Origin of the sequence: Holdemania sp. Marseille-P2844, from assembly GCF_900120005.1 — a bacterium.
Classification (GTDB): domain Bacteria; phylum Bacillota_I; class Bacilli_A; order Erysipelotrichales; family Erysipelotrichaceae; genus Holdemania.
In genome coordinates this window covers 57,290-518,662 of record NZ_LT635452.1, presented here as the reverse complement: position 1 = coordinate 518,662, position 461,373 = coordinate 57,290, and the positions used below count along the sequence as shown (strand labels likewise).

Here is a 461,373-nt window from a genome sequence, read left to right as displayed (position 1 = left end):
CACGCTCCAGGCCGGATCATCCGGGTGAATCGCCATGTTGATGTCATACCGGTCGCAGACAGGCATGATCGCTTCCAGGAAAATCCGCAGATTTTCAAACAGCTGCTGCTCATCGACGCTGCGGTACAGCGCAAACAATTCCTTGATCCGGTCCATTCGTTCCGGTTCCCATCCCGGCAGGATAAAACCGTTGGTATCCGCGCCGATCGAAGCGAACATCTTTTCCGGATTCAATTCGTCCACCGCTTTCTGCGTGTACGCCAATACCGTCGAGCCGTCCGGACGCTTGCGGGCCAGTTCGGTCCGCGTCCAGTCAAAAACCGGCATGAAATTATAACAGACCATGTGGATGTCCGCTTTGCCCAGATTTTCCAGCGTCTGAATATAATGATCGATCATTTCGTCGCGCTGCGCCGTTCCCGCCTTGATCGCATCGTGAACGTTGACGCTTTCAATTCCGCTGACGCGCAGTCCGGAAGCCTCGACCTCATCTTTCATCGCCGCGATCCGCTCAGGCGTCCAGATTTCACCTGGCAGCGTGTCATACAGCGTCGTGATGACGCCGCGGACGCCCGGAATCTGACGGATTTGTTCAAGCGTTACGGAATCGTAGCCGGTCCCATACCAGCGTAATGTCATTTCCATAGGTTTTATTTCCTCCTTTACCTAAAAGAAAAGGGACGGCTTGTCCCTTTGTTCAGACTGTTTAGCCTGCGTAGTTTTCAAGATCGTCGATCGCCTTGCGGATCAGCGCCTGGGTGACCGGATACGGAACATGGTTGAGTTCCTGATTCTTTTCCGCCATTTCCAGCACATCGCTTAACGGATCGTCCTTACTTAACTCTAAATCCGCCAGACAGACCGGCAGCCCGATTTGACGGTGGAAGGCGTAAGCTTTTTGAAGCATTTCCTTCTGACCGTCCATCATCAGCTGCACCAGCGTGCCGTAGGACACAACCTCGCCATGCAGATGGTTCTTCTCGATATGCTCGCGCACCGTCAACCCGTAGAACAGAGCGTGCGCCAGTGCGGAATTGTAATCGGGATGGACAAGCAGTGAAACGCTGCCGGTGGAAATCAGGATATTCTGGATGATCTGTTCGAGATCGTCGCTGACTTCCTGATTTTTCGCTGCGCGCAGCGCGCTGACGCCGTGGGCGATCACCGGCTCAAAGCACATCGCGCTGATCGTACGGCCCAGTTCGCTGGCATAATTCAGTGAATCGTTGCGGGCGGAGAACGTACACTCCACATGCTTCGCCATCGTATCGCCGATACCGGCCCATAAATACTGAATCGGCGCTTCGGCAATGACTGAAGTCGGGATCAGACAGTGTACCGGCGCGGCCTTCAGCTTTGGAATATCCTTGAACGAACCGTCGGCGTTATACATGATGCTGATCTTGGTTACTGCCGCGCAGGTGGAGGCGATCGTCGCAATCGTGACGACCGGCTTTCCCAGCTGATCGCCGGCCAGCTTCACCGTGTCCAGACATTTGCCGCCGCCGATGCCCACCAGCACGTCTGCCCGCCGCACATCCGGATCCTCTGTCAGCCTGGCGACGTTCTCATAGGTTGCCTCATGCCCATAACAGACTTCCCTGACAACGTCCAGCGAACCCAGCGCCGGGGTTAACAGCGCCTGACAGGCGGCATAGGCTTTCGCACCATGAATCAGCGCCACTTTGCGTCCATAAGCAGAAACGACGCGTTCCAGATCATTCAGTGCGTCCGGGCCGATCGTATAGCGCGGAAGGGTCACGTTTTTCATACTTTATTTGCCTAAGACTTCACGTACATACGCTTCCAGCTCGGCGTTCTGGCAGCCGGCGAAGAAGCAGTCCTGGAACCGCTGCGTCAGCGCTTCCCTGACCATGCTCTGATCAAGCGCCTTCAAGCCTTCCAGAACCGGCTTGCCCACCGCGGCCTTCACTTCGTTTAACAGCGCGGCGTTGCGGTTCTGCGATTCCTTGCGGCCCGGCTCATTCGGATAGCCCATGCCCTTCGGAGAACCAAATGCTTTTTCAAAAATCGTGTGGATGTTCAGCTCGCCGCCCCAGCCGAAGCCTTTGGCATAAGGGATCGACAGTGCGTTGCCGTTGTTGATCTGCAAGAACAGGTAGGCGTCCGACGGTTCGATGCAATAGCCGCAGACAACGCCCGGATATGCGTTCAGCGACATCAGCGCGCCCTGACCGGTGCCGCAGCCGGTAACGACGAAGTCCACCGCGCCGCTGTTGAGCAGCAGGCAGGCCTGAATGCCCAGATGCAGATAAGTCAGACGTGGATTTTCTTCCGTATACGCTTCCGGAACGTCCTTGTCCAGCAGCGGTTTTGCCATCGCGGTGTTATAAACGGTATGACCCATCGGTTCGACGACGTCTTTCAGCTGTTCCAGAATAATCGTGTTCTTCGGGGCCTGGCTGAATTCATTCATTAATGCAATTTTCATGTGTTTGTTTCTCCTTTTCTTCTTTTTAACAGGAACATCGTTTTCCTGTTCCTGTCTATAAAAGTATCATAAACGATTCGTTCCGGATTATCAATCCTCGTCATTTTAATGTGGTAAATTGTCGTTTATCCGCCCTGCCAAAATGGAAAAGCAAAATAATGTGATCCAATAAAACTTCATTCTGTAATTTTTCATCCTGTTTTCCAGCTAAGGTGATCCGATCAATACCCCTTGCCCAGGTCATTGTTTTCAGTTTGACTACAGTACTGATACAGGACAGTACCAGGACTGGCGGTTAAACGGAATCAGCTCGTCGCTTAAACATAGAATGATTCCCGGCTGAACGTCGAGATGAAACTGCTGCAGAACATTAAAATTCTTATCCGGTTTCGAAGGTTCCTTGCCTTTCTTAATCTCGATCGGCGTGATCTGATCCCCATTCACAACAAGCAGGTCGATCTCCTTCTTATCCGTATCCCGGTAATAGAACAAATCGACAGGTTTGCCGGCATTGTAATAACTCTTAACAATTTCCGTAACGACATAAGTTTCAAAGAAGGCACCATCCATCGCACCATTCGCCAAGGTCTCCGCATTCGGCCACCGGCATAAATAAGCCGCAAGTCCTGTATCCATAAAATAAACTTTAGGAGTTTTGACCAACCGTTTGGAAATGTTGGAAAAATAAGGACGCAGAATAAAAATCACACCGGACCGCTCCAGAATGGATATCCAGGATTTAGCGGTCGGCAAGGAAACGCCAATCGTCTTAGCGATTTCATCATATTTCAACTCCTGCCCCGTCCGGGCAGCTACAAAGACTAGAAAATCATAAAACTCATTCAGTTTTCCAACCTGCGCCAAGTCTTGAATGTCACGTTCAAGACAGGTATTGATATAGTCCATATAGTAACGATCGTTGTCAAGATCACTAACACGCAATTTAGGCATGCCTCCACGATAGATATCCTCATAAATCGTATGGATATCCTTCTTCACGCTGGTTTTCAGGCGTTCCCGCAAAGATTTTAGATCCGGCTGAAAAAGTCCGACGGGACGTCCCTCGATCTCAGCAGCCGACAATCCGGCCATATCAAAAACGGCAACCCGGCCTGCCAGAGATTCAGAAACACCCTGCATCATTTTAAATTTCTGCGATCCGGTAATCCAAAACATCCCGTTGTTATCTTCGCCCGCAAGCGCCTTCTCATCGACAATCTTTTTCATTTCCAAAAGAAGCGAAGGAACACGTTGGATTTCGTCGATCAACAGCGGTGATCCATAAGTTTCAAAAAAAAGGGCAGGATCCTGAATTGCCAGTCTGCGGGCATTGCCGTCATCCAGTGTGACATAGCGCCGATCCGGTTCCTTGATATGATTCAGCATTGTAAATTTTCCCATCTGACGCTGGCCGCAGACCATGACGACAGGATAAGAGCGAGAGGCTGTTAGAATTTGATTTTCTAAGTGTCTTTGAATATACATGAAAGCACCTTCTTTCGATATTTTTAAAGTATAACTTTACTTTATCCGTATTTTCCGAATAAATCAAATATAGAAAATTGTATTTTCATCTGCTTAATAACCTTCATTAGATATCGACCTAGGGTCATATAAAAAACCGCACAGACAACAAACGAGCACCTTGGGTAAGATGCTCGCTTATTTACTTATAAATGGGAGGATTTATTCGTTGCCGGTCGAAACCGATTCACCGTAGAAATACTGGTTGTTGGACCCGATCACCCGGATATATTCCTTCACGAACTGCTTCACAGCGGCTTCCGCCGTCATGCACAGTTCCAGATAATCCGCGTTCGGTTTGCACTCCAGCTTCTTTAGCATCGCGTTTTTCGCGGCATGGAAAGCGTCGGTGCAGACATTGATCTTGTTGATGCCTCCGGCAACGGCCTTGCGGATGTTCTCTTCGCCGCTGCCGCTGCCGCCGTGCAGAACCAACGGCATATCCAGCGCCTTTTTCAGCTCGGCCAGACGTTCAAAGTTCAGCACCGGCACATAGCCCTTCGGATAATCCCCATGCGCCGTGCCGATCGCCACAGCCAAAGCGTCGCAGCCGGTGTCTTCCACAAACTTCTTTGCTTCTTCGACGTTAGTGTACAGGTCGACCTTACTGTTGTCGCCGTCCGCCGCCTGCCCAACATGGCCCAGCTCCGCTTCGACGCAGATTCCGTGCGGGTGCGCCAGCGCGCAGACAACCGAGGTCCGCTTGACGTTTTCCTCATAAGGATAGGAAGAAGCGTCGATCATCAGGCTGGTGAAGCCGTTGTGGATGGCCGTGACCATATCTTCCAGCTTTCCGCCATGATCCAGGTTCAACGCGACCGGAATGCTGGCGCGTTCAGCCAGTTCCTTCACCAGCGGAACGATCTCCGTCAGATGCGCATGCTTGCCGATCTGACCCGGACCCATCTGGACGATAATCGGGGAATGTTCTTCCTCGGCGGCGCTGATCACCGCGCGGGCCATTTCCATATTGATGCTGTTGACTGCCATCACCGCGTAATTATGCTTGTGCGCGTGCTGCAGAATATCCTTCATCGAAACTAACATAGGACTCCTTCTTTCTTTCCTTAATATAATTGCGAATGTCTTAGAAATTGAGGGTGAAGCTTACAGGTTGATGTCCAGGTCGACGATTTCTTCTTCCTCTTCCTGACCTTCCTCGCTCGGCTTCTTGATCGCCGAATAGATGACGCCAGTCGCAACTGAGCCGACAATCAAGGCGATCACCGCCCACATCCAGTTGGTCATCATCGGGAAGACGAAGATTCCGCCATGGCCGGCAACGGATTCAACACCCATCGCTACGGCGATGCCGCCGGCTAACGCTGAACCGATCATGGAAGCGGGGATGAAGCGGGCCGGATCTGCCGCAGCAAATGGCAGGACGCCTTCAGTAATGAAGCACAGGCCCATCGGGAATGCGGTTTTCGCGGTTTCTTTTTCCGTCAGCGAGAATTTTTTCGGTGTTAACAGAGTGGAAACGAAGACGCCGCATGGTGGCGTCATGCCGCCGATGATCTTGGCTGACATTGGTCCGTAGATGCCATCAGCACCCAGCGCATTGGCCGCCATAGAAGCCGTCTTGTTGACCGGGCCGCCCATATCGAAGCCCATGCCCGCGCCGATAACCGCGCCGATGATGAACTTGGAACCACCGTTGAGGCTCATGATCCAACCCTGCAGAGCATTCATGGCAATCGCCATCGGCTTCGCCACGATCGCGAAGAAGGCAACGCCGCAGACAAAGGTCGCGATGACTGGAATAATCATAACCGGCATCAGGCCGACCATCCACTTCGGAAGCTTCCAGGTCTTCATCCACTGGATGAAATAACCGATCACAAACGCCATCAGCAGACCGCCTAAGAAGCCCGCTTTCGACTGGTTTGCCGCATAACCGATGACGAAGCCCGGCACGATGCCCGGACGTTCAGCGATCGAGTAACAGACGCCGGCCGTCATGACCGCAACGCCGAAGCTCATCGCGTAGTCAGATAATTTGGAAATCATCCACCAGAACTGTTTCCAGTCGAAGCAGTTCAGGTTGCTGAAGAGGGTCGCGCCCGCTTCCGGCGCATAATTGCCGACTTCCCATCCGCCGAAGCCTTTTGCTAAGGCGCCCAGGATACCGCCGGCCACGATCATCGGAATCATGTACGAGATGCCGGTCATCATGTGTTTTTTAAAGTTCAACTTTTTCATGGATTCATCTACCCCTTTTTATTTTTGGATTTTCTTTTCGATCGTGGCGATCAAGCTTTTTGGATTCTTCATCGCGACGCTGATCGGAATGTCAACGGTCGGCTTGCCGGCGAAACGTTCCATTCCGCCGACAGCGATATCATGCGCGATGATGACAACATCCGCCGCGGCGATATCTTCCGCTGTCAGTTTGTTCTGTGCGCCGATCGTCCCCTGCGTTTCGATCTTGCACTGATGGCCCGCGGCCTCCGCTGCGTTCTGAATCTTTTCCGCAACGATATAGGTATGCGCGATGCCTGCGGTACAAGCTGTAATTCCTACAATCTTCATTTGGGTTCACCTCCCATCCGTCTTTGTTCTTTTGGCATGATCATAATTTATCATGTTGCAAGCGCTTTAGTTTAACAACTGCGGGAACTTTATTACGGTAATTTTTTGATTAAGTAACGATTAAATTACGGTAATTTTGGTCATTAGTTGAGGAATAAATTAATCAACTCCTGCTTTGTTGTAACCTTCTGCAGCTTCTCCACGCGTTCGTCGTTGCCCAGCTTGCCGGCCAGCTCCGCCAGCAGCATCATGTGATTGGACGCGAAATCAGCGTCGTCGCTGACGCAGAACAGGAAGACCAGATTGATCGGCTCATCGTCGTAGCTTTCCCATTCGATCTCATTTTCGCATCGGCCGATCGCGATCCCGATCTTTTTGACGGCATGACTTTTGCCATGAGGAATCGCGATGTGGTTGCCCATGCCGGTAATCCCTTCCGCTTCCCGGACATAAATGTCCTTGACGAACTGTTCGATGTCTTCAATGTAGCCCGCTTCCAGCAGGTGCGCGCTCAAATCATGGAGCACTTCGTCTTTCGTCGTGCTCTTTAAATGCAGGTCGATGATGTTTTCATCCAGAATATCCGCTAATGCCATACGTTGTTTTCTCTCCTTATCGTAGCTTTGCTTACTGAAATTACTTGATTAAATATTTGTAAAAATCGACGTTGGTCTGGAAATTCCGCAGGACGTTGACCTGCTCGTCGGTTCCGACCAGCTTGATGTACTGCTTATAGAAAGCCTGGGTGCGGCGGATCTCAAAGTCATTGGTCATTTTCACGACTAACAGAAAGATCACGTCGACCATTTCGCTGTCCCACAAGATCGGTTTTTCCAGCGTGGCGATGACGACCCGGGCTTCGTTGATCTCGTTCTGATCGCCATGAGGAATCGCAACGCCGTTGCCGATCGACGTCGGCGTAAACGCTTCACGATCCAGGACCGTCTTGACATACTTGCGCGTGACATAGCCCTTGCGGACCAGATGATCGCATAAATACTTCAGCAGCGCCGGCTTGTCGTCAATTTTCAGATGCGTAAAGATCAGATCCGGCTCAAACAGCTGGTGGCAGTCCGCGTCGAACTGCGCCTCGCTGACCTTGTTGAGAATCGTGTTGCGGATCCAGTGGTTGATTTTCTGAATCGAAGCGTCGGACAGGAAATCGTCGATCTCCACGATCCGCGGGTCATTCAGCTGCAGCTCGCGCGTCGTCAAAATCAAATCGACGTCCGTGACTTTTTCAATCTTGAAATCATGGACGCTGACCACCTTCACCGAATGAATCAGGCTGGACGAGCGGCAGATCTTGTCGCACAGCATCTGGTTGATGCCCATGCCCGAAGCGCTGACCAGCATCGTCCGGACCGGATTCTCATTGCGCTCCAGAGCGGATTGGATATACAGCACGATATAGCCCAGCTCATCCTCGCTGACCTTCAGATCGAAATATTCCTCAAACAGAACGGAGATCAGCCAGGCAACCCGGAAGGTCTTTTTGTATTCCGTTTTAATATAACTGGTCAGCCCGTTGGTATGTCCACGTTCATAGCGCAGCCGAAACAGCGTCGGCCGCATGTGAATCAACAGGCCGTGATAGAGCGCGTCGTCATGCGTCAGATCGACGTTGAGAACGTTGCTGACAACGGAGATGATCTTGCGGACAAATTCCTGCAGCTTGTTGTCATATTCCCGCAGCACCTCGCCGCTGTCGGCGCTGTAGCCGCTGTCGATCAGCTTGGAGCACAGGATCTGGATTGACAAAAACGCTTTTTCCTCAGTCGGCAGCGTCATGTTGAAATGCGCCCCGAGCTTTTTAAAGATCGCTTCGGCAAAGCTGTATTCGTTGTACTTCTGAAGCATTTCCAGCTCTTCATCTGAAAATTTCAGCTTGCGGCCATTTTCCTGCTGGTTCTGATAGATCGCCAGCGATGCGTAAACAAGCACCTCGTTGAAGGATTCCTCGGCGAACTCAAAGCTCCATTCCTTTTCCGTTTCCATGATTCCCCGCCGGATCGCATCAAGATCCAGTCCCGGCATAAAAAACAGGATACTTTCCTCGACGTTGGTCTCGGTATCGAATTTCAGAATGAAATGCTTCAATGCCAGGCGGTAGGACACCTCGTTGTACGCCAGTTCCAGCCCCTTGTTGCGCACGACGTTCAGCTCGATGTTAAACAGCTTCAGCCAGCTGCGGCAGTCGTTGATCACCTTGAGCGTCGTCGGTACGCTGAGATAGAGCTGGGAGGCCAGCTGCTTGGTCGTCAGCGTGTTGTTCTTCGTGCTTTTCAAGATCAGCTTCAGCGCTGTTGCGGTGCGGACCTGATCGTTTTGCAGTACGTCCATATTCGTCGAGTTGTTGATCAGCGAATTGAGCTTCAGCCGCTGCTGCGCATCCGCATTCAGCCAGATCCCGATCCGGGGTTTCTTGCATATCTCGCCCAGCTGGTTGTCCAGCAGCATGTTGTTGATCACTTCCACTTTAGTGCGGATCGTTTTTTCTGACAGTCCAATTTCTTCCGCCAGCTGGCCCGTGGTCACCATCTCTTTATTCAGCAGCGCCTTCAAGATCAGCTGGGTGTAGTAATTAGACTTTTGATCATTCATTTTGTCACCGCCCTTCCCTCGTCAATAAAATAGCATACTTTCCTGTTCCGGCTGAAAGAAAAACGGGAACAGAAATCCGGTAATTTTTTGCTTGTTGTTTCGCGAAGCTGGGGAAAAAGCATGAATATCCCTTTTATAAAAGCTTTTTTAATACTTTTCTCGAAGAATCACAAGTTGATCAAGTTAACCAAGACCTTCTCAAAACCAAGTTGACAACCTGATCAACAGACACTATGATAAGCTTGTCCAGGCAATCAAAAAGCCCGGCTTGTCCGGACTTAATCAATCAACTGGATTTTGAGATTTTTGAAGTATTGCCGGTATTTTTCACTCGGTTCTTCATCGGTGATAATTCCGGTAATGCCTTCAAGATCGAAAAACTTGTTAAACGCCACCGTACCGAATTTCGAGTGATCGGCGACGATCCAGACCTCCGCAGAATTCTGGATCACATGCCGCTTGATCACCCCTTCATTGAAATCGGTATTCGTCAGCCCCTTGGAAATCGACAGGCCGACCGTGGAAATGAACGCTTTATTATAGTAGTACGGATAAAACGAGGTATCGGAGAAGAAGGTCTGGGTTTCCCTTCTCAGCTTCCCGCCCAGGCAGATGCCCGTCAGATTCTCTGTTTCCGTCAGCGCGTTCATGACATGCAGGCTATGAGAGATCACCGTGACCTCCTGTTGATGAAGATAGGGGATCATGGTATAGGCGGTGGAACCTGAATCCACAAAAATTACGTCGCCGTCCTGCACTTGCCGCGCCGCCAGCTGACCGATCCGATCCTTGGCCGCCGCGTTGGTGCGCAGCCGGGAAGATAAAGTCGGCAAGGTCGCCGCGCTGATCTTTTCCGGTTTGGCCAGAACGCCGCCGTACACCTTGGTGATCACATTGCGGTCCTCCAGTTCCTTCAAATCCCGGCGCAGCGTCTGCACGGAGATATTGAACAGCTGCTGAAGCTCCTCGTTGCTCACCGAGCGGTTTTTACGGATATAGGCTTCCATTTCCTGCAAACGATTGTATTTCATGGTTTTTCCCCGACCTTTCAACTTTCTCCATTATAGACAAGTTGAATCCCTGTGACAAGCAGAAAGGAGTTCACAATGCTAAGAAAAAATGAGGATCTGCATCCCGGTTTCAATCAGATCTGCGACAGTGAAAAAGACCGGATGTTCATGAACGTTCAACTGTTAATCGCCCATAAAGGCGAGTCCTGGCCGATCCAGTCAAAGGATCAGGAAACGGCGCTGCTGCTGCTGAGCGGAACTGTTGTCTATCAATATGAAGGCAAAGCGGTCAGCGCCGTGCGGAAGGATTGCTTCCACGACGACGCGACCTGCCTGCACGTCTGCCGGAACACGCCGGTGACGCTGGTCTTTGAGGAAGATGGCGAGGTGCTGGTCCAACAGAAGGAAAACCCGCGGATCTTCCCGGCCGTGCTGTATGATAAGTCCAACATCGACAAACAGTTCTTCGGCGAAGGCAAGCTGGCTGCCACGACCAAGCGCCAGGTCACGACGATCCTGGATTACCAGCGCACGCCATATTCCAACATGGTGCTGGGGGAAATCACCAACTTTCCAGGCTTCTGGAGCAGTTATCCGCCGCATCATCATCCCCAGCCGGAGGTCTACTTCTACAAGTTCGATCATCCGCAGGGCTTCGGCAGCTGCTTCATGGGCGAGGAGGTCTATAAAATCACGCACAACAGCGTCGCGATGATCCCCGGCGGTCTGACCCATCCGCAAAATGCCGCGCCGGGCTACGCGATGTTCTATGTCTGGATGATTCCGCATCTAAAAAACAATCCGTGGATCAAGACGCGCACCTTCGACCCCGATCATGAATGGGTCAACGATCCGGATGCCGAATTCTTCCAGCTTGATCAATAAGCCATAACCCCTTCATTCCTCAGGTCCGCTCAGCCATCGCGCAGAATCCGTCCGTCTTCGAAAAAAAGGACAGCGGCAAATGCCTTGCCGGGCAGCGGTCCTGCAAAACAACGCCAAGTCTTGTCAAGGCGGTCAGCCTGTTAAAGTAAAGGAGAAATAAAAATACATGAATAAATTATACGAAATGGTCACCCGCTTCCCGCAGACGGAAGTGTGGAACGACTCCTGCAGCTGCAAGGAGCTGCAATATGCAATCGACAACGGCGCCAGCGGCGCAACCACCAACCCGGTCATCGTCGGCAACGTCTTAAAGAAGGAACTGCCCGAATGGGAAGAGACCATCAGAGAAATCATCAGCACCCATCCGGCTTACACCGAGGATGAGGTCGCCTGGGATGTGATCAAGGCGTTAGGCGCCAAAGCCAGCCGGCTGCTTTTGCCGATGTTTGAGGAAAGCCATGGTCAGAAAGGCCGGATTTCGTTTCAGACCAACGCCAAGTTCTACCGCAGCAAGGACAAGATGGTCGAGCAGGCCTGCGAGCTGGCGGCCACCGTGCCCAATTCCCAGATCAAAGCCCCGACCTCCAAGGCCGGCATCGAAGCGTTTGAGGAATTGACCTACCGCGGCGTCAGTATCAATGCGACAGTCTCGTTCACCTGCGCCCAGGCGATTGCGGTCGCCGAAGCCGTGGAGCGCGGCTTGGCGCGGCGGGAAGCGGAAGGCTTGTCCACGGCGGAAATGCATCCGGTCTGCACGATCATGGCCGGCCGGACCGACGATTACTTAAAAGCCTGGGTCAAGCAGCACGACGTGATGATCAGCGCGGAAGCGTTGGACATGGCGGGCGTAGCGGTCGTCAAAAACGCCTACCGGTTATACAAGGAACGCGGCTATCGGACAAAGCTGCTGGTCGCGGCCTTCCGCAATCAGCATCATTGGGAAGAATTCATCGGCGGGGATATCGTTCTGACGATCACCAGCGACTGGCAGCGCAAATACAACGGCAGCGACGTCGTGATCCAAAACAACATCGACACGCCGGTCGCAGACGAGCTGATCAACGAGCTGATGAAGCTGGATGAATTCAAAAAAGCATACTTTGAGGATGGGTTAAAGCCGGAAGCGTTTGAGCACTACGGCGCGTTTTTGGCGACGATGAATCAGTTTCTGGGCGGCTATGACGATTTAGTCAAACTCATCCGCGGCTACATGATCAAATAAGGAGGAACGACAATGGCAAATCTATTTTTAACACCCGCTAAAATCATCAACGGTTCAAGCGCTCTGGAAATGGCCGGTCCCGCATTGGCCGCGTTAGGCAAAAAGGCGCTGATCGTCACCGATTCGATGATGATCAAGCTCGGCAATCTGGACAAGGTGCTGAGAGTGCTGAATCAACATCATGTCGGATATTCGATTTATGCTCAAATCAACAGTGAGCCATGCGATACGATGATCATCGACGGCTTGAAGCAATATCAGGCGGAACACTGCGACTTCTTGATCGCGCTGGGCGGCGGTTCGCCGATCGACTCGATGAAGGCGATCGCGATGATGAGCGCCGATCCAAACCGGCCGTTGAATTCCTACATGGGTCAGCCGGTGGAAACGCCGCTGCCGAAGAAGGTCGCGATCCCGACGACTGCCGGCACGGGTTCGGAAGCAACCCAGTTCACGATCATCACCGACACGGAAAACGACGTGAAGATGCTTTTAAAAGGCGGCAGTCTGATTCCGGATCTGGCGATCATCGACCCGCAGTTCACGATGACCGCGCCCAAGGGCGTGACCAGCGCGACCGGCATCGACGCCCTGTGCCACGCGGTTGAAGCCTACACCTCCCGTCTGGCCCAGCCACTTTCCGACACCTTCGCGCTCAGCGCCGTCAAGCGGATTTTCAACAATCTGACAAATGCCTATGAGCATGGCGACAATGAGGAAGCCCGGATCCAGATGTCGCTGGCGGCGCTGGAAGCCGGGATCGCCTTCAACAATTCCTCGGTAACGATCGTCCATGGCATGAGCCGTCCGATCGGCGCGCTGTTCCATATCGCGCATGGCTTAAGCAACGCCGTGCTGTTGGAAGTCTGCATGAAATATGTTAAGGATGGCGCAGTGGCCCGGTTTGCGGATCTGGCGCGTTATTGCGATATGACACAGTGTGAGGATGATGAACAGGCGGCCGATCTGTTTATTGAAAATCTGTCCGCGCTGTTAGCCCGGCTGAACGTGCCAACCTTGGCGCAGCTGAATGTCGATCGGGATCAGTTCATGAATTCGCTGGAAAAAATGGCCCATGACGCCAACGTTTCCGGCTCCCCGGCCAACACCCGCAAGCCGATAACGGAACAGGCGATGATCGAGCTGTATAAACAGCTGTGGTAAATCCTTCAGATCTTTCTTAGCCCCTAAGTTTCTCCCCTGCCCAGGACTTCCCGTTTTTTTCCGGCATCAATGATGAAAGGATGATCTAAATTATGCGCATGACTCATTTTAAAAACGCCAACGTCGACGTCAGTCAGCTGGCCGTCGGCACCTGGGGGCTGGACAGCCTGCGCTGGAACGGCGCGATGAGCGAAACCGAAGCGATCGAAGCAATCCGCGCGATGATCCAGGGCGGCGTCAACCTGATCGACACAGCACCCAACTATGGCAACCACAGCTCGGAACAGATCGTCGGCAAAGCGATCCAGGGTCTGAACCGGTCTGAGATTTTAATTTCCACGAAGTTCGGCACGCACAATGATTTATTCACCGGCGGCGTATTCCGCGACGCCCGTTTCGGTACAGTCATGGAGGAAATGGCCAGCTCGCTGCGCAACCTCCAGACCGATTACGTCGATTTTTATTTCCTGCATTGGCCGGATACGCACACGCCGATTGCGGAAACGATGTGTGCCCTGAACTTCTTAAAGCAGCAGGGAAAAATCCGCTATATCGGCTTGTCCAACTGCGATCAGCCGTTATTGGAGGAAGCGATGAAATACGGTCAGATCGACGTCGTTCAACCGCCCTTCTCGATGATCGATCAGCGTTATAAGCCATTGATGCAATGGTGTGCCGCACATGGCATCGACACGATGACCTATGGTTCCTTAAGCGGCGGGATTCTGACCGGCCGGTTCCGCGAGGTTCCCGACTGGCCGGCCAACGATGTCCGGCTGTCCTTCTATAAAGGCTTTAAGCCGGAGATCTTCCCCCGCGTCATGGAGCTGATGGCAACGCTGGATGAAATTGCCCGGACACATCAGGTTCCAGTCAGTCAGGTTGCGATCAACTGGTCGACGCAGAAAGCATTCGTCTCCACCGCGTTGGTCGGCGTACGCAGCGTGCGTCATGTCGCGGAAAATCTCAATACGTTCACATGGCAGCTCAGCGATGCTCAAATGCAGCAAATCGACGCGGAAATCGCACGGCTGGGATTGGATCAGCTCTGATTCCCTGCTCACCGCCTTGTATCACGGTTCTTCTTCCTTAGAGAAAAATGAGGGCTCCGTAAGGGAGAAGGATTTCAACGCTGAAGCTCAACGTTGAAGGAAATTACGCAAAACGAAATGTTTGTTGATAGAAACGCCGGGACCGGATTGCCCGGCGTTTTTATTTCATGTCAAAAAAAACTCAAAAGAGTTGTTTAATTACCATTCTTGAGTTATACTGAATATGGAAAGCCGGGACGCTCTTTGCTTTACAGGAAATTTGATTATCGTCTTTCCTGAAAGCTCCTATCGCTGAAGATTCTTCCAACTTTCTGCCAATAGATTCCGTCCCGCGTCTTTCCGCCTGTTGATCATAAGATCCAGCGCATAAAAACAGAAGAATCCCATTGAAATTAACAGCCATGAGAACACCTGTCCCTCATGGATTCGGTTAACTCCCTGAAAAAATTTTGTTTAAATTATCTGTTTTTGTGCACAAATGGACAATATTACAAAAAATGCAGAAGATAATCCATTCAAACCTTTCGGCCGGTTCTATAAAATAAGAATCAGGAGGAAGGAAAATTATGAAAAAAATCGTTAAACTGATGCTTTCCGTCATGATGATCGCTTCGATGGCTGCGTGCAGCTCGGCACCGAAGAATGATCAAGGCGGCGAAGGCAAATTCAAAGCAGGAACTTACACAGGCACCGCCCAGGGCAATAACGGCGACGTTACCGTCGAAGTCACCTTGAGCGCCGACAAAATTGAAAAGGTCGAAGTCACGGAACACAAGGAATCGGCTGGCATCTCCGATGCGGCGATCGCCAACATCCCGGCTTCGATCGTTGAATCCCAGTCGCTGAACGTCGACACGGTATCTGGCGCAACGCACACATCCGACGCGATTCTGAACGCTGTCAAAGCGGCGCTGACAGAAGCCGGCGCAGATATCGAAGCGCTGATGAGCGGCGAGGGCGCGGCGAAGACGACCGTTACTTTAGAAGATAAGACCTATGACGTCGTTGTCTTAGGCGCCGGCGGAGCGGGCTTGTCTGCAGCGATCGAAGCACAGGCAGCAGGAGCAAATGTCGTTGTCATTGAAAAAATGCCATATGTCGGCGGCAACACGATTCTGTCCTATGCCGAACTGGCCTGCCCGAACAACTGGCTGCAGGAAGAACAGGGCATTGAAGACAGCCCGGAACTGATGGCGAAGGAAATGTGGGAAGGCGGCGGAAAGGTCGCAAAGAAGGAAATGGTCGATATCGTCGCGAACGACGCGACGGCGGCAGCGGAATGGCTGCGCGATGAGATCGGCGTCAAATATCAGGATTACCTCGTTTGGGAAGGCGGCCACAGCGTAGCCCGTGCCGTTGAACCGATTGATTTAGGCCCGGGCATGATCAATCCGTTAAAGGAATACGCTGAAGGTCACGGCGTTGAAATCATGCTGAACACCAAGGCTGAAGAACTGATTCAGGATGAAACCGGCAAGGTTGTCGGCGTTAAGGTCTCCCAGGGCGATCAGACCGCGACAATTTCCGCGAACAATGGCGTCGTTCTGGCCACCGGCGGTTTCGGCGCGAACGTCGAAATGCGCGAACATTACAACACGCGTTGGGAAACGCTGGACGAATCGGTTAAAACGACGAACTCCCCGGCGATTGTCGGCGACGGCATCGTCATGGCTGAAAAGATCGGCGCTCATCTGATCAATATGGAACACATCCAGCTCTATCCGTTCAACAATCCGATCACCGGCGTCTTCTATGGGATCGAAGCACCAAGCTGGTCGGGCGAAGGTCTGATCTATGTCAACAAAGACGGCAAGCGTTTCGTCAACGAAGTTGCAATGCGCGACGTTCGTGCTGAAGGTATTCTGGCTCAGGGCGGCTTAGTCTACGCGATCTACAATCAGGAAGTCGCTGACCGGCTGAATCTGGAAGAAAAATTCGCCGATGAATATGCCCGCTGCCTGGAAGACGGTGTCTTCTTCAAAGCCGACACGCTGGAAGAAGTCGCAGAACACTATGGCATCAACGCTGAAAACCTCGTTGAAACGATGGATAAGTACAACGAAGGCATCGAAAACAACAACGATGAATTCGGCCGTACCACCAGCATGGTCACGATGAAGGAAGGCCCTTGGTTCATTCTGGAAGGCGTCGTTTCTGTCCATCACACAATGGGCGGCGTTGAAATCAACGAAAATGCAGAAGTTCTGGATACTGAAGGCAATGTCATGCCAGGTCTGTTCGCCGCAGGCGAAGTTACCGGCAGCATCCATGGCAACAACCGCGTCGGCACCTGCGCGATCGCCGATATCACCGTCTTCGGACGGATCGCCGGCCGCAACGCAGCCGCTGCGAAATAAATCAATTTCCCTCCAAGGAATCCCAGTCTGACGGCTGGGGTTCTTTTTTACTCATCCTTGAATGCCAGCGAAATCTAATGCCTGGTTTGATGAATCCTCAATTTCGTTCAGTCTTGACAAGCCAAAGTCATTCAATCGAAAAGGTTTACAAACGTAGACTCTGGTAGTAAACTGAAATCACAGAGGTGATCTTCCATGCGTTTTCCTTTCACAAGACACGGTTTTCGCTGCGCTCTGCTTTGTTTCGTCCTGCTCTTTACGGGCTGTCAGCCGACTTCCCTTCCCTACGATTCAGAATTAAATTCACAGTATGATTGGGAAAACGACCTGGTCATTATCGGCGATGCGATTCCCAGCCTGATCGCCGCGATTGAAGCGCATGATCAGGGGGTTGAGGATATCCTTGTCATCGTATCTTCGCTCAAGCCGGACTACACTTCATTTCACAGCGCCGATCTGCCCCATTCCGTCGAAATTCTGACGGAGGAAACCGATCGCTATGCGGCGTTAGGCGCCGCAGCTCAGCGGGCTGACCAAAGTCAGCGGCGCTGGACGCTAACCGAAATTGAACAATTTTATACAGATTATTTTTCGGAACTCACGCTGAGTGCCGATTCTTCTCTTTTCCGAACAACCGTTGAACATTCCGGAGCGGACGTCGACTGGCTGATCGAACGCTGCGGCGTACCGTTTGCCGAACCAGTACCGGGTTTACTGCCGGATTATAAATTAATGATGACCCCCAATGATGGACAGACTGAAGGACACCCTGTCGTTCTATCCGCCTTGACCCAGATCGCCGCCGATCTGGGGATCGCCTTCATGGAAAATTCACACCTGACTCAGATTCTACTGAATGAAGCACAGGATGGTGTAGAAGGCGTCAAAGTTGTGCAATCCTTCAGCAATAAAGAAACAGGCCAACCTCTGAATTATTCGCCTAAAATTAAAACAAATGCGTTAATCATCGCGGATCAGTTTCTTTCGCAAGACGTTTTCCTTCGCGGACATTTAAGCTCCGATTACACACCGCTTCAATTAGAGGATTGGGAATCGGTGGCTTCACTGCAGGAAGACTACGATTACTTTACCCTGCCCAATATCATTTTTTTAAATTCTGACGGCCGCCGGTTCTTTAATGAAAAGGATCCGAAGATGAACTATCAGGATCAGCTGATTTGGATTGCCAAACAGGAACCGGTCTATGGAATCAGCGATCTCGATCACGTTCAAGCGGCCGGAATTTCACCGCGAACCTTTTATTTCGAAGTGGATAATCTTGATTTCCTCGCTGACATGATCAATCCGGAATACCCCGGAATTGTAAAAAAAACGATCACGGATTACAATCAGTACGCCCGGACCGGCCTTGATTTAGAATTTCAGCGTGAGGGATCGACAATGAGCGAGCTGATACCTCCTTATGTTATCGTGGAATTTCATACTTCCCTATCCCGCCCGACTCTCAACAAATCACTTTTGCCGGTGTCCTTTAAAGGGGAAGTTCTGAGCTACGCCTCAGACAATAATAAATTCAACGGCCTGTACTCTGTTTATGGAGAAGATACGAAATGTCCGGGATGGGAATTGACATCCGGGCTGGTCTGGGCGCGAATCACCGCTCAAAGTGCTGCCGCTCAGCTGCTGAAAAAATAATTGGTACGCTTGCTTAAATTGAAGAAATCGTTTACTATGAAACTAAAAATAAGAAAAAGAGGTCATCTTATGTGTAATGAAATTCGTCTGGCCGATCTGGTCGTCGACTGTCCTGACGCTATAAAGTTGAGTCAGTTCTACCATGAACTGCTGGGCTGGAAAACTACGGAACTGTTCGGCAATCCCGCGGTTGTCAGCGAAAACGGCGTGATGCTGGTCTTCGTGCAGGAAGACGATTATGTACCGCCGGTCTGGCCGGAGGTTGAAGGCCGGCAACAGAAACAAGTCCACTTTGATTTTCTCGTTTCCGACCTGAATACAATGATCACAAAAGCGGAAGCCTTGGGCGCGCGGAAGGCCGACACGCAGTTTGGCGGTTCTCAGTTTGTAACGCTATTTGATCCGGCAGGGCATCCATTCTGCCTCGTTCAGGCTTAAACTTTCCTATGTTAAAAAGATATCTCAGAAATACGGGATATCTTTTTTCTTCATCGTAAACCCTAAACACTTCATAGAATTGTCCGTATGATTAACCATTCTATTCTGTCCTGAGTTATTTTCAAATTCGTTTTTTCCAGGCTTTAAATCATAAACTACATTTCAATATAAGTCGTAAAGTATTGTTCCTGAAACTTGACTTGCTCCATGATTTCTTCTTTGGATAAGGTTTGTTCCCTGGGAACCACAACCCATTTTTCTTCCACATCGTCTTTTCGGTGAATGATCGCGATGATTTTTCCCGTAAACACATTCACAGGTTCATCAACGCCTAAAATGTACGCGTCCTGGTCTTCCCCGTCGGGCGCGGGGATCCCCTGGATATAACCATAATTTACCGGATAGATCAGATCCGGATACTTTGGATGGCGCGTTCCCATTTTTCGATCGACTGTGACCGTGACAATTTGTCCAAGCATCTTTTTCTCCTGTTCTGATTTTCTCATTCTTACGTTAATGATTTTATTATAAAGGATAAAGAGGGACTTTTGATCATTTTTCTGATTATTCCGCAGCGGCTGCCCATTTGTTCATTCTCAAGACTTCATCAGAATGAAAACAAAAATCAGGCAAAAAACTTCGTTAAAATGAAAACATAAAAAATTACCGGAATAAACTGCCTGTTTGCCTGCCGTGGACGCTTGTTAAACATGATAAAATGGAAAAAAAGAATGGAGTAATCAATGATGGAATCTTTAAATCGTCAAAATCATCCCCAGCCGCAGCGGCCGGTGCGCATTCTTCAGTTCGGCGAAGGAAACTTCCTGCGGGCCTTTGTCGATGATTTCATTTCTCAGCTGAATGAGAAAACCGATTTCAACGGCGGCGTCTGCGTCGTTCAGCCGCGGCCGCATGGGCGGGTCAGAAACTTAATGGAACAGGATGGATTATATACGCTGCTTTTAGAAGGAAAAAAACAAGGCACGGCAACGCGTGAGATGCGGATCATCGACGTGATCGAACAGGGAATCGATCCCTACACGGATTACCCGGCGCTTTTGCAAGGTGCGGCAGATCCGCAATGCCGCGTGATCATCTCGAACACCACCGAAGCGGGAATCGCCTATACAGACGAAAACGTGACGCTGGACGCTTGTCCGCAAAGCTTCCCCGGCAAAGTTCTGGCCGTGCTGAAGCATCGCTTCCAGTCGTTAAAGGGCACGCCGGAAAGCGGCATGGATATCGTGTGCTGCGAGCTGATTGAACGCAACGGCGACACGCTGAAAGAAATCGTCTGCCGCAAAGCCCGCGAACAAGGCGAACCGCAGGCTTTTCTGGACTGGATTGAGAACGCCAACCGATTTTACAATACGCTGGTTGACCGCATCGTACCGGGCTATCCGAAAGATCAGGCGGGGGCGCTGGAAGAACTGCTCGGCTATCACGATGCCTGTCTGGTCAAGGGTGAAATCTATCACAGCTGGGTAATTCAGGGCGATCCCGCGCTGCGCTCCGTGCTGCCGCTGGATCAGTTAAATCAAAACATTATCTTTACCGACGATCTGGCCCCTTACCGCGACCGCAAAGTCGCGATCCTCAACGGCGCGCATACCGCGATGGTTCCCTTAGGATTACTGGGGGGACTGGAAACCGTAAAGGAAACCGTCGAGGATCCGCAGATTCGCCGTTTCCTTGAAGCCTTTTTAAAGGAAGAGGTATGGCCTTCGCTCAATTTCAGCGAAAGTGAATTAAAATCCTTTACTCACGACGTTTTTGAACGTTTTGAAAATCCGGATATCCGCCACGAGCTCATGAGCATTTCGCTCAATTCAATCGCCAAGTTCAATACCCGTGATCTGCCGGCGATGCGGCATTATTACGATACGCATAAAGCGCTGGCCCCCCATGCCTGTTTCTCGCTCGCCGCGCTGATCGTCCTTTTGAGCCGGCGGAAATCAGACGGCACGCCGTTGATCAGCGAAAGCCCGGAAGTCCTGGCCTGTTGGCAAAACTGGGATGAGCGCCAGCCGCAGGCAACGATCAGCGCGCTGCTCCAGCTGCCGCTTTGGCAGGGCAAATTGGCAGCGATGGACAACATCACGGAACGTTTGACTGAAATCATCCGTTCGCTCACGACGCTCGGCCTTCGCGAAGCGTTAAAAAAGGAGGGACTTGCATGAAGAAAACGCTGCACATCCAGTCCAACGACAATGTGATCGTCGCACTGGAACCCTTGTCCGCCGGAGAATCGGTCGATGGGATCCTGTTGCTGGACGACATCCCATCCGGACATAAATTTGCCTGTAAACCCATTTTGGCCAATCAGCCGGTCATCAAATACGGTCAGCCGATCGGTCAGGCCGCTGAACGAATTGAACCTGGACGCTGGGTTCACAGCCATAACCTGAAAACATTATTGTCCGGGACGCTTAACTATCAATACAACCCCATCGTTGATCCGATTGTCAAACGTCCTCAAGGCCGTTCCGTCATGGCCTACCGCCGCGCCAACGGCAAGGTCGGAATCCGCAACGAGCTGTGGGTGATCGTCACGGTCGGCTGCATCGGCGACACCGCCCGCAACATCGTCAACACCTTCCGCCAGCGTCATCCCTTCGATGATATCGACGGCATCTTCACGTTTGATCATCCATTCGGCTGTTCGCAGATGGGACAGGACCATCAAAACACCGTCAAAATTTTACAGGACATCGTCACCCATCCCAATGCCGGGGGCGTGCTCGTGCTCGGTTTGGGCTGCGAAAACAACCAGCTGAAACCATTCTACGATACACTGGAACAGATCGACCCGGAGCGTATCCGCTGCCTGAACTGTCAGGATGTCGAGAATGAGGTTCACAGCGCCGTGGAGCTGCTCGAACAGATTTATCAGGTCATGCGTCATGATCAGCGCGAAGCTTGCGATCTCAGCGATTTCTCCTTCGGTTTGAAGTGCGGCGGTTCCGACGGCTATTCCGGCATCACCGCCAATCCGCTGCTGGGACGGTTTTCCGATATTCTGTCCAGCTATGGTGCGAATATCGTGCTCAGCGAAGTCCCGGAAATGTTCGGTGCGGAACAGCTGTTAATGAACCGGGCCGCCGATCAGGAAACATTCGATAAGCTCGTCGCGATGATCAATCGCTTCAAGGATTATTTCCTGTCCAATCATCAGGTTGTCTATGAAAATCCATCCCCGGGCAACAAGGCCGGCGGCATCACGACGCTGGAGGAAAAAAGTCTGGGCTGCATCCAGAAAGCCGGAACCGCGCTGATCCGCGATGTGCTCGACTATGGCGAGCCGATCCAGAAAAAAGGCGTCAGTCTCGTGTATGGGCCGGGCAACGATCTCGTGTCAACCACGGCGCTGGGCGCCAGCGGCTGTCAGATCGTGCTGTTCACGACAGGCCGGGGTACGCCGTTTGGTGGGTTCATTCCAACTTACAAAGTTTCGACCAACTCCGAGCTGGCTGCGAAAAAGCCGCACTGGATCGACTTCAACGCCGGAATCCTGACGGAGGGCGTCACGCTGGACGAGGCGGCAAGCCAGCTGGTCGAAGATCTGATCGCCGTGCTGGAAGGAAAGAAAACACGCAATGAAATCAGCGATCTGCGCAGCATCGCAATCTTCAAACAGGGGGTAATCTGTTAAATGGATGTCATTCTGTATGGCCTGATCACCGTTCTGTTGGCGTTGGCTGTGTTCCAGGCGTTCCGGCTGCACAAGCATTATACCAAAACGCTGTATCCGGCGTTGTTCGCTAACTATCTTGAATACTTCTGGCGCTATCAATTCCGCCAGAACCTGTCCGTCAGCAGCTGGCTGAAACAGGAGCTGGGCTTCCACCGGCTGCTCTACAATTCCGTGCTGGATCAAAATGGGCATGTCGCCCAGACCTATGTTACCCTGTTATGCACCCGCGGCGCCTTCGTAATCCGCGACGTCCGCAGCGAAGGTCAGATCAGCGGCAAGCCGAACGACAAGCACTGGATCGTCAGCCGCCCGCAGACGGAAACGACAAAAAACTTCCGGATTCCCAATCCTGCCGACGGACTGCGTCAACATTGCCAATATCAGCGTCAGGCATTGGGCGGCGTGGACTGCACCGGCCTCTGTGCCTTTCCCGACGCCGCGGATCTGACGCATGCCCGAAGCGAGTTTGCACTGCTGCATTACAAAGACGTCGTCAGCTGGATCAAAGACCAGCCGGAACAAATGAGTGAGCCGCAAATTCTGACTGCATTTGAAAACGTATCGAAGAAATAAACAGGACTGCGCGGACAACGCGTTTCGTGTTCCGCTTGCTTCTGCCAACCACGCCGGCCGTAGATCAGCCTGATTGCCTCAGGTTTTCGTCTTGGCCGTATGGTTCATCGGAATAGTTTAAAAGGAGAAAATACACATGGCATTTATTTTACTGGGCCTCGGTCTGGCGTTGGTGATCGCTTCCAAGATCTTCTATAACAAGCGCTGCGTCGCCGGTCAGGGCATCCCCTATAATCAAAAGGAAAAGCTGACGCTTTACTGTGGTTACCTCCTGTTGGGAATCGCATTTCTTCTGGCGGTATTCAATTTAGCTTAACCTTCCGTGTCTCTTCAGGACGTTCCCGCACCGCTTGGGAAACGTCTTTTTTTGTCTGAATTAGACAAACCGGCTCCGCTGTATTTGCGGTTTAGCCGCAATTCTGATATACTGGCTATCAGTTTAGGAGGATGATTATGGCATCAGATCCCGGCGGTAACGCCATCGCCATGCAGCTGTTGCTGCTGGTACTTCTTACGTTAGTCAACGCGTTCTTCGCAGGCGCGGAAATGGCTATCGTTTCCGTGAATAAAAACAAAATTAAAATGCTGGCCGAGAAAGGAAACAAAAAAGCCCGGTTGATCGAAGGACTGTTTGACGACTCGACGAAGTTTCTGTCTACTATTCAGGTAGCGATCACCTTTGCAGGCTTCTTCTCCAGCGCCTCCGCCGCCACCGGCATTTCGCAGGTGCTGGGCGGATGGATGGCACAGTATGGCATCCCGTACAGTTCGACGATCGCGGTGGTGCTGGTCACGATTATTCTTTCCTACTGCACGCTGGTCTTCGGTGAACTGGTGCCCAAGCGCATCGCACTGCAGAAAGCGGAGCAGTTCAGTTTGATGTGCGTCCAGCCGATCTTGGTGATCTCGCGCGTACTCTCGCCGTTTATCAAGCTGCTTTCCCTGTCGACCAACGGTTTCCTGCGGCTGATCGGCATGAAAACGGAAAATCTGGAGGAAGAAGTCAGCGAGGAAGAAATCCGTTCGCTGGTCCACAGCGGCCGGGCCAGCGGCGTCTTTGACGACACGCAGACGGAAATGATCGATTCGGTTTTCACCTTTGACGATAAAACCGCACGCGACGTCATGGTTCCGCGTCAGGAAGTCGTGATGCTCGACATGGACGAGCCCGTTCGTCCGCAGTTGAAAGCCCTGCTGAGCACGCGTCTGAGCCGGTTTCCGGTGTACCGCGAAAACAGCGACAACATCATCGGCATTTTGAATATAAAAGATTTAATGATCGCGATCAGCGAAGGCGACACCGATCAGTTAAAACTGGAATCGCTGCTGCAAAAGCCTTATTTTGTCCCTGACAGCAAGCCGACAGCCGAACTGTTCCGGGAAATGCAGAAGACGCAGTACCGGATGGCGATCCTGATTGATGAATTCGGAGGATTCAGCGGAATTACGACGACGGAAGATCTCGTCGAGGAAATCGTCGGCGATCTGCATGACGAATATGAACAGGAAGAACCAGAGCTGATTCAGTTCAATGCCAACGAATATCAGATCGACGGATTGATGAATCTGGACGAACTGAACAAAGCACTGGGCTTCAAGCTGGAAACCGAATATTACGATACAATCTCCGGTTATCTGATCGAGCAGCTCGGGCAAATTCCGCAGCCCGATGAACATCCGCAAATCCAGATCGGCAATCTGCGCTTCACCGTACAGTCGATGGAAGGCAAGCGGATCGGCAAGATTCATCTGACACTGTTGTCCGATTCAAAGACGGAAGAAACCGCCGCTGAATCAGAAAAAGAAGTTCGCTGAACAACGGCGGACTTTTTTATTCCGCTCATTGCATAAAACCAATCCGCATTCAATTTCCAGAAAGTCAGACATTTCGAAAAAAAACAGGTCAAAACTCCCTGTTCTCTGTGCTATGATGAATACAATCGGAATTCAGATTGAAAACCGTAAAGAAAGAGGGTTAGCCAATGATTCTGTCCGACAAAACATTGCAGGCCATGCTGAGCGCCGAAACATTGAAAATTACACCGCTGGATCCCAACCAGATTCAACCCGCCAGCGTGGATATCCGTTTGGGAAATACTTTCAGCGTCGTTGAGGATTCCCCTTCCGGGATGATCAACATGGAAAACGAAATCCGTTATAAAACGATCACCTGCGACACCTACATCCTGCTTCCAAATCAATTTGTGCTGGCGACGACGCTGGAGTTTTTCGATCTGCCTGACGATCTCACCGCCTTTGTCGAAGGCCGCAGCTCGTTAGGCAGAATGGGCCTGTTCATTCAGAATGCCGGTTGGGTTGATCCGGGCTTCAAGGGTGAAATCACGTTAGAGCTGTATAACGCGAACCGCTGCGCGATTGAATTAAAGGCCGGCAGACGGATCGGTCAGCTCGTGTTCGCGAAAATGGATGCGCCTGCACTGAATCCGTATAACGGAAAATACCAGGGGCAGAAAGGCGCAACCGGATCGCGCGTGTTCCTGGATCATGAAAATCGTTTTTAAATAAAGCAGAGCTCGGGAAAAACGGGAATCTAGCCTGGAGGAGTTATCCGGCAATTCGATTCCCGTTTTTATTTGTCTTCTTGTTTTTTTGTTTATGGAAGGAAGAGGCAGCGGCTTCTGATCGAGAAATCTCCGCATTGCTTTTTTCCCGCAAATGCGAATGATCCGAAGAACGGGAACAGAAGGCTTATGCCTGCGCCGTATTCAGCTTTACCACGATCTTCGCCAGCGTATTGTCTTCCCCGACATTGCCGGGAAAGATCACAACGGGCAGCTCGGGAAACCGGCTGGCACGATCACAGCGAATCACGCCGATTCCCGGTTCAATCTGGCCTGATGCCCATTCCCGCCGGACCCGAAGCCCCCGCGTCAGACAATCACTGGACGTGATCCCGCCTTTGGTGATCATAAACCGCGGCCACACGTTCAGCTGCTCAACAACCCGGATGAACTGATCGTTGATCGCCTGCGTCAGCCGCAGCTGATCCTCCGCGCTCCCCTGCGGCAGATCCACGCGTTCCCGCCGCGTCTGCAAAACTACCGTGATTCCCTCCGCCAGTTTTTGGTTTACAAGTCTGGCGCAGCGCTCGCTTTCTTCCATCAGCGAGCCCTGCAGGATCTGATGTTGATCAAAGACGATCGTTTCCAGGCATAAATTCTGGCGCAGCACTTCCAGCTGACGCGACGTTTTCTGGACATGCGAGCCTGCGACGATCAATCCGCCGTTGTGATTCTGCGGCTGCACGCAAACCCGCGGATCCAGCAGCGGTTTGTCATCCTGCTGTGCAAAGAGTTTACAGAAAGACGCCGCGGTCCGAAACAGGAATACCTTCTCTTTCAGCACCGTCTTTAATGGTCGGATCAACGCGCGCAGATCGTCATCCGTTTCCGCGTTGACAATGATCTTCTGAAAGCCGTGCGCCTGCCGCAGAATTCGCATAATTGCCGCTTCATCATGATTTCGCAGTATTTCCAGGGAAATTGACAGGCAGGAAGAAGCCGGATAGCGTCCCTGGGTCTTTTCTTCCACATACACTTTGAGATCGCTGGCATGAAATCCAAACGTCTTATCCTGGGCAAATTCACTTTCCCCGACGGGCAGCCATTGTCCTCCCTGTTTCAGATAATGGATATCGTTCCGCGTGATTCGCATCCCCTGCAGATATGGACACAGAATTTCTCCCTCCACCTCAATTCCATGCTCGCTGAGTCCTGCGCGAACCGTTTCGGATTCCAGCGGATAATGCCCCCGCAGGGTTGAATCCGAGCGCAGTACCAGCCAAAAAGGAATGTTGCTTCGACGGGACGCCGTGATCAGATTCTGCGTCAATTCCCGCAGCAGGCAGCGCGCGGCTTCCGGCTTGAGCGCACGGGTGTTGGTCAGGATATAGACCATCGCCTCACTCTGCTGCAGGAGGTTTTCACAGGCTTCTTCCTCCCACGATGTATATACCGCGACGTCATGAACCATCTGAATCCCGGTCGGATCGTCGTCGAGCACGACGATCTTAGGTGCTTTGTCAACGAAAGAACTCATGCCTGCTGCGCCAGCATCTGCTTGACGCGTTCCACCGCTTTACGCGGGCTGGTCAGCACCGGCTTGGAAATTCCCTCCAGATAGGGAAGCATCACCGTCATGCTCCCCTGAGCCAAAACGATCACATCGCACTCCTGCTCGGCCTTTTTAATTTCTTTCAGCACGAGTTCATTATGTTTTTCCTGATTCTTCTCCTTCATCAAAATATCCAGTGCCCCGGCAACCAGATACTCCTTCATTTCCACGGCTTTGCCTGCTTGCCGTGCTTTTGTACGAATCAGATTGCAGCTTGGTTTCATCGTTGAACCCACCGTAGCGATCACGCCGATTTTCGTTCCCAGCTGCACCGCTTCCTCGGCCATCGGTTCGTCGATCTTAAGCAGCGGGCAGGTTACAGTCTGCTTCACAATATCCGCGCTTTCACCCACGGATGAGCATTGGTTCAGAATCAAGTCCACGCCCATCGACTGCGCCGCCTGACCATACAGGCACATCCTTGAGACGATGCCCGGCGTGATTCCATTATTGCGCTTGACCTCCTCCAGTAAACTGTCGTCAATGATGTTGATCATCTCCACCTCCGGCAACAACTCCGCAAACAAGGCTTTCAGCTCGTTAAGCGAGACCGGACTGGTATGAATAACCGCGACTTTCTGCATAATAATCTCCTCCTTTATGCTTTGTCTTCATTTTACAGGAAAGCTGAATTTTCAGAGTAAAACAAACGGTCAGAATAATCATTGCTTTTTTCACTTGTTTTGGTTTTTTATGTTTCTTGCATGGCGAGCAATGGATTACTGAAAACCAGGCGCAAAAAATCCGGCAGATGAAAGACAACCTGTTTTTCATTTTCTCCATTCCCGCGGCAATCCAGTTCAAGCATAAAATTATCTTCATTTTCCAGGGTTGAATTGTGTCTGTTTGAGCCGATTATGGAAAAACGAAAAGACGATTCTATCGGAACGGGCATCCGCAATGTGCCGCTTTCCATGTGTAAGTTGGCGCTGAAGATCAATATCCGCCTAAAGGAAATGATAAAAAGATTGTTCGCATAGCTAAAAGAACGCGAACAGTTCTCTTAAGGGTCTCTTGCGGAAATCAACTTTTCTTTGTCTGTGGTCTTTTTAACCCGTCTGGCGAAATCAGGTTTTGTTTCTGTTTTCAGTAAAGTTCAATCCAAAGAAAGGACAAATGGATTCAGTCACGGTTGTCTCAGCGAACAACGCTTTTCTTCTTGCAGCTTCGCCGAAAAGTCACTTTCTTACGAAATTCTTCATAAGTTTTTCCGATTGTTTTTAAATAAATCTGATATACTGTATTTACAAACGCAAATATGCTGCACAGGAGGTTTACCTTATGAATGATCATGAAGAATATGATCCGATACTTATGTTTTTTATCACCTTCTTTTTTGGAGTCTTTGGCGTTCACCACTTTATTCGCCGCCAATATGGCTTGGGAGTTTTATACTTCTTTACATTTGGGGTCATGGGAATCGGCTGGCTGATTGATACGATCCGCGCCTTCATTACAATGTTCAAAACAAACAGCGAACCGCAAAATGACGGAAGACATTGCCGTCAGTGCGGACGACGCCTGGAGCCGAACCGCGAGTCTACCTTTTGTTCGCATTGCGAGGAACAAATGGAACAGGATTATTTACAAATCTCCAAACACTTCACCCGCGTCATCGACGAAGTGGAAAAAGGCCAGCCGCATTTAGAGGATTACCTGCGCCGTTTTGATATTCTGAATAAAGACGTTGAACAGATGTGGGATCTGGCGCAGGATATCGACGTTGAACCTCCGTTTCATCAGAGCGATCTGCGGCAGGCGATGGACCGCAAATTCGCTGAAGCGGTCAGTACGCGGATCTCCATGGCCTTGGAAAAATCCCAGATCACAATGGATACTGTCAAATTGAAACAGGAGCTGATGACGCTGACCGAGGAATTGATCGACTGCAAATACCATTTTCCGAAATATGCCGGACTGATCAATCCCATGATTGAAAAGACGAAGGAAACGTTGAACAAAATCTGAAACGCAAGTAAGAAAGACGGCTGCTGAGTCGTCTTTTTCTTATGAATTTTGCTAAAACCTTTGACATCCCGATATGGATCCGCTATAATATAAAAGCACTTGGAGAATTGGCCGAGTGGTTTAAGGCACCATCTTGGAAAGGTGGCGAAGTGGCAACGCTTCCGTGAGTTCGAATCTCATGTTCTCCGCCATGTGTAAATAAAGGCTTAACCAAGCCTTTTTTCTTTATTTTCTTAAGTTTTTTTCAACAACTCTTAAGAATCAGTACCGCCCTTTTGTGTTATGCTAGGGATAGTTTCAAAAAGGAGGGATTCCCTTTGGATTTCATGATTATGGAATGGATCACACAGGTGTTCCAATCTCCGGCCATGACGGCGGTCATGCGCTTTATTACCGGTTGGGGAAATTTAGGCGCGTTGTGGATTTGCTTTGCATTTTATTTTTACTTTATTAAGAAGGATCGTCAGACTGCCGCCTTTCTGCTTCTGGCCATCGTGCTGACCTGGTCGTTAAACGATTTAGTAATTAAACAGCTGGTCGACCGGCCGCGGCCGTTTATGACGCATGCCGAACTGCCGGCTCTGATTGCGATGCCGACGTCCAGTTCGTTTCCATCAGGTCATACCGCGACTTCCTTTGCGGCGATGATGATTCTATTCGCTTATGGCGGCCCTTATAAATGGATGGGATTAGGCGGAGCTGTTTTAATCGCTTTCTCACGGATTTACCTGCACGTACATTACCCCTCGGACGTTCTGGCAGGCTGTCTTGTCGGTCTGTGTATTGGCGCCTGGCTTGTCCGATTGATGAAGCAACGCAGCGTTAAGCTCACACCGGCCGACGGGGAAAAGTGTTAATTTCTACTTGATTTCACTCTGGGGATCAGATATAATAAATAAGCACATGAATTCCCCAGGTGGCGAAATTGGTAGACGCAAACGACTCAAAATCGTTCGGTAGTGATACCATGCCGGTTCGAGTCCGGCCCCGGGGACCATGAAAAAGACAATCAGACGAAAGTCTGATTTTTTTGTATTTGAATCTTAGCGGTGATAACTGACGATTTTTGAGCTTATCCAGCACCTGCCTCGGCAGAAAAGGAAATATCAGATGCAGGAAATAGTCAACTTCATAAATAGAAAGTCCAACAGGATGATTTTAACGTCAGAATCACTATTTTTTCATGAATCACATTTCAGATCAGCGTCCTCTAATCTTATCAATTTAACGTTCTTAATATGACTAATGTTATCCCTGTTTTCTTAACTTTTTATGAACTTGGATCCCTTCCCGTCTTATTCTTGTTATACTTTAGTTAAATAATGTATTCTGCTTAATTTCAGGAGGTGTTTCAATGAAGAATTCCGGTACTGTTCTCCTCTGTGCTTTTCTGCTTGCTGCTTGCGCCGTCGACAGGAATAACGCCGCCCCTCAGGTTCAGCTTGACGAATCTTCCGCTTCTGCTGATCTGCAGGCTTGTTCCTATACCGACGCCTATGCCCAACTGGATCCGGATTCGATTCAAATTCAGAATCTGCTTTTGGAATTTGTCCCTGACGCGCTGGATCAGGATACGCTTATTCAGGCCAGCACCGATGTCGTTTTAGCGACAGTTTGTTCCATTGAGGGAGGAAGCACCGTTCATGAGATCAAACATAAGATTGTTCTGCCTTATACTTATGGCACTCTGACAATTCTCAAAAGCCTGAAAGGTGATCTTTCTGCCGGTCAAACGATCCATTTCACACGTTCTGGCGGTATCATCGCTTACGAAGAATATCTTCAAACCTTAGAGCCCAGTCAAAGGAACGCTGTGGCATCAGCCACTGAAAAACCTGCTTATATCAAGCAAAAAGTTTCCGAAGATATCGACATTGAAGTTGGAAAGTCCTATTTAGTTTATCTGTCTGACGATTCATATCAAGTAAAACCCGATGCTTATGCGATCCTTGGCTATCAAGGCGGTCTGCGGGAAGTCTGGGCCGTCAGGGATCTGCAGATTACGCCCGAAACTCCGTTTTCCGAAATTGAAGTTTATCAGTTTATTGACAACAGTTGGGAACCTTTAACACTTATTTTTACCGATTCCTCTCAATGATGAAAGGAAATAGAGGCGATGAACAAACTTAAAAAATCAGATTTTGAATTTGTGCTCTGCCTGGTTATTATCTTTCCTTCCGGCTGACCTTGATTCTTTGCGCTATGACATTGGAAAAAATCATCCCTGATGTCTTTTTGCTGAATGTATTCGTTTTTCTTCTTCTGATCATCCTGCCGCTGGTTCTTACAAGCCTTATACTGCGATGCTTGGGCCGCTGTTTTCCACGCTTATTTTAACCCTGACTTTCCCCCTTTTGGATGCCGTTGACGATTTTACTTACGAAAATCCCTTAAAAATGGTAGAATAAAGGTATAGATTCACCTTTTGGAAGGGGGAATGAGCTTCATGTTTAAAGAAAAGGATTATGTACGTTATGGTGCGCGAGGAATATTCCAGGTTGATCAGATTGTCAAAAAAGAACTGAAACCGCGCCGTCCTGAAACGTGTTACGTGCTCAATTCCGTTTATGGCATCCATACGCAGATCGTAACGCCAGCCTCCAATTCACAACTGCGCCCGGTCATGAATCGGGAAGAGATTGAACAGATGATCAACGAAATGCCGCAGCTGGAATCCGCCTGGATTGATGATAAGCGCAAACGCGAGGAAACCTACCAGGCAATTCTGGCAGAAGGCGACGGCCGCAAGCTCGCGCAGATGATCATCTCGATTTACACTCAGAAACAGGACAAGCTGAAGGATCGTAAATCGCTGTCCCGCGCGGATGCTGAAATGCTCGCCCGGGCAGAAGACCTGCTTCATGAGGAAATTTCATTATCGTTCAAAATAAAAAAAGAAGAGGTTGCCGATTACCTCCTCAGCCGATTTAAAGACAAATAAGTCTGATCGTTACGGAAGAACAGCATTTGATGCCGGCCTTTCCGTTTTTTTATGCTTTTTCAGCTCTGCCGGATTGATTATTTCTTCTTCCTCCTCAAATACATAATCGTTGAGTTCCGGAAAATCCAGAAATTCAGTCAGCGTCATATTAAAGCCCAGAGCGATGCGATGCAGCGTGCTGACACGCGGATCCTTGGTGTTGCCGCGGATAATATTATCCAGCGTCGATTGCCGCAGAGAAGACATTTTTGCCAGGCGGTGAACGGTTATGCCTCCTCGCTGACGACACAGATCTTTAATTCGGTGGATAAGCATTTCAGAATATTCCATAGCCGACTCCTTTCATGATTTGATCCCCGTCTTCCCCATTTCTGAAAGACTTGATTCTTATCATAACAAGCAAAAGGCAGGTTTATACCCGAATTCGGTTAACCATCCCTTTTCTGCATCAAAAACAATCGTCTGCTCTGAAAATATTTTCAACAAAGTCAATGTTCGCAGGGAACTGACGCCGCGCATTCGAAAAGGCAAATTCTGTCAGAAATCTGCTTCTTTTCTTCCCATCCTGTATGCTTCCTTCTCTTACTCAGCTTGCTGAGTTCAAGGTCTGGGCAAAACTTTCTTTATTCAAATGTGGCGGGTTATGTTCCCTTCGTTTATCTCATGGCTTGCCCCGCTGTCCCACACGAAGCAATATCATGGATTGTGCAGCCTCCCTGCCGGCCGTATTTTCCTGTCCCGCTCTCACTTGCAAAAGCACAATTCGCCGGATTATCCCCTCTTCTTTCACTGCATTCCAGATCTGACGCTTTGGCTGATCCTTCCTTCTCCCTTTAACCATCAAGCATTTTCTGTATTATCACTTTCTCTGCAATAAGTATAGAACACCTTAGTTTTAACTGACCAAAATGCCAACATGATTTTCCTGAAACGAAAAGGATTGACCTGTCTTCTTTCGAATCATGCCAATTCTATTCTTATTGGATGATCTTTCTTATAACTTTCTCTAAGTTCAGGTATTGGCTATTTTCAAGTTTTTTTTATCGGTGCTCTCTGCCTGTGCCGATCAATCTTCCCACCGATAAAAAAGTCAGCATATCCTCTTTGCAATATGCTAACTTCGATTTAACCTTGCGGCAGCTGAAGCAAATCCAGATACGAAGTCCCGTTTTCCGGGGCATCCACGCCAAAGAAATCACAGCACGTCGCACCGTTGTCGGACATCGTGCGCCGTGTTCCGATTTTCACGCCTTTCAGACCTTTCCGATAAATCAACAACGGAACACACTCGCGGGTATGCCGGCTGCTGCCGATATCCGGATCATTGCCATGATCCGCCTGAACGATTAATATATCGTCTTCCGTCAGTTCCGGCAGGATTTCCGCCAGACCCGCGTCAGCTTGTTCCAGAATCCGCCTGTATTCCGCGCTGTCCTGTGAATGCCCTGCCAGATCAGTTTCCTGAACATTGGTGCAGATAAACCCGGTATCCATGCGGCGCACGGCGTCCAACGTCAGCCTCATGCACTCCGGCGTCGGCACGCAGGAAAGACTGGTACCCAGATCGTTGGCGACAATATCCGCGACCTTGCCGATCAATACGCACGGAATTCTAGCTTTGGTCAGGATTGTTGGAACCTGGACATTCTTGTTGACGCCATACCCCAGATGACGGCATTGATAACCTTGTTCGTAGGATTTGGATTTTGCCGAAGCGATTCCGATAAACCTGCCCTGCCTGATTTCCTCAGCGTTATATAAATCCTGCATCGTATTGCCGGTGCCGCCGAATACGATCACCCGGCCGACCGTCACGACCTCGCGGACCCGCTCCGCGATTTCCACTTCTTTTTCAAAAGAAATCAAATCCAGCGGCGCGGTCACGTTGTAGCACATACCCAGATCTGCTTCCAGATTATCGGCGATCGTGACGAACTTGTCGCAGACCACATACCGCAGTCCCTGTCGTTCGATGATTTCAACTTGATGGCCGCAGTTTTTCAAGTGCGCTGCGACGACGTCGACTTTCTGCTGGAATGGATGGACTTCCGGCTGCTTTGGCAGAGTCCCCATAATTTCCTGATGCCCCATGAACGTATCCGCTCCGAAATGCATCAATTCGCTTTTGCCGAAATTGGCCTGAGGATTGAATTTCATCTGCGCACTTTCGCTGCCATACGCGTTCATCAACCCCAGCTTTTCCAGCGTCGGCAGCTTCAGATCCGGGTGATCGCGCAGGATGCTGCGCAGCGTGTTTGCCTTCTCATCGCCCGGACGCACCGTAGCGGCATCCTCCATCGCGCCGATCCCGAAACCGTCCAGCACGACGATGATAAATCGCTTACTCATCCGCTTCACCCCCGCATTCAGGCTTCATTCGCTTCCTGAATGCTTTCTGCCAGAATCCTTAATACCGTATCCGCACCGGAGCGGTTGGGATTGATGCGGATCATATATTCACCATAACGAGGGTCTGATTTTAAGAACGTTCCGGACACGCGGTAGAACATCGGCGCCAGTTCATATTTGGATTCCGCGCCGACCGGATTAGGCAGAGCGCCGCGTTTTTCAGCCGCCGTCAGCACCTTTTTCGCGATCGGCTCAGCAAATTCGACTAACAGCACCTTCGACTGAGCGTTGGCGATGCAGGCCTGCTTAATCCCTTTGACTTCCCCGGCCTGAATGCGTTTGAGCGCTTCTTTTGCTGCGGCATCCGTCAGCGCCAGCATCACCGGCGCGTAGGTCAGACCACGCAGAACCTCCAGCGCTTCCCAGCCCTGCGTCTGGCATCCGCCGGAATAGTGCATCTTCCGGATCCGGTCGATGATCACCTTGCGTCCTACGACACAGCCGATCCCTTCCGGTCCCTGCAGCTTGAACGTCGAGAAGCAGGAGACGTCCGCTCCGCATTCGCATCCGATCTTTTCCACCTTCATGACGCCGTAGTTATCGTCGATCAACACTGGAATATCCGCCGTCTGCTTGATCGTGGCGATCACTTCCGCCAGATGATAGCTGTCGTCAATTTTCTGCCGGCTGTGCTGTACCAGCGCCCCGCGGATATCCGGATTTTCCTGCAGCGTTCTGACGATTGCCGACAAGTCGTTAAAGTTGGATGGCACCGGGACCAGACCAAACATTTCAAAACTGGTCTGGGTTGTCGAATAGGCCGGGGCTTCGTGAATCAGAATCTTCTGACCGCACTCCATCATCGCGCTCAAGCCATAGCGAATCGCGCCGGTTCCGCTGCCGCGGACCAAGATGCATTCCTCAGCACCGAAGAACTCCGCAATCGCCTGTTCCGCTTTCCGCGTCGTCACCGGCTGATTGCCCGGCTGATGGACTCCCAGATCCCCGCGCGTTAAACTTTCAGTGCCGCGAAAGTGCCGCGTAATGCAGTCGACCAGCTTAAACTGCTTCTGCATCGCCTGTTCCAAAGTCATATTTTTTAATGGGTAAACGTTCATTGTTGTCCTCCTATATTTCGTAACCTTCGATAAAATAGTTGTTCAGATCCAAAAAATACCGTTCGATCAGTTCGTCATGAACTTCCTCAATCTGTTCGGCCAGATAAAGCAGCCGCGCGATTTTTTCACTTTGACTTTCGCACATCAGAAGCGTCGCCATGCCCAAGCCGGACTGCGGCAGCGACAGCGCCGTTGCACCGGCCAGATTGCACACGCGGACATAGCCCTTCCCCGCGGCCTGCTGAATCCTTTGCGTCCGCGCATCGAAATGACCGAACAGCGAATCGCCGAAACCGTCCAGATCAATCGGCCCTTCGGTGATCATAAAGACGTCGCAGCGTTTCAGAAGCACTTGTAAATACGCTGTCAGTACGGTGCGCGGTGCGGCCGGATCCTCAATCGCAATGACCTGCGCGTCGATTCCCGGATATTCCCGATCCGCCAGAACCCTTCCAGCGCCGGAGGCCGGACGGATGCCGATGGCAGCCTGAATTGCCTTCATCAGGATCTTTTTATCGCGGGCCATAAAGCCGATCGAATTGGCTGATGTGATGTTGTCGGTGTTGGGTTTGAGCTGCTGCGGACGGTCGGCTTCGATCAGCCTGGAAATGAAGCTTAAAATATTGACGCTGATCGCCGGCGCCAAAACGCTGCCCCCGCCGTCGTTGCCGATGCCCAGATCATTGATGCCCGCGAATACGTTGATCGCGGTGCCGGAGGAGGAACCTGACATGAAACGGCCGCTGATCGGATTGATCAGCTCCGTGTCGACAGCCCGGCCGGCCAGTTGGGATTTCTTGTCGATTGTGTGCAGCGTGAAGCCCGCAGGTTCCAGTCTGTGCATCAGCGTATTCGGAATGGAACGCACGTTTTTGATTCCAACCAGAAGCTTTTCCGGATCGCCGTCCAATACCTTGACAATGGATCCATAGGGATTTAGCAATGCGGTTTTATGCTGCAGCGAATAGTTGTCTTTCATCCTGATTTACTCCCAATTTACCTGAATTTTTCGGCCCTGACTGTCAAACAGCCCGCTGATCCGCGGACAGCCCCGGCTGAGTCCTTCGACGATCGCGACATGGCTGCGGGTTGTAAAAATCTGAGCCCGGAAGCACATCAGCGCGGTATCGGATACCGTGCAGTTGCGGTCGATTTCAAAATGATAGTCGATCGAATCGTCATCGGGCGCCTGAATGTTGAACATCCGCGCGTGTGCGAGATCACGGCCGACCAGGACATGCGCCATGTGTCCGCGCCGGTAGTGTCCGCCGCCGAAGCAGTACGCCTTGTCCTTATAATTGTGCGAGATTTCCGAAACATAAAGATAGCCGATATTCTCCGGTTCGCGGCTGGCTTTGTGCAGCGGCGTCGTGCCGGTCAGCCCGTGGCCGGGTTCGCCGTTGTTGCCGCCTAACTGCCGGATTGTGGGAATGGAGGCGCAGCAGGTCGCGCTGGGGATGTTGATCAACAATTCATCCGACACTTTATCTTTCAGATAATCCACCGCCCGAAGCAGGCCGCTGACATTGCTTGTGGCTTCTATCTTCTGTGTTTTTTCACTGTAAAGCAACGCTGGAAACACGGTCACGCCGCCGATCCGCACGTGCCTGAGCGACTTGACTTTCGCCAGGATTTCCGGCAGCTGAGCGCTGGAAAAGCCGGCGATCTGACCGGAATACAGGCTGGCGTCGTCATCCGTAATCCGGATCATAAGCGGCTGTACCCGATTGATTTCCGCAGCTGCCTGATCGATCTCCGCAATCTTTTCAAGACTGTACACCGTCATCACATCCGGACGCGCCGCAATGATTTTCCTCAGCGCAGCCTTGGGCGTCTGAACCAGGTGACCGACGTTGCCCAGATGAATTCCATTCTCAATCATCACCAGCGCTTCCTTGTAATCGACCGCGACGCAGCCGGCAAAGCCCAGCTCCATCAGCCGTTTTGCGACGATTGGATTCCGGCCCAGCTGTTTCAGCATGAAAAACAATTTCACATCATTTTGACGGGCGGTTTCCAGCATTCGCCTTCCATTTTCAGCGATCGTATCGAGATCCAACAGATAGGTGTCGGGGAGAATCAGACCCTGCTGATGCGCATGAAAAGCAAATTCGATCAGTTTTGAATTATTCTGCAGGCATTGATTCAAAAACATAGTCTACCTCCACTCGTTATCCAGGATCCGCGCCGGATTATCCGTCAGACAGCGTTGAATCTGCCGCTCTGAGGCGCCGGCCTGCTTCAGAAGCGGAACGACCCATTTCATCACGCTCAAATACCCGTCTCCGCCATGACTTGTGAAATATGTCCGCCGGGATATATCGTTGCTGAAAAGCAGATGATCGCCATAGCCGGCTTCCATGATCGCCAGCGCATTGCGGGCGCGGGTTTCATCCGGCATGTACGCTTTCTTGCCGCAGGTGTCAAACGCGAGATTCACGCCGTAATTCAACAGCTGGCAATGATACTTTGTGTCGTCGATCAAGTCCTGATGCCCGATGATGATCTTATCCGGATCGACCCCTTCCGCCAGCAGCGTTTCGATCGTTTCCACGGCGGTCGCGCGGCCGGTGTGCGTCGATACCGCCGCCCCGGTCAGCTGGGAAGCGATGCCGGCAGCCTTCAGAATCTTCTTTTCCTCCCCCTCGAAGCGTTCCGGGGACGAGGCAATCTCAGCGATGATCCCGGCCCGGATTCCGGTATCCTCGATGCCTTCGGTCAGCTCCCTGACATACACTTCCGCGATCTGCTGAGCCGAAGCTGTTTTCAGCCACTCCGGGTGATACTGCGTTAAATAAAAACCGGTGGACGCCACGATCGTCAATCCGGTGTCCAAACTGATCTGTTTCAATTTACGGACGTCGCGGCCTAAATCAATCGTGCTGACCTCCACTGCCGCCTGAACGCCCAGCGCCATCATCTTTTTGATTTCCGGCTCGACTTCCGCCGGCGTTTCAATCATGCTGATGCCGTCATGACGGACCCGATCCAGATCCACAATGAAGTGTTCGTGGCACATCGTAACGCCCAGCTTTTCTTTTTCAATATCGTTTAAAACCGTACGGATCATGAAATTTCCTCCTTAAAAAGAAAGAGGCATCCGAAGATGCCCCTAAATGAATACCCGCTATTCAGGTTTTCCTTCAGATTTATCAATCAGAGCCTGCACCAATGCCGGAACTACTTGTTCAGTATGAGTTTTAACATAGCCAAACGCCTTATGATTTCCTGAATAAATGAGATGACGAATTTGTTTTTCATTCGGACAATTGCCTTGTTTGGAAACGGTCAGACAGTTCCCATAGCCCAAAACCATGATCGCCGTCGCAAGCGAGCCGCCGCCTCCGGTCATACAGCTTCCCAAGTAAAAATCCACATCGCCGCTTTTCACTTTCCGCGCCGCGATCATATCCGGATCCAGCGAAGCTTCAACAAGCCCCGGGAATTTCTTCTCAATAATCTGTTTCGTTTGTAACGCGGTTAATCCGCAGCATTCAATTTTTAACATAAGCAATTCTCCTCTTTCATTCCATTACAATAGGACTAGTCCAAGAAAGATCATGATGTTGTACAGAATACCGACTGCAACGGCCGCTAACGGGCCGACTGCCGACTTCGGAATCCGCTGTCCGGTGACGTCGTTGAGGACGAAGAAACCACCGACGATCATAAGACCGACTGCACCCCAGGTTGCGTTTGCCGCCAGGAAAGAACCGGCAACCAACGCCAGACCGATGCAGGAAACCATCGCGTCGCGGATATAATCGCCGCATTTGGACAGTTCCGGGAACTTCGATAGCCCCTTGCCCAATAAGCCTAACAGCTGAATTTCAACAAATTCCGCAACAAAGCCGAAGACAGGAGCCAGCCACCAGGTCGGAGCCAGACAGCCGACCAGCATCACCGTCGTCAGACCGACAGCCTGATAAACGCCGGTTGCCAGCGCCGTGGAAACGATCAATGGGATAAACGCGATAATAACGCCGATCATCGCCAGTTCAAACGTGCCCATGTTGCCCGCTAAGACAGCTGAGGACAGGACATACGGCTGATAAGCCTGAGCCAGAACATGAATCCCCAACGCGTTCAGCGCGCCCTGGATGCACAGATAAACCCAGTTGCTCTTAATCCGATTGGCATTCTTCGTAAACAGGTTTTCGGTTTCCGAATCATTTTCCACGCTTTCCGCATTCTTGCTTCCATTAATGGAATAGACAAGCAGGCAGATCATGCCGGCCAGCATCGCAAAGGTGTACGGATACAGGCTGACGGAGATCGAACCGAAATTGACAGCGCCGACCACTGTGCAGAAAATGTAGACGATCGCTTCGATAAGACCGGTTGTGATTCCCTTTTTAGCCCCGAACTGGCTTGCGATCGCAACCGCTGGGAACATACAGAACACCGGCAGCGCCGGGGAGCTGATCTGTGTCAAATCATTTAAGAAGTTATACGGCAGCGCTGTGAATGCAGAATTGATAAAGCTGGTGCCGAAGGCGCACAGCGCGCCATACGCACCGCCGATGATTAACGCGACCCACTTGTTCGGCGACCAGGCGCCCAGGCAGTCGGTAGCGATTAACGTCAGATGACAGGCGATCAGGCCTGTGCCCAGCCACTGGCTGAAACCGGCCAGAACCCAGCCGAAACCCATGCCGGTAACGACGACCGCAAACTCCGCCCGCGTCATCCGGCCTTCCATTAATTCCGGAAAAACCGGCCGCGCGCCGTCGTTGAAGTTGGAAATACATTTGTGCGAAAGCAGGCTTGCCCAGGCACAGATCGCAATCAGAACGATCGCGCGAAACGGCAGTGAAAATTCAAAATTAGTAATGATTCCTTCCATGTTTACCTCCTCTTACTAACATGATTCCCCTTCATTTAATCGCCGCAGCCTTCTGCCAACCGGGCGATTAAATTATTTATGTGAAGCAGCGCGTAATCCTGTTCGGTTTGATTGAAATGATTGCGCGTCGCCGCCATAACATCCTGAAGCATCTGCAGCGATTGCGGATAGCTGTCCAACCCTTCCAGCTCCGCCTTCACCTCCGGCGGCAGCGGTTCGATTTTCTCCCCCGTCGCATTGCGGCCAAAGGCCGCGCACAGATGCGCGATAAACGTATCGGCGTTTTCCTCCTGAAGCTGAATGTGATATTTCTGGTCAAACATCGCGATGATCGCCTGAATGTCGTCAACGTCGGCCGGCTGAATCATGCCGCCCTCCAGATACAGATTCAATCTTTCCGTAAAATCCATTCTCCTCATTTTCCTTTCTTTTTGTTTTTTACCGGCGCATTTTTCGCGGTTTCCACCGGCATGTACCGAAGTCCGAACAGCTTGTCCGTCAGCGCCAGACAGAGCTGATCGGAAAACTGCGTGATCACGATCGCAATCGAACAGGTGACGATCAACGCGACATAGCTGGTCAATGTCCCCAGCCGGCTGCAGCCGTACATCAGCAGACTGACGACGACCGCGACGAACAACATGCGGATGTATTTCAGTTTGCGCTGTGTCGCAGGATCCAGCGCCATCACCGCGTGGCAATGCGTGCATTCCCATGACTTCCGCAGCTTCATCTCACTAACCTCATGGATCTTGCCACATCGGTAACATTTGATTTTTTTCATCTCATCCCACCCAATATACACTATTCCGTATTTACAAACTCAGTATAGCCCCAGCAAGTGAGAAAGTCAACAAGCAAAATACATTTTTATGTATTTTGAAGTTCGATTGATTTTTCTTACCTTTCCACTGTCGCCTTCAGCGTTTGACAACTCCTGTCGTTTTTCAATTCTTCTTGAATTTCTCACCTTTCCATTCTGATTCCCGAGATTTAAAGCAGTGCAAGACATAAAAAAAACCAGTTTCTTTCGTCCGCGTCAGAATCTGACAGACGATCGAAACCGGCTTAATAGCTCGGTGTTATTTTTTCTTCCAGAACCAGGCGCTGGATGTTCAGCACCGTTTCCACGTCGACCAGTTCTTTGATCAGCGTCGAAATTTCATTCTCTCGGGCAACGACCAGCACGGCCTCGGTGTTGTCTTTGTTGACCTGCTGGATTGATTTCGTATGGATTTTGACATGTTTATCGTTGGCTTCGTCGATATTCATGACCGTCGCGTCGATATCGCCGGAAATCACGCGCTCGATGATCCGCGAATATTCGATCTCAATAAATTCGACGTTTTTGCCCTGACAGACAAACTGCGTCAGCTCTTTCTGGTCAATCGAGGCAGAATCAATGCCGACCTTCATCCCGTCCTGAATTTCCCGAATATTCGGATTATGGAACATGATTACGTGATTGCTTAAATAAGAGCCTGCGCCGAAACCGACGACGATCTCAATTTTATCCGGATATTTTTCGATGAAATAATTGGCGGCGTATCGGGAAACGACCGCGAAGTCGTAACGTTTCTGCAAAACCATGCTGATGCGGTTGACGGAGCCGCGCATGTAGGCAAGATTGATCGGCAGGTCGTAATTATTTTCCATCGACGCGATCAAACCGGAGGCCAGTCCCTCATAACGGCGGCTGTAAGGCAGCGGCATCGTGCCTAACAACATCCGCACGCCTGCAAATTTCAGCAGCACCCGCATGTTCTTTTTCACCAGATAGGAACCCAGATGGCCCTTGGATTCAATCCGCACCGCTTCATGATCCACCAGCGTCTTGATCGCGTTTTGAACCGTGCCGCGGGCCAGACTTAATGAATCCACAAATTCGCTGACCGTCGGGATTCGTTCTCCCACTGAATATTTCAGCAGTTCCTTGGATACTTTAATCGTCGCAATCGCATTTTTCCCCATTAAATCTTCATAGTACATCATAGTTTATCTCCGTTTGCTGAACCTTGCGCGCCAAAACCGGCCGGCGCTCTCTTTCCTGTTATTTTACCATCGAACCGGATAAATTCAAAGACAGGTTCACGCGGCCGATCAAAATTCCCGACTTTCCGCAGATTCCCTGAAAGCTTCAAAATCAGCGTCTTTGCGGATCGAAAAAGAAACGGTCCGTTAAGATTAAGAAGAGAGCGGGAAAATATTCTGATTGACTTCTCAGGGATAATCCGGCGTGCAGAGGCTGAGCGGCGCTGAAATTCATGGGCCGAGGTATTCGTCAATCTGGATCGACAACAGAAAATTCTGGCAATCCTTGGGATTCTCACTGGCAAATCCGCTGATCTGGCGGGCTTTCTGAATCCGGTAAGCCAGAGAGTTGCGGTGCAGATGCAGTGCGGCGGCCGTGTTTGTCGGACTGCACTGGGATTGCAGATAGGTTTTAAACGTCGCCAGAAAATCTGTCTGATGCGTCTGATCAAAGTCTTTTAAGCGCTGAATTCCAGGATGGACAAAATCGTGCAGCGCTAACGCGCTGTGACAGGACAGAGTGTGCAGCAGCGTCTTAAAATAAAGATCGCGGAAAGCAACCAGACCGCTCAGGGCGTCCGTCACCGTCAATCCCCCCTGAAGCATCGCTACGACGACCGGACAGCTGGCGAGGGTTTCGATCGGATCGCTGACGATCATCAACGTCTCGGATTGCAGCGCCAGCGTATTCAGCGCTTCCTGCCGGTCTTCGTTCCAATCCTGCGGATCGAGCAGAAAATACAGATCGTTCTGATATTGAAAACTTTCAATGACCTGCACGCGGCGGTTGATTTCCTCATTGTAGTATTTCAGCGTGCAGGTTTTGCTTTTTGGAATCTGGCTTAACAACAGGCAGAAGCTGCGGTTCAGCAAGTGCGGAAACGCCTGCAGCCGCGAGCGCAGAATTTCGGGATGGAAAAACCGGCCGTGCAGTATATCCTGAATCAGCAGTTCAAATTGCGTATCCGCCTTTTCCGCCGCATTGTTCGCTTTAAACAGCTCGATCTGTAAAAGCAGCGCGAGCTGATCGACAAGACGCACGTCGGTCTGTGTAAACGGACGGTTCAGCTGCAATACCTCAATGCCGCCTAACAGATGCGGCAAAGCGCCGATCGAGCAGCTGATCAACTTGAGCCGCTCTTTGTTGTAATCGACCAGCTGAGCGCAGCGGATATGGTGCTGGCTGAACCGCATGATCGCTGTTTCGACATGGCGCAGATATTCCGGATGTGGTTCCTTGTGAATCAGGAAATAATCGTAAACCGGATTGCCGCAGGGTTCATCGGGCCAGGAACAGATCAGGGAAAACATTTTATCCAGAACATGGATCGGATTCTGAATGTATTGACAGGCGGTTTTCACCAGCGCAGTAATGCCCTCGCCCGAACTCGCCGCCCGTCCCAGCGCGGACAGCGCCTGCGCGTACACGTCGGTGTCGGTCAGCAGCGCAGAGAGCGTCTGGTATAAATCCAGCGCGCTGCCGGTATGATAAACCGCGGCGTTAAAGGCTGGCGCGCTGGCTTCCATCAACAGAAAGAAGCATTGCGGATAGGCCGAAGGATCCAACGCAAACGGCTCAGCCTGGATATACAAGGTCGCGGGCGTCAGCACAGCCGGCAGCTCAAAGATCAGCTGACAGCAGGTGATCGGCATTTCGCCCAAATCCCGCGGAATGGATATGGCATAACCGCCTGCGACAGCGGCGATCAACGCCTGACTCTGCATCATTAATTCTCCCCTTTCAGCGGATGTCCCGCCTGATTTCCCCTTATTTCCCGGTTTTTCGGCATTTTGCACGAAATACTCTGTGAATAATCTAGCAATCGGATGATGAATACGGTTCCATTGCCTTGTTAAAATTATAGCATAAGAGGAGGATCAATACCTATGGTTAAAATTTCAAGACGCGACTTCTTAAAAGGAAGCGGCGCCACCGCATTAACCCTCATGGCAGCCGGATTAGTCGGCTGTTCGGCAGAAAATGAAAAAACCCCCGATGCCCCTGCGTCTTCGCCGGCTCCGGAAAACGACAAAATCGCCGCAGCTTATCTCAATCCGCAGCGCGACGACTACCGCAGCAACACCAAAGAATTGAAAACGTTGTTCTCGCCGCTGACCATCGGCTCGCTTCAGCTCAGCCACCGGATGGTCAAATCGGCAGCCGGATCCGCAACCTATCTGGCCGGATTAACGGATGAACTGCTTCAATATTATATCAATTTCGCCAAGGGCGGCGTTGAGATGATTTATGTGGAAGGGATTTCCGCTTTGGAAATTCCTGCCGACGGCAGCGGCTACGACGCTGAAACCCTGGCCTTCGGTCAGAAGCTGGTCGCGGAATGTGCGAAGTATGGCGCCAGCCTGGGCTATCAGTGGGCGCAGTTCGGCGCCGGGGAAAATGAAATGAGCGTCGAACAGATTCAGGCGATCGAAGACCGCGGCGCGCAGATCGCCAAGGGCATGCAGCAGCTGGGCTTCAAAGCGTTTGAAATCAACGCCGCCGGCTTCAATATGGGCGAACATTTCCTGTCCCGTTTCTACAACGTACGCACGGACGAATATGGCTGCACCAGTCTGGAAAACCGCGCCCGTTTCGTCACGGAGTGCATCGCCAAGATCAAGGAAGCCTGCGGTGCGGACTTCAATGTTCAGATCTTAATCGACGCGATTGAGGAAAACGACAACGTCGCCAACAATCCGACGTTAATGACGTTGGACAACGCGGTCACAACGCCGCGCACAAAAATCACGACGGTAGAGGAAGGCATCGCTTTCGCGAAGCTGTTTGAGGCCGCCGGCGCGGATTCCATGCATTTGCGCTTAGGTCCGCTGGGTCATCACGTCGCGCAGTTCGGCAGCGATCTGTACTTTATCTTAAACGGCATCGAAGGCGCGTCCGGCTTCGGCACGCAGTATGATTTCAAAAAGCACTGGCAGGGCCAGCTGATCGGCGATACGCAGGGCGCCGGCATGCTTCTGAACGTCGCGGCCCGCTACAAGGCCGCCGTCAGCATTCCCTGCGGCGTCGTCACTTACATGGACCCGGCGCACGCTCCGGATTTCTTCGAACAGGCGCTGGAAGACGGCAAGGCAGATTTCTTCCTGATGACCCGGCCGTTAACCGTCGATACCGAATATGTCAATAAGCTGCGTGAGGGACGGATTGATGAGATCGCGCCGTGCACCCGCTGTCTGCATTGCCATATCGGAAGCAACGAAGCCAACGCAATGGCCGGCTATTGCCGCGTCAACGCTTTGACCCAGCGCGTCATGCGTGAAGGCGGACCTGCAGCGTATGAACTGCCGCCGATCGAAAAAGCGAAAAAAGTCATGGTGATCGGCGGCGGCCCGGCTGGAATGGAAGCGGCCCGGATTGCGGCAGCCCGCGGCCACGACGTGACCTTGTATGAAAAGAAAGGGACGCTGGGCGGCCTGCTGGATTTCGCACATACCGTCAAGGGTCCGCATGAAAACTTGCAGGATTTCAAGAACTATCTGATCCGTCAGCTGGAAATCACCGGCGTCAAAGTGGAAACCGGCGTGGAAGTCGACGCCGCCAAGATCAACGCGGAAGCACCGGATGCCGTTATTCTGGCTGCCGGGGGGCTGCGCGACACTTTGCAGGTGGAAGGCGACGGCAGTGCTCCGGTGATCGACATGGAATCGTTCATGTTTACGGAAATGGGGGAAAACGTCCTCATCTACGGCTCCAATGCCCAGGCCTTCGACGCCGCTCTGTGGCTGACCGTTCACAAAAAGCACGTCACGATGATCACGCCGAATACAGCCGCGGAAATGGATATGCAGCAATCGCAGCACGCGATGCGAATGATGACCACGGCGTTGTATTCGCTGGGCTTCAGCGCCTGGCCGCAGGCTTCATTGAAGTCGGTCAATCAGAACAAAGCAGTCATCCTGACCGAAACCGGCGTGGAGATGGAAATCGCCTGCGACGCGATCGTCAACGCCGCCGACATGCTGCCGAACACCAGCCTGCTGGAAGGATTGACCGTAGCGGAAACCTATGCCGTCGGCGACTGTGCCAATCCGTTCAATATCGCCAAGGCGATCCATGCGGGCAACGACGCCGGCCGCGCCGTCTAAGCGCCTAATTCTTTGATGAATCTGAGCCAGAATAGAGGTTGATTCCAGTTCATTCTGAAATCTGACCGGCTCAGGAAGATGAAATAAAAACAGGAACAAGCCAAATCTGCGCCGCTATGGCCCGGATGAAGCTTGTTCCTGTTTTTTTTATCGTTGTTGCTCAGACAACCTTGCTGCGATCTCCTGAATGGAAAATGGTCGGGAAAGACGTTTTGGTTATTCTGCCGCTGTGACCTCAAAATCGCGCGTTCCCTGCGGACAGCCGTTGATGATCAGGGTGACCGAATGGCGTCCCGGGTAATGTTTTCTGACGCTTGTGTCGGCAAAGTGTTGTTTTTTTACATATTTTCGTTTCTCGCCTGCCTTTAAGGTAAGCTCGGATATTTTATAGTTTTTCCGACTGTGTTTTCCTTTGGCCTTCATGTAGTCAACCGCATATTCCAGCCGTACCCGAACGTCGGTTTCCGCGCTGAGCACAAAGGAAAAAACCAGATCTTCACCAATTCGCACGACCGGCGTCGTCACAGTGAATTCCGCCGTCTTTACACTGGCATTCTCCGCCAGTCCAAACAGCGCCAGCGCTTCCGGATTTCCCTTTTTCAGCAATGTCCGGCAGCCATGTTTGAGGATTGCGTCTGTGATCGCGTTCTGCCCCTGCCAGCGGCGCGCCGTTTCCAGCACAAGCTCGGGATGCGTCTTGGAAATATCGTTCAGGTTGTTCGCCACGCTTTTCTGAACATACGGCGAGGGATCCGCTTTCAGCAGCTCGAGAATTCGCAGCACCGGCAACGGATTCTGCTTGAAGCTCGCTAACGCCTGGCCCCAGGGCAGCTGCGGACGGCAGCCCTCGCTGGCCAGCCGCCGCACATGCTCGCTTTTGTGCTCAGCCCAAACCGCCATCTGCGCCATCATCCGCTTTTCGTCGCGGAGGATGAACGCGCGGACGGCGAATTCCGCCGAAGCCAGCGACGTTATTTGTTCCAACGCCGCCATGGATTGTTCCCAATCCGCTTCCGCCTGGCCGAATACTTCGACATAATCAGGCAAGCACATCAACATTAACCCGTCGCTGTCCGCTGGATAATTCGCCGCGGTCTGCCGCAGAATCGTCACCGCCTGCGAATAGTCCGCAGGCAGATATTTGCCCAAGGCCAGCGCCGTCTTCCGGATCCGGGCTTTCAGTTCCAGCGTGTCCCAGTCCATATCCAGAATCTCGCTCACAAAGGCTTCGCTCTCAAATGCAGAATGGTTTTTTTTGATTCTGCGTGCCAGTTCGCCGAGCGAGTCAGCGTTGATTCTTGCTTTCATTAATTCCGCCATTCATTTCTCCTTTATCGAATTATCCACACAGATTTCAAGGTTTCAATCAATCACACAGCTTGCCGAAGCCTGTCCGGCCTGAGCGCAGCGAACGTTTAACCGCACAGTCGTTCCTGCAGGCGCACGAACAATCCATTCTATTTTCTTCCGCAGCGCGGCTGTCTGACCATAGACGCTGGAAAAGGACAACTCTGTTTGATCCTGACCATAGCCTTCCAGCGCTTCCATTTCACTGCGCGCCTGTCCCTGCACAATCTTTGCGCCCTCCAACGTAATCTGAATGGGTTCCGCCAGCTTCATCGCCTGGCGCTGCCGGCTGATCCATGTCGGCAGATAGCCGCGGTTGACGATCTCCGCCGTCACTTTCACGAAGTCATGCCCCAAAGGTTGGGCTTCAAAACGCAAAATCGCCAGTCTTGGCAGCAGGCAGACCTGACGCAGCGCAAACCGCGTGGCTTTTTCGCATTCTTCGCGCAGATACGCCGGCGGGCAGTTTTGGATCGTAAACTTATAATCCAGCCCGCCGATCTCCACCTCGCCCAGCTGCGGATGCTTCAGCGGCGTCCACGGCTTCCAGGCTTGCGGACAATGAGCGTCGATCCAGGCCAACGTTAATTTCTGCTGCTGCAACAGCTGCGCCTCGCTCAAATCCGGATCCAGCTGATCTTCCACGCTGATCCCGGCCCGGCTCTGCAAATCCCACAGCTCGGCCGTCACTGCGAAAATTCCGCGGTTCAGATAAGCCCAGTCATCGCCCGCGCCGGCCGCATAATCGGTTTCCGTACAGTGAAAGCCATCGTATAAATTCAATAACGGATAACCCATCTCTTCGGTTGCCAGCGCGCCGATCGCATGATAGATTTTCCGATCCAGCGGATCCTGTTCAGCTTCCGAAAACGGTCCCGGCGGATTGAGAATCATACCGCCGCTGGTATGATGAGTAACCATCACGCCGATATTGTGATGAGCGATCAGAAAATCCGCCACCGCACGGGTTTCCGGATTATCCAGCGGATAGTTTCCCGCTCCCGGCTGCTGCGGCTTCCACCAGCAGGGATAATTGCGGTTGAAGTCCAGCCCCCATTGGGCCGGGGCCGCTTTAAGAATTTCCCCCTTCTCCCCACGCAGCATGCCTTCCGGCATCACTGTATAGAACACGCCGTCCATTTCATCCGGCCGCCGCCGGCGCAATAACCGCGGTTCTTCCTCATCCGCCGCCCACGCTCCGGTTTCGTCGGGAATCCGCATCCAGCGAATCACGCCATCCTGATCCAGATCCTGCCGGACGACGCCGGACTGTTCTTTCCCTGAAACCCGGTTGACGGATCTCAGCAGCTGGGGCGTTTTCAGATAAACCTCCGCGCCATCCGGAGAAATCCGCGGGATAAACGTAAACGTATAGGCCCGAAGCAGTTTTGCGATCTGCGGTTCAGCGTGTCCGGTCAACAGCACATCCAGCTGATGCAGCGCGGCCATCGACCCCGTCACTTCCCCGGCATGCGTGTTTCCGTCGATATGCTGCGCCGGTTTCTCATCGAAATCCCCGCAGCTTAAGTCCGTCACCTCCATCGCCCACAAATCGCGCCCTTCCGGGGTTTTTCCCAAGCTCCTTAAGCGGGCAAAGTCCGGATAATGCTCGCTAAAATAGACCAACCGCGCCGTCAGCTCGGCATAATCCGCATAATGATCATAAGTAAAAGTCGTTTTCATCCCATCAACTCCGTTTCTGATGAAATCAGTGTAGCACCGTTTTCCTCCATCCGCAAAACAAATCCGCTCCCCTCCTTCGTGTTTCGCATTTCCCCGCTGAAAAAACAAAAAAACCGGACAGGCCGGTTTTCCCTTACAATTTTAGCGTCAGGATGTTCAGTACGCCGTAGACAATCAGCGTGATCACGATCGTCCAGGACAGGAAGAACTGCTGGATTAAAATCCACGGATTTGCTTCCCGGCGCACGATGATCCGCTTATGCCGCCGCCGGATCAGCGCGATTAGCGCCAGGGCGTAAATAATGACGCAGCTTAATCCGATCACCCATGAATACTGCACCGGCACCAGCTGTAAAGCGACCGTCTGCAAGTTGATTGCGATATGGATGATCACCGCCGGCAGAATTGAATTGAAGCGCATCGTCACAACCGCCAGAAAAGCGCCCAGAAAGAATGAGGGCAGAATGTTGATCAGATTACCGTGCATCAGAGAAAACAACAGCGAGCTGGCGAAGATCGCGAAATAATTACCCATCCGGCCGAAACTGCGCAGGCAGACGCCGCGGAAAATAAATTCCTCGCAAAAAGGGAACACGACTGCCGTCTGGATCACATTCAGGATGACCGCCGGTAATTTTCCCTGCAGAATCAGCTGTGATGATGTGAACTGAATATTGGACCAGCTGAGCACCAGCGAGAGAATTCCGACGATAAAAGTCAGAAGCAGATTCAGTGCCAGACCGATCAATGTCAATTCGAGAATATCGCGCCACTCGCCCTGACAACGCCCGAAAAACCGCCCTGTCTTCATTTTCTTTATCGCGGCATACGCTTGAAAGGGAAGAAGCATGACGATCAGCGTCACGGCGATCCGGATTCCAGCTTCCGCTGCCTGACGGTCAACCGTTTGATAATACGGCTCCAGCAGCGGAACGAGCCGCTGATAGCCAAAGGCCGCGCCGACGGCCAGCGCAAAGACAACCAGAAACGTCAGTCCGACGCCATTGAATTCCCGGCGCAGCTGACGCGGCGTTACCGTCTGAATAATCCGATCACTCATTGTTCCCCCTCCTTTTCAATCTTCTGAAATTCCACGGTATAGCCGTCCGGATCCTGAATAAAAAAGGAATACACGGCAAACTGCGGATGCCGCCGGGGAGCGGAAGCTCCCTTCATGTCTTTGAATTTTTCGTACAGTGCGTCGACTTCAGCCTCATCGGCGCAGTTAAAGGAAATGCACGAATAGGCCGGAAGCTCAAAATCCACGCTTTCCACAAAGCCCAGATAGCCATAACCGCTGTCGTAAATATGACAGCCCGGCTGCGTATGCCAAAGTTTCAGCCCTAATTGCTGAATATAAAAAGCATCGGTTGCCGCCAGACTGCGGCAACGATGAAAGACGACCATTGATTCCATAGTGCATCGCTCCTGTTCTCTGATTCAGAACTGTATTGTTTCCATCACCCGTTTATTAACCGGAGTACGGCGGTCTCTGCTAAAGCGGCAGGATTGGATCTCTTGTCCGTGAAGAAACCCGATTTCTCTGTGCGCTTCACAGTAAAACTTGTTTTTGACGATTTCTCCCCTCGGCCACAGTGGTCGGGGAAAAATCACTTGCTGCGCTGAATGCTTTTTTATTATCGCATATTTTTTTAAGAATGGAAATAGCGACCCTTGCCGCTTTGCGTGCAGATTTAGAAATTCTGCGGTGATTTTATTTCCATCCAAGGTTTACCTGAGGTGCGAACGAGGCTTTCCTACTTTGATTTTCAACGACATCTGGCTTATACTAAAGCTATTGCACAGAATTAAAAAAGGAGGAATCCGATGCACAAACAACAATGGGAAACGCAGCTGGCTCAGGCGCAGCGACGAAGCGCTCAGCTCCATCGCAAAAACTCACAGATCGCCGGGGTTCGCTTCGGTTTATTTTTAATCGCGGCATGGGCTTTTTTTCAAGTCGTCGACGGTCGGAGGGGCTATGGGCCGATCCTGATCCTGAGTCTGACCGGGTTTTGTCTGGCGATGCTGGCGCATCAGAAAAACAACCGGTTCTATCTTGAAGCGCAGGCGCAAATCGAAGTGCTCCATCGCTGTCTGGCGCGGTTTGACGGCCGTTGGCAGCAGGCGCCGGAAACCGGCGCGGAATTTTTAGACGACGATCAGCCCGCGCTGGCCGATCTCGACGTGTTCGGACCGCGTTCGTTATATCAGTTCTGCTGCATGGCGGTCCTGCCGCAGGGAAAGACGGCGCTGGCGTCCTGTTTTAAAGATTCAGCCGCGGCCGAAACGATCCGCGAGCGTCAGGAAACCGTGACCGTTCTGGCCCAGCATTCGGAATTCATGCTTGCGGACTGGACCTGCACGCACGGTCTGACGCCGCAGACAGCCGCCGCAATGGCTTCCGACAAGCTCAATGAGCTTGTCCAGCCGATCACACTGCCGATTCCCGGCTGGTTTATCCGCTGGATGCCGGCGGTGACGCTGACGTTATTGGGGCTGACGTCGCTGCGCTGGATCTCGCCGCTGTGCTTCATCCTGATCTTTTTTGTCCAGTCGGCGCTCGCCCTGTTTTCCCTCGGGACTGTGCACAGCCGTCTGCAGACCGTCGCAAAGGTCCGGCAGGGGCTGCAGAACTGCCTGACCCGTTGTCAGAAGCTGGATCAGTTGGAATTGTCCAGCCCCTTGATCGACGCGCTGAAAACCCGGATCCGCCAGCCGCAGGGACTGCTTCAGGGCGTAAAGCAGCTTGATGGGCTGTTAAACCGGCTGTCGCTGCAGGCCAATCCGTTTCTCTATCTGCCGGCGCAGTTATTGCTGCTTTGGGATCTGCAATGCGTGGGGGTCTGGAATCAATGGCAGGCTCAGGCCGGGCAGACGTGGATCGCCGTGATGGAACTGCTGGGACAGCTGGAAGCGCTGGAGTCGCTGGCGCTGATCGCGCTGACGCATCCGCAGACCTGCATGCCGAAGCTGCATGAGGAAACGACGCCGGTTCTGGCATTTTCACAGCTGACTCACCCGTTGCTGGATCCCGATCAGGCAATCGGCAACGATTTCACCCTCGATCATTCGCTGACACTGGTCACCGGCTCCAACATGTCCGGCAAGACGACGTTCATGCGCACGATCGGTCTGAATCAAATTCTGGCCGCCGCCGGCGGTCCCGTCTGCGCGCAAAGCATGGATACATCCGGCTTTACCGTTTTAACCTCGATGCGGATCCGCGACGACGTCAACGAGGGCATCTCCACCTTCTATGGCGAGCTGTTAAGAATCCGCAGGATCATCGACGCCGTGCCTCAGAAAAAACCGCTGCTGGTGCTGATCGACGAAATCTTCAAGGGCACCAACTCGCTGGATCGGATCGACGGCAGCGCTCAGGTGCTGCGCCACCTGAATCACCCATGGATCCGCGCGATGATCACGACGCACGACTTTGAGCTGTGTGCCCTGCAGGAACAAACGGAACTTTCCTTAGTCAACGTTCATTTTGAGGAACATTACCAGAATCAGAAGATTTTCTTTGATTACAAGCTCAAGCCGGGCCGCTGTACGCAGCGCAACGCTCGATATTTAATGAAAATGATTGGGATCACGGATTGATTTTCACTGGTTTTACGATACAATGAGTTCATAGAGATTGGGGGACATACAATGATAGCTATTACACACGGCAAGCTGCTGACCGTCGTCAACGGTACGATTGAAGACGGTACGCTGCTTCTCGACAACGGCAAGATCACAGCGATTGGCAAGGATCTCGCGATCCCGCAGGGAGCCGAGGTCATCGACGCTTCCGGAAAATGGGTGACTCCGGGCTTGATCGACGCGCACACGCACATTTCTACCTTTAACGAACCGCACTGGATGCCGCACATCGGCGACGGCAACGAGGTCACCTCACCCGTCACCGCTCAGATCCGCGGCATCGACGCGCTGAATCCCTTCGACATGGCGATCGGCGCGGCGCGGTCGGCCGGCTTTACGACCTGCTACACCGGGCCGGGCAGCGCCAACGTCATCGGCGGCACCGGCTTGAGCTTCAAGCTGAAAAACGCGGCGACCGTTCAGGAAATTGCGATTGAAGGCTCGGAAATGATGAAAATGGCGCTGGGCGAAAACCCGAAGCGCTGCTACGGCTCGGAAAAGAAAATGCCGATGACCCGGATGGGCACCGGCGCAGTGCTGCGCAAAGCGTTATTCGACGCGAAGCAATACAGCGACGCGCTGGCTGCGGGCAAAGACGTCAAGCGTGACTTTGATTTAGAAGCGCTGGTTCCGGTCGTCCGCGGTGAAATGCGCTGCCGGATCCACTGCCACCGCGCTGACGACATCGTCACGGCGATCCGGATCGCCGAGGAATTCAACCTTGATTACACGATCGAGCATTGCACCGAAGGGTATAAGATTCTGGATTTCTTAAAGGCGAAAAAGGCCAAGGTTATCATCGGTCCGCTGTTAATGGGGCCGCAGAAATTTGAGATCTGGGGCTGCCGTCAGGATACCCCGGCCGTCTTTGAAAAGGCCGGAATTGAGGATTTCTGTCTGATGGCGGACGATTCCTCCGCCACGAAATGGCTGCCGGTTCACGTCGGCATCGCCATGCGCAATGGCCTCAGCTTTGAACAGGCGTTAAAATGCGTGACGATCAATCCGGCGAAGCTTCTGAAGCTGGACGATCGGATCGGTTCGCTGGAGGTGGGCAAAGACGCGGACATCGCGATCTTTAACGGCATGCCGTTCTCCAATCTGACGTTATGCGAACAGGTCATCATTGACGGAAAACCGGAATTTGTCCGGCAGGAGGGTGATTTATGATCGCCATTATTCACGGAAAGCTGCTGACTGTCACACAGGGCGTTATCGAAGACGGCACGCTGCTGATTGATCAGGGCAAAATTACGGCGGTCGGTCAAAATATCGCCGTTCCGGAAGGCGCGGAAATTCTCGATGCTTCCGGCAAATGGGTGACGCCGGGTCTGATTGACGCTCACAGCCATCTGTCGGGGTTAAACGAACCGGCCTGGATGCCTTCGACGATGGATGCCAACGAAATTACCGATCCCGTCACTGCCCAGGTGCGGATGCTGGACGCGTTCAATCCGTTTGACGAAGCGATCCCGAAGGTCAGAAACGCCGGCTTTACGACCTGCTGCACACTGCCGGGCAGCGCCAACGTCATCGGCGGCGTCGGTTTTTCCTTCAAGCTGAAAAACGCGGCGACCGTTCAGGAAATGATGATTCCGGGCACGGAAGTCATGAAAATGGCGCTGGGCGAAAATCCAAAGCGCTGCTATGGCCCGGATAAGAAAATGCCGATGACCCGAATGGGGACCGGCGCCGTGCTGCGGGAAACGTTATTCAAAGCGAAAGTCTACTCGGATAAATTAAAAAAAGCGGAAACAGACTCCAGCTTTTACGTCGAACCGGATTTCCGGCTGGATCCGCTGGTCCCGGTTGTCCGCGGTGAACGCCGCTGCCGGATTCACTGCCACCAGGCGGATGATATCGTCACCGCAATCCGGATCGCTGAGGAATTTAAGCTGAGCTATGCCATCGAGCATTGCACGGAAGGCTATAAGATCAAGGAATTCTTAAAAGAAAAGAACATCACGGCCGTTGTCGGACCGTTAAAAATGGGACCGATGAAATTTGAAATCTGGGGCTGCCGCCAGGACACGCCAGCGGTCTTTGAAAAGACCGGCATCAACTTCTGCCTGACCGCGGACGGCGCTTCCGACACCGTCTGGCTGCCAAGCGATATCGGCATTGCGATGCGTTACGGGCTGAGCTTTGAGACCGCGCTGGAATCCGTGACGATCCGTCCAGCCCGGCTGCTGGGATTGGAAGACCACGTCGGTTCGTTAGAAGCCGGCAAAGACGCGGACGTCGCGATCTTCGACGGCATGCCGTTTGAAAATCTGACATCCTGTCTGACCACGATCATCGACGGGAAAATCGAGCACTGCACGCTGTAACAAAATTGCAGAAGGCGCTGAGAATTTCCCTCCGAAACAAATCCCTGCCGTATACCGATCAAAAATGGAACAGAACTCCATGGGAGCCTGTTCCATTTTTTTTGTGCGCGCAAATGGCGGCTGTACAGGCTGCATCATCCCGGTTGGCATGGTTAAAGGCTGCCGGGGATTGTTCTTTTTGATTTCCAAAAAGATTAATTTTCCTTTACCGATAAATTCCCGTTTCAGGGAGTATTCAACTTGCTTAAACATCATTTGTTTCCGTCAATCTGACGCAGGATTTTTCAGATAATCCAGCTCGTGCAGCCGGTCCTCCAGGGAAGCAACTTTCCGCTCCGCGGCATCAGTCTGACTTGACGCCACTTTATGACGTTGAAAGAAAAAGGCAGCCGAAAAACAAAATAGTCCAAAAATTCAAAATACTGCTTGACGCATTATACTACGCGATATATAGTATAACACGTAAGGAGGTAATCATGGATAGTCAACTAAAAAAGGGATTGTTGGAAATCTGCGTGCTGGCCGCGCTGGCAAAGCAGGATTCCTATGGTTATCAAATCATCAAAGACGTTTCCCAGGTCATTGAGATCTCTGAATCCACATTATATCCGATTCTTAAACGCCTGGAAGCCAGTCACGATCTGGAAACCTATTCCGTCGAGCATAACAGCCGGCTGCGTAAATATTACCGGCTGACGGACAGCGGCCGCCGGCACATCGCTGATTTTCTGGATGATTGGAAAGCGGTGATGACCGTGATCGATTTTATAAAAGGAGAAGTTCACCATGACTGAAAAAGAATATCTTGATGCTTTAAACAAAGCGCTGAAATGGCTGCCGAAGCCGGAAAAAGAAATTTGTTTCAACTACGCCCGGGAGATGATCGAGGATCGAATCGAAAACGGCTTCTCGGAAGCCGAGGCCGTCGCTCAGCTGGAAACGCCCGGGCAGATGGCGAAAGCTTTTCTCGAGGACCGCGGCAGTCTGAAATTTAAATTTTCATTGCCGTTGAACAGCGGACTGACCGTCATTCTGCTCGTGCTGGGTTTCCCCCTGTGGGGCGCCCTGTTATTGGCGGGATTGATGGTGTTGCTGGCAGGCTTTCTGATCGCCGGCTGCGTGCCGTTTCTCTGCGTCGTGCTGACGGTCAGCCTGTTATTCGTCGCGCTGGTCAGCGTCAGCGCCAGCCCGTTTGTAATGGGAACCGTCTCGTTCACGGCCGGCATCATTCAGTTCGGCGTCGGAATGATGGCGCTGGGCGGTTTAATTCTGGCGGCATTAGGCGCGTCGCTCAGTATTCCGTGGTTTAAATCCGCGGTGATGAAAACAGCGCAGAATCTGCGTTCTCTGTTTTTCCAGGAGGTAAAAAAATGGTAATCCGAAATTTTAGAAAAAAGGCGTTGATCGCCGGCCTGTTCTTCGTTCTGACCGGTTCGCTGATCGTGGGCGCGGGCTTGGCAGCCGGAGGTCGTGATGCGTTAGCCGCCGGTCCCTCGAAGCCATGGTACCAGACGATTTGGATTGAAGATGGAAAGATTGTCGTCAGTCTGGATTTCCTGAACGGTTCGTTGTTTCACATCCGCTTTTAAACAGAAAGGAGACTATCCTCATGACACAATTTACTGCATATCAGAAAAAACAGCTCGGCCTGTTCGCCATGCTGACCCTCGCCTTTCTCAGCCTGTTTACCGTTTTATACGCCCGCAATCGCGATAACACGCTGCTTTCGCTGCTGATGCTGACGCCGGCGCTCAGCGCGCTGATCATCAACAGGCTGACGCATGAGCGCCACTCCTTGTTTCTGCGGCCAAAATTCAAGCGCAATCTTTCCCGTTATGCGTTGAGCTGGTTTCTTCCGCCCCTGCTGGCCTTTGCCGGAGCCGGACTCTACTTCCTGATTTTCCCATCGCAGTTTCAGCCGCTGGCCTCGCGCTTTGCGGTCAATAACGGCCTTGCGGAGCCGGGCGCGTATGGAAGACAGCTGCTTCCAGTCGTGCTGCTTGCGGTTCTCGTCAATCCCTTCGGCGGACTGATTCCGGCGTTGGGCGAGGAACTGGCCTGGCGGGGCTGGCTGCTTCCCCGGCTGCGCGATGTCCTGGGCACGCGGAAATCCGTCGTCGTAACGGCTTTGATCTGGGGCTTATGGCATGCGCCGATCATCCTGCTGGGCTACAATTATGGAACCGATCATCCGCTGCTCGGCGTGCTGATGCAGCTGTGGCTCTGTTTGATTCAGGGGATCATCCTGGCCTGGCTGCAATTTCGAAGTGAATCTGTGTGGACCTGCGCTCTGTGGCATGCGTCCTTAAACGGGATTGACCGCTACGCCGCTTCAGCCCTGCTGAGCGCGGGCAGCGTTATGCCGTTAGTTGGTCCGGATCTGACGGGGTTGATCGGCGGGCTGGGGTTTGTTCTGGCGGCGGTCCTCTGTTGGCGCGGGATTTGCCAACTGCCGAAGCGTTCCAGTACTGCGGAGTCTGACGCTTTCTTCAATTCCGATTTATCCTTGATCCAATAACGTTTGACCGACTGCCTCCAAATAAAAAAATCCGGACAGGAAATGATCTTCCCCGCACCGGATAATCCTGATAGAACACAAGAGCAGCGTCTTCCGGCACCCGCCGGAAGCGTTTTTATTTTACCAAAATTGTCCGTTTTTTCCATCGAGAGCCCCTCTTTATCCAGCACCGTGCAGCACGGGCGGGTCATAATCGTCTCGCATGGTAAATCGCATTCCCCACAGGCTGTCAATTCCTGATGAAGCACACCGTCGCGGGTAAAACAATCCTCCGGCTTATGCGCCATCACACAGTCAGGACAGATTCCCTGAATACAGGTCGGACAGCTGCCGCAGTAATAAGCCGCATTTCCCCAACACCGCTCATCCATGGCCCGAATTCTTTTTCATCGTTTCGATTTGTTTCCTTCCTTGTGTTAATCGGAGTTGATCCATCCCCCGCTTATTCTCTAAAGGGCTCACTTTCCTCCATGTTCAGCTGCGCGCGATACTGGATCGGCGTTTTCCCGCAGCGTTTCTTGAAGATCTCCGTGAAATACCGCTCGCTGCTAAAGCCCACCTCGCGGCTGATCTGAGCGATGGTCAGCGTGGAATTCTTCAGATAAAAACGGGCTTTTTCAATCCGCAGGCCGGAGATAAAATCGGGCAGGGAGCTGCCGGTCTGGCGGTTGAATTCGCTGCTTAAATGACTGACGTTGGTATTGGTGTACTCCGCGACCAGCTTCAGCGAAATATCCTTACGATAATTCTCATGGATAAATCCCATCGCCAGCAGCACCTCGGGCGAATACCATGGCCCGCCGTTTCCGTCCTTATACAGCCTGCGGATCTGATTTTCCAGATGCGCCTGATATTCGCTGAGCGAGAAAAAATCCTGCGGTCCGAAATTCAGATCCAGCGTTATCCCGTACACCTTGACAAACAAGCTCAGCGTCGCGATCACAAAGGTGTGCGCCGCCCGGCAGCAGTTCATATCGAGCGAGCTGCGGACAAGATGATCAAACACATAATTCACCTGTTCCAGCACTGCCGGCAGATTCCCCGTACACAGCTCGTTGCGCAGCCGCCGGCCGTTTTCATAGATCGCCAACACCCCCGGATCAATCCGCTGCTGCAGCACCTGCTCGGTAATCACCGGACACGCGACCTCAAAGAAACGCAGATCGTTCAGCTGCCGGGCTTTTAAATAAGCCGGATGCATGCCTTCATAGCCGTGGTAAGGCCCGGCCATCGACGTCGCGATAAAACGATGATTTCCCGGAGCATAAGGCGGACGCGCGATAAAATGCCGGTGAAGCTGTTCACACACCTGTTCCGCACGGATCGTGCAGTCTGAATCCCGGCTGAACAGCACCGCCATTTGTTTGGAATTATCGACCTTGATCAGAAAGCTGTTTCCCCTGCAATGATTTTCCGTTAACAACGCCTCGATTTCATCATAGATGACGTACGTATTTTCCACCTGCCGCTGAAAAATTTCAGAATCGTCGATCAGATTATATTTCTTATCAATCCCTGTGATGCAGAAATAATAATCAGTCAGATCAAACCGCAGCGGAATCCGGTTGTTTTTTACAAAGCTTTCGATCAACAGCTCATTGTCATCCCACAGACAATAGTTGATCAGCATGTTGTCGCGGACAAAGTCCGTCGACGCTTTTTCCAGCAATCTTTTCTCTTCCATGGTGTAATCGTACCATGATTTCAGGAATTGCAGAAGAGACAAACGGAAATTTTTGCCAACGCAAAATTTTTCGCAGGTCATGTTCAATTTTTATCATGATAAAATATGAACATAAAGGGAGGAAAATGAAATGAAAAAGCTGTTAGCACTCGCAACGGCGGCCTTTTGCGTTCTTAGCTTAGGCGCCTGCGCAACCACCAACGGCGGCACGTCTGCCCCGGCAGCCGGCGATTATACCTTCGCGGATACCGTGAAATGGGATGCGGAATATGACGTCGTCGTCGCCGGCTTCGGAGCGTCCGGAGCCGTAACCGCCAAGACGGCCGCAGAGAACGGCGCATCCGTTCTGATCGTCGAGAAATGCACCGAGGGGGAAGCTGGGGGCAACTCCAAGGTCGCCGGCCAGCTGTTTGCCTATGGCAACGGCAATGTGGAAGAAACGAAGAAATATTATCAGGCGCTGGCCGGGGATACGGAAGTTCCGGAAGCCTCGCTGGACGTCATCGTTAACGGCGTCGCCAACATGGCGGAAATTCTCGTCAACGATTTCGGTTTAAACAAAGACGATTTTGTCGACTGGACGGGATTCCCGGTCATCGGCGTCATGTCCCCGGAATATCCGGAATTTGAAGGTTCCGAGACGGTCGGCTTATGGACGACGCATATGGGAACCAGCGATTCTCATCTGTATCAGATCTTAAAAGAACAGGTCGTTAAAAACGCGGACAAGATCGACGTCTGGTTTGAAACACCGGCAACTGAACTGATTCAGGATCCGATGTCCGGCGCGATCATCGGCGTGAAGGTAACCCGTGACGGCCAGGAAAGTCATATCCGCGCCCTCAATGGCGTCGTCTTATGCACCGGCGGCTTTGAAGACAACAAAGAAATGGTTCAGAACTATATTGGTCTGACCGACTATGCCCCGATCGGCGGTCTATACAACACCGGCGACGGCATCAAGATGGCGCAGGCCGTCGGCGCCGATCTGTGGCACATGCATGTTTATGAAGGCGGCTTCGGCTTAGGCGGCGTTTCCTTCAACGTCGAAGAAGGCCAGCGCGCTTCGCAGATTCAGGTCTTAAGCCAGGGGCCGCTGAACACCGGCGCGCTGGTTCTGCTGGGCATGGATGGCGACCGGTTCGTCAACGAATCCGTTCCCGTCCGGCATGGTCATGTCTACATGAACGGCACATGGCATAACCCGACGTATCCGGATAAAATGTGGACGGTTTACGATCAGACGCAGGCCGATCTGATTGCGGAAGCGGAAGCCATTCCGGAACAGTTCCGTGCTCAGGTCGTCGAGGCTTCCTCGCTGGAAGAACTGGCGGAAAAGACCGGCATGAAAGTGGATCAGCTGAAAGCGACGATCGCGAATTTCAACGATTACGCCAAGCAGGGTGTTGACGAACAGTATCACCGCGATGGGGAAACGATGCGGCCGTTCGACGGCACAAAGTATTACGCCTTCCCGGTCAAAGCCGAAATTTTGAACACTCAGGGCGGTCCGAAGCGCAATGAAAACGCCGAAATTCTGGACGTCAAGGGCAACCCGATTCCGCATCTGTATTCCGCGGGCGAAATGGGCGGCATCACCTCTGAACATTATCAGGGCGGCACCAACCTGGCGGAATGCATCATCTTCGGTCAGATCGCAGGCAAGAACGCTGCAGCGGCCAAGGATGCACTGCCGGAATACACGCTCGCGCCGAAGGTGGAATCCACGCCGACCAAGCTGGGCGAAGTCACCGATCTGAACAAAGAAACCAGCTACGAAACCAAGGATAACGAATATATCGGCGAAGGCACCGGCATGGGCGGCAAGCTCGTCGTCAAAGTCACGATGGACGGCGACAAGATCGCTAACGTTGAAATCGTTGAACATTCCGAATCCGAGAATATTTCTGATCCGGCTATCGAACAGCTGCCAAAGGCGATCGTTGAAGCTAACGGAACAGAAGTCGATACGATCTCCGGCGCGACGGTTACTTCCAAAGCAATCAACGAAGCGGTCAACAACGCTTTAGCTCAGGTAAAATAAGTTTCAGCTTCTGATCTTGTTCCAGGAAGCAAAGCAGCGGTCTGCATCAGGCCGCTGCTTTTTTTATCTTAAGATTCAAAACGTTCGCTCAGCCTGCGCATGCGGGGCCTTGTAAACATATACTATCCCATGTCTGAAATCGCTGAGGCCCTTAAAATACACGTCCTCGCAGTATTCGTTGTCCGCTCATTCATGGAGTGAACACAAAGATCTCCCAAAAAAAGACCGGATTTTGATCTGAATGATCGCTCCGGTCCGGAATTCAATTTGATCGAGACGGACTTTCCAGATAGTCCAGACATGCGTCAACGGTATCGAACAGTCTGCTTGCGGCGGCTTTGACTGCTTCCACACCCGAGCTCATCGCAAAGCCGTTCAATCCTTCAATCATCGGAAGATCGTTATAATCGTCGCCGATGACATACACTTCGTTTGCTTTCAGCCAGACTGCCGCCGCTTCAACGCCGGTTTGTTTCGATACACCCCGGGCGACGATATCCAACGTACCGCGGTTGAGATAGCTTTCCACCGCGTCGCCGAACTTCTCCTGAATTTCCGCCTGCATCTCCGCCATCCGGCCGCGGTCGCTGATCCAGGCCGCCATCGAGATCATCCGGCCTTTCGCCAGCACTCTGGCCTCGCTGATCGTTTTGGCGAAAAACTTTTCCCGCCGCTCTAACGAACGCGGACTCTGCACGATGTGCTCGTTGACATGATAACCGCTGTCCTCGCCATTACAGAAGGTAAACGATTCAAAATCCGATTGTTTCAGATATTCAATCAAAGCGCAGGCCCGGTCAAACGGAATCCAGTGCGCCGCTAAAATGTTCTTTTCACGATCCGCAATCAGCGCGCCGTTGGAACAGATGAAGACGTCCGGGTCGACCTGATTGTGATGCGCTTCGTCAAAAATCGTATTTAACGCGCGGCCGGTCACAATCCCGAAGCGATGTCCATGTTCCTGAAACCGGGCGACACGCGCGGCGGTCCCCGGATCCACCTGCGGCGCTAACCGCAGCGTTCCATCATAATCCGATGCTAAAAATTTCATAAAAGTTTCTCCCCCTGTCGTTAAATTTCAACAGCCTTCGCCTGCCCGATCGTTTTCTTTAAAATGGTTGAAATTCACATTTCATTTCCACCGAAGGCCGCAAAAAAACAACGTTCTACCGTCCTGTTTTTTGCTTACGCGTTTGTCTGAATCCAGTTGTCGATCAATTCGATCATGTTCGCGGTGTTGCTGACAACGGGCTTTGGCTGAAATGTCTCAGCCTGCTTCAGCACCTCGCCCAGCCGGTCGAAATCGTGCAGCGCCAGCAGATACCCCTGCCGCTCAAAGCTCGACACAATCTCCGTCTGATGGTCGTTGTGGTGTTCGTGATATTGTGCCAGCCGCGGCGCGGCGATGATCTTTTTTCCCAGCCGCAGTCCGGCCATAATTGTCCCCACTCCGCCATGCGTGATCAACAGATCGCATTGGGCCAGCAGCTGATCAAATTGTTCCATCGGAATCAAATCAAACAGCTTCATCTGTTTGGATTCAAAGACCGTGCATCCGGCCTGGACGATGACTTCATCGTTGATCGTCCCCTTCTCCAGCTGTGTTTCAATCGCTTCCAACAATCGCGGGAAGGCTTTGTCCTGCGTACCTAATGTCACTAATATCATTAAAAAATCCACCCTCCCATCACAGCGTTCGGATACAGCTGCAGCATTGATTCCCATTGGACGACAAACAGATCGGCGATCGGATAAACCAGCTTGCCGGCTTCCGTCTGCGTCGTGGAATTGGCGAATGTCTCAATCCAGATCACTTTCTTTTTGAAGAAATGTGCGATAAAACACATCGGCACCGCGGTATGCGTTCCAGTCGTAATCACGACGTCCGGACGGATGCGGATAAACAGCGCGAAGCTTTTGAGGATATTCCACGCAAAAATAAACAGATACGGCAGCAGATGCTGCTTTGTGCCGTAAGCCAGATAATGCATTCGTTTTCCATACTTTTGTTTTAAGGAAGCGTTCGATTTTGTCTTTTCCGTAACTAACGAAGCTTCGTAGCGTTGAAACAGCGGCTCCAGCTGCAAGAGCTCGGTTAAGTGGCCGCCTGTTGAAGAAATAAAGAGGACTCTTTTCATGGTCTATCACCTGCGCATAAAAATAAAGAGTGGAGTTCCACTCTTTATTTTACATTATTTTAAGCTGTTTTTCACTAATTCTGTAACTTCTTTGAGATTGCTGCACTGTAGGGCCTTTTCCGCCATGACTTCCATTTCCTTTTTGGACAGGGAACGGATCATCTTGCGGGTGCGCAGAATGCTGGAAGCGGACATGGAGAATTCATCCAGGCCCAGGCCTAACAATACCGGCGCGGCCAGCTCATCGCCGGCCATTTCGCCGCACATGCCGACCCACTTGCCTTCCTTGTGCGCGCCGTCGATCGTCATCTTGACCAGACGCAGGATAGACGGGTTCAGCGGCTGATACAGGTAAGAAACCTTTTCCGACATCCGGTCGGCCGCCATGGAATACTGAATCAGGTCGTTGGTGCCGATCGAGAAGAAATCGGCTTCCTTGGCGAACTGATCGGCCAGAACCGCAGCTGCCGGAATTTCAACCATCATCCCGACTTCGATATGATCGGAAACGGCAACGCCTTCGCTGACCAGCTTCGCCTTTTCTTCTTCAAACAGGGCTTTGGCCTGACGGAATTCATCCAGCGTCGCGATCATCGGGAACATGATGCACAGCTTGCCGTAAACCGAAGCCCGGATCAAAGCGCGCAGCTGAGTTCTGAAAATATCGGTTCTGTCCAAGCACAGACGAATGGCGCGGTAGCCCAGGAACGGGTTCATTTCTTCCGGGAACGTGAAGTACGGCAGTTTCTTATCGCCGCCGATATCCAGCGTCCGGACGACGACCTTCTTGCCGCCCATGCCTTCCAGAACCGCTTTGTACGCTTCAAACTGCTCTTCCTCGCTCGGGAAGTCCAGTTCGCTGTCCATGTATAAGAATTCCGTGCGGTACAGGCCGACGCCTTCGCCGCCGTTGTTCAAAACGCCTTCAACATCCTTCGGCGTCCCGATGTTGCCGGCCAGTTCAACTTCATGACCGTCCGTCGTCACGCTCTTGGCGTCTTTGAGAACCTTTAACGCTTCTTTTTCAGCCTTGAACGCTTCCGCCTTGGCTTCATATTCTTTGACCTGTTCCGGCGTCGGATTCAGAATAACCTGACCCGCAACCGCATCCAGAATCAGCAGATCGCCCTGGCTGGCCTGTTCCATGATGCCGGCGCAGCCGACAACGGCCGGAATTTCCAGGCTTCTCGCCATGATCGCGGAATGCGACGTGCGGCCGCCGGTCGCCGTGGCGAAGCCTAATGTATACTGCTTATTCAGCTGGGCGGTATCGGACGGCGTTAAATCTTCCGCCACGATGATGACTTCTTCATCAATCGTCGTCAGATCCGGGATGACCGCGCCGACGATGTTGCATTTCAGACGGAATGTAACGTCTTTGACATCGGCAGCTCTTTCCTTGAAATAATCATTGTCCATGGACTCAAACATGGAAATCATCATGTTCGCGACGGTTTCCGTAGCGAATTCCGCGTTGCAGCTTTCATTCTTGATCATTTCCTCAATCTGTCCGGACAGTTCCGGATCGTTCGCCATCATCAGATGAGCGTCGAAAATCGCCAGCTCTTCCTCCGAAAGTTTTCCTTCCGCTTTCGCCTTGACCGCTTCAATATCTGCCTGCGTCTTGACCAGGGCAGCCTGGAACTTCGCGACCTCCGCCGCGCTGTCACATTCCTTCTTCTCGATATTCAAGACCGGCTGTTGGAGCTTATACACTTTTGCGATAGCGATTCCTGACGATGCTGCGATACCTTTTAACATACTGCTTCCTCCTAATTTGATATCTCTTGCGACAAATCCAGCACATCCTGAACGGTACTCAGTTTCAGCATGGCTTCATCCTCAAAGGTCAGGTTCATTTTTTCCTCGAAATTTAAGAGAATTTCCACCAGATCCACGGAATCAATGCCCAGCTCTCTGAGGTTGGTCCGGGGTGTAATTTCGGCGTTGTCTTTCACCTTTTCAGCCAACAAGGACCTCAACAGTTCAAACGTTTCCATCTTTCCACCTCTACAGGAAATGATATCATTTTTTACACGTTCAGGCAATCCATAAATTCATGGATCGCCCGCTGGCGAAGCCGATAAAACGTGCTTTTCGGATAGTAATTATAGAACCAGCCGTCAGCGCTTTCATCCAGAAATTCCCGGACGATGATTTCACGATAGGTTTCCGGCATCGCTTCCAGCGCGCTTTCGTACAACGCAACGGTCAATTCATCGCATTGCTGCTGATCTTTATGCTCCTGCTTCTTCTCCGGCGCAAGAAAACGGCTCAGTCTCAGGCGCTGGCATGATTTGCGGTAACATTGGGTCAGATATCGGATTACCCCTTCCTGTTCGCGGCTTTTGAGCGGTTTGTTCATGGCGTATCCTCCTTCCGGGATTTTATGCCCGCTATTATACTTATTCGCGCAATTTCGCGAAATTCCTTGTTTTTTCTCGTTTATCGTAAATTTTTTTATTTCCCGCGGACTTTTTCACTGATTTTCCAGCTTAAACTTTACAAATTGCCGATTTTCCGGCTCCTGTACAGTTTACAATACGGTTTCATCGTGACAATTATTCCGGTTTAGATTACAATAATGACGGAGGTTTCACATGAATAAAACAACGATATCCATACCTAAAATACTCATTTCCTTAATCGTTTACTTCACCCTGCCGCTCAGTGCGGCCTGGCTGAACCAGTTCGTCGATTCCATGACGATCACGTATACGTTAATCTTCAGCGCTGCCGCGTTGGTTTTAGTCAGTCTGAACTGGGATGTTTTCAGTCTGCACCTGCGCCGGTTTACCGGAAATATCAAAGACGGCCTGTTGTTTACGGTCATCTGCTTCATCGCAATCGTTCTTCTGCAGTTTGCCTCTCATTTCGTCCTGCATCCGGGACCAGTAGAGCTGGAACGCGAAATTCTGCTTCACTACACCTTCTTTATCCCGGTGATGGTCCTGGCCTATTCCGTCTGTTACGCCCTCAGCTTTACGCTGGCATTTAAGATTTTTGTCGACCGGATTCACCTGCAGGTCAGCGAGTCGATGACAATTCTGATCTCCGGCTTCCTGTTCGGCTTTCTGTGCACGGCCAGTCTGCTTCCTGCAACCTTCGATCTGTTTGTGCGGCAGTTTGGTTATTTCTTTTTAACCTCCACGCTGGCTTCCTATGCGTACAACCAGACCCATTCGATCATCCCGATGACGCTGGCCTATTCGCTTGTTCTGCTTGGGAACATTCTATTGATTTTGCTCTAATTTACCCTCGTCTTGCAAAGCAGCGGAATTTCCGCTGTTTTTTTATTGTCCGATAAAAGAAATACGCTGAAATAAGCACAAATAAGGAAGCGTGAATTGTTAGGAATTCCCCTTTTTCAGGGAAATTTGCTATAATGAAACCAGTCGTATTGATGACCGGAGGGCTTGCTCATGACAACATCCTCTTTCAATGATGAACACCGTTTACCCGCCTCCATTCTCAGCGTGGATTGGAACGATTGGATCACGTTTCTGCACGCTCAGGATGCGCCCGCAAAACTTGCGGCGCTCCAGCGGATGCTCAAACCGCTGGTTCCTGATGAAATCACGCTGTTTTGCCGTTCAGATTCCGTCTGGACGTGCTGTTGGGCAGGGTCAGACAGAAAATCCTGGCCGGACGAAATCACGCCCGATAACGCCTGGAATACCTTATCCGATTTAACGCTGCTTCCCGGCGGTAAAACGATCTGGCTGAAATTGTCACAGACGCCGCCGACGCTGCTCAAGCTTTGCCGCGCGCAGCCCTGGTCAGCCGCTGACTGCGCCTGGATTGATCCGCTGCGCTTTCTCGCCTGCGCTCATGCCAACGCCTTCGGGCAGCTTCAAAGCCGGCATCATGAAATCCGCGTTTTTCATCAGATCCTGGATCAGATTCCCACGCACTTATGGATCGCGGATGCCAAGACGTATGAAATTCTATTTATGAATCGGGCGATGAAAGCAGCTTTTCAGCTGGATTCTCCCGAAGGTCAGCCGTGCTGGAAAATCCTTCAGCGTGAAATGAATGGCCCCTGCCGCTTTTGTCCTCTGCCGGATCTGCTTTCTCAGTCAAAGACAGCCCTGCCGCAGAAACAGGGGATCAGATAAACACGCTAAACCAGCGCATCTATTGCAATCATGATAGTCTGATCCCCTGGATCGACGGACGGCTTGTCCATTTTCAGCATGCGATCGACGTCACGGAATCCCACCGTCTGCGATTGGACGCCGATACCGACGCCTTGACACTGATTCCCAACCGGCGGGCTGGTCTGCGCAAGCTGGAAGAACTGCTTGAACAGGTCGGACAAGGCGAGCTCAGCATGACGGCGGCGATGCTGGATATCGACCAGCTTAAAATGGTGAACGATCAATTCGGCCATTTGGAAGGCGATCTTTTAATCTGCCAGATCAGCCGGACGATCGCGTCCCTGCTTCCCCAGGAGGATTTGTTTTTCCGGCTGAGCGGCGATGAGTTTATCCTCGCTTTCGTCAATCAGACGACGGATATCGGATCCGCCTTACTGAATCAGGCTCAGCAGCGGCTGCGTCAATGGGGAGAAACGGAAAAGAAAGCCTACCGCTGCAGCTTCTGCTTTGGATTGATTCCGGTCAATGCCGGCACCCAGCTATCCTGCAGCACGCTGCTCTCACAGGTTGACGACGCGATGTATACGCAGAAGCGGCTGCTTCACATCCAACTCAAGGAATCGGAAAAAGCGCAGATGCAGCTTGCCGATTATCATGGGGAAGTTTCATTCCGCTACGATTCCGCTTATTTATATGATGCGCTGGTGGAAAGCACCGACGATTATATCTTTATCAACAACATGCACGACGATGTGTTTCGTTATCCCCAGGCGATGGTTGAAGAATTCGGCCTGCCCGGTCAGATTGTACGCAACGCCGCGGCGGTGTGGGGTGAAAAGGTGCATCCCGACGACAAAGCGGCATTCTTGGAAGCCAACCAGATCATTCTGGACGGCCGCGCCACCTCGCATAATGTCGAATACCGCGCCCTGAACCAGCGCGGGGAATGGGTATGGGTCCGCTGCCGCGGCAAGGTCATCTTTGATGATAATGGAAATCCCGTGCTGTTTGCCGGGTTGATCTTCAACCTGAGCCGGAAAAACAAAACTGATCGGATTACCGGTCTGTTCAATAAAATGGTCTACCGGGAGGAAGCGCAGCGGCTGTTAAGCCGGCGTCCGGATACGCCCTTAGCGATCATGCAGCTGGGATTGGATGATTTCAGGCACGTCAACGATTTATACGACCGCAGCTTCGGCGACGAAGTCCTGCGCATCAGCGCTCAGCGGATCATGAGCCTGCTTCCGGAAAACGCCGAAGTTTACCGGCTGGACGGCGACGAGTTCGGCATTTTGATCAGTGGTTGTCAGACTGAAGAAATCCGCAAAATCTATAAAAAACTACAAACTGCCTTTGATCAGCAGATGATCTACGAAGGCCAGCGCTACTATTGCACCCTTTCAGCCGGCTGCGCGGTTTATCCGCAGGACGCCAAAGTTTTTTTAGAGCTGGTCAAAGCGGCCGGCTACGCGCTGGAGCAGGCCAAGCTCAATGGAAAAAATCGGCTGGAATTTTTCACCCGGCAGATCCTGGCGCGCAAAATCCGCTCCCTGGGCATTATTGAAAAGATGCGCGAATCCATAGCGCAGGAATATGCCGGATTCTTTCTCATGTATCAACCGCAGGTCAGCGTCACAACCGGCCAGTGGATTGGCTTTGAGGCGCTGGCCCGCTGGCAGAAGGCGCCGTATGGCTATGTTCCGCCTGACGAATTCATCCCGTTATTGGAAGAAAGCGGCATGATCGTTCCAGTCGGCCGATGGATTTTCCGGCAGGCTTGTGAAAAATGTGCACAATGGTCCAATCGGGAACCGGCGCTGACCATGAGCATCAATTTATCCTACCTGCAGTTGACGGAACCCGATTTCATTGATTATATGCAAGAGACACTCGCCGCAACGCAGGTCGATCCGCACCGGATCATTGTTGAAATGACGGAATCGGTGATCGCCTCGCGCGCTCATGCCTTAGAACATCTGTTCCAGCGAATTCATGATCTGGGAATTCGGATTGCGATGGATGATTTCGGTACCGGATATTCCAGTCTGGAAATGCTGAAGAAGATGCCGGCGGATATCGTGAAGATAGACCGGGCCTTCGTGCACGACGTCGACGCCAGCAATTTCGATGAATCGTTTATTCAGTTCATCGTGGCAATCTGCCACAAAGTCAACATTGAGGTTTGTGCCGAAGGGGTGGAAACGGAAGCTGAATTCCAGATCTTATATCCGATGAACGTCGATACGATCCAGGGGTATTATTTTGGCAAGCCAATGCTTGAGAATGAAGTCGAGCAAAAGCTCCGTTTGATGGAAAACGCCGAATCCGGCGGGATACGGTAAGAACGGCTGATCCGGGCTGGACGATGTGCGGACGGATTGGAAGCCAGGCGGAAGCAACGCTTCCATTCTGTTTCGCTTTCGTGCCCGGCAGGAGTATGCTTTTCTTAATTCAGCTGGCATAATCGAGATAATGAAAACAGGGTTAAGTCCCTGTTTTCATTTGCGGTCGTTCTTCTTTTCCGGATCAATTTCCCCTGGCGATCAAGCGGGGCATCGTAAACTGTCCGGCCGCCAGTGTCAGCGTCTATAATCGTCCCTGCCGAAAAGTTTCGATCATCTGATGGCCAAGACTTAACGGATCCGGATTTTCCGGAATTTCTTCCGGTTTCATCCAGCGGGCAGCGGCAATTTCCTCCGCCTGCAGCGTAAGCTGCGGACTGCCGTCCAATTCAGCGGTAAACGCCATCATCTGCGTCGAGGAAAACGCCCAGGGTTGTGAACCATAATAGCGCAGGTTCTTCACTCGCAATCCGACTTCCTCCGCGACTTCCCGCACTACCGCCTGTTCCAGCGTTTCGCCGATTTCAACGTAGCCGGCAACCAGGGCCATCCGCCGCCCTGTCGAATGGCCCTGCACGACAAGCAGCCGGTTCTGGCTGCGGTCGATCACCGCCGTGATCACACAGGGCGAGATCTGCGGATATTCGACATGGCCGCAATGCGGACAAACGCGGGCCCGTTCCCGCTGACTGTCGCATAACGCGTAGCCGCAGACACCGCAAAAGCGCCGGCTTTTCCGCCAGCGCTGCAGCTGAAGCGCGGTAATTCCGGCCATTGCCAGTGAATTCGGCTTCAGCTCACGGAATCGGGCTGCAGGGATCCACTCCAGAGAAGGCAGCTCTAACGCAGTTTCATTTAAAAAATAGGCCTCTTCATCAATTCTGAACAGATAAACCAACGACTGCGCCGCCGCTGCTGAAAACGGCAGTTCCGCAAACTGGGGAAAGTCCAGCCCGGCTGGCCGCCGGATCATCGCAGCCTGATCGTTCTGAAACGTCAAAATTCGGTCGGTTGCCCGGGGCGTCCGGGGTTCGTATTGATTGTAAAAGTGATGCGGATTGATTTCTTCGATCATGATTGCCTCCTGAGTATCATCAGGATTATATCATATTCATCCCAAAAAAGGCGTTACCACCAGAAAAAGACCCGCGGGCCGCGCAGCTGCAGCGTCGCGGCAGACGCCAGATGCAGCGACAAACGAAGCTGTTCCGCCCCCGCCGGGATAGGGCGGCTGTGATATTTCCATTGCCAATCCGGGCCGGCGATCAGGGAAATTTGTTCTTCCTTCACCAGCCTTCCGTTCTGTTTCTGATACCGCAGCCTGATCTGAACCGGCACCCTGCGGTTCGCCCGCATCCAGGCGCTCAAATGCAGCTCGCTGCGGTCTTTGACCCAGATCGGCAGCGCATAGTTCAGCTGTGTGTTTCCATTGCGTCGGGTATGCGACATCACGCACGCATGATAGCCCTGAGTTGCCGGGTCCTGCCAGCGGACATTTCCCTCATGCGTGAAATATAACAGGGAATCGTCAGGACCGGGACGAAACTGCGCGTTGTGCAGATGATTCATCATAATGAGATCCTCCTTTAGAAATCCATGATTTCCTATCCCATCGTATGATCGCCGGATCATTCCTTCTAAGCGATTCGCCGTCCGCCAACAGAAAAAGATCGCGAAGTTCCGCGATCCGTTCTTTCTTCCGTTTTTCCCAGCGACGATGGCGCTATGGCTTGATATAGGCAAAACCGGCCTGCTGCTTTTGAGCCAGCTCAATAACCCCAACGGGAACCACCAGCGTCTTTTCTATCAAATCCTTTGGGTCCAGCGCCTGAGCCCGCAGAGCATTATGACAGGCCGCAAAGACAACGCCTTCCGCTTTAGCCTGCGCCATGATGACATAGAGCGAATCAGACAGAATCCCTGGCAGATATCCCCGAACGGCCGGGCCGTTGGCCAGCACCTCAATTTCATAGTCCTTTTGATTGTGCTGCAGCCAGTCCAGCATGTTGCGGACATTGCCCAGCGCCATCGCCCAGGCCTCCATCGCATCGACATGATAAATCACTTTCATGCTTTCGCCTTCCTTCTGTGTTCTATTGTATCACAGTCGAAGTCAAAGCCGGCAAAGTTGCATTACGCAAGGAAAAATCAAGCCTTGCAGTTTTTGATATGGGCTTTCAGCTTCTTCATCGCCCAGTCGTAATGGCTGGACGTACAGCTGATGAAATAGGATCCCAGCGTGCTGCCGCCGACCCAGGCATAGATGCCCTTGGCAAACAGCTGCTCGTTGGTGAAGGTTTCGGCCAGCGCCATGACAGCCTTATGCGACTGATCCAACTGTTTCCTGGCCTGTTCCAGCGTCGTTGCCTGATGTTTTTTCCAGAAGCCGACATTCATCACGCCGTAGGTTTTCCAGTTATAGGGTTCAGGGATAAACGGCCTGGCCTCGCCTTTTTGATTTGCGTCAACCCAGTTTAAGAGCAGCTGATGCCATTCATAGAGGTGAATCAATACATCTTTCAAGTTCTGATCCCGTTTCCAGTGCGCTTCCTTTTTCTTTTCGTCATGCTCAAAATGGAACGGCGTATTCAATTCAGTTTCCGTCATGGTATCGATCAGGTTCAGCAGCTTTTCATAATTGGTATCCGCAGCGAGAATCAAGTCTTGTTTCGTTGTTGGCCGGCTCATCGTATTTCCTCATCCGTTCCTGCCCTAAAGCTCAGGGAACGCTTTCTATTAGTAAGTTTATCATACAATATGAAAGTTGACATCTGTCTGTCAGATTCAAATGAAAATCAGGAAAATTTATCCCCGATTCTTTATTCTTTCATTCGGCCGTTTATTTCGGATTTTTCTTAATCCGATTTCTTTCATCCCGCAGTTCTGTTTCTTTTCAAATTCATTGACTATCAGCTTGAAAAAGGAAAGACCCTGCGGTCTTCCCGCAAGGTTGTTTCTGCTGGGCAGCCTCACGCCGCCAATCTCGGTTTCCTTTCATCGGTGGTCAACAAAAGGCCTTCTTTTATCTGAAAATTATCACAGCTCCGATCCCCGGCTGGCAATCACCTTCTGATACCAGGCAAAGGAATCCTTCTTAAACCGGTTGCCCGTACCTTTTCCGTGATCATCCAGATCGACGTAAACGAAGCCATAGCGCTTGCTCATCTCTGCCGTTCCGGAGCTGACCAGATCGATTGGGCCCCATGGCAGATAGGCCAAGACCTTCACCCCATCCTGCAGCGCTTCGCTGACCGCCTGGATATGCTGACGCAGATAGTCGATGCGGTAATCGTCGTGCACCGTCCCACCGACAAAAACATCCTCATAGCCGAAGCCGTTCTCCGCGATCATGATCGGCTTCTGATACCGGTCCCAATACTGGCTGAGCGCGTTGTACATCCCCAGCGGATCAATCGTCCAGCCCCAGGCGTTCGCCTTTAAGTAGGGATTCTCGCTGATCGAAGCCGGGTCCATCGTGTTCTTCTGCGAATCGAGCGTGCGCGAATAATAATACGAGAACGCCAGGAAATCCAATGTATTTTCTTTTAACAGCGCCTTATCCGCTTCCGTAATGTCCACGTGAATGTCATTTTCCTTAAAGTAGCGCAGCATGAAGCCCGGATACTCCCCGCGCAGCGGCACATCGGCATAGAAATACTGCATCCGGATCCGCTTCATCGCAAACACAATGTCCTCCGGCCGGCAGGTCGCCGGATAGTAGGTGCAGTCCGCCAGCATGATGCCGATTTGAATATTGGGATTGATCTTCTTCGCATACGCCTTGATTTGGGCATTGCACAGGAACTGATGATGAATCGCGATATACTGATCCTCGATCAGATTCTCGGTTTTATCCCGCAGAATTCCCAGCGACTTAAACGAACAATACTGAACCAAGTTCGTCTGGTTAAACGGAATCCAGTATTTGACGAGATAGCCGTAGCGGTCTAACAGCACCTTGGCATAGCGCACCATGAATTCAATCAGCTGCGGATTCTTGAAACCGCCGTATTCTGTCAATAGCGGCAGCGGGATATCGTAATGAAACATCGTGACGATCGGCTCCATGCCGGCGTCGATCACCTCGCGGATCACCCGGTCGTAAAATTGCAGGCCCTTTTCATTCGGCTCCCGCTCATCCCCGCGGGGAAAAATCCGCGGCCACGCGATCGAAAACCGGAAGCTGTTCATGCCCATTTCCTTCATCAGCGCAATGTCTTCCTTATAGCGGTAATAGAAGCCGTTCCCATAACGTTTCGGATAGTACCCTTCCTGATCGGCAACAGCCGCCGCCAGGGTCGCGCTGGTATGTTCGTTTTCCACCAGCTTCTTCCGGTAGCGGATCCGGTCCAGCTGATCGTTGTATAGATGGATGTCCGACGTGGACAGACCGCGTCCCTCTACATCGTAAGCCCCTTCGATCTGACAGGCCGCCGTTGCGCCGCCCCACAGAAAGTCCTGCGGAAACTTATATTTTTCTTTTTCCATCGGGTTTCCTCCTGTTTTGAATTACTGCGGACCAACGATCAGTTCGTACAGCTCGATCAGCCGCTTGATCTGGCTGACCTCACACATCGTCGTCATCAAATGATCCTGGGCGTGAGTAAACAACAACGACGGCGCGTGCGCCAGGCCGCGGGCTTCCTCCTGAATCACCAGCGTCTGAGCCTGGTGCGCTTTCAGGATACCTTCGGTTTCCGCTTGTTCCATTTTTGCGTAGGCTTCTTTGAATTTCTTTTCTTTGGCCAGCTGAAACGCTTCGTCCGCCAGGGTTTTCGCGCTGCCCGAATGCAGGATAATCTGCATCGCCACCTGATTTAAATCAATTTCTGAAACCTCCGTCGGTTCCAGCGGTTCCTCGTTTGAATATGTCATCATGTCGATCCTTTCTTTATGAAAATAGTCGGAGCTTGAAGTTATATCAGCCTTCCGGATGAAGGGATTGCCGGTCAGTTCCGCAGATTTAGCCGTTGAGCGCTTCACTCTGTTCCTCGGCGATCCGCTGTTTCTCATAGACCTTGAAGAATGGATACCAGGTTGCCAGATAGATCAGGAATAATACGACGTAGACCAGAATCGCCCGCAGATCCTCGGTGATCATCACGCTTGAAAGCGGCGCGGGAATCTGACCGACCTGAATCATTTTGGACGGGATATTCAATAACCCGCTGCGCATCGTAAACCAGACGACCAGCGGCCCGGTGATCGCATTGATCCACATCGGCACCATCAACAGCGGGTTCATGACGATCGGCGCACTGTACATGATCGGCTCGTTAATATTGAAGATCGAAGGCAGAATCGTCAGCCGGCCGACCGTTTTCAGGCTTTTGGATTTCGAAAAGCACATCAGCAGATTCAGCGTCAGCGTTGCACCCATGCCGCCCATCGTGATCAGACCGGCCGTAAATACCGCTTCGTTGGTCGCGATGTTCATCGGCGCCAGCCCGGCTTCCACCGCGGCGATGTTGGCAGCGATGCCGGCCATGAAGATCGGCGTTTTCACGCCGTTCCACAGCCAGTGCGAAATGCCCAGCGTATAGAAGAACGTCATTAAGAAGATCAGCAGCACGAAGCCCGGCAGCGTCTGACCGAAGTTCTGGATCGGCGAGAAGGCCAGCAGCACCAATGCGAACAGATCAATATTCAGATAGAACGTTAAGAAGACGGTCAGGCCGATCGAGGTGATGATCGGAATAATATTCTGAACCCAGCCGATCACAAAATCCGGCAGGCTGGAATCGCCCAGCGGATTGAGTCTGCCGACCAGGTGGAACAGAATCGACACCATGTAGCCGGCCGCGATGCCGACGATGATGCCGGTTGGGCCGAAGCGGTTGAACTCGACGCTAAACATGCCGTTGGCGTCGATGACCGGCTTGATAAACATGATGAACACGGAAATCGCGGTTAATCCGGCATTGATCGTATATTGGGTATGGCCGAGCTTCTCCATCATCTGGTTGGCGACCATGAAGGCGGTCAGCAGCCCCAGCATGCCGAAGGAGAAGTTGATGATGCGGATGAAGTTCGGCAGCGCCGGAATGGTCGAGCGCAGAACATTATACAGATGGATGCAGGATCCGGTCAGAATAAACGGGATGATCTTCTGCATCGAACTGGATAAGGCGGCGACGACTGGTTTCTGTGAGAACTTGTTCATCGTTGGCGTAAAGGAATTCGTCAGCCAGTTCATAAATCGTTTCATATTTTTTCCTCCCCTGGTGAAATCAATGGTTTTCCTGTCGGTTCTGATGCAGCTTTACCGCCAGCTCGATCAGCTTTTCGCCATCCAGACTGCCGTAGACCTTCTGCGGAATGACGCCGACCGCAACGTTGTAGGGCTTAGCCAATTCCGTGAATTTAGCCTTGAAGTTTTCATAGTGCGGGGCCAGCAGCAGGACGTTGATCTTCGGCAGATACAAGACCGCCTCGGTTTCGCTCTTGGCTTCAATTTTTACGTTAAGGCCTTTTTTCTTAGCGACCTTACGCGCGCCCTGAGCCAGAAAGCCGCTGGACAAGCCAGCGCCGCAGCACAATAAGACTTGAATGGGTTCCATATTTTTTCTCCTTCCCTCACTCGCAAATTCATTATAATTTGTCTGTCCTTTCCCCTCAACCAGTCCTTTGCCCGCTGAGGTGCATGTCCGACAGCTCAGGCCAGGACCTCTGCACCCTGCGGTGAAGGGGAATGAATTGAACAAGAATATCTTTACCTTTATAATAAGATCATAGGAAAAAGGCCGGTGAGAGTGTGACGATCAACAAAAAGAAAAATCTGATTCTTTATTTATGGGAACAGAACGTCCCCTGCACGGCCGCCGAGCTGGCCGACGTCTTAAACGTCTCCGTCAGAACCGTTAAAATGTACGTCAAGGAGATCAACGCGCTTGCGCATCATAAGGTGGTGCTCTCCTCCAACAAGGGATACACTGCATTGAAAATCAGCGACCTGTCATTTCTGGATGAACCGCAGACTTTCGCGATGAGCTATGCAGAACGTTCCGTCTATATCATTAAGAAAATTCTGATCGAACACCGGCCGCTCAATACCTTTGATCTGTGCGACGAATTGTTTATCAGCTATTCGACGCTGAAAAGCGACCTGGCGAAAATGAACACGCTGTATCAGAGCTTTCACGTGCACTTTTCGACGCAGAACGATCTGATTCAGATTCAAGGTTCGGAGAAAGACAAGCGCACCCTGCTTTCAAGCATCATCCGGCAGGAAACGCACAGCCGGATTCTGGATCTGGACACGCTGAAACAGTCGTTCAGTCCCACGGAAATCGAAAAGATCTCGCAGATTCTCAACGATTTTTTCAAGCAGGGGACGTACAATCTAAATAACTTCTCCTATACCAATCTGCTTCTGCATTTTGCGATTCTGATCGAGCGGGTGAAAACCGGCAATTCTTTATCGGAAATCCGCGAGATCATGACGAAAAATCCGGACGAGCTGGCGTTGGTCAGACAACTTTCCGACCGGATTGAGCAGGATTTCAGTATCACGCTGAACGCCTGTGAAAAAAATGAGATTTATATCTTTTTTAAGACGAATATCAATTATCTGGTCGATTCCAATTATGACAAACTGCGGGAAGTAATCGGCGAAGATGTGCTGGACGTGATCGTGAAAATCATGGCGGAGGTTTCACAGCTGTATTCGATCGACCTGAAGCATGAGAGCTTTATCATCCCGTTCGGCCTGCATATCAAAGCGCTGATCACGCGGGCTTCCTTAGGAAAATATAACCGCAACCCGCTATCGGAGAAAATCAAGCAGGATTGTCCGATCATCTATGACATCGCTATTTTTATCGCGCTGCGGCTTTCGGAGATTTACCAGGTTGCGATTGCGGAGGATGAGGTCGCCTTTATCTTCCTGCATGTCGGCACGGAAATCGACCGCCAGAATTCCTCGAACGATAAGCTGAAATGTGTCCTGTTGTGTTCCGATTATCTGGGTCTGGAAAAGAAGATCTATGATCAGTTGATGCAGGACTACGCCGATGAGATCACGATTGATGCCGTTGTTTCCAGCTATGAAGAACTGGAAAGACAAACGTTTGATCTGTTGATCACGATGATTCAGGATGAGCGGAATTATAACTATCCTTCGCTGTTGATTCTGCCGTTTCAGCTTGATAAACAGAAAAATGAGATTCGGGAGAAGATTTATGAAATTCAGCAGACGAAAAAGAAAGAGCTGATTTTTAATCATTTCGATCATTACTTCCATCCGGAGCTGTTCTTTGTGACCGAAGATGGAAGCCGGGAAGACGTCATCCAACAGGTCTGCGATAAAATGGAGGCACTCGGCTATGTTTCCGCTTCGTTCAAATCGTTTGTCAAAAAGCGGGAAAACGCGTCATCCACAGCCTTCGGCAGCATCGCGATTCCCCATTCGGTGCACATGGACGCCTATCAGACCAAGATCGGGGTGGCGGTCAGCCGCGGCGGAATAACCTGGGGAAGCAATCTTGTCAACGTCATGCTTCTGATCGCGATCAATAAGTATGACAAGCAGATTCTTCTGACGATCAATGAATCGATTTTGTCCTTGTTTGAGAACCCGGAAATTCTCAGCCGGGTAAAAAATACGTCCAGCCTGGCGGAGTTCAAAGCAATCCTCCTGCCGAATCTCTAGAACCCGAAATTTCAGGCTGATGAAAACACAGAGAGAAGAATGAGGGTTATTATGATCATCTGAACAAATTTCATGAAAGTCTGGCAGCGAAGAAAAATCCCGGCGAAAAGATCTCTGGAACTTTTTCAAGAAAATAAAGTTTCTTTCGCCACCGAGATCGCGGCTCGAATCAGACTATTCAAAGAGATGCCATTTCGATGATTCACCCATGACTGTCTGGAGGACAACTGCGATTTCCGGGCTGATGTCATCTTTTTCCAACGCAAAAAAAGCGAGGTAAAAACCGGAAGCTGGCTCCCTGTTTACAAGCAGGAATTCCATGCCTCCGGCATTTTAAACGATATTATTTTGTTTGCGAGCCATGCCAGTTTTGAGCGGCGAGCACAATCAGATCTTTGGCCAGATCCAGACCGATCGAACTGTTGATCATCAGATCGTAGGACCCGCTGTCGCCCCAGTTTTTATCCGTGTAATACTCATAATAAGCCTTGCGCTCCTTATCCGTCCGCAGCACCAGCGCTCGGATATCGCGTTCCTTGCGGTTATAAAACGTCTTGACCCGTTCGATCCGGTCCGGCAATGGCGCGTTGATGAAAACGCTCAGAATCTCCTTGTCCCGTAAAACATAATCTGCGCACCGGCCGACGATCACGCACGGCTGCACCGCCAGCTGCTGGATGATTTCGGACTGCGTCATAAACACCTGAACGTCGATCATCTGCGTTAAACTGAACAATGGATTGCTCAGCACGGAACGCTTTCTTTCTTCATTTCTGACGACTTCCTCTGAGAATCCCGTCTGTGCCGCGGTCATCGAAATGACCTCTTTGTCATAATACGGAATTTTCAGCTCCTCCGCCACCTTGCGCGCAACGTCCCGTCCTGCCGATCCATATTGACGGCTGACGGTGATGATAGGTAATGTCATGCCTCTCTCCCTCGCTTCCCTCACTCTTGATGATTTCATTGTAACAGGGAGGCAATGATTGTCAACAAAAAGAAAAGACCCGCTTTGCAGCAGATCTCCTGTGATCAATCAGACATTTCTGAAGCTGAACAAATTTACGCCGGATCTTTCGGTTTTCCTTTTTTTCCCGCAGCTGGACGCCGTTTCGGCTTCTCGTTTTTTTCCAGTTCCTGGCGGAAGTAATTCAGAATCTTCTCCAGACTTTCAATCATGACTTCCTCTTTTTCCAGATCCAGATCGACGATGCAGCTGTCGACCATTTCCTCATGGAACCGATGATGAATCCGCAGCACCTCGTTCGCCTTGGCCGACAAAAGCAGCCGCACGACGCGCTTGTCCTGCAGATCCTTGCATTTCATGATATACCCTTTGCGCACCAGCGAATTCACCGCAACGCTCAGCGTGCCCGGCGTGACCATCTGCAGCCGCGCGACATCGCCCAGTGTCTTGGTTTCGCTCTTTTCCACATTCTCCAGAATATGAACTTCCGTCATGGAAAGCGTGACACCCTGATGCTTCATATACTGTTCTTCAATAAATAAAATATGGTTAAATACTTCAACCAGCAAACCATTAACTGTCTCGCGAACACGATTCATGATGCCACCCCCGTCGTGTTCATTGTAGCCTTTTCATTTAGTCTCTGTCAAGGTTTATCCGCGCTTTATTCCTGCTTGATCAACTGATTTCGAAGCTTTTGGATAATTCGTTTTTCTAACCTTGAGATATATGACTGCGAGATTCCCAACTGATCGGCAATGTCCTTCTGCGTCAGTTCCTCATGGTTGATGCCATAACGCATTTCCAGGATCATCCGCTCGTTTTCTTTTAACTTGCTCATGGCTTTTAACAGCTGTCGCTTGTCTTCCTCGGCATAGAAACTTTCCGCAACGATATCGCCTTCCGTTCCCAAAATATCGGAGAGCAGCAGTTCGTTGCCATCGTAATCGACGTTGAGCGGCTCGTCGAATGAGATCTCGGTTTTCCGCCGGCTTTTCTTGCGCAAAAACATCAAAATTTCATTTTCAATGCAGCGCGAGGCATAGGTAACCAGCTTGATATTTTTATCCCGCTTAAACGTGTTGACGGCTTTGATCAGACCGATCGTCCCGATACTGATCAGATCCTCCATGAAAATCGGATTGGTTTCATAACGCTTGGCGATGTAGACGACCAGACGCAGATTGTGCTCGATCAGCGTATCGCGGGCCTGTTGATCGCCATTTTCCAGTGCGATCAGCGCGGCTTCCTCCTCATCGCGGGCAAGCGGATGCGGCAGAACGTCGTTACCTTGAATAAAGTGAACCTGACGACTTCGTTTTCCGAACAGAAAAGCCTTTAATTTGAATAACCAACGTTTCATTCTATCTGTAACCTGTAAACAGCGTGACGTTCAGCAATGTATCGTAACCGCAGCCATCCAGCGCTTCGCTGGATGCCAGCCAGACCGGCTGGGCACATCCGCCCTGAATCTGCAGCGAAGCGCTGATCGCCGCCACATCCCGGACACCCGCAACGGTTTCCACCGGCAGCGGGCGAGCTGGATCCCAGTTGAGCTGCCCCTTGACTTCGCGGGTGCAGAAAATCAGCGGGCGGCCTTCGATGACGGCGCTGTTGCCCGAATCCAGATAACCGGAGAGCGCCAGTTCACACGCGCCCGCCTGCAGCGTCACCGGATACAAAAACGCGGTTTCCGCTAGCCCCCGGCCCAGTTTACGCTGAAGGATAAAATCCCACGCCAGCAGCATCCCGGCCGCAATCGTCCATTGCCAGCACGAAGCAGGCAAAAACAGCTGGAAATGCACAAGCGATCCTTGCCACAGCTTCATTAATCCGAATTCGATCAGAAACCGCATGCCCCAGGCAAAGGCCGACGCCTGCATTCCAAATGAGAAAACGATCAGAACGCTGATCAGCTCGCTCAGGGCGCAGAGCCAGACCGCGCCGTCAAACCAGCACAGACAGGCAGCCAGCGGCGCCAGTGGGCACAATATCAGAATTCTTCTCAGGCGGACCGGACGCCGGCACAGCCACGCCGAGGTCAGCCAGACTGAGCCGTTCAGGATCGTTCCCAGAATCACGGTTACTTCCACATAACTGTTCACGCTTTTCTCCTTTCTCTACGTTCTATGATAGAAAAAGCAGCAGGCAGTTTTTGTCGTTTTGCACGCCCCGTCTGTGAAAGTTCATTTCGCTTTTATGCCGATTGACGAATTGTTCAGCACTTGTTCTTCCTCCTGAAAGCAGCGGCGGCCAACAAATCCATCCGATTCATGCCGCCTCGCTGCATGTAATGCACAGCCCTGACTGGACGATCTGTGATTGATGCGGCCGCCATTCCAATTCCATCCTCCAGTCTCCTTCAGCAATTTTTCCCGGCCCGCGTGCGCTGTACCACGCAAAAGATCAGCCAGCCCAAAATTCCGCCCAGCGTATTCATGATCAGATCGTCGATATCGGCAGACCGGCCGATAAAATACTGCAGGATTTCAATCGTCAAAGAATACCCCATAAGCCAAATCAGACAGACACGCCACTTGCGGAACTTCGGAAAACAGACCGGCGCCAGAAATCCCAGCGGAACAAACATTGCGATGTTCAGCAATAATTGTTCGATCATCCGGGCAACCCCCATCTGATACGTTTCCTGAATCCAGACAAAGGGAACGACGTTGATCAAATGCACCGGCGGATGAAAGGCAGAGGGCCCGAATAAAATAAGATCCAGTCCTACCGTCGCAAAGAATACCAGAAGAGCATAGGATGCCCCTGCCCAGATCAATCCTTTGCGCACCTTTGTCAAATCCTTGCGCCGACGAATGCCGCGCGTCAGAAATCCGGCGATCAGGCAGGAAAGCGGCAGGCCAATTATGGTGATTCCAATGACCATTCCCATAGTTCTCAAATCCCTTCTATAAACATAATTCTGAAATTTTAGTATACCCTGAAAATCAAGATTTGAAATGACGGACAGCTTGAATAGAAAGTGACAGTTTATTCACTTAAGACCCATTGCAAAAGCTGAAAAAAGGAACGGTGCTCACCGTTCCCTGTAATCTATTCTTCGTCTTCCGTTTCCAGCAGACCATAACCTCCGCTGTTGCGCTTATAAACAACGGCGATGCTGTCGGTTTCTTCATCAGTATAGATAAAGAAAGAATGACCGAGCATTTCCATCCGCATGATCGCTTCTTCCAGATCCATACGCTGCGCCTTGACCGTCTTGGTTCTGACCGCAATATCGCCCTGATCCAGCTTTCCATTGTCCTGTTCGACAAAGCTCAGCGCCAGCTTTTCACGATGCCTGCGGGACAGGCGGGTCTTCTGACGACGAACCTGATCTTCCAGCTTATCAATCGCCAAATCGATCGCCGCATATAAATCTTCATGTTCGACTTCTGTTCTCAAGATCCCGACTTTGGTAGGGATCGTGACTTCAATTTTCTGTGTGAGAGGATAAGTGCGGACAACAACACGGGCTCTTGTTTCAGGATCGATCAACAGGTATTTGTCCAGAAAGGACAATTTCTTTTCGATCTTCTGCCTCATTGCTTCCGTGATGCTGACATTTTTTCCGACAATCTCAAATTTCATGGATAATTCCTCCTTTGATGTACCTTTAGTATAAGCGGATTCAAAGAAAAAAATCAGTCTTTAAACGCCGGCTCTTTCATGTTATACTGAAAGCAGTAAGGGCTGATTTCAGTAAATCAGCCCTTTTTTTAACATTCTATTGTTTCAACGTTTGCCGTAAGACCCGCAAGGCGTTGTCATAACCGATCGCCTGACATTCCGCTTCCGAAAAGCCCTGTACCCGCAGGCCTTGAATCAGATTCTGTGCCTGAAGGGCGCTGGTCAGATCGCGGCCCATCGACGTCGCGTGATCCTCAAAGAAATCCATGAAATCAAAGCCAACGGCCAGATGCTCTACGCCGACCAGATCGGCAATGTGACGGCCGTGCGCCGCCAGATGCAGCGCATCCTGATGTTCTGGATTGGAATCAATGAAGTTCCTCGCGGCATTCAGGCCGATCACGCCTCCCTTCGCGGCGATCGCCATGATCTGTTGATCAGTCAGGTTGCGGTGTACTTCGCACAATGCGCGGGTGTTGGAATGAGTGGCGATCAACGGACCGCGGACCACTTCCACCATATCCCAGAACGTTTTCTCATTGGTATGCGATACGTCGAGAATCATCCCCAGCTCGTCCATTTTTCGAACAGCCTTGCGGCCTTCCTCGGTTAATCCTCGGGTAACGGTACCTTTCACGCCGGTCGCCAGTGCGTTTTCATCATTCCAGCACAGCGAGGCAATGCGCACGCCCTGATCATAGAGCCACTGAATTTTTTCTTCAGCCTGATCCCGGATTCCGCACATGCCTTCAACCGTCATCACAACCAGCGGCTTGCCGGTTTCTTCCAGATCAGCTTTGGATTTTACCCAGGTGACGGCATCGAGGTTTTCTTCGATTTCCTGCCGGACTGCAAGCACCATTTTCTGCATCCGATCCCAGTCCTCCGAGCCTTCAAAATAACTGGCGATCCCAACGCCGAGCACTTCGCCCTTCAGCAGCTTCGGCAAATGTTCTTCTCTCAATACATGGGTTCTTCCTTGTTCGTGCTTGCGCAGAATGTCCCAGCCGATATCGGCGTGCAAATCAAAAATTTTCATCTTCAATCCCCTTTCCGGCGGCTGTCGCCGCTTCTTTTTGTTGATGACGGACTTCCCATTCCGCCAGCTTCTTTTTCAATCCGTTCATAACGATAATCATGGAATAGGTGTCCAATCCGCAGTATTGAAGCAGATGATCACGAATCGCCTGATGATCGGACTGATCGTTATTTTGATCAAGATTCCGCCATTGGACGACGGCGTCCATGCCTTGATGGATGTCGAGATCCTGATAAGTCAGGTTTTCATCAAACAGCGGCAGCAGTGTTTTCAAGGAATAATAGCCGCGCATCCGCGTGTCGTAGAACAGACCGGCCTGGAAGGGAAAGGCCAGATCGACCATGCGGGCATAAATCTTCATCAGCGGTTTCGCGCGTTTAGGAAACCGGGCGGCCAGCTCCTGAAGCCGGATCTTTTCCGCGCCTTCGGCATTGTAGGCGATCACGCTGCCCTTTGGCGGCAGATCTTGTAGCAGCTTCTCGACAAAATCTTCCCGGCAGTCGTGCACGCCGATAAACTCGCGATGGGTCAGCGTCCCGTCTGCTTCTAAAATATGCAGCGAATACTGAAAGGGCAACACCTGATAGCTGCGCATTCCTTCATATGGCGGCACAGCATAGGTTTCCCACTCAAAGTCGAGGAAGCAGTATGGGTATTGCAGAGCGCCGTCGAGCCAGGTTTTCAACCCAAAATAGTCAATGTAACAGCCGCCATTCTGAGCGGCTTTGATCTGAGCGAATTGTTGGCGGGTCCCTTCAATCCGATCAAGGTCTGCGTCCTGCAGCTTTAACCGGCCTTCCGCTGCCATCTGATTTTTATATTGAGATGAAACCAGCGTCAGGATTGAATCAGGATCGAGTTCTTTTTCTTCCGGGAAGCAGCGTTCGTAGTAAACGCATTTATTACGGCGCGTGCAGCGGTTGGTTTTCACAGATTCAGGTTCTTCCAGCTCAAGCATCCGCTCCATTTCGTCAAGCATAGGCTGGACTTCAATCTTCTGCTTTTCGATTGCTTCTGAAAGCCTTCGGGCCGGACGTCCGGCTTCGTTATAAAACCGATCGGAAATAATAAAGAGTTCCTGGGGATCTAATTCTTTCCCCCGGATATAATCGGGATTGAGATGGATCACAGAAAGGGAATTCACCGCAAGGCCAAGGTTTTCCAGCACCCAGACGCTTAGCATATAACTAAATGCTTCGTCTTCTTTAGGCAGATGGCCGCCATACAGAAAATAGACTTCCCAGCCGGCATCTGTTTTGTGAAGAAAGGGAATTTTGACACGCAGCTGATGGAATTCAAAGCGGGCGGATACCAGCCATTCTGATTCTTCCAGCGCTGTCATAGCCCGCTGCGGATCATCGCCGCGAACCCCCTGAAAGTATTCTTTAATTTCTAATTTCCGGCAGGCCAGCGCCGTTAAATCCTCATCCATCCTGACATAGGGAGAGAATGGCGGCGTCGGTTCTTTTTTAGAAAGCCAGAAATATTTCTGACATCGTTTAAATTTTTTACAATCGGAAGTATGAAACATGTATAATCACCTTTTTGATTATACCATTCCCCTCCGTGCAATCCAAGAAAAGTTGGATAAATCCCAGGTTTTCACAAATTTATTTCATTCCGGAATTTTCTCGGGAATTTAATCATTTAAGAGATGAGCTTAATAAATGTTTAAAATTAGCTTAAACGTCCTATCAACAGTAAAAAAGCACGGCTCCTCAGGCATGCCTTTTCCATACATCCATCTCAATGTTTCCAGTATATCACGGCTATTGTCCCCTCGAATATCCCAGATCTGTCTTTTCTTAATGAAAAAGGACGCTGCCAGGCAACGTCCTCCCTCTTATTCAACTTATCTTTATTCAATACAAAACTGGCCGTCGCGAAAGAAAACAACTTCCGAACCGTCCGCATGCACACCGGTGATCTGCATGTCGTCGCTGCCGAACATGAAATCGACATGGACCATTGAGAAATTACAACCCTTCGCTTTCATTTCATCTTCGCTCATCGACTGTGAGCCTTCCATATTCATCGGGTAAGCCCTTCCCAAAGCCAGATGACAGCTGGCGTTTTCATCAAACAAGGTGTTGTAGAACAAAATCCCGGATTGTGAGATTGGCGTATCGACGTCGATCAGCGCAACTTCTCCAAGATACGCGCTGCCTTCGTCAAACTGGATCAGACTGGCCAAGGCGGCTTCTTCTTCCTCGGCATGCCAGCGCACCGCTTTGCCCTCTTCAAATTCGATCCAGAAATTCTGAATCAACTTTCCCTGATAGCTGAGCGGCTTTGTCGCCTGAACTTTGCCGCGTACCCCGGTTCTTTTCGGCATTGTGAAATTTTCCTCGGTCGGCATATTGGGATTAAAGACCACGCCGCTTTGCGATTTTTCACAGCCGCCTTCCCAGAGATGGCCCTCGGCCAGCTCTACAATAAGATCCGTACCTTTCTGATTCTTAAAATGCAGCGCCGCAAACCGCTGGCGGTTCAGCCAGTCGTTGCGCTCAGACAACTGCCGGTTATGTTTTTCCCACAACGGGATCGGATCTTGTTGATCCTGAATCCGAACAGAAGCCAGGATCGCATCCCACAGCTTTTCCACTGCGGTGTCCGGCTGTTCCTGCGGAAAGACTTTCAGCGCCCATTCCGGATTTGGAATTGCGACGATCGACCACTGACCGAGATTGGCCATCGTGTAGTTCTGGAATTTTTCCAATGCTTTGCGACGCGCGGTGACGACCTGCTGGACCTTCTTTTGATCGACATCCTTCATGATGCCCGGGATGCTCGAGTCAATATGCAGAATGCAGTATCCGCGGTCGACAAATTCCTCTTCCCGCGCCATCAGCCAGTCTGGAACCCGCTGCAGCACCGGCGTTTCCGCGTACTGATAGTCCAGCTTGGTGATCTGATCATCGAGCCACTGCACGATGACCTCACCCGCTCCGGCACGATAGCCTTCCTCGACGCACATTCTGACAAACGGCGCTGAATCAACCTGCGCCTTAATTACCAGCAGCTGTCCTTTCTGGACATTGACGCCCAGCCGAATTGCCAGTTCGGCATATTGCCGCAGGCATTTTTCTGAAACCAAGGTTATTCCTTCTTTCTATGATGTTAGTTTCCGTGGGAGATCGGCAGCATCGCCGCGCCGATGATTCCTGGTTCTTCCAGCTTTGCCACTTCAAACAGGGTATCGCGCATCGGCACATGAACCAGGTTTTTGAAATTAGCGACAACTTTATCCAGGAATACATCCTTGGACTGCATCATGCCGCCGCCGATCACAAACATCCAAGGATCGGCAACATGGGCGATCACCGAGAACATTACAGCCAGATCGTAGGCCATATCGTCAACGACAGCCTGGGCCTGCGGATTGCCCTGCTTCGCCAAATCAAATACATCCCCGGCATGCCGGATCCGATCGCCGAACAGCGCTTTGCCCTTGCGGGTAATCGCAACACCGCTGGCTTCGTTCTCCACCGCACCGATGTTCAAATGATTGATTTTCTGACGATTGCGGTCAATGATGATATTCGCAATTTCCCCGGCATGACCATGCTTGCCGCTGACAACCTTGCCGTCGACGACTAATGCGCCGCCGATACCGGTAGAAATCGTGACGTAATAGACGATCGGCAGGCCTTTTCCAGCGCCAACCAGCGCTTCCGCCAGACCGGCGACATTAGCGTCGTTATCAACGTAGGCCGGCATGTTGAAATTTTGCGTCAGCTTCGCGGCAATCGGATAAAGCTCAAACCCCGGCAGATTCGTTGCCATCAACATTTTTCCGTTGATCGTATCGACTGGTCCCGGCACGCCCACGCCGATCCCCTCGCATTCAGTATACCCCGGAATCTCCCGGATCATTTCCATCATGTTGTCCATAACTCTGCGAGGTCCTTCCTGCGCCAGCGACGGCCGTTTTACTTCAGCTAAAACAATCCCGTCACGCGTCACTTTGGCAACGCGGACGTTCGTTCCCCCTAAATCAATTCCTAAATATGTTTTCATACTCTAGGTCCTCCTTACGTTTAATTATATCGAAAGCTGCAAGGGGTTACAACCAAAGACCGCCCGGAAACCACGGAATTTCGCGCCGGGTTTCAAAAGGGCTGCAATCTTGGAATTGTTGAACTCTCTTTCTCAGCGGCTGGCCGTCGTTGACGAAACAAAAAGCGGATTTCCCCAGATTCAGAAAGCCGCGGTCATCCCGGGCGGTCTGATCAGTGAATCTCCGCTTCATTTGCAATCTTTCTCATCAACTGAATCTTCAAGCTTTTTGCATCCGCTTACGATTCTTGACAGTTTGAAGCCTTATTTCTGTGCGTGGATAAAGGCTGCGATATCGTCTGTAACCCGCGGATCGACGACCGCTTTCTGCATGTAATAGGTGTTTGGATTGGCATTGTAGTCGCCCGGCATCATCAAATGCGACAGCCCGGAATAGCTGTGGAATGTCCAGTTAGCCTTTTCGCCATAAGCCGCTTTCCACGTTTCAAATTCCTGCAGCGGCACCTGATAATCTTCCTCGCCCTGCAGCACTAACATCGGTTTGGTGATCGTTTCCGCGGTTTTGATCGGATCATAGGACAACAGATCTTTCCAATAGGCCGGATAGGCGCCAGCCACCGCTTCATCCTCCGGCAAAGAGTCCAGCTGCTGCAGCTTGTCCAGCTCGGCAACCATCGCATCCATCGACGCTTTTTCCTGATCCGTATTCATGAACTGCGCCAAATGCTCATACTGCATCTTCATTAAAGAAGCCAGATCCGTTACCGGTGCGGCCATCATGATATAGCCCGCTGCCTCCGGAGTTTCCGCGGCGATCCGCGGCATGCATAAGCCGCCTAAGCTGTGGCCCAGAACATAAATCGCTGACGAATCAATCTCCGGCTGTTTGGCAATCAGGTCAACGATATCTGCGGCGTCCTGGATGGTTTCCTGTTCCACTGTAAACTGTGTGTCCCCGGCGCATTCAGCGCCATAAACAAAGGTCCGTTTGTCATAGCGGACAGTCGCGATGCCCTGCTCGGCCAGCCGGTAGGCGATATCCTGAAATACGGTGTTTCCATACAGTGTTTCGTTGCGGTCATTCGGTCCTGAGCCATGTACCAGAATAATAACAGGCGCTGGCTGATCGCCTTGGGGCAGTGTTAAGGTGGCAGGTAAATCCTTGCCATCGCGCATCGTCAGCGTCAGTTCCTGCTCTGCAGCCCCTTCCGGCAGCGTCAGCGCCGCGACGTTGCTCGGCTCAATGTATTCGGAGAAGTTCACGCCTGCGATCTGATCCTGATCGTCAAACACGACGTTCACACACAGGTTCTGATTTTCAAACAACACGGGAACCTGAACGATGATATAGCCTCCCTGCTTAATTTCATTGACAGTCTGGATTTCTTTTAATGCCCCCAGCTGCTTCAGCGAAGGTTCCAGCGAAGCCTGCAGCTGCGAGGATGCCTTCTGCATCTGTTCATCATAGGCAAATCCCTGCAGCAGCTTGTCAAAATCCCCGGCCCCCAGTGTTTCCACATACGCTTTGGCGATCTCCTCCCGGCTGCCCGTCACCTTATCCTGAATGTCTGTTCCCGGTTGATTGCTTTCGGCGGGAGCGGGCGTTTTCTGACAGCCGCTTAAGACAACGGACATCAGTAAAAGTCCGATAAATCCTTTTTTGATTGATTTGTTCATTTCTGTTTTCCTTTCTGATTTCCATATTTAGATGTTGATCTAAATGTATTATAGGAGTGTCTTCCATCTTTGTCAATTCTTATTTTTCTTCTTTTCAATCGCAGCGAAGGCTGTCACGATATCCTCTTTTCCTCCCCTATCCTCGCCTTGCTTTAACTGGCCTTGATGCCTTTACCTTTTAAGACTAAGATGAATTCCATTCAACGGATATTAAATGTCTGATTCTTCAAAAAGCTTAAGCCTCTCGCAACTGATTTTCTCATTTTTCACCATAAAAAAACTCCAGCTGAACGAAAACGTCAGGCGGAGTTTCTACATTCATCTAATCACGGCAGGAAGAATCGAATTCTCCTTGATAGCAATGAATTGAATTATCAGATCGAAAAATCCCAGCTAAGCCGCAATTTCTTCAGCGTCTAAAACGTCAACGCCAATCAAATCGTGATGTTTTGCTTTAGTAACCTTCACCCAGGCGAAAGTGCCCGGCTGATAGTGATGCGAGCTTTTAAATTTGATCAGCCCGTCGATGCCGTCCGGCGCGCTGTGGATGCCGCGGCCATGGTAATAACCGGTTAATCCATCCTGGTTTTCGACGAGCACTTCCAGCTTCTTGCCGATCAACGCTTCGCCGTTTTCCTGTGCAATTTGATTTTGCACCATCATTAAGCGTTCCAGCCGTTCATCCATAATTTCCTGGGAAATCTGTCCATCCATAGTATAGGCCGGCGTATCCTCCTCGTTGGAGAAGGTGAAGGCGCCAAGCCGGTCCCAGCGCACTTCCTTGATGAAGTCGATCAACATCTGGAAGTCTTCTTCTGTTTCCTGCGGGAAACCGACGATCATCGTCGTCCGCAGCACCGGCATATCGTAATTCTCTCGAATCAGTTTGACAGTCCGCAGAATGCTTTCCACGCTGCCGCGGCGGTTCATCAGCTTCAGCATTTTATCGCTGCCGTGCTGAACTGGAATATCGAAATACGGAATAACCTTTTTCAAATCCTTGATCCCTGTGACAAACTCATCGTCGATTTCATCCGGATACAGATAAAGAACACGAATCCAATGCAATCCGTCAATCGCATTCAGTTCTTTCAGCAGGTCCCAGATCCGCCGGCGGCCATACAAATCAGTTCCATAACGGGAAGTATCCTGCGCGATGACGACGAGTTCCTTCACCCCATCCGAAGCCAGCTGCTTCGCTTCGGCAACCAGATCCTCAATCGGAAAGGAAACATAACCGCCCCGGATTCCCGGAATTGCACAATAGGAACAGCGGTTGTCGCAGCCCTCGGCGATTTTCAGATAAGCTGTCCACGGCTTGGTCGAAACCAACCGGGTGTTTTTTCCATAGCCATCCAGCACCTTTTCGCCTAAGACCTGGGTCAGAATCTGTCCCATCTTTGGATAATCGCTGATTGTCAAAAAACAATCGACCTCAGGCATTTCCGCTTCCAGATCGGCTTTGTAGCGCTGGGCCAGACAGCCGGCAACGATCAGTTTCCGGCAATTCTCATTCTTATATTCTGCCATTTCCAGGATCGTGTTGATCGCTTCCTCCTTGGCCGGTTCAATAAATCCGCAGGTATTGACGATAATTGCTTCCGCTTCGTGAACGTCGCTGACAATTTCATGCCCGGACTGCCGCAGCAGGCCCATCATTCGCTCGCTGTCGACTAAGTTCTTGCAGCAGCCTAAAGATACTACTCCTATTTTCATATTCAATTCCTTTCTTTTCGTATATTTTTACTTGATAGAGATCGCTGACATTATAACACAAAAGCCTGGAATTGCCATTTCCAGATTGTACCCGAAACCGCGATCTCCAACGGGATATCCGTTAAAGCTCTGGCCTTCTTTTTCTGTTGAACCCTTCCTTTCCAATCAGAATGGAAATTGCCCATGCTTCATCATTCTGATATAATCAAGTTTAGAATGGAGCGTGATTCTATGCGTAAAATTTATAATAAGCTTGTCCGCGACCGCATTCCGGCGATCATTCAATCCGAATACCGCGATTGCCAGACGCGGCGTTTAACGTCAACGGAATATCAAACCGAACTCAAAGCCAAGCTGGTCGAGGAAGCCCGGGAAGTTCAGGAAGCCTCCGATCGGAAAGCGTTCATTGAAGAATTGGCCGATCTGAGCGAAGTCCTGGACGCGATGATGGATTTCTTTGAAATTGACGCGACCGAAATTCAAGCCGTTAAAGACGCGAAGGCGCAGACTCGCGGCCGTTTTAAAGACCGGATTTTCTTAGAGTTTACCGAGGATGAAGATGAACCTTCAGCATGAAAATGAACGTTTCTTTCGCAGGCTAAATCGTTCATCCTCAACATCTGATATAAACAAAAACGGCCTTTCAGCCGTTGTTTTTAAAATGGTCGGGATGACAGGATTTGAACCTGCGACCCCTTCGTCCCGAACGAAGTGCACTACCAAGCTGTGCTACATCCCGATACCTTTTATATTATATGCTAATTTCAAATTTTTGCAAGACTTTTTTCTAGGTTCTGGTAAAAAGTTCGTTTTCTGTCATTTTTTAGCCTGTGCTCAACAAAAAGCATCCGCTTATATCCAATGTTTTAAAACCAGCTGAGAAATAGGAATTTCCAGCTGTCCGATTTGTGTTTTTTCAAAGCTGCCATGACAATCCGCACCGGAAGTCATCATCAGATCCCGCTCGCGGCAATAATTTACGCAGATCTGCGTTGTATCAGGATCCTGCGCCGGGTACCAGCATTCGATCCCATCCAGTCCCTCCGCCATGACCGCGGCCAAGACTTCCGACAGTTTAATTGCCGGAATCACTTTGCCGGGATGGGCCAGAATCGCTTTTCCTTTCGCGGCATGAATCTGCCGGACAACCTCTCTGACCGGCGGAAAGCCGACGCAGCAATAATCATGATGATAGCGGGCATATATCGAAAAGCCCTGCTTAAAATCGGCGACGAGGTCTTTCGCCGCAAAGTAATGCAGCGCCTTCCAGCCGCCTGAGCGCCGATCATAGGAAAACTGACGATATTCGTCAAGACTGACCGGCTCCCCGGCATGTTCCATTTTTTCGATCAACAACTCGTTCACCCGTTCCAACCGCAGCCGATTCGCTTCCACAAACGCCTGAAACTGCCCATTCTCCAAATCGACGCCGTAGCCCAGAATGTGAAAATTGATTCCGAAGTCCTGGGCGTCCAGCTCAACCCCGGACAGACAACGAATTCCGGTTCCCCGCGTCTTTTGAAGACACTCCCGGCTTCCTGCCAACTGGTTATGATCCGTAACGGCAATCAGGCCGACCTGCCGGATTCGGGCTTGTTCGACGATTTCATCCACGGTCATCGTTCCGTCGGAATACCACGAATGAATATGCAAATCAGCGTACATCGTTACCCCTCTCTTTCCGCAGTTCATCTACTGAAAATCACGGTTCTGCCTGACGTCCTTTTCTGCCTGATGGCCGACGTTTTGATTCTTTCCTTATCAGCGAAGACGGACAGGCCGGCCAGTCTGAAACGCAAAAAACAGCCCGAGTCCTTCCCGGAGCTGTATTTCTATTTTATTTTTTCGCGAGGTGCTGAATCAGCGCGTCCATCGCCATCACATAGCCATAATCTCCAAAACCGCACAGCTGACCGAGGCAAGCCGGCGCTGTTTTTGATTCATGACGAAAGCTCTCGCGCGCATGAACGTTGGAAAAATGAACCTCTACGGCCGGAATCGGCGCAATGCTTTTGATTGCGTCATGCAGCGCGTAGCTGGTATGCGTATAAGCGCCTGGATTGATGATCAGCCCGTCCATGTGCTCGAAATAACACCGCTGGATCGCATTGATCATCTCGCCCTCGATATTGCTTTGAAAAACCTCAACCTCGATCCCGCGCTGCTTAGCTTCCGCGGCGATCATCGCCATGATTTCGGTATAATTGCGCGCGCCGTAAACGCCTTGTTCACGAATTCCGGTCATGTTGATATTCGGACCGTTGACCACTAAAAATTTCATTTTCTACCCCTCACTTGTCAAAGCATTTCCGCCGCTGCGTCGACTGGCGGAACAGCCGTTTCATTTCCTCGGTGTCTTCATTTTCCAGCACGCTGCGGAAATGAGCCAGCTCCGCAGCGAACTCGTCGATTTCACGGACAAGATTCGCCTTGTTCATTAAAAACAATTCCGTCCATAACGATTCGTTAATCTTCGCGATCCGCGTCAGATCGCGGAAGGAATCGCCGGTATAGTCCACCAGATGCGTGTTGTCGCTGGTATTCATCAGCGTCACTGCGATCACGTGCGTCAGCTGGCTGAGAAACCCGACCATTTTATCATGTTCAGCCGGACTGAGCATGGCAATGTGCCGGAAGTTCAGCGTTTCCGCCAGCGCTTTCACCCACGCGATCCCCTCCGGCGTATTGGCGGACGTCGGCGTAATGATAAAATTCGCCGGCTCAAAGATCGAACAGTCAGCATACTGCACACCGCTGACCTCCCGGCCCGCCATCGGATGACTGGCGATGAATTCCACATCCGGACGCAATTTTTCCTGCACCTGCGCTACGATCTGTTCCTTGACGCCGGTCACATCGGTGATCCGGGTTCCCGGGGCAAAGCTGTCCTGGTATTGATCAATCCACTCCAAGAGGGCCTGCGGATACAAGCCGAACACGATACTGTCCGCCTGGCGGACCAGCGTTTCGTCAAAACCGACAGCGCCTTCGTCAATCCAGCCTTGCTTTAAAGCATAAGTGATGCTTTCCGGATTGATGTCCAGCGCGCTGACATGGAAGCCTTTGCGCTTCAATCCCTGGGCATAGCTTCCGCCCAACAAGCCCAGACCGACGATTAGAAAATGCGATTCCTCCTGCATATTATTTCTCCTTTACTTCGATTCCCAGCGAGCGCAGATCACGGAAAAATCCCGGATACGACTTGGCGATCGCCTCTGCGCCTTCAATGGTCACCGGAACGTCGGCCATCGTCGCGCCGATCGCCAGCGCCATCACGATCCGATGATCCTTGTGCCCGTCCAAGGTGACGCCGCCCTTCCAGGCTGTCGGTCCCTGAATCCAGACTTCACCCTCGCTTGAATGAATCGGCACCCCGACCTTGCGCAGCTCGGTTTCCATCGCTTCTATTCTATCACTTTCTTTATACCGCAGGCGAGCGGCATTGATCATTTTTGTTTCACCGTGCGCGAAGCTGGCCAACACCATCAGAATCGGTCCGAGATCCGGGCAGTTCTGCATATCCAGTTCACAACCGGACAAGGAAGATGGATAAACGATCACTTCTTTATCCTTAACCTCTGTCTTACCGCCCATCTTACGGACAAAATCCAGGATCTGACGGTCGCCCTGACGGGAATCCGGCCGCAGACCCAGACAATGGACTTCATGATTAACGCAGCCCAGCGCGGCATAGAAACCAAGCTGGGAATAATCGGATTCGACGGTCGTTTCACAAGCTATATACCGCTGGCCGCCGGGAATTCGCAGCGTCAGTTCGTCTTCAAAATAAGCATGAACACCGAAATCCTGAAGCATCTGCAATGTCAGCTCCACATACGAACGCGACTCAAACGGCGGTTCAATATGCAGCGTGGAATCCCCCTTGCGGCAGACCAGCGCGAACAACAAACCGGAAATGAACTGTGAGCTGATGTCGCCGCGCAGCGTGATGTCGCCCGGCTGCAGTGCGCCTTCAATTTCAATCCATTCCGCGGTTTGCGAGTAATGGAATCCCTGCGCCTCAAACAGCTGTTGATAGACCGTCTGGGGCCGCTGCAGCAGACGGTTCTGCCCGGTAAAACGAACCCGCTTGCCGGTCAGCGAAAAAATCGGGATAAAAAAGCGCAGCGTGGAGCCGGATTCCTTGCAGAAAATTTCCTCGCTTTGCAGCTGATTAAAATCGGGAATGCCCTGCACCCGCACATCGCTGCCTTCCAGCTCAATGTGCGCGCCCAGCTTGCGCATTCCGTCGATCGTCGTCAGGATATCGTCGGAATAATCGACGTGATGAATCAGACTTTCACCTTGTGCCAAAGCGGCGCAGATGATCGCCCGATGGGCCATCGACTTGCTCGGCGGAATCGCCACCGTCGTCTGGGTGCAGCGTCCCGGGATGATCGTCGCCTGCATTACAGCGATCTCCCGACCACCTGAGCAATCGCGCGGCCCTTTTCGATCAGGGAAGCAAACTTCGCCGGCTTCAGCGACTGCGCCCCATCGCTCCAGGCACATTCCGGACAAGCATGGACTTCGATGATCAGACCGTCTGCTCCGGCCGCAATCGCCGCCAGGGACATCGCTTCCACCAGCTTCCAATCCCCGGTCGCATGCGACGGGTCGATGATGATCGGCAGATGCGTGCGTTCCTTGATGATCGGGACGACGCTCAAATCCAGCGTGTTGCGCGTATATTTCTCAAATGTCCGGATGCCGCGTTCGCACAGGATCACGTTCTTGTTGCCCCCGGCCATGATGTACTCCGCCGCCATGATCCATTCCTCAATCGTATTCGCCAGCCCGCGCTTCAACAGCACCGGCTTATCAATCTTGCCCAGCGCTTTCAACAGATCGAAGTTCTGCATGTTGCGCGCTCCGACCTGAATCAGATCGACATGCTCGACAAATTCGTCGATCTTATCCGCGCTCATCAATTCGCTGACGATCGGCAGACCGGTCTTTTCCCGCGCCTTGACCATCGCGAGAATGCCTTCGGTGCCCATTCCCTGGAAAGCGTAAGGTGAGGTTCTCGGTTTGTACGCGCCGCCTCGCAACATCACGCCGCCGGCGTCTTTGACCTGTTGGGCGATGTCGCAGATCATGGCCTCGCCCTCGACTGAGCAGGGGCCGCCGATCACGGCGATCTTCTCCTGACCGCCGACCTTGACGCCGCTGACGTCGATCACCGAGTCCTGCGGATGGAACATCCGGTTGGCCAGTTTGTATGGAGCGGCAATCCGTGTGACGTCTTCAATCCATTCGTTCGCCATAATCCGCCGCTCATCCAGCTTCGCCGTATCGCCGACCAATCCAAACACGTTGTAATTGGCGCCGGAGATCATGTTGACCTGAACGCCCTGTTTTTCAAAGTTCTGGATCAGCCGGTCGATTTCCGGCTGCGGCGTATTCTTTTTTAATGTGATAATCATGGTTTTATTCCCCCTGTTATTTCAATCTCCATTCGGTCCTTTGATCAAATATAATTCGATCTTTCCATGGTGTGATTCCTTCCATGTCCGTGACCGCTGTTAAGTTTCTCCACTCGTTTTTGCTGTCAGACTTGTTTCTTAGTCCTTCCTTATTCCAATTCAATGAGGGTGGATCCTCACTTTTATTTTAGTTAATTCTGATCAATCAATCCCGTCGTTTCCATCAGCCAGTCCTGCCATAACCGGCGGGCGGTTTCATCAGCGCTGCCGTTGTTTTCGATCTGTTGGTCGCAGGCTGCCCGGTATAAATCAATCCGCTGGTCATAGAGCTGCCGCAGGGCTTCGCGGCTGGAGCTCAGCGGCCGGCTCGGATCGGTTTCCAGCTGATCCAGACTGCGGTCCAAAAAATAAACCTTGCCGCTCTGCCGCAGCCGTCTGACGTTTTCCCAATCCTTGACAATGCCGCCGCCCGTGGCGATAATCTGCCCCGTCTGCAGCGTGACTTCCGCCAGAATTTCCGCTTCGATCTGACGGAACCGAACTTCGCCTTGTTGGGCAAAGAAATCCCGGATCGGCATGCCGATCCGCTCAACGATCCGCTGATCAATATCGACTGCCGGACGGCCGCTGATTTCCGCCATTTTTTTGGCGATCGTGCTTTTGCCGCAGCCCGGCATCCCGATTAAGACAAGATTCATTTTTTCCCGCGCCAGTTCCGCCGTCATGCGCAGAATGGATTTTGGAGCGACCGGCTTGCCGATAAACGCTTCAATCGCCTCGGCGGCCTGCGCCGTTAACATGCTTAATCCCGTCGCTGTCCGACAGCCGCGTTTCTGTGCTTCGACAATCAGGCGGGTTCGATGCGGATTGTAGATCACATCCGCAACGCTTTCCAGCTGAGGGAACCGATCCAGTTCCACGGGAATGCCTTCCTGAGCCGGAAACATGCCGACCGGGCTGGTATTGACGATGACCTGCGCGCCGCTGTGATCGCGGTACGCTTCTTCGTAGGTCAGTGTTTCCGGCGACGGATTGCGCTTGACCTTGACGATCGCCGCCGCGCCTAAATCCTCCAGCACCGCCTGTACGGCCTGCGCCGCCCCGCCGTTGCCTAGCAGGATCACTTTCCGGCCCTGAATTTCAATGCCCGCTTGTTCCAGCATGAACCGACAGCCGTAATAGTCAGTATTTTTGCCGATCAGGCGGCCATGGTCATTGACGATCGTGTTGACGGCCCCGATCCGCCGCGCCCGTTCATCCAGTTCTTCTAAATAAGGAATCACTGCTTTCTTATAGGGGATCGTGACGTTCAGCGCCGCGAAATCCTTGTTTTTCATCCAGGCGTCCAAGTCCTGGGGAGCCACCTCAATCAGCTCGTAAGGATAGCCGCCCAGCGTTTCATGAATCCGTTGGGAATAGCTGTGACCCAGATGTTCGCCGATCAGTCCTCGCCGCATGGCCGTTCTCCTTCCCACCACAGAATGCCGAAGCGCTCAGTCAACAGATCTGCCAGCCCGAAAGCGATCAGACTGTCGACGACGACCCGCGCCCGATGCAGAATCGCCGGATCATGCCGGCCTTCAATTTGCAGCGTCGTCGGTTCGCCGGTTTTCAGATTAACGCTGGGCTGCGGCTTGTAGATCGAAGGGGTCGGCTTAACGACCGTGCGGATGCGCAGCGGCATGCCGTTGGTAATCCCGCCGTTAATCCCGCCGTTATGATTGGTCAGAGTCCGGATATGCCCGTTGTCGATCGTGATGCCGTCGTTGGCTTCGCTGCCCCTTTTTGCGGCAAAGTCGAAACCATCGCCGAATTCCACGCCCTTCACGGCGCCGATGCTGAACAACAGGTGCGCCAGCCGGCTCTCCACCGAATCAAAGAAGGGTTCGCCCACTCCGGCCGGCATGCCGACAACCGCACTTTCCAGAATCCCGCCCATCGAATCGCCCTGGGCCTGAGCCTGTTCGATCCGCTGCTGGATCGCCGTCCGCGTTGAACCGCTCAGACATGCCAGATATTGATCCTCTAAGCCTAGTAGCTGCGCCCGCAGCTCTGCTTCCTCGTCCGCAAACGGAGCGTCCGTTAATTCCTGCATCTGCGCGACATGCGTTCCGACCTCGATGCCTTTCGCTTTCAGCATCTGGAGGAAAATTGCGCCCGCTGCCACTAACGGCGCGGTGATTCGGCCGGAGAAATGACCGCCCCCGCGGTAATCCTGATAGCCCAGATATTTAATCTCGGCCGTGTAATCGGCATGCGAAGGGCGTGGAATATACCGTGTTTTCGAATAATCCTTGCTTCGCATGTTTTCGTTGCGGATAAGAATGCACAGCGGTGTGCCCGTCGTCCGGCCTTCAAAAACGCCGCTGACGATTTCCGGAACGTCTGCTTCCTGCCGCTGAGTCGATATTTTGCCTTTAGGTTTGCGTTTCTCCATCTGCTTGCCCATCCAGGCTTCGTCGATGCGGATGCCCGAAGGCAGACCTTGAATCACGACGCCGATCGCTTCACCGTGGCTTTCGCCGAACAGCGATAGCTCGATACACTGTCCAATCGCACTTTTCATCGTTTGATCTCCTTGTTTTTTCTGGCTTTTTTGTTGTCTTTCCTTGTTCTGCCCTGAACGCAGAACGGCTTATTTTCCTTATATTCTTTTCATTAAAAGAAGTTTTCGATTACAAATATTCTTTGATCTTCTCCGTCGGGATATCTTTTAAATACGCTTCGCCGATCTTCCGCAGCAGCACGATCGTTAACGTTCCGCCGTCGATCTTCTTGTCTTTGGTGATAAAGTCGTAAACCTGTTGGCGGTCGTAGTCGATATCTTCTTTCAGATTCAGTCGCTGATAAATCGGATGCAGCCGTTCGCGGATCGTTTCATCTTTGATCATTTTCATCATGCCCAGCGCAACCGCTTCGCCATGGTACACATCGTGCAGATGGTAATAGCTCTCGATACCGTGGCCGATCGTATGTCCGAAATTCAGGATCCGGCGAACGCCGATTTCCCGTTCGTCAATCTCCACGACCTTCTTTTTCATCATCAGCGACTTGTATAAAATCTTCTCGATGTGCTCCATCGGATCGTCCGTTTCAAACAACTCAAACAACGATTCGTCGCGGATTAAACCGGCTTTCAGCGCCTCGGCCAGACCGTTGTTAATATGCCGCTGCGGCAAAGTGGCCAGTACGTCCGGATCGATCAGTACCATTTTCGGCTGCCAGAACGCGCCGACGCAGTTCTTGATGCCGTCCAGATTGATCGCGACTTTCCCGCCGATGCTGCTGTCAATCTGCGACAGCGTCGTCGTCGGGATGTTGATAAACTCAATCCCCCGCATATACGTCGCGGCGACAAACCCGGACAGATCGCCGATCACTCCGCCGCCTAAAGCGACGATCAGATCTTTGCGGGAAAACCGTTCTTTCAGCATCCGCCTCAGAATCTGTTGATAGACTTCCATACTTTTAGCGCCTTCGCCCTGAATCACACGTTCGACATAGCCCTGAGCGCATTGCGCCAACACGCGCTGGGCATATTCCTCCGGCACCCCCTCGTCCGTCACGATCATCACCTTCCGGTGACCTTCGAGATACTGTCCCACCAGATTCAGAAGTCCCCGCTGAATCAGAATCGGATAGCTCTTGTCTTTGAGATTGACTGTGATTTTTTTCATCATATTAACTTCTCCCCTCTCACACAACCTGCAAAAAAACCGTACAGGCTTATCCTGTACGGTTCAGCATTTCTTTTCGCATTCCCCTTCAGAATTAGCCTGATTTCAAATCAAAACGGGCTAATGTCCAAAGTGAACCAGCCCTCTATCTAAAGGTAAAATAAAAGTAAGAAGAACTCGGATGTTCAATTTTTTCGCAGATATTTTTCAGCATACTCAACACCTCGATGTTTTTACTATATCACAATTCGATTGAAATGCAATCTTTTTCTGAAACTTCAGCTCTTTGTTACAACCTGAGAAAACGATTATTTCACAGATCCCAAATCCAGATAATTAAATTTAACGCCGCTTACTTCCTTTGACGTAATCTTTCCGGTAAAAGTAGTTCCTGAAGAATTGCCGATGGGATTCTGATCTTTATCGTATTCATAGACCACCCCTTGAACTGAATCTCCTACTTTCATATCCGAAATTCCATCAAAAATATAAACGGAATACGTGCCATTGTTATTTTTCATAACGGTGAAATCAAAGTTATCGGCATTTAAACCATATTTCTCCGCGATTCTCTGCTTAAATCCTTTTCCAAAGTTCGGCCCTGTAGAGTCCAGCTGACCGGTTTTATTGCTTCCATAAAATTCACTAACCGCCATTTTCAACATATCTTTGGAATAATTCCCCAGAATCTGTTGTTCTGAACCGCCGTGCTTGGAACAGGTGATTGAAAATTTACTTGGATCCACAGGATCAACCAGAACGGTAATTGTTCCGCCATTAGGACACAGTTTGGTCAAAGGGCCTAACTTTTCTTCAATAGCTTTACTGGCAGATTCCTCATTAAACGGTTTTTCACCTAAAGTATATTCCATGACCATGATTTTATACGCGTTGGCCTGATTGGCGTGGCAAACTGTATCTGACGCCGTTTCGGTAAAACCTGTCAGTTTCGGTACCAGCATCAACATCAAAAGCACTAAAATCGCCACAACGACGATCAATTCAATTAATGTAAACCCCTTTTTCCGCCGTTTCATCGTTTATCCCTGCCTTATCTTGTTTCCGACGATCAACATTGCCGGAACTCCATATTCATTATATCATTACAGCTTCAATAACCGAATCTTTTTGTCTTGTAGAAATCCAGAGTTTTAAGCCGCAGAGGTCAACTTTTTTATCATCTCTGTATAAATTTGTTTCAGCTCTGCCTGTTCCGCTTCGCTCATCGGCGCGACATACGGATCGTGTGAATCAACGGTCGCGATGTGATTGGCCGCGACCCGGCCGTTAACAATCAACGCGACGTCCGGCACATAAAACCCTTCTTCGCCTTCCTCGTCCCTCAGCAGCCAGCCTTCAAAAAGCGTCATGATCTTTTCAATCATCGCTTCCGAGTAATTTTCAGGCTTGCTTGTGTCGACATAATAAACAACTGCGCCGTTTTCCTTGGCCGCTTCATTTAAAACCGGCACTGCTTCGATACACCATGGACAATTCGGCTTGCCGTAATAGATCATGAACGATTCGCCCTGTTCGATTTTTTCCAACGAAGCTTCCAGACTGATTTCAACGAAAGCATTCTGCTCGTCCGCGAAGCCTTCATAAGCGCTCAGGTCTGCGGGCTTGTCGTTCAGCGTCTGATCGGGAGTCGCCATTGGCGAAGACGACGATGTCGGCGTCTGTTCTATTTCCGGCGAAGGCGTAAGGGACGGCATGGGTTTCACTTCCGGCGCACCGGCGCATCCGCTGAGAATCAGCGCGCTCAACAGGATCACAATTTTTCTTCTCATAACAGCTCTCCATTAAACGCCCGTTTGTAGCTGCCCAGAACTTTGACCTCCAGACAATGCTCGCGAACCTCGGCAATCGCTTCCTGCGTCTTTGGCTGAAGCAGACTGCCGTCGAAATCAATATAGAAGCAATACTCAAACATCCGTCCGCGGATCGGCCGGGATTCCAGTTTCAGCATGTTGATGCCCCGCTGAGCGAACACGCGGATGACCTCGTACAACGCGCCCGGTTCATGATTGACCACGAAATACATGCTGATCTTATCTGCCTCCTGGACGGCCTGTACGCCTTTTGCCACGCAGAAAAAACGCGTAGTATTCAGCTGATTATCCTGAACCCGTTCTTTTAATATAGGCAGATGATAATATTCCGCCGCCAGCCAGCTCCCCAGCGCCGCTTTCGACGGATCCTGGCACTGCGCCACATATTCCACGCTTTTCGCCGTATCCTGATAGGTCACCGGTTTGATCCATGGGTGCGCCGCAAAGAAACCGGAACATTGATCAAGCGGTTCCGGATGGGAATAGACCTCGCACAAATCCTCGATTCTGGTTCCCGGCAGACCGATCAGCTGTTCGTCAATCCGCACTAAAATTTCACCGACTGCGAAGATATCGCTGTCCTTCAACAAATCATAAGTCCGATAAATAATTCCCGTCGTCGTATTCTCAACCGGCAGCAGCGCGTAATCAATCACGCCGCTTTCCACGTCGGCAATGATGGATTTGAAATTGGTATAATTGCATGCTTCGAATGCTCTGTCCTTAAAAAATTCCTGAACCGCGATCTCACTGAAGGTGCCGTGCGCTCCCTGATATCCCACTTTTATTTGTTTATTCATGTTCATCCTCCGAAGTGGTTTTATTGTATCATACTTTTTTCCGCTGCGAAGTCTGGATTTGAATTGCCTCGTGCTTTTCGCTATAATGAATGCATGAAAAAACAAGCTTCTTCTTTCGACAAAACTGAATTGCTGGGCGGCGTATTATTTCCATTGTTCACGTTATTTCTGATCCTGCGCGACGACCCGCTGAAAACCAATCTGTCCTGGATTGGAAACGGCCTGGGTTATCGCCTGCTGCTCTTGATCTGGGCTGTGGCTGGCGCGCTTGTTTTCCGCGCGATGATCCGTGCGTTGGCAGAAGCCCTCCATGTTTCATTAAAGCCCCGGGAGGATTTAACGTTTCTTCTGATGGTGCTTTCGATGGTCGTGCCTTATCTGCCCGAAACATTTCCTCTTCTGGCGCAGCTGCATATCCTGATCAGCAACCTTGCCTTCATTGCGTTGAATCTCTTAATCCTGCGTGTCTTCTATCAAGGACAAAAACGGCGCTGGTCGTTAGGCCGCCGGGGAATGGAAATGACCGCAGTGATTCTGGTCATCTGCGCTTTGATCTATATGCGCTTTCTCAGCGTCAATTCCCTGCTGGAAATGTTTTATACCACTGCAATGGCCTGGCTGCTGCTCAGGACACGCCGTCAATGCGCCGCTTAGCTTCAGAGAATGAACAAGAAGCTTTTGCGCTCATCGAATGCCAAAGCTCCAGCGTACCCACGCCCTGCATCAGACTCTTTTTGAGTCTTTTTTTATGATGCCAATAAGGGCTGCAGAGTCTGTTGAGGCGGACTGTCTTTGCCGCTGAGCCTTATTCTTGAATCCCATCGAACCTGAAGATTATAATAAAGACAAGCTCAATCTCAGCTATGAAATAAGGTGAATGTTGTGGAAAGCAAAGAATTTTATACCATTACAGAGTTTGCAGAGATGTTTAATCTGACTCGGCAAACATTAATTCATTACGATAAAATCGGTTTATTCAAGCCCGCCCGGATCAATCAAAGCGGCTATCGTATCTATACGCGGGAACAAAAGCCGAAAATGATCGAGATCATGCAGTTGAAAGATTCAGGCATGTCTTTGTCCGACATCATGCGGGTGATGGAAACAAAAAGCGCTGATTCCATTTTATCCATTTTCGATGCGCAAATCGCCAAGCTGGATGAACAAATCGTTCAATTCCAGATGAACAAACTCATTACCCACCACCGGAAAATGTATTATCAATCATTATTTGGAAAATATGAACTCAATAAAATATTTATAAGTGAAGAAAAAGAGAGAACCGCATTTTACGCACCTTTCGATTTATCCCTGGACGAGGATCCGATGATCGACGCGGCCTACCGCCGGTGCGTAGAATTAACACTTCAGTATGCGAACGTCCAGTTTCAGGGCTGCGGGATCGTATTCCGGAAAGGCGCATGTCACAGCGACGATCCTTACCGCGGTAGCGGTGTCTTCTTCATGATCGACAATCTTTCTGCCGATCATCCGAATCTGATTACGCTTCCCGGAGGGTTAAAGATTAAAAAATATTTCTATGGCAATCCCGGACAGTTTGATCTTATCTGCGACGTCATGCATTATATTGCGGACCATCATTACGAAGTAACCGGCAGTCTGGTTTTTCATAATATCGTTGAAAATCATTATATCGTCGGCAAAAATGATTTAAGCCTTCTGGAAGTCCCGGTTCGAAAACTTGATTTTGAAAAATAAGACGCACATACTTATAAGCGTTGCGCCTGCAAGCAGTACAGCCCTTTTACGGCTGTACTTTTTTATCGGCAGCAGTTCATTTTAGAAAAAAAACTTGTTCAAAGTGATGTCAGCCTGACAGAAAGGCCGCTTCGATATCCGAGACCTGGAAAAAAAGATTCAGTAAACTTGATTATTCAAAATTTAACAAATTGAAATAACTTGACTGTATTGCAGCAATACAGTTTATCGTAAAAAGCACAGGATGCTTATAAGCATAGGAGGTAACAGACAATGAAAAAATATTTATCCTTGTTCTTAGTCTTGGCGTTGCTTGCAGGATGCAGTGCACCTGCGGAAAAAGAGCCGGCAAAAACGGCAGAAACAACGCCAGCCGCAGAAACCAATGAAACGGAAAAGGAAATGACGACGCACGGAACGTATATCGTGAATAATACGACAGGCGAAACAATTACTGAACTGTATATTTACAAGACCGGTTCAGAAGACAAAGGCAAGAATTACGCTGAAGGCGGTCTTGCGGATGGACAGAGTGTGACGATTGAAGTCGAAGCGGAAAAAGAGGAAGCCGAAGGTTATGCACAGACTTTGGAATTTATCAACGAGAGCGGACATGTTGAAAATAACTTCCAGACACTTCATCTTGAAGACGTCACCATCAACCTGCTTGCGGAAGGAGCGGACGCTTACACGTCGGCAACGCCGTTCCAGTTTGTCACTGGCGCTAATTAAGTTTTTATCCGGTAATGAAAAAGAAGCGGAAATTTACAGGTTGGCTGTACTCTTCCGCTTCTTTTTTTATTGTCCTTTACAGCTTTTATGATCTCTTTTTTTAAAGCCTTGTCTGTCGATTTCTCATTTTCGCATTGATTTTCCGCTAAGACAACGCTTCCCGCAAGCTCTGACAGGCATAATCTGCGGCCTGGGCAGCGGTAATTTTCAACTGCGGGTTAGTGATCTGGAAGCAATATGCCTGCATGACGCCGATCAACACAAAGCGCTGGTATTCCCGCGGCCGCTGCGGCTGAATCCATCCGTCACCCTGCGCCTGATCCAGCAATAAATCAATCAAACGAATCATCTGGCGCATAATATTTTCCATCGTTTCTTCACTGACATATTGTTTTAGTTCCCGCTTGCCGACGCTGGACAGCAGCGTCTGAAACGGCGAAAACTGGCTCAGCGCTTTTTCCATCGCCGCCAGGATCTGACGGAAGCCGGCCTCGAAGCCCTGATCGAATTGAAGCAGGCCGCAGAAGCTGTCGAATTCCTTATGGAACGTATACAACAACGTTTCCCGGATAATTTCCTCTTTTGAAGAAAAGTATTCGTAACAGGTGCCCTTGCCGATCCCGCTGGCTTCGGCAATTTCCGAAACCTTCAGCTCATTGAGCGAGCGGCCCTGCTGAACCAGGCTGATCACGCCGAGATAGACCTGAATCTTTTTCTCCTCACTCATGCGCCGGTTCTGCCTTTGCTTTTTTGCGGTCCTTGCGGCGGCTTGTCACTTCGATCATGATTGGCACGACAAACAGCGTCAGCACCGTGGAATAAGTCAGACCGCCGATCGTGACGATCGCCATGCCCTGCATCATATCGCTGCCGGTGCCGATTCCCAGCGCCATCGTCGTCATTGCCAGAATCGTCGTCAGCGCTGTCATCAAAATCGGACGCAGGCGGGTCCGGCCGGTTTCAATGATCGCTTCGCGGGGGGCATAGCCCTGTTCCTTCAGCTGGTTGGCATAGTCGATAAAGACGATGCCGTTGTTGACGACGACGCCGCACAGCACCAGAAAGCCCAGCATCGCGACGATGCTCAATTCCTGACCGGTGATCAACAGGCCCAGGAAACCGCCGGTAAAGGCCAGCGGAATCGTAAACATGACGATAAACGGCGATAACAGGCTCTGGAACTGAGCGACCATGATCATGTAGATGAACGCGATCGCCAACAGAATCATCTGGATCATCGTGACCATCGTTTCCATAATCGTCTCATTTTCACCGCTGAATTCCAAGCTCACCGACTCCGGCAGTCCGCTGGTATCCAGCTGCTTCTGTACTTCCCGGCTGACGATTGTTACGTTGTAGCCCTCCTTGATCGTGCCGCTGACGTTGACGAAGCGGCGGGAGTTCTCGCGGTAAATGCTGTTCATGCCGGTGCCGTTTTCAATGTCGGCAATCCGCCACAGTTCAACTTCCTTTTCTTCCTGATTTTCAGTTCCCTTCAGCTTCATGTCCTGCAGGTTATCCAGCTGGGTTAAGGAAGCGGCGTCCTGGACGATGACGACGGGATAGTCCTTGTCCTGAATCGCCAGGGTCGTGCTGGTCGTTTCTTCTTTGATACTGGAAGCGACGCTCTGATAAACCTGCGCTACGGTCAGGCCGTATTTCATCGCTTCGTTTTTATCGACGATGACGCGGACTTCCTTGACCGGATCCTGCTGGCCGTCGTCCACAACGTCGATGCCGTCGATCTGCTTCAGCTGATTGCCGATCTGGATTGCGGCCTCCTGCAGTTCGTCCAGATCATCGCCATACAGCGTCATCGCGACGCCGCTGCCGCCCAGCACGCTTAAATCCATATTGCTTGTGGAAACTGCCGCATCAACAGGCAGATCCGCCAGAACCTGCGGGATTTCCGCTTCCATTGTTTTCGTATTCGCTTTTTCTTCCGTGATGATATAGAAAGTCGTGGAGGTATTGCCGCCCCCGCCCATCATCGTGGACAGGCCGCTGCCGCCGCTGGTAACACCGACGGTTTCGACGCCTTCCACCTGCATCAGCCGTTCCATGACCTGATCGTACATCGCGAAGCATTCCTGATCGGAAGCCTCCTCATTCTGCATCGTTACGCTGACCGACATCTGGCCGGAATCCATTGACGGAATCAGCGTCATCCCCATGTTCATAACGCCGATCGTACTGAAAATCAACAACGCGATGACGCCGCCCATGACGATCAGCTTGTGACCCAGCGACCATTTCAACAGCCCGGTATATCCGCTGACCAGCTTCTCAAAGAAGCCGTGCTTCTTTTCATTCTGCTTTTTCAGCATTTTGCTGGCAAGCATCGGCACCAAAGTTAAGGCGACGATCAGTGAGGCGAGCAGCGAGTAAGCGATCGTCAGCCCCATATCGACGAACAGCTGACGGGCCAGACCGGTCGCAAACACAATCGGCAAGAAGACGCAGACCGTCGTCAGCGTCGAAGCGATGATCGCTCCGGCAACCTGTTTGGCGCCTTCAATCGCCGCGTCGATCAAGCCGACGCCCTCGTTGCGCATCCGGTAGATGTTTTCAATAACAACAACGGAGTTGTCGACAAGCATCCCGACGCCTAACGCCAGGCCGGACAGCGAGATGATGTTCAACGTCACGCCGCTGAAATACATCAGCACCATCGCGAACATCAGCGAGATCGGAATGCTGAGGGCGATGATCACCGTCGGCTTGAGATCGCGCAGGAATAAGATCAGAACGATAATCGCCAGAATGGCGCCGTACAGGAAATTCTCCAGAACGGAATTGACGATCATGTCGATATAGACGCCCTGATCCATCAGGGTTGAAAAATGCAGACCTTCATACTGCATGCCCAGCTTGTCAAAGGTTTTATGCAGGGCTTTGCAGACGTCCGCGGTCGAGGCGGTCGAGCTTTTCTGGAAGGAAAGCATGATGCCCGGATTGCCGTTGACACGGGTATATAATTCTTCGCTGTTATCAACGATCTGGACGCTGGCCAGATCCTTCAGCCGGACTTCTTCCAGCCCGTCGATATCCATTGACATAAGAAGCAGATTTTCCACTTCTTCCAGAGAAGCGAACTGATCCCCGACCTTGATCAGCAGCGAATCGTCATTGGAGGCGATATAACCGGCCGGCATCGAGAAGTTCTCCGCCGTCAGCATCGTCGAGATCATGCTCGGCGAAAGGGCTTCGGAAATATTCGCTTTTTTCAACGCTTCATCACGTGCGTCGGCAATCTGTTTCAAGCCGTCCTCAATCTGCGTCTTAGCGGATTCCAGCGTTGTCTTGGTCGTGGAGATCGTCATTTCGCCCTTGGTGATCTCACCGGCCGCGGTCAATTTGCCGGATTCCAGCTTGGACTGCAGACTGTTGAGGTCGGAAACGTCGATCCCGGCTTTTGTCAGCATACTGCTGGCCGCCTGCTTCACGCCTTCAGCCGTCGCGATTTCGATTTCAACATTGCTTAACTTGACCTTCGCATCGTCGTACTTTCCTACCATCTCTTTCATGGCGTCTAAATTGGACGAAAGCGCATTTAAAGGGGTTAAAATTTGATCTATAGTTGCTACAGCGTTTGACAAAGCGGCTTTAACCTCTCCATAATTTGTTATTTTAGTCAAATCAACTTTAAATTGGCTTAAAATGAAAGTTATTTCCTCAGGTAATGGCTGATCAGCTAACGAAGTATCATCTGATATTTCATTAATAAGAATTTGATAGTTTGCAAGTGCATCTTTACTTTGTGTCAACATAGCAATTTTTGCAGGCAAACTTTCTAGATATTCTATTAATTCCTCATTTGTAGCATCTGGATTATCCGGAACCTGTGTTCTTAACTGATCCACGCCGCTGACGATCTGTTCAAAGGCTGCCTTCTCTGCTTTCAGCTGGATGATCTGCGAATCCATCGCGATCAGGTTCGTCGCCGCCTGCTGCAGCTGGACGGAAGACTGCGCCAGCTTGTCATAGGTTTCATTTTTTGTACTGGACAATTCGGATTCCCCGTCGGCGATTTTCTGCAGACCGTCGTTGACCTCCTGCAGCTTTTCCCGCAGCTCCCGCTCCGACTTGGCCAGCTCGGAATCAACGCTGTCCAGCACCTTGTTGTTGATCTGGTCGATCTTGTCATGATCGAGCACGATCTGCACGGTTTCTTCCAATAAACCGGTTGGATCGACCGATGCGACACCCTTGGTCTTCTCCAGCTCCGGCACGACCTTCTCATTGACAAAGTCGCTCAATCCCTGCAGGTCATGACTATCATAATCTGCCGTCGCCATCATGATCGGCATCATGTTCGGGTTGATCGCCATCAGCGTCGGACTGGAAATCGTTTCGTCCAGATAGCCCTTCACCAGATCGATCTTGGCGTTCAGATCGAGCATCGCCGTGTCCATGTTGGTATCGTCGGCAAACTCCAGAATAATTAACGATAAATTGTCCGAAGAAATCGAACTCATATTCGACAGGTTTTCTGTCGTGCTGACGGCGGATTCCAAAATCCGGGTCAGACTGGTTTCTACTTTTTCGGCGCTGGCCCCCGGATAGGTCGAATAGATGACGACATAGGGCAGCTCCATTTCGGGCAAGAGGTCAGTTGTTGAATTCATAAATGAAATCACGCCCAATAACAGGCACATAACCACGCCCACAATTACAGTATAGGGTTTTTTAACACTAAACTTAGAAAACATAGGCCTCTCCTTTTATCCGACCGACTGGTCGGTCACTTCGCTATTGTATTCCTTTCCGCTTAAAAATACAATCAACAAACAGGAGAAATTATCGTTTTCCAGAGCTTTCCAACCAGTCTTTCTTACACAATGACCTTTGCTTCTGATCGTAACGAACAGAAACAAATTTATCCAGAAGTCGGATCCGATGCAATTTTCCGTTTTCTCTTCCGTTCGGCTCAAACTGCGCAGTAAAAAAGGATTCAGGCACATCTTGCAAGCAGGAAAATCCTTTTCGAATGCGGCCTGATTTGCCAAGCTGGAGAATGATTTTCAATGATCTCCGCTTATTTCAAAGACAGCCATGATCAGATTTGCGTCTTTTCATTATTGAAGCCTCAGAAAGTACGCATGCCTGTACTGCACGTTTACATTCTTCATCAAGGTATTCGCAGGTAAAGAAATATCATTTTCCGATCTTTTAACGAGGCGGCGATACCTTCTGTAAAGCAGTCCATGAACCTGAAGTCCGTTGTCCTTTTTCCTTACATGCCAGAATATCCAATTTCTCATCACAAGAAAAAGAAGCGTCGATTTCTTCCGTTCTTACTCAGTTCAGGGCAGGCATGGAATTTCCATACAAAAAAACAGGCAGAATAATGTGTTATCTAACGCTTCATCCTGCCTGCCTTTTTGATCGTTGTCCAAATTCGAGTAAGAACCGCGCTTCCCTCTGCGCTTCTTTTCTGGTTTCTGACTTCAAGTTTCCTTGCCTATCAAAACTCTGGGAATTGATTTAAATGCTTAACTGACTCAGGCTTCGACCGGATTGTCGTCCTCGGTATTCGCCTCCAGCAGCTGTGCCGATTGGGTCGGATCCAGCTTATCGACTGCCTTCAGTTTACGCTGAATCATCCGCGTGCGCGTGCCGACAAGCTTGTCAAGTTCATTATTCGCCTGATTCAGCCGCTGCTGGGTCATCGCCAGCACATCGTGGAACTTGTCGAATTCGGTTTTTACCGCGCCCAGAATTGTCCAGACCTCGCTGCTGCGCTTCTGGATTGCCAGCGTCCTGAAGCCCATCTGTAAGCTGTTGAGCAGCGCCGCCATCGTGCTGGGTCCGGCGATGTTGATGCGGTAATCCCGCTGCAGCGTTTCGACCAGTCCGCGGTTAACGACTTCGGCATATAAGCCCTCAAAGGGCAGAAACAGGATCGCGAAATCGGTCGTGTAGGGAGGCTCGATATATTTATCGTGAATGTCCTTGGCGAACGAGCGGATCCGCTGCGACAGTACGTTGACCGCCTGCGTCACCGCTTCCTGATTGCCTGAATCATAGGCGTCCTGCAGATTGGCGTAAGCGTCCGCCGGGAATTTGGAGTCGATCGGCAGCCAGACCGGCTGATCATCATCGCCCGGCAGTCTGATCGCAAACTCGACGACGTTTTTGCTTCCCGGCACCGTTGCGACGTTGGTGGCATATTGTTCCGGCGACAGAATTTCTTCGAGGATTGCGCCCAGCTGGATTTCCCCGACGATGCCGCGGGCCTTGACGTTGGACAGCACTTTTTTCAGATCGCCGACGCCGACCGCCAGCGTCTGCATTTCTCCCAACCCCTTATAGACCTGTTCCAGACGGTCGTTCACCAACTGGAACGACTGCGTCATTTTGTCTTCCAGCGTCTTCTGCAGTTTTTCATCAACGGTCTGACGCATTTCATCCAGCCGGCGGTTGTTGTCCTGCTGGATCGCAGTAAGCTGCTTTTCTATCGTCTGGCGCATGTTTTCCAGTTTTTGTTCGTTGCCGGTTTCAAAGGTTTTCAAACGGTTTTCCAACACGCTGAACTGGTTGGCCATCGCGGTGTTGAGCGTATTCTGCTTCTCTGAGAGCGACTGGCTGATCTCGGAGAACTTCCGGCTTTGCAGCTCGGAAATCTGCTGCTGATTGGAGCTTAGCAGCGCGCTTAAAGATTGCAGCATTTCACGCTGGGCCGCCTGCTGCTGCAAAACGCTGTGATTCATCGCGTCCAGCTTCTGACTTTCCGCCTGAAAAGCAGTCTGCTGATTGGCGCTCAGCATTTCACCGACCAGCCGCACGGCATTCTGCGCGCCATCGACGATTTCCTGCCGGCTCTGCCGGTCCTGTTCCGCCAGCGTTGTCTGCAGCACAGTCAGTTTCTTATCGAAATCCTGCGCTTCAAGCTTTGCCAGTCGGCGGTTGAGGGCGGTCAGCTGAATCCCGCAGAATAACGCCAATCCGGCGGCGATGGCTGCCAGAATGAATATCCCTGTTTCCATGTTTGTTTCCCCCACTTTCTCATGCAAACTGCCGGGCTTCGCCGGCAGCTTTCTGATCTTAATTATACACAAAACGCAGTTTGAAAACCACTGTGGTGGCGGAACTTTAATCTTTCACCACAATTAAAATTCCGGTTTCAGCCCGCTGTTACGCAGGCTGAAGTTAAACTTTTTCCTTAAATTTCTTTATTTTTGGCAATGCTGATTCATCCAGTCGGTGATCTCGCGCAGCCGCTTGAAGCGGTGCATCGGCTTGCCGCTGCGGGAAAGTTCATGATTTTCGCCTTTAAACAGACAGGCGCGAGCCTCGACGTTCAGCACTTTTAACGCCGTGAACATTTCCATCGCCTGCGACACAGCGCAGGTATAGTCCTCGAAAGAATGAATAAACAACGTCGGGGTACGGCAGAAATCCGCGTATTTCAGCGGCGAATGATCCCACATCTTTTCCATGTGATCCCATGGCTTGCCGCCCTGGTGCAGATCGTCGTCATAGCTGATCCCGGAAGTACCAAAATCGCTGATCCAATCGGCGATGCTGCGCTGGCTGGCCGCCGCCGCAAAGCGATGGGTATGCGTGATGATCCAGTTGGTCATATAGCCGCCATAGCTGCCGCCGGTCACGCCTAAGCGCAGCGGGTCAATCTGCGGATTCTGCGCCAGAATATGATCGGTGAATTCCATGATGTCTTCATAGTCGATCGTACCGTATTTCAGCCGCAGATCGGCAAAGGCATCGCCATAGCCATCCGAGCCGCGGTGGTTGCAGAAGAACACATAATACCCCGCGCTCGCCCAGACCTGCATTTCATGGATCAGCAGTTCGCCATAGGTCGTACGCGGCCCGCCATGGATGTCCAGAATCGCCGGATAGGTCTGATCCGGCTGCCAGCCGACCGGCTTGATCAGCCACCCGTCGATCGTCTGCCCCGCGGCGTTGACAAAGCCCGCGTATTCAACCGGCTGAACGGCCTTATCCTTGAGACACTGTTCGCTGATCTGTGTGCGGCCGGTGACCGCGCCTGTCATGTCGGCCGTATAGACTTCCTGCAGCCGGCCGGGTTCCATCGCGCAGAACACAATACCGGATTTTGTGATGTCAAAGCCGCTGACAGCGCCGTTGAACTCGACCGCTTTTTCCACCCGGTCCTCGTGCAGCCGCATCAGTTCCGTACGATAGCCGATCGTCGATGTAAAATAGAGCACGCCGTTGTTCAACATGAATGTTTTGCCTGATCCGTAACGAACGTCGCTGTTGACGCAGCCGCCGATGGAATATTCGTAATCCAGCACTTTGCGGACTGCTCCGCTCGTTAAATCGCAGCGGTAGAAATCGCAGCTGGTTCCGTTGCCATAAGCCTGCATGTCCGTCGCCATGAACATCAGTTCATCGTTTTCCGCAGCGATCGCGCCAATCCGCAGCTGTCCCTGCGGCACAAGCGTGCGCGAAGTCTGCTTTTCCAGATCGTAACAGACCAGTTCGGATGTTTTCGGCTGGACGTCGCGCCAGTTTTTCCCGGTATAGATCACCTGATGACCGTTGACGATCACCCTTGCGCAATCATAGCCCTGCGGCGTAATCCGCAGGTGCCGGCCTGTGCATTTATTCCAGATCAGACAGCCGCAGCGGTCTGAGTCGATGAATCCGGCGCCGTTGGCGACAAACGGGACTTCGTGCAGAATCACATAGTCCTGCGCGTCGTCGAGTTCTTCCTTTGCCGTGGTTTTGGGATCCAGGGCATGCAGATTTTCCTGAATTTTTAAAACAACCCAATCGCTGTCCGCTACCGGCGTCATCTGCACCACGGCATAAGGGACTTCAAAGGCTTTCTGAGCCTCGCCCTGATTCAGCGTCAAGCGGTAATAAACAGTTTTCTGTTCATTGGATTCCGGTTTGTCCTGCGGCTTGCGCTCCGCCGCAAACAGGATCGTTTCTTCATCCTCAAAACAGAATGACGAAACCTGACCGTCGCTGATCAGCGGCTTCAGCTGCATTGTTTGCGGATTGACTTCCATCAAGTTGGTACGGTAGCTGTTTTCCGCCTTGTCCATCTGAGTTTGCAGGCACAGGACATGCGCTCCGGAAGCAGCCAGACTGTGCACGAAACGATAGTCTGTTAAGTCTTGAATTTGTATTTTTTCCATGTTGTTTCCCACCTCACTATGAATTGGTTACAGGATACCGCACTTTCCGTTCCCCGGCAAGTCCTTTCCGATTTTTTGCCGCCATGCCCCAAGCACTGTGCGGAATTCGTTTTCATCCAGACGCGCGGAAGGCCGGGCGACGACTCGGGCGGCCATTGCGTTAGCCAGATCCACCGCGGCTGCCAACGGCCATCCTTGTTTCAATCCCGCTAACACGGTTCCTGCATGACAATCGCCGGCGCCGATCGTGTCCACAACTTCACTCTTGACCCCCGGAAGCGCTTGATAATTGCCATCCGCTGAGCAGCATACCGCGCCCAGTTCACCCCGGGTGATGATCACGGCGCTGCCGAAGCGGCCGCGCAGCGTTCTCGCTGCCGCTTCAACTGACTGGTTCCCGCTTAACCAGCAGGCTTCCGCTTCGTTAAGATGCAGGATCGGCCGGCATGCTTCGATCGCCTGCCAGCGCGATGAGTCCAAATGCATAAGCCGGGCTCCTGGCGCAAAGAAAACCTGCGGTCCGGGATGCTCACGCAGCCATTTCAGCATTGCCAGCCCGGTCGGTTCCTCCAGTTCAATCCCGCAGACATACACGTAATCGAGCTGCGCCGGATCCAGATCTGCCAGCCATTCTTCGCAAAAGCCATATTCCGCGCCGTGCGTGGACAAAAATGTGCGCTCGCCGCTGTCTTCCACCAGACACAGGCAGCAGCCGTTATCCCATCCCTTCACCACGATCGCCGGCGACAGTCCCTCCTCGCTTAAAAGCTTCCCGGTTATCTGGCCGAAAATACCGTCGCCGGTGGGCGAACAGTGAAACAGCGGCAGCCGGAACAGCCGCAGCATCCGCGCTGCGTTGTACGCACAGCCGCCCAGCGCCATCGTCATGGAGCGCGTATTGATATCCTCCTGGGTTACCGGCAGATGCGGTACCCGGACGATCATGTCGATCACGGTTGATCCCAGTATCAGTGTTGTTTTCATTTTCTTGTCCCCTTATTTTTTCCGTTGGTTTTATCATACCATGCCGGTCCGCAAAACGAACGGCAACCTCACAGAATTAAAAGAAGAAGTGAAAAACAGGTCCGAGACAGCGAAATAAAACGATATATGGAAACGCATCAGTAAAAGACGCAGCTGTTTTTCCCCTGGCGCTTGGCCTGATACATCGCCGCGTCGGCTTTCAGGAATAATTGCCGGTACGTCGTTCCCTGCGTGGGAAAGAAGGCGCAGCCAATACTGCAGGAAATTTTCGGCAGCGCAGCCGGCGCCTGACGCAGATGCTGCAGCTGCTGGCGAATGTGATCCAGACGCGCGCCGACCTGATCGCATGTGCCTGCTTCCTGCATTAAAACGACGAATTCATCGCCGCCGATCCGTCCGACCAAATCCTCCGGCGCAAACAGAGCGCGGATCTCGGCCGCCGTCCGCCGCAGCGTTTCATCGCCGCAGTCATGCCCATATGCATCGTTGATCTGCTTGAAATTGTCGATATCCATCACCGCCAGCGTCATGCTTTTTCCCACCGGAGCCTGCCGCAGCGCTTCCTCAATCAGCTGCTGAATCTTAAACCGGTTATATAATCCGGTCAGACAGTCCTGATGGGCCAGATGGCGCAGCCATTGGAGCTCGCGCCGCTGCTGATCCATATCGCTTAACAAGCCCAGAACTCTGACCGGCTCACCTTGCGCATCCTTTTCCAACGTCAGCTCCAGCCGATACCAGCGAATGCCTTCCTTTCCACATTCCAGACTGAGATCCACAGTCGGAACCAGATTCCCCCGCTGCAGCTGGCTGCGGATTTCCGCAATCTGAGCGGCGGAGGGAGAACGACGATGGCTGTCAGGCAGATCCTGAACTTGTCCCACAAGCGAAGGCTGGAAATGAAAATGCGCAAACCAGTTTTCTGACACCTGCAGCGTATCCTGACGGATATCCCACTCCAGCCAGAATTTCCGCGTTTGCATCAGGAGTTGTTCCAGAGGGGCGGACCGGCTCTTTTCAAGACTGCGATTTTTATTCACTGCCGGTTCTTCAACCAGCGTCAGATGGACAAGCTGATCCAGAAGTACGTCGATCACAAGCAGATACCGCAGTGTTTTTTCTTCGCAGAGAACCTGTCCCTGCTGCAGCATCAGCTGCCCGGAAAGCATCTGGACCCTCGGATTGCCGCGGACGGTAACCGGCGGTTGTTCCCGCAGCCACCTCGCGGCCACTTCCCGGCCATAAATTTCAAGATCACCGCTCAGGATAGCTACTTCCGGCCGCAGCCGATGGTGAAGCTCCGTCAGCTTTCCCATTTTGATCAGCTGCATTAATTCTTCTAAAAAACAAGCGTTTCCCTTCATCAAAATTCCACCTCGTATCAGATTTATTGTAGTGGCTGATTGCGACGAAGATTGTCGAATTCTGCTGCGCGCGGACCGCTGAGCGCATTGCGGCCCTTTTTCAAATGGAGGACGAATAGCTTCAAAACGCCGGACTTCCTGCATTCATACGGTTATTCTTTAAATTCAACCCTTTTTTGAGCCCTTGTCAGGAATCTGTAATAAATTGTTAAGCTGCACTTCATTTCCCTGACCAAAGGATATGATATAGTAAGATCAAGAATAAAAGAGCGTCTGGCGCTTATGCTGAAAATAAAAGGAGGGATTCCCCAATGCCAAAAAAACTGACTGCACTCTACAAGTTAGCTGCTATTCTGATCGTGATCGCCTCTGTTTTCTATTTTTCATCCGGAGCGCTGAATCAAACGCCGAATTTAAACGCTCCGAACATGCCGCTGTCGCAGATTTTAATTCCTGACTGATCTCTGATTCTCTGAAAACGCCAAAGTGGAACGTCCTCCCTGCTTTCTGATCTGCGGCGTTTTTTTTGTGATTTCCGCTTTTTGCATGAATAAAGAGAATGATCCCGGTTTGTGTGAATTTATTCCGCCGTTTTCGGTTCGAGGATCAGCCGGCGGTTAGGATAATCCAGGCGCCAACCGCGGCCTGCCAGCACATCCGCGCCCAACAAGCCGGCGACAGCCTCTCCCTGTACGGGATATAATGGGCGGTTGATCACCGCTATGCCGTCAAGGATGATTTTTGCATTGCCGATCCGCAGAGAAAGCGCCGGCAGCCGGCGCGCGGGAACCTGCGTTGAACCGTCGACACCTGTCAGCGTTTCAAATTCCAGCGGCAGCGAATCGGGCAATCCTTGATCGAGCAGGGGACCGCCTATAGTATCGGTATTGCCGCTGTCAAATCCCCAGCGCATGAGCTGCCCTTCTGTTTCCGCCTGCACCATGGGCATATTATCCCAGCCGATCAACTCCTGCTCAGCACTTGGATCCGCAACCGAAGCCCTCACTGACAACCGCTGACGTTTCTCATCCCATTGCCAGCAACATAATTGAAGGACGTCCCACCCCAGCAGTCCGTCGATTTTTACGCTCTGTCCGGCCGCCAGCTCCAAGTCGAAAGCCTCATCCCTCAGCACCATCCAGGTCTGATCCATTACCAGAAGCGGCCCGATCTGTACGGTCTCCGCCCGCCATTTTTCTGCCTGAATCCGCCCCAATCCGCTGCCCCCGCCAACGACTTGTTCATGCAGCGACCGCAGATTGGCCGCCTCGGCGATGGATCTGCGCACAGCGCTGCAGGAGGCGCCGGTATCAAACAGAACCACTGCGGGATAACCCTGAATCAGAATCGGAATCGGAAGTACGTTGGGTAAGCCCCGATCAATCCGGGTCAGCACCGGACCTGCATCCTGCCATATCAGTTTCATCATTTCACCTGCTTTCTGCTTTCTGCTTTCTGCTTTCTGCTTTCTGCTTTCTGCTTTCTGCTTTCTGCTTTCTGCTTTCTGCTTTCTGCTTTCTGCTTTCTGCTTTCTGCTTTCTGCTTTCTGCTTTCAGTATACCAAAAAGAAAAAGCAGCGGCTGCTTTTCGGTCAGAATTATAAAGTTTTTGATTATGTTCGTTGATCTGACAAAAAAGAATTGACTTGGAGTGAACTTCAGGCGTTACAATAAAGCCACGGGGAAACGAACTACCCCGTCTGCAAAGTAAGGGAGGCACATCCAATGGAAAAATCTAAGGTCTATTTTACCAAAATCATCACTCCGGAGAAAATGATCGAAATGGAAGAAATTCTCGGCCGGCAGCTTAAAGGCAAGGTCGCGGTGAAGCTGCACAGCGGCGAAGTCGGCAACCAGAACTTTCTGCGTCCGGAATTCATGAAACCGGTGATCGACAAAGTAAACGGCACGGTCGTGGAATGCAACACCGCTTATGAAGGACAGCGCAATACGACGGAAGCCCACTGGCACACAATGGAAAAGCATGGCTGGTCCAAGCTGTTTTCCGTCGATATTCTCGACGAAGACGGCGATTTGGAATTGCCGGTGAACGGCGGAAAGGTAATCCAGAAAAACTTTGTCGGCGATCATCTGAAAAATTATGATTCCATGCTGGTGCTGACGCATTTTAAGGGCCATCCGATGGGCGGTTACGGCGGAGCGCTGAAAAATATTTCGATTGGCCTGGCGTCCAGTTATGGTAAAGCTTACATCCATGGGGCTGGCGTCGCGGAAAACATCTGGACCGCGGATCATGATCAGTTCCTGGAATCCATGGCCGACGCCGCAAAGTCAATTTTGGATTATGAAAAAGAAAACATTGCGTTTATCAACGTGATGTGCAACATGTCGGTCGACTGCGACTGCTGCGCAAAAGCGGAGGATCCGAAGGTCAGAGATATCGGTATTCTGTCCTCACTCGATCCGGTTGCACTGGATCAGGCATGCCTCGATCTTGTTTATCAGTGCGAGGATCCGGGAAAGAAGGATTTAATTGAAAGAATTGAATCCCGCCATGGAATTTATACTATCGAAGCGGCGGCCGCGTTGGGGATTGGCTCGCGTGAATACGAACTGATCGACGTCGATCATCTACAAAAGTAAACCCTTGAAAGCTTAAACCTGAAAAGAGGAACTCCGGGATTAGAAAGCGCATGTTTCGTCTGGCGCCCCACCTGGAAATTCCTCTTTTTTGATTAGGCGTGCTGTTCGTCCATCAGCTGATTCCATCGCAGAACGGAATTGACGGACGTTTCCAGCCAGTAAAGAAAACGGGTGCCCGGCAGACGCGGTTCGCGCTTTTGCATCGTCTGGACAAGCGGCGCGCCATCTGCCGCATTGTGCCACAGATCGACAAAGATTGTATCGGCCTCGCCGGGTTTCAGACGATCCACCACAGCGAAAGCGTCGTCATGGATGATTGTTAATTTTTCAGGATTCTCCCATTGCGGCAGGATCCAGCGGGTAAACCAGGCGATCACCGCCGCTTCCTTCTCAACCACAACAATTTGTTCAACGTCTGCTTTGCGTGAAAGGTGATAAGCGAAATAACCCAAGCCCAGTCCGCAAACCAACACTTTTCCGCTGGCTTGTTTCAGCAGCGGCCGCATCGTGTTGATCTCGCTGGGAATCACGCTCATCCATTCAACGCCATTCTCATAAACACAGGGATAACGGTATTCCGTATCGAAATAGCCCAACTGCGGACATTCCGCCCCGGTTTCATCCACGCGGTAATCGTCATAGATCAAAATTTCAAACGGCTGATAGCATTCCCAGCGCACCGTCCAGGCGCCTTGCGTGCTGTCCGGGAAATGAATGTTGCGCAAATAGGCGTCAGCTTCATAGTCAGCCGCGGACAAGTGCCGGAATCCCGGCTTGAAATATTGTTCGGCCAGCATGCGGTGCTGGGGATTTTCGTCAAGATCCAGCCCTGCGATAATACAAAAGAGAGTATAGACGGCGTCTGTCTGCGAGAGTCCGCAGCCAGAGCACAGGGACTCCACCATTCTCCGCTCAATGGCGCAGGGATTTTCCTGCAGATAATCGGCAACGAGTTGGGTCATCGCGGAATTGAGTTTCATCCGCTTAACTTGTTGATCTGTCATTGTGTTTCCTCCTGCATTATCATCCGCCTGTTTCAGTTCAGCCCAGTCCGTTGCTTCTGCCGTTTTTAATAAAAGGGAGAGAGCCAGCTGCATTTTGGTTCTGCTTTCTGCTTTCGAATCTCAACACTGTTATCAGTTTCTTGACCTGAGATGTAATTCACTTTAGCTAAGATTGCAGCAACGTACAGCGATCAGCCGGGGTCGCCGGGCTCATTCGGAATCCTTCCGCGCTTTGTCTGCCGTTCATTTCACTTTGTCCCCGATAACAAAAAAACCTGTCCAGCGACAGGATTTTTAGTAAGTGGTGGTTCCAGCCGGGATTGAACCGGCGACACATGGATTTTCAGTCCATTGCTCTACCAACTGAGCTACAGAACCATTGGTTGCGGGGGAAGGATTTGAACCAACGACCTCCGGGTTATGAGCCCGACGAGCTACCAGACTGCTCTACCCCGCGATAACTAAGTATGAAATTTTCAATGGCGGAGGAACTGGGATTCGAACCCAGGCGCCGGTTTCCCGACCTACCGGTTTTCAAGACCGGACCCTTCAACCACTTGGGTATTCCTCCAGAATGACTTGGTGGACCCTGTAGGACTCGAACCTACGACCAGCCGGTTATGAGCCGGCAGCTCTGACCAACTGAGCTAAGGGTCCGCAGATCCTAAACAATCAAATGGTAGCGAGGGTGGGACTCGAACCCACGACCTTCCGGGTATGAACCGAACGCTCTAGCCAACTAAGCTACCTCGCCATAAATTTAAATCATGGTCGGGATGACAGGATTCGAACCTGCGACCCCTTGATCCCAAATCAAGTGCACTACCAAGCTGTGCTACATCCCGAAATATAAGTTCCCAATGGGAACTGTTTTTTTTAATAAAATGGCGCGCCCAGTAGGAATCGAACCCGCAACCTTTTGATCCGTAGTCAAACGCTCTATCCAGTTGAGCTATGGGCGCGTATCTTGTTGTTCTTATCAACAACGCTTTGTTATTATAACAGAGTTCGTGTTGATTTGCAACAACTTTTTTTATTTTTTCACAGCTTGATTTTTAGGATTGGTGGGGATGACGGGACTCGAACCCGTACGATGTTTCCATCACCGGATTTTAAGTCCGATGCGTCTACCGATTCCGCCACATCCCCATTTGTTGGAGGTACCTGCCAGATTTGAACTGGCGATCACAGAGTTGCAGTCTATTGCCTTACCACTTGGCTAAGGTACCATTTCGCTGTGCTTTATTATTATATATGAACTCCTATCAAAATGCAAGGCTAAAATGAAACGATTTTCGGCGTTTTTCAAAACGGAAAAGGCGCCGATTGCGACGCCTTTTTTCATACGCTCAGTCCACAAAGACTCAGCTTTTTAACTGTTTTTAACTTTGATCCACAGATCTGCCAGTTTCTTTTTTAAAACCTCATTGTGCTTGAATACTTCATCCTTCGGATAACCAACGCGCGGCAGATACGCCGGATTTCCATCATATTCTCCACCCACGGCGCTCATTTCTTCCAGCACATTCTTGTTGCTGGAAGCATAGCCGACCGTGCTGGAGTTGTCATAGGAAGCGTCGTCAGACAAAATGTAATTGATGAATTCATTGGCCAGCTTCGGACATTTCGCATTCGCCGGGATGACCATTGCGTCGCTCCACAGGTTCGTGCCTTCCTCCGGCAGCCAGTAAGCCATGTCCTCATTTTCAGACAGAATATAAGCCGCGTCGCCGCTGTAAACGACGGCGATATCCTTTTCGCCGGTGACCATGCCGTCGATGACTTCATCTGTCACATAGGAAGGATCGACCTTCTTATCCATGTCCAGCAGCCATTCATAAGCTGCCTGAATCTCGTCTTCATTTTCTGTATTCATCGAATACCCCAGCGCCTTAAACGCCATCATGAACGAATCCCGCTCGGAGTCATAGACGAACACATGTCCCTTGTATTTCTCATTGCGCAGCACGTCGAAGCCCTGCGATTCCACATCTGCCGGATCGACGTTGTTCTTGTTGTAGACAATTCCGACCATGCCCCAGAAATATGGCGCAGAGTAGGTGTTATCCGGATCGTAGGACAAACCCTTGACGCCGTCGGCCAGGTTCGCCAGATTCGGAATCATCGACTTATCCAGCGGCTGAAGCATATTTTCGTCGATCATCCGCTCGATCATGTAATCGGAAGGCACCAGCACGTCATACTGACTGCCGCCCAGCAGCTTCGTATACATTTCCTCGTTGGAGGCAAACATGGAGTAATTGATTTTGACATTGTACTGTCTTTCAAAGTTGGACAGGACGTTTTCCCCGACATATTCGCCCCAGTTGTAGACGTTCAGCGTGCTGCAGCCGTAGACCTCCTGCGGATCAATGTCGCTCTTGCCGCCGCCCCCGCAGCCGCCAAGCGCAACGACCATCAGGCCGCACAAACCCAGTTTAACCCAGTTTTTCATTTTTCTTCAATTTCCTTTCTTTCATCAGCGGAACGACGTTGACCAGAATCAGAACGACGGTGATCATCACCACAATGATCGTGGACAGCGCGTTGATGCTCGGATTGATCCGCTTGTACATCGAATAAACGTAAATCGAGATGTTGTTGATGCCCGGACCGGTTGTAAAGAATGAGATGACGAAGTCGTCAAACGACATCGTGAAGGCGATCAAAGCACCGGAAACGATGCCCGGCATGATCTCCGGAACGATGACCTTCGTCAGGGCCTGCCATGGGGTCGCGCCCAGATCCAGCGCGGCTTCCGGCAGGTTGGGATCCATCTGGCGGAGCTTGGGCATGATGCTGAGCATGACGTAGGGAATACAGAATGCGATATGCGCCAATAACAGCGTCATGAAGCCGGTTTTAATATTTAACGAAGTAAACAGAAGCATCAAGCCGATCGCCGTGACGATTTCCGGGTTCATCATCGGCAGATTGTTGATCTGCAGCGTGAGTTCCTTGACGATCCGCCTGGATTTGGACAGACCGATCGCCGCGATCGTGCCGACGATCGTGGAAACCACCGTTGCGATGACCGCGATGACCACAGTGTAATAGATCGACTCCATAATCGTGCGGTTGGCGAACATCTTTTCATACCACTGCAGTGAGAAACCGGTGAATTTGCTTAACGACTTACTGTCGTTGAAGGAGAAGACGATGACATAGAGAATCGGCAGATAGAAGAATGCGAGAACCAGTAACAGATAAAACCGGGAAAACAAGGATTTCAGTTTTTTCATGCGCGGGTTTCCCCCTTATTCTCATAGTCGACCTTCTTGGTGATAAACATCGAGATCATGATGATCACCGCCATGATCAGCGAAATCGCCGAGCCGAAGTTCCAGTCGCCGGTAGAAATGAAGTAGTTCTCAATCAGGTTGCCGACCAAAACGTAATCGCCGCCGCCCAGAAGCTTCGGAATGAAGAAGCTCGATACCGCCGGCAGAAAGACGAGCGTAATGCCGGAAATGACGCCCGGCATTGACAGCGGCAGCGTGACGCGCAGGAAGGTCTGCACCTTGTTGGCGCCCAAATCCTCCGCCGCGGTTAACAGGCTCTGATCCATTTTAGTCAGCGACGTATAGATCTGTAAAATCATAAAGGGAATAAAGTTATAAACCATGCCGACAAACACCTTGAATTCGCTGCTGACCGGAAAGTTCAGCAGAATGCCGCGCCAGGCGTAGGTTCTGACAAGCATGTTGATCCACATCGGCAGCGTGATCAGCAGAACCATGATCGCTTTGCGGTTGCCGTCGAGCTTGGCGATGAAATACGCCGCCGGATAGCCTAACAACACGCAGATGACCGTCGTGATCAGCGCGATCTTTAACGACCGCCACAGCACGTTGGGAAAAATACTGTCGGAGAAAAAGCGGGCGAAGTTATCGAGCGTAAACTGCAGCGTCAGTACGGAGTTGCCCTGCTTGGTGAACGCGTACAGCACGATCAGAAGCATCGGCGCCAGAATCATGATTGCGATCCAGATCAGATAGGGATACAGCATGCGCGCAAATGATTTCATAGCGGCTTACACTCCCATCTTGGACATGACGTGAATGTCCTCCGGCGCGAATTTGAGATCGACTTTCTTGCCTTCCTCCTGGAAATCCGTAGTGTGGATCTTGAAGATACGGCCTTTGGTCGCAAAGGTGATGTCGAAGTCGCCTTCCGTGATCGTTTCCGGATCGAAGTCATATTTCACTTCGCTGATCTCGATCGGACTGTCGTCCTCCAGATCCCAGGCTTCGGCGCTGGCCCACATTTTCAAATCGGTGTTCAGCGCGACGCTCTCTTTGATTTCATCCGGTGTTTTATAGAAGTCAAAGGCGGTAATGCCGATGTTATGCTTGTTGTCCTCGACATACTTCGGCTCGACGACGCTGATTTTAATCGTGATCGAGGTGCCCTTGGAGGTGCCGAAGGTCGCCGGATAGGTGCCGGGCTGCGGCTTGATGTCATAATCGACGGTGGACAGAGAAATAAATTCATCTTCCTCATCCCAGGCCTGTGCGTTGGCGCGGGCGATGACGTCGGCGTCGGTCATCTCCGCGACGTCCTCCAGGTCCATCGTGAAGTCGTTGGCAGAAATTTTTTCATGCGCTTCCGGATTCACTTTATCATGGTTGGCCAGAACGTGCATCTTAACCGTCTTCGCGGTACCGGATACCGTCTGGACCATGATTTCGTAATGGACGCCCTTAAACAACAGCGACTTGACCTCGCCGGTAAGGATCCCCTGACCGCGCGGCACGATGTCGATGTCTTCCGGGCGGATCACGATATCGACGTTTTCATTCTTTTTAAAGCCGAAGTCCACGCACTCATAGATCTTATCGTCAAACATGACGCGGTAGTCTTCCTTCATGACCCCGTCGATGATATTCGATTCGCCGATAAAGCGGGCGACGTATTCGTTTTCCGGTTCGTTGTAGATTTCTTCCGGGGTGCCTATCTGCTGGATTTCGCCATCCTTCATGACGACGATCTTATCAGACATCGTCAGGGCTTCTTCCTGATCGTGGGTAACGAAGATAAACGTGATGCCGACTTCCTTCTGAATTTTTTTCAGCTCGTGCTGCATTTCCTTGCGCAGCTTGAGATCCAGCGCGCCTAACGGTTCGTCCAAAAGCAGAACCTCCGGCTCGTTGACCAACGCGCGGGCAATCGCGACACGCTGCTGCTGACCGCCGGAAAGCAGGGTGACGTTGCGTTTTTCAAAGCCTTCCAGACCGACTAAGGAAAGCATCCGCATGACCTTCTGTTCGATGACGTCCTTGGACTGCTTCTTGATTTTCAAGCCGAAGGCAATGTTTTCATACACGTTCATGTGCGGAAACAGCGCGTACTTCTGGAACACGGTGTTGATCTCCCGTTTGTAAGGCGGCACCTGGCTGATATCCTGACCGTCGAAAATAATCTTTCCTTCTGTCGGCTCCAGAAATCCGCCCAGAATTCTGAGCAGCGTCGTTTTGCCGCAGCCCGATGGGCCAAGCAGCGTGACAAACTCGTTTTCATAGATATCCAGATTGACGCCCTTCAAGACGATCTGGCCGTCGAATTCCTTCACGATATTCTTAAACTGAATTAGTTTTTTCATCCGTAAATCCCCTTTCTCTAATGGCTTAAAAGATCGGCGGCGTGCAGATCCACAGCACGCGGGCCGGCTGCGCCGAATCGTTTTTCAGACAATGGCTGAACGAACCCTTGATGTAAAACGTCTGCCCCTTTTTGACGATATAGACTTTCCCCGTATCCAGATTGATCAGCTTGATCCGTCCGGACAGCACGTAGCCGAATTCCTCCCCTTCGTGAACAGCGACCTCGTGTGACCGGCCCTGCGGCGGCAGTTCCAGCAGAATCGGCTCCATTTCGTTTTTCTGGGCATTGGGCACGATCCAGTGGATCGTGCAGTCTTCCCGTTCGTCGACGAAGTAGTCGTCGTCGGTAAACACCAGTTTTTCCTCTGTTTCTTCCTGGAAAAACTTCGCCAGCGTCGTGCCCAGCGCTTCAACGATATCCTGCAGCGTCGCGATCGAAGGCGAGGTCAGATTCCGTTCCAGCTGCGACAGGAAACCCTTGGTTAACTCACAGCGGCTGGCCAGTTCCTCCAGCGTCAGGTTGTTTTTCGTCCGCAGCTGTTTGATCCGATATCCGATATCCATCCAACCCCTCCTTTTTCGCCCAGATGTTTAGTAACACTAAACTTCCCGGAAGCATTTAATAAACACAGATATTATTATACATACGCGCCTGTAAAATTCAATAGTTTTAAACAAAAAGATTACTGCGGTTAAACTTTTTCCTGAATTCTACCGCAGCTGTCATGCCGCATTGGCAGGGGGGGGGGATGGAAAATCCAAGCGTAGGAAACCTTGAAAACGTGCTGAAACGCATTCCGATTTCAAGGTTTCAAAAATGGCCTCTTTCCATTCAGTTTCCCCTCAGAGCGAACATTTCCGCTTTTCATGTCTTCCTGCCCCGCTGCCGCTCCCTCCTTTTGATCCCCGGCCGCACTCAAGGCCTATGTGTGCCTGCTTCCTGCTTCGTCTTCTCCTTTTGCCTGTACTCAGTTTTCCCGAATCCGGCAGTCTCATCCCGCTTGGACGTCCAAACAGACAAACACAAAAAAACCGGATACACTGAGTACCCGGCATTGTGATGACAATCGAAAGTCCTTATCTGTTGAATCAGACCGCTTACAACAGACCTTCGATCATGTTTTCCAGCATGTTTTTCGGCTGGAAACCAACGCTCTGCTTCACGGCTTTTCCGCCTTTGAACGCGATTAACGTCGGAATCGACATGACGCCGTAACGCTGCGCCAGATCCTGCGACTGATCGACGTTCACCTTAACAATTTCCAGCTTGCCTTCATATTTCGCCGCGACTTCCTCCAGCACCGGCGCCAGCATCTTGCATGGTCCGCACCAATCGGCAAAAAAATCCACGAGTACCAGCCCGTCCTTCGCTGTTATTTCATCAAATTCCTGCGTATTTACAATTTTCATTGTCTTCATCCTCCTGTTCAGTAATCTAAGTATATCACAGTTTTTTCCTTTGCATACCGAAATGCTCACAGCGGACATCAACGGTATTTCCTTGCGGCCGACTTCATTTGCGCCAAAACAAAACAGCCCGGAGGCTGTTTTGAAGTTATTGATGTAAACTCGGAACGGCTTACAGCTTGCTTGCGGCGCCGCGGTCGACGATGACCGTCACATCCGGATGGTTCTGCAGGATGCTGGCCGGGCAATCTTCCGTAACCGGGCCCTTGATCATGGCGTAAATCGCGTCTGCCTTGTTCTTGCCATTGGCAACCAGCAGGATTTTCTTGGCTTTCATGATCGTCGCGATCCCCATGGTGATCGCTTCAGTCGGAACTTTTTCCCCTAATGGATCAAAGAAACGCGCGTTGTCCTGACGTGTTTTTTCCTTCAGAACGACGGTGTGGGTCAGCGTATCAAACGAGGTCCCCGGTTCGTTGAAACCGATGTGACCATTGGCGCCGATGCCTAACAGCTGGATATCGACTTCAAAGTTTTTCATCGCTTCTTCGTACTTTTCACACTCCGCCTGGATGTTGTCACTGTCGCCGACTGGAACGTGAACATTGGCTTCCGGAATGTCCAGGCCGTTGAACAGGTTTTCATGCATGAACGTCCAATACGTCTGGCTGTGGTCGCGCTTCAGGCCGATGTATTCATCCAGGTTGAAGGTAACGACATTCTTATAGGATGTCCCGTTTTCCTTATGATCCTTGATCATATTCTGGTACAGACCGATCGGGCTGGAGCCTGTCGCCAGACCCAGAACCGGATTGGACTTGGATGTGATGACTTCCTTCATGACTTCAAAAGCTTTTTCGCTTAATTCGTCATAGTTTTCCGTCACAATAATTTTGAACATTTGAAATTCCTCCCTTTTACATCTATAACAATAGCACGAAAACGGTGTAAACTCAACGCTTCGGGCTGTTGTTGCCAAATTAAAATCAGCCGATTTCGATCGTGTAGGACGTCGTGAAGCTGGCGTTTTCACGCAGCTGAATCGTGCCTTCGCGTTCTTCAAACGGAACGTGAACTTCCGCAAAATCGCCGTGTCCATGCCATGGCTCGATGCACAGATACGGAGCGTTCGGCTTGGTCCAGAAAGCCAGCCAGCGATAGCCCGCGACGCTGACTTTAACGCTGTTTTTACCGTTAGTCAGGGTAACGTAAGGCGAGCGCAGATGCTCGAACAGAAGCGTCGGGATGTTGTTGAAGGTTGCGTAGTCCAGCGCAATTTCCTTTTCTTCCTTTAAACACAGCGACGCGTTGGAGCTGGCGGTTGTCTGCGTTTCCGGGCACGCAAAAACGATCTTGTAGTCTTCAAAGCGTTCCCCCGGCGCCATCGGGCAGTTAAACGCCGGATGCAGACCGAAGGAGAACGGCATCATCCGCGGCGAATGATTGTCGATCCGGTAGGTGATCGTCAGCTTCCGGCCGGACAGCCGATAGGTCACCGTCAGTTTGAATTCAAACGGATACTGCGCGCGAGTTTCCTCATTGTCGCTTAAAGATAAAACGATCGTGTCTTCGCTCACGCTTTCGACGGTGAATTCGCTGTGACGGGCAAACCCATGGTTGCCCATCTTATAGGTTTTTCCGTCGATCTGATAGTCCTTGGTCCAGGTGCTGCCGACCATCGGGAACAGGATCGGATTGCGCCCGGCCCAGAACTGCGGGTCGCCCTGCCACATGTGTTCGATATTCTTTTCTTTGTCATAAAAGCTGGTGATTTCCGCCGCCAGCGTTTTTACTTCCACCGCGGCGACTTCATTTTCAATTCTCGGCATGATTTTCCTCCTCGATCAATCCAAAGTGCAGACAGGCTTTGTAGACGCCGTCACGATCAATGTCGTCAGCGATGTAGTCGGCCGCCTGCTTGGCTTCGTCGCAGCCGTTGCCCATTGCGATGCCCAGCCCGGCCCGGCGGATCATTTCCACATCGTTGTAGCCGTCGCCAAACGCCACTGTTTGAGGTTGATCAAAGCCCCAGTGCGCCGCCAGTTCCAGCATTCCGCTGGCCTTGTTCGCATCTGCTGCGGTGACTTCGTTGGCGAAATGCATGACCATCAGATGGGAATTGTGCAGCAGCGGCCGGATCGCGTCGACATGTTGGGCTTCCCGGGTGTAAAAGATGATATTGACTAACGGCTGGTGCTTCCACAGCGTCTGGCCGGGACGCATCTTATACAGAAAATAGAACAGATCGCTGATTTCCTGGGTGTAGTGCAGATCGTGGCTGTTTTCACCATGGACGCCGCTGTAACGCACGACTAAATCGTTGCGGCGGCAGTAATCGATCACCCGTTCGGCATCGCCTTCGTCAATGATTTTAGAGGCGATGATTTTCCCATGATCCATAATGATTCCACCCTGAGCGCAGACGACCCCGTCCAGCAGATCCGTCAGCTTCGGCGGCAGATTGACCAATTCCTCCACCGCCCGGCTTGTGCACAGCGCGATCTGACTGCCGTTTTGCTTCAGCCTTTCAATCGCGGTATACGCCGAGGCGGGAACATCGTGAAGGGTGTGGGAGAACAGCGTGTGATCGATGTCGAAAAAGACGGCGCGGGCTTTACTCATGCAGCATGGCCTCGCCCAGCACCCAGGTTTGGGCTACGCTGTAATCGTCATTGAGCACGCACAGATCGGCGTCATAGCCGGTTTCGATCAAGCCCTTGTTGGCAAAGCCCATCCGCGTGGCAGGATTGATTGTCGCGGCGTTGATCGCCGTCGCCAGCGGCAGCTTCATCATTTCGATCAGGTTGCCGACCAGCACGTTCATGCGGTTGGAGCTGCCTGCCAGCTTACCGTTAGGCAGCCGTCCGCAGCCATCCTCGCCGACCGTCACGTCGCGGCCCTTCATGTGATAGAAGCCCGGCTTCAGGCCCTTAATTGATACGGAATCGGTAACCAGAATCAGTTTATCCTTGCCCTTGACGCGGCCCAGCACACTGGCGACGGCCGGATGCACATGCACGCCGTCGGCGATCAGCTCGGCGTAAATGTTCTCAAAGAACATCGCGGCCCCGGCGGTTCCCGGTTCGCGGTGATGCAGGCCGAGCATGCCGTTGAAGGTATGCGTGAAGCTGTCGGCGCCATCTTCGATCGCTTTGGCGCATTCATCAAATTTCGCTCCGGTATGCCCCATCGCGACTTTGACGCCCTGGGAAACACAGTAGCGGATCAACGCGTGATCGTCATCTTTTTCCGGCGCGATGCAGATCATCTTGATCTTACCTTCAGCCGCCTTCTGGTAACGGTCAAATTGTTCAATGTTGGGTTTCTGAATTAAGTATGGATTGTGCGCGCCCTTGAATTCATGGGAAATCTGCGGGCCTTCGACGTGGATGCCCTGAATTTTTGCCCCGCGGTGATCTTCGTCAATGATCTTGCTGATAAGCGCGAAGGATTCCAGCAGATTGCTTTCCGGAGCGGTCGAGGTCGTCGCTAAAAAACTGGTGACGCCGTCCTGCGGCAGATATTCAATCCAGTTCAGCAGACCTTCGCGGGTCGCATAGTTGCAGTCCAGTCCGTTGTAGCCGTGGCAGTGAATGTCGATCAGACCTGGAAGGATCCGCTTATCGCCGTAATCCACGTCGGCTTTCTGCGCATCATAGGATTCGATGGCCGTGATCTTTCCGTTGTCAAAAACAAGCTGAGCTGGAACGAATTGTTCGTTCAGCCAGACGCGCGTGCTTTGAATTCTCATATTTGCTCCCTCTTTTCTTTGGAGTTTGTCTCTATTTTGTACTCTTATATGCTTTTATAATGGAGATAGATTGAAGCTGGACAGGCTGTTTGTTTAAGACTCGTGAAAATGGAAACGCATCTTGGAATTAAAATCAATCGCTTATTCCAATGCGGAACGTTATGGAAGCAGTTTTTTCTGCTTGGACAAAAACCTTCGCCATCGCAGAGCGCGGAAGGAGTCTGAAAGCGGGGGAAAAACAGAAATCCCCGGCAGCATTCGCTGCAATCTGTCCCGTTTTTCTGCTCCGGCAAAGTCCAACTACAAAGAAAAACCTGAAAGGTTCAGGTTTTTACAGCATTTCTTTTCCGAGGCAGTATGTCTGAACCACGTCGTAATCGCGGTTGAGAACAACCAGATCGGCGTCGTAGCCCGCCATGATTTTACCCTTGCGGTCGTCCATTTTCAACAGACGGGCCGGATTCAGGGAAACCATGTTGACCGCCCAGTCAAACGGCAGCAGCGCCTTTTCAACCAGGTTCTGCAGACCGCGGTTAAACTTCAAAGTGCCGCCGGCCAGCGTGTCGGTGCCGTGCAGATAAGCGGAGCCGTTTTCACGGATATCAATCTGATTGCCGCCCAGTTCATAGTAGCCTGGTTCGCAGCCTTTTGCGCACAGCGCGTCGTCGATCATGACGGCATAGTCGCGGCCCTTTGCGGTAACGTAAGCATTGACCGCCGCCCAGTTGACATGGTTGCCGTCGCAGATGATTTCGCCATAGGTGTCGCGGCAGCGCATCGCGGCGCCGACCAGATTCGGTGTGCGGTGATGCAGACCATTCATCCCGTTAAAGACATGCGTCATGGAATTTGCGCCGTTGGCAATGCCCATCAGCGCGTCTTCATAGGTTGCGCCGGAGTGACCGATGGATACGCAGACGCCATGGCTGGAGGCGTAGCGTGTTAAAGCCCAGTCCGGATCCTTTTCCGTTGCCAGTGTGATAACCTTGATCATGCCCTTGGCGGCTTCCTGATACTTCTTGAACTGCTCAACATCCGGCGTAACGATGAACTGTTCCGGCTGCGCGCCTTTGTTTTTCGCGTTGAGGTATGGGCCTTCAAAATGAATGCCGAGGATTTCCGCACCTTCGTAGCCTTCGTCAACGACTTCCGTGACGTTGATCAGCGCTTTGGTCAGCACTTCTTCACTCTGCGTGACTGTGGTCGGCAAAAAACCGGTGATGCCTTCCTTCGGCAGTCCGGCAGCCCAGGTCCGCAGACCTTCATGATTAGCGTCGTTCGTATCAAAACCCAGACCTCCGTGGCAATGAATATCAATCATGCCCGGCAGGATCCGATCCTCGCCGTAATCCTTATCGACCGGCTTGGTTCCATACGGGTAAATTCCTGTGATCTTCGCGTCTATGATCTCCAGCTGCGCTTCAATGAACGTACTGGAAACCCAAACCTGCTTACTTTGAATAATCATCTTTTAGTCCTCCCTTGATGTTCTTATTATATCCCCTTTGAAAATTGAATTCAACAATAGCACACTGTAAAAATGGCTTTTTTATTCATTGATCCATCAATAATTTGTGATAATAATTTCAGCAATGAAAGCGGTTTGGTTTTGCCTGGAAAAATACCGGGAAACAGGCGGCAAATCGCGAATGAGTCGCCGCTGAATTCCCGCTTTTCAAATTCAGTTTTTGATTTGCAGCTCAGAGTACAGGAGGGATCTGCGGCAGTCTGAATGTCCGGCATGCGATTGGATGAATCGTTTCAACCACGATCTTGCGATGCAGTGGTAAACAAAAAATCGACGGCAGCTGTTTCTGAGAAGACCCGAAGGCAAGCTTCAAGAAAACGCCGCGGGGTGATTGCGGCGTTTTTACTTGCTTTATTTAATTTCTGTTTGTCTGGATATGGATTATCCCCGGCGTTTGCCTTGAGATGAAATCGAGCTTTTGGACGTTTTCCCACGCTGATCAAAACGCTTGTCTGAGGCAGCCTGCTTTTTTCCATCAGCAGCGGCTTTCTCACGCCCCTTTGTGAGCTTTTGCGAGCGGCTTCCAGACCTGGAGTTCCCACTGTTTCTCCCCGACCGCTTGCTTTCTTCCTTTGCACTCCGTCCCGTTTTCTGCCGACTGCCTGCCTCCTGTTTTCCCCAGGGAACAGGCGGAATCAGACAGTCGCGGCCATAACCGATCAGATCGGTCCGGCCGGCGCGGGTCAGCGCTTCATGCACAAGCTTATAATTCCGCGGGGCGTTGAATTGCATTAATGCCCGCTGCAGCTGCTTCTCATGCGGATCCCGGGCGACATAGACCGGTTTCATCGTCATCGGATCCAGCCCCGTCCAGTACATCGTCGTGGAAATTGTCGCCGGGGTCGGATAGAAATCCTGCACCTGCTGCGGAATGTGATTGATCGACTTGAGATAACAGGCCAGCTCGATCGCGTCGTTCAGATCACAGCCGGGATGCGAGCTCATCAGATATGGAACGAGGAATTGATTCATTCCATATTCCTTGTTCAGCGCCAGATACTTCTCCCTGAATTTTTCATACAGGGCGTGATTGCATTTGCCCATCGTATCCAGCACCTTGTCGCTGACATGTTCCGGCGCTACCTTCAGCTGACCGGAGATGTGATACTGCACCAGCTCGCGGAAAAAGGTATCGTCTTGATCGTACATCAGATAATCGTACCGCACGCCCGAGCGCACAAACACCTTTTTCACGCCCGGCAATACCCGCAGATCGCGCAGGATGCTGAGATAATCGCGATGAGAAACCTCAAGATTTTTGCATGGCTTGGGATGCAGGCATTCCTTACCAGGACAGGTTCCGCGCTTCAGCTGATCCTGACAGGAAGGATGGTAGAAATTGGCGGTCGGTCCGCCGACGTCGTGGATGTAACCTTTGAAATCCGGATCCTGGATTATCTTTTTTGCTTCCTCCAGAATCGACTGCTTGCTTCGTGAAGAAATCACCCGGCCTTGATGATTGGTCAGCGCGCAGAAAGCGCAGCTGCCGAAACAGCCGCGGTTGGCGATGATCGAAAAGCGGACTTCATCAATCGCCGGGATGTGATGATACATCGGATGAAAGGTTCGTTTGTAGGGGAGTGAATAGGTAAAATCCATCTGTTGCTGCGTCAGAGGCAGCGCCGGAGTATTGGCGACGACATACCAGCCTTGATACGGCTCGACCAGCACCGTGGCATTGAGGGCGTCGATGTTGAGATGCTGGATACGGAAGCTCTCGGCATATTTGCGCTTATCCTGCGACACTTCTTCAAAGGAAGGCAGCAGCTTATGCTCAAACAGATGATCGATCGTCTTGCATTTGTAGACGGAGCCTTTAATCCAGATGATATCCTGAATTGGCAGGCCGCCGTCCAGTGCTTCCGCCAGCTCGATGATCGAATTCTCGCCCATGCCGTACAATACGAGATCGGCGCCGGAATCTAAAAGGATCGACCGCCGGACTTGATCATCCCAATAGTCATAATGGGCTAACCGCCGCAGTGATGCCTCAATCCCGCCCAGAATCACCGGCGTCTTGGGATAGAGTTGTTTGATTTTCTGGGAATACACGATCGTCGCGCGGTCCGGGCGTTTGCCCATCTCGCCGTTATCCGTGTAATTATCTTTATCACGGCGGCGTTTGGAGACCGAGTAATGATTGACCATCGAGTCGATGTTGCCGGAGGACACCAGAAAGCCCAGCCGCGGCTCGCCAAATTCCATAAAGGGTTCGTCGCGCGTCCAGTCGGGCTGCGGGATCATGCAGACCTTATAGCCGTAAGCTTCCAGCATACGTGTGATGATCGCCGGGCCGAAGGACGGATGATCAACATAGGCGTCACCGCTGACATAGACGAAATCGGGCTGGGTCCAGCCGCGTTGTTCCATTTCTTCACGGGTTACAGGTAAAAAATCAGTCATTGTCTTCCTCCTTGGCGGGTTGTTCCGCGTTACTTTGCCGCCTCACAGTCCAGTCTGAACTCCATTTGAATTTCTTTCAAACGACTTGTTCATTTTAATTGTACTTGAATTTTGTCGTTTTGTCTTCCTCGGCGACGAAGAAAAAGCGCCGGTCAGCGCTTTAACTCAATTAACTTTTCCCAGGCGCAGTCGCTGCGGCCAAAGTGACCGTAAGCGGAATAGCGGCTGTAAATCGGCTTTTTCAGATCTAACTGGCGAAGGATGCTGGAGACGCGGAAATCGAAATTCTTATGGATAATTTCCAGAATTTCCTCGTCGCTGACCTTGCCGGTACCAAAGGTTTCGACATAGATCGAAATCGGTTCGCTCTTACCGATAGCGTAAGAGACTTCAATTTCCAAACGATCCGCCAGACCGGCCGCCACCAGGTTCTTGGCGACGAAACGGCTGTAATAGGCCGCGCTGCGGTCAACCTTGCTCGGGTCCTTGGAGCTGAAGCAGCCGCCGCCGATCCGTCCCATGCCGCCGTAGGTATCGACGACGATCTTACGGCCGGTTGTGCCGCTGTCGCCGAATGGTCCGCCGACGACGAAGGATCCGCTTGGATTTACGAGGATCTTCGTGTCCTTGTCGATCAGGTTGGCGTCGATCACCGGCTTGATGACCTCATTGATGATCTTGGCCCGGATTTCTTCCTGGGTCGCTTCGGCAATATGCTGCGTGGAAACGACAATGGTGTCGAGCCGGACTGGTTTGTTATCATCATATTCCACGGTGACCTGAGTTTTGCCATCGGGTTTCAGGATGGAGTAAGCTTCCTGTTTGCGGACTTGTTCCAGCCGTTCCGCCAGCCGGTGAGCCAGCGCAATCGGCATCGGCATATAGTTTTCTGTTTCGTTGCAGGCGTAACCGAACATAATTCCCTGATCGCCCGCGCCCATATCAGCTTCATCATGCATGACCGCTTCATAGATTTCCGCCGACTGCTTCGACACCTTGGTCAAGACTTCAAATTCTTCTGTGTAGCCGATTTCGCGGATTTTGTCCTTCGCAATTTTCTCAAACGGCAGATCGGCGCTGGTGTTCGCTTCGCCATAGATAAAAATCAGATTGTCTTTGATCGTCGTTTCCACCGCCATCTTGCTGGCAGGATCCTGACGAAGTGCTTCGTCCAGAATCGCGTCGGAAATGGCGTCGCAGATTTTGTCCGGGTGTCCGCTGGTGACGGATTCGCTGGTAAAAAATTTTTTCATAGATTATCCTCCTTGTCTTTTTTATCAAGGCAGATATGACGCATAAGAAAAGCCTTCAGAAAGAAGGCTTCATGATTCATCGTCCTGCTTTCTTATCGTTGCCAGCATTACCACCTTGCTTTCAAGCAGGTTGGTATGAGTTCGTCGAGCTGACTCTCTCCCTCATTCTTGATAAAAAGACCAGGAATAGTAAACCATACCTGGTGGTAAAAAGCAAGGATTTCTCTACATAATCCGCAAATTCCAGACATTTCCGGCTTTCTGCCTGAGCTTGATTTGAATTTTGCGAAGCTTGCCACCCATTTGTATTTTCAGGCTTGTATTCCTTCGGCGGCTTTGGTATCATAGTTAGAAAATATTCGGAAAGAGGAAAGAGGAGGATTTTTGTTTATGAGTTCAATACGCCTGATCGCCACCGACCTGGATTTCACATTACTGAACGAACATTTTGTCTTAACCGAAACCACAAAGGAAATTCTCAGCCGAATTTTGGACAGCGGCGTGGAATTTGTGCCGTGCAGTTCCCGGCCCTTAGGGGAGATTCCGCAATGGCTGCGGGAGCAGAAAAAAATTCGCTGGATCGTCACGGCCAACGGAGGCTTGATCGTGGATAATCAAACGGGAGAGACGCTGGTTTCCAATACGCTGCCTGCGGCCAGAGCCAAAGCGTTATTGACAAAGGCGGAACCGATGAATCCACATTGGAGTTGTTTGATTGAAGGCCGGCTTCACAGTCATCTGGCGATTCTGGACGACCGGAAGGCGTTGAAGATCGACGGTTCTTATTTGAAAAATATTTTGAAAAACCGGATTTGGGAATCGGGGAAGGATTTCTTGGATGCCCTGCCGGACGCGCAGATCGCGAAGATTCATTTTATTACCAGCCGCGATTATCCGGAAAAAAAGCAGGCGCTGATCAATCTGTTATCGGATGAAGAGGGAATTGAACTGACGTCTTCGCATCCGTCAAACCTGGAGATTCTGCATCCGCAGGCGAATAAAGGCGAAGCGTTGAAATGGGTCATGCGGCAGCTGAACTGCACGCCGGAGGAAACGGCGGCATTTGGTGATAACGCCAACGACCTGCCGATGTTGAACGTCGCCGGACACAGCGTCGCTGTCGCCAACGCGACGGAGGAAGTGCTGGCGATGGCGCGGCATCATGCGTTATCGCATAAAGAAGACGGGGCCGCGCGGATGATGGAGCAGCTGGTGTTTCAGTAGGGAGTAAAGAAGAAGCTTTTTCAAAGTATGTCCATCACGGTTTATCCTTGTCTGTCAGAATACATGAATAGAAATTAAAATCATATATAAGAGGCCGGTAGGCAGAGACAATCTCACTCTGCTTTACCGGCCTTTTTCTTATCCTTTTATGATTAAAACATTTATCCGGCTGATTCTTATTCAATCATTCAAATTACAATGGCTATAACATCATTTCTCATTAAATTCAATCTTTTATGGGAACTCCTTGCTTTCCACTCATCTCACAATACTTATTTTTCTTCTTTTAACTCAAATATCGTAAACTTAAACATTATCTTGAATTGAGGTTTTATCCTCTTGATGCGTCTTTTTAAAGTCCACAATGACCGCTAAAAATCGTTGTCCATATTTTTGTAGTTTATTAACGCCGACGCCTGCGATATCTAACATGGCCTCTTCATCAAGCGGCAATCTAACACACATTTCAATCAATGTCTTATCATTGAAAATGATATATGGCGGTAATCCTTCCTCCCTCGCAATATCTGTCCGAAGTTTACGCAAAGCATCAAATAAAACATAGCCAGCGGAAGTAAGCTTGTCTGTATTTCTTTGCTTACTCTTTATTTTTCCAGCTTCCTGTGTTTTTTCTTCAGTGACTTTTAAAATCACATGGGTATTCTCATCTTGCAGCATCGTGATATCGCCAAGCTTCAAAACTCCATATTGGTCCTCTGTCTGCACCAAATATCTCTGATTAATAAGTTCATAGATGAGCTCTCGGATCTGTGACACAGAGTATTCCTTTAATGCTCCATAGGTTTTGTAACGATTAGTACCTACCTCTTTGAGTCTTGCACGATTTGCACCGATTAAGGTTCCCAATACTATCGTTAATCCGTACCGGCCTCTTGTTTCTGCAACGCAATTGATAACCTGTTTCGCTTCTTCAGTCATATCGATTTTTTTATAGTCTTTCATGCAATTACCGCAGTTATCGCAAGGTTTTATTACTTTTTCCCCAAAATAATCTAAAATGGTATTTCTCAGACATTCATTGGTTCTGCAATAATTTTCCATAATTTTAAGACGCCTGGCATCCCGTTGTTTTATAATCTCAATTTCCTCAGAAGAAAGATCAGAAAAATCTTTATTTTCCAGCAGGAACTTGTTGATCATGATATCCTGGGCTGAAAATAATAGGATGCATTGTGAAGTCTCGCCATCCCGACCTGCACGGCCTGCTTCTTGATAATAACTTTCCATGCTTTGAGGCATATTATAATGAATCACATACCGAACGTTCGATTTATCAATGCCCATCCCAAAAGCATTCGTTGCCACAATGACCGGAGTTCGGTCATAGATAAAATCATCCTGATTTCTTTTTCTTTCCTCTTTGTCTAATCCGGCGTGATAGCGGGTGACAGAAACACCTTGTTTGGAAAGCAACATAAAAAGGTTATCTACGTTTTTGCGAGTCGCGCAATAGATAATTCCGCTTTCCTTCGCATGTTTTTGAACATACTCTATAACAAAACGATCTTTATCTTTTCTTTTTTCTACACTATAAAATAAGTTTTTCCGATCAAATCCAGTCACGACCACCTCCGGTTCAATCAGATTTAAAACACAGAGTATATCTACTTTTACTTCTTGCGTTGCGGTTGCCGTAAATGCACTGACAATCGGGCGTTTTGGCAAACTTTTGACAAATCCGATGATTTTCAAATAACTTGGTCTAAAATCTTGACCCCATTGAGAAATGCAGTGAGCTTCGTCAACGGTAATCATGGAAATATCAGCTTGACGGGCAAAATGAATAAAATCGTGACTTTCTAATCGTTCCGGAGCAACATAGATAATCTTATAGACTCCTTTTTCAGCAAACAGTAAAGCTTTAGCAAATTGAGCTTCGCTCAGGGATGAATTAATAAAAGCGGCGCGAATTCCAGCCTCATTTAAAGCCTTGACCTGATCCATCATCAGTGATATCAGCGGTGAAATTACCAATGTAATCCCAGGCAACATCACAGCAGGAATTTGATAGCAGATTGATTTCCCTGCCCCTGTCGGCATGATTGCCAATGCATCGCGCCCCGCAAGAATTGCATTAATGATTTTCTCCTGACCTTCTCGGAAAGATTCATAGCCAAAATATTTTTTCAGGTACTGTCTTGCGTCCATCTTCCATCCCTCAAATCTAATTCATAAACCTATATCAATCATAACATAGAAATTTAGTAAACTGCTTGGATATTTGAAGCAAGTATCTTAAAGATAGAGTGTTGTGAATTGAAAAAGTAAACGCAGCCTTAAGACTAAAAGAAATTGCATTTACTTTTGCAAAGACGCGGACTGCATTTACTCGTGCAAATAAGTTATAGTTATCTTGTATCTCTCTGTACAGATAGGAGTCCTCATTATGAGTCACTTAACTTTGCAAGATCGGATTACAATTCAATCCGAATTGAATCAGGGTTCTTCTTTCAACACAATTGCTCGTTTGATTTCCAAGAGTTCTACCACTCTCTCCCGCGAGATTCGAAATCATCTGCTGATTCGCGATCGTTCTTCTTACCCTCAGTCTCGCATGATGAACGATTGCCTCCATCGCTTTGAATGCCGGCTAAAATTTGTCTGTCAGCCTCAGTGCCATTTTCAAAAGGGGAATTGTCGTTTTTGTGGTCATTGTTTCCGGGTTTGTTATGATTATGAAAAAGAGTGCTGCCCTTCTCTCTCTCTCGTCCTCCTTATGTTTGTAATGGCTGTCGGCAGCGTCAGCGCTGCTCCCTGGAACAACGTGATTATAAGGCAGCAGAAGCCCACCAGGAATATCGGCAGAGGCTCGTTGAAACCCGTTCTGGATTTAATTTAACCGAAGCTGAATTGGCTTTGATTCAGCGGGAGCTTACTCCGCTTATTAAAGAGAATAAACAATCCGTACATCATGCTTGTCTGGTTAAAGCTGATATTCTCCCTTGTCATGAGAAAACCATTTATAATCTCATTGACGCCAACCTGCTTCCCGGTATCAAAAATTTAGATTTGCCTCGAAAGTGCCGCTTAAAGCCTAGAAAATCAGGGCGGAAAGAACATAAGGTCGATAGTCAATGTCGGATTCACCGAACTTATGCAGACTTCCTGGACTTCGTTCAAGCTCATCCGGATGTCTCCGTTGTAGAGATGGATACTGTTGAAGGGATTAAAGGCGGTAAGGTGATTCTCACGTTTCTCTTCAAGTCCTGCAATCTTCAATTATTCTTCCTGGCCGACCACCATACCTCTCAAGCTACAATTCAACAGATGGATCAACTTTATGAACAACGATTCGGTCCTGAGTTATTCAAGAAAATATTTGAAGTCATCCTGACGGATAATGGCTCCGAATTTTCCAATCCGACGGCGATTGAAAACGATGCCTTCCATCAATCCAGGTCTCGTTTACTCTACTGTGATCCCGCTGCTTCCTATCAAAAAGGGACTTGCGAGAATAACCATGAAATGTTGCGCAGATTCTATCCTAAAGGATCATCTTTCGATCAGTTAACACAAGATGAATTGAACCTCATTTCAAGCCATATCAATTCTTATAAAAGAAAAAGACTGAATGATCACTCGCCTCTTGAGTTATTCAGTCTTCTCTTCGGGAACGAAACGCTCGATAAATTAGGGCTTGTTTCCATCGCTCCTGAAAACGTTTGCCTTTCCCTCCGGGGTTTGTTCAACAAATAAAGAATAGACACAGGGAGATCCATTGACAAGCCAGCCTAAGAACGAATTTAGCACCTGCATTTACTCAACGAAATAAATTGCATTTCGCTAAATATCTTTTCTTGTACCCTTTTTTATCTGGTTTCTACAGTTATTTTAACACTTTTACCTCATTATCTGGTTCTTTTTTTATTTTGCTTTCCTCTGTTTCCCCTTTTACTCTGCCCCGTAACTCATTTTCCTCTTCACCTACACTTACTCTTACTATTGACCAATAATTTCAAATACCATAATATAAATTTTTACTTTCTTGTCTAATCCGGATCATTCCTTTTTTTGCCAGAACTTTTGACCCCCAATTAGATACTTTTTGCCAATTGCATCCAACTGCATCTGATATTTGACGAGCATTTTCCGCATGTTCATAATCTAACTCTGATATGTAACCTAAGATTTTTATCTCAACTTCCACATAATTTCCTTTTGTAACAGGAATATCTTTATGGATTATTTCAGTTAAAACTGTGTCGTCATCAAAGCATCTCTTTACTCTAGCTTGACTCACTTCATTTTCTTCATAAATTCTTCCACAAGTTTCACATTTATAGCTTTTTAATTTGTCTTTTATAAAATAACCATCATACTCGCTTAAAACAGAATCATAGATAAATCTGACTGATGTATACTCATCCTTATCAGATGCAAACTTGATTGAATTTTCTTGACATATATCATAATCAATACAATATAACGAGTAATTACCACCATATTTAGATGAACGTCCTTCTTCTAAATAATGAGTCAAAAAATATTCACAAAAAATATTCATATAATCCTTACGAACTGGATCAATTAAAATATGACTTGCAGGTCTACTTGAATTTTTTTGTTTTTCAGCTAGTGCTTTTTGTAGTATATCACTCCACATATCCATGTAAAATCCTGAAAGTAATTGAGTTTTTATTGCGCCAGAAAATTGTTTGAAATAAGTTTTCCTGGTTGCTCGAATTCCATAATTTAATTCCTGCATCCCTATTTTCTTGATATTCTTTGATGCTGTCGTTTGAATCCAAGCATTCTGAAGTATTAACCCAATACTCCTTGGAACTCCCATAGCCTCTGTTGATATCCTCTCAGTAACTGAATCTTTTGACCCTTCAAATACATCATTAAATGATAAGCCTTGACAAAAAAGAGACAGCCTTTTTTCAATCAACTGTTCCATATATAATTGCATACGTTTTAGCGTTGGTGTCAATCCACCAAATCGTTCAACAAATTCATTCAGATCTAAAGGTATCGGATATATATCTCGTCCAATTCTTATTTTATCACCAAAAGAAAATCTGTCAGTAATAACACCAATTTTAAAAAACATATTGACCTTAGAACCTAAGAACTTTTTAATTAGTACAGATAATATTCTTTGTTCTGTATCATTCAAGTCCGAAAACTCATCTAAAAAAACATATATATCATCAATACCTGCTTTGTTACGTATTTCATTTATTTTATTCAAGAAACTTTGTATATCTAGACCTCTTATTTGTTTGTAAGTCATAGAACTTGAATTTTCGATTTCATTCGAACTATTTGCATTAATTTCAGCCCCAGATAGATTTAATTTACCTTGAAAATTTTCACCTACTTTATTCTTATATTCATCATTAATATCCAATTTCCTTGAATTTTGAATAGCTAATCCATTTAATAAGGCATCTTCAATGAACGTAAGATCATCAAACGCTTGGTTTTCTTTTCTAAATTTATTGAGAAATTTCTCATCAAACATTAACCTTAATTGCGCCTTTAAAGATTGAATTATTTGACGTACCATGTGAATTTCAATAGACACTAATTCTGAATTATCACTAAATATCTCATTGCAATTACTAAGATCAATATATATTGGTAATATTTTTTTATCAACGAAATACTCACTCTCCCCTTTCACCTTAGAGGATATTGTTTTTAAACATTCGTAGTATCCCCTCAATAATAACGCAGTTTTCCCCGTTCCTCTCCTTCCTACAGCATAATTATCTTGGCGTTGCAATAACAAACTAAGATTTCCAAACATATCAATATAATAACTATCCAAATCTTTCAATTGGGTGATTTCATTAATATTGATATAGTCTGCTCTCAGAATACTTTCAAATGCTGATCTTACATTTCCGATTTGATTATTTGTTAACATCATCTTTTTCTCCATAACTGTACATTTTCTTTAATTTACATTTGAATATAAAAATCCAACTTCCAAGTCTTTTGCTAAAACGTTCATTTCCTTTACCCCACCACGGTAACCGAAAACATATTTCATCTTAACCAACCACAAAAGCACATCCACATATCCGCCTCCAATCCCCGAAACCCTTTGTTTTACAGCCTTTCCTCTCCAACAAAGCCACAGTCTCCACATGCGTCGTCTGCGGAAACATATCCACCGGCTGCACAACCTCCACGCCATACCCCCGCTCATTCAACACCGCGCAATCCCGTGCCAAGGTCGCCGGATCGCACGAAACATACACAATCCGCTTCGGATTCATCCTGACCAACGAATCAATCGTCGCCCCGTCCAGTCCCTTGCGCGGCGGGTCTACGATCGCCACATCCGGCTGAATCCTCCGCTCCAACAACTGCGCCGTGCACACTCCCGCATCGCCGCAGATAAACTCCGCGTTGGCGATCCCGTTGCGGACCGCGTTCCTCTTCGCATCCTCCACCGCCGAAGGAACAATCTCGATGCCGATCACCCGCTTCGCCTTCCGGGCCGCACTCAATCCAATCGTGCCTGTGCCGCAATACACGTCGATCACCGTTTCCTCCCCGGTTAAACCAGCCAGCTCGATCGCCTTCGTATACAACACTTCCGTCTGGACCGGATTAATCTGATAAAACGACTTCGCCGAAATCTGGAATCGCAGCCCCAACAACTCTTCCTCAATCGAAGCCGATCCCCACAACACGATCTCCCGATCCCCCAGAATCACATTATCCTCACGCTCGTTCACATTCAGGATGATGCTGCGAATCTGCGGATACGCCACAGTCAAACGCTCTATCAGTTCGTCTTTCCCTTTCAGTCTTTCCGATTTCGCGATTAACACAACCATGACCTGCCCTGTCTTAAACGCATGCTTGATCAACAAATGCCGCAGCTGCGCCGGATCGCCCGCTTCCTCAATCCAGGACCGCAGCGATCTCAAAATCTGATTCTCCAGTTCGCTGTGCAGGCAGCATTCGTCAAAATCCACAATATCATGCGAATGACTACGATAATAGCCGCAGACCAGTTTTCCATCCCGGTTGACCCCCACCGGCACCTGCACCTTATTACGATAGTTCCAGGGAAATTCCATCGACAACACCGGCTGAACCTCCACGTCCAGATGTCCGATCCGCTGGAAACAATCCGCAACCCGATGGCGCTTAAACTCTGCCTGCAGCTCAGCCCCCATTATCTGCAGCTGACAGCCTCCGCACTGACGCGCAACGGGGCAACGCGGCTCAACGCGCTGCGGACTCTCGGATAAGCGCCGGATCACCCGGCCATAACCCACGTTTTTCTTCACGGCCGTCACCCCGATCTCCGCACTTTCCCCCTTCAATAAATCCTTCACGAAGAAACACAATCCTTCATGACGAACTACCCCCAGTCCATCAAACGTATAGTCGACAGCTACTCCTGTAAACACATCATTCTTCTTTAACGCCATTCTCCGTTCCCCTTTCTGAATCATAATTTCAGCGCATCGCAACGATGAAACAACCAAACCTCAAGCCCTGACACCGATCCAAAAACGAAAAAGGGCTTCCGCCCTTTATTCCTTCGTGTCGTCCTGCGCTTCCGTATCCTCGCCGCCAACGACCTCGTCATCGTCATCCTTCGCCGCCTGAGGATTCCGCTTTTCTGCCAGTTCCTCGCGCAGCTGCCGGGCCAGATCGGCATCCAGCGGTTTTGAGACGATCTGCGTCGCAGCCTGTTCCATACTGGAGTTTTTCGCGCGGATCACATACACATAATCCTCGGACCCCGATTTATCAACATTGTTGTAGACATGCACTTCCAGGTCATACATCTTCTTGCCATTCGACGCCGTAAAGTAAGTCCCTTCATTCAGCACCGCCGTCACATCATTGTACGCCGTTTCCGACAAAGCACTCGCTTCCTCATCGCTGATCGAATCCACGGTATCAACATACACCCGCAGCGTCGCCGTCGTCAGTTCCACAGTGACCTTCTCCACCTGGTTTTCAGCCTTGATCCGACTTTCGATTTCCGACAGCTGATCCTTGGTGATCGCCGGATCCAGATCGCCCTTGAACCGATCGCCGTTGATCGGCTTCCCCGTATCCATGGACGCGCTGATCAAAATCCATCCCAGAATCGCGCATGGAATCGCGATCAGTACCAAGCCCACAATCAAAATCATTGTGGATTTATCATTCTTCTTCGTTTTATGTTTCTTTGCCGGCGCCGCGGCCGGTTTCTTCTTCACTGTTTTCTTTTGTTCAGACAAAGTCCTTCACTCCTTATCTTTTACTATTTTACAGGAAAAGAAGGGATTTGACCAGTCATTTCCTGAACCCTGCGTTTTTTGTAAGAAAAAGGACACCGAAAGCGTCAGTAACGCCTGGATGTCCCCCTTCAATCAGATTCTTTTCTTCAATTCCTCGACGATCAGCTTGTTGGTCATCGCCGGATTGGCCTGGCCTTTGGACTTTTTCATGACCTGACCGACCAGGAAGCCGACGGCGCGGTCCTTCCCGTTTTTATAGTCTGTGATCGACTGCGGCTGTTCATCCAAAACCTGATTGATCAGCGCGATCAGCGCGGAAGAATCGGACAGCTGTTTCATGCCTTTTTCCTGAGCGACCTGCTTCGGATCCTTCCCCTGAAGTACTTCCTCAAAGACGATCTTCGCCTGCTTGCCGGAGATTTCTCCGCCGACGATCATGTTGACCAGCTCAGCCATCGCCTGCGGCGCAACCGGGTTTTCAGCCAGCTTCGTGTTCAGCTTCGTCAATCCGGCCGGCAGCTCGACGATTACCCAGTTGGCGGCGATCTTGGCGTGCTGCGTGTGCTTCATGACCTGATCGTAGTAATCGGCCAACTCCTTATTCGCGACTAACAGCGCGATATCGTTCTCCGGCAGCCCCAGCTCGGCATACCGGGCCTGGCGAACTTCCGGCATTTCCGGCATCGCGGCCTGCAGCTGACGAATCCACTCCGGATCGAGCTGGATCGGGAAAATATTCGGTTCCGGGAAATATTTGTAATCCACAGCGCCTTCCTTTTTCCGCATTGAGATCGTCGTGCGCGATGCCTCGTCGAAGCGGCGGGTTTCCTGAACGACCTGACCGCCTTCGTTCAAGATCTGTGTCTGACGTTCAATTTCATACTCGACCGCTTTCTGGACGTTGCTGATGGAATTGAGGTTTTTAATTTCCGTCTTAACGCCGAATTTCTCTGTTCCGACCGGACGCAGCGAGATGTTGACGTCGCAGCGCATCGATCCTTCTTCCATCTTGACGTCGGAAACGCCCAGGTAATACAGTGTCTGTCTGAGCTTTTCGACATATGCCATCGCTTCCCTGCCGCTGCGGATATCCGGTTCCGATACGATTTCCACCAGCGGCGTACCGGCGCGGTTGAAGTCGATCAGCGTACCGGCGTCATAGTGAAACTGCTTCGCTGTATCTTCTTCCATGTGCAGCCGTTCAATCCGGATGACCTTCGGCCCGTTTTCCGTTTCAATCTCGACATGTCCGCGGCGGCCGATCGGGTAGAACTGCTGGGTGATCTGGAAACCTTTCGGCAGGTCAGTATAGTAATAGTTTTTCCGGTCGAACCGCACCAGCGGATCGATCTCCATGTTCAGCGCCGTACAAGCCTGCACCGCCATCGCGACGGCCTGCTTGTTCAGACACGGCATCGTGCCGGGATGGCCTAAATCAATCTCGTTAACGCAGGTGTTGGCCGGAGCGCCGAACAACACCGGAGCGCCGGAGAACATCTTGGTTTTGGTCTTTAACTCACAATGTATTTCAATTCCGATAATGACTTCGTATTCCATTATTCAATTCCCTCCGCTGTGGCGTCCTTCAGGCCGGTGATATCTTCCATCGCCGCCGCAAAGTCGAACAGGCTCTGTTCATCCCAGGCCTTCGCCGTCATGTTTAAGCCGACCGGCAGCCCCTCGATCAAGCCCATCGGCACCGTACAGCTTGGATACCCGGTAAAGTTGCCGATGACCATGTGATTCTCCGCGATCAGATAACCGTCGGACAATTCGTCACGGGAGTGATCGTCCAGCTTCGGCGCGACATCGCTGCTGGCGGGCGCGATCAGAATATCGTAATCCTTCATAACCTCCGCGACATTCTCGACGATCAGGCGGCGCACCCGCTGCGCCTGGCGGAACAGCTTTTCCTGATTTTCGACAAACAGACCGTAGCTGCCAATGACAAACCGCTTGCGAATCAACGAGCCGAAGCCCTTGGTGCGCGACTGAATCATGATTTCTTCCATACTGCTGCCCGGCTGCTGAACGCCGAACCGGATGCCGTCCAGATTGGAGTGATTGGCCGTCGCTTCGCAGTTGGCGATTAAGTAGTAAGCCGGCAGAATCGCTTTCAACAGATCCTCGCGCAGACTGACTTCTTCCACTACTGCGCCCTTCGCTTTTAAAGCTTCGACGGTCTTTTCAAACAGGGCTTTCACTTCCGGATTGGCCAGCGCGTCGATCACGTTTTTAAATACTGCGACGCGTCGTCCCTTAATCTCGCTGTTCAGCGCTGCCGCGTAGTCCGGCACCGGTCTGTCAGCCGAGGTCATGTCGCGATCATCCCGGCCGGCCAGCACTTTTAAGGCCTCGGCCGCATCCAGCGCGCTGCGCGTGAAATAGCCGACGTGATCGAGCGAAGAGGAATAAGGAATGATGCCATAGCGGGAAATCCGGCCATAGGTCGGCTTCATGCCCAGAACACCGCAGAACGACGCAGGTTTGCGCACAGAATCCCCAGTATCGGAGCCGACCGCAAACGGAACGACACCCGCCGCGACTAACGCTGCGCTGCCGCCGGAGGAGCCGCCCGCCATGCGGGTACGGTCATATGGATTATACACCGGGCCGGTCGCCGCCGTTAAATTAGTGCCGCCCATCGCCAGCTCGTCCATCGACGCTTTGGCGATCACCACAGCGCCGGCTGCCTTCAGCTTGTCGACGATGTGTGCGTTATACACCGGAACATAGTTATCCAGAATCTTGCTGGAAGCGGTTGTGCGGACGCCGCGCGTACAGACGTTATCCTTTAAGACCACCGGCATGCCGTGAAACGGACCATCCGGGATCGTATCCAGCGCCGCCAGCTGATCTTCAACGTCGACGAACGTCACCACCGCATTGAGCCGCGGCTGGGAAGCCTGCGCTTTGGCTACAGCCGCTTCCACCCGTTCGCGGGCGGTCGTCGTCGCTTTTAATTCACTCATCGTTGCCATTTTACTTCACCACCTTCGGAACCACAATGTGGCATTCTCTGACTTTCGGCGCGTTGGCCAGCGCGTCTTCACGGCTGATCACATGATCGACGACATCCTCGCGCAGATAATTCGTCGGTGTTTCAAACGGGTAGACCATCGGTTCCACCCCCGTCGTGTCGATGCTTTCCAGCAGTCTCAGCTGTTTGTTCAACGTTTCGAATTCGGCCGCGATATCAGCGGCTTCCGCGTCGCTGAGATCGAACATCAACCGGTGCGCTAATTCTTTAAAATAAGCGGGATCTTTGATTTCTTCCATCCTTCTTCTCCTTCTTTGCTTCTTCCTTTACTGTTTCTTCTTTTACTGTTTCTTTTTTCAGTTGTTTCTTTTATTTCCGCCAGAGCGTTTCAGCCTTGCTTTTTTTAGCTGGCTTGTCAAGGGCCGCGCTTTTCAAACAGAGGTCAGCTGATATCCAGCACCGTGGTTTTCATCGTGCCTTTTTCGCGGTGCAGAATCATCACGGTTTCTTCCAGCTGCTTGATCACGATGATCAGCTCCATGTCGGTGCTGGAGAAATTGGCCGACAGCTCGTTAAGCAGCTGCATCAGAGAGTAGATCTCCGTGTAGCTCTTGGCCTGAACGGTCACGGTAATCTTGAGATAGTCCGCCGTGTCGTTAGTGTAGCGGGCCTTACCGATGATATTGACATTTTCCGGCATGAAATCCTTGACGCCGGCCTTGACCGTGCTGAATTGGGACGACAACACGCCGTCCAGCGCTGTCGCCTGATCGCTCGGGATCAGCACCCATTGTTCCTCAATCGGCGTGAACTGGCCGCTGCGGCTGGTAAACAGCCCCTGACCGATGAATGCTCCCGGGACGCTGGAACTGGTTGAATTTGAACTGTAAAACGTGATATAGATCGGCAGATCAGCGTCGACTTCGGCTTTGTTGCGGAAGTAGCGTTCCAGTTTGCGGCCGATCGTGCTGGCATAGGTATACAGCTTGTCCTGCGGGATTTCCACGGTGCTGTCGCCGCTGGTCACAGAGCTGTTCATCAGAATGCCGACCGAAATGCCGTTGAGCGTTTTCTGGTCTTCCTTCGCGATGAAATCGATCTCAACGATGCCGTAGACGATGTATGGCCGTTCCAGAATAATCGCATCGCTGATCTCAAAGTTGCCGCTGGGATTGAGTCCATAGGAGTGATCGCTGCTTTCATAGCGCTGCAGCTCCTGAATATCCTCATATTTCAAGATCTGTCCGGCCTGCAGATAATTGTCCTTGACCGGAAAGTGCTGCTTGCTTAATTCGATCAGCTCTTTCGGCATCTGCATCAAATCAAAGCGGCTGTTCGTGTTGCCCCGCCAATACCGGCCTTCGGACAGTTCGTGAGGCAGCAGCGTCTGGTAATCGTCTGAGGAATAGCTGCTGATCACCGTGCCGTCGCCGGTTTCCTCCGGCGCTTTCGGGGAGCAGCCGACCAGGCTCAGCGTCAGGCTGAGCGCCAGCAAAATCAAGCCCCAGCGGTTATTCCGCATGGCGGTTGACCTCTTCCATGAATTCGCTTTCCGTCATCGTCGCGACGCCCAGACTCTGGGCTTTCGTCAGCTTGGAGCCGGCGTTTTCGCCATAGATCACAAAATCAGTGCGTTTGGAAACACTGCCGGACACCGTAGCGCCCAGATGCTCGAGCAACGCCTGAGCTTCCGGCCGGGTCATCGTCGCCAGGGTGCCGGTCAGTACGATGGTCTTGCCAGTGAAGATCGTTTCCACCTGTTCCTCTTTCAGACAAATCATATTCAAACCGTGGCCGATCAGGGCTTCGATCAAATGCTGATTGGCTTCATCATGGAAGAAGTCCAGCACAGTCTGGGCGGTGATCGCGCCGATGTCCTTGATTTCTTCCAGTTCTTCATAGGTTGCCTGCATCAGGGCCTGCATCGTTTCAAACCGGTAGGCCAGAATCTTCGCGGCCTTCTCGCCGATCTGGCGGATGCCTAAACCGTACAACAGCTTCTCCAGTGAATTCTGCTTCGAATTCTCAATCGCTTCCAACAGGTTATCGGCGCTTTTCTTTCCCATTTTCGGGGTTTCGAGAATTTCGTCGTAGTGATCCTTCAGATTGTAAATATCCTCGACGGTGTTCAGCCATCCCTGAGAATGAAACAGCTCCACGCGTTTGACGCCCAGTCCGTCGATATTCATCGCGTCGCGGCTGCAGAAGTGAGCGATCGACTCGACAACCCGCGCCGGACAGTCGTTGTTGATGCAGAAGTGATGGGCTTCGTCGGGATAACGGACAAGCGGCATCCCGCAGACCGGACAAACCTTTGGAAAAACATACGGCACTTGCGAGCCATCGCGTTTTTCCGGCACGCTCGCGACAATTTCCGGGATGATATCGCCGGCCTTGTGGACGACAACGTAATCGCCGATCCGGATATCCTTATCCTTAATCATATCCTCATCGTGCAGCTGCGCGAAACCAACGCTTGTCCCTGCCAGACGCACCGGCGTCAACTGGGCGTTCGGCGTGATCTTGCCGGTTCGGCCAACCGTGACGAAGATGTTTTCCAGCCGCGTCACCGCTTCCTCTGCCGGGAATTTATACGCGATCGCCCACTTCGGGGTTTTCGCCGTAAAGCCTAACTGCTGCTGCTTTTCATAATCGTTGACCTTGATGACGATGCCGTCGATCTCATACGGCAGATCGCTGCGCATTAACGTCAGATCCTCGACAAACTGCCACACTTCCTCCATATTGCGGCACAGCCGGTTCAGCGGATTGATCCGGAAGCCCAGGCTGTGGATGAAATCGAGCGATTGTGAGTGCTGATGATGTCCCAACTGCGGCCCCTGCGGAACGTGGTACCACAAAGCGTCCAGACCGCGGGAAGCCGCAACTTTTGAGTCCAGCTGCCGGATCGAGCCGGCCGCCGCGTTGCGTGGATTGGCAAATTCTTCCTCTCCGTTTTCCCGGCGCTTCTGGTTTAAGCGTTCAAAGCTGGCCTTCGGCATGTAGACCTCGCCGCGGACTTCCAGCTCGCCTTCATAATCAATTTCCATTGGAATCGACTTGATCGTGCGGACGTTATGCGTCACGTCCTCGCCCACGACCCCATCGCCGCGGGTCACGGCATACTGAAACCGGCCGCCCTGGTAATTCAGCGACATCGCCAGACCGTCGATTTTGCATTCGCAGCAATATTCCACCGGACCGACTTCGGCTTCCGCTTTGCGGGCAAATTCAAAAAGTTCTTCCTTGTTGAAGACGTCGCCTAACGAAAGCATCGGACGTTTATGCGTAATCTTATTAAATTCTTCCAACACCTGACCGCCGACGCGCTGGGTTGGGGAGTTGGGATCGAACAGTTCGGGATGCTGCTGCTCCAGGGTGATCAGCTCCCGCATCAGTTGGTCGTACTCCGCATCGCTGACGGTCGGATGGTCCAGCACATGATATTCATAGTTATATTGATTCAGCTGCCTGCGCAGCGCAAGAATGCGATCTTCGCTCATCACTGTACCTCCTGAAATATCCAGTTTATTATAGCATAAGAACAAATGTTTTCTTCATCATCTTTACCAAGTTTACGCAATCTAATCGTTCCCCGGCCGCTTCTTTTCACTTTTCTTTTACATCCCGCTTCCTCACAGCGGACTCCCGCGATCAGATCCGTAACGGAAGCTCGGCAAATTTATCGGATCGAATCCGCAGCCGCGCCGTGCCCCTCACCCCTTGTTTCCCAGAGCCTATCACTCACTCATGCTAAGAGAGAAAAAAAGAGCGCCGTCAAAAACGACATAAAAACCCTCCGGTTTCCCTGATTCCAGGAGCGCGGAGGGTCTTCTGTTTTTCTGCATTCAATCCAAATTTTGCGTTCAATCCAGCTTCTGACGCAGCTTACACCGCCTTGGAATGCCCATGGAATTCTCGCTTTTCCCCAAGTCGCGACGCAGGCTCTCGCTTCGATTCTGCCGCAAGCCGGCAGCTGCCGATTCAGCCTGACGCGAGGAAAGGATTATTCAACTTCCTCAGCTTTCTGGATCGATGGATGGGTCGCCATGATTTTGCGCACGCCGAACGGAAAGGCAAACGCGATTTTCAGCATGCCTTCGCTGTATTCCAGCACGACGCCCTCGCCGAAAGCGGCATGGCGGACGTGATCGCCCTTCTTCCACTTCGTCCGCGGCTTGGAGGCGATTCTTTCCTCAAATGGCGCTTCGTCCTCAAACAGCGCGGAGTGCAGCTTGATTTCCTTCGGCTTGCCGGTATCGAAGGTCGCGCCGATGTGTTCGATATATTGCGGATCGATTTCCTTGATAAACCGCGACGGCACTTTAATCCGGCTTAAAATGTAGCTGAAGCCTGAGCTTTCCGTCAGATACAGCTTGTTCTGGGCACGCGTGAAGGCGACGTACGCCAGCCTGCGTTCTTCCTCCAGCCCTTTCAGCTGGCTTTCCTGCATCGCGCGGTCGTTCGGGAAAATCCCTTCGCTCATCCCGTAGACAAAGACCGTATCGAATTCCAGCCCCTTCGCCGCGTGAACCGTCATCAGCTGAACGTGATCGCCGCCGTCCTCCGCGCCTTTATCGCCATACAGCGAAACCAGCTGCAGGTATTCTTCCAGTGAACTGTCCGGGTAATTGACCGTATAGCTTTCAATATCGGTGATCAGTTCCTTCAGGTTTTCCAGCCGCTCATTTTCCTTATCCGCTTCCAGCATCGAACGGTAGCCGCTGTCCAGCAGGATCATTTCCAGCAGCCGGCTGATCGGTGTCGAAGGCGCCAGATTCTTCCACTTTTCCACCATTTTAACAAAGTTGTCGATCGTTGTCTGGGCCTTGCCGCTGACAACCTTTTCATCGCGGATAACCTCGTACATCGTCTTGCCCGTTTCCCGAGCCCGTTGCACGATCGTGTCCATCGTCTTGTTGCCCAGCCCCCGCCGCGGAACGTTGATGATCCGCATCAGCGCCAGATCGTCGCTGCCGCACACCATCCGCAGATAGCACAGGGCGTCCTTGATTTCCGCCCGTTCGTAGAACTTGATGCCGCCGTAGATCACATACGGAATCCGCTGCTCGATCATCGCTTTTTCAAGCGCGCGGGAGAGGTAGTTGGAACGGTAGAGAATCGCGCAGTCGCGGTAGCGCTGGCCTTGCTTGTGCAGCTCGTTGATCTTGCAGGCAATCCAGGTTGCTTCATATTCTTCCCCGGCGCTGGAATAGTGCGTGATCGCGCCGTTGTCCGGCCGGCTGGTAAATAGATCCTTTTCCACACGGTTGCGATTGTTGTGAATCAGCGCGTTGGCGCCGTTCAGGATGCTTGGGGTCGAACGGTAGTTTTCATTCAGAACGATGGTTTCGCATGGCTGGTAATCTTTTTCAAAATTCATGATGATGTTGACGTCCGCCCCGCGCCAGGTGTAAATCGTCTGATCCGGATCACCGACGACATAGACAGAGTTGTCGTTGCCGGCCAAGAGCTGGATCAAATCGTACTGGATCTTGTCGATATCCTGGAACTCGTCGACGTGGATATAATGGAAACGCTGCACCCACTTGGCCTGAATTTCCGCAAACTGGCGGAACATCCGCACGGTATACAGAAGCAGATCGTCGAAGTCCAGCGCGTAGATCGCCTGCTGACGGTTGACGTAATATTCGTAGACCTTCGCCTTGTCGTTTTCCCCGCGCAGATCGCCGGCGAACACATAGGCCCGCTCCGGGCTGATCTCAGCGGCTTTGTTATTGGCAATGTAGTCCAGCATCGAACCGAAGGTATAGGTCTGCTTATCCAGACCGAATTCCTTGTAGGCTTCCTTCAGAATGCTGCGCTGATCATCGGCGTCCATGACCGTGAAGTTGCGGGGCATGCCCATCGCCGGGATATCCTCGCGCAAAATCCGCACGCACAGCGAGTGAATGGTTGAAATGAACACGGCGTTACCTTGTTCCGGAAGCATCTGCCGGATGCGCTCCTTCATTTCGTTGGCGGCCTTGTTGGTGAAGGTGATCGCCAGAATTTTATTCGGCCAGACATGACACTGCTCGATCAAATGCGCGATCCGCATCGTCAGCACGCGCGTCTTGCCGCTGCCGGCCCCCGCGATAATCCGGACATACTGGCTGGACGTCAGCACGGCCTTTTTCTGATTTTCATTCAGCATCTCAATTAAAACCATTGTTCGCCACCTCTGCTTTTCTCTTCTTTAAGCTGATTTTCACGGACTTGGATCATGAAATCGTTCCTTATTTTAAGCCACGAGATTCAATTTTCCTCAAAGCCTCGATTCAACTCCCCGTAAAATCCCTGAATTTCAAATTGTTGATTCAGACTTTCTATATTATACATGAAACGCGAGTCATTTCTATCCCCGAGCTGCGGGTTTCAGAATTTTCATTTTCCCGGCGGAATGGGCTCCGGCTAAAAGGTGTCGCCTCTAAGGCTTTCCCAGATTGCCGCAACATTCTAAGCCTTCATCGCTTCGCCGGAAAGGAAAAGGAAGGTCAACGCGATCCTTCCTTCTGACGCAGCATCAATGTCCAGCGGCCGATCGGCACAAAGCCCAGCCGGCTGTAAATTCTTCCCGCTTCCTCGTTTTCGAAGAACAGGCATGGTTTTTTACCTTCACTTAGCAACTGTCCGCACAGCGCCGTCATCACCGCGCTGGCTAACCCCTGACGCCGACAGTCCGCGCGTGTCGCCACGCCGCCGATCATCGCCGCTTCTGCGGTTTCCGCTGTGCTGTTGGCCTGGCAGATCACCTGGCCGCCCCGCTCAATCAGGAAATGGCGGCCTTCCCGTGTTTCAATCCGGTGTGCAATCATCGCCGCTTCGTTGTCCGTCTGGAACACCTCTTCCAGCAGCCCTTTTATCCGCTGGGCATCCTGCGGCTGGGCCTGGCGGATCTGCGGATCCGATACCGGTTCCGCTGTCAGCGCGTCCAATTCGCAAAACAAGCATTCCTCACGGCTGAAGGCATCCAGCGCCAGCCCATCCAGCACCTCTTTACGCCCTTGAATCGCCTGAATTTCATATTCTTGAACCAGCCGTTCGACAAACTGCGAGTCGACGCGATTTTCTTCGCTGGCGATCACCAGGTTATGATAATACACCAGATAAATGCCATGTACAAATTCATCTTTATCAATAAAAACAGTTTGAAACCCCTGATTGAATCCATAGTTCTCAATGTCCCCGATCAAAAACAAATTCAGCGACGGGCTTTGCCTCAGATAATCCAGACATTCCTGCCGATGTTTTTCACTGCAGCGAATCATCATCGCAATCACCTCGATGCTTTTTATTTTATCAAACTCTGACACGGAGGTGAACTATTTTTTCAACTTTCTTAATTTTTCCAGCATTCTCCGCGATTCCCTTCAAGCCATGCTATAATGTACAAATAAGGAGAATCAAAAGGATGAAACGAATTGCAAATCAATGGAAAGATTACGAATGCTGCGACGCGGGCGACGGTGAAAAGCTCGAGCGCTGGCAGAATATCATACTGCGCCGGCCAGATCCCCAAGCGGTCTGGAAGCGCACGGAGCACGCCGGATGGAACCGCGTGCATGCGCATTATCACCGTTCAAACCGGGGCGGAGGAAGCTGGGAATTCAAGCAGGCCGTCCCGCAAACCTGGACGGTATCGTATAAAGAGCTGACCTTTAAGGTTTCCCCAACCGGCTTCAAGCATACCGGGCTGTTCCCGGAGCAGGCAGTCAACTGGGATTGGATGCAGAGTAAAATCCGCAAGGCCAAAGCCGACGGCCGGCCGGTCCGGATCCTGAACCTGTTCGCCTACACCGGCGGAGCGACGATGGCGTGCGCCAGCGCCGGGGCCGATGAAGTCGTGCATGTCGACGCCAGCAAGGGCATGGTTCAGTGGGCCAAGGAAAACATGGCGCTGTCCCATCTGGAAAACCGTACAATCCGCTTTATCGTCGACGACGTCCTGAAATTTGTCGCGCGCGAAAAGCGCCGCGGTCATACCTATCAGGGCATTCTGATGGATCCGCCGTCCTATGGCCGGGGGCCGAATGGCGAAGTGTGGAAGCTGGAGGATCAGATCAACGAATTAGTGAACGCCTGCCTGGAGATTCTGGACGACGACGCGCTGTTTCTGCTCGTCAATTCCTATACGACCGGTTTTTCCTCCATCGTTCTGGAAAATATTCTGCGCACAACCGTGCTGCACTGTCATCCGAATGGTTATGTGTTCGCCGGGGAAGTCGGGCTGCCGATCACTCAGGATCACATGATCCTGCCGTGCGGAATTTACGGCGCGTGGAGCGACGAAGACGATGAAGTTCAAAATTCTTTATGAGGATAATCACCTGCTGGTCGTCGTCAAGCCCGTCAACATGGCAGTGCAGGCCGACGACAGCCGGGATCCGGATCTCTTAACGCTATTAAAGCAGGACTTAAAAGAGCGGTATCAGAAACTGGGCAACGTCTACCTCGGTTTAGTTCATCGGCTGGATCGCCCGGTCGGCGGGGTCATGGTGTTTGCCAAAACCTCCAAAGCTGCTTCCCGGCTCAGCGATCAGGTCCGCACCCGCGGCTTGAAGAAAACCTACCAAGCCATTTTATGCGGGCGTCCTCACGCCGCTTCAGCGACGTTGAAAGACTGGCTGATTAAAAATGAAAAGACCAATACTGTGCGCACGGCCGCACCCAACACGCCGAAAGCCAAAGAAGCAATTCTAAGCTATCAAATCCAGGGTGAAAAAGATGGACTGACGCTGGCTGAGATCCAGTTGGAAACCGGCCGGCCGCATCAGATCCGCGTGCAGTTTGCCAGCCGCCGCACCCCCTTGTGGGGCGATCAGCGCTACAATCCGCAGGCTCGTCCCGGGCAGCAGATCGCGCTGTGGGCGGTATCGCTGACGCTGCGTCATCCGGTAACACAGGAAACGATGACGTTTACCTGTCCTCCGCCAAACAGCGTTCCATGGAATTTATTTTATCCGTCCTGAGATGAATGAAAGGAGTTTTTGATCATGGCAACAAAACCACCCGTGAAAAAGCGCAGGGTTAAGCGCAGACGGCGCAGACGGATCCGCAAATCCGTACTTTACGGCTTGATCGGCATCGCCGCGGCGATCGTGCTGGTCTTCTCTCTCACGACCATTCCGAAAATTACAACCGATAACAAGCTGAAAAGCCTGGGCTATTCCAAAGAAAGCATCGCGATGATCAAGCGGCAGAAGCTGACCAAAACGATTCTCAATGATAAGCTGTATTCCGACAATCTCAACGCCGCGCTGGCATCTGAGAACTTCAATAAAGATTATCTGCGGCTGTATCTGGTCACCGATTCGCTGAGCGAAGACGACACACGGCTTTACGATCGCCTGCGGGCCCGGAATTATCCCGAGGACTCCTGTCTGAAATTGTTTGAGAAATTGAATTTCTGGGAGATCACGCCGTTATTGGTGTTTGATTATGTCAGCGATGTCGACGCTTATATCCAGGACTGCACCGATCATCGCGACGTCAACAGTGAGAATCATTTTGAGCTGAGCGGCAGCTACGTCCATTGGTATGACAGCACGTCGGCTTCCGACGCGAAGGATGTCAGCATGATCGTGAACAAGCGCTATTACCTCGGTGAAAACTACGCTCCGGATGATCTGGTGCCGTTAAGCCTGACCTATGCCGCGAAAGATTGTTACCTGCGCCAGGAAGCGGCGGATGCGATGGCCGCGATGTGCGACGAGCTGAACGCCGGCGGCAAGCCGAAGATGTATGCCTCCTCCTCTTACCGCGATTATCAGTATCAGGTCGATCTGTACAACGGCTACGTCAATTCTAAAGGTCAGGAGTGGGCGGACTCAATTTCAGCCCGGCCGGGTTTCTCCGAGCATCAGACAGGACTGACCGTCGATATGGCTGCCACCGGCGCGCAGCTGTCCAAGTTCGCCGATACCGAAGCATTCCAATGGATGCAGCAAAATGCGCACCGCTTCGGCTGGATCCTGCGTTATCCGGAAGGGAAGGAAACGATCACCGGTTACAACTATGAAGCTTGGCATTATCGCTACCTGGGCGTCGAGCTGGCGACCAAGGTGCATGATTCCGGTCTGACCTATGACGAATATTACGAATTGTATCTGCGTTAAACGCTTTCTAATCAACGATCCGGCTTTCTCTGCCGGATCTTTTTTGTATTGACCTGTTCTGTTTGACCTGCCCTGTTCCGCAGGACTGGGATGCGCCTTCAGCCACTTAGCAGCTTCTTCCTAATTGAAAGAAGCTTATTTTCGGATTAATCCCGAAAAAAAGCCTGACATTCAATAATGTCAGGCCAATTCCTTTATTATAATTCAGTTTATACTTCTACAATCCCCAACGACGCCAGCACGATCGCCAGCACCAACACCGTGATAATCAGGCGGTTGGAATTCATCCATTTCTTTCCCAGCATCCAGTAGCACAATACTGCGAACAACGCCGGCATCAACCCCGGCATAATTGAATCCATGTATTTCTGAAGCGGGAATTCCTGCAGCAGCATTTCTCCGGTCTTCGGATCTGTGCCCAGACTGACCGTCAGCGTTTTCAGCGGAAATTTCACCATCGTGGCGATCATGCCGCCGACCACGGTCAACCCCAGCACCGACGCTGAAGCTGTGATCGTTTCTTTAATCCCGGAAAGCGTATTGACGATTTTAGCCCCCTGTTGATAACCGATGTCGTACAACTTGAACCGCAGCAGCAGGACGCCGATCAGCCAGATTTCCCAGATCATGATGCCGACGACGCTGCCTTCCTTGGCCATGGTCGCCGCGATCGAGCCGAACACCGCGCCCGGAATCATGCTGAAAATCGTATCCCCAACACCGGCGAACGGTCCCATCAGCGCAGTCTTCATCGAAGACGCGACGTCGATACCCGCGCCGTTTTCCTGCATTTCTTCCTCAATCGCAACGTTCATTCCGACGATGATATCCCCCATGGCCGGCGTGGTGTTGAAGAAGACAGAATGCGCCTGCAGCGCTTTTTTCTTCAGCGCCGGCTGGTCCCCATACAGCTTTTCAATCAGCGGAAGCATGGTTGTCAAATAGCCCAATCCTTGCATGCGTTCGTAGTTCCATCCAATCTGAGAATTCCAGATCCAGCGGAGATTGATGCGGCGAAGCTCTTGTTTGTTCAGGCGTTTCGTCTGTGTCATAGCTTTGAGTCCCCCTCTTCTTTATCCCTTATGTTGCTTTCATTATAGACCTATTCAACTTAATTTCCAATCAACGATTCATATTTTGTAGAATTTTCAGAATTTTTTATCCGATCTGATTCTCGTTTTCCGCTGCCTTTAAAGAATGAAAATTGAACCGCCGCTATAAAGAAAGATCCCCGCTGCAGGATCTTTCACTCCATTGAAATTTATTGTCCGTCATCAGGATGCGTCAGCTTGCCTAAAGCAGCTGGATCTGCGAGGTCTCCGGATTTTTCTTCACCTGCGCCGCATACGCCTTGGCCTGTTCGATCAAATTGTTAATGCCGGTGCTGCGGTAGACGCCTTTCTGAATCAGAATCACGTCGTAAATAACAAACGGATCGACCCAGTTCAGCTGCACCAGTCCCATCTGCCGCACTTTCGGCACGCAAACATAAGGAATCAGGCAGATCCGATTATCATCCTTGGCGGTGTTGATAACGGCATGGATACTGCCTAAAAATAACTCCGAGGCCGGGCGTGCGCCATTTTGGGTCAGACACCGGCGGAACTCGTCGGTGAAACAGCAGTCCTCATAGGTATAGGAGAAATTCTCCCGGTTCAAATCGCCAAGATGCACTTCCTCCTGCTGCGCCAGCCGGTGATTCGGCGACGTCATTAAACACAGCCGTTCCTGAAACAGCGGAACGATCTGCTGCCCTTCGCTTTCCTGAGTATTGAGCATCTGAACAAACCCGATGTCCACCTCGTTCTGATTCAGCCATTCCGGCACCCGTGCGCAGCAGATCGCGTTGACCTGCAGCGTCAGCTCCGGCTGCGTCTTTTCCACCGCCGCGAAGAAATCGCCGAATGCGAAACCGACCATCAGCTCGCCCCCTGCGACCCGGATCGTGCCGATCGCTGATTTCGTCTGATCAAATTCATACTGCAATTTGAAATACACACTGAGCATCTCATCAGCGTAGCGCATAAACCGCTTCCCATCATAGGTCAGCTCAATTTTTCCATTGCGGTATTCCACCAACTGAACCTGCAATTCATCCTCTAACGAACGAATGTGCTTGGCCAGGGTTGAGGGCGCATAGCTCAATTTCTCCGAGGTCTTCATGTAGTTTTTTTCCTGGGCTAAGGTCCGAAATGTGATCAGCTGTTTAATATCCATCGTTGCTCTCCTTCACTGCAAAAGCATCCATGGTCAAAATGGATGCTTTTTTTAATCATTGGTTATCTGGAGGACTACTTCGCGTCAGCGACGACCGTTTCGCCTGCCAGCTTACCGAAGACAACCGTATCAACAACCGCGTTGCCGCCTAAACGGTTAGCACCGTGGATGCCGCCGGTGATTTCGCCTGCTGCATACAGACCGGAAATCGGCTGGCCTGCTTCGTTCAGAACACGGGTTTCTGTGTCGATCGTCACGCCGCCCATCGTATGATGGACGCAAGCCTGACGAGCTGTCGCAACCCATGGTCCGTTCTCGAGCTTTGTGGAGTACAGCGTTCTGCCGAATTCGTCAGTTCCGCCATCCGCAGCCGCGTTGAAGCTGTCAACAGTCTCTTTTAACGTCGCGGCGTCAATGCCCATCTGAGAAGCCAGATCTTCCAATGTATCCGCAACTAAAATATACCCGTTTTCTTTCAAATAATCAAACGTAAATCCGTCGGCTGAACGCCAGTTCGGGTCGGTAATGTCAACATAGCCCGCACCGTCGCCGGATTCCAGCATGTAGAACATCGAATCGGTCTGCGCCATAACAGCCAGACAGATCTCGTCACGACGGCCGTCTTCACGAACGAAACGCTTGCCTTCTTTGTTGATGAAGATAATCTGATCGGTGCCGTTGACGTCACGCGGCGGATATTTCGTCAGCTGGCCATCTTTTACGTTGCCCAGGTACAGCAGCTGAATCTGTTCCATATCGGTTAAGGAAGCGCCGACTTCCAGAGCCATCGAGATGCCGTCGCCCTGCGAGCAGCTGAAACGGTTGGTCGTCATGACCTTGCTCAAATCGTTCCACTTGCCGGAGGTGTTGTATTCCTGAACCATCTTGCTGTTGGCTGCGAAACCGCCGGTTGCCAGAACGACGCCCATGTTCGCGCTGACGGTGAATTCATTGCCCGCTTTGTCCTTGCAGACAACGCCAGTCACTTTTCCTGCATCATCCTGAACCAGTTTTTCAGCGGTGCTGCTGGTCAGAACGGTAATCTTTTCATCTTTCAAAATGTTTTCAACATACGTGGAGATAAAGCCGGTGCCCATCTGCATCGTGCTCGTATGTGTTCTCTGCCACAAGCTGCCTGCGCCCTGGCCGATGATATCGCTGAATTCCATACCCAGTGATTCGATCCATTCCAGACCTTCATAGGAATCGTAGCACAGAACCTTGACTAAATCGAGATCGCCGACTTTATCGCCGTTGATCCATGTCTGCAGCGCATACCATTCTTTCGTATCGAACAGATCGGTACGGCCGCTGGCCTTGTATTCATCCCACTGCGCCTGAACTTCTTTCTGCAAAGCAGCATGCGCATCGTTGATCGGATCTTCCGCCAGAGCTTTTTCAACGGTCGTCTTCACAGCGTCCGTCATCGTTACCTTGTTCTGCAAAGGTTCATCCGGTGTGTTGTAAATCGCGCCGCAGACTAAGGTATCGCCGCCGACTTCACCGTTCTTTTCAACGATGATAACGTTAGCGCCCTTCTGAGAAGCCGCGATCGCCGCCGCCAGGCCTGCTCCGCCGCCGCCAACAACGACAACGTCTGCGCTCTGATCCTGCTGTGCTTCAGAAGCGACTTCCTTCATCCAGTTCGCCGGATCCGCGCCTGCCTGCGTCAGGCAGTCTTTCACAGCGTTGATGACCGCCGCGGAAGTGATCGTCGCGCCCGCTACGGTATCGACGTCCAAACTCTGATTGGCTACAATTTCTTCCGGAATCAAGACTGTCGGTGCTTTCCCGCCTTCATCCAATTCCGTTCCCGCCGCGTTTTTCAAAACGCCGCCGATCCCCGGTGTTTCTGAATCCTTTGTTACCTTAACGGAAACAATGGCGTCCTCGCTGACTTCAACGGTGACTTCAACGGCATCGTTCATTCCCTGCGATGTCGCGGTGTACGTCCCAGCCTTCATGCCTGTCGCGGCCGCCGGCTCATCCTTCTTCGGAGTTGAGCATCCGGCCATTGAACAGATCATGAGGAAACTGGTCAGGTAAAGCATTGCTTTTTTCATTCTTCATTTTCCTCCTTAAATCTTGTTAAAATTATATCATGTTATTTTTTTATCAACACACACTAAAAGGAAATGGGTTCTCGCTTTTTTCGTGACTGCTCCCCATCTCCTTTCACCGCAGCAGGCTGACCGGCAGCCTCAAACCAAAAACGCCGGTATTTCCGGCGTCTTTCTGTTTTATGATTTCCTTTATTTTTGCAGCGATCCTGATCAGAACCAGCCCGCGCTATTCCCGCGATTCCGACCGTTTCGGATTTGTCGGTCGCTGCGTCGATTTCGCTGAAGCTTTGCGAAATCCCCGGGTCAGCGCCAGCGCGTAATACAGAATGCGTTCCAGAACATAAAGCACAAGGACAACCTTTACGGCTGCAATCGAAAAAGCCATGCTGGAAGTCTGAACGGAAGTTGGGCGGTAGACGACGTCATAGGTAATCGGCCCTTCACTTTCCAACATGTCAAACGTGACCAGTCCGGTGTTCTTTGCAGCGTAAGGAATAATCGTGGCGATCACTTCGCCCTCCTTGATCGCATCAACCTCATAGCCGTAATAATACGTCCGCGGGACGGTGAGCCACTGGCCGCTTGGCCCCGATTTTACAACAAACTTGAAATGCCCATACTCGCTTTCATCAACGTTCTTATCATTGATCAGCCGCTTCATACTGCTGTCGATAAACGATTCGCTTGGCGACACCGCCCATTTCACCCATTCGCGGTAATCCTTGTAATCGACGTCCACGTCATACGGCAGATAATCCGCGCTGCTTAACTGCTGGACATTGTAGACCGCAGTTTCCTGGGTTTCTCCATAAACATTCAGCTGCGCTTCCTCCACCGTCATGGAATCCGGATAGCCGTAGATCTGATCATAATTCACCTTCAGCATAGAATAGGTTGGAATCAAGATCACGATTACGCTGACTGTTTTCAGCAGGATCCTGAATTCCACCCGCTTAAAATTCCGGATGAAAACAGACCAGTAATACCCGCCGGCCAGCGCCAGCATCGGAATGCAGACCGGCAGCAGCCGCTGCACAAACTGCATGAAGCTGAAAAACGGAAACAGCTGCCAGGGAAACAGCTTCGTCATCATCAACATCGACGCATAGCCGATAATCCAACAGTGAAATATAAACGGGTTGCGCTTGCGCTTCTCCTTTACCGCGAAGCCGATCAGCGGCATGAAGATCAGAAACGGCCCCGGAGAATTATTCAGATACACCGTAGTATCGACGGTGAAGTTGAAGATTTCCGACAGATCGACAGCGGAAGCCGCCAGTCCGCCGCCCAGATTAAACGTATGCGAGACGACCATATCCACCGCACCCATCTGTTCCAGCATCGGAGCGATGAAGAACCAGGCGCAGGCCAGCGCCGCCAGAATCGCCTGCAGGATATTCAGGATCCGGATTTTTTCCCGCCACAGCTTCTTCATGTTGATCAAAGCGAAGACCGCGAATACAATGCACATTAAGATAAAGCTGATGTTGTGCGAAAGCACCAAGCCGCAATACCCCACCGCCAGCCAGATCCAGCGCCGGCTGTCCTTGTACATCGTCTGATAGATTCCCGCCAGACAGATCGGAATGAAGACCAGCGCCAGCAGCTCGCCCAGTCCGCCCCGCCGCAGAATATCGGTAATGCTGTGAGTGTTCAGCATGAACAGCAGCATCGCCAGAATCGCCGCGTAACCGCTGCGCTTGCTTACCTTATAGCTGCACAGACCGATCATCATCGTCGCAATCCAGACTAACCCGAACACATACTTCTTATACACCAGCACCGGAAGCATGCCGTCCGTCAACAGCGCGGCCGGCCAGTACAGAAAGAGGTTGCAGTAAAAGATCGGCGTCGGATATCCGAAATTGTAATTCTGATTCCAGAACAGATAGGGGTATTCGACGTTGTTCTGCTGGGCCTCCATCAGGCTGATAATCCGGTTGATGTGGAAACCGGTATCGGCGCCCAGATGAACCTGACCGTTGTTAAAGGGAAAGCAGAAGAACGAAGCGATCAAGAATGAAACGAGCGCGATGATCAGAATTGTACCGGCCCACATCAGGATCGGTTTCTCTTTTTTTAGTTGAATCACGTGATTAATCATGGCTTTATATTTCATCATATTTCTTTTAAGTATCCTTTTTTAGTGACTATCTTCTTATTGTACTCAAATTTTCAGTAATTAAAATAGTAAAAAAGTAAAATTAAACATTTTATCATAATATCACTATCTTATTTCTGTTATCTACTCTGTTATCTACGCTTATTAATTCTGATCTTCACGCTTGAATGCTTGCCTGTTTCAGAAGCCAATGGAATAGGTCGGGAGAGTGCGCAGAGCGAAAAACAAAAAAATTCCTGATCAAACTGATCAGAAATCGTTTTTGTTTCTTTTTGCATTGAACTCATACTTTGCCCAGGAAATCCAGCAGCTCCGCTTTCCGCGTTTCACAATCGACCTTGCCCAGTTCAAATAACTGCTTCAAAGCTTCCGCATCGCCGGAGAACCGCTTCACGCCCAGATTCTTGGAAGGTCTTAACAACAACGCTCTGCCTTCCTTCTGTAAATCACCAACCAGATTCATTTCTTCATAATATACATCGCTGCGGATTTTCAGCGCGTCGATCAACGCCTGATTATGATACGCCAGCTTCGAGCTGTTCAGCAGCATCTTACTGCTCGGCTTGCGCACATAGCCCTCATCCTTGGTCACGATCACCAGATGCTTATCGCAGCCATACCCCAGTGAACGCTTGATCGGCACCATCGTCGTGACGCCGCCGTCGATATACAATCCATCGCGATAAGGCACCGGCGAGCCGGCCAGCGGTAAGGTGCAAGCCCCTTTTAACAGCCGCAGATCGTCGTCCAGTTCCTGTTTCCTGACCCACTCCACTTTGGAAGTATTTAAATTGAACAGGCCGATCTCAATCTCCATCGGCGACTTTCGCAGTGCGTCCAGTTTATAATGGATCGTGTCCTTCAGCAGCCGGTCAAACATGAAGTCATAGCCAACGTAATGCCGTTCCTTGAATAATGGATTCAGTCCTACATTCCGTTTGTCCGGCATGTAGATAACACCGACATCATACAGATACTGCTTATTCCGCATCGCAAAGCTGCACAGGTTCATCGCGCCGGCCGAAATGCCCACGCCGTAGTCAAATTCGATGCCCTGGTCGATCAGCCATGTCAAAACCCCAGCCGTATAGGCGCCGCGCATGCCGCCGCCTTCTAAAACCAGTCCGGTTTTTCCCATAAATTCACCTCAATCATCCAGTCATTTATTGTAACAAAAAAAACTGAATTTACCACTACAAAATCATGGTTTCGTCGCTTCTTGAACCATTTTTACGAATTCTTCCGTCCTTTTGGCTGATAAAATCCGATGCGGACAGTCCTTGCCGGAGAAATCATGATGCTGCCTGATATCTTCAATTCGCAGATCATACACCTTCATCAGTTCGGCGCACAGTGCGGCCGCGTTTTCCATTGTCTTTTCAAAATCATTGCCTTCGTTGACGCACAGCTCGATACCGATGCCCGTCATATTGCCGCCGTTTTCCGTCATTTTATCGCCCGCATGCCAGCCGACTTCCTCATCCGGCAGGGAATGATAGATGGAATGATCGTCAACCGTATAATGCCAGGAATTGATATCCGTTTCATTCGTCTTTAAATATTCGTTATGATGCCAGGCGTCCGCGCTGGCTGCTTCGTTGTCTGTCTCGTGAATGACGATCCAGTGGATCTCACGTTGGATCCCAGGCCGGTTCTGATGTCCCTCGGGAATGTAATCATGCACGACTTCAATCCCATTGACTGTCTGCAGCTGCACGCCTTCGGTATGATAGATCCGATTTTCCCGCACCGGCCACAGCCACAACAAAAGCAGCGCGACGACGATCAGCCCTGCCAGCACGCCCAAAATCGCCAGCTTGCGGCGGACCGACGCTTTCAGGCGGTAACGTTTATGTGCCCGTTTCTGTTTCCCTGACGAAGAACGCGAGGAAACCGCCCGTTGACGCGCGGCGGTTTTTCCTTGTTGAGTATTCATAAAACATCCCCAATCTGCGAAATAAACTTAATTTTATTTTAACATGTTCCTCCGCCGAACACTGAAGGAAATTCTTAATTCTTTCTAAAGCATGCTATAATCAAAAACAAAGGCAGGAAGTGAATATGAAGAAAGTTATTTTTATCAGCGCTACGATGGGCTGCGAAAAAACCACGATCCGCCGCTTCTGCAGCGAACCGCTTACCCGCAGCGTCTGGCTGGACGGGGATTGGTGCTGGATGATGCCGTTTCAGGTTAATGATCAAACCAAAGCGATGGTTCTGGACAATATTACCTATTTATTGAATCAGTTCCTCGCCCAGCCGGACTTCGATTATATTTTGTTCAGCTGGGTGATGGACGACCCCGAAACCGTGCGTTCGATTTTAAAACGGCTTCACGGCGAGTTTACTTTCAATCATTTTACCTTATCGCCTTCCCCTGCTCAGCTGCGCCGCCAGCTGCAGTCTGACATCGACCGGGGCCTGCGAACACCGGACTGTCTTGAGCGCAGCTTGGCCCGGCTTCCTCATTATGACGACATTGACTCAGAAAAAATAGAAACAACCGGACGCGAACCCCGGTCCATTGCCCGGGAAATTCTATTTCGGCTGCGTTGACTCCCTTCAATTTCATCTAAAAAAAACCTCTTACCCGCGTAAGAAGTTTTTATTTTTGCAATGACTTTCATGAGGATATTTCCGCAGATTTCAGAAAAACATGTGTTCCACAAAGATCCGCAGCCCGATCAGAATCAAAATCACACCGCCCAGCACCCGGGCTTTTTCTTTGACCATCGAACCGAAACGTTTCCCCATTGCCGCACCGATCAGGCTCAGTCCGAAAGTGATACCGCAGATCAACAGACAGGCAGTAAAAATATTGACGTGAATGACCGCGAAGCTGATTCCCACTGCCAGAGCGTCGATACTGGTGGCAACTGCCTGCATCAAGATCGTCGGCAGCGTCAGCGTTTTATTCCCGCAGTTTTCACATTCCGATTCCCGGCTTTCCTGCCACGCTTCTTTAATCATATTCAGCCCGATCACGCCCAGCAGAATCAGCGCGATCCAATGGTCGATCGAGCTGATCGCGTCGCTGAACATCCGGCCGCAGAAATAGCCGATCAGCGGCATGATTCCCTGGAACAAGCCGAACGCCCCGGAAGTGATCAGCGCTTCTTTGCGGTGAAAGTTTTCATAACATAAGCCGTCGGTGATCGACACCGCAAATGCGTCCATCGCCAAACCGACCGCTAACATGACTAACGTGACCGCATCCATAACATTTGCATCCATACATTTCCCTCTTTCTTCCTAAAAAAAGACCCAGGCATAAGCTCGTTAAAGCCTATGCTTGAGTCTTGTTCATTAAGCCAAACCAGGCGGCAAACCGCCATTGTGTTGATTTGACACGCAGGTTTCCCCACGCAAACTACTCCCTCAAGAAGTATGTTCAATATACCAAAAATAGGATGAAGATGCAAGCCTTTCCGCCTGTTTTTCCGACCGCTTTCGACAAAGCGGCGCAGGTGTTGGAATTTATTTAAAATTTCCGATCCACAGCGGACTGCCGATCGCTTTCAAATGATCCTGAAACTCGTTTGTTCCATAAAGAACGTCGCGCTGATTCACCAATTCAATTTTGTTTTCAATAATCCAGTTTTTATATTCCTCGCTCGTGCATGCCTGCAGCTCTTTGCATCGATGAAGATTACAGGTCGATTCTTCCATGATGTGATCGTCGCAATAGCCTGGATGCCAGCCATACATGAAAACTTCCTCGGCGTCTGTCCACCGCAGCGCCATCATTTTTTCCAGCGGCTGATAATCTTTGAAATCTTCCAGCTTATAGCTGGAGTTTGTTGCCAGGCCGTAAGAATAATAACGCAATGCCTTATATTTCGGATCACATTCCGTCGGATGGCGATGATCCGGCGCGGAGGAAAAAATATTATAGGCGATTCCGTATTTTTCCACGACCGCTTTAAATGCTTTTTCAAGCGGCAGCTCGCTGTTTTTCACGCTGGCGACATCGGGATATTTACCCAGAATGCGGTAACACAGCTCCATCTGCGCGTTAAATTCCTTATACGCGTCTTCATAGGTTGCTTCCCGCATTAACTCCGGATGCCGGTGTCCCCATTTAAACCGGCCTTTTTCATTGACTAAAGAAGGGACTTCCTCCGGCGGCAGGATCGGACTTTCCCACAGATGCCGATGCCAGCCGATCGACAGCCACGGCTTATCTTTCAGCCAGGTTAACGCGGCGACGGTATCCGGCGAATCGAACATCACGTCCGCGGAGGACGCAATCCCGCATTCAAATGCCTTAAACGCACCCATGTCATAGGCTGGCGTATAGCCGACGTCGTCGACTCTGAAAACCAATCTTTTTCTCATTGACACAATCCTCATCTTTCTGCGTTCATTATACAAAATCTTTAATTGTCTTCGATCGCAAAAAAAGTTCTTATATCAGTAGAAAAGATGACATTTAACGATTCTGCACAGCTGTTGTGCGATCCATATCGTCTGGGAAATGCGCCGTTTTCCCTGTTCATTTAAGAAACAGCCCGGATAACCGGGCTGCCTGTTTTTGCGGGAAATGGATATTGTGATCTTCGTCGCGGGGCTAACGGGTGAAGGACTTTGCCAAATCCTCAGCCCTGATCCGTTTTGCCTGCCGCCATAACCGCGGCTGAATCTGAGGATAGGTCAACTCATCGGGCAGCCCGCTGAACCAGCGGACTTCCGCCATTTCAAATGCGGGAAGCGGTCCCGGTTCGCCTGAGGTCGCATAATAAAGCATCCCGCTGGTGGACCGCTCATCCTGGCTGACGGTGTAAATGCAGCATGGCTGAAGCGCCGCTTTGGTGATGCCGGTTTCCTCCCACAGCTCGCGTTCAGCCGCCTGACGCGGAGTTTCATCCGGTTCAATATGGCCGCCTGGAATTTCCCAGGTAGCCCGCCGGGCATGCCGCGCCCACAGCACCTGATCACCGTCAAACAAAACGATGACGACATACTTCAGGGGAATCGCTTCGGTATGGGGATGAAAGCTGACCTGCACGCTGTTCATTCTCTGCGCCTTCTTTCTGCTCATTTCTGGATTTCAGTATTCTTTCCGGCATGCCATCCGTCAGCATCCGATGCCGATTCACCTACATCATCGGTGCGAACAGATTCAGGATGGCCCGGACCAGCCGCACTACCGCCGGCGTATCCCGGCAATCCTTCAGCGTGACTTCGCGGCAATCCTTCAGGGTGTCGATATAGTCCTGCTTCATATCTTTGATGATCGAACTCTTATAGGTCAGCACCCCGCACTCAAAATGCAGATAGTAGCTGCGGTAATCCATGTTGGTCGTGCCGCACAGCCCGATCTCATCGTCGCTGACAAAGGATTTTGAATGAATAAAGCCCGGCGTGTACTCGTAAATCTTCACGCCCGCTTTTAACAACGGCTCATAGTTGGCGCGCGTGACCATAAACACCAGCTTTTTATCCGGTACGTGCGGCACCGTGATGCGCACATCGACGCCGGCCTTGGCTGCGGTTTCCAGAGCCCGCTGCATCTCATAGCCAATGATTAAATACGGCGTATGAATGTAGACGTAATGCCGGGCCTGATTGATGATGTTGAAATGAATCGTCGCCCCGACTTCTTCCTCGTCCGTCGGACTGTCGGAAAACGGCTGGATGTAACCGTCGCTCTGCGGTTGTTCCTCCGGCTTGTAGACCGGCCAGTAATCGTCGTAGTTACTCGGGGCCATGTCTTTATAAACAAAGTTCCAGAACTGCAAGAACATGACGGTCAGACTCCACACGGCCTCGCCCTTCAGCATCACCGCCGTGTCTTTCCAATGGCCGTATTTCTCATACGCATTGATGTATTCGTCGGCCAGATTGATTCCGCCGACAAAGCCGATTTTTCCGTCGATCACACAGATCTTGCGGTGATCGCGGTTATTCATCTGGATTACCAGCCGGGCTTTTAACGGATTGAACACGGCGCAGCGGATTCCCAGCTTTTCCAAGATTTTACGGTAATTGGCCGGCAGCGTGTAAACGCAGCCGGCGTCATCGTACATCACCCGCACATCGACGCCCTGCTTCACCTTTTCGATCAAGATTTCCAAAATGGAATCCCACATGATTCCGTTGTCGATGATGAAATATTCCAGAAAGATATACCGCTCGGCTTTCTTCAATTCCTGAAGCATGTGCCAGAACTTCACCTCGCCGGTCGGACAATAGGTCGCTTCCGTATTCTTATAGACCGGATAGTAAGCGTTGTTGAGCACGTACCGGAACTGCTTGACGACCTGTTCATTCTGATCCTCAATTTCAGTCAGGATTTTTTCATTGCGCGGCAGCACCGGATGCGTCCTGGCCGCTTCCGCCATCGCTTCCCGACGCAGTGCCTTCGGCATTTTCCGTCCCCCGAACATCAGATAAAACAACCCGCCGAACAGCGGGAAGACGAGCACCAGAATGATCCAGGCCAGTTTATACGACGGATTTTCCTGTTTATTCACGATGTAAATAATTAAAAAGAAGTTGATGAACCGAAGCAGGTCGCTGACCAGCTTGAACCCGGACAAACTCACCATCACGCCGATGATTAAGCCCAGCTGAAGCAGAATTAAAACGGCCACGATGAAAAGCCGGTTCGCCATGATATTCAATATTTTTTTCATCGCTTTTCCTTCTTTCCCAAACGCAGCGCATCCCACTGTTCCCAAACGCGCACGCCTGTTATATCAATAAACGTTTTCACCTCGGCAATCCGCTGCGGCATCAGCGCAAACTGTTCCGGAGCATGAGCGTCCAGCCCGTAGACCGCCGTGCAGCCAAAGCTTCCGGCAATCTCCCAGAACCGCGCCCATGGATAGGGGTAGCGCCAGCCTTCGCGATAGGCCAGTTTGCCATGCTTCATACCCTTGAGATTGATTTCCAACGGTACCCCGGCCTTCACTGCCGCCGCGCAGAGAATTTGCGCCGCTTCGTCGCATGCCAATGACCAGTGATCGCGGCTCAGCATAAAGTATTCCGGATGCGCGACATAATCCGCCAGACCTTCCTCTAACGCCATCGCGATCCGCCGCGCATAAAGCAATACGCTTTCATCCGCTGCCGCCTCGCAGAAATCCATGCCGCCGGGGGTCAGGTAGTGGTTGCCAATGATCATATAGTCCGTTTCCTCCCGAAGCGTTTGCAGCTCCGGACGCAGCGATGGGAAATATTCAAACTCAAAACCGGTAAGAATTGTAATCTGATTCCGGTATTTCTCTTTCAGGTTTGCGATTGAGTTTAGATAGCCGGCTTTTTCTTCAATGTTCATGCGGTCGCGCTGATCCCTTAAACAAGCAAAGGGACAATGATCGCTGAAGCCTAAAACCTTCAATCCGGCTTTGATCGCCGCCTGAACATACGCTTCATCCGTGCCAACGGCGTGATGGCAGCGGGCGGTATGAGTATGGAGATTAAAATCCGGCATGCTTTCACCCCTCAATACGTCCTATTATAGCGAAATCCGCGCTACTTTGCACGAAAGACTTTCTTAAGATCCGCTTGAAAACAAGCGTTGAAAAAGCTTGGAAAACCTGCCTGGACTAAAGTGTGGCGGCCTGGCGTCCATTCTGCTTCAGCTTCACAAAGCGAACAAGCAGGATGATATGAAAAGAACCGGCAGCGCCGGTTACAGGTGATATTCAAAAATACATTTCTGAACGTCGCCATACTGATACAGATAATGCGCCTTCGGCACATCGACAATCGCTTTTAATTCCCCGCCCAGCTCTTCCAGCGTCCGCCGTGAGGGCAGATTGTCCGGATTGCAGGTGATGATCAGCGAATCCATGCCGTATTTCTGCTTCGCCAGCTGAAACAACAGCCGGCAGGCTTTGAGCGCGTAATGATGCCCGCGGTACATCGGATACACGGTATACCCGATCTGACCGGCATAATACAGTTCCTCATTCATCCCCATCCGCAGATCGCAGCGTCCCACAGCAGTGTGCTTCCCATGTTCGCGGATCTCAAAAACGATTGACGGCACATCGCCGCGTCCCGCCTCTTGTTTGATTTCCATAACCTTGACCAGATCAATTTCCTGATCCGTCAGCACCTCTCTGCGAAACAACCAGTCCATAACCTTCATCCGCCTATCCTGTCGCCGCTTCGTCCAGCAGCGCCTGAATCTGCGCCCGCGTCAATGCGCCTTCCAGTTTCTTCTGCGCGCCCAGATAAAAGGTCGGGACATAATAATAATCGTATTGCTCCGCCAGCTGCGGATTCTCGCCTTCGTCAATCTTTGTAATCCGGATATTCCGATAACGCGGATCTTCAAGCAAAGCGTCGAGATCCTTTTGCGCCTGACGGCAATACGGGCAATTTTTTAAAATAAACATTGTGATTTCCTGCATGGTTTCACCTTCTTATCATCAGTTTACCAGAATCAGGAAAAAGTGACAATGCCTTTGCCTGGAAGAAGTCCCGACAAGTTTCGATCCATTCCGCGATTTCTTTCAATTCTTTTACGAATTGGCGGCAATGAAAGTTCATCGTTCAGAATATGATAGAATAAAATTAATATCAATGGAGAAATACAAAACGCGAAAGGAGGCTTTCAAACATGCTGAAGAAAACAGGGGTGCTGACTTTATGTGTCCTGCTTCTGAGCGGCTGCGCCAAGCGGGTTGAAAATCCCGGCCCGCCGCAGATTACGATTTTAGAAGACGCCGTCATCGAGGTCAATCAGCCTGATTTTTCAGAAGATGTGCTGCGCGCTTATTTCAAGGCTGTCGACAGTCAGGGCAACGAACTGCCTCAGGAAAACGTCGTCTTTCTGAACAACGCCAACAATGCCCTGCTCGGGACTTCCTATATCAAGGTCAAAGCCGTGGATAAAAACGGTTATTACGACGTGAAAACCCTGAAGGTCACCACCGTCGATCACACCGCGCCAACCTGTGTGCTGCCTGTACAGCCGCCGGTCTTTTTAGCGGGAGAAACGCCCGAACTGACGGCGAAGACCGCCGGGATTCAGCTGCGTGATAATTTCAACCGTGAATCCACGCTCGCCAAAAACTTCCGCTGGCTGATCAGCGACGTTGATTATGCTGTGCCGGGAACGTATTCCCTGCCGGCCCGGTTTCAGGATTCCTCCGGCAATGCCGTTGAAATCACGCTTGAGGTGAAAGTCAGCGACGATCCGGTGGAAAAAGCACAGGCTTGCCTGGAATTGATTTTAGAGCTGTGCCAGGGATCCTCCAATTATTTCATCCTCGACACGGCCGACGCCGAGCAGCAGACTGCTATTGTAAATTATGCGCAGATCATGGATTTCTTCTTCACCGCCGCGGGCCGACAGGCCATGGAAGCTTCCGCTTTTGGGAAGCGGATCGTTACCGAAGGCGGCCAGACCCGCTGGGTTGCCAATACCGCTGCCGCTTCGTGGCAATATCGTAAAACGGAATTCACGCTGCAGGATGCGGATGACGAACAGCTGATCTTCGACGCAAAGACAAGCTGGCAGGTTCAGGATCAGATAGTTGAGGAAACGAGTGAGTTTATTCTCGTGAAGCAGCAGGGCGTCTGGAAAATCGACAGCTTTGTCAATCCACTGGACGGACCGCCGGCAAATTCGAAAGTCACGCCGTCCGCTTCTCCCCAGACTTCGCCTCAGCCCGCCAATACTCCGCAAGCTTCACCCTCGTCCCAACCCCCGGCAAGCGCCAGGCCGAAAAACGGATAAACACGAAACCAGGAACTTTGATCTGCGGCTTTAACATTGGCTGGCTGCGGTTCAGGCCGGACGATCCGTTTATTCTTTTTGGCAATTCTGTTCAAAATAAAACAACGTCTGGAAGAATTCCCGTGAATCCTTTTCCGCAGACGTTGTTTTTTTGATTCTTCACTCAGTCATCAGGCTGGACTTCCTCCCCCTGCCGCCAAGCTTGCTTAATCCGCCATCAGGTTGTTGCCGGACAACAACGGCGTCGCCAGCGCCAGACAGGCCAGTCCGATCACACCGTTGACAATCAGCCCCGCCAGCTGAATCATAAACGCCGGCACTCCCGGAATCATCACCAGCGTTACGACCGTGATGCCGTAAGGAATCGCCAGAATCAGACAGAAAACCATCTTGATCATCTGTTCCATAAGCGGCGTCGAGCGGCTTTTCATCAAGCGCAGACAAACCAGCGAGGCACTGAGAAACAGCCACCCAAAACCGGTCATCATCAACGCCGCCGGCACGAGTTCCGCCCAGCTGCTGCCCAGCACAAACGGACAGAGAACCAACGAAGCGAACACCACCGCCACAATGTGCAGCATCGAGGGTACCATCAGGGCCGCCAGCTTTTTCATCGGCCGGTCCGGGATCAGATATAAATAGAACACCCGCAAATCCTGGGCGATCCGGTCGGTCGTCGCACTGGTGAACAGGACGATCAGAACGAAGAACTGATAAAAACCGAATCCTTGTCCATTCATCCAGACAATCCCCAGATAAATCACGATCAGCAGCACTTCCTGCAGCGATAGCAACCGCCGCGTCTTGCGCAGGATCAGAAGATTCTTGGAAACCAGCGCCGCCGCTCCGCTGCCAAAGCGCGCCTGCTTCACTGAAACAACCTTTTCGTGGGTTTGGCTCTGGGCGCGCCGTGCGCGGGCATTCTGCCGCAGCTCGCTGATCCATTCCGCATCCATGATCGCCTGTTCGTAGAAATCACCCTTAACGTTCAGAATCAGCGCGGTAATCCCGGCGCAGACAAGCAGCGTCGCCGCAAACCCGATCAGACAGGCCGTCATATCCTGGCTCACCAGACCGATTAACGCCATTTTGCACCAGCCGAACACCGGTACCCAGTTAAACAACGGATCGGCTACAAACCGGGTGATCGTACTCTGAATTCCGCCGTCAACACCGACGTTGCGGATGGCGATCAGACCGATAAACCCCAGCAGCACCGCCAGAAATCCATATTTTATCCACTTCGCCTGCGGCTTCACCAATTCCAGAAAATAAAACCAGGTAAATAAGGCAAACGCAAAGTAAAACATCAACAGGCTGCTCAGGATTAACGAAAGCACTAGCGGAACGGTCAGAATCACAGTGGAGCTCATCATCATTAAGATATACGCCACGGCGATCAGCGCATAGATCAGACTGCCTTCGACCGTTTCAATCAATAAGTAAGCCAGCGTCTGTTTTCGCGTAAACGGGCCTGCGAAAATAAACTGAGCATCATCGCGCGTCACGATCGCAGAGCGTTTCTGCAAGATCATAACCGTCATTAAAAACAGCACATAACCGCAAAACAACATCATCCACCCCTGCACCGACTGGACGTTCATCATCGCCGACATCATTTCCCGGTTTGACACTGCCGAATAAATGGAAAAACCGAAGAAAGCCAGGACGAACAGCGTTACGATCGCTGAAACAGGCTTGGAAAACAGCCGGCGGAGCTGCGCTTTGAGCTTGACAAAAAACAGATAGCTGAGCGCGTTCATCCCTGTTCTCCCTGCGTGCAGGCAAAGAAGATTTCCTTCAGCGACTGATCGCCCAGATCCTCGCGCCGGACTTCCCGCACAATTTTTCCATGATGCAGAATATACGCGTCATCCCACAGCGACTCGAACATGTCGATGATATGCGTGGAAATCAGAATGCTTTTGCCTGCGCCGCGCAGCTCTTTCAGCAGCTGCAGCACCGTTTCGATCGCCGCCGGATCGAGTCCGATCATCGGTTCGTCGATCAGGATCGAATCCGGATCCGCCAATAACGCCAACACCATTGACAGCTTCTGCGACATCCCTTTGGATAATTCGCGGGCCGTTTTTTTCGCCTTGTCCGCCAGCTCCAGCCGTTCCAGCAGCGCCTGTGCCCGAGCTTCTCCCGCTTCGGCCTGATAAGCCCGGCTGATAAACTGGATATGTTCCCGAATCGTCAGCTGCTCGTACAGCACCGGCGTTTCCGGAATGTAGCCGAAGCGCCGTTTCGCATCAATCGACGAATTCGGAAAACCGTCGATCAGAATTTTACCGTCAAATTTAAGCAGACCTGCGATACTTTTAATCGTCGTGGATTTACCTGCCCCATTGGGGCCCAGAAGAATCGTAATCCGGCCGTTGTGCGCCGTCAGCGACAGATCGTCAACCGCTTTAAACGAACCGTACTTTTTTGTTACGTGATAGACTTCAATCATTGAAATCGCCCTCCCATTTTTATGTTTCTTATTTTATCATATTTTTCTTATTTTATTTATTACAAATCCCTGACATTTTCTATTGCCATCCTCCTTACCTCTAACTTACGCCCGGACGCCAGGGACGGGTCAAGGGGTTTCGCTTTCTTTTCCAGTCCATGATTGAATTATCGCTTTACTTTTAAAATCAAAGACGCTTTTCCAGATCAGCCGAGATTCTTTTTTTGTTTCCAGCAGATCAGTTTCAGCCCCAGTCCGGCGCCGGCCTGCAGCATCATCAGAATCCACAGTCCAGCTGGCATCGGCTTGCGCGCACAGGCGATCATCACCAGATACAGCGCCGATAAAAGCAGAAGCAAATGTGCGAAAGCCGTCCGGGTAATAATCTGTTTCCGCAGCCGGTCGTCAAGCTTCTCCTGCAGCGACGCCTGACGTTTCAGCAGCTGTATCCGAACCCGATAGCCTGAAGCGCACAACATCGTCATCATAAAACCGATCAGTCCGATTACAAAGATCAGCGCGATCCCATTCCCTCGAAGTCCGGAGAACAAAAGTCCGATCAGCAAGCCGCCCAGAATCAGACTGATCCTGCTCATCTGCCGGGCGATCGGCGCATAGGATTCCAATTTTGTCGCCGCATCCGTATGAATCGGCGCCCGCTTTTCGTCCGTCCAGAACAAGACAATCGAATCCTGGCGAAACGCCGGATGCCAGCCGGAAGCTTCCATCCATGCCAGATATTCCTGCCGTTCAGCCGGATCAGAAGGCAGGTAATCAAATTCATACTGTCTGAACTGCGGTTCACCCTGAACCAACACCCAGCATAAACCACCCCAGGCTGCCTTCTCAAACAGCCAGCCTTCCTGCGCCAGCTTCTGCAGCCGCAGCTTTTCCTGCTCTTCCTCAAATACAAGCCCCTGAGCTAATATGATTTTCTTCTTCATCAGTTACATTCCTTTCTCCTGCATTCTTTTCCGGGCCGCCGCAACAATCGTTTCCCGCCGGGTCAATTCATGACGCAATAAGGTCTTTCCTTTATCGGTCAGCACATAGGACTTCTTTCCTTCCTTTGCGGCTGTCTGCGCGATCAGCTCGTTGACGCACATCTTTTTAAGCAGCGTATACAACGTGCCGGGCCCGATCATTCCCGGAACCCCTGTCATCTGTTCAATATACTTCATAATCGCATAGCCATGCAGCGGTTCGATCAGCGCTAATAAGATGTAAAACGCCGCGTCGGTCAGCTGTTCTGTTTCAAAGGTATCTTGTTTTGGCATTCCTATTCCTCACAGTCTATTCACGATATATCCATTTAAGATATATCTATTATAGATATAATATCATTCCCTGTCAATATCATCGCGGAATGATTATTTCCTCAGACGCTGCTCTTCAGGAAACTAAAAATTTCAAACCTGACTTCATTTGCATTTCCTGTCTGCCTTAACTTATTGCCTCAAAAGCACAAAAAAAACCTGCCCGCGCAGGTTTTTCTGCCAGAATAAAATTCAGACCATTTTTCTATCTGAAGCAACGCCAGGATTCTGCCAAAAAGGCCGGATCGGAAAGGAAAGCCGGGATATCCGCGGCTTAGTCCTGACTGCCCGCAATCCAGCCCTCCAATGTCGCAGTCTTGATGTTTCCCGGACGTTTCACGTCGCCGATTTTCCAGGTATGACACGTAATTCCATAAAAGCGGTCAGCTTCCTCGCTTAACGGTTGAATGCCCGTGCAGACGATCAGCACCCCGGCTGGAATCGTCAGGCGCACGCCGGCTTTTTCCACAACAACATGATCCGGATTTACCTGCAAGCAGCGGGTTTCCCGATGGATCGTCAGATTGTCACAACGGCTTATATGCTCGTCCAGCGCTAAACCGACAAGCTGATTTTCCCCGCGGTGAAGCTGACTTCCCTGTTCGATCAGGGCAACCGGGCATCCAGCCTCCGCAAACTTCAGCGCCAGCTCGCAGCCGATCGCCCCGCCGCCTAAAATCACTACGGATTTTCCTTCAGGAAGCGGACTTGTATACGCCTGTGCAGGCGTCAGCCCCCGCTCAATCCCGGGAATCGGCGGAATTACCGGCTCCCCGCCCAGTGCCAGAATTAAATGATCGGGGTTCAGGGCTTGGACGCTTTCCGGGGTCGCCTTCGTATTCAGCCTGACGTTTACCTCTGACTTCCCGACTTGTTCTATCAGATAATCCCGGTAGCGCCGCAGATCCATTTTATATTTTGCCTGATCCAGAACAGTCAGCGCGCCGCCCAGACAGGACTTCTGTTCCAGCAGCGTGACCTGATGTCCCCGCTGCGCCGCCGTCAGCGCCGCCTTCATCCCGGCCGGACCGCCGCCGATCACGACGACATGCCTGCGTCTTTTAACCGACGGCTGTTCCATGGACATCCAGCTGCCGTTCATATAGGCGGGATTCACGGAACAGCCATGATCGCGCCGGTCGGTCGTCCAATGCATGCAGCTGCCGCAGCGCAGGCAGGGCACGATATCCGCTTCCCGCCCCACTTCCGCTTTGTGAATCCAGTCTTCGTCCGCCAGCAATGACCGTCCCAGAACCACAAGATCGGCGTCCTGTTCCTCAATCACCGCGGCAGCTTCCTGCGGCGTCATGATCGCCCCGACTACCGCAACCGGGATCGCAAGTGTCTGCTTAATTGCGCGGGCCAGCTGGCGGTTGACGCCATGCGGCTCCAGCGCAGACGTCGCCATGTGGATGTTGCCTTGTTTGTCCATATCCTGTCCGGCTGACACATTGACCATATCCAGATACGGCTCGGCCTGCTTCAGAAAGGTCAGCACCTCATCCAGTCCGATTCCCCCCTCGATCCATTCCTTCGCGCTGATCCGAAGATCCACCGGATAATCCGGGCCGACTGCTTCGCGCACTGCCTTGATTATCGCCAGCGGAAACGTCATCCGATTTTCAAGACATCCGCCATAGCTGTCCGTCCGATGATTCAGCGCCGGTGAAAGAAACTGTGCCGGCAGCCAGCCATGCGCAAAATGAAGCATGACCATATCGAAGCCCAATTCTTTAGCGTCGCGGCAGGTTTGCGCGAATGCGGCCGCCGTCTGATCCATCTCTGCCGGCGTCATGGCCTTCACCCGATTGCCATAGGCGTTAATTCCATCTGTCGATCCCCACAGCACATCTTCTGGATGCGCTCCGCGTCCAACGCCGCCCATATGCATGACCTCCAGCGACACCGCTGATCCCCCCTGCCGCATAAAGTTCAGCCATTGGCGCGTTTTCTGAATCTGGGCTTTGGAAAACAGATACTCCGAATCAAACCAGGCGTTGGGCAGATTTACTCCACCGCAGCCCGCAATCAGAATCGCTGCTCCGCAGCGGACGCGTTTGTCATTGAGCGCCTCGTTCATCGGCGCGGAAATGATCCGGTTGGCAATCATCAGGGAATTGATTTTTAACGGCTGAAACAAACTCGCAAACTTCATGAAACTCACTCCTTTTTATTGATACAAGCATGAAGCGTGCCATTCACGCCTGTTTCTAAAAATAAATTCATTTTTATTCAGAATTCCTGCGGTTCATCCAAGTCTCCATGCGTTTTTTCTGCTCTTTTTTCCCCGGAAAATCAAATATTGAAGCGGTCCGGCCGTTAATTCCTGTTCCCTGCTTTCGCGTAGTTTCCCACCGGTTCACAGTGTCGAACACTTTTCGACACTCCTCTGAAAAGCGTATAAAAAAACCTGATCTTTTGATCAGGCATGCGGTTCCGAGCGCATCAGTTTATCAAAGATCAGATAGGCCGCAAAATAGAACGCCGCCAACATAAAGGAAAACAGCACGGTAAATTTATCAATGTTCTGCAGCAATGTCGCTAACAAGACCTTCGGCTGCAGCACATCCCAGGTATTCAGCCGCAGAAACCGGCCGATGTAGACGCCATAACCACATAACAGACTGATCACGCTCATCCAGCAGAAGTTAAACACTTTATTTTTGCGCCATTTGACGCTCTGATGGATCAACGATGTGGAAAACAGACCGTCGACTAACGCCATCAAAATTCCGCCGACAATATAAATCAAGCGAACCCAGCCCGTTAAACTTTGCAGATAAACGCCGTTGCCGCCAATCAGCTGCGAGCCTTGAAGATGGATCAGATCCGTGACCATGTAACAGGCGTTGGGCAGAAACAACAGCCAGCCTAATGCCAGCGTCAGAGAAAACGGCCCCCAGTGTCTGCGCCAGCTGGTCAGCAGATAAGCCGGCACCGCCAGCGCTATCGGCATGAACGCCAGCCCCAGATTCCAGAACAACCATCGTAAATGAAGCTGAATCCCGGCTTTCCGCAAGCCCAGGCCCGCCAGAATATAAAGCAGATGAAGGGCCAGGATCAATCCCAAAAGCATCATATTGCGTTTTTGTCTGCGTTTCATTGTGATCACACTCCTGACATCGACCGTATTATACCCAATTTTTATGCGCTTTTCTTTAAGTTTTTCTTACGTCTTCCTGAATGTTGTTTTCACAAGCGCTTACTTTCGCTCAACCTCAGGCGTAAAGAAAAAACGAATAAAAAAGAAAAGGATCGCGAAGATCCTATTTCAGTTTTTCAAACATTTTTTTATAGATGCCCTTCAGCTCTTTTTTCTGGCTGTCGGTCATGTTGCCCTGGCTCGGGCTGAACGAATCGACGGTGCTCAGATGATCGCCCACAATCTTTCCGTTTTTCACGACAAAGACCTGCGGTACATACAATGCCGGCTCACCATCATCGTCCGTTTTCAGAAAATCCTTCACCAGATCAATAAATTCGTTGTAGCTTTCCTCCGTGTTGCCGTCGTCCGTGCCCATATCGACGTAATAAATCGTCAGGCCCAGTTCTTTGGCAACCTCGTTCATTACCGGGACCGCCTGCGTACACCAGGCGCAGCTTGTATACCCATAATACAGGATACCGCTTCCGCCTTCTTTATAAATACGGTTGGCTTCCTTGAGCGTTACCCGCTTGAACTGATGCTCGGCCACATTGAAGCCCTGATATCCGCTCATATCGACGTCCACCATCTTCAAATCGTCTAAATAATGCACCGGCGTATTATCCTTCTGACTGCAGGCACCAAGCGCCAACAGGCAGCAGCCTAACAGAACTAAACCTTTCAGGATCTGTTTTTTCATATTCTGCCTCCTTGCCATAACAGTATTAGTATAAATCAAAATCGCCCGTTTGGCTAGAATTCAATCGTTGAATCTTCTTCCAGCCCCTGCGGCGTCAATCGCAGAATCCGCTCCGTCACCTCGGCTAAAAAGCGGCGGTCATGACTGACGGCGAGGATGCAGCCGGGAAACGACGCCAGCTGTGCGCGGATCTGGCCGGCGGATAACGGCGAACAATTCCGCGTCGGCTCGTCCAGAAGCAGCACGTCGTTGTGATCGACAACCAGCTTCACCAACAGGATCTTGGCTTTCTGGCCGCTGGAGAAAGTCCCCATCGGCTGCCGCATCTCCTCCGGCGTAAATTTCAGGGAACCTAAATGATTCTGAATCCGCGTGCGGAATGCCTGATCCTGACCTTCGCTTAAAAAGTCAACCGGATTTCTATCCATCGGCAGCTGTTCCTCGTAATTCTGCGGCATGTAGCCGACACGCAAATCTCTCCGATCCTTCAGCTGTTTCCAGATCAGCCGCAGCAGCGTCGTTTTCCCACAGCCGTTGGGTCCGATAATTGCGACCTTCTGCGGCCCGACAATCTGAAGGTTGATATCCTTCGCGCAAAGATGCATCCCTGCCCAGAGCTGCGGCTGATGGAAATCCAGAATCTGTTTGCGGGAATTGGCAATCCTGACTTCCGGATCAAAAAACAATTCAATCTGTTCCTCACCTTCAAACTTATGCGTCAGCGGTTTGTCTTCCAGCCGTTCTCCTAACGCCTTAACCGACCGCATCTTGCGCTTGAGCATCTTGGCGGCATGCGGCTGTTGCCGGGAGACGGAATTCAGCGCATGATCGACGCTTTGGTATAGCCGCCGGTAACGCTCCATCTGCGCCGCATATTCCTGATGTTCCTTGACGGACAGCTGATTCTGCCGGTTTGCCAGGGCTTCGCGCTGCCGCACGTAATCAGCATAGCCCAGATGCACAAACGTATGCCGGGCCTGGGTCTTGCGGACGATCTGTTCCAGATGCAGAATGCCGTTGGCGCAATGTTCCAATAGCGTTTCATCATGGGAAACAAACAGAATGCCGGCCGGGCTGTCCAAAATAAAGCGTTCTAAAATTGCCAGCGTTTCCAGATCGAGATCGTTGGTCGGCTCGTCCATTAAAATCAGATCTGGTTCGTTTAACATCAGTTTGACCAGCTGCAGCTTGACCTTTTCCCCACCGCTCAGCTGACCCATTTTTCTTTCCAGCAAATCAGCGCTGGCCCCGACGTCTTCCAGCCGCACGTACAGCTCGCCGATCTTCTCATAATCGGGAATTTCCGAAGGGGCTTCGCTCATACAAAAATCCAGGCCTGACGTTTCATGCCACCGTGCGTCCAGCGCCTGAGGAAGATAGCCGATCACCGCCCCGCGGCGGTCAATCGTCCCTTCCATCACGGTATATTCTGAAATCAAGTCTGGATTGTAAATTGCTTTAAACAACGTGCTTTTGCCATTCCCCTCTTCACCGATCACCGCCAGTTTATCGCCTGCGACGCAAGTAAAGCTTAAATGATCGATCAGAATTCTATCTTTGAGGGTCTTAATTGTAAGTTGATTTACAGTTAACATCCGCACCACCTCCTTAGGAAGCGGTAAACGGTAAAAAAAGAGAACGACAAAAAACAAGATTTCAGAAATTCAATTTTCTTCGTCTTATTTTCTGTACATCCTCTCACCTCGCATCATCTTGGTCTATGATATCAAGCCTCTTCGTTTTCGTCAATCTTTGTGACGATAATTTCGTCATAGAGGCTTTCAATTTTTTCACGCGTCGCCATGCCTTTGGAAAAGGCGGTCGCGATGCCGCAGCAGTTCGCATATTTAAAGGTTGTAATAATATCGCGGGAACGCAGGTAATTCATCACGAAGCCGGCGATCATACTGTCGGCCGCGCCGACGGAATTGACAACCTCAGCGTCAATCGAATTGGCATGGTATACACCGTCCTGATTGATCAGCAGCGAGCCGTCCTTCCCCATCATCAAGATGACGTTCTCCGCGCCCAGCTTTGCGCACTGCCGTCCGGCATGGATCAGCTGTTTCTGATCGGCAATCACCTCGTCAAACATCGTTTCCAGATCCTCGATATTCGGCCGGACCAGAAACGGCTTGTATTTCAACAACCGCAGAAGCAGCTCATGATTGACGTCAAGGACAAACTTCACGTCGTTTTCAATGCACAGCTGAATCATTTTTTCCGTCAGATCAACCAGATTATCCGGACAGTTGCCCGACAGCACAAAAATATCGCTGCGGTTAAGCCGTTCCACCCGTCTTAACATCATCCGCATATCTTCTTCGGTAATGCTCGGACCTTTGGCGTTCAGCTCCGTTTCCAACAGATCGCCTTTGACTTTCACGTTAATCCGGGTATGGCCTTCAATGAAGGTGAACACCGGTTCGATATACTCATATTTCTGAAGCAGGCTGATGAAGAAATCCTTAGTAAAGCCGCCGACAAAGCCCAGCGCCCGGGACGGAATCATCAGATTATTTAAAACGATAGAAACATTGATGCCCTTGCCTCCGGCCTCGTAGTATTCCAGCGAACTGCGGTTGGTTTTCCCCAGCTCGACTTTATCGAATTCCATATAGTAGTCCAGCGACGGATTCAACGTACATGTATAAATCATAAAAAAGCCCCTTTCTCATGAATTTATTTTAGCACATTCTGAATCAGGAAACGGCAGAATTCTGACTGAATTTTCCCATAAATCTCGAATCTTCCCGTTTTCCGATATTCTGATAAGCAATTCGAAAGAAAAGAGCTCTGTCAGGGAATACAGAACTCTTTGTCCCGCAAGGTCCGCCGCAGGGATTCGGCAGACTGCGTGAGAACAGCCGCTCAGGGATTAGCGCCTGTCCTCAATTATTTTTTAAATTTAAGAAGAGGAAAAATGTTTAAAGCGTTTATAAACTTTTGCGATCCTCCTTTCTGTATTTCAGTATAGAAAACCGATGTGGTGATAAAATGGAGTTTGTGTGAAGAAATGATGAATTTGATCATTTTCAGCTTTACGCCCGTCTGGTTATTTGGTTCCTATTCTAAAGCCCGTTGTTATAATAGAAAAAATCCTGTTCAGGGGAGGGAACAGGATTCTTCGGAAGGCGGGAGGGGAAGCCCGCCTCCGCATATTATTTTTATGAATAAGAGGGGAAAATATTTATTTTGTAAAGGGAATTTTATCTTTATGCTTTTTTCTGATGAAGTTTAACTTGGATGCCTCCTTCCTTGTATGCTTGTATTATAGGGCAAGATTATGGGATAAGAATCAAAAGCAGGTGAAGGTTCCGTGAACTTCCTGAAGAATTTCTTAAGGCTTATCCTCTATTCAGCCACAGCTGGATTTTATCCAGGCAGCGATCCAGTATCACATCGTTCCAGATTCCGGCGCCGCCGTGATCGGCATTCTTCACTTTGATAAAGTCAGCCTCGTGTCCCTCCTTCAATAAGGCTTCCATCAATTCCACACTCTGCGCCATGGGTACATTGCGGTCTTTATCGCCGTGGACAATCAGAAACGGCGGCAGCGGAGCCTTGCCGATATAGGTTGTGACGGAGGCCTGACGGGCCTTCTGCGGATGGTCTTTAACCGCAATCCCGCCCAGCAGCTTTCCGGCAATGGAATCCGCGCCGGCATGTTCCCTGGCTGACAGTTGATCCGCCATGCTGAGCAGATTGACCGGACCGTAGAAGTCGATCACGCCTTTCATTGCGGGCAGAAACGCTTCGCCGTTTTCCAGGGGAAACGCCCCGGCAGCCTCGCTGACTGCCGTCAGGGCCGCTAAATGTCCGCCCGAGGAACCGCCCCATAAAATCAGCTGATCGGGATCGCCGTGAAGGCCTGGCGCCTGCGCGCGGACATATTGAATCGCTCGTTTGACATCCATCAGCTGCGCGGGGAAAGGCTCGCATTCGCTGCCGCGATATTCGATCATCGCCACGATAAAGCCGTGGACGGCAATCTTTCCCAGACTGCAAATGTTGGATTCCACATTCTGCCAACGCCAACCTGAACCCTGGATAAACAGAAGAATGGGAAAGCGCTGCCCTTCTATCATTTCCTCAGCGACAAATGACGGCTGTAAGAACCGGATGTGGAGTCCCCGATCTTTTGCCCTGGCATATTCCTGAAGCGGCAAAGCGTGGACGCTTCGTTGATGAAGATCAATTTCAATCTCTGTCATGTGCGGCGTGGTGAGTTCAGAGGCAGGAAATTCTTCATAAGTATAAAATTTTGCTTCCATAATTCTATATCCGGCGGATCCTGATGCCATTAACGAAGGAATCCGTCGCTCTCCTTTTCTTCATTATACCGCCGTCTTCCTTGCAGGAAAAGAAAACCCGCCAGGGGAAGGCGGGCTTTCTCCGGCAACCAAGGAGGGGAGCCTTGATCACCTGATTATTATTAAGGTTGAGAGGGGAAAAACATCTTGTCCTGAAGGGATTTTCTGTTGGTCTTATCCTTTGGACAATTTTATTATAAGAAAAAATTATGGGAAAAGTATGGCATTGACATGTGAACTTCATCAAATTTTCCATATTCGAATTTCCCGGATAGAATCTGAGTTCTCTGATAATTGTTCATCTACAATACTGGTTCTATAAATTTTGGTGTTGGTGGAAACCAACGCCTTTTTTTCTTGAGCATAAAAAAAGAGACATAGGTAAGAATTTCCGTTACAATAAAATCACCACAAATTACAGAAAGGAAATCTCACTATGTCCATTACTCATTCTATCGTATCTGTTCTCAATTTAAAAGACCCTCATCTTCATTTCTCTGAGGATTGTGTCTCTTCTCAGTCGATTCGTGGTGTTGACTCCCTTGTCTTTTCCGGCTCGCTTTCTTATGACCCTCCCTCTTCCTGTCCTCTCTGCGGGTCCTCCAACCCCGGCTCGGCTATCATCAAACATGGTACGAAATCCTCCCTCATCACCCTGCCTTCCGTTTCCCGCCGCCCCGCTTATCTCCGCCTCAAAAAACAACGCTTCCTTTGTAAACATTGCGGCCATACTTTTACGGCTTCGACTTCCATCGTTCTCCCTCATTGTTTCATTTCCAATAACACTCGTCTCTCCATTGCCCTCGACGCCAAGATGAAGACTTCTGAAAAAGATATCGCTTTCCGTCACTCTGTTTCTCATGCTACGGTGAATTCCCTTCTTCAACAGCTCTATCAGGATTTTAAAGTCCAGCGGAATTTTCTTCCCCCTCATCTCTGTTTTGACGAGTTTCGCTCTGTCAAAGGGGTTGATGCTTCAATGTCTTTTCTCTTTCTTAACGCGGNAATCCGGTCAGATTCTCAATATCCTTCCTGATCGCAGAATGCCCGTTCTCATCCGCTATTTCATGAGCTATTCCAGGAAAGCCCGCGAAGCCGTTAAAACCGTTTGTATGGATATGTATTCCCCTTACTTCTCTGTCGTTCACCACTGTTTCCCTCACGCCAAGATCATTCTTGACCGCTTCCACATCGTTCAGCTGCTCAGCCGCGCTCTCAATAAGACCCGCGTCAATTTCATGAATCAGAGTAAGCCTCATTACAATAAGCTCAAACGCTATTGGAAACTCCTTCTTAAATTTGAAGATGACCTGAATGATCAGGACTTCAAAAAATGGGTTTGCTTTCCATCTCTGATGCGCGAAATTGACATTGTCCACTTCTTAGTTGAACTGGATCCCGAGCTCAAGGCGACTTATGAGCTCTATCAGAGTCTCCTTACCGCGCTCAACCGGAAAGATCCTGACGCCTTCCTCCAAGCTTGTCTGAATCCCGATCCTTTGATCTCCAAGCCCATGAATACCGCCATTCAGTCCTTAGTGGAACGGAAAGAGGCAGTGATCAACGCCTTGACTTACTCATTTTCTAATGGCATGATTGAAGGTACGAATAATCTGATTAAGGTCATCAAGTGCCTGGCTTTCGGTTATCGCTCTTTCATTCAATTTAAGACCCGCATTTTACTTATTTCTAACACCTTAGTTCCCTGCCGTTTTCTCAATCAAAACCACCCGTAAAACGGGTGGTATCCTCTGGCCCTATAAGGGCCTTTTGTTGCACTGGGCCTTCGCCCATTGAGGCCTGACAGCTGCAACACTTTCTCCAGCTGCCTCTCAAAGAGGCTTCCCTATTGCTTTATTTCACCGGCTCACCCGTAAACGGGTCGATAAATTCCTTCATGCTCATTTGATCTGCCAGTTTGTCTTCCTGCAACTGGTTTTGAATATACTCTTTGATTACTTTTTCATTCTTTCCTACCGTATCCACATAGTACCCTCTTGCCCAGAATTTTCTGTTCCCGAATTTGTACTTCATGTTGGCATGTCGTTCAAAGATCATTAATGTTGATTTACTTTTCAAATATCCCATAAACTCTGAGATGCCATACTTCGGTGGTATTTCGATCAACATATGCACATGATCTGGACACGCTTCCGCTTCCAATAGCTTGCATCCCGGTTTTCTTTCGATCAACATTCTCAGAATCTTTCCGATGTCCAACCTCAATTTGTTATAGATCACCATTCTTCGATATTTTGGAACGATGATGATGTGATATTTGCATCGCCATGTCGTGTGTGATAAACTGTTTTTGTCATTCATTTGACAAATACCCTCCTTTATTTTGTTGTTGGCTGTCAGACCTTCTTCATTATATCGGAGGGTATTTGTTTTTTTAACACTTTAAGCTCTGGCACCACGCGCATAGCACGTGGTATCCACTTCGTATTAAAAATGAGTCCCATTTCTGGAACTCATCTGCGTCTTTCTTGTTTCGGTTTTTCTCTCACCAACACTATTTTTGAAAGAGCCACAATACTTACGGCGTTTCTCAATGAAAAAAACCGCAAGAGGGAAAGTTGCGGTTTCTCATGGGAGAAAGGAAACGGGGGATTTCCTTTCGTACTTATTATGAACAGAGAAGATCAAATTTAAATTAATTAAGAAAGGAAAATTTTAGAAATGAAGAAATGTTTTGTGGTCTTCTCTGTTTCCATTATTAGTATATCGGAATACTGTGTGTTGTTTATGGAAGCATCGTGAACTTTTTGTGAAAATCAGATCTGGATATTGAGCGGATTACGAACAGTTAATGTCGTCAATCAGAACACCAGTTAAGGCAGGCCGGTGATCGGAAAGGGTATTGTTATCGTTAGTCCCGGCCGAAAAAAACAACTTCTGAGGGAGGGACAGAAGTGTTTCAAAGACATGAATTAACAGAAGAGAAAAATTTGGAATGATCAGTTTATGCTTGTGGATAATTGAATATTCGCCAGCTTGGGCTTCTGACTGGATACTCCCTTTCTTAAGGACATTATTATAGAAAATCATTTTGAACGTACCGAGCATTTTTTGTCTAATGCGTGTAAACCCTCTTTAAGGATAACAAAAAAGTCCCGGTGTTTCCGCAAGTCATGATAGAAAGCAGAAAAAACTGCGCCGGGGAAAGCGCAGCCTTTTCTCCCGTGAAAACAGGGGAGGGTTTTCATCGGGATCATGATTATTGATTTAAGAGAAGAGGGAAAACTATTTTATTTCTATATTTTGAGAAGAGGAAAATATTTGAAATTCTATACTGATCTTCTTGGATGCCTCCTTTCCTGATGACTGTATTATAGGAAAAAATTATGGGATAACGATGGTTTTTCCGTGATCGTTCCGTGATGAATCATTACAAATTTTTAACGAATTCCGATGAAAATTCTAAAGGTGCCGCTTCCAGCGAAAATCGTTCTGCTTATCGTTTTAATTTCCAGCGCCCCACTGTAACAGAGCTACTTAATCTTTAATGACATCAACCCAAATAAGACTGTTTTCCACATTCAATTCTTCTACAATTCGCTTTCTTAAGTTTTCACATAACATCGAATGATCCTCCCCCTGCAAGTTCTGCAGACGATCATTGAGAATCTGATCAACCCTACTTATTAAATCAGGAATTTCCTGAAGATGCTGGATCCCGTTTTCATTCTCATAAAACTTAACATAAGCCTGCGCGGAAATCCGGGCTTCTGCATTTTTACAAATCGAACTGATCGGTTGATAGAAACCGATACCGATGCCATAGATTTTGATTCCATCGGCAGTAATCAACGTATAACTTGGCCCTTCTTCAATTTGTGCAAGCGACATAAGTTCATCATAACTCAAGTTCCGCAATTCTTCCAGGGTCTGGCTCAGCTGGACATTTACAGTTGGTAAATTCTCATCAATTTCAATCGAAGTAAAGGAAAGCTGCCGAATGCTGAACATTGTATTTTTTGTTTGCTCCTCAAATTTTTGCTCGATAAAATTCAATACGGATTCCCGTTCATCCTCATAAAGAAAGGCTTGCCTTTGGGATTCGGTGAGGTTATCAAAATAATCGTTCATCACATCCATCAGTGCAGCATACATCTGATTGCTTTGTTCATAGGTAATCTTGTCATTATCCCCGTCAAATATGAAGCTTAAATTAATCCTGCGGTTTTTATTGATCTTAGAATCATAGATTATGGAAGATATCGTTACAGACTGAGGTAAAACAATCTGCTGGATTCTGTTGGGATAAACGACTAAACTGTCCAACGCAAAGCCTTCTGCACGGAGATTTTCAACTTCAGTCTCCATCTTTTCCCGAAATTGATTCAGCGACAAGTCTTTATTCTCTAAAATGAATGTTTCTTCAAATTCAGCTTGTTTTCTATATCCTTGTAGTTTATCTGAATTCAAATAAATCACATTATTCTCAGGCTTTGCATTAGCCAGCGGCGTTGCCAGGAAATTCCGAATCTCCTTTTCCTTCATCACGCATCCTGCCATCATGACCAAAGCGGCCACAATCAGCACCTTTTCCCAATTCATTTTAAATTGTTTTTGATTCATGACCCGCATTATCCGCTCCTGAAGCTGTTTCGGCTTTAACATAAAGCCTGTGGACAGGATCGGCAGCGAGTGTGTGGAACGTGCCTGCCTCAGCAGCAGACTGCCATAGCGATGCCGCTGTTCCATCGTACAGTTTCGGATCACGGCTTCGTCGCAGGCTTGTTCACAATATTGATTCAGCTGAATTTCCAACAGGTAGACAATCGGATTAAACCAGTATACAACCCGGGCGATCACGCTTAACAATCTTATCCAGCTGTCATAGCGCCGGATATGAACCAACTCATGGGTAAGGACCAGCGTCAGCTCTTCCTTTTCCCAATCCTGTTCCGGTAAAATCAACTTTGGATGAATCAACCCCAGCGCGCATGGCGTTGCGATCCCGCCGCATGTCATCAGCTGGATGTGCCGTTTCAGCTTCATCTGCGACTGAAGCCGGCGTAATAATTCCAATTCAGCAGATCCTGCCGGCCTTGACCAGCGACGGATCCATTTCAGACTTTCCCGGTTGCGGATCAGATTTATTCCCAAAGCTACCGCGCAGCCGCCCAGCCATAAAAGGGTGACGATCTGAGTTCCGTTCATTCTCGGCTCCGACGGATTTGACGCTGCCAATGTCGGCATAATAGAAGAAACCGGCGTCTGGGATTCAATCCAGACTTCACTCAGCGGCAGCGACCTGACCGGTTCGATGATTTCCGAAGAAACAGGCAGCGGAATCTTAACAGGAATCAATAACCCCAGCAGCAGGATGATACAGATTCCATAAGCAGTTCGGGAGGATTGACGATGCATGCGGCGAAGGATAAAGAGTACGATCAGCGTTAACAGCGAATGCGGCAGACAATGCCGGAATAACAGCTCCGCCCCATTCATCCGTCTGTCTTCCGTTTCATATCCAGCCAGGCCTGCAGTTGATCCAGTTCTTCATCGCTTACCGCTTCGCCATCATAAAACGCGTTCATCAGACTGATCCAGCTGCGCTGAGCGTAGCGCTGACGGAAATCCTGACTTTCAAATTGAAGATATTCATCTTCTGTAATCAGAGGATAATATGTTCTTTCCTTCCCATTTTTCTCCGTCCGCAGATAACCGCGGTCAACCAGGCGGGACAACAGCGACGATAAAGTAGGAACTTTCCAATCCTTGGTTTGTTTGAGTTCTTCCATTAACAGCGTACTGGTCAGCGGCGGTTCTTTCCCCCAGACAACCTTCATGATCTCGAATTCGGCTTCCGGGAGTTTTCTTGAAAGCTTCATGTTTTCATCCCTTCCTTCTATCCATATTCTACATTTGTCTAAAATACTTGTCAATTTAATTTTAGACGTTTGTCTAATATTTTTTTCTTTCATCCCCCTTGCCAACAAAGATCCTTCTGTTTCTCATGCAGAAAAAAGCTGCGCCGGGGAAAGCGCAGCCTTTTCTCCCGTGAAAACAGGGGAGGGTTTTCATCGGGATCATGATTATTATTTATAAGAGAAGAGGGAAAACTATTTTATTTCTATATTTTGAGAAGAGGAAAATATTTGAAATTCTATACTGATCTTCTTGGATGCCTCCTTTCCTGATGACTGTATTATAGGAAAAAATTATGGGATAACGATGGTTTTTCCGTGATCGTTCCGTGATGAATCATTACAAATTTTTAACGAATTCCGATGGAAATTCTAAAGATGCCGAGGCAGATGATTTTCTTCCGATATTGTATGAAGTAATGTAAAATAGGGTAGAGGGAAAATAAATTTCGCCCCTCCCATTGCACCGTACGTACGGATCTCGTATACGGCGCTACATATGTATTGCTGTCACGAATAACTTAGATAGTACTCTAAAGGATTGACTAAGCCTTGTCTTTCCTTTTTCTTTATGGCTAGTATTCTGGGATTTAAGATGTAGTTTACCACATTCATTCCACATCTTCGATACCATCCTAGTCTTGAATTTGCTACTTTAAATATGTCTTCCTCTGTGAAGAAAAAATTTTGCAGTTTATTCAGTCTTTGCAGATTTATATAAATCCGTTTCGGTATCTTCCATTGCTTAATAATAACCACTCTTATTTTGTGTCTTAACCATTGTCCGAATTTATCCAAGAATTGTTTCATACTTCCGATACGGAAATAGTTTATCCATCCTCGTATAATTTGGTTTATTCTTTTAAATGTTTCTGCTAATGGTCTTGCTACTGCATGTTTCCGTTTTAGTATTTCTTTGATTTTCATGCATAACTTCGCTTTCCTGTTATCGCTTGGCCTACACTTCCATCCCATACTTCCTTTCCAGAACGTAAAACCTAGAAAATTACTTTTCGTCGGTCTTACGATTTTGGTCTTTGTCGCACTCACTTTTAAGAATAGTTTTCTTTCTAGCCACCATGTGATTGATTTCATTACTCTTTCTGCTGCCATTTCGCTCTTTACGAAGATGTTACCATCATCAGCGTACCTCACAAAGCGCAGCCCTCTCTCTTCAAGTTCTTTATCAAGCTTATCTAAATATATATTTGATAGTACTGGACTGAGTGGTCCTCCTTGTGGTACTCCTGCTTCATTTGGACTTACTAGTCCATCTTCCATAACTCCTGCTTTTAAGAACGAACGTATCAGATGCAGTATTTCTCTTTCATTCACATGTTCTCTAAGTATTGAGATTAACTTGTCATGATGTACTGTATCGAAATATTTTTCTATATCCATGTCAATAACCCATTCGTATCCTTCGTTTAGATATTCTAATACTTGTTCCATCGCATTATGTGCACTTCTATTGGAGCGAAATCCATAACTGTTTTCACTGAAATGTGGTTCATATATTTCGCTCAGTATCTGCGCTAATGCTTGTTGTATTACTCTATCTGTTACTGTCGGTATACCTAGCGGTCTTTGCTTTCCATCTGCTTTTGGTATATAGACTCTCCTTACTGGCTTTGGTTTATATTTCATATTCATGATTGCGGTTATAATTTCCTCTCCATGTATTTCAAAATATTTGTCAATTTCTTCCACCATCATGTTATCAACACCCGGTGCGCCTTTGTTACTCTTGACTTTCTTTATCGCCAGTTCCATATTTCTTTTACTTAGCATCTTTTCTACCAATCTCATTCGCTGTTCCTCCTCTACTTGTAGATTTATCCAAGACCATCCCCACTACTTTCCTCATCAATGATTACGATTCATTGTTTCAGAGTATCCTCATTTTCGGATTGCTTGAACATTTTCTCATAGTGATTCACACTATACATACATTAAGTCCTTCGTTATCTAGGCTGGATAACTAATATGACCTCAGCTGACTTCTTGTGATAAACCTTTTTCGACCGATGCTACCATCCCTGATTTTAAAGTTTATTGGACTTCATCGTTCACAAGACCTCCCGGGGTAAGACATACATCTCTTTCCTATCTTCACAAGTTCCTGATTTACTGTCTTGGTTTTACGTTTACCTTTTGGACTTTGGTTTGTTTCGCATCCTTATCCACCATTTAGCCTCATCAGGTTTCTGTTCGTAACCTCGAAGATTTTGCTACACCACTTCCTTCACCCTTAACATCACTGCTAACGACTTGTGGTTCACTACACTTGGCGGTAAATACCCGTGGTTGGATTTTCACCAACTAGATGTATGCCATGCCCGGCACACGACAAAAAACGCTCCCCTTTTCAGGAAAGCGTTCTGATGATCGATCGAGAAACCTTACTGCGGCTGTTTGCCAATGTAAGCCAGAATACCGCCGTCAACGTACAAAATGTGACCGTTGACGAAGTCGGAAGCATCGGAAGCCAGGAATACCGCCGGTCCCATCAGATCTTCTGGTTTGCCCCAGCGAGCAGCCGGTGTTTTGGAAATGATGAAGCTGTTGAACGGATGACCTTCAACACGCAGCGGAGCGGTCTGCGGCGTCTCGATATAACCCGGGCCGATACCGTTGCACTGGATATTGTATTCGCCGTATTCGGAAGCGATGTTCTTCGTCAGCATTTTTAAGCCGCCCTTAGCTGCCGCATAAGCGGAAACTGTTTCGCGTCCCAGTTCGCTCATCATCGAACAGATGTTGATGATCTTGCCATGACCCTTCTTGATCATGCCCGGAATGACAGCCTTGGAAACGATGAACGGACCGTTCAGGTCAATGTCGATGACTTTGCGGAAATCCGCAGCCGCCATTTCCAGCATCGGGATCCGCTTGATGATTCCCGCGTTGTTGACCAGGATATCAATCACGCCGACTTCGGCTTCAATTTTCTTTACCAGCTCGTTGACGGCCGCTTCATCGGTAACGTCGCAGACATATCCGTGTGCCGGAATGCCTTCTTCTTTATAAGCCGCCAGCCCCTTATCGACCAGTTCCTGGTTGATATCGTTGAAGACGATCGTTGCGCCTGCCGCTGCGAAGCCGCGGGCAATATTGAAGCCGATGCCGTAGGAAGCGCCGGTGATCAGGGCGACTTTGCCCTGCAGAGAGAAGCTGTTCATGAAATTTTCCATTTTTATTTCTCCTTTTTTATTCATTTTCGTATGAGTTGAACGCGTTTAACGCAATTCTGTCGTCGGGATATTGTCCATATCGTCAAACGCTTTGTTTTCGCCGCCCATCGCCCAGATGAACGTATAGTTGCTTGTGCCGCAGCCGCTGTGAATGCTCCAGGACGGAGAGATCACGGCCTCTTCATTCTGCATGACGATATGGCGTGTTTCTTTACCTTCGCCCATCATATGGAAAACGACGTTGTCTTCCGGGATGTCAAAGTAGAAATAAACTTCCATGCGGCGCTCGTGCGTATGCGCCGGCATTGTGTTCCAGACGCTGCCTTCTTCCAACCGCGTTAAGCCCATTGACAGCTGGCAGGTTTCCAGCACGTCCGGATGAATGAACTGATTGATCGTTCTTGCGTTGGATGTTTTTAAATCGCCCATCGGACGCTTGTTCGCATCCTGAATTGAGATAAAGGTCGTTTTGCACGGCTTATGCGCCGGCGCGCTGACCATATAGAATTTTGCCGGATGGGCGGCATCATCGCTCGCAAAGGTGACTTCCTTTGTCCCCATCGTGATATACAGGCAATCTTCATGCCCCATTTTGTATTCGACGCCGTCTGCAGTGATCACGCCCGGTTCGCCAATGTTGAAGATCCCGATTTCCCGGCGCTCCAGGAAAAAATGCATGCCGAAATTTTTCCAGCAGTCGATGCCCTTGTCAATTGAAACCGTTTCGTTGACCGGCATGCAGCCTAAAGTGACCATGCGGTCGACGTGCGAATAAACCGCGGTAACTTCATCCGCCTTGAACAGATCAGTAATCAGGAATTCATCCCGAATCTCATCTGTGGTGTAGCGCTTGAAATCCCGCTGGTTAACAGAATAACGAATATCCATAATCGCGTCCTCCTTTTTCTTTCTGTCCCTATCATACCGCATTTTTCTTAACTTGTATACAAGTTTTAGAAACTTTTTTATTTTTTCTCATAACGGCTCAGCGCGGCGCTGAAAATTGTCTTCATTTCTTCCCTGACGGAGGCCGGTTCCAGGATTTCCATCCACTTCGCATACTGCATCGCCAGGTAAATCACGCCCTCGCGGCTGCCCTTCACCCGCGTGATAAAATGCTCCGGATCCTGCACGACAATTTGAATTTCCCTGCCGAAATGATCGACGATGTCATCCAGAATCCGCCGGTGGCATAACAGAATAAAATCAAGCACTTCCCCACCGTACATGTAAACTTTTGTCTTGGCGTATTCGTAAGGATCGCACAGCGGCCCCAGCGGTTCCTTCAGCGCCTCGCGTTTTTGGATATTGCGGATCTTATCCACACGGTAATGACTGAAATCCCGGTACTTTTCATGGCGGGCGATCAGATATGTTTTTTCATTCTCATAGACCAGATAAACTGGCTGAACGACATAGGGTGCGGTGCGGCGGGGAACCAGCTGCAGTTTTTCATTATATTGAACATAATCGAATTCCACCGCGCATTTTTCTTCCACTGCTTCCAACAAAATTTGAAGACTGAAGAAGAAATCCTGATTGTCTTTCTTGCGCAGATTATCAATATAAACCATATTGCGATATTTTTGAGCGGTGTAGTGGCTCTGGGTCGCCAGGAGTTTCTTGATCAGATCGTTGGAATGCTTGCGGGGAATAAAATTGGACGCATGCACGGCGTTGCACAGAAGCATGATTTCCGATTCTTCAAAATCCCGGTTATCCAGATAATACCCGTGTCCATTTTCCTGATAGGTGCTGATTTCATAACCAAATTCCTTCAACATCTGAATGTTGGCGTACAGAGTCCGCCGTTCGATCGGGCACTGATACAGCTGCTCCATTTTCTGTTGGATCTGCGCCGCTGTCAGCGGATGATCGCGGTCGCTTTCCCGCTGCAGAATCTCCAGAACCGCCAGCACGCTCGTTTTCTTTTCCATCGCTCTACTCACCTCTGTCTTTATTATAAAGCTGGCAGGTTTTTTGTACAGTTAAAGCACTATAATGACGCTGTAAATACAAAAAGGAGTGAAATTCATGAATTACATCACGATCGTCGCAACACACCAATTCTTCGGAACTGATATCTTCAAGGTTGGTCAAATCCTGACCGGCGTCAAGGAACCAGAAAACAGTTTTGACAGTGAAGCGATCAAAGTCGTTACAGAAAGCGACGTGCCCTGCGGTTACATTGCCAACAGCGTGCATACGGTCGCAAAAGGCTGCCATTCCGCCGGACGGATTTATGATTCCTTCGAGAACCGGGTCAAAATGAAAGTGTTGTTTATCGTTAAAAACGTCGTCATCGCAGAAATTCTTTAATATGAAAAAGTTAAAGATCATTTTCCAGGCGCTGTTCCGCAGGCTTCGGACGCACTGGAAAAAACCGGCTGCGCCTGTTGTTTCACCTGCGGCCGCCCCGTTGCCGCCTCCGCCGGTCTTTCCGTTTCCGGTTCATAGCGGAGATCTGGTTTGGTGCTTAATGCCGCTGCCTCAAAAAGAGCTGGATCAGATTCCGGAAGGTCACCAGATTCGGCCTTATTGGATCGCAGCGGTGAAAACAGATCATGTAACAGGGTTTTACTGTTCATCCAAGCCGATTAAAAAGTGTCCCGCCGCTTCTCAGTTCGTTATTTCCAATGCCGTGACGCAAATCCGTGATACCCATGTCGATCTGCGGCGGATCTTCCGCATTCCGGCTGCGAATCTGATCGAGCCGATCTGTTCAGTTCCCGCCGTCGTGCAAACTCAGGCGAATAAACGGTTGATTCTGCAGCATCGTCAAAATCAAAACCGGCCGGCCTTCCGGTTTCCTGTTCCGCTCGTTCCGGCGCCCGGGGATCTTCTGCATTCGCACGGATTGATCCTGGACTGCAGCGAACAGAGCTGCACGATTGTTCCCCGCTGCAACCCCAACGCAGAGGGCGCTGTCGGCGGCAGGATTAACAACAGAGTCTTCTATTTCAATGCCCTCCAGACGCAGACGCTCCCGTTATCCGAGCTCGCTGCCAACGATATAGCCGGACTGGCGGATTGGGAGCTTCTTTCCCGGATCCGTTTGGAAAACAGAAAAGCACGGTCGCGGACTTCGCCGCCCAAACACAAACAGAACGCCTATGTCCGCAAACCTGCGCCATATGCCTGCGGTCAGATTTTAGAGGAATGGGGCGGCCAGCAATATGTGTTCCTCTGCGCGACCCGCACCCATCAGTATGGGTATGTTTATGACGATTTTATGCCCGACAAGCTTGTGTGTCTGAAATCTGATCTGATCGTCACGCCTGAACGGCTTCCAGAGGATCAGCTGAACGACGATCTTGAAGCCTTGATCGAAGCCCAGGAGAATCCGCAGATGCTTCAACTCCTTCGGCAGGTTCAAAAACAGAAAGATCTGCCTTTCCCTTTCCTTCGCAGCACTCCGCCCAGATTCAGAATTTCCGCGATCTGAAGTCGCTGGAAGATCAGCCGGGTTATCCTGTTCGGAATTCCTGATTCTTGAATTCCAGTTTTAACCTGAAAAAAACGGAATCCATGCGGACTCCGTTTTTTATTCTCGCTATTCTTCTTCCTTCAGCGTTTCAATGATATTTTCTTTTCTTACTTTCCGCGTCGCATAGCTCATCATCGTCATGACCATCAGCATCAGCACGGCGACCCCGCCCAGAATCATCGGCCAGGGCATTGCGAATGAAAACCAGAAACTTCCCTGCATCAAATTGTAGTGAAGCAAGGTGATCAGATACAAGCTGACAGGAATGCCGATGGCTGCCGCGCCCAGTCCGTAAAACAGACTTTCAAGCCGGATCATGCGGTTGAACTTCTTTTCATCCATGCCTACTGACCGCAGCATCGCAAACTCCTTGCGCCGCAGCGCGATGTTGGTCGAGATCGTATTGATAACGTTGACCAGGCAGATCATGCAGATCAAGGTGATAAATCCGTAGATAAAGATGGAAACAATCGTCAGCAGCGTTTTATCTTCCCGCTGATTCTGAACCGGACTGTACCAGCTGAAGCTGTGCGTCAGATTCTGCTTGCCAATTTCATCAATCTGCTGGAGCATTGTCTCCTGCTGCCCTGGGACTGCCCGCAGATACAGCTTATCACTGTAAGACCGCGAACCTTTCGCTTCTGTTAAAAGCGTATTCAAATCCGAAACCGGAATCAGCACCGCGAGATTGCCGCCGTAAACGATTTCACTGGAATACAGATCCATATCCGCGGCGAGCGCCATTGGTTTTATCGTCAGCATTTCTCCCGCGTCGCCGATCGAGATCTTCAGGGTGTCCGGTATACTTTTCAAGAACGGAACGTCCGCATACCGTTTTTTCCCGTTCTCTGCGATCTGCGCTCGATAACGGTTAAAGAGGATCCCCGGGATCGCGCCGTCAGCAGGATTCGCCATTGCCGCTTCCGAAATCGAATTTTCAGTCAGAATTCGTGCGTATGTTTCGTCATCCACCGCAAACAACAGCGCCGGATATTCTTCCCCAATCCCTGACCAGTAGTCGTCGAAGTCAAGATTCTGCGTATGCACGGCGGCATACACCTGGGTAATCCGCTGGGTGCCGGCGACTGAAGTCAGCTGGCGAAGCTGGGTGAAGCTGGGCTTTTCTTCGAGGAAGGAATGCGAAGAATAATCCGTAACCCAGGCGTCAGCGAGTTCATCCTGACTGGTCATGCCGACGGCCTGAATCATCATTGTCATCACCGAGGTCACCGTCGTAAACAGAATTAAGCTGACCGCCAGCGATAAAATGGTCAGTCCGGCTTTGCGGCCGCTGCGCTGGATATTTTTGACAGCCAGTTCGCCCTCGATGCCCCACAATTTTCCCGCAGCGAAGGATAAAAAGCGATGGCGGCGTTTCAGCTTCACTTTCTGCGGCTGACGAATCGCCTGGATCGGCGTCATCCGCGCGGCTTTTAAGGCCGGCAGCCAACAGGCAAGAACGATCATCACTACGGAACAAATTACCGTCAAAGCAACCGCAGGAAAGGAAACCACCGTATGAAACGGAACATCGGCGGAAAGGAATTCCAACGATTGAAGCATCGGATTAATCACGCGCAGCGTTACCGCCATTCCGCAGATCCCCGCCAGCACGCCTATCGGTATGGCCGCCAGCGCGATCATCAGCCCTTCCTGAACCACACACCAGAATTTCTGACGGGAAGTCGTGCCGACGCTGGCCAGAATCCCGAACTGCCGGCTGCGTTCAGTCTGTGAAATCGCGAATGCGTTATAAATCAGAAATACCGATCCGGTGATGATAATCAACAATGTCAGCGTCGCCGCTGAGGCAACCATGGCGAAATAACTGTTTTCCCAGAATGGACCGCGAAACCGCAGGACGTTGTTATTCACCCCTGTGGCCGGATACAGCTTGATCTGAAGCTGTGGAAAATCTTCCTGCGGCCGCTGACCGGAATGTTTTAATTTAACATACACAACCGGATCCACACCGGGATCGGTTTCGGAACGGGCCGTGATCGCGGTATAGCCCGGCGACCAGCGCGGTTCCAGATCCGAACGTTCCATGATTCCAACGACAGTGTAATTTCGCGGCTGCAGATCAACGATCGTTTCCGGCTGTTCCGGATCGTAAGGATTGTTTTGATTTAACGGCTGATCCGGACTTTCCTGCAGTACCCGTTGGCCTGTCTGCAGCGTAATCGTCTGACCCAATTCAATTTCAACACCGCCATTGTAGGCAACATGCTCGGAAACCAACAGCTCGTTTTCATTTTCCGGCAGCCGACCGGAGACTAAATGCAGGCCAAGCCGCTGGAAACCTTCCTCGTCGCAGGCCCGGATAAACCAATACGGCTTGTATTCGTTCTGGCTTTCCGGTAAGACGGCGTAGCCCAGATCATCAACCATAAAGGTGTGATCCACCTGTTTATCCGTATTTAAATACTGAATTTCAGTTTCATTGAGATCGCTGTAAGCCAGCTCCCAGTCGCCCGTTTCATAGACCGCCTTGCGTTCCATATAATCAAGAAACGAGGAAGCGAACACACTGACGGCAGTGATCATCGCGACGGAGATGACGATCCCCATCCCCGTGAACAACGTGCGCCGGCGGTTAACCTTCAGCGATTGAAAGGTATATTGATGCAGGATATTCATTGCCGGATCACCTGATCGGAACTGATCCGTCCGTCTTCAATCGCGATGATGCGGTCGGCCTGCAGCGCGATATTTTCATCATGAGTGATGACGATGCAGGTCTGATTGCGCTGCTTGTTCGACATTCTCAGCAGCGTCATGATCTCCTGAGTGTTGCGGCTGTCCAGATTGCCGGTCGGCTCATCCGCTAACAGGATCGCCGGATGATGAATCAGTGCTCTTCCGATCGACACCCGCTGCTGCTGCCCGCCGGAAAGCTGGCTGGGCAGAAAATTCCGCTGCTTGGTTAATCCCAGCTGCTCTAACAGCTGATCGACCGTGTCCCGGTCGACTTTGCGTCCGTCCAGACGCAGCGGCAGCGTAATGTTTTCCTCGACCGTCAGCACAGGAATCAGATTGTAAAACTGGTAGATCAGACCAACTTGACGGCGGCGGAACACCGCCAGCTTATCTTCCTTTAAGTCCGTGATCACCGTTTTGTCAACGACGACCTGACCTTCGCTGGGCTGATCGACGCCGCCCAGAATATGCATCAGCGTTGATTTTCCTGATCCGGAAGGTCCGACAATCGCAACAAACTCGCCTTTATTCACCGTAAAACTGACATGATCCAACGCCGTGATCTGCAGCGCCCCGCGGCCATAAAACCGGCTGCAGTTTTGCACGCTTAATATTTCCATGAGTATTCCTCCTGACACAATCAATATAAACGAAACGGATGACACGCCGATGAAACCGTGGATGACAAATTCGTCATGTTAAATCACCTGGCGGACAAACCGGATTAAAAACCGCGATCCCCGGCCTGGCGTACTTTCCACGCTGAGCGTCCCATCCTGCGCGGCCAGAATCTGCTGAGACATCGCCAAGCCGATACCGACGCTGTCCGGCTTCGCATTTTTGCCACGATAGAATCGTTCAAATAAATGCGGCAGATCCTGCGGATCGATCCCTTCCCCATTATCCTCGATCACAATTTGATCGACCAGGGCTGTGCGCGTACAGAGAATCCGGATCTGTCCGTTGGGCGCGTGTTCGGCGCAGTTGCGCAGAATATTCCCCAGCGCTTCCGCCGTCCAGTTTTCATCGACCGTCAAAACAAACGATTCCGGACATTCCAGCACCCATTCCACATTATTCCGCAGCATCTCCGCTTCCGCTTGGGACAACGCCTTGTTAATCAGGGCACGGATCGTTATGGAATTGGGTAAAAACTGCACCGCCCCGGCCTGCAGCTTCGCCATTTTAAGCAGCGACTGAATCAGCCAGCGCATCCGCGTCAGCTGGGCGGCGATCAAGCGCAGAAATTCCTGTTGCCGAACCGGATCCATGTCCGGCTGCTGCATCAGATCGACCATCATCATCATCGAGGTCAGCGGCGTTTTCAGCTGATGAGAAATATCGCTGAGCGAATCGGAAAGAAACTGCTGCTGCGCCTGCAGCTGTTCCGCACTTTCCCGCAGCTGAACCGTCACCTTATAGATCTCGCTGTGCAGAATACTCAGTTCGCCTTCCTCATAATCCTGCGGATTCATTTGATAAAGACCTTCCCGGACTCTGCGCATCTGATCGTTCAGCTGCCGCAGCCGGCGGTAGCGCCACGCCGTAAACAGACAGAACGCGCTGATCAAAACAGCGGCCAGACTGACGCAGACAATCAGCATCTCCCGGGACGCCGCCGCGGCGATCAGAAAAAAGGGCAGGCATAATCCGATGCAGCCCAGGATAAAAATTTTGATCTCACGATTTCGCATCTGTCATTCCCCCAGTTTGTAGCCTAACCCCCGGATCGTCCGGATCAGCTGCGGATGCGCCGGATCATCCTCCAGCTTTTCCCGCAGCCGCTTAATATAAACCGTCAGCGTATTGTCATTGACGTATTCCCCACCCAGATCCCAGATCGCTTCAAACAGCTGGTCGCGCGTCATGACCTGATTGCGGTGCGTCGCCAAAATTAATAAAAGCCGGTATTCCATGCCTGTCAGAAAGACTTCCTGATTATTCTTAAACACCCGCGCAGCGATCGTATTGATGCTTAAATCCTGATAATTGATCGTCGTTTCGGCCTGTTTTTTTCCGGCCCTGCGCAGTACGGAATTCATCCGGGAAATCAGCTCACGCACGCGAAACGGCTTCGTGATGTAATCGTCCGCCCCCAGGTCCAGCCCCATGACAATATTGACCTCATCGTCACAGGCCGTCAGAAAAATCACCGGGATTTCTTTCAGCCGGGAGTCCTCGCGCATCCGCTTGCAGATCTCATAGCCGCTGCCATCCGGCAGCGTCACGTCCAGCAGCACCAGATCAAAGCTCTCCTGTTGGATTAACTCCAGCCCCTGCGTCTTGGTCATCGCAGTCATGACCTGGTAGCCTTCCTGACTTAGCGTATATTGCAGCGCCGTTAAGATCGCGCTGTCATCCTCTACGCAGCAAATTTTATTCATGTTTATCACCTGATTTTATTATAACCGATCTCTCTGCCAAGCACATGACGAGTTCGTCACTTTGAAACTGACAAATTCATGACGATTGTTCCGGGACGATTGTTGCCGACTTGGATTTCCTTTATAATAGCCTTAAGTTAAGGGGCTATCAACAGCCTTAGAAAAAGAAAGAAGGCGTCATCATGACAAAGTGGAAACGGTTTGCGGACAGCTGGAAATGTTCGGTAATTCTGATCGCGGCGATTTTAGGCTGCTTATTTTTTCTGCCGGAGATGCGCAGCATCCGCCAGCTGATGTTTGCCCCTGCCGCCATCAAGCCGCAGGATTTCTGGGATATTCAAATTCAAAACACTGACAACGAACAAACTGAGATCATCTTTCAGCCGTATTCCTATGAGGAACAAACGTTTTTCCAGGCGTTAAGCGAACGGAGCTGTCTGCTTGCGGCAATCAATGATCATCCGCTTCAGGTGATATTTCCCGGGCAATCCATAAAACTCCATGAAAATGATCAAATCCGCCTTCTCTGGCTGGTCGATCCTCAATTAAAATCACAGCTTAAATCACGTGTGATTCCAGACCAAGCCTTGGTTTTCACTCACGGCCAGCTGCAGGAGGGTGTTGATCATGAATAAGAAAATACGGATTCTGAATATTTTTTTAAGCTTGATTTTAATTGGAATCGTCTTTGTTCACTTTCAATTTGAAGTTCCCGCACTCCACTTCAGTCAGTCGATTATTGAGGAATGGGAGGATGACTTCGCCAGCGGCGGCAGCTTCGGCGATGCGCTTACCGACGCGATCGAAACTGCGGCAAATGAACAGGACTGGCAGCGAGCCTGGCAGTTGAGTCAGCTGTACGCTTTCGTTTATGCCAGACCGGACATTCAAAACGAAAACCTCTGTTGGATTGACGCCGCGGGCGGACAAAGAAAAACGATCTGCGGAGTTTTAGAACCGTAGCAATTCAGATACCCGATTCTCTTTATCGGCTATTTGCTTCCTATTCAGTAGTTGATAAACAAGACACATTGTAAGAATCCCCTATTTTGTAAAAAATCCCCATTCCATTCATTACTGAAAGAAGGAGAACGCCTGATGCTTACTTTTCAAGCCGCTTTCGAAGAAGAAATCGATCTTATTTACCAGCTGTATCGACGTTGTGTTCAAACAAGCCGCGGCAGTTGGGATGACGAATACCCAACCCGAGATTTTGTGGAACAAGATTATCATCGTCAGGGGTTAATGACGTTGAAAAACGAACAGGGCGAGATCGTCGCGGCGGGTGCGATCACGCCGGCGGATGAACTGAAAGATTTAGAATACCGCACGGCTTTGCTTCACCCTCTGGAATTAAGCCGTTTAGCCGTAGATCCGCAGTTTCAGGGGCAGGGATATGGCAAGCTCCTGCTGCAAGGTTTAATAGAAGAAGTACGCAAACGGGGCGCTGATGGAATTCAGTTGTTAGCGGCCAAAGAAAACGCACCGACCCTGGCCTTGTATCGCGGCGCTGATTTTCAGGAGAAAGGCAGCTGCCGAATGTACGATACTGACTTCATCCTGTTTGAAAAGAAATTGTAAAAGAAGATAAAGCTCCAGAAAAACAGGAAGTCCACGTCTGCCTCAGCGGTCAGATTGACTTCCTGTTTTATTTTTATCGTTGTCAGAACAGGCAGATCTGTAAACTAGTTTCAAAAGACAAACAAAGCTGAACTATTCCAGTTCAGCCTTTTCATTTTCTATTTCTTCAAATTCGTCGTCGCTTTTACGATGTTCAGCAGAATCTCAACCACCTTGTGCATCTCCTGCACGCTGCATACCTCGTAACGGCCATGGCAGTTCGCCCCGCCCGTGCCCAAGTTCGGACATGGCAGCCCCATGAACGTCAGCCGCGCTCCATCGGTGCCGCCGCGGACTTTTTCCACCCATGGCTGCAACCCTGCTTCCGTGATCGCCTGCTTTGCCAGATCTACAATCCATTCCTGATCCTTCAGGATTTCCTTCATATTCCGATACGATTCCTTGATCTCCACCTGTACCAGCGGCTGTCCGTATTTCTGATTCATATACGTCTCCGCCGCCTTCATCATCGCCATCTGCGCCTGGAACTGCTCGCTGTCATGATTGCGGATGATATATTCCATCACCGTCTGTTCAACATTGCCCTCCATATTGTTCAGATGATTAAAACCTTCGGTACCCTCGGTATATTCAGGACGGTTGAACACCGGCAGCATCGCGTGGAATTCCATCGCGACGTTCAGAGAATTGATCATCTTGTGCTTCGCGCTGCCCGGATGGATCGAGAAACCCTGAACCGTGACCTTCGCGCTGGCCGCATTGAACGTTTCATCACTGATCGCTTCCATCTCGCCGCCGTCGACCGTATACGCGAAATCCGCGTGGAAATTCGCAACGTCGAACAAATCCGCGCCGCGCCCGATTTCCTCATCCGGCGTAAAGCCGATCCGGATCTCGCCATGCTTGATCTCCGGGTGCGTCAGCAGCGTTTCCGCCATCGTCAGAATATCTGCGATGCCCGCTTTATCGTCCGCCCCCAGCAGCGTATTGCCGTCGGTGACGATCAGATCCTGTCCCGTATATCGCGCCATATTCGGAAAATCGCTGACCTTCAGCGTAATCTTGTCGTTCAGCGCGATATCCTTGCCATCGTACTGAGGAATGATCCGCGGATTGACGCCTTCGCCGCAGAAATCCGGCGCGGTGTCCATGTGCGCGATAAAGCCGACGGTTGGAACCTCATAGTCCAGATTTGACGGGATCCTGCCGTACAGATAGCCCTGATCCTCCCGAACCTCCTGGATACCCAGCTGTTCCATTTCTTCTTTCAATACCTTTAACAGATCCAGCTGACAGGCTGAGCTGGGGACGGTCGGACTTTCCGGATCCGAAACCGTGTTGATTTTCGCATAGCGAATTAAACGCTCTTCTGGGGTCATAATTTATTCCTCTTTTCTTCCCATTGCAGGCTTTCAATCATCATATCAAAAAACTCAGCGTCAAACGTCGAATTCTTGGGACTGCAGGCATAAAACCCAACCTGCGCGACACCCTCGGTCAACGGCAGCGCAAACTCCCGCAGCCATTTGAATTTCTGGCCATTAAACGAAAATTCGACGCGGAATTCATTCTGCCACCGGTGCAGCCGCAGCGTCAGCGTATGAATGCCGCTGGAAATCGGCATGCCGGCCCAGTCAGAGAAACCGCCGTAAGTCACCGTCGAACAGACCGATGACGCTTGTTCATCGCGATATTCAATTCCCGCCTTGCACCAGCAGGAAGGATCGCTCATGACAAAAATCCCCAGCTGATCATAAACTTCATGCAGCTGCGCGCGAATCGTCACCGTCAGCGTAAAATCCTGACGGATTGGAAGCAAGAGCGCGTGCCCGTTGAATTTATTCAGCTGACGGGCCTGGTTGATCCAGAAATCCGTCGCCGGTTCTGTGCTGAAGATGATCCGGCTGCGCCCGATCGTCCAAAGGGACGGACGGTTCATCCAGACCAGCAGCGAAGTATCCAGCCGTTTTTTCATACTTATCCTTCCTAACTGTTTTTATTATATCAAATTCCCCGGCAAATAGAATTTTGAAAGTGAAAATAAGATGAAAAGAAAAAGAATTTCAGTCAATCGAATTGACTTTTTTATTTAAACGGTTAATATTTAATGCATTAATTATTCAAGAATTAAGAATTGAATTGGAGATGATGGTGTATGCACTATGAAGCTGATGAAAATGAGCTTATGAATCTTGTACGAAGCGTGAACAATCACATGAATCATGTATTGAATCAGTTCTACTCGCCCTACGGTTTAACACGCCCGCAGGCGATGGTTCTTTCGGAAATTGAACGAAATGGTCCGGTCACACTCAGCCTTCTGGCGCAGCGGCTGGGCATGACTACCAGCAATCTCTGCCTGATTGCGCAGCGGCTGGAGAAAAGCGGCTTCTTAAAGCGAAAACGGGATCCGCAGGATCAGCGCAGCGTGATTTTGATCAACACCGCCAAAAGTCACGAGCTGATCCATCAGGTTCAGGAAAACGTTAATGAAATGATCCGGCGCCGGCTGGAATACACCGATCCCGAAAATATGGATAAGATAATGGAGGGACTGCGGTTGTTAAACGCCGTTATGATGAAACAGAATCAGGGGGACAAAGCATGCGATTAGGAATAGATATTGGTTCGACGACGATCAAATATGTCGTCCTGGATGACGCGGGACGCTGCATTGATCAGGATTATCAGCGGCACAGCTGCCAGATCACGGAAAAGCTGATCGAGGTGCTGCAGAAAGTATCCGCCAAATACAATCAGCCGGCCATGGCGTTAGCAGTATCGGGCTCCGCCGCGATGGGCCTGCAGGAAAAATGCAGCCTGCCGTTTGTGCAGGAAGTGTACGCGACCCGGATCGCCGCGACGAAAAGACTCGAGGAGGTCGACTGCATCATCGAGCTGGGCGGCGAAGACGCGAAGATTTTGTTTCTCAGCGGCGGTCTGGAAGTCCGGATGAATGGCACCTGCGCTGGCGGCACCGGAGCGTTTATCGACCAGATGGCCACGCTTTTAAACTTAAGCGCGGAAGAAATGAACGAAGCCGCCAAACAGGCGGAAAAACTCTACACGATCGCCTCCCGCTGCGGCGTGTTCGCCAAGTCGGATATCCAGCCGCTGATCAACCAGGGCGCGGATAAAGAAGATCTGGCTGCCAGTATTTATCAGGCGGTCGTCAATCAGACGATCCAGGGACTGGCGCAGGGGCGTAAAATCGAAGGCCGCGTCGTCTATCTGGGCGGACCGCTGACCTTCAACAGCGAACTGCGCGCGGCGTTTGATAAAACATTGAAGCTCACCGGCGTCTGTCCGGAAAACAGCCTGTATTACGTCGCGATCGGCACCGCGTTATTAGCGGAAGATCCGGTGAATTTCGCCGACGCGATCGAACAGCTGCAGACGATGGACGCGTCCAGCTTTGTGCGTTCCCTGCCGCCGTTGTTTGCGGATGAGGACGAATACCGCCGGTTCAGCGAGCGGCATCAGCGCAATCAGGTCCGGGTTCATGAACCGAAAGAAATTATCGGCCGCTGCGCTTTGGGCATTGACGCCGGCAGCACGACGGTCAAAATGGTGCTGATCAACGAGCAGGAAGAAATCCTGTATTCGATGTATCAGCCCAATCAGGGCAACGCGCTGCAGCTGGTCCGGGAAGCGCTGATCGAATTGATGCGCGCCAACCCGCGGATGGAAATCGTGTCCAGCTGCGTCACCGGTTATGGCGAAGATCTGATCCGCAGCGCCTTCGGCGTCGATGCCGGCATCGTGGAAACGATGGCGCATTTCACCGCCAGCCGCAAATATATGCCGGACGTCGATTTCATCATCGACATCGGCGGTCAGGATATCAAATGCTTTAAAATTCATAACGGCACGATCGACAACATCTTCCTTAACGAAGCCTGTTCCAGCGGCTGCGGCAGCTTCCTGCAGACCTTCGCCAACGCGCTGGGCTATGAAATTGAGGATTTCTCGCGGCTCGGCCTGTTCGCCAAACATCCGGTCGATCTGGGCAGCCGCTGCACAGTCTTCATGAATTCCTCAGTCAAGCAGGCGCAGAAGGACGGCGCAACGATTGACGAAATCTCCGCGGGCCTGTCGATCAGCGTCGTTAAAAACGCTTTATATAAGGTTATCCGGACCGCTGACGCAAAGTCTTTGGGCAAACACATCATCACCCAGGGCGGCACCTTCTACAACGACGCGGTGCTGCGGGCCTTCGAGCAGGAACTCGACACCGAGGTTATCCGGCCGAATATCGCCGGCCTGATGGGCGCTTACGGCTGCGCGCTGCACGCCCTGCGCCATTGCCCGGATGCGTCGTCGCTGTTAAATCTCGACCAGCTGGAACATTTCCACAACGAGATCCGCTATGTCCAGTGCGGTTTGTGCAACAACCATTGCCGGCTGACCGTCAACCAGTTTTCCGATGGCCGCAAATATATCGGCGGCAACCGCTGCGAACGCCCGGTTACGAAAAAAAGCACGTCTCAGGACTTGAATATCTACGCCGTCAAGCGCGAGCTGTTAAGTCAGTATAAGCCGGTTCCCGGGCCGCGGGGGAAAATCGGCCTGCCGTTAGCCTTAAATATGATGGAGCTGCTTCCATTCTGGCACACCTTCTTCACGGAGCTGGGCTTCGAGGTCGTCACCTCCGGCTTCGCTTCGCTGGAAAAATACCAGAAAGCGCAGAACTCAATTCCTTCCGACACAATCTGTTTTCCCGCCAAGCTGGTTCACGCTGCGATCCAATCGCTGCTCGACCAACAGATCCCGGCGATTTTCTATCCGTGCATGACCTACAACATGCGTGAAAAAAATGCCGACAACAATTATAACTGTCCGGTCGTCGCTTACTATCCGGAAGTCATCGCCGCCAATATGCAGCAGGTGACGCAATGCGATTTCATCTACGATTATGTCGGCATCCATCGTCAGAAAAATTTCCCGATCAAGGTTCATAAGATTCTGAACCAGCACTTCCGCGTCGGTCTGCGCGAGGTGATCAAGGCCAGCAAGAAGGCGTATGAGGCAAATGATCAGCATCTGGAAACAATCCGGCAAAAGGGTCAGGAAATCATCACGCAGGCCCAGCTGGACGACCGTCAGATCATCGTGCTGGCGGGCCGGCCGTATCATGCCGATCCTCTGGTTTCCCATGACATCGACAAACTGATCACCAGCTACGGCGCGGCGGTCATCAGCGAGGATGTCATCAACGAGGAAGTCGGCAAGAAGGAGCTGGGCGTCTGGAACCAATGGACGTATCACTCCCGGCTGTATGCCGCAGCCCGCTATGTTGCGACGCAGGAAAAGATGAATCTGGTGCAGCTGGTTTCCTTCGGCTGCGGCGTCGACGCGATCACAACCGACGAAGTGCGGGAGATTCTTGAGGAACACGGCAAGATTTACACGCAGATCAAAATCGACGAAATCACTAACCTGGGCGCGGTCAAAATCCGTCTGCGTTCCCTGTTCGCCGCGCTGAAGCAGGAGGAAGAACATCATGACTGACAATAAAGTTTTATTCACAAAAGAAATGCAGAAGGATTACACGATCCTGATTCCGATGATGGCGCCGATCCACTTTCAGCTGCTGCGCAACGTGCTGGTCCACAGCCGGTACAACGTCGAGCTGTTGGAAAACACCGGTCCTTCAGTTGTCGAGCAGGGTCTGAAATATGTCCATAACGACACGTGTTATCCGGCACTGCTGGTCATCGGCCAGATGATCGACGCGCTGAAAAGCGGAAAATACGACGTTCACAAAACGGCACTGATCATTACGCAGACCGGCGGCGGCTGCCGTGCGAGCAATTATATTTATCTGCTTCGCAAAGCCTTGAAAAAAGCAGATCTCGGTTTTGTCCCGGTTATTTCTCTGAATTTATCGGGACTGGATTCCCAGCCGGGTTTTAAATTAAGCCTGTCGATGCTGCAGAAGATGTTGTGCGCGCTGGTCTATGGCGATCTGTTAATGGATCTGACCAATCAGGTGCGGCCGTATGAAGTGGCATCCGGCACTGCCGATCAGCTTTGCCAGCACTGGATCGACGACCTCAGCCGTCAGTTTGATCACCGTCAGGGCTTATCCATCGGCGATATGAAGCGCAATATGCGCGATATCGTCATGTCTTACGCCGCGATTGAGCGGCAAAAACGGGACTTAGTCAAAGTCGGCATCGTCGGTGAAATCTATATTAAATATTCGCCGCTGGGCAACAACAGCCTGGAGAAGTTTCTGGCGGAGCAGCAATGTGAGGTAAAGCTGCCGGGGATGATGGGGTTCATGTTGTACTGCGTCTACAACGGCGTTGAAGACGTCAAGCTGTACGGCGGCGGTTTCGTCAAAAAACAGCTGATGAGTTTCGTCTATTCACTGGTGCTGAAACTGGAGAAAATGACGATCGACGCGATCCGCACTTATTCCGATTTTGACGTGCCAGGCTCATTCCCTGAAATGAAAGCAGGCGCCGAGCAGATTATCGGTTTGGGCGCGAAGATGGGCGAGGGCTGGTTATTGACCGGCGAGATGGTTGAACTGAATAAATCGGGATTTAAGAATATTATCTGTACCCAGCCGTTTGGCTGTCTGCCCAATCATATCGTTGGCAAGGGCATGATCCGCAAAATCCGCGAACAGGATCCGGACTGCAACATCGTCGCGATTGATTATGACCCAAGCGCAACGCAGGTCAATCAGGAAAATCGGATTAAGCTGATGTTGTCCATCGCGCGGGAAAATATGAAAAAAGCAGAAACTGACACGGCTTCCATGCCTGTACCCCAGGCTGAATAGCTCAGATTTCAATATCAAAGCAAGAAGGTTGGATCAACCTTCTTTTTTTACGCCTCAGGCTTTCTTATCTTGGGCTGTTTTGACAGACTGATTTCGTCTTTCGATTTCTATCCGGGATCCGTACCTTACAGCTTGTGAAAAAGAACCTTCATACTGTGAAAGAATGATGAAAAATGAAGAAATAGCGGGGCTTTTCGCAAAAAAGCGCAATAGGTATAAGGGAGGGATAAAACCTATGACTTTAATAAAAGCGAAAAAGCAACGTTCCAAGCCTCAGGCTCCATCCAACTACAAGCTGCGCTGTACGAATGACTTTGTGTTCAAATCCCTGATGACTTATGATCCGAAGATTGGGAAACGGCTGGTGAAGGATCTGACCGAAAGTATCCGGGATTATGTCGTGGATAAGGTCGATTTGACTTCCACGGAGCTGTTGACCGAAGGCTTCCAGGCCAAGGATATCCGTCTGGATATCTGCGCCCGCTTAACGCCGGACCGGTTGATCGATTTTGAGATGCAGTGCGGCTCCAACAAGATGGAGATTCCCAACCGCAGCGCTTATTACGCCGCGACGCTTGTCAACCGGCCGGACAACAAAGGCCTGGCGTATACTGCGCTGACGCCGGTGGATCAGCTGTTTCTGCTGGACTTCGACTTTCCGGCGAAAGCAGATCAGCCGGAGAAAGCGATTCATGTCTATCAGTTAGCGGAGATCCTGGATCATGACATCTTGACAAATCTGATCACGGTGGTTATCATAGAGATGAAGAAGATAATTCAGATGAATCATAGTTATGAAGAGCTGAGCCGGGCGGAAAAGTGGTGCTGGTTTCTCGAACGGTATGACGAGGAACACAGTGATTCGGTGGCAGTCCGGTTAGTGGAAGAAGATGAAATCTTTAAGGAGGCGGACAGCGTAATGAAGAGAATGAGCAGTGATCCGGCAATGCGGGATGCGGCGTTTGAGCATAACCGGCGGATGATGGACATGGCGCAGCTGCGCTATGAAGGCAAACGGGAAGGCTTGGCAGAAGGCATTGAGAAAGGCATCAAACAAGGCATTGAACAAGGTGTCGAACAAGGCATCGAAAAGCAACGATTAGAAACCGCAAGGGAAATGTTGAGAAATCATTGTAATGATCAGCTTATCCAGCTTTGCACCAAGATCAGTCTTCAACAACTGGAGCAGTTAAAGAAAGAAATCGTTTTCGGTTTCAATCAAACCGAGGACGATTCGGAGAAATCCCATCGGACAAGCGACTAAAAAGAGGAAGCTGATCCAAATGAAGTTTAATGAGTAGTATGATCTAAATCCTTGATCGGGCAGGAAATCTTTAAGGAGGCGGACAGCGTAATGAAGCGAATGAGCAGTGATCCGGCAATGCGGGATGCGGCGTTTGAGCATAACCGCCGGTTGATGGATATGGCGCAGCTGCGCTATGAAGGCAAACGGGAAGGCTTGGCAGAAGGCATTGAGAAAGGCATTGAACAAGGCATCGAAAAGCAACGATTAGAAACCGCAAGGGAAATGCTAAGAAATCATTGTAATGATCAGCTCATCCAGCTTTGCACCAAGATCAGTCTTCAACAACTGGAACAGTTAAAAATAGAAGAACGCTCGAAACCAAACCAAGCCATGACAGAATCACAATTCCAGTCGGCGGATAACACGATAGCAGGAGAATAACCTAACTTTCTGCCAAAACTCATCCGGCAACAGATGTCTTTGATAGTGTTCTAAATTACATAAGAATTTCAACAAAACAAGCAGAAATTTACCCTCACTCCTTTATAGGTGAAGGAAGAAATCATCAAAAAAACAAACTTAACAATCCAGTACGAAGAAAAACTGATTCTCCTGGATAGGAAATCCTATAACACGTCGATATCCGAGGCATCTGTACTCTGTAAAATGCCCTGCATGAACAAAAAAAATACTTTGCGACCTCGAAGTTCGGATCTAAGCATTGTCCAAAGCAAAAAAGATTCCGGTATTGGATATTCTCCAAGTCCGGAATCTTTTTTAACGACACTGATATAAATCCGCCAGAATATCGACACACCGCTCGATGCCAAGCTCGCCGCTGTCCAGCGCAACATGGAAATTCTCAGCCAGTCCCCAGGTCTGGCCTGTGTAAAACTCATAATAAACTGCACGACGCTTATCCTTATCCCGAATCCGCTTTTCAATTTCGACATTCGTTTCGCCATACACCTCGACAATCCGTTTCGCCCGTTTTTCTTTTTTTGCGTGGATAAACGCTGTCAGACAATCCGCATGATCCTTAAGAATCACATCCGCACATCGGCCGACGATCACGCAGGATTCCTTTTCTGCCAATTCCAGGATAATCTTTCGCTGCAGCTGCCACAGCTGATCCTGGATTGAAGCCCCCATGAACTGCCCCTCCGATAACGCGAATGCCCAGTGACTGCTGTAAGGCGACGCCTCCTGCTGCTTCGCCACCATCTCCGGCGTAAAACCACTGGCCTGCGCCAGTTTTTCAATCAGTTCCTGATCATAGCACGGAATCCCCAGCCGGGCTGCCAGCTGTTTTCCCACGGTCCGTCCTCCGCTGCCGAATTGACGGCTGATTGTTACAATTCTGTTGTTTGTCATCCTCGAACTCCTCCTTTTCCAGTATTCGCTTCTATCATCACGGCAATAACGCCGGCGAGATAACGATCCAACGATTCCTTTTACAGGCCCGTAATATTTTGCTTAAGCTGAAAGAATCAAAGCGAGAAACAAGAACACCCCGATAAAGATATACTCCGATCTTATTTTAATCAAGAAGCTGACAAGTCTTTCCTTTACTTCTATTATACTCCGTAATTGAAATCCAGCCAGCCGGCATTCTCTTAAAAAACAAATCATCAATGGCAGACAATAGGACAAGATTGACGTCCCCGGCAGAAACAAACACATTTTAGAATGAATAGTATAACGACGCCCAGCTCTGATCGCGAACTGACTTTTTTATAAGCGGTCATTCATCACAAAAACAAGCAACGAACAGCGGCTGATGTTATACCAATACTGTTCGTTGCGAAGTTTTCAGTCATGGTCCGGCTTTGATCTCACTGCGTATCCTTTTCAGGCTTTGATCTTTTACAATTTAACCAGTGTCAATTTTTTATTCAATATTCTATCCAGAGTGCGAATTATTCGCCTTCCTGCTTTACGATCTTCTGGTTCAGATCGTTAAAAAATTTGAACAAAAACGGAAAACAGACGACAAACGTCAGCACGTCGGCCAACGGCTGCGTCAATTCAACGCCGCGCAGCTGCCACAGCTGAGGCAAAATGAGGATCAGCGGCAGAAAGAATACACCCTGACGGCAGGCGGACAAAAACGTCGCCTCCGCCGGCTTGCCGATCGACTGGAACGTCATGTTGGCAATGACGCCCAGCGGCTGGATAAACAACGCCAGACACTGCGCCCGCATTGCATACGTCCCGATTTCCAGCACCTGAGCGTCAGCCTTGGTAAACAGCTGGATCACCTGCGGCGCAAATATGAAGCCGGCAACCGCCAGAATGCCCATCATCACAAAGCTGACGATCGTGGTAAACGTAAACGACTGCTTCACCCGCTTGTAGCAGCCCGCGCCGTAATTGAAACCGACAACCGGCTGATAGCCCTGACCAAAGCCGATCAAAACGGACAGGATTAACATGAACACCTTACCGACAACCGACATCGCCGCCACGGCCGCGTCCCCATAAACCGCCGCGTTGACGTTCAGCATCACCGTCGCAATGCTCGCCAAGCCCTGCCGGAAAAAAGACGGAAGACCCGTTTTGATGATCGCCGACAGGTCTTTCCACTTCCATGAGATATTTCGAAAGCTGAGATGAAGCAGACTCTTATGCGTCAGAAAACAACCCAGCAGAATCAGAAAACTGATGATCTGACTGAGAATCGTCGCGATCGCCGCCCCGGCAATCCCCAAATGGAAGGTAAAGATAAAAATCGGATCCAGCACAATATTCAACAAACCGCCAGCCGTAATGCCGACCATCGCCAGTGTCGCTTTACCTTCTGAACGCAGCACATTGTTCAGCACAAAAGAGGACGACATGATCGCTGCACCCAGCAGGATGTATTTGGCATAATCGCGGGCATACGGCAGGATCGTCTTCGTCGCACCCAACGACGCCATGAGCGGATCGATGAAAATCAGACCAAACACCGTCAGTGCCAGTCCGAATGCGATCGCCGCAAAAAAACCGGTGCTCGCAATCTTCTCCGCTTCCTCATGTTCCCGTGCTCCCAATAAACGGGAGATCAGACTGCCTGAGCCGATGCCCAGCGTGAAGCCGACTGCCTGAATGATCGCCATCAGGGAAAAGACGATCCCCACTGCACCGGTCGCGCTGGTACCCAGCCGGGAGACGAAAAACGTATCCGCCATGTTGTAAATCGAGGTGATCAACATACTGATAATCGTCGGCACCGCCAACGTTGTAATCAGCTTCGGGATCGGCTGTGTTGTCATTTTCTCGACCTGACTCAACGTCGCCTGACCGCTCATGCCCGATTTTCCCCTTCCGGCGTCGTTTTCTCACCGCGCAGATTATCCGTCATCCGCTGGATGTAGCCGATAAACTGCTCGCGTTCCTCCACGCTGAAACCTTTCAGGGCCAGCGCTTCGACTTCCGCGTGAATTTCGCTCATTCTGGCATGCTGCTGTGCGCCGAACTGCGTGATCTGCACCTGAATGCTGCGGCGGTCCTTGTCGCTGCGCACCCTTTCGATCATCCCGGCCTGTTCCATCAAATCCAGAATTTTAGACACTGTCGCCGGTTCGATATCGCAGGCCCGCGCCAGTTCCACCTGCGTTTGCGAGCCGCGCGTTAACAGATGCAGGATTTTCGGTTGTCCCATTGATATGCCCTGGTCGGCCATGCGCGGGCGAATCTGCGCCGTCTGCGCGCGGTAAGCCCGGGAAAATAAAATACAAAAAGGTTTATTCATAAGTCCAACCCCTTTCATTAGGCACCTAATAGTTAGCTTCCTAATTATAGAACGATCCGCGAAGTCTGTCAAATCATCCCATTTTAAGAGTCTGAAAGATGTTCCAAAGTCCACAATCACAGCCAACGTCAGATAACAAACCGAAGAAAAACCAGGAACACCGCTTGATATCCCAAACCCCGACGGCTGTTTCCTGGTTTCTTATTTATATTTGTTCTCCGCTTACAGACATTCCATCAGCTGGCGCGTCAGCTGCTGCTTCAGCTCTTTATCCGCAAACGCCGCGCGCACGCTGTTGAGATTCAGATGAATCAGATCCTCCCGGGTCAGCCCCAGATACCGCACCGCTTTATCATATTCCTGATCCAGCGTCGTATCGCTGATCGTCATGTTATCGGTGTTCAGCGTCACAACCGCGCCGTGTTCCATCAACGGCTTCAGCGCATGATCGCTGTAGGAAAGCTGATTGCGGCACTGCACGTTGCTCGTCAGGCACATTTCCAGCGGAATTTTCTTGTCGATCACTTCCTGCATTACTGCGCTGTCCTCCAGACAATGACCGCCATGCCCGATCCGACTGGCCCCCAGGTCCAGCGCCGCCTTGACTGAAGCGGCCGGACCGCTTTCTCCGGCATGGATCGTAAACGGAATGCCATATTCCTTCGCCAGTTCAAAACAATCGCGGTAGCCTTCCATCGGCGTGATGCCTTCCGCACCAGCCAGATCCACCGCGACGACGCCCTTACCCTTAAAGTCCCGAGCCGTCCGGATCGTTTCCAGATTGGCTTCATGATTGAGCGATGGTTCGCCCAGCGTCATCATGCACAAAATCAAACCGGCCTTGATCTGCGGATGCTCGCACATTGCGATCCGCATGCCCTTGATCACTGCTTTGACCGCCTGATGCTGCGTCAATCCCTTCTGCGTATGAAACTGCGGTGCAAATCGCAATTCCACATATGCCAACCCCTGCAGAGCCAGCGTCTTGATCAGCTCACGGGTACAGAGCACCAACGCTTCTTCATCCTGCAGAATCGCGATCGGCAGCTCAAAGCGTGCCAGAAACTCGTTCAGACTGCCGTTGTCGCGGCCGACGACAATCCGCTCACGGAATTGTTCCAGCGTGCAGTCCGGGGTGATCAGCTGGCGGTCCTGAGCTAAGGCATAGGCCAGCTTTAACGGCAGCGAGCCGTCTAAATGGACGTGTAAATCAATCTTCGGGAATGAATATTCCATGGTAAAACCCCCATTCTGTTTCTCTTTATTGTTTGTTTACCTCTGTTTATCCCGATGCCGCATTCATCCTTAAAGCGGATGGCTTCTGCCTGAACAGGATAAACCTGCTTTTATTGAAATTAAGGTTACGCCGTTTAACCGGCTTTGTCAATCGAAACTCTCGTTGCGTTCATGAATCCGGTTGGTTTCAAACAAACGCCGGATCATCTGCGGATCCTCGCTTTGTCCCAACACCCACATCAGCTTGGTGACCGCCGCCTCGCTGGTCATATCCTTGCCTTCCAGCACGCCGTAGCGCAGCGCCTTCTGCCCGACCTCATAGACGCTGAAATCACTTTGTTCATACAGACACTGGCTGCACACAACGACCGTGATGCCGGCCTGGGTCATCTCCTGCAGCTTCGCCGTCAGATCCCGCCGGATAAACGACAGCCCGCCGATGCCGAAGGCTTCGATCACCACGCCGCGGCAGGCCATCTGGATCAACGCGTCGAACAGCTTCGGATTCATGCCCGGGATCAGCTTGATCAGCACGACTTCCTTGCACAGCTGGCTGCGCAGCTGAAACGGACCGTCGATATGCGGAAGCAACCCGGCCCGGATATTCAATCCCCGGCTGTCAATCCAGCCGACCGGTTTGACGTTGACACTTTCAAACGCCTGGAAATTGGTCGTACGGACTTTCACCGCGCGGGTCCCTAATAAAATCTGCCGGTTAAACGCCACGAAAACTCCGGCATGACCGCTCGCCGCCATCGCCAGCGCCGTCCGGATATTCTCCAGACCATCGCTTAAGGGGTCTGCCAGAGGCAGCTGAGAACCCGTCAGCACAACCGGCAGCGTAACATTTTCCAACATGAAGCTCAAGGCGGAAGCGGTATAGGCCATCGTATCGGTGCCATGGGTCAAAATCACGCCCTCGGCCCAGCCCTCTTCAATCAGCTCAGCCACTTTTTCCGCAATCCGCTGCCATTCTTCCGGCTGAATATTGGAGCTGTCCAGCGTGAATAAATCCCACGTTCTGATTTCATATTGATCGATCAATGTGCCTAATAACCGGCGTAATCCCCCGGCGTCCAGCTGCGGCGTCAGCCCTTCCTCCTGTTGGGCGCAGGCAATCGTACCGCCGGTGGTCAGCCATGCGATTCTTTTTCGAGCAGAATTCATAATCTTAAGCCCCTCTTTCTTCGTATCCTTTTTCCCCATGTACTCCCATTTATAAGTAACGGTCGTCGCCTATCCGAAAACCGCCCCGAAAATTGTACACGTCCTGTTCAGACATCCAGTGTTTTAAATCGGCGTTCGCCTGAATCAAATGGAGACCGCTTAGACAAAGAAGGGGATTATACTCCAAAATCAGGAACTTCTCCCCTGTCATCTTCATCTTCTGCGAGCGTTTTCTCTGTTTGAATTTCAACCGCTGTCTCATTAATCTCCAGAAAGCCTTTAGCTTCCCGTTATAGTCTGGAATTCCATAATTCTCCTATCTGCGCCGTTTCGATTCACTGCTTTGGCTGCAAGGACTCGATATCCGCGGCGGATCAGATCGGATTGGGCAGCCTTTCCCCCTGTTTTATTCTCTGCGACGCAAGCAGTTCTGCCGCCATTTCTCCCCTGCCAATCTGTTTTTGAACAGGCTCTTCGATCATTTCTGATGATTTCCCCGATTTTATTTTAATTCTGCCTAACATTTCAATTCGGACTTGTTTCCATTATATCCTTCTTTATTTTAGCTTGGATCTTGTTCTTTATCAACTTCATCCGACATGCCGGACAGAGAAAAACGAATTGGAAAACAGAAAAGAAAAGTTAGCTTAAAACCGGTAATGACGTTATAATAAGATTAAGAAGAAGTGTCTGTCAAAAGTTTCATTACTATGGAAAAGAAGAAAATTAAGAGCACATTCAGAAAAGAGGGGTTATCATGAAACGAAAACAAATCCTGCTGCTCGGCGGACTTTATTTCATCCTTTGCCTGCTTGTCCAGATTGTCTTATTATGGGGATTTCATAAACGGTGGGACATGCTCTGGCTGATCGGATTGGCATTGATCGTTTTTGCCTATGCCGGGGCAAGCCACATTTCGATGGATTTTCTTCAAGGCTCTGCCTATCAGCTTACGCGGCGGTCTCATGAAAGAATGCAACAGAATGATTTTGTCTCCGTTCCTTTCCTTCCATACCTTTTCGCAGCGTTGCCGCTGGCAATCAATCTGGTGATCGCTTACCAGTTTTTCCATTAAGCTCAATTCAGTATTTATTCGCTGCTCTCTTTTTCATACCTGGCAAGCCACAGCATAAAAAATAATCAATGCGCAAAGAAACAGCCTGCCGATCCGGCTGTTTTTCTTTATGCCGTTTTTTTTTGCAAGCGTGAATGGGCATTGCTTTTTTGATTCTCGGATCAATGATCCTGTTCAATTTATACACCGGTCACCCGGTTACATTCTCTGAATTGAAGTGAATTCACCCGATTTTCCAATCATCTTTCTTAAGCGCCGCACAGTTTTTACCGGAGCTGTTTTCCGTTTATCTTGGTTGGAGTTTTCTTTAAAAAAATGTTATTTTAAAATTGAAAGTTCAGCATCACGAAAAGGGGGACAGTTCCATGGAACCGGAAATGAAACGATTATTCGCGTTGTTAAAAACCGACCAGCCGATCACTTCCGCTCAGCTTGCCGCCGCAATGCATCTCAGTGAAAAAACCGTGCGCTCGCGGTTAAAGCTTCTGGCGGAAGTCCTGGATGAACACGGCGCGCAGCTGATCGCCAAACCCGGCATCGGATATCAGCTCAGGATTACAAATGACGACGCTTTGCATCGCTGGCTGAAGGAAACGCCGCAAACGCACATTCCTTCCACCTTCGCCCAACGGGTAGATTTTCTATTAGGGTATCTGTTATATCATCCGGACTATGTCAAGTTGGAGGAACTGAGCCAGATGATCTACGTTTCGCGCAATACGGTCACCGCCGATCTGAAACAGGTGGAAGCAATTCTGAATCTGTATCATCTGACGATCAGCCGCCGTCCGAATTATGGAATCCGTGTTGAAGGCAGCGAGTTCAACCGCCGGCTGTGCATCGCCAACTGCCTGTATAAAAACAACATGAGCTTCACAAGCCCGCCCCAGAAAGCAGACGGCCAGATCCTCTTTGAAATTCTCAGCGCAGTCTTCCGCGTCCATCACATCCGAATCTCGGAAACTTCCTTTGAGAATTTGATCGTCCACCTGGTCATTGCCAATCAACGGATCCGCAGTCATCAGCCAATGATCTACTCCAACAGCGCGCGCTCAGAAATGCGTCAGTTAGTCGGCGAACAAATTCTGCAGACGGCGAAAGCGGTGTGCGAGGCGATCCGAAAGCAGCTGGGCGTGACGTATTCGGAAGACGAACAGCTGTATATCGCGCTGCATATCAGCGGCAAAGCCAGCTCGGATTCACAGGGGAAATACGGAAGCAATCTCGTCATCAGCGCACAGATCGACGAACTTGTCTTAAAGATGCTCAACGCCGTTTACGAAGGCATGCTTCTTGATTTCCGCGATAATCTGGAACTGCGCGTTTCCCTCAACCAGCACATGGTGCCGCTGGATATCCGCATGCGCTACAACATCCCGCTGAAAAATCCGATCCTCGCTCAAATCCAGCGGCAATACGCGTTCGCCTATACCGTTGCGGTCTGCGCCTGCTCTGTGCTGTCGAGCCATTATGGCAAAGCGATGCCGGAGGATGAAATCGCCTATCTGGCCGTGCTGTTCGCTTTGGCGATGGAACAGCGCGACCGGCCCTCACGCCGCTATAACATCGTGGTTGTGTGCGTGTCCGGGCGGGGGACCTCGCAGCTGTTTCTTTACAATTATAAACGAGCCTTCGGCAAGTACATCAACCGGATCGTCGAAGCCACGGTCTTCGATCTGGAAGAGCTGGATTTCAAAGGCTTGCAGATCGACTTTGTTTTCACGACTGTGCCGCTCAATATTTCCCTGCCGGTACCGGTCTACGAAGTTTCTCTGCTGTTAAGCGATAAGGAAATCAACAGCTGCCAGAAAATCTTTGAAAAGAGCGACGATCGTTTCCTCTATCGTTATTTTGACAGCCGGCTGTTTCTGCCCTGCGTGAAAGCGCAGACCAAAGAACAGGCGCTGACGGCGATCTGTCAGGCGGTCAATCGTTATCGGTCCGTACCAGATAATTTTTTCGAACTGGTCATGCAGCGGGAAGAAATGGGACAAACCGACTTTGGCAATCGCGTGGCGATTCCGCATCCCAGTCAGATTCTGGGCAACGGCAAGTTTGTGATGGCGGCAATCCTGGAACAGCCTGTCTTCTGGGGACATCACGACGTTCAGGTTGTCTTTCTGATCTCGCTGGCTGAACAGGATCCTGATGCGGAAGCATTTTACCGCACGATTACCAATTATCTTTCCGAAATCGAGCTGGTCGAAAAAACGGTTGCGCACCGCACCTTCAGTTGTCTGATGGACTGTCTGAAGGAAGCGTGGCGGCGATGATCTTTCAAAAAATACCGCAGCTTTCCCGGCAACATTCCGGTTGGAGTTGCTGAAAAAGTCATGCTAGACTGAATTTGTCAACCGGAAGTCCGGTCCGGCCTTCGCTGCAGAGAAGGAACGGACGGATTTGATCCCAACACGGAAAGGAGCTTAGGAAATGGAAAATGAAATGGAACTGACGATCATGCGGCTGATTACCGCGGCCGGCGACGCCCGCAGCCTGGCGATTCAGGCGATCCGCGCCGCTCGTGCCGGACACTTTGACGAAGCGGACGCGCTGATGATCGAATGCGATAAAAAAATGGTGGATGCGCACCAATGTCAAACCGGTCTGATCTTTGCGGAAACCAACGGCAGCCCGGTCCCGCTTTCCTTACTGATGATCCACGCGCAGGATCACGTGATGAATGCCATGACCGTAAAAGATCTGGCCGCGGAGATGATCGAAATGATCCGCACCGCCGCTTAAACCACAAAGAATACTGTAAGAGGAGTAAACTATGAAAAATATCGTTCTGCTTTGCGCCCAGGGCATGTCAACCGGCATGCTGATGAACAAAATGCGCGCCGCCGCGAAAGCGTCCGGCTACGAATGCACGATCAGCGCTTCGTCGGTCAGCCAGGCGAAAACCGCCGCGGAAACCGCCGACTGCATCCTGATCGGACCGCAGGTCCGCTATGAGCTGGACAACGTTCGGAAACAATGCCCGGATCTGCCGGTCGACGTCATCGACATGGTTGCCTACGGGAGGCTGGACGGCGCCAAGGTCTTAGCCGCCGCGCAAAAGCTGATGGGGGAGTAAGCCCTTCTGAATCAATAGAGGAGAAAACAATGAGTAAACTGGATAAAATCACTGAGAAAGCTATGAAATTTGCACAGCTGCGCTATGTGAAAATCATCATGAACGCCTTCATGGGCATCGCCGCCTTCTCCATCGGCGCGTCGCTCTTTTCCCTGGTCAAATCGATTCCGATCGGCCCCTGGCAGACCTTTCTGACAACCAGCGGGTTCGGCAACATCCTTTCGATTCCGATCAACATGGTCTCCAATCTCTACGCCATCATGGTCGTCCTGTGCGTCGGCTACGAAACGGCGAAATCATTCGGTCAGCGGCCGCTGCCGGCAGCGATGGTCGCATTCGGCTCGTTCATGATCGTCACGCCGTTTGAAGCGGCGGTCAGCCTGGTCAACGAAGCCGGAGAAACAATCACCGGTCTTGCCAGCAACGTTCTTTCTTTAAGCGTCCTGGGTTCGCAGGGAATCTTCGTCGCGATGATCTGCGGCCTGATCGGCGCGCGGCTTTACGTCTTCCTGTTAGAGAAAAACATCAAGATCAAAATGCCGGATTCCATCCCGCCTTCCGTCGCCGGCATGTTTGAAACGATGATTCCGGCCGGACTAGTCTTCATTCTGTTTATGGCGGTCCGCATGGGCTTTGCGCAGACGGCTTACGGCACGATGCAGAGCTTTATCTACACGATGCTGCAGAAACCGCTGATGGGGATCGGCGCCAATCCGATCGGCGCGGCCTTGTATCTGATGTCCGGCAAGCTGTTGTGGATGTTCGGCATCCATGGCGATATGCTGACCTACGCGACGCTGGGCTCGATTCGTTCCGCGGCAACGCAGGCGAACATGGCGGCCTTTGCGGCCGGGGAAGCGGCTCCATATCTGGAATGGGCAATGCTGACGCCGATCACCAACGTCGGGATTCTCGGTCTGACGATCCTGCTGCTGTTCTCGAAAGCGAAGCAATACAAGAGTCTGGGCCAGCTGTCCATCGCAACTTCGATCTTCAACATTACCGAACCGGTAATGTTCGGGTTCCCGATCATCCTGAATCCGATCATGGCATTGCCCTGCGTCCTGTGCCCGGGAATCTGCGTCATGTTGACGTCAATGGTCATGCGGATGGGCCTGGTCGCACCGATGACCGGCGTCGCGCTGTCCAACGTCATCCCGACCCCGATCTATTTCTGGATGGCGACCAATTCGATTTCCGGGTTGATCTGGGGATTGATTCTGGTGGCGGTTTCCGTCGCAATCTTCTTTCCGTTCTTCAAAATCGCGGAAAAGGCGGCGATGAAGGAAGAACAGGGGGAAAGTGACGCCGAAGCTATCACCGTTTCCAAATAGCTGACAAACCAAGGATGTGGCGACGCATCCTTTTTAAAAAGAAAAGGAAGGTAAAGAATATGACTGGATTTCCCGAAGATTTCTTATGGGGCGGCGCGACGGCGGCGAACCAATGCGAGGGCGCGTGGAACGAGGATGGCAAGGGCATCAGCATCGCCGATGTTCTGACCTGCGGCGGACTGGCTAAACACACGGCGGCGCTGCCCGATGTGCCGGAAGAAATGAAAAAACACATCGCGAAGATGCGCGGCGTGACCTACCGCAGCGGCGATCAGGAAGGCGCGGCGATAGCGTTTAAAATGAATACTTATCCCGAGGAAGGAATCCCGGCATTGCTTGAAGAGGAATACTATCCGAATCATCAGGCGATTGACCATTATCATCGTTACAAAGAAGATCTGGCGCTGTTTGCCAAAATGGGCTTCAAATGTTACCGGATGTCGATCGCGTGGACGCGGATTTATCCCCAGGGCGAGGAGACCGAACCCAACGAGGCCGGCCTGCGGTTTTATGACAACGTCTTCGACGAGTGTCTGAAGTACGGCATCGAACCGATCGTCACGCTTTCGCATTATGAAATGCCGCTGGCGCTGACATTAAAATACAATGGCTTCGCCGATCGGCGGGTGATCGACTGTTACATCCGTTACGTGAAAACCGTGTTTGAGCGATACCAGCATAAAGTCAAATACTGGCTGACGTTCAACGAGCTGAATTCTGTCGTTCACAGCAGTTTTATCAATGCCGGCGTCTTCTCAAAGGACCGCCGTCTCATCGAAGCGGCCAGCTATCACCAGCTGCTGGCCAGCGCGCAGGTTGTCCGTTTCGCACACGACCACTATCCGCAGTTTCAGATGGGCTGCATGATCGGCGTGTCTCCGGCCTATCCTTATTCCTGCAAGCCGGAGGACAACCTGGCTGCACTGAAACAAAACCAGCAGCGCGATACTTACTATCCAGACGTCCAGATGCGCGGCTTCCTGCCGGAATACAAGCTCATCCAGCTGCAGCAGGAAGGCATCCACCTGCCGATCCAGCCGGGTGACGCGGAAATTTTAAGCGGAGGCTGCTGCGACTTCATGGCCTTCAGCTATTACCAGACCAGCGTCGCGGCTGCTCAGGATGAAGCGATGCAGCGCACTGCCGGCAACATGGGCAGCTTTATCTTCAACCCGCATTTGAAAAAGAGCGAATGGGGCTGGCAGATCGATCCGATCGGACTGCGCTACACGCTGAACCTGTTTTATGACCGCTATCACAAGCCGTTGTTTATTGCGGAGAACGGACTGGGTGCGGCGGACGTGCTGAATGCCGATCATACGGTTCATGATCCTTACCGCATCGACTATCTGCGCCAGCACATCCAGGCGATCAAGGATGCGATTGTCCTGGACGGCGTTCAGGTTTTCGGCTACACTCCATGGGGCTGCATTGATCTGATCAGCTGTTCCACCGGCCAGATTTCCAAGCGTTACGGCTTCATCTATGTCGATGTCGACGACGCGGGTCAGGGCACGCTCAACCGCTATGAAAAGGACTCCTTCGCCTATTACAAACGGGTGATTGAAACCAACGGCGAAATATTGTAGAACAGAAGATTCCGCAGTTTGTCTTCCGAAACTTAAAAACGGAAGTTTCCGCAGCCTGTACTCAAACTTAAAACGTACTTCAACAACTGTAAAAAGTCCTGCTTTCCCCAACCAACTTTCTTTTTTCCAGTCTTCCCCCGTTTTTCTTATTGCCTTGATTCCTTCTTATTCCTTTTGACTTTCCTGACTTTCAACGATATCCTCAAACGTAGATCGAAGACTTCGTCAGGGCTGTTCTGCACCATCTTTAGAACCTCCCTCGTTATGGAAATCCAGAGCTTTTACCCGAACATTATGATACAATGACAGGGGTGATATGATGGATTACAAAAATAAAATTATTTATCAGATCTGGCCGCGTTCATTCCAGGATTCCAATCATGACGGAATCGGGGATCTCAAGGGCATCCTGCGCCGGCTGGATCATCTGCAGGATCTGGGTGTGGATCTGATCTGGCTCTCGCCGGTGTATTGTTCCCCCAACACCGACTTTGGCTATGACATCAGCGATTATTACAATATCCATCCCGATTTTGGAACGATGGCAGATTTTGACGCACTGTTGGCAGAATGCAAGAAACGGGGCATGGGGATCGTGATGGATCTAGTCGCAAATCACACCAGCGATCAGCATCCCTGGTTTCAGGCCTGCTTAAACGATCCGAACAGTCCATACCGGGATTGTTACTACTTCCGCGAAGGCGTCAACGACAAGGAACCAAACAACTGGATCAGCATGTTCGGCGGCAGCGCATGGACAAAGGATCCGCTGAAGCCGCACAGCTGGTATCTGACCACCTTCACGCCGCATCAGTGTGATCTCAACTGGGAAAATCCGCGGGTCCGCGAAGAAATTGCCAACGTCATGCGGTTCTGGCTGGACAAAGGCGTCAGCGGCTTCCGCATGGACGTCATCAACACGATCGCCAAGCAGCCGGGATTGCCGAGCTGGCATCCGGAAAAGAAGGGTTATCAGTTTGCCAAAGAGTTCATGACCAATCTGCCGCAATCCCACGCTTACATTCAGGAACTGATCGGGAAGCTGGCGGACGATTATGATTTCATCACGATCGGCGAAGGCATGATGGCGGACAACGACGCGTGCGCGCTGTATGCCGGTGAACAACGCGGCGAGTTGAACATGATGATCGTGTTTGATCTGCATCTGCAGGACTGCGGACCGTTAGGCAAATATGATTTCCGCAAGCTGTATCACTGGACGATTCCCGGCTTCAAGTCGATTATTTTCCGATGGCAGACCGACAGCCAGAAACGAAATTACTGGGTTGCCAACTACATGAACAATCATGACCAGCCCCGCTCGATCTCCCGTTTCGGCAACGACAGGCAATACCGCGTTGAAAGCGCGAAGGCATTCGCTTTGATGAACCTGACGTTAAGAGGAACGCCGCTGGTGTATCAGGGCGAGGAGATCGGCATGACCAACTGTCATCTGGAACAGGATGAATGGCGGGATTATGAAGCGATCAATATTTACGACACCTTGCAGACGATGATGCATCTGCCCAAGGTCATCGCCAGAAAGATCGTGCAGCGCATGACCCGCGATCACGCCCGCACGCCGGTGCAGTGGGATGACAGTGAATATGCCGGCTTCAGCGATCATCAGCCCTGGATCAAGGTGAATCCCAATTATAAGCAGATCAACCTGAAATCTGATCTGGTTTCAGAGACGAGCATCAATCGCTGGTATAAACAGGTTATCGCTCTGCGCAAAGCGTATTCAGCCTTCAACACCGGAGCGATGAAACCGGTTTTGGTTCATCACAAACAAATTCTCGCTTATCAACGTTCTGACGAACAGGCAGAATTTTTGATTCTGATCAACCTCAGCGGCTCCCCAGCCCGCTTTGACCTCAAGACGGAAGGCCGGGTTCTGATGGATTCCTACGCCGATCCTCAGCCACGGCTATTGCGGCCTTATGAGGCAAGACTGATCCAGATCCGTTAAGCTTGAAAAGATCCCACACCGTAAGCTCCCGCGCATAAAATTGCGAGGAAACTGGTCGCAGCGGAAAGAGCAGAAAGGCAGAAACAGAAAAAAAGACGGAAACGAAAGTGAACCGCTCCGAATAAAAGATCCGGAGAAGAAGCGTTCATTTTAATCGCCGTCTTTTTCTTTTTGCTTGATTTCAACAGATCAGATTGTCTGTTCTAGCTGGAATTCTCCGCGATTATGCGGCTGTCTGTTCCAGCGCCCAGCGCCGCACATCGTCCATGGAATCAACGATTGCGTAGGCTTCCCGGCCGCGGAATTGTTCCAGACAAGCGGTATCGGGAACCGCGAACACCCGCACGCCCGCGGCATAGCCCGCCTTGACGCCGTTGGCGGAGTCTTCCACGATAATGCATTCCTCTGGCCGCAGCCCCTCCATCTCCATCATCTTGTTATACAGATCCGGATGCGGCTTGCGCCGGCCGGCTTCATCGCCGAAAATCCCGTTGTCATAACAGCCGGTTAATCCTGCTTTTTCCAACAGATACAACGCATATTCGCGCGGTGTCGAGGAAACGATCAGGCGCCGGATGCCGTTTTCTTTTAATGCCGCCAGAATTTCCTTCACTCCCGGCCGCAGCGGCATGCCGTTAGCCTCAATCCAGGCGTCCGTCATCTGTTTCTTCTCCTGCCACATCGCTTCGTACACTTCCATCGGCGGAAGCAGATGCCCGAATCGTTCAAAGTTCTCCTGCTGCGAACCGCCCATCATGTTTGTCATGACGGAAACGTCGAAGACGTGCCCCCGCGCTTCGTTCACCTTTTCCCACATCGACAAGCTCAGCCGCTCACTGTCGATCAAAACCCCATCCATGTCAAACATCACCGCTTTTAACTTTGTCATTCTATCCCTCCATGATTTCCCGGACTACCTGCGCCGCAGCCCGGACGTCGCTTTCCATGATACCATAATGTGTGACAAAGCGGAACAGTCCATGATCGTCCGGATTCGTTAAAATTCCTTTTTCTTTCAATTTGTTCAGAAAATCCTCCGGGGTCCGCCTTTCACGATCGACTTTAAAGAACACCATATTGACCTGAATCCGTTCCGTTTTCACGGAAATTCCATCAATCGCCGCTAATAATTCTCCTAACAGCTTCGCGTGGGCATGATCCTCCGCCAATCGCTCTGTCATCGAATCCAGGGCCACCAGTCCGGCCGCAGCCAGAATTCCAGCCTGCCGCAGCCCGCCGCCCAGCAGTTTGCGGTTGCGCCGCGCTCTTTCAATGAAGGCCTGATCCCCGGTTAAAACCGATCCGACCGGCGCCGCCAGTCCTTTGGACAGGCAGAATGTCACTGTATCCGCGCAGTCCGCAATCCTTTGAACAGAGCAGCCGCTGGCTAAAGCGGCGTTTAAGACCCGCGCACCGTCCAGATGAACGCGCAGTCCCAGCGCTTTGGCGGCGGCATAGGCAGAACGCAGAACCGGCAGCGGTACAACCCCGCCGTTTGACAGCGCGTTTTCCAGACAAACTAAGCGTGTTCGCGGCTCATGGATATCTTCGCTGTGTACGGCATTGCGTATTGCATCCGCTTCAATCCAATCCTGCGGATGATCGAGCGGATGCACCATCACCTGAGCGATCTGCGCCGCTCCGCCGACTTCATGCGTAACGATGTGGCTGTGCCGGCCGGCAATGATTTCATCGCCTCGTTCTGTCTGGCTCATGAGGGCCAGCAGGTTGCCCAAAGTGCCGCTGCTGACAAACAGACCGGCTTCCTTTCCCATAAGCGCGGCAGCCCGCTGTTCCAGCTTTTGGACCGTCGGGTCATCCCTGTACACATCATCCCCGACGACCGCTTCCGCCATTGCCCGGCGCATCGCCGGCGAAGGCTGCGTGACGGTATCGCTGCGTAAATCAATCATGACTTTCCCTCTTTTCTAAGCGAAAGGCTCCCGCGGCAAGTCCGACAAGGAGCCTTTTCCTTTATTTTTACCCCGCAGTGTTCTACCCGCGGACTTTGCGTCAAGCTTCTTTCTTAAACCATCGGTGCGAACATCGGCAACCCTTCCAGAAAGGCCAGCACGAAGCCCAGCAAGAACAACAGCAGCATGACGGTCGTGGTCTTCTTACCCTTGCGGATCAGTGCGAAGCAGCCGAAGGCCAGCAATAACGGCAGCAGCTTCGGGGCGATTTCATCAAAGATCGACTGGATCGCCAAGGTCTGATGGTTGCCCATGTTCAACGTGATCGTCGTGGTAAAGTTGATCATCGTCGCGATCATGCAGCCGACAACCGTAGCGCCTAGCATTTTCGCCGCCATCGAGAAGGTTTCCAGCATGCCGCCTTCCGTTGCATTTTCCATAAACGACAAGCCCTGCTCATAGCCGACCTGCAGACCTTTATACCGTACAAACCAATGCGGAATGTTGTGAATCAGAAGGAACAAAATCGGACCGAGGATGTTGCCCTGCATGCAGAAGGAAATCCCGACGCCCAGGCCGATCGTTCTGAGCGTACCCCAGAAAATCGAATCGCCGATGCCGGAGAGCGGTCCCATCAGCGCGGTCTTGATGGCGTTGATCGAAGAGGCGTCGAAGTCCGGATTGGAGGCCGCCTCTTCTTCCATCGCGACGGCGATGCCCTGAACGAACGTCGTGCACTGCGGCGTGATGTTGTAGAAAACTAAGTGCCGTTTCATCGCTTCCTTAAAGCCTTCCGGATCATCCTTGTAAATCCGGCGCAGATGCGGAATCATCGCGTAGCCGAAGCCCAAACCCTGCTGACGTTCATAATTGAAGCAGCCCTGCAGGCAGCAGGAACGCCAGAAACCGCTCATGAATTCTTTCTTTTCCATTTTTCCAGTTGTCATCGTGGCTTCCCCCTTTACTCGTTAGCCTTTCTCTGAACCATATTATAATAAACCACAGCGATCACAGCGCCCAAGCCCGCGACGCCCAGGGAACTGACGCCCAAAAACGCGGCTAAGATGAAGCCCAGGAAGATAAACGGCGTCGCGTCCTTATCCATGATGTAATTCATCAATAAAGCGATACCTAAGGCCGGCAGCACGCTGGAAGCCTTGGTCAGTCCGTTCATCACAACTTCCGGAATGAAGTTGATAATCGTTTCCACCGCGCCGGAGCCGAAGTACAGCGCTAAGAACATCGGAACAAAATAGATGATGGCAAAGACGACAACGCCCAGCCAGTAATACCGTTCAATCGCCTTGAAGTCGCCGCGCTCCGCCGCCGCGTCGCACTTTGGATTCCAGATGTTGTTGATGATCCGCGGGATGATGCCGCAGGGCTGGAATAACAGTGCGATCGGCATGGACAGCGCAATCGCGGAATCCGCCGAAAGATGCGACATGATCGCGAAGGCCACCGCCAGAATCGTGCCGGCGGAGGAGTTTGGCAGCGAGGTGACGCCGATGCCGACAAACCCCATGAAGATCAGCTGTAAGGTCGCGCCCATGACTAAACCCGTCTGGACGTCGCCGCAGATCAGACCGACTAACGTGGCTTCCACGATCGGTGTGTTCAATAAATTCTGACCCAGAATCCGGCCGTCGAGAATACTCAGGACATGCACCATGGATACCAGGATACACTGGATTAAAAACATAATTTTTCCCCTTTCCGAGTGTTTTTACTTTTTATTTTTTTCAAATATGGAATGAATTTCAGACAGCGGGATCTTCGGCTTTGACGGGGCTTCCTGAATGTAAACCGTTCCGCCTTGCCTGGCGATCGCATCCAGATGCCGCAGATCGTCCTCGACTAAGAAGACCTGATTGGAAATCGAGGTGCGTCCCTCTGCGAACCGGATCCCCCCTAAATCGACTTCCTTAATTTCCGCCGCCCCGGCGCACAGCGTTGCCGCGTCTTCGCAGCTGCCGCAGATCAATAAGATTTTACGCTTGGCATGGGCGGCGTTGTTGAGATAGTCCACCGCTTTGGCTACGGTCAGCACCTCCATTTTGGAGCCGGCCGGCTTCCCGACGGTTAAGGACATCTTAAGCATGGCGTTGGTAGCGTGCTTGTCGTTGGCGATGACAATCGTGTCCGCGCCGGTCGCATTGACCCAATAGACAGCGACCTGCCCGTGGATCAAACGATCATCAATTCTGAGAAGTTTAATCATGGAAACATCTCCCTTTCTTTTTTATTCCTCATTGCTGTCCAGCTGGTCATTGATGAACAGTAATGTTTGGCGACTGGCTTCAACCGCTTCCCGCAGGATCGTGCTGACATCGTCTTCCATCGGATTCAGCGCCACCTCCAGCAACAGGCCCAAATTCAAGCCTGTCACAATGTAGAGGTTGGCGTAGTCTTCCAGAAATGGAATCGCGATCTGCGTCGTGCTGCCAACGGGGATATCCGTCATCAGAATGACCGGATCCTCCGCCGGGAAGCGCTCAAGAACCTGACGAACCCGGCTGTGCATCGTGTCCGGCGAATCCTGGGCTTCCATGCAGAGCAGCGTCAGCGGATTGTCTGAGCCGGAAATGACCTGCAGAGCAGAAGCGAAGCCTTCGCACAAATGGCCATGAGTCAGTAAAACGACATGTTTCATATTCGATCCCTCCTGGTAAGCGCTATCATTTTTGTAAACTTAATATAGCATAATCAATTTATATTGTCTATATATTTATAGCATTTCATAGAATTTCATTTTATATTTTCTTAGATATTTAAAATCATTAACAATATATAAATCTGTCAATTTTGGCTGTAACAATAGGTACACTTTTATTGACAAGCTGCTTTTTCCCATCCTATAATCAAGTTAAAGGACAAATCCGCATGATTTTCAAAGAAATCCCGGCTTTATAGAACAGTCATAATAAGTGTGCTTTTTGCGTCGGAAAACCGCTCTCTTTCCACTTTTCCAAACAAAAAAAGCAGTGATTTTCATCACTGCCGCAGCGAAAGATTTTCCCGTTGTTATTGTCCCAGCGAAATCTCGATGACTTTGCCGAACTGGCCGCCGGCTACGATCTTCGCGGTCTTTTGCGTGTTGTTGTAAACGACAGACCACTGGGTTGCGGTCAGCGCGCCGGTTTCCTCGTTCACCTTATTCTGACTGACGGCTTCCAATAAGGACATCGCTTCATTTTCCGATAAAATGCCGTTGTTTTCCTGCAGCGTATCCGCCAGAATCGCATACCGGTCCTGCCCCTTGCCAAAGCCGTAAACATCCTCGCTGATCAGAAAGTTTGTCAGCATCTGGAACTCGCCGTCTTCCTTACGGATGACGCGCAGCTGGTTGTCGATATATTCGATGACCGCACTGTCGCCTTGCGCATCGGCCATCTGGAAGTGATAGGAAGCGTTGGCCGAAGCGTGCATATCCATGTTTTCCAGCATGCCGATCGCTTCCTCGACCGTCGCCGCTTTGTCCAGCAGCCAGCGCATTGCGGACGTCGTCGTCAAGTCCAGCTTGTCCGTTTCCTGATGGGTCGGCTCCACGCCGCGGATCAGCAGCACGCCGATCGAAAAGCCCATCTCGTTCATGCCATCCATCATGACATACGGAGCGGCCAGACTCATGATCGACGACAGGAAGCTGTCCGGCCGCTTTTCCTCGTTGTAGCCCAGAACTGAGATGTTCGCGATGGAGATTGAAGCATAACCCTGATCCGGATTGGATTTGACGATCATGCTTGGAACATAGTTCAGATCGTAATTCCGGCCGAACAACCAGTCTCCATCCTCATTTTGCGCCTGAAACGTGCTGCATCCGAAATCCGGAATATTGAATTTCAGCGGCAGGCCCTTCAATAAATTCCCAGCCACATAAGAAACCAGCTCGGAATCGCTGGACGCGCCGCCGGATGCCACCAGCTGATCCAGTCCGTAATCCGCGCTGTACTCGATCTGATACATTCCGTAATCGTCCACTTTCCGGATCGAATTCAACGTCTGAATCTCTTTTCGAAACATCCATCCCAACCCGGCCGCAAGCAGAACAACCGCCGCAAGCAGACCGATCCCGACTCTTTTCAATATCTTTTTCATAACTCCTCCAAATATTTTGAATTTCAAACAGAAATGATTCTACCATTAAATTCCAGCATTTGGCAAGAGTTATTTTCATTGTAAATCGAACTACAAAATATTTTTCAGATTGGCAAGGCTTGAGCCCGATAAAAAAAGAAGCCGGGCTGCGGCTTCTGAAAAGAAAGGGAAGGATGTCTTCAGGCGTCAATTCGCCTTGGTTTTAATCGCCTGGGAAAAGCGGTAGTTATACACGGTGATCGCACTGATCCGGCAATCGTCACAGATCCGGCTGGATAAAATCTGAAACGGCATGACAAACAACATCGGCAGAAGCAGGCTGCAGGCATCGACATCAATCGTCATGACCCGCTTATCACTGTTGCCCGGATGCCGGGTGATCAGATAAACACGGTCGGTCAGCTGATGCAGACCTTCGTAAATCATCATCACGCGATCGTGCATCGTATCGTCCATGTCCAGCAGGAAAACAGCGTTGTCCTTTTTAATTTCATAGACCGGACCATGCAGGAACTCTTCCGTTTCATAGACGTTGGACGGAATCCCGATCGTTTCTTCCATTTTCAGCGCACCTTCGATCGCCGGGCCAAAGCTCGGACCGATCCCGACGGTCATCGCCCGTTTCATCGACCACAGTTCTTCCTTGTTCGCATCATACCATTGATTGATCTTTTCGTGGATCCGCGGCATTTCATGGATGATCGTTTCGATTTCCTTCATGCGTTTTTTATAGCTGTCTTTCGGATACGTCCCCTTTTTCACACCGGCTTCCAACGCAAACAAAATGAAGTAAAGCGTGGACGTCGGAACGCCGCGGCAAACAAATACATCGTCACCCGGGCCATAGGAACCGTATTCCAGCACGGTATCGCAATACCGCGTGATCGGGCTGTTTGGAACCATCGAGATCGCGACGACGTCGTTGCCGCATTCCTTTGCCTTGACGACGGCTTCAATCGTGTTGGTGCTCTTGCCGCTCTGCGACATACAGATGACCAGCGCGTTTTCATGGAACTTATAATCATATTTGGCATAGGTGACGGAGTTGATCAGATCAACCTTGACGCCCAGATAGTTCTGGATCGCATACCTCGAGCAGTTGGCGATGTTGTAGGAAGAACCGGAAGCGACCATGACGATCTTCTTGTAATCCTTCGCCAAAAACAGATCGACAAGCTTGCCGACCAGGGCGTCCTTGTTTTTGAACATTGCTTCAGCGGTCGCCGGGGTTTCCAGCACGCAGTCAACCATCCATTTTTTCATTCTCTTGTCCTCCTTGAGATTTTCCAGCGCAAACATTGTGACCAGCAAGTTTTCTGAGGAATAATGTGTATCTGTATTTATATATACATTTACAACTTCATTATATACTATTTTAAAAAGATCTCAAGAGGAGAACGAACAGTTTTACTATTTTTTTAACGCTCCGCCAGAAATCCTGTCCTGAAGGTATAGGCATATTGGCTGCTGATGTAGTAGGTTTTGATGTATTCATACGGGCGCCGCTGTTCGTCATAGGTGATATGCTCGTTTAAAAGCAAAGCGACATTGCCGACGCCGAGCAGCTTTTTCTGCGACTCGCTGGGCAGATGCGCCGACATCTTATGCAGCGCGCCGCCCCGGTAAACACCGACGGAATGGAGATATTCCGTTAATGAGCCTTCCAGCGCCTTGACGTTGATCGCCGGAACGATCTTGGCGGAAATGTAAGTATAGCTCAACGCAATCGGTTCCCCATCCCCGGTCCGCAGCCGCACGAAGTAATGGATCAGTTCATCATCCGCCAGCTCCAGATATTCCGCGACCTCCGGGACGTCCGACGCTTTATAAACCTTGTATTCGATCAGCTGCGAACCAGCTTTCATGCCGACCGAAGCCATATCGTCGGTGAAACTGCCGCCCTGACTGATGCTTTTGGTCACCATCCGCGGCAGCACGAACGACCCCTTGCCGGCCGTGCGTTCGATATAGCCCTCCTGAGCCAGGTTAATCAGCGCTTTGTTGACGGTCAGCCGGCCGATATCAAACTTTTCACTCAGCTGTTTTTCAGTTTCGATCTGATCGCCCGGCTTTAAATCACCGGACTGGATCCGGTCAATGATGTAATTTTCAATAATTTTATACTTCGGCATTTCTTTCATAAGTTCCTCCGTTCTCCCGCGGGATATGCGCCGCAGACTGCCTCGAAAAACCAAATTTGACCGCATGGTTCAACTTGAATTTCCACAATTTGTTTATACATTGTAACTATATCATAACTCCCGGATGAAAACCAGCGGGACGCGGCTCATGACATTCCTTCGATATATTACCTAGATATTATTTCATTATTCCCTATATTTTCTTTTTCCATTTTAGTCCAATAGGGCACAAAAGGGGAATTTCTTCGATGATGAAGGAAACCTTTGAAATCAAATATGCGCTGTTAGAAATCAGATCAAAATGCTCAGCGAAGTACAGGACAAACCTGAAATACTCTCTTCGTTTTCCTCATAACCCGCTGGAACTTTCCACAAAAAAACCTGCGGCAGCCTTGCCCGCAGGGACCTTTTCACCACGAAACACCGCCTTGTTCTTAGTCGTCCTCGCGATTTTTTTCTTCCTCATAATTTAATTTATGCCCGTACAGGCACGCCGCAAAAATGCCCAATGCCAGACCGCCGCCGATCAGCCAGTTTCCATCCCGCAGCCAGCCTGAGCTGAACGCTGCCGCCCAGAATCCGCTGAATACCGTGGATACCAGAAAATATCCGATTTTAAACCGGAACAGAAATTTAATGACCAGCACCGAAACCAGGCCGGCCGCTACGCCCGCGATCGGCGACAGACCGTTGTCAATGAGCGTAAACCCAAGCAGAAAAGCAAAAAACAGACTTTCAATATTGACGATCTTTAATTCTTTATAAGCATCAAACCGGATCTTATCCCGCATGTTCATCCTCCCGACCGTTATCCATCGTAATTATACACAAACTGACAAGGGATGCAACTCCCGCATCGACAAAAGCGGGGCGATGTTGAAAATCCGCTCCCGCTTTCTTCTCCTTCAGGCTTCGCTTTTCTTTCAGTATTTCTCAGCTAAAACAACACACTGCGCTTTTAAGCTGGCCTGCACGTCGATCAGCCGCTGATTCGCCGACCCCCGGAACCGCAAATTCAGGGATTTCTGCGCAAGCAGAAACGGCCCGTCGATCAAGACGTCGATCTGTTCCAAAAACGCCCTTTGATCTGGATCCTTCGCTTCCATCAACGCTTCCCACGTATAACCGGTATAGCACCACACATTCATTCCCAGCTGATGCACAGCCTGCGCCAATTCGCCGCAGGCCGCGGCCTGTGCCATTGGCTCGCCTCCGGAAAACGTCACGCCGTCCAGATAGAAATGAGCCTTCAGCTGTTTTAGAAGGATCTCGGATGCGACGCTTGTTCCCCCGTCAAACGGGTGCGTCTGGGGATTGTGACAGCCCGGGCAGCCATGCGGACAGCCCTGTGTCCAGATGACCGCCCGCAGACCCTCGCCGTCGACAATACTGTCAAACTGCACCGGCGCGGATAAACGCAGCTCAGCCATGCTTCACGCGATCGCGGACTTCCGCCCGCTTCGCATCGTTAAACCGGTCCAGCGTCCCGACCAGATATCCGGTGATCCGGCGGATCCGCTCAAACGGCACGCCGTCCTCCGTTCTTCCGCAGCACGGGCATTCGTCGTTGATAATTCCGTTAAAGCCGCAGACCGGATCGCGGTCGATCGGGTGGTTGATCGCCCCGTAGCCGATCCCCAGCTCCTTCATCATCCGGACGACCTTCTCAAACGCCGCCAGATTGGTCGACGGATCGCCGTCCATCTCCACATAAGAGATATGCCCGCCGTTGGTCAAAGCGTGATACGGGGCTTCCACCGACAACTTGTGGTAGAAATCGGTTGGATAGTAAACCGGGACATGGAATGAATTCGTGTAGTATTCCTTATCCGTCACCCCTTCGATCTTACCGTATTCTTCCTGATCCATCTTGATGAACCGGCCCGACAGACCTTCCGCCGGAGTCGCGATCAGAGAGAAATTCAAGCCGTATTGCTTCGTATAGTGATCACAGCGCTCACGCATCCGGGTGACGATCGTCAGTCCCAGCTGCTGAGCGTCCTCACTTTCGCCATGATGCTTGCCGATCAAAGCTTTCAGACATTCCGCCAGACCGATGAAGCCGATCGTCAATGTGCCATGCTTCAGCACCGATTCCAGCGTATCTTCAATATCCAGCTGATCTGAATTCAGCCAGTTGCCCTGCGCCATCAGGAACGGGAAATTCTTGACCCGGCGGGCGCACTGAACACGGTAACGTTCCAACAGCTGATCCTTTACCAGATCCATCTTTTCGTCCAGTTCCTGATAGAAGCCCGCCAGATCGCACTGCCCTTGCAAGACCTCGCCATGCTTTAAGCCCAGACGCGGCAGGTTGATCGAGGTGAAGCTGAGGTTGCCCCGGCCGACGACGACTTCGTTTTCCGGATCGATCTCATTGCCGATCACGCGCGTCCGGCAGCCCATGTAGGCGATTTCCGTTTCCGGCCGGCCTTCCTTGTAATATTGCTTATTGAACGGCGCGTCGATGAATGCGAAGTTCGGGAACATCCGCTTGGCAGAAACGCGGCAGGAAAGCTGGAACAGATCATAGTTCGGATCACCCGGATTGTAGTTGACGCCTTCTTTAATCTTGAAGATCAGGATCGGGAAAATCGGCGTTTCATGATTGCCCAGACCGCTCTCCATGGCCAGCAGCAGCTGCCGTGAAACCATTCTGCCCGCTTCGCTCGTATCCGTTCCGAAGTTGATCGAACTGAACGGAACCTGCGCGCCAGCCCGGGAATGCATCGTATTCAAATTGTGGATCAGACCTTCCATTGCCTGATATGTCGCGCGTTCCGTTTTCGCCAACGCTTTTTCATAGACTAACGGCAACTGATCGCCGGTCAGCTCCACCGCCCGCAAATCGTTTAGACCCTCAATCTGGCTCAGCGCCAAATTCAGCGTTTCCAAGTCCAGCGCCTGGGTGTAATCGACATAATCGGTCAACGCCTGACGGTAGTTTTTCTTAAAGGTATGCATGACGCCCGGAGCCAGATAGTAATCAAACAGCGGAATCGACTGACCGCCGTGCTGATCATTCTGATTGGACTGGATTGCAATCGCCGCCAGCGCCGCGTAAGAAGCGATGTCCTTTGGCTCGCGCAGAAAACCGTGGCCGGTATTGAAACCACCCTGAAACAGCTTGTCCAGCGGAATCTGCAGACAGGTTGTCGTGCCCATCGGATAGAAATCCATGTCATGAATGTGGATATCGCCGTTTTCATGCGCGGCCGCCACCTTCGGATCCAGACAATAGGAGGTCGTATAGGCCTTGGTCAGCGTGCTGCCGTACTGCAGCATCATCCCCATCGCGCTGTCGCCGTTGATGTTGGCGTTCTCCCGCTTTTCATTGACTTCCTTCGAGTCCTTGATCCCGAAGTTTTCCAGCGTTTTCATCAGCCGGTGCTGGCGGGATGAGAAACAATCGCGGGCCAGCGCGCGCTTCTGACGGTAGTTCTTAAACGCTTTGTATTCCTCAATGAAGCCTTCCTCGACAAAAGCTTCCTCAACCTGATCCTGAATCTTCTCGATTTCAATCTGCGGCAGATCGGCAGCCTCAATCTGATTCAAAGCCCGGTTCAGGACTTTCCTGACGTTCTCCTCGCTGCAATGTGTGCCGACGTTGGCAAACCCCTTTTCAATGACATTTTGAATTTTTTCCTTGTGAAAGCGGACCGTCCGGCCGTCGCGTTTTATGACTTCAATTTCCATTTCTGCATTCCTCCTACTGTCTATGGGCAAGAAAAACAAGGCCGGCGAAGACATCCGTCCTGTCGCACCTTGTTTCTCATTCATTTTCCTAACGTTGCTTTGGGTTTGTAACATTCCCCATGAATCCTGACCTTCGTTTCTTCAGCCTGAATGGTTTTTATTATACCATATTTTTCCGCAGATCAAAGCCGGATGCTTCTGGAAAATCCAACAAATTCTTACCCGATATCCGGCCGGTGGGGATAATTGCGTCCTGCAAAAAACGAAGTTTGGTTATCGCGGTTTTAATAGCTGTCCGTGTATTTAAATGTGAAATGATCCTGATCCTGAATCGGGGTTTCATCAACGGCCGGACAGAATCCCGCCGCCTTGCAGGCTTCGTTATTTTCCGATTCGTACAGCCACCACGGGCCAGTCGCCATATCCCCCTGTTCTACGTCCAGCAGCGCGGTTAAAAGTCGGCCGTACGTGCTTGTTTCCATTTTCGCTTTCAGCTCCGGCGCCTCCTCCAGCATTTTGCCTAAGGTTTCCGCATCGGTTTTGATCGCTCCGGAAAACAGTTCAGTGCCGTCGATTTCATTAACGACGGTAACGTTGATCGTTTTTGCGCCGGCCACCGTCTTCGGTTTTAGCGCGTTGAAGCCCAGCACACAGACCAGAATTGCAGCCAAAATCGCGGCTGCGGCAATCCATTTCTTTTTCATTTTTTATTTCCTCTCCATCTTTTCCAGCCGGTCAAGCAGCGGATCAAGCAGAAACAGTGCTTCCAGCGCGCTCACTAATCCCTGAATAACCGACGTTTTTAAGCCCAGAACAATGTAAATCAGAGTCACTTTCGGCGAGAACAGAATAAACGGCAGATCGAGCAGCTGACCCGTCGCAAACGAGCACAGACCGACAAGCACGACCGCCGACCACCGATACCGCCGCAGCACCGGCTTCAAGCTGCCGAACAGAAGCGCATAGACGGGATAGATCAGGCAGTAAGCGAAGGTCCAGATGGAAACACCCTGCACCAACATGTTCACCAGCGTAAATACCAACGCGCCATAGAAGACCTCGCGCCGCTCAAACGTCAGCGCCAGCACCGCGATCGTCAGCGTGATCGCTTCCAGATACAGCACCTGCGAAAACATCGTGAACACCACGGCCATCATCGCCGCCATGATCGCGATTCGCGCGATTTGTTTAACCGACATCGTAGCTGCGGGAAGCAAACGGAATCTCGCTCACGCCTTCCAACCGGTTTTCCTTCAGTGCCATCTGGAAGAAAACGTTGGACAACAGATTCCAGAAATCCAGCAGGATCGCCGGTACCGGTTTTTCTTCCCGGTCGATGGCGTACGCGATCCGCAGCACCGCCTTGCACCGGCTGCGCAGCACATGCAGCGCGCAGGCCCCTTCGCAGCCAGCCGGCAGCACAAATTGCCGGAGTGGTCCGTTTTCCTGCGTCAGACGGACATACAGCTGATCAAGCCATTCAAAGTCCTCGTCCCGAATCGCCAGGCGTCCCCGGATTGAGCCGTTGGCATGATAGACCAGTTCGCACAGCTTCAGCAGTTCCGGCTGATGCCTGGCTGAATGCGCCGCCTGGGCGATCAGCGACGCCAGTTCATCGCTGGCAACCTCATAATCACATTGCCGCGAAGTTTCTTTTAGAAACGAATAAGCGCAACAGCGTTGATCCATTCCCAATCCCCCTTTCCAAATAAAAACTCATTCCTGAATTCAGAATGAGTGAGTTTGACTATTCCATGATTAAAACAGAGCTAATCACAGCCTAGCCTTTCATCCTTCACCCAGAAGACAAGACTTCTTTCATTTAAGGCCGGTCTACCGACTTCGCTTCATCCGCCCTTCCGCCTTCCCATATCAATATACAGTGGCTGTTGGAAGTTTGTCCGCTTCACGGTTGCTGGGGCAGTCAGAGAAATTCACTCTGTTCCCGATTAAGCAGTTTCCTGCACCTGAAATGCGAATCCATTATATCATGACTGGTAATAAAATAAAGGTAATTTGCTTAAAAATCCTTCCGGTTACAGGAAGGTCAGAAGCAGAGCGGCAATTCCATCGCTGGCCATCAGCAGCATCGAGCCTGTGACAACGGAAAGTTTCCGCTTACGGATAAAACGAATCAGAAGGAGAATCAGCGTACTTACCGTGCCTATCGTAGAAAGCAAGTTCCTCACCGAATTCCAATTATCTACCCAGCGCAGGTCATACAACAGCGCGAAAACCAGAACGGCAATAAAAGCCAAGATGGCATGTTTCCATTTCTTCGGATCCATTTTCCTATCCGGACAATCCAGGCATTGAAACAAAGCGACAAATAAAACAAAGCAGTAACTAAGAATCAGCCGCAGATCTCCATCCAAATCCAGGCCCTGCGTCTGACAGCCGATCAATACGCCGGCCAGCAGGACTTCCAAAAGCACGAAGACAAAAATCGGTTTCATTCGTTTCCCCATCGTTTTAAGCGTATCCATGCCGTCCTCCTTACTGATGAATCATCAGATCCAATACTAAATTGTCGGATAACGCAGCCTGCCTGACAATCCGGCCGCTGGCCGGACTGACTATCACGCCGACCGCTTCTCCCTGATCCAGAGCTGAAAACACATAAAATCCAGTTTTCTTTTCACTGCGCGTCAACTCGGGCACGTCAGCTTTAAAGATCCGTTCCAGCTCAGATGGAGAAATGTTGGCCGTATAGTGGATGTCTTCATCGCCTTGCCGCGTTAAGATCGCTTCCGCCTGATTTACAGTTTTCATTCCCGTGATCAATGGAAAAGAAAGAATGAGAAAGAATTCTAAAACCAAAATGCAGATATATATTTCAGAGATTCGCTGTCCCCAGCCCGGAATCCGTTTGCGTAAACAAGCATGATACAATAAAGTGCCAGCGCCCATGGCAAGACTATAACCCCATTCTAACATATAGGGCATCTCGACCCATATATAAAGCGCCATGGCAAAGAATAACGGCGGCACCAGCCATCGGGACAGCCTGGAATTGAGCTCATCTTCGCGTCTTTTTTCCCGGCCCTCTTTACCGCGCATAAGCCAGAACACAAAATATATCGGAGGCAGTGCCATAACAAATGACACCTCTACGATATTCTTATACAACCGCTGTGTAACGAAAATGATCAATGCGAGATCTATTCCATAAAGCAGGATTCCCAAAAGCATCAGGCCATATCGGTTCCAAAAACTAGTCTTCCCTTCCATGATAACCTCTTTCTATGTTTTTTTGAGTTTAATATTGAATTAATAGATTTAAAACTTTATTCTCAGAAATGGGCGCTTGAGCTATAATCCGTCCTGTTGTCGGACTGATCAGAATTCCAAGCTTTTCCCCTTGCCGAATCGCTGTATAAACGTATAAATCTGTTTTCTTCTCTTGTTCACTCATTTCCGGTACAGGATCAGAAAAGACCCAACTGATACTAATGGGCGAAGTATTCGTATGATATTCAATCTCGGTATATCCCATTCGTATTAAAACTTCTTCAGCTTTATCAACAGTTCTTAAATTAGTTATAAGCGGAAAAGTAACAGTCATAATGAGTTCTGTCATCAATATACATAGAGCGCACACTGACAGACGCTTACCCCTGTTCAAAATCTGATTTATAGAGCTATAATAATAGATCCCATATCCTACGGCAAAAGAAATAAAATACAGATAGGAAAGATCATACGGGATTAACAAAATAAGCACTCCAAAACATAAATGTCCGACTGCTAAAACCCTTCCAAATTTCTCATTCTTCATCCAAGCTTGAGATTTTTCTTTACTAAAAAATAACCAAATGAGAAAAAGGATCGGGCCAATTAAGAAAATCGAATTAAATTCAATAATTTCTTTATACATACGATGAGAATAATTCCATAAAAGACCTAATTCCAAAACATACAACAAAATAATAAGAACTATCAGAATGTACTTCTTCCATTCTTTTCCTTTCATTTTATATCCCCCATCTCGTTTTTACTTATTTTAGCATTAAAAACATAATTTCCGGACTTTCTTTCAAAGCTTTCTCCACAATAATTTCACCGGTATGGGGACTAACAATCAATCCAATATTCTTACCATTTTCAAAGGTGATAAAACCATAGTAATTAAGGACTCGTTCCTTCGAAGTCAATTCACTGATTTCATCCTCAAAGAAAACTTCTGCTTTTGTATAATTGACTGTATTTACAAAGCGGACTTCAGATTGCCTTTGATTTTTTAGTTGTTGAGTAACTTCACATATACTTTTAATTCCGTGTATGGAAGGAAAGAAGAGAAAATAAACTAAAGTAAACAAATTGACAAAGCATAAAAGCTTTTCGCGCTGATTTTTCTTGAACGGAAATATTTTTTCAATTCCAGCAAAGACAACAACACCCAGACCGCTGGCAAGCATGGGCCCTCCTAAGATTTGATCAGGAAAGATATTGAGAAATAAACCTCCCAGAAGGAAATCAACAGTTAAAATAACCATGCCTTTCCATCTTTTTATTCTATAATCACTCAGACAGAAGTATTGAAAAACCAAAAGAGCAAGAGCTGGCAACCAATTTGCTCTGATAATTTTACCAATTCCTAAAGGTATTAATAATAAGTCCAACAAAACAAAGATAAATAAAGCAATGTCTAAACTTATTAATGGATAATTCCGTAAAAAACCCCTTTCTTTCATACTTTCACCTCAAATCGGCAATTCCTTATTTGTTTCTATTTTAACATGTTCCGAAAAGCCGCAAAAGCCGTGTTGCATCGACTTCATGAATAATTCATAATTAAGTTTAACGCCTGCATTTACGGTTTCCAACTTATAGCTTATAATAAGACCAAAATCTGAAACATTGGGGGAATGAAAATGACATTTTATTTTCGCTGGGCAAAGATGGAGGATGCACAATCGCTCGCAGATATATATCGGCCATATATTGAAGAAACGGCGATCACCTTTGAAACAGAAGCGCCGGATGCCGAGGAGTTTCGTCGACGGATTGCGGAAGTGACGGCGCTGAATCCCTGGATCGTAATGACCGATGAAAATCAGACGATCCTTGGCTATGGCTATTATCATCCATTCCGGACACGTGCCGCCTATCAATGGTGGACTGAAGTTTCAATTTATCTGCGGGCGGATCAGCGCGGCCGGGGTTTGGGGACGCAGCTGTTGAGTAAACTGGAGCAGCTGGCCCGAATTCAGGGCTACTACACTCTGGTTTCCGTCGTCACCTGCCCCAATCCCGCCAGCGAGCATCTGCATCAAAAAGCCGGTTTTCAACCGATGGGCTGTCTAAAACAAGCCGGATACAAGCTCGGCAGCTGGTATGACGTGGTGGAATGGGGAAAAACGCTGCGCACTCCGGATAAAGATCCGCAGCCGATCCTGCCTTTTCCGCTATGTGCTGATAAACTTGAAAATCTGCTTTAAAAACGCAATAAGATCCGGACACCCGGATCTCTATTTTTTTTCGCCGATCGTCTGAATCAGCTCCTGTTTGATTTCTTCCGCCGTTTGGGCGCGAGGTTTCCGTCCCAGAATATACGCAAAGCTATCGCGCCATTCCTGATCGCTGTAATTGTCTGCGGCAAGCTGAAGAACAACATTCCTCAATGGGTAATGATAGGGCTGCGTATGCAGATCGGACAGATAAGGACACTCGCATTGATTTGCCAGAAGCTCTAGTAAACTTGGTTTCGGCATTGTTTTCTGCCCCCCTTTTGTCAATTAAATCAGACTTTTTGTGACATTCAGAATATAATAAATTTACAAGTGAAACCAGCTGATTTTCAGGCTGTTTCGGGATGGAATGATCAGTAATAAAAAGTCTACTTTTTTAGATGGCAGGCTGAAAACTAAGCCTGACGCTTGCACCACCGCAGAAAGGTTTCGTGCGAAACGCCAAGCTGGGAAGCGGCCTGCCGTGATGAAATTTCGTTGTTTTTCCACTGTTGCTTGAGCTCGGTAAATTGATCGGGAACTGGAATTTTGGGTCTTCCGAATTGGACGCCTTTGCGCTTCGCGGCTTGAATGCCTTCTTTCTGCCGCTGGCGGATATTCTCACGCTCCGTCTGCGCGACATAGCTCAGCAGCTGCAGCACCAGATCGGCGATCAAGGTGCCGGTCAGGTCTTTTCCCTCCCGGGTGTCCAGCAGCGCCATATCCAGAACGACGATATCAATCCCTTTTTCCTTGGTCAGATACCGCCACTGCTGGATAATTTCTTCATAGTTGCGGCCCAGGCGGTCGATACTTTTAATCACAAGCAGATCGCCTTTTTTCATCTTGCGGATAAGCCGCCGGTAACGTGGCCGGTTGAAATCTTTTCCGCTCTGCTTTTCAACGACGATGTTTTTCTCAGGTACCGGGAACTCCAACATCGCAATCATCTGCCGGTCTTCGTTTTGATCCTTTGTCGATACGCGTACGTAGCCATAGATTTGGCATGTCATGATCTTTCCTCCTTTTTCAATTCTATATAAAACCCTATACAAAACGCAATTATACGCCAAAGGTAAAATTTTCCAGCATATTTAAGAAATAGGGTAGAGGGAAAATAAATTTCGCCCCTCCCATTGCACCGTACGTACGGATCTCGTATACGGCGCTACATATGTATTGCTGTCACGAATAACTTAGATAGTACTCTAAAGGATTGACTAAGCCTTGTCTTTCCTTTTTCTTTATGGCTAGTATTCTGGGATTTAAGATGTAGTTTACCACATTCATTCCACATCTTCGATACCATCCTAGTCTTGAATTTGCTACTTTAAATATGTCTTCCTCTGTAAAGGAAAAATTTTGCAGTTTATTCAGTCTTTGCAGATTTATATAAATCCGTTTCGGTATCTTCCATTGCTTAATAATAACCACTCTTATTTTGTGTCTTAACCATTGTCCGAATTTATCCAAGAATTGTTTCATACTTCCGATACGGAAATAGTTTATCCATCCTCGTATAATTTGGTTTATTCTTTTAAATGTCTCTGCTAATGGTCTTGCTACTGCGTGTTTCCGTTTTAGTATTTCTTTGATTTTCATGCATAACTTCGCTTTCCTGTTATCGCTTGGCCTACACTTCCATCCCATACTTCCTTTCCAGAACGTAAAACCTAGAAAATTACTTTTCGTCGGTCTTACGATTTTGGTCTTTGTCGCACTCACTTTTAAGAATAGTTTTCTTTCTAGCCACCATGTGATTGATTTCATTACTCTTTCTGCTGCCATTTCGCTCTTTACGAAGATGTTACCATCATCAGCGTACCTCACAAAGCGCAGCCCTCTCTCTTCAAGTTCTTTATCAAGCTTATCTAAATATATATTTGATAGTACTGGACTGAGTGGTCCTCCTTGTGGTACTCCTGCTTCATTTGGACTTACTAGTCCATCTTCCATAACTCCTGCTTTTAAGAACGAACGTATCAGATGCAGTATTTCTCTTTCATTCACATGTTCTCTAAGTATTGAGATTAACTTGTCATGATGTACTGTATCGAAATATTTTTCTATATCTATGTCAATAACCCATTCGTATCCTTCGTTTAGATATTCTAATACTTGTTCCATCGCATTATGTGCACTTCTATTGGGGCGAAACCCATAACTGTTTTCACTGAAATGTGGTTCATATATTTCGCTCAGTATCTGCGCTAATGCTTGTTGTATTACTCTATCTGTTACTGTCGGTATACCTAGCGGTCTTTGCTTTCCATCTGCTTTTGGTATATAGACTCTCCTTACTGGCTTTGGTTTATATTTCATATTCATGATTGCGGTTATAATTTCCTCTCCATGTATTTCAAAATATTTGTCAATTTCTTCCACCATCATGTTATCAACACCCGGTGCGCCTTTGTTACTCTTGACTTTCTTTATCGCCAGTTCCATATTTCTTTTACTTAGCATCTTTTCTATCAATCTCATTCGCTGTTCCTCCTCTACTCGTAGATTTATCCAAGACCATCCCCACTACTTTCCTCATCAATGATTACGATTCATTGTTTCAGAGTATCCTCATTTTCGGATTGCTTGAACATTTTCTCATAGTGATTCACACTATACATACATTAAGTCCTTCGTTATCTAGGCTGGATAACTAATATGACCTCAGCTGACTTCTTGTGATAAACCTTTTTCGACCGATGCTACCATCCCTGATTTTAAAGTTTATTGGACTTCATCGTTCACAAGACCTCCCGGGGTAAGACATACATCTCTTTCCTATCTTCACAAGTTCCTGATTTACTGTCTTGGTTTTACGTTTACCTTTTGGACTTTGGTTTGTTTCGCAACCTTATCCACCATTTAGCCTCATCAGGTTTCTGTTCGTAACCTCGAAGATTTTGCTACACCACTTCCTTCACCCTTAACATCACTGCTAACGACTTGTGGTTCACTACACTTGGCGGTAAATACCCGTGGTTGGATTTTCACCAACTAGATGTATGCCATGCCCGGCACACAAAATTAAAACACAGATTTCTCTGTGTTTTAAATAAATGTAATAATTATTTTAACAATTATTCTCCAGATATTGCGAGTTGATCGACAAGCAGGGATCCACAGCACACGCTGTTCAAATCCTGACGGCCGTCATGGCCTAAGGCAAGAATTGAATTCATCATTTCAAGATAGTTCCCCGCAATCGTGATCAAATGAACCGGATAGGCCAGCTTGCCCTGTTCGATTTTAAAACCGCTGGCCTGCAATGAGAAATCACTCGTCAGCGGGTTCAGTCCCGCGTGCAGACCTTGTAAGTCGGTAATCAGCACGCCGTCCTCGATCTGCGTGATCATTTCATCCAGGGATAAATCCCCCGGTTTTACAAGCAGGTTGGTCGGCGAAACCTGAACCGGAGCGCTGCAGCCGTTTTTAAACCCGTTGCCCGTCGAAGTCCGGCTGCCTTTCAGCGCGCTCTTGCGGTCATATAAAGCTTCCTTGAATACACCGTTTTCGACGATCACTGTGCGCTGGGTCGGCACGCCTTCATCATCGAAATCACAGCTGGAAAAGCCATCGGGCAACTGCGGTTCGTCAACGATAGTGATCAGCGGACTCATGATGTTCTCACCCTGCCGGTCTTTCAGAATGGATAAATCCTTTTGAATCTGGTCAGCGCTGAACATTGCCCATAAGGAAGCCAACAGATCCGTCGCGACGTCATAACGTAAAATTGTCCGGTACCTGCCGGAAGGAATCCGCACAGCGTCCAGCTTGTTCACCGCTTCCCGAACCGCTTCCTCAACGAATTCAGCCGCTTTATCCTCATCCAAATCCTTGATCGCACGCCAGCTGAAGCCGTTGGTCTGTTCTTTCCCATTGGAAGCGATGCCGCTCAGCGTGATCAAGCCCAGCGTCGAGCGCCGCATCGCCTTCAGCCCCTGTGTATTGGCCAGCGTCGTTAAGGACTCCGTTTCCTGATAACCGCAGGCCGATACCCGCAGGATTCGCGAATCCTGCTTCAGGGCCGCAGCTTCCACCTTTTTCATGAATTCGATCTTCTCGCTCACGGTTCGGCGGGCGAGTGTATCATCGCCGCGGTCGTCGTTCATCGGCGTCTGTCCCGGCGTTAACAACACAGTGTCTTCTGTTTCCAAAGCGTCGGCCAGCTGGCGGCATTGAATCGCCAAGGCCCGCAATGACGCTTCATCGGTTTTCTCCGTATAGGCGCTGGCGCAGCGGCCCTGACGCGTCCCCCGCAGCGAGAGACCATTTTTATCCGAAACGACAAACTGGCGCGGCTGCCCGTCCAGAATGTCAAAGCGCAGCGTCCGGGTCTGACTCTGATAGACCTCCGCTTCTTCCAGGCCTTCTTCTTTTGCGTAGCTTAAAATTGTTTCCGCGATCATTTCAATTTTCCTCCTTTGCCGCCGACCGTCATGTGCGTAACGCGGATCGTCGGCTGGCCGACATCCGTCGGAATCGAACCGCTCTTGGAACCGCACATCCCCTGCTCGCGCGAACCGTTGTCCGCAATCTTATCAATTCTGAACAGAATTTCCGCGCCGTTGCCAATCAGGGTCGCGCCCCGCACCGGTTCAGCCAGCTTGCCGTCGCGGATCATATAGGCTTCCAGGACCGCGAAGTTGAAATCACCGGTGACCGGATTCACGGATCCGCCGCCTAAACGCTTGGCATACAACCCTAACGGCGTATCGGCGATAATTTCCTCAAACGTCGACGTGCCGTTCAACAAGAAGGTATTGGTCATCCGCGACGTCGGTTCAAAGGTGTAATCCTGACGGCGCGCGGAGCCGGTCGCTTCCATACCCATCCGCCGGGCATTCAGCGGATCGATCAAATAGCCCTTCAGCACGCCGTTTTCGATCAACAGATTGCGGCGGGTGGCCTGGCCTTCATCGTCGATATTGTTGGAACCCCAGGCATGCGGAATCGTTCCGTCGTCAACGGCGTTGACCAGCTCGCTGGCCACCTTTTGACCCAGCTTGCCGCAGAAGACAGAATTGCCGTAAGCAACGCTGGTGGCTTCTAAGGAATGGCCGCAGGCTTCATGGAAGATGACGCCGCCAAAACCGTTGTCGATCACGACGGTCATTTCCCCGCTCGGGCATTCGTCGGCGTTCAGCATCACCTTGGCCGTGCGGGCAGCGTCCCGTGCCATCGCTTCGACGTCGATCTGATCATAGAATTCATAGCCGGCATGCGCGCCCGGTGCTTTCGCAGAATTCTGCATCCGGTCGCCGTCCATCGCGACCGCCTGCATGCGCAGCCGCGTCCGCTGGCGGTTATCGCGCACCAGCCTGCCGTCGCTGGAGGCGATGATGACGGTCTGGTCTTCATCAGCCAGATTGACTATCGCTTTTTTGATCACCGGATCGTAGTTCAGCAGCGCGTCGTTGGCCCGCTGCATCAAAGCCCGGCGCTGGGCTAACGTCACGCTTTGCACGGGAATTTCCGGGGCGTGCTGATCCTGAATAATTTGTTCCTGAATCGCCGGACATTCCGCCTCACGTTTGCGGCCGATCGCCGCGGTCAGCTGATCGATCACCGTGAGGATCTTTTCCTCCTCCTGCTCGTTGGTATAGCCGTACACCGTGCGCAGCCCGTCAAAGATCCTAATCGACAGCCCCCAGCGTAATCCGCTGTTGGCCGCCTCCAGTTTCCCGTTGAGCATCGAAGCGCTGCACGTCCACTTTTCTTCCTCAAACAGCTCCGCGAAATCGCCGCCCCGCGCCAATGCCCGGTCGAGATACCGCTGCGCTTTTTTTGTGTCTAAAAACATGATTTCTCCCTTCCTTTCCTTGTTTTTCATGAATTATTCACGATGGATAACTTGTTTTTCTGTGTGAATGTTGCTATGATGGGACTTGTAGTTTTTCAAAAGGAGTGATTTCATTGGAAAAACCCATTGGATCCCGGTTGAATTTTACTGATTCCGAAGAAGCGCTGGTCAGCGAATTCATGGAATTGGTACAGGATATACTGCATATCGACGACGTTCAGGAGCTGCGCGATTATGTCCAGCATTGCAAGACCACGCGCCTGCAGCACTGCGTCAACGTCGCTTATTATACATTTTTAATCAGCCGCCGGCTGAACCTGAACGTCCGCAGCGCCACCCGCGGCGCGCTGCTGCGCGACTTTTATCTGTATGACTGGAAGAATAACGAGCAGCCGATCGAAGGCCGTCACAGCGTCGTGCATCCGCAGGTCGCGCTGGCGATGGCCCGGCAATACACCGCGGTGGATCCGATCATGGAAGATTGTATTCTCAACCACATGTGGCCGATGTCCCGCCAGCGTCCGCAGACAAAGGAAGGCTGGGTCGTCCAGGGGGTGGATAAGCTGTGCGCCGCCATGGAAATGGGCACGCAGTCAGCCCGCCGCCTCAGTCCGGTCAAGCTGAAAGCACTGATGGTCTCGGCGATTGCCGCCCGGTATTAAACCGGTCCGGATCGTTGCGATAGCCTTTCCTTGAAACACGCCTTTGCCGGCGTGTTTTTTTTGCGGCATTGCCGCGCCTGCCGCCTCGCTCTCTTTTTGTCTGAATCACGAAAGCAAGCAAAGGCTTACCGCAGCGGGCAAGCCTTGTTTGTTTATTCGTTACGCCTGATAAACGATCTTGCCGTCGATGATCGTGCAGAGGTTGCGCGCATCGGTATCAACTGCCGGCATACCGTCAAAAATCAGCACGTCGCCGTCTTTGCCCGCTTCTAACGAACCGACCCAGTCGTCGCAGCCGATGATCTTTGCGGCGTTGATCGTAATCATCGCCAGCGCACGCAGCTCATCCAGACCGGTACGCACCGCTTCGCCGGCCTGCGTGATGATCATATACGGAACAAAGCACGGGCCGTCCGTCATGATTGCGCAGCAGACGCCCCGCCGGTCCAGCTCAGCCAGACAGTCGATATCAACCTTGCAGCCCTCGCCGCCAAACAGCGGCGCACCCAGCGGACCGTAAATCACGCCGCGGACATGCTTGCTCGAAGCGATCTCATCATAGAAATCGCTGGACCCTAACGCATGATCAAGCGTCACGTCGAAATCAAATTCATCCGCCAGCTGCAGCAATGACATCATGTCGTGCTGATAACAATGCACCTTGAGCGGAATTTTCTTTTCCAGAACCAGCAGTCCGTTTTCCATCCCCTGATCGAACTTCGGCATTTTCTCCGGATCACTTACACCCAGAACTTTTTTCGCCTGATAGTCCTTTACTTTGAGGAAGTAATCGCGAAACAGATCCGCCACGCCTAAACGCGACATCGGCAGCGCTGTGCGCGGTCCGTAAACGCCCTTCGGGTTCACGCCCATCGCCGCTTTCAGCGCGATCGGATTGCGCAGCGTCCGGCTGGCCAGCGACGTCCCCGCTGATTTGACGGCGCACGCTAAGCCGCAGATCACGTTGCCGCTGCCCGGCGTAATCGCGCTGGTCGTAATTCCGGCCTTTGCAGATTCCATAAAGGAACGGTCAAGCGGATTGATGCCGTCGTAAGCCTGAATTTCCGGCGTCTGCGGTTTGGTCAGTTCATTGAGATCCTGTGCTCCGGTATCCGTATCGAAGCCGCCGATATGCGAATGCGCGTCGACCAGCCCCGGCATGACGATTTTACCGCTCGCATCCAGAATTTCTGCCCCGGGGGCTTCCAGATTCGCGGCCACCTCGATGATTTTGCCATCGTCGCCGATCAGCACGTCGGCCTGTTCCAGAACGCCCTGCGGCCCCATCGTCAGGACTTTGCCATTTTTTATAAGAAGCATTTCATCGCATCTCCTTTCCGATACAGAATTTCACCGTTGGCGATCGTCATTTCCACGGCGCCCTTGTAGCTGGTGATCGGATTGGCGCTCCACAAGACGAGATCGGCGCGCTTGCCTTCTTCCAACGAACCGGTCAGCTGTTCGATCCCCAAGAGCTTCGCCGCGTTGTAGGTCAGCATCGTCAGCACGGTTTCGCTGTCATGAATCGCTTTCTGCATTTCCAACGCCGACCACAACAGATCCTCGCGGCCGCCAAAACCATTATCCGCCGCGCTGAACGCCACCGTCGCGCCCTGCTTCGCCAGCTGGGCAATTCCCACGTAATCGGTATTGCGCGTATATTTGTTGAAACCGTTAGCGGGATTGGCAACGATCAAACCGCAGCGCTTTTCCGCCAGCTCCTGCAATGAACCATCGACGCCGAAGCCGCCGCAGAACACAAGATCGAGGTCATAATCCGCGACTGCCCGCAGCACCGAACGGATTTCCGCCGGCGTGTTGCAGCTGACAAACAGCGGCATCTGCTTATCGACGACCTGTTTCAAGGCCGCCAGCTTTTCATCGCGTTCAACCTTATCTTCTTCCGGATGGTAATCCTTCGCGGCCGCCAGTTTTTCTTTCAGCATCGCAAAAATCCCCATTTTGGTCATCGGCGCGAGATTGCGGGAACCGTAAGCTTCCTTCACCGCCTCTGTGACCGAAGCTTTCATGCCGACCTTTTCCCGGATCAACATTTTCATCGGATTGACGCCGTGCACCTCAAAAGCCGCCATCTGACCGCCGAACACATTGTTGTTGGACGGCGCGACGCCGACCGCGGTGATGCCGAAGGCGTAGATCTGCTGCCGGGTAATTCCCCGGCCGTTAAAGGCATATTTGACGTCCAGCTGCGGCGTAAACACGTCGGAGCGTTCATCGTTGTCGTTGGCGTTGCCGCGGATTTCCCGGCCCGGGCCAAGAATTCCCCAATCGCTCAGCGGATCAATAAAGCCTGGAAACACATGCATCCCGGCAGCGTCAATCACGTCTGCGCCGGAGGCTTCCAGATGTTCGCCGATTTTGACGATCTTTCCGCCGTCAATCAACAGATCCGTGGTGCTTACCTGTCCCCGGCCGTTATGAACACAGCCGTTTTTTAATAAAATCATCGAATTCATCATCCTTTCCCTGATGTCCATTATACTGGTTTCCTGCGCCGGCTTCCAGAGGTTTCCGGTTCAGAATACGCAAAGTCGTCAAAAATGAGGTTCCCCGCGATGTAGATCCGCTGAAAAAATAGGGTAGAGGGAAAATAAATTTCGCCCCTCCCATTGCACCGTACGTACGGATCTCGTATACGGCGCTACATATGTATTGCTGTCACGAATAACTTAGATAGTACTCTAAAGGATTGACTAAGCCTTGTCTTTCCTTTTTCTTTATGGCTAGTATTCTGGGATTTAAGATGTAGTTTACCACATTCATTCCACATCTTCGATACCATCCTAGTCTTGAATTTGCTACTTTAAATATGTCTTCCTCTGTAAAGGAAAAATTTTGCAGTTTATTCAGTCTTTGCAGATTTATATAAATCCGTTTCGGTATCTTCCATTGCTTAATAATAACCACTCTTATTTTGTGTCTTAACCATTGTCCGAATTTATCCAAGAATTGTTTCATACTTCCGATACGGAAATAGTTTATCCATCCTCGTATAATTTGGTTTATTCTTTTAAATGTCTCTGCTAATGGTCTTGCTACTGCGTGTTTCCGTTTTAGTATTTCTTTGATTTTCATGCATAACTTCGCTTTCCTGTTATCGCTTGGCCTACACTTCCATCCCATACTTCCTTTCCAGAACGTAAAACCTAGAAAATTACTTTTCGTCGGTCTTACGATTTTGGTCTTTGTCGCACTCACTTTTAAGAATAGTTTTCTTTCTAGCCACCATGTGATTGATTTCATTACTCTTTCTGCTGCCATTTCGCTCTTTACGAAGATGTTACCATCATCAGCGTACCTCACAAAGCGCAGCCCTCTCTCTTCAAGTTCTTTATCAAGCTTATCTAAATATATATTTGATAGTACTGGACTGAGTGGTCCTCCTTGTGGTACTCCTGCTTCATTTGGACTTACTAGTCCATCTTCCATAACTCCTGCTTTTAAGAACGAACGTATCAGATGCAGTATTTCTCTTTCATTCACATGTTCTCTAAGTATTGAGATTAACTTGTCATGATGTACTGTATCGAAATATTTTTCTATATCTATGTCAATAACCCATTCGTATCCTTCGTTTAGATATTCTAATACTTGTTCCATCGCATTATGTGCACTTCTATTGGGGCGAAACCCATAACTGTTTTCACTGAAATGTGGTTCATATATTTCGCTCAGTATCTGCGCTAATGCTTGTTGTATTACTCTATCTGTTACTGTCGGTATACCTAGCGGTCTTTGCTTTCCATCTGCTTTTGGTATATAGACTCTCCTTACTGGCTTTGGTTTATATTTCATATTCATGATTGCGGTTATAATTTCCTCTCCATGTATTTCAAAATATTTGTCAATTTCTTCCACCATCATGTTATCAACACCCGGTGCGCCTTTGTTACTCTTGACTTTCTTTATCGCCAGTTCCATATTTCTTTTACTTAGCATCTTTTCTATCAATCTCATTCGCTGTTCCTCCTCTACTCGTAGATTTATCCAAGACCATCCCCACTACTTTCCTCATCAATGATTACGATTCATTGTTTCAGAGTATCCTCATTTTCGGATTGCTTGAACATTTTCTCATAGTGATTCACACTATACATACATTAAGTCCTTCGTTATCTAGGCTGGATAACTAATATGACCTCAGCTGACTTCTTGTGATAAACCTTTTTCGACCGATGCTACCATCCCTGATTTTAAAGTTTATTGGACTTCATCGTTCACAAGACCTCCCGGGGTAAGACATACATCTCTTTCCTATCTTCACAAGTTCCTGATTTACTGTCTTGGTTTTACGTTTACCTTTTGGACTTTGGTTTGTTTCGCAACCTTATCCACCATTTAGCCTCATCAGGTTTCTGTTCGTAACCTCGAAGATTTTGCTACACCACTTCCTTCACCCTTAACATCACTGCTAACGACTTGTGGTTCACTACACTTGGCGGTAAATACCCGTGGTTGGATTTTCACCAACTAGATGTATGCCATGCCCGGCACACGGAAAAAGCCAGATCGCTTCCGGCAAATCTGGCTTTGTGAATCCGCATTCAAATCAATCCAATGACAGCCGCGGTTCACTGCGATCCGCAGACTTTTCAACCGATCACAGACCGGCCCGCCGGCGAGTTTCCACAATTCCCCACAACATCAGCACAATCGCGGCCAGTTCCATCAGGATGAACAATCCCTCCGGGAGATTCTCGATCAGGCCATGCACCGTCAGCGCGGCGGCATTCACCAATAACCCCAATGTCAGCGGCCATGCCCGCTTTTCACATTTGCCCATGCGGATCACCTCTAAATCCGGCGGCTGTAATAGAGCTTACAGCCAATCATCACGACAAGGACGGCGATCAACACTGCCAACAATGTGAAGAATACCGTGGCATTGAACATTCCGCTTAATAACAGAGCGAAATATTCCAGGCCGATCAGAATCAATAACGCCGAGGAACTTGTCTTCATCGCGATCAACGTCTGGCGTTCATCCTGCTCTTGAATCCGGGTCTTCTTCTGTAATTCCGGATCCTTCAGCAATTTTCTTACCTTCACCCAGAACAGGGCGGAGAATAACATTAAGCCGATACCGGTTCCTGTATAAACACCCTTGAGAAAATCCGCGAAGGCAAGATCCGCTTCCGGCTTCCACAAGTTCACGATCACCAAAACAACCAATCCCAAAACGATCCCCAGAACGGAAAGATTCCGACGGGCTTTTAATGTTTTTTCATAATCCACGCCGCTGGCCAGCGCATGACTTAAAACTTTAACCAACATTTCATTCATCCTCCTCAAATAAAAAGACTTCTTCGATCGTCAGGTCAAAATACCGGGCGATTTTGTGCGCCAACATCAGCGAGGCGTTGTATTTTCCGTTTTCCAGCGAAATGATCGTCTGGCGGGTAACCTCGACCGCATCGGCCAGTTCACTTTGCGATAAGCGGCGCTGTTTGCGCAGCTCCTGAACTCGATTCTTCAACTTGATCACACTCCATAGTATAGCTAGCTTTACATTTTTAGTATAGTCAACTTTACATATTCTGTCAAGCGAACTTTACACTTTTCTGATAGCTCTTAAATGAGAGAAACGAAAGTGAAGCGAAATCATTCCGATTTCTTGATTTCTTCTTTATCTGTTGTCCAAAGCGAAGCCCAGCCGAACCGCAGGGGCACAGGATTCTCTCCGACAATCTTCTCTTTTCAGCCCAGCGCAAGTACTAAAAAAGGGCATTGCTGCCCTTCGGTGTTGATTTCATCCAATCTTCTTTGATTCTGCGTGCCGTTTTCAAGTTTTTTCCCCGTTATCCAGACAGCCTCTCACTGTGAGTATGCCCGGATTTACCCTCCATGAATTATCCATTTGATGAATCCGATTTATTTTCCACAGCCGTTTCCCAATGATTCAGCTGCCAGGTTAAAACGCTGCTGAGAATCAGGCCGGCCAGCGGCAGGATCAGCTGTGCCAGCGTAAACGGATTCGGCCGGTCATGAATTCCGTAATCATCGTACAATGCGACGTCAAAACCGATGTTGCAATCGTTGACAATCAACATCATGAGAAACAACACCGTAGCGGCAGAGCCGAGCCAACGCATGACCGTCATTTTTTTCATGGAGTTCCTCCCGCCGGCTTTACATCTGTTTCAGAATGACGGAAAGCTTCGGCATCAGCTGCTGCTTCCGGGAAATGATCTCATGATCATAACCGGAATTGTCGTCGAATTTCGTATCAATGATTTCGTTCATCACATAGGAAAGCGGACCGCTGTAAACAAACATCGTGCCTTCCGCCATGATATGCGAAAACATCATAACCATTAAATCAAACTGCTTGGCAGTCTGTTCCTTTTCCAGCTGCTGACGGAAAGCCGGCAGAATTGCCTGGATATCTTCAATATTCTTATAGTTGGTCTGACCGATCGCAATCTTGTATTTTCCCATATCGTAGGTCTTCAAGTCGCGGTTAAGGATCTGCGTCGGCGTCGATTCCTTCAAGGCCACCGAGGCGCTCAGCATTTCATCAGCGTAATGATCAAGATCCACCCCGGCGATCTCCGCCAGCCCGTAAGCGACATCCTTATCCAGCCGGGTTGTGGTTGCGGATTTAAAATGCAGCGTATCGGAGATGATCGCGCTCATCATAATTCCGGCCATCTGCGCCGACGGGATGATGCCGTTTTCCTTATACAGCTGCGCGATGATCGTACAGGTACAGCCGCAGCGCTGATTGCGGTAAAAAATCGGATAGGAGGTTTCAATATTGCCAATGTGATGGTGATCAATAATTTCCTCGATCTCCGCGTCGTCAATGTTGTTGATCGCCTGATTTTTAGCCGAGTGATCGACCAGAATAAACTTCTTGCGGCGATAGTTCAGCAGGTGATAGCGGGAAACCGCGCCGACCGCTTTGCCTTCGATATCCAGCACCGGATAGCTGCGGTAGCGGGTGTTCGCCATTTTCTTCGCAACGTCGTCAACATATTCGTCGTCCTGGAATGTGATTGGATTGCGGCTCATCAGGCTTTCCACCGGGAAGGCTTCGTTGATGACCTTGGCGACCTTCATCGTATCCCATGGCGTGCGGATCACCGCACAGTCCTGTTTACGCGCAAGTTCAAGATTGTCCGGGCTGATCTCCTGATTGCATGTGATGATCATGCACCGCGTGCCCATTTCCAGCAGCTGCCGCTGCTTGCGGTTGCCATCGGAGAGAATCGTGATCGAATGGCGGAAGTTCTCCTCAAACTTTGTGCCGTCGTTGAGCGTGACGATGAACACCTTGCCGTTGGTCTTGAAATTCTTCGGTTCGTAGTCGATCTCGCCGTTGATCGTTTTGGCCAGCGCGGACAGCGAAGCGGTTTTCATCAGCTTATGCATCAGCTCGTCGCTCATCATCCGCGGCGACGCCAGGTTGGACGTGGACACAATCCCGGTCAGCTTCTGCTGCTCATCCAGTACGAACAGCGATTTGTTGCGGGCCTTGAACAAAACGTCCCAAGCTTCCTTCAACGAGGTCTTGGTCGTGATCAAGGTTGGTTCGTCGATGTCGATATCGCGCAGCTGAGACCGCGCGTCTTTTAATAACAGCGGATTTTCCAATCCGAAACGTTTCAGTACATATTTGGTTTCTTCGTTGAGCGGTCCCAAGCGACACGGAATCGCATGAACGCCCAGCCGCTGCTTGAGTTCAGCGTACGCCAGGGCAGAACAAATCGAATCGGTGTCCGGATTCTTATGACCGACGATATAAACATATTGCTGCATAAATTCACCCTATCATTTTTTCCTGCGCCGTCTCGATTGAGCGGCGGTCTTCCTTATAGCGTTATTATAGCATAAAGCCGCCCTTCGCCAACCGCCGATGCTCAATTTTTTAAGCGGAAAGCGCATTTTTTTGATCCTGACCGTTGACGAAAAAGTGTGAAAAACCTAGAATGAAAGATAAATCAAAACAGAGTTGGGGGATGTGGAACACGATGATGCAGAACAATTTGGGGTGGAAACAGGGTGCAAAAGATGGGCTGCCGATCGCGCTGGGTTATCTTTCAGTGTCGTTTACCTTCGGCATGGCGGCTGCGGCGGCGGGTTTGTCCGCAGGCGAAGCGGTGATGATCTCGGCGACCAATCTCACCTCCGCCGGCCAGTTTGCCGGCTTGACTTTGATTCAGTCGCAGGCATCGTTATTCGAAATGGCGCTGACCACGCTGGTGATCAATTTACGCTATGCCCTGATGTCTCTCTCTCTGGCGCAGAAGCTGGATCCGGCGATGTCCCGTCTGCAAAAAGCCATGCTGGCGTTTGGCAATACCGATGAAATCTTCGCGGTTGCCGTCAGCCACCCAGTCGTCCAATTTCACTATATGCTGGGGCTGATCCTGACGCCTATGGCAGGCTGGGTCGGCGGCACGTTTTTAGGCTGTGCGTTCAGCGCCCTGCTTCCGGAAGCGGTGCGCGCGGCCTTCGCCGTTGCGATTTACGGGATGTTTATCGCGATCGTCGCTCCGGTTGCCCGGCAGTTAAAGTCCGTGGCCATCGTCGTGGGAATCGCCGTGGCAATGAGCGTGACGCTTCATGTCTGTCCGCTGTTCAGCTGGATTTCCGAAGGTTTTTCAATCATTCTCTCTACGCTGGCCGCGGCAGCTTTGGGCGCCTGGCTGTTCCCGGTTCAGGAGGTGCACGATCATGAATAATCCGTCGATCTTGATTTATACGCTGGTCATGGCCGGGGTCACCTATCTTCTGCGCGCAGCGCCGATTCTCATCTTTCAGAAGAAGATTGAAAATCCGTTTATCCAAAGCTTTTTGTTCTATGTTCCCTATGCCGTGCTGGCGGCGATGACCTTCCCGGCGATTTTAACAAGTACCCGCTGCTGGCCCAGTGCTGTGGCTGGGCTGGTGACAGCATTAACGCTGGGGTGGCGCGGCAAGGGGCTGCTGACCGTTGCGCTGGCGGCTTGCGCCGCGGTATATGTGGTGGAACTGATCCTTTTATAATAAAATAGAATCAAAAAACGTATACATTCAAAAAACCGCGCTGGGATCGAAAATTGAAGCGCGGTTTCATTTTGATATTTTACATTAATCCTGAACAGAAAGCCGGCATTTCACGCCATACTCGCAGCCCTCCGGTTCTTCTCGACGCCCTTTATTCCTTGAATTCCGGCGGATTTTTACGTGCGGGATCGAAATGCTGGCCATCGCCCGACAAATCGAAATAAATCCGGGAATCGGAAGTCACGCCCCAGTCTTTCTGAGAACCGCTGTCAACAATCCGGTTAAACGCCTGCCGGAACATCGTGTTGTGTGCTTCCTCACGGTTTAATAAAAAGTCGATGACCTCGCGCACGCCTTCGTCCTCAATCTGCCGGTATAAATACTGATAAACGACCTTTGCCCGCTGCTCCGCCGCGATATCGGACAATAAATCAGCAGCCAGATCGCCGGTTTCATTCACATATGCCGCTGTCCACAGAAAACCGGACGCATTAGCTAAAATCGGCGTCAAGCCGGTCAGCACATGAGCTTCCATGCCGCCGACGGTTGCTTCCTTGGCGTTGAGCTGATCGCCGTTGAGCTGATTGATCATCTCGGCGACAATTTCCATGTGGCATAATTCCTCCGCCGCAATATCGAGAAATAAATCCTTGATTTCCTTATCCTGAATCCGCAGACTCTGGGCGAAATACTGCATTGCCGCCTTCATCTCACCCTGCGGCCCGCCTAACTGTTCCTGCAGCAATGCGGCATAAGTAGGATTCGGTTTCTTGACCTTGACCGGATGCAGCAGTTTCTTCTGATGTTTAAACATGATGTTTCCTCCTTCGGTATTTTCAAGCTTTGTTCGCTGGTATTAGGATGAACAGAAATGAGGAAACTCAAACGCAAAATTCGTTAAACAATAGAAAAACCACAGTTTCAGGTTAACAACCCGTGAAACTGCGGCTTTATTTTATATTTGGGGATAAATGATCAGGCCACGACCGTCATCGTTTCCGACTTGACCGGATGCGCTTCCGGCTGTTCTGCCGGGGTTCCTACGACCAACGAACCGACGCAGAGATAGTCCTGCGGCACGCCCAGCGAGGCGGATAATCCGGCAAACTTCGGATGATTGAACACGTGGCGGCTGTAATCGATCCAGCACGTCCCCAACTGCAGCGCCTGCGCCGCCAGCATCATATTGGCAATCGCCAGCGCAGCGTCGGTTACCGGCGAATAAGCCTTTTTATCGGCGAACACGACGATTAACAACGGCGCGTTATAATAGGGATCTTCGTTCTCCGTCAATAAGGAAGCCAGCTGTTCGATCATATCCTTACGCTGGATCGCCACAAAATACCATGGCTGTTGATTCATCGCGCTCGGCGCCGCCTGCCCCGCTTTGAGAATTAAATCCAGCTGATCGCTGCTGACGGGCTGATCTGTGTACCGGCGGATACTGCGGCGGTTAAAGATCGCGTCTAAAACTTGATTTTCCATGCGTAGATCTCCCTTCGGATTTTCATCGTCGTGCTGCTTGAACAGCACGTTAATACGTCAGAATCTGCGGGCCTTCCTCGGTGATGAGGATCGTATGCTCCCATTGCGCCGACGATTTGCCGTCCTGCGTGTAAATCGTCCAGCCGTTGTAGCGGTCCATTTCCACGCGTGCGCCGCCCATGTTGATCATCGGCTCAACCGTCATCACCATCCCCGGCACCAAAAGCATCCCGGTGTTTTTCTTGCCGACGTGGGAAACAAACGGATCGTCGTGGAACTTGATACCGACGCCGTGGCCGCCCAGCTCGCGCACGACGGAATAACCGCAGCTTTCCGCATAGCTCTGCACGGCCGCGCCGATATCGCCGACAAAATGCCAGGCCTGAGCCGCCGCGATGCCGCGGTTGAGGCATTCTTTCGTTTCTTCAACCAGCCGGCGGTTTTCGTCGCTGACCTGTCCGATCATAAACATCCTTGAAGCATCGGAATAAAATCCGTTGTAAATCGTCGAAACGTCGACATTGACGATATCGCCGGACTTCAGCTTCCGCCGGTGGCTGGGAATTCCATGGCAGACCTCGTTGTTGACGGAGGTGCAGACGCTTTTCGGATAGCCCTCGTAGTTCAGCGGAGCGCAGATTGCCCCGCGCGCAGTCGTCGTCTCATCGACAATCTTGTCGATCTCCTCCGTGCTCATTCCTTCATGAATCGCCGCCGCAACGGCATCCAGCACCGCGGTATTGATCTCGGCACTGGCTTGGATCCCGGCGATTTCTGCCGGAGTGCGAATCAGGCTGTGCGGGGGAACGATGTGGCCGCGTTTTTTATAATACGCAATTTTCTGATCGAACGCCTGATGACATTCGCCATACGGACGGCCGCTGCCGCACCAGCATGGATCCTGGGGTTTAAGATGAATTCGCTTCATATTTCGCCTTCTCTCTATAAGATGATCTGATCGTTAATCACCAGCGAAAACGTCAGACCGAGTTTTTCCGCCGCTTTGCGGCACAGCAGCATGCGCTGCATAAAAATTTCAAAATAATCCATGACCGCGGAAATCTGCGTATCAATTTTTAAGTCCAGAATGATCTTCTGATGATCGGCAGTAATTTCCGTCCGCGATTGATGAACCGCATAGTTGACCCGGTCGTGAATGTCAAACGTCGCGAAGTCGCGGTTGCGCACACGCGAGCGCCGGACGTCGGTTTTATCCGCCAGGATCAACGCCGCCGCAATCGGGTTGACCGGATAAGCCGTGCTTTCGTCATGATTGCCGATCGCGCTGATGATCGTCGAGATTTCCTCCGCCTCTGCACCCAGCTTGTCCAGAATGCGGAAAGCCATGACCGCGCCGCTCTGCGCATGATCGACCCGGTTGATCACGTTGCCGATATCGTGCAGCCATCCGGCGATCTCCGCCAGCTCTGCTTCCCGCGGACTGTAGCCGAGCGTTAATAAAATTTCCCGGGCTTCCTTGGCAACCTTGCCGACATGCGCGAAGCTGTGCTCTGTGTACCCCAGTGCCGCCAACGCTTCGTCCGCCTTCTGGATATAAGTTCTGACCTGGGGATTGTTTCTGACTTGTTCAACGGTAATCATCGGCCTCGCTCCTTCCCGCGGTTTCCGCTGTTTTTACTATGGACCGGCAGCCGCGTTTTAATCCGCCTGCTGAATCAGCACGCCTTCCTCCGGCATGCAGCGGTGCGTGCTGTAAAACTGCCTGATCGCCCGGATCATCGCCGCGCTGTCTTCGATCCCGGCTGTTTCATTGCACGAATGCATGGCCAGCTGCGGTAATCCGATATCGACTGAAGCGATGCTGACCTGCGAAGTGCTGATGCTGCCGAGCGTTCCGCCGCCCTTCAAATCCGAGCGGTTGGTGAAATACTGCGTTTTGACGCCGGCCTGACGGCACAGCTCGACAAACAACGCGGAGCTGATCGCATCGGAGGTATAGCTCTGGTTGGCGTTGTATTTGATCACGATGCCCTGGTTCAAATAGACGCGGTTGGTCGGATCGGATTTCTCCGGCACATTGGGATGAACGGCGTGAGCATTATCGGCGGAAATCATCAGCGACGAGGCCAATGCCCGCTGCAGCTCCTCTTCTTTCAGCTGCACCGCGGACAAAATCCGCCGCAGCGTGTCGATCAAAAAGGCCGAGGCCGCGCCCTGACGCGTGCGGCTGCCAACTTCCTCGTTATCGAAGCAGCAGTACACGTTCAGCGACCGGCGGCTGTGTCCCTGCAGAAATCCCTGCAGCGTCGTATAGGCGCATTGCAGATCATCGAGATGCGGACTCGAAATAAACTCGTGATGCCGGCCCCAGACATAGCCTTTCTGCAGACAAGTTAAGTACAGATCAAAGCTGAGCACATCCGCCTGAGCGATCCCCAGTTCTTCCGCCAGCAGCGCTTTCATGTCAAACGGCTCGCTGCCCAGGCCGATCAGCGGAAGCATATCCTTCTGAGCGTTGTAGCTGGCGTTGGTATTGGCTTCCCGGTTCATGTGGATCGCTAAAGAAGGAATCGTCAGCAACGGCCGTTCTATATTGAGATACCGGCTGACAATCTGTTCGCCCTCGCGCACGATTACCCGGCCGGCCAGCCCCAGCGGACGGTCCATCCAGGTGCTGCAAAGCATGCCGCCGTAGCCCTCCGTGTTCAGCTTGAGATATCCGTTTTCACAAATAACGGCATTCGGCTTCAGCTTAAAGGTCGGAGCATCGCTGTGGGAAGCGACGATGTTGAAGCTCAGCTGGTCCAGCGTTTCCGGCATCTGCCATGCCAGCAGACTCGAATGATTGCGGATCGTAAAATAACGGCCGCCCGGCGTCAATGTCCAGGCTGCGCTCTCCACTTGTTCTTCATACCCGGCTTCCGCTAACCGCGCTTTCAGCTGCTCCACCGCCTGAAAGCTGGTTGGACTGGCCGCAATAAAATCAAGCATGTCTTGAATTTCTGTGTATTCCATTTTCTTCACCTCGTTCGATTTTTCGGAAATTCCCGAAATTTTCATTCCTAAAACTTAGCCGCAGAAAACTGCGTCATCTCAATTATACTCATTTTCCCCGTCAGCGACACATAAAAAACATCAATTCCCGGCGGATTTGACTGTTAAAACAACGCAAAACGGACAGAATGACTAGCAGAATCATGAAGAACGAATTCAAGGAGGAAACGACATGACCATCCAAACCACTCTGCCCCGGGTCAATGAGCTGGGGTATTATGAAATGCGGCTGGAAAGCATCGGCGGTCTGGGCGCAAATCTGTGCGGCAAGCTGCTGGGCGAGCTGGGCGCGGTGCAGCTGGGCTTAAACGCCGCCAGCTTTTCCAGCTACGGCTCGGAGAAACGCGGCTCGCCCGTCAAGGCCTTTATCCGTTACAGCGCTCCGACACAGGAGATCCGCATCAATTCACCGGTCCGCCATCCCGACTGCCTGGCATTGTTCCACGAAGCGATGGCCGGCAAGCTGCCGGTGAACGCCGGCGTGCAGCGGCATTGTCAGGTTGTCGTCAACACCGCGCTCGAGGGCGCGGCCATCCGCGAGCGGATGCAGCTGGCCGCCCGGGATATCTACTGCGTCGACGCCCTCGCACTGGCCTTGCAGTCCAAATCCCGCGTGAACATGGTCATGCTTGGCGCGATTGCGAAGGTCAGCGGCTTTATCCCGTTAGACGCTGTAAAACAGGCCGTGATCGCCACGCTGGGCACAAAAGCGCCGGATCTTTTAGGCGCCAACTTGGAAGGCGTGCAGCGCGGCTACGATGAAGTCCGGGCCTATCATTTCGATGACGACCGCTATCCCGAGATTCCCTTTGACAACGAAAGCGGCGGCTGGGGCTGGAAAACCGCGCCGATCGGCGGCGTTAACCCGATTCCCGGCAGTTCCGTCCGCAACGACCTGTCCGCCAGCCGCGAAGGCTATCTGCCTTTGTTTGAGCCGGAAAAATGCATTCACTGCGGTCTGTGCGATTCTACCTGCCCGGATATGGTGTTTCAGTTCTTCCCCGGTGAGCTGAAAGGCCGGAAAACGATGCTTAACCGCGGTCTGGACTATCGGTTCTGCAAAGGCTGCCTGCGCTGCGTCGACATCTGCCCGACCCACGCGCTGACCCGCGGTGAGGAAAAAGAACATCCGCATCCGGATTATTTTACCCCGGTGCGCGATCTGTTAACGCCAGACCTGCGGCAGACGCATACCGGTGCCAACAGCTGGGTTACCAGTGAATCGCCGAATGAAGAAATACTGGAAAAAGGAGGAACCGCGCGATGAAAAAACAGATCAGTCTGTACGAAAGCGGCAACGAGCTGGCCGCGATGGCCGCCAAACAGATCAACTATCATGTGATGGGCTATTATCCGATCACCCCGTCGACGCAGATCGCCGAAAACCTCGATCTCATGAAAGCCCAGGGACTGCATGATATTTCCCTGATCGCGGCTGAAGGCGAGCACAGCGCCGCCGGCATTTGTTACGGCGCCAGCACCGGCGGCGGGCGTGTGTTCAACGCCACCAGCGCCAACGGTCTGCTTTATGCGCTAGAGCAGCTGCCAGTTCAGTCAGGCACCCGGTTTCCGATGGTTATGAACGTTGCCTGCCGCACGGTGTCCGGACCGCTGTCGATCAAGGGCGATCACAGCGACATCATGATGATGCTGAACTGCGGCTGGATTATTCTGTTCGCCAACAGCGTGCAGATGGTCTACGATTACAACCTGATCGGACTGAAGCTGGCTGAAGCCGTCAATCTGCCGGTCGCGGTCGCTTTCGACGGTTTCTTCACCAGTCATCAGAAACGCCGCTGCATGATTTTCGCAGACGATCAGGACGTTCAGGATTACGTCGGGCCGGTCAGAAAACGCACTAACATCTTGGACACAGAACATCCGGTGACGATCGGATCCTATATGAATGAGCCGGATCTGATCAATAACAAATATCAGCTGCACGAAGCGATGGAACAGGCGCTGAATGAAATCGAACCGTTGTTTGAGGAATTTGAGGAACTGAGCGGACGGCCGCAGCATCTGGTCGAAACCTATCGGGCCGAGGACGCCGCCGTCGTGATTTTCGCGCTCGGCTCAACGTTCCACACCTTAAAAGAAGCCGTCGATCAACTGCGCAAAGAGGGCATCGAAGCGGGAGCGGCGACCCTCACGATGATCCGGCCATTTCCCAAAGCAAAGCTGATCGAGAAGATCGCGCACGCTCAGACGTTAATCATCCTGGACCGGCAGGACAGCTATGGGGCGCAGGGCGGCAATATGTCGCTGGAAATCCGGGCGGCACTGCAGGAGGCAAAGCTGGATTGCGAGGTTTATACGCGGATCTACGGTTTGGGCGGCAAGGATTTTTACTATGAAGAAGCGGTAAAGCTGGTCAAGGAATGCGTTGGACAGGATTTGCCGAAGTTCGATTATCTGCAGATCAGCGAAGGTCAGCCAGTTCAGGAGCCTGAGTATTTTAAACCGTTGTCCGCCGGCGATACCGAGCTGGGATTCACCCGCTGTGTGCTCAATGAACAAGGCCGGCCGCAGGTGCAGGGCGGACAGATCGCGGCGACGACCGCGATGCCGAAACGGCTGGCGCCCGGTCATGGAGCGTGTCCGGGATGCGGCATTCCCGTCAATGTGAACCTGTTGCTGCGAGGTATCGAAGGCCTGGTCGTTTTGTTGTTTCAGACCGGCTGCGGCATGGTCGTCACGACCTCCTATCCGAAGACTTCCTTTAAAGTTCCTTATTTGCATAATTTATTCCAAAACGGCGCGGCGACAGTCGCCGGACTGGCTGAAATGTTTCATCAACGTCAGAAGCGCGGAGAATTACCGAAAGGAGAGATCACCTTCATCATGATCAGCGGCGACGGCGGTATGGACATCGGTCTGGGTTCCGCCATCGGCGCGGCTCTGCGCAACGATGCGTTTATTTTAATGGAATATGACAACGGAGGATACATGAACACCGGCTACCAGCTCTCCTACTCGACACCGATGGGAGCACGGAGTTCTACTTCGCATATCGGCAAGACGCAGTATGGAAAAACGTTCGTCAATAAAGATACACCGCAGATCATGGCGGCCGCGGGCGCGCAGTATGTGGCTACCGTTGCCGAATCGCAGCCGGTGGATTTCTTGAAAAAGGCGGCTAAAGCACAGTATTACGCGAAGAATAAAGGCTTTGTGTATTTAAAAGCACTGTCTGCCTGTCCGCTGAACTGGGCGGATGTGCCGAGCCAGGAACGCAAGGTGATCCAGGCCGCGGTGGACTGTGGTTATTTCCCGCTGTACGAAATTGAGGAAGGTGTCACGACGATCAATTACAATCCGGAGAAAACGGGAAAACAGATTCCGGCGCTCGACTGGCTGAAAATGATGGGCCGCACGCGGCATCTGGGAAAGCCGGAGTACGCCGAGGTTGTCGATCACATCCAGAAGGAAATTGACAAGCGATGGATCCGGCTGAAGGCACGGGCGGAAAGTGAAGTGTTGTAGAAGCAAACGTTGATTTTAACTAAGGACAATGGATGTTAATCCGCGGAACGAACGCTTGATATTCGTTCAGAAAAATCAGATCGCAGGATAACCCGGCGTGCCCGTTTTTAATAAAGTTTTTAAACATCAGAAAAACGCAGAATTGCCCTGCCCCACTGTTACAAAGGGGAGAGAAAACCTGCGTTTTTTCTTTATGATTTTGATTCTATGCTATTCAATTTATTTCTGGGTCGTGCTGCCGAAGCCGCCGTTGCGCAGCTGATCCGCGTCATCGTCGACCGTAATGCCGTATTCAACAAAAATTCCCTGCATGAAGCCCTCCCCCTGCGCCAGAGAAAGCGTCTTTCCTTCACGGGAGTCGTTGATCAGCTTGCAGAAAATATGGCCTTCGTTATCGGAACCATAATAATCCGAGTCGATAATGCCGACGGTATTGTTGAACTGCAGCCGGTACTTAAATCCCAGGCCGCTGCGCGGATAGCATTTCAGCACCCAGCCGGCTGCGATTTGGACGCGGATGCCGGTTGGAATTTTAAGCGACTCGCCGGGGTTGAGACTGAAGCTTTGCGGCGCAAAGAAGTCATAGCCGGCGGAACCGAGGGTCGCCCGCTTCGGCAGTTGAATCTGATCATAAATCTGGGCCGCTTCCGCCGCCGTTGAGCCAGGAAATGTATCAAGCCAGTCCTGAATGAATTGTGTTTCACTTACTTTTTGAAATTTCGCGATTTTCTGCATGGAATTTGTTCCTTTCCTTTGGGATTCGATTCTGTTTCAAAGATCGCCTTCATTGTAAAGAAAAGGATCGGCTTTTGTCAACAGCGGCACAGACCGATCCTTATGCACTTTGAGATCCCCTTATCTCAAAGATTATTTTTGGGTTCAAACCTCACAGCGTGATTGAGATAAGGGCACGCAAAGACCCGTCCTGGCACAGAACGTATAGTTTACCAGGCTATCCGGCCACAGGACCGGATTCAGGCGCATGAACAATATTCATCGCGCCGACAAGATCCCGATGACAGCGAAAACCGCAGACACAGTGATAAAAACGTTTGTCAGGGGTGTTGAGTCTGCCGCATTGCGGACATCGTTTTGATGTATTGCGGGGGTTAACGAAAACTACGCGAAGTCCCTCGCGCCGGGCTTTGTAACGAAGGTTGTCGATCAGCCGATAGTAGGACCATTGATTTAAATCCCGCTTATCCCGGGAATGCTTGACTTCGCGTTTTCCAATTCCATGAAGTTGTTCCACGCAAAGGACGCCGACATTCTGTTCCAGCGCAAACTGAATCAACTGCGAGCTGAGAATATGACATTGCGTAATCTCCCAGCGATAAAGTCCATGATTTAATTCTTTGATTCGCTTGTAGTCTTCTTTTTTCTGCAGCTCCGTAAGCTTGGCATAAAACGCATTGCGGCGGAAGCGGGCCTCACGGCCATTACCGAAGAAACGAATTTTGCCATCGTCGGTATACGCGACCGCCGGAACTTTAATTCCCAGATCGATTCCCATTCGTTTTGTCGATAGGCTCCGTGGTTTTTCCGGAACCTTCACATTAAATTCGGCGGCCCATCCTTGTTTGCAGGGATGGATGGTCAGCTTCCCGAGTTCCATTTTCAGATAGCGCTGCTGATAGGGTTCGGCCATGATCGGCAGTTTCAGCGTGTCGCCGATGCCAAAACGGCCGCCGACTTGAATTTCGAGTTCGTTGTTCGTAATTCGGAAGTTAGGTTGATGCCAGCAGCATTGCGGAGCTTTTAGTTTAAGCTTCGGATTGTTAAACTTCTGAACATGTTTAAAAATGTCCTTCGCATCCTGAACGACCATAGCCCGGCTCCAAAACGGGATGAAGGTACAGAAATCACCGTATGAGACGTAAACCGGGTGTTTGTTCTGGATGTAGAGCTGAAGTAAGTTGTTTACTTCATTTTGGTAGGCTTTCACCATGAATGTGAGTATCCGCGACGTGTTTTCATCCGTTTTTAATAAAATGCGGCTGGTAAGATATAGGATATCCCCTCCTTGAGTGATGATCCCTACACTTATAATATTGCGCGTTTTTTGAAAAAGTCCCCTAAAAAAGTCAAAAAACTTTTAAAATTTTTTCTAAGCCTTAGAATACAGGCATAATTTAAGGTCATCCTTATTTGGAATAAAAGCGTCCGATTTGGACAATCTCAATTTTTTTATTTTTTTCAAAAAAATTTTAAAAAAAGACTTGTCAAATGTACTTCTTCATGGTAGTATATAAAAGCGCTGTGAGTTACCAAGTGAAGAAGTACTCAAGAGGCTGAAGAGGTGCCCCTGCTAAGGGCATAGGTCGCGAAAGCGGCGCGCGGGTTCAAATCCCGCCTTCTTCGCCACATTACAGTGCGCGCGCCGAAACAACGATATTGGTCTGGTGGTGTAGTGGTTAACATGCCTCCCTGTCACGGAGGAGATCGCGGGTTCAAGTCCCGTCCGGACCGCCATTATCGCAGGTGTAGTTCAATGGTAGAACGCAACCTTGCCATGGTTGACACGAGGGTTCGATTCCCTTCACCTGCTCCATTGCGATAACAATGACTTTGATTGAATGAATCAAGGTCATTTTTTTATGTCATCCGCACTCCGTTTCGCAATCCCCGTTTCAGAAGTCGCCGGGAATCTCCAGCCATTTCGTTCAGGCAAGCTTGTCCCTAACTCAATCACCCCTGCGATTTTTCCCGAATCCAGAACTTGAACCCGTGCTCACCTCCGCTTTCCCACCAGCCCATCCATTCCGACTTTCGCTCCCCATGCCGCCATTACCCGACCTCCGTCGGGCAGCCCCATCCTAACCGACTTCTGAACCGAATTTCCTTAACTTCATCAAGGAAAATGATAAATTTTCATAATCTGTCCATTTCATCAATCTAACTCAGCCTGGAACAGAAACCACTTTCCCTTCCCTTTCCAACGAAAAAGACTGACGGCTCAAGGTGTCATTTACCTTTACGCCGTCAGTTTTTAATAAATAGAAATTAGAACACCGCCCAAAATCAGTCATAGCTTTCAAGACAATACCTCGGTTATCCCCACTCCAACCCCAGGCTCACGCACAAGGCCTCGTCGATTGCCTGCAAGGTTTTTCGATCCAGGGTGCAAACCCACTGCCCCAATCGCTGTTTATCAATCGTCCGGATCTGTTCCAGCAGGACGATCGACGCCTTCTCCAAAGAATCCGCCGGCAGAATCACATGCGTGGGAATCGGCGGTTTTGTCAGCCGGCTGGAAATCGGCGCCACGATCAATGTCGGCGAAAACCGATTCCCTTTATCATTCTGGATGACCACGACCGGCCGCAATCCCCCCTGTTCACTTCCGACGCTCCCCGCCAGGTCAGCATAATACACATCCCCTCGGCGCACCATCATTATTTCATGACCGATACTTGCATGCTTTCTACAACCTGCATCATCTCCTGCGGCGTCAGATCATTGGAATATACGGAATACTCGACCTGACTGTTCGTGATCGTCAGCCGGTTTCCATCATAATAACCGACAAGTCCCAACCCTTCGATCAGATCACCGCTGACTTCCGTCACTGTCAGCTCCTGACTCGGCGCTCTTTCCGTCTGCACAACTGTGAAATCCCGCTCGCCGCTGAATTCCAGAATATGCTGCGGCTGCCCATTGACAGAAGAGACTGTGGAAGCGATTAATTTGGAATCAAAAACGGTCATCGGATACAACGGCAATTCAATCAGACCAGTATAGCCGCTCGTCGGTGTCTCAATCGAACTTTTCGGCGTCTCAAAATACCCCGCTTCAAAACCTTCATTATAGCTGACCGCTGTAAATTCCATGGTCAATGCCGGAGCGTTATTTGCGTCGTAGGCAATCAGATACAACGGTTTTGTATCCTTGTTAAACTTGATCTCCTGTCGGACAAGCTGCGCAGCGCTTGGATATTTCGCGTCCGCGCTGATCAGAATGCCGTCCTTTTCTTTTTTCGTCTGATGGTCGTTTTTCAGCACTTCCATCATCGTCTGCAATAAATACGGCTTCGGCGAGTTCATCGGCCATTCGCCTTGGAACTTAAACACCTGGTTGAGCGAAGGGGTGACAACGAAGACGCCTTCTTTATTCTTCAGAATGATCTGTTCCTGGTTCAGCGACTTATCAATCATGCTGACCTTGAAATACTCGTCTTCGCCCTCCTTCATCCATGAGGATGTAATCGCGTAGTTCTTGAATTCTTCGCCGCTGGAAATTTCCATATTTCCTTCCAGCTTGTAGCTGGTCAGCTTCTGCATGGTTTTGTCTGCCTTCTTTTCAAACGAGCTGGGCTTCAGCACAAGAAACAAGGCGACGGCCAACAAAAGGACCCCAACGATCACTGCGACTTTCTTCTTCATAATTCCACCTTTCCTTTTCAACACAAGGTATGCGCTTTTGTGTCGGTTCATGCATAAATCCATGCACGTCCGCTATCCTGTAATAGGAGGAACTGTTCATGAAGCGAATTCTTAATATCAGTCTTTTCCTGTCAATCCTCGCTTGTTTGCTTTATGGGATTGAAGGTATCTTTCAGCTGGATCTGATCGCCAGTCTGTCGCTTTACGCCCCCGGCATCGCCGTGATTTTGAAAGTGATCTTCGCCGCCTGCGGGATGATCAATATCTTATGGTTTTCCGCCGATTCCGATTAAGTCTGTCTATCCTTGATTATAAAAACCATCCATGCACAATCCCGGAGTTCTCGGTTGCCGGATAGAATCTAAAACTTGAACTTCCGCTTTGTGAGAATTCATTTTTTTACGGCCAGATGAGCGGACTTCTGTGAAAAAAGCGGAGAAGCAGAGCTGCGATCTAACCAAAAGAAAAGAGCGTTTTCTGCGCTCTGCTTCTTATTGAACTGTGAATCCCGCTTCGCGGATTGCAGTCTTGGCGGCGTATACCAAATCGTTGGAACCTTCGATCACCACCGCGCCGCTCTGCAGCGCTACCTTATATTCAACCCGGGTATCGTCCAGCGCCGCACGAATGCGGGCAGCCTGATCCTCGGTTTTCAACTCCCGGACAAAAATGATCGTCTTCATTTCCTGGCCTCCTGTTCTGCGTGTTCATTATAGCGAGTTTCCTGACGCTTGCCAAGAAAAAGGATTCAAGTTTCAGGAATTCTTCAAAGTCAGCCCGGCCGCAGCAGCAATTTGACGGGCGATTGCCGCGATCTGGCACGCCTGCAGCGGATCGGAAATCAGCCGCAGACGCCACTGATTCTCATTCTGCCCCTTTTGGATCTGATCAATCAAAATCCGTGTTTCCTGGCTGGCAGTCTGCCTGTTATCCAGCGGTTTTTCCACCGGCAGCAGCAGCGAATGGTCCGGATGTTGTAAAAGAGCGCGGAATTGACCATCTTTCAGCGAACGGCTGAGCAAGAGATCCAGGCGTGCTTCGACATAGGGAGTTCCTTCCAGCAGGCGGGGATTTCGGACGTCGATGCCGATTCCTGGCAGCAGCGTTTTCAGCTGACTTTGCAGCATCTGCGCAGTCAGCCCCGAATTGATTTTCAAATTTTCTTCCTGACGCGTGGTCTGTACCCCGATGCGGCGAACAGCCTGACATTGCATCAAAGGCTGCAGCGCGGTGGCGATCATCCAGGCTTCCGGCGCCGGGAATCGGAACTGACAGGCAGGGCCGGTTTCCAACCCCAGCTGGCAAGGCAAACTGTCGATGGATTGCCCGCTGATCACCCCTGCTTTCAAACGGTGGCTGAGCTGACCTATTCCCTCGCCATCACGGCTGGGCGGCAGAATCACAATGAGTTCTGCGCGTTCCAGAAGCATTCGGGTCAGCGGCTGGGGACGAATTTGTCCGCCTGTCAAGCTTAAAGGCGACAGTCCTTTCTGACTGCTTGCCCAATTCAGGCTGCATGGACAGCCCAGGATTTCACATTCGCCGATCAGCCGGCGGACCTGCGCCGGTTTGTCAGTCACGATTAACGTTCGGAGTCTGCGCATGGTTGAATCCACGTTCCTTTCCCAATCTGCAGCGAGGAGCCTACCCACACCCGCAGCTGATGTTCGCGCGCAAATAAAATACTCTGCCGCTGCATCACCCGCGCGCCGGCGTCGATCATCCGCAGCATCTGATCATAATCAATCTCATCCCAATGACGGGCATCAGGATAAACTTTCGGATCACGATCGTAAATACCGCTCACATCCGTCAGAATATAGACGTCTTCCAGCCCCAGTGCCTGGGCCAGCAGCATCGCCGTATAATCGCTGCCGCCCCGGCCCAGCGTCGTAATCTCATGATCGAGCGTGATTCCCTGATAACCAGGGACGATCAAACAGTCGCAATGATCGAGTTTTTCAAGCAATTTTCCGGTTGTCACCGTTAGAACCTCGGCCTCGCCATAATGATCGTTGGTGATGATCCCCAGCTCCTGCGTGCTGAGGGTATCGCTGAGGACTCCATTCTGACGGCACAGGGAATTGATGACCAGCGTACTGATCATCTCGCCGGCTGAAACCAGCCGGTCGCGCTGCTGAGGGGTCAGATATTTGGCAAGGGACATCAGCGTATCCGTCGCATAGGGATCAGGATACCGGCCCATGGCGGAGACCACGGCAATCACTTTCATTTCCGGAATCAGGCGGCGGATCAGGCGGACAGCGCGATTGCGGGCAGCTTCCTCTTTTAACGATGTCCCCCCGAATTTGATAACACAGATTTCCATAATCCAGCCCCTTTCGTCTTCAACCTAGACTATGAGGGAGAGCGGAAGACAACCGGGAGCTTGCCCAAACTGAAGTCAGAAAAAAACCGGCGGCTGCCGGTTCTTTCTGCTTTGTGATAATTGGAAAAACGTGAGATGTGCTTATTCCGCCGCTTCCAGCGCGATCTCCATCATTTTGGTGAAGGATGTCTGGCGCTGTTCATGGGTTGTCACTTCCGAAGTGACAAAGGAATCGGAGACCGTGATCAGGCATGCAGCGTTTTTGCCTAAGACATGGGCGTTGTGGAACAGCGCGAAGCTTTCCATTTCTACAGCCAGGCAATGATGAACGTCTGTCAGCTCCTTGATGTAATCGTTGCCGCCTTCGCGGTAGAAGACGTCGCTGGAGTGAATGCAGCCGACATGCAGCGGCATGCCCAGTTTTTCTGCCGCGTCTTTAATCCGCTGGTTGAGCGTTTCCGACGGATAGGTTTTATCCTGATCATAACCGCTCTGGACTTTCGCATAGCTGGATTCGCTGTAGGCGCTGTCGGCCAGCACGACATCAAAGACTTTCAAATCCGGCGAATACGCGCCGGCTGAGCCGATTCGGATAATGTTTTCGACACCATACTGGCTGAACAGCTCATAGGAATAAATGCCGATGCTCGGCATCCCCATGCCACTGCCCATGACGGAAATCGTTTTACCCTTATAGGTTCCGGTGTAGCCGAACATATTGCGGACGGCGTTGAACTGGACAGGATTTTCCAGGAATGTTTCAGCGATGAATTTGGCGCGCAGGGGATCCCCCGGCATCAGGACGGTTTTGGCGATCTGCCCTTTTTCGGCACTGTTGTGCGGTGTTGACATAGTTGAGTTCCTCCTTATTTTCCAGATGTATTATAGCATGTTTAACGGCTGGAAGCGATGGATAAGCGGCCGGGATTGTGCAGGAAATTCCGCAGAAAAAGCACAAGCATTGACAACGGGGCACTGGCCGGCTATGATCGGTTCAGAAAGAAGGCCTGTTATGAAAATTTCGATTTTCTTTGATTTTGTCTGTCCATTTTGTTATGTCGGGCTTCATTCGCTATCCCGGGCGATCGAAGGTCTGGATGTTGAATTGGATTTTCACCCTTATGAGCTGCGGCGCTTTCCAACGCCGAAGGTCGATCCGATGCATGATGAAAAGCGGCTGAAGCGGTTTGACGAAGTGTTGAAGCCGATGGCGCAGGCATTGGGAATCGAGATGAATCTGCCCTGGATCAGTCCGCATCCCTACACGACCGATGCGTTTCAAGGGTTTTATTTTGCCAGACAGGCAGGCCGGGAGCTGGATTATGTGCGGCTGACGTTTGACGTTTTCTACCGGCAGCAGAAAGATATCGGCGATCCGGCGGTGCTGCGAATGGTCATGGATGAGTTGGGACTGGACGGCGCGGCGTTTGCGCAGGCTTTAACGAACGGAACCTTCCTTGCGGAGGTCGATCGGGATTGGGAAGCGAAGCCGGCGCTGAACCTCGAAGGCATCCCGGCCTATCAAATGAATGGCGAAAAGATCCAAGGCTATCACACCCCCAAGGAATGGCGGGCGATCATTCTGGATCAGGCAGAGAAAACCATGGCGGGTCTGGTCTGCACGCCAAAGGGCTGCAATCCGGCATCACAACCGTTGGAATGATTTTCTACCTTGATCATCCGCTAAACTTTTTTAAGCCGCGATGGTGGGCGGCGATCAAGATTCTGACAGCTTTCACAGTCTGAGCAGGAAAGCTGTTTTTAACAGGATAAAAGCTGACATTTCGCTTTTCAAAAAAGACAAGACTTGTCGTCCGGTAAGTTTTTCGGCATAATAAAAACGAATTCTTTTTCGGTATTCAATTCAAAGATCTGTGCCGGTTCGCTCAAAGGAAAAAAGATTCCCGAAAGAAGCGGCAAAGCCGTCACGGAAGAAAGGAGAATTATGAGAAAAACAACGCGCAGACGTTCTGTCCGCCGATCGAAAAAAACGGCTAAAGTCACGCTGGGTTCGTTACTGGGCGCTTTGATCTTGGCGGGTCTGAGTTATTTCAGCCCCCAATGGCTGCCTGAATCTGATGCTTTAAGAAACAACACGGCGGCGACGCCCGTTCACACGCAGGTGAATTCGGCGCTGACCGTTCATTTTATCGACGTCGGTCAGGCGGATGCGATTCTGATTCAGTCCGGCGCAGAAGCGATGATCATCGACGCCGGCAACAATGCCGACGCGAAACTGGTCACCGATTATCTGCAGCAGCAGGGAATCACTCATTTAAAATATGCGATCGGCACGCATGCCCATGAAGATCATGTAGGCTCGCTGGACGCCGTCCTGTATTCCTTCGACGTGGAAACGGTCATGCTTCCTCAGCGCACGCTGGATTCGAAAACGTACAAAGACGTCATTCAGGCGATCGAAACGACGCAGACGTCGTTGATCCATCCGCAGCCGGGCGATACCTTCACCTTGGGTGAAGATCAGTTTACGATCTTGGGACCGCTTAGCGAGGAGTATTCCGAAGTCAACAATTCCTCGATTGTCCTGCGTTATGTCCATGGACAAACTTCCATTCTGTTCACCGGCGACATGCAGGCGCAGTCTGAGAAGGATGTGCTGGCCAGCTATGCCAACGTCCAGGCCGATATCCTGAAAGCTCCCCATCATGGTTCAGAGACATCTTCTACTCAAGCATTCTTGGAAGCTGTCAATCCCCGAGATGTGATCCTCTCCGTCGGCTTGAACAACGATTATGGTCTGCCTTCGGAAGATGTGCTGAAACGCTATGAAAAGATGGGATTTTCCATTTACCGCACCGATCAGCTGGGAACGATTCTGATCGAAAGCGACGGCGTCAATTATACGATTCATAACTAATACCCTCTTGCCGTCACCGCAAGGTCAACGGATTTCCCTGTGAATCAGGGATGGCAGAAAAGTGATAAAAAGAAACCAGCTTGAACTCCTGCGCTTCCATGGAAGACGCCGGTTGATCAAACTGGTTTTTCTTATTTTTCAATTTGGCTGTTTCGTCTTGAATAACATTCATCGGGATTTCAGGCTGTTCCTTACTTCAACCCCTTCTTCAGAAACGGATCGAAGATGGCTTCTGCCAGACTTTTCTAAACTAAGGAAGGACCCGTCTAACTGACCGGGGTTCAAAGGTTATTTCGTTCCTTTGGTACCTTTCGTTCCGCCGTTGTTCTTGTTTGCGCTGTAACTGGCCAACAGATTGGTTTCATAGGAGAAAATCATTTTCTCCCGCCGACGCTGGCGGTCAATCGCCTGAGATACCAGCGTATCCATTAATTGAGTAAAGCTGACGCCGACCGGCTGCCACAGATAATAGGCCAGCGAGCCTGGAATTGTATTGATTTCATTGACGTATATCATCCCGTTATCGCCATCCATCATAAAATCAATCCGGCATACGCCGCTGGCGCTCAGCACCTTGAAGGTTTCAATCGCCAGATTCCGGATTTTTTCCGTCGTCGCTTCATCGACCGGCGCCGGCACGATCCGCGCCGCACTGGCCATTCCGCCATCGCCGCTCTTGGTCCCGCACTTAGCTCCGCCTTTGGAACCGCTTTTCGTTGCGCCCTGACCTAAATATTTATCTTTAAAACTCATGATTTCATCCTGCTTGCCGACTTCCTCCAGGACGCTGGCCTGACAATCAAAGCAGCTGCCCAGAACTGAACAGTTGATCTCCCGCAGGTTCTTTACCATCTGTTCGACAACGATCTTGTTATCATATTGCCGTGCGTCTTCGACCCCGGCGATAAATTCTTCGTCATTATGCGCGATCGTGATGCCGACCGAAGAACCCAGGCAAGCTGGCTTCATGACCACCGGATAGCCTAATTCATGCACCTGAGCTAAAACCGCTTCCTGCTTGTGCGCGAATTCATGGCCATACAGCCAGAACCAAGGGCAGACCGGCAACCCGCTGTTCTGCAGAATATGCTTCATCACAACTTTATCCTGACCGACAGCAGCGCCGATCACATCGCAGCCGGCATACGGAATTTTCAGCATTTCCAGATACCCCTGAATCGTTCCATCTTCGCCGTTGGTACCATGCATGATCGGAACGATGACGTCGACCGTGCCGATCGGTTTGGTAAACAGACCTTTTTTAATCGGTTCCACAACGACTTCCTTGCCTTTTTTCACCAGCACAACCGGCGTCGCTTTCTGAATCAGCTCATCGAGATTTTTATAATTTTCAACATCCAGCAGCGCAGGCGACGAATAGAAATCACGCTGCTTTGAAATATATAAGGGAATCACTTCATAACGTTCTTTATCCAGGGCTTCAATACCCTGCAGAGCTGAAATCACGCTGACTTCATGCTCGACAGATTCACCGCCGAAAACAACTCCAACACGAATTTTCATACTTCACTCTCCTAATCTGGCCTCTCCCTACTGTATGCCGGAGATAGCTTGTCATTTCCTTTATTTGCAGGAAATCCTCGTCTATTATAGCAGATTTTCGTCAGGTTGACCTTGTATTTTAAGCTTAATCATTATAATCTATAACTAACCAACCGATAACTGTTGAAGGAAAGGACAGGATTATGATTCCTAAAGATATCTTAAAAAAGATCAAGCCCTGGATGTGGCTGTCGACGTATATTGTTTTACTGCTTTTCGCTCTCGTTCATTTTCAGGATTTAATGGGTGTACTGGGGAAAGTAATGCATCTGTTAACCCCATTATTTTACGCGATCGGCATCGCCTTTGTGCTGAATCAGCCGATGAAGGCTATTGAAAAGGGATTGATCAGACTGATCCAGGCGCTGCCGCGAAGCAAAAAGAACCCACCGCAGAAAGAACCGAAGGTCCGCGGTATTTCGATCTTCCTGACGCTGCTTCTGGCGCTGGCTGTCTTGTTTGTCTTGTCGAGTATTATTTTCCCTCAGCTAATCACGTCGATCGTACAGCTGTTCAATAACTGTGTTGTCTATGCCGGCAATATTGTGGAAAACATCAACAATTTGTTAGCCAGTCTGCATCTGGAAAACATTGAATGGGATCTGGATACGACGAAGCTGCAGGCTGCGCTGGATCAGCTGGGCTTAAGCGCTGATAAAATTTTCCAGACCGCAACCAACTGGGTCGGCGGTACCGGCATGACGGTGATCAACAACATTTCCGCGATCACCGTCGGTGTAAGCAACTGGGTAATGGGCTTCATGTTAAGTCTGTATCTGCTTTCCAGCAAAGAGAAATTCATCCGTCAGCTGAAGAAATTGATCGGCGCCCTGCTTCCCTTATCGGCGGCAAACCGCGTCTTGACATTGGGACGAAAAACGAATCAGACATTCTCCAGTTTCATTTCAGGGCAGCTGTTAGAAGCGTGTATTCTGGCGATGTTGTATTATGTTTCCATGACTTTGTTCAAGATGCCGTATGCCATGTTAATCAGCACGGTCATCGGCGTTACCAGTATCGTTCCGATGTTCGGAGCGATGTTGGGAATGGCGTTCGGCTGTGTTCTGATCTTCGCGATCAACCCGTGGATGTCCTTGTTTTTCATGGTTTATTTCCAGATCGTGCAGCAGTTTGAAAACAATTTGATTTACCCGCGGGTTGTGGGGAATTCCGTAGGTCTTCCGGGGATCTGGGTCTTGTTATCCATCGTAGTATTCGGCGGTCTGTTAGGGTTGTTCGGAATGTTGATCGCAGTTCCGGCAACGGCAGTTCTATACACCTTGTTAGGTGAATTCGTCAATGGCCGGATGCGGAAAAAGGGACAGATTTTGGATGAATCCGGATTGCTCAGTCTGGATTCAATTTCAAGTCCTAAGCAGGACTCTTCATCTTCGAACGAGAATCAATAAGCTTAAGCGCAAGGTCTTCAAAGGCCTTGCGTTTTTTGTCAATTTGAGTGCGAACATGAAGTGAACATAAAAACCCAGGGAGGTTCGCACCGTAAAAATGTGAATATTAAGGAAAATGTTGCAAGTACACTCAAGAATGTTTATGATAAGAGTGAGATAGGAAACATATGATCTTAATTCAGTTTCTTATCTGCGGTCATACCGCGCGAGCGGTATGTGGATTGAAATACCGCGGACACCGGCGACAATGAACCATATTCCGTCATACCGCGCGAGCGGTATGTGGATTGAAATTTTTAGAACCCGTTCTCTGTTCGCTTCGGCTTCTGTCATACCGCGCGAGCGGTATGTGGATTGAAATCCATCAGGACAACCGCCATCTGCCAACTCATCTGTCATACCGCGCGAGCGATATGTGGATTGAAATTACTTGTAATTCAATTATTCGGATAAAATCTGCTGTCATACCGCGCGAGCGGTATGTGGATTGAAATTTGATCCGCTCTTTCACACGCCGGATTTCTGTGGTCATACCGCGCGAGCGGTATGTGGATTGAAATACACCATGCTCGATAAAGCATGAATTCGATCATGTCATACCGCGCGAGCGGTATGTGGATTGAAATTGACAAATTCCTAATCATTGAAAAAACACCTGGGTCATACCGTGCGAGCGGTATGTGGATTGAAGTTTATTACCTATATAGGTCTACGCTATAGGTTCACGTCATATCGTGCAATCGGTACGTTGATTGAAATCTAAGACCTGTATACCTGCTGATCCACCCGTTCATACCTATCCTTGTACTCACACACTAAAAAACCTGTTTTCTGCCACCTTAAGCTGAGAAAACAGGCCTTTTTCATTTCACTCTAATCTACATCCTGATCTGTATCGTTCCAAGCTCGGATCGTACAACCATCCTGATCCGGCTCCGCAACATAAACCTGGGCTGGATGATCCTGATCACTGACCACGAAAGCAAACTTGATATTCGTACCAACACCCCAGCGCCCTTCCTTATCGACGCAAATTAAGGAAATCGCTTCAGCCCTGCCCCGTTTCCGAATTAACTTCCGCGTGAATTCTGCAACGAGCGATGAAGCCGCTCTCTGGGGATCCTGTCCCTGCTGCAGTCGGCGTACCGCCTCATAGCTCAGACACCCTTTCATGATTTCTTCACCCACGCCCGTAGCGGCCGCAGCCCCGATTTCACTATCCGCATAGAAACCACTCCCGCAGACCGGCGAATCGCCCACGCGCCCCGGCTTCTTCATGAACAGTCCCGAAGTCGATGTTCCAGCCGCCAACGTTCCCTGTCCATCCAGACAACAAACCCCAACCGTATCATGTCCTTTATAACTGGATAACGGTTCCGGCTCCGCCCGGCGCTGCTCATAAATCACCTGCGCTTCCGGAGTTAATAATTCCATCGTTTCCATGCCTGACTGAACCGCAAACTGCGATGCACCCTCGCCAACCAGAAAATTATTAAACTGCTGATCCGCACAATGCCGCGCCAGTTTAAACGCCGACGCTACCTTTTCAACACAGCCGACCGCTCCGATGGATAACGTATCACCGTTCATATAACCACCGTCCAACTGCACGACGCCCGCCTGATTCGGCAGTCCCGAATAACCGACGGAATGAAACCGCGGATCCCTTTCGACTGCGGTGATCACCGTCTCCAGCGCCTGATCGGCCGAGCCTGATTTTCGCAAATTCGCTTCCGCCAGCCGCATGCCTTCCGCCGCCATTTTCCACGTTGCGATTAAAGTCCACTTCATTGATTTTGGCTCCTTATTGATTAAACGCATCCGGCAAATCATTTTCCAATAAAATGGTATCCGTGTAGGCTGCCTTTTGATAAACAAGACCAAACGCTTCCTTCACTGTCGCGACGATATGCACATGCGCCATATCAAATCCGCAAGCCTGTAATCCCTCGACAATCGGCTCCGTCTGCCGTTTGCCCACCAGAATGACCTCATCCGCGCAATCCTTCATCTTCATGCCGAACTGCTTATTGATCTCATGCTGACGCGGACCCAGATCGATCATCCCCGGCGTGACGATAAACCGGGTGCCCGGCATTGTCTTCAGCACCTGCAAAGACATCGCAGAGCCCACCGGATTTGAATTAAACGCGTCGTCAATAAACGTATAACCATTAATCTTCTTCACTTCCAGCCGATGCTCGACATACCGCACCTGCGCCACTGCACTCTGCAGCTGTTCCCAACTGACACCCAGATGCCGGCCAACCGCCACAGCCGCCAGAATATTCGCAATGTTGTGTTCACCCAATAAACGCGTTTTAAACGGAATATCCGCACCCTCGCGCGTATGGATATCAAACGAGGATCCCTGCGGACCAAAGCTGATATTCACAGCCCGGTAATCCACGTCTTCCTGTTCGATGCCATACCAGGCGATCGGACACTTATTTTTGATATAGTAATTCCGGATCAGCTCGTTATCCTTATTCAATACACCGAAGCCCGTGACCGGCAGCTTCTCGATCATCTTCATTTTTTCCGTGACGATATTTTCCTGAGAACCAAACGTATTCAGATGCTGCGGACCGATCGAGGTTACTAAGCCGATCTGCGGCTGCACAAAATCCATCAGCTGCTCGATATCGCCGACATGATCCGCCCCCATCTCGCAAATGAACACCTCATGCGTCGGTTTCAGCTGTTCGCGGATGGTGATCGTGATTCCCATCGGCGTGTTGAACGACGCCGGCGTCGGCAGCGAATAGAACTTCTCAGAAAGAATCTGCTGAAGAATATTTTTTGAAGAGGTCTTGCCGTAGCTGCCCGTAATCCCGATCTTAATCAACCGGTCATGACTCTTCAAAATTTCCTTTGCCAGCTTCATATAGTGTTTTTTGATCAACTTCTCAAACGGACTGGTAATCCAGGCCATGGGAAAGATTAAAAGCCAGTTGATCCAGCACGCTGCGACAACCCACAACGCCCATAACGGATAATCCGTCAGCATGACCGCCGGGATCAGCCACAGGCAGTTCAGCACAAGCATGACGGCGATCTGCCGTTTAACCCGCGCGGTCACCGCCAGCGGTTTGATATAGTTTTTTTTCTTTTCCCGATATAAAGTAATCCCGCCGACAAACACCGCCAGCCACACCGTCGCGATCTTCCCCAGCCGGTAATCCGGAATCACTATGCAGCCGAGCGCCAGAACGAGAATCAGCACAGGAAACAGCCAGTGCTTCCACACTTTCAGCTGATCTTTTCCCCACTGAATATACCGCCCCGGCTCATACCGGTTCTGCTGGAACATGTGCAAAGCATGCTTCCAGGGAATCACCATCATACACAAAAGCAGTGCTGAAAACAGCACTTTCTCTAATAAATCCTGAATCTGTCTTAAAAACTCCATGTCATTCCTCCCAGTCTTCCTTTAAAAAGACATCCAGACACCGATTAAACCGGGCGCTCTGGTTGAAATACGCGAAATGATCGTCCCCTTCAAAAATTGCCAGTCCGGCATTCTTCATCTTCGCTTCCATCTGTTTCCCCATCCATAAAGGCGCTGCTTCGTCGTTTTCGCCCCAGACCAACAAGACCGGAACCGTAACGTCTTCCAGCATCCCGCTGACATCGTCGTTGACAACTTTAACAAAGGTTTCGCGCATAATGCCGGTTGCGCTGCGGTAATCGTCGGAACCGGATTTACGTTTGAAGTCTTCCAGCATCGCTTCGCTGCCGACCAGCGTGATCGCTTTTTTCGCCGCTTTGTAGCCTGCAATTTTGAGCTTGGCCTGCCAGGTTTGCTTCGGCCGGATTCCCGCCGCGCCGGTCAGCACCATCTTATGCACGGGATTCTTTACCGCGTAGTGAACGGCCACCCGACAGCCGAAGGAATGACCGATCAGAATTGGATCATGGATATCAAAGGTCCGGCAAAACGCTTCGAGAAACTCCCGATATTCCGGGACGCCCCAGGCAACCGGCGGTTCGTCGCTTTTACCGAAACCGGGAAAATCGAAATTAAAAACCCGAAAATGGGCTTTAAGATGATTGTAGATGGGTTCCATCATGATCATCCGCTGCCGCCAGCCGTGCAACAGCACTACATCGCGGCCCTGACCTTCCGTCGCAACTTCAATATTCAGTCCGTTAATTTTAATTTGCGGCATAAAAATCCTCCATTGTTTCTACTTTATTATATGCAATCTTCACAAGCTTGGAAAGTACAAAAATAATATTCAGAATAAGCAAAATAAGATATTGAAGATTTTGAGGATTCAGCGTATAATAAGGGCATGGTATAGAAAGGAGATCGAAGTCATGTTTGAGTGGGTTAAGGGCAACGCCTACACGATGTTAGTGACCTTGTATCCGAACAATTTCACGTTAAACAACGTAGCGGCTGCCTATTTTGAAGATATTCGATGGTGCTGTATCGGACTCGACCGGGAAGAACGGAAAGTTGCAATCCGCCCCGTGACCAAGCGAGAGGTAGATTTAAAGCTCATCCCGCTGGAGCAGCTGCATAAAGTATCCATGGGAAAGGGATATGCCCGCATCAGCAACAAAGCGCTGATTGAGGAAATCGCCCAGCTGACAGGCATCGAATGCAACGGGATTAAAGTTCCCGCGCAGTTTGATGAACGCGAAAAAATGCTGATTATTGATCTGAACAATCCCGTATAAGGAGGTGAGGAAAAATGTATTTCGGTTTATGGATTCTGGTATTCTTGGGGGCGCTGGTCGTTGAACTGGCGACGGCGACCAGCCTTGTCAGTATCTGGTTCTGTGTCGGAGCGTTGTTTGCCTTGGGCGCGCTGGCGTTGAATCTGGCCTTTATCTGGCAGGTCGTCATCTTCTTTGCGGCGTCGTTAGTTTGTCTGGCAGCGATCCGGCCGATGGCTTCCCAGTATTTACGAGGCAATATTGTCGCGACGAACGCCGACCGGGTGATCGGCCGACATGTCCAGCTTCTGAAAGACATTACCGGGGAAGCCTGGGGCGAACTCAAGGTGAACGGTGTGGTCTGGAACGCGATCAGCGTCGACGGGCATCCGATCAATGAGGGATCGTTAGTGGAAATCGTTGCGATCGAGGGCGCAAAACTCCTCGTGAAAAAAATAGAGGACTGAGGTTTCAGTCGAGAAAGGAAATAAATTATGAATGGGTTCTTACAAATATTAGTCTTCCTGGTCATCTTCCTGATTGCCATTGCAGTGATTTGCTACTGCGTCCGAATCGTGCCGCAGGCCAAAGCTTATGTCGTTGAGCGCCTGGGCGCTTACCACAGCACGTGGCATACTGGTCCGCATTTCATGGTACCGTTTATCGACCGCGTCGCCAACAAGGTTTCGTTAAAAGAGATCGTCAAGGATTTTGATCCGCAGCCGGTCATCACCAAGGATAACGTTACGATGCAGATCGATACGGTCGTCTACTTTCAGATTACCGATCCGAAGCTGTATACTTACGGCGTCGAACGGCCGATCAGCGCTTTGGAAAATCTGACGGCGACAACGCTGCGAAACATCATCGGTGAGCTGGAGCTGGATGAGACGCTGACTTCCCGCGATATCATCAATACGAAGATGCGCGCAATTTTGGACGAAGCAACGGATCCATGGGGCGTCAAGGTCGGCCGTGTTGAAGTCAAGAACATCATCCCGCCGCGCGACATCCAGGAATCAATGGAAAAGCAGATGCGGGCGGAACGGGAACGTCGTGAAGCGATCCTGCGTGCCGAAGGTGAAAAGAAATCGGCAATCCTGACCGCGGAAGGCGAAAAGGAATCCATGATTCTGCGCGCTACGGCGAAGAAGGAAGCCATGATCGCGGAAGCGGAAGGCCAGGCTCAGGCAACTGAACGGCTGTACGCTGCACAGGCTAAAGGTATTGAAATGATCAAGAATTCCGATCCAAGCCTGGAATTCTTAACCTTGAAGGGTTATGAAACGCTGCAGAAGATGGCGGACGGCAAGGCGACCAAGCTGATCGTCCCAAGCAACCTGCAGGATATCACCGGCACGCTGGCTTCGCTGGCGGAAGTCGTCAAACCTGTCGAAAATAAAGAATAAGACCACAAGGCGTCCGTTGGGCGCCTTTTTTTAATCTGCCGAAAGAACATCAGCTTCCCGGATTCCCGGCTTTGATCCTGACAGGATTTTCCCACGTTCTCTCCAGCCTGTTCAAGTCTGTTCAGCCTGATTTTATTTTCTCGTTTACGATCGCAATTCAGAGCTTTCTTCGTCCTTCATCCTGCTTCTTCATCCTCCACCCCCTTGGTGAAAAAACGTTAAAAAGAGGATTATCAACGACAAAAAACAGGTCGTCAACATTTCGTCCGGGACTTCTCTGTGCCGGATTCATTGGATTGGGCATTCTTACTGTAATTCTAAACATGATGGTTTTGTGGTTTGTCTTATTTGCGGCTCTGGGCATGGATTTTCTGATCCGTTATTAAAACAACATCCGCCGGTCTGATCTTGTTTTGTGATGGTTTTTGCGGCCATCGCCATGGTTTTCCATCCTTTAATGGGGTTCTTTGTCCTGTCCGGTTATATCGCTTCCACAGCCAGGTTGCAAAAGACGCCGCATCCCCTCATTTTATCTTCTGACCAATGGAAAAAAAGAATTTCAGCGGACGATGGGGTGGATTTCAGGCGCGGGGATCGTTCTGGGACGTTTGAATCTGGGCCTTGTCTGGGTCAGTTAACGATGCTGCCGCTTTTGTCTGATCTTCCTGTTTGATGCGCTGCGGGCCGGCTTGTTTGAGGAGATTTTATTCCGCACCTTCCTTTACGCATTTTACGTCGAAGTCGCTGGAAAGAAAAAATTCAGTCACATCCAGACGTTTTTTTGCCTTTTGATCATGATCCCGCCGCAGGTTCTGATTCATTTCCCCGGCATGGCTGAAATCGGCAGTCTGCTCGTCATGACCGCTGCCTTCGGTCTACCGTTTGCCTTGCTGCAATGGATTGTCGATCTGACTTCCGCAGTCGGCGCGCATACTCTGGCTGACCTGATCCGCTTTATCACCTTCGGCGCCTGGTTGGTTTTTGAGTAAGCTGACGCAGACAGTATGCCGCATAAAACCTGATTTTCCCCCTGTCCAATCCCAGAAAATAAAGACAGCTGCTCCCGAGATCCCGGAATGCTCAATTTGATTTGAGTCCGGTTCACTCTCTGATTGCGCTGTCTTTTATGCCTGTTTTCTATTTTTTCAATAAGAATTCAAATAAACGCTCTTTTCCTGCCGTCTCTTGCCTTCACTGCTCTTCAGATGGCCGTCTGGCACGTTAATCAAATGATCCTCGTTCTCCAATCGTGTCTTCCCCTGCGCAGTCCTGCCGCTTATTCCGTTTCCCATTCGTAGATCGGGTATCCCCTGCCCTGGTATTGGTAATATTGCGGATAGCGATCCATGTAAGCGTCCGCTTCCTCCCGTGCCAGATCCGGGTAATTTGTGATCAGGCCGCTGACGCCCATATCGAGATAATTGCTCATCTTATTGTAATCGTCTACCGTCCAGACATAGATCGGCATCCAGGCGCGGCCGGCCTGTTCCAGAAAGCTGACGGAAATCTGACTTTCCTCAACCGCCAGAAAGTCGATATTCCAATTCCAGATTCGATAATCCATCTCTCCGGCTGTTCCATACACGCAATACCCAATCCACCACTGCGGCCGCTGGCGCTGTAAGCTTTGTACGGCTTCATAATCCAGCGACATGAAGATGGAACGTGCCGCAAAATTCTCGCTTTCCACCACTTCAATTACTTTTTCAACCAGTTTCGTCTGATTGCCGTTAACCGGTTTCAGTTCGATCAGCAGACCGGTTTCCCCTTCCCAGGTCTTCATCGTCTGAATCATCTGCCTCAGTGTTGGAATTTTTCCTTTGATATACTGACCTTCTGAATGAAGCGTCAGCGACTGCAGCTGCTCCGCCGTCAGCTCTTCTACTTTTTTATTTACACCGCTCAACCGCGTCAAAGTGGGATCGTGATAAACGACAGGGATGCCGTCGGCACTGAGCTGAACGTCAATTTCAGCATAATCGGCATGCGCGATCGCTGCCTGCCGCACAGCTTCAATCGTATTTTCAATCGCATAAGCTGATCCGCGATGTCCGATCGCCCACGGCTGATGTTCACGCGACAGCGGCCGCAGATAGAGATCGGCACTGTACATGACCATCAAGAGCAGCAGAACCCGCACCATCCAGGGATGACGCTGATAGACCCGCCGCCGGCTCAGCCAACTATGGACTCTGACATAAACCCAATTCAGTTTCCCTGCCGACTGCGGGCGCAGCTTCGTCGCCAGCGCTCCCAAAAGATACAGCGCGCTGACAACCAGAATGATCGGCAGCAGGAATGTTATAAAATCAGGGAAGATTTCGAAGAGACCAAAGCAGAAAACAAGAATCAGCGGCAGCCCGCCGATCCACGGATGCCGGCGCAGCCAACGTGGCAGACCGGCATGGGACTTCACTTTCCGTATGCCTGCCGCAGTGACCCCGCGCACCCGAGATACCGCCTCATTCAGTTTTTCCACATTCTCGCTTTCCGGCTCTTCTTCGATCATCTCCACGCCAAGCCTGCGCACATGCGGACTAAAGAATAGAAAAAACTTAAGCTCATCAAAAAGAACGCCAGCTGAATCAGGACCGATTGCAGCAGATAATGACGGAATGTCGGCGATAAAATCAGATTTTTTAAAAAGTACCGGTTAAAATCAGAGTTGATCAGCAACGCTTTCGGCAGGAAATCAACGACAAGGTACTCTGCCAGAAACCACAGACCGCACCCCACTGCCAGGTGTCCCCGTTCTCTGATCGTCAGATGTTTCCACAATCTGATGTTCTCCTGCACAGCCTGACTCAGCTTTAAGCGGCGATAGATCATCAAGATCGGGACAAACAGGAAGAAAATCCCGAGGCCGTACAGACAGAACCAGAAAGCGCCGATCAACAGGCGGCCGGAAGCTGTCATTCGCAATTCACCAATCACAAATTCCGGCACCCGCAGCCGCGGAATCAGCGCGTTGACATACACCAGGTGCACGGCTGGCAAAAATAAAGCGTAATACAGTGTGCACAACGGTAATTGAAAGCTGCGGATTCCTTTCAATGAAAACAGCGACTGACGGCAGGCTTCGCGGATCGACAGTTCTTCATTCCGCTGGCCTTTATCGATTAAATGCAGGATCACGCTGAATTCAAAAACAATCAGCCCGGTACCCACAAGCATGTAAAATAAAGCTAATAAAATCCCCGGCAAGGATAAAAAACGCAAGATAATATCTGAATTAAACGTCATTCCCGACCGCGCCCGGCTTAAATATAACCGCAGCAGCTGACTGAGCAGCGGGTTGACGAACAAATATAAACAAACCCGATACAAAAGTTCAAATTGCACGAGTTTTCCCAACCATTTTCCCTTCTTACGCATGGTCATATTCTCCTTTAAACCGTTTTATTATACCACGAAATTTCCCACCCCTTTCCTGTTTACCTGAAATTTGCAATCGGCAGCTTCCTTGATGCGACAGGACAAAGTTAATATAGAAGTGGGGCATCAAGTTTCGATTGGATCGAAATAAAAACAAAAACGCCAGTTTGTTTAAAAACTGACGTTCTCGGCTTAATTGAGCACTGTGATCAAATCGGAAATCATATCGCTCACCCTGAAGCCCCTCACTCCTGGATGACTGTTTTCTGAATCCTGATTTTTGCGGTGCGCTCCCAATGTCATACCCGGATCCAAGTTTTGAATTGATTAATTTTCTGAAAGCTGACGGATTACGTCCAAAAACGCGCGGCGGGTATCTGCGCTCAGCGTATCCTGCAGTGATTCATAGGTCATGCCGTCAAACGATGGACCCGCGACATAGTGACTGTACCCCTGGGAATAACAGATCAGGGCGCTGCGGCCAGGAAGGGTCGCGGTATTGTACTCGCTGAACAGCTCAAATTCACTGAAGATCAACCGGAACGGGCCGATTTTCAACGCTGTGAATGTCGTCTGATGCCGCAGTTTCTCCGGATGAGCCAGGTTCTCCTTACTCCGTTCAATGCCATACTGCAGCGTAATCCGCTCCCGCTCGCTGTAATAATCCGGAATCACCAGATCTGCCGGATCTTTCAGCTCATGCTTCAGCTCAACGACACGCTCGGCATAATCCAGTTCCACCGGGTATTTCTCAGCGGGCCGGGCTAACAGCCGCTCAAACTCTTCCGCCATAACCGCGCCGAATTGTTCCATCTGGGCCGGGGTCTGTTCCTTCCGGGTAAAGCGGGTGCTGACGTCGCCGGCCGCAGATTGTAAGAAGGAGAAGAACTCGCCCGGATACTTCGCGTCCAGCTGACGCATCGCATAACCGGGATATTCCGAGGTGAAAAACGGCGTGTCCCCATTTAATGAAGTAGGATGGCAGTTATAGATCAGCAAGGAAGCAATCCGTCTGTCCCCTTCATAGAAACACAGCGCATGCGCAAAAATCTGATCAGTTGTCCAGTGACTGATCCGGCTCTGGCCGACTTCGGTAAACGGCTCCCTCACATAGCTGCATGTCAGCTCCGCTTCCCGCAGCGTCAAGGGAATCAAGGCTTCGCACAACTGATCGCGGACCTGATTGCGATAGCTTTCCACGCGCATATCCGGTGCAAAATGGGTGTGCGTTCCGCTGATGATCACATGGGTCGGTAATCCCCAGGCTTGTTCGAGACGTTCGCGAACCTCATTGACTAACGCAATCGGCGCCTGCAGCGAGTCCAATGCGGCATGCACATAGCGGCAGCCGTTTTGTTCCAGCACAAGGACGCGCGCAAACAATGGATCGCGCACGGTATCCAAAGGTGCGACCTGCTGCGCAAAGCCCGCCGCCCGGATCGGCTCGCGGGGATTGATGTTGAGTTTAACTGTTTGAATTTTCATTCTTTTCCTCCCGGATTTTCTCCTTTTTTCCCTTGAATTTCCCTTCCAGCTTCCGCGGCTTTTCACGTTTCAGTCCGCCTGGTCGGGAGATTCTAAAGATAACGCCATTGTTGAGATTCTCTGCCTCTGCCCGATATCCGTAGGTCGTGCAGACGCGGTAGACGATCGACAAGCCAAGGCCGAATTTGCCATCCGTTCCTTTTTCATACGGTTTAAACAGCTTGTTCAGCCGTTCCTCGCTCATTAACGGTCCGTCGTTAGCGACTGTCAGTTCTTTTTCATTTAAGGTAATGACAATCTCATGGGTAGCATAACGAATAGAGTTATCCAGCAGATTCTCGACGACAACCCGCCACGGATCCTCCTCGCCATGGAAATAAATCTTTTCCAGATGGGTTGTGATCGCCAGCTCCGGCCGGATGACTTTTAAAGACAAAATCGCTTTGTTGATCACCGAACTCATGTCCAGCGTATCCCCGGCCATGCCATCGTCAGTCAGGTAACCCAGCTTGTTCAGCATGATCAGGCTGTAAACCTTTTTTTCCAGACGGTCAGCGTGCTCGATGATAACGTCGACGCTCTTTTCCAGCGTCTCATACGGATAAATTCCGTCTTTGATGCTTTCGCCGTACGACTTGATCGTCGCGATCGGCGTTTTCAGATCATGCGATATATTCTGGATCATTTCTTCCTTGATTTTCTCCTGTTTATCCAGCTCATCCTTCATCGCAACTAACGCCTGGGCCACCTGGCCGATCTCATCACGGCGCTCGATATGCAGCTCGGCGTCTTCGCCGCGGCTGACCTTTTCGATATAATTGCGGATCTGATTCAGCGGATGGATCAAGGAACTGATCCACAACATCAGGCAGACAAACAACAGCGACACAACGAGCACGTTGAGATTGATCACGCTGTTGAGCAGCATGTTTTTAAAATCGCTGCGGTAGCTGTCGCTCATCAGTGAGATTAAAATTGTATGAGAATCCAGTCTCGCCAATGAATAGAAATACGTCTTGCGGTCCTGCACATAGGCGCGGTCCGCCACCTCCTGAGCTAAACCGTCAGCTTCTTCCAGCAGATGAGAGGTCAGCTGCGGATCCAACGTCATTGTCCCAATTTTGGAAAATTGGCGGGTTTCCTTATCATAAAATAAATGGATGATGCTGGGATCGGTATTTTCAGCGATTTCTTCGATGTCCATATCCATCGAATAGTTGAAGGCGATATTGTTCTGGGCGCGGTGCAGCATGCTGTACATCTGTTTTTCAACAAATTCATTCACGCTCTCCGACAGATAGACGAAGAAGAATACGGTGAAGACGGTAACGACCAGAAAGATCAGCGTCAGCAGCTGCTGAGACAGCGACAGCTCCTTGAGCCAAATGCGCAGGCGCTTCATTTATCCGAGCCGGTAGCCGAAGCCGTAGATCGTATGGATACTCAGATTCGGCATCTTCTTGCGCAGCCGCCGCAGCGTGTCGTCCACAACCCGATCGGAACCGAAATAGTTCACATCCCACACCTGTTCAAGAATCTGTTCCCGCAAAAAGGCGGTGCCTTTGTTTTTTACAAACAGCATCAACAGGTCGAATTCCTTGGTCGTCAAATCCAGCTCCCGGCCCTTCTCAAATACCAGCCGCTGCGCTTCGTCAATTTCATACCCATCAATCACAATCCGGTTGGCATCTTCCTTATACGTCCGCTTCATGATGTTGTTAATGCGCAGCACAAGTTCCTTCGGCGAGAATGGCTTGGTGATGTAATCGTCGCTGCCTTTTTCCAGACCGATAATCCGGTCAAATTCTTTATCGCGCGCCGACATGAATACGACCGGCACCTCCGGAGACTGCATCCGGATTTCTTCAATCAGATCAAAACCGCTTTTATCATCGAGCATAATATCCAGGATCCAGCAATGTACGTCGTCGTCCGAGGTATGGGCGGAAGCTTCCTCGTAAGTCAAATAAGATCGGACTTCATAGCCTTCCTTTTCCAGATACCGCTTGACCAGTTCATTGAGATCTTTTTCATCTTCTACAATCGCTATTACTTTCTTCACTGCGTCTCACCCCACGTTTCCATTGTATCAAATTTAAGCTGGGAAATCCATGAAACTCCGAACAGGAATCAGGATTAAAAAAGAAAACGAAGGCGGCGGTTACCGTTTCTTCGCTTTGAAAATAATCATCATCGGACGATGCAATTCTTCCTCCATCTTCGGAACTTCACGGATCAGCGCTGCTGTCGGCTGAGGCTCCCGAATATCCTCCAGTTCAAAGTCATTCACGAGCAGCGCCTGCACGATCGTCGTCAGCGAATGATGGTATTTCACAACCGCTGCACCTAAAAAGATCGAATCCCGGCGGCCATCCAGAAAGTAGCGGGTTACCGGCCACACTGGATTGCCGGCAGAAGTCTGATCCAGCCACTGCTGGCTGCCTTCCGCGGTAAAGACCGGATGCTCCATCGAAAAGATGAATTCCCCACCCCGCCGCAGCGTCTGGGCGACTTTTTGGAACAAAGCTGTCAGATTCTCAATGTAATGCAGCGTCAGCGAGCTGATGACGACGTCAAACATTTCCGCAGGATAAGCATAATCCTCCAGTGCACATTGTTGATATTCGATCCCCTCCAGCTGATTCACTTTTCGCGCCTGATTCAGCATTTTTTCCGACAGATCAATACCCAGCACGGAAGACGCGCCGTTTTCCATCGCGTACCGGCAATGCCAGCCATAACCGCAGCCCAGATCCAATACCTGCTTCAAAGTGAAATCCGGCAGCATCGCCTGCAGCACCGGCCATTCCCCGGCGCCCGCCAGTCCTTTTTCCGAACGGCTCATACGGCTGTATTTTTCAAAAAAATCCGGATCATCATAACGATTCTCTTTCATAGGAATACCTTCTTTCTTTTATTAACAAGTCGGACTTCTCCCGCTGTCTTATCTTTCTTTATTGTATCGTTTCCAGCTTCGGAAAGCTATATTTTTCTGAAGCCCGCAGCCATGGCATCATCAAATCAAAGAGAGCGCTGGAAGCTTGAAAAAAGGGAAGGCCGCTGAATCCACCTTCCCTTTCATTTCCCGGCTTTGCCGTAATTTCTCTTACAGTCCCGATTTTTCAATCAAATCAACGACGCGGTAGACATAATGATGACACAGCTCATCGCTTTCCGCTTCGACCATGACCCGTACCAACGGTTCCGTGCCTGAAGGACGAACGAGAATACGGCCGTTGCCGTGCAGTTCCTCATTGATCGCCGCAACTTCGTTTACGATCGGTTCCGCCTGCATTGCCGCCTCTTTGTCCTTCACCGGCACATTGACCAGAAGCTGCGGATAAATCTTCAGTCCTTCCTCCAGCTCCCGGATATTCTTGCCGGTTTTGTGCATCACTTCCAACAGCTTCAGCGCCGTCAGCAGGCCGTCGCCGGTTGTCGCATGTTCTTTGAAAATGATATGACCCGACTGTTCACCGCCAAGCATGTAATCGTTTTTCACCATGCAATCATAAACGTATTTATCGCCGACCTGCGTCGATTCCGTCGCAATGCCCAGCTGATCCATCGCCTTGAAGAAACCCAGGTTCGCCATGACTGTGCTGACAACCGTATTCCCGCGCAGATGTCCGTTTTCTTTCAGATATTTCCCGCAGATATACAGAACGTAATCTCCATTGATCAGGTTGCCTTGCGGATCCACAGCGATCAAACGATCTGCATCGCCGTCAAACGCCAGTCCCAGATCGAAGATCCCGCTTTTCATCAGTTCCTGCAGCGACTCCGGATGCGTGGAACCACATTGGGTATTGATGTTAACGCCATTGGGCTCGCTGTGAATCACCGTGCAGTGCGCGCCCATCCGCCGCAGCAGCTTCTCCGCGGTCGTCGTCGCCGAACCGTTGGCCAGATCCAGCGCCAGATGGAACTGTTCAAGCCGGAAATCAAACAATGATTCCAGCCAGTCCAGATAATGCTCCAAACCTTCGTCATAGCGGATGACCTGGCCGATCTTCTCGCCGCTGACAAGCGGGATTTCCGTCAGATTGTCGATATAGTCTTCTACCAGAGCTTCAATTTCAGCGGACAGCTTAATTCCGGCCTGGGAGAACACCTTGATTCCATTGTCATAGTACGGATTGTGGCTGGCGGAAATCATCACGCCGCAGCTGAACTGTTCGCGCTTGACCAGATACGCCACGCTTGGCGTCGGGCAGTAGCCTAACAAATACACATCGGCGCCGCTGGCCGAGGCACCGGCTGCGATCGCGTTTTCAAACATACCGGAAGACAGGCGCGTGTCCTTGCCTACCAGAATCCGGCCTTTTCCCTGCCTGGAAAAGTAGTAGCCCAAATACCGTCCGACCTGGAAGGCCCGCTGTACGTCCAGCGTTTCATTGGCCTTGCCGCGGATGCCGTCAGTTCCAAAATAACGTCCCATTAATTTGTTCCTCCATCGCTGTCATTGTCATCAGCTGCCGCGGAATTGCCTGGATCCGTGACGTTGACGGTTAAGGATGCCTGCTGCAGCGTGTACTTCACATAAGTCCCTGCATCCTGATTTACCTGCAAGGTGACTTCCTGCTCGCCCGGCTGCAGGTCCTTCATATCAAAGTATACATAAATGTCGCCGGCGGTGATTTTATCCACATTCGCCTGCGTTCCATAGACCGTAACGCTGACCGCGATCTGATCATCTTTAGTCTGCACGTTGTAGCGGTTTGTATTGTTGATGGCATTGATCGCGACGTTGTCGATCGTCTTGGATACGGCGTCGCCCAGCTTGATATCCATGTTCACACGAGCCGGATTGATCTGGCGGACGCCGGTCGGCAAGGTGATCGTCTGATACATCTTGGTATCGGAGGTCAGCTTGGTCGCGTCCAGCTGAACGGAAACCTTGTCCAGCTTGTCCAATACGGACTGCTGCGCATAGATCTTGACGGATGAATGATCGAAGATAATTTCTTCAATCGCTTTGCCCTGCGGCATTTCGCCCTGCAATTCCACGGCGACCGGCACATCCTTGCTTGGCGATGTCACTTTGACGTTGACCTTCACCGTGCTTGGGATGATATCCGCTTTGACCGGAGTTCCGGTTTGATCATAAGCAACCAGCACCGCGTCCTGTTCAAAGTCGGCGGTCTTGCCGGAAACGTCGATCAGCGCCTTGACAAACGCGATGCTGTCAAGCGTATCGGAAGCGGCCCGGACGTTCACCTTTGTCGCTTCAAACTGAGGTTCACCCAGAATATAGATGTTATCAAGCTTATCGGTATTGATAAAGTCATAGCTCAAATCAAATTGCGTCGTGACTTTCTTTTTGATCGTCACCATCGCGGTCGACGGTTCCAGCTTGACGTTGACCCGCTCGGAGAAATCCTTCGGCTGCAGCTTCACCTGATAAGTGCCTTCGGTCAGACCGGAAAGATCGGCGACCACGCTGTAGCTTTTCTGCGTGCGGACCAGCTGGACGTCGGACATCTCACCCATGACGTAAGCGGCGACCTCCCCCGGCAAACCGGAAATTTCAAACATATCGGAATTGTAGTTGATCGTGACCGGCACGGAAGGCAATTCAAATACACTCTGGATGTTGTTGGACAAACTGGTGTTCGTAAAATTGACCGTCAGATACAACAGTACGGCCAGCGCCAGCGAAACAATTTTCCCATACCGCGGATTAAACAGGATCCGGTCGATCCAGGAGCTTAACCAGCGCACGCCTTTAAACAGTCCGTCTTCGATCGTCGCGTAGGTCTTGACTACTTTCTTGCTTTGACGGGCAATCTTATTCGCCAGCTCCAGCTTGGATTCAGAATCCTTCATCTGCGGATTCTGTCTTGGATCGTTATTCTTCATGCTTGTCACTTCCTTCCTGATCGGCGGAGTTCACCGCTTCTTCCAGAGAGTGTTCGTTCACTTCCTCGGAAGCGCTGAATTCCAGCTTGACATCATCAATCGGGGAATGATTTTGATTTTCGGCAGTGATGTCGGCGGTGGTTGTGGTATTCACCTTAACCTCCGGATTTTCTTTCCCGGCGTTTTCCATTTCTGCAATTTCTCTGGCCGCGGCTTCTTTATCTTCGGATGCTTTCTCCTCAGCCTTCTTCCGGGTGCGCTTCGCCTTGTTCTCCACAGATTCTTCCGCGTCCTTTGGCTTTTTGGCCCGCGGCTTTTTCTTAGCTCTGGCTTCATCCTCGCTCTGTGCGGTTTTAATCTCAAGCACTTCGGTCACCGCCGCCTGAACCGGTTCTTCCGAGGCAGCCTCAGTTTTGATCTCAGCATCAGCCTGTGCTTTCTTCTCGGCTTCCTGAGCCGCGATCTGCTGCTCAAGAATTTCCGGGTCCTCAAACATGGACGAAGACGGGGCTTTCTTCTTTTTCTTTTTCGGCAGCTTGATGTTTTCTTCTTCTTTTTCAAGTTCGCTCAGCCGGTCTGCCGGAACTTCCGCGTCTTTCTTCTTATTAAAGATCCCGGAGAACAGATTGCCCTTATGCTCGGCATTCTTTTTCTCCGCTTCGCCGCTTTCCCCGCCGTCCTGCTTCTTGACGGCGATCTTGTTCAGCAAGCCTTTTTCTGACTTTTTCGTTTCAATTTCTTTCTCAACGACTAACTGCGGTTCGTCGATCACGAAATAGGATTTCCGGGTCTGCGTCTTTGGTGTTTTTTCCCGCACAACGGTTTCCTCGTTGCAGACAACGCGCAGCAGATAATCGCGCAGTTCCTTCTTGGATACCGTCGTGATCTGTCCGCCCTCGGCAATCGAAATGTTGCCGGTTTCTTCAGAAACGACGATCGTTACGGAATCGGTGATTTCACTGATCCCGATCGCCGCGCGGTGCCGCGCGCCGTAACGCGATGGCAGCTCCTGATTGGTCGGCGGGAAGTATGCGCTGGCGCATGCCAGGCGGTCGCCCTGGATGATGACCGCGCCGTCATGCAGCGGCGTGGATGTCACAAAAATCGAGGTCAGCAGTTCGGCGGTGACCATCGAATTCATCGGCGTTCCGGTTTTGACATAATCGTTTAAGGAATGGGACTGTTCCAATGAAATCAGCGCTCCGGTCTGATCCTTGGACAAAATCATGACGGCTTTGACCAGCTCGTCGACCAGATGCTCCTTCTCGTTTCCTGAAAGGGTGGAAATACGTGAAAAAACATTGGATTTTCCCAGCTTTTCCAACAGCGACCGAATTTCCGGCTGGAAAATAATAATGACGGCGATGAAGCCCCACGACACAAACATGTCGGCAATCCAGCCGACCGTGTTCAGGCCGAAGACGTTGGCGACCGCTTTGATCACAAGAATCAGGACAATTCCCTTAAATATCTGAATCGTCCGGGAGTTATTCCGAACGATTTTTATTGTGTAATAGAGTAGCAGCCACATGATCAGGATGTCGAAAAACATCCGCGTGTAGTTCAGGATCGACTGAATGGTAGTGTAATAATTAACCATTGGTGAATCCTCCTTTCATTGAATTATTATAGCACAGTTCTAAAAGCCTTGAAAACTGAAATTGCCTGAAACCCTTCGGGCATGTTTCATCCGTTTTCAGGCGATCCGGCAAAAAGGACGGCCGTTGCCGATCGGCGTTTTTTCAACCGTCGCCGGTTGCCGGGCAGCCATTGAATTTGAAGATAGAAATCTTTCTGATTAAAAGGAAAACAGGAATTGCAAATTCACAAAAAGAAAACACAGATCCGTCGAGGGTCTGTGTCATCATGGCTGTTTTCCCTGCAATATAAGAGTCTGCGGCACCGTGCCCTCAAAACGAAGGGCCTGATCTTCCAATTCGAGGACGCTGATCTGCAATCCGTCCATTTTATCGAGAATCGTTTTTAAGTTCTTATTGACCGCGGTATTCGTAGATTTCACCAGTGTGGAAGGCAGATCCACCCCGGCCAGACTGATCCGCTGCAGCTCTACGGCGACTACGTCATCCTGACCACTCAGCCTGGCTTCCACCGCAATGCGGCAGCCCTTCGCCAGCGTCAAGAGCGCGCTGTACTCTTTCAGCTTGGGAAACAGCTTCACGAGCGCTTCGGGATCGTTAACCGTCATTTCAATCGTTACTTCATCGCCGTTTTCAAGCGTGATCTGCGGATCGGAAAGCATATCGCCGACCGCAGTTTTCAATAATTCCCCCAGCTGTTGTTCCGACAGGTTCAGCTGCAGCAGCTGCGTCCCTTTGGCAGTAAACTGACCTTTGGCAATCTGCGTCAGCTGGCTGATCAGCTGCTCGGTGTCGGGCAGCGCTTGGGATAGTTCCGGCAGCAGCGGAGCGGCAGGCGCGGCGCTGGATTGAGGCTGGAGGGAAGAAACCGGACGGCGGCTCCAATAGGATCCTAACGCCAACGAACCGGTAACGACGATCATCACCCAGCAAAATGCTAAAAGGATGTCGAATATCCGTGATTGGGGTTTCATAAAAGCGGCTCCTTTCTATCCAGAAGTATGCTCGGCGATCCACTTTTTATCCTGAAACCGCAGTTTGAATTTCAAAAGATGGAAAATCCAAACAGGTTGCGGTACAATAGACGGGAAATGAGGTTGGCTTGATGGAAAAACAATGGACTACTCTACAAACCGGAGGAAAAGAAATCACCTTGATCGGCACGGCGCACGTTTCCAAAATCAGCGCCCAGCAGGTCAAGGAGGCGCTTGAGGAAATTCATCCCGACAGCATTTGCGTGGAACTGGACGAGGATCGCTATCAGTCGCTGATGCATCCCGGGCAATGGGAACAAACTGATATCGTACAGGTCATCAAGCAGAAAAAAACAGGTTTTCTGCTCGCTAATATTATTCTAAGCTCGTACCAGAAGAAAATTGCCAAAAAAATGGACATCAGCGCCGGCGCGGAAATGATGCAGGGCATCCAGAGCGCCAAGGAACTGAATGCTGAGCTGGTGCTGGCAGATCGACGGATCCAAACGACGTTCTCCCGCATCTGGCGCAAGCACAGCTTCTGGCAGAAATGCAAGCTGCTTACCAGCATTCTCTTTTCGCTGTTTGACGACGAAGACATCACGGAAGCGGATCTGGAACAGCTCAAGCAAAGTGATATGCTGGAAAGCGCGTTAAAGGAAGTCGGCGACAGCTTCCCGGTCGTCGCCGATGTCCTGATTCACGAACGTGATCAATATCTCGCCACAAAAATTGCCAAGGCCAAAGGGCCGAAGGTTGTCGCCGTGCTGGGGGCGGCGCATGTTCCGGGCGTCAGCGCTTTGATTGAAAGCGGCAAGCTGGCCGATCTGAACGAATTGGATTCCTTGCCCCCCAAATCGATCTGGGGCAAAGTGATCGGCTGGGGCATTCCGATCGCGATCATCGCGCTGGTCTGCGCCACCTTTCTAAGCTCGCACAGCGCCGGCTGGGAACAAATCCAAAGCTGGATCTTATGGAATGGCACGTTATCCGCCCTCGGCACGCTGCTGGCAGGCGGTCATCCGCTGTCGATCCTCACGGCGTTTGTGGCGGCGCCGATCACCTCGCTCAATCCGCTGCTGGCCGCCGGCTGGTTCGCCGGTCTGGTCGAAGCCTCGGTACGCAAGCCGAAGGTCAAAGATTTTGAAAATCTGACTGAAGACGTCAATTCCGTTAAAGGCATGTGGAAAAACCGCGTGACCCGAATCCTGCTGGTCGTCATTCTCGCCAACGTCTTCAGCTCGCTGGGCACCTTCATCGGCGGCACCGACATCATCAAAACTTTCCTGAAAACCGTGTTCTGAGAAGAACCGGTTTTTTTGTTTGAAGTTCAGTCCGCCTGTCCATACTAAGGAACGAATAGAACAAGACGAGGTGAGCGGAGATGCAGAAATCATATTGGCAGAAACAACGTCCGCTGTGGGAGTGTCCGCAGCTCAATGAGGATCAGGAAACCGACATCGCGATTGTCGGAGGCGGGTTAACCGGATTGTTATGCGCCTGGATGCTCAAAGACAGCGGCCGGCGCGTCACCGTGATTGAAAAACGGCGGTTTCTGGAAAATAACTCCGCCCGCAACACCGGTAAGGTCAGCGCGCTGCACGGTGCGTTTTATCACACGCTGCCCGCGGACATCGCGCAGTCCGTATACCAGCTCAATCGCACGGCCGTCGATCACTACGAACAGCTGATCCGCACAGCGGACATCGCGTGTCACTGGCAACGGACTAGCGCGGTCTTAGCGGCGCAGAGCGAAGAAGGCGCGGCGATTCTGAACCAGGAAAAAGCTGCCCTGTCAGCTCTCGGAGCCCAGCTGAGCGATCCGCCAAGCTTTCCCCTGCCGCTGACCTGGGCCGATCAGCTGGCCATGGCAGATCAGGCGCTGCTCGATCCCTGGTTGTTCCAGGCTGGTTTATTGGAAGCGTTAAAAGACAAAGTGACGCTCTACGAAGAATCGCCGGTCGTTGAGATTCAGGATCATTGCCTGATCAGCGACGGCAGCTACCGCCTGCGGTTCAAGGATTTAATTCTCACCACGCAGTTCCCGGCCTTTGACCGGCTGCAGCTGTATGCCGCACGGTTTCACTACCAGCGCGAAGCGGCGGCAGCCTTTCGCTGCGATCCGGCCCTCGACGGTCTGATGCTCAACACCGTCGACCCCGGTCAGGCGCTTTCACTGCGGTTTGCGCGCAAAGAGGATCAGCCGACCTTGATTCTGGCGGGTCCGGCCATCGGCATCCATCATTATCCCAAGGATCCGTACGCGCCGCTGTTACAAACCGCAAAAACGCTGGGCGTGCATCAGCCGCTGGCCTGCTGGAGTGCGCAGGATCTGATTCCCCGCCGCCACCTGCCGTTTATCGGGCAGATTCAGGATCATTACTGGATCGCATCCGGATATTCCAAATGGGGTTATACCTGGGCAATGATCGCCGCGGAAATGATCAGCGCGCAGGTGCAGGATCCGGCCTTCGTCATTCCGGCGTATCTGCGGGCCCGGCGCAAGGGTGATTTATTCAGTTTGTATACGTTGGGCAACGCCGCGACCTTGACGGAAGCGTTCTTCAAGGATCGCTTTACCGTCACCCCGGAAAACCAGCCGCGCCGCACCGGAACCGTCGTGCGTCTGCATGGACGCCGTTACGGCGTCGTCATTCCTGAGGAGGGTCTGGAATTTCTGGTCGATCTGACCTGTCCGCACATGGGCTGTCCGCTGCACTACAACCCCGCCGATCAAACCTGGGACTGCCCATGCCACGGTTCGCGCTTCACGCTGGACGGACGCAGTCTTTATTCCCCGTCCAACGTTTCCCTGCAGCATTATCCAGGCGTCAACAGTCTGCATCCCAATTTGAAATAAAGACTTGAAATTCCTGCTTGCTTGATTGGCTTTCTGATTTTACAGACTAAAAAAGGACAGACGCTGATAACTTTTCAGCACTGTCCTTCCTTTATTTTATAGTAACTGTGGATTATTTCCACAAATCGAATGGATACAGTCCCTGATCCTTATATTCTTTCAGGCACTGGACGACATACGGTTTATCCTCTTTATAGGTAACGCCGAACCAGCGGTCGTTGGAGGTCAGCACCTTAACTGTGCAGGCCTTTTGTTCCAGCAGCGTTCCGATTGCCGTCGGAATGACGTGTTCGCACTTCATCGGATTTTCAACGATACCCTTACGGATGAATTCCTCAAAAATCGGCTCGCACTGTTCAAAGATTTTCGGCGTAAAGCCCCAGAAATTCATCGAAACGACAGAACCCTTCGCAATCGGTTCCCAGGTCTTGCCATCGTCGTTGGTCAGCTTCGCGCGGTCGCCGTCCTTCGCGATCTTCGGGCATTCCACAATCTTCTGCAAGAAGCCGTTTTCATCCCGTTCGCAGATCGCCCGGGAAACGGTGCCGTGGTCTGTCAGCGTGTTTTCCAGCACATAGCCGACCATGCCGTATTCGCCGTCTTTGACTTCGTTGGATAAGAAGTTGTAGATGACGCGGAAGGCGTCCTTGCCATAATAATCGTCGGCGTTGATGATCGCAAACGGAGCGTCCAGGTTGCGGCAGGCCAGCAGCGCATGGGTTGTTCCCCATGGTTTTTCACGGCCTTCCGGCACCGTGATTCCCTCCGGCACGTCGTTGAGATCCTGATAAGCGAACTCGACTTCCATATGTCTGGATACTTTATCGGTCAGATTCTTACGGAAGGCTTCCTCATGTTCCTTGCGGATGATCAGCACGACCTTGTCAAATCCGGCTTCATGCGCGTCGTAAATCGAGAAGTCAATGATCGGTTCGCCATTGCTGCCGAGAGCGTCTATCTGCTTCAGCCCGCCGTAGCGGCTGCCCATACCGGCTGCCAGAATGACTAAAACTGGTTTTTTCATCTTATTTCTAATCTCCTTTTCCATTCTTTTTTATTAAATTCATTATATCATGGTTTTTCAGGTTTAGGACAGCGAGTTGTCCGCGGCTTGAAATCCCTTTCTTCCCCTCGGTCTGAACTTGCTTTTGCGGATTCACGGCCCGATTTAATTTTTACTATCGGCCGCCGGCCTGAATCGGTTCCTTGAGGAAACCGATCGGATGGATTGTCTGGTCTTGCTTGGGGTTAAAGCTGGTCAGCGGCTTGTCGAGCAGCAGGCTGCAGCGCTGGATCTTTTCAAAGCCAAACCGGCGGCGGATCCCGTCGACTGTCTTTTCCAGCTGCAATAACGACTGGCGTCGCTGCTCGTCGACGAACAAATCCAGCTGTTCCCCGGTCTGATCCAGGCACAAATCAAATACGCTGATCCCGATGCTGCGCAACGGCAGCGCGTTCTGCCAGGCCTGGCGTAAAAGAATTTCCGCGTCCTCCAGAATTTCTTCCGCCAGCTGGGTCGGACGGGCACGCTTGCGCTGCAGGCTCCAGCGGAATAAATGAATATCCCGCAGACTCAAAGCGATACCCTTGCCTTTCAAGCCCTGATCACGCAGCCGGGAAGCGACGGACTCCGCCAGCACCCGCAGCACCAGCTGCGCTTCTCCATGCGTATGCAGATCATGGACCGCCGTGACGCTGTTGCCCACGGATTTGACCGGAATCGCCTCGCTGGCCAGCGCGACTTCACTGATATCCTCGCCCAACGCGAACCAGTGCAGCATCTCCCCAACCTTGCCGAAATAGCGGCGCATGAACTGCCGGTCGCGGCTGGCCAGATCGCCGATCGTCGTAATCCCCCAGGCTTCCAGCTTCTTCTGTGTCGCCGCTCCGACATAAAACAGCTCACGCACTGATAGCGGATAGATTTTCTCCTGGAAATTGGCCCGGGTAATTGTCACAAACCCGCTGGGCTTAACGAAATCCGAAGCCATTTTAGCGAAGATCTTGTTGAACGACAGACCAATTGAAATCGTTAATCCCAGTTCCGCATAGACCCGCTGCTGGATTGTTCGGGCAATCTGCGAAGCAGGGCCGAACAGCCGCTGCGACTGCGTCAGATCCAGCCAGGCTTCATCCAGTCCGTATTCCTCAACCCGGTCGGTATATTCCCGATAAATCGCCTTGACCTGATCTGTTATCCGCTGATAACGGCGGTAATCCGGGGGCAGGATCAGCAGCTGAGGACATTTGATCCGGGCCTCGTCTAAGGTTTCCCCGGTCTGAATCTTGTATTTCTTGGCATGCAGATTCTTGGCAAGGATGATCCCATGCCGTTCTTCCTGACTGCCGCCGACCGCCATCGGCCGTTGCTTCAGCTCGGGATTCAGCATCTCCTCGATCTGCGCGTAACAATGGTTAATATCACTGTGAACGATCGCCCGTTCCATTCTCATCACCTCTGCCTTGAATTTTACAAGAATAAAATTCAAGTTATGTTCTTGACATTGTTCAAGGCAAGTGATATATCCGTCTTTCCAGTTTCTGGCGATTCTGAAACAAAAGAAAATCCCGGTGAAATGGCAGTCATTTCCGGGACTTAACACAATGATCTACTCTGACTGAAGATCAGACACTTTCAGGCGTAACTATAAAAATAGGCAAACCGCGGATCTGTTTTCAAAGACTCAGCAAACTCCAAGAATCATTAAGAAAATCACCGATAAACCAATATTTGTCCATAGTGCTGAATTCCGATTTCGTTGACCCGACGTCAGTCGAAACAGAACTTCATCGAAAATGATGACATATCCCAAGCCCAGAACAAACAGAATGAAAAGCAGGCCTAATATTGAAAATGGCAGGGAAACTCCCAAGGCAAGGACATTCGCTGCAGAGTAAGAAAGAATATTGGCTTCATAATAGTTTAATTTTACAATAACCGTAGAGAGAAACAAAAAACTATAGACACCCCCGCTGACGAAATATACGATTTTCCGTTTTTGAACATCGACTTTATGCTTTCTTTGTTCATAAATTCGGATTAAATGATTCATCTGCAGCGCATTATCTCTTCCAACAGCAGCCGCGATCCAGAAGCTGATCGCTAAAAACAGAAATCCAGCTTTAAGCAATATTTCTTCTTTAGCTTTAAAAATCTGAATTACAGGAGTTTCGTATACATATTCAGTTTTCCCTAACGATTGAAGCTGCTCCATTTGCTGCTCTGCTCTTTGGAATCCCTCCATACTTTCCAGATTCAACGTTAAAGTAAACACTTCTCTTTCCAATGTTCTCTGATCCATTTTTTTGTCTGCGTACTGCTCATATAATTTCGATATTTGACTTTGAATACCGGCATAATACTGATTTTGATTGGCAACCCACTTCGTCTGTCTTTCGTCCAATGTTCCCTGCAGTTGAAATGAAAACTGTTGATAATAATACTCATCTTTTCCGATATACGGTGAATATTGCCAGCAATAAAATGATTGTAAAATGATCAGTGCGATAAAGACAAAAAGATTTTCTCCATTCATCCAGAATTTACGGAATTCATAATTCAATAAGGAACGCGGGTGAAAATCATGTTTCAAATTTAATTTCCAATTTCTTTTTATCTCTGGTTTTGGATGCTTCGTTGCATAGCGAAAGAAAATACCGCTGCTGACCACGCCTAATAAACATGTTAAAATTATCAAATAACAGATTTCTATCGGATAGTTTCCTATCGGCACACTCATAAAAGCAGATAAATATTGATTGAACTGCAGTAAAGCAGCAAGATTCACATATTTCAATAAAATTAAAAATGATTCGTTCACAATCTTGTTATAAAGTCCGATCTCTGCGCCAAACAGCAGAATTATGCAAAGATAAAATGCAGGCCCTTGATTTAACCGAACGGCAATAGCACTGATAAAAAGCAGAAAAAATAAAGTAATAAAAGCTTTCATGCTTAAATAGACCGCTAAAAAAGAACCTGCACTCATAGCGTAGGGAACATAGAGAAAACCCATGACAGTCTGGATCGGCAAACTTAAATCGCACTTCCACCCTAATAACGAAAGGCTGATTCCCCATTTCAGCAGTTCTAAAAATATAAACATGCCGCTTCCCATAAGAAAAAGGCTTATAAATTTATGTACTGCAGCTTTCGTTTTATATCGTGGGATTGGCATTAACAAAGGTTCAAGATGGTCTTCTTTTTCTTTTATCAATAACGAATAAACACTGAAAATTATAAAAATAAGCACCATCGCCAAACTCACGGGTTCCTGTAAAATGAAGCTCAACGAAAATGCTGGCTGTAATTGAAATTGACGATGGCTTAATTTTCTATAATATTCCGCTTTGCGTTCACTGCTTAAAAAAGCATAAGACCCCGGGTCACTAAATAAAGTGGATTGGCGAAGGCGGTCATCCTCGCTTAAAACCTGCTCAACAAACTGTGGATAAGCCTTTGCTTCTTCGATTTGATTTTCATAAAATTGCCGGCTCACTTCGTCAGATGAGCAGGCCAAGCTAACCCATGAAACACCATTTTCTTTTTGAAACAATAGAAATGTCGTCGCTGCACAATGGAAAAGAATAATGAAAATAACGACTTTACGAAATGGCGAATGTCTCAGACATTTCTTAATTTCATATCTTACTAAATCCATAACTGTTCATCCTCAAAATCGTTAAGATACAAATCCTCCAGGGATGGCGATATTGATTTATAGTCTTTCCAAATTTCTTTTGTTATCACTCTGACAGTATAGCCTTCATTTTTTTTCTGAATCCGAGTTACGCAGCATTCCCGCTTAAGTTTTTCACAGGTTTCTTCATCACAGGTAATTTCATAAACATGATTAGGAAACAACTCCGTCAATTCGTTCATTGTTCCTCGTTGGATGATTTTCCCTTGCTTCAGAAAAATAAATTCGTTTGCGATCAATTCCACGTCGCTGATGACATGCGTAGCGTAAATAATAATTTTTGCCTTGGATAATTGGGCGAGGATTTTCCTTACTTGTACACGCTGCATCGGATCCAATCCTGCCGTAGGTTCATCAAGAATGATCACTTCAGGATCTTTTAAAAGAGTTGCCGCCAATAACAGGCGCTGTTTCATTCCACCTGAATATTCTTTAATTCGTTGATTTCGCTCCGGCCATAGAAAGACTTGTTTCAGCCCACGTTCAATTTCATTTGAAATCTGATCCCGCGGTATTTCCTTCAACGCCGCAAAATATCCCATAAAATCATAACCTGTAAAATCTTCGTACAAAGGCTGATTCTGCGGCATATAACCTAAACCATGGTTGAATTGAGCTCGACATTCTTTAAGTGGTTTCCCATTCCAAAGAATTTCTCCAGACGTTTTTTCTATATTTCCAACTAAGATATTCATTAAGGTCGATTTCCCTGCCCCATTGGGACCAAGAAGTCCATAAACCCCTTCTTTCAGCGTTAGATTGATATGATCCAGCGCTGATTTTTCATGATAGCGTTTTGTCAGTTCTTTGATTTCCAGAATCATAAATTTCACCAATCCAATCCTGTGACTGGTTTTGCCTTCTCAAATTCTTGTTTAAAATACGCTTCTTTCTCAAGATAATACCAAAGAGAATCTACTGCTTCGCCATACTTCCGTTTCGTGCCTATAAAGTATTGATCATTGCTTTCTGTAACAAAAAATTGCTGACCTTCTTTATTGAAATCCGGATAATTTTCTCCGCTTTCGATGTCAATATATCCATAAGTCACTTTCTCCGGTCTTTGTGTCATATCAACCGTTAAATTAGAATAAAAGGCTTTCCCGTGATCATAGAAGCGGAAATCGATCGGATCCGGGTTATTTAAAACAATACGATGTGTTTGTTGCTGATAATTCAATTCAACAAGCGAATAATCCTGATCTAAATAATATAAACATTTTTTTTCATGATCAATATTCTTCATCAACGTGATCCGAATTTTCTCAGCTTCATCCAAAATGAGCGTTTCCTTCGTTTCCAGATTATAACAATTTAAAAATTCCTTCGGATTTTCGTTTTGTTCCTGATCCTCCGATGTTTTAAAAAATATGAATTGATGATCTGCCGCTACGAGCTTCCGGCATTCCGCCGTCTGTTGCAGGGTCGGTTCGTATAATAAATGTAACGAGTCATCCTTCAAATCAAAATAAGCTAACTGACTTTCTTCCACTAAACTTCCGTTTTTCTGGAACTGACTGCCGATGATTTCCATATAAATTTTATGATCATGATAAATAAACGAATAACTATCCGGCATTATTTCATTATATTTTTTATTTTTATATCGGTACAATTCTTTTACATTTTTCCCATCGGGATCCATTCGCATAAAAGCTAAGTAATTTTCATTATGATATGTATAATAAATGAAATTATCATAATAAGCGATGCCACTGATATACGCAGGATACATGTGCGGATCATTTTTCATATTTTTTTCCGGAATACGAATAACCTTGCCTGTCGTAAAATCAAAGTAAGCCATTCCTGTTTCTTCATCGCCAAATTGAAATATTCCTACATTATTAATATTTCGATAAGTGACTAAATAATAGTCTTCTTCTGACATTGTTGGAACAGCCTTTTGACTTGAAGCACAACCTGTTAACAGCGTAAAAATCAAGACTGCCAGGATTCCCTTTTTCATGACTCAATCTCCCTTCAAATATCGCTGCAATTGTGCATTGAGATCATCGCGGATTTCTTCAATACGCGTATCCTTCATCACTTCTTTATACTTTTCCATATCGATAAAACTCGTATCATTATAGAAAGTATAATATTCGTTATGCTTGACAACAAGATCCTGCATTTCATCAAAATATTCACTGAAATCAAAAGTAAACCCATACGCACAGGATTTATTTAAGGACTCATAAAATTTCTGATGATTCTCTTTGGTTAAATCTTTTGGTAATGTCGAACCTTCTACAATATATGGATTACCATATCCAAAAAACATCTTTTCCCCTGGATTCAGAGCATCGGGAAAAAATAAGCGGCTAAGTTCAGGATCGCTGTACAACAATCCGAAAAAATCCATAACTTCGTCTTTTTTATCACACCAGGATGGAATCGCTAATCCCCAATAAGGAATAACATTTATATAATTATAATTTTCAGCTATATAAATACGATCATTCTCTTCTTCATCATTCACATAGTCATACCAAACAACAGCGTTCATATCAATATAATCACTATCATAAACATAATAATCATCTTGGAAAATTCCCTGAAAAGTATTTAAAGAATCCAGCCAGTCTTCACATTCATAAAGAATTTTAACAGTCTGTGTTTTTTCATCAATTACAAATGGACTTACGCGTAAAGAACTTCCGCAAACAGGCGTTAAGCCAGGAAAGTTGTTCATAATTCTAAACGAATTATAAAACAAAAGTTGAGTTTCATCCTGCATTCCTATTTTCCGCAAAAAATTATTATATTGCGAAAGATTATATCCCAACGGTTGATCAAATTGTGCTTGATCTAAATAATCTTTTTTTATTGCCATATAGGCTACTTTATCAAAACAGCTGGATTTCGTCTCCACTAAATCAAAAAGACTGCCAGGGACAAAATAAGATTTACCATCAATTTTTTGCGAATCGAATATTATTTCAGGATAAGCGTTATAAACTATTTTTCCAGATTCCGTATTTTTAAAATAAGGATCCAATTCTGTTAGAAGTCCTTCATCGACCAAATATGTCCTGGAAAAATCCATAGAACCTAGCTGATTTGCATTTAAAATATCAATTTCAAGATGTTGTTCCCGTGCTTCTTTTAAATATTCTAAAATACGTTGTGACATTGAAGTATAGACAATATTTTCAGTTTCATTATCGTAAGGAATAGTGTTGATCATATTAACAAAATTGATTTGATATCCGGAATTAATCTTTTTTAGATAAGCATTAATTTCAGCTGTTTCTTCCTTACGAAAATATCCTCCAATCATATAATAGATATTAAGCGTTGTTGTTTTTTGTTCACTACATCCTGTGCTTAGTAAAACAAGACACATAATTATTAGGCATATTCTTTTCATAACGCTATTCCTCCTCTTAATAGAACATTGCATTCAGAAATTAACACCCTACTCTGATTTGATCCTCTCCTTACCATGATTTAATTATTGCTCGCATTTGGAATTATAACTTTTTATTTCACTCGCAGCTTTCTCAACAACCTAAATTTAATCTTGTTTTTGACTTCTTTTATTTAAATCAAGATTAAAGACTTATGTTAAAGAAGCACTATTACTATCAGAGTGTAACAGTGCTTCTTTACTTAGATATAAATACCAGCTGACTTTTCTTCTTTATATCCTCTCACTTCATAATTTCCTGTTACAAAGGTTAGGTTTTTGATCCCTCAGTTCTTGGACCGCATCGTAAAGAAAAAAACATTAACATAATTCGACTTTCAAACAGGTTACTTTTTGTCATTGTTTCCATTGCATTCTTAGCGCTTTTGCTTTGATAGAATCTACTTTATTGAATTTCAATAAGATCCGAAATCACATTCAGGATATCCACAACGGGCTTCAACTTTTCCTGCTGCATTAATACTGAAACCCATTAAAGATAGAGATGCCGCAAGAAGAAGCAAGATTAATAATTTTTTTACCATTGGATTATCCTCTTTTCTTTTTATAATTGCATTATATCAGTTATATCCTGAAAATTATTATTTTGAAAGGTTGGAACAAAAAATCATACTTTAGGTATAAATTTCATAATTGTCATTCAAATTCGCGCATAAAGTCGTAAAATGGTTTATAATATTTATTATGGTCTTTTTCTAATATAAAACCCCATTGTTTCTTAAACACACTAATGATCATTGGTTTTTTCTCTTTTTTTAACTCTGGTATGAGTGTTTTATTGATATAATTGCCCAGATCTTTCATTGTACTTTTCGAGCTATATTTATAAATGAAATACTGCAAAAACAAATTAGCTTGTTTCGTGTCTATGCTTTTGAGAATCTTAGAATCCGGTTCTATTTTTAAGTAGTCACAGCATGTAAAATAAAACAGGCCGCAAGCGTATATTTTTAGCGGATTGAGAATTAAAAGGCTCTGAAACATTTCCAAAGCTTTCGTATAATTTCGTAAATCTTCATAATATGTCATTGCCAGAGTATAGTAGCCATTATTAAGAATCTCTGGGTTTAACTTATTTTTATTCTCCATGATGAACTTTTCTAATTCACAAATTGCTGAATGAATATCAAAAGTATTAATGATACAGGCTGTGCCAACTAAAAATGCTAAACATTTCAACTGTTGATTCGGCAAATTCTTCATTTCACATTCTTCACGAACTTCATTCATTAATTCAATGAGTTTTCCATAATTTCCTTTATATTTCAAGACATACAGCAAATCAAATTTTATTATTAAATAATGATCACAAAACTCCAGTTCTTTTTCGTAGCTGATAATTTCATTTAAGCTCTGCAAATAATTCATCGAATGACAAAAACACAGATGCAGCAATAAAACATTCAAAGGACTTGGAACAACGTTTCTCATCATTTGATACCATTTATATTTACTGTCTGAAAGCTTTTCTTTATTGAGACTGATGTGAATCAAATCCAGGTAACATTGTTTTAATTGATCATAATAGAAAGAGGACGTTTTAAATAAAGCTTGAACACGATCTAAAATCATTTCCGCTTCCGATAAATTTAAAGTTTCAAAATAATGCAGGCATTGTTGATTTAAGTCCGGCAGCACTTTGTCTAAACTAACATTTTCTTTGAACGCATATCCCAGCCGCTGAATCAACTCGTGATAAATGACATCATCTTTTATAATTTGTCCAGTTTCGATCCGATGAAGGGTTGATACAGAACAAATCTGCCTCTGATTTGCATCATTGATCAATTCTTTTTGCGACAATCCCTGGCTTTCCCGTTCTATCTTTATGAAAAGTCCAAGCTGCCGCTTATTATCATCGCTGATCGAGGTAAATCCCGCAATTTTCATTGTCAAAGCCCTCCTTATAAGATTATTTTATCATAGAATCCGAGGTGGAATTTAACATCTTTAACCGGACAAGGAACACTGTGCCTTCCTTGCTTGTCGCTTCGACTTCAATCGTTCCGCGGTGCGCTTCGACAATTTCCCGGGCAATCGCCAAGCCCAGACCGCTCCCCTGCGATCGGTTGCCGGTATAAAAAGCATCGAATAACTGCGGCAGTTCCTCCGGATCGATCCCTTCTCCGGTATCCCGAATCCGGATTTCTATTTGATCCCCCCTGATCGAGCAGACACAGTCGATCTGCCCGCCTTCCGGCGTATGCGCGAGAGCGTTGCGCAGCAGATTATCAAACACCCGCTGCAGCCGCAGATCATCTGCCCACACCCAAACGGATTGCTTTGGCAAAATCAGATTCATCCGGATCTGTTTCTGCCGGGCGCTGACCTGATGGGCTTCCATCAGATGTGTCAGCAAGTCGTTCAAACATACCTCATCAAAGACGAATGCCAGCTCATGATTTTCCAGCTTGACGCTTAAAAACAAATCGTCGCTCAGACCTTCCAGCACCTCTAAGCGCTGGCGCATCGTCGACAAGTTCCGCTGCTGTCCCTCATCCTTCGCCTCCATCTGCTGAAGACAGCCTTTAAGAACAAAGATTGGGGAACGCACGTCATGCAGCACCTTCATGATCATCCGCTGCTTCTGCACCTGTTCCTTCTGCAGCTGCTGCGTTCGTTCATCCACAAGACGATCCAGATTCGCGTTCATCTGTTCCAGTTCCCGGTTCAGCGATTCTGATTCATCAAATTTTGCGGCAAATTTACGATTGATCACCAATGCCGCCATCATCATAAAGAACAAAAAGCCGAACTGCGGCAGCATGTAGACGATCATCAGCTCGCCCGCCTGCATCGCCCCGCGGTTATAGATTAAATAATAAAAGAAAAGTATGCTTTCCCACACTGCATATCCGCATACCAGCGGAAAGGTTCCCGAAAGATGGCGTTGATCAGCGCGGACAAACAGAATCAGAAGGGGAATCACAGCCAGAATCCGAATCAACGTTTCCACCCCTTCCGGGGTGATATATTGAAGCAGCAGCATTATGACAAAGCCTGTTGCCAGAATACGCGGCGTAAGCATGGCCTGCAGCCGCGCGGGAATCGCCGGCTTCAGCAGCATCATGATGATCAGCAGCTGGCATAAGGTCGTCATCAAAAAGATTCCCGGCATGATCAAAGAACACTGCGCATAGCTCAATGGAAACAAGGGGAAAGCGGACAGAACGAGCACCCGCAGCAGCGAAACCAGCGAAGCCGCAGCCAACAACAGCAGATATGTTTCTTCCTTTTTCTTTTGGAACAACGTTAGCGAGGACATCATCAGCAGTAAATAAAAGCCGGCATAAAACATCGTGATGCCGAAGGCGACATGCGAAGCGGAAAGCGCCGCCTGCGGTCCTGCCAGCAGCATACCCGGCGGGGAATAGGGCTGCGATGTCGAAACCGCGTCGTTGCGCTGCAGCTCGCTGGGAGCCAGTGAAAGGGTCAGCGTACCGTCTGCCTGCGGCAGTCTGACAAATTGAATCCGCTGATAAGGATCCTGACTCGAGGAAAGATAGATTAACTGATCGTTAACCCAGACCTGAACCGGTCCCGCATTATCCAGAATCAAGGTCAGCGACTGCACCGCCGCCGGCACTTTCAGCGTGATCGAACAACGCTGCTGATCCGCACTCATTCCGCTGACAAGCCGCATTGGCCGGGTTTCAATCGAAATCGGAATTTCATCCTGTTCCGCCAGGGCCGCGGTGTTGTGGTTGATGTGCAGAAAAAGCCCCAGCGGCAGCAGCAGTAAGGCGAAAAACAGCACAAGTACCCTAAATCGTTTGAACATCCGGCATCGCTCCTTTATAATGAGTTCAGGTGATCATCATGGATCGTGTATTGATCGTAGAGGACGATAAAGAAATCGCCCGCATCATCCGTTATTATCTCAGCCAGGACAATCTGTACGAAGTCGTCAGCGCCGCCAGTGCCGAGGAAGCGCTGTTTTTAGCGCGTGACGCCTACGATATTATTCTGCTGGACGTCGGGCTTCCGGATCAGAGCGGGATCGACCTCTGCGCGCAGCTGCGGCAATGGCACGACTGCCCGATTCTGTTTATCAGCTGCCTGGATGACAATAACACTATTATATCAGCTTTGCAGCAGGGCGGGGATGATTACATCGTGAAGCCGTTTGACAACGAGATTCTCCACGCCCGGATTCAGGCAAATCTGCGCCGCTGGCGGAATGACCGCCAACAAAAGAAGACCGTCAACGAGCTGCGCTGCGCTTCGTTCACGCTCAACGCTCAAACCCATAAGCTGACGAAAACGGACGGAACGTGCTATCCGTTAGTCCCGATGGAATTTAAGATTCTGGCGTTTCTGATGCAGCATGCCGGACAGTGCTATAAAGCCAGCGAGCTTTACAATCATATCTGGGGCAAATCCAGCTATGGCGATCACCGGACCGTTGTCGTTCACATTCACAATCTGCGCAAGAAGATCGAGCAGGATCCCGCTGATCCGCAGCTGCTGCAAAGCGTGTGGGGGAAGGGTTATTGCTTTATCGACGAAAATCCGCAGGCGCTTTGACTGCGCGGGATAACTTCACGCGGCAATTCAAAAAAGGCAAACGCGGGGGTTGACGTGACATACATCGCCTATTATTATTTTCATTGCAACAGCCGGCAAGCATTGCGAACTTCGCCGAGAGTCGCAGTAAAACCAGATCTTTACAATTTATCAAACCAGGAGGAACACCATGGAAAAGTCAGAAATTCTTCAACAATGGATCGAAGCGGCAATTCCCGATCCGTTTTTATTTCAGCAGCGGCGCGCGGTCTACACGCATCTATTGGGAACCGCTCATTTCGCAGCGATGTTAGCGATGAAACGAAGCGTAGACAGCGAAGCGGCGGAACTGGCAGGGTTGCTTCATGATATTTCAACCTATATTACCGGCGAGCATGAGGATCACGCCCGCAAAGGCGCGGCGCTCACCTTACGGATTTTAAGCGATCTGCAGCTGGGCACACCTCAGCAGCAGGAAGAGATCGCATTGGCTGTTCAGCGCCACAGCGACAAGGAACACATCCAGACGCCCCTGGACGAAGTGCTGAAAGACGCGGATGTGCTCGATCATGTGTTCAATTATAAGATGCTAATCCGGCGGGAAATCCCCCGCCTGCATGCGTTAGAGCAGGAGCTGGGTCTCACCTTTCCGTTCTGGGATCAGCTGCAGGAAAAGCACGAAGACGCATAAAAACAGTCTGCCTTGCTGGAAACTGATAAAAAAATACAAAAAGTTAAAAAATGGGAATGTTTCGAAAACGGCTTCCTATTTTTTTGGTTAAATTCGCATAAAAATCGGTGATTAGATTCATTTATTTGCCTGAATATAGAAACGTTGCAGAAGTATGAGAAAATATAATTTTCAAACTCTTAAAAAGATCCTGCTTTTTCGGCAGCCTCCGCAAAATCTTCCATTTTTTATTTCTGAATTTTCACAGATAAACGATGCGCTACGCATTCATGTTCATGATCAGACTGCGCTTGTCTCTGCAATGAAAGCAAAATCCGGCAAGCAACTTCCAAAGCACTTGTTTTTCTTCCTGAACTTTGATCTTGTGCTGCTCAAATCATCCAGACCTCAGCGCATACTTAAAAAGGCAAGAGAGAATCTTTTAATCCCTGTCCGCAGTTAAAACCTGATTAACCTGATTGATCAAATTCAACAGTTTTTTATAAAGCCAATATTTCTCGATGGAAAGATGCAGAACTGCCGTTCATAATCCTTCAGCGGCGATGATCAATCAAGGCGTCGAGTTTTTCCACTGCCGGTTTCAGTCCTCAGGGCTTCATCACTTGTCAGATAAAATCAAAGAGACCTTCATCATCAAGGAAATAAATCCTTCTTCCTCACTTACTTTTCCAAGACTTTCATAACATATACAGGTTTTGATCAGAAATCCAATTTACTTCTTTTCCCAAAGCTTTTACCAGTAATCTCAAATGACAAGTGCTTGCCATTTGGCCATAAAAAAGAGCACCGCCAGATCCTTGACCCGTTGTGATCTTTTTTTCCTATCTCCGTTTTTCTCTTCCGTTATCTGAAGTTCTTTCTGATTCTTCCAAGAAGGTTGAAAAGTTCCTCGCTGTGAGCTCTGCCAGAATCCGATGAAGATGCTTTTCGACCGCCTCGGCCGCATTCTGCGCCAGCGCTTTTTCCAGCGAGGTTTCACGATAGGCGATCCAGGTAAACCAGAAGGCCGAATTCAGTGAATAAAGCAGTTCCGCCGCAATGCGCTCCTTTTCCGTCAGCGGCCTGACCTTGCAATAAGCGCGGACATAGCTTTGAAAGCAAGCTTCAGCCGACGCTTGATCTGCCGCTTCATATTCGCGGCAGATCAATAACCCCTCCAGAATCATATCGGAAACCAAGACTGCTTCCCCAGCTATATTATAATCAAATATAATTAAATCTCCCTCTGCCGTACACCCCAGATTGCCAAGGGATAAATCGCCCTGACACGCAGCGTGAGGCAACGAATCCCACACGAAATCCAACGCCGCTTCCGTGCGGATTCTCTCCCGGACGATCTGCCGGACAAGGTTAATCCAGCAATCCAGCCTTCCCTGCTGAATCCATTGTGAAAACAGCGGCAGAGTATTGACTTCATTCCGTCCCATCGGTTCAAAGATTGTCGAATAGGGCAGATGCAGCTCCATAGCCAGCGCTGTTTTGTGCATCTGCGCTGTCAGTGCACCAATTTTCGCAGCGAGAGAAAGACTGATTTTTTTCAAAGCCGGACCGGCGTCTTCCTCCAGCGTAATCAAGTAGCCCTCATCCTTAAGGCAATATCCGGATTTTGTTTTCAGATAGCGGATTGTCCGCACGCCGCCTTGACGAAGCGCTTCGCAGAAGCCACAGCGAGCTTCAATCTGATCCGGAGTCACCTGCGCTTCCTGTGTGATTTTCATAATTCGGGTCTTTCCTTCTGCCCAGTTCAGCCGCAGAATTCGTTTTTGCTTCCAGGCTGCCGGATCACATTCGTCGATCGCCAATAAAATCTCCTGCCGCAGCGGCTGCGCCTGAATCGCAAAAGCAGAAAGCCAGCGGGCTCTCCGTTCTTGGATCGCCTGATCCAGCGCTTCATCGGCCCAGGGCATAAACTGCCTTCCAATTCTTCCTTGGATGCCGCCCTTCATCCGCAATTTCATAAAATGAAATCGCCAGCGACCGGGCTAACTCGCGGTCTCCGGCTGAATCCCCGATTAAAATTGACTGCTTCAAATCGATCTCCGGATATTTTTCCAGCGCCTGTTCAATCATCCCTGGTTTCGGCTTGCAGCAGCGGCAGCCAGCATCGCGGCGGTGCGGGCAGAAGAAAATATCCTGCAGATGAATCCCCTGCTGCGCTAATCGCCAAACTAAGCGGTCGGTGAAATTCTGATAATCGGCGAATGTGATGATTCCTTCGTCAATCAGATATTGGTTGGTGATCATGATCAAAGCATATCCCTGATCCTGTAAAAAGCGCAGTCCCTCCATTGCCCCGTCGATCAGCTCCGGCTCCGTTTTGCCTTTCCATTCCGCGTCCGGGTAGTCCCGGTTGATCGTCCCGTCACGATCTAAAAACGCTGTTTTCATTCCTTCATTCCCCTTTATTTTGCGCTTTCCTCCTCTTTGCGCGACGATCGCCATCCGCTTTGATTGTTCTCAGGCTCACCTTGAATACCGCTTTTTAACCGGCTTGAATTATAACGCAGTGTTAAAATCAATCCGCTTTCCAATCAATCGCGACGCAATGCCACGTTTCCTTCTCAAACATCAAGCCCTGATAGGCTTCCATGATCTGATCCGGTTTGATCACATGGCTGATCAGCTTCTCCGCGTCAAAAACACCGTTTAAAATCAACCGCTGAACCGTCTCAAAATCCCGCAGCACATTCCGCCGCAAACCATCAGTTACCGGGAATGGATTCAGCTCATTGAACGCTCCCTTGACATTCAGCATTTTCATGTGGATCGCATTGAGCACCGGCGTGATATCGCAGGTATAGGAAGCCCGCGGCGAACCTAACAGAATCACCTGTCCATGCTTCGCCGAGCCGAGAACGGCGTTGACGATCGCCCCGGAAATTCCGCTCGCGTCCACGCTGATATCGCTGCCTCGGCCCTGCGTCAGCTGCCTAATCTGTTCGACCTGTTCCTGCGGGGAACAGCTGAACACTTCCTCTAATCCCAAGGCGCGGGCTTCCTCACAGCGGGAAGCCACCGGATCCAGCGCTAAAACACGAAGTCCAGCCTGCTTCAGAAGCAGTGCGGTCAAAATACCGATCGTTCCCAATCCGTACACCGCAGCGGTATCGGTCAGCTTTCCCTCGCACGCCGTGATCACATTCATCGCAATCAGCCCCAGCGGAATGATACAGGCCTGTTTGTCGCTCAGCCGATCGTCGATCTTCATAATTTTATCACCCTGCGTCGTTCCGACATGGGAAAAGCGGTTGACCGAAGCATGCGGACCAGAATAGAAAACCCGGTCGCCGACATTCAGCGACGTCAGGCCCTGCCCCTTCGCCAAAACGGTTCCGATCGCCGAATATCCCGGATACACCGGATAACTGAACCCCTGTTTGATCGCATAGACCCGCGACAGCTCTGTTCCCGCGCTGATTAAGGACATTGACGTTTCAATAACGGCTTCGTTGGTTTTAAGCTCGGCAGCGTCAAACTGGAAATCCTCACATTGGCATTCAGCCTGAGCATTGCCCGTCAGGACGATTGATTTTCTCTGCATTAAAACTCCCTCCATTCTTTCTCTTTCTGGAATTATTATACCATAACGTTCTGCCGATCTCGCAGCGAATGTCCGTTGACTTTCATCTCCCTGCTTCTTATAATGAAATTAACGAAAGGGAAAAGGAAAAACCATCATGAGAATTCGATAGTCCCCTGAAAATCAAATCATTCGGCACCGGCTGTTTTCGCCATGCCTGAGCGGACCATCGAATTCTTTTTTCATGCGCTTCCAGTTCCAGTTTTACGGGTCATCCCCACTTTAATTTCAGATCATTCTCATAAATTTGATTCCTATTTTTCGTTTTGCCTGAACCCACGCTTTATTGTTTGGGGCCGTGCGATTCATTTTTATCGATTTCATTCTGATATTAGGAGAATTCCCGTGTGGACAGAAGTCTGAATCGCGCTTCTGATCCATGGATCATGAGCTACAAGCCAAAGCTTACATGATTCGCGGTGTATCGGATGGCGCTTCCTTTCATTTCTGTATTTTTCATCAGGCCGCTTTTTAAAATTCATTGGGATCCGATTTCATCGTTACAGGCGATTCTTGGATAGAGAAAAAATCGAATCAGGGGAAGGTTTTTTCAACGATGTCCGCTCCTTTGAAAAAGAGGAGGAAATCTTATGTTGCTTTGTTCAGTCGCTCATCTCGTCCAGCGTTTTCGCGGCGAAATTCTATTCCAACTCGATCAGTTTGAGATTCATACCGGCGATAAAATTGGATTGATCGGCGCAAATGGCTGCGGAAAAACAACATTGCTCAAGCTCTTGGCCCGGGAATGCGAACCCGATCAGGGCGTGATCATCAATCCTGTACCAATCCGTTTCTTTCATCAGCAGCCGCTGCCTGAGGAAATCACGCCTTCCCTGTCCCGGATGAGTCAGGGCCAGCAAACCGCGGCCCGGCTGCAAGCTTTTTTTACACGTCCCACCGCTCTGGCGTTTCTGGATGAACCGACTACCCATCTGGATTTGCCCAGCCGGCAGACGTTCGAAGCTCAGCTGGCAACGCTGGACAGTTTCATTCTGGTCAGTCATGATCAACAGCTGGATTTATTAAATCCTGACGAAACGATCCTGCAGAACGCGCTGCGGCTCAGTGTTCAGAAAGAAGAAGTGATCCGCACCGTTTTAAGCCGGATGTTATTTCCGCAGGATACTTTAAACAAAAAAGCGGCCGTTCTCAGCAGTGGCGAGCGGGTCCGGCTGGCCCTGGTCTGCCTGTTTTGTTCGGCATGCAACATGTTAATTCTGGACGAACCGACGCATTACCTCGATCTGCCCTCGATTCAGGCACTGACTCAGCTGCTTCAGACGGCGGGACAATGTGTGATTCTTATTTCTCATGATCCGGCTCTCATTCGTCAAACCTGCACACAGCTGCTGCGCTTTGAAAATCAGAAGCTGATCTCCCTGGCGGTGGAGGATTGGTCAACGACCCGAACTTCGAAGCCGCCTTTGGAAAAAACAATCCTGCAGATGCGGCTGATTTCTCTGGAAGAAGCGCTGCGCCAGCAACCGGAGAATCCAGCATTGCAGGATCAGCGGGACGCCTTGATTGTTCAGCTGCGGCAATTCATCTGATTAAAACGCATGAAGTCCATAAAAAAGCACGGAAATCGCGGTGACCCGGAGGCCATCTTGAAATCCGTGCTTTTCTTGGTTATCCATCGTTTCTGATTGAATCAGAAGCAAATTGACTCTTTCCCGTTAAATTGGATTATACATTCGCACATGTAACTTTTAATGATCCCGGAATAGTTATCTGTCGTTTTCTGTCCATCTTTGCGACCTGCTCAAGTCTCGTTATTTTAATAACCCTTGATCGATCAGGAACTGCCGCGCAACATCGTCGGGATTCTTTTCTTCAATGTCAACCTGATAGCTCAAATCAGTCATCGATTCATTCGTAAAGATATTATCCAACAAGTGCAGTGTCGCTTCCAGATCCGGTGCAATCGCTTTTACACGCTCGAACAAATCTTCCTGCACAACGATGACGCCGTTATATTCCGGGAAGAAATGCTGATCATCTTCCAGAATCTGCAGCTGAACTTTTTTATTCCGGCCATCGGTGGCATACGCGACGGTAACATCCGCATTGCCGCTTTCCATTGTCGAATATTTAAGGCTCAGATCAACCGGCCGCGTGTTTTTAAACGTCAGGCCGTAAAAAGTAGTAAACGGATCAAATTTCATTGTGCCTTCATCGTCAAAAAATTCATGTTCTGCGCTGAAGACCAATTCCGGAGCGACGGCAACCAGATCGGTAATTGTTTTTAGATTGTACTTGGATTGAATTTCTTTCGGAACTGCGACGGCATAGGTATTGTCCAGCCCCAGCTTATTCACCATGACAAGTTTATCCTGTTCCTGAAACAACTCGTTTGTATAATCAAACAAGGTGGAACCGGCCGGCACTTCCGACGGATCCCGGTGCAGGAATGTCGTCAGCACCGTGCCGTCATAGCTCATATACACGTCATAGACCCGTTTTTTCATTTCATTGTAAGCGTTGACCGCGGTCATCTCCTCGCCGATACTGACGGTCAGATCCGTACGGTCCTCCACCAACATCTTGATCATTCGATGCACCAGCTTCTGTTCCGTAACGCGGCCGTCGACAATCTTGATTACATTTTCTTTTTTGGAACTGCAGCCCGGGATCAGCAGCAGGCAGAGCGTCAACAATAAGGCTAGTCCTTTTTTCATCATCTTCCCTTCCTTTCTTATCGGGTTCTTGCATAAAGCCGTTTCTCAATGAAGCCCATCAGCGTGTCGAAGAAGACCGCCATGATCATCAGTGAAACGGTTCCGAACAAAATCAGTTTCATATTCATATTGGCCATGCCGCGGTAGATCACTGTCCCCAGACCGCCGCCGCCGACAAAGGTTCCGAAAACCGCCGCGCTGATCTGATTGATCACCGCGATGCGGATCCCGGTAAAGATGACCGGGAAGGCGATCGGCAGTTCTACATGAATCAGCTGATACAGCTTGCCCATCCCCATCCCTTTGGCCGCTTCCTTCACCGCCGGATCGATGCCGGACAATCCGGTATACGTGTTGCGAACGACCGGAAGCAGGGAATAGAGGAACAACCCGACGACGACCGTCAGCTTATTGCCGCCTAAGAAAATCATAATGATGCCTAACAGCGCCAACGACGGAATCGTCTGCAGCACATCCGTGATTTTAAAGATCACGACTTTGAAGGTCTTGTTAAAATAAGCCAAAATTCCGCACGGCAGGCCAAACACCAAGGTCAGGCAGATGGCCGCCACAACGACGCTGAGATGATCCACAATGACATTTATACTCATCCGCGCTTCCCTCCTAACCCTCGCGGCGTCAGCCGTTTTTGAATCCAATCCACCAACGCGCCCAGACTCAGCGCCAGAATTGCCGCCGGAATGGCGCCTGTCAAAATCAGCATGTTGTTATTGGTTCCTACGCCCCGGTAGATAAAATCACCCAGGCCGCCCAAACCGATCATCGCGGCCAGCACCGCCCAGCTGACAGTATAAATCGTTGACAGCCGAAGCCCGACAAAGATATTCGGCATTGCCAGCGGCAATTCAATCTTGATCAAAATCTGCAGCGGCGACATCCCGCAGCCGCGGGCGGCTTCTTTCACTTTTTCATCGACGTTCAGCAGACCGACATAGGTGTTCTTCAGAATCGGAAAGACCGCGTAAATTGTCAGCGCGATCAAGACCGTCGCCGGTACCATCCCTACATAAAGGAACAAAATACCGACGAAGACAATTCCCGGGATCGTCTGGAATACGGACAGAACTGGCAGAATATAACCTGAAATCTTAGGAACCCGGCTCAGCAGGACACCGAGAATTACGGCGATCACAAAGCCGAGCGCAACCGGAATCAAAACGTAATAGAGATGTGTGATTATGGCTTGAATCAGATCCGCGCCATACCGGTTCGCCCATTCCATCATCCCTGATCACCCCAAACTACACTCGCCAGCGCTTTTGACATGCTCGTCTTGGTGATGATACCTTTCACTACATTTTCATTATCGACGACCAGAACATACGGCAAATTGGTTTTTGTCAGCCAGTCAAAGGCCTTGCGGGCTTCATCCTGCAGATGAACCGTCGGATAGTCCGTACGCATAACCTTGCCAACAGATTCGCCGGCGACGCCTTCGCTTTTCAGCATGTCAATCGTGACGACGCCTTTGAAGTGATGGGATTCGTCGGTAATGACAAGAGAATCAACTTCGCGGTGGCTCATCATTTCAATACATTCCAATGTCTTGCGGTTTTCAGTTGTCGTGTAGACACGCTTTTTCATCAAGCTTTCGCAGGTCATATCTTCTCCCTGGCTGCGGTAAGCCGCGCTGTGTTTGCCCATGAAATTCCGGACAATTTCATTGGCCGGGTGCCGCAGCATTTCTTCAGGAGCGGCATCCTGCTGGATCACGCCTTTATCCATGAAAATGATCCGGTCGCCCATTTTAATCGCTTCATCCATATCGTGAGTAACAAAGATAATTGTGATGCCCAAACTTTTCTGCAGCGCTTTAACTTCATCCTGCAGCGTATCGCGGGTGATCGGATCCAAGGCTCCAAACGGTTCATCCATCAGGATTACCGGTGGTTTTGCCGCAAGAGCCCGAAGTACGCCGATTCGCTGCTGCTGACCACCGCTGAGCTCATTGGGATATTTCTTGGCATTTTCTTCATAAGGCATGTGCACCAGCTCAAGCAATTCGTGAGTCCGCTGGCTCATCTCCTCTTTTGACCATTTCAGCAGTTTAGGAACAACGCAAATATTTTCTTCTACAGTCATGTTGGGAAACAAACCGATTTGTTGAATGACATATCCGATATTCCGCCGCAGCTTTTCACCGTTCAGTTCATGTATGCTTTTTCCATTGATCAGAATATCCCCGGAATCTGCTTCGATTAATCGGTTGATCATTTTCAGAGTTGTTGTCTTTCCGCAGCCAGAAGGTCCGATTAAAACGACGAATTCTCCATCGTTAACCGTCAGATTCAAGTTATTGATTACGGGTACGCCATTATATTGTTTTACGATGTTCTTTATCTCAATCATCTTTATCCCTCCTCATTTCTTTCTCCATCTATGTGACAACTTTATTTTATCACAAGGTTGTCACTTTATCAATTCCTCTTGAAATCCCTTTCATTTAATTTTCACTTTTATTTCAAGAAAAGAAAGAAAAAAAGGTTCTATAAATTTTGGTGTTGGTGGAAACCAAAGCCTTTTTTTCTTGAGCATAAAAAAAGAGACATAGGTAAGAATTTCCGTTACAATAAAATCACCACAAATTACAGAAAGGAAATCTCACTATGTCCATTACTCATTCTATCGTATCTGTTCTCAATTTAAAAGACCCTCATCTTCATTTCTCTGAGGATTGTGTCTCTTCTCAGTCGATTCGTGGTGTTGACTCCCTTGTCTTTTCCGGCTCGCTTTCTTATGACCCTCCCTCTTCCTGTCCTCTCTGCGGGTCCTCCAACCCCGGCTCGGCTATCATCAAACATGGTACGAAATCCTCCCTCATCACCCTGCCTTCCGTTTCCCGCCGCCCCGCTTATCTCCGCCTCAAAAAACAACGCTTCCTTTGTAAACATTGCGGCCATACTTTTACGGCTTCGACTTCCATCGTTCTCCCTCATTGTTTCATTTCCAATAACACTCGTCTCTCCATTGCCCTCGACGCCAAGATGAAGACTTCTGAAAAAGATATCGCTTTCCGTCACTCTGTTTCTCATGCCACGGTGAATTCCCTTCTTCAACAGCTCTATCAGGATTTTAAAGTCCAGCGGAATTTTCTTCCCCCTCATCTCTGTTTTGACGAGTTTCGCTCTGTCAAAGGGGTTGATGCTTCAATGTCTTTTCTCTTTCTTAACGCGGAATCCGGTCAGATTCTCAATATCCTTCCTGATCGCAGAATGCCCGTTCTCATCCGCTATTTCATGAGCTATTCCAGGAAAGCCCGCGAAGCCGTTAAAACCGTTTGTATGGATATGTATTCCCCTTACTTCTCTGTCGTTCACCACTGTTTCCCTCACGCCAAGATCATTCTTGACCGCTTCCACATCGTTCAGCTGCTCAGCCGCGCTCTCAATAAGACCCGCGTCAATTTCATGAATCAGAGTAAGCCTCATTACAATAAGCTCAAACGCTATTGGAAACTCCTTCTTAAATTTGAAGATGACCTGAATGATCAGGACTTCAAAAAATGGGTTTGCTTTCCATCTCTGATGCGCGAAATTGACCTTGTCCACTTCTTAGTTGAACTGGATCCCGAGCTCAAGGCGACTTATGAGCTCTATCAGAGTCTCCTTACCGCGCTCAACCGGAAAGATCCTGACGCCTTCCTCCAAGCTTGTCTGAATCCTGATCCTTTGATCTCCAAGCCCATGAATACCGCCATTCAGTCCTTAGTGGAACGGAAAGAGGCAGTGATCAACGCCTTGACTTACTCATTTTCCAATGGCATGATTGAAGGTACGAATAATCTGATTAAGGTCATCAAGCGCCTGGCTTTCGGTTATCGTTCTTTCATTCAATTTAAGACCCGCATTTTACTTATTTCTAACACCTTAGTTCCCTGCCATTTTCTCAATTAAAAATGAGCCCCATTTCTGGAACTCATCTGCGTCTTTCTTGTTTCGGTTTTTCTCTCACCAACACTATTTTTGAAAGAGCCGAAAAAAATCGTCCGTTATTGAACGATTTGAGAACTAATGATTTCCGCTGAAGAACTGTTCGACCCGGATAATACAGTCTTCCTGACCAATAAAATAAATGATATCCCCCACATGTAATCGAGCATAAGGCCCTGGAGAAAGAGCCAGTTCTTCCTGATGCCGGATCGCGATGACTGTCGCCAACGTGTTATGCCAGAAATTAATTTCAGAGAGATTTTTCCCGATGTGGTTCATGGTTTCGGTCAATTCAATTTGATAGGGAATGAAAGGATTCAAAGCTTTGAAACGTGTTACTGTATCCAGCAAGCTTTCTAATTGGTTTTTAATTTCATTATTTCTTTGATTTTGTTCGTTAAGCGCTTCGATTAAACCTTCCTTCATCGCGGATATCGTATATTCTTCATCAAATTGACGGACATACATTACGGCGTTCTCCGGCGATTGAATCACCACGCCTACGCCTTGAATGGATTCCACAATTTTCATATCGCAAAGAACGCAAATAGCGCGGCGCGCTGTTTCACTGGAAACGTGGTATTGTGAAGCCAGGGAGGAACGGGCAAAAATTTTATCTCCTATTTTATATTCGCCGCCGGCAATTTTAGCAGCGATATCCGCTGCGATTTGTTGATAGCGCGGGGCATTCTTGGCTTGCATCGGGATCACTCCTTTTTCTTTAGTATACCACAGTTTACTAATTATCAGAGTCTATTTCCAAGGAATTGCTAAATGGATCGGAGATGTCTGTGTTTATTCAGTCTTAAAATGCCATCCGGGGGTTCGCATCATATCTTTAATATTCAATAGATTCCACCTCATAGATATTTGTCTCATACTTCCTGTATACTTCGAGATTTGATCAACATTACATTTATAAATGGTATAACCTATTTAGTTTTGTTCCTTACATTGGGTGCTGATAATAGGATTTGAATAGATCTAACAGCAACCCCTGTATTCTGAAATTTCAATCCACGTATCATACGCAAACGATGCGACCTATGGGGACAAATATTAAGGTTGTTCGATGGGCTATTTCAATCCACGCATCGTACGCAAACGATGCGACTTCCTCCTTTGTGCGATCGTGCTGCTTTTTGGTCGATTTCAATCCACGCATCGTACGCAAACGATGCGACTTTACTGAAGAAGAACTCGATATCATGTACGACATTTCAATCCACGCATCGTACGCAAACGATGCGACAAGGTTGGCCGGTACTTGGAGGAGTCAGTTTTCATTTCAATCCACGCATCGTACGCAAACGATGCGACAGATTCAGATTGTCATTCGATTTTACGGACCAGTGATTTCAATCCACGCATCGTACGCAAACGATGCGACTCGATAAATCCGCTCCACCGTACCATACAATCGATTTCAATCCACGCATCGTACGCAAACGATGCGACTTTGGTGTTAATCCCAAAGCTGAAGCATATTGGAATTTCAATCCACGCATCGTACGCAAACGATGCGACTAGATCCGTTTCTGGTTTTCCAGAAATTCTACATAAATTTCAATCCACGCATCGTACGCAAACGATGCTACTTTCATAGCTTCAAACATAGCCATGATTTTCGCCATTTCAATCCACGCATCGTACGCAAACGATGCTACATGTATAATGAAAATCAGTATGCCCCAGGGCAGATTTCAATCCACGCATCGTACGCAAACGATGCTACCGCAAATAAGAAACGAAAATATAGAATATAGTTTCTTATTTAAGAACTTAATTAACTCATTAAATTTAACTTGTGATATTTCATTAAACTTAGCCTGATTTTAAGTGCGAACACTCCAGACATTTTATGTTTACTTCAGGTTCGCACTAAACTATTATTCAAATGATAAGTGGATCATTGACATCAAAGCTTGGCTTTGCACCTATGTGAATTACTTTATTTTTATATTTATTGCCGAGAATATAAAATCTCAAACTATCAACATTTTTATCAATCAAGCCCTCCAACAAATGCTGCACTTCTATTAATTTTGCATTATCCAAAGAACATTCAAAAACTGAGTTCTGGACTCGCTGACCATAATTAACACACTGCTTAGCAACTTTCCGCAGACGCGTCCGCCCCGCTTTCGTCTCCGTATTCACATCATAAGTAATTAAAACCAACATAAACTGCCTCTACTTCCACATAAATGGCGGATAAGCATCTAAATCTCCCCTTAAGTAGCGCGATAACAATTGAGCTTGCAGATAAGGAGCTAATCCCCAATTCATTTTTTCTGACAAATAAGGATGTGTTAATTCTTCATTTTTCTTAAGCTGCCAGGCTTGGATTACTTTTTTTCTTCCATCATCATTTAAATAAACAGCGCCATTCTCATAATCAAAGAAATCACAGCTATCTATCTCTTTACGATTAATTAATGACAAAACAAAACGATCTGCCAGGCAAGGGCGGAATTCTTCCATCAAATCCAAAGCCAAAGACATTCGACCGGGTCGATCAATATGAAAGAAACCAATATAACAATCTAACCCCACACTTTCCAACGCCGAGGCACAGTCATGAGACAACAAAGTATAAACAAAAGAAAGCAGGGCATTCACCTTATTTAAAGGAGGCCGCCGGGTTCTTGTGGTAAAAACAAAGTCTTCTTTCTGGCGCAAAATCAAATCATCAAAACTGCTAAAATACAATTTCGCTGCCGTGCCTTCAAAACCACGCAGTTCGTCATGACTCTGCACCTTCTCAATCGAATTGAGTATTTCACTCAATTGTTTGGAAATTGCTCGCATTTTCTCAATATCAATTCGCAGCGGATAATCGCGAATAGCACGTTCAAGAATCCATTTACTGTTATAAACTTTGGCTAAAATCATATTTTTCGCGATCAATACACTTTGCTGATTATTCTCGGAAACAAGTATTTGCTTTTTTCTAAGTAAAACATTACCTTGATATTCTCCAACGACACGGCCTAAAAAATAGCCTGCAGGTGAAAGAAAACTGAGCGTTATATTCTGTGACATACATTTTCCCATCAATGCCGGACTGATTCCCTGGTAATTAAACATGACAATGCTGCTTAAATTATGTAATGGAATTCGTTTTATCACTTTTTGCTGATTCAAAATAACAACATTTTCACCATCTAAAGAAAGATAAACATCCGGTAGCGTTATATATAACGTATTTCCAATTTTTCTCATACTTCTTCCTCATGCAGTTTTCTTGTTATATAAGCTTTCGCAGATTCCACAGTCAATCCTGGCAAACAAATTTCTTTCAAAGAACAAGATTGGCATTTTTTACTTTTCCTTACTCTTGGCGTTAATCCTTTGGATAAATACTGATGCATCATATTGTAATCTGTTTTTACCTGATCGCGTAATTCCTGAGATAAACTGACCTCTTCCCTTCTTCTTGTTTCATCATAATATAAATAACCAATATTAACCTCGCAAACCAACATTTCTTCAAGACACATAGCTTGAGCGCAGAGCTGCAGCCGATCAGCGTCAATTGTTTTACTGTGTCCCTTTTTGTATTCCACAGGAATAGGTTTATACTTTCCATCAAAATGAATGAGTGGAACCCCATCTTCATCCTGATGGAATTCCACTACATCACAATACCCATTTATTCCCAATGTCTTTGAATAAACAGGCAAATTCCGAGTGATAATTACTTTCCCTCTTTTTTCAAGCTGTTTTTCATCATGTGCTTTTTCATGAACAATTTGACCTAAAATAGTAAGTGAATTGTCCTCCCAAAGCCGTTCGACATGAATCAAAGCCCATTGACGAGGGCAAAAGCTGAAATGCTGGATGCCAGCTAAATTTAAATACTGATCTTCGCTATAACTCACTGATAATTTCCGGAGTCAGTCCTTCAAGGTCATGGACGATAATTTCATAATCTTCAATTTTACTGCCAATTTCCACATTCTCTTTTCTTCGTACTTCTAAACTACGATGAACCTTCGCTGAAGAATACTGACCCGATGGACAATTATGTTTCCACCAGATTACTTCCAGAACCTCCATGCTGCCGTCAGGACGTGCCGAAGAACAATCATTATCAAACAACGTAATCAGGCATTGTTTAATTTGTTCAGCATCCTTCTCACTAAATCCAGTTTTCTCCGCCAGCTGACAATTAATACTTCCATAAGTCACATAAATTCCAAAGTCTACCGTATTCTTTGTTCCCATCGTATCCGAAGATTTTTTATCACCCGTAACACTATTCACGCTCTTGGTAATCTGCATCTCATTCACAAAAATCGGATCAACACTGATCGCTGGATGAATTGAAACTGGACCTCTTACGCCGATTGAAACCCCTTCACCTTTAGCTCCGCCTGCGTTTTTAAAAGCGAAAACCTGGCCAAAAGCTCTCACATCAAACCACTCTTTACAAGCTGCTGCGGCCGCTTTCTCTTTATCTTTTTCATTTTTAAACGCCGCGCAAGCATCCGCCCGATCCTTCAAGCTTCGATAGGAATCTAAGTTCTTATCGTCACTTTGAACAAAAACATTTTCACCCAGATCCATCAACCGATTTCTGATTTTTCGTTTCAAGCAAACATCACTGATTTCTCCACGACCATCCATCGTCGTCCGCGGACGATTACCATTTAGTGGATCTCCGTTCGGATTGGCATTCTTTACTGAAAAAACAACCGCAAAATCAATCTTGTTCGTTAAACTCATACACTTAATCCTCCTTTTCAGCCTTAGCTTGATCTTTTTTATAACCGTACTTTAAATCATGAAGTTGGGCATGAAAACCTAAAACAAATTTACCTGATAAAGGTGCGTCTTCAAATCGTTTTGGGTCAATCTGAGAAAGAATATCACTCAAAAGATATTCATAATAATCTGTTTTTAATCTTAATAAATAGGGCTGAAGTTTACTTTGCAAACTAATCAATGTCGATTGCGGATAACGTGAAAATTGGCCCATATACCGCATAGCATTCGTTTCACGTTTCTTTTCATTCTCTGGTTTTGCTTTGTCTTCAATAAAATTCATTACTGCCAAAGCGCGGCCACAAAGATAACTGATATCTTTGCATTCCAAATCTGTTCTCACAGGCATTTCCTCCTCTTTTCCATTTATTCTGGCTTCATCAATGTAATATTTCCGGATCACCGCGCAGCAGACTTCTAAAATCTGATTGTATTCATCTGCGCTTTTCCCATAAGGATTTAAAGCTTTTACGACCGCTTTCTGCATGAAATCCCGTGGTAATGGCTGACCTTCCTGAATACATTTAACCAGTCTTTTTGCTGAAGATGCAAGTAATTTAGGATTGACTGACTCACCATATAATGTCTTGATGATTTTATTCATGTCCGGCGATCCTATGGTTTGACGTGAAATCGTCTTTCCTGTTTCTGCTTGTTTGTAAAATAGGGTTTTATACCAACTTATCGTCTTATGCCAAAATAAAACATTTCTAAATAACTGAGAACTGCTGGTTTGTTGATAATAAATGATTGAAAGTCGTCCCGGAGTTGCAGCTTCCAAGCCCAATGTCATAACTTCTTCATTCGCAATCAAAGGTTTTGACAGATATCCTTTCATCGCTTGATTTAAAGCTTTAGAAAATTTTTCATAAGTATCAAACTGAAACTCTGGCAGATTTTCATCAAGATCAAATAAATCAGCACTTTCATTAAACTCGATCAGACTTGTAATATTACTCCCCCAGCTGACAAATACTGCTTCTCCAAAAGTGCGGCCTTGTTTATTAATTAACCATTTTAGTGCATTAATTGCCTTCTGGGAAGATTCGTACCCCATACTCATCGATTCTTCCGGATTTACAAACCGACCGCGATATGTAAAACCTTGAGAATCATTGGATGAAATCAATTTACTCATATCCGCAGAATTTCTAACTTTTGACGGAATTCTCATAGTTACAGGCATCTGTTGACCTGTGATTAAGTCTAAATCAATTCTTTCCTTCTTCCTCAATTGATCCTGATAAAAATGAGTAAAGGATTCCACTAAATTGGGATCTTTCCACAATTGAACACCATCGACAACAAATCTGACAAAGGCATCGGCTTGAGTTCCCGTAACTATTTGAAAAATCGCTGGTTTGTTTTCTAAACCTTTCCATTTTTCAATTAGTTTTCCTTGTTCGTCAAGGACTAGTATTTTTTCCTCAACTAAATCCTGAATCAAAGTCCCCGCTTCTAAGTATTCAAATAATTCCCGCACTAATGGATACGCATAAGAGGATTTACACCAAGCTTCCAAAAATAAGCGATACTGAGAATAACTTCCGCCTTCTTCTGAATATTGATCAAAATCCTTCGCAATATATTTAAGTTTATCAAATAACGGATGAGGCGCTGGATTTTTACCAGACCGGCTGGAAGATTCAATAGTACAGGGGATTCGTGTCATGGATTCAGATTTAGGCAAAACCCTCGCATATTCAAAACAGCCTTGATCAATCCATACTTCTAACTGAGCTGCTTGTTCTATGTACCCGATCGGTAAAAGGCCTTTTGTTTCTGCCTTTATTTCTTCGAGATTTTGATCATAAACTGAACACAAGTTTTGTATCCATCCCATGTCACTTGTCCTCCATCGTCATATTCACGCCGGGAATAAACTGCTTTTCCGACATTTTCCCTAATTCCCGGATCATTGTACATGACTGCGGTGAAATAAACTCGATCACACCTTTCTTCATAATCGGCATCCAGAAACAGGATTTTAAGTTTTCATCTTGTGATTCAGAAGGATAGATAAACGAATGAAACATAACACCAAAAGCTACCTCTTCAGCTTCATCATAAGGTGAAGTTCCTTCTCCAAAAGTACAAGTTTCAACATAACCCTGGCACTCTCTAGTGCCTAAGAAAATATCTCGGCGGCCGCCGCGAGCAACCATTCTTTTAGCGATATCATAATGCTTATGTTCATTGCGATCCTGCGCTAAATCCGCTCGTTTTTCATTCCAAATGAAATGAGCCTCAACCTGATATTCAACATCATGAAGGTAAGTATACAGCGATAAATCGTTCTGGTTGGAATAATATCGAATTGGCCGAATCCCTTTTGACTGCGTCTGAATGATTTTCATCACCCGGCAACGATCGATAACCCAAATTAATGTAGGTTTCCAATAAATACTTTCTGTGATTCCTTTCAGAGCTTGATACGTCGGGACAGGATAACTGAATTTTTCTCCGCCCACCTTGGTAAGTGGATCTGTAAACAGCGCTTCATTTCCCCAGACACGGAAACAAATCTTATTGTCATAAAGCATTTTCTCACCTCTTTCAAATAATCCATGACTGTGCTTCGAAATCAGTCACACCTTTTTCTTCGTCATAACAGCCTTCTTTTAAGCAATAAAGATCAGCCGCTTCAAAATAACTAAAATTCTGTTTATGTTTCCGAATATAGGATTCATTCAGATTAACACTATAATTTTGAGCTTGACGTTTTAATTTTCGCAAATTATCTAGCTGGAATTTAATATTTCCACTATTCAATTCTTCAATCAGTTCTCTCCCTTTTTCATAAGGGACTAAAACCCCAATTGAATAATCTTCAATCACTTTAAAATACCTTCCTGCCGTTTCAAAAGCTTGATGCATCATCCAGTTTACGTCTGATTTCTTTGCCTTTGAAATTTCAGTACACCAACAAGAACAGAAAGAATTCAGATCATATAATGTAAAACCCTGGCTTGTTACAGGATAATCAACTTGATCCTGAATAATTTTATAATATCGAGAATAATACATTTCCAAAGCCTTATTTGATAATATATTATTTTCAAAATCTTCTGGAGCTTTCTTGAATTTATCTAATACATAATGAGAGCAGATCAATTTTCTTGTCAACTGTGAAATGGTTGTATTCTTAGTGATTGATTCATGCATAAAATCAATTTCATACGAATAAAAGACAATGAGTTCGCCTAGCTTTTTATGATCATGTCGATTGCATCTTCCAGCGGCCTGAATTAATGAATCCAATCCTGAACAGGCACGTAAAACAACATCAAAACTGATATCCACCCCGGCTTCAATCAAGGATGTACTCACGCACAAGACTGGAATATTTTCTTTCAAAGCGTTAATCATCTGTTGTATTCGTCTTTTTTTGTGATTCGGGCATAAATTTGTTGTCAAGAGAATTAAGAGTGGTCGATTCATCTCTGGAATTTGCTCAAATTTCTTCTTTAAGCATTCAAATACGCGAGTAGCTCCGGATACAGTGTTCATAATCGTTAATGCATTAGATCGTTCTTGCTGCTTTTCATAAGCAAGTTCAGCAATCTTTTCAACTGAGAAACAATTTTGTACATCCGTCTTATCTGTAACAAAAACACGATGAATTTTTTTCATATCTTTTGAATCATTCGTGTCGATATCTTTGTATTGCGACCATTGTAATGGATGTTTTATTTTTTCCAAAAGCGGCGGCGTAGCACTACATAAAACAACTTTCACATCGGCTAAGTGTTCAAGCATATTTAATGCACTATTAAACATTCCGATACAGTTGTCCGGTATAGATTGGATTTCATCAAAAATAATTACGGAATTGCTTAACTGATGAAGACGGCGTACATCTTTTTTCCTTGCGGAAAAAAATGTATCCATAAAGTGAACCAAAGACGTAATAATTATTGGAGAATCCCAGCGCTCTGTTCGCAATTCATATTCCTGAAGTTCTTCCTGTTTTTGTAAATTATCATTTGTTGATGCATTTATTAACTCATTCTCAAAGTCAGAGTAATGTTCAAGAATCCAGTCCGAATGCTCTTCTAAATGGAGTGTTTCTTTAATAGTTTGTGAATTCTGCAATAAAATACTCAGAAAAGGAATAACATAAATAATATGTTTTGTTTCAGGAAAATTACAAGCGTGTTGCAAAGCGAGACGGAGACTTGCCAGGGTCTTTCCGGATCCAGTTATTGATTGTAATCGATATATTCCTGAGGGCCAATTTCCTGCGTTTAAGCATGATTTGCTCACTCGCTTGCGAATTTGATTTAAAGTCGAAGAAGCTTGTGATGGATTGAGTTTTTCTAAACCCAATAATTCTTTATTCAATCTCTCCTGAAGTTCTGCCCAGATTTCTATCCTATTTTCTGCTACCGGAATATTTTTCTTATCTAGAAAACAAGCTGTATCCAGACGATCACTATCTATTAAACTACTGAAAAGAAAACGTTCGATCAGTCCATAGGTGAACATTCCTTCTTCTAACTTCGCCTCTTTGGGTTTATCATCATTTATTTCAAAGGAATGTCCTTTTACAAGTATATTTATTTGGGTATTTAATTGAATTATTTCATTTTGTGCTTTTTCAATAAGCTGATTTATCTCTTCTTTACAATTTAATTCATTGAAAAACGAATCATGAACTGATTGGTTTTCCTCAGCATTCAGCATCCGCTCAAAAGGAGAGTTCCCATTTGGATCATATATATCCATCAATCCACGATGATGTCCTAATATCGCGATGGAACATAGCTGAAATAGAAGTGTTCTGAATTGTTGCTGTTTTTTCGGCATTGTCCAAAATTCCTTACCAAAAAATAGTTTCCTTAGTATCTGAGCACCTGCTGCCGAATGATTAATTTTCCCTTTCTTCTCTGTTTGATTTTCAAGCATATATTGCTGAAATACAGGATTGGCTTTCCCTGCATCATGGAGTAATCCTATTAATCGTCCAGTTGATGTAAGGCCAAGCGAAAAACAATTTTCTTCCATCATTCTTGCTACATTTTCACTATGATCTTTTAAGGATTGTGCTCGTTGTTCTTCCCCATCCCAGTGTGCTAATAACATAAACACACCTCCTAATACAACAGTCTTTAATAATTATATTATATCCCATTTTCTAATTATTCCTACCAGAAAATAAGATTTAACTAAAGTCAACTTCTATCAATTAGATTAACAACAAAAAAACGGCGTTATACCATAACAATCAATACATTGCTTGAGATAAAATTATAGTTATAAAACGATTGGCAAAAATTCACGCACTGCCAGTGGGACATGTCTTAAGGTTATGGATAAATTTAAGAAAGAGATTTCAATCCACGCACCGCGTGAGCGATGCGACTTAGTGCTGGTGAGGCTGTGTATACTACACTTCTAATTTCAATCCACGCACCGCGTGAGCGATGCGACCGTTTGATGTTTCTGCACCTTGCTTACTTTCAAGAATATTTCAATCCACGCACCGCGTGAGCGATGCGACATTCAGATTGATAATAAATGCTGTCAACTTCTGAAATTTCAATCCACGCACCGCGTGAGCGATGCGACGGATGTCCAGCAGACCGGCGGCGTTATGGCCATTCAATTTCAATCCACGCACCGCGTGAGCGATGCGACATGGTTTCCTGCGCCTGCTCAAGATTCGCCAGCATTTCAATCCACGCACCGCGTGAGCGATGCGACCCACGGTAAGATAGGTCATAGGTGTATCCGGATAATTTCAATCCACGCACCGCGTGAGCGATGCGACGATCTCGGCGCATTCTTCGCGGGTCATACCATCATTTCAATCCACGCACCGCGTGAGCGATGCGACTGGATTTACTGTCTATGTGTCGAATAACGTGCCATTTCAATCCACGCACCGCGTGAGCGATGCGACGCAAGGGCAGAAAGAGAGGATAATGAAATGGCAGATTTCAATCCACGCACCGCGTGAGCGATGCGACGGCAACCACTTCCGGAGCCTCATCAAAACCAAAATATTTCAATCCACGCACCGCGTGAGCGATGCGACGATCCAGGGTCAGCCATAGTAAATCCGCCAATATATTTCAATCCACGCACCGCGTGAGCGATGCGACACTTCCGTCCGGTTATTTGCCCGACGCGTAAAAAATTTCAATCCACGCACCGCGTGAGCGATGCGACATGATGATTATGGGTACACAGGCATTATTTGAAGTATTTCAATCCACGCACCGCGTGAGCGATGCGACTCAATGCAGCGACGTAACTGGCGGATGGATTACAATTTCAATCCACGCACCGCGTGAGCGATGCGACGGCAAATAAGAAACTTAATGACTTCTATTTGTTTCCTATTTCGATTCTATGATAAACAATCTTGGATACACTTGCAATATTTTCTTTAATTTTCACATTTTCCCGGTGCGAACCTCCCAGGATTTCTATGTTCACTTCACGTTCGCACTTAAAGACCTTCTTCTTCCACAAATCGATAGAAACCTTTTTCTTTCTCAATATCCGCAGAACTAATCGTTCCTACAGGTGCAGTATAAATAATAAATTCCTCATCTTTATCCAATCCAAAAATGTCACTGCAAACTTTATCATCAAACGCCGCAATCCCGCAAATCCCTAAATTTAGCGCGGCGCAGCCCAGATATAAATTCTGTCCAACATGTCCCACATCGATCAATGCCACTCGATGCGCTCGAATCCCATATCGCCACTCGCAACGATAGGCTACTAGCGACCAATAGAAAACAACACTCGCTTTGCTCGCCCAGCGCTGTCCGCACAGTGAATCCGAAATCATCTGCTCTTCATCATCTATTCTATGTAAAAATTCAAGCGCATGCTCCATTGGTAAATAATGATAAACTCCACAATCCAATCCCTCGCACATCCGCACAATCAAATACGTTTCAAATCCATGACGAGCACCGCCGGATGGCACCGTTCGCAATGTTGCGTATCGCTTTCCACGAATCTCTTTCACCCCTTGACTTACCCATAATAAATACGATAACTGAAGTAAACTAACCGGCTGCTGAGTAAAAACACGAGAACTATGCCGTCTTGATAAAATCTCAGTAAAATTCCCATCAATATCCAAATCTTCAAAATTATGCGGCAGTATTATTCTCTGTTCGCTTATCGCAGCCTTCACGAGTGGCGGCTGCGGTTTCTTCAACTGCTGATCAGATACAAAATCATCCTGATCTGCAATACTCTGACAATGCAAAAACTGCCGGCCTTCCCGAATAAGTGTCTGTATACGCTTTTCATCCATCATTTTAAGGCCCTCCCTTTTCTTTATTATAACAGTCCGCAGGAAAACAAAAAGAAAAACTCCATCCCAACAAAGTCAGAATGGAGAAAATCATATCTATTTTTTCAGCAGGTATGCCCTGCCAGACAACCATGGGTCATTGCCATACCGACTGAGTTGCCTGCCATCGGCGTGCTGTAACCTAAGCCATAACGGCCACCTAAACAATTACCCGCCGCATACAGGTTGCCGATCTTTTCCCATTGTGTATTCAGCACGTTTTGTTCGGCATCCGTAACCAGTCCCGACAACGTAACCATTGACGGGTTGCCGCCATGACCTAAATTTCCAGCTCCGCCATAGAACGGCGCTTTTTCAATCGGGATCATGAATTCTTTATCTTTGCCATAATCTGTATCTCCCTCGGCATAACTCATTATAATGCGCAATACTGTCAAGAAAATTCTGTTTTGCTTCCCCCTCATAACCTAACAAGTCTGCCAATTCTTCCAGCGTATTGGCAGCAAAAACCGTACCCTTCATCATTTTCCGTTCTGCCAGATTTGCCCCGGTGACTGTCGAGCCTTCCGGATTGCCGATCTCAACCGCATCCATATCGGCTTTCAATACATCGTAAAAATCATCCATGCCAAAGTTAGGCGCTCCGTGATCCAGCGGCGCCTTCGCTACAGTTTCGCTCCAGTTCGCATCCGTGACATAGCAAGCTAAGCCTGCCGGCTGACGTTTAGATACGGAACCCAGCTGACTGATTGCGCCTTCGTTGCAGAAACGTGTACCTTCAACATTCAGCATCAACACCGGACAGGTTCCCCAAGGACCGCTTACACCGCCTCGCAGCGCCATCTATCCACGCGGGGAATCTTCAATCATGCCGCCAGCCCAACAGCCCATTTTATGACCGATTCCTACACGAATCGTCGTGCTCGCTCAATCTTCAGCCTTTTTCCATACGCTCTGCCCATTCCATGCCTTCATTCAGTAAAGCTCAGCACATTTTCGGATCGCCAATGAAGTCACCGGCGGCTAAGATAACACCTTTGCTCGCTGTGAATTAATGTATTCGCCGACGGTATTCCTTGCAATTAACCCCATGACTGTCCTGTCATCCGCCTGAATTAAGACAACACCGGTATGCTCGAAGAACCACTCGGCTCCATGTTCCTGCATATATTTAACAATGTATTTGTGGACAAATTTAATATTATTTCCCTGATAGTTATAGAATTGCGAATTGCATGACCATGTATTCTAACCACCGCAATGGATCAGATAGGAAACCTTTGCCCCGCTGTAAGCTACTTTGTGTTGCATAACGGATATTGGGCAAGATTCGAAATAAAAATAATGATCAGATCCTCATCCTGTTTTCTGATTTTAGCGGCTGCCTGCGTTTCATCCATTTTATCCATTTGGATATCCAATAACGCAAGATCAAAAGAATGCGGAGGTATGGAGGAAAAACTTTCACCGTCCTGAAATACAGTAATTTGCAAGTTTAGCTTTTCATCATGCTGGATCCGATTCAGAATTTCCTCCATGCGTTGGATTTCCGGCAGAGAATCTTCTATCAGCGACACTCTGATCATCATCCTTCCCCTCCTTGTGTTTCCTTGTGAAATCTTTACGTTATCATCCCGTAATTTCAGAGACCAAACAATCCGGATTCAGAAAAGCAGATTCTCGTACAAAGACTATTTGAACATTTTTAGCGACTGATTGAAAATCGTGATCTTCTTTTTTCAGTGGCAATTCGTGATATAATGAACGAAAAGAAAATAGGAGAGGATTTTTGATAGATGAATACAAACAAAACGATGGTCATGGCGATCAATTTTCCATTCTGTCTGCAGGAAGAAAACTTAGCGCATCCTTTTCAGATTCTTGGGGATTCACAAACTAAGCTGGATTATGTGGAAGCGTTGAGCCGTGAGATCCACAGTGCTGTGGCTGATTTTCAAGATGTTACTTTTACTGCAGTAAAGTTTGCTGGATATCCAACGATCATGAACGCGGATAAATTAGGAATGTTATTGCATCAAATTCGGCAGGAATATCGGCTAGCGGATTTCTGCGAGGTGAGCATTGAAACGTTGCCCAATACCGTATGTGTCCCTTTATTAAGTGAATTGAATCATGGACAGCCTACTCGTTTCCAACTAAGAGTTCATTCGCTGCAACCACGAGAATTGCTGACATTGAAAGTTCCGTTTATCCTGTCGGATGTTCAAAATGCGGTCTTATTTTTGGATAAATTCCGGGTTAATAATGTTTCTATGGTATTAGATCTGGGAATTCCTGGACAGACGTTTGTTTCTTTAAAGCGCACATTGCGTTCTTGTTTGGAAATGGAGCCGGATCATCTGATGCTGCGGCCGTATTTAGGACCAAGAGGACAAGCTGATCAAAAATTACAGCGTCGAATGTTACTTTCCACAGATGCGTATTTAAAAGAGCAGGGGTGGATTGCTTATGCGCCAGGACTTTATTGTAAAAAGGAGTGCCAAGATCAGTTCTTAAGTCAATTATGGTTGCAAGGCGAGGTTGTTGGCTTTGGTTTAGATGCTTATTCATGCTTTGATGGTTATCAGTACAGGAACACACGAAACTTGGAAACTTATATAAAGGAAGCTGATAATTGTCAGCAGTTAATTGAAAATCCTCAGGCTTTATCTTCGGAAGAAATGGCTATGCGAAAACTTCGCGGGCAGTTATTATTGGACCAGCAAGCTGCCGCTGAAGGATATACAGAGTGTATACAAAGTGAAATTGATTCTTTTATACGTCAGGAATGTCTTATCAATCGAGAAGGAAAATTATCTTTATCCGCTGAAGGATTGGGAACTTTCTGGTTTAGCTTATTGAATGATGCTTATTATTAAAAACTGATAAAGGTCAGGAATGTCTTATTGGAGACAAACCTGGCCTTTTCCTAAAATTAGTAATGAATATTTTCAATAAAAATTGAGGATATTCTGGTGCGAACCAGAAGTGAACATGAAAATCCAGGGAGGTTCGCACCGGAAAGATGTGAAAATTGAAGGAAATATTGCAAGTGTATCCAAGATTGTTTATCATAGAATTGAAATAGGAAACAAGTAAAAGTCATTGAGTTTCTTATTTGCGGTTCGCATCGCTCACGCGGTGCGTGGATTGAAATAACTCATTGCCAATACAGTTATAAAGCAATTCTGTTCGCATCGCTCACGCGGTGCGTGGATTGAAATAGGGCCGCCGGAGCGGCGTGGGATTATCTGCAAGTTCGCATCGCTCACGCGGTGCGTGGATTGAAATCTTTTGTTGATAATGACGATCTCATAAACTTTGAGTTCGCATCGCTCACGCGGTGCGTGGATTGAAATCATAGCTGCGGAAACACTCATGACGCCCGTTGAGGTTCGCATCGCTCACGCGGTGCGTGGATTGAAATCCGTTAACTACGATGGTGAAGATTGGTCTGTAGAGTTCGCATCGCTCACGCGGTGCGTGGATTGAAATTATAAATATCAGTTTCTGAGCACAAGCAGCGTATGAATTAAAACTTTTTCAAATCATGTGAATTAATTAGATTGAACAAAAAAGTCTCGCTTAAGAATAAGTAAGATTTGCTCCAACACAGAAATGTTTTATTGGAAAACTCATGTCAAACATTGTATCGGTTATTATTAAATTGCTCCGCTAATCTGCTTTACAAAAAAGTAAATCAATAACTTAAACAAAAGAGTTCAGCTAGCAGAACTTGAAAAATCAAAACTCCGACAACCATGAAACCAACACGATTGTCTATATTCAACCCCATTATTCATAAAAACTCAAAACATCGACCAAAATCATAAAAATTCAAAAAGTGGTACGATTTTGGTACGAATGGAAAACTAAGGAATCAAAAAAGCCCTTAACTAAGGGCTTTATCGTTAACTGGTGCCGATACCCAGAATTGAACTGGGAACTGAGCATTACCATTGCTCCGTTTTACCATTGAACTATATCGGCAGGCATTTAATATAATATCAGTTACTTATAAAAAATGCAACAGTCTTTTTTCAGAAATCAAATTTTTTCAAAGCTCGCAGGACACGCGCAACCGGGAATCCCATAATTGAGTAAAAATCACCAATAATTCTCTTCACCAGAAAAAATCCCTCTCCCTGAATTCCATACGCCCCCGCTTTATCCAACGGCTCGCCCGTCGCTACATAAGCTTCAATCTCCTCTGCCGTTAATGGATAAAATTCCACATCACTCACATCGCAGAAACAAATCCTCTGATCAGCGGAAAGCAAACATACGCCGGTCATAACCTGGTGCGTTTTCCCCGATAACCGTGTAAGCATCGCTTTCGCCTCTTCCGCATCTTCAGGTTTCCCTAAAATCTGCCGCTCCAGCACCACGATCGTATCCGCACCGATCACTACCGCTTCCGGATATCGTTCAAACACAGTGTACGCTTTTCGCCACGCCAACTCCTCCATCGCCGCTTCCAGCGGAATATCCGAATTCAATGCTTCATCAATATCCGCAACCTCGACGCGAAACGGAATATGGCAACGTTCCAAAAGCTCTCGCCGGCGCGGCGACTGACTCGCAAGAATTAATTCACGCTTCATTCCCGATTCCCCTTCTGATTTTTATCATAAATAATCTTCATTCCCTTAAACGCCAAATCCGGATCATATTCATCAATGCAGTTCGTTTCCTTCACCAAAATACGGCCCAACCCTCCCGTGGCAATCACTTTCAGCTGCGGCTGGTTTAGTTCCTCTTTAATCCGACGCACAAGATATTCTACCTGTCCAATATAACCATAGACCAACCCCGACTGCATTCCTGAAACAGTATTTTTTGCTAAAACACGCTCCGGCTTGATAATCTCAATTTCCGGTAATTTCGCCGTCATCGACCACAAAGCCTGGGCTGCAATCTCAATTCCAGGTGAAATCACAGTATATTCAAACACCCCTTTGCCGGAAATATAGTCATAGGTCGTGGCCGTACCGAAATCAATGACCAGACACGCCTGATGATACAAGTGATAAGCAGCCGCGACGTTCACAATCCGGTCGGCCCCCACTTCTTTCGGATTTTCTGAATTCACGGAAATTCCTGTTTTGACACCCGGGCCAATGATGAGCGGTGTACAATGAAAATATTTAATCACCGCACTTTCCAAAGAATGCATGATTTTGGGAACAACGCTGGAAATTACGACGTCGTGAATCAGGGAACTGTCAATTAACCGGGTTGACAACATCGTCCACAATACCATTCCCAATTCATCCGAAGTCCGCGGCGTTTTCGTCGTCATCCGAAATGTCGCTTTTAAGTCGTCATGATCAAACACGCCGACTGTGATATTGGTATTCCCAACATCCAAAGTCATCAACATAGGCTATTTCTCCCTTTTCTCTTTCAAGATTACCAGACAACGCTTCAGCAGCTCATAGGCCAGATCTTCCTTGCGCATAAGCGGCAGCGTTTCTTCCCCCTGGGCGGTGATCACCGTGACCCGGTTTGTATCGATTCCAAAGCCAGCTCCACTTTCCCGCAGGTCGTTCGCGACGATCAGATCAGCATGCTTGGATGCCAACTTTGTACGCGCCCGCGCTAACAGCTGCTCGGTTTCCATCGCGAAGCCGCACAATACCTGATCACTCCGCTTTCTCTCGCCTACGGCTTTCAGGATATCCTGCGTTCGCTTTAATGTCAGCTGGAATTCCCCATCTGTCTTTTTTATTTTTTCCGAAGCCGTTTCCACCGGCGTATAATCCGCCACCGCCGCCGCTTTGATAATCAGATCTGATTCGGAAGCCCGGCTGAACACAGCTTCGGCCATCGCCTGTGCGGAAGTCACCGGCTGGTCCTCTACCCCGCGCAAAGCAGGCAAAGCGGTCGGACCATGGACTAACGTAACCTCCGCGCCCCAGTTCCGCGCAGCTTTGGCAATCGCATATCCCATTTTTCCACTGGAATGATTCGTCAGATACCGGACCGGATCCAAAGCCTCCTGGGTCGGCCCGGCACTGACCAGCACCTTCAATCCTGCCAGCGGCTTCTCCGTGATCAAAGCCTGTTCAATCTCATCCTCGATCACATCCAATGGCGCCAGCCTCCCTTTGCCGACGTCGCCGCACGCCAGTAAACCGCTGTCCGCCTCTACAATCCGCATTCCCCGCGCCTTCAACAACCGCAGATTTTCCTGCGTCGCCGGATTTTCCAGCATTCCGGTATTCATCGCCGGGCAGATGATTTTCGTGCAGCTGCAGGCCAGAAAAGTCGTCGTCAGCATATCGTCCGCCAGTCCCTGAGCCAGTTTGGCGATCACATTCGCCGTCGCTGGAGCGATCACAAACACATCCGCCTGTTTCGCCAGGGAGACGTGCTGAACATGATATTCGAAATTCCGATCAAATGTATCCACACTGACTCGATGACCGCTCAGCGTTTCAAAAGTCAGCGGGCTGACAAACTCCGTCGCATTGCGGGTCATGATCACGTGAACGTCCAAATCCCTCTTTTTTAAATCACTTGTCAGCTGTGCCGCTTTGTACGCGGCAATGCCGCCGGTGACGCCTAAAATCACAGTTTTCTTCATCAGTTCCTCCCTGCCGTCAGAAACGGTTTTTTCTTTTTCATCAAACTCTTAGGCTGATGCCTCAACGGATCTATGTCTTTAATGATTACGATCATTCCCCAGCTGGCTTTTTCATCTTCCCTTTTGTTAGCGGCAGCAGAGCCCGGCCGACCGCGAGGACAATCACAGCGCCGATCGCCATTTCCAAAAGTCCGTTCGTCATGACCACGCCCAGCAACAACGCCGCCAACCCTGACAGCGCAACCCCTTTTACCGCGGCATACGCCGAGCCGAAGAAAACATAAATCCCCAGCATGACCAGAGCCGTATGCGTCAACGTACTGATCAGCGCTGCCAGAATCAGACTGACATTGATCTTCTTCGTCGTTTTCATCAGCAAGGTAAACAACACACCGGCCAGCCAGCCCAACAAAACCCGCGGTCCGATCGCAATGATCAAACTCGCCAATCCGCCGTGAAATTCGCCAACCGAGTAAAACGGTGAAAAGACAAACGAGGTCACCGTCGGCGTCAGGGTGTTGACAATCACACTGCTGATCCCGAAGATCAAGCCGATTGCGCTCCCGGCTTTCGGCCCCATCAGAACTCCTGCCAGAATGACCGGAATATGCAGCGTCGTCGCCCGCACCGGACCGATCGGAATGTAGCCTAACGGCGTCAGCATCAGCACAATTTCGATGCAGCCGAACAACGCCAGCAGCACCATGTTCTTCGTCTTCTGTTTCGATTTCATATTTTCTGTTTTCCTCCTGTCACTCCCTTCCCGGGATGCAACGTACTGAAATTCGAGAATCCCTGCCAAAATGCCATCCATCGGATAGAAGTCCGTTACGATCTCCTTGCGAGGTGACAATCCGGATTGTGGGAATTCATTTTTATTATACTCAAGATCCCCTCCAATTCAACCGTTTCACGACCGGAAGGCGACAAAATTCTACCAAAAATAGACAGCTCTGAATTTGTTGAACAGTTGCCATACTAACGGTACAGGAAATGAAGGTGAACGGATGAAAAGAATACCCTATGTCATTTTAATCAGTCTGCTTTTCTTAAGCGGATGCCAGAGTCAGCCCGGAAACGAGGATCCAACGGCCAGGGTCGGGTCCATAACCGATGATGTTCCGGAAATCAATATTCCGGAAACTGATATCGACTTTTCGCAATTCAGTACGCTGGACGCCCGGATGCATGCGTGGGGCTTGGGCAAAGACAAAGATGAAAACGGCCAGCCCGCAGACGCGGTGCTCGCGAATCAAAAGTATAAAGCTTATGACGCCGTCTTTGTCGGGCGGCCGGATCAGAAGGTCTATCTGACCTTTGACAATGGCTACGAAAACGGAAATACACCGAAGATTCTGGATACGCTGAAAGAGAAAAACGTCAGCGCCGTCTTCTTCGTCACATCCCAATATGTATTGGAAAATCCGGATTTAATCCAGCGAATGATTGATGAAGGTCATGTGATCGGCAATCACAGCTATCATCATCACTCCTTCCCGACGATCAGCATTGAGAAAGTTTACGATGAGATTATGCAGCTGGACGCGCTGTTGTTGGATCAATTCCAATACAAGATGACGCTGGTCCGGCCGCCGAAGGGAGAATTTAACGAGCAGTCGCTGGCCTTATGTAACGTATTAGGCTATCAAAATGTGCTGTGGTCGTATGCTTACTACGATTACAATGTCGCCGATCAGCCGGATCCGGCAACTGCGCTGAAGAAAAATCTGGATAACGCACATCCCGGCGCCATTTATCTTCTGCACGCAGTCTCAGATACCAACATGCAGATTCTCCCTGATCTGATCGAAGGCTTGCGGAAGCTGAATTATGAAGTAGCCCGCTACGATTTAAAATAAGACTTTAGAAAAAAAGAATCTGTTTTCTTTCTGAAAAGAAAGAGTGAAAGACAAATTCCGTTTCAAAACAGAGGCTGGCTTTTGAAGGGGAACTTACTCAAACTTGCGTAAAAAATTAAGGGCAGGGAGGATCAAGCTTATAGTTTGATCCTCCCTGCTACTTTGCGCAAAAATTCTAAGACCCGCCTCAAAACTGAGTAAGGACCGTTAAAGGATTGGTCTTTTTTCTTTTTAATTGACTTTTTTCTCCGCTCTGCAGCATCATGAATTGAAAGTTCGGACAACAGTAATACAGTCAGCTTCGACGAGTACAGCCAACATTGCCAGATCAGACAGAGATGTTCCTGTCTTGCTCACCAACACGACTGGTTAATGGTTCAACTGATCGTCATTTTCATTGACCGCGGGAGCCGTTTCCCCCAGGCGCATCGCTTCCGACCGGAATTGTTCCAACCGGGCCTCCGCGGCAGCATCCTGATCGAAATAATCGACGAGCAGATCCAGACACCGCAAAGTTTCCGGCGAACTCATATGTTCCAGTTTTTCCGTTTCTTCCAGCAGTTGTTCCGCTTTAATGCCTGCCAACTGCAGAAATCGAGCTACCCGCTGATGCCGCTCCAGCAAGGCTTTTCCCTGCTTCCAACCTTTCTCTGTCAACTGCACGTCCCCATAGTTTTCCACAATCAAAAAACCTTCGGCCGCCAATTTACGCAGCATTTTACTGACCGAACTGCGTCCCACCTGAAGTGCGCTGGCCATGGCGGACACCCGGAGCGTTTGATTTTCCTGCTGCAGCCGGTATATCATTTCCAGATAGTCTTCCATTGCTGCCGTCAGCTGATCCGCTTCATTCCGTGCCGCTTCCCGAAACGGCCGAAATCCCTTGTTTTCCGCCATCCCCTTCGCCTCTTTCCCTAGTCTCTGCCGCTTTGCCACGTTTCTATCCTGCTCCATATTATTCTTAAATCCTTCGTCCGTGCGGGCTGCCTCAACAGGCAGAATATCCCGTTTCGCAAAGAAAAAGCTGGGGTATCCGCTTCCCAGCCGCTCATTCAAACAAGCTTGACATGTTCAATTACGCAACAGACTAACAGAAAACAGACTGAAGCTTCAAGTCCCACAGCGCAGAATTTCGACATCAACTGCTGCTTATACCTCGTTTTTTCCTGGTTTCCATTGAAGAAAGCCTTCGTTTTTTCCTTCTACGTTACGCTTCTTCTTCCACCTGCGGGAGTTTAAAATATCGACTAAATTCCCCCTGAATCCGATCATGCAGCCGCCGCACACCACCTTCCAGATGATACCGCATGACTTCACCGCAGCGCTCCCGCTGGCGCTTTTCCACAATTTCCACAATTTCCTCATGTTCATGAAGCAATTCATTCATTGAGAAATTGGCTTTGACGTCCAACATTCGGAAACGCGAATAATGTACTTTCATCTGATTGATAATCTGCCACATGGCCCGCTGACCGGCGATCGCAAAGATATGCTCGTGAAATTCGCTGTCCAACGCGTAGAATTCATCCGGCGTCCGCTGCTTCGCAATCGCTTCCCGCTGATGGGCCAAATCTGTTTTCAGCTGCTGCAGCTGGGCGGGCGTTCTCCGTTCGATACCATCTTTCAGAATCTGAATTTCCACGATCGTGCGCATGTTGATCGTCGCCATGACCAATTCCATATCAATCAGCGATACCTTCGTTCCCCGCTGCGGCAGGACTTCCAGCAAGCCGTCGTTGCACAACCGCAGGAATACATCGCGAACCGGGGTTCGGGACACCTGGAATCGCCGCGAGATTTCATTTTCGCTGATCAACGCTCCCGGTTCGATTTTCAGATCGATAATTTCTTCCTTTAACTGATTGTAGATCTCCAATTTATCCATCCTGAGTCCCCCTCATACAGTTAGTATACAAGGTGTCCGGGAGGGATTCAAGTTTCATTTTTCCACGGCAATTTCAAAGAAATTCTCACTGTCTCTCCTGATCATGATATAATGCAGGCGATAAGGAGGACAAGCTATGAAATTTTTAGTCATTTCTGATATTCACGGTTCTGCCGACTATATGGAAAAAGCGCTTGAAGCTTATACCCGGCATAAACCAGATCAAATCCTGCTGCTGGGTGATATCCTCTATCACGGCCCGCGCAATCCGCTGCCGCAGGGCTACAATCCCCAGAAAGTCGCGGCGCTGCTCAATCCGCTTGCCGATAAAATCATCGCCGTCCGCGGCAACTGCGACGCCGAAGTAGATCAGATGCTTTTGAATTTTGATATTCAGCGCGACTGCGCGACCCTCTTTTTGGGCGGACACCGGATTACGGCGACGCATGGTCATCTGTTTCCGCTTGATCCGCCCCCGCACAGCTTCCCCGGCGATATCTATTTGTTTGGACATATCCACGTTCCTGTCATTCGTCAGGAAAACGGAATTACGCTGCTCAATCCCGGCTCGATCACGCTGCCAAAACAAAATTCACCGCATACCTACGGACTGCTGGACGAAAACGGATTTACGATCATGACCGAGGATCACGAAGTCTATCAATCGCTTACCTTCTGAGCGCGACAAAACACTTACGGCAATCAGGCCCAATTCCTTTCAGGTCCGACAGTCTTATTTGAGACTATACCTTTCCTTTCATGGGCTTCTCTACTTCAGAGAGCCCTTTTTTACTTTCGTCGATCAACAGACAGAGCACGGCTGCCCATTGATCCTCCGCTTCCTTTAACGTAATTTTCACCACTTCTCCCTGCTTCATCAAATGTCGTTGGGCGACTGGCGCGATGTAGTAAACAGGCTGGGTAATCGAATCCAGAACCAGCTGATTTTCCCGAACTTCCATTTCCGTACGTTTCCATTGGCAGGATGGCAACGTACGGCGAATCCGATATTGATCCCTTTTGGATCCGGCTTTCATCCGCTGGGCTTGTTTCCAGACCTGCTGAAGCATCGCCGTCGGCAGCGACTGGTAGGCCTCCGGCAGCGGCGCGTCTTCAATCCGCTGGGGATGATGAATCATCGCGTCAAACAATTCTTCGCGGAACTGCGCCGCATTGTGGCTTAAGGCGCAAAGCTCGCGGCGCTGCGTCAAGGTTGGAAAACAGGTAATTTTTACATTCATAATCATGGTAATTATTTCCTCCTACTATTACTATTGCGCTTTTTTTCTGAAATCCTCCCGGATTTCAGAAATTTCTACAAATTTTTCGATTTTTTTTGTCCTGTTTTTGTCTCAAATCGTTCCATTCCCTTTATAACAGCTCTTTTCCCGCGATATTTCTCACGGATAGAAAAATTCCAAACAAACTTGCATCCATCCTTCCAACTCAAATTCTCGTTTGCAGCATCAGTATGAAAATCAACTTAAAACGACAAAAAAACCTTCGGCAATCCTGTGGATTACGGAAGGTTCAATGATTATTTTTCCAACATCAACCGATCCAGCCGCGGATTAGCGACTTCCCGGATCCGACCGTCTTCAAGATAGACCTTCGCCAGTCGGTCGCTCAGCAAAGTCAGAACTTCATACGGAATCGTTCCCAACTCCCGCGCCACCTGTTCCAGCGGAACATGCGGACCGAACAGTTCGACCTTCGTCCCTACCGGAAAGGCGTGCGGAAGCCGGATCATCGCCTGATCCATGCAGATTCGTCCGACAAATTCGCCGGTTTCTCCCTCAATCCAGCATTGCCGTCCCTGGTGCTTGCGAATCCAGCCGTCAGCATACCCGATCGGCAAGGTTCCGATCCATTCCTCTTTCTGCGTCGTATAGGTCGCCCCATAGCCCACCGGCTGCCCCGCCGGCAACGCCTTGACATAAATCAATCGGCTGTATAAGCTGACGCACGGCTTCAGCGGCGTCGCGTAGGAAGTCACGCCGAACATTGCCAGTCCGCAGCGCACCGCGTTGCCGGGCGCCTTCGGATAATGCACCGCTGCATCGGAATTACTGCTGTGCACCCAGCGAAAAGGCGTGTTCAAGGCCTGAACAATCCGCTCGAAACGGGCCGCCTGATCGTCCGTCATCTCATTGTCCGGATTATCCGAGCAGGCATAGTGGGTGAAAATGCCTTCCACCAAGGCGCCGCTGTCCTGCAGCAGCGTTAGCATCGCCCGCAGTTCGTCAAGATTCTCCGTGCCGATGCGGTGCATGCCGGTATCCACCTTTAAATGTACTCTCAAACCCTTGACCGGGACCTGAACCAGCTCCTTGACCCACTTTAGCGATACCGCCGGCACCGCCAGATCATACCGCAGAAGCAGCTCCGCTTGGGACGGATCCACAACGCCCAGAATTAAAACCGGCGCTGTGATCCCCTGATACCGCAGCGACAACGCCTCATCCAAGCTCGATACTGCCAACATCGCGGCCCCCGCTTCCAAGGCTGCCCGTGCAACCGGACCATCGCCAACGCCATAGCCATTGGCCTTGATCACCGCGATAAACTGCCGGTCCGTCTGCCGGCGCAGCCAGCGGATATTTTCTTTGATCTGATCCAGATCGACCTCAACCCAGCTCTCCCGATAAAACATGTCTGTCCCTCTTTTCCTGACTAGTCCTGCCGCTTAGACAAAGCGGGAAGTCGTATAGGCCAGATAAACTCCGCCGATGCGGAACATCAGTGACAACAGCGCGCTCATGCTTGTGCCGATCAGGCTCTGCAGCACCATCCTGAACGCAAGCATAAAGAACTGAAATCCCATCGTAAACACACCAAAGCCGAAATAAGCGATCATATCGCCAAACAGGAAACAAAGTACCGCCAGCACGGCCGCCAGCACAGAAAACCGCACCTGTACCCCGCGGCCATATTTACGGATGACCGTGCCGATTGCATAACCGAACGCCAGGTAAACCACTGAGAATTCGAACATGAGAAACCGCGCGATCAGACCATAAAGAATTGTCAGTCCCACAGTCGCCCCAACGCCATATCCAACTGCCCGAATAAACCGCTCATTGCGGGTCAGCGCCTGTTTATTGTAAATTTTAAGCATACAAGACCTCCTGAATACTCCCAGTATAGCACAATCAAATTTAAAAGAGAACGGGCGATCCGCAGACAGAATCTTACAAATCATGAACAGGCAGCTTTTCCTGCCGTTGGGAAGTGAGATTGAAAAAAGCAATTTGGAAACGGTTTTCTTTACTTTTCTGCTTTCCCAGAGTATCATTTTTTTAATGAGTGAAGGAGGTTCTACCGTGTTATCGAAGACGCAGAATCAAGCATTATATGAATTGCAGAAAGAACTGTGGGGCTACGCTGAACCCGGTTTTCTGGAACACAAATCAGCGAAGGCCATGAGCGGTTTCCTGCGCCGGGAAGGTTTCCAGGTAACTGAAGGTCTTTGCGGCATGGATACGGCGTTTGTCGGAGTCTGGGGCAGCGGCCGGCCGGTAATCTGTCTGTTAGCGGAATTTGACGCACTTTACGGCCTGAGTCAGGAAGCGGACGTCGCCGAATACAAACCGATCGAAGGCATGGCGACCGGCCATGGCTGCGGTCATCATCTGTTAGGTGTCGGGTCGATCGCCGCCGCGATGATCGTCAAAGACTATCTGGAAAAGAACAAGCTGCCGGGGACGATCAAAATGGTCGGCTGTCCGGCAGAGGAAAGCGGCAGCGGCAAAGCCTATCTGGCGCGCGACGGGTTCTTTGCGGACGCCGATGCCGCGATCACCTGGCATCCATCCGCGCTTAACGTCGTATCTTCCGGCTCTCATCAGTCCTGCATTCAATGTTATTTCCGTTTTCACGGCGTTTCCAGTCATGCCGCAGGCAATCCGGAAGCGGGCCGCAGCGCGCTGGACGCTGCCGAACTGATGAGCGTCGGCGTCAATTACCTGCGCGAACACATGGACTCTAAAGAACGCGTCCACTACGCCTACACCAATGCCGGCGGGATTTCCCCGAATGTCGTTCAGGCGGAAGCAGAGGTCAAATACCTCGTCCGCTCCACGACCAATCCAAAATGTCAGAAGCTTTATGAACGTGTGATCAATATCGCCAAAGGCGCCGCGCTGATGACCGGCACAACCTGCGATGTCGTCTTTGACGAAGGCTTAAGCAACGTCATTCCGAACTTCACGCTGGAACAGGTTCTGGAAGAGGCCTTCTTTGAGGTTGGCGCTCCGGAGTATACCGAAGCTGAACGCGCTTACGCCAAACAATTCCGCGATACCTATCCGCTCGATCCGGAAAGCGAGGTCACAGCCGTCATCGCCGAGCCAAAGACGCTGATCGCCAACATCCAGAACAGCGATATCTGCGATATCGTGCTGCGCCACCGCTGTGTTGACGAATGTTCGATGGGATCAACCGACGTCGGCGACGTCAGCTGGGTTGTGCCGACAGCTCAGATCAACACCGCCTGCTACAGCTACGGCGCGGGCGGGCATACCTGGCAATGGGTTGCCCAGGGCAAATCCACACTGGCCTACAAGGGGATGATGCTGGCGGCGGAAGTCATGGCAAAAGCAGTCGAGAAATGCTTTGAGCAGCCGGAAATCATAGTAAAGGCAAAAGCTGAATTTGATGAACGGCTGGCCGGGCAGACCTATGAATGTCTGATTCCCAGCGATGTGAAACCGCACATTATCCAATAAATCATCTCTGCTGACGCCTGCCGGATCGACCATTCTGGCAATACCGGCGTCATTCAGAAGGCTAAAAGCCGGCATCCTTCCCATGCGCAGGGCCGGCCTTGATTTCAACAAAAAAGAATGGAGTTCGTTGAACATCCGCGATGGCTTCCGCCTGTCCTCCAGGACAAACGGGCGATCCGGTTTCATGATCCCCATTCTTTTTTATGCCTCGATTTCTATTTTAACGGTTTACTCCGCTGCGCAAGCCTTCAGAAAATCCGGATTGAACAAATCCATGTCTTTCTCAGCATCATACACACATCGCCCTTCGCTGAAGGTTTTCAGAACCTGATAATCCTCGTCGATGATGATGAAGTCCGCATCCATGCCCGCTGCCAGCCGGCCTTTCTGAGGTGCGCCGTAGACCTGCGCTGGATTGCGCGAGCTCATTTTCACGATTTCCGTCAGCGGCAGATGCAGATTCTCCGCCAGATTGCGGATACCGCGGATCACCGGCAGCGTTGAACCGCACAACCTTCCGGTATCCGATAAACAATAACCCTTTTCATCAATATTCACATCGAACATGCCGGACAGATGATACCGGCCGATCGGCGCTCCCGCCATCGGCACATTGTCGGAAACCATCATGAACTTGTCAAACGGATTCTTTTTAACCCGCAGCATCAGTTCGATCATTTCATTCGCGACATGCAGACCATCGCAGATCAGCTCGTTGTAAACCTCGTCGTTAAGCAGACAGGCGCCCAGACCGCCCATCCGGCGATGATGAACCCCCGCCATGACGTTGGCAGTGTGCGTCGTGACCGTGATCCCCCATTGAAAAGATTCCAATGTCTCCTGATACATCGCGTTGCTGTGGGCAAAAGCACAGCGGACCCCCTGCGACGTCAGCAGCGCAATCGCTTCTTTTGCACCCGGGATTTCCGGTGCGATCGCAACCAGCTTCAGCATCCCCTGGGCGGTGTCGATCATCGCCTGGACATGTTCTAAATCAATATCCGGATGTCCGGTATCAATTCCTTTTTCCCCCACGCGGTTCAAATACGGACCTTCGCTGTGGATGCCGATCGGCTTTGCGCCGTCAATCGGTCCCTGCTCCACTTTGACTATCGCTTCGAACAAGCCGAAATCTGCCGTTGGCAGACACGCTGTGACCCCCTGGGATGCCAGTCCCTTCAAGTAACCACGGACCGTTGCTTCCGGATCAGCCTGATCGCCCATCAGGCCGTAGCCCATCGTTCCATGATTATGGGTATCAATAATTCCCGGTAAAATCCGGTGATTTCCGGCATCCACCGTGATCGCGACGCGCGCGGTCGGCGGCAGGATCTCCACAATCCGGCCTTCGTCAATATTCAAAATACCATCCACAATTCCCTGATCGGTGACAATCCGCTGTGATCGTACAAACATTAACGTCCCTCCTTCAGATCACGATAAGTGATCAATTCAATCTGATGTTCCTGCAGAAATGCCCTGACTCTCGGGCTGGTCGCCATTGCCAGATCCTTCATGCGGATCATCGTGTAGGTTGTTTCTTTCATCAAATCTTCTTCCACAAAACCGCAATGGCAGATAAAATAACCGATTTCATGGGATAACGAGGCTTCCAGCGATTTCAAGAATTCCTGTTCCACATCCGTTTTCAGCTGATCCTCGATTGGAAACGGCTTCGGCGTCCATGTGCAGGGAATCATGGAAACCTGGCCGCCGCTCATGACGTCTGTCGTCATCAAAATATCGTATTTCTCCGCGATCACCCGCGCCGCTTTCCGGGTGTTGGGCGTCGCCATCGAATGACCATGAAAGTATTCCGGCTTGCGGCCCATCAATTCAATAAACCGCTTGACCTGATTTTCAGTTTCCAGCAACGTTTGTTCATAGTCGTAAGGATCCTCTTCAAAGCACAGGCACATTCCCTGCCGGCCGGTGATTTTACCCTCGCGCATGCGCTGAACCGAAGGCACAAAATGACCATCTGGATTCACCAGCGAAGGAACCTCTGCCGGATCACTGACGGGCCGTCCCGCAACCAGGTTGATGTCGATGCCGACGCAGACTCCCTGGCGATCACGGATTTTCGCCGCAGCCCGGGCTGAGCTGGGCATGTTGACAAACAAGCCGGTATTGCGAATAATTCCCTGATCAATTCCTTTCAGAATTCCATCGGCGACGGAATCCGTTAAGCCATAGTCATCACTCTGAAACAATAATTTTCTCATTCCGCTTTCATCCTGCCTTTCAATTTTTCCAAAATCTGCTCCAATCGCGGGATATCCACATGGCAATCCTGATTGGAGCGTGTATGCCGGACAACGAACTGATGCTTCTCGATCGCGCCGGAAGCCAGCAGCATGCCGTTTTCGAAGAATCGCAAGCCGTTATCCGGATCCTCATATTCCTTGTTAATCCAATCTTCCTCCAGCAAGTCCGCGACGTCAACCCCTTTTCGATGAGCGCAGACGACTTTTTCCCCCTGCGCCAGACAATCCAGTAAAATGACCTCGGCGCGGGAAGGGCAGGCTTCTTTAAGCAGCTTCAGCCCTTCATAGGAATTGCAGCATTGATCGACCAGCACCAACGCTGTGGATGATTTCGGATCCCATTCCTGAATTAAGCGCAAGATCAGCGCCACGGAAGCACTGTTGCGATTGAAATTAACGCGGTTGCCGCGGCTGTGCAGCAGACTGACGCCAAACAAAGCCGCCAAACTCGCCGCCAAAACGGCAGCGACTTTCATCGCCGGGCTGAGCGAGCGCAGCGCATAAACCGCGCCTGCCGCCATCAGAAAACAGATCGCCCCAAGCCCCCATTCCAGCGCCAGGTTCCTGCCTTCCGCCTGCGTATTCTTCCGCGGATTCAGCGGATAATAACGGATCGGCAAATGGGCATGGGAAGGCGTGTCATAAGCGCAGGCGATCACGGTCTTTGCGTGCGCCAGATCGCCGATCACCAGATTGCATACATGCAAGATGCGGGAATGCCGGGTTTGAAATTCCGTCTTCCATCCCCTCTGCCTGCACTGCCGGCATACTTCCGCCAGAAATACCTCTTTTTGTTTACGCGTATACCGACGCGCCAGCGTTACGCCCGCCAGCATCATTTCCTCTTTCATGATCTCACCTCCGGAAGGAAAAACAGGCTATGAAGCTCAGTCCTTCATAGCCTAAACTCTGATTTTAGAAAATTCGGAAGAAGGCGCCGACCAGGGCGAACACGAAGATCCCCAGAATCAGCTGCGTCGGGCGTGCGCCCTTCTTGATCAGGCGAACCAGTGTAAATAACAGGATGACGCCGAGCAAGCCCGGGAAGATCGAATTCAATACATCGCCGATGACAACCGATGTTTGACCGACGTTCAACGTCCAGTTCAGCGGGACGCTGACCATCTGCGCCGTCATCGCGCCGACCATGATTAAACCCAGCACGGATGCCGCTTTGGTTAACGCGCCCATCAAGCCTGAAGAGAACACCATATCAATAAACGAAGTACCATAGACATAACCCCAGTTTACAAAGAAATACTTCACGATGGACTGTGTTACGCCGTAGAGCAGGATGAAGATCAAGGTACCCAAAATCGAACCTTCCGCGCACAGACCGATGCCGATCCCCGCGGCAATGATGCGCAGACAGTTGAAGAACAGACTGTCAAACATGCCGGCTGTCGGTCCCATCAGGGCCGCTTTGATGCTTTCAATCGTCTGGCCGTCGATCGAGTTCTTTTCTTTATGCTCTTTTTCCATCGCGTAGGCTAAGCCGGCGATGAAGCTGAACGGAACGGCGTGGGTATTAAAGAAGTTCTGATGCCGCAGGTACGCCTCCCGCTTGCCTTCCATATCATCTTTATAAATACTTTCAATCGCCGGAGCCATTGTGATCGTAAAACCATTCGCCTCCATTTTTACCATGTTGAAGCTGGTAAAAACCAGATGGGAACGGAAGAACATTGATTTTAAAACTTTCTTTTCTTCCGGCGTCAATACTTTCTTTTCCATTAGAAGAAATCCTCCTCATCTGTTTTCGCAGCGGAAGCCGCCATTGAATTCTTTAAATCAATACTGCGCTTTTCGCCCATGAACATCGTGATCGCGATCGCGGCGCCCAGGATTGCGATCGGCAAAGTCGCCATGCCCAAGTAAGCCACCATGACATAACCGACAAAGAAGAAGATGCCGACTTCATTGTTCCAGATCATCGACGTCAGAATTGCGAAGCCGACCGCCAACATCATCGACGTTGCAGCGCCCAAGCCTGTCATAACCCAGGCCGGCATGCTTGCCAGAAACGCATTCAATCCCTCAACGCCATAGGATACCGCAAAGAACAGGATAACGACGTTAATCAACGGCGTCAGGCAGGAAAAACCAATCGTCTGGAACGCGAATTTAGGCGGATTGCATTCTGCAGCCAGCTTTTCCCAATACGCCGCAAGAGAAGCCCAGATCGGCGTGAACATGCCAGCGATGGACGCCATGACCGTACCGATTGGCAAGGCAATCGCCAGACCCGCTTCGATATCGGCGCCAGTTAAAATAGTGTAAGCGACTGCGATGATGCTGGAGGTTGTCGCATCTGCCGGGATCGAGCCCCCGATGGCGGAAATTCCCATGAAAATGGATTCCAGGGATGCGCCCATGATGATGCCGGTCTTGAAATCACCCAAGATCAACCCCGCTAACGGAGCGACGACGATCGGCCGGTTAAGACATTGCCAGGACATGATGTAGGGATCTAAAATTGAGATGATATAATACGCTAAACAAATTTGTAAAGCTGCGGATACCATAATTTTCCTCCTCTTTTCCTAATGAACTTTCTTATAAACCCAAAACTTTGCTTAATTTTTCCGGATTGTCTTCCGGCGTGGTCTGGTACACAGTTTCGATGCCGAAGCTCAGCACTTTCTTGAAGTCTTCGACTTCTTCGTCGTAAGCATACAGATTGGATCCGTAGGTCCGACGGGCAAGATCCCCCTGTTTCGGTGCGATGCGGCCATAGTTGCCGACGTTGATCAGCGGAATGTCCTTCACTTCTTCCAAGATTTTGATCAGATCTTTCGGGTTGGAGATGATGACCAGAATTTTATGTCCTGCTGCGCGCGGATCCTTCAGCAGCGTGATCGAATCGGCAACTGAACGGATTGTGACCTTCGCGGTTGCCGGGGCGGCCATCATCAGACTCTGCTGGATGATCTTGTTGCCTGCCGCCTCATCATTGGCCACGACAATCCGGTCAACCCCAGTGTGCCGCGACCATTTGATCGCCACCTGTCCATGAATCAATCTTTCGTCCAAACGTACTAACTTAATCATTTCCTTTTCCTCCTTTCTTAGAAAAAATCCTCTTGTTCTTCTGTTAAATCCGGCAGCTGCACGACGCTCAGCATTGATCGGCTCTGTTCGACGATCTGTTCGATCTCCTCCACCGTGACCTCCGTTTTTGTTGAAAGCTCCAGAACACAGGCCAGATTCACGCCGCCGATCAGCGTAGTGTTGGGTTTCTGCAGATAGGTCATCATGACCTGATTCACGCTGCCGCCGATCAAGTCTGACATCAGAAGCACCTGATCCTCCGCGGAAACTCCGGCATAAAATGCGTCGAGTTTTTCCTGAACTGACGCTTGATCAACATAAGCGTCAAACACGGTGACATTGTCAGAAGCGCCCATCAAAATATCCAGAGAGCTTTTCATGCCGCTGGCAAAATGACCGTGCGATGACAAAAAGATTTTCAGCAATGCGATACCCCTTTCTTGTTGGATATTTCTTCAACGTCCCTACTATAACCTGTTTTTGTAAGCGTTACCACGTTCACTTTTTCCGAAAAAAAAGGGAAAACTTTCGTTTTTTCCCTTAGCCAAGTGAAATTGGCAAAGCCTTTAAACTTGCGCGGACGATCTCCGTTAATCCGGTTACACGGTGATTTTCAATCAACATCCACAAATTTTCATTATCTCTGAAGAAAGAAATTAAAAGATCGTTAACAAATCTTACGGCCTCCAAACTGCTGTCAAAATCAGCGCTGATCACAACGATATGCAAAATCGGCTGTTCATCAAATATTCTTTCCTGATTTAACTGATAAATTTCAAAAAATCCTTTGCTTACCCATTGTCGTTTTACAAACAAAATGCAAACTTTGTTCGCTACGCATGTTTTCTTAGTGTAATGAAGATCAGCATAGATCTTCTCGACGCTCTCCGCATCTTTTCCCATTTTATAGCTGATTAACTGTATAAAAGAGTCCATACTTTCATATTCAAAATCACGATAAATTGTAAATACGCCCAAGCGCAGATGATCAAGAGCGGACTGCAGCTGAACACCTGATAAAATAACCTGATTATAGATATCGTTCATCTGGCTTTGTGTCGGAATGCTGTTGACCATTAAGCACGGCCAGTCATATTTATACGAATAATAAGGATAACTTAAAATTGCCCAGTCGTAATCTTCGACTGGCAGTTTCCGCATTTCATAGAGTTCATAAACGTCCAGACAAGCAAAACAGGAACCAAACCGAGTCTGGATCATCTGCTTTAGAATTCCTGACGAAATATATCCGCCGCCATTGGAAACAATCGCCCGGATGGGCTTGAACGGATAAGGAATCATCAAGAGCAACGTATTGAGGTGGCCGGCAAATGTGATCAGATTATACAAGCTCAATTTACAATGATACTGAGTTTCGAACAAACGGGCAAGATTATGTGCCAGTTTCGACGCCAAAGGACAATCTTGAATGCGCGAATCCTCTGAATGCAGACTTTTTACGCTATGAAACGAAGCGTTGAAATCTTTTTGAACCAGCAAAGGAATTAATCCTGAACATAGAATCTGTTCTTCATTGGGAATTTGAGTCAGATCTACATTGTAGTCCTTTTTTACTGACTTGCAGAAGGCAGCATTCAGTTTTTGCGCTTCCTCAGCTAATTCAAAATAATTATCGGCGAGCTTGCAATCCAGCGGAATATCCGCCCAAAACACCAAGAGCAGCGCAAATGCCAGAATTTCATCTTCATTCACGTCAAAACCAGAAAACTGTCCGCATTTCAGAATTACTTCCTCAGCCACTCGATATTCCCGGAAACGTCGTATGTAATCCTGTTGTTTTCGGGATAAATGAATAGGACAGCCGGCCTGATAACGGGAAGCCATCAATAGCAAATAACGGGATAAGCGCTGCGTATTCCCATCCAAGATATGACAATCTGATTCTCTTAATGCTTTGAGGAAGATATGTCTGATTTCATATCGTTCCTCATCCTCGCGATCGAAAAAAGAGAGATAATCTGTATTCTTATACAAATTAACAGCTTCATGATAGTGATTTTCAAAAATACACAGCATTAACATCCGACGATCAAATTCGCTTCCGATGACCATCGGTCCTTCTTCGCTTCGTTTTTTCAAGCGTAAATTAAATTTATTCAATAAAAAATTAACTTCTTTCAATTCTTCCCGAATTGAGCTTTTCGTGAGGTAGAGTTCGTCAGCGATATCTTCAATAGTCAGATATCGTTTTTCTACAATAATCCGGCGCAAAATATCATTCGTCCTGTCATTTTGTGCCCGCGGAGTTCCGCCGATCGCTGAAAAATGAATTGCCAGCTGTATTTTTACCGGAGAAAACTTTTCTTCATCAAAAACTTTGAGAACGTAACCTTTTCCTTTCTTCGCGATCAAATCAGCGCCGCTGGCTTTAGCGAAGGCTTCGAGTTCAGCTATATCGTTCTTTATCGTTCGTTCTGTGACGCTGACTTTTTCCGCAAGTTCATAAGAGCGGATATAGTCGTCTTGCTGGGTCAGAATGTAGAATAACTGTAAGATTCGCTTCTTTTCATTCGCCATTCCTTGTCCTCCAACTTTCTTAGCTGGTTCAAAAAGTAGACTTTTTGAACCACGCAAATTCTAGTTAAAATAAGCCTTTTTTCTTTCATTTCCAATTATATTTCAAATGTCAGTTAAAGTCTACTTTTTCAGCCAAAGCGCAACTGGCTAAAAGATAAGGCTGCGGATTTATAATTATCTGAAAATGAGAGCTTTGAATTAATTAAAGATTGTTTCCCTGGCATCTCTTTGTCCAGTATCTCGCTTCAAAGATTCAATGACTAATCAATAAACTGAATTGTAAAGAGAAAAGTCTCCCCTGAAAAGACGCAAACTTGTTCAGTTTAAACTGCACAGGGTTTCTAACGTGCACCCTAATCGCGCGTTCTGACACAGAAGTCTATAACTTATCAGTCTGTCCGGATTTTCCAGACGCAGAGAAACAAATTCAATCCTTGAAATATTTCGAACTCATGATTTTTGTTTCTCTCTATGATATACGCATAAAATCAGAAAACAGCTCCGCAGGAAGACAAATTTATTTTAAGTAGTTCTTGTTTTAGGCTCTTTCAAAAATAGTGTTGGTGAGAGAAAAACCGAAACAAGAAAGACGCAGATGAGTTCCAGAAATGGGACTCATTTTTAATTGAGAAAATGGCAGGGAACTAAGGTGTTAGAAATAAGTAAAATGCGGGTCTTAAATTGAATGAAAGAACGATAACCGAAAGCCAGGCGCTTGATGACCTTAATCAGATTATTCGTACCTTCAATCATGCCATTAGAAAATGAGTAAGTCAAGGCGTTGATCACTGCCTCTTTCCGTTCCACTAAGGACTGAATGGCGGTATTCATGGGCTTGGAGATCAAAGGATCGGGATTCAGACAAGCTTGGAGGAAGGCGTCAGGATCTTTCCGGTTGAGCGCGGTAAGGAGACTCTGATAGAGCTCATAAGTCGCCTTGAGCTCGGGATCCAGTTCAACTAAGAAGTGGACAAGGTCAATTTCGCGCATCAGAGATGGAAAGCAAACCCATTTTTTGAAGTCCTGATCATTCAGGTCATCTTCAAATTTAAGAAGGAGTTTCCAATAGCGTTTGAGCTTATTGTAATGAGGCTTACTCTGATTCATGAAATTGACGCGGGTCTTATTGAGAGCGCGGCTGAGCAGCTGAACGATGTGGAAGCGGTCAAGAATGATCTTGGCGTGAGGGAAACAGTGGTGAACGACAGAGAAGTAAGGGGAATACATATCCATACAAACGGTTTTAACGGCTTCGCGGGCTTTCCTGGAATAGCTCATGAAATAGCGGATGAGAGCGGGCATTCTGCGATCAGGAAGGATATTGAGGATCTGACCGGATTCTGCGTTAAGAAAGAGAAAAGACATTGAAGCATCAACCCCTTTGACAGAGCGAAACTCGTCAAAACAGAGATGAGGGGGAAGAAAATTCCGCTGGACTTTAAAATCCTGATAGAGCTGTTGAAGAAGGGAATTCACCGTGGCATGAGAAACAGAGTGACGGAAAGCGATATCTTTTTCAGAAGTCTTCATCTTGGCGTCGAGGGCAATGGAGAGACGAGTGTTATTGGAAATGAAACAATGAGGGAGAACGATGGAAGTCGAAGCCGTAAAAGTATGGCCGCAATGTTTACAAAGGAAGCGTTGTTTTTTGAGGCGGAGATAAGCGGGGCGGCGGGAAACGGAAGGCAGGGTGATGAGGGAGGATTTCGTACCATGTTTGATGATAGCCGAGCCGGGGTTGGAGGACCCGCAGAGAGGACAGGAAGAGGGAGGGTCATAAGAAAGCGAGCCGGAAAAGACAAGGGAGTCAACACCACGAATCGACTGAGAAGAGACACAATCCTCAGAGAAATGAAGATGAGGGTCTTTTAAATTGAGAACAGATACGATAGAATGAGTAATGGACATAGTGAGATTTCCTTTCTATATTGTGTGGTAACTTTATTGTAACGGAAATTCTTACCTATGTCTCTTTTTTTATGCTCAAGAAAAAAAGGCGTTGGTTTCCACCAACACCAAAATTTATAGAACCTTGTTTTACTAAAAATGACTGATGAGAGAATATCCATCATGGAAAACAAAAAAACCCTCGATCAGGGTTATGGTCTTCAATGGAGCGAATGATGGGAATCGAACCCACGTAGTCAGCTTGGAAGGCTGAAGTTCTACCATTGAACTACATTCGCATAGTTAAGTGGTGTCCCGGAAAGGAATCGAACCTTCGACCCACTGATTAAAAGTCAGTTGCTCTACCGCCTGAGCTACCGGGACATAAACAATCCAAACTAAAAATTGGCTGGGGCACCTGGGGTCGAACCAGGGAAATGACAGAGTCAAAGTCTGTTGCCTTACCGCTTGGCTATGCCCCACTATCTTAAAAAAGAATGGTGGAGAGGGGCAGATTCGAACTGCCGAACCCGTTGGGAACTGATTTACAGTCAGCCGCGTTTAGCCACTTCGCTACCTCTCCAACTCCTGGTGCCGACTATAGGAATCGAACCTACAACCTACTGATTACAAATCAGTTGCTCTGCCAATTGAGCTAAGTCGGCAATAAAAAAATGGTGGAGGCTGAGGGGCTCGAACCCCCGACCCTCTGCTTGTAAGGCAGACGCTCTCCCAACTGAGCTAAGCCTCCATCTTTTTACTCGCTGATTACCAGCGCTTTAATAATATATCATAAGTTCCGAATCTCGTCAATAATAAAATCAGATTTTTTTACTGGGGTTTGATTGCAAAACTGAACACAATCTCCACAATTCCATGAAATCATTCTATGCTGGAAATATAATGAAGACTGCGTTACCGATACAATCCTGTTAATTACAACTGGACAAGCAATAGATGCAGCTTTGCTTTCTTTCGGAAATAAACTGGCCCATCTATTGTTAGATCATCCCTGCGCTTTGCCGCCTCTGCTCTTATTATTTTAACATAGCGCTAACCTGATAAACTATATCCCTTTATACTTCAGAACATAAAAAAAGATTCTCTTCTTAGAATAAGACACTGTTTAAGCAATAGTAACAATAGCTGGCTGCACAAAGACTAAAAGCATTATGCAGCCAGCTTCACTCTATTGAAAATTGTAATCAACACTGAACCAAGTAAAAACAAAAACGAATAAGTCTCTCAGCATGTGATCCAATTCTGAAAATCAATTTAATCTGAATCCCATTTTCTTTTTACCAAGGTTAAATCACGATTCTGGCACTTCCTCTGCCGGCTTATACGGCGTCATCCACGATTCACTGCGCTCAAGTAATTTCAGCTGAGCCTCTTCCGGCGTCATTTCCTGTTTGATTACACTTTCAGCGATTTCAATTAATCCGATCTCTGAGAGCATATCCCAGCCTCTGACGGATGGATCTTTTTCAAAGGCCACCATTGATTCTTCCTGAGATAATGAAAAAGCATGGCTGATCTGCCGCTGATTCTCATTCCTGAAACTCAAATAATACGGCACGATCTTATCGGACTCACCTTTTCCTTCTGCCTCTTCATTCTCCGGTGCCGGACGATTTTCCGGCCGATCAACCACGGTCACCGCCGGGATTTCATCGACCGTATCCATATACGCCTGTATTCCTGCTTCGCTGCGAATCAAACGCAGAACTTCATTCGCAGCGGACGGATATTTTGTTTCTTCAGATAACAAATACCCCTTCGTTTTCGCTAAGGGCGAAAGTGACTGTTCTTTCCAGGTAGGCATCGGTGAGAAATAAAAATCCTGCTGCTCAATATCCTCCTGTTGATTATAGTACATCCACGTTCCAACTAACGAAAATGGTGAAATAAGTTTTTCCAGATACACATCATACAACCACCCTCCCTCAAAAGCGCGGTCATTCTCTGACCGGTAAGGAAGAATGATTTCCTCCTCCTCACCTGGATTATCCGGCGTTTTCTTATTCTCATCCCCTTCCGATGAAGCCTCTTCTGACGGTGCTTCCGTATCAGGATCAGCCATCAACACGCCTGCCTCTTCTGTGTCCAGTTCCTCATCCGCAGCAGTTTCCGCCGCTTCCTCCCCGCTCGCTTCCTGAGGATTCAAATACCAGGGATATTCACCCATTGCCCTTAAAAATTTCAGTGTTTCTAAAAACTCATCCGTCTCCATTCCGGGACGGAGCGCCTCATAAGTTGCAAAAAAACGAAACTGATCAGCGCTGAAAAACACCATTGAAGCCCATAATTCAGAGAGAGCAAATGGGAAAACTGCGGTTACCGCCCGATCATGATAGATTCGCTCGATTCCTCCCCATTCCTCTGCCAGAGCCATTAACTCCTCAAAACTGTCAAACGCATCGACCAAGCCATCGCCATTTTCATCAGTACTATCATATCCCATTTCATTAAGCATCGTAACATTGGTAGAAAACACCAATCCGTAATAACTCATAGGCACATAGCGCAGACCTTCCAAATTTAGAAGCTCGCCAAACTGCTGTGGTACATGTTCCTGAATCATCACTTCCAGATCCGGCTGAACCGGCATAAAATTATTAAGAATCTGCGTTGCATCATTACTCCACAATAACGCAATATCCGTCTTATAGCCCAACCATGTCGCCGCATCGAAGTTCTGCACGACGATCGGCTCGATCACACCGGTCTGCTCGGGATGTTCTGCATCCCAAAGATTGATCAAAGCCTGACCATAAGCTTCGTTTTCCACCATCACTCTGATCCGGGCTCCGTCCTCTATTTGATAGCGCTGATTTTCTTCATCATAACAAACGATGCCATTTTCAGCAACACACGGTTTTTCTTTCGCACATCCCCCCAGCATAAGCATTACCCCCATGCTGATCAATAACAGTTTCCGCATTCATTTCACCTCAATGTCCAATTCAACCGCTATCATGGTAACAGACTTCCAACAGATTGACAAATTTATTTTCAGATTCCGATTTGCATTTTTCCTGAAAAAGCTGAAATTCTGTCAATCACTCGATTTTTCATGATAAAATGAATTAGGTCTTTAGTCACTTACAAAAGGAGTATTTCATGAGTTATCTATTAAAATTACAGAAAGCCCTGCAGCATCAGCGTCATTTACACGATTATCCATATAATTATACCCTTCCCGATCTTTTTGATAGTCTGGATTTAAAATGTCCTTCAAAATATAAATTACCCTCTGGCGAAATTTGCGTCAATCCTTATCAATTCTTTGATGAGTTGATCAATTCGCTTCGCAAGGATCATGCCGATCCCATTTGCCAACCTTATTATAAGAATCATTCAATCGCCAGCGTCGGCGCTCATGGGAATTGGATCCGGCAAAGCTGTGTGTATTCCTGCATGATCCGTACCTCCAGCAGCTGGGATCATGACCGCAGCGGATTTCTGGAAAGTGTAAATTTATATGGCCTGAAAGAAACCGGAACTTTTGTTAAAACGTTAGCTCTGCTTCCGTTATTAAAAAAAATGGGAGTCGATACGTTATACCTGCTTCCGATCAGTCAGTATTCGACCAAAAACAAAAAGGGAGATTTGGGCTCACCTTATGGCGTAAGTAATTTTTTCAAGTTAGATCCGAATTTAAAAGACCCCATGACCGGCGATGAATTGAGTGTCGAGGATGAATTCAAGGCGCTTGTGGAAGCTTGCCATTGCCAGGATATCAAAGTAATCATCGACTTGATCCCACGTACAAATTCAGTGAATTCCGATCTGATCGCCGAACATCCCGACTGGTTTTACTGGATTAACGTCGATCAATTAGACACTTACAAACCGCCGTTTGTTCCCGGCGTCGAACCTGGCAGTGTCGCTGATCCCAAATATCTGGAATTGATGTACGCCAGCAAAGAAGTTCTGGAGCATATCCGCAAATTCCAGCCGAATCCGCAAAGTCTGGATCCTGAAAAGTGGAAAACTGTCGTTGCGCGATGGAAAAAAGGAAAAGAAGAAATTCTGGATCTGGTTCAGGAAGTGTTTGGCATGACGGTCGCTCCGGCTTTCAGCGATTGCATCAATGATCCGCAGCCAGCCTGGAACGACATCACTTTTTTCCGCATGTATTTAGATCATCCGGCGTCCTCCGTTCCCTTCCTGCCGAAAACGGAGAACTTCAATCCCTATATTCTTTACGACGTCGCAAAGTCGAGTTTAAATCCCGGCAGCGTCATCAACGAGCCGTTATGGGATCTGTTAAGCCAGATCATCCCTTACTATCAGACGGAATTCGGAATTGACGGGGCACGGATTGACATGGGGCACGCGCTGCCGCTAAAGTTGGTAAAGCGAATCATTGACGCCGCCCGGGAAATCGATCCTCACTTCTGTTTTATCGCCGAGGAACTGGATACACAAAACGCGGCGGTTTCTTTGAAAAAGGGATATAATATGATTATCGGCGGAGGGTTCACTCAGGAAACGCGTCCCAAAGAAGATCAATTAAATGCTTTTGCTTACGGAGCTTCCGCTTTGCCCTGCCCGGTTTTTGCGGCAGGCGAAACGCACGATACGCCGCGGTTAAGCGCCCGCGAAGGGGGAAGACAGCTCTGCCGGATGTTAACTTTGCTTAATTTATTTATACCGAATTGTGTTCCGTTTATCAATTCAGGCCAAGAGGTTTACGAAGTCCAACCGATGAATACGGGATTGGATTGCCGGCCTGATGAACAAGACCAGCTGCCGGAAACAGACCCATTTTACCGCAAACTGGCGTTATTCGATCGTTATGCTTTCCATTATCTTGACGCGCAGCGGTGGCAGCTTCCGACGCTCCTGGAAGCGGCAACACAAATCCGACGGCGTTATCGCTCGGCGTTGACACGCAAGGCCGATCAATTCCCATTGATGTTTGAAGGGCCATGGATTCCGGCATTGGGCTTCGGCTATGCGCTTAAGCGTTCCATGATCCTGGTCATCGCTAATCATGATTTAGAAACGAGTCATCGGCATTGGATTCGTACCGGCAATCTGCCGGAGCGCTTCCAAAATGCCGTAAAGTCCGCAAAGGTCATCTTGAGTTCTGAAAATGAGAATTCCCGGATCGATCTGAATTTGGAGTTTGGCGAACAAGCGTTTTGCGCCGCTTTTCTGCCTGGGGAAGTTAAAATCGTGGAAATCACCTGTTGAATCTTTCTCCTGTTTTCTTTCACAGATCTTTGCCTAGAATCAATCACGACATCTCCCAAAGAACGGAATTCGGTAAGCATCATTCACCGGATTCCGCTTTTTATTGGAAAAAGACCGTTTTCATGTCTTAAAAAGCAAACAAAAGTAACATTCATCTACGGTCAGCTCGCTTTTGCGCCAACTTCAATCTTAGGATATTTGTCCTTTCATGCACCGCCTTTCACTTTTATTTGTATTTCCTGCGGCAGCGCATGCTATAATTAAAAAAATAAGGAGGCTTCTTCAACATGCAGAAATGTCTGGTTTTTGGATCGTTAAATCTCGATTATTTTTACTCCGTTGATCATATCTTAAATCCAAAAGAAACGCAGTCAGCCCGACAAATGCAGTGTTTCTGCGGCGGAAAGGGATTGAATCAGGCGGTTGCGCTCAGCCAGGGCGGCGCGTCAGTTTATTTTGCAGGCTGTCTGGGGCAGGCAAGCTCACTTTTAACGGACACGTTGGCGCATTATCATATTCATACCGATTTATTGCGCTTAGTTGACCAACCGGCCGGCCACGCGATAATCCAGGTAGATGATTCCGGCCAGAATGCCATTCTTGTCTATCCTGGAAGCAATTTTTCCATAACTTCAGCACAAATTGATGAAACGTTAGCTCATTTTCAAGCCGGCGATCTGCTTGTCATTCAAAATGAAATTAACCGGCTGGACGAGTTAATTCATAAAGCGCATGCTCAAGGCTTGACGATCGCGCTGAATCCTTCACCAACTCCGGCTGTTCCTGAATGGCTGCCATTAAATGAAGTGGACCTGTTATTCATCAATGAAGTTGAAGGGGCCTTCTTTTCCGGACAGAGTGAACCCGAAGCCATCCTGAACTACTTCGCTGAAACTTTCCCTGATGTGCAGATTATTCTAACCTTGGGGGAACAGGGAAGCTGTCTGCAAGCTGGGCGCAAACGATTGACTTTGCCTTGTTGTCCGGTTGAAGTTGTGGATACTGTCGGCGCCGGCGATACTTTTACAGGATTCTTTCTGGCGGCTAAACTTGCTGGTCACCAAGATCTCGATTGCCTTGCAATCGCTACGGCAGCCAGTGGCTGCGCAGTTATGAGAAAAGGTGCTTCGGCTTCGATTCCAACCTTATCTGAAGCACAAGGGATGCTGAACCGATACCGTGATTATTTATGGTCGAAAAAAACTGAAGTTGCTTTTTAACGGGTCAGCTGATTTCATTTCTTTTCAACAATACAGCTTCATATCATTTCCTGGGAAATGTCTACCTGTCGTATTCTCCCTCTGTTTAACCTGACTTCGCCGGCATTTCATCACAAAGTCAACCGGCTTGTTTTGCGCCCCATTCAATCATAATAAGAATTCATGAAAAAAATACCGCAAAAAAACGGGCTGTTCAAAGTTGAAATAAACTTTGAACGGTCCGTTTCTTTTACCTCGAAATTATATGGTTGTTTCCACTGCGTGTGAGCAGACTGCGCCGCAAATCCGCTCCTTCTATTTATTTTATTGAGCTGATGAGGCCGGTAAAGTTATTGCGCATCAAATGCATGCATCCAGTCGACGTGCCGATAATAATAGAAGAAAATAACTGAACTCATCAGCCAGGTCAGCGGATATGCCCAGAAAACAACTTGAATCGAATTGACCCAACGAACCATCAGCGTGATAAACGTTACCCGCGCCGCGCACCAGGTCAGCAGCATGACCAGCATCGGAACAGTCGATTTCCCAGCCCCGCGCAGGATTGCCGCCATACAATGAGAAAATGCCAGCAGGAAGAAAAACAAAGCGGACGTCCGCGCCCGATCCGTTCCATAGGCTATCACCTGCGGATCCCGATTAAAAGCAGCGATCAGCCACGGTGCTCCGATAAAAATCAAAATTCCAATGCCTTCGGCAATCGCCACTGAGCAAAGAATTCCAAACCGCGCCCCTTTGCGGGTTCGTTCAAGCTCGCGAGCTCCCAGATTCTGACCAACAAACGTCGTCAACGCCATCGTAAAGCTCGTGATCGGCAGGAAACCAAACCCTTCAATCTTTGAGAACGCGCCGCAGCCAGCCATTGCCATCTGCCCGAAAGCATTGATATTGGTCTGAACGACTACATTGGCAAATCCGATAATCGAATTCTGCAGCCCCGACGGCAAACCATATTGAATAATCAGTTTCAGCATCGGTTTGTCAAAATGAATTTTCTTTGGCTCGATACGATAAACGTCCTGCACCTTCAACAAACGTCTAAAGCAAAGCGCAGCGCTGACAAACTGCGATAGTATTGTCGCAAAGGCTGCCGAACCGACGCCCAGATGCATACCGGCGACAAACACCAGATCCAGAACAATATTGATCAGCGAGGAAATGACCAGATAGACTAACGGATGACGGCTATCTCCGGCCGCCTGCAGGATACCGACAAAAATATTATACATAATAAAGCCTAATGATCCGGCAAAATAGATTCGAAAATAAACTGCAGATAAGCCCAGCACCTCCGCCGGCGTTCCCATCCAGATCAGAATCTGCGGCGCCAGAATTACGCCAACGGCCGTCATCAACAGACTGGCGGCCAAACCGAAAGCCACTGTCGTATGCACCGCCAGCTGAACCTGTTCGCTATTGCGCGCTCCATAGTAACGGGCGATCACCACCCCAGCTCCAACAGCGATGCCGTTGAAGAAACCGACGAGCAGAAAGATCAGATTGCCTGACGAACTAACTGCCGCCAGCGCCTCACTGCCTAGAAAATTCCCGACGATCAGCGAATCGGCGGTGTTGTATAATTGCTGAAACAAATTACCGAAAAAAATCGGCAGCGCAAAGAATAAAATCTTCTTCCAGATCACACCTTCAGTCATTAAATTTTTAGAATTGGCTTGCGTCACTCCATTCCCCTCTTTCCCTTTTTAACCGATTTCCATCCGCGCGTAACGGTAAGTGCCTGCCCCTTTATCATACCAGCTGGACCGGACTATAAGTCAACTTTTTTGTTATTTTTGACGATTTACCATCGCTTATATTTTTGAATTGATCCATTTTCATTACCAGTCCCATTTTCATTTGAAATTTCAATTAGGCTGAGCTTTAAAAGCATTTTTTCTCTGCATCACGTCCGCCCTCATTTCATAATTCGAATTCCGGGCCAACAGGAAAAACAGACGGGAACTCCCGCCTGTCAGTCGTTTTCGATCAAGCCGGTATACAGCTGATAGTAGACGCCATGCTTTTCCAGCAGACGTTCATGATTGCCCCGTTCGATAATCCGGCCATGATCCATGACCATGATCGCGTGCGAGTTTTTAATCGTACTCAACCGGTGAGCGATGACGAAGGTCGTCCGGCCGCTCATCAGCTTATCCATGCCTTCCTGCACAAGTTTCTCGGTTCGCGAGTCAATCGAAGAGGTCGCTTCATCCAGAATCAGTACCGGTGGATTGGCCAGCGCAGCCCGGGCGATGGAGATCAGCTGCCGCTGTCCCTGCGACAATGAAGAACCATCGCGGGTCAGCCAGGTATCGTAGCCTTTTTCCAGATGCTTGATGAAATAGTGAGCATTCGCCAGTTTAGCTGCCGCCACAACTTCTTCATGCGTCGCCTCCGGCCGGGCATATTTGATATTGTCCTCAATCGTGCCGGTGAACAGATGGGTATCCTGCAGAACAATCCCTAACGACCGCCGCAGATCATCCTTGCGGATCAGCTTAACGTCGATGCCGTCATAGGTGATCGAGCCTTTCTGTACGTCGTAGAATCGATTGATCAGGTTGGTCATCGTCGTTTTGCCCGCGCCGGTCGCGCCGACAAAGGCCAGCTTCTGCCCCGGCTCGGCAAACAGTTCGATGTCATGCAGTACGGTTTTGCCTTCAACATAGCCGAAGCTGACATCGTGGAAGCGAACGTCGCCGGTCAGTTCGACATAATCGACGCTGCCGTCCTCATGGCAATGTTTCCAGGCCCAGTGGCCTGTCGTCATTTCCGCTTCACTCAGCCGTCCCGCCTCATCTTTATTGACATTGACCAGCGTTACGCGGCCGTCATCCACTTCGTGCGGTTCATCCAACAACTTGAAAACCCGCTCCGCGCCGGCCATCGCCATGATGACGGAGTTCAGCTGCTGCGAAATCTGGTTCAGCGGACCGTTGAACGATTTATTCAAAGCCAGGAAGGAGGCCAGGCCGCCCAGTGTCAAACCGCTGATGCCGTTGACTGCCAACACGCCGCCGATAAACGCACACAGAACATAGGAGATGTTGCCCAGATTGCCAACGATCGGCATCAGGATATTGGCATATTTATTTGCTTTGTAGGAAGCTTCGCACAGATCCTCATTGATCTGATTGAATTCCTCGATCGCCTTCTGTTCATGCGTGAACACCTTGACGACCTTCGCGCCTTCCATCATTTCTTCGATATATCCGTTTTCTTTCCCCAGCTGCCGCTGCTGCGCGCCAAAGTAACGACCTGACTTGCGCATGATTTTCTGCAGCGCAAACTGCATGACCACAACCATCATCAGGGTGACCAGCGTCAGCGGCACGCTCATGACGATCATTGAGAAGAAAACCGAAACGATCGTAAACAGCGAGGACAGAAATTGAGGAATGCTCTGGGAGATAACCTGCCGCAGCGTATCAATATCGTTGGTATAGACGCTCATGATATCCCCATGCGCATGCGTATCAAAATATTGGATCGGCAGTTTTTCCATGTGGCTGAACAGATCATTCCGCAAATCATTCATCGTGCCTTGAGAAATAACAACCAAAATTTTCTGATAAGCCAGATTCGAAATCACACCTACCAAATAGATACAAGCCATTGTACTTAACGCCTGAAACAGCGGCGTAAAATCCGGACTGGCGCTTTGCACTAACGGTGTGATGTAGCCGTCGATCAGCGTTTTCATGAAGACTGAAGACGCGACTGAAGCCAGCGATGAAATAATAATACAGATCAGAACGATAGCGTAACGGAATTTATATCGGCTGAGGATGTAGCTCATCAGTCGTCCCAGCACTTTCGTGTTCAGCTTTTCGCCGTTGGTTCCCACGTTTCTAGGCCTGCTCATGTTCATCCTCTCCTTTCTTCTGCGTTTCGTAGACTTCCTGATAAATCGCGTTGCTCGCCAACAGTTCCGCATGCGTGCCCACGCCTTCAATCCGCCCTTCGTTAAGCACGACGATCCGATCGGCGTCTTCAATGGAGGATATCCGCTGTGAAATGATCAGCTTGGTCGTATTCGGAATTTCTTCCCGGAACGCCTTGCGGATCATACTGTCGGTGCGGGTATCGACGGCGCTGGTGCTGTCGTCAAGAATCAGAACTTTCGGTTTTTTCAGCAATGCCCGCGCGATGCACAAGCGCTGCTTCTGACCGCCGGAGACGTTAGTTCCGCCTTGTTCGATATAGGTGTCGTAACCCTTCGGGAATTGCCGGATGAACTCGTCGGCGCAGGCAAGCTTGCAGGCATGGATCATTTCCTCATCCGTGGCCTGTTCGTTGCCCCAGCGCAGATTATCCTTGATCGTCCCGGAAAACAGGACGTTTTTCTGCAATACCATCGCGACGCTGTTGCGCAGCGAATCCAGATCATAATGACGGACATCGACGCCGCCGACGCGGACTGTGCCCTCGCTGGCGTCATATAGTCGTGGAATCAGGCTCATCAGCGTGGATTTACTGGAACCGGTCGGACCGAGAATTCCAATGGTTTCTCCGGCTTTGATCTTCAAATTAATGTCTTCTAAAACATATTTATCCTTTCCGGCATAATAACCGAACGCCACATGATCGAACTCGATCGAGCCGTCGGCCACAGTCATCGCCGGATTTTCCGGATTGACGATGCTCGGCTTTTCCTCCAGAATCTCCGCGATTCGCTGGGCCGAAGCCATCGACATACTCAGCATGACGAAGATCATCGACAGCATCATCAAACTCATCAGGATATTCATCGTGTAGGTAAACAAGCTCATCAGCTCGCCCGTTGTCAGCGCGCTGCCGACGATCATCCGCGCACCCATCCAGCTCAGCGCCAGGATGCAGCAATACATCGTCAGCTGCATGACCGGATTGTTGAACACCAGAATGTTCTCAGCTTTCATGAACATCTTTTTCAGGTTGCCGGCTGCGGTTTTAAATTTATCGGTCTCCGCACTTTCCTTGACATACGCTTTGACAACGCGGATATTCGTGACGTTTTCCTGAACGCTCGCGTTTAAATCGTCATATTTGCGGAACGTTTTGCGGAACATCGGATGGGCCTTCAGCGTGATGAAGCTCAGGATCGCCCCCAGAAAAATCATCGCGTAGAAGAAGACCATCGCCAGCTTGCCGTTGATCATAAACGTCATCGACATCGCCACCACCAGCATCAGCGGCGCGCGCACGCACATCCGCAGAATCATCTGATAGGCGTTTTGGACATTGGTCGCGTCGGTCATCATGCGGGTAACCAGACCAGAGGTCGAATATTTGTCAATATTGGCAAATGAGAATTTCTGGATACTTTCGAACATCGCTTTCCGCAAATTCTTCACAAACCCTGCCGAAGCGTACGCCGCATATTTTCCGCTCAGCATCCCGCAGAACAGAGATAAAAATGCACAGAGCAGCATCAGCGCTCCGTATTTAAACACCGCGGCCATGTCGCCCTGATTGACGCCGGAGTCAATGATGAACGACATCAAAAACGGCAGCATCAGCTCCATGACCACTTCGCCGACCATCAGCGCCGGCGCGAGCAAGGAAGCTTTTTTATATTCTTTTACTTCTTGAAGCAATCGTTGAATCATAACATTCTCCTTCCTCTTTTACGTTATTCCAGATTCTTTTTTAATTGATCCAAAACAGAAAAAAAGTGTTCCTGGTCATCCGGGGAGATCGATTGGGAAAGCAGGGCTTCCATCCGATCAATATTCTCGGTCATCTTCTGATTCAGCTGCAGCGCCTTTTCAGTCAGCACCAGTTTTTTCAGCCGGGCGTCATGCGGGGCGGGAATTCGATGAAGATAACCGTCGCGCTCCAGGACGTTCAGAATTTCGCTGGCGGTCGACCGGCGAATGCGCAATTCCTTTTCCAGATCTCGCTGGAAGACATCCTGCCCCCGACTGGCAATCAAAAAACCGATTGTCCGAGTTTGAACTAACGTCAGTTCACAGCCGTTCTCGTGACGGAATTGTTCCATCTTTTGATGAATCATCTGTTGGACTTCACGAATTTCATAACCAATTCTTCGCTGCATCAGTATCACTCCCTTTTTGTTAGGATACTAACATTTTACTCTGATCTTCCCGCTTGTCAATCTTATTTGTTGTGAATTTTATGTGAAATTTAACGAATAAAATCAGCTTCATTTCTTCCGGGAAAGCGTATAAATTTAATAAAAAAGCGAACGTTTCCACTGGACATGTTCGCTTTAACGAGATTGATAAACTTGAAATTACTGACCTGCGTGGATTATTCCACGCGCAAAAACGGTTATCGTTTTTTCCAGAAACGGACGATCGTCAGCGCAGTCAGGGCGATCACGCCGGCAATGCCCGCGCCAAGCATCAGCGTAAACTCCGGGCGTTTCTTAAGATAAGGATCCACAGAACCGTGGGTCGGCCGCGGTGAATCGAGCGGAACGCGCGGGATCGGGGCAGTCGGACGGGGCGTCGGCTTCGTCGGGGCATACGTTCCCTGATCCAGATACCAGTAATTTTCCAGCCCATCGGCGTCAGCTTTTGACCTTCCCGAATCCAGCCATACATCCCCGCGTCAACCTCAATATAGAACCAGACCTGTCCTGACTCGTCCGTATATTTCTTCGTGATCCGAATGACCGTCTTGGGATCCAAATTCCAGCTGTCGATGTAATTTTCAATGTGTTCCGATCCCGGATATTCCCACAACGTCAGATAGCCGCGCGGTTCGTTTAGAGTGTAGGTTTGCTCGATGGGCTCCAGCGCATCCTGATGTTCCCGCTCGAAATCCTCGGCTGTCTTTGCGATTTCAAATTCCGTCAGATTCATCCACTGCCCCAGACTCAGATCGCGCCGCGGCGTCTGCACGCCCCACAAAACGCCTTCTTTCGTCTGGTAAGTAAAATCAATCCAGATATCTGTGCCGTTGGGAATTTCTCCGACGATTTCATTGGAAATCGGGCTGGAATAAACATAGACAACCCCCGCATCCCCAGCCGCCGTGTAAAGCTGTCCGACATACTCGCATTCCTCGTCGTGTTCCTTGAAGAAATCATCCTCCGGACAGACGATCAGATCCGCATGCAGGGTCGCCGCACTGCCTGCGAGCAGCATCATCGCCGCGGCTATTTTCAAAAACTTCTTCATCGTTGTCCCTCCCTGTATTTTTCCATGCACTTCTGTGCTTTTGATTTTCTTCATTTATTTTCACGCCCCTTGCCTCAACGATCATCGTTCGATCTTGTGTCTTGTCCCTCGCCAAGGCTGGCTAGCGTTTCGGTTTTCTCCAGAAAACAGCGATCAAACCGCCGGTCACCACAACGACAGCGAGCACCAGACCGCCGATCAAGCCATCCGGCGATGAAGAGATCGCGATGTATTGGCGGACTGAGCCGCGTCTTGCCGGTCTGTCTGTCCTGTCCGGCTGCGGCGTGAGGACAGCCGGCTGCGGCGTCACAAAAGGAGCAACCTGAAGCGTGCCGTCTTCATCTGCCTGAATATGACCGCGCAGGTAGTTCAAAAGCGGCGCCTGTTCCACCACGGGCTGATCGCGCTGAAACCATCCCTGATGTCTAAAATAATTAAGGGTATACAGCCACACCTCTTCCGTCTCTGTTTTAAACAGCCCGCACACCGGCACCGGGCTTTCCAGAAGACTTTCAGCGTCGGTATATTCGTACACACTGTCCGCTCCGGGATACTCATAAAAGCATAAATAACCGGAAAAAGAATCCGGCGCAAATACGTCGTCGATCAGTTCTATTTCTTCCTGATGTTCCTTGAAAAAAATCGCATCATTCATTTCTGTCTGAAGATCCGCCAGATTCAGCCAGACTGAAGAACCGGCCAGATCGCCTTCCAGCGCCTGAACACCCCAGACATCGCCAATTTCTGAAACATACGTAAAGTCGATCCAGATTTCTTCTCCCAACGGCACCTGTCCGAGGACTTCCGCAGATTGCGGAGCGGCGTAAAGCGGAGCACCTTTGACGGCAATTACCCGATAATATTGCCCCACATAAGTGCATTCTTCGGCATGTTCTTTATAAAAAGGATCTTGCGGTTCCGCGATCACATCCGCGCTTACCGGTGTCAACAATCCCGCCACCAGAATCAGAATGCTGAAAATTTTCATCATGACCCAATCTGATTTTCTTTCCATGATTTTTCCCCCTTTCTGCAATATCCGCTATATCAATAAAACGACTTCGATGTTTCCGGTTCTGCAATATCCGTTGTATCAATAAATGATGAAGATGATTTCGCAAGGAAAGTCCGCTTTTTCAGCCTGACTTTCACAGACATTAATTGATCAGCCGTGCTGCAGCAGCCAGCCGACGCCATAGGAGAAAACGTTAGCCGCCAGCGAGAACAGCCAGGGATGACGGATCGTCAGCGCATAGCTTCGGTAATACAGTGCTTCCACCACGACTGCCAGACTTTCCAGCATCGTAATCAGAAGCCACGAAGGCAGGGAGTACCGGAAGGTCAGCGCCAGGTAAACAACCGCCGGATTGGTCATCAGATTGACCAACATGATCAGAATCAGATCTTTCCAGCGCCGGATCCCCAGCAGAAACGCAAAGCTCAGCTCCAGCAGCCACGTCATCATCAGCGACAGAATCAGCGATCTAAACATCGTCCTGCCCCCTTTTAAAGGCCATTCCCAAACCCAGCCAGGACAGCGCGATCAAAATCAGCGTCTGCGCTTTCGTCACCGTCGTTATGCCCAGGATCACCGGCACAAACCCAAGAAACAGCGCAAACGTTAAAAGTCCGAACACAAATCCGGCATGTTCCGGAAACTGTCGATGCATCTGCTTCAGACACAGCGGCATCGTCATATTGAATAAAAATACGCCGCTCAGTCCGGCAACGATCCAGTTGGCTTTTAAAAAGCAAAGAAAGCTCAGGCCCAGCGAAAACAGCGCCGTTTTCTTCAGTCCCCAGTAATCGGCAGCGATCCCGCCCGCCGCTTTGCCCCCCGCGACAGCCAATGTCAGCGGAATCAACGCCTGAGCTTTCCAGGACAGCGGCCAGGTGAAACCGGCAAAGGACCGCAGAGCGGCGACAAGAAACAAACAGATCACCCCCGTTAAAGAAAAGGAACATTTCTTTTCCCTCCGGTGCTCCTGCGGCTGCCACCGCAGCCGGTAAACAACAAACGCCAGCCCAATCAGAACAACGCTCAGCGGCAGGATCGAAATCCTATTCATCTTGGCGGCCCATGTTCCCAGCGTAATGCCCAGCGCTCCCGGCGCGACAAAGATCCCCAGTGCCGCGCTGCCGGATTCCGCCTCCATCAACGGTTTTCCAATCCCCAGATGATACGCCGCGTTGCCAAGTCCCAAAATCAGTCCCAGCGCCGCTAACGGCAGCGGCAAGGCTCCCGCGGCGCACAAAAGAGCACCCCCGGCCGCCCAGGGAAGCGCCGGCCAGCGGTCCGCCAGAATTCCCAATGGCATCTGCAGCGCAAACGCGCAGAAATTATAAAGGATCAACAGCTCCGTCCAGTATATCGTTTCTCCATTATGCCGCAGCAGAAACGCCGCGCAGGCAAAATCGACCAGGAAGTGACCGATCGCCCCCGCTGCCAAGACCTTCCCATTCTTCATCAACATTAACCCCTTTTCTTCATTATACAGGAAAAACCGACGTGCACAGCGTAAAAACTGACAAATTCATCAATCGGTTTGACATCCGCCTTTGCCCGCCTAACCCACCCCGGTTTCAACGCATAGCATACAGGGAAAGGAGGAATGCAAAATGGCATACACCTTACAGTTGGGAAGTAATGGAATCGACGTCAAGAAAATGCAGTATTATATCAACCAGATCCTGGCCGCGCCGAATCTGACGCCGATGGAGGAGGACGGCATTTACGGTCAGAAGACCGAATTTGCGGTCGCTGTTTTCCAGTATGTTTATCACCTGAATGTCGACGGCATTCTTGGACAGACGACCTGGGATAAGATTATCCAGGAATTCAAAAACCTGCCGAGTCCGGCGGTGGAGCGCAACAAATCAACGCGCACGCTGCGTGTCGGCAACGTCGGTCTGGGTGTCCAGAAATTCCAGCAATATCTGAATGAGCTGATCGCTCCCAATCCACGCCTGGTCGTCGACGGCAACTTCGGTCAGAACACCAAGCGTGCTGTGGAAACCTTCCAGGCTCTCAATGGCTTAACGGTCGACGGAGTCATTGGCAACAACACCTGGGATCGCGTCATCAACCGCCTGCAGTAAACAAAACAACTTTACAGGAGGGAAAAGGTCTGGAATCCAGACCTTTTTCATTCAGATTCAGGCTTGACGGCAGATTGGGAATGGATTATCATATTTATAGTTCTATATAGAACATATAGTTGAAATCCTCGAGGTGGTCCCCATCGAAACACTAGGCGGTTTTTACATCACGCAGATTAAACAGCTTCAAGATCGAATCTTTGAACGCTTTTTAAGCGAGCAAGGATTGAAGATCAGCGGCGGTCAGGGCCGGATTTTATTCGTCCTGTGGAAGCAATCCCCCTGTACGATCAGCGAAATCAGCAAGCGGACATCCCTGGCTAAAAATACGGTGTCGATCATGATTGATACGATGGTCGCGCATGGCATCGTGCGGCGGGAAAGCAATCCGGACAATCGCCGGCAGACGTTGATCACGCTGACCGATTACGCCGTTTCACTCCAGCAGAAATACGACGCTGTTTCCCAACGGATGAACGTCCTTTTTTACACCGGGTTCAGCGAAGCGGAAAAGGATCAGTTTGAAGCCTATCTGCGGCGAATCTTGACAACACTGCGTCAGGCCGAACAAAATCAGGAAAGAAATGAGGGTTAAGAGCATGATGAATCAAGATGAAATCATCCGTTTTATTCGCACACAGAAAGTTGCCGTGGTCGCCGGCGTTGACGAGGATGGATTTCCAAGTCAGAAAGCAATGTTCGCCCCGCGGCGGATTGACGGCCGCACCGCATTCTATTTCTCTACCAACACCTCCTCGCAAAAGGTTCAGATCTTTCGGACTCAGCCAAAAGCCAGCGTTTACTTTTACAAGCAGGGAAAGCAGAAATTCGTCGGAATTCAGTTAAAAGGAACGATGGAAGTTCTGACAGATCATGAAGCCAAAGCGTCGATCTGGCAGCCGACGGACACGATGTATTATCCATTGGGAGTCGACGATCCGGATTACTGCGTCTTAAAATTCACCGCAGCCTGTGGACGCTTTTACAGTGAAGGAAAGACGGAAGATTTTAAACTGAGCGACAGCGATCAATCATCGGCGAGCTCCGATCAAGAATGATCCTGGTTTCATATTTCGATTGATTTCCAGGAGCTATCTTGCCGCTGAAACGCAACTTTCTCTGTCTGACGGTAGAAGACTTGATCCTGAATCAAAAAAATGCGCTGAGTTCCCACAGGCAAAGTGAGAATCCAGCGCATTTTTATTTCTTCGCTTGATTTCAGTTACATCAACGGTGCAAAAAACTTGATCACATTGACGATCCAACGCTTGATCAACGGTTGGAACTTGCGGCAGTCTTCTATTGTAATCAGCTGAGAGACGACCTGAGTTTTCAGGAAATCATCATGCAGCTGATTGACCGCCGGCGTTCTCACATCCAGGCCGCACATCCATTTTTTTTAAATCTAACAAGAGTTGGAAGAAAAACTACTGAGTGTGCGGATTTAACACTTATTTTCAATATTCAAAGAGATTGTCGTTTCTCATCGGCTGTCTCTCAGAATATCCGCAAGGTTTTTCATGGTTTATTCTTCCTTAAAAGAATTTCATCAGGTGTTTCCTCTTTCCCACAGTGTACCTGTCAGCCTCTTCTATGTAACAAGAAACAGAATAGTTCATCATCACTTCTTCCATTTTACCTGCCTTTTGAAATTGTCTTAATTCACCAACACCGCTGAAAAATACGCAGCTATCGTATTTTTCGCAGTTCCTTCGCTTCTTTTCCCGTCATCGCTTCAATCTGAATTTCTACCATCGTTACGACGTTAAATAATTTATCAATTTCCGCCTTGCGTCCTTTTGGATATTCGGGGGAAAATCGTTCAGCCAGTTTTTCCAGAGCAATCCGCTTCCCTTCAGCTTCAGTCAAAATTCGAGCCTTTCCAAAGACGATCACACTGCGGAAATACGTCGTATATTTATCCGGAACAACCTGATCCTGATCGACGACGCAGAACGACACCCGGGGATTGCGGGCAATCGCTTCCAGTTTATGCCCTTCTCCGGCACAATGAAAATAAAGACGGGAATTCCAATAAACATAGCTGAGCGGTACGGCATACGGATAATCCCCGTCCTCGCCGGCTGTCGCCAGCACCCCTGAGGTCCCATTCTGCAATATGGCAATACATTCTTCTTCAGTTAAAGCCTGATTTTTTCTGCGCATTGTTGTTTTCATCGTTTTACTCTCCTCTTTCGATCTGACATTGGAAACGACTGTCTTTCCCTTGATAACAGAACAACCGTATCTTTATGCTTCGGGTTAGAAGGCGACGGCATTCATCAAGTGATTTGCCAGCGGTTATTTCGCCTTGTTCACCTCGCTCAATCTTATGACAAAAAGAAGCTCTTTTTGCGAGCTTCCTTCTGACGATTTATTTTTTAGTGCCGACGCCGAGCTTTTCGTTAATTTCCGCAAGATCAGCTTCCAGTTCCTGAATAAAGTCTTCCTTATCTTTAATATCTTCAGCCATTTCATCCGCCGCCGTCTGACTCAACAGGGTCGGCAGTTCGTTTTTCATCCATTTCAGCTGACGTTGCTGGGACTGGATCAATTCCATTTTCCGGTTGCGAACCTCCTGCATCCGTTTGATCCAATCGTTGTGCTTCTGTTCGTTAAACTGCTTCAAGCCGGAGAAATAATCATCTGCCGCAGAACGGAATTCTTTCCACAATGCGTCTTCTTTCTCCTTGCCGCAGGATCCAGCTTCTTTCCACAGCACGTTCAGCCGTTTCATCTTTTCGGTATTCTCACGGTTATATTCTTTCTGTGCGACGATCGTGATCGCCTGATCGATCAGTTCTTTTTTCTTCTCAGCCACCTGCTGCTGACGCTCATGAATCTGCGCGTAGGCTGCGCTGCGGCGATCATAGAATTTTTGACGTGCCTCATTGAACTCGTTCCACAGCTGATCGTCGACGTCTTTGCCCGCAAAGCCGGCATTTTTCCATTCATCCATCAGCTTTCTGAGCTGATCGCCAGTCTTCTGCCACTCTTCCGAATCCGCCAGCGCTTCCGCCTTTTTGATCAATTCTTTTTTTACCTGCTGCGCATTCACGGATTTCGCCTTTCGCTCTTCCCAATTCTGACGCTTGCGGTCAAAGAACGCATTGCGCGCTTCGTTGAACGACTCCCACAGCTGATCGTCAGTTTCTTTCCCAGCCGAACCCAAAGCTTTCCACTGCCGCATCAGTTCGTTCATTTCCTCTGTCGCCTGATTCCAGTTTTCCGACTTTGACAATTCCTGAGCGCGTTCAATCAACTCCTGTTTCGCCTTCTGAATACTCTGGAATCCTTCGTTGCGCTTGGCATAGAAAGCGTCGATCATCTTTTCGAATTCATCCGCCAGTTCATCTTCATAAGCTGATTCCCAATACGAAATCCGCTTCCATCTTTTCTTTAAATTCATAACTGCCGAAGCGATTTCATTCCAGTTCTTTGAAAGATCGAGCTGCTTCGCTTCTTCAATAAGTGCTTTTCGGTCTTTGATATCTTCATCAAAATCCCGTACTTCATTCATGTCGTCCATTGCCATCGTTGTTCACCCTCCATTACAAGCTCTATGACTTCAAATTGCGTTCATAGGTTTATTATACCATTAAACAGGACAAAAATGATATTGGTTCTGCCCGGAAGTTCATTCAATTTCGTATTATTTTTCCAGTATGAACTCAGACCTCATTCCGGGTTTGATAAACCAAAATTCATCGACGTTTCATCCAAGCCATTCAAGCGCTGCCGCAAAGTTCTGATCCTGACGTCAATGTTTCTTCATAAACAGAAATACCACATCAACCCGCGTGTTCCAGCCTTCCATTTCCTTACTCGCAAAAGTTTAGCCGCTGTAAAGTTGGATTCTTAACGAATCATGATCCAATATCCTTTTGTGCATGAAAATCAGTTCTGATTTGCCATCGTTCGAGCGTTTCTTCGCTCCCTGTCAATTTCCGCAAAAATAGCGCCTGACAGCCCCGCTTCGATAATAATAAAATTTCTGCTGACCACGATCTTTGATCCATATATTCATTGGCAGCTGTGCTTCAATCCGCCCCCCATAAATCATGGCAGAATTTTTTTGATCCAGCCTTATTCCGGCTGCAGATGTTTCCGCAAATACTTGCCCGTTATACTTTCCTGATTGGCCGCCACTGCTTCCGGGGTTCCAACGGCCACGATCTGTCCTCCGTCCTCGCCGCCGCCCGGTCCCATGTCGATCAGATAATCGGCGTTGGCAATCACGTCGAGATCGTGCTCAATCACGATTACCGTCGCCCCTTTCTCCACTAATCGGTCAAGGATCACAAGCAGGGTGCGGACGTCCAGTGGATGCAGGCCGATCGTCGGTTCATCGAAGACGAAGACCGTGTTTTCCTGCTGCCGCCCCATTTCTGACGCGAGCTTCAGCCGTTGTGCCTCACCGCCGGACAAGCTCGGCGTCGCTTCGCCCAAAGTCAGATAGCCCAGTCCCAGCTCCTGCAATGTCTGAAGCCGCTGGCTGACTGTTTTTAAATCGGAACAGGCATTCAGCGCATGTTTGACATCCATCGCCATCAATTCCGGCAGCGCATACCCGTGTTCCATTTTATTCTGCCGGCGAATGGAGTCCGCCGTCTTGGCATACCGCGAGCCCCTGCAATCCGGACAGGGAATTTCCACATCCGGCAAAAATTGCACGTCGAGGCTGATCGTGCCTGTTCCATCACAGGTGGGACAGCGAAGCTTGCCGGTGTTGTAAGAAAAATCCCCGGCTGAATAATGCAGCGTTTTCGCCTGTGGGGTCCGCGCATATACCTTTCGTAATTCATCATGAACATTGGCATAAGTGGCGACCGTTGAGCGGACGTTAATGCCGATCGGCGTTGCATCGATCAATTTGACCTGACTGATATCCCCTGCCTCCAGTGAGCGCACATGGTTCGGCAGCGGCTTCCCGCCGATCAGGGCTTCCAGGCCTGGAATTAGACTTTCCAAAATGAATGTCGTCTTGCCGGACCCCGAAACCCCGGTTACCACGGTCAGCCGGCCTTTTGGGATATCGGCTTCCAACGGCTTAACGGTATGCAGCGCAGCGGTCGACAGATGGATTTTTCCCAGCTTGAACAGATCTTCGGAAATTGTCCGCCGACATACGTCAACAACGGCGGTTCCCGCCAAAAATGGTCCGATCTGCGATTGAGCGTTTTCTTTAATTTCATTCAGCGGTCCTTCGGCGATCACCTGTCCTCCCTCGGCCCCGGCTCCCGGCCCCATTTCCACAATCCAGTCCGCTTCCCTCAGGATCTGCGTATCATGATCGACCAGAACGACTGAATTTCCATCCTTAATTAAATCATGCATCACCCCGGTTAGTCCCACGATATTGGAAGGATGCAGCCCGATTGAGGGTTCATCCAGAACATACAGCACGCCGGTTGTGCGGTTGCGCACAGCGCGGGCCAGCTGCATCCGCTGACGTTCGCCAGTTGATAACGTTGACGCCGCCCGGTCCAATGTCAGATAGCCCAGTCCCAAATCCATCAGCCGTTTCGCTGCAGTCTGAAAGGATTCGCAGATCGCAAAGGCCATTGGCCGCATCTCTATTGGCAGGGATTCCGGAACCTCCTTAACCCAGAGTGTTAACTGAGATAAGGTCATCCGGCAGGCTTCATCCAGCGAAATACCGCGCAGCTTCGGCGCCCGGGCCGCCACGGAAAGCCGCGAACCTCCGCATTCCGGACAGCTGTCCTGCTTCAGAAATTTTTCAACGCGCTTCATGCCTTTTTCATCTTTCACTTTGGCAAGCGCGTTCTCCACGGTATAAACAGCGTTAAAATACGTAAAATCAATCTCGCAGGCCTGATTGGTGTTCTTGGCTTTATAAAATATATGTTTCTTTTCAGCCGGACCGTAGAAAACGATCTCACGTTCCTTGGCCGTCAATTCCGAGAATGGAACGTCAGTCCGGACGCCCATTGCCCGGCAGACATCCGTCATCAGCGACCACATCAGGGTATTCCAGGGAACGACCGCGCCTTCATCAATCGTCAGCGATTCGTTGGGAACCAGCGTTGACAAATCTACAGTCCTGACGATTCCGGTACCGCCGCACTTCCGGCAGGCTCCCTGACTGTTAAAGGCCAGCTCCTCTGCGGATGGAGCAAAGAAATGTTCCCCGCACACCGGACAGATCAATTCCTGTCCCGCGGCAACGGCTAACGATGGCGGACAAACGTGTCCGTTGGGACAGCGATGATGGGCAAGCCGGGAAAACATCAGACGCAGGCTGTTTAAAAGTTCAGTTCCCGTGCCGAAGGTACTGCGGATTCCCGGAACCGCAGGCCTTTGATGCAATGCCAGCGCGGCAGGAACATAGAGTACTTCATCAACCTGCGCCTTGGCAGCCTGTGTCATCCGTCTGCGTGTATACGTTGAAAGAGCGTCAAGATAGCGGCGTGAACCTTCCGCATATAAGACACCCAGGGCTAATGAAGATTTGCCGGAACCTGATACGCCCGCGATCCCGACAATTTGATTCAGCGGAATATCGACATTGATATTCTTTAAATTATGGACACGCGCTCCACGCACCTGGATCGCATTGGGTACTGAATCAGGTTCCATGCGTAACGCTTGCTGCATTCTGGCTTTCCTCTGTTCCATTGATCTACCTCCTGTTCGATTCCAGGCATGAACCAGTTCATTTCTAATGCTCATTTTATCCGAAATTCTCAGGCATTAAATTGAGCTTCCCAGGATATTTCGCGAAGGTTTCTGTCCAGGCTTGCGGATAATGATTGAAGTTTAACACGGTAATTACATAGATCATGAGTAAGTGTCAAATACACAGCCGCAGAATGCGATGCTGCTTTCGATCTGGAATCCGCTGTCCCAAGCGAGTTCCATCCATGGATCTGAACTCGGTTTTCACTGACTCCGCTTCCACTTAAACAAAAATGAAGTGATGCGGTTCTTCTTTACGTTTATTTTGCTTATAGATGTGATTGTAGAAAGTTTTTAATTTGATCCCTTTATGATTACAGAACTGGCTGGAACTTAAGTCGCTGGCTCGATAGTTCTCTATGATCTGTTGCCATTCTTCCCCTTTCCTTCTCTTCATTGTCTCCTGCTTCCTCTGCCTTGATTACCGCAAAGTTGGTTCTTTCTTTATAGTTGAGACGCTTATGATATTTCAGTTTCAATGATACAAGCCTCACAAATAACCACTAATATTCTGATTCCTTCTTTTTTCCTCCTCTTATGTCTTTTTTATTACCCCATTATCCTTGAACCTTAATCACTCTTTAATCTCCCAATACCCATTAGAACCATGGCCTACAAATCTGATATTATGCATATTTTTAATACGCCGTTTAATTGTCTTTGAACTAACTCCTATTGCCTCTGACATCTTTTCTGTGCTTATTTTATTATTCGCACGTATTAATTGAAGTATTCTTTTTTCTACATTATCCTGAGGGACATCCTGAGGGACATTCTGAGGGACATCCTGAGGGACAACATAATTTAGGTTTGGCATTATTACCGTAAATTGATAACGATCAGAACGAAATATTGGTTTTTTCTTGTCATCATAATTGATCTGCAACTCATACCCGTTAATAATTTTACCAAAACCACTCCCTTTTCTTTCCATATAGCCTAAACGATTTAACACATCAGCTAAAACCGGATTTCTACGTGTTGATGGTATTGTTAATGGGTCTCTATCTTGAATTATCGATCCATCTGGCATTCCACCCGGAGAATAAATTTCCAGCCGATCATCAAAAATATCAATATGAACTTCACTTCCATTAATTAAATAATCGCGATGAGCTAATGCGTTAATTAACGCTTCGTGGTAACTGCGTTCTACATATTCCGGCATTTCTTCTCTTGAATTCGCAGTTTTTCTCCACATTAATCTACTATTGCGTTTAATAAAAGTTTCTCCATTTTCAATTAAGGAAATGATACTTCCTTCATATTCCGCATCATCAATGGCATCAATAGAACCGCCACTCTTATTTAATCCATTCCATCGCGTACAAAATAATCTTGACCAACGAATTGGACTCTCATCCGCAAATAAAGCACCGGCATTGGTTAATTGACCATTTGAATCAACTAATCCAAATGAAATCAAATCTTTGTCATCAAAACTATTCCCTGTCCACTTTTTATATCTTTCTCTTAACTTTGAAAAAGCATAGTCTTCAATTTTATATGTAGAATCTTGTGAATCAAAAGATGAATTTCTCCCACGAAGCACTAAACGTTTTAATTCTATCGGAGATGCTTTTACACTCTCATTCCCAACTCTTATATAGGCTTCCAATACGCCATCCCCACTATAATAATAGGGTGTTTCAAAGCCCTTAAAAACCTCTAAAATGATTACTGTTTGATTATTTGTATTTTCAAATCTTAGATTAAATTCAGGTATTGGATTGAGCTTTGATTTAATTATTTCGCTAATCTTTTCCGCATCTTTCTCCGGCTTTTCTAAGCCAACTATTTCATCATCATCAGAAACCCCAAAAATCAAAAAACCACCAAATGAATTTGCAAAAGCACTAACACTTTTACACCAACTTTTAGGCTTTCTTTCTTCAAGAAGAAGTTTCTTATCATATTCAGATGTCTCACCAATTAGTTGCTTTATATTCATTAAATTATCCATCCTATTTTTATATGCCCTTATTATAATCCAAGTTTATTCAATAAAGCCAGTTTCTTAATTTGAAAATTAGCTATATCAATCAAGAAAATGACTTAACCACATAGAAAAACGAATAATAAGATTATGGTTTATCCATCATGTCATCTGCAAATTTCAGATATTCCTCTTTTGTCCAGAACATCATTTCCTTATATTCCTCTGATCCCATTGCTCAGGCTTCCGCGCCGGATTAGAGAGTAAGCGATAAATCTTACTGCATGATTAAAAATAGAGTTTAATTGACCGTGTATTATTATAAGATGAGTAGCAGAATATGGCTGCCCGAATTCATTTTGATAAGATAGCAACTCATTCTGTTCCGCGATAATATCCTTTGTCTCTATTTTCTCCATCTTACATAATTCAAAATAATGAAGTATCGTTGTGCATATCACATAGCTTTTGGATTTTCATGTATTTTCCTTCACCCGTTTTCTTTTGTCTGTTTCATAGATTTTAAAAAAACTATCTAACTGGATCAAGGCGAAATTACCAATGAAGAAGACAAACAATGGCGCTGTAAATATAAGAACTTGACAACTCTCATCACTGGATAAAAGTTTCCTCGAAAACACTTAGCGATTTTCTTATGAGTGAACTAAAAAAGAAAAATAAACATTAAAAACCTTACTGATTTTCGATATCCAGAAGTGGAAAAGGAAGTCAATAAGGTTTTTCTATACTATTTCTTTAGAAATTATTACATCAGTAGGGATCACATGTTGCCAAATCATTGCCAGCACTTAAACAAATTTGTTTGAATCCGGCATAAACACTAGTTTTTTTCAGTCCATAAACTCATTCAAATTCGATCGTTCCCGGCGGCTTGGACGTGATGTCCAGCAGCACACGATTGACATGAGGCACTTCGTTAACGATCCGACTGGAAATTACACTCAATACGTCAAATGGAATTCGTGCCCAATCCGCGGTCATCCCGTCGATCGAAGTGACCGCCCGGATCGCGATGGCGTAATCATACGTCCGCTGATCGCCCATGACACCCACCGACTTCATATTCGTCAGCGCGGTGAAATACTGCCAGATGTCCCGTTCAAGTCCTGCCTTCGCTATTTCTTCGCGCAAAATCGCATCCGATTCACGAACCATCATTAATTTTTCTTCCGTGATCTCGCCTAAAACACGAATTCCCAATCCCGGCCCCGGGAACGGCTGCCGCCATACCATTTCGTCCGGCAGGCCCAGCTCCTTGCCCAACTGCCGCACTTCATCCTTGAACAACGTGTTCAGCGGTTCGATCAACTGGAACTGCATATCCTTGGGCAGACCGCCGACATTGTGATGCGACTTGATCGTCTGGGCGGTCTGCGTACCACTTTCGATCACATCTGTATACAGCGTACCCTGCGCCAGCCAGTGGATATTCTCACCCTCTGCCAGCTTCTTGACTTCCTCATCAAACGTATAGACAAACTCATTGCCAATGATTTTCCGCTTCTGTTCCGGATCCGATACCCCTTTGAGCTTATCCAGAAATTTCTTCGACGCGTCGATCTTCCTCAGATTCAGCTTCATATTCCGACCGAACGTCTCCATGACACTCTCTGCCTCACCTTTGCGAAGCAGGCCATGATCAATGAACATGCAATACAGCTGCGATCCGATCGCCTTGTGCAATAACGCCGCCACGACAGAGGAATCCACCCCGCCCGATAAGGCCAGCAGAACCTTGTCCGAACCGACCTGAGCGCGGATCTTCTCAATCTGCATGTCGATGTAATTGTGCATTGACCAGTTATTTTGCGCATGGCAGATTTCAAATACAAAGTTTTTCAGCATCTCGTTGCCATATTCGCTGTGCCGCACTTCCGGATGGAATTGTACCGTATATATCCGCTTTTCCGGATTGCTCGTCGAAGCAAATTCACAAGTAGAGCTGGAAGCGTCCTTCACAAACCCCGGAGCCAGCCTGGACACCTGATCGCCATGGCTCATCCAGACGGTCTGCTTCTTTGGCAGCCCCTTGAACAACAGAGAATCCGATTCAATCTCAATCTCAGTCCGCCCATATTCCTTACTGTTGCACGAACGCACGTCGCCGCCGTTCATGAAATGCGTCATCTGCATGCCGTAACAAATTCCCAGAATCGGCAGACCGCTCGTAAAGATTGCCGGATCACATTTGAACGCATTCTCATCATAGACGCTGTTCGGTCCGCCGCTGAAAATAATGCCTTTCACATCCCCCAGGGCCTGGATCTCCGCCAGCGTCATCGTATTGGGATGCAGCTCACTGTAGACGCCGAACTCCCGGATCCGCCGGGCGATCAGCTGGTTATATTGACTGCCGAAATCGAGAACGATAATTTTATCAGCCATCGTGTTGCCTCCTTTGTTTTGGAATTGAAAAGTGAATTAAAATAACGAGTATTCTAATTCACTTTTTCCTTTGTTTATTTTACCATCGAAAGTGGCGGATTACCACAGAAAATGATGGATGAATCAGATGATGAAATACAGGATAAAGACGATATCCAGAATCCAGATAATCGGCCGGACTTCCTTCGCCTTGCCGCTGCCCAGCATCACCGCGCCATAGGTGATAAACCCTAACGCGATACCGTCGGAAATCGAATAGCACAGAATCATCATAATGATCGCCATGAAGCCGGTCGACGCGAAGATGAAGTTATCCCATTCGATGCCGCCCAGCTGCTGCGCCATCAGAATTCCGACGACGATCAGAGCCGGCGCCGTAACCGCGCTGGTCACGACGGAAAGCAGCGGGAAGAAGACAATCGACAACAAGAACAGAACGCCGGTCGTCACCGCGGTTAAGCCCGTCCGTCCGCCTACCTCAACACCCGAGGTCGATTCTACAAACGACGTTACCGTCGAAGTCCCCAAGACAGCGCCCACACAGGTGCCGACGGAGTCCGAAAGCAGTGCTTTTTCAATATTTTCCAGTTCACCTTTTTCATTGACCAACCCTGCCCGGTTTGCCACTGCAACCAGCGTTCCCGCCGTATCAAAGAAGTCAACAAACAGGAAGGAGAAGATGACGACGATGAAATCTTTATGTGAAAACAGTTCGCCGAAGCCGCTCATAAACGCACCCAGCGTCGGCATTTCAAAGTTGAACTGCATGATCGCCGTCGGCAGCTGCGGCATATTCGCTACTCCGCACAATCCCGCGATGACCCCGACCACCGCGGTGCCGATCAAGCCCCAGAACACGGCCGCCGTGACTTTCTTTGCCAACAGGATCAGCGTCAGCGCCAACCCGAAGATCGCAAGCAGAACCACCGGATCCGTCAGTTTTCCCAAAGCGACGAACGTCGATTCATTGGCGACGATGATGCCGGCATTCTTCAAGCCGATAAACGCGATGAAGAAGCCGATGCCCGCGCCGATGGCCAGTTTCAGCTGCTGCGGAATTGCGTTGATGATCATTTTACGCAAGCCTGTGACCGAAATAACGATGAAGATTATTCCAGAAACAAAGACCGCGGCCAGAGCCGCCTGCCAGCTGTAGCCGAACTGCATGCAGACGGTATAAGTGAAGAACGCATTGACGCCCATGCCCGGAGCTAAGGAAACCGGATAGTTCGCCAGCACGCCCATCAGAATGGAGGCGATGCCAGACGCAATCGCCGTCGCCAGGAAGACGGACTGTACCGGCATGCCCGTGGCCCCCAGCATACCCGGATTAACCGCCAGAATATACGCCATGGCTAAGAAGGTGGTCAGACCGGCCAATATTTCCGTTTTGACCGTCGTTTTGTGAGAAGACAGCTTAAATAACTTTTCTAACATAATTCCCCTTACTTTCTAAAAAGCTTCGCCGTAAAAGAAAAAGCTTCCCGAGGACAGAAGCATGAAGAAAGGCTTCCATCGTAGAATGACGGTTACGGCCGCCATGTAGAAACTCCTGTGCCCGATCCTCAGGAATATACGGTGAACTTTTACGTTTGTCATTATAGCAGAGGTTCCTGACAGTGACCAGTGTTTTCCTGCGTTTTAACGATTTTCTACGGAAATCAAGAAAGAAAACATTCCGGATTGGAAACAAAATCGAAATCAAAAGGGGAAATGCCATCTCCGGCATCACTTCTGATTGCACTTTCCAAACATGAAGGCTACAATGAAATCAAATCACCGGAAATGATCCATGGTGGTAACCAGGTCATTTCAAGGAAGGAGATCGTTATGAAAAAACACATTATTGTCGAGGTCTGCTGCGGCAGCGTCGACGACTGCCTGCTGGCGGAAAAGCTGGGGGCAGATCGGATCGAATTGAACCACGCGCTGGAGCTGGGTGGCCTGACACCGTCGCTGGGTACATTCCTGGAAGCGAAACGTCGGGTCAGCCTGCCGATCTGCGTGATGATCCGGCCGCGGGGCGCCGGCTTCGATTATACTGAGCCGCAGTTTCAGGCTATGCTGAAGGATGCTGAGATCTTTATGGATCATGGCGCCGACGGTCTGGTTTTCGGCTTTCTGAATGAGGATGGCAGCATTAACGAAGACCGGACCTGTCAAATGGTTAAGGCTGCCCGGGGCAAGGAAGCCATTTTCCACAAAGCTTACGACAGCACAGAAAATATGGAAGACTCGCTGAAGACTCTGATCCGCTGCGGCATCACACGTGTGCTGACCAGCGGCGGCGCAGTCTATCCGAATATCGTGGAAGGCTGCAAAGAATTAGGCCGCCTGCAGGATCTCTATGGCGATCAGATTCAGATTCTGCCTGGGGGCGGAGTGCGGGAATACAATGCCCGGCAGGTTCTCAAGCTCGCGCATACCGGACAAATTCATCTGACAGCCAAAAATACGATGATCGACGAATCCACCGGCCATTATCATACTGCCGGCGATCGCTCCGGGCTGGAATATCTGGCCGTTGGGGAAATGAATCTGAAAAAGATCATGGAACAAATCCGGAGCTTTGACGAAGCAGAGCCAGATCCCCTCGTTACCCTGTTTCCGGGATGATCCCGTTCTTTCTTGGCGTCCCGAAGTTTTCAATACATTGTCATGCATTCCTTATTTGTAAGTTTCACGAAAGAAACTATTTTCATGAATGATGAAATTTTTACAATCAAAGTTGAAAATTGCTTGACAATCTTTACCAACCAGTTTAAACTACTAACCATAAACAGAAACTTGATGGTCCTGATCAAATTCCTGTTTAGATCTAAGTAAAATGAATTTAACCTTATGAAAAGTTTCCTCTTTTTCCTCTCTTTCATTTTACTTAACCCGTGGGTCCTGCGCTTCCTTTCGCAGACCCTGATTCCTGGAAAAGTCGGTGGCTCCGACTTTTTTATTTTTAGCCCTGTTTTTCATTTCTTCTGCAGTTTGCAATCCCATTCAACTTCTATGAAAAAAAAGATAAACTTCAATTTCTGAAATTTACCTTTTCTGTTTCCTTTTCTATCTCTTTTCAAATCTGCGGCAAATCCGTCCTGAGTTCACGGCCTCAGCAAGCAGCCGCTTCCCCGTTTCCCGACTGCCGACCTTTGAAAATTCGCTCAATCTCACGCTCAATATGCTTCGTTGTTGCGCGCCATATCAATGATTTGCAGCATCGTCTGCTTATCCATGGCCCCCGGCATATAGCCATATACATTGCCTTCCGTATTGATCAGATACGTCGTCGGCAGTCCGGTCACGCCATAGTTATAATTGACCTGTCCGTCCTCATCAAAGACTGTCGGGAACGTATATCCGTTTTTATTCAGGAAGTCGATGACGCCCTGCTTGTCGGTTTCCCTTCCGCCCGGCTGATTGACGACCAGAATGACCAGATCGTCTGGTAATTCTTCATACAACTCCTGCACCGAAGGCAATTCCGCCTTGCAATAAGTACACCAGGTGGCAAAAAATTGCAGCATCACAATCTTCCCTTTATAGTCTGAAAGCGTATGGGTATTGCCATACTGATCCGTCAAGGTGAAATCATAGGCCGGAATGATCTCGCGGCCGTTTTCATCCACGGACGGGGTCGCCGTCGGCTGCGGTTGGCTGGAAGCCGCCGTTGAGTTCGCCGGCTGTCGGCGCAGTTGTTCGGAAATCGCCCCCACCGCCGGAACGCTCATCCACAGGCCCATCACGATCAACAAAATTCCGCCCAGCTTCATCGCTTTCGGCAGCCAGCTCTTTTTCTTCTGCAGCCAGTTCAGCGCTTCCTCCGTAAATAATCCCAGGATTAAAAATGGAACGACGAAACCCAGACCGTAACAGAAGATCAGCAGCGTGCTGCTGGATGAAGCCGCCGCGGCGACCAGCACTGAGGAAAGCATCGGTCCGATGCAGGGCGTCCACGCAAAGCTGAATAAGAACCCCATCGCGTAAGCCTGAAGCAGGCTGCCGGCCTCTTTTCCAGCCTGCTTCTGTGTAAACCGGAATTCCCGCATCAGAAACGGAATCTGAATCCAGCCTAACTGCACCAGACCAAAGAAAACGATGAGAATCCCGCCCAGCAGCGAGATTAACAACCGGTTCTCATTTAACCAGCCGCTCAATCCCTTCGCCGACATCGCCGCGATGAAGAATACCGTGCAGATGCCGAGCACAAACGCCAGCGTAAAGCCAAAGATATGCAATCGTTTCCGCCAGCCTGTTAAATCCTTTTTCAGCGCATCCTGACTCAGATACGCCATGTAGACAGGTAAAATCGGCAGAACGCAGGGGGAGAAAAACGACAGGAACCCCTCCGTCAGTACAAGCCATGCTTGATTATTCATACATCAAATCCTTTCTTTTACTCTCAATAAAATAAAGGAAAATGCCTTCGCAGCATTTCCCCCTTATTGAACTCTTACTTCATGAAGAAAAAGTAAGCGAATACCAAAATTCCCAAGGCGATCCGATACACGCCGAACGCCTTGAAGTCGTGCTTGCGGATATACCCCATTAAAAAGCGGATCGCAAACACGGAAACGATGAACGCGGCGATCATGCCGACGATCAGCACCGAAGCCGTCGCCAGAGAGAACGCGATTTTCATTTTGATCAGCTTCAGCAGGCTGGCCCCGAACATCACCGGAACCGCCAGGAAGAACGAGAACTCAGCCGCAATCCCGCGCGAGCAGCCCAGCAGCACCGCGCCTAAAATCGTTGCACCGGAACGGGAGGTTCCCGGGATCAAGGCCAAGACCTGGAAAACACCGATTGCCAGCGCCGTCTTGTAGCTCATCTTTTCAAACGAAGTCACGCTTGGGCGGCGATGCCGGCTTTCAATCGCCAGAAACGCCACGCCGTAAATGATTAACATCGAGGCTACCGTGACCGGATTGTAGAAATATGCGTCGATCAGATCGTCGAACAGCACGCCGATGATGCCTGCCGGCACCACCGCGACGATCACTTTCAGCCACAGATCAATCGTACTGCGTTTTTCGTAAGCGTTCTTACGTGGAGAAAACGGATTCAGTTTATGGAAATACAGCAGCAGGACCGCCAGAATGGACCCAAACTGGATGACGACCATAAACATATCGACAAATTCTTTATTCGCGGCCGCATCCGCCAGCACGGTCAGCGGCATCAGCTCATTAACCAGAATCATGTGTCCGGTGCTGCTGATCGGCAGCCATTCGGTAATCCCCTGGACAATCCCCAATAGGATTGCCTTCAACATCTCTATCATCAGATTCACGGAATTCACTCCTTCACTGTTAACATCTTAGCAGACAGTCTTCGTTATTATACCATTGAAATGCCACGGACTCTACCTTTTCCGACGCTTTTCCTGATTTTTTGACCTGAACCGCTTTGCTAGCGGCAATCCAGCTCCATGATATAATCGTCCATAAAATAACCGCCGCCAATCGGCGTTTTTTCTTCCCGCAGTGTGACGAAGCCCCATTTCTGATAAACCGCAATGGAATTTGCGTTGAAGCGGTTGACGGTAAGCTGAATCCGGCCGCTTCCCGCTTTTGCTTCTTCTTTGAGAACCGCCAATACCTTTGACGCCAACCCCAGCCCTCGCGCATCGGCGGCCAGATACAGTTTGCTTAGAAACAGATATTCCGGATTCAATGCCGTCGCAACGTAACCGCAAAGCTGGCCTTGATGGAAAACGCCGCGGTACCGATAACCCTGATTGGCAATCTGCGCCTTCATCGCAGGCAGCGATTGGAAATGTTCGACCATATAATTAACCTGATCCACGCCCAGAATAGATTCATAATGTTCATGCCAGATGATTTCCGCAAGTGCCGCAATTTGTTCCAATAAAGCGGCGTCAGCGTCGCGCAATTCAAATGATTCCATCAAATTTTCCTCTTTTCTTTGATTTTCCACAGCTGTCCGCGGTTACTGCGCCGCTTTTTTCAGCTCATCTTCCCGTTTCTTTTCCAATGTCCGGCGTTCCAGTGCCAATAATGTGCGCTTGATATCCAATCCGCCGCCATAACCAGTCAACGAGCCATCCGCCCCGATTACCCGGTGGCAGGGGATAAAAATCGGAATCGGATTCCGATGATTCGCCATGCCGATCGCCCGCAGCGCTTTCGGCTTGCCAATGCTTTCCGCCTGCTGCTTATAGGTGCGGGTTTCCCCATACGGAATTTCCATCAGCGCCTGCCAGGCGGCTTTCTGAAACGCGGTTCCGTCCGGATGCAGAATCAGCTCAAAAGTTTGCCGCCGGCCTTCCAGATATTCCTGCAGCTGCGTGAACGCCTGCCATAAACAAGCCGTTTCCGCTACTTCACATTCCTCGTCCTCAGGAAACTCCTGTTCAAAATCAACGCGTACAATCCGTTCGTCCTTTTCCTCGATCCGGATCATGCCCAGTGTTGTCCGGCGATAAAAACATGCGCGCATAAGGCTCCTCCCTAACTTTTCAATTCCATTTTTCACCGGCGGCTGCGCTTTGCTTCATCAGCATCCCCGGCCTGTTCTCACTGTATTGCTGTATTCATTTTACTCTCGCTGTGCCGAAAAGAAAAGGCTTGTGCGCAAGCTTCAGCGCCCATCCGTTCAACCTGATCAGACTGAAGCCTTTTCCCTTTAAAATCATTGAGTTTCTGTATCAGCTATGCAAAACAGCTTTGCAGTTAAAAAACTGTCCCGTTTCTTTAAGAAAACGTCTGAAAGCATGGTGCTTCCGGACGTCGTTTTGTTTATTCAGCTGAAATAAACCAGATCCTCTTTTAATTCATCTTCCATCCTCAGCGCCTGAACATGCGGAACGACCAGATTGCGCTGATATTCCTCATCGTATTCGACTTCAATCCGGGCGGTGACGGTAATCCATTCATTCACCGCCAGGTTGACAGGTTTGGCGCACTTGCACAGGTAACCGATTAACGATGTATCCTCCGCGCAGCAGACCATCGCATAACGTCCCATCACAAAAGACCGCTTATCCTTTTCCACATGCACGACTTTTCCCTTAAACCGCACGACCTTGCCGTCATATTTGTATGGATGATCCAGAGCGTCCATGTACCACAGGCCGTAATCGTCATCCTGAATGTCGATCACCTCGGCGTTGAGATCGAAAGGCAGATCATCCTCCGGCAGATCGTTAATTCCGCCGTCGACCGATTCATAAATAATCTGCGCGCCTTTGTTGATGGCTTTGATATTGCTTCGCAGAAAAGACTTCTTCGTATTGGAGTCGCAGCGGTTGATCAGGATCATCTCCGAATGCACCAGCTGATCATACATCAGCGAACGCATATTGTTGACATACATCATAAATGTCTGGGCGTCCACAGTGGAAATGATCTGAACCAGCATCCAGTTGATGGGAAATTCCATATCCAGAAATTCCGTCACGCTCCACATACCGTTAAACTCGATGAATACCTGTTTCGGCCGGTATTCGTGCTCCAGTTTTTCCAGATAATCAGCTGTCAGTTCTTCCTTCTCTTCCACATTCACCAAAACAGAGTGAGTTTGTTTTAAAAAGGGCTTGTCAAATTCCACTTCGCCTTGTTCGCATGCCAGAATCAAGGTTTTTGACCCGTCGTTGAATTCCGGATCGGACAGCGTTTCCTTCATCATGGATGATTTTCCGCTCTCCAGAAAACCGGTAAATAAATATACAGGAACGTCCATAGTTTACCCCTTTACATGAAACAGTCCGGCCAGCTGAGCTTCGTCAAGCTGTGCGCCAATGACGCACAACATACCCGCTACCGCTGCCGCGCCCCGGCGGATTTCGCATTCGCCCGGTACCATATCGAAATGCAGCCAGGTTCCATCTGTGCATGGAACAATCCCCTTCGCGCGCAGAATCGTGCCGGCTGCCGCGCCCTCAGCGATCTGATTTAAAGCCTGCTGCAGCTCGGATTCATCATAGACATGGGCTGTCTGAACACCCCAGCTGGTGAAAACCTCATCCGCATCATGGCCATGATGGTGATGATGGTGATGATGATGGTGATGCCCGCATTCACATTCCTCGTCGTGGTCATGATGATGTCCGCATTCGCATTCCTCATCGTGATCATGGTGATGTCCGCATTCGCATTCCTCGTCGTGATCATGATGATGTCCGCATTCGCATTCCTCGTCGTGATCATGGTGATGTCCGCATTCACATTCCTCATCGTGGTCATGATGATGTCCGCATTCGCATTCCTCATCGTGGTCATGATGATGTCCGCATTCGCATTCCTCGTCGTGATCATGGTGATGCGGCAGACATTCATCTTCCTTCATCAGCTGTTCCATCAGTTCCTTCTGTTCCATCGCTTCCAGAATCTGCGCGCCGCTGATCGCATCCCATGGGGTCGTAATGACGACCGCTTTCGGGTTCTTTTCCCGGATCAGCGCCAGGCATTCCGCCAGTTTTTCTTCACCCAGCTTCTGTGTCCGGCTTAAAACGATCGTGTTGGCGTGTTCGATCTGATTGTTGAAAAACTCGCCGAAATTCTTCATATACATCTTACATTTTGTCGCGTCCGCTACCGTGGTAAAGCTGTGCAGTTCCATTCCTGTTTCTGCCTGAACTCCCTGAACGGCGCCGATGACATCCGACAGTTTACCCACGCCGGACGGTTCAATGATGATCCGATCAGGCTGGAATTGTTCCGCACACTTTTTCAAAGCTTCCGCAAAGTCGCCGACCAGACTGCAGCAGATGCATCCGGAATTCATTTCCTTAATCTCAACCCCAGCTTCCTTTAAGAAGCCGCCGTCGATGCCAATCTCGCCAAATTCATTTTCAATCAGCACGGTTTTCTCTTTTGGGAAACCTTCCTGCAAGAGTTTTTTTATCAGCGTTGTTTTTCCGGCGCCGAGAAATCCTGAAATAATATCAATTTGTGTCACGATTTATCCTTCTTTCCTTTTTTATCCGCAGATCCGCGATCTTTGATTCAGCCGAAACTTTCGTTAGGATCCGACTGGTCTGTGTTCCTTATTTTAGCACTTTCCGCTTGGAAATGACAGGCTTCTGCCTGCTCAGTTTCCATTGTTGACCAAATTTTCCTTCCTCATCCGTCTATGCTATACTTAATTTAAATAAGAAAGAGGTGGCAATGATGAAAATCCGATGTGAACATTGCGGCGGCGACCTCACAAAAACGGTCAGGACTGCTTTCGCCCGCTCGCCCGCTATGACGCCGGACCGATTGAATGTCCTGATTGCCATGCGCTGCAATCGCGCCGCCTGACGCAGGTTGACTTTTTAATTGATCTGGGGGTCATGCTGAGCTTACTTCTGGCTCTGGTTTTACTCCTGCCTGTTTTTGTCGGGATCCGGACCGAACTTCGCTCATTCCTAAACCTTCTGTTTCTGGGCAGCGGCATTCTGTTTCTGGATCAATTCCGGTTTCTGCTGTACCGCGTTTCACCAACGACTTCCAATCGGCACAGGAACAATGCAATGTAAAAAACCGAGCCAACGGACTGCAGCTGATCTGCTTCGGCGGGTTGATTCTAACGTTAATCTATTTCAACACGCGTTCGTCAGTAATTTTAGTTTTAACCGTCAGCCTGATCGTTGTCGTTTTCCGTCTGCTTCTTCTGCGCTTTTACTGAAGCTTTCCCCTTCTGAATTCTTAACTTCCCCTTCAGCGCCTCCTTAAAGCCTTGCTCCCCCCCTTCATTTCCCGGACTTGTCCGCCCGTTTTCCACTATGCTTCAGTCCTGATTTTACGCTATATTCGCACCTCAGAATATGGTACAATAAGATAAGGTGATATTCATGAAAATTAACTGTGAAAGCTGTGGAAAACCAATTACATCTCAGGTTAATTCCCGCTTTGAACAATTCGAACCCGGCCGTGTCGTCTGCCCGCATTGCGGTCATAAACAAAAGCGTTATATCAGCGAAGCGGATCTGTTGATCTATTTCTGCTTCAGCGCCGTTCTGTATTCGATCGTGCTGGTCTTCATCTTCTTCTTATTAAATTGGAAGATGCAGGTCTGGATTCTGATCCTGGCGGTCGGCCTGTTTGTCGCCACCTATTTTGCGATGAAATATGGCAGTGCGATGTTGTATGAAAAAGCTTATTTCAAAGCGGACATCAAAAATAAAGTCATTCAGGAGGACGTCAACACCGTGCGCAAACGCCTCAAAACGCAATTCATTCTGTTTATGCTGGTGGCGTTCATGTTCGGTACTCAGCCGGAATTCATCCCCTTCTTCTTCATCCTGATCACCGCCTTCCTCATGCTGACCGTAATTAAAGTTCGCTTAGCGATACGCAATGAAAGAGCCCAGAAGTAATTCCGGACTCTTTTTTATTTGATATTGAATTTAGCGACTGAATCTCAGCTTATTTCTTCGCTGTATATTTGCGGATATCCAGCGCCACCGCCACGATAATAACGATGCCCTGCACGATGAACTGATACGACGTATCAATCCGCAGATACTGCATCGACGTCTTCAATAATTCAAAGACAAGGACGCCTAACAGAATTCCGGAAACCTTGCCGACGCCGCCGTTGGTGGAAACACCGCCGATCGTACAAGCGGCGATCGCTTCCAGTTCATAGCCCAAGCCGAGGTTGACCGAAGCGCCGCCGGACTTCGCCGCTAACAGGAAGCCTGCCAGACCATACATCAGCCCCGCCAGCGTATAGATTTTCAGTTTGGAACGGTTGACGTTCACGCCGGAAACTTCCGCCGCGTTTTCATTGCCGCCGATCGCATACATGTATTTGCCATAGCGGGTCTTGTTATAAAGAAACCAGAAGATCAGACCTGCGGCGATCGCGATCAAGAATAACCATTTAAAGCTGAACTTCCCGACCGTAAACATGGCGTTGGTCGCCACGCCGGTGAAATCTGAACGCAGACCGCCGATCGGATCCGCGCCCGAATAAACAAGGTTAATGCCATAAACGATCGTCTGCATGCCCAGCGTCGCCAGAAACGGCGGAACTTTCAGATACGCGACGACGCAGCCATTAAGCAGACCGAAGAACGCCGTGATCAACATGACGATCAACAGGACGACGACTAACGGCATCTGCGGCAGATTCGCAAAGAATTTCGCAGTATAATCCGGACGCTGCAGCAGCGTACAGGCGATAACGCCGCCGAAACCGACCATTCGGCCAGCCGACAGGTCCGTGCCCTTGGTGATCAGACAGCCGCTGACGCCCAGCGCGATGATGAACCGCGGTGTAACATTGGTGATAATATTGCTGTAATTCGGGCCGCTGAAGAATCCCTTGCGGGTAAAGCCGACAAAGAGAACCAACAGGACCAGGAGTATGACAATCGCATTATTGCTTAGAAAATCGGTGACTTTTTTCTTATTGAATTCCATAACAGTCCCTCTCCTTACATATATTTAGTCGCCAGACTCATGATTTCCTCCTGAGTCGTGGTTTTACTGTCAACGAAACCGGTGACGCGGCCTTCGCACATGACCATGATCCGGTCGCTCATACCGATCAGTTCCGGCATTTCGCTGGAGATCATGATTATTGATTTCCCCTGTTTGGCCAGATCGGCGATGATCGTATAAATTTCATACTTCGCGCCGACGTCAATGCCGCGGGTTGGTTCGTCCAGGATCAGGATTTCCGGGTCATTAGCAAGCCAGCGGGCGATGATGACTTTCTGCTGGTTGCCGCCCGACAGCGACTGAATCTGGGTTTTCGTGCTCGGCGTTTTAATGCTCATCTTGTCAATGTTATCCTTGACCAGACTTTCCAACTTTTTATTGTTCAGGACGACGCCGTAATCAATATACTTATCCAACGAAGCGACGCCAACATTGTCGGAAATCGACAGGACACCGAAGATTCCGGTCGCCCGGCGATCCTCCGTCAGCAGCGCGATACCCTTTTTAATCGCGTCCCGCGGATGATGAATCTTGATCGTTTCGCCCTTATAAGTAACCGTGCCTTTTTCAATATGCCGCACGCCGAACAGACCTTCCATCAGCTCGGTCCGCTGCGCGCCGACCAGACCGCCGATGCCCAGAATTTCGCCCTTCTTTAATTCAAAGGTCACGTCGCGGAAGCTGCGTGAGTCAATCGAAGTAAAGTTTTCCACCTTCAGGACGACTTCGCCCGGTTCGTTAAACCGCGGCGGGAACCGGTTGGTCAGTTCGCGGCCGACCATCCGCTGGATGATCAGATCCGTCGTCAGCTCATTCGCCGGCCAGGTGCCGACATAAGTGCCATCGCGCATGATCGTCACTTCATCGGAGATTTTCAGAATTTCTTCCATCTTATGAGAAATATAAATAATCGATACGCCCTTAGAACGGAGCTTATTAATGATATCGAACAATCCCTCGACCTCATTTTCGGTCAGCGACGATGTCGGTTCGTCCATGATGACGATCTTGGCGTTGACGGAAACCGCTTTGGCAATTTCAACCGACTGCATCTGCGAAACGGACAATGTTCCCAATTTCACCTTCGGATTGAAGTCCAGGTTGACCTCTTTCAGCAGCTCTTCGGTTTCCTTATACATCCGCGCGTGATCCACCACCTGCACCGGCCCGAACTTTTTCATCGGATAGCGGCCGCAGAAAATATTCTCGGCGATGCTGCGGTCCGGAATCGGCTGCAGTTCCTGATGAACCATCGCGATGCCCCGATGCAGCGCGTCGTTGGTGTCCTTGATATCCACTTCTTCATCGTTGAAAATAACCTGTCCTTCATCCTTTTTGTAGATGCCGAACAGACATTTCATCAGCGTGGATTTCCCGGCGCCGTTTTCACCCATTAATGCGTGCACGGTTCCCGGCCGGACATTCAGACAGACATGATCGAGCGCTTTGACGCCAGGGAAGCTTTTACTTATATTTTTCATCTGTAAAATATAATCGCTCATTCGTAAATCCCCTTCCTCTTAATAATCCAGAAAAATTAAGTGTGCGCGGAGGCACACTTAATTTTCGGATTCTTTCTGCTTATTTGTATTCTGCTACGTTTTCCGGAGTAACCTTAATGTAGTCAATCCAGTAGTAAGCGTCCAGCTTTTCGCCATTGATCGCCTGGACTGTGCAGTCAACCGCTTTGTGCGACTGATTGATGTGGTCATTCAGAACGGTGCCGGTCATGCCGCCGGTAGAAACTAAATCCATCGCTTCTGCCAGAGCGTCAACCCCAACCAGATAGATGTCTTCGCCGACCTTACGGCCTGCCGCGGTGATCGCCTGCGCTGCACCTAACGCCATTGCGTCGTTGTTGCAGAAGACAGCTTCGATCTTATCGCCGTACTGTGTTAAAGCGTTCGCTACGATTTCCTGGCCCTTCGCCTGATCCCAATCGCCGCGCTGTTCGTCTAATTTTTCAACTTTCAGGCCGGAAACTTCCTGATACTGGGAAATGGAGAATTCCGTGCGGTATTTCGCATCGACGTTTTCCGGATCGCCGACAACCATGACATACTGTAAGACGCCGTCGCCGTTCAGGTCGCCCTTGTTCGGCAGATCCGCGATCAGTTCACCCTGGAATTTACCGGACTGACGAGCGTCAGCGCCGACATACGTGATCATCCCCGGATCCTTCTTCATATCTTCTTCACTTGGTTCACGGTTGATGAAGATACAAGGCTTGTTCGCCGCTTCGCACTTGTCGATAACGGTGGCTGCGGATGTCGCCTGGACTAAGTTAATGATCAGCGCGTCATAGTCCTGCGCGATGAAGTTGTCAATCTGGTTAGTCTGTTCAGCCATGTCGCCTTTGCCATCCTGAATCGTAACTTTGTATTCAACTTCGTCCGTATTCAGCGTCTTGAAATAGCTTTCGATTTCCTTACGGTAAAGCGTCATGAAGTTATCGTCGAATTTGTAGATGGAAACACCGACATTATAAACCTTCTTGTCGGTACCGGCTGCGCCGTCATCCGCCGGCTTGTCATTATTTCCGCCGCCGTTGTTGGAGCATGCAGCAAGGGATAATACCATCAATGCTGATGCAAGAAAAGCAAATAGTTTTTTCATCTTTTTCCCTCCGTATAGCTTCTGTATACGCTTACATTCTATGACGGTTCAAGTGTCGGTGTCAACAAACTGAGATAAACTTTGCGGTGGTTTTAACTAGTTTTAGTAAACTTCATTTTGTGAAAATATTGAATTTATGGCTTAAAAATGGCTGATTTAATGTGTTTTTACCAATTTTTACCTGATGTAAACAAAATGTAAGCGTTATCACTTTTAGTAAAACTTCGAGTTCTGATCAGCTGATTTAGTAAATTATTTTGACTTGTTCACTTAAATTCGTTAGAGTAAGTAAGAGAGAGAGTTGATAATTATGTCTACGATCAAAGAAATCGCGCAGCAGGCGGGTGTCTCCGCCGCCACCGTTTCGCGGATCCTCAATTATGATCCGACGTTGAAGGTCGCGGAACAAACGCGCCAGCGGGTATTCGACGAAGCCAAGAAACAAAATTATATCAAACGGAAAATCAAAACGAAAAATAATTATAATCCGATCCGCATCGGCATCGTGCAGTGGTATTCCATCGAAAAGGAATTAAACGATCCGTTTTACCTCTCAATCCGCATCGGTGCCGAAAGTTATTTGAATCAGAACAATATCGAAATGATCCGCTCTTTCCGCGGGGATCCTGATTTTTTAAGCAAGCTTTCCATGCTCGATGGTCTGATTTGCATCGGCAAGTTTTCGTCTCAGGAAATCAGCGAATTCCGCAAGCTGACTGACAAAGTCATCTTCGTCGATCTGTTCATGCCGAAAATCTTTGTCAATACGATCGTCATGGACTTTCGCACCGCAGTCTATGAGGGATTGGAGTACCTCGCCAGTCTGGGGCATTCCCGGATCGGTTTTCTGGGCGGCATCGAACATACAACCGACGGCGAGATCTACTTTGAACAACGCTATCACTACTATCAGGAATTCTGCCGGCAAAAAGGCTGGGACAACAGCCGTTTCGTCCGCCGGGATCAGTTTACTGTGGAATCCGGCTATGCGCTGATGCAGGATCTGATCCAGGCGCATACGGTGCCGACGGCGTTATTCTGCGCCAGCGATGCGGTCGCCATGGGCGCGCTGCGGGCTTTGCATGAAAATAATTACCGCGTGCCGGAGGATATCTCGATTCTTGGCTTCAATAACAATCAAAATACGGCCTATACCAATCCGCCGCTGACGACGATCTACGCGCCGGCTCGTCAGATGGGCGAACTGGCCGCGCAGTTTATCACGCAGTTCGCGGCGAAAGATAAAGTCTATCCGATGCAGATCATGCTTCCCTGCTCGCTCATCCTGCGTCAATCCTGCACGCAGCCGCGCTCAAAGAAATAACGGCCGGCCCCCTAAACAAACAACACTCTGCAATTCAGCGAATTCAGCCAGAATGCTTTTGTCAGATTAACCGGCGATCAATTTCAGCCTGCGCTCCTTGGAAGAATTTAAACAAAGCGGCGATCAGGAAAAAGCTGCGCGCCCTTTAAAAAGACAAGGCCAGCCAGAACACTCGTTAATTTCCAGCCTGAAGCGAATTCCTGAAGTCAGATCGCTTCCTCCTTTCTCTTCTGTTTCCACAGCTGAAGGCTTGATCAAGATTGCTTCGCTCAGGCATCTTCATTGCCTCGCGGTGCTGTAAAAATGTTCTGCCTTAAACAGCTTTCCTGGGAGAATGGCGATCTTCGAAGGATTCAAGACCTGCGTTCTTTCTTTTAATTCTGGTATTCCATTCCTCGCTGCGCTATCACAATCGAGGCCATATACACCATACAGTCCCGCATTTCATGCTTCCTGCGGATGTCCTGGAGAAAGTATTCAAAACTGAATAACTCTTCTTCTCTTTCTTTTCATTGCATAACTAAAAAGAGAGGAACTCAGAGCTTTGAAGCGCTTTGGCAGCCTAAAGCTCTAAAGAGCTTCCTATTGTTCATGCCTTTGAAAGATACTTTCTGATAAAATGAAAATCCGGAGTTTCTGCAATCCGGATTTTTTTATCGTATCGTCTGCGTTGCAGCCGCCTGCTTTTCTTAATCTGAACATCCCGGCTGGTCATTTTTTGAATTGTTTTTTTCCAGCACGGCGTACAGTTGATCAACCTCAAAGGGCTTCGGCAAAAAGTCGTTCATGCCTGCCGCCCGGGCACGATCGCGATCTTCCTGGAAGGTGTTCGCCGTCATCGCGATAATAAATACGCTCTGTGCGTCGCTCCGCGGCAATTCCCGCAGCCGTCGGGCTGCCGTTAAACCATCCATCACCGGCATGTTGATATCCATCAGGATCAGATCATAATACCCTTCCTCATGGCCTGTAAACAAGTCCAGAGCGACCTGTCCATTCTCTGCCCGATCCACCTGAATTTTCCGGCGTTCCAATAACTCGATCGCGATCTCGGCATTGATGTCGTTGTCCTCAACCAGTAAAATCCGCAGACCTTCCAGCTTGGCCTGCTGCGCAGCAGAATGTTTCGGTTTATTCAATTCCGTTTCTTCACTGAGCGGCAGCTCGATCGTAAAGTAGAAATTGGAACCCTTCCCGACTTCGCTGCGCACTTCCAGCTCGCCCCCCATCAGCTGCACTAAACTGCGGCTGATCGCCAGTCCCAAGCCAGTTCCCGGGGTGTGCTGATCCCGATTTCCACCTTGTTCAAAAGACAGGAAAATCTTCTTCAAGTCCGTCTCGTCAATGCCGATTCCGGTATCCTGAACGCTGAAAAACAGCGCTGCCCGACCTTCCTGCCCCGCGGATTCACGAACGCTCAGCGTAATTGCGCCTTGCTTTGTGAACTTGCACGCATTGGACAACAGGTTGGTCAAGACCTGAGATATCCGCATGGCATCGCCGCTGAAACAAACATGCTTCAACTGTATGTCAAAAGTCAGTGAGTTGCCATGGATCTGCGCCTGCATTTCGAAGATATCCTGCATGTGATCCAGCAGCGCTCCCAATTCAAACGGCTGCGACAGGATCTGCATTTTTTCATTTTCAATTTTTGACATGTCCAGCGTGTCATTCAGCAAGGTCAATAGAAACTGCGACGACGTTTCAATTTTTTTCAGATTTTCTTTTAGCGCCGGCGTCGCCTCCTGAGACATCAGCGCCAAATGCGTCAGACCGATGATGGCGTTCATCGGCGTACGAATTTCATGCGACATCCGGGAAAGAAAATCCGATTTGGCCTGACTGGTTTCCATCGCTTTTTCCAACTGCAGCCGCATCATCCGGGTTTTGAGCTGAATCCGATAATAAATCAGCACGCACAAAGCAATCAGAGCGATCAGACCGGCACAGAACAAAACCGCCATCATTGGATTGGAATAAATCAACGATTCCAACGTCGCCGCGCTCTGGCGGACCTTTAACAAATTCTCAGAAATCAGGGTTTCGCTTTCCGTCGCTGAAAAATTATGAATCGACTTGCTGAAGATGGAATAAAGCAGCACATTCGGCGGCAAAGGCAGAGCGAAAGCGATTTCCTCCTGAACATTGTTCATTGTGATCAGATTCAGATTGGCATAGTATCTGCGTGAATAAAGATCCTCGACAAACGAAGCCGGCAGCCGAACGTAATCCGCTTTTCCATGATTGACGGCATCCAGGCATTTTTCATAAGAGTCATAATAAAGAATCTCGTCGTCCGCCTGCAAAGGCATTCCGGTCAATCCGAAAGGCACGGCCATGCGCATCGGCTGAGAAGCGCCGGTCTGCTTGTTCATCAGCACGACCTGATCCAGCTTTGCATAAGCCGGGGTTCGCGTCCAGCCTGTTTGATCAGCGGCCTGATCATTGTCCAGATAAGCGCCGATCAGATCCGCTTCTCCCGCTTTTACTTTTTCCGCCAGTTCCGCATACGTCTGAGCATACACATATTCAAATTGCAGCGAGGTGCGTTGCCGGATGAGTTCAAGACAAGCCGGAACGATTCCGCGGTTTTCTCCGTTTTCCTCATAAAACAAAGGATAGTTATTCTTCAGAACCGCCACCCGCAGCGTCGGCGACTGACTTAAATAAGCTTTTTCCTCACTTGTAAAATCAATGGCGTTGGCATAATCCGCCGTAAAATATTTCTCATACAGTTTGTCGGCAAAGTTGGGGTCCGCGGAATAAATCGCATTCATCGCCTCGTTGAGCTGTTCGCACAGATCAGGCCGGCTCAGCGTGGTGACCATATAGTAGGAATCGGCTTCAAAGCGGGCCGCAACATTGTAATTTTCTTTCAGATAAACGTCGCTGCCCAAAAGCAAATCGGCTTCTTTCGTTTCCAGGCACTGCGTATAGGTCTTTGCGTCTTCAAAATAAACCAGCTCGCATTGCAGATTATTAAAATTCAGGAATTTCTGCAGCCGCTCGATTTTGCTTGTCGCTTTACGCAAAACGCCGATTCGTTTTCCATTGAGCGTCGTATAGTCAAAACTCTTGATCGACGTATCGCTTTGCGGATAAATCAGTAAATTATAGTTGGAGCCCATCACGTATTCAGGATAGTTAAACATTTTTTCATAGCCGTCATAGTAATACATGCCGCCCATGATATCATTTTCCCCGGCGATGAACGAGCTGAGCAGCGTATCAGGATCGCCCGTAATGAATTCATATTGCCAACCGGTATATTTAGCGATTTCATGCAGCCAGTCATAAACCAGACCGCCATAAGTGCCGTCTTCATAAACCTCGTTTAATCCCGGACTGATCGGAAATGATACTTTCAATACTTCGCCTTCTGGATTTTCGCCGGCCTGACTGCCCTCCGCAGCCTCCGCCTGAATGCTCAGCGGCGTCCAGCTTAAGCCGCTTAACGTCAGAGCGAGGATTCCCAAAACAAATAATTTCCGCCAATTTCGCATAATTTTCTCCTCTTGCATCCTCTGCCTTCAATCAAACGGTTTTCCGCATGGTCCTATTTAACCCTTATTTTATGCCATTCCCGATCAATTTGAAATAGCAAAAGCGACTTTCAATTCTATTTCATGAGTAAAATTACCAAAGACGCTGCCTTTTCTGTCCTGCCGCTGGCGAAGATGCAAAAAAGCAAACATACTTTGCGAAGCGCTGCCGCTGCGCAAAGTTCAGTATTTTTTCTCTTTGTTCGCTGTTAAACCAATTTCCGTATTCCGAATAATCTTGATTATTTCTGAGAAAAGCGTTCTTTTATGGCATCGGCGTCTTATTTCCTCACGATCTGCGAGGAAAGTCCATCCTGAAAATGGATTTGTATTCTCCAATCCTTAAGCAAGAATGGGAAATAAAAAAACAGCGGATTGCCGGCGCTGTTTGTTGAGCTTTGGGCAATCCGCTTCCTGTTATTGAATTTTAAATTTCCTTGAAACGGCGTAAGAGGTCCTTCGTGGCTCATCTTTTCCGCAAGGTGCTGCGCAGAGCGTTATAAAGTTGATCCACTTCAAAAGGTTTCGGCAGAAAATCATCCATGCCCGCCTGCACCGCCGCTTCCCGATCTTCCTGGAATGTATTGGCCGTCATCGCAAAAATCAACACGGAACGGGCATCTTCCCGATCCAGCCCGCGCAGTTCGCGAACCGCCGTCATCCCGTCTTTCACCGGCATGTTGACATCCATTAAAATCAGATCGAAATATCCCTGCGGCCGGGCCTGAAACAGATCAAGCGCCTGCTGCCCGTTTTCCGCCCGTTCCACGATCACATTTTTCAATTCCAGCAGCTGGATCGTGATCTCGGCGTTAATGTCGTTATCTTCCGCCAGAAGGATCCGCATCCCATCCAGATCCAGTTCCGTTTCCGGGACTTCCGGCTCGCAAACCTGCGGCGCTTCGCTCAGCGGCAGCTTGATTGTAAAGTAAAAGTCAGAACCTGCGCCCAGCTTACTGTTCACTTTCAATTCGCCGCCCATCAGCTGAACGAGACTGCGGCTGATCGCCAGACCCAATCCGGTTCCCGGCGTCTGTTGATTGCGGTTGTCCGCCTGTTCAAATGACAGAAAAATCTTCTCCTGCTCAGCCTTGCCGATGCCGATGCCCGTATCCTTTACGCTGAAATACAGCTCGCCGGACTGATCGGTCAGCCGTTTCTCGGCAACGCTCAGCTTGATCCGTCCCCGCTCAGTATATTTGCAGGCATTCGATAACAGATTGGTCAGGATCTGACTTAACCGCAGTTCGTCGCCGATAAACCAGGTATCTTCCAAAGCGATGTCAAATTCCAGTTGATTGCCTTTCTCCCGGGCCTGCATTTCAAAGATATCCTGCATCTGCTTTAAGATCCGTGACAGATCCAGCGGCCGGGCCTCGATTTTCATCTTCTGATTTTCGATTTTCGACATATCCAGCGTATCATTCAGCAGCGAAAGCAGAAATTGAGAGGACGCATCAATTTTCGTCAGCTTTTCCTCAATCGCCGGCGTCGCCTCGCCGGAAAGCAGCGCGAGGTTCGTCAAACCGATAATCGCATTCATCGGCGTGCGGATCTCATGCGACATCCGCGAGAGGAAATCCGACTTCGCCCGGCCGGTTTCAACCGCTTTTTCCAGCTGCAGCCGCATCATCCGGGTCTTCATCTGCGAGCGGTAATAAACCAGCAGCGCCGCAAAGATCAGGCCGATCCCCCCGACGCATACGCTCAGCATCATCAGCGGATTTGAATACAGCAGCGATTTGATCGTCACTGCGCTCTTTCGAATCTGAAGCAGGTTCTGCGACACCAGACATTCTTTTTCCATTTGTGAGAAATTATGAATAGCCTTGCTGAAGATCGAGTAAAGCAGCACATCGGCAGGCTGCGGCATCGCCAGCGTCACTTCCTCATGATCGTTGTTGAGCGTGATCAGGTTGATATTGGCATAATAATCACGGGAGTAAAAATCCTCCGCAAAGGCAGCCGGCATCCGCACATAATCTGCCCGGCCTTCATTGACCGCCCGAATGCAGTCCAGATAAGTCTTATAAAAGCGAATCTTATCCTCCGGCTGAGTCGGCTTCATCGTGATGCCTTCCGGCACAGCCATCGTCATACTGGCCGAAGCTGAGGTGCGCTTATTCATCAGCACGACCAGATCCAGTCGGGCATAGCTCGGAGTCCGCGTCCAGCCGGACTGATCGGCAGCCTGGTCGTCGTTGAGATACATGCCGATCAAATCCGCCTTTCCTTCACGGACCAGCGTTTCCAGTTCTGTCATCGTTTCGCCGTATACATATTCGAAATTCAAATTTGTCCGCTGCGTGATCAGCTGAAGACAGGAGGGCAGAATGCCCTTGAGCTGACCGCCCTCCTGATACAACAGCGGATAGTTTTCTTTCAGCGCCGCGACCCGCAGGGTTGGCGACTGGGCAAGGTAAGCTTTTTCCTCCGCTGTAAAATCAATCCTGTTCACGTAATCCTGCGGAAAATATTTTTGATACAATTCGTCCGCAAAGTTGGGATTCGCTGAATAAATCGCATTCATGGCCGCGGAGAGCTGCTCGCACAAATCCGGCCGGTTAAGCGAAGTCACCAGATAATAAGGATCGGCTTCAAATTTTGCGGCAACATTATAATCTTCTTCCAGATAAACGTCGTTGCCCAGCATCAGATCCACTTCCTGATTGTCCAGACAATTAACATAAGCCTGCGCGTCGGAATAATAGACCAGTTCACAATCCAGTTTGTTGAACGACAGAAATTTGTTCAGCCGCTCGATTTTAGCCGTCGCCCTGCTGAAAACGCCGATCTTCTTGCCGTTGAGCGTGGAATAATCAAAGCTCTTGATCGTCGAATCGCTTTGCGGATAAATCAGCAAGATATAATTGGAGCCCATGATGTATTCCGGGTAGCAGTACAAATCACGAATTCCCTCGATTTTATACATGCCGCCCATCAGATCATACTCGCCATCCGCCATGCCTTTTAAAAGATCGTTGGCAGAACCGGTGATGAATTCGTATTTCCATCCGGTATACTTGGCAATTTCATGCAGCCAGTCATACACCGCCCCGCCATAGGTGCCGTCTTCATAAATTTCACTGATCCCGGTGTTTTCAGGGAAAGCAACTTTTAATACTTCCCCATCGTCTTCTGAGGACTGGGCTTTGGCCGCTGAGGGAACAAAACAAAACACCGTCAGGAAGACGACGGCGAACAAACAGCTTATTTTCTTTAACCTTGAAATCATACGCAACCTCCGGCTGAAATTCAGCGTTTAAACCTGAGCTGCGGAGTGGTCCGGCAGCTCTGCCGACGGTTATATTTTAGAGCATTCCTAACGATTTGAAAACACAAAATTTCCGGCTTACTTCTTTCTGCCTGAATTTACGTTTTTTCCACAGGAAAATAATACGATTCCCTTCTGAAGGGCAGTTTTTCACAACTTCGGCTGCGTTTTAGCGGAAAAGACTTCGCCTGAATTCTGCCCGTTTTCCCGCTTTGTGTTCCGCAAAGTTCAGACTTTCCTGATCACTGCTTCATTCAGGCGTCATGGTTCCGTCCTGTTCGTTTCGCGAAGCGTGAATTTCTCTGAAAGTCCTTGCCTGCGGTTTGAATTTGTTTGTTTTTTCAGCTTTTGCATCAGCGCTTTATCAATTTCAAATCCGAACAGCCTGCTTCCTTGCGAAAAAAAGAATGGCGCAGGAAAAAAAATGCTGCGGAATTCCGCAGCTTCTTACTTGCGGCAAGGCAGAATTTCTCCTGCAAAGAAACAGGCTGAGACAAAGCGTTGTTATCATGCTTTGTCCAGCCTGTCTTTTTTCTCTTTGCCCAAATTAGAATAAGAATTCTTACGCAGCGTAAGGCGCCTGTTTCAGGGCCGCAGGCCGGAGCCGCCCTGCAGCGTGATCGTTTCGCCGCTGATATAGGAAGCATCCTCGCTTGCCAGAAAGACGCATGTCCTGCCGATATCTTTCTCCGCATCGCCGAACCGGCCTAACGGAACTCCCTTGATCGTTTTGGCATAGACATCCGGATATTCTTCTTTCCATTTCCGCAGCTGTTCCGTTTCCACCAGCGGACAAACGACATTGACACTGATGCCGAATTCGCCCCATTCAGTCGCCGCTACCCGCGATAAACCGCGGATGCCTTCTTTTGCCGCGGCATAGGAAGCTTGCCCCAAACGGCCGGCCAGACCTGCGCCGGAAGCAAAATTAATCACACTGCCTCGCGTTTCCTTCAAATAAGGGAATGCCGCACGCATCATGAAGAAAGTCGCGTACAAACCCGAATTAATCGCCAAATCGAAATCCTCCCGGGTATGATCCGCAAGCATGACGCCGGATTTGGAAGCCTGAGCATTGTTGATCAGCACATCCAGCCGGCCTGTCATTTCGATCGCTTTGGCGACAACCTTCGCCGCTGTTTCCTCCTGCCCCAGATCGCCCGCAACATAACCGACGCGGATACCATAAGCCGATTCCAGCTTTTCCCTGGCGCTGAGCAGCGCGGATTCCTGACGGCCGGTAATGACAATATCGGCTCCCTCCTTCGCAAAAGCTGTTGCAACGCCGAAGCCGATGCCTTTTCCTCCGCCGGTGATGATGACGGTTTTAGATTTCATTCTCATCGAAATTCTCCTTCTGTTGTTTTTCTATTCTGTTTTAAATAACTCGTTTTCCAAGCGCGTCAGATTTTTTCAAACGCGGAAGCCGGAGCACTGCAAATCGGGCAGATAAAATCCGGCGGCAGAATTTCGCCTTCATAGACATAGCCGCACAACAAGCAGCGCCATCCTCCGGTTTTCTTTGGTTCTTCCTGATAGCTCGGCGCATTCTTCGGCGTCTTGCCGTTTTTGACCTGATGATAATATTCGTAAGTCATAACCGGTTGGTTATCCAGGACTTCACAGCCGATCACTTCGGCAATAAACATGACGTGCGTTCCCAGATCCACCGTTTTTACAACTTTGCAGGAAAAGCGGGAAGCGGCGTTTTCTTTCACAAATGGCAGGCCCTGTTCGTCGATACCGCAATCCAGCCCGGCGAACTTATCGGTATCGCGGCTGCAGTGAAAACCGAACCGGCCGATCAATTCCATCCCGGCGCTCTGTTCCAGAACGGAAACCGCAAACTTTCCGCTCTTTTCGATCATTTGTTCCGTCGCGTTGTTTTTATTCAAAGTTACGCTGACCTGCGCCGGCGAACTGGTCACCTGATTGAATGTATTTGCGATACAGCCAGCCTGTTTGCCTTCGCTTTCAGTGCTGATGATATATAAACCATAGCTGAGCTTGAAAAATGCTTTCGGATCCATTGTTCTCCTCCTTAATTGATAATGATTATCACTTTCTATTAGTATTATCTTCCAATAAGTTCTGTTTGTCAACTACTTTAAATTCAATTTCGTCATGGAATTCCGATGTTCGATTATCCAAACAGAATCTGGATGTCTTCGCTTTTGTTATCGCCGATGATTCCGGTTTTAAACCCAATCCGGCTGGAAAACAAATTCTCCCGGAGTCGGAGGGCCACAAGAAAAGCAGAACGCTTCTCTGTCATTCTGCTTCTGCTTCCTTAATCTATGATTCCACATTGAGGCCGGATTGACTGCGGCTCCTCCCTGACTGACTTGAACAATTTCTCCCGAATAGATCACGTCCGCTCCCTCGTCAACGGTTTACAGTGCGGTACCCTTTTCAGGGATTGAGAAACGGCTGACGTCGACGCCTTCCCGCTGCAACAGGAAAATTTTTTTATCCAGCCCGCCGGCATATCCCGTCAGACTTCCGTGAGTGCCGACAACCCGATGACAAGGGATGATGATCGAAATCGGATTGTGCCCGACCGCGCCCCCGACCGCCTGAGCCGACATCGACGCCAAGCCGAACTGCCGGGCCAGCTTCCCGGCGATTTTCCCATACGTCGTGACCTGACCATAGGGAATTTCACACAAGCTTTTCCACACCGCCTGCCGGAATTTACTTCCCCGGGGCGCCAGTCTTAATTCGCTGATCGCGGGTTGTTCCCCCGCAAAATAACGGTCGAGCCAGGCTGACGTCTGAATGAAGACGGCACGGTCAGCTTGTTCCTGCGCCGCTTCCCGCAGCGTACTGCGATAATATTTCTGGCCTTCCAGCCACAACCCGATCAGCTGATTCTCATTCTCTGCCAGAAGCAGATCGCCGAGCGGGGAAGCGTAATGCGTCGTATAAATCATCGTGAGCCTCCTTTTCAAACCTCTTTCTTATCCTAGCCAATGACAGAATGAACGTCGTTCATTCCTGCACCCGCACCAGCGATTTGCGTTTTACGGGTTTGGACTGAACCGGTTTCGGCGCGTAATCCTTCATGCCTTCCACCGCTCCGCCCGCAATCACCCACAAATACAGACTGGCTACGCTGCCGTACGGACTGAACCGGCGGCGGTATTTCGCAAACAACTTGCGGTCGATTTTCCGATGATGATACACCATCCGCAATCCGCGCAGGATCGCCAGATCGCCATAGCTGAATACGTCCGGCCGCTGCAGACAGAACAGAAGAATCATTTCTGCAGTCCACACGCCGATCCCGTTCAGCGAAACAAGCTGCCGGATCACTTCCGCATCAGGCAGCCGCGGCAGCTGGTCCAGATCCAGCTCGCCGGTGGTTACTTTCCGCGCGCAATCCTCGATATACGCCGCTTTTTTATACGTCATGCCAAACGCCTGCAGTCGCTCAATCCCGGCCGCCAATATCGTTTCCGCTCTGATTTCGCCCAAGCCGTCCCGCATCCGCTGCCAGATTGTCTGCTGAGCCTTCGTAGAAATCTGCTGCCCGACGATATGATGCACGATTGCCGAAAACAGATCGGTATCGACAGCCCGTTCAATCGGACCGATCTGATCGATCAGCGCGCCCAGCTTCGGATCCCGCTGCTTTAAATATTCAATTTCCGTTTTCCCATAACGGAAAATCGGTTCTTTGGTTTCACTCATCCTGCGATTCCTGTCCTTTTCTTTGCATTGAACTTTGAAGTTCATTCTGGAATTCATATCAAATGGCTGTCCGATCAATCGGCCTTCCGTTTCCAGATTTCCGGCCTCAGCCGCAGCGACGCAAGGTTTTTAACGGAAAGTTTCCCGGAACCCGTGTTCTCCTGACGATAAATCAAAAATAAACTCATCCCCAGACAGACGATGCCCGCAAACCAGAACGGACGGTCCCACTGCACCACCAGATGAATCCGGTCCCATCCCTCAGTAATTTTGGCAATATCCGGAATCAACTTTTCCGCCTTAAAGAAATAATAATCCAATTTCTGCACAGGAAGCACGCTGCCGTAAAAGCCCAGTAATAAAAGGATCAAGACTCCGGCGGTACGATCCTGCCGGCGCCACCGCCAGATAAACAACAGACCTGCCAGCGCCGTCACGATCAAGACTGAAATCACGGCCGGATAGAGCTGCGACAGACGCGCGTAGCTTTGCGGCGGCAGTTCCGTCCAATCCCATTGCAACGATTGTCTGAATACAATCACGGATAGAATCAGAATGCTCAGTCCCAGCCAGATCATCGACTTGATCAGTTTGATCCAACCGGAAGTGCTCGCGTACCAGTTCACTTTCCAATTCAGAAGCAGAAACACCGTCAGCGACACCAGCATCCCCGGCAGCCACATCGCCTGCGTCAGCAGCGATTGAACTTGTAAAGCAACCGGATACTGCATCTTCTCCTGCAAAGCAAAATAATAGGGGTTCACTGCTCCAGTAAACGGCACTGGTCCTACATACCGCAGCAGTGACAGATAAATCCACTGGGCCGCAAGCTGCGTCACGAAAAAGAATCCGGAGCCGCTGTAAATCATACCGCTGAGTCTGTTCATCGGCAGCCGCAGCATCACAACGATCATCCCCAGAATCAAAAACACCGTCAGCCCCGCCAAAGCCAGAAGATTGCTCTGCTGAGGCTGCAGCCGGCGTCCGATTTCCGCAGCGAAAATCAGCACCAGACCGATTCCGATGATGACCTGCGGCTGCTGAGCAAACCGCATCCCCGGCTGTTTCCTTGTTCTATGACCTAAAATTTCATCCGTCGTGACGCCCAGACTGTCCGCCAGCTTGGGCAGCAGCGTAATTTCCGGATAACCCTCGCCCCGTTCCCATCGGGAAATGGCGCGGTTGGTGACGTTGAGCTGATCGGCCAGCTGCTGCTGTGTCAGATTCCGCGCTTTGCGCAGCTGTGCGATGCGTTTTCCCATGGTTTCCGCATCCATTCTCAATCCCTCCTTTTCCTCGCCTTCATTGTACGATTAACCCGGGGGATGAGCGCAATCCATGCCTGCTTGACTTTGTCCACGAATCATGGATTTCCGGTCGATTCCACCGTGAACTTCAGGGTTTGAATCTTTATTCGTAGGTTCCCCGCACCCGCAGCTGCTTGTCCTTCATCATCAGCTGACCGCGGGCGATCACGGTGTCGATCGCCAGATCCTTGTCCAGCAGCACGATATCCGCGTCCATCCCTTCCTGAAGCCGGCCCTTGCGGCTTAACTGCAGCGCGTCAGCCGGATTGCTTGTGACATAGCTCAGCGCCTCGGCTAAATCAAACTCGTTCTCCTTGACCATCCGTACAAGCTGTTCGTGCAGCGCTTTGACGCTGGACACCCCGATCTGAGTCAAATTGCCGCGCGCGTCATAAGTAGACCAGCTGCCTTGACCATCCGAGCTCACCGTGATCCGGCATGTATCCAGTCCCCGTTGTTTGGCAGCCTCAATATAATCCCCGCAGCTCTTTTCTTTGCGCGAGCCGGCGGTCAGATCGATCCAGCCGCCCAGCTCCAGAAAATCCAGCGCCTGTTCAAACAGCATCGGGTTGCGCGTCACATGCGTCGGATGGAAAACCTTCGCCGGGATCGCCGTCTGCTTTATCGCGTCGAACACCTTGTTCAACCCCTGCGGATCATCGCCCATGTGCAGCGTCACAATTCCCGCCTTGCCGGAAAGCATGCCCGCGACACGAGCGTCGGAAGCCAGCCGGATCAGCTCATCCAGCGTCACATTGGAGCTGCGGTGATCGGCCAGCGCCAGCTTCACGCCAATCACCTCGTCGATAAACAGAATGTCTTTTTTCACATCGCCCGTCAGCGTTACGCTGGGATAACTGTACGAACCAGTCAGGCAATAGACGCTCAGTCCTTCCTCTTTCAGCGCCTTGGCTTTGGAAACCAGATTTTCCACGGATCGTGAAAAACCATCGGTGCCCAACAAGCCGACCAGGGTTGTGATGCCGCCTTCAATCAGAGAAGAAAGCTGAACTTCCGGCGTTTTCGTATGAAAGCTGCCTTCGCCGCCTCCGCCGGTGATGTGAATGTGCTGGTCGATCAAGCCGGGAACCGCAATCTTCCCGGACGCGTCGATCTCCTGCACCTGCCCGCAATCCAGATGTTCTGCCATCTTCACAATTTCGCCGCCGGCGATCAAAATATCCTGACGTCCCGCAAACTGCGGGGCATAAACCTCTGCCTGTCGTAAAACAATCATAAATGCCTCCTGTTTTTCTTTCATTTTATCACGACAAGACGTGTCGGAACAGAGCGGAAAGGGTATAATGGAATCAGAATAAAGCGAGGAATCGAACAAATGGGAGAACTTCTGAATTTCGCCATTTTGGCGACAGCCATTTATTTCGGATTATTTTTAATTTTTTATCTCAGCGATAAGCGGCGGATTTTTAACGGGGTGCTGCTGACATTCGGACTGTTTCTGATTCTGGGTGATCTGACGCTGCTGGCACTGAATGCCCAGAATTCATTCTGGCTGTTAGCCGGGATCGGGCTGTTTCTGTTCGCCTTGTTTCTCTTTCCGATCCTGTCGCTGATTCTGGGGGCGGTCCTTTTGATGCGTTCGCCGCAGCTATGGGCAAAGGAGGGCGTCAGTGTCCAGCACAGCCTGTCGCTGATCTTCGGTCTGGCATTTCTGCTCGGCTGGTTTATTATTCCGATAGGACTCTCCCATTCCCAATCCCTGCCCTGGATTCTCAATCTGACGTTTTTAGCCGGCGCGGTGTTGTACTTCTATCTGATCTTCACCTTTGTCTGTTATCTGGTGTCCAGCTGGCTGTTCAAGCTCAACCGGCCGCTGCTGAATCAGGATTTTCTGATCATCCTCGGCTGCAAGGTGACCGATCAGGGTTTGACGCCGTTGTTAAAGCAGCGCTGCGATCGGGCGTTAGCCTTCTATTGGCGGCAGGAAGCCAGAAAGCACCGCTTTTTCCCGGGAAGAAAAAAAGAACTGATTCTGATCCCCTCCGGCGGTCAGGGACCGGACGAGCCGCGGGCGGAAGCGGAAGTGATGAAAGACTATTTGTTGGAACAGGGTGTACCGGAAACGCGGATTATGGTGGAAAACCAGTCGGTCAACACGTACGAAAACATGGTCTTTTCCAAGAAAATCATGGATCAACAGAAAAAGCGTTATAAATGTCTGTTCTGCACGAGCGATTATCACGTCTTCCGCGCGGGTTTGTTATCCCGCAAGGCCGGGATTCGCCGATGCAGCGGAATCGGCTCGCGCACCGTCGCTTATTTTTCCTATAACGCGTTTATCCGGGAGTATGTCGCGGCGATGATGATGCATAAAAAATTTCATCTGATCGCTGCCGGAATTCTATGTCTGCCCTGGATCTGTTCGGCGCTGGTGCTTCTGGCAGCCCTGATCCTCCGGCTGCTTTAGCGCTTTTATTCAACGTGCTCCAAAGCTTTTCTCTAATGTCGAAGGAGGGCAGCGGTCTTTGCGGAGTATAAATTAAGAATATAAATAAAGATCGGAGCTCCGTTTCAGGAAATCCGATCTTTTCACACTCATCGCCGCCAGCCGCTATTCAACCGCTTCGCCCGCCAACAGCCGATCCAGCTTCCGCTTGATTGGCAGCGCGATCAATAACGTCGCCACCTCCGCGAAGGTGATCGTCAGCCATACGCCCAGCTCGCCTAAAAATTTTGGGAACACCGCCAGACCGAGCAGGATGAAGATCAATCCCCGCATCAGCGCGATCATCGTCGTTACCTTAATACTTTCCACCGATTGAAAGTAATACATCAGAACTGTATTCACCGCCGTAAATACAAACGAAATAAAGTAAATCCGCGCCGCCCAGACGCCGTGGCCGATCAAGCCGGCATCGGAGGAACTGATGAAGAAACCGATGATCGGCTGCGGGAAAATCAGAATCAACAGATAACAGCCCAAGGAGAAAATTAACGCGCAGACTAACGCCGTTCTCAGCGTGGCCTGCACGCGCTTGATCTTCCGCGCGCCGTAGTTGACGGAAAGCATCGGCTGGGCCGCTTGGGAAATTCCGTTAAAAATGCCTTTTCCGACATACGCGATATTTGAGATGATCGCGAATACCGCCACGGCGTCCTGACCGCTGACATCCAGCAGCACGATGTTGAAGAAAATCACGACGCAGCCCAGGCTCAATTCCAGAATAAACGTACCGACGCCGTTTTTGAAGATCCGCTGCAGCAGTGAGAAATCCCAGAAACGCCTTGTAAACGTAAATGTATTTTTCTTTAACAGGTAATGGAAAATCCAGATACTCATGGCGACGCAGGGGCCCAGCGCCGTCGCGGCCGCCGCGCCGAACAGCCCCCATTGAAAGACGGAAACAAACAGCCAGTCAAAGATAATGTTGGTCGCGTTGCCGCATACCGCCGCTAACATGACCAGCTTCGGGTTGTAATCCGCGCGAATGATGACCTGCATCGTACAGTTGAGAATATAGATCAGCGCGACACAATGCAGGGGCTGTAAATAATCTTTCACTCCCTGCATCAGCTGCGGACTGGCGCCGAGCATCCGCGCGAAGGCGTCTGGAAAAAGCAAACCGTAGGCGCTCATCACCATGCCGATCAGCATGCAGCACAAAACAGTCAGCGTAAACACCTTGTCGACCTGTTCCTTTTGCCCCTTGCCGATCAGCACGGAAATGGTCACCGCGCCGCCAACCCCCAGCATTAAGCCTAACGAAGAATAAATCGTATAGACCGGCATCGCGATGTTAAATGCCGCCAAGCCCTGCGCGCCGATGCACAAACCGACGAACATGACGTCGACGATGCAGTAGACCGAATTTGTCAGCATCCCCACGATCGTCGGAATCAGATAGGAAACATACGTCTTTTTAATATCCCCCGATAATAAAGTTTCTTCTTTCTCCATAACCTTCTCCTTATCCCGAAAACAGAATTCAGTGTAGCATATCAGTCTGAAAAAGTCACCCGTTTCCGGTAAGAATTTCCTGCATTTGTAAAGGGTAGATGAATAAAAATTTCACGATAAAAAAATCCGCGCCGGAAGCCATCGGAAACGGATTTTTACACCTGTGATCAAAACTGGAAGGGACAGCTTACAAACTCCATTAATTCGCCAGGACATCGCCTTCATCCCGGATCCGCTGGCGGGCGTCGTCCGTTTTCAGCCATTCAGGCAAAATCCACGCCGGACAGTCCAGCGCCTCGTCCGCCCGGATCACCGCGTTAAATTCATGGATCAGTGAATATTGATCCCTGGCGATAGAATCAGAATCCGGTCTCACGCCGTCTGCAGCCAACAGCTTGACGTCGGAATGATCCATCCTTTCTTAAAGAGTGAACACCTGTGGGATTGACTTTGAGAACGAAGTTCTTCCTGAAAAATGAAATGGACACCGCGGCTGGTTCTATGCCGGAAATCGCGGCAGGCGCTGCGGTTTCTTCCCGAATGGGAGCGGAAGCCGTCTGACTGCTGTCAAAAACAGCCGGGTCGTCAGCACAGCCGACGCTGACTTCAAACCAAGCATGATTTTCATCTTCTTTTATTGAGTGGGAAACAGCCCCTGATCGCTTAACCACCGCTTCCCTGGTACACTTAACAGCCAGTCGGTAATTCCCGCAATCGTTGCGTCCGAGGCGGTGTTGCTTGCCAGCAAGACGGGGAGTTTCAGCGGATATTTCCCGTTTTCCAACGTTTTCGCATTTGCCGATGCGCCGTTGACGCGAAGGAGCTTGAGATCGGGCGACGGATTGACCTGACTGACCAGAAGCCGGCTGGAAAAGCCCAGCGCGTCTGAGGTGGGAGTGAAAGCCGCAACCGCCTGACGCACGACGCCGGCCCGCTCATAGAACCAGTCCAGCGTTGGATTGACAATCGAAACGCCCTGCATGACCTGACGTTCAAACGCCGTCTGCAGACCGCTGTTTTCATCCTGTGCGTAAATCCGGATCGGCTGGTCCAGTCCGCCGACCTGCTTCCAGTTGGTAATCTTCCCCGCGTAAATATCGCGGATCTGGTCCAGACTCAGCGAATCGACGGGATTTTCGCTGCCGGTGATCAACACCAGCGCGTCATAGCCGATCGTCTGCGCCTGCCACAGCGTATCATAATCCTGTAATTCCCGACGCATCGCGGCGGAAGGCTCATAGGCCAAAATCATCCGCGGCTGCGGATTGACCACCTGAATCAGGCTGCGCCAGGCCGCCTGCGTACTGCCGCTGGCCTCGGGCGGAAGCCAGTCTGGATCCGGACTCAGCTGCCGATGCAAATTCTGAAGTAAGGACTGCAGCGGCCAGGAAGCCGCCGCCAGCGGAAAACTTTCGGCCTGATATGCCGGCTCGGGTTCAGACTTTGCCACGCAGCCATTCAATACCAGACCGGCTGCGATCAACAATCCCGCTATTCGTTTCATCCCGCATTCCTCCTTAATCATCCCAACCCAGACTGTAAACCGACCGCTTTACAAGCCACTCGCCCTGCCCGTTGATCAGACCGGCTTCCTCACCCCGCAAGACGGCGAAGCGATCCTGCCCACGGCTGAAAATCCGACTCGCCCCGGCAAAGATCACATTTCCGTTTAAATCCAGAATATCCGTCAGCTCCGCGTTCTTAACGCTGCGCGATGCCAATAAATAATCCATCGGTTCGATCAGATAGTCCTGCAGCGTTGCGATCGCCAGCGTTTCATAAGTTTCGGCCGGGATTACGATCTGCAGAGTTGCATCGAGCATCCCTGTCCGGATCTTGCCTTCCGGATTATAAGCCTCGTAGAAATAAAAACCTTCCCGATCGCAATACAATCCTGACAATCCTGGAATCGTCTGAGACTTTAAGACCTGCCCGTTCCGGTCGATCACCATCGCGGTTTCCGCTTCGACCGCCAGAAACTGTTCGGCCCGGGCCTTCGACGACTGCGGCTGGGCGCTGATCAGATCTTCGGCGCAAAACAGTTCGTTGCCATCCACATCAAGCAGGCGCATGGTTTCTTCGCCGGTCTGCGCGTTTTCACCATAGACGATCAGCACTTCGCCGTCAAAATACGTAAACTCCTGTTCCGGATCGACGACATAGACCGGTTTGAGCGTATCCGCGCTGATGATTTCAGTCCGGTTTTTCTGATAGGTAATAAAATACGGACCATGCAGCCCCTTATAAACCATATTGATGCGCGGCGCGCTGAACAGCGGATTCAGGTTGACGTCCAGCAGCGTATCGGTCCGGCGCGCCTCATTGTCCAGAAAGCTGACCGAGCTGGCGACAATCCGTCCCAACGCCGCTTCCGGATCATAATACGTTTCTGCGGCCGGAAATCCCGATACCGCCCGGCCTTCACGATCGACGACGCCCAACAGCCGGCGGTCTTTGTCCAGCGCGATCAGATGTTCCTCGTCAATCGCTTTCAGCTGAAAGATCGCCTCCTGCACCACCGTCTGCGTCACGCCGTCCACCAGCGCAGTCCGGTAGGTTTCCGGAAGATCCATCATCGAATCAAATTCGTCGGCGTAGTCGCGCCGAATGACCAGACGGCCGGCGCCGCCCTCGTAAATCACATCATCCCAATCAGCCAGACACTCATCCTCCAGCGAGAACAACGCCGACTGGTTGGTATAAACAGGCTGCCCATATTCGTCCGTTTCCCCGTCCAGATACCGCCTCGTTTTTACTTTGTATTGCGGCTGGCGTGTCAGCTGATCGTAAATCAATGCTGATTGGGACTGCGCGCCGACCGTTTCGCCATCGCGGTTCACCAGCCAGATCCGCCCCGGCGTCAGTTCAATCGGATACACGCGCGCCTGTTCCGTTAAGCTTAAATTCTCTTCTTCCGGCCGCTTCAAAACTTCCTCACCCGGTTTATTTTCCTCATTCTGCATCGCTTTCCTCATCGCCGGAGCGCAGCCGCCTAAAAGCAGAAGTCCGGTTATGAGAAAGCAGTACAGTCGTTTCCAAGGTTGCGCCATAGCCATCCCTACCTTCTAATTGAACGTTTTCCGATCTGCCCCGCGGCTTTTCCGTAAAACGGATTGATCGTCATAAATTCCTGAACATATCACATCTTCGCTGCGCAGCTTGCAAGCCGACGTTTTATTCCAAACCGGTCTTCCGGTTTCACCTTTATTTTACCATTATCCGAACAACCCGACTCTTACACTTTTATTACGGTCATTTTAGCAGGAATATCCAACTTCTGTACAATCCAGAATCTTCCGGTTTCAAAGACTACCGCCGGTCTGTCATCCATAAAAAAACGGCCGATCAAAAGAATCAGCCGCGTGAACCGATTTTAAAACAGCCTGTCTCAGGCAGCGGCAGGAGTCTGCGCCCACTTCAGGACATAGTTCTGAAAATGCCGGACCGCCGGACTTAAATAATGATGACGCAAATAAATCAAATGGATATACCGGTAATTTTTCGGATGATCCAGCCGCAGGATATTCACCGTCGGCAGCTGCACGGCGGGCGACAGCGACACGATCGCGATTCCCAGATCCATCGCGACCAGTGAAGCGATCATGCTTTCTTCCGTTGCTTCTTCAGCCACCTCCGGTTTTAAGTCTGCTTCCTCAAACAAATCGAGCACAATCTTCCGCATCCCGGTATTGCGGGTATGCAGGATCAGCGGCTGCGCCGCAACCTGCTCTAACGATAAAGATGAAACGCCCTGCCAGCGCGCTGTTTTCGGCGTCAGCACGACCAGCTCCTGACGGAACACCGGATCCGATCCAAACCGTACGGGATCCCGGGGCTCAGAGCCCAAAGCCAGATCCAATGTTCCTTCCTCCAGCTGTTCCAACAAGGTGACCGTCGTTCCTTCATAACAGGCAAAGCGCGTCTGCGAACCGGTCGCCTGACGATAGTCTACCAACAGCTGCGGCATCATCCGCGCCTGTAAAGAAGACACAAACCCGATATCAATCCGCAGATTCAGCTCCGACTGCATCCGCTGTAAAGCAGAGCGCCCTTCCTCCAGACTTTTGAGCGCTTTCTGAACATAGTCCAGATAAAGCTTCCCCTGCCGGGTCAGCACGACGTTGCGGCCTTGTTTCTCAAACAAATCGACGCCTAACTCCTGTTCCAGATTGGCGATCGCTTTGGACAGACTGGGCTGAGCGATATTCAGTTTTTCACTGGCCCGGCTTACATGTTCAAGCTGAGCCAGCGTTTCAAAATAAATCAGCTGATTCAGGTTCATAACGAATTCCTCTTTTTCTTTATTATACTTAAATTTATAGCTTCCAGCTATGAATATTTTCTATTTTATTTCTTTATTCACAAAATTGATATGCTTACAATAAAAAGGCAACTCAGGAGGAAAGAAAAGCAATGAAAAAGAATTGGACAATCAAGACCGGCAAAGCGCTGGCCGCCTGTCTGCTTGCATTCTCGTTAGCGGCGTGTTCCGGAACGCCGAAGAACGAAGAACCGGCATCCGGGCAGTACAAAGCGGGAACCTACACGGCTTCCGCCCAGGGCAATAACGGCCCGGTAGAACTGGAAGTCACCTTCACCGCCGACGCGATCAGCAGCGTCGTCGTCAAAAATCAGCAGGAAACCGAAGCGATCGCATCCGCGCCGCTGACCTCGATTCCGCAGGCGATCGTTGACGGACAGACCTTGGCGGTCGACGTCGTATCCGGCGCCACGCATACCAGCGAAGCGATTTTAGCCGCGGTGGAAGACTGCGTCACGCAGGCTGGAGGCGATGTGGAAGCCTTGAAGACGGCCGGAAACAAAACGGCGGCAGAAAAAGAAGCCAAAACCTTGGATACCGATCTGGTCGTTGTCGGAGGCGGCGCAGCGGGCATGGCTGCGACAATCCGGGCTGAAGAATCAGGCTTAAACGTCGTCTTGGTGGAAAAGATGTCGTTTATGGGCGGCGCGATTTCGATCAGCGGCGGCAATCAGGTCGTGATGGGCAGCGACCTGCAGAAGCAGGCCGGCGTGAGCGACGATTCAGTCGAAAGCATGGTTGAGGATTTCATGGCCAACGGCGCAAACCTGAACGTTGGGGAACTGATCCAGCTGTACGCAGAGAATGTCGGCGCAACGACCGACTGGCTGCATGACAGTGTTAAGCTGAACTTTGATCTGGACGGCGGACTGCACAAGCTGGCGGAATATTCGCACGACCGCGAATTAGCGTATGAAGGCGGCGGCGCGGGAGCCGCGAAAGTGCTGCGGGAAGCCGTCGAAGCCAGCGGCGCGGAAGTTCTGTTGAGTACACGCGCCAGCGAGCTGATCATTGACCAGACCGGCGCAGTTGTCGGGGTCAAAGCGGCGGATGAGAAAACAGAGTATACGATCAACGCCAAAGCCGTGCTGTTAGCGACCGGCGGTTATGGCAATAACAAGGATCTGTTAAATGACGAGATGAAAAGCGCGCTGTATTATGGACCGGCGTCCTCCACGGGCGACGGCATCGTGATGGCCACGGCGGAAAACGTTAACGCGGCAACCCGATTGATGGAATACGGCAAACGTTATCCCAACGGCATCGAAGTCTCCGAAGGCATCGCGAAGTCCACGATCGCCGGCAACATCGCGGCCTTCAGCGAAAGCGCAATTCTGATCAACAAGGAAGGTCAGCGCGTCGTCAATGAAAAAGCGTCGAACCGGACGATTCTGGAAACCGAATTGAAGCAGACGGACGGCATGTTATACCTGTTGATGGACGCCTCCACCTTCGATCTCTTTAAAAGCAAGCTGGCTACCGGCGGAATCTCCGAAGGCGATATCAACGGCTGGCTGGACAATAACGGCAAGACGACGCCAGTCTTCGCGCATGCGGATTCTTTGGCGGAACTGGCCGGAATCGTCGGCATGGACGCCCAAGCGCTGGAAAATACCGTTACGACGTACAACACCTTTGTGCAAAACGGCAAGGATGAAGAATTCGGACGCGCTGCCGAGTATCTGACAAAAGAGATCGGTGAAGGCCCGTATTATTTAGTCGAACAGAAACCGCGCTTTGCGACAACCATGGGCGGTCTGGTTGTGACGACAAATTTGGAAGTAAAGAATACTTCCGACACGGTTATTCCAGGGCTGTACGCCGCGGGTGAAACCGTCGGCGGCGTCATGGGCGACGATTCCCCATCCGGCGCCAACAACGGCTGGGCGCTGACCTCCGGCAAACTGGCCGCGGAAGCGATCGCCGCAGCCTTAAAATAACCAATCAATAACGAAAAGAGCCTCCGTTCGGATCGCTCTTTTCTTTTATATTCAGCCTGACAAGCAATCGAACCCAAGCCGCACTTTTCCCGTGTGAAGAAAGAAGATCACGCCGCGAAAGTTTGCACAGAACGCTTTTTGAGACGAATGACAATCTACAATTTTGCCAAACGCACAAGAAAGCGAATAAAATGAATCCCTTTTTCAAAAATGAGCCATCAATGTTCTTCTTTCCTTCATGATCCTTTCTTTCATCTTTTTCTGAAGCGGTAATCTCCCCTTTTGCGTAATAGAAATAACACAGCTTTTTGCTCGTTCTCTGCCTTCTCTTTCGTTTAATTACTAATCTGGGAAAGCTTAACCACAGCTGCTTATTCCATAATCTTAATTCCCTGAGTCAATCCGCCGCGGGATCCGGAAAGCCGCTACCGAGAATATTCCGCCAGTGAAATCCGCCGGCTCTACGACTGCGCGAACTGGACAGCATTGGGTTTTACAATCCGGGAAGTCGAAATCCTGATGCATACCCTGACGGAAACCAAAATGAGTCGGCTGCTGGAAGAACGGGAACAAGCGCTCCAGCATCAATTAGAGGATACACAGCTGGCCCTAAATAAATTGAGCGGCTATAAGCAAGCCCGCGCGCTTTCTCCATCAATGCTGATGCGATGGGATTGGATTGATGCGCCACTCAGTTATTTCTATTGTTACAGCCATCATGACGAATTGAATGAAGCGATGATTTTCAGTCCGCTCTATCAGCCGGTCATGCAATACCGGAACTTATTTACCTGTGCCGTTCTCGCTCCTGTCGATCTCCTTGAAGCGCAGAGAAGTGATTTCGATTTTGGTTTTATTGTCACAGCGGAGGCGGCAGCCCGGCATGGATTTCAAATTCAGAATCCGATCCGCAGTCTGCCGGGTCAAAAATGTCTTAGAACGATCATTCAAACGGAGGCTGTCATTCAATCCTCAGACCTGCTTCCGGTTCTGACTCAGCTCAAACAGAGGCGGATTCAATTAAAAGGAGATTGGATCTGCCGGGTATTAAGCCTGGACTATGACCAGGGAAAACAAACCCGTAGATATGAACTCTGGATTCCGGCCGAAGTTCAATAAATTTCCAGAAAAGCCTTGACTCTCGAGTTATTCCAGACTTTATGATGAGAGACAAGGAGGAGAATAATCATGGAAATTATGTCTCGAAGAACTTTTCTTAAAAGCGCGGCCGCCGGCGCCTGCGGCGTTGCGACAATGAGTATCCTGCCCGGCTGTGCGGCACAGGAAATCGGCTCGGCCGCGGATATCACGCCGCGCCGGATTTTGATTCTGATCGGCGCGTCGCCGGAAGGAAACACGGTGAAGCTGGCCGACAGTTTTGCCGAGGGCGCCGCTTCGCAAGGTCACGAAGTCACTTCGATTTTTCTTGGCAGCCGGGATATCCGCTGTTGTCTGGGGTGTGATCAATGCCGGTATGGCAAAGGCTGCGTGCAGCAGGATGACATGACAGAAATTTATGAAGCGATCAAAAACACCGATCTTGTCGTCTTCGCTTCAGCGCTGCGTTACTGGACGTTGACCGGTGTCATCAAAAATGTTCTGGAACGGTTGTACGCGACCTGCAGCGAAGATCCGAATCCGCCTTCGGCCGGTATGAAAAATACCCGGATCTGGACTGTGCTTTACTGATGAGCGCGGCGGATGACAACTGGTGGACCTTCGAGCAGGCGTTATCCTATTATCAGCACGTGATTTCAAATTATCTGAGCTGGCATGACAAAGGTCATGTCCTGGCCGGCGGCTGCGGGGGCTGCGGGGGTCCGAAGCACATTGAGGATACCGGCTATCTGGATACCGCTTATACGTTTGGAAAAACGATTTATACCGCACAGGACTAACCGCCGAAATTGCCTACATCGGGTTTGCGTATCTGATAAGGGATTAAACCGCGAAGATCTCATGCTGATCTTCGCCGGACTCACACAAAAACAACGCTGCATAGAATCTCCGAAGTCAGGAATTCCATCAGCGTTGTTTTTTTATGCCAGTCAGCTTTCAGATTGTTCCTATCAGGACACAGTCTGACGCCGCGCTTTCCGCATGCCTTGAAGAATGGTTGAGCGGGCCTGGCGGGCCTGTTCCATCGTCGCCTGCGGAATCCCTTCCAGCGGGTAGGCCAGCCCCAGCTGCTCATACTTGACCTTGCCCATCGTATGATAAGGCAGAACGTCGACCGCTTTGACATTGTGCAGTGTGCCTAAAAACTCACCCAGCGCGAATAACTGCTCAGGCGGGTTCAGGGACGCGTTGACATAGACGTGCCGGATCCAGACCGGAACCTGCTTCGCGTTCAAATACCTGGCGAAGGCCAGAATCCGCTCATTGTCCTGCCCGGTCAGCCAGCGGTGCTGAGCCGGATCGATCTGCTTGATGTCCAACAGCACCAGATCCGTGACCGCAAGCAGGGAATCGAACGCTTCCGGATGGGACGGATCAAATAAAATCCCCGACGTATCCAGACACGTGTGAATTCCAGCCTGCTTCGCCGCCGCAAACAGCTCCCTGACAAATTCCTTCTGTCCCAGCGGTTCCCCGCCGCTCACCGTGATTCCGCCGCCGCGGTAAAACGCTTCGTTGCGTTTGTATGTCCGAAGAATTTCCGCCGCGCTCATCATTTGACCACCCTCGCGCCGCCAGGTATCAGGATTATGACAATACCGGCAGCGCATTGGACAGCCCTGGACAAACACAACCAGCCGGACGCCCGGCCCGTCGACGGTGCCGAAGCTTTCCAGCGAATGAATCCGGCCTTCGCTCATACGCCGTTAAATCTGTTCGTGGAAGGTCCGCGAAATGACTTCGTCCTGCTGCGCCTTCGTCAGCTTGTTGAAGTTGACCGCATAACCGCTGACGCGCACGGTCAGCTGCGGATATTTTTCCGGATGTGCCTGAGCGTCCAGCAGCGTTTCCCGGTTGAAAACGTTGACGTTCAGATGATGTCCGCCCTTTTCGGCATAACCGTCCAAAAGCGATACCAGGTTGTCGATCTGTTGATCCATCGTACTCATATTCGTTTCCTCCTTTATTCTTCGTTCCGGTCCAGCCCCTCCATTAACGTCGGGGTCTTGCACGCGAGATTCTGTTTTTCACAATCCAGACAGCCCAGCGTTTCCACTTCTTTGACCAGGCTTTCTTCATTTTTGTCGATCTTCTCCAGCTGAACCGTCGATCCCTCGACGCTGACGTTGACATGGCCCACGCCGGCGGCGAAGGACTGGTCCAGCTGCGCGATCAAATCGTCGATCAGCTGTTCCTGCTTCATCGTTTATTCGTTGCTTTCAATTTCATCCAGCTCCAGCTCGACTTCCAGATCGCCGCTGGTGACGATCTCCTTACCCAGCGCGTTGGGAATGATCGAGAAGGTGTTGGAGATACCGTCCTGCGCATCCGCAAACGGCAGCTTGGAAACCGAAGCCAGTGAAGCGACGGCGCCATGGCTGTCGCGCTTGTGCATCGGATTGGCGCCCGGCGCAAACGGCTCGCCCTTCTTACGGCCATCCGGGGTGGAACCGGTGTTCTTGCCATAGACGACGTTGGAGGTGATCGTTAAGATCGAGGTCGTCGGGATGCCGCCGCGGTAGGTGTGGTTGCCCTTGATGTAAGTCATGAAGGTGTGGACGATCTCGCTGGCAACCGCGTCGACGCGGTCGTCGTCGTTGCCGTATTTCGGGAAGTCGCCCTCGACTTCATAATCGACGACGATGCCGCGTTCATCCCGGATCGCCTTGACCTTGGCATATTTGATCGCGGAGAGTGAATCGGCAACGACGGACAGACCCGCGATGCCGGTGGCAAACCAGCGCTTGACGTCCTTGTCATGCAGCGCCATCTGCAGCTTTTCGTAACAATATTTATCGTGCATATAATGGATGATGTTCAGCGCGTTAACATAGACCTGCGCCAGCCACTTCATCATCTGCTTGTATTTGTGCATAACTTCGTCGTAATCCAGATATTCCGAAGTGATCGGCCGGTATTCCGGTCCGACCTGCTTGCCGGAAATTTCATCGACGCCGCCGTTGATCGCGTACAACAGGCACTTCGCCAGATTCGCGCGGGCGCCGAAGAACTGCATTTCCTTGCCGATGCGCATCGAGGAGACGCAGCAGGCGATCGTGTAATCGTCGCCATGGGTAACGCGCATCAGATCGTCGTTTTCATACTGGATGGACGAGGACTCGATCGAGGTCTTGGCACAGAATCGCTTGAAGTTCTGCGGCAGCCGCGTCGACCACAGCACCGTCAGGTTCGGTTCCGGCGCGGTGCCCAGATTCTTTAAGGTATGGAGGTAACGGAAGGAAGACTTGGTGACCAGATGCCGGCCGTCGATGCCGACGCCGCCGATCGATTCCGTGACCCAGGTCGGATCGCCGGAGAACAGTTCGTTGTATTCCGGGGTACGGGCAAACTTGACCAGCCGCAGCTTCATGATGAAATGATCAATGAATTCCTGGATTTCTTCCTCGGTGTAAACGCCGTTGTCCAGGTCGCGCTGAGCGTAGATATCAATGAAGGTCGAGGTCCGGCCCAGCGACATCGCCGCGCCGTTTTGTTCCTTAACGGCCGCCAGATAGCCGAAATACAGCCACTGGATCGCTTCCCTGGTATCCTTGGCCGGCCGGGAAATATCATAGCCGTAGATTTCACCGAGTTTTTTCAGCTCCTGTAACGCGCGGATCTGTTCCGACAGTTCCTCCCGTTCACGGATGACGTTGGAATACATGATGACGCGCGTCGAATCCTTCTGATGCTGCTTGTCTTCAATCAGACGATCAACGCCATACAGCGCAATCCGGCGATAGTCGCCGACAATCCGGCCGCGGCCGTAAGCATCCGGCAGACCGGTGATAACATGGCTGGAACGGCAGGCCCGCATCTCCGGGGTATAGGCGTCGAACACGCCCGCATTGTGAGTTTTGCGGTGGACGGTGAAGAAATCGACAATCTCCGGGTCGACTTCATAGCCGTTGTCCGAGCAGGCTTTCTGCGCCATGCGGATGCCGCCGTAAGGCTGCAGGGAACGCTTGAACGGTTTGTCGGTCTGAAAGCCGACGATCTTTTCCAGATCCTTGTTCAGATAACCCGGGCCGTGGGAAGTAATCGTCGAGATGATCTTGGTATCCATATCCAGGACGCCGCCGGCTTCGCGCTCCTGGCGGCTCAGCTCCATGACCTGATCCCACAGTTTCAGCGTGGCTTCCGTCGGCCCCGCCAGAAACGAATCGTCGCCGTCATACGGGGTGTAGTTCTTCTGGATGAAGTCGCGGACGTTGATCTCGCGGGACCAGACGCCTTCAACAAATCCCTTGTAGCAGTCTTCCATAGTATCCTCCTATAACTGTTTGTAAGATTTCCTGTCGCAGGGGACAAGACCGTTTTATTTTACCGTGTTTGAGAATAAAAAAACAGAGGTCGGAAACATCATTTTCCATTGTAATCGGTTACAAGTTTAAAAAATATGTTAGGTTATTCTAACAATGGTAGAATAGCCAATTTATCCTGCATTGTCAAGCAAGACTCTCTGCGGATCGAGTCCTTTTTTATTCTTTCCCATGGCGATGCTCCCCTGCCTGCACAGGCCGCTTCCGTCCACTTGCTTCCCATGGCAACCCGAACCCGCTTTTCTTCTGTTCTGAGCTTCTTCCCGTTTTTTTATCTTTTAAACCGCAAACAGGCGCCAAAACTTTCTATACGCTTCAGCGAACAGGCAACAAGGAAAAGACGTCCGCTAAGACACCCAGAATTAGTCACGACGCTGCAAAGTGAAGGGGAAGTGTGAATCCAGGGCGAAATGACAAAACCCTGATTTTCCCTTCGATTCTGATGCAGCATCACATTTTTACCCTTATGCCGCTTGAAAACAAGACGATCATACCTTTGCCCTCAGTTTAGAAATTGATCAATATAGATCGGCTCTTCGCCGCAGGTTTAACCCACATGCCTTGAATCCGGCCCGGCGGTTATGCTATGATGAAACGCATAAAGGAAGACGACAGAATGACGAAAATAACGATGAAGGAAATCGCCGAGTTTGCGGGCGTAGGCAAAAGCACAGTATCCCGCTACTTTAACGGCGGTTATGTCAAAGAAGAAACGCGGCTGCGGATTGAAGCGGTCTGCCGGGAATATCACTATCAGCCCAATTCCGTAGCGAAGACGCTGAAAGCCCGGCATTCCTATCAGATCGGGGTGATCACGCCCTCGATTGATTCCCGCACCAGTGCGCGGGTGCTGACGGCATTGGACGAGCAGCTGCGCTTATCGGGTTATACGCCGCTGCTGATCAACACAAATCACAATGAAATCCGCGAGCTGTCGAGTCTGGAAAGCTTCAGCCGGATGAACGTCGAGGGAATTATTTTGTTAGCCACGCAGATCACGCCGGAACATGAACGGATCATCCATAAGCTGCGCCTGCCGGTGATCGTGCTGGCGCAGGAAATGGCGGACGTCGTCACGATCACACTGAACGATTACGAAGCCGGCCGCGAGGTTGGACTGCGGATCGGACAGACTCATCATCAAGCGGTCTGCCTGCTGGGCGTCAGCGAAACGGATAAGGCCGTCGGGATCACGCGCAAGCAGGGAATTCTGGACGGCTTACAGGAAACCGGACTTTCCCGGATTGATTTTCTGGAAACCGATTTCAGTTTTGCGACCTCCCGTCAGGTTGTGCGGGAATACCTCAAAACGCACCGCCCGGACTGTCTGATCTGCGCAACGGACAATCTGGCGCTGGCCGCATTTAAGGAACTGCACAGCGCAGGGCTGCGGATTCCGCAGGATGTATCGTTAGTCGGTTTTGGCGGCTACGATGTCTCTGAAGTCCTGACTCCGGCGTTAACCACGGTGCGTTTCGACTATGAGCTGGAAGGCCGCACCGCCGCCGAGCTGATTCTCGAACTGATCGCGGGCAATCCGGTGGAATCCGTTAAGATCGGGTATACTTTAATCGAAGGCGAAAGCGTTATCGACCGATAGCGCTTTTTTGTTTTCCCCTGTCGCTATGAAGGGCACAGCCCGCTTTTTTTCACCGTCCTTCAGATCATGATAAAAAAATCAACGCCGAAAATGGGAGAAAAGCCAAGTTGAAAGAAAGGGAAAACGATAAAAATAAACGATTATTAAAAAATATGGTACCGTTCCCATATTTCCTGTTGACATTTCCGAATGACAGGTCTATATTAATTATGGGAACGGTACCACAAGGAGGAAGAAACTATGAATTATCCATCCATCGCCGCTCAGATCGTCGCCGCCGTCGGCGGCCGGGAAAACCTGAGCAACGTCATGCACTGCGCGACCCGGCTGCGTTTAACCTGCCTGGACGAATCCAAAATCGACGCCGACACGATCGCCGAAATTGAAGGCGTCAAGGGCGTCTTCAACGCCAAAGGGCAGTTTCAGATCATCTTCGGTTCCGGCACCGTCAATCAGGTCTGTGACGAAGTCCTGAAGCTGACCGGCAGCCAGCCTGTCCAGCCGCAGCCCAAAGCGGAAGCCGGGGGCAGCGTGATCAACCGCTTCATCAAGATGCTCAGCGATATCTTCGTACCGATCATTCCGGCGATTGTCGCCGGCGGCCTGTTGATGGGCATCAACAATATCTTCACCGCCGAAGGCTTATTTGTCAGTGGAAAAACCTTAATCGAGCTGGCTCCGCAGTTCGCTGATCTGGCGGCCATGATCAACCTGTTTTCCAACGCCGCCTTTACTTTTCTGCCGGTGCTGATCGGTTTCAGCGCAACGAAGAAATTCGGCGGCAATCCTTACCTGGGCGCAGTCCTGGGCATGATCATGGTTCATCCGGAACTGATGAACGCGTACAGCTATGGTACCGGCGCGCTCGTTCCGACATGGAATCTGTTTGGTTTGTCGATCGAAGCGGTCGGCTACCAGGGCACGGTGCTGCCGGTTCTGGTGATGTCGTTCTTCCTCGCCAAACTGGAAACCTCGCTGCATAAAATCACACCGAGCTGGCTGGATAATCTGACGACGCCGCTAATTTCAATTCTCGTCTGCGGCTTTGTCACCTTCCTTGCGGTCGGACCAATCATGCGCACCGCCGGCAACCTGTTGGCCTTCGGGATTTCGTGGCTGTATCATTCGCTGGGCTTCATCGGCGGCGGTTTGTTCGGTTTGTTCTACGCTCCGATCGTTTTAACCGGCATGCACCACAGCTTCATCGCGATTGAAACGCAGCTGTTGGCGGAAACCGCAGTCACCGGCGGCAGCTTCATCTTTGTCACCGCCTCCATGAACAACGTTGCGCAGGGTGCGGCCGTGCTGGCTGTTCTGGCAACAACTAAAGATTCCAAGCTGAAAAGTCTGTGTTCGGCTTCCGGAATCAGCGCGCTGCTGGGGATCACCGAACCGGCAATGTTCGGCGTCAACCTGAAGCTGAAAACGCCGTTTTACGCGGCGATCATCGGTTCCGCTGTGGGTTCGGCCTACGTCGCCTTCCACCATGTCTTAGCCGTCGCGCTGGGCGCCGCGGGCCTGCCGGGCTTCATCTCAATCCGTCCGGCCGACTGGCTGCACTTTGCGATCGGGCTGGCGTTAAGCATGGTCACCGCCTTCATCCTGACGCTGGTCTTCACGAAAAAGCAACAGAACCCAACTGGAAATACAAAACCGCAGACAGACAAACGGAACGCGCTTCCCGCGGTGGACAACCAGACGCTCTTAGCACCGGCTGCCGGTATGGTAAAACCGATCGAGCAGTCCACTGATGGGACATTCAGTGAAAAGCTGATGGGCGACGGCTTCGTGGTTTTCCCAACCTGCGGAGAAGTCTGCGCGCCGATCAACGGCACCGTGAAATTCATCTTTCCGACCAAACACGCAATCGGACTGGTCAACGAGGACGGCGTGGAGATGTTGATCCACATGGGCATCAATACCGTCAGCTTAAACGGCGAACCGTTCACGATTCTCGTTCAGGAAGGCCAGAACGTCCGCGCCGGGGAACCGTTGGCAATCATGAATCTGAAACAGATCGAAGACGAGGGCTGTTCGACGGAAATCTGCTGCATCTTCACCGCACCGACACCGTTTCACTGGACCTTTGAGGGCGAAGCAGCGCAAGCCCAGCCAATCATCACCTTAGGAGACAAACAATGACCGATTACCGCTTAACTTATCATCTGTCGCCCCGGCGGGGATGGCTGAACGATCCCAACGGGCTGTGCGTCCATGACGGGAAAATCCAGATCTATTATCAAGCGGATCCTGACAGCCTGACCGGCGGCTGCCGCAAGTGCTGGGGACACTTCACAACGACCGATTTCCGCCATTACACCGACTGCGGTCTGGCGGTCGAACCGGTGGAACGCTTTGAATCGCACGGCGCTTATTCCGGCAGCGCGATTTCGCTGGACGGGCAGCTGCACCTCTTCTACACCGGCAACGTCAAGGAACCGGGTGATCATGATTACATCCGCTCCGGCCGCCAGCACAATACAATCCACGCCGTCAGTCAAGACGGGCTGCGCTTTGATCAGAAACAGGTCGTGCTGACCAATGCCGATTATCCGGATTTCTGCTCGTGCCATGTCCGCGATCCGAAGGTCAATCCAACCGCCGACGGCTATGAAATGGTTCTGGGGGCGCGCACGCTGGACGACGAAGGCTGCGCCCTGCTTTACCGCAGCCGTGATTTACAACGATGGCAGCTGAGTGCCGTGCTGCGTTCCGCCGCGAAGATGGGCTATATGTGGGAATGCCCGGATCTGCTTCATTTTGATCAAGCCGATGTGCTGCTCTGCTGCCCGCAGGGATTAGAGCGCCAGGGTTACCGCTATGAAAACGTCTACGACAACGGCTATTTCATCCTCCATGGCGATGAAGCACGAACATACCGCACACTCGATCATGGCTTTGATTTCTACGCGCCGCAGACGTTTCTGGATCCTCGCGGCCGGCGGATTCTGATCGGCTGGATGGGCTTGCCGGACACGGACTATACGATACCGACAAAAACCTGGATGCATGCGCTGACCTTACCGCGCGAGCTGCGCTTTGAAGACGGCCGGCTGAAGCAGCGGGTCATTGAAGAACTGCAGCCCGGGCCAGCATTGACAGAAGCCCTCAGGCAGACGAAAGCACCGGAAACCTTCGTTTTAAAAGCTTGTCCACACGGGGCGCTGACCTTAACGATCGACGGCCTGAAACTTGTTTATGAAAACGGCTTACTGACGCTGGATTGTTCGCAATGCGGCTGCGGCCGGACTCAGCGGCATGTCGAGCTGGACAAACTGGACAGTCTGGAATTGTATCTGGACGTCTCCAGTGTTGAAATTTTCATCAATGACGGCGATGTCAGCCTGACCTCGCGCTGTTTCTTTGACGGTTCCGTCCGCAATGTCACCGCCAGCTGTGACTTCACGCTGTATCAGGCGCCGCGAATTGAAATAGAAAGCAGGGATTCCGAATGAAAAAACTGATTGCGATCGGCGAAGCGCTGATCGACTTCATCCCCGCCCAGACCGGCCGGCTTCAGGACGTGGCGTCGTTTGAGCCGCATGTCGGCGGAGCGCCGTGCAACGTCTGCGGCGCGTTTGCCCGCCTGGGCGGAACCAGTGCGATGATCACGCAGCTGGGTCAGGACGGCTTCGGCGATAAAATCATCAGCGAATTAAAAACTTATGGCGTCGATACGACGATGATCGAGCGGACATCCGCGGCCAACACCTCGCTGGCCTTCGTCGCTCTGCAAGCGGATGGCAACCGGGAATTCAGCTTCTACCGCAAACCTAGCGCAGACATGTTGATGCGGCCGGACCAGCTCCGGAAAGAAGGCTTCCAGAATTGCGGCTTCCTGCATTTCTGCAGCGTCAGCCTGGGCGATTTTCCAATGCGTCAGGCTCACAGGCAGGCCATCGCGATGGCTCGCGAACAGGGCGCGCTGATCAGCTTCGATCCGAACATCCGCCTGCCCTTGTGGCCCGATGCCCAAGCCTGCCGGAAAGCGGTGCGGGAATTTCTGCCGCAGGCGGAGATCATCAAGATATCCGACGAAGAACTGGAATTCATCACCGGAACGACGGATCTGCGAAAAGCGAAGGCGTTCCTGTTTACCGAGCGGACGCAGCTGGTGCTGTATACCTGCGGCAGCCGGGGCGCTTATGCCCTGACACGCGGCGCGGAAATTTACGAACCTTCCTTATCCGTAAAAGCGCTGGATACGACCGGGGCGGGGGATGGCTTTATCGGCTCCTTCCTCTATCAATGCGCCCGCGATCAGGTCAGCGATCTGACTGCCTGTTCCCCAGAACAGCTGCGCTGCTACCTCCGGGCCAGCGCCGCTTTCTGCGCCGCCAGCATCCAGCAGAAAGGCGCAATTTCCTCCTATCCGACCACGCTGACAGAATAATTTCCAATTTTCCTGCTCATCCTCTCACTGCTTCCCTCCTTAAAGTCAGTCACGGCCAATAATCCCCTCCCTTTTACCTGGATCCTGCCTGAAGTGCAGGATCTTTTTTAATTCATCAATTTCACCTGATCCTTGCGTTTCCGCTTCGCCTGGACAAACCGTTGATAAAGAGTCATCACAAATTCTGGAAACGATGGTCCCGCGGTTTAAGCTTTTAAACCAGAAATTTATGTTCCTGCTTCAGAATAGTTCGTTCATCCGCTAACAAGTTGTTTTTATTTTTCAAATATGATAAAAGTTAAACAAAGGGAGGATTTAAGAAATGAAAAAACTGCTCGCGATCCTGGCTGCCTGCGCCATGGCCATGGGCCTGACAGCCTGCGCTTCAACGCCGAAGGAGGATACGCCAACGCCGACGCCAGAGGAATCTACCGCTCCTGTGGTCGAAAGCTTTTCCGCCGAATATGAAATGGTCGGCACCACCTCGGCCGGCAAGCCGAAAAACGACACGTTTATCTTTGAAGGCAAAACGACCGACGGCATCATCACCGAACTGAACTTCGATATCATCCGCAACAAGGGACTGGAAGGAGAATACTCCAAGAAAGACATCATGGGCTATCAGATGAACGTCTCCGACGCCGCTGTGACTAAAACCGGCGATGGCTTTGAGCTGACAAATCTGGGCATGAACGGCTATGAAACGAAATTCGGACAGTACATGATCACCGCCGTCTGCAAGGATCTGACCGACGCTTCGACGTTTAAGGATCTGACGATCACCAACTACACCGGCGAACAGCTGAACATGGAAGATTCGCTGATGATTTATCAATATCTGGCCAACGAAGCCAAGCTTCAGCTGACGGAGGATACGCCGCTGAAGGATCTGCTTGCGCTTTTTGATCTCTATAAAGACGGCGCGTTTGTGGAAGGCACAAAGCGTGTTTCCTTCGCCGGCTTCCATGGCGGACGCAGCTATGGCGAACAGATCGACGCGATCGCGGATTACATCTTGGCTAACAACATGACGCTTCAAGACGTCTATGAAATGTTCAAAACGGTAAACCAGCAGAGCGAGCCGATCGAGGAACGTGATACGATCACCGGCGCGACCATCGCGTTTGTCGGCGATTTCCAGCGGATGGTCTACATGGCGATCCATGGCGAATTATTTGAAGGCGTCACCAATCACAGCACCGCGGAGGGTGTCACTACGGTGGAAGTCGTGACGCAGGGCTATGCCGGAGAAATTGAAACGCATGTCAGCTTCGATGACAGCACGAAAAAAATCACGGCGATCACAGTCCGTGACGATCAGGAAACCGATACGGTCGGCGGCCTGTTAACTGCGGAAGGTTCAGAATTCATTCAGAAGCTGATCGACAATCAGGAAGCGCCGGATTCCGTCGATGCGGTTGCCGGGGCGACAAAAACATCCAACGGACTGGTAAAAGCGGTTCAGTTCGCTATCGAATATTACAACAGTTTATAGGCTGAAAATAAAGAAAGAGACTGTAACGTGAAAGGTAAAAACCGAAACGTTCCAGTCTTTTTTCTTCTTTATGCTATTCCCATCCGGAAATTCTCACCGATTCACCAGGCACAGACAAATAGCACAGATCCCCTGACAGGCGTGGCCGGTCAAAGGTCCGCGATCCGATCGCTGATCGTGGAGTCATCTTCAATAATGCCTATTGTTTTTATCGTCAAGGCGCATTTTCTCAATCGCTTTCAACCTGAATCAGAAAATCGGCCAGCGCCTGCGCCAGAAGCGATGGATCCTCATACGCCATGTTGTGACCGACGCCGGACAAAATGCGCACGCTGATGCCATGATGAGCCAGTTCCTCGACATCCGGATCCGGCAGCGATTTCTCCCCGAACAAAAACGTCTTCGGACAATCCAGATCATAGAGACGCTGCCGCCATGACGGCTTTCCGCCCCGCACCGCATCCACGGAAAGCCGGTGCATCGCTTCCGGCAGCCAGGTCCGCAGCGTGAGGGCCCAGGTTGGCGGAATTCCATGGGGTTTTCCTACCGTGTCGAACAGATGGGGATAGGCTTTTTCCACAAATACAGCTTCGCTGAACTGCGCCGTTTTGTAGCTGGGCTGATCGGATGGACTGGGATCGAGATTCGCTTCGCTGAGAATCAAGCCCCGGACGTGGGCACGGCAGTTTTCTGCGGCGCTTAATGCGATGGGCCCGCCGAGACTGTGACCATACAGAATTACAGAACCGCTGAACCGCTCGCGGATCAGCTCGGTCAGAACCTGCGCATGAGCCGCGACGGTATAGGTAAACTCCCGCGGTTTCTCACTTTCGCCCGCGCCGATTAAATCGATCAGGACGCAATGTTTTCCCCGCAAGGCCGGTGCGGAAGCCACCTGGGAATAATCCAGGCCGCCGGTACACCCAATTCCGTGAATCAGAATCAGCGCCGGGCCGGTTCCCGGCCTTTCCTCATAACGCAAAAACGCCTGCGCTGAAGGACTGAAAAACTCCTGAAGCATCGTTTCTTCCCCTCTTTCTATCGCATGGATGACGCTGATCTTTCACGATCAGCCCGTGTCAACGAACAATCCGATGACTCACTCGGGTCTGATATTGCTTTCACATCGGTCGGTCTGAGCGGCAGCGTAAACTTAAAATGCCGGCACGTCATTCCCTGCTTTTTATAAAAGGCATGACTGGAAGTCCGGCGTTGATTGCACGCGCATTCCAGCTGCGGACAGCCTGCCTGCGCCGCGATTTCTTTCGCCTTCCCGAATAACAACTTTCCCAGGCCCTGACCGCGGGCTTGTTCGTCGACGACCAGCTCCTGAATCTCCGCGATCGGCGCTATGTGATGAAGCAGCTTCTGCACGTGCACGCTCACAAAGCCGCGAATTTTTCCTTCTGACAGCGCGGTCAGATACACAATCTGCGGGTTATTCAAATTTTCCAGATAAACACCGTTAAAAACTTCCCGATCCATCGGCGCTTCCTCCAGCTGTTCGATCAGCCGGGCAACGGCTTCCCGATCTTCCGCTTCTGCCTTACGAATTTCAATCATGAACATATCCCTCCTGTCCGCAAATTTCCAGTTTTATTCATTATACCATGATTAGGGCATGACACCGCCTTTTGCCGCTTGTTCCCTGAGGCTTGAAATGCTATACTCAATGATTATAAGGGGGATTGTTCTAATGAAATACAAATGTGTCGTCGTCGATCTCGACCAGACGCTGCTTCACGAAGATAAATCATTGTCTCAAAAAACCATAGACGCCTTCGCTAAACTGCCGCCGGAAACGGAAATTGTCGTGGCGACCGGCCGGGCGATCATACGGACTCAGCGCTATGCCGATCTGATTCACGCCCGTTCGATGATCTGCACCAATGGTTCGATCGTCTATCATCAAGGCGAGGTCATTCACCGCACGGAAATTGACAATCAGAAAGTAATCGATCTGATTCAAGTTGTCCGGAAAATCGAGCCGGTGCATATTACGCTGTTCTATCCGACGCAAGGGTATACGACCAACGAGTATTACATCAACAAAGGCGAATCGCTGCGGCTGGATCTTGATCATTTTGAAACGCATGAGATCCAGAAAATCTTCATCGTAACGTCCAATCACGCGGCAGTTGAGGCGATTGACTTTTCCAGTTATGGCATGAAAGCCGTTCCGTTAACCGAAAATCCGGACATCTTTGTCATTACGGCAGATCAGGTCAATAAAGGCAGTGCGCTGCGGGCGCTATGTGATCATCTGGGGCTGGATTTAAGCGAGGTTGTCGCTTTTGGGGATGATTACAACGATCTGGAAATGCTTCAAGAAGCGGGCTGCGGCGTCGCGATGGCCAATGCCGTTGGGGAAATCTCAGCGTCTGCCGATCAGCACACACTGAGCAATGAAGATGACGGCGTTGCCTGGTGGTTAGAAAAACACCTCGCCGATTTTCAATAACGAATACCGCCGGGATTTTCGTTAACTCTTAACGGCCCAACCAAATCTCATTCGATCAAAACAGCCGCGGCCGGATTTCTCCAGACCGCGGCTGTTTGTATTCTCAGACGCGCTGCGTCTTTATTTTGCCTGAAGCTCTTTGCGCATGGCTGAATAGCCAATCCACACCGTCCACACATAAGCGCAGGTCTTCGGAATCATCAACATTCCAATTAACGGAAGGGTATCCGCCCACAGCACAACCGGAATATAAAAGCCGAAACTGAGAATGATCGTCAGGCTCATGAAGCGAAACGCCGCGTCGTGATGCTCCTTTGTGCTTTGATAAAACAACACGATGATCAACAATCCCAGTAAAGCGAATGGGATGTTGCGGTAAATTCCCCAGGATAGCGGAGCGTTGGCGCTGGTCCAGCCATTCTGCGGGAACAGACACAGCGCGATCCGCAGCGCCGCCAACAGATAGACAATCCTGGTCAGTCCCTGCTTTCCCCTCACCTGATACCGCTGACGCCAGACATAATACAATAAAACATAGAAAATCGTCATCGTGATGGACGTGATGAATTTTCCAATTCCCAACGCGAACGTATAATTTTCCAATCCCGTCGTACACAACGCAAGCGCCCGGGGCACAAGATGGAATGCATCCCCTGCGCCTAAGGTCACCGCCATGATGCCGAACAAAACATACTGACGATGCCCGCGCCCGGCGCGGATCATGATCAGTCCGAGCGTGATCACCGTACAAAGATAAACGATGTCGAATACAGTTTCAACAATAGCCTGCATAACTTTCCCTCCTTTTATGAACATTGTTCATTATAGTCGTCAAGATCGCTTCTGTCAACACTTTTACGGCTTTTTCATCCCTTTCTTTTTTTGTTCATTTTGAGCGTCAGCGTTGACTTTCAGGCTTCTTCTTCCTATAATGAACATAGTTCATATCATGAAAGGAGGATTTCTTTGCCTAAACTCTTGCCGAATTTAAGGCAGACTTTAATCGAAAAAGCAATCGAGCTGTCGCGCACCGGCGGCTTAAGCGGATTAAAGCTGCGTGATTTAGCCCGCGAATGCAATATCGCGTTAGGCACATTGTATAACTATTATCCGACGAAAGACAGTCTGGTTCTGGACGTGGTCCAGCAGTTCTGGCAAAATTGTTTTCACCAGAAGACGTTTCCCGAGGGCGACGTTTTAGTCAAGCTGGACTGGCTTTATTCCACAATGAAGGAAAGTGTCGACGAATTCTCGGCAGAATTTCTGCATGCCGCCTCCGGGTTATCTCCTGCGGCTTTAGAAGAAGCCAAGAGCCGGGAACTGCACGCCCAGAAACATCTGACCCATCAGTTGGCCTTAGCGCTCAAGAACAGCTTTCCTGATGAAACTGACGATCAGCTCAACGAGCGGGCAGCTTTCCTGTTTTACAGCCTGCTGGGTTGTCTGGAAAACCGCGGTTACTGCTATGCTTCGCTGCGGGACTGGCTAAAAGTCGTCCTGGCGTCAGCTGAACAAACTCAAAACCAATAAAAAAGAAAGGAAATTCATTGAATGAAAAAACTGATCAATACCGCTTTTATCTATGCCCTGGCCGCCATGGCCGCCGGCGTCTTCTACCGCGAAGTTACGCGGATGCTCAATTATACAGGCCGGACTTATCTGTCGCTGGCTCATGGCCATCTGTTTCTGTTAGGCGTCTTATTTTTCCTGATCGTCGCGCTGTTAAGCAAGTTCATTGATTTCACCGAAACTGCTTCTTTCCGCAAGGCATTCATCGTTTATAACGTCGGCCTGATCTGGACTGTCGCCTTGTTCTTAGTTCACGGTTGGATGGAAGTGCAGGGAATGGCAGTCGGCGCCATGATCGCCGGGATCGCCGGTTTAGGCCATATTTTATGGGGCGTCGGGTTAGTCTGGATCCTGAATCTGATCCGTTCCCGCGCTTAATTGACACTTAAGAAGCGCTGCTCTTTCGCTTTGGCGGTGATCTTCGGCTATTCAGCTTCTCGTTCAGATTCTCCCGGAATTGAAAACAAAGCCTGATCCCGCCGGTGCGCAAAAGAGCGCACAAATTAATAAAGAACTTGACTGGAAAGTAGTCAAGTTCTTTTACTTTGGATTAGACAGCGCAATTCACCCGGAATTACATTACCAGCCGGATTTTTCCCGATTCAGCGGTTCATTCTTGTCTTTATGCCTGATTCAGGATTTCCGTCAGCGTCGTATACAGCTGGCTGACGTCGATCGGCTTGGCAATGTGGGCGTTCATTCCCGCTTCCTTGGCCCGCGCGATATCCTCAACAAACGCATTCGCTGTCATAGCCAGAATCGGCAGCGTTTTAGCGTTGGGATGATTCGAATTCCGGATAGCCTGAGTCGCTTCATAGCCATTCATAACCGGCATCTGGATATCCATCAGGACCAGATCAAAGTAATCCGCCTCAGAATTTAATATCTGATCCACCGCATCCTGACCATTGAGGGCATGTTCCACCTGCATATCTGCCATTCTTAAAATCTCCGTCGCAATTTCCATATTCAATTCGTTATCTTCAACCAATAAGACCCGCCGGCCGGAAAGATCATGCGGCGTAACTGTCTTGGGTAAGTCCAGAGCCGGTGCGGACTCGAAATTCGGACGGCGCGTTACCGCCATCAGTGTATTATAAATCGTTGAGGCAAACATCGGCTTGGAAATGAACGCGTTCGCTCCCGCTTCCCGGGCCGCCTGTTCGATCGGACTCCAATCATAAGCTGAAATGATGATAATCAACGTATCCGCCCCGACAAGCTTGCGAATCTGGCGTGTCGTTTCAATGCCGTCCATATCCGGCATCTGCCAGTCGATGAAGCAGACGTCAAATTCGTCGTCCGTTCCATGCGCATCCGCAATGACCTGCACCGCGGCTTCGCCCGTCAGAACCCACTTTGCCTGAATTCCCATTTTTTCCAACAGGATCGACGTATGGATACAGGTGTCCTGATCATCGTCGACAACCAGAACGCCCAGCGTTTCCAGCTTCTGCGTCTCAGAAACGTGCGCCGAAGCTTCCATCCGATCAAACGCCAGCTCGACGATAAACGTCGTCCCTTCGTTTTCTTTACTGAAGACCTGAATGGTTCCGCCTAAAAGCGATACCAGATTCTTCGTGATCGACATTCCCAATCCCGTTCCGCCAAACCGCTGCGAAATTGATCCATCCGCCTGTTCAAACGGCATATAGAGCTTCTGTAAAAATTTCTCGTTCATGCCGATCCCCGTATCGCTGACGGTAAAGCGCAGGCGCACCTGATTGTTGCGGAAACCGATCTGCCGGACTTCCAGGCGAATCTTTCCATTTTCCGGCGTGAACTTGACGGCGTTGGACAACAGATTCAATAAAATCTGATTCACACGCATTGCGTCGCCGATAATGACTTCTTCAGTGAAATCAACGACCGTCGCTTCAAAATTCTGATTGCGGGAACGAGCCTGAGAATCAATGATCGCGGTTATGGACTGAATCAGCTGACGGAATTCAAACGGTTCGCGGCTGATCGTCAGCTTGCCTTCTTCAATTTTTGACATATCCAGCACGTCGTTGATCAGCGAAAGGAGGTGTTTGGAAGAGAACCCGATCTTTGTCAGACAATCCTCTACCCGCCGCTGATCCTGAATGTTCGCCGCGGCGATCGTCGCCATCCCGATAATCGCATTCATCGGCGTGCGAATTTCATGGCTCATCCGCGATAAAAAGTCTTTTTTCGCATCGTTGGCTTTCTGCGCCAGAGCCAGAGCGTCGCGCAGATTCTGCTGCGCCAGAAGCGCCTCAGTCTGATCGCTGATGCTGATAATATACCGTACAACCTGATCGTCAACTAAAATTGGATAAACTTTTAATAACAGCCAGCTCTCCCGTTGTCCATGGACTTCCAGCTTGAGGTTCAGCTCAGCCTGGCTGCGGAGAACGCCGGAATGAAATAATTGATAGAGTGCGGCGCTGTCCGTTTCCGAAAGCCGCGACATAAAATTATCATAGTCTTCCAACTGTTCCTCATCCAATCCCAGAATCCGCGTGCAGTTGGGACTGATATATTCCATCAGCTTGTCCTTTAAACTATAAATAAAGAAGACGTCATCGACGTTCGTGGACAGTAAATCGAACATTTTTTCCCGATCGGCGACGTCATGAACGCGGCGGCGTTCGAGATTGCGCGTCGTTTTGATACTTAATACAATAATGAAAAGGGAAAGCAGGATCGCGGTGATGATCGCCAGCGAACTTGTTCTTTTCATCTCTTTTTCAAGCGATAAAATTTTCTGATTGGCAAACGTGATAATCGTTGTCAGCGTGTCGCTGACTTCATCGTAAATCGGATAGATATTCTCATTCAAATAATCGTTAATTTCAACGTTCGTAAGGTTGGGAACCTGTTGAAGCAAGACCGCCTGCGCCTCGATCAGCGCGTTCATTTTTTCCTGCAGGCGTTCGGTATCCGCCGCTGGCCCCAAATAATTTTCGGCAATCCGATCCAGCGACTGCTGCTGCATCGTATACCGGCTGTTCAGCAGGTCTTCTGTTTCTTCAATGGAATGGAAGCTGTCCGTCAGGAAAATACTGATGAACTGTTTCATGTCCAAAAGCCGCGAACGCATTTCGCGGGAGGAATTGGAAACTGTATATGGATGATCATAAATGCGGGAAGCCGCGGCCTCCATGTTCCGTATGGAATAAATGCAACTCAATGAAAAAATAATCGAAATGACGCAAATAACCAGCGTACTGGCCACAGTTGCTTTACTGGAAGCAAAGTTAGACTTCATCTTTTTTCTCCCTTACTTGTTTGATCAGCACCTGAGGTTCATTTTAGCCTTTTTTCTAAGTGCGATGGCCGAAAATTCTTCAATCCTATTCATTATAAATTAAAATAAGAAAAAAACAATTCCATATTGAAAAAACATCTGTTTTTACGGATATTGTTAGTTTTTAAGTGAATTGAAAAAGTAAACGCAGCCTTAAGACTAAAAGGAATTGCATTTACTTTTGCAAAGACGCGGACTGCATTTACTCGTGCAAATGAGTTATAGTCATCTTGTATCTCCCTGTACAGATAGGAGTCCCCCATTATGAGCCACTTAACTTTGCAAGATCGGATTACGATTCAATCCGAGTTGAATCAGGGTTCTTCTTTCAACACGATTGCTCGTTTGATTTCCAAGAGTCCTACCACGCTCTCCCGCGAGATTCGAAATCATCTGCTGATTCGCGATCGTTCTTCTTACCCTCAGTCTCGCATGATGAACGATTGCCTCCATCGCTTTGAATGCCGGCTAAAATTTGTCTGTCAGCCTCAGTGCCATTTTCAAAAGGGGAATTGTCGTTTTTGTGGTCATTGTTTCCGGGTTTGTCATGATTATGAAAAAGAGTGCTGTCCTTCTCTCTCTCATCCTCCTTATGTTTGTAATGGCTGTCGGCAGCGTCAGCGCTGCTCCCTGGAACAACGTGATTATAAGGCAGCAGAAGCCCACCAGGAATATCGGCAGAGGCTCGTTGAAACCCGTTCTGGATTTAATTTAACCGAAGCTGAATTGGCTTTGATTCAGCGGGAGCTTACTCCGCTTATTAAAGAGAATAAACAATCCGTACATCATGCTTGTCTGGTTAAAGCTGATATTCTCCCTTGTCATGAGAAAACCATTTATAATCTCATTGACGCCAACCTGCTTCCCGGTATCAAAAATTTAGATTTGCCTCGAAAGTGCCGCTTAAAACCTAGAAAATCAGGGCGGAAAGAACATAAGGTCGATAGTCAATGTCGGATTCACCGAACTTATGCAGACTACCTGGACTTCGTTCAAGCTCATCCGGATGTCTCCGTTGTAGAGATGGATACTGTTGAAGGGATTAAAGGCGGTAAGGTGATTCTCACGTTTCTCTTCAAGTCCTGTAATCTTCAATTATACTTCCTGGCCGACCACCATACCTCTCAAGCTACAATTCAACAGATGGATCAACTTTATGAACAACGATTCGGTCCTGAGTTATTCAAGAAAATATTTGAAGTCATCCTGACGGATAATGGCTCCGAATTCTCCAATCCGACGGCGATTGAAAACGATGCCTTCCATCAATCCAGGTCTCGTTTATTCTACTGTGATCCCGCTGCTTCCTATCAAAAAGGGACTTGCGAGAATAACCATGAAATGTTGCGCAGATTCTATCCTAAAGGATCATCTTTCGATCAGTTAACACAAGATGAATTGAACCTCATTTCAAGCCATATCAATTCTTATAAAAGAAAAAGACTGAATGATCACTCGCCTCTTGAGTTATTCAGTCTTCTCTTCGGGAACGAAACGCTCGATAAATTAGGGCTTGTTTCCATCGCTCCTGAAAACGTTTGCCTTTCCCTCCGGGGTTTGTTCAACAAATAAAGAATAGACACAGGGAGATCCATTGACAAGCCAGCCTAAGAACGAATTTAGCACCTGCATTTACTCAACGAAATAAATTGCATTTCGCTAAATATCTTTTCTTGTACCCTTTTTTATCTGGTTTCTACGGATATTTTAACACTTTTCCCTCATTATCTGGCTCTTTTTTTGTTTCCTTTTACTCTGTTTCTCCTTTTGCTCTGCCCCGATACACATTTTCTTCTTTACCTGCATTTACTTTTACTATTGACCTTGTTAGTTTTTATACCATTTAAGCTATAATATTTTACAAATACAATATTTTAGTTCTCTTTCAGTTCGCTGTTGCATTCCATGTAACAAACTTTTTAACATTCAGGAAAGTATTGCGCCGCTTTCGTTTATGCTTCTTCCGCTTTAACTTCTGCTTCCCTCTGGAAGCTGTCAATAAACAGACTGAAGATCAGCTTATCCAGCCTGAAAATCTCATCTCCTTCGCTTTCTATGGAAAAAGGATTCCTTGATTGATTTCTGGATAACTATTTCTCGTTAAGATCAAGTCGCGTCGATTTATCATGCCTGCTTAGCTTTTTCTTTGTTGCGGCGACAAGATTATCCCCAATTACAAAAATGGCGGACCTGGCGTTTTTAATTTTCATGCCAGGGCGACAATTTCATGATATGCCAAAATGGACGGCATGCCGCCTGGCAGAGTTGTTTTTCATGATTTCTTTGAAATTCTCGTTATTCTTTTGCCTGTCCCTGATCGTAAGGGAAGTCAAAATGTTCAAAAACCCGATTGAGCCGCCGAGTTCGGCAACCAACGGCAATGCCCAACAGATCGGTTATGCTTCAGCTGCCAAACAGAATCTGATTATTCCTCATCATCCCGCGGATAATGGCGCAGCGCCGCTTTCATGCTGGAAAGCATCGACGTCAGAAACTGATATTCAGCCGGCGAACAGTCCTTCAATTCCTCCTGAATGTCTTTCATATAAAAGGCAGTCAGCTTCGGTACGCTGTCCATGATCAATTCATCCGGCGTCACGTTCAGCGCCCGGGCAATTTTGATAAACAACTCCAGACTGACCTTGTTTGTTCCAGTTTCAATATGGCTGATCGTCGGAATGGATACGCCGACTTTTTCAGCCAGGACCTCCTGTGTCAGATTTAATCTTATCCTCGCCCGCCGGACCCGCTGCCCCAGCCGCTGATAATCGACACAATCCTTCTTTTCATCGCTCATAACTACCTCGCAAAAATCGTTTTCATGTTCTGATGATATTGTAACCGGATGCGAAAACGATTATAATGAAATAAAAGGCAATATTTGCTTTATACTTAAATTTATTCGATTTAAGTCAATTAATAAAGGAGATAAAATATGTTAGTCACCGCGGCAACCAATGCTGAAGAAGCCTACACGCTGTTAAATGAGATCGTCGGGATCGGCGATTTTACCAGCGCTGATCTCGCTGATTTTCTAAGCCTGATCTCCAAACAGGTCGGCAAAAAAGAACGGTCGATCGAAAATCTGACCAACGATTTAAAATATGGCGGTTACGGCGAGGAGGATCGGCTGGAAATGACGGAACTGTTGTTCCGCGAACAGACCATTCTTGAAAATCTGACGGAAGTCATTGCCGCCACAAAAGAAAAACTGGCCGTCTACGAAGCTTACGAAAAGAAAAAACAGTAACGCTTTTCTCCCGCTTCATCACGCTGACATTTCACCCCTGTCAGTCCGAACTTTTCCAACCGTGCTGCCCGCACTGGTTTTTATTTCTGCCTTGCCGGTTCCAACCTGTACGCTGCTTTTGCTTTCTTCCAATCCGTTCATTTCCATCGTTAAGCTCTGATAAAATGGGTCAAAGCTTTGAGGGTAATGAAATTTTCTGAATTTTTACCTTTTGCTTTCCTTTTATCGCTCCCCGCCGGCCGCCGATTTCATTATACGGGACTGAGAGTGAACCGCAACCTGAAGCTGTTCATTAAATTACCGTTAAAAATCAGCGTCAAAGGTTCATTGAAAATGGCGTTTTAAAAAGGAAAGAGAGCTGAATTTACATGCAAATTCCCGGAACTATCATTCGGATCAATCGGATGGACCAAGCGATAAAACTGACGGCTCTGGCATATCAATGCCACATTTCCGCCAGCTATTTAAGTCAGATTGAAACAGGAAAAGCACAGCCAGATCCGCAGATTCTGCAGCTGCTGGCGAAAGCGCTGGATTTGGATTATACGACAGATCAAGCCTGGCTGATCCCGGCGAAGCAAAAGTTGGAACATTTTGTCCGCAATGCATTGCTTCTGGATTTGGAGGCGGCGCAGAAACAGGCGCCGGCTTTACGCCGAATCCGGAAACGGTATCTCAATTCGCCTCTGGCCCTCGATTATCATCTGGCCTTTTTTGTTTATGCACTCATGACGAAAAACCTGCGCCAGATGATTCAGCAGAAGCACCTGTTAATCAGCGTGCAGGATCGCTTTGATGAGGCGCAAAGCGCCCTGTTTGAGCTTGTCTGCGGGATCAGCGCGCTAAAGCAGGATTTATCGGAAGCAGAAACACATTTCAAGCAATGCCTGAAACGCAATCCAACTTCTCTGATGGGCGCATTGGGGCATTACTACACTTCCCTTCTTTATTCAAAAAAAGGGAAAATCTTGCTTGCCCGCGAACATTGCGACGCGGCTTCCCGCCTGTTTACGCAGGCAAACTGTTATCCGTTTCTTATCTTTTGTCATATTCAAAGCGCGGCGATTCTCTCCCTGCAGGAGTTTGATCGGCCAGCCGCAATATTGACGTCAATTCTGGAAAGCAAAATGTTGAATCTGACGCCCGAAATGCGTTCCGCCATTCTCTGTACGCTTTGCTGGTGCTGTGTTAACCATCGGCACTACGAAAAAGCCGGTGCGTTTCTTTCGCGTTTCGCCGATGTTTCCGATTCGAATGATGAAATGGATTTTCTGCGATGTTTTCTGCATTATAAAACCGGGAATATCGCAAGCATGAAACGTTTGGCGTCGGCGAAGGAATTTCGCTCTCAGCCGTTTCAGGATCTGATGCGAGTCATGAATGCTGTCGGCGATCAGGATCCACATCGGGATAAGCTGTTGATCACCTTGTTAAAACATGGCCGAAGCTGTCTTGATCTGAATCAGAAACGTTTCTATCTGACGCTTTTGATCAATTACTATGACGAAAAGCACAAATATGTGAAAAAAAGTCAGTGCCTGCAGCGGCTTGCCGAGCTTCTGCAGGGATGGGAATAATAAGGAATACTGAATATCCTGCATCGTAGCCGCACTCATTTCAGCATAAGCCTGAGCCGGCGAAAGGTTATCCCAATATCAGCCAAAAGAGCGCATTGATCAATGCGCCCTTTGTTCCGGTTATTCTTTTGTTCTATTCTTGAGTACACTTATTTGAATTTACACGAAATTTGTTTAAACAAATTTCGGGATTTCCGCTTATTGATCCAATACGACGCTGTTGCCTGCCACTCGGCCCGTCGTGATCGCTTCGGAAATTGCGTTGCCGCCCAAACGGTTGCCGCCATGGAAACCGCCGGTCACTTCACCCGCCGCATAGAAGCCCGGAATCTGGTTTCCGCTGGCGTCTAAGACGTGCGCGTCAACGTCAACTTCCACCCCGCCCATCGTGTGATGGACCGCCGGCGTCCGCGGATTGGCGAAGTAAGGCCCGTGATCTTCGATCTTTGCGGTTTCGTTAAAGACTGTACGGCCGGTCAGCTCATCATAGCCCGCGTCGATCGCGGCGTTGTAATCATCGACCGTTTTCCGCAGGGTTGCGGGATCCATCCCGATCTGTTCCGCCAATTCCTCAATCGTATCCGCCTTGTAAACCGCTCCGCGTTCGATCAAATCATCGACATGAATGCCGTAGGTATTGACATAGTTCTCATCTAAACGGCTGTTTTGATAGCTGCTGATAATATACATCATCCCGTTGGTCTGTTCCAACGTTGAAGCGCATAAAACGTCGCGGCGTTCTGACTCGTTAACAAACCGATGCCCTTCCTGATTGACATACATACTCGTCGTATCGCCGACATTGGTTGAAGTTTCGCCAGTCTTCGGATCGGCGATCAAAAGCTGAATCTTATCCATACCGACCAGATTCGCGCCCACAGCCTGCGCCATCACAATCCCGTCGCCAGTAATCGCCGGACTGTTGGTCGTCGGAACCGTCGGCCCCAAATCAGCCCAGATGCTGTTATACTTCACGCGCATTTCCACATTCGCGCCAAACCCTCCGGTTGCCAGAACAACCCCTTTGCCGGCCTTGTATTCATAAGGTGTTCCATTTGCGGACACCGCGCGGACGCCGATCACCCGGCCGTCTTCCATAATCAATTCCTCAGCCCTGACTTCCAGATCATATTCGATCGGGAAATTTTTCTTTTCCGCATCATTTTTCAGCACTTCGATAAAACCGATGCCGCTTTTATAGGTTTGAGACATGTTCGCACGCGGCCATAACGAACCAACGATCACGATTGACTTCGGTTTCCAGTCAAAGCCCATATCCCGCATCCAGGCATAGGTCTGCGGCGCTTTTTCGCACATTGACTGAATCAGTACCGGATTGCCGACATAATCACCGTCGACATAGGTCTGAAGCATATGCAAATAGACTGAATCAAACAAATGTTCCGCGCCAGACTTCTTATACTCGTCAAATTCCGCGGTCAGTTTTTCCTGCCAGTTCTTCATTATGTCATCCTTCGGCTCCATCGTGCAGTATTCCTCAACCGATTTGATCTGCCCTGCCGTCATGACCTGCGTCTGTTGATTTTCAGGAACAACCGCATTGAAATAGCCGCCGGAACGCATCGTATTGCCGCCCAGAGCCGCCGTTTTTTCCACAACGATAACCGATGCACCATTTTCAGCCGCCGCGTACGCAGCCGCAACACCGGCTCCGCCGCCGCCTAAAACGATGACGTCCGCTTCCCGCTGGACTAAATCTCCGGCTGTTTCCTCTTCGACTTTCACATTTTTCAGTGCTTCCGCGTCCCCGCCGGCCTGGGTAACTGCATCAGCGACCGCTTCGATGATCGCGTTGCTGGTCAAGGTCGCTGTCGCAACGGCATCGACTGCCAGCGACTGATTCTTCACGATTTCTTCCGGAATCCGCTGCAGCGGCAAGTCGGAAATTCCTTCGGTTTCCGAATGTTCAATGACTTCGATTTTCGTAATTTCTTTGTCTGTGAATGTGACCTCGACTTTCAGCTCGCCATTGCGCCCGGCGCCTGTCCCTGTGTAGGTGCCGGACGTGTAGCCGACATCCGTTCCCTTCGGATTATTGCTCGGTGCCGCTGTGCAGCCGGTCAGTCCAACTGCCAGCAGCACGCTGAGAAACAAAACAACGATTCTCTTAAGATTTGATTTTCTCATCTTACCCTCCCTGTGTGAAAGCGTTATCTTTCCCTGCTATCAGAGTACACGTTAAAGGGCCTTTAGAGTCAATCCCCCGCTGCTGAAATCTGATGTTTTCTTTGAAAAGGGCAGCCAGACCTGATGAATCCGCTCCTGTGTCGTACTTCGATGAAGCGTGGAAACCGTGCGTCCGATTGCGTCGCCGGCCAATTCCAGCTGATGTGCGTCCATGTATTGCAGAACATGCTGAAATAAACCGCAGTGCAGCAGTTCGCCAGCCTGAGCAGAAATTGCCGTATAAATACATCGTTGGGAAGGAACGTATTCCATCCCCCTCGCCTGAGGATCCAAACGCAGAAAATCAGCGTCTTCCTCCATAACGCACAGCCCTAACGCAAAGTTCTTATTCCCTGCAAGAATATCGTCCTTCGCAAATAAAGGCGTTGGCATCACAACCGGCATCTTTTCCGTCCATGTCTGGACGCGCTTTTGTATTTCAGGATCACCGATCAGCTGATCCTGAATCTGATAACAAAACCGGTACATCGCGGGACTTTCTTCAATCTGGCATTTCCAAAGCATCTCCGAAGCGGAGCGATGAATGTTAATCATCCGATCAGCGCACGCCAACAGCCGTTTGTTCCAATCCACCGCCGCCTGCAGCTCCCGCTTTTTATCCTCCAATCGTTTAGCGATGTCCTCCAAGGTGCAAAAGTTCAACATTTCCTTCGCTTCCTGTAAGGTAAAACCATAATTACGGTACATCCGAACCCGCATCAAAGCATTGATATCCAGCGCTTCATAGTACCGGTAGCCGCTTCCCTGATCAATTTTCTGCGATTGAATCACGCCTTCCCGCTCATAATAACGGACGGTTTCAGAAGAAATTCCCAAAAGTTTCGCAACTTCTCCAATCTTGTAAGCCATACTCCCTCCACAGTTTTTTTCCTTTATTTCCAAAACAAGCTTTATGTGTATTATATCACAAGATTGTTTATTAAAATCAACATCCTGAAACCCTCCGGTTTTAAGCACTTGGGTCTTCCTGTCTCTTCCTTATGCCGGCTGTGTCGCTCACGGCACGGTTTCCTCAAGCGGAGAAAGGGAAAGGAGAAAGACGAAAAAAGCTGTCTTGATGACAGCTTTACTGATTAATCATGGTGGACGCTAAGGGACTCGAACCCCTGACCCCTTCCACGTCAAGGAAGTGCTCTCCCAACTGAGCTAAGCGTCCGGTGCTTTAATATATTACCATTGATCCTTAAAAACCGCAACCCTTTTTTTACTGAAAATGTCAAAAAAGGAACATCCTGCAGCCTCCCCTTTTTCCCTTTTTCTCCCCTGATCAGGATGGATCCTGGCCGGGATTTTAAAACGACTGGAGAAAGTTAAGGGCGGGTATGCTATAATAAAGCATTGGAGGCGAACTCATTATGAATTTGCAGTTTTGCGAGTCAATTACAGGGAAGCAGCTGGACGATTTCACCCGTGCCAGCCGATGCAATAATATATATCAGACTGAAGCCTGGGCCAACGTCAAGAAGGAATGGACTTCAAAATTTGTCGGCATGACCTGCGACGGGCAGCTGTGCGGAGCAGCGATGATTCTGTTCCGCAAACTGCCGCTGGGCATGAAGCTGGCCTATATTCCCCGCGGACCGATCATGGACTACGATGATCCCCAACAGACTGCGTTCTTCTTAACTGCGATCCGGCGTTTCTGCGCGAAGCAGGGTGCGGTGGAATGCAAATTTGATCCCTATCTCATCATCGGCAGCTTTGACTTGGATCAAAAAGAAGCCGCCTGGAACGCCCGCAGTCCGATTCCGCAACAGCTGGCGAAGGCAAAAACCCATTTTGCGGGCTATACGAAGCTGATCAGCGAAACGGTGCAGCCGCGCTTTCAGCTTTGCTTTTCCCATCAGGAAAACTGGGAAGCCTGCTTTCCGAAGAAGACCCGTGAGAAAATTCATAACAGTTTTGCCAAAGGCATTCAGATCGAAATTTGGGGGATTGAGCATGTCCACGAATTAGCCGAAATGATCAAATATACGGAACAGCGTAAAAATATCCACCTGCGCAATGAGGATTATTTCCGCACGATCATGGAAAACTTCGGCGATCATGCCTGCATTCTGGCCGCTCATCTGGATTATGATCATGCGCTGGCACTGGTCGAAGAAAAGCAACGCGGTCTTTGTCAGCATCGAAACGAGCTGGACGAAAAAGCGAATAAAAAACGCGTACAGCTGGAAAAACAAATTGCCGATCTCGACGCTGAAAAGCTCAGGCTGCGCCAGCAGGCTCAGGAAGACGGCCGCGACATTTTGGTCAGTGCGTTGTTGTTAGTTCACGACGGCACGACCTGCGAGCTGTTGTATTCCGGCTTAAACGAGAAATACCGCCGCTATCTGGCTGCTTACGCACTGCGCTGCCGCGGCATTCAATGGGCCTTTGAACAAGGCTGCACGCGGTTTAACTTCGGCGGCGTGGAAGGCACGCTGGACGACGGGCTGTTCATCTTCAAGTCGTCGTTTTCACCTGAAATCGACGTCTATCTCGGCGAATTCAGTCTGCCATGCAAGCCGCTGCTGTATCCGATCTGGACCCAGCTTTTGCCCAAGGTTAAGGAATTACGCCGGCAATGGTTAAGGAGGGAATCGCATTGATCACCTGTAAACAAATTTCAGATGTGCAGCTGGACGCCTTTGTCAGCGCTCATCCCTACGGACATTACATGAAAACTTCGCTGTGGGCGAAGCTGCAGAAGCAGGAT

417 protein-coding genes, 23 tRNA genes, 2 pseudogenes, 4 CRISPR repeat arrays and 3 riboswitches (2 of these 449 only partly in view) are annotated in these 461,373 nt (G+C 49.8%); of the genes and pseudogenes, 126 read left to right on the top strand and 316 right to left on the bottom strand.

All coding sequences use genetic code 11. The features are described 5' to 3' along the window. From uxuA to BQ7364_RS12330, 10 genes are all read right to left on the bottom strand, one after another. A protein-coding gene (uxuA, locus tag BQ7364_RS12375) for a mannonate dehydratase (protein WP_072684998.1) crosses the window boundary here: on the bottom strand, positions 1-645 show its 5' portion. 435 nt of this gene lie to the left of the window's left edge; the window shows 645 of its 1,080 coding nt (coding positions 1-645); its start codon is at positions 643-645; its stop codon lies beyond the left edge, outside the window. 61 nt (positions 646-706) lie between these two features. Then, complete coding sequence (locus BQ7364_RS12370; RefSeq protein WP_072684997.1) at positions 707-1,771, bottom strand: iron-containing alcohol dehydrogenase family protein; 1,065 nt, start codon at positions 1,769-1,771, stop codon at positions 707-709. Positions 1,772-1,774: 3 nt separating this feature from the next. After that, positions 1,775-2,452, bottom strand: coding sequence for an RpiB/LacA/LacB family sugar-phosphate isomerase (locus BQ7364_RS12365; RefSeq protein WP_072684996.1), 678 nt, complete (start codon positions 2,450-2,452; stop codon positions 1,775-1,777). Between the two features lie 258 nt (positions 2,453-2,710). Then, positions 2,711-3,874 carry an ATP-binding protein gene (locus tag BQ7364_RS12360; RefSeq protein ID WP_255370401.1) on the bottom strand — a complete coding sequence of 388 codons (1,164 nt, stop codon included), beginning with the start codon at positions 3,872-3,874 and terminating at the stop codon, positions 2,711-2,713. Between the two features lie 264 nt (positions 3,875-4,138). Next, the gene (locus BQ7364_RS12355; protein WP_072684994.1) at positions 4,139-5,023 is read right to left on the bottom strand and encodes a class II fructose-bisphosphate aldolase; all 885 of its coding nucleotides are present in this window, start codon (positions 5,021-5,023) and stop codon (positions 4,139-4,141) included. 60 nt (positions 5,024-5,083) lie between these two features. Further along, entirely contained in the window at positions 5,084-6,178 is a 1,095-nt protein-coding gene (locus BQ7364_RS12350) for a PTS fructose transporter subunit IIC (RefSeq protein ID WP_072684993.1), read from the bottom strand. Between the two features lie 18 nt (positions 6,179-6,196). Then, positions 6,197-6,508 (bottom strand): PTS fructose transporter subunit IIB, encoded by a 312-nt coding sequence (locus tag BQ7364_RS12345; protein ID WP_072684992.1) that lies wholly within the window; start codon positions 6,506-6,508, stop codon positions 6,197-6,199. A gap of 143 nt (positions 6,509-6,651) precedes the next feature. Then, a complete protein-coding gene (locus BQ7364_RS12340; RefSeq protein WP_072684991.1) occupies positions 6,652-7,104 on the bottom strand; it encodes a PTS sugar transporter subunit IIA in 453 nt (150 codons plus the stop codon). 40 nt (positions 7,105-7,144) lie between these two features. Then, on the bottom strand, positions 7,145-9,112 hold the full coding sequence (locus BQ7364_RS12335; protein ID WP_072684990.1) for a BglG family transcription antiterminator: 1,968 nt from the start codon (positions 9,110-9,112) through the stop codon (positions 7,145-7,147). A gap of 278 nt (positions 9,113-9,390) precedes the next feature. Then, entirely contained in the window at positions 9,391-10,143 is a 753-nt protein-coding gene (locus BQ7364_RS12330) for a DeoR/GlpR family DNA-binding transcription regulator (RefSeq protein ID WP_072684989.1), read from the bottom strand. Between the two features lie 75 nt (positions 10,144-10,218). On the opposite strand from BQ7364_RS12330, the gene BQ7364_RS12325 reads away from it, so the two are divergent. The 7 genes from BQ7364_RS12325 to BQ7364_RS12290 all read left to right on the top strand — a co-directional run bounded on the left by BQ7364_RS12325 (position 10,219) and on the right by BQ7364_RS12290 (position 18,896). Then, the gene (locus tag BQ7364_RS12325) at positions 10,219-11,007 is read left to right on the top strand and encodes a 5-deoxy-glucuronate isomerase (protein WP_072684988.1); all 789 of its coding nucleotides are present in this window, start codon (positions 10,219-10,221) and stop codon (positions 11,005-11,007) included. Positions 11,008-11,173: 166 nt separating this feature from the next. Beyond that, positions 11,174-12,229, top strand: coding sequence for a transaldolase family protein (locus BQ7364_RS12320; protein WP_072684987.1), 1,056 nt, complete (start codon positions 11,174-11,176; stop codon positions 12,227-12,229). A gap of 12 nt (positions 12,230-12,241) precedes the next feature. After that, entirely contained in the window at positions 12,242-13,393 is a 1,152-nt protein-coding gene (locus BQ7364_RS12315; RefSeq protein WP_072684986.1) for an iron-containing alcohol dehydrogenase, read from the top strand. Positions 13,394-13,485: 92 nt separating this feature from the next. Beyond that, a complete protein-coding gene (locus tag BQ7364_RS12310) occupies positions 13,486-14,445 on the top strand; it encodes an aldo/keto reductase (RefSeq protein ID WP_072684985.1) in 960 nt (319 codons plus the stop codon). Between the two features lie 566 nt (positions 14,446-15,011). Next, positions 15,012-16,802: a flavocytochrome c gene (locus BQ7364_RS12300; protein WP_072684983.1), complete on the top strand. Its 1,791-nt coding sequence runs from the start codon at positions 15,012-15,014 to the stop codon at positions 16,800-16,802. A 195-nt stretch (positions 16,803-16,997) separates the two neighbouring features. After that, entirely contained in the window at positions 16,998-18,458 is a 1,461-nt protein-coding gene (locus BQ7364_RS12295; protein ID WP_072684982.1) for an FAD-binding protein, read from the top strand. A gap of 69 nt (positions 18,459-18,527) precedes the next feature. Beyond that, positions 18,528-18,896, top strand: coding sequence for a VOC family protein (locus BQ7364_RS12290; RefSeq protein ID WP_072684981.1), 369 nt, complete (start codon positions 18,528-18,530; stop codon positions 18,894-18,896). Between the two features lie 155 nt (positions 18,897-19,051). On the opposite strand, the gene BQ7364_RS12285 is transcribed toward BQ7364_RS12290, so the two are convergent. Then, entirely contained in the window at positions 19,052-19,375 is a 324-nt protein-coding gene (locus BQ7364_RS12285) for an inorganic diphosphatase (protein WP_072684980.1), read from the bottom strand. 267 nt (positions 19,376-19,642) lie between these two features. Between BQ7364_RS12285 and BQ7364_RS12280 the strand changes: the two genes are divergently transcribed. The 6 genes from BQ7364_RS12280 to dcd all read left to right on the top strand — a co-directional run bounded on the left by BQ7364_RS12280 (position 19,643) and on the right by dcd (position 25,685). Next, on the top strand, positions 19,643-21,076 hold the full coding sequence (locus tag BQ7364_RS12280) for a tagaturonate reductase (protein WP_072684979.1): 1,434 nt from the start codon (positions 19,643-19,645) through the stop codon (positions 21,074-21,076). Further along, entirely contained in the window at positions 21,073-22,548 is a 1,476-nt protein-coding gene (locus tag BQ7364_RS12275; RefSeq protein ID WP_072684978.1) for a UxaA family hydrolase, read from the top strand. Before BQ7364_RS12280 ends, BQ7364_RS12275 begins: the two co-directional genes overlap by 4 nt. After that, complete coding sequence (locus BQ7364_RS12270; RefSeq protein WP_072684977.1) at positions 22,549-23,163, top strand: hypothetical protein; 615 nt, start codon at positions 22,549-22,551, stop codon at positions 23,161-23,163. 136 nt (positions 23,164-23,299) lie between these two features. After that, positions 23,300-23,479 carry a hypothetical protein gene (locus BQ7364_RS12265; protein ID WP_072684976.1) on the top strand — a complete coding sequence of 60 codons (180 nt, stop codon included), beginning with the start codon at positions 23,300-23,302 and terminating at the stop codon, positions 23,477-23,479. A gap of 137 nt (positions 23,480-23,616) precedes the next feature. Further along, the gene (locus BQ7364_RS12260; RefSeq protein ID WP_072684975.1) at positions 23,617-24,978 is read left to right on the top strand and encodes a hemolysin family protein; all 1,362 of its coding nucleotides are present in this window, start codon (positions 23,617-23,619) and stop codon (positions 24,976-24,978) included. Between the two features lie 167 nt (positions 24,979-25,145). Further along, the gene (dcd, locus tag BQ7364_RS12255; RefSeq protein WP_072684974.1) at positions 25,146-25,685 is read left to right on the top strand and encodes a dCTP deaminase; all 540 of its coding nucleotides are present in this window, start codon (positions 25,146-25,148) and stop codon (positions 25,683-25,685) included. A 187-nt stretch (positions 25,686-25,872) separates the two neighbouring features. Here the strand turns inward: dcd and BQ7364_RS12250 are convergent, their stop codons facing one another. From BQ7364_RS12250 to BQ7364_RS12240, 3 genes are all read right to left on the bottom strand, one after another. Next, positions 25,873-27,222 carry a four-carbon acid sugar kinase family protein gene (locus tag BQ7364_RS12250; RefSeq protein WP_072684973.1) on the bottom strand — a complete coding sequence of 450 codons (1,350 nt, stop codon included), beginning with the start codon at positions 27,220-27,222 and terminating at the stop codon, positions 25,873-25,875. Next, a complete protein-coding gene (locus BQ7364_RS12245; RefSeq protein ID WP_195395423.1) occupies positions 27,219-27,881 on the bottom strand; it encodes an aspartate/glutamate racemase family protein in 663 nt (220 codons plus the stop codon). Before BQ7364_RS12245 ends, BQ7364_RS12250 begins: the two co-directional genes overlap by 4 nt. A gap of 107 nt (positions 27,882-27,988) precedes the next feature. Further along, positions 27,989-28,213, bottom strand: coding sequence for a hypothetical protein (locus BQ7364_RS12240; RefSeq protein WP_072684971.1), 225 nt, complete (start codon positions 28,211-28,213; stop codon positions 27,989-27,991). Between the two features lie 365 nt (positions 28,214-28,578). On the opposite strand from BQ7364_RS12240, the gene BQ7364_RS12235 reads away from it, so the two are divergent. From BQ7364_RS12235 to BQ7364_RS12210, 6 genes are all read left to right on the top strand, one after another. Beyond that, positions 28,579-29,265: a TM2 domain-containing protein gene (locus BQ7364_RS12235; protein ID WP_072684970.1), complete on the top strand. Its 687-nt coding sequence runs from the start codon at positions 28,579-28,581 to the stop codon at positions 29,263-29,265. Between the two features lie 101 nt (positions 29,266-29,366). After that, positions 29,367-29,456, top strand: a tRNA-Ser gene (locus BQ7364_RS12230). Between the two features lie 135 nt (positions 29,457-29,591). Further along, the gene (locus BQ7364_RS12225) at positions 29,592-30,122 is read left to right on the top strand and encodes a phosphatase PAP2 family protein (protein ID WP_072685064.1); all 531 of its coding nucleotides are present in this window, start codon (positions 29,592-29,594) and stop codon (positions 30,120-30,122) included. Positions 30,123-30,175: 53 nt separating this feature from the next. After that, positions 30,176-30,262, top strand: a tRNA-Leu gene (locus tag BQ7364_RS12220). Positions 30,263-30,619: 357 nt separating this feature from the next. Continuing rightward, positions 30,620-31,363 (top strand): hypothetical protein, encoded by a 744-nt coding sequence (locus tag BQ7364_RS12215; protein ID WP_072684969.1) that lies wholly within the window; start codon positions 30,620-30,622, stop codon positions 31,361-31,363. Between the two features lie 348 nt (positions 31,364-31,711). Beyond that, a complete protein-coding gene (locus tag BQ7364_RS12210) occupies positions 31,712-32,206 on the top strand; it encodes a CarD family transcriptional regulator (protein WP_072684968.1) in 495 nt (164 codons plus the stop codon). A 9-nt stretch (positions 32,207-32,215) separates the two neighbouring features. Here the strand turns inward: BQ7364_RS12210 and BQ7364_RS12205 are convergent, their stop codons facing one another. From BQ7364_RS12205 to BQ7364_RS12145, 12 genes are all read right to left on the bottom strand, one after another. After that, entirely contained in the window at positions 32,216-32,536 is a 321-nt protein-coding gene (locus BQ7364_RS12205) for a helix-turn-helix domain-containing protein (RefSeq protein ID WP_072684967.1), read from the bottom strand. A gap of 795 nt (positions 32,537-33,331) precedes the next feature. After that, positions 33,332-34,555, bottom strand: coding sequence for a phosphopentomutase (locus BQ7364_RS12195; protein ID WP_072684965.1), 1,224 nt, complete (start codon positions 34,553-34,555; stop codon positions 33,332-33,334). A gap of 17 nt (positions 34,556-34,572) precedes the next feature. Further along, positions 34,573-35,673 (bottom strand): aminotransferase class V-fold PLP-dependent enzyme, encoded by a 1,101-nt coding sequence (locus tag BQ7364_RS12190; protein WP_072684964.1) that lies wholly within the window; start codon positions 35,671-35,673, stop codon positions 34,573-34,575. 10 nt (positions 35,674-35,683) lie between these two features. Next, on the bottom strand, positions 35,684-36,652 hold the full coding sequence (locus tag BQ7364_RS12185; protein WP_072684963.1) for an amidase family protein: 969 nt from the start codon (positions 36,650-36,652) through the stop codon (positions 35,684-35,686). A 6-nt stretch (positions 36,653-36,658) separates the two neighbouring features. Then, on the bottom strand, positions 36,659-37,828 hold the full coding sequence (locus BQ7364_RS12180; RefSeq protein WP_072684962.1) for an alanine racemase: 1,170 nt from the start codon (positions 37,826-37,828) through the stop codon (positions 36,659-36,661). 3 nt (positions 37,829-37,831) lie between these two features. Continuing rightward, positions 37,832-38,743, bottom strand: a complete 912-nt coding sequence (locus tag BQ7364_RS12175; RefSeq protein WP_072684961.1) for a phosphotriesterase family protein — start codon at positions 38,741-38,743, stop codon at positions 37,832-37,834. Between the two features lie 57 nt (positions 38,744-38,800). Beyond that, on the bottom strand, positions 38,801-39,181 hold the full coding sequence (locus BQ7364_RS12170; protein ID WP_072684960.1) for a DUF2620 family protein: 381 nt from the start codon (positions 39,179-39,181) through the stop codon (positions 38,801-38,803). A gap of 24 nt (positions 39,182-39,205) precedes the next feature. Beyond that, a complete protein-coding gene (locus BQ7364_RS12165; protein WP_072684959.1) occupies positions 39,206-40,519 on the bottom strand; it encodes a YhfT family protein in 1,314 nt (437 codons plus the stop codon). 35 nt (positions 40,520-40,554) lie between these two features. Next, the gene (locus BQ7364_RS12160; RefSeq protein WP_072684958.1) at positions 40,555-40,929 is read right to left on the bottom strand and encodes a hypothetical protein; all 375 of its coding nucleotides are present in this window, start codon (positions 40,927-40,929) and stop codon (positions 40,555-40,557) included. Positions 40,930-40,934: 5 nt separating this feature from the next. Continuing rightward, complete coding sequence (locus tag BQ7364_RS12155) at positions 40,935-41,303, bottom strand: hypothetical protein (protein WP_139248634.1); 369 nt, start codon at positions 41,301-41,303, stop codon at positions 40,935-40,937. 284 nt (positions 41,304-41,587) lie between these two features. Next, a complete protein-coding gene (gene yhfZ / locus BQ7364_RS12150; RefSeq protein ID WP_072684956.1) occupies positions 41,588-42,511 on the bottom strand; it encodes a GntR family transcriptional regulator YhfZ in 924 nt (307 codons plus the stop codon). A gap of 270 nt (positions 42,512-42,781) precedes the next feature. Next, on the bottom strand, positions 42,782-44,278 hold the full coding sequence (locus BQ7364_RS12145; RefSeq protein WP_072684955.1) for a PucR family transcriptional regulator: 1,497 nt from the start codon (positions 44,276-44,278) through the stop codon (positions 42,782-42,784). A gap of 159 nt (positions 44,279-44,437) precedes the next feature. On the opposite strand from BQ7364_RS12145, the gene BQ7364_RS12140 reads away from it, so the two are divergent. Then, entirely contained in the window at positions 44,438-46,654 is a 2,217-nt protein-coding gene (locus BQ7364_RS12140) for an oxidoreductase (RefSeq protein ID WP_072684954.1), read from the top strand. 216 nt (positions 46,655-46,870) lie between these two features. On the opposite strand, the gene BQ7364_RS12135 is transcribed toward BQ7364_RS12140, so the two are convergent. From BQ7364_RS12135 to BQ7364_RS12120, 4 genes are all read right to left on the bottom strand, one after another. After that, positions 46,871-47,974 (bottom strand): DNA alkylation repair protein, encoded by a 1,104-nt coding sequence (locus BQ7364_RS12135; protein WP_072684953.1) that lies wholly within the window; start codon positions 47,972-47,974, stop codon positions 46,871-46,873. A gap of 42 nt (positions 47,975-48,016) precedes the next feature. Then, entirely contained in the window at positions 48,017-49,684 is a 1,668-nt protein-coding gene (locus BQ7364_RS12130) for a M14 family metallopeptidase (protein ID WP_072684952.1), read from the bottom strand. A 133-nt stretch (positions 49,685-49,817) separates the two neighbouring features. Continuing rightward, entirely contained in the window at positions 49,818-50,744 is a 927-nt protein-coding gene (locus BQ7364_RS12125) for a CPBP family intramembrane glutamic endopeptidase (RefSeq protein ID WP_072684951.1), read from the bottom strand. After that, entirely contained in the window at positions 50,741-51,100 is a 360-nt protein-coding gene (locus BQ7364_RS12120) for a VOC family protein (protein WP_072684950.1), read from the bottom strand. The genes BQ7364_RS12125 and BQ7364_RS12120 overlap by 4 nt, the downstream gene beginning before the upstream one ends. 411 nt (positions 51,101-51,511) lie before the next feature. On the opposite strand from BQ7364_RS12120, the gene BQ7364_RS12115 reads away from it, so the two are divergent. From BQ7364_RS12115 to BQ7364_RS12085, 7 genes are all read left to right on the top strand, one after another. Then, on the top strand, positions 51,512-53,290 hold the full coding sequence (locus tag BQ7364_RS12115) for a MutS family DNA mismatch repair protein (protein ID WP_072684949.1): 1,779 nt from the start codon (positions 51,512-51,514) through the stop codon (positions 53,288-53,290). A 51-nt stretch (positions 53,291-53,341) separates the two neighbouring features. Next, positions 53,342-54,505, top strand: a complete 1,164-nt coding sequence (locus BQ7364_RS12110; RefSeq protein WP_072684948.1) for an amidohydrolase — start codon at positions 53,342-53,344, stop codon at positions 54,503-54,505. Continuing rightward, positions 54,502-55,665 (top strand): amidohydrolase, encoded by a 1,164-nt coding sequence (locus BQ7364_RS12105; protein WP_072684947.1) that lies wholly within the window; start codon positions 54,502-54,504, stop codon positions 55,663-55,665. The genes BQ7364_RS12110 and BQ7364_RS12105 overlap by 4 nt, the downstream gene beginning before the upstream one ends. A gap of 476 nt (positions 55,666-56,141) precedes the next feature. Then, positions 56,142-56,459 (top strand): PadR family transcriptional regulator, encoded by a 318-nt coding sequence (locus BQ7364_RS12100; protein ID WP_072684946.1) that lies wholly within the window; start codon positions 56,142-56,144, stop codon positions 56,457-56,459. Continuing rightward, positions 56,452-57,042, top strand: coding sequence for a DUF1700 domain-containing protein (locus BQ7364_RS12095; protein WP_072684945.1), 591 nt, complete (start codon positions 56,452-56,454; stop codon positions 57,040-57,042). Before BQ7364_RS12100 ends, BQ7364_RS12095 begins: the two co-directional genes overlap by 8 nt. Next, the gene (locus BQ7364_RS12090; RefSeq protein ID WP_072684944.1) at positions 57,036-57,254 is read left to right on the top strand and encodes a hypothetical protein; all 219 of its coding nucleotides are present in this window, start codon (positions 57,036-57,038) and stop codon (positions 57,252-57,254) included. Before BQ7364_RS12095 ends, BQ7364_RS12090 begins: the two co-directional genes overlap by 7 nt. A gap of 20 nt (positions 57,255-57,274) precedes the next feature. Then, the gene (locus BQ7364_RS12085) at positions 57,275-58,183 is read left to right on the top strand and encodes a CPBP family intramembrane glutamic endopeptidase (RefSeq protein ID WP_072684943.1); all 909 of its coding nucleotides are present in this window, start codon (positions 57,275-57,277) and stop codon (positions 58,181-58,183) included. A gap of 442 nt (positions 58,184-58,625) precedes the next feature. Here BQ7364_RS12085 and BQ7364_RS12080 read toward each other — a convergent pair whose 3' ends face one another. Beyond that, a complete protein-coding gene (locus tag BQ7364_RS12080; RefSeq protein ID WP_159432808.1) occupies positions 58,626-59,867 on the bottom strand; it encodes a helix-turn-helix transcriptional regulator in 1,242 nt (413 codons plus the stop codon). A gap of 130 nt (positions 59,868-59,997) precedes the next feature. On the opposite strand from BQ7364_RS12080, the gene BQ7364_RS18405 reads away from it, so the two are divergent. Further along, on the top strand, positions 59,998-61,911 hold the full coding sequence (locus BQ7364_RS18405; RefSeq protein WP_083538578.1) for an FAD-dependent oxidoreductase: 1,914 nt from the start codon (positions 59,998-60,000) through the stop codon (positions 61,909-61,911). A gap of 262 nt (positions 61,912-62,173) precedes the next feature. Here the strand turns inward: BQ7364_RS18405 and BQ7364_RS12070 are convergent, their stop codons facing one another. The 6 genes from BQ7364_RS12070 to BQ7364_RS12045 all read right to left on the bottom strand — a co-directional run bounded on the left by BQ7364_RS12070 (position 62,174) and on the right by BQ7364_RS12045 (position 66,414). Next, positions 62,174-62,962, bottom strand: a complete 789-nt coding sequence (locus BQ7364_RS12070; RefSeq protein WP_072684941.1) for an HAD-IIB family hydrolase — start codon at positions 62,960-62,962, stop codon at positions 62,174-62,176. Between the two features lie 134 nt (positions 62,963-63,096). Continuing rightward, on the bottom strand, positions 63,097-63,579 hold the full coding sequence (gene pssE / locus BQ7364_RS12065) for a PssE/Cps14G family polysaccharide biosynthesis glycosyltransferase (RefSeq protein WP_072684940.1): 483 nt from the start codon (positions 63,577-63,579) through the stop codon (positions 63,097-63,099). Then, positions 63,579-64,049 carry a PssD/Cps14F family polysaccharide biosynthesis glycosyltransferase gene (gene pssD / locus BQ7364_RS12060; protein WP_072684939.1) on the bottom strand — a complete coding sequence of 157 codons (471 nt, stop codon included), beginning with the start codon at positions 64,047-64,049 and terminating at the stop codon, positions 63,579-63,581. The genes pssE and pssD overlap by 1 nt, the downstream gene beginning before the upstream one ends. A 54-nt stretch (positions 64,050-64,103) precedes the next feature. Next, positions 64,104-65,810, bottom strand: a complete 1,707-nt coding sequence (ptsP, locus tag BQ7364_RS12055) for a phosphoenolpyruvate--protein phosphotransferase (protein ID WP_072684938.1) — start codon at positions 65,808-65,810, stop codon at positions 64,104-64,106. Positions 65,811-65,821: 11 nt separating this feature from the next. Then, entirely contained in the window at positions 65,822-66,049 is a 228-nt protein-coding gene (locus BQ7364_RS12050) for a phosphopantetheine-binding protein (protein ID WP_006059269.1), read from the bottom strand. A 32-nt stretch (positions 66,050-66,081) separates the two neighbouring features. Beyond that, the gene (locus BQ7364_RS12045) at positions 66,082-66,414 is read right to left on the bottom strand and encodes an MG284/MPN403 family protein (RefSeq protein WP_072684937.1); all 333 of its coding nucleotides are present in this window, start codon (positions 66,412-66,414) and stop codon (positions 66,082-66,084) included. A 235-nt stretch (positions 66,415-66,649) separates the two neighbouring features. Between BQ7364_RS12045 and BQ7364_RS12040 the strand changes: the two genes are divergently transcribed. From BQ7364_RS12040 to BQ7364_RS12035, 3 genes are all read left to right on the top strand, one after another. After that, on the top strand, positions 66,650-67,300 hold the full coding sequence (locus tag BQ7364_RS12040; protein WP_072684936.1) for a hypothetical protein: 651 nt from the start codon (positions 66,650-66,652) through the stop codon (positions 67,298-67,300). A 171-nt stretch (positions 67,301-67,471) separates the two neighbouring features. Then, the gene (locus BQ7364_RS17555) at positions 67,472-68,167 is read left to right on the top strand and encodes a hypothetical protein (RefSeq protein ID WP_083538576.1); all 696 of its coding nucleotides are present in this window, start codon (positions 67,472-67,474) and stop codon (positions 68,165-68,167) included. After that, on the top strand, positions 68,101-70,491 hold the full coding sequence (locus BQ7364_RS12035) for an EAL domain-containing protein (RefSeq protein WP_083538575.1): 2,391 nt from the start codon (positions 68,101-68,103) through the stop codon (positions 70,489-70,491). The genes BQ7364_RS17555 and BQ7364_RS12035 overlap by 67 nt, the downstream gene beginning before the upstream one ends. A 244-nt stretch (positions 70,492-70,735) precedes the next feature. Here the strand turns inward: BQ7364_RS12035 and nudC are convergent, their stop codons facing one another. From nudC to BQ7364_RS11995, 8 genes are all read right to left on the bottom strand, one after another. After that, on the bottom strand, positions 70,736-71,566 hold the full coding sequence (gene nudC, locus BQ7364_RS12030) for an NAD(+) diphosphatase (protein ID WP_072684935.1): 831 nt from the start codon (positions 71,564-71,566) through the stop codon (positions 70,736-70,738). 53 nt (positions 71,567-71,619) lie between these two features. Beyond that, positions 71,620-72,063 carry a hypothetical protein gene (locus BQ7364_RS12025; RefSeq protein ID WP_072684934.1) on the bottom strand — a complete coding sequence of 148 codons (444 nt, stop codon included), beginning with the start codon at positions 72,061-72,063 and terminating at the stop codon, positions 71,620-71,622. 151 nt (positions 72,064-72,214) lie between these two features. After that, positions 72,215-72,562 (bottom strand): DsrE family protein, encoded by a 348-nt coding sequence (locus tag BQ7364_RS12020; protein ID WP_072684933.1) that lies wholly within the window; start codon positions 72,560-72,562, stop codon positions 72,215-72,217. Between the two features lie 77 nt (positions 72,563-72,639). Next, on the bottom strand, positions 72,640-73,179 hold the full coding sequence (locus BQ7364_RS12015; RefSeq protein ID WP_072684932.1) for a ClbS/DfsB family four-helix bundle protein: 540 nt from the start codon (positions 73,177-73,179) through the stop codon (positions 72,640-72,642). Between the two features lie 348 nt (positions 73,180-73,527). Beyond that, positions 73,528-74,979 carry a glycoside hydrolase family 1 protein gene (locus tag BQ7364_RS12010; protein ID WP_072684931.1) on the bottom strand — a complete coding sequence of 484 codons (1,452 nt, stop codon included), beginning with the start codon at positions 74,977-74,979 and terminating at the stop codon, positions 73,528-73,530. 21 nt (positions 74,980-75,000) lie between these two features. Continuing rightward, the gene (locus BQ7364_RS12005; RefSeq protein ID WP_139248633.1) at positions 75,001-75,369 is read right to left on the bottom strand and encodes a PTS sugar transporter subunit IIA; all 369 of its coding nucleotides are present in this window, start codon (positions 75,367-75,369) and stop codon (positions 75,001-75,003) included. 85 nt (positions 75,370-75,454) lie between these two features. Continuing rightward, the gene (locus BQ7364_RS12000; protein ID WP_072684930.1) at positions 75,455-76,699 is read right to left on the bottom strand and encodes a PTS transporter subunit EIIC; all 1,245 of its coding nucleotides are present in this window, start codon (positions 76,697-76,699) and stop codon (positions 75,455-75,457) included. Between the two features lie 22 nt (positions 76,700-76,721). After that, positions 76,722-77,051: a PTS sugar transporter subunit IIB gene (locus BQ7364_RS11995; protein WP_072684929.1), complete on the bottom strand. Its 330-nt coding sequence runs from the start codon at positions 77,049-77,051 to the stop codon at positions 76,722-76,724. Positions 77,052-77,245: 194 nt separating this feature from the next. Between BQ7364_RS11995 and BQ7364_RS11990 the strand changes: the two genes are divergently transcribed. Next, complete coding sequence (locus BQ7364_RS11990; protein ID WP_072684928.1) at positions 77,246-79,141, top strand: BglG family transcription antiterminator; 1,896 nt, start codon at positions 77,246-77,248, stop codon at positions 79,139-79,141. Positions 79,142-79,484: 343 nt separating this feature from the next. Here the strand turns inward: BQ7364_RS11990 and BQ7364_RS11985 are convergent, their stop codons facing one another. From BQ7364_RS11985 to rimO, 12 genes are all read right to left on the bottom strand, one after another. Continuing rightward, positions 79,485-80,069 (bottom strand): cytidylate kinase-like family protein, encoded by a 585-nt coding sequence (locus BQ7364_RS11985; protein WP_072684927.1) that lies wholly within the window; start codon positions 80,067-80,069, stop codon positions 79,485-79,487. A 134-nt stretch (positions 80,070-80,203) separates the two neighbouring features. Next, positions 80,204-80,707, bottom strand: a complete 504-nt coding sequence (locus tag BQ7364_RS11980; RefSeq protein WP_072684926.1) for a MarR family winged helix-turn-helix transcriptional regulator — start codon at positions 80,705-80,707, stop codon at positions 80,204-80,206. Between the two features lie 65 nt (positions 80,708-80,772). Then, positions 80,773-81,471 carry an RNA polymerase sporulation sigma factor SigK gene (sigK, locus tag BQ7364_RS11975; RefSeq protein ID WP_072684925.1) on the bottom strand — a complete coding sequence of 233 codons (699 nt, stop codon included), beginning with the start codon at positions 81,469-81,471 and terminating at the stop codon, positions 80,773-80,775. Position 81,472: 1 nt separating this feature from the next. Beyond that, positions 81,473-82,213, bottom strand: a complete 741-nt coding sequence (locus tag BQ7364_RS11970; protein ID WP_072684924.1) for a sigma-E processing peptidase SpoIIGA — start codon at positions 82,211-82,213, stop codon at positions 81,473-81,475. A 257-nt stretch (positions 82,214-82,470) separates the two neighbouring features. Beyond that, entirely contained in the window at positions 82,471-83,004 is a 534-nt protein-coding gene (locus BQ7364_RS11965) for a VanZ family protein (RefSeq protein ID WP_072684923.1), read from the bottom strand. A gap of 161 nt (positions 83,005-83,165) precedes the next feature. Further along, the gene (gene hpf / locus BQ7364_RS11960; protein ID WP_072684922.1) at positions 83,166-83,702 is read right to left on the bottom strand and encodes a ribosome hibernation-promoting factor, HPF/YfiA family; all 537 of its coding nucleotides are present in this window, start codon (positions 83,700-83,702) and stop codon (positions 83,166-83,168) included. 136 nt (positions 83,703-83,838) lie between these two features. Next, a complete protein-coding gene (locus BQ7364_RS11955) occupies positions 83,839-84,780 on the bottom strand; it encodes a dipeptidase (protein ID WP_072684921.1) in 942 nt (313 codons plus the stop codon). Continuing rightward, on the bottom strand, positions 84,767-86,212 hold the full coding sequence (locus tag BQ7364_RS11950) for a DUF2779 domain-containing protein (protein WP_072685061.1): 1,446 nt from the start codon (positions 86,210-86,212) through the stop codon (positions 84,767-84,769). Before BQ7364_RS11950 ends, BQ7364_RS11955 begins: the two co-directional genes overlap by 14 nt. A 426-nt stretch (positions 86,213-86,638) precedes the next feature. Further along, positions 86,639-87,877, bottom strand: a complete 1,239-nt coding sequence (locus BQ7364_RS11945) for an aminopeptidase (RefSeq protein ID WP_072684920.1) — start codon at positions 87,875-87,877, stop codon at positions 86,639-86,641. 23 nt (positions 87,878-87,900) lie between these two features. Beyond that, positions 87,901-88,800: an ROK family protein gene (locus BQ7364_RS11940; protein WP_072684919.1), complete on the bottom strand. Its 900-nt coding sequence runs from the start codon at positions 88,798-88,800 to the stop codon at positions 87,901-87,903. Positions 88,801-89,103: 303 nt separating this feature from the next. Then, positions 89,104-90,477: an alpha/beta hydrolase gene (locus tag BQ7364_RS11930; RefSeq protein ID WP_072684917.1), complete on the bottom strand. Its 1,374-nt coding sequence runs from the start codon at positions 90,475-90,477 to the stop codon at positions 89,104-89,106. A gap of 393 nt (positions 90,478-90,870) precedes the next feature. Beyond that, a complete protein-coding gene (rimO, locus tag BQ7364_RS11925) occupies positions 90,871-92,193 on the bottom strand; it encodes a 30S ribosomal protein S12 methylthiotransferase RimO (protein WP_072684916.1) in 1,323 nt (440 codons plus the stop codon). 231 nt (positions 92,194-92,424) lie between these two features. Between rimO and BQ7364_RS11920 the strand changes: the two genes are divergently transcribed. Next, the gene (locus BQ7364_RS11920; RefSeq protein ID WP_072684915.1) at positions 92,425-92,769 is read left to right on the top strand and encodes a nucleoside triphosphate pyrophosphohydrolase; all 345 of its coding nucleotides are present in this window, start codon (positions 92,425-92,427) and stop codon (positions 92,767-92,769) included. A gap of 86 nt (positions 92,770-92,855) precedes the next feature. Here BQ7364_RS11920 and BQ7364_RS11915 read toward each other — a convergent pair. The 12 genes from BQ7364_RS11915 to pheA form a co-directional block, all read right to left on the bottom strand. Then, positions 92,856-92,932 (bottom strand) — tRNA-Pro (locus BQ7364_RS11915). 113 nt (positions 92,933-93,045) lie between these two features. Further along, positions 93,046-93,858 (bottom strand): PHP domain-containing protein, encoded by an 813-nt coding sequence (locus BQ7364_RS11910; RefSeq protein WP_072684914.1) that lies wholly within the window; start codon positions 93,856-93,858, stop codon positions 93,046-93,048. A gap of 172 nt (positions 93,859-94,030) precedes the next feature. Further along, positions 94,031-94,474 carry a type II 3-dehydroquinate dehydratase gene (gene aroQ, locus BQ7364_RS11905; RefSeq protein WP_072684913.1) on the bottom strand — a complete coding sequence of 148 codons (444 nt, stop codon included), beginning with the start codon at positions 94,472-94,474 and terminating at the stop codon, positions 94,031-94,033. Positions 94,475-94,484: 10 nt separating this feature from the next. Beyond that, entirely contained in the window at positions 94,485-95,333 is an 849-nt protein-coding gene (locus tag BQ7364_RS11900; RefSeq protein WP_072684912.1) for a prephenate dehydrogenase, read from the bottom strand. Between the two features lies 1 nt (position 95,334). Then, positions 95,335-96,603: a 3-phosphoshikimate 1-carboxyvinyltransferase gene (gene aroA / locus BQ7364_RS11895; protein WP_072684911.1), complete on the bottom strand. Its 1,269-nt coding sequence runs from the start codon at positions 96,601-96,603 to the stop codon at positions 95,335-95,337. Next, positions 96,603-97,619, bottom strand: coding sequence for a 3-deoxy-7-phosphoheptulonate synthase (gene aroF / locus BQ7364_RS11890; RefSeq protein WP_072684910.1), 1,017 nt, complete (start codon positions 97,617-97,619; stop codon positions 96,603-96,605). The genes aroA and aroF overlap by 1 nt, the downstream gene beginning before the upstream one ends. Before the next feature lie 191 nt (positions 97,620-97,810). Continuing rightward, positions 97,811-99,076: a shikimate kinase gene (locus tag BQ7364_RS11885; protein ID WP_072684909.1), complete on the bottom strand. Its 1,266-nt coding sequence runs from the start codon at positions 99,074-99,076 to the stop codon at positions 97,811-97,813. Further along, positions 99,061-100,185 (bottom strand): chorismate synthase, encoded by a 1,125-nt coding sequence (aroC, locus tag BQ7364_RS11880; protein WP_072684908.1) that lies wholly within the window; start codon positions 100,183-100,185, stop codon positions 99,061-99,063. Before aroC ends, BQ7364_RS11885 begins: the two co-directional genes overlap by 16 nt. Positions 100,186-100,294: 109 nt before the next feature. Next, positions 100,295-101,299, bottom strand: coding sequence for a 3-dehydroquinate synthase (aroB, locus tag BQ7364_RS11875; protein WP_072684907.1), 1,005 nt, complete (start codon positions 101,297-101,299; stop codon positions 100,295-100,297). Positions 101,300-101,604: 305 nt separating this feature from the next. Beyond that, positions 101,605-102,333: a prepilin-type N-terminal cleavage/methylation domain-containing protein gene (locus tag BQ7364_RS11870; protein ID WP_072684906.1), complete on the bottom strand. Its 729-nt coding sequence runs from the start codon at positions 102,331-102,333 to the stop codon at positions 101,605-101,607. Between the two features lie 114 nt (positions 102,334-102,447). Further along, complete coding sequence (locus tag BQ7364_RS11865; RefSeq protein WP_072684905.1) at positions 102,448-103,086, bottom strand: thioredoxin domain-containing protein; 639 nt, start codon at positions 103,084-103,086, stop codon at positions 102,448-102,450. After that, a complete protein-coding gene (gene pheA / locus BQ7364_RS11860; RefSeq protein WP_072684904.1) occupies positions 103,083-103,928 on the bottom strand; it encodes a prephenate dehydratase in 846 nt (281 codons plus the stop codon). The genes BQ7364_RS11865 and pheA overlap by 4 nt, the downstream gene beginning before the upstream one ends. Positions 103,929-104,021: 93 nt before the next feature. On the opposite strand from pheA, the gene BQ7364_RS11855 reads away from it, so the two are divergent. The 3 genes from BQ7364_RS11855 (at position 104,022) to BQ7364_RS11845 (ending at position 106,379) form a co-directional block, all read left to right on the top strand. Next, the gene (locus BQ7364_RS11855; protein WP_072684903.1) at positions 104,022-104,582 is read left to right on the top strand and encodes a hypothetical protein; all 561 of its coding nucleotides are present in this window, start codon (positions 104,022-104,024) and stop codon (positions 104,580-104,582) included. Positions 104,583-104,810: 228 nt separating this feature from the next. Then, on the top strand, positions 104,811-105,647 hold the full coding sequence (locus BQ7364_RS11850; protein ID WP_072684902.1) for a MerR family transcriptional regulator: 837 nt from the start codon (positions 104,811-104,813) through the stop codon (positions 105,645-105,647). Between the two features lie 273 nt (positions 105,648-105,920). Continuing rightward, on the top strand, positions 105,921-106,379 hold the full coding sequence (locus BQ7364_RS11845) for a lipoprotein (RefSeq protein WP_072684901.1): 459 nt from the start codon (positions 105,921-105,923) through the stop codon (positions 106,377-106,379). Between the two features lie 145 nt (positions 106,380-106,524). On the opposite strand, the gene BQ7364_RS11840 is transcribed toward BQ7364_RS11845, so the two are convergent. The 6 genes from BQ7364_RS11840 to BQ7364_RS11810 all read right to left on the bottom strand — a co-directional run bounded on the left by BQ7364_RS11840 (position 106,525) and on the right by BQ7364_RS11810 (position 117,861). Next, positions 106,525-107,106 (bottom strand): TetR/AcrR family transcriptional regulator, encoded by a 582-nt coding sequence (locus BQ7364_RS11840; RefSeq protein ID WP_072684900.1) that lies wholly within the window; start codon positions 107,104-107,106, stop codon positions 106,525-106,527. Then, positions 107,099-111,091 carry an efflux RND transporter permease subunit gene (locus BQ7364_RS11835; protein ID WP_072684899.1) on the bottom strand — a complete coding sequence of 1,331 codons (3,993 nt, stop codon included), beginning with the start codon at positions 111,089-111,091 and terminating at the stop codon, positions 107,099-107,101. The genes BQ7364_RS11840 and BQ7364_RS11835 overlap by 8 nt, the downstream gene beginning before the upstream one ends. A 792-nt stretch (positions 111,092-111,883) precedes the next feature. Next, on the bottom strand, positions 111,884-113,368 hold the full coding sequence (rmuC, locus tag BQ7364_RS11825) for a DNA recombination protein RmuC (RefSeq protein WP_072684897.1): 1,485 nt from the start codon (positions 113,366-113,368) through the stop codon (positions 111,884-111,886). 186 nt (positions 113,369-113,554) lie between these two features. Next, positions 113,555-115,513 (bottom strand): alpha/beta hydrolase family protein, encoded by a 1,959-nt coding sequence (locus BQ7364_RS11820; protein WP_072684896.1) that lies wholly within the window; start codon positions 115,511-115,513, stop codon positions 113,555-113,557. Positions 115,514-115,540: 27 nt separating this feature from the next. After that, positions 115,541-116,497, bottom strand: coding sequence for a carbohydrate kinase family protein (locus BQ7364_RS11815; protein ID WP_072684895.1), 957 nt, complete (start codon positions 116,495-116,497; stop codon positions 115,541-115,543). A gap of 137 nt (positions 116,498-116,634) precedes the next feature. After that, the gene (locus tag BQ7364_RS11810; protein ID WP_072684894.1) at positions 116,635-117,861 is read right to left on the bottom strand and encodes a GGDEF domain-containing protein; all 1,227 of its coding nucleotides are present in this window, start codon (positions 117,859-117,861) and stop codon (positions 116,635-116,637) included. A 311-nt stretch (positions 117,862-118,172) separates the two neighbouring features. On the opposite strand from BQ7364_RS11810, the gene BQ7364_RS18035 reads away from it, so the two are divergent. Next, complete coding sequence (locus tag BQ7364_RS18035; RefSeq protein WP_159432807.1) at positions 118,173-118,322, top strand: hypothetical protein; 150 nt, start codon at positions 118,173-118,175, stop codon at positions 118,320-118,322. A 119-nt stretch (positions 118,323-118,441) separates the two neighbouring features. On the opposite strand, the gene BQ7364_RS11805 is transcribed toward BQ7364_RS18035, so the two are convergent. Both BQ7364_RS11805 and BQ7364_RS17810 read right to left on the bottom strand, forming a co-directional pair. Continuing rightward, positions 118,442-119,287: a retropepsin-like aspartic protease gene (locus BQ7364_RS11805; RefSeq protein WP_159432806.1), complete on the bottom strand. Its 846-nt coding sequence runs from the start codon at positions 119,285-119,287 to the stop codon at positions 118,442-118,444. After that, complete coding sequence (locus BQ7364_RS17810; protein ID WP_139248631.1) at positions 119,287-119,586, bottom strand: hypothetical protein; 300 nt, start codon at positions 119,584-119,586, stop codon at positions 119,287-119,289. Before BQ7364_RS17810 ends, BQ7364_RS11805 begins: the two co-directional genes overlap by 1 nt. Between BQ7364_RS17810 and BQ7364_RS11795 the strand changes: the two genes are divergently transcribed. Continuing rightward, the gene (locus tag BQ7364_RS11795; RefSeq protein ID WP_072684892.1) at positions 119,586-120,464 is read left to right on the top strand and encodes a DUF362 domain-containing protein; all 879 of its coding nucleotides are present in this window, start codon (positions 119,586-119,588) and stop codon (positions 120,462-120,464) included. The genes BQ7364_RS17810 and BQ7364_RS11795 overlap by 1 nt on opposite strands. A 92-nt stretch (positions 120,465-120,556) precedes the next feature. Here BQ7364_RS11795 and BQ7364_RS11790 read toward each other — a convergent pair whose 3' ends face one another. From BQ7364_RS11790 to metK, 24 genes are all read right to left on the bottom strand, one after another. Continuing rightward, the gene (locus tag BQ7364_RS11790; RefSeq protein WP_139248630.1) at positions 120,557-121,468 is read right to left on the bottom strand and encodes a polyamine aminopropyltransferase; all 912 of its coding nucleotides are present in this window, start codon (positions 121,466-121,468) and stop codon (positions 120,557-120,559) included. A gap of 302 nt (positions 121,469-121,770) precedes the next feature. Further along, a tRNA-Phe gene (locus BQ7364_RS11785) sits at positions 121,771-121,846 on the bottom strand. 2 nt (positions 121,847-121,848) lie between these two features. Next, positions 121,849-121,925: transfer RNA gene (locus BQ7364_RS11780), tRNA-Met, on the bottom strand. Positions 121,926-121,948: 23 nt separating this feature from the next. Next, positions 121,949-122,039, bottom strand: a tRNA-Ser gene (locus BQ7364_RS11775). A gap of 9 nt (positions 122,040-122,048) precedes the next feature. After that, positions 122,049-122,125, bottom strand: a tRNA-Ile gene (locus tag BQ7364_RS11770). A 20-nt stretch (positions 122,126-122,145) separates the two neighbouring features. Then, positions 122,146-122,222, bottom strand: a tRNA-Met gene (locus BQ7364_RS11765). 14 nt (positions 122,223-122,236) lie between these two features. Then, positions 122,237-122,313: transfer RNA gene (locus BQ7364_RS11760), tRNA-Pro, on the bottom strand. A 40-nt stretch (positions 122,314-122,353) separates the two neighbouring features. Continuing rightward, positions 122,354-122,430 (bottom strand) — tRNA-Arg (locus BQ7364_RS11755). A gap of 100 nt (positions 122,431-122,530) precedes the next feature. Continuing rightward, positions 122,531-122,617: transfer RNA gene (locus BQ7364_RS11750), tRNA-Leu, on the bottom strand. Between the two features lie 6 nt (positions 122,618-122,623). After that, positions 122,624-122,697: transfer RNA gene (locus tag BQ7364_RS11745), tRNA-Cys, on the bottom strand. Positions 122,698-122,840: 143 nt separating this feature from the next. Then, on the bottom strand, positions 122,841-123,923 hold the full coding sequence (locus BQ7364_RS11740; RefSeq protein WP_072684890.1) for an ABC transporter substrate-binding protein: 1,083 nt from the start codon (positions 123,921-123,923) through the stop codon (positions 122,841-122,843). Further along, positions 123,907-124,710 (bottom strand): ABC transporter permease, encoded by an 804-nt coding sequence (locus BQ7364_RS11735; RefSeq protein ID WP_072684889.1) that lies wholly within the window; start codon positions 124,708-124,710, stop codon positions 123,907-123,909. The genes BQ7364_RS11740 and BQ7364_RS11735 overlap by 17 nt, the downstream gene beginning before the upstream one ends. Next, on the bottom strand, positions 124,707-125,495 hold the full coding sequence (locus tag BQ7364_RS11730) for an ABC transporter permease (protein ID WP_072684888.1): 789 nt from the start codon (positions 125,493-125,495) through the stop codon (positions 124,707-124,709). Before BQ7364_RS11730 ends, BQ7364_RS11735 begins: the two co-directional genes overlap by 4 nt. Positions 125,496-125,501: 6 nt before the next feature. Then, a complete protein-coding gene (gene potA / locus BQ7364_RS11725; protein WP_072684887.1) occupies positions 125,502-127,070 on the bottom strand; it encodes a spermidine/putrescine ABC transporter ATP-binding protein in 1,569 nt (522 codons plus the stop codon). 25 nt (positions 127,071-127,095) lie between these two features. Further along, positions 127,096-127,635: a helix-turn-helix domain-containing protein gene (locus tag BQ7364_RS11720; RefSeq protein WP_072684886.1), complete on the bottom strand. Its 540-nt coding sequence runs from the start codon at positions 127,633-127,635 to the stop codon at positions 127,096-127,098. A gap of 534 nt (positions 127,636-128,169) precedes the next feature. Further along, positions 128,170-128,490, bottom strand: a complete 321-nt coding sequence (gene trxA, locus BQ7364_RS11715; protein ID WP_072684885.1) for a thioredoxin — start codon at positions 128,488-128,490, stop codon at positions 128,170-128,172. A 160-nt stretch (positions 128,491-128,650) separates the two neighbouring features. Then, positions 128,651-129,379 carry a glucosamine-6-phosphate deaminase gene (nagB, locus tag BQ7364_RS11710; RefSeq protein ID WP_072684884.1) on the bottom strand — a complete coding sequence of 243 codons (729 nt, stop codon included), beginning with the start codon at positions 129,377-129,379 and terminating at the stop codon, positions 128,651-128,653. An 85-nt stretch (positions 129,380-129,464) separates the two neighbouring features. After that, positions 129,465-130,307 carry an aldose 1-epimerase family protein gene (locus tag BQ7364_RS11705; RefSeq protein ID WP_072684883.1) on the bottom strand — a complete coding sequence of 281 codons (843 nt, stop codon included), beginning with the start codon at positions 130,305-130,307 and terminating at the stop codon, positions 129,465-129,467. Next, entirely contained in the window at positions 130,294-131,100 is an 807-nt protein-coding gene (locus tag BQ7364_RS11700) for a Cof-type HAD-IIB family hydrolase (protein WP_072684882.1), read from the bottom strand. The genes BQ7364_RS11705 and BQ7364_RS11700 overlap by 14 nt, the downstream gene beginning before the upstream one ends. Continuing rightward, positions 131,093-132,229 (bottom strand): N-acetylglucosamine-6-phosphate deacetylase, encoded by a 1,137-nt coding sequence (gene nagA, locus BQ7364_RS11695; RefSeq protein WP_072684881.1) that lies wholly within the window; start codon positions 132,227-132,229, stop codon positions 131,093-131,095. Before nagA (BQ7364_RS11695) ends, BQ7364_RS11700 begins: the two co-directional genes overlap by 8 nt. Positions 132,230-132,560: 331 nt before the next feature. Beyond that, positions 132,561-133,697: an N-acetylglucosamine-6-phosphate deacetylase gene (gene nagA / locus BQ7364_RS11690; protein ID WP_072684880.1), complete on the bottom strand. Its 1,137-nt coding sequence runs from the start codon at positions 133,695-133,697 to the stop codon at positions 132,561-132,563. 50 nt (positions 133,698-133,747) lie between these two features. Next, positions 133,748-133,972 (bottom strand): hypothetical protein, encoded by a 225-nt coding sequence (locus BQ7364_RS18400; protein ID WP_139248629.1) that lies wholly within the window; start codon positions 133,970-133,972, stop codon positions 133,748-133,750. A gap of 166 nt (positions 133,973-134,138) precedes the next feature. After that, positions 134,139-136,160, bottom strand: a complete 2,022-nt coding sequence (locus BQ7364_RS11685; RefSeq protein ID WP_072684879.1) for a YgiQ family radical SAM protein — start codon at positions 136,158-136,160, stop codon at positions 134,139-134,141. A gap of 152 nt (positions 136,161-136,312) precedes the next feature. Next, the gene (gene metK, locus BQ7364_RS11680; RefSeq protein WP_072684878.1) at positions 136,313-137,413 is read right to left on the bottom strand and encodes a methionine adenosyltransferase; all 1,101 of its coding nucleotides are present in this window, start codon (positions 137,411-137,413) and stop codon (positions 136,313-136,315) included. Between the two features lie 89 nt (positions 137,414-137,502). After that, positions 137,503-137,591: riboswitch (SAM riboswitch) on the bottom strand. 212 nt (positions 137,592-137,803) lie between these two features. Here metK and BQ7364_RS11675 point away from each other — a divergent pair. Next, the gene (locus BQ7364_RS11675; RefSeq protein ID WP_072684877.1) at positions 137,804-138,637 is read left to right on the top strand and encodes a Cof-type HAD-IIB family hydrolase; all 834 of its coding nucleotides are present in this window, start codon (positions 137,804-137,806) and stop codon (positions 138,635-138,637) included. Positions 138,638-138,943: 306 nt separating this feature from the next. Here the strand turns inward: BQ7364_RS11675 and recQ are convergent, their stop codons facing one another. Continuing rightward, on the bottom strand, positions 138,944-140,806 hold the full coding sequence (gene recQ, locus BQ7364_RS11670) for a DNA helicase RecQ (RefSeq protein WP_072684876.1): 1,863 nt from the start codon (positions 140,804-140,806) through the stop codon (positions 138,944-138,946). 238 nt (positions 140,807-141,044) lie between these two features. On the opposite strand from recQ, the pseudogene BQ7364_RS18615 reads away from it, so the two are divergent. Both BQ7364_RS18615 and BQ7364_RS17545 read left to right on the top strand, forming a co-directional pair. Next, positions 141,045-141,155 (top strand): annotated as a pseudogene (locus BQ7364_RS18615) (helix-turn-helix domain-containing protein); the annotation flags it as partial. A 188-nt stretch (positions 141,156-141,343) separates the two neighbouring features. After that, positions 141,344-142,354, top strand: coding sequence for an IS30 family transposase (locus tag BQ7364_RS17545; protein ID WP_139248628.1), 1,011 nt, complete (start codon positions 141,344-141,346; stop codon positions 142,352-142,354). Positions 142,355-142,613: 259 nt separating this feature from the next. On the opposite strand, the gene BQ7364_RS11660 is transcribed toward BQ7364_RS17545, so the two are convergent. The 10 genes from BQ7364_RS11660 to BQ7364_RS11615 all read right to left on the bottom strand — a co-directional run bounded on the left by BQ7364_RS11660 (position 142,614) and on the right by BQ7364_RS11615 (position 157,116). Continuing rightward, a complete protein-coding gene (locus tag BQ7364_RS11660; RefSeq protein ID WP_139248627.1) occupies positions 142,614-144,533 on the bottom strand; it encodes a hypothetical protein in 1,920 nt (639 codons plus the stop codon). Between the two features lie 127 nt (positions 144,534-144,660). Continuing rightward, a complete protein-coding gene (gene rlmD, locus BQ7364_RS11655) occupies positions 144,661-146,058 on the bottom strand; it encodes a 23S rRNA (uracil(1939)-C(5))-methyltransferase RlmD (RefSeq protein ID WP_234973184.1) in 1,398 nt (465 codons plus the stop codon). 105 nt (positions 146,059-146,163) lie between these two features. Continuing rightward, entirely contained in the window at positions 146,164-146,862 is a 699-nt protein-coding gene (locus tag BQ7364_RS11650; RefSeq protein WP_072684874.1) for a hypothetical protein, read from the bottom strand. 132 nt (positions 146,863-146,994) lie between these two features. Beyond that, the gene (gene gatB, locus BQ7364_RS11645; protein ID WP_006061102.1) at positions 146,995-148,419 is read right to left on the bottom strand and encodes an Asp-tRNA(Asn)/Glu-tRNA(Gln) amidotransferase subunit GatB; all 1,425 of its coding nucleotides are present in this window, start codon (positions 148,417-148,419) and stop codon (positions 146,995-146,997) included. Further along, positions 148,419-149,843: an amidase family protein gene (locus BQ7364_RS11640; RefSeq protein ID WP_139248626.1), complete on the bottom strand. Its 1,425-nt coding sequence runs from the start codon at positions 149,841-149,843 to the stop codon at positions 148,419-148,421. The genes gatB and BQ7364_RS11640 overlap by 1 nt, the downstream gene beginning before the upstream one ends. Before the next feature lies 1 nt (position 149,844). Next, positions 149,845-150,141 (bottom strand): Asp-tRNA(Asn)/Glu-tRNA(Gln) amidotransferase subunit GatC, encoded by a 297-nt coding sequence (gene gatC / locus BQ7364_RS11635; RefSeq protein WP_072684873.1) that lies wholly within the window; start codon positions 150,139-150,141, stop codon positions 149,845-149,847. 143 nt (positions 150,142-150,284) lie between these two features. Beyond that, entirely contained in the window at positions 150,285-151,364 is a 1,080-nt protein-coding gene (locus BQ7364_RS11630; RefSeq protein WP_072684872.1) for a CamS family sex pheromone protein, read from the bottom strand. Beyond that, positions 151,354-153,345 (bottom strand): NAD-dependent DNA ligase LigA, encoded by a 1,992-nt coding sequence (ligA, locus tag BQ7364_RS11625; protein ID WP_072684871.1) that lies wholly within the window; start codon positions 153,343-153,345, stop codon positions 151,354-151,356. Before ligA ends, BQ7364_RS11630 begins: the two co-directional genes overlap by 11 nt. A 503-nt stretch (positions 153,346-153,848) precedes the next feature. Continuing rightward, positions 153,849-156,014: an ATP-dependent helicase gene (locus tag BQ7364_RS11620; protein WP_072684870.1), complete on the bottom strand. Its 2,166-nt coding sequence runs from the start codon at positions 156,012-156,014 to the stop codon at positions 153,849-153,851. Between the two features lie 325 nt (positions 156,015-156,339). Next, complete coding sequence (locus tag BQ7364_RS11615; RefSeq protein WP_072684869.1) at positions 156,340-157,116, bottom strand: GNAT family N-acetyltransferase; 777 nt, start codon at positions 157,114-157,116, stop codon at positions 156,340-156,342. A gap of 140 nt (positions 157,117-157,256) precedes the next feature. Here BQ7364_RS11615 and BQ7364_RS11610 point away from each other — a divergent pair, with 140 nt between their 5' ends. Genes BQ7364_RS11610 through BQ7364_RS11600 form a run of 3 tightly spaced genes read left to right on the top strand, consistent with a single transcriptional unit; the run spans position 157,257 to position 159,960 of the window. After that, entirely contained in the window at positions 157,257-158,162 is a 906-nt protein-coding gene (locus BQ7364_RS11610; RefSeq protein WP_072684868.1) for a class I SAM-dependent methyltransferase, read from the top strand. Then, a complete protein-coding gene (locus tag BQ7364_RS11605; RefSeq protein ID WP_072684867.1) occupies positions 158,140-158,814 on the top strand; it encodes an RluA family pseudouridine synthase in 675 nt (224 codons plus the stop codon). Before BQ7364_RS11610 ends, BQ7364_RS11605 begins: the two co-directional genes overlap by 23 nt. A 24-nt stretch (positions 158,815-158,838) precedes the next feature. Beyond that, positions 158,839-159,960 carry a M15 family metallopeptidase gene (locus BQ7364_RS11600; RefSeq protein ID WP_072684866.1) on the top strand — a complete coding sequence of 374 codons (1,122 nt, stop codon included), beginning with the start codon at positions 158,839-158,841 and terminating at the stop codon, positions 159,958-159,960. A 209-nt stretch (positions 159,961-160,169) separates the two neighbouring features. Here the strand turns inward: BQ7364_RS11600 and BQ7364_RS11595 are convergent, their stop codons facing one another. The 6 genes from BQ7364_RS11595 to BQ7364_RS11570 all read right to left on the bottom strand — a co-directional run bounded on the left by BQ7364_RS11595 (position 160,170) and on the right by BQ7364_RS11570 (position 168,298). Next, positions 160,170-161,012 carry a PTS system mannose/fructose/sorbose family transporter subunit IID gene (locus BQ7364_RS11595; protein WP_072684865.1) on the bottom strand — a complete coding sequence of 281 codons (843 nt, stop codon included), beginning with the start codon at positions 161,010-161,012 and terminating at the stop codon, positions 160,170-160,172. Between the two features lie 241 nt (positions 161,013-161,253). Continuing rightward, positions 161,254-162,177: a LysR family transcriptional regulator gene (locus tag BQ7364_RS11590; protein WP_072684864.1), complete on the bottom strand. Its 924-nt coding sequence runs from the start codon at positions 162,175-162,177 to the stop codon at positions 161,254-161,256. Positions 162,178-162,251: 74 nt separating this feature from the next. Continuing rightward, entirely contained in the window at positions 162,252-164,240 is a 1,989-nt protein-coding gene (locus BQ7364_RS11585) for an FAD-dependent oxidoreductase (protein ID WP_072684863.1), read from the bottom strand. A 226-nt stretch (positions 164,241-164,466) separates the two neighbouring features. After that, positions 164,467-166,362 carry a hypothetical protein gene (locus tag BQ7364_RS11580; protein ID WP_072684862.1) on the bottom strand — a complete coding sequence of 632 codons (1,896 nt, stop codon included), beginning with the start codon at positions 166,360-166,362 and terminating at the stop codon, positions 164,467-164,469. 283 nt (positions 166,363-166,645) lie between these two features. Beyond that, on the bottom strand, positions 166,646-167,500 hold the full coding sequence (locus tag BQ7364_RS11575) for a patatin-like phospholipase family protein (RefSeq protein WP_072684861.1): 855 nt from the start codon (positions 167,498-167,500) through the stop codon (positions 166,646-166,648). Between the two features lie 63 nt (positions 167,501-167,563). Beyond that, on the bottom strand, positions 167,564-168,298 hold the full coding sequence (locus BQ7364_RS11570) for a peptidoglycan recognition protein family protein (RefSeq protein WP_072684860.1): 735 nt from the start codon (positions 168,296-168,298) through the stop codon (positions 167,564-167,566). 125 nt (positions 168,299-168,423) lie between these two features. Here BQ7364_RS11570 and BQ7364_RS11565 point away from each other — a divergent pair, with 125 nt between their 5' ends. Beyond that, a complete protein-coding gene (locus BQ7364_RS11565; protein WP_072684859.1) occupies positions 168,424-168,918 on the top strand; it encodes a hypothetical protein in 495 nt (164 codons plus the stop codon). Between the two features lie 90 nt (positions 168,919-169,008). Here BQ7364_RS11565 and BQ7364_RS11560 read toward each other — a convergent pair whose 3' ends face one another. The 7 genes from BQ7364_RS11560 to BQ7364_RS11530 all read right to left on the bottom strand — a co-directional run bounded on the left by BQ7364_RS11560 (position 169,009) and on the right by BQ7364_RS11530 (position 174,728). Then, the gene (locus tag BQ7364_RS11560; protein ID WP_006061254.1) at positions 169,009-169,596 is read right to left on the bottom strand and encodes a manganese efflux pump MntP; all 588 of its coding nucleotides are present in this window, start codon (positions 169,594-169,596) and stop codon (positions 169,009-169,011) included. 243 nt (positions 169,597-169,839) lie between these two features. Beyond that, positions 169,840-170,700 (bottom strand): ChbG/HpnK family deacetylase, encoded by an 861-nt coding sequence (locus tag BQ7364_RS11555; protein WP_072684858.1) that lies wholly within the window; start codon positions 170,698-170,700, stop codon positions 169,840-169,842. Between the two features lie 232 nt (positions 170,701-170,932). Beyond that, positions 170,933-171,379: an NUDIX hydrolase gene (locus tag BQ7364_RS11550; RefSeq protein ID WP_072684857.1), complete on the bottom strand. Its 447-nt coding sequence runs from the start codon at positions 171,377-171,379 to the stop codon at positions 170,933-170,935. A gap of 82 nt (positions 171,380-171,461) precedes the next feature. After that, the gene (gene cls / locus BQ7364_RS11545; protein ID WP_072684856.1) at positions 171,462-173,000 is read right to left on the bottom strand and encodes a cardiolipin synthase; all 1,539 of its coding nucleotides are present in this window, start codon (positions 172,998-173,000) and stop codon (positions 171,462-171,464) included. Next, positions 172,997-173,800, bottom strand: a complete 804-nt coding sequence (locus BQ7364_RS11540; RefSeq protein WP_072684855.1) for a histidinol-phosphatase — start codon at positions 173,798-173,800, stop codon at positions 172,997-172,999. The genes cls and BQ7364_RS11540 overlap by 4 nt, the downstream gene beginning before the upstream one ends. A gap of 201 nt (positions 173,801-174,001) precedes the next feature. Then, positions 174,002-174,454, bottom strand: a complete 453-nt coding sequence (locus tag BQ7364_RS11535) for a GNAT family N-acetyltransferase (protein ID WP_072684854.1) — start codon at positions 174,452-174,454, stop codon at positions 174,002-174,004. 13 nt (positions 174,455-174,467) lie between these two features. Continuing rightward, positions 174,468-174,728, bottom strand: coding sequence for a thioredoxin family protein (locus tag BQ7364_RS11530; protein ID WP_072684853.1), 261 nt, complete (start codon positions 174,726-174,728; stop codon positions 174,468-174,470). Between the two features lie 209 nt (positions 174,729-174,937). On the opposite strand from BQ7364_RS11530, the gene BQ7364_RS11525 reads away from it, so the two are divergent. Beyond that, positions 174,938-176,059, top strand: coding sequence for a putative periplasmic lipoprotein (locus BQ7364_RS11525; RefSeq protein WP_072684852.1), 1,122 nt, complete (start codon positions 174,938-174,940; stop codon positions 176,057-176,059). A 206-nt stretch (positions 176,060-176,265) separates the two neighbouring features. On the opposite strand, the gene BQ7364_RS11520 is transcribed toward BQ7364_RS11525, so the two are convergent. From BQ7364_RS11520 to BQ7364_RS11475, 10 genes are all read right to left on the bottom strand, one after another. Further along, on the bottom strand, positions 176,266-177,822 hold the full coding sequence (locus tag BQ7364_RS11520) for a putative ABC exporter domain-containing protein (protein WP_072684851.1): 1,557 nt from the start codon (positions 177,820-177,822) through the stop codon (positions 176,266-176,268). Next, entirely contained in the window at positions 177,819-178,517 is a 699-nt protein-coding gene (locus BQ7364_RS11515) for an ABC transporter ATP-binding protein (RefSeq protein WP_072684850.1), read from the bottom strand. The genes BQ7364_RS11520 and BQ7364_RS11515 overlap by 4 nt, the downstream gene beginning before the upstream one ends. Positions 178,518-178,723: 206 nt before the next feature. Then, complete coding sequence (locus BQ7364_RS11510; protein WP_072684849.1) at positions 178,724-179,461, bottom strand: DUF2812 domain-containing protein; 738 nt, start codon at positions 179,459-179,461, stop codon at positions 178,724-178,726. Between the two features lie 3 nt (positions 179,462-179,464). Further along, positions 179,465-179,794, bottom strand: a complete 330-nt coding sequence (locus BQ7364_RS11505; RefSeq protein ID WP_072684848.1) for a PadR family transcriptional regulator — start codon at positions 179,792-179,794, stop codon at positions 179,465-179,467. 313 nt (positions 179,795-180,107) lie between these two features. Beyond that, positions 180,108-181,988, bottom strand: coding sequence for an oxidoreductase (locus BQ7364_RS11500; RefSeq protein WP_072684847.1), 1,881 nt, complete (start codon positions 181,986-181,988; stop codon positions 180,108-180,110). 267 nt (positions 181,989-182,255) lie between these two features. Next, the gene (locus BQ7364_RS11495; RefSeq protein ID WP_072684846.1) at positions 182,256-182,936 is read right to left on the bottom strand and encodes a DUF1361 domain-containing protein; all 681 of its coding nucleotides are present in this window, start codon (positions 182,934-182,936) and stop codon (positions 182,256-182,258) included. Positions 182,937-183,099: 163 nt separating this feature from the next. Then, a complete protein-coding gene (locus BQ7364_RS11490; RefSeq protein WP_072684845.1) occupies positions 183,100-183,678 on the bottom strand; it encodes a TlpA family protein disulfide reductase in 579 nt (192 codons plus the stop codon). 53 nt (positions 183,679-183,731) lie between these two features. Then, positions 183,732-185,273 carry an ATP-binding cassette domain-containing protein gene (locus BQ7364_RS11485; protein ID WP_072684844.1) on the bottom strand — a complete coding sequence of 514 codons (1,542 nt, stop codon included), beginning with the start codon at positions 185,271-185,273 and terminating at the stop codon, positions 183,732-183,734. A 131-nt stretch (positions 185,274-185,404) separates the two neighbouring features. Continuing rightward, positions 185,405-186,337, bottom strand: coding sequence for a 1-phosphofructokinase (locus BQ7364_RS11480; protein ID WP_072684843.1), 933 nt, complete (start codon positions 186,335-186,337; stop codon positions 185,405-185,407). Positions 186,338-187,025: 688 nt separating this feature from the next. Further along, a complete protein-coding gene (locus tag BQ7364_RS11475; protein WP_072684842.1) occupies positions 187,026-187,952 on the bottom strand; it encodes an alpha/beta hydrolase in 927 nt (308 codons plus the stop codon). 475 nt (positions 187,953-188,427) lie between these two features. Between BQ7364_RS11475 and BQ7364_RS18610 the strand changes: the two genes are divergently transcribed. Together BQ7364_RS18610 and BQ7364_RS18185 are read left to right on the top strand one after the other, a co-directional pair. Then, positions 188,428-189,027, top strand: coding sequence for a transposase family protein (locus BQ7364_RS18610; RefSeq protein ID WP_200798800.1), 600 nt, complete (start codon positions 188,428-188,430; stop codon positions 189,025-189,027). Beyond that, complete coding sequence (locus BQ7364_RS18185) at positions 188,963-189,727, top strand: ISL3 family transposase (RefSeq protein ID WP_200798799.1); 765 nt, start codon at positions 188,963-188,965, stop codon at positions 189,725-189,727. The genes BQ7364_RS18610 and BQ7364_RS18185 overlap by 65 nt, the downstream gene beginning before the upstream one ends. A gap of 118 nt (positions 189,728-189,845) precedes the next feature. Here BQ7364_RS18185 and tnpA read toward each other — a convergent pair whose 3' ends face one another. From tnpA to BQ7364_RS11425, 7 genes are all read right to left on the bottom strand, one after another. Next, entirely contained in the window at positions 189,846-190,313 is a 468-nt protein-coding gene (tnpA, locus tag BQ7364_RS11465; protein ID WP_072683757.1) for an IS200/IS605 family transposase, read from the bottom strand. A gap of 1,176 nt (positions 190,314-191,489) precedes the next feature. Next, the gene (locus tag BQ7364_RS11455) at positions 191,490-193,451 is read right to left on the bottom strand and encodes a M56 family metallopeptidase (RefSeq protein ID WP_072684840.1); all 1,962 of its coding nucleotides are present in this window, start codon (positions 193,449-193,451) and stop codon (positions 191,490-191,492) included. Further along, complete coding sequence (locus BQ7364_RS11450; RefSeq protein WP_072684839.1) at positions 193,448-193,834, bottom strand: BlaI/MecI/CopY family transcriptional regulator; 387 nt, start codon at positions 193,832-193,834, stop codon at positions 193,448-193,450. The genes BQ7364_RS11455 and BQ7364_RS11450 overlap by 4 nt, the downstream gene beginning before the upstream one ends. A 546-nt stretch (positions 193,835-194,380) precedes the next feature. Continuing rightward, positions 194,381-195,679: a group II intron reverse transcriptase/maturase gene (gene ltrA, locus BQ7364_RS11445; RefSeq protein ID WP_072684838.1), complete on the bottom strand. Its 1,299-nt coding sequence runs from the start codon at positions 195,677-195,679 to the stop codon at positions 194,381-194,383. 593 nt (positions 195,680-196,272) lie between these two features. After that, entirely contained in the window at positions 196,273-197,064 is a 792-nt protein-coding gene (locus BQ7364_RS11435; RefSeq protein WP_006061286.1) for a gluconate 5-dehydrogenase, read from the bottom strand. Positions 197,065-197,109: 45 nt separating this feature from the next. Beyond that, entirely contained in the window at positions 197,110-197,952 is an 843-nt protein-coding gene (kduI, locus tag BQ7364_RS11430; RefSeq protein WP_072684837.1) for a 5-dehydro-4-deoxy-D-glucuronate isomerase, read from the bottom strand. A gap of 77 nt (positions 197,953-198,029) precedes the next feature. Further along, on the bottom strand, positions 198,030-199,001 hold the full coding sequence (locus tag BQ7364_RS11425) for a helix-turn-helix transcriptional regulator (RefSeq protein ID WP_072684836.1): 972 nt from the start codon (positions 198,999-199,001) through the stop codon (positions 198,030-198,032). A 97-nt stretch (positions 199,002-199,098) separates the two neighbouring features. On the opposite strand from BQ7364_RS11425, the gene BQ7364_RS11420 reads away from it, so the two are divergent. Both BQ7364_RS11420 and BQ7364_RS11415 read left to right on the top strand, forming a co-directional pair. Beyond that, positions 199,099-199,383 (top strand): HIRAN domain-containing protein, encoded by a 285-nt coding sequence (locus BQ7364_RS11420; RefSeq protein WP_072684835.1) that lies wholly within the window; start codon positions 199,099-199,101, stop codon positions 199,381-199,383. A 160-nt stretch (positions 199,384-199,543) separates the two neighbouring features. Beyond that, entirely contained in the window at positions 199,544-200,509 is a 966-nt protein-coding gene (locus BQ7364_RS11415; RefSeq protein WP_139248624.1) for a hypothetical protein, read from the top strand. A gap of 108 nt (positions 200,510-200,617) precedes the next feature. Here BQ7364_RS11415 and BQ7364_RS11410 read toward each other — a convergent pair whose 3' ends face one another. The 4 genes from BQ7364_RS11410 to BQ7364_RS11395 all read right to left on the bottom strand — a co-directional run bounded on the left by BQ7364_RS11410 (position 200,618) and on the right by BQ7364_RS11395 (position 205,635). Continuing rightward, the gene (locus tag BQ7364_RS11410; RefSeq protein WP_072684833.1) at positions 200,618-203,191 is read right to left on the bottom strand and encodes an ABC transporter permease; all 2,574 of its coding nucleotides are present in this window, start codon (positions 203,189-203,191) and stop codon (positions 200,618-200,620) included. Next, entirely contained in the window at positions 203,188-203,871 is a 684-nt protein-coding gene (locus BQ7364_RS11405; RefSeq protein WP_072684832.1) for an ABC transporter ATP-binding protein, read from the bottom strand. Before BQ7364_RS11405 ends, BQ7364_RS11410 begins: the two co-directional genes overlap by 4 nt. Before the next feature lie 78 nt (positions 203,872-203,949). Beyond that, positions 203,950-204,945, bottom strand: coding sequence for a sensor histidine kinase (locus BQ7364_RS11400; protein WP_072684831.1), 996 nt, complete (start codon positions 204,943-204,945; stop codon positions 203,950-203,952). A gap of 3 nt (positions 204,946-204,948) precedes the next feature. After that, positions 204,949-205,635: a response regulator transcription factor gene (locus BQ7364_RS11395; RefSeq protein WP_072684830.1), complete on the bottom strand. Its 687-nt coding sequence runs from the start codon at positions 205,633-205,635 to the stop codon at positions 204,949-204,951. Between the two features lie 182 nt (positions 205,636-205,817). On the opposite strand from BQ7364_RS11395, the gene BQ7364_RS11390 reads away from it, so the two are divergent. From BQ7364_RS11390 to BQ7364_RS11380, 3 genes are all read left to right on the top strand, one after another. Further along, positions 205,818-206,270 carry a hypothetical protein gene (locus BQ7364_RS11390; protein ID WP_072684829.1) on the top strand — a complete coding sequence of 151 codons (453 nt, stop codon included), beginning with the start codon at positions 205,818-205,820 and terminating at the stop codon, positions 206,268-206,270. After that, positions 206,263-206,598, top strand: a complete 336-nt coding sequence (locus BQ7364_RS11385; protein WP_072684828.1) for a hypothetical protein — start codon at positions 206,263-206,265, stop codon at positions 206,596-206,598. The genes BQ7364_RS11390 and BQ7364_RS11385 overlap by 8 nt, the downstream gene beginning before the upstream one ends. A 135-nt stretch (positions 206,599-206,733) precedes the next feature. Further along, positions 206,734-207,216 (top strand): GNAT family N-acetyltransferase, encoded by a 483-nt coding sequence (locus BQ7364_RS11380; protein ID WP_072684827.1) that lies wholly within the window; start codon positions 206,734-206,736, stop codon positions 207,214-207,216. A gap of 158 nt (positions 207,217-207,374) precedes the next feature. On the opposite strand, the gene pepT is transcribed toward BQ7364_RS11380, so the two are convergent. Together pepT and BQ7364_RS11370 are read right to left on the bottom strand one after the other, a co-directional pair. After that, positions 207,375-208,595 (bottom strand): peptidase T, encoded by a 1,221-nt coding sequence (gene pepT, locus BQ7364_RS11375; RefSeq protein WP_072684826.1) that lies wholly within the window; start codon positions 208,593-208,595, stop codon positions 207,375-207,377. Beyond that, positions 208,592-209,191, bottom strand: coding sequence for a DUF1349 domain-containing protein (locus BQ7364_RS11370; RefSeq protein ID WP_072684825.1), 600 nt, complete (start codon positions 209,189-209,191; stop codon positions 208,592-208,594). Before BQ7364_RS11370 ends, pepT begins: the two co-directional genes overlap by 4 nt. Positions 209,192-209,401: 210 nt before the next feature. On the opposite strand from BQ7364_RS11370, the gene BQ7364_RS11365 reads away from it, so the two are divergent. The 5 genes from BQ7364_RS11365 to BQ7364_RS11345 all read left to right on the top strand — a co-directional run bounded on the left by BQ7364_RS11365 (position 209,402) and on the right by BQ7364_RS11345 (position 215,699). Then, positions 209,402-209,830, top strand: coding sequence for a MarR family winged helix-turn-helix transcriptional regulator (locus tag BQ7364_RS11365; protein ID WP_159432803.1), 429 nt, complete (start codon positions 209,402-209,404; stop codon positions 209,828-209,830). Next, positions 209,821-212,727: an acyl-CoA dehydratase activase gene (locus BQ7364_RS11360; protein WP_072684823.1), complete on the top strand. Its 2,907-nt coding sequence runs from the start codon at positions 209,821-209,823 to the stop codon at positions 212,725-212,727. The genes BQ7364_RS11365 and BQ7364_RS11360 overlap by 10 nt, the downstream gene beginning before the upstream one ends. After that, a complete protein-coding gene (locus tag BQ7364_RS11355; RefSeq protein ID WP_072684822.1) occupies positions 212,720-214,012 on the top strand; it encodes a 2-hydroxyacyl-CoA dehydratase in 1,293 nt (430 codons plus the stop codon). Before BQ7364_RS11360 ends, BQ7364_RS11355 begins: the two co-directional genes overlap by 8 nt. Positions 214,013-214,247: 235 nt before the next feature. Further along, a complete protein-coding gene (locus tag BQ7364_RS11350) occupies positions 214,248-215,276 on the top strand; it encodes an Rpn family recombination-promoting nuclease/putative transposase (RefSeq protein WP_072684821.1) in 1,029 nt (342 codons plus the stop codon). Between the two features lie 90 nt (positions 215,277-215,366). After that, complete coding sequence (locus BQ7364_RS11345) at positions 215,367-215,699, top strand: hypothetical protein (RefSeq protein ID WP_072684820.1); 333 nt, start codon at positions 215,367-215,369, stop codon at positions 215,697-215,699. A gap of 336 nt (positions 215,700-216,035) precedes the next feature. Here BQ7364_RS11345 and BQ7364_RS11340 read toward each other — a convergent pair whose 3' ends face one another. The 5 genes from BQ7364_RS11340 to BQ7364_RS11320 all read right to left on the bottom strand — a co-directional run bounded on the left by BQ7364_RS11340 (position 216,036) and on the right by BQ7364_RS11320 (position 221,397). Beyond that, the gene (locus BQ7364_RS11340) at positions 216,036-216,632 is read right to left on the bottom strand and encodes a cytidylate kinase-like family protein (RefSeq protein WP_072684819.1); all 597 of its coding nucleotides are present in this window, start codon (positions 216,630-216,632) and stop codon (positions 216,036-216,038) included. A gap of 545 nt (positions 216,633-217,177) precedes the next feature. After that, positions 217,178-218,551: an MATE family efflux transporter gene (locus BQ7364_RS11335; protein WP_072684818.1), complete on the bottom strand. Its 1,374-nt coding sequence runs from the start codon at positions 218,549-218,551 to the stop codon at positions 217,178-217,180. Then, entirely contained in the window at positions 218,548-218,994 is a 447-nt protein-coding gene (locus BQ7364_RS11330) for a MarR family winged helix-turn-helix transcriptional regulator (RefSeq protein ID WP_072684817.1), read from the bottom strand. The genes BQ7364_RS11335 and BQ7364_RS11330 overlap by 4 nt, the downstream gene beginning before the upstream one ends. Positions 218,995-219,216: 222 nt before the next feature. After that, positions 219,217-220,230, bottom strand: a complete 1,014-nt coding sequence (gene add, locus BQ7364_RS11325; protein WP_072684816.1) for an adenosine deaminase — start codon at positions 220,228-220,230, stop codon at positions 219,217-219,219. A 147-nt stretch (positions 220,231-220,377) separates the two neighbouring features. Further along, positions 220,378-221,397 (bottom strand): asparaginase, encoded by a 1,020-nt coding sequence (locus tag BQ7364_RS11320; RefSeq protein ID WP_072684815.1) that lies wholly within the window; start codon positions 221,395-221,397, stop codon positions 220,378-220,380. Between the two features lie 757 nt (positions 221,398-222,154). Here BQ7364_RS11320 and BQ7364_RS11310 point away from each other — a divergent pair. The 7 genes from BQ7364_RS11310 (at position 222,155) to BQ7364_RS11280 (ending at position 230,443) form a co-directional block, all read left to right on the top strand. After that, the gene (locus BQ7364_RS11310) at positions 222,155-222,472 is read left to right on the top strand and encodes a hypothetical protein (protein ID WP_072684813.1); all 318 of its coding nucleotides are present in this window, start codon (positions 222,155-222,157) and stop codon (positions 222,470-222,472) included. A gap of 365 nt (positions 222,473-222,837) precedes the next feature. Beyond that, positions 222,838-224,745, top strand: a complete 1,908-nt coding sequence (locus tag BQ7364_RS11305; RefSeq protein ID WP_072684812.1) for a BglG family transcription antiterminator — start codon at positions 222,838-222,840, stop codon at positions 224,743-224,745. Between the two features lie 157 nt (positions 224,746-224,902). After that, positions 224,903-225,214, top strand: a complete 312-nt coding sequence (locus BQ7364_RS11300) for a PTS sugar transporter subunit IIA (RefSeq protein ID WP_072684811.1) — start codon at positions 224,903-224,905, stop codon at positions 225,212-225,214. A 31-nt stretch (positions 225,215-225,245) separates the two neighbouring features. Further along, the gene (locus tag BQ7364_RS11295; RefSeq protein WP_072684810.1) at positions 225,246-225,548 is read left to right on the top strand and encodes a PTS sugar transporter subunit IIB; all 303 of its coding nucleotides are present in this window, start codon (positions 225,246-225,248) and stop codon (positions 225,546-225,548) included. A 29-nt stretch (positions 225,549-225,577) separates the two neighbouring features. Further along, positions 225,578-226,882, top strand: coding sequence for a PTS sugar transporter subunit IIC (locus tag BQ7364_RS11290; protein ID WP_072684809.1), 1,305 nt, complete (start codon positions 225,578-225,580; stop codon positions 226,880-226,882). A gap of 59 nt (positions 226,883-226,941) precedes the next feature. Beyond that, positions 226,942-228,471, top strand: coding sequence for a glycoside hydrolase family 1 protein (locus BQ7364_RS11285; RefSeq protein WP_072684808.1), 1,530 nt, complete (start codon positions 226,942-226,944; stop codon positions 228,469-228,471). A 319-nt stretch (positions 228,472-228,790) separates the two neighbouring features. After that, complete coding sequence (locus tag BQ7364_RS11280; protein ID WP_072684807.1) at positions 228,791-230,443, top strand: alpha-glucosidase; 1,653 nt, start codon at positions 228,791-228,793, stop codon at positions 230,441-230,443. A gap of 223 nt (positions 230,444-230,666) precedes the next feature. On the opposite strand, the gene BQ7364_RS11275 is transcribed toward BQ7364_RS11280, so the two are convergent. The 19 genes from BQ7364_RS11275 to BQ7364_RS11185 form a co-directional block, all read right to left on the bottom strand. Further along, positions 230,667-231,332, bottom strand: coding sequence for an HAD family hydrolase (locus tag BQ7364_RS11275; RefSeq protein ID WP_072684806.1), 666 nt, complete (start codon positions 231,330-231,332; stop codon positions 230,667-230,669). 1 nt (position 231,333) lies between these two features. Beyond that, entirely contained in the window at positions 231,334-232,356 is a 1,023-nt protein-coding gene (gene ltaE, locus BQ7364_RS11270) for a low-specificity L-threonine aldolase (RefSeq protein ID WP_072684805.1), read from the bottom strand. 113 nt (positions 232,357-232,469) lie between these two features. Further along, positions 232,470-233,303 carry a PTS system mannose/fructose/sorbose family transporter subunit IID gene (locus BQ7364_RS11265; RefSeq protein ID WP_006061325.1) on the bottom strand — a complete coding sequence of 278 codons (834 nt, stop codon included), beginning with the start codon at positions 233,301-233,303 and terminating at the stop codon, positions 232,470-232,472. 14 nt (positions 233,304-233,317) lie between these two features. Next, positions 233,318-234,058, bottom strand: a complete 741-nt coding sequence (locus tag BQ7364_RS11260) for a PTS mannose/fructose/sorbose/N-acetylgalactosamine transporter subunit IIC (protein WP_072684804.1) — start codon at positions 234,056-234,058, stop codon at positions 233,318-233,320. Between the two features lie 24 nt (positions 234,059-234,082). Further along, positions 234,083-234,577 carry a PTS sugar transporter subunit IIB gene (locus tag BQ7364_RS11255; RefSeq protein ID WP_072684803.1) on the bottom strand — a complete coding sequence of 165 codons (495 nt, stop codon included), beginning with the start codon at positions 234,575-234,577 and terminating at the stop codon, positions 234,083-234,085. Positions 234,578-234,598: 21 nt separating this feature from the next. After that, positions 234,599-235,009 (bottom strand): PTS sugar transporter subunit IIA, encoded by a 411-nt coding sequence (locus BQ7364_RS11250; RefSeq protein ID WP_072684802.1) that lies wholly within the window; start codon positions 235,007-235,009, stop codon positions 234,599-234,601. 371 nt (positions 235,010-235,380) lie between these two features. Beyond that, a complete protein-coding gene (locus tag BQ7364_RS11245; RefSeq protein ID WP_072684801.1) occupies positions 235,381-236,454 on the bottom strand; it encodes a linear amide C-N hydrolase in 1,074 nt (357 codons plus the stop codon). Between the two features lie 186 nt (positions 236,455-236,640). Then, on the bottom strand, positions 236,641-237,717 hold the full coding sequence (locus tag BQ7364_RS11240; protein WP_072684800.1) for an SIS domain-containing protein: 1,077 nt from the start codon (positions 237,715-237,717) through the stop codon (positions 236,641-236,643). Between the two features lie 155 nt (positions 237,718-237,872). Beyond that, positions 237,873-238,595, bottom strand: a complete 723-nt coding sequence (locus tag BQ7364_RS11235) for a GntR family transcriptional regulator (RefSeq protein WP_072684799.1) — start codon at positions 238,593-238,595, stop codon at positions 237,873-237,875. A 434-nt stretch (positions 238,596-239,029) separates the two neighbouring features. Then, positions 239,030-239,386 (bottom strand): hypothetical protein, encoded by a 357-nt coding sequence (locus BQ7364_RS11230; protein ID WP_072684798.1) that lies wholly within the window; start codon positions 239,384-239,386, stop codon positions 239,030-239,032. Positions 239,387-239,518: 132 nt separating this feature from the next. Continuing rightward, positions 239,519-240,025: an anaerobic ribonucleoside-triphosphate reductase activating protein gene (nrdG, locus tag BQ7364_RS11225; protein WP_072684797.1), complete on the bottom strand. Its 507-nt coding sequence runs from the start codon at positions 240,023-240,025 to the stop codon at positions 239,519-239,521. Next, positions 240,018-242,291: an anaerobic ribonucleoside triphosphate reductase gene (locus BQ7364_RS11220; RefSeq protein ID WP_072684796.1), complete on the bottom strand. Its 2,274-nt coding sequence runs from the start codon at positions 242,289-242,291 to the stop codon at positions 240,018-240,020. Before BQ7364_RS11220 ends, nrdG begins: the two co-directional genes overlap by 8 nt. A 284-nt stretch (positions 242,292-242,575) precedes the next feature. Then, entirely contained in the window at positions 242,576-242,995 is a 420-nt protein-coding gene (locus BQ7364_RS11215) for a DUF4430 domain-containing protein (protein WP_072684795.1), read from the bottom strand. A 3-nt stretch (positions 242,996-242,998) separates the two neighbouring features. Continuing rightward, positions 242,999-243,490 (bottom strand): hypothetical protein, encoded by a 492-nt coding sequence (locus BQ7364_RS11210; protein ID WP_072684794.1) that lies wholly within the window; start codon positions 243,488-243,490, stop codon positions 242,999-243,001. After that, positions 243,480-243,980 (bottom strand): hypothetical protein, encoded by a 501-nt coding sequence (locus tag BQ7364_RS11205; RefSeq protein ID WP_072684793.1) that lies wholly within the window; start codon positions 243,978-243,980, stop codon positions 243,480-243,482. Before BQ7364_RS11205 ends, BQ7364_RS11210 begins: the two co-directional genes overlap by 11 nt. Before the next feature lie 119 nt (positions 243,981-244,099). Next, positions 244,100-244,277, bottom strand: a riboswitch (cobalamin riboswitch). Between the two features lie 50 nt (positions 244,278-244,327). After that, entirely contained in the window at positions 244,328-244,777 is a 450-nt protein-coding gene (locus BQ7364_RS11200; RefSeq protein WP_072684792.1) for a hypothetical protein, read from the bottom strand. A 10-nt stretch (positions 244,778-244,787) separates the two neighbouring features. Then, entirely contained in the window at positions 244,788-245,522 is a 735-nt protein-coding gene (locus tag BQ7364_RS11195; protein ID WP_072684791.1) for a hypothetical protein, read from the bottom strand. A gap of 28 nt (positions 245,523-245,550) precedes the next feature. Then, positions 245,551-246,264, bottom strand: a complete 714-nt coding sequence (locus BQ7364_RS11190; protein WP_072684790.1) for a hypothetical protein — start codon at positions 246,262-246,264, stop codon at positions 245,551-245,553. Between the two features lie 25 nt (positions 246,265-246,289). Beyond that, the gene (locus BQ7364_RS11185) at positions 246,290-246,985 is read right to left on the bottom strand and encodes a hypothetical protein (RefSeq protein ID WP_072684789.1); all 696 of its coding nucleotides are present in this window, start codon (positions 246,983-246,985) and stop codon (positions 246,290-246,292) included. Between the two features lie 180 nt (positions 246,986-247,165). Between BQ7364_RS11185 and BQ7364_RS11180 the strand changes: the two genes are divergently transcribed. After that, a complete protein-coding gene (locus BQ7364_RS11180; protein ID WP_072684788.1) occupies positions 247,166-247,732 on the top strand; it encodes a GNAT family N-acetyltransferase in 567 nt (188 codons plus the stop codon). A 30-nt stretch (positions 247,733-247,762) separates the two neighbouring features. Here BQ7364_RS11180 and BQ7364_RS11175 read toward each other — a convergent pair whose 3' ends face one another. The 5 genes from BQ7364_RS11175 to BQ7364_RS11150 form a co-directional block, all read right to left on the bottom strand. Beyond that, positions 247,763-248,005, bottom strand: a complete 243-nt coding sequence (locus tag BQ7364_RS11175) for a hypothetical protein (protein ID WP_072684787.1) — start codon at positions 248,003-248,005, stop codon at positions 247,763-247,765. Between the two features lie 152 nt (positions 248,006-248,157). Next, positions 248,158-248,754 carry a recombinase family protein gene (locus BQ7364_RS11170; RefSeq protein ID WP_072684786.1) on the bottom strand — a complete coding sequence of 199 codons (597 nt, stop codon included), beginning with the start codon at positions 248,752-248,754 and terminating at the stop codon, positions 248,158-248,160. Positions 248,755-248,926: 172 nt separating this feature from the next. Next, positions 248,927-250,225, bottom strand: a complete 1,299-nt coding sequence (gene ltrA, locus BQ7364_RS11165) for a group II intron reverse transcriptase/maturase (RefSeq protein WP_072683574.1) — start codon at positions 250,223-250,225, stop codon at positions 248,927-248,929. A gap of 596 nt (positions 250,226-250,821) precedes the next feature. Continuing rightward, the gene (locus tag BQ7364_RS11155) at positions 250,822-252,150 is read right to left on the bottom strand and encodes a TldD/PmbA family protein (protein ID WP_072684785.1); all 1,329 of its coding nucleotides are present in this window, start codon (positions 252,148-252,150) and stop codon (positions 250,822-250,824) included. Continuing rightward, complete coding sequence (locus BQ7364_RS11150) at positions 252,147-253,544, bottom strand: TldD/PmbA family protein (protein WP_072684784.1); 1,398 nt, start codon at positions 253,542-253,544, stop codon at positions 252,147-252,149. The genes BQ7364_RS11155 and BQ7364_RS11150 overlap by 4 nt, the downstream gene beginning before the upstream one ends. A 104-nt stretch (positions 253,545-253,648) precedes the next feature. On the opposite strand from BQ7364_RS11150, the gene BQ7364_RS11145 reads away from it, so the two are divergent. Next, on the top strand, positions 253,649-254,206 hold the full coding sequence (locus BQ7364_RS11145; RefSeq protein ID WP_083538559.1) for an HD domain-containing protein: 558 nt from the start codon (positions 253,649-253,651) through the stop codon (positions 254,204-254,206). Between the two features lie 159 nt (positions 254,207-254,365). On the opposite strand, the gene BQ7364_RS11140 is transcribed toward BQ7364_RS11145, so the two are convergent. From BQ7364_RS11140 to BQ7364_RS11100, 8 genes are all read right to left on the bottom strand, one after another. Then, positions 254,366-255,526: an amidohydrolase family protein gene (locus tag BQ7364_RS11140; protein WP_072684782.1), complete on the bottom strand. Its 1,161-nt coding sequence runs from the start codon at positions 255,524-255,526 to the stop codon at positions 254,366-254,368. After that, a complete protein-coding gene (locus BQ7364_RS11135; RefSeq protein WP_159432802.1) occupies positions 255,514-256,674 on the bottom strand; it encodes an amidohydrolase family protein in 1,161 nt (386 codons plus the stop codon). The genes BQ7364_RS11140 and BQ7364_RS11135 overlap by 13 nt, the downstream gene beginning before the upstream one ends. 211 nt (positions 256,675-256,885) lie before the next feature. After that, the gene (ltrA, locus tag BQ7364_RS11130; protein WP_072683574.1) at positions 256,886-258,184 is read right to left on the bottom strand and encodes a group II intron reverse transcriptase/maturase; all 1,299 of its coding nucleotides are present in this window, start codon (positions 258,182-258,184) and stop codon (positions 256,886-256,888) included. Between the two features lie 643 nt (positions 258,185-258,827). Next, the gene (locus tag BQ7364_RS11120; protein WP_072684781.1) at positions 258,828-259,010 is read right to left on the bottom strand and encodes a hypothetical protein; all 183 of its coding nucleotides are present in this window, start codon (positions 259,008-259,010) and stop codon (positions 258,828-258,830) included. An 11-nt stretch (positions 259,011-259,021) separates the two neighbouring features. Beyond that, on the bottom strand, positions 259,022-259,501 hold the full coding sequence (locus BQ7364_RS11115) for a hypothetical protein (RefSeq protein ID WP_072684780.1): 480 nt from the start codon (positions 259,499-259,501) through the stop codon (positions 259,022-259,024). Position 259,502: 1 nt separating this feature from the next. Continuing rightward, positions 259,503-259,703 carry a helix-turn-helix transcriptional regulator gene (locus BQ7364_RS11110; protein ID WP_039865436.1) on the bottom strand — a complete coding sequence of 67 codons (201 nt, stop codon included), beginning with the start codon at positions 259,701-259,703 and terminating at the stop codon, positions 259,503-259,505. Positions 259,704-260,076: 373 nt separating this feature from the next. Next, the gene (locus tag BQ7364_RS11105) at positions 260,077-260,337 is read right to left on the bottom strand and encodes a hypothetical protein (RefSeq protein ID WP_072684779.1); all 261 of its coding nucleotides are present in this window, start codon (positions 260,335-260,337) and stop codon (positions 260,077-260,079) included. Positions 260,338-260,356: 19 nt separating this feature from the next. Continuing rightward, positions 260,357-261,988: a putative manganese-dependent inorganic diphosphatase gene (locus BQ7364_RS11100; protein ID WP_072684778.1), complete on the bottom strand. Its 1,632-nt coding sequence runs from the start codon at positions 261,986-261,988 to the stop codon at positions 260,357-260,359. Positions 261,989-262,200: 212 nt separating this feature from the next. Here BQ7364_RS11100 and BQ7364_RS11095 point away from each other — a divergent pair, with 212 nt between their 5' ends. Beyond that, on the top strand, positions 262,201-262,914 hold the full coding sequence (locus BQ7364_RS11095) for an AzlC family ABC transporter permease (protein WP_083538557.1): 714 nt from the start codon (positions 262,201-262,203) through the stop codon (positions 262,912-262,914). Then, positions 262,907-263,218 (top strand): AzlD domain-containing protein, encoded by a 312-nt coding sequence (locus tag BQ7364_RS11090; protein ID WP_072684777.1) that lies wholly within the window; start codon positions 262,907-262,909, stop codon positions 263,216-263,218. Before BQ7364_RS11095 ends, BQ7364_RS11090 begins: the two co-directional genes overlap by 8 nt. A 151-nt stretch (positions 263,219-263,369) precedes the next feature. Here the strand turns inward: BQ7364_RS11090 and BQ7364_RS11085 are convergent, their stop codons facing one another. The 5 genes from BQ7364_RS11085 to BQ7364_RS11065 form a co-directional block, all read right to left on the bottom strand. After that, the gene (locus BQ7364_RS11085) at positions 263,370-264,032 is read right to left on the bottom strand and encodes a manganese catalase family protein (RefSeq protein WP_072684776.1); all 663 of its coding nucleotides are present in this window, start codon (positions 264,030-264,032) and stop codon (positions 263,370-263,372) included. Between the two features lie 161 nt (positions 264,033-264,193). Then, a complete protein-coding gene (locus BQ7364_RS11080) occupies positions 264,194-264,703 on the bottom strand; it encodes a nitroreductase family protein (RefSeq protein ID WP_072685056.1) in 510 nt (169 codons plus the stop codon). Between the two features lie 49 nt (positions 264,704-264,752). Further along, positions 264,753-265,631: a type I methionyl aminopeptidase gene (map, locus tag BQ7364_RS11075; protein WP_072684775.1), complete on the bottom strand. Its 879-nt coding sequence runs from the start codon at positions 265,629-265,631 to the stop codon at positions 264,753-264,755. Between the two features lie 14 nt (positions 265,632-265,645). Further along, complete coding sequence (locus BQ7364_RS11070; protein ID WP_006061366.1) at positions 265,646-266,305, bottom strand: HD domain-containing protein; 660 nt, start codon at positions 266,303-266,305, stop codon at positions 265,646-265,648. A 57-nt stretch (positions 266,306-266,362) separates the two neighbouring features. Further along, a complete protein-coding gene (locus BQ7364_RS11065; RefSeq protein ID WP_072685055.1) occupies positions 266,363-267,679 on the bottom strand; it encodes a M18 family aminopeptidase in 1,317 nt (438 codons plus the stop codon). A 211-nt stretch (positions 267,680-267,890) separates the two neighbouring features. On the opposite strand from BQ7364_RS11065, the gene BQ7364_RS11060 reads away from it, so the two are divergent. Together BQ7364_RS11060 and BQ7364_RS11055 are read left to right on the top strand one after the other, a co-directional pair. Further along, the gene (locus BQ7364_RS11060; RefSeq protein ID WP_072684774.1) at positions 267,891-268,985 is read left to right on the top strand and encodes a 2-oxoacid:acceptor oxidoreductase family protein; all 1,095 of its coding nucleotides are present in this window, start codon (positions 267,891-267,893) and stop codon (positions 268,983-268,985) included. Continuing rightward, positions 268,982-271,204 carry a thiamine pyrophosphate-dependent enzyme gene (locus tag BQ7364_RS11055; RefSeq protein WP_072684773.1) on the top strand — a complete coding sequence of 741 codons (2,223 nt, stop codon included), beginning with the start codon at positions 268,982-268,984 and terminating at the stop codon, positions 271,202-271,204. Before BQ7364_RS11060 ends, BQ7364_RS11055 begins: the two co-directional genes overlap by 4 nt. A gap of 219 nt (positions 271,205-271,423) precedes the next feature. Here the strand turns inward: BQ7364_RS11055 and BQ7364_RS11050 are convergent, their stop codons facing one another. Beyond that, entirely contained in the window at positions 271,424-271,939 is a 516-nt protein-coding gene (locus BQ7364_RS11050) for a dCTP deaminase/dUTPase family protein (protein WP_072684772.1), read from the bottom strand. 217 nt (positions 271,940-272,156) lie between these two features. Beyond that, a complete protein-coding gene (locus tag BQ7364_RS11045) occupies positions 272,157-273,032 on the bottom strand; it encodes an RNA-guided endonuclease InsQ/TnpB family protein (protein WP_072684771.1) in 876 nt (291 codons plus the stop codon). 445 nt (positions 273,033-273,477) lie between these two features. Between BQ7364_RS11045 and BQ7364_RS11040 the strand changes: the two genes are divergently transcribed. The 3 genes from BQ7364_RS11040 to BQ7364_RS11030 all read left to right on the top strand — a co-directional run bounded on the left by BQ7364_RS11040 (position 273,478) and on the right by BQ7364_RS11030 (position 273,755). Then, a tRNA-Ser gene (locus BQ7364_RS11040) sits at positions 273,478-273,568 on the top strand. A gap of 32 nt (positions 273,569-273,600) precedes the next feature. Next, positions 273,601-273,676, top strand: a tRNA-Asp gene (locus BQ7364_RS11035). A gap of 5 nt (positions 273,677-273,681) precedes the next feature. Next, a tRNA-Gly gene (locus BQ7364_RS11030) sits at positions 273,682-273,755 on the top strand. A 500-nt stretch (positions 273,756-274,255) separates the two neighbouring features. On the opposite strand, the gene BQ7364_RS11025 is transcribed toward BQ7364_RS11030, so the two are convergent. Next, positions 274,256-274,600 carry a type II toxin-antitoxin system PemK/MazF family toxin gene (locus tag BQ7364_RS11025; protein ID WP_195396059.1) on the bottom strand — a complete coding sequence of 115 codons (345 nt, stop codon included), beginning with the start codon at positions 274,598-274,600 and terminating at the stop codon, positions 274,256-274,258. Further along, on the bottom strand, positions 274,600-275,586 hold the full coding sequence (locus tag BQ7364_RS11020) for a LolA family protein (RefSeq protein ID WP_072684769.1): 987 nt from the start codon (positions 275,584-275,586) through the stop codon (positions 274,600-274,602). Before BQ7364_RS11020 ends, BQ7364_RS11025 begins: the two co-directional genes overlap by 1 nt. A gap of 98 nt (positions 275,587-275,684) precedes the next feature. On the opposite strand from BQ7364_RS11020, the gene BQ7364_RS11015 reads away from it, so the two are divergent. Next, positions 275,685-275,879: a hypothetical protein gene (locus BQ7364_RS11015; protein WP_072684768.1), complete on the top strand. Its 195-nt coding sequence runs from the start codon at positions 275,685-275,687 to the stop codon at positions 275,877-275,879. Positions 275,880-276,077: 198 nt separating this feature from the next. Here BQ7364_RS11015 and BQ7364_RS11010 read toward each other — a convergent pair whose 3' ends face one another. The 4 genes from BQ7364_RS11010 to deoD all read right to left on the bottom strand — a co-directional run bounded on the left by BQ7364_RS11010 (position 276,078) and on the right by deoD (position 278,767). Beyond that, entirely contained in the window at positions 276,078-276,269 is a 192-nt protein-coding gene (locus tag BQ7364_RS11010) for a hypothetical protein (protein WP_072684767.1), read from the bottom strand. 72 nt (positions 276,270-276,341) lie between these two features. Next, entirely contained in the window at positions 276,342-277,190 is an 849-nt protein-coding gene (locus BQ7364_RS11005; protein WP_072684766.1) for a hypothetical protein, read from the bottom strand. Beyond that, positions 277,169-277,915, bottom strand: coding sequence for an amino acid kinase family protein (locus BQ7364_RS11000; protein ID WP_072684765.1), 747 nt, complete (start codon positions 277,913-277,915; stop codon positions 277,169-277,171). The genes BQ7364_RS11005 and BQ7364_RS11000 overlap by 22 nt, the downstream gene beginning before the upstream one ends. A 141-nt stretch (positions 277,916-278,056) precedes the next feature. Next, on the bottom strand, positions 278,057-278,767 hold the full coding sequence (deoD, locus tag BQ7364_RS10995; protein ID WP_072684764.1) for a purine-nucleoside phosphorylase: 711 nt from the start codon (positions 278,765-278,767) through the stop codon (positions 278,057-278,059). Between the two features lie 160 nt (positions 278,768-278,927). Between deoD and BQ7364_RS10990 the strand changes: the two genes are divergently transcribed. Beyond that, positions 278,928-279,578: a DsbA family oxidoreductase gene (locus BQ7364_RS10990; RefSeq protein WP_072684763.1), complete on the top strand. Its 651-nt coding sequence runs from the start codon at positions 278,928-278,930 to the stop codon at positions 279,576-279,578. 282 nt (positions 279,579-279,860) lie between these two features. Beyond that, on the top strand, positions 279,861-280,793 hold the full coding sequence (locus BQ7364_RS10985; RefSeq protein ID WP_072684762.1) for a ComEC/Rec2 family competence protein: 933 nt from the start codon (positions 279,861-279,863) through the stop codon (positions 280,791-280,793). Between the two features lie 288 nt (positions 280,794-281,081). Here the strand turns inward: BQ7364_RS10985 and BQ7364_RS10980 are convergent, their stop codons facing one another. Then, entirely contained in the window at positions 281,082-282,317 is a 1,236-nt protein-coding gene (locus BQ7364_RS10980; protein ID WP_072684761.1) for a D-alanine--D-alanine ligase family protein, read from the bottom strand. Between the two features lie 182 nt (positions 282,318-282,499). On the opposite strand from BQ7364_RS10980, the gene BQ7364_RS10975 reads away from it, so the two are divergent. Beyond that, complete coding sequence (locus BQ7364_RS10975) at positions 282,500-283,765, top strand: AI-2E family transporter (RefSeq protein WP_072684760.1); 1,266 nt, start codon at positions 282,500-282,502, stop codon at positions 283,763-283,765. 195 nt (positions 283,766-283,960) lie between these two features. After that, positions 283,961-284,524: direct repeats of the CRISPR family, unit length 33 nt; unit sequence GTCATACCGCGCGAGCGGTATGTGGATTGAAAT. Positions 284,525-284,638: 114 nt separating this feature from the next. Here the strand turns inward: BQ7364_RS10975 and BQ7364_RS10970 are convergent. The 3 genes from BQ7364_RS10970 to BQ7364_RS10960 are packed head-to-tail and all read right to left on the bottom strand — an operon-like array spanning position 284,639 to position 287,937. Next, positions 284,639-285,556, bottom strand: coding sequence for an isoaspartyl peptidase/L-asparaginase (locus BQ7364_RS10970; RefSeq protein ID WP_229100739.1), 918 nt, complete (start codon positions 285,554-285,556; stop codon positions 284,639-284,641). A gap of 13 nt (positions 285,557-285,569) precedes the next feature. Then, positions 285,570-287,177: a Mur ligase family protein gene (locus BQ7364_RS10965; protein ID WP_083538554.1), complete on the bottom strand. Its 1,608-nt coding sequence runs from the start codon at positions 287,175-287,177 to the stop codon at positions 285,570-285,572. Between the two features lies 1 nt (position 287,178). After that, entirely contained in the window at positions 287,179-287,937 is a 759-nt protein-coding gene (locus BQ7364_RS10960; protein ID WP_072684758.1) for an alpha/beta fold hydrolase, read from the bottom strand. 151 nt (positions 287,938-288,088) lie between these two features. Here BQ7364_RS10960 and BQ7364_RS10955 point away from each other — a divergent pair, with 151 nt between their 5' ends. From BQ7364_RS10955 to BQ7364_RS10940, 5 genes are all read left to right on the top strand, one after another. Then, the gene (locus BQ7364_RS10955; RefSeq protein WP_020224318.1) at positions 288,089-288,454 is read left to right on the top strand and encodes a hypothetical protein; all 366 of its coding nucleotides are present in this window, start codon (positions 288,089-288,091) and stop codon (positions 288,452-288,454) included. Positions 288,455-288,468: 14 nt separating this feature from the next. Continuing rightward, on the top strand, positions 288,469-288,900 hold the full coding sequence (locus BQ7364_RS10950) for an NfeD family protein (protein ID WP_072684757.1): 432 nt from the start codon (positions 288,469-288,471) through the stop codon (positions 288,898-288,900). Between the two features lie 27 nt (positions 288,901-288,927). Further along, positions 288,928-289,842 (top strand): SPFH domain-containing protein, encoded by a 915-nt coding sequence (locus BQ7364_RS10945; protein ID WP_072684756.1) that lies wholly within the window; start codon positions 288,928-288,930, stop codon positions 289,840-289,842. A gap of 418 nt (positions 289,843-290,260) precedes the next feature. Then, positions 290,261-290,515: a hypothetical protein gene (locus BQ7364_RS18030; RefSeq protein WP_234973180.1), complete on the top strand. Its 255-nt coding sequence runs from the start codon at positions 290,261-290,263 to the stop codon at positions 290,513-290,515. A 16-nt stretch (positions 290,516-290,531) separates the two neighbouring features. Then, entirely contained in the window at positions 290,532-290,831 is a 300-nt protein-coding gene (locus tag BQ7364_RS10940; RefSeq protein WP_072684755.1) for a CPBP family glutamic-type intramembrane protease, read from the top strand. 287 nt (positions 290,832-291,118) lie between these two features. On the opposite strand, the gene BQ7364_RS10935 is transcribed toward BQ7364_RS10940, so the two are convergent. The 10 genes from BQ7364_RS10935 to BQ7364_RS10890 form a co-directional block, all read right to left on the bottom strand. Then, positions 291,119-292,351 carry a glycerophosphodiester phosphodiesterase gene (locus BQ7364_RS10935; protein ID WP_200798798.1) on the bottom strand — a complete coding sequence of 411 codons (1,233 nt, stop codon included), beginning with the start codon at positions 292,349-292,351 and terminating at the stop codon, positions 291,119-291,121. Beyond that, positions 292,348-293,217 carry a glycerophosphoryl diester phosphodiesterase membrane domain-containing protein gene (locus BQ7364_RS10930; RefSeq protein ID WP_072684754.1) on the bottom strand — a complete coding sequence of 290 codons (870 nt, stop codon included), beginning with the start codon at positions 293,215-293,217 and terminating at the stop codon, positions 292,348-292,350. Before BQ7364_RS10930 ends, BQ7364_RS10935 begins: the two co-directional genes overlap by 4 nt. Before the next feature lie 327 nt (positions 293,218-293,544). Next, on the bottom strand, positions 293,545-294,702 hold the full coding sequence (locus BQ7364_RS10925) for a hypothetical protein (RefSeq protein ID WP_072684753.1): 1,158 nt from the start codon (positions 294,700-294,702) through the stop codon (positions 293,545-293,547). Beyond that, positions 294,683-296,104, bottom strand: coding sequence for a sensor histidine kinase (locus BQ7364_RS10920; protein ID WP_072684752.1), 1,422 nt, complete (start codon positions 296,102-296,104; stop codon positions 294,683-294,685). Before BQ7364_RS10920 ends, BQ7364_RS10925 begins: the two co-directional genes overlap by 20 nt. After that, positions 296,105-296,764 (bottom strand): response regulator transcription factor, encoded by a 660-nt coding sequence (locus tag BQ7364_RS10915; RefSeq protein ID WP_072684751.1) that lies wholly within the window; start codon positions 296,762-296,764, stop codon positions 296,105-296,107. 99 nt (positions 296,765-296,863) lie between these two features. Further along, positions 296,864-297,598 carry a class I SAM-dependent methyltransferase gene (locus tag BQ7364_RS10910; protein WP_072684750.1) on the bottom strand — a complete coding sequence of 245 codons (735 nt, stop codon included), beginning with the start codon at positions 297,596-297,598 and terminating at the stop codon, positions 296,864-296,866. Positions 297,599-297,808: 210 nt separating this feature from the next. Beyond that, positions 297,809-299,143 carry a phosphoglucosamine mutase gene (gene glmM, locus BQ7364_RS10905; RefSeq protein ID WP_072684749.1) on the bottom strand — a complete coding sequence of 445 codons (1,335 nt, stop codon included), beginning with the start codon at positions 299,141-299,143 and terminating at the stop codon, positions 297,809-297,811. Continuing rightward, positions 299,143-300,564, bottom strand: coding sequence for a CdaR family protein (locus BQ7364_RS10900; RefSeq protein WP_072684748.1), 1,422 nt, complete (start codon positions 300,562-300,564; stop codon positions 299,143-299,145). The genes glmM and BQ7364_RS10900 overlap by 1 nt, the downstream gene beginning before the upstream one ends. Next, positions 300,554-302,164 carry a diadenylate cyclase CdaA gene (gene cdaA, locus BQ7364_RS10895; RefSeq protein ID WP_072684747.1) on the bottom strand — a complete coding sequence of 537 codons (1,611 nt, stop codon included), beginning with the start codon at positions 302,162-302,164 and terminating at the stop codon, positions 300,554-300,556. The genes BQ7364_RS10900 and cdaA overlap by 11 nt, the downstream gene beginning before the upstream one ends. 264 nt (positions 302,165-302,428) lie before the next feature. Further along, positions 302,429-303,136, bottom strand: a complete 708-nt coding sequence (locus tag BQ7364_RS10890; protein ID WP_072684746.1) for a hypothetical protein — start codon at positions 303,134-303,136, stop codon at positions 302,429-302,431. A gap of 131 nt (positions 303,137-303,267) precedes the next feature. Between BQ7364_RS10890 and BQ7364_RS10885 the strand changes: the two genes are divergently transcribed. Further along, on the top strand, positions 303,268-304,440 hold the full coding sequence (locus tag BQ7364_RS10885) for a TraB/GumN family protein (RefSeq protein WP_072684745.1): 1,173 nt from the start codon (positions 303,268-303,270) through the stop codon (positions 304,438-304,440). A gap of 80 nt (positions 304,441-304,520) precedes the next feature. Further along, positions 304,521-305,996, top strand: a complete 1,476-nt coding sequence (locus BQ7364_RS10880; protein ID WP_072684744.1) for an FAD-dependent oxidoreductase — start codon at positions 304,521-304,523, stop codon at positions 305,994-305,996. 112 nt (positions 305,997-306,108) lie between these two features. Here the strand turns inward: BQ7364_RS10880 and BQ7364_RS10875 are convergent, their stop codons facing one another. From BQ7364_RS10875 to BQ7364_RS10840, 9 genes are all read right to left on the bottom strand, one after another. Beyond that, on the bottom strand, positions 306,109-307,020 hold the full coding sequence (locus BQ7364_RS10875; protein ID WP_072684743.1) for a nucleotidyltransferase family protein: 912 nt from the start codon (positions 307,018-307,020) through the stop codon (positions 306,109-306,111). A gap of 154 nt (positions 307,021-307,174) precedes the next feature. Next, positions 307,175-308,443: a DNA polymerase Y family protein gene (locus BQ7364_RS10870; protein ID WP_072684742.1), complete on the bottom strand. Its 1,269-nt coding sequence runs from the start codon at positions 308,441-308,443 to the stop codon at positions 307,175-307,177. Between the two features lie 237 nt (positions 308,444-308,680). Beyond that, complete coding sequence (locus tag BQ7364_RS10865; RefSeq protein WP_072684741.1) at positions 308,681-310,657, bottom strand: ABC transporter permease; 1,977 nt, start codon at positions 310,655-310,657, stop codon at positions 308,681-308,683. After that, entirely contained in the window at positions 310,648-311,520 is an 873-nt protein-coding gene (locus BQ7364_RS10860) for an ABC transporter ATP-binding protein (RefSeq protein WP_072684740.1), read from the bottom strand. Before BQ7364_RS10860 ends, BQ7364_RS10865 begins: the two co-directional genes overlap by 10 nt. Positions 311,521-311,525: 5 nt before the next feature. Beyond that, positions 311,526-312,665: a hypothetical protein gene (locus tag BQ7364_RS10855; protein WP_072684739.1), complete on the bottom strand. Its 1,140-nt coding sequence runs from the start codon at positions 312,663-312,665 to the stop codon at positions 311,526-311,528. A 3-nt stretch (positions 312,666-312,668) separates the two neighbouring features. Then, positions 312,669-314,069 carry a hypothetical protein gene (locus tag BQ7364_RS10850; protein WP_072684738.1) on the bottom strand — a complete coding sequence of 467 codons (1,401 nt, stop codon included), beginning with the start codon at positions 314,067-314,069 and terminating at the stop codon, positions 312,669-312,671. Between the two features lie 455 nt (positions 314,070-314,524). After that, positions 314,525-314,653 carry a hypothetical protein gene (locus BQ7364_RS18545; protein WP_255370400.1) on the bottom strand — a complete coding sequence of 43 codons (129 nt, stop codon included), beginning with the start codon at positions 314,651-314,653 and terminating at the stop codon, positions 314,525-314,527. Positions 314,654-314,765: 112 nt separating this feature from the next. Continuing rightward, entirely contained in the window at positions 314,766-316,019 is a 1,254-nt protein-coding gene (locus BQ7364_RS10845) for a helix-turn-helix domain-containing protein (RefSeq protein ID WP_072684737.1), read from the bottom strand. 22 nt (positions 316,020-316,041) lie between these two features. Then, on the bottom strand, positions 316,042-317,910 hold the full coding sequence (locus BQ7364_RS10840) for a sensor histidine kinase (protein WP_083538551.1): 1,869 nt from the start codon (positions 317,908-317,910) through the stop codon (positions 316,042-316,044). A gap of 38 nt (positions 317,911-317,948) precedes the next feature. Between BQ7364_RS10840 and BQ7364_RS10835 the strand changes: the two genes are divergently transcribed. From BQ7364_RS10835 to BQ7364_RS10825, 3 genes are all read left to right on the top strand, one after another. After that, on the top strand, positions 317,949-318,656 hold the full coding sequence (locus BQ7364_RS10835; protein ID WP_072684735.1) for a response regulator transcription factor: 708 nt from the start codon (positions 317,949-317,951) through the stop codon (positions 318,654-318,656). Between the two features lie 169 nt (positions 318,657-318,825). After that, the gene (locus BQ7364_RS10830; RefSeq protein WP_072684734.1) at positions 318,826-319,326 is read left to right on the top strand and encodes an HD domain-containing protein; all 501 of its coding nucleotides are present in this window, start codon (positions 318,826-318,828) and stop codon (positions 319,324-319,326) included. 154 nt (positions 319,327-319,480) lie between these two features. After that, on the top strand, positions 319,481-319,768 hold the full coding sequence (locus BQ7364_RS10825) for a hypothetical protein (protein WP_072684733.1): 288 nt from the start codon (positions 319,481-319,483) through the stop codon (positions 319,766-319,768). A 379-nt stretch (positions 319,769-320,147) separates the two neighbouring features. On the opposite strand, the gene BQ7364_RS10820 is transcribed toward BQ7364_RS10825, so the two are convergent. The 3 genes from BQ7364_RS10820 to BQ7364_RS10810 all read right to left on the bottom strand — a co-directional run bounded on the left by BQ7364_RS10820 (position 320,148) and on the right by BQ7364_RS10810 (position 322,867). Then, positions 320,148-321,233, bottom strand: a complete 1,086-nt coding sequence (locus BQ7364_RS10820; RefSeq protein WP_072684732.1) for an aminoglycoside phosphotransferase/kinase family protein — start codon at positions 321,231-321,233, stop codon at positions 320,148-320,150. Continuing rightward, entirely contained in the window at positions 321,217-321,768 is a 552-nt protein-coding gene (locus tag BQ7364_RS10815) for a D-glycero-alpha-D-manno-heptose-1,7-bisphosphate 7-phosphatase (protein ID WP_083538550.1), read from the bottom strand. Before BQ7364_RS10815 ends, BQ7364_RS10820 begins: the two co-directional genes overlap by 17 nt. Positions 321,769-321,841: 73 nt before the next feature. Further along, a complete protein-coding gene (locus BQ7364_RS10810; RefSeq protein WP_159432800.1) occupies positions 321,842-322,867 on the bottom strand; it encodes a zinc-dependent alcohol dehydrogenase in 1,026 nt (341 codons plus the stop codon). A gap of 629 nt (positions 322,868-323,496) precedes the next feature. Here BQ7364_RS10810 and BQ7364_RS10805 point away from each other — a divergent pair. Continuing rightward, positions 323,497-324,456, top strand: a complete 960-nt coding sequence (locus BQ7364_RS10805) for an ATP-binding cassette domain-containing protein (protein ID WP_072684729.1) — start codon at positions 323,497-323,499, stop codon at positions 324,454-324,456. Positions 324,457-324,678: 222 nt separating this feature from the next. Here the strand turns inward: BQ7364_RS10805 and BQ7364_RS10800 are convergent, their stop codons facing one another. Genes BQ7364_RS10800 through BQ7364_RS10785 form a run of 4 tightly spaced genes read right to left on the bottom strand, consistent with a single transcriptional unit; the run spans position 324,679 to position 327,954 of the window. Continuing rightward, positions 324,679-325,584 carry a glycine betaine ABC transporter substrate-binding protein gene (locus BQ7364_RS10800; RefSeq protein ID WP_229100737.1) on the bottom strand — a complete coding sequence of 302 codons (906 nt, stop codon included), beginning with the start codon at positions 325,582-325,584 and terminating at the stop codon, positions 324,679-324,681. A 17-nt stretch (positions 325,585-325,601) separates the two neighbouring features. Next, positions 325,602-326,195 carry an ABC transporter permease gene (locus BQ7364_RS10795; protein ID WP_006060978.1) on the bottom strand — a complete coding sequence of 198 codons (594 nt, stop codon included), beginning with the start codon at positions 326,193-326,195 and terminating at the stop codon, positions 325,602-325,604. Then, complete coding sequence (locus tag BQ7364_RS10790; RefSeq protein WP_006060979.1) at positions 326,192-326,830, bottom strand: ABC transporter permease; 639 nt, start codon at positions 326,828-326,830, stop codon at positions 326,192-326,194. Before BQ7364_RS10790 ends, BQ7364_RS10795 begins: the two co-directional genes overlap by 4 nt. Further along, positions 326,827-327,954 (bottom strand): ABC transporter ATP-binding protein, encoded by a 1,128-nt coding sequence (locus BQ7364_RS10785; protein ID WP_072684727.1) that lies wholly within the window; start codon positions 327,952-327,954, stop codon positions 326,827-326,829. Before BQ7364_RS10785 ends, BQ7364_RS10790 begins: the two co-directional genes overlap by 4 nt. Positions 327,955-328,211: 257 nt before the next feature. On the opposite strand from BQ7364_RS10785, the gene BQ7364_RS10780 reads away from it, so the two are divergent. Next, entirely contained in the window at positions 328,212-329,498 is a 1,287-nt protein-coding gene (locus BQ7364_RS10780; protein WP_072684726.1) for an ISL3 family transposase, read from the top strand. Positions 329,499-329,612: 114 nt separating this feature from the next. On the opposite strand, the gene BQ7364_RS10775 is transcribed toward BQ7364_RS10780, so the two are convergent. The 12 genes from BQ7364_RS10775 to BQ7364_RS10720 form a co-directional block, all read right to left on the bottom strand. Further along, positions 329,613-330,236 carry a GntR family transcriptional regulator gene (locus tag BQ7364_RS10775; RefSeq protein ID WP_006060981.1) on the bottom strand — a complete coding sequence of 208 codons (624 nt, stop codon included), beginning with the start codon at positions 330,234-330,236 and terminating at the stop codon, positions 329,613-329,615. Positions 330,237-330,543: 307 nt separating this feature from the next. After that, positions 330,544-331,269: a CRISPR direct-repeat array (repeat unit 35 nt; unit sequence ATTTCAATCCACGCATCGTACGCAAACGATGCGAC). Positions 331,270-331,427: 158 nt separating this feature from the next. Then, the gene (cas2, locus tag BQ7364_RS10770) at positions 331,428-331,718 is read right to left on the bottom strand and encodes a CRISPR-associated endonuclease Cas2 (RefSeq protein WP_072684725.1); all 291 of its coding nucleotides are present in this window, start codon (positions 331,716-331,718) and stop codon (positions 331,428-331,430) included. A 9-nt stretch (positions 331,719-331,727) separates the two neighbouring features. Beyond that, positions 331,728-332,759, bottom strand: a complete 1,032-nt coding sequence (gene cas1c / locus BQ7364_RS10765) for a type I-C CRISPR-associated endonuclease Cas1c (protein WP_072684724.1) — start codon at positions 332,757-332,759, stop codon at positions 331,728-331,730. Further along, the gene (gene cas4, locus BQ7364_RS10760) at positions 332,756-333,418 is read right to left on the bottom strand and encodes a CRISPR-associated protein Cas4 (protein WP_072684723.1); all 663 of its coding nucleotides are present in this window, start codon (positions 333,416-333,418) and stop codon (positions 332,756-332,758) included. The genes cas1c and cas4 overlap by 4 nt, the downstream gene beginning before the upstream one ends. Continuing rightward, complete coding sequence (gene cas7c / locus BQ7364_RS10755) at positions 333,408-334,265, bottom strand: type I-C CRISPR-associated protein Cas7/Csd2 (RefSeq protein ID WP_072684722.1); 858 nt, start codon at positions 334,263-334,265, stop codon at positions 333,408-333,410. Before cas7c ends, cas4 begins: the two co-directional genes overlap by 11 nt. A gap of 4 nt (positions 334,266-334,269) precedes the next feature. Next, positions 334,270-336,147 carry a type I-C CRISPR-associated protein Cas8c/Csd1 gene (gene cas8c, locus BQ7364_RS10750; protein ID WP_072684721.1) on the bottom strand — a complete coding sequence of 626 codons (1,878 nt, stop codon included), beginning with the start codon at positions 336,145-336,147 and terminating at the stop codon, positions 334,270-334,272. A 1-nt stretch (position 336,148) separates the two neighbouring features. Next, positions 336,149-336,847, bottom strand: a complete 699-nt coding sequence (gene cas5c / locus BQ7364_RS10745; protein WP_072684720.1) for a type I-C CRISPR-associated protein Cas5c — start codon at positions 336,845-336,847, stop codon at positions 336,149-336,151. Between the two features lie 13 nt (positions 336,848-336,860). Beyond that, entirely contained in the window at positions 336,861-339,389 is a 2,529-nt protein-coding gene (locus BQ7364_RS10740) for a CRISPR-associated helicase/endonuclease Cas3 (RefSeq protein ID WP_072684719.1), read from the bottom strand. Positions 339,390-339,636: 247 nt separating this feature from the next. Further along, a CRISPR array of direct repeats spans positions 339,637-340,613; the repeat unit is 33 nt; unit sequence ATTTCAATCCACGCACCGCGTGAGCGATGCGAC. Positions 340,614-340,761: 148 nt separating this feature from the next. Continuing rightward, positions 340,762-341,589 carry a SagB/ThcOx family dehydrogenase gene (locus BQ7364_RS10735; protein ID WP_234973179.1) on the bottom strand — a complete coding sequence of 276 codons (828 nt, stop codon included), beginning with the start codon at positions 341,587-341,589 and terminating at the stop codon, positions 340,762-340,764. Between the two features lie 101 nt (positions 341,590-341,690). Then, positions 341,691-341,954 carry an FAD-binding protein gene (locus BQ7364_RS10730; RefSeq protein WP_072684717.1) on the bottom strand — a complete coding sequence of 88 codons (264 nt, stop codon included), beginning with the start codon at positions 341,952-341,954 and terminating at the stop codon, positions 341,691-341,693. A 7-nt stretch (positions 341,955-341,961) separates the two neighbouring features. Continuing rightward, on the bottom strand, positions 341,962-342,429 hold the full coding sequence (locus tag BQ7364_RS10725; RefSeq protein ID WP_159432799.1) for a hypothetical protein: 468 nt from the start codon (positions 342,427-342,429) through the stop codon (positions 341,962-341,964). A gap of 452 nt (positions 342,430-342,881) precedes the next feature. After that, the gene (locus BQ7364_RS10720; RefSeq protein ID WP_072684715.1) at positions 342,882-343,175 is read right to left on the bottom strand and encodes a response regulator; all 294 of its coding nucleotides are present in this window, start codon (positions 343,173-343,175) and stop codon (positions 342,882-342,884) included. Between the two features lie 207 nt (positions 343,176-343,382). Between BQ7364_RS10720 and BQ7364_RS10715 the strand changes: the two genes are divergently transcribed. Further along, positions 343,383-344,465, top strand: coding sequence for a hypothetical protein (locus BQ7364_RS10715; protein WP_072684714.1), 1,083 nt, complete (start codon positions 343,383-343,385; stop codon positions 344,463-344,465). Positions 344,466-344,709: 244 nt separating this feature from the next. Further along, a CRISPR array of direct repeats spans positions 344,710-345,081; the repeat unit is 34 nt; unit sequence GTTCGCATCGCTCACGCGGTGCGTGGATTGAAAT. A 421-nt stretch (positions 345,082-345,502) separates the two neighbouring features. On the opposite strand, the gene BQ7364_RS10710 is transcribed toward BQ7364_RS10715, so the two are convergent. From BQ7364_RS10710 to BQ7364_RS10690, 5 genes are all read right to left on the bottom strand, one after another. Continuing rightward, a tRNA-Thr gene (locus BQ7364_RS10710) sits at positions 345,503-345,576 on the bottom strand. A 50-nt stretch (positions 345,577-345,626) separates the two neighbouring features. Then, the gene (locus tag BQ7364_RS10705; protein ID WP_072684713.1) at positions 345,627-346,190 is read right to left on the bottom strand and encodes a Maf family protein; all 564 of its coding nucleotides are present in this window, start codon (positions 346,188-346,190) and stop codon (positions 345,627-345,629) included. Continuing rightward, a complete protein-coding gene (locus BQ7364_RS10700) occupies positions 346,187-346,969 on the bottom strand; it encodes a type III pantothenate kinase (RefSeq protein WP_072684712.1) in 783 nt (260 codons plus the stop codon). The genes BQ7364_RS10705 and BQ7364_RS10700 overlap by 4 nt, the downstream gene beginning before the upstream one ends. A 3-nt stretch (positions 346,970-346,972) precedes the next feature. Further along, positions 346,973-348,175 (bottom strand): bifunctional phosphopantothenoylcysteine decarboxylase/phosphopantothenate--cysteine ligase CoaBC, encoded by a 1,203-nt coding sequence (coaBC, locus tag BQ7364_RS10695; protein ID WP_072684711.1) that lies wholly within the window; start codon positions 348,173-348,175, stop codon positions 346,973-346,975. A gap of 91 nt (positions 348,176-348,266) precedes the next feature. Then, positions 348,267-348,908, bottom strand: a complete 642-nt coding sequence (locus BQ7364_RS10690; protein WP_072684710.1) for an ECF transporter S component — start codon at positions 348,906-348,908, stop codon at positions 348,267-348,269. Positions 348,909-349,182: 274 nt separating this feature from the next. On the opposite strand from BQ7364_RS10690, the gene BQ7364_RS10685 reads away from it, so the two are divergent. Beyond that, positions 349,183-350,034: a delta-lactam-biosynthetic de-N-acetylase gene (locus BQ7364_RS10685; protein WP_072684709.1), complete on the top strand. Its 852-nt coding sequence runs from the start codon at positions 349,183-349,185 to the stop codon at positions 350,032-350,034. Between the two features lie 369 nt (positions 350,035-350,403). On the opposite strand, the gene BQ7364_RS10680 is transcribed toward BQ7364_RS10685, so the two are convergent. Continuing rightward, a complete protein-coding gene (locus BQ7364_RS10680) occupies positions 350,404-350,970 on the bottom strand; it encodes a metal-dependent transcriptional regulator (protein WP_159432798.1) in 567 nt (188 codons plus the stop codon). A 271-nt stretch (positions 350,971-351,241) separates the two neighbouring features. Continuing rightward, a complete protein-coding gene (locus BQ7364_RS10675; RefSeq protein WP_072684707.1) occupies positions 351,242-351,919 on the bottom strand; it encodes a GntR family transcriptional regulator in 678 nt (225 codons plus the stop codon). A 136-nt stretch (positions 351,920-352,055) separates the two neighbouring features. Between BQ7364_RS10675 and yfcE the strand changes: the two genes are divergently transcribed. Next, complete coding sequence (gene yfcE, locus BQ7364_RS10670) at positions 352,056-352,598, top strand: phosphodiesterase (RefSeq protein ID WP_072684706.1); 543 nt, start codon at positions 352,056-352,058, stop codon at positions 352,596-352,598. Between the two features lie 64 nt (positions 352,599-352,662). Here yfcE and BQ7364_RS10665 read toward each other — a convergent pair whose 3' ends face one another. The 3 genes from BQ7364_RS10665 to BQ7364_RS10655 all read right to left on the bottom strand — a co-directional run bounded on the left by BQ7364_RS10665 (position 352,663) and on the right by BQ7364_RS10655 (position 355,037). Then, positions 352,663-353,166, bottom strand: a complete 504-nt coding sequence (locus tag BQ7364_RS10665) for a hypothetical protein (RefSeq protein WP_072684705.1) — start codon at positions 353,164-353,166, stop codon at positions 352,663-352,665. 290 nt (positions 353,167-353,456) lie between these two features. Then, entirely contained in the window at positions 353,457-354,572 is a 1,116-nt protein-coding gene (gene alr, locus BQ7364_RS10660; RefSeq protein WP_072684704.1) for an alanine racemase, read from the bottom strand. A gap of 33 nt (positions 354,573-354,605) precedes the next feature. Then, the gene (locus BQ7364_RS10655) at positions 354,606-355,037 is read right to left on the bottom strand and encodes a hypothetical protein (protein ID WP_072684703.1); all 432 of its coding nucleotides are present in this window, start codon (positions 355,035-355,037) and stop codon (positions 354,606-354,608) included. A 184-nt stretch (positions 355,038-355,221) separates the two neighbouring features. Here BQ7364_RS10655 and BQ7364_RS10650 point away from each other — a divergent pair, with 184 nt between their 5' ends. Then, positions 355,222-356,646, top strand: a complete 1,425-nt coding sequence (locus BQ7364_RS10650; RefSeq protein ID WP_072685052.1) for an amidohydrolase — start codon at positions 355,222-355,224, stop codon at positions 356,644-356,646. Positions 356,647-356,874: 228 nt separating this feature from the next. Here BQ7364_RS10650 and BQ7364_RS10645 read toward each other — a convergent pair whose 3' ends face one another. The 16 genes from BQ7364_RS10645 to BQ7364_RS10570 form a co-directional block, all read right to left on the bottom strand. Then, positions 356,875-358,062: an N-acetylglucosamine-6-phosphate deacetylase gene (locus tag BQ7364_RS10645; protein ID WP_072684702.1), complete on the bottom strand. Its 1,188-nt coding sequence runs from the start codon at positions 358,060-358,062 to the stop codon at positions 356,875-356,877. Beyond that, positions 358,062-358,871: a ChbG/HpnK family deacetylase gene (locus BQ7364_RS10640; RefSeq protein ID WP_072684701.1), complete on the bottom strand. Its 810-nt coding sequence runs from the start codon at positions 358,869-358,871 to the stop codon at positions 358,062-358,064. Before BQ7364_RS10640 ends, BQ7364_RS10645 begins: the two co-directional genes overlap by 1 nt. Then, complete coding sequence (locus BQ7364_RS10635) at positions 358,868-359,764, bottom strand: hypothetical protein (protein ID WP_072684700.1); 897 nt, start codon at positions 359,762-359,764, stop codon at positions 358,868-358,870. Before BQ7364_RS10635 ends, BQ7364_RS10640 begins: the two co-directional genes overlap by 4 nt. Before the next feature lie 64 nt (positions 359,765-359,828). Beyond that, positions 359,829-360,647, bottom strand: coding sequence for a PTS system mannose/fructose/sorbose family transporter subunit IID (locus BQ7364_RS10630; RefSeq protein WP_006061015.1), 819 nt, complete (start codon positions 360,645-360,647; stop codon positions 359,829-359,831). Then, entirely contained in the window at positions 360,647-361,438 is a 792-nt protein-coding gene (locus tag BQ7364_RS10625) for a PTS mannose/fructose/sorbose/N-acetylgalactosamine transporter subunit IIC (RefSeq protein WP_072684699.1), read from the bottom strand. The genes BQ7364_RS10630 and BQ7364_RS10625 overlap by 1 nt, the downstream gene beginning before the upstream one ends. A gap of 31 nt (positions 361,439-361,469) precedes the next feature. After that, positions 361,470-361,964, bottom strand: coding sequence for a PTS sugar transporter subunit IIB (locus BQ7364_RS10620; RefSeq protein WP_072684698.1), 495 nt, complete (start codon positions 361,962-361,964; stop codon positions 361,470-361,472). Positions 361,965-361,981: 17 nt separating this feature from the next. Next, positions 361,982-362,389, bottom strand: coding sequence for a PTS sugar transporter subunit IIA (locus BQ7364_RS10615; protein WP_072684697.1), 408 nt, complete (start codon positions 362,387-362,389; stop codon positions 361,982-361,984). Between the two features lie 115 nt (positions 362,390-362,504). Then, positions 362,505-364,502 carry a BglG family transcription antiterminator gene (locus BQ7364_RS10610; protein ID WP_072684696.1) on the bottom strand — a complete coding sequence of 666 codons (1,998 nt, stop codon included), beginning with the start codon at positions 364,500-364,502 and terminating at the stop codon, positions 362,505-362,507. A gap of 621 nt (positions 364,503-365,123) precedes the next feature. Beyond that, positions 365,124-366,410, bottom strand: coding sequence for an ISL3 family transposase (locus tag BQ7364_RS10605; RefSeq protein ID WP_072683308.1), 1,287 nt, complete (start codon positions 366,408-366,410; stop codon positions 365,124-365,126). A gap of 204 nt (positions 366,411-366,614) precedes the next feature. Next, positions 366,615-366,688: transfer RNA gene (locus BQ7364_RS10600), tRNA-Gly, on the bottom strand. 9 nt (positions 366,689-366,697) lie between these two features. Further along, a tRNA-Lys gene (locus BQ7364_RS10595) sits at positions 366,698-366,773 on the bottom strand. A gap of 22 nt (positions 366,774-366,795) precedes the next feature. Next, positions 366,796-366,871: transfer RNA gene (locus tag BQ7364_RS10590), tRNA-Gln, on the bottom strand. Positions 366,872-366,887: 16 nt separating this feature from the next. After that, positions 366,888-366,972, bottom strand: a tRNA-Tyr gene (locus tag BQ7364_RS10585). A 6-nt stretch (positions 366,973-366,978) separates the two neighbouring features. Beyond that, positions 366,979-367,054: transfer RNA gene (locus BQ7364_RS10580), tRNA-Thr, on the bottom strand. A 10-nt stretch (positions 367,055-367,064) separates the two neighbouring features. Continuing rightward, positions 367,065-367,140, bottom strand: a tRNA-Val gene (locus tag BQ7364_RS10575). A 561-nt stretch (positions 367,141-367,701) separates the two neighbouring features. Continuing rightward, positions 367,702-369,333, bottom strand: a complete 1,632-nt coding sequence (locus BQ7364_RS10570) for a type 2 periplasmic-binding domain-containing protein (RefSeq protein WP_072684695.1) — start codon at positions 369,331-369,333, stop codon at positions 367,702-367,704. A gap of 179 nt (positions 369,334-369,512) precedes the next feature. Here BQ7364_RS10570 and BQ7364_RS10565 point away from each other — a divergent pair, with 179 nt between their 5' ends. Together BQ7364_RS10565 and BQ7364_RS10560 are read left to right on the top strand one after the other, a co-directional pair. Then, positions 369,513-371,594, top strand: a complete 2,082-nt coding sequence (locus BQ7364_RS10565; protein ID WP_072684694.1) for an alpha-amylase family protein — start codon at positions 369,513-369,515, stop codon at positions 371,592-371,594. A gap of 287 nt (positions 371,595-371,881) precedes the next feature. Continuing rightward, positions 371,882-372,814: a ribokinase gene (locus tag BQ7364_RS10560; RefSeq protein ID WP_072684693.1), complete on the top strand. Its 933-nt coding sequence runs from the start codon at positions 371,882-371,884 to the stop codon at positions 372,812-372,814. 329 nt (positions 372,815-373,143) lie between these two features. Here BQ7364_RS10560 and BQ7364_RS10555 read toward each other — a convergent pair whose 3' ends face one another. The 4 genes from BQ7364_RS10555 to BQ7364_RS10540 form a co-directional block, all read right to left on the bottom strand. Then, a complete protein-coding gene (locus BQ7364_RS10555) occupies positions 373,144-374,469 on the bottom strand; it encodes an MATE family efflux transporter (protein WP_072685051.1) in 1,326 nt (441 codons plus the stop codon). A 317-nt stretch (positions 374,470-374,786) separates the two neighbouring features. Beyond that, positions 374,787-376,685 carry an ABC transporter ATP-binding protein gene (locus tag BQ7364_RS10550; protein WP_139248620.1) on the bottom strand — a complete coding sequence of 633 codons (1,899 nt, stop codon included), beginning with the start codon at positions 376,683-376,685 and terminating at the stop codon, positions 374,787-374,789. Beyond that, positions 376,666-378,405 carry an ABC transporter ATP-binding protein gene (locus BQ7364_RS10545; RefSeq protein ID WP_072684691.1) on the bottom strand — a complete coding sequence of 580 codons (1,740 nt, stop codon included), beginning with the start codon at positions 378,403-378,405 and terminating at the stop codon, positions 376,666-376,668. The genes BQ7364_RS10550 and BQ7364_RS10545 overlap by 20 nt, the downstream gene beginning before the upstream one ends. Positions 378,406-378,428: 23 nt before the next feature. Then, positions 378,429-378,854: a MarR family winged helix-turn-helix transcriptional regulator gene (locus BQ7364_RS10540; protein WP_072684690.1), complete on the bottom strand. Its 426-nt coding sequence runs from the start codon at positions 378,852-378,854 to the stop codon at positions 378,429-378,431. A gap of 192 nt (positions 378,855-379,046) precedes the next feature. Between BQ7364_RS10540 and BQ7364_RS18390 the strand changes: the two genes are divergently transcribed. Next, positions 379,047-379,196 (top strand): hypothetical protein, encoded by a 150-nt coding sequence (locus BQ7364_RS18390; RefSeq protein WP_234973178.1) that lies wholly within the window; start codon positions 379,047-379,049, stop codon positions 379,194-379,196. Here the strand turns inward: BQ7364_RS18390 and BQ7364_RS10535 are convergent. From BQ7364_RS10535 to BQ7364_RS10520, 4 genes are all read right to left on the bottom strand, one after another. After that, the gene (locus tag BQ7364_RS10535; protein WP_072684689.1) at positions 379,165-379,944 is read right to left on the bottom strand and encodes a hypothetical protein; all 780 of its coding nucleotides are present in this window, start codon (positions 379,942-379,944) and stop codon (positions 379,165-379,167) included. The two genes, BQ7364_RS18390 and BQ7364_RS10535, sit on opposite strands and share 32 nt — an antisense overlap. A 121-nt stretch (positions 379,945-380,065) precedes the next feature. Further along, on the bottom strand, positions 380,066-380,959 hold the full coding sequence (locus BQ7364_RS10530; RefSeq protein ID WP_072684688.1) for a hypothetical protein: 894 nt from the start codon (positions 380,957-380,959) through the stop codon (positions 380,066-380,068). 150 nt (positions 380,960-381,109) lie between these two features. Beyond that, complete coding sequence (locus BQ7364_RS10525) at positions 381,110-381,436, bottom strand: hypothetical protein (RefSeq protein WP_072684687.1); 327 nt, start codon at positions 381,434-381,436, stop codon at positions 381,110-381,112. Further along, complete coding sequence (locus tag BQ7364_RS10520; RefSeq protein ID WP_139248619.1) at positions 381,429-382,412, bottom strand: hypothetical protein; 984 nt, start codon at positions 382,410-382,412, stop codon at positions 381,429-381,431. The genes BQ7364_RS10525 and BQ7364_RS10520 overlap by 8 nt, the downstream gene beginning before the upstream one ends. Before the next feature lie 151 nt (positions 382,413-382,563). Here BQ7364_RS10520 and BQ7364_RS10515 point away from each other — a divergent pair, with 151 nt between their 5' ends. From BQ7364_RS10515 to BQ7364_RS10505, 3 genes are all read left to right on the top strand, one after another. Then, positions 382,564-383,043, top strand: coding sequence for a peptidoglycan-binding domain-containing protein (locus BQ7364_RS10515; RefSeq protein ID WP_072684685.1), 480 nt, complete (start codon positions 382,564-382,566; stop codon positions 383,041-383,043). A gap of 133 nt (positions 383,044-383,176) precedes the next feature. Continuing rightward, a complete protein-coding gene (locus BQ7364_RS10510) occupies positions 383,177-383,638 on the top strand; it encodes a MarR family winged helix-turn-helix transcriptional regulator (RefSeq protein WP_159432797.1) in 462 nt (153 codons plus the stop codon). Between the two features lie 4 nt (positions 383,639-383,642). After that, positions 383,643-384,101, top strand: coding sequence for a pyridoxamine 5'-phosphate oxidase family protein (locus BQ7364_RS10505; protein WP_072684684.1), 459 nt, complete (start codon positions 383,643-383,645; stop codon positions 384,099-384,101). Positions 384,102-384,265: 164 nt separating this feature from the next. Here BQ7364_RS10505 and BQ7364_RS18025 read toward each other — a convergent pair whose 3' ends face one another. From BQ7364_RS18025 to BQ7364_RS10470, 7 genes are all read right to left on the bottom strand, one after another. Next, positions 384,266-384,433, bottom strand: a complete 168-nt coding sequence (locus BQ7364_RS18025; protein WP_159432796.1) for a phospholipase D-like domain-containing protein — start codon at positions 384,431-384,433, stop codon at positions 384,266-384,268. Between the two features lie 299 nt (positions 384,434-384,732). Next, on the bottom strand, positions 384,733-385,221 hold the full coding sequence (locus BQ7364_RS10500; protein WP_072684683.1) for a pyridoxamine 5'-phosphate oxidase family protein: 489 nt from the start codon (positions 385,219-385,221) through the stop codon (positions 384,733-384,735). A 196-nt stretch (positions 385,222-385,417) separates the two neighbouring features. Continuing rightward, on the bottom strand, positions 385,418-386,578 hold the full coding sequence (locus BQ7364_RS10495) for a DUF349 domain-containing protein (protein WP_072684682.1): 1,161 nt from the start codon (positions 386,576-386,578) through the stop codon (positions 385,418-385,420). A 551-nt stretch (positions 386,579-387,129) separates the two neighbouring features. After that, positions 387,130-389,682, bottom strand: a complete 2,553-nt coding sequence (locus BQ7364_RS10490) for an excinuclease ABC subunit UvrA (protein WP_200798796.1) — start codon at positions 389,680-389,682, stop codon at positions 387,130-387,132. Between the two features lie 634 nt (positions 389,683-390,316). Then, positions 390,317-391,693 carry an ATP-binding protein gene (locus BQ7364_RS10485; RefSeq protein WP_072684681.1) on the bottom strand — a complete coding sequence of 459 codons (1,377 nt, stop codon included), beginning with the start codon at positions 391,691-391,693 and terminating at the stop codon, positions 390,317-390,319. An 849-nt stretch (positions 391,694-392,542) separates the two neighbouring features. Then, a complete protein-coding gene (gene guaA / locus BQ7364_RS10475; RefSeq protein ID WP_072684680.1) occupies positions 392,543-394,084 on the bottom strand; it encodes a glutamine-hydrolyzing GMP synthase in 1,542 nt (513 codons plus the stop codon). Between the two features lie 123 nt (positions 394,085-394,207). After that, positions 394,208-395,521 (bottom strand): NCS2 family permease, encoded by a 1,314-nt coding sequence (locus BQ7364_RS10470; protein WP_072684679.1) that lies wholly within the window; start codon positions 395,519-395,521, stop codon positions 394,208-394,210. A gap of 61 nt (positions 395,522-395,582) precedes the next feature. Next, positions 395,583-395,683, bottom strand: a riboswitch (purine riboswitch). A gap of 231 nt (positions 395,684-395,914) precedes the next feature. Here BQ7364_RS10470 and BQ7364_RS10465 point away from each other — a divergent pair. Then, the gene (locus BQ7364_RS10465) at positions 395,915-396,700 is read left to right on the top strand and encodes a copper homeostasis protein CutC (RefSeq protein WP_072685048.1); all 786 of its coding nucleotides are present in this window, start codon (positions 395,915-395,917) and stop codon (positions 396,698-396,700) included. A 551-nt stretch (positions 396,701-397,251) separates the two neighbouring features. Here BQ7364_RS10465 and BQ7364_RS10455 read toward each other — a convergent pair. The 6 genes from BQ7364_RS10455 to BQ7364_RS10430 form a co-directional block, all read right to left on the bottom strand. Beyond that, the gene (locus BQ7364_RS10455; RefSeq protein WP_072684677.1) at positions 397,252-398,454 is read right to left on the bottom strand and encodes a cytochrome c biogenesis protein/redoxin; all 1,203 of its coding nucleotides are present in this window, start codon (positions 398,452-398,454) and stop codon (positions 397,252-397,254) included. A gap of 74 nt (positions 398,455-398,528) precedes the next feature. After that, on the bottom strand, positions 398,529-399,359 hold the full coding sequence (locus BQ7364_RS10450; RefSeq protein ID WP_072685047.1) for an undecaprenyl-diphosphate phosphatase: 831 nt from the start codon (positions 399,357-399,359) through the stop codon (positions 398,529-398,531). Positions 399,360-399,487: 128 nt separating this feature from the next. After that, on the bottom strand, positions 399,488-399,985 hold the full coding sequence (locus BQ7364_RS10445; protein WP_072684676.1) for a GNAT family N-acetyltransferase: 498 nt from the start codon (positions 399,983-399,985) through the stop codon (positions 399,488-399,490). A 42-nt stretch (positions 399,986-400,027) separates the two neighbouring features. Then, positions 400,028-400,537 carry a methylated-DNA--[protein]-cysteine S-methyltransferase gene (locus BQ7364_RS10440; protein ID WP_072684675.1) on the bottom strand — a complete coding sequence of 170 codons (510 nt, stop codon included), beginning with the start codon at positions 400,535-400,537 and terminating at the stop codon, positions 400,028-400,030. 303 nt (positions 400,538-400,840) lie between these two features. Continuing rightward, the gene (locus BQ7364_RS10435; RefSeq protein WP_072684674.1) at positions 400,841-401,779 is read right to left on the bottom strand and encodes a TIGR03943 family putative permease subunit; all 939 of its coding nucleotides are present in this window, start codon (positions 401,777-401,779) and stop codon (positions 400,841-400,843) included. A 3-nt stretch (positions 401,780-401,782) separates the two neighbouring features. After that, positions 401,783-402,997: a CobW family GTP-binding protein gene (locus BQ7364_RS10430; protein WP_072684673.1), complete on the bottom strand. Its 1,215-nt coding sequence runs from the start codon at positions 402,995-402,997 to the stop codon at positions 401,783-401,785. Between the two features lie 232 nt (positions 402,998-403,229). Here BQ7364_RS10430 and BQ7364_RS10425 point away from each other — a divergent pair, with 232 nt between their 5' ends. Together BQ7364_RS10425 and BQ7364_RS10420 are read left to right on the top strand one after the other, a co-directional pair. Next, positions 403,230-403,559, top strand: coding sequence for a hypothetical protein (locus BQ7364_RS10425; RefSeq protein WP_072684672.1), 330 nt, complete (start codon positions 403,230-403,232; stop codon positions 403,557-403,559). A 315-nt stretch (positions 403,560-403,874) separates the two neighbouring features. After that, the gene (locus BQ7364_RS10420; RefSeq protein ID WP_072684671.1) at positions 403,875-404,399 is read left to right on the top strand and encodes a zinc ribbon domain-containing protein; all 525 of its coding nucleotides are present in this window, start codon (positions 403,875-403,877) and stop codon (positions 404,397-404,399) included. A 49-nt stretch (positions 404,400-404,448) separates the two neighbouring features. Here BQ7364_RS10420 and mglC read toward each other — a convergent pair whose 3' ends face one another. The 3 genes from mglC to BQ7364_RS10405 all read right to left on the bottom strand — a co-directional run bounded on the left by mglC (position 404,449) and on the right by BQ7364_RS10405 (position 408,087). Next, entirely contained in the window at positions 404,449-405,450 is a 1,002-nt protein-coding gene (gene mglC / locus BQ7364_RS10415; RefSeq protein WP_072684670.1) for a galactose/methyl galactoside ABC transporter permease MglC, read from the bottom strand. Positions 405,451-405,464: 14 nt separating this feature from the next. Then, a complete protein-coding gene (locus tag BQ7364_RS10410) occupies positions 405,465-406,973 on the bottom strand; it encodes a sugar ABC transporter ATP-binding protein (RefSeq protein WP_072684669.1) in 1,509 nt (502 codons plus the stop codon). Positions 406,974-407,052: 79 nt separating this feature from the next. Next, positions 407,053-408,087: a galactose ABC transporter substrate-binding protein gene (locus BQ7364_RS10405; protein ID WP_072684668.1), complete on the bottom strand. Its 1,035-nt coding sequence runs from the start codon at positions 408,085-408,087 to the stop codon at positions 407,053-407,055. Between the two features lie 310 nt (positions 408,088-408,397). Here BQ7364_RS10405 and BQ7364_RS10400 point away from each other — a divergent pair, with 310 nt between their 5' ends. Continuing rightward, the gene (locus BQ7364_RS10400) at positions 408,398-409,411 is read left to right on the top strand and encodes a LacI family DNA-binding transcriptional regulator (RefSeq protein ID WP_072684667.1); all 1,014 of its coding nucleotides are present in this window, start codon (positions 408,398-408,400) and stop codon (positions 409,409-409,411) included. Between the two features lie 97 nt (positions 409,412-409,508). Then, a complete protein-coding gene (locus BQ7364_RS17795) occupies positions 409,509-409,712 on the top strand; it encodes a hypothetical protein (protein ID WP_139248617.1) in 204 nt (67 codons plus the stop codon). A gap of 388 nt (positions 409,713-410,100) precedes the next feature. On the opposite strand, the gene BQ7364_RS10395 is transcribed toward BQ7364_RS17795, so the two are convergent. Next, positions 410,101-412,914 (bottom strand): ATP-binding protein, encoded by a 2,814-nt coding sequence (locus BQ7364_RS10395; protein WP_072684666.1) that lies wholly within the window; start codon positions 412,912-412,914, stop codon positions 410,101-410,103. Positions 412,915-413,037: 123 nt separating this feature from the next. Between BQ7364_RS10395 and BQ7364_RS18540 the strand changes: the two genes are divergently transcribed. Then, the gene (locus BQ7364_RS18540) at positions 413,038-413,166 is read left to right on the top strand and encodes a hypothetical protein (protein ID WP_255370399.1); all 129 of its coding nucleotides are present in this window, start codon (positions 413,038-413,040) and stop codon (positions 413,164-413,166) included. Positions 413,167-413,419: 253 nt separating this feature from the next. On the opposite strand, the gene BQ7364_RS10390 is transcribed toward BQ7364_RS18540, so the two are convergent. Further along, complete coding sequence (locus BQ7364_RS10390; RefSeq protein ID WP_072684665.1) at positions 413,420-416,188, bottom strand: ATP-binding protein; 2,769 nt, start codon at positions 416,186-416,188, stop codon at positions 413,420-413,422. A gap of 253 nt (positions 416,189-416,441) precedes the next feature. Between BQ7364_RS10390 and BQ7364_RS17790 the strand changes: the two genes are divergently transcribed. Next, positions 416,442-416,783 (top strand): hypothetical protein, encoded by a 342-nt coding sequence (locus BQ7364_RS17790; RefSeq protein ID WP_139248616.1) that lies wholly within the window; start codon positions 416,442-416,444, stop codon positions 416,781-416,783. 29 nt (positions 416,784-416,812) lie between these two features. On the opposite strand, the gene BQ7364_RS10385 is transcribed toward BQ7364_RS17790, so the two are convergent. The 6 genes from BQ7364_RS10385 to iadA all read right to left on the bottom strand — a co-directional run bounded on the left by BQ7364_RS10385 (position 416,813) and on the right by iadA (position 422,464). Then, on the bottom strand, positions 416,813-417,571 hold the full coding sequence (locus BQ7364_RS10385; RefSeq protein ID WP_072684664.1) for an SDR family NAD(P)-dependent oxidoreductase: 759 nt from the start codon (positions 417,569-417,571) through the stop codon (positions 416,813-416,815). A gap of 59 nt (positions 417,572-417,630) precedes the next feature. Continuing rightward, positions 417,631-418,257 carry a flavin reductase gene (locus BQ7364_RS10380; RefSeq protein WP_072684663.1) on the bottom strand — a complete coding sequence of 209 codons (627 nt, stop codon included), beginning with the start codon at positions 418,255-418,257 and terminating at the stop codon, positions 417,631-417,633. A gap of 363 nt (positions 418,258-418,620) precedes the next feature. Then, complete coding sequence (locus tag BQ7364_RS10375) at positions 418,621-419,160, bottom strand: methylated-DNA--[protein]-cysteine S-methyltransferase (protein WP_072684662.1); 540 nt, start codon at positions 419,158-419,160, stop codon at positions 418,621-418,623. 58 nt (positions 419,161-419,218) lie between these two features. Further along, the gene (locus tag BQ7364_RS10370; protein ID WP_072684661.1) at positions 419,219-419,920 is read right to left on the bottom strand and encodes a DNA-3-methyladenine glycosylase family protein; all 702 of its coding nucleotides are present in this window, start codon (positions 419,918-419,920) and stop codon (positions 419,219-419,221) included. Between the two features lie 74 nt (positions 419,921-419,994). Continuing rightward, a complete protein-coding gene (locus BQ7364_RS10365) occupies positions 419,995-421,197 on the bottom strand; it encodes a helix-turn-helix domain-containing protein (RefSeq protein ID WP_072684660.1) in 1,203 nt (400 codons plus the stop codon). A 133-nt stretch (positions 421,198-421,330) separates the two neighbouring features. Next, positions 421,331-422,464: a beta-aspartyl-peptidase gene (gene iadA / locus BQ7364_RS10360; protein WP_072684659.1), complete on the bottom strand. Its 1,134-nt coding sequence runs from the start codon at positions 422,462-422,464 to the stop codon at positions 421,331-421,333. A gap of 99 nt (positions 422,465-422,563) precedes the next feature. Here iadA and BQ7364_RS10355 point away from each other — a divergent pair, with 99 nt between their 5' ends. Then, positions 422,564-423,655, top strand: a complete 1,092-nt coding sequence (locus tag BQ7364_RS10355; RefSeq protein ID WP_072684658.1) for a YdcF family protein — start codon at positions 422,564-422,566, stop codon at positions 423,653-423,655. A gap of 144 nt (positions 423,656-423,799) precedes the next feature. Here BQ7364_RS10355 and BQ7364_RS10350 read toward each other — a convergent pair whose 3' ends face one another. The 5 genes from BQ7364_RS10350 to BQ7364_RS10330 form a co-directional block, all read right to left on the bottom strand. Continuing rightward, entirely contained in the window at positions 423,800-425,146 is a 1,347-nt protein-coding gene (locus BQ7364_RS10350) for an MATE family efflux transporter (protein ID WP_072684657.1), read from the bottom strand. A gap of 199 nt (positions 425,147-425,345) precedes the next feature. Continuing rightward, entirely contained in the window at positions 425,346-425,561 is a 216-nt protein-coding gene (locus BQ7364_RS10345; RefSeq protein WP_072684656.1) for a hypothetical protein, read from the bottom strand. Between the two features lie 219 nt (positions 425,562-425,780). After that, positions 425,781-426,650 (bottom strand): substrate-binding domain-containing protein, encoded by an 870-nt coding sequence (locus tag BQ7364_RS10340; protein WP_072684655.1) that lies wholly within the window; start codon positions 426,648-426,650, stop codon positions 425,781-425,783. A gap of 13 nt (positions 426,651-426,663) precedes the next feature. After that, positions 426,664-428,202, bottom strand: a complete 1,539-nt coding sequence (locus BQ7364_RS10335; protein WP_139248615.1) for a hypothetical protein — start codon at positions 428,200-428,202, stop codon at positions 426,664-426,666. A 332-nt stretch (positions 428,203-428,534) separates the two neighbouring features. Next, entirely contained in the window at positions 428,535-429,428 is an 894-nt protein-coding gene (locus tag BQ7364_RS10330) for a LysR family transcriptional regulator (RefSeq protein WP_072684653.1), read from the bottom strand. Positions 429,429-429,559: 131 nt separating this feature from the next. Between BQ7364_RS10330 and BQ7364_RS10325 the strand changes: the two genes are divergently transcribed. The 4 genes from BQ7364_RS10325 (at position 429,560) to BQ7364_RS18380 (ending at position 433,305) form a co-directional block, all read left to right on the top strand. Continuing rightward, positions 429,560-431,407 (top strand): FAD-dependent oxidoreductase, encoded by a 1,848-nt coding sequence (locus BQ7364_RS10325; protein WP_072684652.1) that lies wholly within the window; start codon positions 429,560-429,562, stop codon positions 431,405-431,407. A gap of 486 nt (positions 431,408-431,893) precedes the next feature. Continuing rightward, positions 431,894-432,526 (top strand): hypothetical protein, encoded by a 633-nt coding sequence (locus BQ7364_RS10320; protein WP_139248614.1) that lies wholly within the window; start codon positions 431,894-431,896, stop codon positions 432,524-432,526. A 69-nt stretch (positions 432,527-432,595) separates the two neighbouring features. Further along, a complete protein-coding gene (locus BQ7364_RS18385) occupies positions 432,596-433,096 on the top strand; it encodes a flavodoxin family protein (protein WP_234973177.1) in 501 nt (166 codons plus the stop codon). Continuing rightward, positions 433,096-433,305: a hypothetical protein gene (locus BQ7364_RS18380; protein WP_234973176.1), complete on the top strand. Its 210-nt coding sequence runs from the start codon at positions 433,096-433,098 to the stop codon at positions 433,303-433,305. The genes BQ7364_RS18385 and BQ7364_RS18380 overlap by 1 nt, the downstream gene beginning before the upstream one ends. A gap of 171 nt (positions 433,306-433,476) precedes the next feature. On the opposite strand, the gene pflA is transcribed toward BQ7364_RS18380, so the two are convergent. The 4 genes and pseudogenes from pflA to pflB all read right to left on the bottom strand — a co-directional run bounded on the left by pflA (position 433,477) and on the right by pflB (position 436,790). Beyond that, complete coding sequence (pflA, locus tag BQ7364_RS10310; RefSeq protein ID WP_072684650.1) at positions 433,477-434,226, bottom strand: pyruvate formate-lyase-activating protein; 750 nt, start codon at positions 434,224-434,226, stop codon at positions 433,477-433,479. 6 nt (positions 434,227-434,232) lie between these two features. Beyond that, positions 434,233-434,457: pseudogene (gene grcA3 / locus BQ7364_RS10305) on the bottom strand (autonomous glycyl radical cofactor GrcA3); the annotation flags it as partial. A 32-nt stretch (positions 434,458-434,489) separates the two neighbouring features. Continuing rightward, positions 434,490-434,729 carry a hypothetical protein gene (locus BQ7364_RS10300; protein ID WP_072684649.1) on the bottom strand — a complete coding sequence of 80 codons (240 nt, stop codon included), beginning with the start codon at positions 434,727-434,729 and terminating at the stop codon, positions 434,490-434,492. A 3-nt stretch (positions 434,730-434,732) separates the two neighbouring features. Next, positions 434,733-436,790, bottom strand: coding sequence for a formate C-acetyltransferase (pflB, locus tag BQ7364_RS10295; RefSeq protein WP_072684648.1), 2,058 nt, complete (start codon positions 436,788-436,790; stop codon positions 434,733-434,735). Between the two features lie 135 nt (positions 436,791-436,925). Between pflB and BQ7364_RS17785 the strand changes: the two genes are divergently transcribed. The 6 genes from BQ7364_RS17785 (at position 436,926) to BQ7364_RS10270 (ending at position 444,336) form a co-directional block, all read left to right on the top strand. Continuing rightward, positions 436,926-437,246, top strand: a complete 321-nt coding sequence (locus BQ7364_RS17785) for a hypothetical protein (RefSeq protein WP_139248613.1) — start codon at positions 436,926-436,928, stop codon at positions 437,244-437,246. A 218-nt stretch (positions 437,247-437,464) separates the two neighbouring features. Further along, the gene (locus tag BQ7364_RS10290; RefSeq protein WP_072684647.1) at positions 437,465-438,448 is read left to right on the top strand and encodes a LacI family DNA-binding transcriptional regulator; all 984 of its coding nucleotides are present in this window, start codon (positions 437,465-437,467) and stop codon (positions 438,446-438,448) included. A gap of 240 nt (positions 438,449-438,688) precedes the next feature. After that, positions 438,689-440,590, top strand: a complete 1,902-nt coding sequence (locus BQ7364_RS10285; RefSeq protein ID WP_072684646.1) for a sucrose-specific PTS transporter subunit IIBC — start codon at positions 438,689-438,691, stop codon at positions 440,588-440,590. Further along, positions 440,587-441,903, top strand: coding sequence for a glycoside hydrolase family 32 protein (locus tag BQ7364_RS10280; protein WP_072684645.1), 1,317 nt, complete (start codon positions 440,587-440,589; stop codon positions 441,901-441,903). Before BQ7364_RS10285 ends, BQ7364_RS10280 begins: the two co-directional genes overlap by 4 nt. After that, positions 441,900-442,841 carry a carbohydrate kinase family protein gene (locus BQ7364_RS10275; RefSeq protein WP_072684644.1) on the top strand — a complete coding sequence of 314 codons (942 nt, stop codon included), beginning with the start codon at positions 441,900-441,902 and terminating at the stop codon, positions 442,839-442,841. Before BQ7364_RS10280 ends, BQ7364_RS10275 begins: the two co-directional genes overlap by 4 nt. A gap of 322 nt (positions 442,842-443,163) precedes the next feature. Continuing rightward, complete coding sequence (locus BQ7364_RS10270) at positions 443,164-444,336, top strand: FMN-binding protein (protein ID WP_072684643.1); 1,173 nt, start codon at positions 443,164-443,166, stop codon at positions 444,334-444,336. A 229-nt stretch (positions 444,337-444,565) separates the two neighbouring features. Here the strand turns inward: BQ7364_RS10270 and BQ7364_RS10265 are convergent, their stop codons facing one another. Both BQ7364_RS10265 and BQ7364_RS10260 read right to left on the bottom strand, forming a co-directional pair. Further along, on the bottom strand, positions 444,566-445,357 hold the full coding sequence (locus BQ7364_RS10265; protein ID WP_072684642.1) for an alpha/beta fold hydrolase: 792 nt from the start codon (positions 445,355-445,357) through the stop codon (positions 444,566-444,568). A gap of 17 nt (positions 445,358-445,374) precedes the next feature. Then, complete coding sequence (locus BQ7364_RS10260) at positions 445,375-445,899, bottom strand: GNAT family N-acetyltransferase (RefSeq protein ID WP_072684641.1); 525 nt, start codon at positions 445,897-445,899, stop codon at positions 445,375-445,377. A gap of 133 nt (positions 445,900-446,032) precedes the next feature. Between BQ7364_RS10260 and BQ7364_RS10255 the strand changes: the two genes are divergently transcribed. Continuing rightward, positions 446,033-446,797, top strand: a complete 765-nt coding sequence (locus BQ7364_RS10255) for an HAD family hydrolase (protein WP_072684640.1) — start codon at positions 446,033-446,035, stop codon at positions 446,795-446,797. Positions 446,798-446,917: 120 nt separating this feature from the next. On the opposite strand, the gene BQ7364_RS10250 is transcribed toward BQ7364_RS10255, so the two are convergent. Then, positions 446,918-447,589 carry a hypothetical protein gene (locus BQ7364_RS10250; protein WP_072684639.1) on the bottom strand — a complete coding sequence of 224 codons (672 nt, stop codon included), beginning with the start codon at positions 447,587-447,589 and terminating at the stop codon, positions 446,918-446,920. A gap of 174 nt (positions 447,590-447,763) precedes the next feature. Between BQ7364_RS10250 and BQ7364_RS10245 the strand changes: the two genes are divergently transcribed. Together BQ7364_RS10245 and BQ7364_RS10240 are read left to right on the top strand one after the other, a co-directional pair. Continuing rightward, positions 447,764-448,327 (top strand): TetR/AcrR family transcriptional regulator, encoded by a 564-nt coding sequence (locus tag BQ7364_RS10245; protein WP_159432795.1) that lies wholly within the window; start codon positions 447,764-447,766, stop codon positions 448,325-448,327. A 21-nt stretch (positions 448,328-448,348) separates the two neighbouring features. Further along, a complete protein-coding gene (locus BQ7364_RS10240; protein WP_072684637.1) occupies positions 448,349-448,744 on the top strand; it encodes a DUF2871 domain-containing protein in 396 nt (131 codons plus the stop codon). A gap of 244 nt (positions 448,745-448,988) precedes the next feature. On the opposite strand, the gene BQ7364_RS10235 is transcribed toward BQ7364_RS10240, so the two are convergent. Continuing rightward, a complete protein-coding gene (locus BQ7364_RS10235) occupies positions 448,989-451,412 on the bottom strand; it encodes a hybrid sensor histidine kinase/response regulator (RefSeq protein WP_234973175.1) in 2,424 nt (807 codons plus the stop codon). A 492-nt stretch (positions 451,413-451,904) separates the two neighbouring features. Here BQ7364_RS10235 and BQ7364_RS10225 point away from each other — a divergent pair, with 492 nt between their 5' ends. Continuing rightward, positions 451,905-453,212, top strand: a complete 1,308-nt coding sequence (locus BQ7364_RS10225) for an IS30 family transposase (RefSeq protein WP_072684634.1) — start codon at positions 451,905-451,907, stop codon at positions 453,210-453,212. Positions 453,213-454,065: 853 nt separating this feature from the next. Here the strand turns inward: BQ7364_RS10225 and BQ7364_RS10220 are convergent. After that, positions 454,066-454,437: a helix-turn-helix domain-containing protein gene (locus BQ7364_RS10220; RefSeq protein WP_072684633.1), complete on the bottom strand. Its 372-nt coding sequence runs from the start codon at positions 454,435-454,437 to the stop codon at positions 454,066-454,068. Between the two features lie 138 nt (positions 454,438-454,575). Between BQ7364_RS10220 and BQ7364_RS10215 the strand changes: the two genes are divergently transcribed. After that, positions 454,576-454,890 (top strand): hypothetical protein, encoded by a 315-nt coding sequence (locus BQ7364_RS10215; protein WP_072684632.1) that lies wholly within the window; start codon positions 454,576-454,578, stop codon positions 454,888-454,890. 18 nt (positions 454,891-454,908) lie between these two features. Here BQ7364_RS10215 and BQ7364_RS18535 read toward each other — a convergent pair whose 3' ends face one another. After that, positions 454,909-455,037, bottom strand: a complete 129-nt coding sequence (locus BQ7364_RS18535) for a hypothetical protein (RefSeq protein ID WP_255370397.1) — start codon at positions 455,035-455,037, stop codon at positions 454,909-454,911. A 257-nt stretch (positions 455,038-455,294) separates the two neighbouring features. Between BQ7364_RS18535 and BQ7364_RS10210 the strand changes: the two genes are divergently transcribed. Beyond that, on the top strand, positions 455,295-456,467 hold the full coding sequence (locus BQ7364_RS10210) for a helix-turn-helix domain-containing protein (RefSeq protein ID WP_159432794.1): 1,173 nt from the start codon (positions 455,295-455,297) through the stop codon (positions 456,465-456,467). 198 nt (positions 456,468-456,665) lie between these two features. Here the strand turns inward: BQ7364_RS10210 and BQ7364_RS10205 are convergent, their stop codons facing one another. The 3 genes from BQ7364_RS10205 to BQ7364_RS10195 all read right to left on the bottom strand — a co-directional run bounded on the left by BQ7364_RS10205 (position 456,666) and on the right by BQ7364_RS10195 (position 459,831). Further along, positions 456,666-458,615: an FAD-dependent oxidoreductase gene (locus BQ7364_RS10205; protein WP_072684630.1), complete on the bottom strand. Its 1,950-nt coding sequence runs from the start codon at positions 458,613-458,615 to the stop codon at positions 456,666-456,668. A gap of 51 nt (positions 458,616-458,666) precedes the next feature. Then, the gene (locus tag BQ7364_RS10200; protein WP_072684629.1) at positions 458,667-459,524 is read right to left on the bottom strand and encodes a MerR family transcriptional regulator; all 858 of its coding nucleotides are present in this window, start codon (positions 459,522-459,524) and stop codon (positions 458,667-458,669) included. Positions 459,525-459,755: 231 nt separating this feature from the next. Further along, positions 459,756-459,831 (bottom strand) — tRNA-Val (locus BQ7364_RS10195). Positions 459,832-460,030: 199 nt separating this feature from the next. On the opposite strand from BQ7364_RS10195, the gene BQ7364_RS10190 reads away from it, so the two are divergent. Then, positions 460,031-461,266: a peptidoglycan bridge formation glycyltransferase FemA/FemB family protein gene (locus BQ7364_RS10190; protein WP_072684628.1), complete on the top strand. Its 1,236-nt coding sequence runs from the start codon at positions 460,031-460,033 to the stop codon at positions 461,264-461,266. After that, positions 461,263-461,373: the 5' portion of a lipid II:glycine glycyltransferase FemX gene (locus BQ7364_RS10185; protein ID WP_072684627.1), read on the top strand. 1,122 nt of this gene lie beyond the right edge of the window; 111 of the gene's 1,233 nt are visible here — the first part of the coding sequence; it begins with the start codon at positions 461,263-461,265; its stop codon lies beyond the right edge, outside the window. The genes BQ7364_RS10190 and BQ7364_RS10185 overlap by 4 nt, the downstream gene beginning before the upstream one ends.

Excerpts from the sequence above, each read along its gene's own strand:
- BQ7364_RS12370 (WP_072684997.1), bottom strand. The coding sequence starts at position 1,771 with ATGAAAAACGTGACCCTTCCGCGCTATACGATCGGCCCGGACGCACTG.
- BQ7364_RS12365 (WP_072684996.1), bottom strand. The coding sequence starts at position 2,452 with ATGAAAATTGCATTAATGAATGAATTCAGCCAGGCCCCGAAGAACACG.
- BQ7364_RS12360 (WP_255370401.1), bottom strand. The coding sequence starts at position 3,874 with ATGGTCTGCGGCCAGCGTCAGATGGGAAAATTTACAATGCTGAATCAT.
- BQ7364_RS12355 (WP_072684994.1), bottom strand. The coding sequence starts at position 5,023 with ATGTTAGTTTCGATGAAGGATATTCTGCAGCACGCGCACAAGCATAAT.
- BQ7364_RS12350 (WP_072684993.1), bottom strand. The coding sequence starts at position 6,178 with ATGAAAAAGTTGAACTTTAAAAAACACATGATGACCGGCATCTCGTAC.
- BQ7364_RS12345 (WP_072684992.1), bottom strand. The coding sequence starts at position 6,508 with ATGAAGATTGTAGGAATTACAGCTTGTACCGCAGGCATCGCGCATACC.
- BQ7364_RS12340 (WP_072684991.1), bottom strand. The coding sequence starts at position 7,104 with ATGGCATTAGCGGATATTCTGGATGAAAACATCATCGACCTGCATTTA.
- BQ7364_RS12335 (WP_072684990.1), bottom strand. The coding sequence starts at position 9,112 with ATGAATGATCAAAAGTCTAATTACTACACCCAGCTGATCTTGAAGGCG.
- BQ7364_RS12330 (WP_072684989.1), bottom strand. The coding sequence starts at position 10,143 with ATGAAATACAATCGTTTGCAGGAAATGGAAGCCTATATCCGTAAAAAC.
- BQ7364_RS12325 (WP_072684988.1), top strand. The coding sequence starts at position 10,219 with ATGCTAAGAAAAAATGAGGATCTGCATCCCGGTTTCAATCAGATCTGC.
- BQ7364_RS12320 (WP_072684987.1), top strand. The coding sequence starts at position 11,174 with ATGAATAAATTATACGAAATGGTCACCCGCTTCCCGCAGACGGAAGTG.
- BQ7364_RS12315 (WP_072684986.1), top strand. The coding sequence starts at position 12,242 with ATGGCAAATCTATTTTTAACACCCGCTAAAATCATCAACGGTTCAAGC.
- BQ7364_RS12310 (WP_072684985.1), top strand. The coding sequence starts at position 13,486 with ATGCGCATGACTCATTTTAAAAACGCCAACGTCGACGTCAGTCAGCTG.
- BQ7364_RS12300 (WP_072684983.1), top strand. The coding sequence starts at position 15,012 with ATGAAAAAAATCGTTAAACTGATGCTTTCCGTCATGATGATCGCTTCG.
- BQ7364_RS12295 (WP_072684982.1), top strand. The coding sequence starts at position 16,998 with ATGCGTTTTCCTTTCACAAGACACGGTTTTCGCTGCGCTCTGCTTTGT.
- BQ7364_RS12290 (WP_072684981.1), top strand. The coding sequence starts at position 18,528 with ATGTGTAATGAAATTCGTCTGGCCGATCTGGTCGTCGACTGTCCTGAC.
- BQ7364_RS12285 (WP_072684980.1), bottom strand. The coding sequence starts at position 19,375 with ATGCTTGGACAAATTGTCACGGTCACAGTCGATCGAAAAATGGGAACG.
- BQ7364_RS12280 (WP_072684979.1), top strand. The coding sequence starts at position 19,643 with ATGGAATCTTTAAATCGTCAAAATCATCCCCAGCCGCAGCGGCCGGTG.
- BQ7364_RS12275 (WP_072684978.1), top strand. The coding sequence starts at position 21,073 with ATGAAGAAAACGCTGCACATCCAGTCCAACGACAATGTGATCGTCGCA.
- BQ7364_RS12270 (WP_072684977.1), top strand. The coding sequence starts at position 22,549 with ATGGATGTCATTCTGTATGGCCTGATCACCGTTCTGTTGGCGTTGGCT.
- BQ7364_RS12265 (WP_072684976.1), top strand. The coding sequence starts at position 23,300 with ATGGCATTTATTTTACTGGGCCTCGGTCTGGCGTTGGTGATCGCTTCC.
- BQ7364_RS12260 (WP_072684975.1), top strand. The coding sequence starts at position 23,617 with ATGGCATCAGATCCCGGCGGTAACGCCATCGCCATGCAGCTGTTGCTG.
- dcd (WP_072684974.1), top strand. The coding sequence starts at position 25,146 with ATGATTCTGTCCGACAAAACATTGCAGGCCATGCTGAGCGCCGAAACA.
- BQ7364_RS12250 (WP_072684973.1), bottom strand. The coding sequence starts at position 27,222 with ATGAGTTCTTTCGTTGACAAAGCACCTAAGATCGTCGTGCTCGACGAC.
- BQ7364_RS12245 (WP_195395423.1), bottom strand. The coding sequence starts at position 27,881 with ATGCAGAAAGTCGCGGTTATTCATACCAGTCCGGTCTCGCTTAACGAG.
- BQ7364_RS12240 (WP_072684971.1), bottom strand. The coding sequence starts at position 28,213 with ATGGAAAGCGGCACATTGCGGATGCCCGTTCCGATAGAATCGTCTTTT.
- BQ7364_RS12235 (WP_072684970.1), top strand. The coding sequence starts at position 28,579 with ATGAATGATCATGAAGAATATGATCCGATACTTATGTTTTTTATCACC.
- BQ7364_RS12225 (WP_072685064.1), top strand. The coding sequence starts at position 29,592 with ATGATTATGGAATGGATCACACAGGTGTTCCAATCTCCGGCCATGACG.
- BQ7364_RS12215 (WP_072684969.1), top strand. The coding sequence starts at position 30,620 with ATGAAGAATTCCGGTACTGTTCTCCTCTGTGCTTTTCTGCTTGCTGCT.
- BQ7364_RS12210 (WP_072684968.1), top strand. The coding sequence starts at position 31,712 with ATGTTTAAAGAAAAGGATTATGTACGTTATGGTGCGCGAGGAATATTC.
- BQ7364_RS12205 (WP_072684967.1), bottom strand. The coding sequence starts at position 32,536 with ATGGAATATTCTGAAATGCTTATCCACCGAATTAAAGATCTGTGTCGT.
- BQ7364_RS12195 (WP_072684965.1), bottom strand. The coding sequence starts at position 34,555 with ATGAGTAAGCGATTTATCATCGTCGTGCTGGACGGTTTCGGGATCGGC.
- BQ7364_RS12190 (WP_072684964.1), bottom strand. The coding sequence starts at position 35,673 with ATGAACGTTTACCCATTAAAAAATATGACTTTGGAACAGGCGATGCAG.
- BQ7364_RS12185 (WP_072684963.1), bottom strand. The coding sequence starts at position 36,652 with ATGAAAGACAACTATTCGCTGCAGCATAAAACCGCATTGCTAAATCCC.
- BQ7364_RS12180 (WP_072684962.1), bottom strand. The coding sequence starts at position 37,828 with ATGTTTTTGAATCAATGCCTGCAGAATAATTCAAAACTGATCGAATTT.
- BQ7364_RS12175 (WP_072684961.1), bottom strand. The coding sequence starts at position 38,743 with ATGATCCGTACGGTTTTAAACGATATTGAAAAAGAAAAGCTGGGCGTT.
- BQ7364_RS12170 (WP_072684960.1), bottom strand. The coding sequence starts at position 39,181 with ATGTTAAAAATTGAATGCTGCGGATTAACCGCGTTACAAACGAAACAG.
- BQ7364_RS12165 (WP_072684959.1), bottom strand. The coding sequence starts at position 40,519 with ATGGAAGGAATCATTACTAATTTTGAATTTTCACTGCCGTTTCGCGCG.
- BQ7364_RS12160 (WP_072684958.1), bottom strand. The coding sequence starts at position 40,929 with ATGGATTTTACGGAAAGATTGAATCTGTATCTGGAGGGCGGCATGATT.
- BQ7364_RS12155 (WP_139248634.1), bottom strand. The coding sequence starts at position 41,303 with ATGAAAAAAATCAAATGTTACCGATGTGGCAAGATCCATGAGGTTAGT.
- yhfZ (WP_072684956.1), bottom strand. The coding sequence starts at position 42,511 with ATGATGTACTATGAAGATTTAATGGGGAAAAATGCGATTGCGACGATT.
- BQ7364_RS12145 (WP_072684955.1), bottom strand. The coding sequence starts at position 44,278 with ATGATGCAGAGTCAGGCGTTGATCGCCGCTGTCGCAGGCGGTTATGCC.
- BQ7364_RS12140 (WP_072684954.1), top strand. The coding sequence starts at position 44,438 with ATGGTTAAAATTTCAAGACGCGACTTCTTAAAAGGAAGCGGCGCCACC.
- BQ7364_RS12135 (WP_072684953.1), bottom strand. The coding sequence starts at position 47,974 with ATGGCGGAATTAATGAAAGCAAGAATCAACGCTGACTCGCTCGGCGAA.
- BQ7364_RS12130 (WP_072684952.1), bottom strand. The coding sequence starts at position 49,684 with ATGAAAACGACTTTTACTTATGATCATTATGCGGATTATGCCGAGCTG.
- BQ7364_RS12125 (WP_072684951.1), bottom strand. The coding sequence starts at position 50,744 with ATGAGTGATCGGATTATTCAGACGGTAACGCCGCGTCAGCTGCGCCGG.
- BQ7364_RS12120 (WP_072684950.1), bottom strand. The coding sequence starts at position 51,100 with ATGGAATCAATGGTCGTCTTTCATCGTTGCCGCAGTCTGGCGGCAACC.
- BQ7364_RS12115 (WP_072684949.1), top strand. The coding sequence starts at position 51,512 with ATGCACAAACAACAATGGGAAACGCAGCTGGCTCAGGCGCAGCGACGA.
- BQ7364_RS12110 (WP_072684948.1), top strand. The coding sequence starts at position 53,342 with ATGATAGCTATTACACACGGCAAGCTGCTGACCGTCGTCAACGGTACG.
- BQ7364_RS12105 (WP_072684947.1), top strand. The coding sequence starts at position 54,502 with ATGATCGCCATTATTCACGGAAAGCTGCTGACTGTCACACAGGGCGTT.
- BQ7364_RS12100 (WP_072684946.1), top strand. The coding sequence starts at position 56,142 with ATGGATAGTCAACTAAAAAAGGGATTGTTGGAAATCTGCGTGCTGGCC.
- BQ7364_RS12095 (WP_072684945.1), top strand. The coding sequence starts at position 56,452 with ATGACTGAAAAAGAATATCTTGATGCTTTAAACAAAGCGCTGAAATGG.
- BQ7364_RS12090 (WP_072684944.1), top strand. The coding sequence starts at position 57,036 with ATGGTAATCCGAAATTTTAGAAAAAAGGCGTTGATCGCCGGCCTGTTC.
- BQ7364_RS12085 (WP_072684943.1), top strand. The coding sequence starts at position 57,275 with ATGACACAATTTACTGCATATCAGAAAAAACAGCTCGGCCTGTTCGCC.
- BQ7364_RS12080 (WP_159432808.1), bottom strand. The coding sequence starts at position 59,867 with ATGGAAGAGAAAAGATTGCTGGAAAAAGCGTCGACGGACTTTGTCCGC.
- BQ7364_RS18405 (WP_083538578.1), top strand. The coding sequence starts at position 59,998 with ATGAAAAAGCTGTTAGCACTCGCAACGGCGGCCTTTTGCGTTCTTAGC.
- BQ7364_RS12070 (WP_072684941.1), bottom strand. The coding sequence starts at position 62,962 with ATGAAATTTTTAGCATCGGATTATGATGGAACGCTGCGGTTAGCGCCG.
- pssE (WP_072684940.1), bottom strand. The coding sequence starts at position 63,579 with ATGATATTAGTGACATTAGGTACGCAGGACAAAGCCTTCCCGCGATTG.
- pssD (WP_072684939.1), bottom strand. The coding sequence starts at position 64,049 with ATGAAAAGAGTCCTCTTTATTTCTTCAACAGGCGGCCACTTAACCGAG.
- ptsP (WP_072684938.1), bottom strand. The coding sequence starts at position 65,810 with ATGTTAAAAGGTATCGCAGCATCGTCAGGAATCGCTATCGCAAAAGTG.
- BQ7364_RS12050 (WP_006059269.1), bottom strand. The coding sequence starts at position 66,049 with ATGGAAACGTTTGAACTGTTGAGGTCCTTGTTGGCTGAAAAGGTGAAA.
- BQ7364_RS12045 (WP_072684937.1), bottom strand. The coding sequence starts at position 66,414 with ATGAACAAACCGCTCAAAAGCCGCGAACAGGAAGGGGTAATCCGATAT.
- BQ7364_RS12040 (WP_072684936.1), top strand. The coding sequence starts at position 66,650 with ATGAATAAAACAACGATATCCATACCTAAAATACTCATTTCCTTAATC.
- BQ7364_RS17555 (WP_083538576.1), top strand. The coding sequence starts at position 67,472 with ATGACAACATCCTCTTTCAATGATGAACACCGTTTACCCGCCTCCATT.
- nudC (WP_072684935.1), bottom strand. The coding sequence starts at position 71,566 with ATGATCGAAGAAATCAATCCGCATCACTTTTACAATCAATACGAACCC.
- BQ7364_RS12025 (WP_072684934.1), bottom strand. The coding sequence starts at position 72,063 with ATGATGAATCATCTGCACAACGCGCAGTTTCGTCCCGGTCCTGACGAT.
- BQ7364_RS12020 (WP_072684933.1), bottom strand. The coding sequence starts at position 72,562 with ATGAAAGTGATTTATCATGTCGATGCGATGGAGGCCTGGGCGATGGCG.
- BQ7364_RS12015 (WP_072684932.1), bottom strand. The coding sequence starts at position 73,179 with ATGAGCCGGCCAACAACGAAACAAGACTTGATTCTCGCTGCGGATACC.
- BQ7364_RS12010 (WP_072684931.1), bottom strand. The coding sequence starts at position 74,979 with ATGGAAAAAGAAAAATATAAGTTTCCGCAGGACTTTCTGTGGGGCGGC.
- BQ7364_RS12005 (WP_139248633.1), bottom strand. The coding sequence starts at position 75,369 with ATGATGACATATTCAAACGAGGAACCGCTGGAACCGACGGAGGTTTCA.
- BQ7364_RS12000 (WP_072684930.1), bottom strand. The coding sequence starts at position 76,699 with ATGAAACGATTTATGAACTGGCTGACGAATTCCTTTACGCCAACGATG.
- BQ7364_RS11995 (WP_072684929.1), bottom strand. The coding sequence starts at position 77,051 with ATGGAACCCATTCAAGTCTTATTGTGCTGCGGCGCTGGCTTGTCCAGC.
- BQ7364_RS11985 (WP_072684927.1), bottom strand. The coding sequence starts at position 80,069 with ATGACATTACCTATCATCACCGTCAGCCGTCAATATGGATCGGCAGGA.
- BQ7364_RS11980 (WP_072684926.1), bottom strand. The coding sequence starts at position 80,707 with ATGAATCGTGTTCGCGAGACAGTTAATGGTTTGCTGGTTGAAGTATTT.
- sigK (WP_072684925.1), bottom strand. The coding sequence starts at position 81,471 with ATGAAACGTTGGTTATTCAAATTAAAGGCTTTTCTGTTCGGAAAACGA.
- BQ7364_RS11965 (WP_072684923.1), bottom strand. The coding sequence starts at position 83,004 with ATGGGAATGGTCATTGGAATCACCATAATTGGCCTGCCGCTTTCCTGC.
- hpf (WP_072684922.1), bottom strand. The coding sequence starts at position 83,702 with ATGAAATTTGAGATTGTCGGAAAAAATGTCAGCATCACGGAAGCAATG.
- BQ7364_RS11955 (WP_072684921.1), bottom strand. The coding sequence starts at position 84,780 with ATGAAAATTTTTGATTTGCACGCCGATATCGGCTGGGACATTCTGCGC.
- BQ7364_RS11950 (WP_072685061.1), bottom strand. The coding sequence starts at position 86,212 with ATGGATGAGGATTTAACGGCGCTGGCCTGCCGGAAATTAGAAATTAAA.
- BQ7364_RS11940 (WP_072684919.1), bottom strand. The coding sequence starts at position 88,800 with ATGAAAACATATTTAGGAATTGATTTAGGGGGAACGAACGTCCGCGTT.
- BQ7364_RS11930 (WP_072684917.1), bottom strand. The coding sequence starts at position 90,477 with ATGAACAAATCAATCAAAAAAGGATTTATCGGACTTTTACTGATGTCC.
- rimO (WP_072684916.1), bottom strand. The coding sequence starts at position 92,193 with ATGAAAATAGGAGTAGTATCTTTAGGCTGCTGCAAGAACTTAGTCGAC.
- BQ7364_RS11920 (WP_072684915.1), top strand. The coding sequence starts at position 92,425 with ATGCGTAAAATTTATAATAAGCTTGTCCGCGACCGCATTCCGGCGATC.
- BQ7364_RS11910 (WP_072684914.1), bottom strand. The coding sequence starts at position 93,858 with ATGTACGCTGATTTGCATATTCATTCGTGGTATTCCGACGGAACGATG.
- aroQ (WP_072684913.1), bottom strand. The coding sequence starts at position 94,474 with ATGAAATTTTTAGTGGTCAACGGTCCGAATATCAACATGACCGGAATT.
- BQ7364_RS11900 (WP_072684912.1), bottom strand. The coding sequence starts at position 95,333 with ATGCAGGAGGAATCGCATTTTCTAATCGTCGGTCTGGGCTTGTTGGGC.
- aroA (WP_072684911.1), bottom strand. The coding sequence starts at position 96,603 with ATGCAGGCGACGATCATCCCGGGACGCTGCACCCAGACGACGGTGGCG.
- aroF (WP_072684910.1), bottom strand. The coding sequence starts at position 97,619 with ATGATTATCACATTAAAAAAGAATACGCCGCAGCCGGAAATCGACCGG.
- BQ7364_RS11885 (WP_072684909.1), bottom strand. The coding sequence starts at position 99,076 with ATGCGGCGAGGACTGATCGGCGAACATCTGGGTCACAGCTATTCCCAA.
- aroC (WP_072684908.1), bottom strand. The coding sequence starts at position 100,185 with ATGAAAAGTGCGATTGGACAGTGTATCGAGCTATCGCTGTTCGGCGAA.
- aroB (WP_072684907.1), bottom strand. The coding sequence starts at position 101,299 with ATGATGAAAAAAATCACAGTCAATCTCAAAGACAAGAGCTATCCGATT.
- BQ7364_RS11870 (WP_072684906.1), bottom strand. The coding sequence starts at position 102,333 with ATGAAACGGCGGAAAAAGGGGTTTACATTAATTGAATTGATCGTCGTT.
- BQ7364_RS11865 (WP_072684905.1), bottom strand. The coding sequence starts at position 103,086 with ATGAGAAGAAAAATTGTGATCCTGTTGAGCGCGCTGATTCTCAGCGGA.
- pheA (WP_072684904.1), bottom strand. The coding sequence starts at position 103,928 with ATGAATAAACAAATAAAAGTGGGATATCAGGGAGCGCACGGCACCTTC.
- BQ7364_RS11855 (WP_072684903.1), top strand. The coding sequence starts at position 104,022 with ATGAAAAAACAAGCTTCTTCTTTCGACAAAACTGAATTGCTGGGCGGC.
- BQ7364_RS11845 (WP_072684901.1), top strand. The coding sequence starts at position 105,921 with ATGAAAAAATATTTATCCTTGTTCTTAGTCTTGGCGTTGCTTGCAGGA.
- BQ7364_RS11840 (WP_072684900.1), bottom strand. The coding sequence starts at position 107,106 with ATGAGTGAGGAGAAAAAGATTCAGGTCTATCTCGGCGTGATCAGCCTG.
- BQ7364_RS11835 (WP_072684899.1), bottom strand. The coding sequence starts at position 111,091 with ATGTTTTCTAAGTTTAGTGTTAAAAAACCCTATACTGTAATTGTGGGC.
- rmuC (WP_072684897.1), bottom strand. The coding sequence starts at position 113,368 with ATGGAAACAGGGATATTCATTCTGGCAGCCATCGCCGCCGGATTGGCG.
- BQ7364_RS11820 (WP_072684896.1), bottom strand. The coding sequence starts at position 115,513 with ATGGAAAAAATACAAATTCAAGACTTAACAGACTATCGTTTCGTGCAC.
- BQ7364_RS11815 (WP_072684895.1), bottom strand. The coding sequence starts at position 116,497 with ATGAAAACAACACTGATACTGGGATCAACCGTGATCGACATGATCGTC.
- BQ7364_RS11810 (WP_072684894.1), bottom strand. The coding sequence starts at position 117,861 with ATGAAGGGAAACGCTTGTTTTTTAGAAGAATTAATGCAGCTGATCAAA.
- BQ7364_RS18035 (WP_159432807.1), top strand. The coding sequence starts at position 118,173 with ATGCCAAAAAAACTGACTGCACTCTACAAGTTAGCTGCTATTCTGATC.
- BQ7364_RS11805 (WP_159432806.1), bottom strand. The coding sequence starts at position 119,287 with ATGAAACTGATATGGCAGGATGCAGGTCCGGTGCTGACCCGGATTGAT.
- BQ7364_RS11795 (WP_072684892.1), top strand. The coding sequence starts at position 119,586 with ATGGAAAAATCTAAGGTCTATTTTACCAAAATCATCACTCCGGAGAAA.
- BQ7364_RS11790 (WP_139248630.1), bottom strand. The coding sequence starts at position 121,468 with ATGACAGATCAACAAGTTAAGCGGATGAAACTCAATTCCGCGATGACC.
- BQ7364_RS11740 (WP_072684890.1), bottom strand. The coding sequence starts at position 123,923 with ATGAAAAACTGGGTTAAACTGGGTTTGTGCGGCCTGATGGTCGTTGCG.
- BQ7364_RS11735 (WP_072684889.1), bottom strand. The coding sequence starts at position 124,710 with ATGAAAAAACTGAAATCCTTGTTTTCCCGGTTTTATCTGTTACTGGTT.
- BQ7364_RS11730 (WP_072684888.1), bottom strand. The coding sequence starts at position 125,495 with ATGAAATCATTTGCGCGCATGCTGTATCCCTATCTGATCTGGATCGCA.
- potA (WP_072684887.1), bottom strand. The coding sequence starts at position 127,070 with ATGAAAAAACTAATTCAGTTTAAGAATATCGTGAAGGAATTCGACGGC.
- BQ7364_RS11720 (WP_072684886.1), bottom strand. The coding sequence starts at position 127,635 with ATGGATATCGGATATCGGATCAAACAGCTGCGGACGAAAAACAACCTG.
- trxA (WP_072684885.1), bottom strand. The coding sequence starts at position 128,490 with ATGAAGACAATGAAAATTGTAAATACGCAGGAATTTGATGAAATAACA.
- nagB (WP_072684884.1), bottom strand. The coding sequence starts at position 129,379 with ATGTTCAAAATTATTGTGACGGAAAACTATGACGAATTAAGCGAAAAA.
- BQ7364_RS11705 (WP_072684883.1), bottom strand. The coding sequence starts at position 130,307 with ATGCCGAGAATTGAAAATGAAGTCGCCGCGGTGGAAGTAAAAACGCTG.
- BQ7364_RS11700 (WP_072684882.1), bottom strand. The coding sequence starts at position 131,100 with ATGAGTAAAGCCCGCGCCGTCTTTTTCGACATCGATCACACGCTGTTC.
- nagA (WP_072684881.1), bottom strand. The coding sequence starts at position 132,229 with ATGAGAATTCAAAGCACGCGCGTCTGGCTGAACGAACAATTCGTTCCA.
- nagA (WP_072684880.1), bottom strand. The coding sequence starts at position 133,697 with ATGATTATTCAAAGTAAGCAGGTTTGGGTTTCCAGTACGTTCATTGAA.
- BQ7364_RS18400 (WP_139248629.1), bottom strand. The coding sequence starts at position 133,972 with ATGCCGGACATTCAGACTGCCGCAGATCCCTCCTGTACTCTGAGCTGC.
- BQ7364_RS11685 (WP_072684879.1), bottom strand. The coding sequence starts at position 136,160 with ATGACTGATTTTTTACCTGTAACCCGTGAAGAAATGGAACAACGCGGC.
- metK (WP_072684878.1), bottom strand. The coding sequence starts at position 137,413 with ATGAAAAAATTTTTTACCAGCGAATCCGTCACCAGCGGACACCCGGAC.
- BQ7364_RS11675 (WP_072684877.1), top strand. The coding sequence starts at position 137,804 with ATGAGTTCAATACGCCTGATCGCCACCGACCTGGATTTCACATTACTG.
- recQ (WP_072684876.1), bottom strand. The coding sequence starts at position 140,806 with ATGGACGCAAGACAGTACCTGAAAAAATATTTTGGCTATGAATCTTTC.
- BQ7364_RS11660 (WP_139248627.1), bottom strand. The coding sequence starts at position 144,533 with ATGTTAACAAATAATCAAATCGGAAATGTAAGATCAGCATTTGAAAGT.
- rlmD (WP_234973184.1), bottom strand. The coding sequence starts at position 146,058 with ATGGCGTTAAAGAAGAATGATGTGTTTACAGGAGTAGCTGTCGACTAT.
- gatB (WP_006061102.1), bottom strand. The coding sequence starts at position 148,419 with ATGGAATACGAAGTCATTATCGGAATTGAAATACATTGTGAGTTAAAG.
- BQ7364_RS11640 (WP_139248626.1), bottom strand. The coding sequence starts at position 149,843 with ATGGCAACGATGAGTGAATTAAAAGCGACGACGACCGCCCGCGAACGG.
- gatC (WP_072684873.1), bottom strand. The coding sequence starts at position 150,141 with ATGGAAGAAATCAAAGATCCCGCTTATTTTAAAGAATTAGCGCACCGG.
- BQ7364_RS11630 (WP_072684872.1), bottom strand. The coding sequence starts at position 151,364 with ATGCGGAATAACCGCTGGGGCTTGATTTTGCTGGCGCTCAGCCTGACG.
- ligA (WP_072684871.1), bottom strand. The coding sequence starts at position 153,345 with ATGAGCGAAGATCGCATTCTTGCGCTGCGCAGGCAGCTGAATCAATAT.
- BQ7364_RS11620 (WP_072684870.1), bottom strand. The coding sequence starts at position 156,014 with ATGGTTTTAATTGAGATGCTGAATGAAAATCAGAAAAAGGCCGTGCTG.
- BQ7364_RS11615 (WP_072684869.1), bottom strand. The coding sequence starts at position 157,116 with ATGATGATTCGCTGCAGTGAAAAACATCGGCAGGAATGTCTGGATTAT.
- BQ7364_RS11610 (WP_072684868.1), top strand. The coding sequence starts at position 157,257 with ATGAAACGAATTGCAAATCAATGGAAAGATTACGAATGCTGCGACGCG.
- BQ7364_RS11605 (WP_072684867.1), top strand. The coding sequence starts at position 158,140 with ATGAAGTTCAAAATTCTTTATGAGGATAATCACCTGCTGGTCGTCGTC.
- BQ7364_RS11600 (WP_072684866.1), top strand. The coding sequence starts at position 158,839 with ATGGCAACAAAACCACCCGTGAAAAAGCGCAGGGTTAAGCGCAGACGG.
- BQ7364_RS11595 (WP_072684865.1), bottom strand. The coding sequence starts at position 161,012 with ATGACACAGACGAAACGCCTGAACAAACAAGAGCTTCGCCGCATCAAT.
- BQ7364_RS11590 (WP_072684864.1), bottom strand. The coding sequence starts at position 162,177 with ATGGATATTAAACAGCTGATCACATTTCGGACCTTAGCCCAGGAAAAA.
- BQ7364_RS11585 (WP_072684863.1), bottom strand. The coding sequence starts at position 164,240 with ATGAAAAAAGCAATGCTTTACCTGACCAGTTTCCTCATGATCTGTTCA.
- BQ7364_RS11580 (WP_072684862.1), bottom strand. The coding sequence starts at position 166,362 with ATGATGAAATATAAAGCCATGATTAATCACGTGATTCAACTAAAAAAA.
- BQ7364_RS11575 (WP_072684861.1), bottom strand. The coding sequence starts at position 167,500 with ATGGGAAAAACCGGACTGGTTTTAGAAGGCGGCGGCATGCGCGGCGCC.
- BQ7364_RS11570 (WP_072684860.1), bottom strand. The coding sequence starts at position 168,298 with ATGAATACTCAACAAGGAAAAACCGCCGCGCGTCAACGGGCGGTTTCC.
- BQ7364_RS11565 (WP_072684859.1), top strand. The coding sequence starts at position 168,424 with ATGAAGAAAGTTATTTTTATCAGCGCTACGATGGGCTGCGAAAAAACC.
- BQ7364_RS11560 (WP_006061254.1), bottom strand. The coding sequence starts at position 169,596 with ATGGATGCAAATGTTATGGATGCGGTCACGTTAGTCATGTTAGCGGTC.
- BQ7364_RS11555 (WP_072684858.1), bottom strand. The coding sequence starts at position 170,700 with ATGAGAAAAAGATTGGTTTTCAGAGTCGACGACGTCGGCTATACGCCA.
- BQ7364_RS11550 (WP_072684857.1), bottom strand. The coding sequence starts at position 171,379 with ATGAACAGCGTGCAGGTCAGCTTTCATCCCCATACCGAAGCGATTCCC.
- cls (WP_072684856.1), bottom strand. The coding sequence starts at position 173,000 with ATGAAAAAAATATTGAATATCATGGCGAACCGGCTTTTCATCGTGGCC.
- BQ7364_RS11540 (WP_072684855.1), bottom strand. The coding sequence starts at position 173,800 with ATGCCGGATTTTAATCTCCATACTCATACCGCCCGCTGCCATCACGCC.
- BQ7364_RS11535 (WP_072684854.1), bottom strand. The coding sequence starts at position 174,454 with ATGGACTGGTTGTTTCGCAGAGAGGTGCTGACGGATCAGGAAATTGAT.
- BQ7364_RS11530 (WP_072684853.1), bottom strand. The coding sequence starts at position 174,728 with ATGCAGGAAATCACAATGTTTATTTTAAAAAATTGCCCGTATTGCCGT.
- BQ7364_RS11525 (WP_072684852.1), top strand. The coding sequence starts at position 174,938 with ATGCTGAAGAAAACAGGGGTGCTGACTTTATGTGTCCTGCTTCTGAGC.
- BQ7364_RS11520 (WP_072684851.1), bottom strand. The coding sequence starts at position 177,822 with ATGAACGCGCTCAGCTATCTGTTTTTTGTCAAGCTCAAAGCGCAGCTC.
- BQ7364_RS11515 (WP_072684850.1), bottom strand. The coding sequence starts at position 178,517 with ATGATTGAAGTCTATCACGTAACAAAAAAGTACGGTTCGTTTAAAGCG.
- BQ7364_RS11510 (WP_072684849.1), bottom strand. The coding sequence starts at position 179,461 with ATGAAGAAGAAAATCATATTAGCTCAGGGGCTTGTATTTGAGGAAGAG.
- BQ7364_RS11505 (WP_072684848.1), bottom strand. The coding sequence starts at position 179,794 with ATGCCAAAACAAGATACCTTTGAAACAGAACAGCTGACCGACGCGGCG.
- BQ7364_RS11500 (WP_072684847.1), bottom strand. The coding sequence starts at position 181,988 with ATGAAGTTTGCGAGTTTGTTTCAGCCGTTAAAAATCAATTCCCTGATG.
- BQ7364_RS11495 (WP_072684846.1), bottom strand. The coding sequence starts at position 182,936 with ATGAAACGCAGACAAAAACGCAATATGATGCTTTTGGGATTGATCCTG.
- BQ7364_RS11490 (WP_072684845.1), bottom strand. The coding sequence starts at position 183,678 with ATGAAAAAACAGATCCTGAAAGGTTTAGTTCTGTTAGGCTGCTGCCTG.
- BQ7364_RS11485 (WP_072684844.1), bottom strand. The coding sequence starts at position 185,273 with ATGTTAACTGTAAATCAACTTACAATTAAGACCCTCAAAGATAGAATT.
- BQ7364_RS11480 (WP_072684843.1), bottom strand. The coding sequence starts at position 186,337 with ATGATTTATACATGTACGTTGAATCCGTCGCTGGACTACTATATGGAA.
- BQ7364_RS11475 (WP_072684842.1), bottom strand. The coding sequence starts at position 187,952 with ATGGAAGCAAAATTTTATACTTATGAAGAATTTCCTGCCTCTGAACTC.
- tnpA (WP_072683757.1), bottom strand. The coding sequence starts at position 190,313 with ATGAATGACAAAAACAGTTTATCACACACGACATGGCGATGCAAATAT.
- BQ7364_RS11455 (WP_072684840.1), bottom strand. The coding sequence starts at position 193,451 with ATGAATGGGGCGGAGCTGTTATTCCGGCATTGTCTGCCGCATTCGCTG.
- BQ7364_RS11450 (WP_072684839.1), bottom strand. The coding sequence starts at position 193,834 with ATGAAGCTTTCAAGAAAACTCCCGGAAGCCGAATTCGAGATCATGAAG.
- ltrA (WP_072684838.1), bottom strand. The coding sequence starts at position 195,679 with ATGAGATTGGTAGAAAAGATGCTAAGTAAAAGAAATATGGAACTGGCG.
- BQ7364_RS11435 (WP_006061286.1), bottom strand. The coding sequence starts at position 197,064 with ATGGAAAATTTCATGAACAGCTTCTCTCTGCAGGGCAAAGTCGCCCTG.
- kduI (WP_072684837.1), bottom strand. The coding sequence starts at position 197,952 with ATGGATATTCGTTATTCTGTTAACCAGCGGGATTTCAAGCGCTACACC.
- BQ7364_RS11425 (WP_072684836.1), bottom strand. The coding sequence starts at position 199,001 with ATGGAAAAGAAAACGAGCGTGCTGGCGGTTCTGGAGATTCTGCAGCGG.
- BQ7364_RS11420 (WP_072684835.1), top strand. The coding sequence starts at position 199,099 with ATGAATTACATCACGATCGTCGCAACACACCAATTCTTCGGAACTGAT.
- BQ7364_RS11415 (WP_139248624.1), top strand. The coding sequence starts at position 199,544 with ATGCCGCTGCCTCAAAAAGAGCTGGATCAGATTCCGGAAGGTCACCAG.
- BQ7364_RS11410 (WP_072684833.1), bottom strand. The coding sequence starts at position 203,191 with ATGAATATCCTGCATCAATATACCTTTCAATCGCTGAAGGTTAACCGC.
- BQ7364_RS11405 (WP_072684832.1), bottom strand. The coding sequence starts at position 203,871 with ATGGAAATATTAAGCGTGCAAAACTGCAGCCGGTTTTATGGCCGCGGG.
- BQ7364_RS11400 (WP_072684831.1), bottom strand. The coding sequence starts at position 204,945 with ATGCGAAATCGTGAGATCAAAATTTTTATCCTGGGCTGCATCGGATTA.
- BQ7364_RS11395 (WP_072684830.1), bottom strand. The coding sequence starts at position 205,635 with ATGAATAAAATTTGCTGCGTAGAGGATGACAGCGCGATCTTAACGGCG.
- BQ7364_RS11390 (WP_072684829.1), top strand. The coding sequence starts at position 205,818 with ATGACAAAGTGGAAACGGTTTGCGGACAGCTGGAAATGTTCGGTAATT.
- BQ7364_RS11385 (WP_072684828.1), top strand. The coding sequence starts at position 206,263 with ATGAATAAGAAAATACGGATTCTGAATATTTTTTTAAGCTTGATTTTA.
- BQ7364_RS11380 (WP_072684827.1), top strand. The coding sequence starts at position 206,734 with ATGCTTACTTTTCAAGCCGCTTTCGAAGAAGAAATCGATCTTATTTAC.
- pepT (WP_072684826.1), bottom strand. The coding sequence starts at position 208,595 with ATGACCCCAGAAGAGCGTTTAATTCGCTATGCGAAAATCAACACGGTT.
- BQ7364_RS11370 (WP_072684825.1), bottom strand. The coding sequence starts at position 209,191 with ATGAAAAAACGGCTGGATACTTCGCTGCTGGTCTGGATGAACCGTCCG.
- BQ7364_RS11365 (WP_159432803.1), top strand. The coding sequence starts at position 209,402 with ATGAATCTTGTACGAAGCGTGAACAATCACATGAATCATGTATTGAAT.
- BQ7364_RS11360 (WP_072684823.1), top strand. The coding sequence starts at position 209,821 with ATGCGATTAGGAATAGATATTGGTTCGACGACGATCAAATATGTCGTC.
- BQ7364_RS11355 (WP_072684822.1), top strand. The coding sequence starts at position 212,720 with ATGACTGACAATAAAGTTTTATTCACAAAAGAAATGCAGAAGGATTAC.
- BQ7364_RS11350 (WP_072684821.1), top strand. The coding sequence starts at position 214,248 with ATGACTTTAATAAAAGCGAAAAAGCAACGTTCCAAGCCTCAGGCTCCA.
- BQ7364_RS11345 (WP_072684820.1), top strand. The coding sequence starts at position 215,367 with ATGAAGCGAATGAGCAGTGATCCGGCAATGCGGGATGCGGCGTTTGAG.
- BQ7364_RS11340 (WP_072684819.1), bottom strand. The coding sequence starts at position 216,632 with ATGACAAACAACAGAATTGTAACAATCAGCCGTCAATTCGGCAGCGGA.
- BQ7364_RS11335 (WP_072684818.1), bottom strand. The coding sequence starts at position 218,551 with ATGAGCGGTCAGGCGACGTTGAGTCAGGTCGAGAAAATGACAACACAG.
- BQ7364_RS11330 (WP_072684817.1), bottom strand. The coding sequence starts at position 218,994 with ATGAATAAACCTTTTTGTATTTTATTTTCCCGGGCTTACCGCGCGCAG.
- add (WP_072684816.1), bottom strand. The coding sequence starts at position 220,230 with ATGGAATATTCATTCCCGAAGATTGATTTACACGTCCATTTAGACGGC.
- BQ7364_RS11320 (WP_072684815.1), bottom strand. The coding sequence starts at position 221,397 with ATGAATTCTGCTCGAAAAAGAATCGCATGGCTGACCACCGGCGGTACG.
- BQ7364_RS11310 (WP_072684813.1), top strand. The coding sequence starts at position 222,155 with ATGAAACGAAAACAAATCCTGCTGCTCGGCGGACTTTATTTCATCCTT.
- BQ7364_RS11305 (WP_072684812.1), top strand. The coding sequence starts at position 222,838 with ATGGAACCGGAAATGAAACGATTATTCGCGTTGTTAAAAACCGACCAG.
- BQ7364_RS11300 (WP_072684811.1), top strand. The coding sequence starts at position 224,903 with ATGGAAAATGAAATGGAACTGACGATCATGCGGCTGATTACCGCGGCC.
- BQ7364_RS11295 (WP_072684810.1), top strand. The coding sequence starts at position 225,246 with ATGAAAAATATCGTTCTGCTTTGCGCCCAGGGCATGTCAACCGGCATG.
- BQ7364_RS11290 (WP_072684809.1), top strand. The coding sequence starts at position 225,578 with ATGAGTAAACTGGATAAAATCACTGAGAAAGCTATGAAATTTGCACAG.
- BQ7364_RS11285 (WP_072684808.1), top strand. The coding sequence starts at position 226,942 with ATGACTGGATTTCCCGAAGATTTCTTATGGGGCGGCGCGACGGCGGCG.
- BQ7364_RS11280 (WP_072684807.1), top strand. The coding sequence starts at position 228,791 with ATGGATTACAAAAATAAAATTATTTATCAGATCTGGCCGCGTTCATTC.
- BQ7364_RS11275 (WP_072684806.1), bottom strand. The coding sequence starts at position 231,332 with ATGACAAAGTTAAAAGCGGTGATGTTTGACATGGATGGGGTTTTGATC.
- ltaE (WP_072684805.1), bottom strand. The coding sequence starts at position 232,356 with ATGATTGATTTACGCAGCGATACCGTCACGCAGCCTTCGCCGGCGATG.
- BQ7364_RS11265 (WP_006061325.1), bottom strand. The coding sequence starts at position 233,303 with ATGACAACTGGAAAAATGGAAAAGAAAGAATTCATGAGCGGTTTCTGG.
- BQ7364_RS11260 (WP_072684804.1), bottom strand. The coding sequence starts at position 234,058 with ATGTTTTTAATCCAGTGTATCCTGGTATCCATGGTGCATGTCCTGAGT.
- BQ7364_RS11255 (WP_072684803.1), bottom strand. The coding sequence starts at position 234,577 with ATGATTAAACTTCTCAGAATTGATGATCGTTTGATCCACGGGCAGGTC.
- BQ7364_RS11250 (WP_072684802.1), bottom strand. The coding sequence starts at position 235,009 with ATGAAACATGTCGTTTTACTGACTCATGGCCATTTGTGCGAAGGCTTC.
- BQ7364_RS11245 (WP_072684801.1), bottom strand. The coding sequence starts at position 236,454 with ATGAAAAAGATATTGAAAAGAGTCGGGATCGGTCTGCTTGCGGCGGTT.
- BQ7364_RS11240 (WP_072684800.1), bottom strand. The coding sequence starts at position 237,717 with ATGAAAAAATGGATGGTTGACTGCGTGCTGGAAACCCCGGCGACCGCT.
- BQ7364_RS11235 (WP_072684799.1), bottom strand. The coding sequence starts at position 238,595 with ATGAAAGAAATGCCGAAGTATAAAATTATTGAAAATTACATCATTGAC.
- BQ7364_RS11230 (WP_072684798.1), bottom strand. The coding sequence starts at position 239,386 with ATGCGGGATAAGATCCGGTTTGATGCTTATAAAGAATTAAAGATCGTC.
- nrdG (WP_072684797.1), bottom strand. The coding sequence starts at position 240,025 with ATGGCTGAGCTGCGTTTATCCGCGCCGGTGCAGTTTGACAGTATTGTC.
- BQ7364_RS11220 (WP_072684796.1), bottom strand. The coding sequence starts at position 242,291 with ATGGAAATTGAAGTCATAAAACGCGACGGCCGGACGGTCCGCTTTCAC.
- BQ7364_RS11215 (WP_072684795.1), bottom strand. The coding sequence starts at position 242,995 with ATGAAAAAGAAATGGATTGCCGCAGCCGCGATTTTGGCTGCAATTCTG.
- BQ7364_RS11210 (WP_072684794.1), bottom strand. The coding sequence starts at position 243,490 with ATGTCGGTTAAACAAATCGCGCGAATCGCGATCATGGCGGCGATGATG.
- BQ7364_RS11205 (WP_072684793.1), bottom strand. The coding sequence starts at position 243,980 with ATGGATCAACGCTGTTGCGCTTATTCGTTTCTAAAAGAAACTTCGCGG.
- BQ7364_RS11200 (WP_072684792.1), bottom strand. The coding sequence starts at position 244,777 with ATGGATACGCTTAAAACGATGGGGAAACGAATGAAACCGATTTTTGTC.
- BQ7364_RS11195 (WP_072684791.1), bottom strand. The coding sequence starts at position 245,522 with ATGGAAGGGAAGACTAGTTTTTGGAACCGATATGGCCTGATGCTTTTG.
- BQ7364_RS11190 (WP_072684790.1), bottom strand. The coding sequence starts at position 246,264 with ATGAAAGGAAAAGAATGGAAGAAGTACATTCTGATAGTTCTTATTATT.
- BQ7364_RS11185 (WP_072684789.1), bottom strand. The coding sequence starts at position 246,985 with ATGAAAGAAAGGGGTTTTTTACGGAATTATCCATTAATAAGTTTAGAC.
- BQ7364_RS11180 (WP_072684788.1), top strand. The coding sequence starts at position 247,166 with ATGACATTTTATTTTCGCTGGGCAAAGATGGAGGATGCACAATCGCTC.
- BQ7364_RS11175 (WP_072684787.1), bottom strand. The coding sequence starts at position 248,005 with ATGCCGAAACCAAGTTTACTAGAGCTTCTGGCAAATCAATGCGAGTGT.
- BQ7364_RS11170 (WP_072684786.1), bottom strand. The coding sequence starts at position 248,754 with ATGACATGCCAAATCTATGGCTACGTACGCGTATCGACAAAGGATCAA.
- ltrA (WP_072683574.1), bottom strand. The coding sequence starts at position 250,225 with ATGAGATTGATAGAAAAGATGCTAAGTAAAAGAAATATGGAACTGGCG.
- BQ7364_RS11155 (WP_072684785.1), bottom strand. The coding sequence starts at position 252,150 with ATGATCGCGGAAACAATTTTAAGCTACGCAAAAGAAGAAGGCCTGGAA.
- BQ7364_RS11150 (WP_072684784.1), bottom strand. The coding sequence starts at position 253,544 with ATGTTTTTAGACACAAAAAAAGCGCAGCGGTATCTCGACCGGGCATTG.
- BQ7364_RS11140 (WP_072684782.1), bottom strand. The coding sequence starts at position 255,526 with ATGCTTCTTATAAAAAATGGCAAAGTCCTGACGATGGGGCCGCAGGGC.
- BQ7364_RS11135 (WP_159432802.1), bottom strand. The coding sequence starts at position 256,674 with ATGATTTTATTAAAAAACGGCTGTGTTCATAACGGCCGGGGACAGGTA.
- ltrA (WP_072683574.1), bottom strand. The coding sequence starts at position 258,184 with ATGAGATTGATAGAAAAGATGCTAAGTAAAAGAAATATGGAACTGGCG.
- BQ7364_RS11120 (WP_072684781.1), bottom strand. The coding sequence starts at position 259,010 with ATGGGCAAATGTGAAAAGCGGGCATGGCCGCTGACATTGGGGTTATTG.
- BQ7364_RS11115 (WP_072684780.1), bottom strand. The coding sequence starts at position 259,501 with ATGTTGGTTAAAGTTTTAAGTCATGCGCTGGCCAGCGGCGTGGATTAT.
- BQ7364_RS11105 (WP_072684779.1), bottom strand. The coding sequence starts at position 260,337 with ATGAAAAAAATGACGGTCATGCGTTGGCTCGGCTCTGCCGCTACGGTG.
- BQ7364_RS11100 (WP_072684778.1), bottom strand. The coding sequence starts at position 261,988 with ATGCAGCAATATGTTTATATCGTCGGTCATAAGAATCCGGACACCGAT.
- BQ7364_RS11095 (WP_083538557.1), top strand. The coding sequence starts at position 262,201 with ATGATGCAGAACAATTTGGGGTGGAAACAGGGTGCAAAAGATGGGCTG.
- BQ7364_RS11090 (WP_072684777.1), top strand. The coding sequence starts at position 262,907 with ATGAATAATCCGTCGATCTTGATTTATACGCTGGTCATGGCCGGGGTC.
- BQ7364_RS11085 (WP_072684776.1), bottom strand. The coding sequence starts at position 264,032 with ATGTTTAAACATCAGAAGAAACTGCTGCATCCGGTCAAGGTCAAGAAA.
- BQ7364_RS11080 (WP_072685056.1), bottom strand. The coding sequence starts at position 264,703 with ATGGAAAATCAAGTTTTAGACGCGATCTTTAACCGCCGCAGTATCCGC.
- map (WP_072684775.1), bottom strand. The coding sequence starts at position 265,631 with ATGAAGCGAATTCATCTTAAACCCCAGGATCCATGCTGGTGCGGCAGC.
- BQ7364_RS11070 (WP_006061366.1), bottom strand. The coding sequence starts at position 266,305 with ATGATTACCGTTGAACAAGTCAGAAACAATCCCCAGGTCAGAACTTAT.
- BQ7364_RS11065 (WP_072685055.1), bottom strand. The coding sequence starts at position 267,679 with ATGGAATACACAGAAATTCAAGACATGCTTGATTTTATTGCGGCCAGT.
- BQ7364_RS11060 (WP_072684774.1), top strand. The coding sequence starts at position 267,891 with ATGACCATCCAAACCACTCTGCCCCGGGTCAATGAGCTGGGGTATTAT.
- BQ7364_RS11055 (WP_072684773.1), top strand. The coding sequence starts at position 268,982 with ATGAAAAAACAGATCAGTCTGTACGAAAGCGGCAACGAGCTGGCCGCG.
- BQ7364_RS11050 (WP_072684772.1), bottom strand. The coding sequence starts at position 271,939 with ATGCAGAAAATCGCGAAATTTCAAAAAGTAAGTGAAACACAATTCATT.
- BQ7364_RS11045 (WP_072684771.1), bottom strand. The coding sequence starts at position 273,032 with ATGGTCGTTCAGGATGCGAAGGACATTTTTAAACATGTTCAGAAGTTT.
- BQ7364_RS11025 (WP_195396059.1), bottom strand. The coding sequence starts at position 274,600 with ATGATGGTGCGCCGAGGGGATGTGTATTATGCTGACCTGGCGGGGAGC.
- BQ7364_RS11020 (WP_072684769.1), bottom strand. The coding sequence starts at position 275,586 with ATGAAGAAGAAAGTCGCAGTGATCGTTGGGGTCCTTTTGTTGGCCGTC.
- BQ7364_RS11015 (WP_072684768.1), top strand. The coding sequence starts at position 275,685 with ATGAAGCGAATTCTTAATATCAGTCTTTTCCTGTCAATCCTCGCTTGT.
- BQ7364_RS11010 (WP_072684767.1), bottom strand. The coding sequence starts at position 276,269 with ATGAAGACGATCATTTTTGTCCGGGAGTTGAAAACCGAGGATCAGGCT.
- BQ7364_RS11005 (WP_072684766.1), bottom strand. The coding sequence starts at position 277,190 with ATGCGCAGACTCCGAACGTTAATCGTGACTGACAAACCGGCGCAGGTC.
- BQ7364_RS11000 (WP_072684765.1), bottom strand. The coding sequence starts at position 277,915 with ATGGAAATCTGTGTTATCAAATTCGGGGGGACATCGTTAAAAGAGGAA.
- deoD (WP_072684764.1), bottom strand. The coding sequence starts at position 278,767 with ATGTCAACACCGCACAACAGTGCCGAAAAAGGGCAGATCGCCAAAACC.
- BQ7364_RS10990 (WP_072684763.1), top strand. The coding sequence starts at position 278,928 with ATGAAAATTTCGATTTTCTTTGATTTTGTCTGTCCATTTTGTTATGTC.
- BQ7364_RS10985 (WP_072684762.1), top strand. The coding sequence starts at position 279,861 with ATGAGAAAAACAACGCGCAGACGTTCTGTCCGCCGATCGAAAAAAACG.
- BQ7364_RS10980 (WP_072684761.1), bottom strand. The coding sequence starts at position 282,317 with ATGAAAATTCGTGTTGGAGTTGTTTTCGGCGGTGAATCTGTCGAGCAT.
- BQ7364_RS10975 (WP_072684760.1), top strand. The coding sequence starts at position 282,500 with ATGATTCCTAAAGATATCTTAAAAAAGATCAAGCCCTGGATGTGGCTG.
- BQ7364_RS10970 (WP_229100739.1), bottom strand. The coding sequence starts at position 285,556 with ATGAAGTGGACTTTAATCGCAACGTGGAAAATGGCGGCGGAAGGCATG.
- BQ7364_RS10965 (WP_083538554.1), bottom strand. The coding sequence starts at position 287,177 with ATGGAGTTTTTAAGACAGATTCAGGATTTATTAGAGAAAGTGCTGTTT.
- BQ7364_RS10960 (WP_072684758.1), bottom strand. The coding sequence starts at position 287,937 with ATGCCGCAAATTAAAATTAACGGACTGAATATTGAAGTTGCGACGGAA.
- BQ7364_RS10955 (WP_020224318.1), top strand. The coding sequence starts at position 288,089 with ATGTTTGAGTGGGTTAAGGGCAACGCCTACACGATGTTAGTGACCTTG.
- BQ7364_RS10950 (WP_072684757.1), top strand. The coding sequence starts at position 288,469 with ATGTATTTCGGTTTATGGATTCTGGTATTCTTGGGGGCGCTGGTCGTT.
- BQ7364_RS10945 (WP_072684756.1), top strand. The coding sequence starts at position 288,928 with ATGAATGGGTTCTTACAAATATTAGTCTTCCTGGTCATCTTCCTGATT.
- BQ7364_RS18030 (WP_234973180.1), top strand. The coding sequence starts at position 290,261 with ATGGTTTTTGCGGCCATCGCCATGGTTTTCCATCCTTTAATGGGGTTC.
- BQ7364_RS10935 (WP_200798798.1), bottom strand. The coding sequence starts at position 292,351 with ATGATCGAAGAAGAGCCGGAAAGCGAGAATGTGGAAAAACTGAATGAG.
- BQ7364_RS10930 (WP_072684754.1), bottom strand. The coding sequence starts at position 293,217 with ATGCGTAAGAAGGGAAAATGGTTGGGAAAACTCGTGCAATTTGAACTT.
- BQ7364_RS10925 (WP_072684753.1), bottom strand. The coding sequence starts at position 294,702 with ATGAAAATTCAAACAGTTAAACTCAACATCAATCCCCGCGAGCCGATC.
- BQ7364_RS10920 (WP_072684752.1), bottom strand. The coding sequence starts at position 296,104 with ATGAAGCGCCTGCGCATTTGGCTCAAGGAGCTGTCGCTGTCTCAGCAG.
- BQ7364_RS10910 (WP_072684750.1), bottom strand. The coding sequence starts at position 297,598 with ATGAAAGAGAATCGTTATGATGATCCGGATTTTTTTGAAAAATACAGC.
- glmM (WP_072684749.1), bottom strand. The coding sequence starts at position 299,143 with ATGGGACGTTATTTTGGAACTGACGGCATCCGCGGCAAGGCCAATGAA.
- BQ7364_RS10900 (WP_072684748.1), bottom strand. The coding sequence starts at position 300,564 with ATGAAGAATAACGATCCAAGACAGAATCCGCAGATGAAGGATTCTGAA.
- cdaA (WP_072684747.1), bottom strand. The coding sequence starts at position 302,164 with ATGGTTAATTATTACACTACCATTCAGTCGATCCTGAACTACACGCGG.
- BQ7364_RS10890 (WP_072684746.1), bottom strand. The coding sequence starts at position 303,136 with ATGAAACCCCAATCACGGATATTCGACATCCTTTTAGCATTTTGCTGG.
- BQ7364_RS10885 (WP_072684745.1), top strand. The coding sequence starts at position 303,268 with ATGGAAAAACAATGGACTACTCTACAAACCGGAGGAAAAGAAATCACC.
- BQ7364_RS10880 (WP_072684744.1), top strand. The coding sequence starts at position 304,521 with ATGCAGAAATCATATTGGCAGAAACAACGTCCGCTGTGGGAGTGTCCG.
- BQ7364_RS10875 (WP_072684743.1), bottom strand. The coding sequence starts at position 307,020 with ATGAAAAAACCAGTTTTAGTCATTCTGGCAGCCGGTATGGGCAGCCGC.
- BQ7364_RS10870 (WP_072684742.1), bottom strand. The coding sequence starts at position 308,443 with ATGGAACGGGCGATCGTTCACAGTGATATTAACCATTGTTACGCGCAG.
- BQ7364_RS10865 (WP_072684741.1), bottom strand. The coding sequence starts at position 310,657 with ATGGATTTAGTAAGATATGAAATTAAGAAATGTCTGAGACATTCGCCA.
- BQ7364_RS10860 (WP_072684740.1), bottom strand. The coding sequence starts at position 311,520 with ATGATTCTGGAAATCAAAGAACTGACAAAACGCTATCATGAAAAATCA.
- BQ7364_RS10855 (WP_072684739.1), bottom strand. The coding sequence starts at position 312,665 with ATGAAAAAGGGAATCCTGGCAGTCTTGATTTTTACGCTGTTAACAGGT.
- BQ7364_RS10850 (WP_072684738.1), bottom strand. The coding sequence starts at position 314,069 with ATGAAAAGAATATGCCTAATAATTATGTGTCTTGTTTTACTAAGCACA.
- BQ7364_RS18545 (WP_255370400.1), bottom strand. The coding sequence starts at position 314,653 with ATGGTAAAAAAATTATTAATCTTGCTTCTTCTTGCGGCATCTCTATCT.
- BQ7364_RS10845 (WP_072684737.1), bottom strand. The coding sequence starts at position 316,019 with ATGAAAATTGCGGGATTTACCTCGATCAGCGATGATAATAAGCGGCAG.
- BQ7364_RS10840 (WP_083538551.1), bottom strand. The coding sequence starts at position 317,910 with ATGTTCAAACGATTTAGGGTACTTGTGCTGTTTTTCGCCTTACTGCTG.
- BQ7364_RS10835 (WP_072684735.1), top strand. The coding sequence starts at position 317,949 with ATGGATCGTGTATTGATCGTAGAGGACGATAAAGAAATCGCCCGCATC.
- BQ7364_RS10830 (WP_072684734.1), top strand. The coding sequence starts at position 318,826 with ATGGAAAAGTCAGAAATTCTTCAACAATGGATCGAAGCGGCAATTCCC.
- BQ7364_RS10825 (WP_072684733.1), top strand. The coding sequence starts at position 319,481 with ATGAGAAAATATAATTTTCAAACTCTTAAAAAGATCCTGCTTTTTCGG.
- BQ7364_RS10820 (WP_072684732.1), bottom strand. The coding sequence starts at position 321,233 with ATGCCCTGGGCCGATGAAGCGCTGGATCAGGCGATCCAAGAACGGAGA.
- BQ7364_RS10815 (WP_083538550.1), bottom strand. The coding sequence starts at position 321,768 with ATGGCGATCGTCGCGCAAAGAGGAGGAAAGCGCAAAATAAAGGGGAAT.
- BQ7364_RS10810 (WP_159432800.1), bottom strand. The coding sequence starts at position 322,867 with ATGCAGAGAAAATCAATCGTCCTGACGGGCAATGCTCAGGCTGAATGC.
- BQ7364_RS10805 (WP_072684729.1), top strand. The coding sequence starts at position 323,497 with ATGTTGCTTTGTTCAGTCGCTCATCTCGTCCAGCGTTTTCGCGGCGAA.
- BQ7364_RS10800 (WP_229100737.1), bottom strand. The coding sequence starts at position 325,584 with ATGAAAAAAGGACTAGCCTTATTGTTGACGCTCTGCCTGCTGCTGATC.
- BQ7364_RS10795 (WP_006060978.1), bottom strand. The coding sequence starts at position 326,195 with ATGAGTATAAATGTCATTGTGGATCATCTCAGCGTCGTTGTGGCGGCC.
- BQ7364_RS10790 (WP_006060979.1), bottom strand. The coding sequence starts at position 326,830 with ATGATGGAATGGGCGAACCGGTATGGCGCGGATCTGATTCAAGCCATA.
- BQ7364_RS10785 (WP_072684727.1), bottom strand. The coding sequence starts at position 327,954 with ATGATTGAGATAAAGAACATCGTAAAACAATATAATGGCGTACCCGTA.
- BQ7364_RS10780 (WP_072684726.1), top strand. The coding sequence starts at position 328,212 with ATGTCCATTACTCATTCTATCGTATCTGTTCTCAATTTAAAAGACCCT.
- BQ7364_RS10775 (WP_006060981.1), bottom strand. The coding sequence starts at position 330,236 with ATGCAAGCCAAGAATGCCCCGCGCTATCAACAAATCGCAGCGGATATC.
- cas2 (WP_072684725.1), bottom strand. The coding sequence starts at position 331,718 with ATGTTGGTTTTAATTACTTATGATGTGAATACGGAGACGAAAGCGGGG.
- cas1c (WP_072684724.1), bottom strand. The coding sequence starts at position 332,759 with ATGAGAAAAATTGGAAATACGTTATATATAACGCTACCGGATGTTTAT.
- cas7c (WP_072684722.1), bottom strand. The coding sequence starts at position 334,265 with ATGAGTTTAACGAACAAGATTGATTTTGCGGTTGTTTTTTCAGTAAAG.
- cas8c (WP_072684721.1), bottom strand. The coding sequence starts at position 336,147 with ATGGGATGGATACAAAACTTGTGTTCAGTTTATGATCAAAATCTCGAA.
- cas5c (WP_072684720.1), bottom strand. The coding sequence starts at position 336,847 with ATGCTTTATGACAATAAGATTTGTTTCCGTGTCTGGGGAAATGAAGCG.
- BQ7364_RS10740 (WP_072684719.1), bottom strand. The coding sequence starts at position 339,389 with ATGTTATTAGCACACTGGGATGGGGAAGAACAACGAGCACAATCCTTA.
- BQ7364_RS10735 (WP_234973179.1), bottom strand. The coding sequence starts at position 341,589 with ATGATGGATGAAAAGCGTATACAGACACTTATTCGGGAAGGCCGGCAG.
- BQ7364_RS10730 (WP_072684717.1), bottom strand. The coding sequence starts at position 341,954 with ATGATCCCGATTGAAAAAGCGCCGTTCTATGGCGGAGCTGGAAATTTA.
- BQ7364_RS10725 (WP_159432799.1), bottom strand. The coding sequence starts at position 342,429 with ATGGCGCTGCGAGGCGGTGTAAGCGGTCCTTGGGGAACCTGTCCGGTG.
- BQ7364_RS10720 (WP_072684715.1), bottom strand. The coding sequence starts at position 343,175 with ATGATGATCAGAGTGTCGCTGATAGAAGATTCTCTGCCGGAAATCCAA.
- BQ7364_RS10715 (WP_072684714.1), top strand. The coding sequence starts at position 343,383 with ATGAATACAAACAAAACGATGGTCATGGCGATCAATTTTCCATTCTGT.
- BQ7364_RS10705 (WP_072684713.1), bottom strand. The coding sequence starts at position 346,190 with ATGAAGCGTGAATTAATTCTTGCGAGTCAGTCGCCGCGCCGGCGAGAG.
- BQ7364_RS10700 (WP_072684712.1), bottom strand. The coding sequence starts at position 346,969 with ATGTTGATGACTTTGGATGTTGGGAATACCAATATCACAGTCGGCGTG.
- coaBC (WP_072684711.1), bottom strand. The coding sequence starts at position 348,175 with ATGAAGAAAACTGTGATTTTAGGCGTCACCGGCGGCATTGCCGCGTAC.
- BQ7364_RS10690 (WP_072684710.1), bottom strand. The coding sequence starts at position 348,908 with ATGAAATCGAAACAGAAGACGAAGAACATGGTGCTGCTGGCGTTGTTC.
- BQ7364_RS10685 (WP_072684709.1), top strand. The coding sequence starts at position 349,183 with ATGAAAAGAATACCCTATGTCATTTTAATCAGTCTGCTTTTCTTAAGC.
- BQ7364_RS10675 (WP_072684707.1), bottom strand. The coding sequence starts at position 351,919 with ATGGATAAATTGGAGATCTACAATCAGTTAAAGGAAGAAATTATCGAT.
- yfcE (WP_072684706.1), top strand. The coding sequence starts at position 352,056 with ATGAAATTTTTAGTCATTTCTGATATTCACGGTTCTGCCGACTATATG.
- BQ7364_RS10665 (WP_072684705.1), bottom strand. The coding sequence starts at position 353,166 with ATGATTATGAATGTAAAAATTACCTGTTTTCCAACCTTGACGCAGCGC.
- alr (WP_072684704.1), bottom strand. The coding sequence starts at position 354,572 with ATGTTTTATCGGGAGAGCTGGGTTGAGGTCGATCTGGATCAGATCAAA.
- BQ7364_RS10655 (WP_072684703.1), bottom strand. The coding sequence starts at position 355,037 with ATGCTTAAAATTTACAATAAACAGGCGCTGACCCGCAATGAGCGGTTT.
- BQ7364_RS10650 (WP_072685052.1), top strand. The coding sequence starts at position 355,222 with ATGAGTGAAGGAGGTTCTACCGTGTTATCGAAGACGCAGAATCAAGCA.
- BQ7364_RS10645 (WP_072684702.1), bottom strand. The coding sequence starts at position 358,062 with ATGTTTGTACGATCACAGCGGATTGTCACCGATCAGGGAATTGTGGAT.
- BQ7364_RS10640 (WP_072684701.1), bottom strand. The coding sequence starts at position 358,871 with ATGAGAAAATTATTGTTTCAGAGTGATGACTATGGCTTAACGGATTCC.
- BQ7364_RS10635 (WP_072684700.1), bottom strand. The coding sequence starts at position 359,764 with ATGAAAGAGGAAATGATGCTGGCGGGCGTAACGCTGGCGCGTCGGTAT.
- BQ7364_RS10630 (WP_006061015.1), bottom strand. The coding sequence starts at position 360,647 with ATGGAAAAGAAAGTATTGACGCCGGAAGAAAAGAAAGTTTTAAAATCA.
- BQ7364_RS10625 (WP_072684699.1), bottom strand. The coding sequence starts at position 361,438 with ATGGTATCCGCAGCTTTACAAATTTGTTTAGCGTATTATATCATCTCA.
- BQ7364_RS10620 (WP_072684698.1), bottom strand. The coding sequence starts at position 361,964 with ATGATTAAGTTAGTACGTTTGGACGAAAGATTGATTCATGGACAGGTG.
- BQ7364_RS10610 (WP_072684696.1), bottom strand. The coding sequence starts at position 364,502 with ATGGCGAATGAAAAGAAGCGAATCTTACAGTTATTCTACATTCTGACC.
- BQ7364_RS10605 (WP_072683308.1), bottom strand. The coding sequence starts at position 366,410 with ATGTCCATTACTCATTCTATCGTATCTGTTCTCAATTTAAAAGACCCT.
- BQ7364_RS10570 (WP_072684695.1), bottom strand. The coding sequence starts at position 369,333 with ATGCGGAAACTGTTATTGATCAGCATGGGGGTAATGCTTATGCTGGGG.
- BQ7364_RS10565 (WP_072684694.1), top strand. The coding sequence starts at position 369,513 with ATGAGTTATCTATTAAAATTACAGAAAGCCCTGCAGCATCAGCGTCAT.
- BQ7364_RS10560 (WP_072684693.1), top strand. The coding sequence starts at position 371,882 with ATGCAGAAATGTCTGGTTTTTGGATCGTTAAATCTCGATTATTTTTAC.
- BQ7364_RS10555 (WP_072685051.1), bottom strand. The coding sequence starts at position 374,469 with ATGACTGAAGGTGTGATCTGGAAGAAGATTTTATTCTTTGCGCTGCCG.
- BQ7364_RS10550 (WP_139248620.1), bottom strand. The coding sequence starts at position 376,685 with ATGAACATGAGCAGGCCTAGAAACGTGGGAACCAACGGCGAAAAGCTG.
- BQ7364_RS10545 (WP_072684691.1), bottom strand. The coding sequence starts at position 378,405 with ATGATTCAACGATTGCTTCAAGAAGTAAAAGAATATAAAAAAGCTTCC.
- BQ7364_RS10540 (WP_072684690.1), bottom strand. The coding sequence starts at position 378,854 with ATGCAGCGAAGAATTGGTTATGAAATTCGTGAAGTCCAACAGATGATT.
- BQ7364_RS10535 (WP_072684689.1), bottom strand. The coding sequence starts at position 379,944 with ATGAAGAAGTTTTTGAAAATAGCCGCGGCGATGATGCTGCTCGCAGGC.
- BQ7364_RS10530 (WP_072684688.1), bottom strand. The coding sequence starts at position 380,959 with ATGGAAAGAAAATCAGATTGGGTCATGATGAAAATTTTCAGCATTCTG.
- BQ7364_RS10525 (WP_072684687.1), bottom strand. The coding sequence starts at position 381,436 with ATGTTTAGATCGCTGATTCTGTCGCTGATGATGACGTGGCTGCTGGAG.
- BQ7364_RS10520 (WP_139248619.1), bottom strand. The coding sequence starts at position 382,412 with ATGAAGAATGGGAAGGTCTTGGCAGCGGGGGCGATCGGTCACTTCCTG.
- BQ7364_RS10515 (WP_072684685.1), top strand. The coding sequence starts at position 382,564 with ATGGCATACACCTTACAGTTGGGAAGTAATGGAATCGACGTCAAGAAA.
- BQ7364_RS10505 (WP_072684684.1), top strand. The coding sequence starts at position 383,643 with ATGATGAATCAAGATGAAATCATCCGTTTTATTCGCACACAGAAAGTT.
- BQ7364_RS18025 (WP_159432796.1), bottom strand. The coding sequence starts at position 384,433 with ATGTGCGGCCTGGATGTGAGAACGCCGGCGGTCAATCAGCTGCATGAT.
- BQ7364_RS10500 (WP_072684683.1), bottom strand. The coding sequence starts at position 385,221 with ATGAAAACAACAATGCGCAGAAAAAATCAGGCTTTAACTGAAGAAGAA.
- BQ7364_RS10495 (WP_072684682.1), bottom strand. The coding sequence starts at position 386,578 with ATGGCAATGGACGACATGAATGAAGTACGGGATTTTGATGAAGATATC.
- BQ7364_RS10490 (WP_200798796.1), bottom strand. The coding sequence starts at position 389,682 with ATGGAACAGAGGAAAGCCAGAATGCAGCAAGCGTTACGCATGGAACCT.
- BQ7364_RS10485 (WP_072684681.1), bottom strand. The coding sequence starts at position 391,693 with ATGAATATAAAGCAACTAATTGGTGAGACATCTGAATATGATAAGAAA.
- guaA (WP_072684680.1), bottom strand. The coding sequence starts at position 394,084 with ATGGCTGATAAAATTATCGTTCTCGATTTCGGCAGTCAATATAACCAG.
- BQ7364_RS10470 (WP_072684679.1), bottom strand. The coding sequence starts at position 395,521 with ATGTTAGAAAAGTTATTTAAGCTGTCTTCTCACAAAACGACGGTCAAA.
- BQ7364_RS10465 (WP_072685048.1), top strand. The coding sequence starts at position 395,915 with ATGAAAAAACACATTATTGTCGAGGTCTGCTGCGGCAGCGTCGACGAC.
- BQ7364_RS10455 (WP_072684677.1), bottom strand. The coding sequence starts at position 398,454 with ATGAATAATCAAGCATGGCTTGTACTGACGGAGGGGTTCCTGTCGTTT.
- BQ7364_RS10450 (WP_072685047.1), bottom strand. The coding sequence starts at position 399,359 with ATGATAGAGATGTTGAAGGCAATCCTATTGGGGATTGTCCAGGGGATT.
- BQ7364_RS10445 (WP_072684676.1), bottom strand. The coding sequence starts at position 399,985 with ATGGAATCATTTGAATTGCGCGACGCTGACGCCGCTTTATTGGAACAA.
- BQ7364_RS10440 (WP_072684675.1), bottom strand. The coding sequence starts at position 400,537 with ATGCGCGCATGTTTTTATCGCCGGACAACACTGGGCATGATCCGGATC.
- BQ7364_RS10435 (WP_072684674.1), bottom strand. The coding sequence starts at position 401,779 with ATGGACGTTCCTGTATATTTATTTACCGGTTTTCTGGAGAGCGGAAAA.
- BQ7364_RS10420 (WP_072684671.1), top strand. The coding sequence starts at position 403,875 with ATGAAAATTAACTGTGAAAGCTGTGGAAAACCAATTACATCTCAGGTT.
- mglC (WP_072684670.1), bottom strand. The coding sequence starts at position 405,450 with ATGGAATTCAATAAGAAAAAAGTCACCGATTTTCTAAGCAATAATGCG.
- BQ7364_RS10410 (WP_072684669.1), bottom strand. The coding sequence starts at position 406,973 with ATGAGCGATTATATTTTACAGATGAAAAATATAAGTAAAAGCTTCCCT.
- BQ7364_RS10405 (WP_072684668.1), bottom strand. The coding sequence starts at position 408,087 with ATGAAAAAACTATTTGCTTTTCTTGCATCAGCATTGATGGTATTATCC.
- BQ7364_RS10400 (WP_072684667.1), top strand. The coding sequence starts at position 408,398 with ATGTCTACGATCAAAGAAATCGCGCAGCAGGCGGGTGTCTCCGCCGCC.
- BQ7364_RS10395 (WP_072684666.1), bottom strand. The coding sequence starts at position 412,914 with ATGCGAAATTGGCGGAAATTATTTGTTTTGGGAATCCTCGCTCTGACG.
- BQ7364_RS18540 (WP_255370399.1), top strand. The coding sequence starts at position 413,038 with ATGAGTAAAATTACCAAAGACGCTGCCTTTTCTGTCCTGCCGCTGGCG.
- BQ7364_RS10390 (WP_072684665.1), bottom strand. The coding sequence starts at position 416,188 with ATGATTTCAAGGTTAAAGAAAATAAGCTGTTTGTTCGCCGTCGTCTTC.
- BQ7364_RS10385 (WP_072684664.1), bottom strand. The coding sequence starts at position 417,571 with ATGAGAATGAAATCTAAAACCGTCATCATCACCGGCGGAGGAAAAGGC.
- BQ7364_RS10380 (WP_072684663.1), bottom strand. The coding sequence starts at position 418,257 with ATGGATCCGAAAGCATTTTTCAAGCTCAGCTATGGTTTATATATCATC.
- BQ7364_RS10375 (WP_072684662.1), bottom strand. The coding sequence starts at position 419,160 with ATGATTTATACGACGCATTACGCTTCCCCGCTCGGCGATCTGCTTCTG.
- BQ7364_RS10370 (WP_072684661.1), bottom strand. The coding sequence starts at position 419,920 with ATGAGTGAAACCAAAGAACCGATTTTCCGTTATGGGAAAACGGAAATT.
- BQ7364_RS10365 (WP_072684660.1), bottom strand. The coding sequence starts at position 421,197 with ATGGATGCGGAAACCATGGGAAAACGCATCGCACAGCTGCGCAAAGCG.
- iadA (WP_072684659.1), bottom strand. The coding sequence starts at position 422,464 with ATGATTGTTTTACGACAGGCAGAGGTTTATGCCCCGCAGTTTGCGGGA.
- BQ7364_RS10355 (WP_072684658.1), top strand. The coding sequence starts at position 422,564 with ATGGGAGAACTTCTGAATTTCGCCATTTTGGCGACAGCCATTTATTTC.
- BQ7364_RS10350 (WP_072684657.1), bottom strand. The coding sequence starts at position 425,146 with ATGGAGAAAGAAGAAACTTTATTATCGGGGGATATTAAAAAGACGTAT.
- BQ7364_RS10345 (WP_072684656.1), bottom strand. The coding sequence starts at position 425,561 with ATGGATCATTCCGACGTCAAGCTGTTGGCTGCAGACGGCGTGAGACCG.
- BQ7364_RS10340 (WP_072684655.1), bottom strand. The coding sequence starts at position 426,650 with ATGAAACGAATAGCGGGATTGTTGATCGCAGCCGGTCTGGTATTGAAT.
- BQ7364_RS10335 (WP_139248615.1), bottom strand. The coding sequence starts at position 428,202 with ATGGCTATGGCGCAACCTTGGAAACGACTGTACTGCTTTCTCATAACC.
- BQ7364_RS10330 (WP_072684653.1), bottom strand. The coding sequence starts at position 429,428 with ATGAACCTGAATCAGCTGATTTATTTTGAAACGCTGGCTCAGCTTGAA.
- BQ7364_RS10325 (WP_072684652.1), top strand. The coding sequence starts at position 429,560 with ATGAAAAAGAATTGGACAATCAAGACCGGCAAAGCGCTGGCCGCCTGT.
- BQ7364_RS18385 (WP_234973177.1), top strand. The coding sequence starts at position 432,596 with ATGGAAATTATGTCTCGAAGAACTTTTCTTAAAAGCGCGGCCGCCGGC.
- BQ7364_RS18380 (WP_234973176.1), top strand. The coding sequence starts at position 433,096 with ATGAGCGCGGCGGATGACAACTGGTGGACCTTCGAGCAGGCGTTATCC.
- pflA (WP_072684650.1), bottom strand. The coding sequence starts at position 434,226 with ATGAGCGAAGGCCGGATTCATTCGCTGGAAAGCTTCGGCACCGTCGAC.
- BQ7364_RS10300 (WP_072684649.1), bottom strand. The coding sequence starts at position 434,729 with ATGAAGCAGGAACAGCTGATCGACGATTTGATCGCGCAGCTGGACCAG.
- pflB (WP_072684648.1), bottom strand. The coding sequence starts at position 436,790 with ATGGAAGACTGCTACAAGGGATTTGTTGAAGGCGTCTGGTCCCGCGAG.
- BQ7364_RS17785 (WP_139248613.1), top strand. The coding sequence starts at position 436,926 with ATGTTAGGTTATTCTAACAATGGTAGAATAGCCAATTTATCCTGCATT.
- BQ7364_RS10290 (WP_072684647.1), top strand. The coding sequence starts at position 437,465 with ATGACGAAAATAACGATGAAGGAAATCGCCGAGTTTGCGGGCGTAGGC.
- BQ7364_RS10285 (WP_072684646.1), top strand. The coding sequence starts at position 438,689 with ATGAATTATCCATCCATCGCCGCTCAGATCGTCGCCGCCGTCGGCGGC.
- BQ7364_RS10280 (WP_072684645.1), top strand. The coding sequence starts at position 440,587 with ATGACCGATTACCGCTTAACTTATCATCTGTCGCCCCGGCGGGGATGG.
- BQ7364_RS10275 (WP_072684644.1), top strand. The coding sequence starts at position 441,900 with ATGAAAAAACTGATTGCGATCGGCGAAGCGCTGATCGACTTCATCCCC.
- BQ7364_RS10270 (WP_072684643.1), top strand. The coding sequence starts at position 443,164 with ATGAAAAAACTGCTCGCGATCCTGGCTGCCTGCGCCATGGCCATGGGC.
- BQ7364_RS10265 (WP_072684642.1), bottom strand. The coding sequence starts at position 445,357 with ATGCTTCAGGAGTTTTTCAGTCCTTCAGCGCAGGCGTTTTTGCGTTAT.
- BQ7364_RS10260 (WP_072684641.1), bottom strand. The coding sequence starts at position 445,899 with ATGATTGAAATTCGTAAGGCAGAAGCGGAAGATCGGGAAGCCGTTGCC.
- BQ7364_RS10255 (WP_072684640.1), top strand. The coding sequence starts at position 446,033 with ATGAAATACAAATGTGTCGTCGTCGATCTCGACCAGACGCTGCTTCAC.
- BQ7364_RS10250 (WP_072684639.1), bottom strand. The coding sequence starts at position 447,589 with ATGCAGGCTATTGTTGAAACTGTATTCGACATCGTTTATCTTTGTACG.
- BQ7364_RS10240 (WP_072684637.1), top strand. The coding sequence starts at position 448,349 with ATGAAAAAACTGATCAATACCGCTTTTATCTATGCCCTGGCCGCCATG.
- BQ7364_RS10235 (WP_234973175.1), bottom strand. The coding sequence starts at position 451,412 with ATGAAACAGTTCATCAGTATTTTCCTGACGGACAGCTTCCATTCCATT.
- BQ7364_RS10225 (WP_072684634.1), top strand. The coding sequence starts at position 451,905 with ATGAGCCACTTAACTTTGCAAGATCGGATTACGATTCAATCCGAGTTG.
- BQ7364_RS10220 (WP_072684633.1), bottom strand. The coding sequence starts at position 454,437 with ATGAGCGATGAAAAGAAGGATTGTGTCGATTATCAGCGGCTGGGGCAG.
- BQ7364_RS10215 (WP_072684632.1), top strand. The coding sequence starts at position 454,576 with ATGTTAGTCACCGCGGCAACCAATGCTGAAGAAGCCTACACGCTGTTA.
- BQ7364_RS18535 (WP_255370397.1), bottom strand. The coding sequence starts at position 455,037 with ATGGAAATGAACGGATTGGAAGAAAGCAAAAGCAGCGTACAGGTTGGA.
- BQ7364_RS10210 (WP_159432794.1), top strand. The coding sequence starts at position 455,295 with ATGGACCAAGCGATAAAACTGACGGCTCTGGCATATCAATGCCACATT.
- BQ7364_RS10205 (WP_072684630.1), bottom strand. The coding sequence starts at position 458,615 with ATGAGAAAATCAAATCTTAAGAGAATCGTTGTTTTGTTTCTCAGCGTG.
- BQ7364_RS10200 (WP_072684629.1), bottom strand. The coding sequence starts at position 459,524 with ATGGCTTACAAGATTGGAGAAGTTGCGAAACTTTTGGGAATTTCTTCT.
- BQ7364_RS10190 (WP_072684628.1), top strand. The coding sequence starts at position 460,031 with ATGAATTTGCAGTTTTGCGAGTCAATTACAGGGAAGCAGCTGGACGAT.